This is a genomic window from Rhizobium leguminosarum bv. viciae (assembly GCF_012276115.1).
GTDB lineage: Bacteria > Pseudomonadota > Alphaproteobacteria > Rhizobiales > Rhizobiaceae > Rhizobium > Rhizobium leguminosarum_T.
In genome coordinates this window covers 115,186-561,520 of sequence record NZ_WIEU01000002.1, presented here as the reverse complement: position 1 = coordinate 561,520, position 446,335 = coordinate 115,186, and the positions used below count along the sequence as shown (strand labels likewise).

The 446,335-nt window shown below is 61.2% G+C and carries 397 protein-coding genes and 16 pseudogenes; 189 read left to right on the top strand and 224 right to left on the bottom strand.

Translation table 11 applies throughout. The annotated features are described in order from the left end of the window. The first annotated feature begins 187 nt into the window (after window positions 1-187). From GFM02_RS05850 to GFM02_RS05830, 5 genes are all read left to right on the top strand, one after another. Window positions 188-1,129: an ABC transporter permease gene (locus tag GFM02_RS05850; protein WP_168321098.1), complete on the top strand. Its 942-nt coding sequence runs from the start codon at window positions 188-190 to the stop codon at window positions 1,127-1,129. Continuing rightward, complete coding sequence (locus GFM02_RS05845; RefSeq protein WP_020052729.1) at window positions 1,129-1,998, top strand: ABC transporter permease; 870 nt, start codon at window positions 1,129-1,131, stop codon at window positions 1,996-1,998. Before GFM02_RS05850 ends, GFM02_RS05845 begins: the two co-directional genes overlap by 1 nt. A gap of 50 nt (window positions 1,999-2,048) precedes the next feature. Then, complete coding sequence (locus GFM02_RS05840; protein ID WP_168321097.1) at window positions 2,049-2,561, top strand: RidA family protein; 513 nt, start codon at window positions 2,049-2,051, stop codon at window positions 2,559-2,561. A gap of 68 nt (window positions 2,562-2,629) precedes the next feature. Further along, on the top strand, window positions 2,630-3,826 hold the full coding sequence (locus tag GFM02_RS05835; RefSeq protein WP_168304126.1) for an aminotransferase class V-fold PLP-dependent enzyme: 1,197 nt from the start codon (window positions 2,630-2,632) through the stop codon (window positions 3,824-3,826). A gap of 32 nt (window positions 3,827-3,858) precedes the next feature. Then, window positions 3,859-5,694 (top strand): ABC transporter ATP-binding protein, encoded by a 1,836-nt coding sequence (locus GFM02_RS05830; protein ID WP_168321096.1) that lies wholly within the window; start codon window positions 3,859-3,861, stop codon window positions 5,692-5,694. 31 nt (window positions 5,695-5,725) lie between these two features. Here the strand turns inward: GFM02_RS05830 and GFM02_RS05825 are convergent, their stop codons facing one another. Beyond that, window positions 5,726-6,940: a polyhydroxyalkanoate depolymerase gene (locus GFM02_RS05825; RefSeq protein ID WP_168321117.1), complete on the bottom strand. Its 1,215-nt coding sequence runs from the start codon at window positions 6,938-6,940 to the stop codon at window positions 5,726-5,728. 123 nt (window positions 6,941-7,063) lie between these two features. Between GFM02_RS05825 and GFM02_RS05820 the strand changes: the two genes are divergently transcribed. The 3 genes from GFM02_RS05820 (at window position 7,064) to GFM02_RS05810 (ending at window position 9,204) form a co-directional block, all read left to right on the top strand. Continuing rightward, window positions 7,064-7,717, top strand: coding sequence for a glutathione S-transferase (locus GFM02_RS05820; RefSeq protein ID WP_168321095.1), 654 nt, complete (start codon window positions 7,064-7,066; stop codon window positions 7,715-7,717). 115 nt (window positions 7,718-7,832) lie between these two features. Continuing rightward, window positions 7,833-8,651: a bifunctional allantoicase/(S)-ureidoglycine aminohydrolase gene (locus tag GFM02_RS05815; protein ID WP_168321094.1), complete on the top strand. Its 819-nt coding sequence runs from the start codon at window positions 7,833-7,835 to the stop codon at window positions 8,649-8,651. A gap of 19 nt (window positions 8,652-8,670) precedes the next feature. Beyond that, window positions 8,671-9,204 carry a GNAT family N-acetyltransferase gene (locus GFM02_RS05810; protein ID WP_168266571.1) on the top strand — a complete coding sequence of 178 codons (534 nt, stop codon included), beginning with the start codon at window positions 8,671-8,673 and terminating at the stop codon, window positions 9,202-9,204. Between the two features lie 373 nt (window positions 9,205-9,577). Here GFM02_RS05810 and GFM02_RS05805 read toward each other — a convergent pair whose 3' ends face one another. The 4 genes from GFM02_RS05805 to GFM02_RS05790 all read right to left on the bottom strand — a co-directional run bounded on the left by GFM02_RS05805 (window position 9,578) and on the right by GFM02_RS05790 (window position 11,510). Beyond that, window positions 9,578-9,982 carry a type II toxin-antitoxin system VapC family toxin gene (locus GFM02_RS05805; RefSeq protein ID WP_168321093.1) on the bottom strand — a complete coding sequence of 135 codons (405 nt, stop codon included), beginning with the start codon at window positions 9,980-9,982 and terminating at the stop codon, window positions 9,578-9,580. Next, window positions 9,979-10,248: an AbrB/MazE/SpoVT family DNA-binding domain-containing protein gene (locus GFM02_RS05800; protein ID WP_168321092.1), complete on the bottom strand. Its 270-nt coding sequence runs from the start codon at window positions 10,246-10,248 to the stop codon at window positions 9,979-9,981. Before GFM02_RS05800 ends, GFM02_RS05805 begins: the two co-directional genes overlap by 4 nt. A gap of 140 nt (window positions 10,249-10,388) precedes the next feature. Further along, the gene (locus GFM02_RS05795) at window positions 10,389-10,607 is read right to left on the bottom strand and encodes a hypothetical protein (RefSeq protein ID WP_003547964.1); all 219 of its coding nucleotides are present in this window, start codon (window positions 10,605-10,607) and stop codon (window positions 10,389-10,391) included. Between the two features lie 60 nt (window positions 10,608-10,667). Beyond that, window positions 10,668-11,510 (bottom strand): pirin family protein, encoded by an 843-nt coding sequence (locus GFM02_RS05790; protein ID WP_168321091.1) that lies wholly within the window; start codon window positions 11,508-11,510, stop codon window positions 10,668-10,670. A gap of 265 nt (window positions 11,511-11,775) precedes the next feature. Between GFM02_RS05790 and GFM02_RS05785 the strand changes: the two genes are divergently transcribed. Beyond that, window positions 11,776-12,258 carry a DMT family transporter gene (locus GFM02_RS05785; RefSeq protein WP_168321090.1) on the top strand — a complete coding sequence of 161 codons (483 nt, stop codon included), beginning with the start codon at window positions 11,776-11,778 and terminating at the stop codon, window positions 12,256-12,258. Further along, the gene (locus GFM02_RS05780) at window positions 12,255-12,695 is read left to right on the top strand and encodes a DMT family transporter (protein WP_168321089.1); all 441 of its coding nucleotides are present in this window, start codon (window positions 12,255-12,257) and stop codon (window positions 12,693-12,695) included. Before GFM02_RS05785 ends, GFM02_RS05780 begins: the two co-directional genes overlap by 4 nt. Window positions 12,696-12,837: 142 nt before the next feature. Here the strand turns inward: GFM02_RS05780 and GFM02_RS05775 are convergent, their stop codons facing one another. The 8 genes from GFM02_RS05775 to GFM02_RS05740 form a co-directional block, all read right to left on the bottom strand. Further along, on the bottom strand, window positions 12,838-14,286 hold the full coding sequence (locus tag GFM02_RS05775) for a M20 family metallopeptidase (RefSeq protein ID WP_168321088.1): 1,449 nt from the start codon (window positions 14,284-14,286) through the stop codon (window positions 12,838-12,840). 133 nt (window positions 14,287-14,419) lie between these two features. Continuing rightward, window positions 14,420-15,964 (bottom strand): ABC transporter substrate-binding protein, encoded by a 1,545-nt coding sequence (locus GFM02_RS05770; protein ID WP_168321087.1) that lies wholly within the window; start codon window positions 15,962-15,964, stop codon window positions 14,420-14,422. A gap of 24 nt (window positions 15,965-15,988) precedes the next feature. Then, window positions 15,989-16,852 carry a serine hydrolase gene (locus tag GFM02_RS05765; RefSeq protein ID WP_168321086.1) on the bottom strand — a complete coding sequence of 288 codons (864 nt, stop codon included), beginning with the start codon at window positions 16,850-16,852 and terminating at the stop codon, window positions 15,989-15,991. Between the two features lies 1 nt (window position 16,853). Further along, complete coding sequence (locus GFM02_RS05760; RefSeq protein ID WP_168321085.1) at window positions 16,854-18,482, bottom strand: ABC transporter ATP-binding protein; 1,629 nt, start codon at window positions 18,480-18,482, stop codon at window positions 16,854-16,856. Beyond that, window positions 18,479-19,297, bottom strand: coding sequence for an ABC transporter permease (locus GFM02_RS05755; RefSeq protein ID WP_168321084.1), 819 nt, complete (start codon window positions 19,295-19,297; stop codon window positions 18,479-18,481). The genes GFM02_RS05760 and GFM02_RS05755 overlap by 4 nt, the downstream gene beginning before the upstream one ends. Further along, entirely contained in the window at window positions 19,294-20,238 is a 945-nt protein-coding gene (locus tag GFM02_RS05750) for an ABC transporter permease (RefSeq protein ID WP_164067168.1), read from the bottom strand. The genes GFM02_RS05755 and GFM02_RS05750 overlap by 4 nt, the downstream gene beginning before the upstream one ends. Before the next feature lie 178 nt (window positions 20,239-20,416). Next, the gene (locus tag GFM02_RS05745; RefSeq protein WP_168266592.1) at window positions 20,417-21,322 is read right to left on the bottom strand and encodes a LysR family transcriptional regulator; all 906 of its coding nucleotides are present in this window, start codon (window positions 21,320-21,322) and stop codon (window positions 20,417-20,419) included. A 37-nt stretch (window positions 21,323-21,359) separates the two neighbouring features. After that, window positions 21,360-22,334, bottom strand: coding sequence for a LysR family transcriptional regulator (locus tag GFM02_RS05740; protein WP_205930182.1), 975 nt, complete (start codon window positions 22,332-22,334; stop codon window positions 21,360-21,362). Window positions 22,335-22,373: 39 nt separating this feature from the next. On the opposite strand from GFM02_RS05740, the gene GFM02_RS05735 reads away from it, so the two are divergent. After that, window positions 22,374-23,747: an MmgE/PrpD family protein gene (locus tag GFM02_RS05735; RefSeq protein ID WP_168321082.1), complete on the top strand. Its 1,374-nt coding sequence runs from the start codon at window positions 22,374-22,376 to the stop codon at window positions 23,745-23,747. A 67-nt stretch (window positions 23,748-23,814) separates the two neighbouring features. Here the strand turns inward: GFM02_RS05735 and yghX are convergent, their stop codons facing one another. After that, window positions 23,815-24,702: a YghX family hydrolase gene (gene yghX / locus GFM02_RS05730; protein WP_168321081.1), complete on the bottom strand. Its 888-nt coding sequence runs from the start codon at window positions 24,700-24,702 to the stop codon at window positions 23,815-23,817. Between the two features lie 330 nt (window positions 24,703-25,032). Here yghX and GFM02_RS05725 point away from each other — a divergent pair, with 330 nt between their 5' ends. The 5 genes from GFM02_RS05725 to GFM02_RS05705 all read left to right on the top strand — a co-directional run bounded on the left by GFM02_RS05725 (window position 25,033) and on the right by GFM02_RS05705 (window position 30,449). Then, window positions 25,033-26,190: a Gfo/Idh/MocA family protein gene (locus GFM02_RS05725; protein ID WP_168321080.1), complete on the top strand. Its 1,158-nt coding sequence runs from the start codon at window positions 25,033-25,035 to the stop codon at window positions 26,188-26,190. A 13-nt stretch (window positions 26,191-26,203) separates the two neighbouring features. After that, on the top strand, window positions 26,204-27,088 hold the full coding sequence (locus GFM02_RS05720; protein ID WP_168304098.1) for a carbohydrate ABC transporter permease: 885 nt from the start codon (window positions 26,204-26,206) through the stop codon (window positions 27,086-27,088). After that, complete coding sequence (locus GFM02_RS05715; protein ID WP_094088600.1) at window positions 27,085-27,942, top strand: carbohydrate ABC transporter permease; 858 nt, start codon at window positions 27,085-27,087, stop codon at window positions 27,940-27,942. The genes GFM02_RS05720 and GFM02_RS05715 overlap by 4 nt, the downstream gene beginning before the upstream one ends. A 73-nt stretch (window positions 27,943-28,015) precedes the next feature. Further along, on the top strand, window positions 28,016-29,221 hold the full coding sequence (locus GFM02_RS05710; protein WP_168321116.1) for an ABC transporter substrate-binding protein: 1,206 nt from the start codon (window positions 28,016-28,018) through the stop codon (window positions 29,219-29,221). 94 nt (window positions 29,222-29,315) lie between these two features. Beyond that, a complete protein-coding gene (locus GFM02_RS05705) occupies window positions 29,316-30,449 on the top strand; it encodes an ABC transporter ATP-binding protein (protein WP_026265579.1) in 1,134 nt (377 codons plus the stop codon). An 84-nt stretch (window positions 30,450-30,533) separates the two neighbouring features. Here the strand turns inward: GFM02_RS05705 and GFM02_RS05700 are convergent, their stop codons facing one another. From GFM02_RS05700 to GFM02_RS05655, 10 genes are all read right to left on the bottom strand, one after another. Next, window positions 30,534-33,422, bottom strand: a complete 2,889-nt coding sequence (locus tag GFM02_RS05700; protein ID WP_168321079.1) for a patatin-like phospholipase family protein — start codon at window positions 33,420-33,422, stop codon at window positions 30,534-30,536. 14 nt (window positions 33,423-33,436) lie between these two features. After that, on the bottom strand, window positions 33,437-35,230 hold the full coding sequence (locus GFM02_RS05695) for a GMC family oxidoreductase (RefSeq protein WP_168321078.1): 1,794 nt from the start codon (window positions 35,228-35,230) through the stop codon (window positions 33,437-33,439). A 2-nt stretch (window positions 35,231-35,232) separates the two neighbouring features. After that, on the bottom strand, window positions 35,233-38,022 hold the full coding sequence (locus tag GFM02_RS05690) for a cytochrome c (protein ID WP_168321077.1): 2,790 nt from the start codon (window positions 38,020-38,022) through the stop codon (window positions 35,233-35,235). A gap of 16 nt (window positions 38,023-38,038) precedes the next feature. Next, window positions 38,039-39,514: a cytochrome c gene (locus tag GFM02_RS05685; protein ID WP_168321076.1), complete on the bottom strand. Its 1,476-nt coding sequence runs from the start codon at window positions 39,512-39,514 to the stop codon at window positions 38,039-38,041. Continuing rightward, entirely contained in the window at window positions 39,511-39,942 is a 432-nt protein-coding gene (locus GFM02_RS05680; protein WP_020052768.1) for a hypothetical protein, read from the bottom strand. Before GFM02_RS05680 ends, GFM02_RS05685 begins: the two co-directional genes overlap by 4 nt. Further along, complete coding sequence (locus GFM02_RS05675) at window positions 39,939-41,465, bottom strand: cytochrome c (protein WP_168321075.1); 1,527 nt, start codon at window positions 41,463-41,465, stop codon at window positions 39,939-39,941. Before GFM02_RS05675 ends, GFM02_RS05680 begins: the two co-directional genes overlap by 4 nt. A 34-nt stretch (window positions 41,466-41,499) precedes the next feature. After that, on the bottom strand, window positions 41,500-42,885 hold the full coding sequence (locus GFM02_RS05670; RefSeq protein WP_168321074.1) for an NADH:flavin oxidoreductase: 1,386 nt from the start codon (window positions 42,883-42,885) through the stop codon (window positions 41,500-41,502). Window positions 42,886-43,513: 628 nt separating this feature from the next. Continuing rightward, the gene (locus tag GFM02_RS05665; RefSeq protein ID WP_168321073.1) at window positions 43,514-44,614 is read right to left on the bottom strand and encodes a D-TA family PLP-dependent enzyme; all 1,101 of its coding nucleotides are present in this window, start codon (window positions 44,612-44,614) and stop codon (window positions 43,514-43,516) included. Then, window positions 44,615-46,090 carry a M81 family metallopeptidase gene (locus GFM02_RS05660; protein WP_168321072.1) on the bottom strand — a complete coding sequence of 492 codons (1,476 nt, stop codon included), beginning with the start codon at window positions 46,088-46,090 and terminating at the stop codon, window positions 44,615-44,617. A gap of 30 nt (window positions 46,091-46,120) precedes the next feature. Further along, window positions 46,121-46,603, bottom strand: coding sequence for a hypothetical protein (locus GFM02_RS05655; RefSeq protein ID WP_020052773.1), 483 nt, complete (start codon window positions 46,601-46,603; stop codon window positions 46,121-46,123). Between the two features lie 111 nt (window positions 46,604-46,714). Here GFM02_RS05655 and GFM02_RS05650 point away from each other — a divergent pair, with 111 nt between their 5' ends. The 5 genes from GFM02_RS05650 (at window position 46,715) to GFM02_RS05630 (ending at window position 51,293) form a co-directional block, all read left to right on the top strand. Then, entirely contained in the window at window positions 46,715-47,104 is a 390-nt protein-coding gene (locus tag GFM02_RS05650; protein ID WP_168321071.1) for a RidA family protein, read from the top strand. 21 nt (window positions 47,105-47,125) lie between these two features. Beyond that, window positions 47,126-47,989, top strand: coding sequence for a MurR/RpiR family transcriptional regulator (locus GFM02_RS05645; protein ID WP_020052775.1), 864 nt, complete (start codon window positions 47,126-47,128; stop codon window positions 47,987-47,989). 25 nt (window positions 47,990-48,014) lie between these two features. Continuing rightward, entirely contained in the window at window positions 48,015-48,791 is a 777-nt protein-coding gene (locus tag GFM02_RS05640) for an SDR family oxidoreductase (RefSeq protein WP_168321070.1), read from the top strand. A gap of 15 nt (window positions 48,792-48,806) precedes the next feature. Then, the gene (locus GFM02_RS05635; RefSeq protein ID WP_168321069.1) at window positions 48,807-50,006 is read left to right on the top strand and encodes an MFS transporter; all 1,200 of its coding nucleotides are present in this window, start codon (window positions 48,807-48,809) and stop codon (window positions 50,004-50,006) included. 84 nt (window positions 50,007-50,090) lie between these two features. Beyond that, window positions 50,091-51,293 carry an ROK family transcriptional regulator gene (locus GFM02_RS05630; protein ID WP_168321068.1) on the top strand — a complete coding sequence of 401 codons (1,203 nt, stop codon included), beginning with the start codon at window positions 50,091-50,093 and terminating at the stop codon, window positions 51,291-51,293. A gap of 15 nt (window positions 51,294-51,308) precedes the next feature. Here GFM02_RS05630 and GFM02_RS05625 read toward each other — a convergent pair whose 3' ends face one another. Continuing rightward, on the bottom strand, window positions 51,309-52,223 hold the full coding sequence (locus tag GFM02_RS05625) for a DMT family transporter (protein WP_168321067.1): 915 nt from the start codon (window positions 52,221-52,223) through the stop codon (window positions 51,309-51,311). Between the two features lie 279 nt (window positions 52,224-52,502). Between GFM02_RS05625 and GFM02_RS05620 the strand changes: the two genes are divergently transcribed. After that, a complete protein-coding gene (locus GFM02_RS05620; RefSeq protein ID WP_168321115.1) occupies window positions 52,503-53,243 on the top strand; it encodes a helix-turn-helix domain-containing protein in 741 nt (246 codons plus the stop codon). An 85-nt stretch (window positions 53,244-53,328) separates the two neighbouring features. On the opposite strand, the gene GFM02_RS05615 is transcribed toward GFM02_RS05620, so the two are convergent. After that, entirely contained in the window at window positions 53,329-54,144 is an 816-nt protein-coding gene (locus GFM02_RS05615) for an oxidoreductase (protein WP_168321066.1), read from the bottom strand. A 90-nt stretch (window positions 54,145-54,234) separates the two neighbouring features. Here GFM02_RS05615 and GFM02_RS05610 point away from each other — a divergent pair, with 90 nt between their 5' ends. Beyond that, entirely contained in the window at window positions 54,235-54,711 is a 477-nt protein-coding gene (locus GFM02_RS05610; RefSeq protein ID WP_168321065.1) for a winged helix-turn-helix transcriptional regulator, read from the top strand. An 86-nt stretch (window positions 54,712-54,797) separates the two neighbouring features. On the opposite strand, the gene GFM02_RS05605 is transcribed toward GFM02_RS05610, so the two are convergent. Continuing rightward, window positions 54,798-56,819 (bottom strand): beta-N-acetylhexosaminidase, encoded by a 2,022-nt coding sequence (locus GFM02_RS05605; RefSeq protein ID WP_168321064.1) that lies wholly within the window; start codon window positions 56,817-56,819, stop codon window positions 54,798-54,800. 585 nt (window positions 56,820-57,404) lie between these two features. On the opposite strand from GFM02_RS05605, the gene GFM02_RS05600 reads away from it, so the two are divergent. Beyond that, complete coding sequence (locus GFM02_RS05600; RefSeq protein ID WP_168321063.1) at window positions 57,405-58,946, top strand: DHA2 family efflux MFS transporter permease subunit; 1,542 nt, start codon at window positions 57,405-57,407, stop codon at window positions 58,944-58,946. Between the two features lie 177 nt (window positions 58,947-59,123). Here the strand turns inward: GFM02_RS05600 and GFM02_RS05595 are convergent. Together GFM02_RS05595 and GFM02_RS05590 are read right to left on the bottom strand one after the other, a co-directional pair. Next, a pseudogene (locus tag GFM02_RS05595) lies at window positions 59,124-60,438 on the bottom strand (MFS transporter). Window positions 60,439-60,974: 536 nt separating this feature from the next. Continuing rightward, a complete protein-coding gene (locus GFM02_RS05590; protein ID WP_168321062.1) occupies window positions 60,975-61,643 on the bottom strand; it encodes a hypothetical protein in 669 nt (222 codons plus the stop codon). Window positions 61,644-61,986: 343 nt separating this feature from the next. Here GFM02_RS05590 and GFM02_RS05585 point away from each other — a divergent pair, with 343 nt between their 5' ends. After that, the gene (locus GFM02_RS05585) at window positions 61,987-65,274 is read left to right on the top strand and encodes a GH36-type glycosyl hydrolase domain-containing protein (RefSeq protein ID WP_168321061.1); all 3,288 of its coding nucleotides are present in this window, start codon (window positions 61,987-61,989) and stop codon (window positions 65,272-65,274) included. A 21-nt stretch (window positions 65,275-65,295) separates the two neighbouring features. Here the strand turns inward: GFM02_RS05585 and GFM02_RS05580 are convergent, their stop codons facing one another. From GFM02_RS05580 to GFM02_RS05540, 9 genes are all read right to left on the bottom strand, one after another. Next, the gene (locus tag GFM02_RS05580; protein ID WP_168321060.1) at window positions 65,296-66,036 is read right to left on the bottom strand and encodes a FadR/GntR family transcriptional regulator; all 741 of its coding nucleotides are present in this window, start codon (window positions 66,034-66,036) and stop codon (window positions 65,296-65,298) included. A 144-nt stretch (window positions 66,037-66,180) separates the two neighbouring features. Beyond that, complete coding sequence (gene kduD / locus GFM02_RS05575) at window positions 66,181-66,945, bottom strand: 2-dehydro-3-deoxy-D-gluconate 5-dehydrogenase KduD (RefSeq protein ID WP_348643949.1); 765 nt, start codon at window positions 66,943-66,945, stop codon at window positions 66,181-66,183. Continuing rightward, window positions 66,942-67,778 carry a 5-dehydro-4-deoxy-D-glucuronate isomerase gene (gene kduI, locus GFM02_RS05570; RefSeq protein WP_020052790.1) on the bottom strand — a complete coding sequence of 279 codons (837 nt, stop codon included), beginning with the start codon at window positions 67,776-67,778 and terminating at the stop codon, window positions 66,942-66,944. The genes kduD and kduI overlap by 4 nt, the downstream gene beginning before the upstream one ends. Before the next feature lie 625 nt (window positions 67,779-68,403). After that, entirely contained in the window at window positions 68,404-68,550 is a 147-nt protein-coding gene (locus GFM02_RS05565) for a DUF1127 domain-containing protein (RefSeq protein WP_003594835.1), read from the bottom strand. 180 nt (window positions 68,551-68,730) lie between these two features. Continuing rightward, window positions 68,731-69,711 carry a 3'-5' exonuclease gene (locus tag GFM02_RS05560; RefSeq protein ID WP_168321058.1) on the bottom strand — a complete coding sequence of 327 codons (981 nt, stop codon included), beginning with the start codon at window positions 69,709-69,711 and terminating at the stop codon, window positions 68,731-68,733. Window positions 69,712-69,796: 85 nt separating this feature from the next. After that, on the bottom strand, window positions 69,797-71,176 hold the full coding sequence (locus tag GFM02_RS05555) for an ATP-binding protein (RefSeq protein ID WP_168321057.1): 1,380 nt from the start codon (window positions 71,174-71,176) through the stop codon (window positions 69,797-69,799). Further along, window positions 71,173-71,847 carry a response regulator transcription factor gene (locus tag GFM02_RS05550; protein ID WP_168321056.1) on the bottom strand — a complete coding sequence of 225 codons (675 nt, stop codon included), beginning with the start codon at window positions 71,845-71,847 and terminating at the stop codon, window positions 71,173-71,175. Before GFM02_RS05550 ends, GFM02_RS05555 begins: the two co-directional genes overlap by 4 nt. 122 nt (window positions 71,848-71,969) lie before the next feature. After that, window positions 71,970-72,569: a class I SAM-dependent methyltransferase gene (locus GFM02_RS05545; RefSeq protein WP_168321055.1), complete on the bottom strand. Its 600-nt coding sequence runs from the start codon at window positions 72,567-72,569 to the stop codon at window positions 71,970-71,972. A gap of 95 nt (window positions 72,570-72,664) precedes the next feature. Continuing rightward, on the bottom strand, window positions 72,665-73,555 hold the full coding sequence (locus tag GFM02_RS05540) for a haloalkane dehalogenase (RefSeq protein ID WP_168321054.1): 891 nt from the start codon (window positions 73,553-73,555) through the stop codon (window positions 72,665-72,667). Between GFM02_RS05540 and GFM02_RS05535 the strand changes: the two genes are divergently transcribed. The 3 genes from GFM02_RS05535 (at window position 73,556) to GFM02_RS05525 (ending at window position 76,664) form a co-directional block, all read left to right on the top strand. Continuing rightward, window positions 73,556-74,068, top strand: a complete 513-nt coding sequence (locus GFM02_RS05535) for a MarR family winged helix-turn-helix transcriptional regulator (RefSeq protein ID WP_168321053.1) — start codon at window positions 73,556-73,558, stop codon at window positions 74,066-74,068. Window positions 74,069-74,130: 62 nt separating this feature from the next. Further along, window positions 74,131-75,393 carry a flavin monoamine oxidase family protein gene (locus GFM02_RS05530; RefSeq protein WP_168321052.1) on the top strand — a complete coding sequence of 421 codons (1,263 nt, stop codon included), beginning with the start codon at window positions 74,131-74,133 and terminating at the stop codon, window positions 75,391-75,393. A gap of 239 nt (window positions 75,394-75,632) precedes the next feature. Next, window positions 75,633-76,664: an aldo/keto reductase gene (locus GFM02_RS05525; protein WP_168321051.1), complete on the top strand. Its 1,032-nt coding sequence runs from the start codon at window positions 75,633-75,635 to the stop codon at window positions 76,662-76,664. 155 nt (window positions 76,665-76,819) lie between these two features. Here the strand turns inward: GFM02_RS05525 and GFM02_RS05520 are convergent, their stop codons facing one another. Beyond that, window positions 76,820-77,464: a LysE family translocator gene (locus GFM02_RS05520; RefSeq protein WP_168321050.1), complete on the bottom strand. Its 645-nt coding sequence runs from the start codon at window positions 77,462-77,464 to the stop codon at window positions 76,820-76,822. A 131-nt stretch (window positions 77,465-77,595) separates the two neighbouring features. Further along, on the bottom strand, window positions 77,596-78,423 hold the full coding sequence (locus GFM02_RS05515) for a helix-turn-helix transcriptional regulator (RefSeq protein ID WP_168321049.1): 828 nt from the start codon (window positions 78,421-78,423) through the stop codon (window positions 77,596-77,598). A gap of 195 nt (window positions 78,424-78,618) precedes the next feature. On the opposite strand from GFM02_RS05515, the gene GFM02_RS05510 reads away from it, so the two are divergent. After that, complete coding sequence (locus GFM02_RS05510) at window positions 78,619-79,095, top strand: carboxymuconolactone decarboxylase family protein (protein WP_168321048.1); 477 nt, start codon at window positions 78,619-78,621, stop codon at window positions 79,093-79,095. Between the two features lie 71 nt (window positions 79,096-79,166). On the opposite strand, the gene GFM02_RS05505 is transcribed toward GFM02_RS05510, so the two are convergent. Then, a complete protein-coding gene (locus tag GFM02_RS05505; RefSeq protein WP_168321047.1) occupies window positions 79,167-80,951 on the bottom strand; it encodes an APC family permease in 1,785 nt (594 codons plus the stop codon). A 249-nt stretch (window positions 80,952-81,200) separates the two neighbouring features. On the opposite strand from GFM02_RS05505, the gene GFM02_RS05500 reads away from it, so the two are divergent. From GFM02_RS05500 to GFM02_RS05485, 4 genes are all read left to right on the top strand, one after another. Then, window positions 81,201-83,570, top strand: coding sequence for a DUF1989 domain-containing protein (locus GFM02_RS05500; protein ID WP_168321046.1), 2,370 nt, complete (start codon window positions 81,201-81,203; stop codon window positions 83,568-83,570). 268 nt (window positions 83,571-83,838) lie between these two features. After that, a complete protein-coding gene (locus GFM02_RS05495; RefSeq protein WP_003548109.1) occupies window positions 83,839-84,048 on the top strand; it encodes a cold-shock protein in 210 nt (69 codons plus the stop codon). Between the two features lie 128 nt (window positions 84,049-84,176). Next, complete coding sequence (locus GFM02_RS05490; protein ID WP_168266661.1) at window positions 84,177-84,401, top strand: hypothetical protein; 225 nt, start codon at window positions 84,177-84,179, stop codon at window positions 84,399-84,401. Window positions 84,402-84,483: 82 nt separating this feature from the next. Further along, entirely contained in the window at window positions 84,484-84,864 is a 381-nt protein-coding gene (locus tag GFM02_RS05485) for a DUF6481 family protein (protein ID WP_168321045.1), read from the top strand. 41 nt (window positions 84,865-84,905) lie between these two features. On the opposite strand, the gene minE is transcribed toward GFM02_RS05485, so the two are convergent. The 16 genes from minE to GFM02_RS05405 all read right to left on the bottom strand — a co-directional run bounded on the left by minE (window position 84,906) and on the right by GFM02_RS05405 (window position 100,192). Continuing rightward, entirely contained in the window at window positions 84,906-85,166 is a 261-nt protein-coding gene (gene minE, locus GFM02_RS05480) for a cell division topological specificity factor MinE (RefSeq protein WP_003574994.1), read from the bottom strand. Then, a complete protein-coding gene (gene minD, locus GFM02_RS05475) occupies window positions 85,163-85,978 on the bottom strand; it encodes a septum site-determining protein MinD (protein ID WP_168321114.1) in 816 nt (271 codons plus the stop codon). The genes minE and minD overlap by 4 nt, the downstream gene beginning before the upstream one ends. 85 nt (window positions 85,979-86,063) lie before the next feature. Then, window positions 86,064-86,783 (bottom strand): septum site-determining protein MinC, encoded by a 720-nt coding sequence (gene minC / locus GFM02_RS05470; protein WP_020052804.1) that lies wholly within the window; start codon window positions 86,781-86,783, stop codon window positions 86,064-86,066. A gap of 209 nt (window positions 86,784-86,992) precedes the next feature. Beyond that, window positions 86,993-87,595 carry a methyl-accepting chemotaxis protein gene (locus GFM02_RS35440; RefSeq protein ID WP_128439150.1) on the bottom strand — a complete coding sequence of 201 codons (603 nt, stop codon included), beginning with the start codon at window positions 87,593-87,595 and terminating at the stop codon, window positions 86,993-86,995. Between the two features lie 120 nt (window positions 87,596-87,715). Next, window positions 87,716-89,053, bottom strand: a complete 1,338-nt coding sequence (locus GFM02_RS05460; protein WP_168321044.1) for an NAD(P)-binding domain-containing protein — start codon at window positions 89,051-89,053, stop codon at window positions 87,716-87,718. A gap of 40 nt (window positions 89,054-89,093) precedes the next feature. After that, the gene (locus GFM02_RS05455; RefSeq protein ID WP_168321043.1) at window positions 89,094-90,134 is read right to left on the bottom strand and encodes a heme-dependent oxidative N-demethylase family protein; all 1,041 of its coding nucleotides are present in this window, start codon (window positions 90,132-90,134) and stop codon (window positions 89,094-89,096) included. Window positions 90,135-90,165: 31 nt separating this feature from the next. Next, window positions 90,166-91,131, bottom strand: coding sequence for a PDR/VanB family oxidoreductase (locus tag GFM02_RS05450; protein WP_168321042.1), 966 nt, complete (start codon window positions 91,129-91,131; stop codon window positions 90,166-90,168). After that, on the bottom strand, window positions 91,128-91,733 hold the full coding sequence (locus GFM02_RS05445; RefSeq protein WP_168321041.1) for a dimethylamine monooxygenase subunit DmmA family protein: 606 nt from the start codon (window positions 91,731-91,733) through the stop codon (window positions 91,128-91,130). The genes GFM02_RS05450 and GFM02_RS05445 overlap by 4 nt, the downstream gene beginning before the upstream one ends. 11 nt (window positions 91,734-91,744) lie before the next feature. Next, on the bottom strand, window positions 91,745-92,878 hold the full coding sequence (locus tag GFM02_RS05440) for an aminomethyltransferase family protein (protein WP_168321040.1): 1,134 nt from the start codon (window positions 92,876-92,878) through the stop codon (window positions 91,745-91,747). 150 nt (window positions 92,879-93,028) lie between these two features. Beyond that, window positions 93,029-93,913, bottom strand: a complete 885-nt coding sequence (gene purU / locus GFM02_RS05435) for a formyltetrahydrofolate deformylase (RefSeq protein ID WP_168321039.1) — start codon at window positions 93,911-93,913, stop codon at window positions 93,029-93,031. A 98-nt stretch (window positions 93,914-94,011) separates the two neighbouring features. After that, window positions 94,012-95,319, bottom strand: a complete 1,308-nt coding sequence (glnT, locus tag GFM02_RS05430; protein WP_131720049.1) for a type III glutamate--ammonia ligase — start codon at window positions 95,317-95,319, stop codon at window positions 94,012-94,014. Between the two features lie 83 nt (window positions 95,320-95,402). Beyond that, window positions 95,403-96,731: an FMN-binding glutamate synthase family protein gene (locus GFM02_RS05425; protein WP_003548137.1), complete on the bottom strand. Its 1,329-nt coding sequence runs from the start codon at window positions 96,729-96,731 to the stop codon at window positions 95,403-95,405. A gap of 14 nt (window positions 96,732-96,745) precedes the next feature. Next, window positions 96,746-97,432: a GXGXG domain-containing protein gene (locus GFM02_RS05420; protein WP_168321038.1), complete on the bottom strand. Its 687-nt coding sequence runs from the start codon at window positions 97,430-97,432 to the stop codon at window positions 96,746-96,748. 39 nt (window positions 97,433-97,471) lie between these two features. Continuing rightward, complete coding sequence (locus tag GFM02_RS05415; RefSeq protein WP_168321037.1) at window positions 97,472-98,380, bottom strand: class II glutamine amidotransferase; 909 nt, start codon at window positions 98,378-98,380, stop codon at window positions 97,472-97,474. Window positions 98,381-98,468: 88 nt separating this feature from the next. Then, entirely contained in the window at window positions 98,469-99,152 is a 684-nt protein-coding gene (locus tag GFM02_RS05410; protein WP_168321036.1) for a helix-turn-helix domain-containing protein, read from the bottom strand. A gap of 80 nt (window positions 99,153-99,232) precedes the next feature. Further along, entirely contained in the window at window positions 99,233-100,192 is a 960-nt protein-coding gene (locus GFM02_RS05405) for a GlxA family transcriptional regulator (RefSeq protein ID WP_168321035.1), read from the bottom strand. Window positions 100,193-100,279: 87 nt separating this feature from the next. Between GFM02_RS05405 and GFM02_RS05400 the strand changes: the two genes are divergently transcribed. The 4 genes from GFM02_RS05400 to GFM02_RS05385 are packed head-to-tail and all read left to right on the top strand — an operon-like array spanning window position 100,280 to window position 105,316. Further along, window positions 100,280-101,530, top strand: a complete 1,251-nt coding sequence (locus tag GFM02_RS05400) for a sarcosine oxidase subunit beta family protein (protein WP_168321034.1) — start codon at window positions 100,280-100,282, stop codon at window positions 101,528-101,530. Window positions 101,531-101,542: 12 nt separating this feature from the next. Next, window positions 101,543-101,824 (top strand): sarcosine oxidase subunit delta, encoded by a 282-nt coding sequence (locus GFM02_RS05395; protein ID WP_168321033.1) that lies wholly within the window; start codon window positions 101,543-101,545, stop codon window positions 101,822-101,824. Continuing rightward, window positions 101,821-104,778, top strand: coding sequence for a sarcosine oxidase subunit alpha family protein (locus GFM02_RS05390; protein ID WP_168321032.1), 2,958 nt, complete (start codon window positions 101,821-101,823; stop codon window positions 104,776-104,778). The genes GFM02_RS05395 and GFM02_RS05390 overlap by 4 nt, the downstream gene beginning before the upstream one ends. Next, complete coding sequence (locus tag GFM02_RS05385) at window positions 104,771-105,316, top strand: sarcosine oxidase subunit gamma (protein WP_168321031.1); 546 nt, start codon at window positions 104,771-104,773, stop codon at window positions 105,314-105,316. The genes GFM02_RS05390 and GFM02_RS05385 overlap by 8 nt, the downstream gene beginning before the upstream one ends. An 83-nt stretch (window positions 105,317-105,399) precedes the next feature. Here GFM02_RS05385 and GFM02_RS05380 read toward each other — a convergent pair whose 3' ends face one another. Continuing rightward, window positions 105,400-106,542: a CpaF family protein gene (locus GFM02_RS05380; RefSeq protein WP_246792069.1), complete on the bottom strand. Its 1,143-nt coding sequence runs from the start codon at window positions 106,540-106,542 to the stop codon at window positions 105,400-105,402. Continuing rightward, entirely contained in the window at window positions 106,542-106,673 is a 132-nt protein-coding gene (locus GFM02_RS35435; protein ID WP_012763633.1) for a hypothetical protein, read from the bottom strand. The genes GFM02_RS05380 and GFM02_RS35435 overlap by 1 nt, the downstream gene beginning before the upstream one ends. A 508-nt stretch (window positions 106,674-107,181) precedes the next feature. Here GFM02_RS35435 and GFM02_RS05375 point away from each other — a divergent pair. The 14 genes and pseudogenes from GFM02_RS05375 (at window position 107,182) to GFM02_RS05315 (ending at window position 120,381) form a co-directional block, all read left to right on the top strand. Continuing rightward, complete coding sequence (locus tag GFM02_RS05375; RefSeq protein WP_003548168.1) at window positions 107,182-107,385, top strand: hypothetical protein; 204 nt, start codon at window positions 107,182-107,184, stop codon at window positions 107,383-107,385. Between the two features lie 13 nt (window positions 107,386-107,398). Further along, window positions 107,399-107,962 (top strand): A24 family peptidase, encoded by a 564-nt coding sequence (locus tag GFM02_RS05370; RefSeq protein ID WP_168321029.1) that lies wholly within the window; start codon window positions 107,399-107,401, stop codon window positions 107,960-107,962. A 5-nt stretch (window positions 107,963-107,967) separates the two neighbouring features. Further along, entirely contained in the window at window positions 107,968-108,765 is a 798-nt protein-coding gene (locus tag GFM02_RS05365) for a TadE/TadG family type IV pilus assembly protein (protein ID WP_168321028.1), read from the top strand. Further along, window positions 108,762-110,402, top strand: coding sequence for a TadE/TadG family type IV pilus assembly protein (locus tag GFM02_RS05360; protein WP_131708890.1), 1,641 nt, complete (start codon window positions 108,762-108,764; stop codon window positions 110,400-110,402). Before GFM02_RS05365 ends, GFM02_RS05360 begins: the two co-directional genes overlap by 4 nt. Beyond that, window positions 110,374-111,051, top strand: a complete 678-nt coding sequence (locus GFM02_RS05355) for a TadE/TadG family type IV pilus assembly protein (protein ID WP_168321027.1) — start codon at window positions 110,374-110,376, stop codon at window positions 111,049-111,051. The genes GFM02_RS05360 and GFM02_RS05355 overlap by 29 nt, the downstream gene beginning before the upstream one ends. Before the next feature lies 1 nt (window position 111,052). Beyond that, window positions 111,053-111,979 carry a hypothetical protein gene (locus tag GFM02_RS05350; protein ID WP_168268125.1) on the top strand — a complete coding sequence of 309 codons (927 nt, stop codon included), beginning with the start codon at window positions 111,053-111,055 and terminating at the stop codon, window positions 111,977-111,979. Next, window positions 111,976-112,932 (top strand): Flp pilus assembly protein CpaB, encoded by a 957-nt coding sequence (gene cpaB / locus GFM02_RS05345; protein ID WP_168321026.1) that lies wholly within the window; start codon window positions 111,976-111,978, stop codon window positions 112,930-112,932. The genes GFM02_RS05350 and cpaB overlap by 4 nt, the downstream gene beginning before the upstream one ends. 20 nt (window positions 112,933-112,952) lie before the next feature. Continuing rightward, the gene (locus GFM02_RS05340; RefSeq protein ID WP_168321025.1) at window positions 112,953-114,851 is read left to right on the top strand and encodes an ATPase, T2SS/T4P/T4SS family; all 1,899 of its coding nucleotides are present in this window, start codon (window positions 112,953-112,955) and stop codon (window positions 114,849-114,851) included. Between the two features lie 95 nt (window positions 114,852-114,946). Then, on the top strand, window positions 114,947-115,810 hold the full coding sequence (locus GFM02_RS05335; protein WP_168321024.1) for a type II secretion system F family protein: 864 nt from the start codon (window positions 114,947-114,949) through the stop codon (window positions 115,808-115,810). Further along, entirely contained in the window at window positions 115,807-116,712 is a 906-nt protein-coding gene (locus GFM02_RS05330; RefSeq protein WP_168305096.1) for a type II secretion system F family protein, read from the top strand. The genes GFM02_RS05335 and GFM02_RS05330 overlap by 4 nt, the downstream gene beginning before the upstream one ends. 2 nt (window positions 116,713-116,714) lie before the next feature. Beyond that, entirely contained in the window at window positions 116,715-117,590 is an 876-nt protein-coding gene (locus tag GFM02_RS05325; protein WP_168321023.1) for an FHA domain-containing protein, read from the top strand. Between the two features lie 11 nt (window positions 117,591-117,601). Continuing rightward, window positions 117,602-117,775 (top strand): annotated as a pseudogene (locus GFM02_RS34960) (IS66 family transposase); the annotation flags it as partial. Between the two features lie 113 nt (window positions 117,776-117,888). Continuing rightward, window positions 117,889-118,656, top strand: a complete 768-nt coding sequence (locus tag GFM02_RS05320) for a hypothetical protein (protein ID WP_168321022.1) — start codon at window positions 117,889-117,891, stop codon at window positions 118,654-118,656. Window positions 118,657-118,755: 99 nt separating this feature from the next. Then, window positions 118,756-120,381, top strand: coding sequence for a hypothetical protein (locus GFM02_RS05315; protein ID WP_168321021.1), 1,626 nt, complete (start codon window positions 118,756-118,758; stop codon window positions 120,379-120,381). Window positions 120,382-120,524: 143 nt separating this feature from the next. Here the strand turns inward: GFM02_RS05315 and GFM02_RS05310 are convergent, their stop codons facing one another. The 11 genes from GFM02_RS05310 to GFM02_RS05260 form a co-directional block, all read right to left on the bottom strand. Further along, complete coding sequence (locus tag GFM02_RS05310) at window positions 120,525-121,217, bottom strand: hypothetical protein (RefSeq protein ID WP_168307175.1); 693 nt, start codon at window positions 121,215-121,217, stop codon at window positions 120,525-120,527. Beyond that, a complete protein-coding gene (locus tag GFM02_RS05305) occupies window positions 121,217-122,335 on the bottom strand; it encodes a hypothetical protein (RefSeq protein ID WP_168321020.1) in 1,119 nt (372 codons plus the stop codon). Before GFM02_RS05305 ends, GFM02_RS05310 begins: the two co-directional genes overlap by 1 nt. Next, complete coding sequence (locus tag GFM02_RS05300) at window positions 122,325-123,323, bottom strand: hypothetical protein (protein ID WP_168307179.1); 999 nt, start codon at window positions 123,321-123,323, stop codon at window positions 122,325-122,327. Before GFM02_RS05300 ends, GFM02_RS05305 begins: the two co-directional genes overlap by 11 nt. A gap of 455 nt (window positions 123,324-123,778) precedes the next feature. Continuing rightward, complete coding sequence (locus GFM02_RS05295) at window positions 123,779-124,090, bottom strand: DUF982 domain-containing protein (protein WP_011655309.1); 312 nt, start codon at window positions 124,088-124,090, stop codon at window positions 123,779-123,781. A 167-nt stretch (window positions 124,091-124,257) separates the two neighbouring features. Further along, window positions 124,258-126,663 (bottom strand): protein kinase domain-containing protein, encoded by a 2,406-nt coding sequence (locus GFM02_RS05290; RefSeq protein WP_168321019.1) that lies wholly within the window; start codon window positions 126,661-126,663, stop codon window positions 124,258-124,260. Between the two features lie 37 nt (window positions 126,664-126,700). Continuing rightward, window positions 126,701-127,885 carry a serpin family protein gene (locus GFM02_RS05285; protein WP_168321018.1) on the bottom strand — a complete coding sequence of 395 codons (1,185 nt, stop codon included), beginning with the start codon at window positions 127,883-127,885 and terminating at the stop codon, window positions 126,701-126,703. 13 nt (window positions 127,886-127,898) lie between these two features. Then, window positions 127,899-130,406 (bottom strand): trypsin-like serine protease, encoded by a 2,508-nt coding sequence (locus GFM02_RS05280; protein WP_168321017.1) that lies wholly within the window; start codon window positions 130,404-130,406, stop codon window positions 127,899-127,901. Then, window positions 130,403-132,019 (bottom strand): caspase family protein, encoded by a 1,617-nt coding sequence (locus GFM02_RS05275; RefSeq protein WP_168321016.1) that lies wholly within the window; start codon window positions 132,017-132,019, stop codon window positions 130,403-130,405. The genes GFM02_RS05280 and GFM02_RS05275 overlap by 4 nt, the downstream gene beginning before the upstream one ends. A gap of 23 nt (window positions 132,020-132,042) precedes the next feature. Next, on the bottom strand, window positions 132,043-133,992 hold the full coding sequence (locus GFM02_RS05270; RefSeq protein ID WP_168321015.1) for a DUF4384 domain-containing protein: 1,950 nt from the start codon (window positions 133,990-133,992) through the stop codon (window positions 132,043-132,045). Window positions 133,993-134,204: 212 nt separating this feature from the next. After that, complete coding sequence (locus GFM02_RS05265) at window positions 134,205-134,582, bottom strand: hypothetical protein (RefSeq protein ID WP_138389849.1); 378 nt, start codon at window positions 134,580-134,582, stop codon at window positions 134,205-134,207. A 128-nt stretch (window positions 134,583-134,710) separates the two neighbouring features. Beyond that, a complete protein-coding gene (locus tag GFM02_RS05260) occupies window positions 134,711-135,301 on the bottom strand; it encodes a hypothetical protein (protein ID WP_020052839.1) in 591 nt (196 codons plus the stop codon). A gap of 148 nt (window positions 135,302-135,449) precedes the next feature. On the opposite strand from GFM02_RS05260, the gene GFM02_RS05255 reads away from it, so the two are divergent. Next, a complete protein-coding gene (locus tag GFM02_RS05255) occupies window positions 135,450-137,060 on the top strand; it encodes a hypothetical protein (protein ID WP_168321014.1) in 1,611 nt (536 codons plus the stop codon). A gap of 12 nt (window positions 137,061-137,072) precedes the next feature. Here the strand turns inward: GFM02_RS05255 and GFM02_RS05250 are convergent, their stop codons facing one another. The 5 genes from GFM02_RS05250 to GFM02_RS05225 form a co-directional block, all read right to left on the bottom strand. Beyond that, the gene (locus GFM02_RS05250; protein ID WP_168321013.1) at window positions 137,073-138,332 is read right to left on the bottom strand and encodes an isoprenylcysteine carboxylmethyltransferase family protein; all 1,260 of its coding nucleotides are present in this window, start codon (window positions 138,330-138,332) and stop codon (window positions 137,073-137,075) included. A gap of 17 nt (window positions 138,333-138,349) precedes the next feature. Next, window positions 138,350-138,967: a tail fiber domain-containing protein gene (locus tag GFM02_RS34955; protein WP_246792067.1), complete on the bottom strand. Its 618-nt coding sequence runs from the start codon at window positions 138,965-138,967 to the stop codon at window positions 138,350-138,352. Window positions 138,968-138,991: 24 nt separating this feature from the next. After that, the gene (locus GFM02_RS05235) at window positions 138,992-141,571 is read right to left on the bottom strand and encodes a caspase family protein (RefSeq protein ID WP_168321012.1); all 2,580 of its coding nucleotides are present in this window, start codon (window positions 141,569-141,571) and stop codon (window positions 138,992-138,994) included. A 223-nt stretch (window positions 141,572-141,794) separates the two neighbouring features. Continuing rightward, entirely contained in the window at window positions 141,795-143,072 is a 1,278-nt protein-coding gene (locus GFM02_RS05230; protein WP_168321011.1) for an L-fuconate dehydratase, read from the bottom strand. A 95-nt stretch (window positions 143,073-143,167) separates the two neighbouring features. After that, window positions 143,168-143,902: an SDR family oxidoreductase gene (locus GFM02_RS05225; protein WP_020052845.1), complete on the bottom strand. Its 735-nt coding sequence runs from the start codon at window positions 143,900-143,902 to the stop codon at window positions 143,168-143,170. A gap of 442 nt (window positions 143,903-144,344) precedes the next feature. Here GFM02_RS05225 and GFM02_RS05220 point away from each other — a divergent pair, with 442 nt between their 5' ends. The 3 genes from GFM02_RS05220 (at window position 144,345) to GFM02_RS05210 (ending at window position 146,854) form a co-directional block, all read left to right on the top strand. Then, entirely contained in the window at window positions 144,345-145,130 is a 786-nt protein-coding gene (locus GFM02_RS05220) for an IclR family transcriptional regulator (protein ID WP_168321010.1), read from the top strand. A 280-nt stretch (window positions 145,131-145,410) separates the two neighbouring features. Continuing rightward, window positions 145,411-146,247: an amidohydrolase family protein gene (locus GFM02_RS05215; protein WP_168321009.1), complete on the top strand. Its 837-nt coding sequence runs from the start codon at window positions 145,411-145,413 to the stop codon at window positions 146,245-146,247. Window positions 146,248-146,449: 202 nt separating this feature from the next. Continuing rightward, entirely contained in the window at window positions 146,450-146,854 is a 405-nt protein-coding gene (locus GFM02_RS05210) for a helix-turn-helix domain-containing protein (protein ID WP_012763606.1), read from the top strand. A gap of 60 nt (window positions 146,855-146,914) precedes the next feature. Here GFM02_RS05210 and GFM02_RS05205 read toward each other — a convergent pair whose 3' ends face one another. The 22 genes and pseudogenes from GFM02_RS05205 to GFM02_RS05105 all read right to left on the bottom strand — a co-directional run bounded on the left by GFM02_RS05205 (window position 146,915) and on the right by GFM02_RS05105 (window position 167,057). Beyond that, complete coding sequence (locus GFM02_RS05205) at window positions 146,915-147,181, bottom strand: hypothetical protein (RefSeq protein ID WP_020052848.1); 267 nt, start codon at window positions 147,179-147,181, stop codon at window positions 146,915-146,917. A gap of 66 nt (window positions 147,182-147,247) precedes the next feature. After that, window positions 147,248-147,991 carry a TfuA-like protein gene (locus GFM02_RS05200; protein WP_168266726.1) on the bottom strand — a complete coding sequence of 248 codons (744 nt, stop codon included), beginning with the start codon at window positions 147,989-147,991 and terminating at the stop codon, window positions 147,248-147,250. Next, window positions 147,988-149,250: a YcaO-like family protein gene (locus GFM02_RS05195; protein ID WP_168321008.1), complete on the bottom strand. Its 1,263-nt coding sequence runs from the start codon at window positions 149,248-149,250 to the stop codon at window positions 147,988-147,990. The genes GFM02_RS05200 and GFM02_RS05195 overlap by 4 nt, the downstream gene beginning before the upstream one ends. A 13-nt stretch (window positions 149,251-149,263) precedes the next feature. After that, entirely contained in the window at window positions 149,264-149,407 is a 144-nt protein-coding gene (locus GFM02_RS05190) for a hypothetical protein (protein ID WP_012763602.1), read from the bottom strand. Between the two features lie 106 nt (window positions 149,408-149,513). Continuing rightward, window positions 149,514-151,505: a BTAD domain-containing putative transcriptional regulator gene (locus tag GFM02_RS05185; protein WP_168321007.1), complete on the bottom strand. Its 1,992-nt coding sequence runs from the start codon at window positions 151,503-151,505 to the stop codon at window positions 149,514-149,516. 221 nt (window positions 151,506-151,726) lie between these two features. After that, window positions 151,727-151,849, bottom strand: a complete 123-nt coding sequence (locus GFM02_RS35430; RefSeq protein WP_261334342.1) for a hypothetical protein — start codon at window positions 151,847-151,849, stop codon at window positions 151,727-151,729. A gap of 51 nt (window positions 151,850-151,900) precedes the next feature. Beyond that, window positions 151,901-152,005: pseudogene (locus GFM02_RS34950) on the bottom strand (IS6 family transposase); the annotation flags it as partial. Between the two features lie 8 nt (window positions 152,006-152,013). Then, window positions 152,014-153,366 (bottom strand): cytosine deaminase, encoded by a 1,353-nt coding sequence (locus tag GFM02_RS05175; RefSeq protein ID WP_020052853.1) that lies wholly within the window; start codon window positions 153,364-153,366, stop codon window positions 152,014-152,016. Between the two features lie 29 nt (window positions 153,367-153,395). Beyond that, a complete protein-coding gene (locus tag GFM02_RS05170) occupies window positions 153,396-154,367 on the bottom strand; it encodes a LysR family transcriptional regulator (RefSeq protein ID WP_168321005.1) in 972 nt (323 codons plus the stop codon). A 2-nt stretch (window positions 154,368-154,369) separates the two neighbouring features. Further along, window positions 154,370-155,365, bottom strand: coding sequence for an isopenicillin N synthase family dioxygenase (locus GFM02_RS05165; RefSeq protein WP_168321004.1), 996 nt, complete (start codon window positions 155,363-155,365; stop codon window positions 154,370-154,372). A gap of 86 nt (window positions 155,366-155,451) precedes the next feature. Next, window positions 155,452-156,246, bottom strand: coding sequence for an ABC transporter permease (locus GFM02_RS05160; protein WP_020052856.1), 795 nt, complete (start codon window positions 156,244-156,246; stop codon window positions 155,452-155,454). A 4-nt stretch (window positions 156,247-156,250) separates the two neighbouring features. Then, complete coding sequence (locus GFM02_RS05155; protein ID WP_168266734.1) at window positions 156,251-157,024, bottom strand: ABC transporter ATP-binding protein; 774 nt, start codon at window positions 157,022-157,024, stop codon at window positions 156,251-156,253. Window positions 157,025-157,029: 5 nt separating this feature from the next. Further along, entirely contained in the window at window positions 157,030-158,019 is a 990-nt protein-coding gene (locus GFM02_RS05150; protein WP_131662472.1) for an ABC transporter substrate-binding protein, read from the bottom strand. A gap of 17 nt (window positions 158,020-158,036) precedes the next feature. Continuing rightward, window positions 158,037-158,231: a hypothetical protein gene (locus GFM02_RS05145; protein ID WP_168266736.1), complete on the bottom strand. Its 195-nt coding sequence runs from the start codon at window positions 158,229-158,231 to the stop codon at window positions 158,037-158,039. A 690-nt stretch (window positions 158,232-158,921) separates the two neighbouring features. After that, window positions 158,922-159,845, bottom strand: a complete 924-nt coding sequence (nadC, locus tag GFM02_RS05140) for a carboxylating nicotinate-nucleotide diphosphorylase (protein WP_205930180.1) — start codon at window positions 159,843-159,845, stop codon at window positions 158,922-158,924. Next, window positions 159,823-161,364, bottom strand: a complete 1,542-nt coding sequence (locus GFM02_RS05135; protein ID WP_168321002.1) for an L-aspartate oxidase — start codon at window positions 161,362-161,364, stop codon at window positions 159,823-159,825. Before GFM02_RS05135 ends, nadC begins: the two co-directional genes overlap by 23 nt. Next, entirely contained in the window at window positions 161,361-162,332 is a 972-nt protein-coding gene (nadA, locus tag GFM02_RS05130; RefSeq protein ID WP_020052863.1) for a quinolinate synthase NadA, read from the bottom strand. The genes GFM02_RS05135 and nadA overlap by 4 nt, the downstream gene beginning before the upstream one ends. 69 nt (window positions 162,333-162,401) lie before the next feature. After that, window positions 162,402-163,298, bottom strand: coding sequence for an NrtR DNA-binding winged helix domain-containing protein (locus GFM02_RS05125; RefSeq protein ID WP_168321001.1), 897 nt, complete (start codon window positions 163,296-163,298; stop codon window positions 162,402-162,404). 256 nt (window positions 163,299-163,554) lie between these two features. Continuing rightward, window positions 163,555-164,370: a 3-methyl-2-oxobutanoate hydroxymethyltransferase gene (locus GFM02_RS05120; RefSeq protein ID WP_205930179.1), complete on the bottom strand. Its 816-nt coding sequence runs from the start codon at window positions 164,368-164,370 to the stop codon at window positions 163,555-163,557. Window positions 164,371-164,394: 24 nt separating this feature from the next. After that, window positions 164,395-165,621, bottom strand: a complete 1,227-nt coding sequence (locus GFM02_RS05115; RefSeq protein WP_168320999.1) for an NAD(P)/FAD-dependent oxidoreductase — start codon at window positions 165,619-165,621, stop codon at window positions 164,395-164,397. 11 nt (window positions 165,622-165,632) lie between these two features. Continuing rightward, window positions 165,633-165,947, bottom strand: coding sequence for a MocE family 2Fe-2S type ferredoxin (locus GFM02_RS05110; protein ID WP_003548266.1), 315 nt, complete (start codon window positions 165,945-165,947; stop codon window positions 165,633-165,635). Between the two features lie 21 nt (window positions 165,948-165,968). Beyond that, window positions 165,969-167,057 carry a fatty acid desaturase family protein gene (locus tag GFM02_RS05105; RefSeq protein WP_168320998.1) on the bottom strand — a complete coding sequence of 363 codons (1,089 nt, stop codon included), beginning with the start codon at window positions 167,055-167,057 and terminating at the stop codon, window positions 165,969-165,971. Between the two features lie 132 nt (window positions 167,058-167,189). Here GFM02_RS05105 and GFM02_RS05100 point away from each other — a divergent pair, with 132 nt between their 5' ends. Both GFM02_RS05100 and GFM02_RS05095 read left to right on the top strand, forming a co-directional pair. Next, a complete protein-coding gene (locus GFM02_RS05100; RefSeq protein ID WP_131662465.1) occupies window positions 167,190-168,218 on the top strand; it encodes a LacI family DNA-binding transcriptional regulator in 1,029 nt (342 codons plus the stop codon). 161 nt (window positions 168,219-168,379) lie between these two features. After that, the gene (locus GFM02_RS05095) at window positions 168,380-169,192 is read left to right on the top strand and encodes a TIM barrel protein (protein ID WP_168320997.1); all 813 of its coding nucleotides are present in this window, start codon (window positions 168,380-168,382) and stop codon (window positions 169,190-169,192) included. A gap of 21 nt (window positions 169,193-169,213) precedes the next feature. Here the strand turns inward: GFM02_RS05095 and cobM are convergent, their stop codons facing one another. Both cobM and cbiE read right to left on the bottom strand, forming a co-directional pair. Then, the gene (gene cobM / locus GFM02_RS05090) at window positions 169,214-169,972 is read right to left on the bottom strand and encodes a precorrin-4 C(11)-methyltransferase (protein ID WP_168320996.1); all 759 of its coding nucleotides are present in this window, start codon (window positions 169,970-169,972) and stop codon (window positions 169,214-169,216) included. A 4-nt stretch (window positions 169,973-169,976) separates the two neighbouring features. Beyond that, window positions 169,977-171,209: a precorrin-6y C5,15-methyltransferase (decarboxylating) subunit CbiE gene (gene cbiE, locus GFM02_RS05085; protein ID WP_168266757.1), complete on the bottom strand. Its 1,233-nt coding sequence runs from the start codon at window positions 171,207-171,209 to the stop codon at window positions 169,977-169,979. Here cbiE and GFM02_RS05080 point away from each other — a divergent pair. Beyond that, window positions 171,208-171,978, top strand: a complete 771-nt coding sequence (locus tag GFM02_RS05080) for a cobalt-precorrin-6A reductase (protein WP_168320995.1) — start codon at window positions 171,208-171,210, stop codon at window positions 171,976-171,978. The two genes, cbiE and GFM02_RS05080, sit on opposite strands and share 2 nt — an antisense overlap. Here GFM02_RS05080 and GFM02_RS05075 read toward each other — a convergent pair. From GFM02_RS05075 to cobF, 5 genes are all read right to left on the bottom strand, one after another. Beyond that, entirely contained in the window at window positions 171,942-172,706 is a 765-nt protein-coding gene (locus tag GFM02_RS05075; protein ID WP_168320994.1) for a precorrin-3B C(17)-methyltransferase, read from the bottom strand. The two genes, GFM02_RS05080 and GFM02_RS05075, sit on opposite strands and share 37 nt — an antisense overlap. Then, on the bottom strand, window positions 172,703-173,434 hold the full coding sequence (locus tag GFM02_RS05070) for a precorrin-2 C(20)-methyltransferase (RefSeq protein WP_168320993.1): 732 nt from the start codon (window positions 173,432-173,434) through the stop codon (window positions 172,703-172,705). Before GFM02_RS05070 ends, GFM02_RS05075 begins: the two co-directional genes overlap by 4 nt. Next, window positions 173,431-174,063, bottom strand: a complete 633-nt coding sequence (locus GFM02_RS05065) for a precorrin-8X methylmutase (RefSeq protein WP_163880975.1) — start codon at window positions 174,061-174,063, stop codon at window positions 173,431-173,433. The genes GFM02_RS05070 and GFM02_RS05065 overlap by 4 nt, the downstream gene beginning before the upstream one ends. Window positions 174,064-174,065: 2 nt before the next feature. Then, complete coding sequence (cobG, locus tag GFM02_RS05060; protein WP_168320992.1) at window positions 174,066-175,448, bottom strand: precorrin-3B synthase; 1,383 nt, start codon at window positions 175,446-175,448, stop codon at window positions 174,066-174,068. A gap of 73 nt (window positions 175,449-175,521) precedes the next feature. Continuing rightward, complete coding sequence (gene cobF, locus GFM02_RS05055) at window positions 175,522-176,286, bottom strand: precorrin-6A synthase (deacetylating) (RefSeq protein WP_168320991.1); 765 nt, start codon at window positions 176,284-176,286, stop codon at window positions 175,522-175,524. 203 nt (window positions 176,287-176,489) lie between these two features. Between cobF and repA the strand changes: the two genes are divergently transcribed. The 4 genes from repA (at window position 176,490) to GFM02_RS05035 (ending at window position 181,360) form a co-directional block, all read left to right on the top strand. Beyond that, window positions 176,490-177,686, top strand: a complete 1,197-nt coding sequence (gene repA, locus GFM02_RS05050; protein ID WP_130746221.1) for a plasmid partitioning protein RepA — start codon at window positions 176,490-176,492, stop codon at window positions 177,684-177,686. Continuing rightward, on the top strand, window positions 177,683-178,678 hold the full coding sequence (repB, locus tag GFM02_RS05045) for a plasmid partitioning protein RepB (protein ID WP_168320990.1): 996 nt from the start codon (window positions 177,683-177,685) through the stop codon (window positions 178,676-178,678). The genes repA and repB overlap by 4 nt, the downstream gene beginning before the upstream one ends. A gap of 154 nt (window positions 178,679-178,832) precedes the next feature. Further along, window positions 178,833-180,047, top strand: a complete 1,215-nt coding sequence (repC, locus tag GFM02_RS05040) for a plasmid replication protein RepC (RefSeq protein WP_168320989.1) — start codon at window positions 178,833-178,835, stop codon at window positions 180,045-180,047. A gap of 179 nt (window positions 180,048-180,226) precedes the next feature. After that, window positions 180,227-181,360: an RHE_PE00001 family protein gene (locus GFM02_RS05035; RefSeq protein ID WP_168320988.1), complete on the top strand. Its 1,134-nt coding sequence runs from the start codon at window positions 180,227-180,229 to the stop codon at window positions 181,358-181,360. A 120-nt stretch (window positions 181,361-181,480) separates the two neighbouring features. Here the strand turns inward: GFM02_RS05035 and GFM02_RS05030 are convergent, their stop codons facing one another. From GFM02_RS05030 to GFM02_RS05020, 3 genes are read right to left on the bottom strand one after another with little or no spacing between them, the layout of a single operon-like run. Continuing rightward, window positions 181,481-182,191, bottom strand: coding sequence for a Bax inhibitor-1/YccA family protein (locus GFM02_RS05030; protein ID WP_168320987.1), 711 nt, complete (start codon window positions 182,189-182,191; stop codon window positions 181,481-181,483). A 20-nt stretch (window positions 182,192-182,211) separates the two neighbouring features. After that, complete coding sequence (locus GFM02_RS05025; protein ID WP_163880991.1) at window positions 182,212-182,979, bottom strand: anti-sigma factor family protein; 768 nt, start codon at window positions 182,977-182,979, stop codon at window positions 182,212-182,214. Beyond that, window positions 182,966-183,505 carry a sigma-70 family RNA polymerase sigma factor gene (locus GFM02_RS05020; protein ID WP_168320986.1) on the bottom strand — a complete coding sequence of 180 codons (540 nt, stop codon included), beginning with the start codon at window positions 183,503-183,505 and terminating at the stop codon, window positions 182,966-182,968. The genes GFM02_RS05025 and GFM02_RS05020 overlap by 14 nt, the downstream gene beginning before the upstream one ends. 175 nt (window positions 183,506-183,680) lie before the next feature. Between GFM02_RS05020 and GFM02_RS05015 the strand changes: the two genes are divergently transcribed. Next, a complete protein-coding gene (locus GFM02_RS05015; RefSeq protein WP_131662451.1) occupies window positions 183,681-183,989 on the top strand; it encodes a hypothetical protein in 309 nt (102 codons plus the stop codon). A gap of 41 nt (window positions 183,990-184,030) precedes the next feature. Here GFM02_RS05015 and cueR read toward each other — a convergent pair whose 3' ends face one another. The 5 genes from cueR to GFM02_RS04990 all read right to left on the bottom strand — a co-directional run bounded on the left by cueR (window position 184,031) and on the right by GFM02_RS04990 (window position 197,313). Next, window positions 184,031-184,420: a Cu(I)-responsive transcriptional regulator gene (gene cueR / locus GFM02_RS05010; protein ID WP_020052886.1), complete on the bottom strand. Its 390-nt coding sequence runs from the start codon at window positions 184,418-184,420 to the stop codon at window positions 184,031-184,033. Between the two features lie 9 nt (window positions 184,421-184,429). Next, a complete protein-coding gene (locus tag GFM02_RS05005) occupies window positions 184,430-186,949 on the bottom strand; it encodes a heavy metal translocating P-type ATPase (RefSeq protein ID WP_168320985.1) in 2,520 nt (839 codons plus the stop codon). Between the two features lie 107 nt (window positions 186,950-187,056). After that, window positions 187,057-189,666 (bottom strand): malto-oligosyltrehalose synthase, encoded by a 2,610-nt coding sequence (treY, locus tag GFM02_RS05000; RefSeq protein WP_168320984.1) that lies wholly within the window; start codon window positions 189,664-189,666, stop codon window positions 187,057-187,059. Window positions 189,667-189,769: 103 nt separating this feature from the next. Beyond that, complete coding sequence (pbpC, locus tag GFM02_RS04995) at window positions 189,770-191,848, bottom strand: penicillin-binding protein 1C (RefSeq protein ID WP_168320983.1); 2,079 nt, start codon at window positions 191,846-191,848, stop codon at window positions 189,770-189,772. Then, window positions 191,845-197,313 carry an alpha-2-macroglobulin family protein gene (locus tag GFM02_RS04990; RefSeq protein WP_168320982.1) on the bottom strand — a complete coding sequence of 1,823 codons (5,469 nt, stop codon included), beginning with the start codon at window positions 197,311-197,313 and terminating at the stop codon, window positions 191,845-191,847. Before GFM02_RS04990 ends, pbpC begins: the two co-directional genes overlap by 4 nt. 198 nt (window positions 197,314-197,511) lie before the next feature. On the opposite strand from GFM02_RS04990, the gene msrA reads away from it, so the two are divergent. Continuing rightward, window positions 197,512-198,216, top strand: a complete 705-nt coding sequence (msrA, locus tag GFM02_RS04985; RefSeq protein ID WP_168320981.1) for a peptide-methionine (S)-S-oxide reductase MsrA — start codon at window positions 197,512-197,514, stop codon at window positions 198,214-198,216. 229 nt (window positions 198,217-198,445) lie between these two features. Then, entirely contained in the window at window positions 198,446-198,886 is a 441-nt protein-coding gene (locus GFM02_RS04980) for a response regulator (protein WP_026265589.1), read from the top strand. A 26-nt stretch (window positions 198,887-198,912) separates the two neighbouring features. Here GFM02_RS04980 and GFM02_RS04975 read toward each other — a convergent pair whose 3' ends face one another. Continuing rightward, window positions 198,913-199,653 (bottom strand): TetR/AcrR family transcriptional regulator, encoded by a 741-nt coding sequence (locus tag GFM02_RS04975; protein ID WP_020052893.1) that lies wholly within the window; start codon window positions 199,651-199,653, stop codon window positions 198,913-198,915. Window positions 199,654-199,923: 270 nt separating this feature from the next. On the opposite strand from GFM02_RS04975, the gene GFM02_RS04970 reads away from it, so the two are divergent. From GFM02_RS04970 to GFM02_RS04925, 10 genes are all read left to right on the top strand, one after another. Beyond that, on the top strand, window positions 199,924-201,123 hold the full coding sequence (locus GFM02_RS04970) for a multidrug effflux MFS transporter (protein WP_168320980.1): 1,200 nt from the start codon (window positions 199,924-199,926) through the stop codon (window positions 201,121-201,123). A gap of 137 nt (window positions 201,124-201,260) precedes the next feature. Beyond that, the gene (locus GFM02_RS04965) at window positions 201,261-202,568 is read left to right on the top strand and encodes an MFS transporter (RefSeq protein ID WP_168320979.1); all 1,308 of its coding nucleotides are present in this window, start codon (window positions 201,261-201,263) and stop codon (window positions 202,566-202,568) included. Window positions 202,569-202,942: 374 nt separating this feature from the next. Next, window positions 202,943-203,977, top strand: coding sequence for an ABC transporter substrate-binding protein (locus GFM02_RS04960; RefSeq protein WP_168320978.1), 1,035 nt, complete (start codon window positions 202,943-202,945; stop codon window positions 203,975-203,977). Window positions 203,978-203,983: 6 nt separating this feature from the next. Continuing rightward, window positions 203,984-204,796 (top strand): ABC transporter ATP-binding protein, encoded by an 813-nt coding sequence (locus GFM02_RS04955; RefSeq protein WP_168320977.1) that lies wholly within the window; start codon window positions 203,984-203,986, stop codon window positions 204,794-204,796. Further along, on the top strand, window positions 204,793-205,629 hold the full coding sequence (locus tag GFM02_RS04950) for an ABC transporter permease (RefSeq protein ID WP_168320976.1): 837 nt from the start codon (window positions 204,793-204,795) through the stop codon (window positions 205,627-205,629). Before GFM02_RS04955 ends, GFM02_RS04950 begins: the two co-directional genes overlap by 4 nt. 26 nt (window positions 205,630-205,655) lie before the next feature. Beyond that, entirely contained in the window at window positions 205,656-207,014 is a 1,359-nt protein-coding gene (locus GFM02_RS04945) for an FAD-dependent oxidoreductase (protein WP_168320975.1), read from the top strand. Beyond that, a complete protein-coding gene (locus GFM02_RS04940) occupies window positions 207,011-208,168 on the top strand; it encodes a CaiB/BaiF CoA transferase family protein (protein WP_168320974.1) in 1,158 nt (385 codons plus the stop codon). The genes GFM02_RS04945 and GFM02_RS04940 overlap by 4 nt, the downstream gene beginning before the upstream one ends. Next, complete coding sequence (locus GFM02_RS04935; RefSeq protein ID WP_168266805.1) at window positions 208,165-208,941, top strand: enoyl-CoA hydratase-related protein; 777 nt, start codon at window positions 208,165-208,167, stop codon at window positions 208,939-208,941. Before GFM02_RS04940 ends, GFM02_RS04935 begins: the two co-directional genes overlap by 4 nt. Before the next feature lie 35 nt (window positions 208,942-208,976). Then, complete coding sequence (locus tag GFM02_RS04930) at window positions 208,977-209,900, top strand: LysR family transcriptional regulator (protein WP_020052902.1); 924 nt, start codon at window positions 208,977-208,979, stop codon at window positions 209,898-209,900. A 5-nt stretch (window positions 209,901-209,905) separates the two neighbouring features. Beyond that, on the top strand, window positions 209,906-211,294 hold the full coding sequence (locus GFM02_RS04925; protein WP_168266807.1) for an amidohydrolase family protein: 1,389 nt from the start codon (window positions 209,906-209,908) through the stop codon (window positions 211,292-211,294). A gap of 12 nt (window positions 211,295-211,306) precedes the next feature. On the opposite strand, the gene GFM02_RS04920 is transcribed toward GFM02_RS04925, so the two are convergent. From GFM02_RS04920 to GFM02_RS04890, 7 genes are all read right to left on the bottom strand, one after another. Next, window positions 211,307-212,197 (bottom strand): dihydrodipicolinate synthase family protein, encoded by an 891-nt coding sequence (locus tag GFM02_RS04920; RefSeq protein ID WP_168320973.1) that lies wholly within the window; start codon window positions 212,195-212,197, stop codon window positions 211,307-211,309. A gap of 36 nt (window positions 212,198-212,233) precedes the next feature. Beyond that, window positions 212,234-212,560: a ferredoxin gene (gene fdxA / locus GFM02_RS04915; RefSeq protein WP_168320972.1), complete on the bottom strand. Its 327-nt coding sequence runs from the start codon at window positions 212,558-212,560 to the stop codon at window positions 212,234-212,236. A gap of 270 nt (window positions 212,561-212,830) precedes the next feature. Beyond that, entirely contained in the window at window positions 212,831-213,880 is a 1,050-nt protein-coding gene (locus tag GFM02_RS04910) for a LacI family DNA-binding transcriptional regulator (protein WP_131662434.1), read from the bottom strand. Window positions 213,881-213,959: 79 nt separating this feature from the next. Beyond that, window positions 213,960-215,000, bottom strand: coding sequence for a LacI family DNA-binding transcriptional regulator (locus tag GFM02_RS04905; protein WP_168320971.1), 1,041 nt, complete (start codon window positions 214,998-215,000; stop codon window positions 213,960-213,962). Window positions 215,001-215,209: 209 nt separating this feature from the next. Continuing rightward, entirely contained in the window at window positions 215,210-215,506 is a 297-nt protein-coding gene (locus GFM02_RS04900; protein ID WP_017957793.1) for a hypothetical protein, read from the bottom strand. A 169-nt stretch (window positions 215,507-215,675) separates the two neighbouring features. Then, window positions 215,676-217,574: an ABC transporter ATP-binding protein gene (locus GFM02_RS04895; protein WP_168266820.1), complete on the bottom strand. Its 1,899-nt coding sequence runs from the start codon at window positions 217,572-217,574 to the stop codon at window positions 215,676-215,678. Window positions 217,575-217,665: 91 nt separating this feature from the next. Next, entirely contained in the window at window positions 217,666-219,627 is a 1,962-nt protein-coding gene (locus tag GFM02_RS04890; RefSeq protein WP_205930178.1) for an ABC transporter ATP-binding protein, read from the bottom strand. Window positions 219,628-219,749: 122 nt separating this feature from the next. Between GFM02_RS04890 and GFM02_RS04885 the strand changes: the two genes are divergently transcribed. The 3 genes from GFM02_RS04885 (at window position 219,750) to GFM02_RS04875 (ending at window position 224,125) form a co-directional block, all read left to right on the top strand. Further along, window positions 219,750-220,367, top strand: coding sequence for a flavodoxin family protein (locus GFM02_RS04885; protein ID WP_168266822.1), 618 nt, complete (start codon window positions 219,750-219,752; stop codon window positions 220,365-220,367). 352 nt (window positions 220,368-220,719) lie between these two features. Then, entirely contained in the window at window positions 220,720-222,126 is a 1,407-nt protein-coding gene (locus tag GFM02_RS04880) for an FAD/NAD(P)-binding protein (RefSeq protein ID WP_168320970.1), read from the top strand. Window positions 222,127-222,196: 70 nt separating this feature from the next. After that, a complete protein-coding gene (locus tag GFM02_RS04875; RefSeq protein WP_168320969.1) occupies window positions 222,197-224,125 on the top strand; it encodes a hybrid sensor histidine kinase/response regulator in 1,929 nt (642 codons plus the stop codon). A 15-nt stretch (window positions 224,126-224,140) separates the two neighbouring features. Here the strand turns inward: GFM02_RS04875 and GFM02_RS04870 are convergent, their stop codons facing one another. Genes GFM02_RS04870 through cyoA form a run of 5 tightly spaced genes read right to left on the bottom strand, consistent with a single transcriptional unit; the run spans window position 224,141 to window position 229,218 of the window. Beyond that, window positions 224,141-224,905 (bottom strand): SURF1 family protein, encoded by a 765-nt coding sequence (locus GFM02_RS04870; protein WP_168320968.1) that lies wholly within the window; start codon window positions 224,903-224,905, stop codon window positions 224,141-224,143. A gap of 58 nt (window positions 224,906-224,963) precedes the next feature. Continuing rightward, entirely contained in the window at window positions 224,964-225,365 is a 402-nt protein-coding gene (cyoD, locus tag GFM02_RS04865; RefSeq protein WP_164026795.1) for a cytochrome o ubiquinol oxidase subunit IV, read from the bottom strand. Further along, a complete protein-coding gene (gene cyoC, locus GFM02_RS04860; protein ID WP_025397699.1) occupies window positions 225,362-225,982 on the bottom strand; it encodes a cytochrome o ubiquinol oxidase subunit III in 621 nt (206 codons plus the stop codon). The genes cyoD and cyoC overlap by 4 nt, the downstream gene beginning before the upstream one ends. A 5-nt stretch (window positions 225,983-225,987) precedes the next feature. Further along, window positions 225,988-227,991: a cytochrome o ubiquinol oxidase subunit I gene (gene cyoB / locus GFM02_RS04855; protein WP_168266832.1), complete on the bottom strand. Its 2,004-nt coding sequence runs from the start codon at window positions 227,989-227,991 to the stop codon at window positions 225,988-225,990. 42 nt (window positions 227,992-228,033) lie between these two features. After that, on the bottom strand, window positions 228,034-229,218 hold the full coding sequence (cyoA, locus tag GFM02_RS04850; protein WP_168266835.1) for a ubiquinol oxidase subunit II: 1,185 nt from the start codon (window positions 229,216-229,218) through the stop codon (window positions 228,034-228,036). A 379-nt stretch (window positions 229,219-229,597) separates the two neighbouring features. Here cyoA and GFM02_RS04845 point away from each other — a divergent pair, with 379 nt between their 5' ends. After that, entirely contained in the window at window positions 229,598-230,929 is a 1,332-nt protein-coding gene (locus tag GFM02_RS04845) for an MFS transporter (protein WP_020052918.1), read from the top strand. On the opposite strand, the gene GFM02_RS34815 is transcribed toward GFM02_RS04845, so the two are convergent. The 11 genes from GFM02_RS34815 to GFM02_RS04790 all read right to left on the bottom strand — a co-directional run bounded on the left by GFM02_RS34815 (window position 230,901) and on the right by GFM02_RS04790 (window position 245,893). After that, window positions 230,901-231,161, bottom strand: a complete 261-nt coding sequence (locus GFM02_RS34815; protein WP_205930177.1) for a hypothetical protein — start codon at window positions 231,159-231,161, stop codon at window positions 230,901-230,903. The genes GFM02_RS04845 and GFM02_RS34815 overlap by 29 nt on opposite strands. A gap of 91 nt (window positions 231,162-231,252) precedes the next feature. Beyond that, window positions 231,253-231,720: a cyclic nucleotide-binding domain-containing protein gene (locus tag GFM02_RS04835; RefSeq protein WP_020052920.1), complete on the bottom strand. Its 468-nt coding sequence runs from the start codon at window positions 231,718-231,720 to the stop codon at window positions 231,253-231,255. Window positions 231,721-231,822: 102 nt separating this feature from the next. Beyond that, the gene (locus GFM02_RS04830) at window positions 231,823-234,537 is read right to left on the bottom strand and encodes an ABC transporter transmembrane domain-containing protein (protein WP_168305679.1); all 2,715 of its coding nucleotides are present in this window, start codon (window positions 234,535-234,537) and stop codon (window positions 231,823-231,825) included. A 182-nt stretch (window positions 234,538-234,719) separates the two neighbouring features. After that, window positions 234,720-235,865: a glycosyltransferase family protein gene (locus GFM02_RS04825; protein ID WP_020665315.1), complete on the bottom strand. Its 1,146-nt coding sequence runs from the start codon at window positions 235,863-235,865 to the stop codon at window positions 234,720-234,722. Continuing rightward, on the bottom strand, window positions 235,862-237,109 hold the full coding sequence (locus tag GFM02_RS04820) for a glycosyltransferase family 4 protein (protein WP_168320967.1): 1,248 nt from the start codon (window positions 237,107-237,109) through the stop codon (window positions 235,862-235,864). Before GFM02_RS04820 ends, GFM02_RS04825 begins: the two co-directional genes overlap by 4 nt. A 9-nt stretch (window positions 237,110-237,118) precedes the next feature. After that, the gene (locus GFM02_RS04815; RefSeq protein ID WP_020052924.1) at window positions 237,119-238,327 is read right to left on the bottom strand and encodes a glycosyltransferase family protein; all 1,209 of its coding nucleotides are present in this window, start codon (window positions 238,325-238,327) and stop codon (window positions 237,119-237,121) included. A 96-nt stretch (window positions 238,328-238,423) separates the two neighbouring features. Then, entirely contained in the window at window positions 238,424-239,596 is a 1,173-nt protein-coding gene (locus GFM02_RS04810; protein ID WP_168305683.1) for an ABC transporter permease, read from the bottom strand. After that, window positions 239,596-240,594 (bottom strand): ABC transporter permease subunit, encoded by a 999-nt coding sequence (locus GFM02_RS04805; protein WP_168320966.1) that lies wholly within the window; start codon window positions 240,592-240,594, stop codon window positions 239,596-239,598. The genes GFM02_RS04810 and GFM02_RS04805 overlap by 1 nt, the downstream gene beginning before the upstream one ends. A gap of 3 nt (window positions 240,595-240,597) precedes the next feature. Beyond that, complete coding sequence (locus tag GFM02_RS04800; protein WP_168305684.1) at window positions 240,598-242,505, bottom strand: ABC transporter substrate-binding protein; 1,908 nt, start codon at window positions 242,503-242,505, stop codon at window positions 240,598-240,600. After that, window positions 242,505-244,394 carry an ABC transporter ATP-binding protein gene (locus GFM02_RS04795; protein WP_168320965.1) on the bottom strand — a complete coding sequence of 630 codons (1,890 nt, stop codon included), beginning with the start codon at window positions 244,392-244,394 and terminating at the stop codon, window positions 242,505-242,507. Before GFM02_RS04795 ends, GFM02_RS04800 begins: the two co-directional genes overlap by 1 nt. Window positions 244,395-244,549: 155 nt before the next feature. Continuing rightward, a complete protein-coding gene (locus tag GFM02_RS04790) occupies window positions 244,550-245,893 on the bottom strand; it encodes an adenylate/guanylate cyclase domain-containing protein (protein ID WP_026265592.1) in 1,344 nt (447 codons plus the stop codon). Between the two features lie 652 nt (window positions 245,894-246,545). On the opposite strand from GFM02_RS04790, the gene GFM02_RS04785 reads away from it, so the two are divergent. The 3 genes from GFM02_RS04785 to GFM02_RS04775 all read left to right on the top strand — a co-directional run bounded on the left by GFM02_RS04785 (window position 246,546) and on the right by GFM02_RS04775 (window position 248,543). Further along, window positions 246,546-247,883 (top strand): nucleotide sugar dehydrogenase, encoded by a 1,338-nt coding sequence (locus tag GFM02_RS04785; RefSeq protein WP_168320964.1) that lies wholly within the window; start codon window positions 246,546-246,548, stop codon window positions 247,881-247,883. Between the two features lie 134 nt (window positions 247,884-248,017). After that, a complete protein-coding gene (locus GFM02_RS04780) occupies window positions 248,018-248,269 on the top strand; it encodes a type II toxin-antitoxin system Phd/YefM family antitoxin (protein ID WP_017968209.1) in 252 nt (83 codons plus the stop codon). A 1-nt stretch (window position 248,270) separates the two neighbouring features. Continuing rightward, window positions 248,271-248,543, top strand: coding sequence for a Txe/YoeB family addiction module toxin (locus GFM02_RS04775; RefSeq protein ID WP_168320963.1), 273 nt, complete (start codon window positions 248,271-248,273; stop codon window positions 248,541-248,543). 54 nt (window positions 248,544-248,597) lie between these two features. Here the strand turns inward: GFM02_RS04775 and GFM02_RS04770 are convergent, their stop codons facing one another. Beyond that, complete coding sequence (locus GFM02_RS04770) at window positions 248,598-249,824, bottom strand: DUF3095 domain-containing protein (RefSeq protein WP_168320962.1); 1,227 nt, start codon at window positions 249,822-249,824, stop codon at window positions 248,598-248,600. Window positions 249,825-249,996: 172 nt separating this feature from the next. Between GFM02_RS04770 and GFM02_RS04765 the strand changes: the two genes are divergently transcribed. Beyond that, window positions 249,997-250,476 carry a class I SAM-dependent methyltransferase gene (locus tag GFM02_RS04765; RefSeq protein ID WP_168266864.1) on the top strand — a complete coding sequence of 160 codons (480 nt, stop codon included), beginning with the start codon at window positions 249,997-249,999 and terminating at the stop codon, window positions 250,474-250,476. A 24-nt stretch (window positions 250,477-250,500) separates the two neighbouring features. Here GFM02_RS04765 and GFM02_RS04760 read toward each other — a convergent pair whose 3' ends face one another. After that, entirely contained in the window at window positions 250,501-252,291 is a 1,791-nt protein-coding gene (locus GFM02_RS04760) for an ABC transporter ATP-binding protein (RefSeq protein WP_168320961.1), read from the bottom strand. A gap of 383 nt (window positions 252,292-252,674) precedes the next feature. Further along, window positions 252,675-253,130, bottom strand: a complete 456-nt coding sequence (locus GFM02_RS04755) for an Rrf2 family transcriptional regulator (RefSeq protein WP_168266868.1) — start codon at window positions 253,128-253,130, stop codon at window positions 252,675-252,677. Between the two features lie 131 nt (window positions 253,131-253,261). Here GFM02_RS04755 and GFM02_RS04750 point away from each other — a divergent pair, with 131 nt between their 5' ends. Continuing rightward, complete coding sequence (locus GFM02_RS04750) at window positions 253,262-254,167, top strand: NAD(P)/FAD-dependent oxidoreductase (protein ID WP_168320960.1); 906 nt, start codon at window positions 253,262-253,264, stop codon at window positions 254,165-254,167. Between the two features lie 72 nt (window positions 254,168-254,239). Here GFM02_RS04750 and GFM02_RS04745 read toward each other — a convergent pair whose 3' ends face one another. Beyond that, a complete protein-coding gene (locus tag GFM02_RS04745) occupies window positions 254,240-254,512 on the bottom strand; it encodes a hypothetical protein (protein WP_168320959.1) in 273 nt (90 codons plus the stop codon). On the opposite strand from GFM02_RS04745, the gene GFM02_RS04740 reads away from it, so the two are divergent. Next, window positions 254,421-254,864 carry a DUF805 domain-containing protein gene (locus GFM02_RS04740; RefSeq protein WP_168321112.1) on the top strand — a complete coding sequence of 148 codons (444 nt, stop codon included), beginning with the start codon at window positions 254,421-254,423 and terminating at the stop codon, window positions 254,862-254,864. The two genes, GFM02_RS04745 and GFM02_RS04740, sit on opposite strands and share 92 nt — an antisense overlap. A gap of 350 nt (window positions 254,865-255,214) precedes the next feature. Here the strand turns inward: GFM02_RS04740 and GFM02_RS04735 are convergent, their stop codons facing one another. Together GFM02_RS04735 and GFM02_RS04730 are read right to left on the bottom strand one after the other, a co-directional pair. Next, on the bottom strand, window positions 255,215-256,093 hold the full coding sequence (locus GFM02_RS04735) for an FkbM family methyltransferase (protein WP_168320958.1): 879 nt from the start codon (window positions 256,091-256,093) through the stop codon (window positions 255,215-255,217). Next, window positions 256,093-257,811, bottom strand: coding sequence for an adenylate/guanylate cyclase domain-containing protein (locus tag GFM02_RS04730; protein ID WP_168266876.1), 1,719 nt, complete (start codon window positions 257,809-257,811; stop codon window positions 256,093-256,095). The genes GFM02_RS04735 and GFM02_RS04730 overlap by 1 nt, the downstream gene beginning before the upstream one ends. A 179-nt stretch (window positions 257,812-257,990) precedes the next feature. Here GFM02_RS04730 and GFM02_RS04725 point away from each other — a divergent pair, with 179 nt between their 5' ends. Continuing rightward, window positions 257,991-259,088: a glycosyltransferase family 4 protein gene (locus GFM02_RS04725; RefSeq protein ID WP_168266878.1), complete on the top strand. Its 1,098-nt coding sequence runs from the start codon at window positions 257,991-257,993 to the stop codon at window positions 259,086-259,088. Continuing rightward, window positions 259,085-259,870, top strand: coding sequence for a polysaccharide deacetylase family protein (locus GFM02_RS04720; protein ID WP_168266881.1), 786 nt, complete (start codon window positions 259,085-259,087; stop codon window positions 259,868-259,870). The genes GFM02_RS04725 and GFM02_RS04720 overlap by 4 nt, the downstream gene beginning before the upstream one ends. On the opposite strand, the gene GFM02_RS04715 is transcribed toward GFM02_RS04720, so the two are convergent. The 3 genes from GFM02_RS04715 to GFM02_RS04705 form a co-directional block, all read right to left on the bottom strand. Then, a complete protein-coding gene (locus tag GFM02_RS04715) occupies window positions 259,827-260,702 on the bottom strand; it encodes an alpha/beta fold hydrolase (RefSeq protein WP_168266883.1) in 876 nt (291 codons plus the stop codon). The two genes, GFM02_RS04720 and GFM02_RS04715, sit on opposite strands and share 44 nt — an antisense overlap. A gap of 23 nt (window positions 260,703-260,725) precedes the next feature. Then, window positions 260,726-261,100 (bottom strand): GFA family protein, encoded by a 375-nt coding sequence (locus GFM02_RS04710; protein ID WP_168266885.1) that lies wholly within the window; start codon window positions 261,098-261,100, stop codon window positions 260,726-260,728. Between the two features lie 152 nt (window positions 261,101-261,252). Next, the gene (locus tag GFM02_RS04705; protein WP_131662406.1) at window positions 261,253-262,083 is read right to left on the bottom strand and encodes an MBL fold metallo-hydrolase; all 831 of its coding nucleotides are present in this window, start codon (window positions 262,081-262,083) and stop codon (window positions 261,253-261,255) included. 506 nt (window positions 262,084-262,589) lie between these two features. On the opposite strand from GFM02_RS04705, the gene GFM02_RS04700 reads away from it, so the two are divergent. Both GFM02_RS04700 and GFM02_RS04695 read left to right on the top strand, forming a co-directional pair. Then, window positions 262,590-263,258, top strand: coding sequence for a GntR family transcriptional regulator (locus tag GFM02_RS04700; RefSeq protein ID WP_020052945.1), 669 nt, complete (start codon window positions 262,590-262,592; stop codon window positions 263,256-263,258). Between the two features lie 74 nt (window positions 263,259-263,332). Beyond that, window positions 263,333-264,007: a GntR family transcriptional regulator gene (locus GFM02_RS04695; protein ID WP_168266886.1), complete on the top strand. Its 675-nt coding sequence runs from the start codon at window positions 263,333-263,335 to the stop codon at window positions 264,005-264,007. A gap of 8 nt (window positions 264,008-264,015) precedes the next feature. Here GFM02_RS04695 and GFM02_RS04690 read toward each other — a convergent pair whose 3' ends face one another. Continuing rightward, window positions 264,016-265,911, bottom strand: a complete 1,896-nt coding sequence (locus tag GFM02_RS04690; RefSeq protein ID WP_168320957.1) for a bifunctional sugar phosphate isomerase/epimerase/4-hydroxyphenylpyruvate dioxygenase family protein — start codon at window positions 265,909-265,911, stop codon at window positions 264,016-264,018. Between the two features lie 248 nt (window positions 265,912-266,159). Here GFM02_RS04690 and GFM02_RS04685 point away from each other — a divergent pair, with 248 nt between their 5' ends. The 7 genes and pseudogenes from GFM02_RS04685 to GFM02_RS04655 all read left to right on the top strand — a co-directional run bounded on the left by GFM02_RS04685 (window position 266,160) and on the right by GFM02_RS04655 (window position 271,827). Next, the gene (locus tag GFM02_RS04685) at window positions 266,160-266,990 is read left to right on the top strand and encodes a transporter substrate-binding domain-containing protein (protein ID WP_003548449.1); all 831 of its coding nucleotides are present in this window, start codon (window positions 266,160-266,162) and stop codon (window positions 266,988-266,990) included. 276 nt (window positions 266,991-267,266) lie between these two features. Then, a complete protein-coding gene (locus tag GFM02_RS04680; RefSeq protein ID WP_020052948.1) occupies window positions 267,267-267,710 on the top strand; it encodes a type II 3-dehydroquinate dehydratase in 444 nt (147 codons plus the stop codon). A gap of 31 nt (window positions 267,711-267,741) precedes the next feature. Beyond that, window positions 267,742-268,410 carry an amino acid ABC transporter permease gene (locus tag GFM02_RS04675; protein WP_017991876.1) on the top strand — a complete coding sequence of 223 codons (669 nt, stop codon included), beginning with the start codon at window positions 267,742-267,744 and terminating at the stop codon, window positions 268,408-268,410. 10 nt (window positions 268,411-268,420) lie between these two features. Beyond that, window positions 268,421-269,062, top strand: a complete 642-nt coding sequence (locus GFM02_RS04670; RefSeq protein ID WP_168320956.1) for an amino acid ABC transporter permease — start codon at window positions 268,421-268,423, stop codon at window positions 269,060-269,062. Window positions 269,063-269,117: 55 nt separating this feature from the next. Beyond that, entirely contained in the window at window positions 269,118-269,882 is a 765-nt protein-coding gene (locus GFM02_RS04665; RefSeq protein WP_017957841.1) for an amino acid ABC transporter ATP-binding protein, read from the top strand. A gap of 44 nt (window positions 269,883-269,926) precedes the next feature. Then, window positions 269,927-270,992: pseudogene (locus tag GFM02_RS04660) on the top strand (Gfo/Idh/MocA family protein). A gap of 4 nt (window positions 270,993-270,996) precedes the next feature. Continuing rightward, on the top strand, window positions 270,997-271,827 hold the full coding sequence (locus GFM02_RS04655; RefSeq protein ID WP_168320954.1) for a shikimate dehydrogenase family protein: 831 nt from the start codon (window positions 270,997-270,999) through the stop codon (window positions 271,825-271,827). A 57-nt stretch (window positions 271,828-271,884) separates the two neighbouring features. Here the strand turns inward: GFM02_RS04655 and GFM02_RS04650 are convergent, their stop codons facing one another. Beyond that, window positions 271,885-272,652 carry an SDR family oxidoreductase gene (locus GFM02_RS04650; RefSeq protein ID WP_168320953.1) on the bottom strand — a complete coding sequence of 256 codons (768 nt, stop codon included), beginning with the start codon at window positions 272,650-272,652 and terminating at the stop codon, window positions 271,885-271,887. Between the two features lie 87 nt (window positions 272,653-272,739). Here GFM02_RS04650 and GFM02_RS04645 point away from each other — a divergent pair, with 87 nt between their 5' ends. Together GFM02_RS04645 and GFM02_RS04640 are read left to right on the top strand one after the other, a co-directional pair. After that, window positions 272,740-273,105, top strand: a complete 366-nt coding sequence (locus tag GFM02_RS04645; RefSeq protein WP_168320952.1) for a type II toxin-antitoxin system RelE/ParE family toxin — start codon at window positions 272,740-272,742, stop codon at window positions 273,103-273,105. Further along, window positions 273,089-273,412, top strand: a complete 324-nt coding sequence (locus GFM02_RS04640; RefSeq protein WP_020052955.1) for a helix-turn-helix domain-containing protein — start codon at window positions 273,089-273,091, stop codon at window positions 273,410-273,412. The genes GFM02_RS04645 and GFM02_RS04640 overlap by 17 nt, the downstream gene beginning before the upstream one ends. Here the strand turns inward: GFM02_RS04640 and GFM02_RS04635 are convergent. From GFM02_RS04635 to pcaD, 5 genes are all read right to left on the bottom strand, one after another. Continuing rightward, the gene (locus GFM02_RS04635; protein ID WP_168320951.1) at window positions 273,409-274,455 is read right to left on the bottom strand and encodes a 3-carboxy-cis,cis-muconate cycloisomerase; all 1,047 of its coding nucleotides are present in this window, start codon (window positions 274,453-274,455) and stop codon (window positions 273,409-273,411) included. The genes GFM02_RS04640 and GFM02_RS04635 overlap by 4 nt on opposite strands. Before the next feature lie 176 nt (window positions 274,456-274,631). Next, window positions 274,632-275,243, bottom strand: coding sequence for a protocatechuate 3,4-dioxygenase subunit alpha (gene pcaG / locus GFM02_RS04630; RefSeq protein ID WP_168320950.1), 612 nt, complete (start codon window positions 275,241-275,243; stop codon window positions 274,632-274,634). A 2-nt stretch (window positions 275,244-275,245) separates the two neighbouring features. Next, window positions 275,246-275,995 carry a protocatechuate 3,4-dioxygenase subunit beta gene (gene pcaH / locus GFM02_RS04625; protein WP_020052959.1) on the bottom strand — a complete coding sequence of 250 codons (750 nt, stop codon included), beginning with the start codon at window positions 275,993-275,995 and terminating at the stop codon, window positions 275,246-275,248. A gap of 9 nt (window positions 275,996-276,004) precedes the next feature. Further along, window positions 276,005-276,409, bottom strand: coding sequence for a 4-carboxymuconolactone decarboxylase (gene pcaC, locus GFM02_RS04620; RefSeq protein WP_020052960.1), 405 nt, complete (start codon window positions 276,407-276,409; stop codon window positions 276,005-276,007). Then, the gene (gene pcaD, locus GFM02_RS04615; RefSeq protein ID WP_020052961.1) at window positions 276,406-277,215 is read right to left on the bottom strand and encodes a 3-oxoadipate enol-lactonase; all 810 of its coding nucleotides are present in this window, start codon (window positions 277,213-277,215) and stop codon (window positions 276,406-276,408) included. The genes pcaC and pcaD overlap by 4 nt, the downstream gene beginning before the upstream one ends. Window positions 277,216-277,310: 95 nt before the next feature. Between pcaD and pcaQ the strand changes: the two genes are divergently transcribed. Genes pcaQ through GFM02_RS04600 form a run of 3 tightly spaced genes read left to right on the top strand, consistent with a single transcriptional unit; the run spans window position 277,311 to window position 279,478 of the window. Further along, on the top strand, window positions 277,311-278,231 hold the full coding sequence (pcaQ, locus tag GFM02_RS04610; protein WP_020052962.1) for a pca operon transcription factor PcaQ: 921 nt from the start codon (window positions 277,311-277,313) through the stop codon (window positions 278,229-278,231). 57 nt (window positions 278,232-278,288) lie between these two features. Next, on the top strand, window positions 278,289-278,810 hold the full coding sequence (locus tag GFM02_RS04605) for an MbcA/ParS/Xre antitoxin family protein (RefSeq protein ID WP_020052963.1): 522 nt from the start codon (window positions 278,289-278,291) through the stop codon (window positions 278,808-278,810). Next, a complete protein-coding gene (locus GFM02_RS04600; RefSeq protein ID WP_168320949.1) occupies window positions 278,807-279,478 on the top strand; it encodes an RES domain-containing protein in 672 nt (223 codons plus the stop codon). The genes GFM02_RS04605 and GFM02_RS04600 overlap by 4 nt, the downstream gene beginning before the upstream one ends. A gap of 25 nt (window positions 279,479-279,503) precedes the next feature. On the opposite strand, the gene GFM02_RS04595 is transcribed toward GFM02_RS04600, so the two are convergent. Further along, window positions 279,504-280,145, bottom strand: a complete 642-nt coding sequence (locus tag GFM02_RS04595; RefSeq protein WP_168320948.1) for an alpha/beta hydrolase family protein — start codon at window positions 280,143-280,145, stop codon at window positions 279,504-279,506. A gap of 71 nt (window positions 280,146-280,216) precedes the next feature. Between GFM02_RS04595 and GFM02_RS04590 the strand changes: the two genes are divergently transcribed. Then, window positions 280,217-280,399 (top strand): hypothetical protein, encoded by a 183-nt coding sequence (locus GFM02_RS04590; protein ID WP_018071481.1) that lies wholly within the window; start codon window positions 280,217-280,219, stop codon window positions 280,397-280,399. Between the two features lie 448 nt (window positions 280,400-280,847). Here GFM02_RS04590 and GFM02_RS04585 read toward each other — a convergent pair whose 3' ends face one another. From GFM02_RS04585 to GFM02_RS04575, 3 genes are read right to left on the bottom strand one after another with little or no spacing between them, the layout of a single operon-like run. Further along, complete coding sequence (locus GFM02_RS04585) at window positions 280,848-281,468, bottom strand: glutathione S-transferase family protein (RefSeq protein ID WP_205930176.1); 621 nt, start codon at window positions 281,466-281,468, stop codon at window positions 280,848-280,850. Then, on the bottom strand, window positions 281,461-281,946 hold the full coding sequence (locus GFM02_RS04580) for an SRPBCC family protein (protein WP_168320947.1): 486 nt from the start codon (window positions 281,944-281,946) through the stop codon (window positions 281,461-281,463). The genes GFM02_RS04585 and GFM02_RS04580 overlap by 8 nt, the downstream gene beginning before the upstream one ends. After that, window positions 281,939-282,271 (bottom strand): ArsR/SmtB family transcription factor, encoded by a 333-nt coding sequence (locus tag GFM02_RS04575; RefSeq protein ID WP_131662389.1) that lies wholly within the window; start codon window positions 282,269-282,271, stop codon window positions 281,939-281,941. Before GFM02_RS04575 ends, GFM02_RS04580 begins: the two co-directional genes overlap by 8 nt. Window positions 282,272-282,790: 519 nt before the next feature. On the opposite strand from GFM02_RS04575, the gene GFM02_RS04570 reads away from it, so the two are divergent. The 3 genes and pseudogenes from GFM02_RS04570 (at window position 282,791) to GFM02_RS04560 (ending at window position 284,108) form a co-directional block, all read left to right on the top strand. Next, window positions 282,791-283,051: a DUF982 domain-containing protein gene (locus tag GFM02_RS04570; protein ID WP_131662388.1), complete on the top strand. Its 261-nt coding sequence runs from the start codon at window positions 282,791-282,793 to the stop codon at window positions 283,049-283,051. A gap of 112 nt (window positions 283,052-283,163) precedes the next feature. Next, window positions 283,164-283,253, top strand: a pseudogene (locus tag GFM02_RS04565) (nucleotidyl transferase AbiEii/AbiGii toxin family protein); the annotation flags it as partial. 153 nt (window positions 283,254-283,406) lie between these two features. Next, on the top strand, window positions 283,407-284,108 hold the full coding sequence (locus GFM02_RS04560) for a DUF899 family protein (RefSeq protein WP_168320946.1): 702 nt from the start codon (window positions 283,407-283,409) through the stop codon (window positions 284,106-284,108). 20 nt (window positions 284,109-284,128) lie between these two features. Here GFM02_RS04560 and GFM02_RS04555 read toward each other — a convergent pair whose 3' ends face one another. From GFM02_RS04555 to hutI, 6 genes are all read right to left on the bottom strand, one after another. After that, complete coding sequence (locus GFM02_RS04555) at window positions 284,129-284,758, bottom strand: J domain-containing protein (RefSeq protein ID WP_168320945.1); 630 nt, start codon at window positions 284,756-284,758, stop codon at window positions 284,129-284,131. Window positions 284,759-284,933: 175 nt separating this feature from the next. Continuing rightward, window positions 284,934-285,509, bottom strand: a complete 576-nt coding sequence (locus tag GFM02_RS04550) for a HutD family protein (RefSeq protein WP_168320944.1) — start codon at window positions 285,507-285,509, stop codon at window positions 284,934-284,936. A gap of 5 nt (window positions 285,510-285,514) precedes the next feature. Next, window positions 285,515-287,188 carry a urocanate hydratase gene (gene hutU, locus GFM02_RS04545; RefSeq protein ID WP_168320943.1) on the bottom strand — a complete coding sequence of 558 codons (1,674 nt, stop codon included), beginning with the start codon at window positions 287,186-287,188 and terminating at the stop codon, window positions 285,515-285,517. Between the two features lie 24 nt (window positions 287,189-287,212). Next, entirely contained in the window at window positions 287,213-288,016 is an 804-nt protein-coding gene (gene hutG, locus GFM02_RS04540; RefSeq protein ID WP_168320942.1) for an N-formylglutamate deformylase, read from the bottom strand. Between the two features lie 202 nt (window positions 288,017-288,218). Beyond that, window positions 288,219-289,754, bottom strand: a complete 1,536-nt coding sequence (hutH, locus tag GFM02_RS04535) for a histidine ammonia-lyase (protein ID WP_168320941.1) — start codon at window positions 289,752-289,754, stop codon at window positions 288,219-288,221. Next, complete coding sequence (hutI, locus tag GFM02_RS04530) at window positions 289,751-291,013, bottom strand: imidazolonepropionase (protein ID WP_168320940.1); 1,263 nt, start codon at window positions 291,011-291,013, stop codon at window positions 289,751-289,753. Before hutI ends, hutH begins: the two co-directional genes overlap by 4 nt. Window positions 291,014-291,135: 122 nt before the next feature. Between hutI and GFM02_RS04525 the strand changes: the two genes are divergently transcribed. Continuing rightward, window positions 291,136-292,482 carry a formimidoylglutamate deiminase gene (locus GFM02_RS04525; protein WP_168320939.1) on the top strand — a complete coding sequence of 449 codons (1,347 nt, stop codon included), beginning with the start codon at window positions 291,136-291,138 and terminating at the stop codon, window positions 292,480-292,482. Between the two features lie 120 nt (window positions 292,483-292,602). Beyond that, window positions 292,603-293,322, top strand: coding sequence for a histidine utilization repressor (gene hutC / locus GFM02_RS04520; RefSeq protein WP_168320938.1), 720 nt, complete (start codon window positions 292,603-292,605; stop codon window positions 293,320-293,322). A gap of 53 nt (window positions 293,323-293,375) precedes the next feature. Here hutC (GFM02_RS04520) and GFM02_RS04515 read toward each other — a convergent pair whose 3' ends face one another. Continuing rightward, complete coding sequence (locus GFM02_RS04515; RefSeq protein ID WP_168320937.1) at window positions 293,376-293,735, bottom strand: winged helix-turn-helix transcriptional regulator; 360 nt, start codon at window positions 293,733-293,735, stop codon at window positions 293,376-293,378. Between the two features lie 154 nt (window positions 293,736-293,889). Between GFM02_RS04515 and GFM02_RS04510 the strand changes: the two genes are divergently transcribed. Together GFM02_RS04510 and GFM02_RS04505 are read left to right on the top strand one after the other, a co-directional pair. Further along, a complete protein-coding gene (locus GFM02_RS04510) occupies window positions 293,890-295,092 on the top strand; it encodes an alkene reductase (RefSeq protein WP_246792065.1) in 1,203 nt (400 codons plus the stop codon). Between the two features lie 300 nt (window positions 295,093-295,392). Then, window positions 295,393-295,512: pseudogene (locus GFM02_RS04505) on the top strand (histidine utilization repressor); the annotation flags it as partial. A gap of 276 nt (window positions 295,513-295,788) precedes the next feature. Here GFM02_RS04505 and GFM02_RS04500 read toward each other — a convergent pair. Together GFM02_RS04500 and hutC (GFM02_RS04495) are read right to left on the bottom strand one after the other, a co-directional pair. After that, window positions 295,789-296,865 carry a nucleotidyltransferase family protein gene (locus GFM02_RS04500; protein WP_168321110.1) on the bottom strand — a complete coding sequence of 359 codons (1,077 nt, stop codon included), beginning with the start codon at window positions 296,863-296,865 and terminating at the stop codon, window positions 295,789-295,791. A 325-nt stretch (window positions 296,866-297,190) separates the two neighbouring features. After that, window positions 297,191-297,946 (bottom strand): histidine utilization repressor, encoded by a 756-nt coding sequence (hutC, locus tag GFM02_RS04495; RefSeq protein ID WP_020052983.1) that lies wholly within the window; start codon window positions 297,944-297,946, stop codon window positions 297,191-297,193. Window positions 297,947-298,142: 196 nt separating this feature from the next. Here hutC (GFM02_RS04495) and GFM02_RS04490 point away from each other — a divergent pair, with 196 nt between their 5' ends. The 5 genes from GFM02_RS04490 to GFM02_RS04470 all read left to right on the top strand — a co-directional run bounded on the left by GFM02_RS04490 (window position 298,143) and on the right by GFM02_RS04470 (window position 302,930). Next, entirely contained in the window at window positions 298,143-298,985 is an 843-nt protein-coding gene (locus tag GFM02_RS04490; RefSeq protein WP_020052984.1) for a transporter substrate-binding domain-containing protein, read from the top strand. A gap of 217 nt (window positions 298,986-299,202) precedes the next feature. Further along, a complete protein-coding gene (locus GFM02_RS04485; RefSeq protein ID WP_077980242.1) occupies window positions 299,203-299,928 on the top strand; it encodes an ABC transporter permease in 726 nt (241 codons plus the stop codon). Between the two features lie 10 nt (window positions 299,929-299,938). Then, window positions 299,939-300,643 (top strand): ABC transporter permease, encoded by a 705-nt coding sequence (locus GFM02_RS04480; protein ID WP_168320936.1) that lies wholly within the window; start codon window positions 299,939-299,941, stop codon window positions 300,641-300,643. A 26-nt stretch (window positions 300,644-300,669) separates the two neighbouring features. After that, window positions 300,670-301,446: an ABC transporter ATP-binding protein gene (locus GFM02_RS04475; protein ID WP_003548676.1), complete on the top strand. Its 777-nt coding sequence runs from the start codon at window positions 300,670-300,672 to the stop codon at window positions 301,444-301,446. Beyond that, a complete protein-coding gene (locus GFM02_RS04470) occupies window positions 301,443-302,930 on the top strand; it encodes an HAL/PAL/TAL family ammonia-lyase (RefSeq protein ID WP_168320935.1) in 1,488 nt (495 codons plus the stop codon). The genes GFM02_RS04475 and GFM02_RS04470 overlap by 4 nt, the downstream gene beginning before the upstream one ends. Before the next feature lie 6 nt (window positions 302,931-302,936). Here GFM02_RS04470 and GFM02_RS04465 read toward each other — a convergent pair whose 3' ends face one another. Both GFM02_RS04465 and GFM02_RS04460 read right to left on the bottom strand, forming a co-directional pair. Beyond that, the gene (locus GFM02_RS04465; RefSeq protein WP_168320934.1) at window positions 302,937-303,479 is read right to left on the bottom strand and encodes a hypothetical protein; all 543 of its coding nucleotides are present in this window, start codon (window positions 303,477-303,479) and stop codon (window positions 302,937-302,939) included. A 134-nt stretch (window positions 303,480-303,613) separates the two neighbouring features. Beyond that, the gene (locus tag GFM02_RS04460; RefSeq protein WP_155247568.1) at window positions 303,614-303,826 is read right to left on the bottom strand and encodes a hypothetical protein; all 213 of its coding nucleotides are present in this window, start codon (window positions 303,824-303,826) and stop codon (window positions 303,614-303,616) included. Here GFM02_RS04460 and GFM02_RS35695 point away from each other — a divergent pair. Next, window positions 303,728-304,072 (top strand): annotated as a pseudogene (locus GFM02_RS35695) (transposase); the annotation flags it as partial. The gene GFM02_RS04460 and the pseudogene GFM02_RS35695 sit on opposite strands and share 99 nt — an antisense overlap. A 98-nt stretch (window positions 304,073-304,170) precedes the next feature. Then, window positions 304,171-305,283 (top strand): site-2 protease family protein, encoded by a 1,113-nt coding sequence (locus GFM02_RS04455; protein ID WP_168320933.1) that lies wholly within the window; start codon window positions 304,171-304,173, stop codon window positions 305,281-305,283. 183 nt (window positions 305,284-305,466) lie between these two features. On the opposite strand, the gene GFM02_RS04450 is transcribed toward GFM02_RS04455, so the two are convergent. After that, window positions 305,467-305,955: an Hsp20/alpha crystallin family protein gene (locus GFM02_RS04450; protein WP_168306699.1), complete on the bottom strand. Its 489-nt coding sequence runs from the start codon at window positions 305,953-305,955 to the stop codon at window positions 305,467-305,469. 605 nt (window positions 305,956-306,560) lie between these two features. Here GFM02_RS04450 and GFM02_RS04445 point away from each other — a divergent pair. After that, a complete protein-coding gene (locus tag GFM02_RS04445; RefSeq protein ID WP_168266931.1) occupies window positions 306,561-307,025 on the top strand; it encodes a YbhB/YbcL family Raf kinase inhibitor-like protein in 465 nt (154 codons plus the stop codon). Between the two features lie 171 nt (window positions 307,026-307,196). Here the strand turns inward: GFM02_RS04445 and GFM02_RS04440 are convergent, their stop codons facing one another. Then, complete coding sequence (locus GFM02_RS04440) at window positions 307,197-307,496, bottom strand: hypothetical protein (RefSeq protein WP_168320932.1); 300 nt, start codon at window positions 307,494-307,496, stop codon at window positions 307,197-307,199. 198 nt (window positions 307,497-307,694) lie between these two features. Here GFM02_RS04440 and GFM02_RS04435 point away from each other — a divergent pair, with 198 nt between their 5' ends. Together GFM02_RS04435 and GFM02_RS04430 are read left to right on the top strand one after the other, a co-directional pair. After that, window positions 307,695-308,123: a hypothetical protein gene (locus GFM02_RS04435; RefSeq protein WP_020052995.1), complete on the top strand. Its 429-nt coding sequence runs from the start codon at window positions 307,695-307,697 to the stop codon at window positions 308,121-308,123. Window positions 308,124-308,146: 23 nt separating this feature from the next. Then, window positions 308,147-308,713 (top strand): OmpA family protein, encoded by a 567-nt coding sequence (locus tag GFM02_RS04430; RefSeq protein ID WP_168320931.1) that lies wholly within the window; start codon window positions 308,147-308,149, stop codon window positions 308,711-308,713. Window positions 308,714-309,066: 353 nt separating this feature from the next. Here GFM02_RS04430 and GFM02_RS04425 read toward each other — a convergent pair whose 3' ends face one another. The 4 genes from GFM02_RS04425 to GFM02_RS04410 form a co-directional block, all read right to left on the bottom strand. Continuing rightward, window positions 309,067-309,855, bottom strand: a complete 789-nt coding sequence (locus tag GFM02_RS04425; RefSeq protein WP_168320930.1) for a DUF481 domain-containing protein — start codon at window positions 309,853-309,855, stop codon at window positions 309,067-309,069. 90 nt (window positions 309,856-309,945) lie between these two features. After that, entirely contained in the window at window positions 309,946-312,222 is a 2,277-nt protein-coding gene (locus tag GFM02_RS04420; protein WP_168320929.1) for a tetratricopeptide repeat protein, read from the bottom strand. A gap of 73 nt (window positions 312,223-312,295) precedes the next feature. Further along, complete coding sequence (locus tag GFM02_RS04415; protein WP_168320928.1) at window positions 312,296-313,306, bottom strand: HAD family hydrolase; 1,011 nt, start codon at window positions 313,304-313,306, stop codon at window positions 312,296-312,298. 86 nt (window positions 313,307-313,392) lie between these two features. After that, entirely contained in the window at window positions 313,393-315,063 is a 1,671-nt protein-coding gene (locus tag GFM02_RS04410) for an arylsulfatase (RefSeq protein ID WP_168320927.1), read from the bottom strand. Window positions 315,064-315,361: 298 nt separating this feature from the next. On the opposite strand from GFM02_RS04410, the gene GFM02_RS04405 reads away from it, so the two are divergent. From GFM02_RS04405 to GFM02_RS04390, 4 genes are all read left to right on the top strand, one after another. Then, window positions 315,362-317,251: a sensor histidine kinase gene (locus tag GFM02_RS04405; RefSeq protein ID WP_020053000.1), complete on the top strand. Its 1,890-nt coding sequence runs from the start codon at window positions 315,362-315,364 to the stop codon at window positions 317,249-317,251. After that, the gene (locus GFM02_RS04400; RefSeq protein ID WP_168266944.1) at window positions 317,248-317,880 is read left to right on the top strand and encodes a response regulator transcription factor; all 633 of its coding nucleotides are present in this window, start codon (window positions 317,248-317,250) and stop codon (window positions 317,878-317,880) included. The genes GFM02_RS04405 and GFM02_RS04400 overlap by 4 nt, the downstream gene beginning before the upstream one ends. Before the next feature lie 101 nt (window positions 317,881-317,981). After that, window positions 317,982-318,353 carry a response regulator gene (locus GFM02_RS04395; protein ID WP_168266947.1) on the top strand — a complete coding sequence of 124 codons (372 nt, stop codon included), beginning with the start codon at window positions 317,982-317,984 and terminating at the stop codon, window positions 318,351-318,353. A gap of 177 nt (window positions 318,354-318,530) precedes the next feature. Next, window positions 318,531-319,268 (top strand): phosphatase PAP2 family protein, encoded by a 738-nt coding sequence (locus GFM02_RS04390; RefSeq protein WP_168320926.1) that lies wholly within the window; start codon window positions 318,531-318,533, stop codon window positions 319,266-319,268. Window positions 319,269-319,276: 8 nt separating this feature from the next. On the opposite strand, the gene GFM02_RS04385 is transcribed toward GFM02_RS04390, so the two are convergent. The 13 genes and pseudogenes from GFM02_RS04385 to GFM02_RS04325 form a co-directional block, all read right to left on the bottom strand. Then, window positions 319,277-320,797 (bottom strand): mechanosensitive ion channel family protein, encoded by a 1,521-nt coding sequence (locus GFM02_RS04385; RefSeq protein ID WP_020053004.1) that lies wholly within the window; start codon window positions 320,795-320,797, stop codon window positions 319,277-319,279. A gap of 117 nt (window positions 320,798-320,914) precedes the next feature. Next, complete coding sequence (locus GFM02_RS04380) at window positions 320,915-323,476, bottom strand: FAD-dependent oxidoreductase (RefSeq protein WP_168320925.1); 2,562 nt, start codon at window positions 323,474-323,476, stop codon at window positions 320,915-320,917. Window positions 323,477-323,576: 100 nt separating this feature from the next. Further along, complete coding sequence (locus GFM02_RS04375; RefSeq protein WP_168320924.1) at window positions 323,577-323,765, bottom strand: hypothetical protein; 189 nt, start codon at window positions 323,763-323,765, stop codon at window positions 323,577-323,579. A 79-nt stretch (window positions 323,766-323,844) separates the two neighbouring features. Continuing rightward, the gene (locus GFM02_RS04370) at window positions 323,845-324,084 is read right to left on the bottom strand and encodes a hypothetical protein (protein ID WP_025397792.1); all 240 of its coding nucleotides are present in this window, start codon (window positions 324,082-324,084) and stop codon (window positions 323,845-323,847) included. Window positions 324,085-324,093: 9 nt separating this feature from the next. Further along, window positions 324,094-324,354: a hypothetical protein gene (locus GFM02_RS04365; protein ID WP_025397793.1), complete on the bottom strand. Its 261-nt coding sequence runs from the start codon at window positions 324,352-324,354 to the stop codon at window positions 324,094-324,096. Between the two features lie 3 nt (window positions 324,355-324,357). Continuing rightward, on the bottom strand, window positions 324,358-324,678 hold the full coding sequence (locus tag GFM02_RS04360; protein ID WP_168320923.1) for a helix-turn-helix domain-containing protein: 321 nt from the start codon (window positions 324,676-324,678) through the stop codon (window positions 324,358-324,360). Window positions 324,679-325,059: 381 nt separating this feature from the next. Beyond that, window positions 325,060-325,398 carry a DUF2147 domain-containing protein gene (locus GFM02_RS04355; RefSeq protein WP_168266956.1) on the bottom strand — a complete coding sequence of 113 codons (339 nt, stop codon included), beginning with the start codon at window positions 325,396-325,398 and terminating at the stop codon, window positions 325,060-325,062. A gap of 198 nt (window positions 325,399-325,596) precedes the next feature. After that, window positions 325,597-326,400: a hypothetical protein gene (locus tag GFM02_RS04350; RefSeq protein WP_020053013.1), complete on the bottom strand. Its 804-nt coding sequence runs from the start codon at window positions 326,398-326,400 to the stop codon at window positions 325,597-325,599. 47 nt (window positions 326,401-326,447) lie between these two features. Continuing rightward, window positions 326,448-327,237, bottom strand: a pseudogene (locus tag GFM02_RS04345) (hypothetical protein). Between the two features lie 81 nt (window positions 327,238-327,318). After that, window positions 327,319-328,560, bottom strand: coding sequence for an alpha/beta hydrolase (locus GFM02_RS04340; protein WP_168320922.1), 1,242 nt, complete (start codon window positions 328,558-328,560; stop codon window positions 327,319-327,321). Window positions 328,561-328,679: 119 nt separating this feature from the next. Next, window positions 328,680-328,892, bottom strand: a complete 213-nt coding sequence (locus GFM02_RS04335) for a hypothetical protein (protein ID WP_168320921.1) — start codon at window positions 328,890-328,892, stop codon at window positions 328,680-328,682. After that, window positions 328,889-329,629 (bottom strand): DUF2092 domain-containing protein, encoded by a 741-nt coding sequence (locus GFM02_RS04330; protein ID WP_432444443.1) that lies wholly within the window; start codon window positions 329,627-329,629, stop codon window positions 328,889-328,891. Before GFM02_RS04330 ends, GFM02_RS04335 begins: the two co-directional genes overlap by 4 nt. Before the next feature lie 193 nt (window positions 329,630-329,822). Further along, on the bottom strand, window positions 329,823-331,631 hold the full coding sequence (locus GFM02_RS04325) for an adenylate cyclase (RefSeq protein ID WP_020053018.1): 1,809 nt from the start codon (window positions 331,629-331,631) through the stop codon (window positions 329,823-329,825). A gap of 365 nt (window positions 331,632-331,996) precedes the next feature. On the opposite strand from GFM02_RS04325, the gene GFM02_RS04320 reads away from it, so the two are divergent. The 10 genes from GFM02_RS04320 (at window position 331,997) to GFM02_RS04275 (ending at window position 341,933) form a co-directional block, all read left to right on the top strand. Further along, window positions 331,997-333,433: a DUF1254 domain-containing protein gene (locus tag GFM02_RS04320; protein ID WP_020053019.1), complete on the top strand. Its 1,437-nt coding sequence runs from the start codon at window positions 331,997-331,999 to the stop codon at window positions 333,431-333,433. 189 nt (window positions 333,434-333,622) lie between these two features. Continuing rightward, on the top strand, window positions 333,623-335,839 hold the full coding sequence (locus GFM02_RS04315; protein WP_168321109.1) for a DUF3604 domain-containing protein: 2,217 nt from the start codon (window positions 333,623-333,625) through the stop codon (window positions 335,837-335,839). Between the two features lie 59 nt (window positions 335,840-335,898). After that, on the top strand, window positions 335,899-337,095 hold the full coding sequence (locus GFM02_RS04310) for a hypothetical protein (protein ID WP_168320919.1): 1,197 nt from the start codon (window positions 335,899-335,901) through the stop codon (window positions 337,093-337,095). Window positions 337,096-337,102: 7 nt separating this feature from the next. Further along, entirely contained in the window at window positions 337,103-338,077 is a 975-nt protein-coding gene (locus GFM02_RS04305; RefSeq protein WP_168320918.1) for a peptidyl-prolyl cis-trans isomerase, read from the top strand. After that, window positions 338,074-339,099 carry a HupE/UreJ family protein gene (locus tag GFM02_RS04300; protein ID WP_168320917.1) on the top strand — a complete coding sequence of 342 codons (1,026 nt, stop codon included), beginning with the start codon at window positions 338,074-338,076 and terminating at the stop codon, window positions 339,097-339,099. The genes GFM02_RS04305 and GFM02_RS04300 overlap by 4 nt, the downstream gene beginning before the upstream one ends. A 121-nt stretch (window positions 339,100-339,220) precedes the next feature. Continuing rightward, on the top strand, window positions 339,221-339,490 hold the full coding sequence (locus GFM02_RS04295; RefSeq protein WP_168320916.1) for a hypothetical protein: 270 nt from the start codon (window positions 339,221-339,223) through the stop codon (window positions 339,488-339,490). Between the two features lie 54 nt (window positions 339,491-339,544). Next, window positions 339,545-339,973 carry a cysteine rich repeat-containing protein gene (locus GFM02_RS04290; protein WP_168320915.1) on the top strand — a complete coding sequence of 143 codons (429 nt, stop codon included), beginning with the start codon at window positions 339,545-339,547 and terminating at the stop codon, window positions 339,971-339,973. 27 nt (window positions 339,974-340,000) lie between these two features. Then, complete coding sequence (locus GFM02_RS04285) at window positions 340,001-340,570, top strand: OmpA family protein (RefSeq protein WP_168321108.1); 570 nt, start codon at window positions 340,001-340,003, stop codon at window positions 340,568-340,570. A gap of 31 nt (window positions 340,571-340,601) precedes the next feature. After that, window positions 340,602-341,294 carry a hypothetical protein gene (locus tag GFM02_RS04280; protein WP_168320914.1) on the top strand — a complete coding sequence of 231 codons (693 nt, stop codon included), beginning with the start codon at window positions 340,602-340,604 and terminating at the stop codon, window positions 341,292-341,294. A 96-nt stretch (window positions 341,295-341,390) separates the two neighbouring features. Then, window positions 341,391-341,933: an ion channel gene (locus GFM02_RS04275; protein ID WP_168320913.1), complete on the top strand. Its 543-nt coding sequence runs from the start codon at window positions 341,391-341,393 to the stop codon at window positions 341,931-341,933. A gap of 81 nt (window positions 341,934-342,014) precedes the next feature. Here GFM02_RS04275 and GFM02_RS04270 read toward each other — a convergent pair whose 3' ends face one another. After that, complete coding sequence (locus tag GFM02_RS04270; RefSeq protein ID WP_205930175.1) at window positions 342,015-343,040, bottom strand: AraC family transcriptional regulator; 1,026 nt, start codon at window positions 343,038-343,040, stop codon at window positions 342,015-342,017. Between the two features lie 60 nt (window positions 343,041-343,100). Between GFM02_RS04270 and GFM02_RS04265 the strand changes: the two genes are divergently transcribed. The 6 genes from GFM02_RS04265 to GFM02_RS04240 all read left to right on the top strand — a co-directional run bounded on the left by GFM02_RS04265 (window position 343,101) and on the right by GFM02_RS04240 (window position 352,111). Beyond that, window positions 343,101-344,567 carry an alpha-glucosidase/alpha-galactosidase gene (locus GFM02_RS04265; protein WP_026265605.1) on the top strand — a complete coding sequence of 489 codons (1,467 nt, stop codon included), beginning with the start codon at window positions 343,101-343,103 and terminating at the stop codon, window positions 344,565-344,567. Between the two features lie 124 nt (window positions 344,568-344,691). Beyond that, window positions 344,692-346,779, top strand: coding sequence for an ABC transporter substrate-binding protein (locus tag GFM02_RS04260; RefSeq protein ID WP_168320912.1), 2,088 nt, complete (start codon window positions 344,692-344,694; stop codon window positions 346,777-346,779). A gap of 118 nt (window positions 346,780-346,897) precedes the next feature. Further along, on the top strand, window positions 346,898-347,905 hold the full coding sequence (locus GFM02_RS04255; RefSeq protein ID WP_168320911.1) for an ABC transporter permease: 1,008 nt from the start codon (window positions 346,898-346,900) through the stop codon (window positions 347,903-347,905). Between the two features lies 1 nt (window position 347,906). Next, complete coding sequence (locus GFM02_RS04250; RefSeq protein ID WP_020053035.1) at window positions 347,907-349,040, top strand: ABC transporter permease; 1,134 nt, start codon at window positions 347,907-347,909, stop codon at window positions 349,038-349,040. Between the two features lie 10 nt (window positions 349,041-349,050). Next, a complete protein-coding gene (locus tag GFM02_RS04245) occupies window positions 349,051-350,718 on the top strand; it encodes an ABC transporter ATP-binding protein (RefSeq protein WP_168320910.1) in 1,668 nt (555 codons plus the stop codon). 22 nt (window positions 350,719-350,740) lie between these two features. Continuing rightward, a complete protein-coding gene (locus GFM02_RS04240; RefSeq protein WP_168320909.1) occupies window positions 350,741-352,111 on the top strand; it encodes an alpha-glucosidase/alpha-galactosidase in 1,371 nt (456 codons plus the stop codon). A gap of 654 nt (window positions 352,112-352,765) precedes the next feature. Here GFM02_RS04240 and GFM02_RS04235 read toward each other — a convergent pair. Together GFM02_RS04235 and GFM02_RS04230 are read right to left on the bottom strand one after the other, a co-directional pair. Further along, window positions 352,766-352,993 carry a hypothetical protein gene (locus tag GFM02_RS04235; RefSeq protein ID WP_027665694.1) on the bottom strand — a complete coding sequence of 76 codons (228 nt, stop codon included), beginning with the start codon at window positions 352,991-352,993 and terminating at the stop codon, window positions 352,766-352,768. Between the two features lie 975 nt (window positions 352,994-353,968). Next, window positions 353,969-354,574 (bottom strand): annotated as a pseudogene (locus GFM02_RS04230) (hypothetical protein). Between the two features lie 352 nt (window positions 354,575-354,926). Between GFM02_RS04230 and GFM02_RS35690 the strand changes: the two are divergent. Then, window positions 354,927-355,080, top strand: a pseudogene (locus GFM02_RS35690) (DUF983 domain-containing protein); the annotation flags it as partial. 126 nt (window positions 355,081-355,206) lie between these two features. Here GFM02_RS35690 and GFM02_RS35685 read toward each other — a convergent pair. Both GFM02_RS35685 and GFM02_RS04220 read right to left on the bottom strand, forming a co-directional pair. Continuing rightward, window positions 355,207-355,344, bottom strand: a pseudogene (locus tag GFM02_RS35685) (polar amino acid ABC transporter ATP-binding protein); the annotation flags it as partial. Between the two features lie 559 nt (window positions 355,345-355,903). Beyond that, the gene (locus GFM02_RS04220; RefSeq protein WP_131640754.1) at window positions 355,904-356,338 is read right to left on the bottom strand and encodes a hypothetical protein; all 435 of its coding nucleotides are present in this window, start codon (window positions 356,336-356,338) and stop codon (window positions 355,904-355,906) included. A 203-nt stretch (window positions 356,339-356,541) separates the two neighbouring features. Between GFM02_RS04220 and GFM02_RS04215 the strand changes: the two genes are divergently transcribed. After that, window positions 356,542-357,438: a sensor domain-containing diguanylate cyclase gene (locus GFM02_RS04215; RefSeq protein ID WP_168320908.1), complete on the top strand. Its 897-nt coding sequence runs from the start codon at window positions 356,542-356,544 to the stop codon at window positions 357,436-357,438. A gap of 152 nt (window positions 357,439-357,590) precedes the next feature. On the opposite strand, the gene GFM02_RS04210 is transcribed toward GFM02_RS04215, so the two are convergent. After that, window positions 357,591-357,890: a hypothetical protein gene (locus GFM02_RS04210; protein ID WP_025397805.1), complete on the bottom strand. Its 300-nt coding sequence runs from the start codon at window positions 357,888-357,890 to the stop codon at window positions 357,591-357,593. A 172-nt stretch (window positions 357,891-358,062) separates the two neighbouring features. Between GFM02_RS04210 and GFM02_RS04205 the strand changes: the two are divergent. Together GFM02_RS04205 and GFM02_RS04200 are read left to right on the top strand one after the other, a co-directional pair. Then, window positions 358,063-358,517 (top strand): annotated as a pseudogene (locus GFM02_RS04205) (GGDEF domain-containing protein); the annotation flags it as partial. A gap of 338 nt (window positions 358,518-358,855) precedes the next feature. Beyond that, complete coding sequence (locus GFM02_RS04200) at window positions 358,856-361,996, top strand: metallophosphoesterase (RefSeq protein ID WP_168320907.1); 3,141 nt, start codon at window positions 358,856-358,858, stop codon at window positions 361,994-361,996. Between the two features lie 200 nt (window positions 361,997-362,196). Here GFM02_RS04200 and GFM02_RS04195 read toward each other — a convergent pair whose 3' ends face one another. The 8 genes from GFM02_RS04195 to GFM02_RS04160 all read right to left on the bottom strand — a co-directional run bounded on the left by GFM02_RS04195 (window position 362,197) and on the right by GFM02_RS04160 (window position 371,972). Further along, on the bottom strand, window positions 362,197-363,009 hold the full coding sequence (locus GFM02_RS04195) for an ABC transporter ATP-binding protein (protein ID WP_168320906.1): 813 nt from the start codon (window positions 363,007-363,009) through the stop codon (window positions 362,197-362,199). Next, window positions 363,006-363,995, bottom strand: a complete 990-nt coding sequence (locus GFM02_RS04190; RefSeq protein ID WP_168320905.1) for an ABC transporter ATP-binding protein — start codon at window positions 363,993-363,995, stop codon at window positions 363,006-363,008. Before GFM02_RS04190 ends, GFM02_RS04195 begins: the two co-directional genes overlap by 4 nt. Window position 363,996: 1 nt before the next feature. Next, window positions 363,997-364,854 (bottom strand): ABC transporter permease, encoded by an 858-nt coding sequence (locus GFM02_RS04185; protein ID WP_131640760.1) that lies wholly within the window; start codon window positions 364,852-364,854, stop codon window positions 363,997-363,999. Window positions 364,855-364,857: 3 nt separating this feature from the next. After that, the gene (locus GFM02_RS04180; RefSeq protein WP_020053050.1) at window positions 364,858-365,862 is read right to left on the bottom strand and encodes an ABC transporter permease; all 1,005 of its coding nucleotides are present in this window, start codon (window positions 365,860-365,862) and stop codon (window positions 364,858-364,860) included. Between the two features lie 113 nt (window positions 365,863-365,975). Further along, window positions 365,976-367,880 carry an ABC transporter substrate-binding protein gene (locus GFM02_RS04175; RefSeq protein ID WP_168320904.1) on the bottom strand — a complete coding sequence of 635 codons (1,905 nt, stop codon included), beginning with the start codon at window positions 367,878-367,880 and terminating at the stop codon, window positions 365,976-365,978. Window positions 367,881-368,064: 184 nt separating this feature from the next. Then, window positions 368,065-369,573, bottom strand: a complete 1,509-nt coding sequence (locus GFM02_RS04170; RefSeq protein ID WP_168320903.1) for an alpha-N-arabinofuranosidase — start codon at window positions 369,571-369,573, stop codon at window positions 368,065-368,067. A 210-nt stretch (window positions 369,574-369,783) separates the two neighbouring features. Beyond that, window positions 369,784-370,710, bottom strand: coding sequence for an ArsR/SmtB family transcription factor (locus GFM02_RS04165; protein WP_017957935.1), 927 nt, complete (start codon window positions 370,708-370,710; stop codon window positions 369,784-369,786). Window positions 370,711-371,213: 503 nt separating this feature from the next. Next, the gene (locus GFM02_RS04160; protein WP_168320902.1) at window positions 371,214-371,972 is read right to left on the bottom strand and encodes an IclR family transcriptional regulator; all 759 of its coding nucleotides are present in this window, start codon (window positions 371,970-371,972) and stop codon (window positions 371,214-371,216) included. 337 nt (window positions 371,973-372,309) lie between these two features. On the opposite strand from GFM02_RS04160, the gene GFM02_RS04155 reads away from it, so the two are divergent. From GFM02_RS04155 to GFM02_RS04115, 9 genes and pseudogenes are all read left to right on the top strand, one after another. Continuing rightward, complete coding sequence (locus GFM02_RS04155; protein ID WP_168320901.1) at window positions 372,310-375,384, top strand: ATP-binding protein; 3,075 nt, start codon at window positions 372,310-372,312, stop codon at window positions 375,382-375,384. A gap of 25 nt (window positions 375,385-375,409) precedes the next feature. After that, on the top strand, window positions 375,410-376,588 hold the full coding sequence (locus tag GFM02_RS04150; protein WP_168321106.1) for a YcaO-like family protein: 1,179 nt from the start codon (window positions 375,410-375,412) through the stop codon (window positions 376,586-376,588). 9 nt (window positions 376,589-376,597) lie between these two features. Then, window positions 376,598-377,341, top strand: coding sequence for a TfuA-like protein (locus GFM02_RS04145; RefSeq protein ID WP_168320900.1), 744 nt, complete (start codon window positions 376,598-376,600; stop codon window positions 377,339-377,341). A 44-nt stretch (window positions 377,342-377,385) separates the two neighbouring features. Continuing rightward, the gene (locus GFM02_RS04140) at window positions 377,386-378,570 is read left to right on the top strand and encodes a hypothetical protein (RefSeq protein ID WP_168320899.1); all 1,185 of its coding nucleotides are present in this window, start codon (window positions 377,386-377,388) and stop codon (window positions 378,568-378,570) included. Window positions 378,571-378,812: 242 nt separating this feature from the next. Beyond that, a pseudogene (locus tag GFM02_RS04135) lies at window positions 378,813-379,121 on the top strand (hypothetical protein); the annotation flags it as partial. Between the two features lie 245 nt (window positions 379,122-379,366). Continuing rightward, on the top strand, window positions 379,367-380,074 hold the full coding sequence (locus GFM02_RS04130) for a 3-oxoacid CoA-transferase subunit A (protein ID WP_168320898.1): 708 nt from the start codon (window positions 379,367-379,369) through the stop codon (window positions 380,072-380,074). Then, window positions 380,071-380,790: a CoA transferase subunit B gene (locus GFM02_RS04125; RefSeq protein WP_168304223.1), complete on the top strand. Its 720-nt coding sequence runs from the start codon at window positions 380,071-380,073 to the stop codon at window positions 380,788-380,790. Before GFM02_RS04130 ends, GFM02_RS04125 begins: the two co-directional genes overlap by 4 nt. A 9-nt stretch (window positions 380,791-380,799) precedes the next feature. Beyond that, a complete protein-coding gene (gene pcaF / locus GFM02_RS04120) occupies window positions 380,800-382,005 on the top strand; it encodes a 3-oxoadipyl-CoA thiolase (RefSeq protein WP_168320897.1) in 1,206 nt (401 codons plus the stop codon). A 75-nt stretch (window positions 382,006-382,080) separates the two neighbouring features. Continuing rightward, window positions 382,081-382,563: a GNAT family N-acetyltransferase gene (locus GFM02_RS04115; RefSeq protein WP_168320896.1), complete on the top strand. Its 483-nt coding sequence runs from the start codon at window positions 382,081-382,083 to the stop codon at window positions 382,561-382,563. A gap of 192 nt (window positions 382,564-382,755) precedes the next feature. Here the strand turns inward: GFM02_RS04115 and GFM02_RS04110 are convergent, their stop codons facing one another. Genes GFM02_RS04110 through GFM02_RS04075 form a run of 8 tightly spaced genes read right to left on the bottom strand, consistent with a single transcriptional unit; the run spans window position 382,756 to window position 391,362 of the window. Further along, on the bottom strand, window positions 382,756-383,796 hold the full coding sequence (locus tag GFM02_RS04110; protein WP_168320895.1) for a DUF4365 domain-containing protein: 1,041 nt from the start codon (window positions 383,794-383,796) through the stop codon (window positions 382,756-382,758). 12 nt (window positions 383,797-383,808) lie between these two features. Beyond that, window positions 383,809-384,342: an NADH-quinone oxidoreductase subunit B family protein gene (locus GFM02_RS04105; protein WP_168320894.1), complete on the bottom strand. Its 534-nt coding sequence runs from the start codon at window positions 384,340-384,342 to the stop codon at window positions 383,809-383,811. Between the two features lie 12 nt (window positions 384,343-384,354). Beyond that, on the bottom strand, window positions 384,355-385,869 hold the full coding sequence (locus GFM02_RS04100; RefSeq protein ID WP_168320893.1) for an NADH-quinone oxidoreductase subunit C: 1,515 nt from the start codon (window positions 385,867-385,869) through the stop codon (window positions 384,355-384,357). Window positions 385,870-385,882: 13 nt separating this feature from the next. After that, the gene (locus tag GFM02_RS04095) at window positions 385,883-387,346 is read right to left on the bottom strand and encodes a hydrogenase 4 subunit F (protein ID WP_164575704.1); all 1,464 of its coding nucleotides are present in this window, start codon (window positions 387,344-387,346) and stop codon (window positions 385,883-385,885) included. Next, window positions 387,343-388,008, bottom strand: coding sequence for a hydrogenase-4 component E (locus GFM02_RS04090; protein WP_168320892.1), 666 nt, complete (start codon window positions 388,006-388,008; stop codon window positions 387,343-387,345). Before GFM02_RS04090 ends, GFM02_RS04095 begins: the two co-directional genes overlap by 4 nt. Continuing rightward, complete coding sequence (locus tag GFM02_RS04085) at window positions 388,008-388,964, bottom strand: respiratory chain complex I subunit 1 family protein (protein ID WP_168266366.1); 957 nt, start codon at window positions 388,962-388,964, stop codon at window positions 388,008-388,010. The genes GFM02_RS04090 and GFM02_RS04085 overlap by 1 nt, the downstream gene beginning before the upstream one ends. After that, window positions 388,955-390,976, bottom strand: a complete 2,022-nt coding sequence (hyfB, locus tag GFM02_RS04080) for a hydrogenase 4 subunit B (RefSeq protein ID WP_168320891.1) — start codon at window positions 390,974-390,976, stop codon at window positions 388,955-388,957. Before hyfB ends, GFM02_RS04085 begins: the two co-directional genes overlap by 10 nt. Beyond that, a complete protein-coding gene (locus tag GFM02_RS04075) occupies window positions 390,973-391,362 on the bottom strand; it encodes a helix-turn-helix domain-containing protein (protein WP_168320890.1) in 390 nt (129 codons plus the stop codon). Before GFM02_RS04075 ends, hyfB begins: the two co-directional genes overlap by 4 nt. Window positions 391,363-391,439: 77 nt before the next feature. On the opposite strand from GFM02_RS04075, the pseudogene GFM02_RS04070 reads away from it, so the two are divergent. Next, a pseudogene (locus GFM02_RS04070) lies at window positions 391,440-391,685 on the top strand (3-oxoadipyl-CoA thiolase); the annotation flags it as partial. A 43-nt stretch (window positions 391,686-391,728) separates the two neighbouring features. On the opposite strand, the gene GFM02_RS04065 reads toward GFM02_RS04070, so the two are convergent. Then, window positions 391,729-392,637 (bottom strand): LysR family transcriptional regulator, encoded by a 909-nt coding sequence (locus GFM02_RS04065; RefSeq protein ID WP_168320889.1) that lies wholly within the window; start codon window positions 392,635-392,637, stop codon window positions 391,729-391,731. A 244-nt stretch (window positions 392,638-392,881) separates the two neighbouring features. Here GFM02_RS04065 and GFM02_RS04060 point away from each other — a divergent pair, with 244 nt between their 5' ends. Genes GFM02_RS04060 through GFM02_RS04045 form a run of 4 tightly spaced genes read left to right on the top strand, consistent with a single transcriptional unit; the run spans window position 392,882 to window position 397,525 of the window. Continuing rightward, window positions 392,882-394,174 carry an ABC transporter substrate-binding protein gene (locus tag GFM02_RS04060; protein ID WP_168320888.1) on the top strand — a complete coding sequence of 431 codons (1,293 nt, stop codon included), beginning with the start codon at window positions 392,882-392,884 and terminating at the stop codon, window positions 394,172-394,174. 2 nt (window positions 394,175-394,176) lie between these two features. After that, window positions 394,177-395,139 (top strand): carbohydrate ABC transporter permease, encoded by a 963-nt coding sequence (locus GFM02_RS04055; protein WP_163874554.1) that lies wholly within the window; start codon window positions 394,177-394,179, stop codon window positions 395,137-395,139. Beyond that, the gene (locus GFM02_RS04050; protein ID WP_168320887.1) at window positions 395,136-395,993 is read left to right on the top strand and encodes a carbohydrate ABC transporter permease; all 858 of its coding nucleotides are present in this window, start codon (window positions 395,136-395,138) and stop codon (window positions 395,991-395,993) included. The genes GFM02_RS04055 and GFM02_RS04050 overlap by 4 nt, the downstream gene beginning before the upstream one ends. Before the next feature lie 38 nt (window positions 395,994-396,031). Beyond that, window positions 396,032-397,525 carry a sulfatase gene (locus GFM02_RS04045; RefSeq protein WP_168320886.1) on the top strand — a complete coding sequence of 498 codons (1,494 nt, stop codon included), beginning with the start codon at window positions 396,032-396,034 and terminating at the stop codon, window positions 397,523-397,525. A gap of 371 nt (window positions 397,526-397,896) precedes the next feature. Here GFM02_RS04045 and GFM02_RS04040 read toward each other — a convergent pair whose 3' ends face one another. From GFM02_RS04040 to GFM02_RS04030, 3 genes are all read right to left on the bottom strand, one after another. Next, window positions 397,897-398,334: a universal stress protein gene (locus tag GFM02_RS04040; RefSeq protein ID WP_168320885.1), complete on the bottom strand. Its 438-nt coding sequence runs from the start codon at window positions 398,332-398,334 to the stop codon at window positions 397,897-397,899. 299 nt (window positions 398,335-398,633) lie between these two features. Continuing rightward, complete coding sequence (locus tag GFM02_RS04035) at window positions 398,634-399,914, bottom strand: adenylate/guanylate cyclase domain-containing protein (protein WP_168320884.1); 1,281 nt, start codon at window positions 399,912-399,914, stop codon at window positions 398,634-398,636. Window positions 399,915-400,294: 380 nt separating this feature from the next. Next, window positions 400,295-400,591 (bottom strand): ArsR/SmtB family transcription factor, encoded by a 297-nt coding sequence (locus tag GFM02_RS04030; RefSeq protein WP_168266378.1) that lies wholly within the window; start codon window positions 400,589-400,591, stop codon window positions 400,295-400,297. A gap of 76 nt (window positions 400,592-400,667) precedes the next feature. Here GFM02_RS04030 and GFM02_RS04025 point away from each other — a divergent pair, with 76 nt between their 5' ends. The 13 genes from GFM02_RS04025 to ligD all read left to right on the top strand — a co-directional run bounded on the left by GFM02_RS04025 (window position 400,668) and on the right by ligD (window position 419,459). Then, a complete protein-coding gene (locus GFM02_RS04025; RefSeq protein ID WP_168320883.1) occupies window positions 400,668-401,015 on the top strand; it encodes a carboxymuconolactone decarboxylase family protein in 348 nt (115 codons plus the stop codon). 99 nt (window positions 401,016-401,114) lie between these two features. Beyond that, window positions 401,115-402,422 (top strand): NAD(P)/FAD-dependent oxidoreductase, encoded by a 1,308-nt coding sequence (locus tag GFM02_RS04020; protein WP_168321105.1) that lies wholly within the window; start codon window positions 401,115-401,117, stop codon window positions 402,420-402,422. A gap of 31 nt (window positions 402,423-402,453) precedes the next feature. After that, on the top strand, window positions 402,454-402,654 hold the full coding sequence (locus GFM02_RS04015; RefSeq protein WP_168320882.1) for a YgaP family membrane protein: 201 nt from the start codon (window positions 402,454-402,456) through the stop codon (window positions 402,652-402,654). 12 nt (window positions 402,655-402,666) lie between these two features. After that, the gene (locus tag GFM02_RS04010) at window positions 402,667-403,629 is read left to right on the top strand and encodes an efflux RND transporter periplasmic adaptor subunit (protein ID WP_168320881.1); all 963 of its coding nucleotides are present in this window, start codon (window positions 402,667-402,669) and stop codon (window positions 403,627-403,629) included. Beyond that, window positions 403,626-406,832: an efflux RND transporter permease subunit gene (locus GFM02_RS04005; RefSeq protein ID WP_168320880.1), complete on the top strand. Its 3,207-nt coding sequence runs from the start codon at window positions 403,626-403,628 to the stop codon at window positions 406,830-406,832. Before GFM02_RS04010 ends, GFM02_RS04005 begins: the two co-directional genes overlap by 4 nt. Window positions 406,833-407,089: 257 nt before the next feature. Beyond that, window positions 407,090-408,304, top strand: coding sequence for an MFS transporter (locus GFM02_RS04000; RefSeq protein ID WP_168320879.1), 1,215 nt, complete (start codon window positions 407,090-407,092; stop codon window positions 408,302-408,304). Between the two features lie 597 nt (window positions 408,305-408,901). Then, entirely contained in the window at window positions 408,902-413,380 is a 4,479-nt protein-coding gene (locus tag GFM02_RS03995; protein WP_348643948.1) for a caspase family protein, read from the top strand. Beyond that, window positions 413,367-413,807 (top strand): hypothetical protein, encoded by a 441-nt coding sequence (locus tag GFM02_RS03990; protein WP_168320877.1) that lies wholly within the window; start codon window positions 413,367-413,369, stop codon window positions 413,805-413,807. The genes GFM02_RS03995 and GFM02_RS03990 overlap by 14 nt, the downstream gene beginning before the upstream one ends. Next, window positions 413,804-414,394 (top strand): DUF4760 domain-containing protein, encoded by a 591-nt coding sequence (locus GFM02_RS03985; RefSeq protein ID WP_020053075.1) that lies wholly within the window; start codon window positions 413,804-413,806, stop codon window positions 414,392-414,394. Before GFM02_RS03990 ends, GFM02_RS03985 begins: the two co-directional genes overlap by 4 nt. Window positions 414,395-414,509: 115 nt before the next feature. Beyond that, entirely contained in the window at window positions 414,510-415,304 is a 795-nt protein-coding gene (locus GFM02_RS03980) for an SDR family NAD(P)-dependent oxidoreductase (RefSeq protein ID WP_026265610.1), read from the top strand. Window positions 415,305-415,407: 103 nt separating this feature from the next. Further along, on the top strand, window positions 415,408-417,564 hold the full coding sequence (gene glgX, locus GFM02_RS03975; RefSeq protein WP_168266394.1) for a glycogen debranching protein GlgX: 2,157 nt from the start codon (window positions 415,408-415,410) through the stop codon (window positions 417,562-417,564). Between the two features lie 12 nt (window positions 417,565-417,576). Beyond that, window positions 417,577-418,584 carry a DNA topoisomerase IB gene (locus tag GFM02_RS03970; protein ID WP_168320876.1) on the top strand — a complete coding sequence of 336 codons (1,008 nt, stop codon included), beginning with the start codon at window positions 417,577-417,579 and terminating at the stop codon, window positions 418,582-418,584. Next, window positions 418,581-419,459, top strand: a complete 879-nt coding sequence (ligD, locus tag GFM02_RS03965; protein ID WP_168320875.1) for a non-homologous end-joining DNA ligase — start codon at window positions 418,581-418,583, stop codon at window positions 419,457-419,459. The genes GFM02_RS03970 and ligD overlap by 4 nt, the downstream gene beginning before the upstream one ends. 71 nt (window positions 419,460-419,530) lie before the next feature. Here the strand turns inward: ligD and GFM02_RS03960 are convergent, their stop codons facing one another. From GFM02_RS03960 to GFM02_RS03925, 8 genes are all read right to left on the bottom strand, one after another. Then, window positions 419,531-420,256 (bottom strand): glutathione S-transferase family protein, encoded by a 726-nt coding sequence (locus GFM02_RS03960; protein WP_168320874.1) that lies wholly within the window; start codon window positions 420,254-420,256, stop codon window positions 419,531-419,533. A 6-nt stretch (window positions 420,257-420,262) separates the two neighbouring features. After that, a complete protein-coding gene (locus GFM02_RS03955; protein WP_020053081.1) occupies window positions 420,263-420,553 on the bottom strand; it encodes a DUF3175 domain-containing protein in 291 nt (96 codons plus the stop codon). A gap of 53 nt (window positions 420,554-420,606) precedes the next feature. Further along, complete coding sequence (locus tag GFM02_RS03950; protein WP_011655053.1) at window positions 420,607-420,921, bottom strand: hypothetical protein; 315 nt, start codon at window positions 420,919-420,921, stop codon at window positions 420,607-420,609. A 157-nt stretch (window positions 420,922-421,078) separates the two neighbouring features. Further along, on the bottom strand, window positions 421,079-423,796 hold the full coding sequence (locus tag GFM02_RS03945) for a hybrid sensor histidine kinase/response regulator (protein WP_168320873.1): 2,718 nt from the start codon (window positions 423,794-423,796) through the stop codon (window positions 421,079-421,081). A 175-nt stretch (window positions 423,797-423,971) separates the two neighbouring features. Continuing rightward, the gene (locus tag GFM02_RS03940) at window positions 423,972-424,145 is read right to left on the bottom strand and encodes a hypothetical protein (RefSeq protein WP_003548963.1); all 174 of its coding nucleotides are present in this window, start codon (window positions 424,143-424,145) and stop codon (window positions 423,972-423,974) included. 9 nt (window positions 424,146-424,154) lie between these two features. Next, window positions 424,155-424,337, bottom strand: coding sequence for a hypothetical protein (locus tag GFM02_RS03935; protein ID WP_020052618.1), 183 nt, complete (start codon window positions 424,335-424,337; stop codon window positions 424,155-424,157). A 138-nt stretch (window positions 424,338-424,475) separates the two neighbouring features. Further along, the gene (locus GFM02_RS03930; protein WP_026265559.1) at window positions 424,476-424,730 is read right to left on the bottom strand and encodes a DUF2934 domain-containing protein; all 255 of its coding nucleotides are present in this window, start codon (window positions 424,728-424,730) and stop codon (window positions 424,476-424,478) included. 122 nt (window positions 424,731-424,852) lie between these two features. Beyond that, window positions 424,853-425,515: a UdgX family uracil-DNA binding protein gene (locus GFM02_RS03925; RefSeq protein WP_168320872.1), complete on the bottom strand. Its 663-nt coding sequence runs from the start codon at window positions 425,513-425,515 to the stop codon at window positions 424,853-424,855. A 165-nt stretch (window positions 425,516-425,680) separates the two neighbouring features. Here GFM02_RS03925 and GFM02_RS03920 point away from each other — a divergent pair, with 165 nt between their 5' ends. The 3 genes and pseudogenes from GFM02_RS03920 to GFM02_RS03910 all read left to right on the top strand — a co-directional run. Beyond that, window positions 425,681-427,144, top strand: a complete 1,464-nt coding sequence (locus GFM02_RS03920) for a phospholipase D-like domain-containing protein (protein ID WP_168320871.1) — start codon at window positions 425,681-425,683, stop codon at window positions 427,142-427,144. A 95-nt stretch (window positions 427,145-427,239) separates the two neighbouring features. Beyond that, window positions 427,240-428,055: an endonuclease/exonuclease/phosphatase family protein gene (locus GFM02_RS03915; protein ID WP_168320870.1), complete on the top strand. Its 816-nt coding sequence runs from the start codon at window positions 427,240-427,242 to the stop codon at window positions 428,053-428,055. A 69-nt stretch (window positions 428,056-428,124) separates the two neighbouring features. After that, window positions 428,125-428,637 (top strand): annotated as a pseudogene (locus GFM02_RS03910) (SDR family NAD(P)-dependent oxidoreductase); the annotation flags it as partial. Here the strand turns inward: GFM02_RS03910 and GFM02_RS03905 are convergent. Beyond that, entirely contained in the window at window positions 428,617-428,946 is a 330-nt protein-coding gene (locus tag GFM02_RS03905) for a hypothetical protein (protein WP_168320869.1), read from the bottom strand. The pseudogene GFM02_RS03910 and the gene GFM02_RS03905 sit on opposite strands and share 21 nt — an antisense overlap. A gap of 325 nt (window positions 428,947-429,271) precedes the next feature. Between GFM02_RS03905 and GFM02_RS03900 the strand changes: the two genes are divergently transcribed. The 15 genes from GFM02_RS03900 to GFM02_RS03830 all read left to right on the top strand — a co-directional run bounded on the left by GFM02_RS03900 (window position 429,272) and on the right by GFM02_RS03830 (window position 441,814). Continuing rightward, a complete protein-coding gene (locus GFM02_RS03900) occupies window positions 429,272-429,604 on the top strand; it encodes a Dabb family protein (RefSeq protein WP_168320868.1) in 333 nt (110 codons plus the stop codon). A gap of 21 nt (window positions 429,605-429,625) precedes the next feature. Then, window positions 429,626-430,369, top strand: coding sequence for an ATP-binding cassette domain-containing protein (locus GFM02_RS03895; RefSeq protein WP_205930174.1), 744 nt, complete (start codon window positions 429,626-429,628; stop codon window positions 430,367-430,369). A 91-nt stretch (window positions 430,370-430,460) separates the two neighbouring features. Beyond that, window positions 430,461-430,745, top strand: a complete 285-nt coding sequence (locus GFM02_RS03890) for a YciI family protein (RefSeq protein WP_130674048.1) — start codon at window positions 430,461-430,463, stop codon at window positions 430,743-430,745. A gap of 49 nt (window positions 430,746-430,794) precedes the next feature. Then, entirely contained in the window at window positions 430,795-431,856 is a 1,062-nt protein-coding gene (locus tag GFM02_RS03885; RefSeq protein WP_168320867.1) for a maleylacetate reductase, read from the top strand. A gap of 42 nt (window positions 431,857-431,898) precedes the next feature. Continuing rightward, window positions 431,899-432,813, top strand: coding sequence for an intradiol ring-cleavage dioxygenase (locus GFM02_RS03880; protein ID WP_168320866.1), 915 nt, complete (start codon window positions 431,899-431,901; stop codon window positions 432,811-432,813). A 2-nt stretch (window positions 432,814-432,815) separates the two neighbouring features. After that, window positions 432,816-433,607, top strand: a complete 792-nt coding sequence (locus GFM02_RS03875; protein WP_168320865.1) for an SDR family NAD(P)-dependent oxidoreductase — start codon at window positions 432,816-432,818, stop codon at window positions 433,605-433,607. Window positions 433,608-433,646: 39 nt separating this feature from the next. Further along, complete coding sequence (locus tag GFM02_RS03870; protein WP_105009398.1) at window positions 433,647-434,444, top strand: SDR family NAD(P)-dependent oxidoreductase; 798 nt, start codon at window positions 433,647-433,649, stop codon at window positions 434,442-434,444. A 97-nt stretch (window positions 434,445-434,541) separates the two neighbouring features. Next, window positions 434,542-435,456 (top strand): sugar phosphate isomerase/epimerase family protein, encoded by a 915-nt coding sequence (locus GFM02_RS03865; protein WP_246792058.1) that lies wholly within the window; start codon window positions 434,542-434,544, stop codon window positions 435,454-435,456. 11 nt (window positions 435,457-435,467) lie between these two features. Further along, complete coding sequence (locus GFM02_RS03860; protein ID WP_168320864.1) at window positions 435,468-436,334, top strand: sugar phosphate isomerase/epimerase family protein; 867 nt, start codon at window positions 435,468-435,470, stop codon at window positions 436,332-436,334. Between the two features lie 282 nt (window positions 436,335-436,616). Continuing rightward, window positions 436,617-436,778, top strand: coding sequence for a hypothetical protein (locus tag GFM02_RS03855; RefSeq protein ID WP_168320863.1), 162 nt, complete (start codon window positions 436,617-436,619; stop codon window positions 436,776-436,778). A 41-nt stretch (window positions 436,779-436,819) separates the two neighbouring features. Further along, window positions 436,820-437,542 carry an SDR family NAD(P)-dependent oxidoreductase gene (locus GFM02_RS03850; protein ID WP_168320862.1) on the top strand — a complete coding sequence of 241 codons (723 nt, stop codon included), beginning with the start codon at window positions 436,820-436,822 and terminating at the stop codon, window positions 437,540-437,542. 141 nt (window positions 437,543-437,683) lie between these two features. Next, window positions 437,684-438,016, top strand: coding sequence for a cupin domain-containing protein (locus GFM02_RS35680; protein WP_168320861.1), 333 nt, complete (start codon window positions 437,684-437,686; stop codon window positions 438,014-438,016). A 216-nt stretch (window positions 438,017-438,232) separates the two neighbouring features. Beyond that, window positions 438,233-439,243: a sugar ABC transporter substrate-binding protein gene (locus GFM02_RS03840; RefSeq protein WP_168320860.1), complete on the top strand. Its 1,011-nt coding sequence runs from the start codon at window positions 438,233-438,235 to the stop codon at window positions 439,241-439,243. Between the two features lie 28 nt (window positions 439,244-439,271). Beyond that, entirely contained in the window at window positions 439,272-440,801 is a 1,530-nt protein-coding gene (locus GFM02_RS03835; RefSeq protein ID WP_168320859.1) for a sugar ABC transporter ATP-binding protein, read from the top strand. After that, window positions 440,798-441,814, top strand: a complete 1,017-nt coding sequence (locus tag GFM02_RS03830; protein WP_168320858.1) for an ABC transporter permease — start codon at window positions 440,798-440,800, stop codon at window positions 441,812-441,814. The genes GFM02_RS03835 and GFM02_RS03830 overlap by 4 nt, the downstream gene beginning before the upstream one ends. Window positions 441,815-442,049: 235 nt before the next feature. On the opposite strand, the pseudogene GFM02_RS03825 reads toward GFM02_RS03830, so the two are convergent. From GFM02_RS03825 to GFM02_RS03815, 3 genes and pseudogenes are all read right to left on the bottom strand, one after another. Continuing rightward, window positions 442,050-442,803: pseudogene (locus GFM02_RS03825) on the bottom strand (CoA-transferase subunit beta); the annotation flags it as partial. Between the two features lie 138 nt (window positions 442,804-442,941). Continuing rightward, window positions 442,942-444,000, bottom strand: coding sequence for a zinc-binding dehydrogenase (locus tag GFM02_RS03820; RefSeq protein ID WP_348643950.1), 1,059 nt, complete (start codon window positions 443,998-444,000; stop codon window positions 442,942-442,944). Window positions 444,001-444,355: 355 nt separating this feature from the next. Beyond that, window positions 444,356-445,267, bottom strand: a complete 912-nt coding sequence (locus GFM02_RS03815; RefSeq protein WP_168320856.1) for a LysR family transcriptional regulator — start codon at window positions 445,265-445,267, stop codon at window positions 444,356-444,358. Window positions 445,268-445,404: 137 nt separating this feature from the next. On the opposite strand from GFM02_RS03815, the gene GFM02_RS03810 reads away from it, so the two are divergent. Then, the gene (locus GFM02_RS03810; protein ID WP_168321102.1) at window positions 445,405-446,319 is read left to right on the top strand and encodes a LysR family transcriptional regulator; all 915 of its coding nucleotides are present in this window, start codon (window positions 445,405-445,407) and stop codon (window positions 446,317-446,319) included. Window positions 446,320-446,335 lie beyond the last annotated feature (16 nt).

The following is a 446,335-nucleotide window of genomic DNA, read 5'->3' as shown; positions in this document are numbered from 1 at the left end:
CAGGCTCATCCACGGTTGTAACCGGAGGGGGTGCGGGCGACTTCGTCACGCCTCTGGCCGGGTGGCCACCCGGCCAGAGGCTCAATCGCTTCCATCGCACGAAATTCCTAACGTGCAGATACAAGGGGAGAGGATCGGCGGATTCCGCTCCGATGCTGCATGGGCCAAGCGCTGGAGCATGGTTCGGATGATACGCTACATCCTCCAGCGCCTGTTCGGCATGATCGTCGTGATGTTTCTCGTCGTCACGATCGTCTTCGTCATCGTGCGCGTGACCCCGGGCGATCCGGCCGCCGTGATGCTCGGGCCGGATGCGACGCCGCAGGATATTGCCGACCTCAGGGCCCGGCTCGGCCTCGATCAGTCGCTCGGCCTGCAATATGTCTATTATCTCGGCCAGATGCTGAGAGGTGATCTCGGCCAGTCGATCTTCCTCAACATGCCTGTCACCTCGGCCTTGCTCGACCGGGCCGAGCCGACCTTTTTCCTGACGCTGTTCTCACTTGCCATCGCCAGCATCATCGCCTTGCCGATCGGCATCTATGCCGCCTATCGGCGCGGTTCCTTCATAGACCAGGCAGCAACGACGCTTGCGATGTTTGCCGCCAGCATTCCGAGCTTCTGGCTCGGCCTGATCCTGATGCAGTTCTTCGCCGTCAGGCTCAACCTCTTCCCGGTCTCGGGTTATGGCGGTCCGGGCTCGACCTTTCTCGATCGCATGTATCATCTGACGCTGCCCGCCTTTGCGCTCGGCATCGTCTCCTCGGCGCTGATCCTGCGTTTCACCCGCGCGTCGATGCTCGATGTGCTCGGCGACGATTATATCCGTACGGCGCGCGCCAAGGGGCTGATCGAGCGCCGGGTAATCCTCAAGCACGCGCTGAAGAATGCGCTGATCCCGATCCTGACGGTGATCGGCCTGACGGCAGCGGTCCTGATATCTGGCGCCGTCGTCACCGAGACCGTCTTCGGCCTGCCGGGTGTCGGCAATCTCGTTGTCTCCGCGGTTCTGCGCCGCGACTATCCTGTCATCCAGGGCGCGCTGCTCGTCATCGCCGCCCTCTACGTGCTGATCAATTTTGCGATCGACATGCTCTATCTGCTCGTTGATCCGAGGGTGCGCTACTGATGGCCGATATCGCAATCAAGTCCGTCGAAGGTGAGGGCAGCAAATTCGCCCGGCGCCTGCTGAAACGCAAGACGGTCGCCTTGGGCCTGCTGATCCTGACGATCTTCGTGCTTCTGGCGGTCTTCGCGCCTCTTGTCGCGCCCTATTCGCCGTCGAAGCTTTCCATCGTCAACCGGCTGAAGCCGCCGAGCGGCACCTTTGTCTTCGGCACCGACGAATTCGGCCGCGATGTCTTCTCACGCACCATCTTCGCCGGTCGCCTATCGCTGCTCGTCGGTGCGGCGGTCGTGACCTTGTCGGCCGTGATCGGCGTGACGCTCGGCCTGCTTGCCGGCTTTTTCCAGAAGCTCGACACGCCGATCGCCCGGCTGATCGACGCGATGATGGCGTTTCCGGATATTCTGCTGGCGATCGCGCTTGTCGCGGCCCTCGGCCCCTCGTTGACGACGGTGATCATCGCGCTATCGATCGTCTATGCGCCGCGTCTTGCCCGCATCGTCCGCGCTTCGACGCTGGTCATTCGTGAGCTGCCCTATGTCGAGGCGGCGAGGGCGCTCGGCATTTCGACCTTCCACATCATGACCCGGCATGTGCTGCGCAATCTGCTGTCGCCGATCCTCGTGCAGGCGACGTTCCTCTTCGCCAGCGCGATGCTTGCCGAAGCCGGTCTGTCTTTCCTCGGCCTCGGCGTCAGCCCCGAAATCCCGACCTGGGGAACGATGATTGCCGCCGGCCGCCAATATATCGGCCAGGCCGACTGGATGACGCTGTTTCCGGGTGTCGCCATCATCCTCTCCGTGCTGTCGCTGCAGATGGTCGGCGATGGCCTCAGGGACATGCTCGATCCAAGACTGCGCAAGGATCTTTAATCCGCCGACCAAGCGTCGGCCCAATCGAAATTCGCCAAATCGAAAATTGCATGACAGGAGTTTGCGTGAATCAGTTTCCCACCGCCGCCGGCAAGGTCGAGAACTCGCCTTACGAACGGCTTGCGGCCCTCGGCATAATGCTTCCGCCGCCGCCGCCGCCGATCGCCAACTTCGTGACGCACGTGATCGAAGGCAATATACTCTATCTCTCCGGGCAGGGCCCGCGCGAGGCCGACGGCTTCATGCATGCCGGCAAGGTCGGCGGTGGGGTCAGTGTCGAGCAGGCCTACGGTCACGCGCGGCTGACCGGCATCAACCTGCTTGCCGTCATGCAGGATGCGCTGGGCGATCTCGCCCGGGTCAAGCGGGTGGTCAAGCTGCTCGGCATGGTCAATGCCGTGCCTGATTTCGAGGATCATCCAAGCGTCATCAACGGCTGCTCGGATCTGTTGATCGCAGTCTTCGGGCCGGCGGGCGAACATGCCCGCTCGGCCGTCGGCTTCGGCTCGCTGCCCGGCAACATCACCGTCGAGATCGAGGCGATCGTCGCCTTGCACGGCTGACGGGAGTTCGACACACTTGATCGACCGCCCCATGTTTCGTTTTTCGACCCAGAATCCTGGAGATCTCCATGTCCACTGATACCCGCCCGTCGCTTGGCCTTCGCCCTGTCATCAATGTATCGGGCACGATGACCAGCCTCGGCGCGTCGATCGTCGTTGCCGAAGCGATCAGCGCGATGGCATCGATCCTGCCGCACTTTGTCGAGATCAACGACCTGCAGCGCAAGGCAAGCGCCGTCATCGCAAGGCTGACCGGCGGCGAGGCGGGCTTCGTCACCGCCTCCTGCTCGGCCGGCATTTCGCTTGCCGTCGCCGGCGCAATCACCGGCAATAACCTGCTGGCGATCGAGAAGCTGCCGGATGTGGTGTCGGAGAAGAACGAGGTGCTGGTGCAGATGGGCCATGTCGTCAGTTACGGCGCCCCGGTCGACCAGGCGATCCGGCTTGCCGGCGGCAAGGTCGTGCTTGTGGGGCAGGCGACCTCGACACATCGCTTCCACATGGAAAACGCCATCACCGACAAGACCGCCGCCGCCGTCTATGTCGTCTCCCACCATGTCGTCGATTACGGCCTGCTGAACCTCAAGGAATTCGTCGAGATCGCCCATGCCAAGGGCGTGCCCGTCATCGTCGATGCGGCCTCGGAATATGATCTGCGCATCTTCCTGGAGCAGGGGGCCGATATCGCGCTCTACTCCGGCCACAAGTTCCTCGGCGGCCCGACCTCGGGTGTCGTTGCCGGCAGGAAGGAGCTGGTGCGCCATGCCTTCCTGCAGAACATGGGCATCGGCCGCGGCATGAAGGTCGGCAAGGAGAGCATCTTCGGCGTCATGGCGGCACTCGAAGCCTGGGAAAACCGCGACCATGCCGGAATCCGGGAACGCGAGACCGGCTACCTCAACTTGTGGAAGCGCACGCTCGAAGGCCGCCCTGGCGTCACCGCGCTGATCGAGCCTGATCCGACCAACAATCCGCTCGATCGGCTGCGCCTGATCGTCGATCCCGAGCAAGCCCATATCACCGCCTGGGATCTGGCCGATGCGCTTGCCAAGGGCAGCCCGCCCATCATCGTGCGCGATCATGAGGTGGAGCACCGCTATTTCTACCTCGACCCCTGCAACCTGCACCCGGGCGAGGAGACGGTCGTCGCGGAGCGCCTGGCGCAGGAACTCGACAAGGCGCGCGCCTCCAACGAGATCATTGCAACGCCGATCGAGAACCGCAGCAGGCACCGCTTCGACGGTGCGTTGCGCTGGCCCGATTGATCCGCCGCTTACCCGTCGCAAGAGGAACCGCCATGGCCAGCGCCCAAACCCAACCGATCCAGACGACGACCGACGTTCTTTCCGTCGAAAGGCTGACGACATCCTTCCTGGTGGACGGTGTCTGGAAACCGGTCGTGCGCGATGTTTCCTTTACGGTGGCGCCAGCGGAGACGGTGGCGATCGTCGGTGAATCCGGCTCGGGCAAGAGCGTCACCTCGCTCTCGATCATGCGGCTGCTGCAGGCGGATACGAGCCGTGTCGACGGTCGCGTCATGCTCGGCGGACGCGACCTTCTGGCCTTGCCGGAAAATGCCATGCGGCAGGTGCGCGGCAACGAGGTGGCGATGATCTTTCAGGAGCCGATGACATCGCTCAATCCGCTCTTCACCATCGGCGACCAGATTTCCGAAGCACTGCTCTGCCATTCGGATATGAGCAAGGCCGATGCCAAAGCCGAGACGATCCGGCTGCTGGAAAAGGTCCGCATCCCCTCGGCCGCCTCGCGCTTCGGCGAATATCCGCATCGCTTCTCCGGCGGCATGCGCCAGCGGGTGATGATTGCCATGGCGCTTGCCTCGCGGCCGAAATTGCTGATCGCCGACGAGCCGACGACGGCGCTCGACGTCACCATCCAGGGCCAGATTCTCGACCTGATCAAGATGCTGCAGGATGAGGAGGGGACCTCCGTTCTCTTTATCACCCACGACATGGGCGTCGTCGCCGAGATCGCCGACCGGACGGTGGTGATGTATCGCGGCGAACAGGTGGAAAGCGGCGCCACCGCCGATATTTTTCACCGCGGCAAACATCCCTACACGAGAGCGCTGCTTTCAGCCGTGCCGGTGCTCGGCTCGATGCAGGGCAGGCAAAGGCCGCTGCGCTTTCCCGTGGTCAATACCGCGACGGGTGAATCGGATATTCCCGCCGAGGTTGCCGATACGGTGGCAGTGACGCCTGTCCTACAGGTGAAGAACCTCACCAAGCGCTTCGACATTCATTCCGGCCTGTTCGGCCGGCTGACCAGCCGGGTGCATGCGGTCGAAAACGTCTCCTTCGATCTTCATGCCGGCGAGACGCTGTCGCTCGTCGGCGAATCCGGCTGCGGCAAGTCGACGACCGGCCGCGCCATCATGCGGCTCATCGAGCCGCAGGCCGGTTCCGTTCTCGTCGAGGGCAGGGAGGTGCTCGGCCTCGACAGGAAAGATCTGCGCGAGATGCGCAAATCCGTGCAGATGATCTTCCAGGATCCCTTTGCCAGTCTCAATCCGCGCATGACGGTCGGCGCTGCGATCGCCGAACCCTATCTCGAACACAAGATGGGTAATTCGAAACAGGCAAAGGATGTCGTCGCCGACCTGCTGATGAAGGTCGGTCTGTCGGCGGATATGGCGGCGCGTTACCCGCATGAGTTTTCCGGCGGCCAGCGCCAGCGCATCTGCATCGCACGCGCGCTCGCCTTGCAGCCGAAGGTCATCGTCGCCGATGAAAGCGTCTCGGCGCTCGACGTCTCGATCAAGGCACAGGTCATCAACCTGATGCTCGATCTGCAGCAGAGCCTCAACCTCGCCTTCCTGTTCATCTCGCACGATATGGCGGTGGTCGAACGTGTCAGCCACCGTGTGGCGGTGATGTATCTCGGCGAGATCGTCGAGATCGGCCCGCGATCCGCGGTCTTCGAAAATCCGCAGCATCCCTATACGAAGAAACTCATCGCGGCAGTGCCCGTGCCCGATCCGGACCGTCGCCATGAAAAGCGGATGGTGGCGAATGACGAAATCAAGAGCCCGATGCGCGCCGTCGACTATCGGCCTGCGAGCACGTCTTATCGCGAAGTCGGGCCGGGCCATCTGGTCATGGCCGATCGATAGATTTGCCATCGCGTTTCGGATCTGACGAGCGCTATTCCATCGCCAGGATCATGTTGCGCACGACGGGGTAGATTTCCCCCTCCCAGCGGCGGCCGCTGAAGACGCCGTAATGTCCGACATTGGCCTGAAGATGATGGCGCTTCAGATGCGGGCGCAGCGAACGACAGAGATCGTGCGCGGCCGACGTCTGGCCGAGCGCGCAGATATCGTCGCGGCCGCCCTCGACGGTCAAAAGCGCCGTGTTGCGGATCTGGCCCGGGTCGACCTTGCGGCCATGGTGGGTGAGGTCGCCGGTCGCGAGTTCCGCCTTCTGGAAGACGCGTTCGATGGTTTCGATGTAGAATTCTTCGGTGAGGTCGAGCACGGCGAAATATTCGTCGTAGAACTTCTTGATCTTGCCGGCTTCGGCCGTCTCGCCCTTCGCCAGATGGTCGTAGAGCCTGCGATGAGCGTCCTGGTGGCGCTGCATGTTCATCGACATGAAAGCGACGAGCTGGAGGAAGCCGGGATAGACCCGCCGCCCGGCGCCCCGATAACGCCAGGGAACGCCCGTAATCAGCGAGTTCTCGAACCAGGCGAGCGACTTCGATACGGCAAGTTCGTTGACCTTCGTCGGGCTTTCGCGCGGATCGATCGGCCCGGCCATCAGCGTCATGGTCCGCGGGGTGGCGGGATGCCGCTCTTCCGACATCACGGCAACGGCGGCCAGCGCCTGCACGCAGGGTTGGCAGACGGCGAGGATATGAGCGCCAGGGCCGATTTCCTCCAGGAAATGCATGATATAATCGACATAGTCGTCCATGCCGAAGCGTCCGGCCGACAGCGGCACGTCGCGGGCGTTCGCCCAGTCGGTAATATAGACGTCGTGATCGCGCAGCAGGGTCTGCACCGTGCCGCGCAGGAGCGTCGCGAAATGGCCGGACAGCGGGGCGACGACCAGCACCCGCGGCCGCTTTGCATCGGTGTCCGTTGCAAAGTGCAGCAGCGTGCCGAAGGGCATGTCGAGTACGGTCTCGACGGTGACGGGCATCACGCGGTTGCCGATCATGACCGAGTCTATGGCGAAATCCGGACGTTGGTGGGTGATCTCGAAGCGTGAGATCATCTCCAGCGCGGCGGCGAAGTGCCGTCCCATTTCGCTGCCGGATCCCCAGAGCGCTGTCGCGGAGAAGATCTGCAGGCGCCGCGCCAGATCGCGGAGCGGCGCGATGAGATCATCCTGGAACTGATAGGCCTGGTAGAGCATGGCCGAAATCTCCCGCACTGCCGCATCGATGCGGCGGTGCAAAAAATGCTAGTGGAATATGTCCCGCCATGCGAGAAGATTATCGAGGAAGAAGCAACATTGTCCGACAAGGATACGAGCCCGATGTCGCAAGCTGCACTGACGATTTCCTCGAAGAACTACTCCTCATGGTCTCTGCGCGGCTGGCTGCTATGCCGGATGGCGGGGCTGGATTTCACCGAAGTCCTTGTGGAGATGGATGACGAGGCGCGTCAGGAACTGCTTCTGCTTTCACCATCGGTTCTGGTGCCGAGGCTGACCCATGACGATGTGACGGTCTGGGACACGCTGGCGATTGCCGAATATCTCCACGAAGTGACGCCGACTGCCGGGCTCTGGCCCGTCGAGCGGGCGGCGCGCGCCCGCTGCCGGTCGGTCTCGGGCGAGATGCATTCGGGTTTCCATAACCTGCGTTCGGCATTGCCGATGAACCTCAAGGCGCGGCATGCGAGCTTCAAGATATTCTCGGGCGCGCGGCCGGATGTCGAGCGCGTCAAGGCGATCTGGACCGAATGCCTCGAGGCAAACGGCGGGCCCTGGCTGTTCGGCACCACGCCGACCGTGGCCGATGCGATGTATGCGCCGGTCTGCACCCGCTTCCGCACCTATGCGGTGGAGCTCGAACCGCAGCTCGAAGCCTATGTCGAGACGGTGCTGTCCTGGCCGCTGATAGGCGAATGGACCGAAGGCGCGATGGCCGAGCCGGACGAGATCGTCGAGTTGGAAGTCGAGTTCTGACGGAAACCCGGCCGGGCGGCTCCCCATCGATTTTAACCGGCCGAATTAAGAGTTGCCTGGAAGGTGAGCGGCGCATAAAGCAGATGCAGTGCCACATGCCGCGAAGCCTGGACCGATGAACAGAGATTATTATTCCAAACTCGGCGGGCTGCCGCCGCAAACCGAGCTGCTTTCCAGCAAGGCCGTCTTCACCACAGCCTATGCGGTCATCCCGCGCAGCGTCATGACCGACATCGTCACCAGCGTCCTTCCGCATTGGACGGGGACACGGGCATGGGTTCTCTCCCGGCCGCTCTCCGGTTTCTCCGAGACCTTCTCGCAATATGTGATGGAGGTTCAGCCCGGCGGCGGAAGCGATCGGCCGGAGCCCGACAAGCGGGCCGAAGCGGTTCTGTTCGTCGTCGAAGGCGAGATGACAGTGGAGCTCGATGGCGTCAGTCATGCGCTGCGCAGCGGTTCGTTCGCCTATATTCCGGCGGGTTCGGTCTGGCGCCTGAAAAACGGCGGTTCGACGGCGGCAAAATTCCACTGGATTCGAAAGGCCTTTCAGGAGGTCGAGGGGCTGGAGCCGCCGCCGGCGATCGTCACACATGAGGACGAACATGCCATATCGGCGATGCCGGACACCGATGGACGCTGGGGGACCACCCGGTTCATCGATCCGGCCGATGTCCGCTATGACATGCACGTGAATATCGTGACTTTGGAGCCGGGTGCCGTGATCCCCTTCATGGAAACCCATGTCATGGAGCATGGTCTCTACGTGCTGGAAGGCAAGGCCGTCTATCGGCTGAACCAGGATTGGGTCGAGGTCGAGGCCGGCGACTTCATGTGGCTGCGCTCCTTCTGCCCGCAGGCATGTTACGCCGGTGGCCCCGGCCGGTTCCGCTACCTGCTCTACAAGGACGTCAACCGTCACATGACGCTCTGGTAGGATCTGTCGCAGAGGAACGATGAAGCTCGAAACTGAACGTCTGATTTTGAGACCCTGGCGACAGCAGGATCGCAAGCCCTTCGCTGCGATCAATGCCGAGCCCGACGTCGTCAGATATCTCAATCCTCTGACCGACGAACAGTCGAATGCGATGCTCGACCGCATCGACCGACACTTCGAGGACCATGGTTGGGGGTTTTGGGCGCTGGAGGAGAAGGCAAGTCGCCAGTTGATCGGCATGTGCGGCCTCGCCAAAGTTTCACCTGCTTTGCCATTTGCCCCGGCAGTCGAAATCGGTTGGCGGCTTTCGGCCTCTCGGCACGGCGCCGGATATGCGCGCGAGGCCGCAGAACGGTCTCTCGATTTTGCATTCAACGATCTGAAGCTTGACCGGATCGTCAGCTTCACGGTGCCCGCAAACAGCAATTCCTGGGGTTTGATGAGACGACTGGGGATGAACCGGATCGGTGAGTTCGATCATCCCAATTTGGCCGAAGGGCATCCGTTGCGCCATCACGTGCTCTATGAACTGCGGTCATCAAACGGTATTTGACCCACCCACACATTCGCACCAGCCGTGAGTTGGTGTGTCCTATATTTTCCAACTTATAATTGCAAAAGTGGCGTAATCTATCTTATGGAACAGATGGAACTATAGGCGTGTGCGTGGTTTTGGGTTGTCCGCAATCCTGTGACATTTGCCTGCTCCACGGCCGCCGTCGGGGATCTGGTTTCATGTAGGTCGAGGGACGTTCCCTGGACGCGACCGCGATGATCCAATGCGCCGGCGCTCAACATCGAGGCTGATATCTTCCATCCGTGACCAATGATCCTCTTGGTCGGTCCGGAGTGCAAGGCCGGATCCCAGGTAAGAAGGAACACGCCAGGACAAATCGACATTGAATTTCCAAAATGGCTTATGGCCATCAAACCAACCAGTTTTCGACCCGCAAGGCGCGAATACGCGTGAACTCGCCAACGTTCGCCGTCACCAGAACCGCTCCGAGGGCAGATGCGTGGGCGGCGATGAATAGGTCATTCGGACCGATAGGCTTGCCAGCGGCCTCCAGTTCAGCGCGGATGCCGCCGTATGCAGCATCGGCGGGCACATCCAGCGCAAGCACCGCTACGCTGCCGAGGATGGCTTCGATCTGGGCTAGAAGTTTCGGTGATCTCTTCTTGGCGCACCCGTAGCGCAACTCCGACGCCGTGATAATGCTGACGCAGATTGCATCGGGTCCAACCTCGGCGATGCGTTGAGCGACTACGCCCCTAGGGTTTCGAGCAAGCTCCGACACGATATTGGTGTCCAGCATATAAAGCCTGCTCAAAGGTCAATTTCTTTCACAGGAAGCAGGGTATCGTCTACATTAGGAAACTGATCTTCAGGACCAAGCGGCTCCAAACCGGCGAGAACCTCTAGGAGGTTTTTGCGGTGCACAGGCTCAATAATGAGCCGATCGCCATCGCGGTGGATCATCACTCGGTCACCGGGTAGCTCAAAGTCAGCTGGGATTCGCACAGCCTGACTCTTGTTGTTTCTGAAAAGCTTCGCCTCCCGCGGGGGGGTAGGCTCTTGATGTCGGGAATAGGCCACATCAGACTCCTGTGTATATACATAGGCATATACAATGCGTCGGCGAAGATTTCAACCAAGGTCGAGCCTTGTTGATCTCCTATCTGATAGAACCGGAAGGTGCTTTGCCAATCTCGCAGCCGATCTTGTCGGTTTCTCGGTCAGGCCGTTCGTCCAAGCGTGGAAAGTGCGTCCTGCAGTCTGAGCGCCGCCAATGCCTCGGTTGCCTCATCCGAAGACCATCCCGCTTCCAACGCCGCAGACAGGACCAGCGATTCCGTTTGAAGCTCGAGCTTCTCATAAAGCGGCTCGATGGCTTCACGCGCTGTTACAACGTGCTGGTCTGGTGGGGTGATGGGTGTGGCGGCAACCGTAGGCATGAAATGCTCCTCCTATTGAACGCTAAGGTTCGAAACCCGTTAGGGGCATCCTTGTTCCATTCATATCGCCTTTTTGGTCTTCGAGCGGCCATGCGAAAGATGACGCCACATATGGCGAAATTTCCTCCATCGCAGGAACGCGCGAATGATGATTGCCGGCGGGATATTCTTGTGGTCGCCGACAGTCCCCTGCCTGGTGATAGATGCGTTCGGGTCGAGCAGAAACGCGACCAACGTGCTTGCACTCTGCGCCTCTACTTCGAGCTTGTCATCAGATAAATGCAGCCCCTGCTCCCCTTCTGCAAAGGTCTGCGTCTCGACCACAACGAAACCGCTAAAGACATAGAAATAGAGCTCTCGGCCGTGTTTCTGCGGGAATTCCACTCGTATGCCTGCGTCTAGCCGGATATCGAAGACGTCGATCGCGCTGCGGACATAGAAGGGCGCGTCTTCACCTTCAGGCCCGACCAGGTGTCGCCAGACGTTGGCCGCGGTAGGTGGCATCGGCCCATGCTGGATCCTTGGCTCCAGATCGACCGCATAAGGGCGGACGAGGATCTGCAGCATCCGCAGAGGCGGATCGGATGCCAGCGTCTCTTCGGAATGCCAGAAGCTAACCCCGGCATTCATCACCATCAGATGATCGCGGTCGACCACCAGTCGGCCAACGGCCTTGTCGTCGTGGCGCATGACGCCTTCAGGCACCCAGGAAATGATCTCGTCGTTCCGGTGCTCGTGCATCGCGATCAGGCGGCCGGGATCGAGGATGGATTCAACGACCATGGCGAGAGGGCCCTGGCCGTGATCGGTCGGCTTCGGCTTCAACCAGCCCGGCATATTGACATGTGCGACGAAGCCGCCCGCATCCCGCACCACGAACGTTCGTGCGCCCTTGATCAGCATCGCATCCTCCATGCTTGCACGGCAGTGACGGCACCGGACTATTAGCCATCTGCTGGAAGGGCGCGTCAATGGAAGGGATGTTTGTCGAACCACGATTGACGCCAGGCAGGAAATCCGCTGAGACGTACCGTCCTAATCAGGAACCATGGTCGACGCATTCGTCCAGGCGAGTGCTGCAGCGTCCTTTGCGCGTCCAAAAAGACGCGGCGCTGTAGCGGCAATTTGAAAAATATCGGGCGCAATCGATTCTTTGACGGGATCTGCAATGACCACCGAAGCACGTAATTCGCATCCCATCTACTTCATCGGAGCTTTTGCCACGGGTGGGCTCCTGACTTTCATGGTGCATCTCAACGGGGAGTTGGCCCGTTATGGGAATCCCCTGTTCTCATCTTGGACCGCGCACGGCACGGGCATCATCGCAGCGGTCATTCTTCTCCTGGTGGTCCACCGCCGGCGCACGCCGTTGGTAGAAAAAGCCGCCAACGCGCCTTTATGGTCCTATCTCGGTGGGATATCCGGCGCGGCAACGGTCATTCTGACCTCGACCGCGGTCAACTCACCGCTCGGGCTCTCCGGCACCTTGGCTTTGGGTTTGGCAGGCCAGGTCGCCTTCAGCGTCGCGGCCGACAGTTGGGGACTGTTCGGCCTGCCAAAGCGGCGCCCAGATAGACAAGACATCGTAGCACTCGGCTTGGTCGTAACGGGGGCCGCACTCATTATACTGTTTGGGCGAGGTGCGGCATGACGGTGTTCATTCTCCTGGCGTGCCTGGGCGGTGTGCTCGTCGGCCTCAGTCGTCAGCTCAATGGACGGTTGAGCATATCGACGACGCCACTGATCGCATCCTTCTGGAATCATGCCATAGGCTTTGCTGCCCTCACCTGCCTGGGGCTCTTTGCCGGAGGTCTGCTTCCTGCGGGCGCTGCCGAGGCGCCTTGGTATGTCTATCTGGGTGGTCCCATCGGCGTCATCTTCGTGGCGGCGGGCAGTTGGGCGATTGCTCGAATAGGCGCGGTGAATTCGGCTCTGCTGATCATCGGTGGCCAGATGGTGACAGGGGTGGTGCTTGATTATGCGCGCAACGTTCCAGCGTCATTTTGGGCGAACGCGACCGGAATTGTTCTTATCGTCGGCGGAATGATGGTGAGCCGCGGACGACGCAAAGCCGGCGGCTCGCAATAGCCATCCGCCGTGCTGCGATTCCGGTGCCATCGCTGACCGAACAATTTCATCGGCCGGTCGCAACCCACGGGGATGGATGGACGGAGGGGAATGCCTCCCCGCCCCCGCAGCATCTTTTTGGGCGCGGCGTTCTCGGGCAGGATTATCGGCTATGAACTGTTGCGGGCATCACATCGTCGGGTATCGGGCACACATAGGCTTTGCCGCTGGTCTTTTCCCGCCACTCTTCCTTCGCGGCTGCCAGGAGATCGGATGACGACATCAATGCGAGCCCCGTCGTCGCAAGCGTTTTGGCCGCATGCGCCATGGCCTTGTGCGCGGCCGGGCTTTTTCCCTGCGCGACGACCTGCCAGGTATGGGGATTGGTGCCGATTGCCCAGGCTGGCGCCCAGCATTGCGCGGTCGGCGTCACCCAGCTGACATCGCCGACATCGGTCGATCCGGCCCGGAAATGCGATTGTCCCTCGAAATCGCGCAGACCGGTGTGCAAGGGCGTCGAGCCATCGACCTTGGCATTGGAGAACACATCGCCCTTGATCTGATAGAGGCGGATGCTGCTCCTGATCGCTTCCTGCGTGAAGGTATCCTGGATTTTCCGGGCGAAGGCGATGTCGGCCTCGTCGAAGGCTATCGGCCCGAGCGCGACCATATTCTCGTGCATCGCCGTTTCGAGCGTGATGTTGGGAAGAAGGTTCGTCGAGGCCGTGTCGAACACGATCTCGACCGCGGTTTCGGTCATCATCGCCGCACCGCGTGCAACTTTCTCGACGCGCCCGGCAAGCTCAAGCGCCTGCGGCATGTCAGGCGCCCTGATCAGATAGAGAACCTCGGCGCTGGCCTGCACGACATTGGCGGCCCTGCCGCCGGTGTCGGTGATCGCGTAGTGAACGCGACAATCCTGCGGCATGTGTTCGCGCAGGAAATTGACGCCGACATTCATCAGTTCGACCGCATCGAGCGCCGACCGGCCGAGATGGGCGCTGTTGGCAGCATGGGCCGCGACACCCCTGAAGCGATAGTAATATTCGAGAACGGCAAGATTGTTCGTCGAGCGAACACCGTTGAACGGAGCCGGATGCCAGGTCAGGGCGGCATCGACGTCGTCGAATGCGCCGGCACGAACCATGAAGGTCTTGCCGGAACCGCCCTCCTCTCCCGGGCAGCCGTAATAGCGCACCGTTCCGGGCAGGTTATTCTCCTTGAGGTGGCGGGCAAGCGCAACCGCCGCCATCAGCGATCCGACGCCAAGCAGATTGTGCCCGCAGCCGTGACCCGTTGCTCCCGCCGCCTCGGGAAGAGGCTCGGCGACGTCGGCGGTTTGGCTCATTCCGGCCAGGGCATCGAATTCGCCGAGGAAAGCAATCACCGGCTTGCCGCTGCCGGATTCGCCGATGAAGGCCGTTTCCATGCTTGCCACGCCGCGGCGCACGGCAAAGCCGTTTTCCTCGAGTGTCCTTGCCAGCAATTGCGACGAGCGCCGCTCCTCGAATTTCAGTTCCGCAAAGTCCCAGATATTGTCGCTGAGGGCGATATAATCCGGCTTCATTTTTTCGACCGCCGCGGCAAAGGAGCTGATCGCGTCAAGATTCATGGTATTCCTCGCTGTCTGCCCTTCCGCCACAGGGACGTGTTGCACCGGACCCGGCAGGACTGCCTGCCGGATCTCCTGTTGACTGTCGAAGTGGGATGGCGGCGCCCGACCCACCGGGCGCGGCAGTTCAGGATCAGTTGTCGAGCGAAACTTCCCAAAGACGGGCATTCGATTGCCAGACGGGCTGGCCCTTCAGCTTCTTGGTCGCGCCCCAGACATCGACCATGTCATAAAGAAAGATGCCCGGCATTTCCTTGAGCATCAGCGTGTGAAACTCGTCGAAGATCGCCTGACGCTTCGTCTGGTCGGGTTCCGCATAGGCGGCCTTCATCAGCTCGACGGCCTTCGGATCATCCCACATCAATGACGCATTCTTGTCCTTGTTGCCGACATAGAAGCCGTACATCAGCGCCGGATCGAGCCGCGGCGCGACCGATTGCGAGATGATCTGGTAGTTGCCGGACCGGCGGCGATCGACCTGCGTCGCATAGTCGAGCACCTCGATCTGCACATTGAGACCTGCCTGCTGCATCATGGCCTGCGCCATGACCGCGGCGGGGAAGCTTGGCACGTTGCTGCGCTTGTTGGCGATGATGGTAATCGGCTCGCCCTTATAGCCGGCCGTCGCAAGCTCTTTCTTCGCGGCCTCGATGTCGTAGGGCAGACGCTCCTTCTGGACATCGTCGAAATAGAGCGAGTCTTGCGAAACCATCGAACCGTTGGCTGCGCCGGTGCCATTGGAGGCGGCCTCGACGAGTTGGTCGAGATCGAGCGCCATTGCCATGGCGCGGCGCACGCCGGGATTGCTCAGAACCTTGTCGCGCGTCTGGATGTAGAAGAGGTTTTTGCCGTTGTTGCGAGCCACGATCAATTGCATCGTGTCGCTCGTCTTGAATTCGGGAATGAGATCCGGCGAAATCTCCGCGGTGTCGAGCACGCCGGACTGAAGGCCGGCCTTTACGGTCGAAGCATCGGGAATGACCATGAACTTGATGCCATCGACGAGAGGGCGTTTGGAGCCGACCATGCCGTCGGGCTTGCCGTCGTTCTCCGGCGAGACATAATCGTCGAACTTGGCGAGATGGATATACTCGCCCTTCTTCCATTCATCCCATTTGAAGGGGCCGGTGCCGATCGGCTTGACGAAATTTCCGTCCGCGCCGACCGATTCCGGGGAAATGATCCCGGTGTAACCGCATTCGGGGCGCGACATCAGGCCAAGGAAAACCGCGGATGGCTTTTCCAGCGTGATGGTGACGGTCGAAGCATCGACTGCATTGACCCCCGTAACATGCACGCTGCCGCTGCCGTCGAAGTCAGGAAGGCAGGTCCATTTCGTTTCGGGCTTGAGATAGCGGTTCCAGTTCCACACGACGTCATCGGCGGTCAATGTCTTGCCGTTGTGGAATCTGACGTCGTCACGCAGTTTGAAGCTGTAGGTCAGCCCATCCGCCGAGACTTCGAAGCTCTTTGCCAGCAGCGGCTTGACCTCGCCGTTGTTGGCATAGCCGACGAGCCCCTCGACGATATGCAAGATGACGCCATCGGTATTGCCGTCGCGATTGACGCCCGGATTGTTGCTGCGGAGATCGGAACTTTGAGCCACGACGATGTCGCGGGCGTCGACCACGCCGGTCATCGCCATCAACATGGTGCCTGCAAGAAGAAGCTTGTGCATTGTTCTACCCTCTTTTTATAATCGTTAGGATTGGAATTCATCCCAGCAGGCGCGTGAAAGCCTGCCGATGGTTTCAAGCGCGACCGTGTAGCCAGGGGTGCCGTCCGGCATCTCCTGCGGCACGTCGTCGGTGTAGGCGGCGATGATGTAGAAGGGGTATCCGTCGCGATAGACGATACCGGCATTCATGCGGCCGCGCTTTCCCGTGCCGCCCTTATGGGCGACGAGCACACCGAAGGGCAGCCTGGAGGGGATGGCATAACGCAGGATCTGGTTCTTCAGGGTTTGAAGTGCATAGGCGCAAAGCGCCTGCGAGCAGCCGAGCCGGTCCGCGGCTTCCCGCGAATCCTGCGCATCCAGGATGGTCTGCAGCAGATAGACCTGATCCCGCGCCGTCGTCGTGGTGACGGCCTTCAATGAATGATCGGGCGACAGCGCCAAGGGAGGGATGAGGAAGCGATGGTTGGTGCCCGTCATGCCGATCGACTTGCAATAGCCGTCAACCTCTTCGAGCGTCAGCCTTTCGAAGACCATCTTGGTGCAGACATTGTCGCTCAGCACCATCATGCCGGTGATGGCATCGCGCAGCGATATGACGATACCGGGCGTCAGATAGCGGAACATCCCGCTCGCCACTTCCTCGGCGAAACGTTTTTCGTAGGTGATCCGTTCGTCGAGATCCAGGCGGCCTTCATGCGCGGCCTTCAGGGCCGCCATCATGATCGAAGTCTTTCGGGTGCTGGCGGAGGGCGTTTCCTCGTCGGCGCCCCTGCCGATCTTTTCGCCGCTGCCAAGCGCACGCACCATGAAGCGCGTCACGAACGGCTGGGCATCGCAGATCGCGTTCAATCGCTCCGCGAGCTTTCCGGATTCAATCATCGTCGTCATATCAGTTCTCCAGGCGCCATTTGAGGATCACGCCGCCCTGAGCATTGTGGTCCAGAGCGGGGATGGCCGAGAGAAGCCTTTGCGTATAGGCCTCCTTCGGGCTGTCGAAAACCGTATCGCGGTCGCCCTCCTCGATGATCCGGCCGTCCTGCATGACGACGACGCGATCGGCCACCTGTTCGACCACGCCGAGATCATGGCTGATGAACAGGCAGGAAAAGCCGTAGCGTTTTTGCAGGTCGGACAGGAGTTCGAGCACCTGCGCCCTGACCGTCACGTCAAGCGCCGATACCGGTTCGTCGGCGATCAGGAATTTCGGCCGGCGCGCAATGGCGCGGGCAATCGCCACGCGCTGCCGCTGGCCGCCCGAAAGCTCATGCGGGTAGCGCCCGGCATAGTCGGACCCAAGACCGACTTCCTCCAGCGTCTCCAGGGCGCGCTTGCGCTTTGCCATGGCGTCGAGATCGGGAACGAGCCGCAGCGCTTCTTCCACGAGTGCGAGAATGGTCATGCGCGGATCGAGCGAGGAATAAGGATCCTGAAACACCATCTGGCAATTCAGCCGATAATCCATCCAGTCGTCGTCGCGGCTGCGTCCCTTGAACCGGATATCGCCTTGGCTCTCACGGACCAGTCCGGCGATGGTGCGGCCGAGCGTGGTCTTGCCGGAACCCGAACCGCCGACCAGCGCCACGACTTCGCCCTCGTGGATATCGATGCTGACGCCATGCAGCGCCCGTTTCGGCGTTGCCTTCTTCATCAGCGACCGCCGGCCCGGATAATCGACGACGATATCCCGCGCCGAGACCATCGGCGCCTTGGTCTTGTCGATCGTACGCGTCTCTCCGCGGAACGGCAGGGAGGAAAGCAGTTTTTTCGTATAGGCACGCTGCGGTGCGTCGAGCAGATCGGCGGTACGTCCTTCTTCGACGATCACCCCCTTTTCCATGACGACGATGCGGTTCGTGTAACGGGCAACCATCGGCAGATCATGGCTAATCAGCAGCACGGCGGTGCCTTCCGCCTGTGTCAGTTCCACCATCAATTCCATGACATCGCGCTGGATCACGGCATCGAGCGCCGTCGTCGGCTCGTCGGCGATCAAGAGCGCCGGTTTCAGCAGCATCACCGATGCCAGCATGATGCGCTGGCGCATGCCGCCCGAGAATTCATGCGGATAGGAAGGGAGCGCCCCGGCGGGATCGCGGATCCCGACCCGGTTCAGCATGTCGAGGATCCGGCTGCGCCGTTCCTCCTTCGAAAGTTTCGTATGCAGCTGCAACCCTTCTTCGAGTTGGCGGCCGACGGTCATCGAGGGATTGAGCGAGGTCATCGGCTCCTGGAAGACGACACCGATTTCCGCACCACGCAACTGGCGCAATTGGGCGCCGTTCATGGAAAGCACGTCACGTCCCTTGTAGGCAACGGAGCCGCCGATCACTTTGATGGGTGCCGGCAGCAGCGAGATCAGGGCGCGTGTTGCCAGCGTCTTGCCCGATCCGCTTTCCCCGACGATGCCGAAGATCTCGCCTGGGGCGATGTCGAAGCTGACGCCCTTGACGACCTCCACACCGGTTCCAGCGACCTGGAGCGTCAGGTTGCGGACATTCAAAAGCGTTTCATTGGTCATTTCAGCCCCCTCATCCGCGGATCAAGCTTGTCCCGAAGAGCGTCGCCCAGAAGATTGATGCCGAGGAGCGTCAGGGCGATCGCCAGGCCCGGGAAGAGACCCAGCCAGACAGCCTGCTCGATGAATGGTCGGCCGGCGGCCAGCATGTTGCCCCAGGTCGGTGCCGGTGGCGGGACGCCGAGACCGAGAAAGCTCAGTGCGCTTTCCGAAAGGATCGCCCAGCCGAACATCGAGGTCGCCAGCACGGTGATCGGAGCGATGCAATTGGGGAGGATATGGCGGAACATGGTGTAGAGCTCGCCATTGCCCATCACCTTGGAGGCCTCGATGAATTCCCGCTCGCGCAGCGACAGGACGGCACCCCGGACAACGCAGGCCATCGAGGGCGAATAGGCAATGCCCAGCGCGAAGATGATGCCATATTGGTTGGCGCCGAAGACGGCGAGCAATCCCAGTGCCAGAAGGATACCCGGAAAGGCGAGAAGCGCATTGTTGACGGCCATGATGACGGCATCGATCCAACCGCGGGCGTAACCGCTGACGAGACCGATCAGCGTGCCGCAGACCGTCGCGAATGTGACCGTCAAGGTGCCGATCCAGACGCTCGCCCGGGCGCCGACGATCAGGCGGCTGAGCACGTCGCGGCCGAATTCGTCGGTTCCGAGCCAGTGGGCGCTGCTTGGTGCTGCCAGCCGTGCGGTGAAGCCGAGTTTCATCGGATCATAGGGGGTCCAGAAAAGGCCGATTGCAGCGGAGATGAGCAATGCGGCAATCAGAATGCTGCCGATGAAGCCGTTGAACGTGACGTTTTTCATTCGGCGACTACCCGCGGATCGAACAAGGGATAGAGCAGGTCGACGACCAAATTGACCAGCACATAAGAAAGCGAGACGAACAGCAGGCAACCCTGGATCACGGGGTAATCGCGGGCAAAAATACTGTCGACCATCAGTCGCCCGAGGCCCGGAATGGTGAAGACCGTCTCGATGACGGCAATGCCGCCGAGCAGATTGCCGAGGATCAGACCGATGACTGTCCAGGTCGGGCCGAAGGCATTCTTGAAGGCGTGCCGCCAGAGGACGGCGCTCTCGGAAAGCCCCTTGGCCCTGGCGTGGGTGATATAGTCGAGACGCAGCACTTCCAGCGTCGAGGCGCGTGCCATGCGGATCAACACACCCATTTCGTGAATGACCAGGGTCATGATCGGCAGCACGAGGTAAAGCAGGCCGCCGGTGACGTTGCTGCCGATCGAGACATAGCCGAGGACCGGTAGCCAACCAAGTTTCAGGCCGAAGAAAAGCAGGAGCAGGAGGCCGAGCCAGAATGTCGGGATCGACAGCAGGATCGTGGCGGTGCCGACCAGCGCCAGATCCGTCAGACTGTTCTGCCGCCAGGCGGCGATGACACCGGCCGGCACGGCGATGAGGCTCGCCAGAAGGACGGCGACGACGACGACTTCGGCGCTGACCAGAAAGCGTGATGCGACGAGCGGCAGAACCGGCTCGTCATTGACGATCGAGCGGCCGAAGTCACCCTGGACGACATTGGCGGTCCAGATCAGGAACTGTTCCGGCAGCGATTTGTCGAGGCCGAGTTCCGAGCGCATCGCCGCGATCTGATCAGGCTCAGCCATATCGCCCAGCATCAGTGCCGCCGGATCGCCGGGTATGAAGCGGATCAGCGTGAAGACGGTCACCGAAACGAGGACGATCGTCGGCAATGCCATCAACAGGCGGTTCAGAACGAATTTCAGCATTTTTGTTCCCCGCGATGGGCGACGGACAGTGCCCGGCGCCATCGGTTTCGTTGCCGCAGACTATGATCGAATGAAGAAATATCCGCAATATTATGCGATTCCGTCATAAGTCTATGCGGAATACGACCGCAACCAAAGCGACTGCGTTGGCGTAAATGTTCAGGCTAAAAATTTGATTTCAAATGTGTTTTTGCGAAAGCTTGATCTGTCGCTTCAAGGCATCACTGAGAGCGTGGGCGGCAATCGACAGTGGCGTCCCGACCGCCCTGGCCAATCCGAATTCCTGGGTCGCGCGTGGCACGAAAGGACGGTGAACCACCGGCAGGTGGCGATAGAGATTCGCATAAAAGCTGCTGATGATCGTGACCCCGAGACCATGCGCGACGTAGGAACAGGCGGAGCTGTTGGTATGCGTCTCGATCTTGACGATCTGCTTGACGCCGGCCCGCCGGAAGGTCTGGTCGAGCGCCATGCGGTTCGGCCGTTGGCGGCCGATCAGAATGAGGGGCACGTCGCGCAAATTCCTGACCGTGATTTCCTCCAGTTTCGCAAGAGGATGATCCTTCGGAATGACGCAGACGCTTTCGCCGGTGGCGACCCGCTCGACCTCGATGCCCGGTCCGCTCTCGCCCTCCATGCGCAGAAAGCCGAAATCGATCACCCTCTGCTCGACGAGCTTGTTGATCGCGGTCGTCGTCTCGAAAAAGGTTTCGATCCGCACACCGGGGAAATCGCTGATGTAATCGGCCAGCATTGCCGGCGCGAAATGCTCCCACATGCTGCTCGGCAGGCCGACGCGGACGATCTCCGGGCCGGCCGCGCCGCTTCTTAAGTCCTCCGCATGGCCCGACATCCGATCGACCGCGAGCAAGATGGTCTCGGCATCGCGGGCGAGAAGCAGAGCCTCGGGGGTCGGGATGAGACGGCCTTTGTCGCGCACGAAAAGCGACATCGAAAGGTCCGCCTCGAGCTGCTGGAGAAGGCGGCTGACGCCGGATTGGCTGAGCCCCATCGTCTTTGCCGTGGCAATCGTCGACCCCGTCGCCAGAAGCGTGCGCAGGACTTCCAGTTGCTTGATATTCATGCGTTTGCGATCCCCCGGGGCGGTTCAGGCGCCGTCATCATGCCCAGTCCGAAATGCTTTGAAGGAAGAGGCTGGCGGCCTTGGGCATCGGAAATTTCTCTCCGCTGATCAGCGCGTAGGCAACCGGCAGTTCCGGTTCGAGCGGAATGAACTGCAGCGGCAGCGTCGCATATTCGCGGGCGATGATCTCGCCGACCAGCGCAATGCCGAGCCCCTGCGCGGCCAGCGCGCAGGCACTCGCCACCGAATGTGCTTCGAGCAAGGGGCGTTGGCGGATGCCTGATTTGTAGAACAACGCCTCAAGCTCATGACGAACCGGTCGCTCCCTATTCAGCATGATCAGATCCTGCCCCTTCAGGTCGCCGACCGACAATTGGCGGCTGCCGGCCTTGGGATGATCGTTGTGAAGGGCGCAAATGACCCGCGACGACAGGATCCTTTCCCGTTTCAATCCCGGGCTCATCAGCGGCAGACGCGCGAAGCCGAGATCGGCCTCGCCGTCGGCCACCATCCGTTCGATTGCGAGATAGCTGCCGGATGCGACTTCGACGCGCATCGGACCATTTGCCGCGAGAAAGTTCTTGACGAGCTTCGGAATGCGCGTCGAGGAAAGACTGGAGGGAAAGGCGAGCCGCAGCATGATCTCGCGCGATCGACCGCTCTCGAGCTCCATCGCCGCCGTTTTCAAGGCGCGTAGCCGGTCGGAAATGGCACGGATTTCCGGGCCGAGCTGCAGCCCCTCGCGGGTCGGTTGAAGCCGGTTCTTTTCCCGGTCGAAAAGCCGGACGCCGAGATAGTCTTCCAGTTGCTGCAGCAAGCGGCTGGCGTTCGATTGCGAGATCCCAAGCTCGACGGAGGCGGCGATCGTCGAGCCTGTCGCGGCGATGGCGTCATAGGCCTCGATATGCTTCAGGCTGATCGCCGCACTCGTGTCTCGCGCCATTCTATCTCCAACATCGATAGCCCTACCCGCAAACCGCATAAGATTGCGGAGCTGCGGAAAGTTGAACATTTTCCGCTGAGAACCAAACTCACGGAAAGACTTTCGTCAATGGCCACCATTCTCCGGAAGATCGCGGAACAGCTCCTGTCGCGAATGACGTTCTCAAACGTCGCCATGGACCGGGCAAGAGATGCTGTGGTGGACACCATCGGCTGTATGATTGCAGGCAGCGGCGATGAAAGCGTCGCCGCGCTCACTCGCGCCTTCGATGGGGAAATCGCCGGAGGCGGCGAAGCGCGACTCGTCACTGGCGGCTCCGCCTCGCCCTCTTTCGCCGCACTCATCAACGCAACGGCGGCTCATGCGCTCGATTTCGATGACAATTTTCATCCGGCAAGGGCGCATGCTTCCGCAGTGCTGGTGCCGGCGCTGCTGGCGGTTCTGACGAGCGGCAAGGTGACAAGCGGAAGACGGTTTCTCGAGGCCTACCTGGCCGGGCTGGAGGCGCAAGCAGCGGTCGGCTTCGGGGTCAATCCCTCTCACTATAACAGAGGCTGGCACGCAACGGCGACGGTCGGCAGCATCGGGGCCGCGGCTGGCGTGGCACGGCTTCTCGGCGCCGACGAAGAGAGCCTAATCGCGGCGATGAGCCTGGCGACGAGCTTCGCCTGCGGCCCAAAAGGGCAGTTCGGCACGAGCGCCAAACCGCTTCACGCCGGCATTGCCGCGCGCAATGGCGTGGACGCGGCGCGCATGGCGCTGGCGGGCATGAGCGGGCGGCCGGATATCCTCGAACGGCCGCAAGGCTTCCTCGATCTTTTCGGGGGCGATGATGCCAAGGGCTGGGAAGATCTGACATTCGACGAGGAGCATATCATCGAAAGCCGGGGCGTGGTGACCAAGCGCCATCCCTGCTGCGCCTCGACCCATCGCGCCATCGATGCGCTTCTGGATCTGAAGCAGGAGCATGGGCTTTTGGCGGACGACATTGCCAGGATCGAGACGAAAGTCGGCATATCCGCTGCCCGCAACCTCGCTTATCCCGAGCCCACCGATGAGATGCAGGCCCGCTTCTCGATGCAATATTGCCTGGCGACAGCTTTGCTCAAAGGCTCCCTTAGCCTTTCGGATTTTACACGGCAGGCGATTGGGCGAGCGGAAATCCGGGAATTCATGCCGCGCATCGAAATGCAGTCCTATTCGGCTGATGAGGAAAAAGGCGTGGAGCGCCTGCCGCATGTCGTCACGGTCACGATGCGCGATGGGAGCATTTTGCACAAGTCCCGCTTGCATGCGAAGGGATCGCTTGAAGCGCCGATGAGCGTTCATGAACGTAAGGTCAAATTCATGGACTGCTTGCGCTGGGGAAATCGGTACGTGTCCGACGCCTCTTTCCTGCAGCTTCGCAGGCTTGCGGATTCTGAAAACCTGTCCGGCGACGATCCCTTCTGGAGCCTGATCGCGGAGCGTCAGTCGCCTTGACAAGCCTCGGGACGGAAAAGCGGCGGGGAATGGCTCCCCCGCCGCAGCTCGTTCAAATCCGGCCTTCTCAGGCGAGGTATTTCGTAAGCCAGTCGACCGTCCGCTGCCAGGCGAGCTTGGCTGCCGCTTCGTCGTAGCGGGGCGTGGAATCATTGTGAAAGCCGTGATTGACGTCGGGATAGATGTAGGCCTCGAATGTTTTTCCCGATGACTTCAGCGCAGTTTCATAGGCCGGCCAGCCTTCGTTGATCCCCTTGTCCAGACCGGCATAGTGGATAAGCAATGGCGCCTTGATCTTCGGCACGTCTTCGGCGCGCGGCTGCCTGCCGTAGAAGGGCACGGCTGCGGCAAGCTCCGGATAGGCCACCGCCGCAGCGTTGGCGACGCCGCCGCCATAGCAGAAGCCGGTGATGCCGACCTTGCCTGTGGTGAGATCGTTGTTCATCAAAAATTCGACCGCCGCGAAGAAGTCGTTCATCAGCTTTTCCGGGTCGACTTTCTGCTGGAGTTCGCGTCCCTTTTCGTCGTTGCCGGGATAACCTCCGACCGAGGTGAGGCCATCCGGCGCAAGTGCGATGAAACCCGCCTTCGCCACGCGCCGCGCCACATCTTCGATATAGGGGTTCAGACCTCTGTTCTCGTGCACGACCACCACAGCCGCAACTTTTCCGGTCGCGTTTTTGGGGCGGACGAGATAGCCGCGGACATCGCCATTTCCCTTTGGCGAGGGGTAGGTAATGTATTCGGCTGATATATCGGGGTCGGTAAATTCAACTTGGGTCGCCAGCGCATAGTCAGGGCTCAGCGATGAAAGAATGGCGGCTGCCGTAAGCCCGCCGACAGCGAATTTGCCGGCCCGGTCGAGAAACTCGCGCTTGGTAATTCTCCCATGCGCGTAGTAATCGTAGAGTTCGAGAAGTTCCTGAGGGAAATCCTTGGCTGTCATACGGGTCATGATGGCTCCTCCTTGCCCACGGGTTGTCGCGTCATCCTACACACGTAAACTCGCGGCTCTTTTCAACATTTCGCGAGTTCCGCGTGAGCTTGCCGGGGCGATCGTCGGCTGCACCACAGTCGCTGAATTCGCCGCCCCCCGGCGTTAAGAGATGCGCCCATTCTCGCTAGCAATCGGCATCCGGTCGGTTGCATCGAGCCATCGCCCGCCGGCTAACGATCTATGAAAATTAATTTCATGCTTGCGCTTCGATGCCCGTTTTCTATTGACGCCTTCGGATTTTTGTCCCAACTTAAAGAAAATAAATTACTAAATGGGAACTTGATCGGCATGAAAGTGGGAATCATCGGGCTAGGATTCCGGCTCGGCTATCTCGGCTATGTTTTCAAGGCAATCGATAGCAGCTTCGACATTGTCGGCTATGTGGATCCGGAACCCGCCGGACTTCCCGGATTGACGGAAAAGGGTATTTCAGTCGGCAAGGCTTATGGTTCGCCGGAAGAGCTCCTCGCATCCGAAAAACTCGATCTGCTGATGATCGGCTCCCCCAATCACCTGCATCTCGATCATATCAGACTCGGGCTTCAAGCCGGTCTAAAGGTCTTCTGCGAAAAGCCGATCGTCACGACGATCGCCGAAAGCATCGAACTTGCCCATCTGATGGCGAAGTTCGGCCATGAGCGACTGATGGTCGGTCTCGTGTTGCGCTATTCTCCTCTTTACAAGGATCTCCGCGCCATCCAGGCCGAGGGCAAGCTTGGGCAAATCGTGTCGATCGAGGCTTCTGAACATATCGAGCCTTATCATGGCGCCTTCTTCATGCGTGACTGGCGCCGCTATGAGCGCTATTCCGGCAGCTTCATGCTGGAGAAATGCTGCCACGACCTCGATCTCTATAATGGTGTCGTCGGCGCGCGGCCGGAGCGCGTCGCAAGTTTCGGCGGCCGCAAGAGCTTCACTCCGGCAAACGACCCGGCGCGCGAGGGTATCAACGACCTCGAGCTCTTCCATCGCAAGCCGAGCGGATGGATGGGATCGGACAAGGTCTTCGACAGCGATGCCGACATCATCGACTATCAGGTGGCGATCGTCGAATATGCCAATGGCGTCGGCATGAACTTCCACACCAATCTCAACGTGCCCGACCAATTCCGCCGTTTCGCCATCATGGGATCGCGCGGCATGGCCGAAGGCGATTTCGTTCGCGGCTATCTCGACATTCACGAACAGCTGACCGGCAACAAGGTGGTCGAAAACAAATATGCCGCCACAGAGCTCTCCCAGCACTACGGCGCCGATGAACAGATGGCGAGCGACCTGCTTAAAAGCGTGCGCACCGGGCTCGAACTTCCTGTTTCCACCCTGAATGCGCTGGAAGCCGGCATCCTCGCCTTGGCGATGGACGAAGCGAGGATGAAGAAAGCGGTCGTCGATCTCAGACCCGTCTGGGACCGCTTCGACGAAGCCCTTCACGCGAGAGCGGCTTGAGGAGGGCGGCAAGATGAGTGTTCAAAGAAGCACCTTCATCTTCGCCTGGATCCTTCTTCTCCCGGCTGTCCTTTATGTTCTGGCGATCGTCGCCTATCCACTGGTCGATACCTTCATTCTCTCCTTCACCGACGCGTCTCTCCGGAAGACCACCAACTGGGTGGGCTGGGTCAATTACGAGAAGATCTTCAACGAGCGGTTTGCCGAAGTCATCATCCGCACCTTCATCTGGACATTCTTCTCGGTCGCCCTGAAAATGGTGATCGGCACCTTCGGGGCGACGATGCTGAACGCTGCGGTCCCCGGCCGCTCATTGTTCCGGCTGCTGACCATGCCGCCATGGATCGTGCCGATGGCGATCGGCATCTTCATGTGGGGCTGGATGTATAATGGCCAGTTCGGGATGATATCAGGCATGTTGCAGCGCTTCGGTCTCGTCGACGGCCCTGTCGCCTTCCTCGCCTACGGAAACACCGCCTTCTGGGCAACGATCATCACCGACGTGTGGATCGGCGTGCCGCTGGTGACGATCTACTTCCTGGCGGCGATCCAATCCATTCCGAAGGATCTCTACGAGGCCGCCTGGACCGACGGCGCCGGTCGCTGGTACCGCTTCCGCCGCATCACGCTGCCGCTGATGGTGCCGGCGATCATCACCATGTCGATGCTCTCGCTGATCGCCACCTTCAACTCGTTCGACATCATCTGGATCCTGACGCAGGGCGGACCGAGCGGCGAGACGACGACGATGATCATCGATACCTATCAGACCGCGATCGGCTCGAAGAAATACGGTGAAGGTGCAGCGCGCGCCGTTTTGATCTGCATCTTCCTGTCGCTCTTCTGCTTCGCCTATTTCCGCGTCACCCGTCGCCTCAATCCGGAGAAGCGCGCATGAGCAATGCAGCCATGATCGACCGTTACCGCTGGTGGGAAATCATCCTGATCTATTGCGGCATCGCGCTGTTTCTTTTCTTCGTGCTGTCGCCCTTCGTCGAAGGTTTCCTGGTGTCGCTGAAGCCGCTCAGCCAGCTCTTCTCCTCGCCCTACCGTTTCTGGCCGGAGAACGGCTCGTTCGAAGCCTACCGGACGATGTGGATCAGCGTGCCGGGCTTCGGGCGCTATATCTTCAACTCGTTCTTCATTTCGATCATCGTCACGCTGATCGTGCTCTGCCTCGTCATTCCGGCGGCCTATGCCTTCGCGAAGTTCGAATTCAGGGGCATGGGCATCCTGCTCGGCGCCTTCCTGACGGTGAACATGTTTTCTGGCGCCGTGCTGTTGATCCCGCTCTTCCGGCTGATGCGCAGCATGGGCGTGCTCAACACCTATCTCGCCATGATCGTGCCTGGCGTCGCCTTCCTGATCCCTTCAGCGATCTGGCTGCTGCGCACCTACATGATCCGTATTCCGCAGGAACTCAACGAAGCGGCCTACATGGATGGCGCCAGCCATTTTTACACGCTTCGCCGGGTCATCCTGCCCATTGCGATGCCAGGGATCATCGTCGTCGCCATTACCACCTTCATCGGCGCTTACGCCCAGCAATTCATCTTCGCGCTGACGTTCAACTCGAAGACCGAATACATGCCCTTGCCGGTGGGGCTCTTTGCTTACTTCGGCAAGCAGGAGGTCATCTGGAACGAACTGATGGCGGCTTCCTTCGTCGGCATCGCGCCGGCGATGGTCGTCATCTTCTTCCTTCAGCGCTACCTTGTCGGCGGACTGACCGCCGGTGCGGTGAAACAATAAGACCAAAAAACGAGTGAACAGCTAACACAAGAATGGGAGTCACGACGTGAGCATATCAATCAAGACAGGCCTTATGGCGCTCGCCTTGCTCGGTTCGACGGCACTGACCACGGTCACTGCCCAGGCGGCCGATAAGGAAATCAGCTGGATCTATTGCGGCGACACGATCGACCCAGTCCACACCAAATACATCAAGCAATGGGAAGAAAAGAACGCGGGCTGGAAGGTCGCCCCTGAGGTCGTCGGATGGGCGCAGTGCCAGGACAAGGCGACGACGCTCGCTGCCGCCGGCACGCCGGTGGCGATGGCCTATGTCGGCTCGCGCACGCTGAAGGAATTTGCGCAGAACGACCTTATCGTTCCTGTGCCGATGACAGACGACGAGAAGAAGACCTACTATCCGAACATCGTCAACACCGTGACCTTCGAGGGCACGCAGTGGGGCGTTCCGATCGCCTTCTCCACCAAGGCGCTCTACTGGAACAAGGATCTCTTCAAGCAGGCCGGTCTTGATCCCGAGACGCCGCCGAAGACCTGGGCTGAAGAAATCGAAATGGCAAAGACCATCAAGGAAAAGACCGGCATTCCGGGCTTCGGTCTCTCCGCCAAGACCTTCGACAACACGATGCACCAGTTCATGCATTGGGTTTACACCAATAATGGCACGGTGATCGATGCCGAAGGCAAGGTCACGCTCGACAGCCCGCAGATTCTCGCCGCGCTGAAGGCCTACAAGGATATCGTCCCCTACTCCGAAGAAGGCCCGACGGCCTACGAGCAGAACGAAGTCCGCGCCATCTTCCTCGACGGCAAGGTCGCCATGATCCAGGCCGGATCTGGCGCCGCCTCCCGGCTGAAAGAGACGAAAATCAACTGGGGCATCACAACGCTGCCGCTCGGTCCCGACGCCAAAGGCCCCGGCACGCTGCTGATCACCGACAGCCTGGCGATCTTCAAGGGCTCGGGTGTCGAGGACAAGGCGATGGAATTTGCCAAGTTCATCACCTCGCCGGATGTGCAGTCCGAATACGAACTGCAGGGCGGCGCCGGCCTCACCCCGCTGCGTCCCTCCGCAAAGGTCGATGAATTCGTCGCCAAGGATCCTTACTGGAAGCCGCTCATCGAAGGCATCAGCTATGGCGGTCCCGAGCCGCTCTTCACCGACTACAAGGGCTTCCAGAACTCGATGATCGAGATGATCCAGTCCGTGGTGACGGGCAAGGCCGAGCCGGAGGCCGCCCTCAAGAAGGCTGCCGGCGAAGTCGAGGCGTTCAAGTAAGCCTCTTTGGACTTCTTGGGATCGCGGGAAGCAATCCGCGATCCCTCTTACGATGATTGAATGTGCGACGAAGGCCGCCGATGGAGACAGATTTTTGGGACAACTCCTTCTCAACAAAGTTCAGAAATTCTATGGCGATTACGAAGTTCTGAAGGGCGTGCAGCTCGAGGTGCGGAACGGCGAGTTCGTGGTTTTCGTCGGCCCGTCCGGCTGCGGCAAGTCCACGCTGTTGCGCATGATCGCAGGTCTCGACGCGACCACCGCCGGCGACATCGTCATTAATGGCGTCAGGGTCAACGACCTGCCGCCGGTCAAGCGCGGCATCGCCATGGTGTTCCAGTCCTACGCGCTATACCCGCACATGACGGTCTTCGAGAACATCGCCTTCCCGCTTCGGGTCGAAAGGATGGAAGAGCAAAAGCTCAAGGCCAAGGTGGAAAACGCGGCACGCATCCTTCACCTCGAACAGCGGCTGCAGCAGAAACCCGGCATGCTGTCCGGCGGCCAGCGCCAGCGCGTCGCGATCGGCCGCGCCATCGTGCGCGAGCCGAAGATATTCCTGTTCGATGAGCCGCTGTCCAACCTCGACGCAGCACTGCGCGCCGACATGCGTATCGAGCTTGCCAAGCTGCACAGGCAGTTGAAGGCGACGATGATCTATGTGACGCACGACCAGGTCGAGGCGATGACCATGGCCGACCGTATCGTCGTGCTGGATTCCGGCGACATCTCCCAGACGGGCGCGCCGCTGGAGCTTTATCACAAGCCCGCAAACCAGTTTGTCGCCGGCTTCATCGGCAATCCGAAAATGAATTTTCTTCCCGTGACCTGCAAGGGCGTCAGCGCCAATGGCGTCGAGGTGGATTATCAAGGCCAGACAGCCGTTCTGCCCGTGACGCCGCGTGACGGCATGGCCGGCAAGGCTTTGACGCTCGGCATCCGGCCGGAGCATATCCAGCTTGGCGGCGGCGATATCGTCTTTACCGTGACCCCGACAGTCATCGAGCGCCTCGGGGCAAATACGGTCGCCTACGCCTCGCTCAACGGAGAGTCCGAGAATTTCTGCGCCATGCTGCCGGGCAGCGTCGGCATCCGTGCGGACGCCCCGGTCGCGACCGGCATCAATGCTGCAGATTGCCACCTCTTCGACGAGGCGGGCATTGCTTTCGAGCGGCGCGTGGAGCTGACCGAAATCGATATGAACGTGATCAACCCGACGGCGGCCTGACGCATCGGACTTCTATATCGGGCATGCTTTTGAGAACGTGGGGGTGCCGCATTTTCCGATTGGCGACCAGGCCTACCCTTTCTGTCAGTCCTTAAATCCTCCCTGGACCTGACAGCTATGCTCGCTTTGAGTTGGCGTCAGGCTCGCCAGAAAATCGTTCCAGTTCGCGTCATGCTTTGCGGCGTCGTCACCCTGCGCCCAAAGTTTGACTTTCCTGGCTGCGTCCTCGTCCTGGTATGTTTCCGATATATCGTTATGCAATGCCAGAACGAGCGTTGCGACGTCATGGGCGGAGAGGATTTCGGTCTCCGATGGTTTTGCCGGATTTGCGAACGACAGCGAGTTGGGAAGCAGCCAATGCGTGCCAATCCCGCCGTCCCTGAAAACGCGGGGCATGGTGATCTCGTGTATGCTGACATCAGAATTATGATCGCAGTAGAGCATCTCGATTGCCGCGCGAAGCTCCGTCTCCAGTCCCAGACCCAGCTGGCCTCCGGCGCCGAGCACCGAGCCGAAACCGAAGCTCTCGCTATAGCGGCCGGCCGGGGCCGAAACATCGGCGATGACGATGTGCAGCGGCGGCAGTGTCTGCTGTGATTGCGGCGCCGATCGGAACGCGTCGCGGATGGAATAATAGAGCGTCATGGCGCCACGGTTTTCGACCGCTCCGCCATCGGTCACCCAGTATCGCGTCCTTGCTTCTCCCGATGCTTCGATGTCGATTGCGGCATCGGGAAAGACGGGCGGAAAGTTTGCGCTCAAGGCTGCAGCACGCGCGATCGATATATCCGCGTTGTCGAGCGTTACGAGCTGCATATGCAGCGATCCGTCGTCCGGTGGAGACGCCGGCACGGCAAGATTGGTCAGCACCAGCCGTCCGCCCGCTTGCGCAGCATCCAGGAATTGGCGGCAGCGTGTCGCCCTCTCGGGAAGCGAAAGGTTCCGATCGGCCTGGCAAGAAGGGCTGTCATCAGAAAAAGATCCGACGATCGCGGTGTTGAGCATGAGGCCGAAGGACGGCGCTTCCATTGTTCCGGTGCCCATGTGGCAGACGAAGGATTCGGCGAGAATAGCGCCCAGTCTCGTGCGTGCAGGAATCCAGCCCGTTACGGCTTCATCCGGCCTTTGTGCTTCATCGCAGGCTGTGGACGCCCAGCGCCAGCGCCCGAAAGCGAAGCGCATGTCGCTTGCTCCATCGATCACCTGTTCGATGAAGGGCAGCGCCATGGCTTGCGAGAAATCGTCCCATGCCTTGACGTCCATAGTGTCGCGCGACCGGCGAAGCTCTTTCTCGTGAAGCGCAAAATAGCCGAGCGCGGCGCTGCCGCCTGACACACCGCTGACGAGGACGACGTTGCAGATCTGGTCGTGTTCGGCCAGTCCCCGCAGCAGCGAGGCGGTATAGATCGCCGCACGCGTGCCGCCGCCGGAGGCGACGACAGCAATTCTCGGCGTGGTGGGCTGCAGCCGCCCGCAGCCGCCGTTGGGTTGGTTGCTTTCGAACAATAGCGTTGCCGGCTGCTTGGTCACGTGCCGCTCGGAGCGGATCGCAAGTTCCGGCGGCTGGATCGCCCGCAGGAAGCTGAAAGCGGCGGGACCGCCGATCAGGCCATAGGCCAGGGCGCCGACGAGGGCGGGATAGACGAGCGTCGAGCGCTGGAAATTGCGCAGGCTTGCAAGCAGGTCTCCCGTTGGAGCCTGTCCGGCAGGCAGGCGCTCCAGCTGCGTGCGAAACTGCGCGAGCACTTCCGCCGGGGTCATGAACTGGATCGCCCTGTTCGACGCGGCTTTGGTCTGCCGCTGATATCGATCCTCGTAGCGGCCCTCGATCTTCAAACGCCCCGCGCCATGCAGCGCGATTGTCCGGCCCTGGTTGCGGACGGTGCTCAAGGTCTCGCTGCCTTCATAGTCGTAAGCGATTTCGACCGGCGTGGTCGATTGGTGCTGCTTGTCCATGAGGCGCATCAGCCGGCGTACGACGAAGTGATCGCACCAGAAGCCGTAGTACCCGGCGACGGCATAGGCGAACACGATATAGCGCATGATTGTCGTGTTGCCGTAGCCTCCAGAGCCGGCGTTGAAGAGATAGGTGATGTAATGGACATCGGCGAGGCGCAGCACCGCAACGACGATCACGAGAACGCTGATGACCCGCTGCGGGCCGATGAAGAAGAGGCGCCCGACCGTCTGCAGGATTTCCATCAGCCGGTCGAACAGGATGCCGAGGAAAAGGACGATCCATGCGACAACGCCGGTCACGCCGAATGCGTACCAAAGATAGTGGTCCGGCACGAACAGGGTGAGCAGCGATCCGGGCAGAAGCAACTCGACCGGATAGCGGATCGGGGTGATGACAAGGGCCGACACCAGCGCGGCAATCGGTCCGCGACCCATGAAATCGTAACGGTTCTTGGGCAGGAAGAGCTCTACTTTCGACAGGCTGTCGGCAAGTCCGCCGCCTGCATTGGAGCGGAACATGCTCGATGCGAGTAGCCAGGCCGCCGGGAGCGCAAGGACGAGTGCGCAGACGATCGCGACGCCGACATGCTGACGGGGCCGCGCCGTCATCATGCCGTAGGTTTCCGGGCGTGAATTGACGAGGAGAAGCAGGGCAAGGGCCGCAAGGATGACGAGCTGTCCGGCCAGCAGATACTGGTTGAAGAGCGCCTGGCGGCCAGCAGCCGCATGCAGCAGGAAAAGAAGCGCAAAACCGATCGCGAGCAAGCCGAGATTGCCCCAGCGCATCTCGACAGTCGGGCCGAGCGCCATCGCAAGGGTCAGAATACCCGCGAGCACCGGCACGAACCAGGCGTAACCGTCGGGGGCGAGCCATCGCCAGGCGATGTGCCGCCCCTTCGGCAGCGGCTGGTTCAGCCAGGCATCGAATTCCCGCCACCATCGAACGAAGCTCCTGACGTGTTCGCCGAGCCAATTGTAGATGCTGGCTTCCCGATGGATGGGGTGTTCGTTCATCAGCGTGTTTCCAGTCAGCTGTCGGCGAGAATGACGTCGGCCGCCTTCTCCGCGATCATGTAGACGGCGGTGGCAAGGAAGTAGCCGGGAATGCGGGGGAAAACGGAAGCATCGACGACGCGCAGGCCTTCGATGCCATGCACCCTGAAGCGGCTGTCGAGCACGCCGCCATCCTCGCGGGGGCCGATGGCGCAGGTGCCGCAGGCATGATGGCCCCAGGCGTTTTCCGCGACATAGCGGCGAAGCGCCTCGTCGCTCTCGTTCTGCCGGCCGGGCTCCTCTTCGCTTGCGATGAGATCGTCCATCGCATCGTTGACCTTCCTGACGAAGCGGATGGCATGGACGACGGCATCAAGATCGAGGTCGTAATCGCCGGTTCCTTCGAAGAAGGAGTGAAACACGACGGCAGGCAGGACCGCGGGATCGGCACTTCTCAGCCGCACCGTTCCACCCTGGTTTTCGGTATAGGCCTTGAGGATCGCCCAGGTCAGGTAATCCGACTTGCGGATGCGCTCGGAATATCGAGGAAAATAGCCGCGGAAATCGGCCAGCAGCGAAAAGCAGTGCAGGTCCGGTTCCGGCAGCGTGTCGCGGGACTTGAGCGTCAGGGAAAACATGACGCCGTTGCTCGTATAGTTGCCGATGCGGAATCTGCGCCACCGCCGGTAATGGACATCGCGGGTCGTATAGGTCACGCCCTTGAGGGCCGACCAGGGTTCTTTCATCCGGCTGACGACGCCGACCTCGTAGCGGTCCTGCAGGTTCCGTCCGACATCAGGAAGCGCTTCGACGACGGGAATCCCGTGCTCGTTGAGATGGCCGGGATCGCCGATGCCGGAGAGCATCAGAAGCTGCGGCGAGGCGAAGGCGCCGCCGGCAAGGATGATCTCGCGGCCGGCCCGAATGATCTCCTCGCGCCCCTCCCCGTCAATGCAGCGAACCGCCACCGCCCGCTTGCCGTCGAATTCGATGCGCGTGACGGTGGTGTTGAGGCGAAGCGTCAGGCGGTCGGGGTGCCGCTTGATCACGTCGAGCAGCCGCTCGCGCGGCCCGTGCCTGGTGTGGCGGCGCGTCGAAAGCGGTGTGACGCGCACGCCGCAGGCGCCGACGTTCCAGTTGCGGTGGTCGTTCGGGTCAATCTCGGTCGTCTCCCAGTCGGAGCCCCGCTTGCCGAAGGCGTCGGCCGCCGCACCGACGCAGCGCAGCAGCGCCCGCCACAGCGGCCAGTCGCGCAAGGCCCGCAGCGGCACCGCGCGCTCCGTGGTCATCCACCCCCACCATCCATGGCCCGTCGGATTGAGGCCCGTTGCGGCGGCAAGCCAGCGCCACAGGAAGAAGCGGTAGCGGCAGCGCTCGATGCGCTCGAAATAGCCCTGCATGTGCGGGGCCTTCCAGCTTTCGTCGCCGGTGATCGCAAAGATGTGGTTCCAGTCGCAATGATTGGGCCGGACGACGATCATCGCATGATGGGCGGTGCAGCCGCCGAGCCCGCGCACGCGCGGATAAAGTATGCCGTCTTTTTCCCTGGAGTAGCGCCAGTCGCGCTCCTGCATCTCCTGATTTTCGTAGTGGCGCACCCAATGGTTCTCGGCCATGCCGGGATGTTCCGAGGCAAAGGCGTGAAAGGCCGGCACGCGAGAGGCATCGGCAAGCGGCATGTCGGTGCCGTCGTCCGCTTTGGCCAGCGGATCGCCGCCGGCTTCGATGACGAGCACTGTCCGGCCCTCTTCGGCGAGCCGCGCGGCGACGACGGCACCGCCGGCGCCGCTGCCGATGACGATATAATCGTGGGTCGGCCCGCCGGACATCGTCAGAACTGCTTCAGATAGGAAATCAGAGCATTCTTGTCCGATTGCGAGAGATCGGCGCCGAATGTGTGCCCGCCATTGACCACGTAATCCGGGCATTTGCTCAAGCCCACCAGGCGGTCGACGAGTTTCGTGTCGCGCACCACCTTCTCGGCTTTGGCGAGCACGGCGGGATCTGCGAGTTCCTCCGGCGTACATTGCCCGCCGAGCTCGGAAAAGGCTCCGATCAGCGCCGGGCCGGTGGCGATCAGGCGCTTGTAATTGGCGAACTTGTCCGCCTCGTCATTGTCGGGCAGCAGCTCGGTGTTGGTCAGCGCGTTGATCGGGAAACCGGCCGGGAACGGGCCGACGGTGATCGAGCCGTCCTTTTTGAAGGCCCAGCCGGCGACCTTGTTCAGCATGCCGGTGAAGGGCTTCACCTTGTCGGGCACGAAGCCCGGCGGCACGATGAGGCAGGAGGGCGCACTCGTCCGGTAGATATAGCCCGGCACCGGCGCCTCGGTCATCTTATCCATGCGGCGCGTCTGCGGCGAGAGCATCTGGCGGATCGACCGATCGAAGACTGTAAGCCTGTTTTCGACGCAGGGCAGATAGGGATCGCCGGCATCCGCCGCGGGGCAGGCGGTGCCGCGCCCGGCGCCGTAGCCGCCGGCATTGTCCTGATTGTAGTAGTCGGTTCCGTGATAGCTCTCCTCGTGGCCGACCGAATTGTTGAGCAGGAAAGGCGCAGTCGACCAGAGGCTGACGAGTGAAGGCGGCCTCAGATAGCCGCGCCCGTTGCCGGCCGCCTGCAGCGGCGTTGCCGCCCCCGAAACCGGATGATTGACCGTCACCTCATGCGGAGGCGGCAGCGCTTTGTAGGTGGAAGAGGTGAAATTGTCCCAGACGTCGCCCGAAAGCCCGTTAGTGGCGATCGCGCTGCAGGCATTGGTGCGCACGATATCCATCGGCACGCGCCGTTCCGTGGAGAGGTAATTGCTGTCGAGGAAATCCTTTCCGTCCTCATCCTTTTCGGTGACGAGCTTGACCATGCCGCGCTTGAAGGCATCCGACTGGGCCCAGGCCCAATAGCGATCCCAGCATTCGCGATAATGCGGGCCGGCTCCGCCGCCTGTGCAGATGCCCTGATCGACGCCGAGATCCGGCGCCGGCACCGGCTGCTTGCTCGAATGACAGGCGGCGCAGTTTTCGGCAAAAACGATCTTTCCGCGATCGACCTCGGCGGGATCGCGCGCTTGGAGCACCTGCTCGCCGACTGGCGTATCCTTCAGATGATCGGCGCGGGCCGCGACCAGGAAGAATATCGCCATGTCGGGCGTCATCGTCTCGGTGGCCTGCCAGTAGATCGAGTTCTTCTGGGCGTCGGCGATGCGGATCGGCGAGATCTTCTGCCCGCCGAGGAAGGGGCGGAAATGCAGCAGCCATTCTTCGCTGAAGAGGCCGATATTGAGATAGACGCGATTGAGCGCGCCGAGCGTGCCGACGGAATCGGCTCCGTCCTTCAGGACGCGCATCGAGGCGACCGTGCCGGTCGCCTTGTCGTAGAGGGAACCGAAGGCTGCGGTTTGCGGATAGTCCTGCGCCTGCTTGTTGTCTTTCTCGTCTCCCGTGATGGTTTCCTTGCCCGTCTTTGCCCCGATGCGCAACCGCTCCAGGACGTCGTAGACGGCGTTCATCGTACGGGGGTTATTCATGTAATCGCTCGAAACCAGCGAGGTATCGAGCGAACCGGGCGGGTTCGTATGGAACAGTTGGAAAAGGAAATTCCCTTCGTTGGGAGCCGGTTCCCCGGGCGTCGCGCGCGGTTTGGTGTTCCAGAAGAAAATGCGGTCGACCCAGAAATACTGGGCGCCGGGATTGGAGGAGATTTCAGGGAATTCCGGGCTCTCGACGTTCTTCGGCGGATTGATCGGACTGGGGCCGACATGGCAGAAGGCGCAGGACATGCCAACGCGATAGGGACGCACGAGATCCTTGTCGTTGTAGTATGAAGGATCGGTATAATAGCGCACCGCATCCCAATGTTCGGCGGCCTTGCTGTCGAAGGCGGGATTGGGGAAGAGACGCAGGCCCATTACGCCCGTCGGCTCGCCGTAGTAGGAGCCGACCGGGATTGTCTTCTCCTCGCCCTTTACCTTGACCGTGGTGCCGCGCGAGCCGATCCGCACGCCGGGATAGCGTGCGTCCGCCTGGGCATTGCCGCCGAAACTGTCGGCCGCGCACTCCGTCTTGCGCTGATCGATCCACAGCCCCCAATGATCGGGATCAGCGCTCTTGGGGGTTGTGAAGCAGGGTTCGTTGACGAGGCCGAGATAGCGGAAGCGGTTGTCGCGGCCATAGGCCATCGTCGGATGGGACGAGATGGTCTTCAGGAGATCGAAGGAGCCGATCGTCGCGCGGGCGGCGAAGTCCCAGAAACGGTCGTTGCCGCCGGTCCAGACGATCCAGGCGTTCTGTCCGCGGATCGCCGCCTTGCGGACGGCCTCCGGATCGAGCCCGGTGGCGGTTGCGACCTCCTTGATCTCGTCGGGATAATCGGCGCCGGCCGTCGGCGGCAGCAGCAGGCCCTTGTCCATTGCCGCGAAGTAAGGCTCTCCCGCCGCGGGAAATTCCTCGACCTTGCGATGGGCTTTCTTCGCCTCATCCTCGACATGGCCGAACTGGCCCGCATCCGGCTCGATCAGCCACCAGACGATGAGCGCAACCGCAGCAACGGCGATGACGGCGAGGGTGACGACGGCTGCCACGATCCAGGCGATAAACCGCACGATGCGCTGTCTGATGTTTGCCATCGATCCCTCCTGATGGTCAAAGTGTCTTGAGATACGAAAGCAGTTGCTCCTTCGCCTCCGGCGGCAAATCCGTGCCCCAGAGATGACCGCCATTGCCGTTGCCTGGCCGGCTCGTGTGGTAAAGCGTGCCGTACCGTTCCCCCGGCGTATCCGGCATGCTTACGAAGCCTCCATTCTCGGCATCCACGAGATCGTAGCCGCGGTAAAACTGCCCCGGCCGCTCGGCGGGCGGAAGAAGCAAGGCCCGCAATGTCGGGACGCTGCCGTTATGCAGGTAGGGACCGCGCAGCCACAGGCCCCCGAGGCCTGTCGCGACATAACCGTCGGTCTTCTGGAAGTTGGTAAAACTCCAAGCGTAACTCGGCTCGTAGGCGGCATAACGGTCGCGGGCCGCGGGCGTCCACATGTCGAGGCGATGGCGGTCGGTGCCGAGCTCGACGATCGAGATCGGCGTCCGGTAACGAGGCCCATCGGCGTCATGGCAGACGGCGCATTGCGCGAGATAGATCCCACGGCCGGCGTCGACCGCCGCCGCATCGACATGATAGGGATCGCCTGCCGGCCTGAGAGGAGAAAACGGCGAGGGCGGCGGCCCCTGCAGGCGGATGAAATCCATAATGCGGCGAAGGCCCTCTTCGCTTCCCCCATAAGATTTGTAGGTCATCCCGTCGCCGATCGCACCCGAGACCACCGTCTCGTAGAGATCGGTTTGCAATCCGTCCCAATGGAGCGAGAAGCGGCGCGTATTGGTGGTGGCGAGATCGGCAAGCGACCACAGGGGCATCATGTCGGAATTGCCGATCGTGTGGTCGTCGGCAAGACGGAGGTTCTGGAATTTGACCGGATTGAAGGGATCGATCCGGCCCGGCCCCCAGTCCGGCCGATCCTTCATCCAGGCAAACTGCCGCCCCTGTTCCTGGAGGGCTGCCCGGGTCGCCGGCACCAGGACAAAGCGATAGAGCGCCCGCTCCCAGACCGGCATGTCATAGATCCTGCCGATCTCCGTCATCACCCGGTCGGCGGTAAACCGCGGATCGGCGCCGACATCGATGAGAAAACGGATATAGGCCTGCGGATTGACCCTCGTTCCCGGGCCTGCTTCGACCAGCCGCGCCGGCTCGTCGGCACGCAGCCGGTAGCTGCCCTGGTGGCAGAAGGCGCAGTTCGGCGCGACGCGGCCTATGACGCCGAGCGTCTTGACCGAGAGGCCGACAGGAACCTCGTCGCCGGCGCGCCAGTAGAGGCCGAAGGCACCGTAGCCGTCAGCGTTTGCCGGCATATGTTCGGGAAAGAGCTGCGGCAGGACCCGCCAGATCCAGTAGGGAATTCCCTGCGCCTCTTCATTGCCGATCGAACCGTGGTTGAAGACTTCAGCCAGATCGTTCGTCTTCGGCTGGGCGACCGGCCGGAAAAGCAGGAAGAACAGCGCGAAGGCGCCGACGACGAGCAGGACCAGAACGGCCAAAAGCCATTTCCAGAAGACGCGCCTCATACCTGTCTCCCTTCGGCGATATTCTGTTCGAGCCGCAGGATGCGCAGCAGACAGAAAAGCGTCGCAATGCCGACCGACCCGTCGAGGAAGACGCCGGCGAGATAGCCGAGCGGCTGGTCGAAGACGAAGACGGCGAGAAAGAAGAAAACCGTGCCGAGCGTGCGGGAGGGGAAGACCGCAAGCCAGGCGAAAACGCGGTAACGGTCGATATCGAGCGTCGCCGGAATGTAGAAGATCGACAGGATCCCGAGCAGCAGGCCTGCAAATCTCGGCCAGATCAGCTGGTTCACGCTAATGCCGAAGAGGCCGAGGATCCATTCCGGACAGAAGATGAGCGGCAGGACGAAGGCGAAGTTCAGAAGTATGCCGATCCAGACGAGGACTGCATGCCGTGCCTTCCATTTGCTGAGCGATCGCGACTGGGTCATAGCGTCTTCATATATTCGACGAGGGCGTCTTTTGCCGCGTCCGGCAGCTCCGTGCCGTAGCGGTATCCTTCATGGCCGGCATTGCCGTTGCCGGGCCGCGCCGTGTCGTAGCGAAAGAGATCGCCGCCGGCAGACTGGTCCCACCGATAGCCCACCTTGGCGAGATCGAACTCATCGCTGCCGCGGAACCAGACGGGCGGCCGCTTGGCGCTCGGCTCGAGCAGATCGCGCAGGGTCGGCACCGAGCCGTTGTGCAGATAGGGCGAGCGCGCCCAGATGCCGTCGAGCGGGTGATTGGCATAGCCGTCCGTCTTGTGGAAGCGGCTGAAGCGCCAGGGATAGCCGGCATAGAGCAGGTTCTCCTCGCCGGCGAAATTTTCCGTATAAGAGGTCCAGCGCCCAGTATCGGTGCCGATATCGGCGAGTGGAACCGTCTTGCCGAGGCGCGTGAAACGCTGCCTGTCGTAGCTGTAGCCGTTCGCATCCTTGAAGCCGTGGCAATCGGCGCAATAATGCAGGAACAGCGTCTTGCCCTCTGCCGCTTTCGCCTGATCGATGCCGGCTGCAACCGGGAACGGCGGCGAAGGCAGATCCCACATCCAGTCCTCGATGCGCGCGATCGATGTCCGGTCGACCGTCACGGGCGTGACGCCGGCGCCGAGTGCGGCGCTCAGGTTTCGTTCGGCCACGGAATCATTGTTGCCGTCCCAATGGAGGTTCATGCCCTCGCGCGGGCGCTGGCGCCAGATGGCGGGATAGTCGGAAGAGCCGTTCAGCGCCGCGCCGCTGATATGCGCCTCGTCCATCGGAAAGTTGAATTGCAGCGCCTTATAGGGATTGAACGTGTCCACGCGGCCCGGCCCCCATTCCTCCTGCCGCTTGACGAAATCGAGTTGGGTACCGAGATCGAGGAAGGCGTTCTTGACCCTGGGAAAGACCGCGTAGCGGTAGACCAGCCGCTCGAAGACATTGAGATCACCGCCGACCTTGGGGCCGTCGATCGTCGCAATCAGCGCATCCGCGGTAAAGCCGGGATCGCGGCCGACATCGATGAAGAAGCGAATGAATTCCTGCAGGCGCAGATTATTGGAAGGTGCGCCGGGGATGAGATGGCGAACCGGATCGCCGGGAAGATGATATGTGCCGACATGGCAGACGGAACAGTTGAGCCAGACCCGCTCGACGCCTGAGACCACGCGGCGCGACACCCCGATCGGAAGGTCGTCGCCGGGCTTTTCGTAGAGGAAGCCGAAACGGCTCCAGCCTTCCGGGCCGAGCTTGTCGGCATACATGACCGGCAAGGCCTTGAAGACCCAGTAGGGCGGTCCCGTCGCCGTCTCGCTGCCGATAGAGCCGTGCATGAAATGCTCGTTCTGGCTTTTGAAAGCGACGACATACTGGTTGACGAAAACCAGATAGTAGACGACCGCGAGCAACAGCAGCACGACGATCGCCAGCCACCAGCGGCGGTGGCGGGCGACTGCGATCTCGACGGGCGTTTTGCGGTCGTTGTCGCTGCTCATGAGTCCACTCCGAATGCGCGGGCGATGGTGCGTCTCAATGGAAGGTCGGCGGCTCGAAAACCGACATGACCTGCTTGATCATCTTGTCGTAGCGATCCTCGAAGCTCGTTCCGTCAAATCTGCTGAGGTCATAACAGCCGAGCGGGTTTTCGAGATCGTTGAGCAGACACTTGTTGCAGTAGGTGCATTCCTTTTCCGGGCCGTTTGCCTTGGCGAGGATCTCCGGCAGGTCGTTGTTGGCGATCAGCGGGCGGGCCATGGTGACGCCATCGCAGGCTTTCGAACGGATGGCCTCGGCGATCCTGTCGGCATGCTGGAAGCCGCCGGTACAGAGCACCTTGATATCGGGGTCGATCTTGCCGATCGCTTCGGAAACGGCGCGTGCATAATCGAGATTGATGCCCTCGATGACTTTGCCCCTGCGCCAGCGCCAGAGCGCCTGGAAGGCGCGCGCCAGCAAAGGGTTGGAAAAGATCGCATAGTTCATCGGCGCCCGCGTACCCTGCGAGAGCATGCCGTCATACCAGCGGTGAAGGTCGTTCAGCGGAAGGTCGCCGGCCGGATTGCGCGGATGCGGAAAGGTCGATCCGCTTGAAACATGAAAGGAATCGACACCCTTGCCGCCATCGAGCAGCATCGTGCAGATCTTGACGGTTTCGTCGAGCGTGTTGCCCTTCCTGATCCAGGGATAGAGCCAGTCATTGTGGTCGACGCCGTTGATCTTCATCTGCAGATGGAAGTCCTGGCCGACCTCGCGGCGGATCGCCCTGATGATCTCGAGCACGAAACGCGCCCTGCCCTCCCAGCCGCCGCCATATTCATCCGTCCGGTCGTTGATGCCGGAGCTTAGGAACTGCGTCAGCAGATAGCCGTTGGCGCCGTGCAACTCGACACCGTCGAGCCCCGCCTCCCGGGCGCGCCGCGCCCCTTGCGCGAACTGCTCCACCACTTCCGCGATTTCGGGTTTCGTCATCGCCTGGGCGAGCAGCCCATGGAAGTAATCGCTCTTATCGGTCGAACTCAGGCCCTTGTTGAACAGGTTCTCGACGCCGCCCATGTCCTGCTGGCGACCGGAATGGCTGAGCTGCATGATGAACCGACAGTCATAGCCGTGGACACGACGGCCGACTTCCCGCCAGAAGGGAATCTTATCGTCGTCGTCGATCATCGCGTAACGCACGAGGATGCGGCCGCGCACGGAGACCGGAGTAAAGGAGGAAATGATGCAGCCGATCCCGCCGCGCGCGAACTTCTCCTCCCAGTTCAGTCGGGCATTCCCGCCGTGACCGTTATAGTCGTCGAACTGGCCGGATATATTGGATCGGAAAAGACGGTTCTTCACCGTCAGCGATCGAAACTTCAGCTCATCGAAAATGAGCGCCGCATTGTCGGCGTGGATGTATTGACTGTCTGGATGCATGAAGGCTTATCCGGATGACGTGCCGAAGCAGCGGAAAGAGGAAGTAAAAAGCCGAAATGCAATGCTAAAGTTATAACTTTCTAGTGTGTCGAACGATAATGCAATTTAATGTGGGTTGCAAACGAATTTCGAGAGCAGGACTCTACTCGGCAAACCCGCCACGTCTTCAATTTCCTTAAGGCTTATTGCGGGACCCTTTGACCGGAAGATGCGAACTCAACTGTACTGTTGCAATTTTTCCTTGTGCTGCCTAACTGATCTCTCGGGTGCTCAGGCTGTCGTCTCGTTTCAGTTGAATCCGGGGACTTCAAAAGTGGGAACGCCGCCGTTCTCGCCAGTGAGGACGGATGCGTACCGCGGTGGCAGACAAAAAGTGATAATTTTCAAAGCCGATCGATCGGTTTGTATGAAGCACGATGTCACCAGCAGATCTCGATGATCCGTTGAGGCCATTGGGCTCAAGTCTCGAAAAGCAATCAAACTCAACGCCAGCGAATGCATGGGCACGGCACGGCATCTGAAACTCGACAACGAAACTGTATTTGACCACCGGTTCTGGTCAAAGTTTGAAACATACCTTCACGAGATGGCCAAGTGATGCATCTAAGCCCGCCGACCGGCTTTCTTCCTACCAGACGAGACCGCGGGCCGCGACATCCTCGACGCGGGTGACGATGCCGCCCCGATGGAAGACCATCGTGTCGAAAAGATTGGACACCACGCAGGTGTGGTTCGGGATGATGAAGAGCTTCTGGCCGATCTGCGGCCGGGGGCCGGTGCAATTCGACAGGTCGATCACGCCGTGTTCTTCCGAGAGACTGCTGATCCGCGCCTCGGGATAACCGACGATCAACCCGTAATCGCTAAAACCCTGAAGATCCGATGTCAGCGCCTTCGACCCGGCATCGATGACGGCGCGGTCGGCGTTTGGCCGCGACACGACGGTCGCCAGTACGTGCATCGCGCAATCGTCCTCGGTGCAATGGCCCATACGCACCATTTGGCGATCATTATAAATATAGGTGCCGGCGCGGTGTTCCGTGGCTGAGGTGACGAGATGCGCCTCGAAGAGGCTTGGCGTTCCGCCATTGCTGACGATCGGGCAGGTTATGCCTTCCGTTTTCAGCTGTTTCAACGTTTCGGCGATGAACGCTTCGACGGCGGCTGCCGATTGCGGCTTCGGATAGGTCACGATGCCGCCGAAGGTGAGGCCGTCGGCAGCGGCGATACGCCTGGCGAGCGAGGCCGCCTCATCCGGCGTCTGCACGCCGCAGCGGCCGCCGCCGGTATCGCATTCGACCAGTACGTTCAGCGGCTTGTGGCCGGAGAAATGCGCCGCGAGCCCGTCGACCGTCACTTCGCTGTCGGCGACGACCTTGAGGGCCGAAATTCTCTCGTTCAACCTGGCCAGCCGCTCTAGCTTCTGCGGTCCGAGGATATTGAAGGTGATGAGGATGTCCTCGAAGCCGGTTTCGGCAAAGACTTCGGCTTCCGTCACCTTCTGGCAATTGATGCCCTTGGCGCCGGCGGCAACCTGCGCGACGGCGAGAGCCGGGATCTTGTGCGTCTTGATATGCGGGCGGAAGTTCAGCCTGTGCTGATCCATATAGGATTGAACGCGGTCTATGTTTGCCGCCAGCCTGTCTTCGTCGATCACAGGACGCGGCGTCGAGAGATCGGCGATCCTGTCGCCCGCCTTGGCGATGACGGCAAACCTGTTGTCATGCATCTAGGCGGCTCCGCGTTCTCTACCGTGTGGATCGGCGACGATTGGCCATATGGTCTTCGGTGCCCGCCGGTACGGCGTCGTCGCCGGATTATTGGGATAGGGCGTTCCGGCAGAGCAGTAAAGGATCTCGGCGGCGATCTTCGAGAAGGACGCGAAGAAGTGGTTGGTGGATTTGATCACCAGGATCTTCTGCCGGGCGGGATCGATGCCCATCGCCGAAAAAAGGCTCGGATCGAAGCTTTGAGCGCGTGTCGAATTGAGGATGATGTCGATGCCGTCAAGCACGATATGTGCGGCATCGCCGAAAGGTGCGAGGCTCTCGCCGAACTGCATCTCGGCATTCTTCACCAGCTTGACGATTTTGACGGTACCGTCGACGGGATTGCCGGTGCCGGGCGCCGACTTGGCGCCGAAGCGCAGTGGAATTTCCGCCCCCTCGCCCGCAGCAAAACAGATTTGGACGGCCACCGGATCCCAGATGGTGCCGATCGCAGCACTCGTGACGCCGCGGGCCATAAGCTCTCCGAGGATAACAGTCGCATCCCCTGCCGTGCCGCCACCCGGATTGTCCCAGACATCGGCGATGACAACGGGCCATGCGGTGGCAGTCATCGCGCGCGCGACGGCTTCCTTCTCGTCGATCTGCGGCACCATGAACGTGCCGCGCTTCGAAAACAACTCGAGGCCGAGTTCGCACGCCAAAGCCGCGCCCTTCTCCGGCTTATTGTCCGTCACGACAAGTAGCTTCGTTCCCATTTCGGGAACGTCACCCACCATGAAGCCGTGGATCACCGAGATCGACAGGATGTCAGGGTCATCCTTCTCGATCTGCATGATCTTGTCGACGAAGGAGCGCATGGGTTCGCGCGATGTCGGGAAGACGTCGATCATCCGGCAGTCGAACACGGATATGACCGGCTTGACTTGGCCCTCGAGCGTCTCGACCGCAATGCGCCAAAGGTCCTCGGCGCGGTCGACGAAGTCCGTATGCGGAAACTCCTTGAAATAGACGGCGAAATCGAGAGCGGCGACACGTTTTGCGGTGAGATGGCTGTGCGGATCGAGTTCGGCGCAGATGAGGACATCAGGCCCGACGATCTCACGGATGCGCGACAGCAGATCGCCTTCCGTATCCTCGTATCCGGCAGCCACCATGGCGCCGTGCAGACCCATGACAACGGCGTCGACAGGCATTGCCGCGCTGAGTTGGCCGAGGATTTCGTCACGCAATTCCTCGTAGGTCGCCCGGTTGACGAGGCCTGCGGGATCGGCCCAGGTTGCCGTTCCTTCGATCAGTTCCCAACCCTTTTCCCGGGTGACGCGCCTGCCGACGGTGATCGGCGCGGTGCAGAGCGTCGGTGTTTCGGGATGCTGGCCGGGCGGGGCATAGAGAGAGGCTTCGAATGCGCGACGATCCACGCAGATCGGGGAAAAGGTGTTGGTCTCGGTCGCCAATGCTGCCGTGAAAATGCGCAAGAAAGTGGCCTTCGTGTTGTCGACCCCGCGTCAACCCATCGGGTTCGGCAGGTAGCCGGTAAAACCTGAGATCTTCCAGCGTCCTTGGTGAAGTCTGCAATAATAGAGCGTCTGCCATTGCAGGACGTCCCGGGTATCGTCGCTCTTGGTAATGCCGCCGTCGAATTTCTTGCGAACGAGGGCCATTTCGCCCTCGATTTCGATATCCTCAAGCGTCGTTGTGGTGAAGATCGCCGTGCGCGCATCTTCCGCGAAACTCTGCTCGGCGAAATCCTTTGCCTGCCTCAGCCATTCCTGGCGATAGGCTGACAGCGTCGGAAATGCCAGACGCCACCTGTCGGGGCTGACCTGCTTCTGGGCATCGATACCGATGAAGCCCTCTTCGACGAAGTCATGCTCGACCATCGACCAATCGGCCGCCAGAAACGCGTCGATATCGCGCGAAACGAGCATTTCCCAGATGGCATGCCGGGCGCTGTCTGACGGGAAAGGATTCTGGAAAGGATCGCGCATATCAGCCCCGGATTGAAATTCTTTTCATAAATCGCGTTTTTCACTGGTCAAATTCTGCTTTCTATGGTCACTTGTCAACTTATCAAGAAAATAATTTGCAAGGACTTCAGCATGCCGATCAAGCGCTATGGCACTGTTCAAACGGGCGCCGGCGGCAAGGCGCTGCCTTTCGCACGTGCGGTCGAAGCCGACGGATGGCTGTATGTTTCCGGACAGGTTGCGATGGAAAATGGCGAAATCATCGACGGCAATATCATCGCCCAGACCCACAAGACGATCGCCAACGTCCTTTCGATCCTCGACGAGGCCGGATATGGCGTCGAGGACGTCGTGCGCGTCGGCGTCTGGCTCGATGACCCGCGCGATTTCTGGACCTTCAACAAAATCTATGAGGATTATTTCGGCGACCATCCGCCGGCACGCGCCTGTGTGCAATCGTCGATGATGGTTGATTGCAAGGTTGAGATCGACTGCGTGGCCTATAAGAAGAAGGATAGATAGAAAACCATCGGGGGGACGGGCTTGGATATCTTTTCAACGCTGCAGGAAGACAAGGGTCGGCTCTCTCCCTCCGAGAGCCGCATCGCGGAGATTATCGTCAACGACTTCGAGTTTGCCGTGAATGCCTCGATCATCGAGCTGGCGGAACGGGCCGAGGTATCGCCGCCGACCGTCACGCGCTTTTGCCGGCGGCTCGGTTGTGAGAGTTTCTCCGACTTCAAGGTGCAGCTTGCCCGCACCGCCCATATCGGCGTTCGTTACCTGAAACCGGAATCGAAAAGCACCGATCCGGCTGATGTCGCCCAGGATATCATCACCAAGGCCCAAAACGCGCTCTTTCTCCTGCACCGATCACTCGATCTTGCCGCGATCGAAACCGCCGTCTCTCATATCGCCAAGGCCGATATGATCTATGCGTTCGGATCGGGCGGCAATTCGTCGATGATTGCCGACGAGCTCCAGAACCGCCTCTTCCGTCTCGGGCTTCGCATCACGGCAAGTTCCGACCACAGCATGCAGCTGATGATGGCTGCCGCGGCAAGACCCGGCGACGTGTTGATCGGCTCGTCCTTCTCAGGGCGCAATACGGAGCTGGTGCGCGCCTTCGAGCTTGCCCGCCAGACCAAGGTGAAGACAATCGCGCTCACCCAAACGGCCAGCCCGGTTGCCAAGGCCGCCGAAATCGTCGTGCCGATCGACCTTCCCGAGGGCCACAATATCTATCGCCCGACCTCGACGCGCATCGCCTACATCGCGACGATCGATATCCTGTCGAGCCTGGTCGCCTATGCCGTTCAGCCGAAGGCGACGACCACGCTTCGGCGTATCAAACAGCAGCTTGTCATTCACCGCGACGGCGACGACCGGCAATTGCTTGGAGATTGAGGTTCATGAACGGGAGCGACGGAAAATGACGCAGTCGATAGCCATCGTTACCGGTGCTGCAGGCGATATCGGCGCGGCGATCGCCGCACGGCTCGCCGATGACCACGACGTCGTGTTGCTCGCCGACATCGATGCGGAGGCTGCGGCTGCCGTTGCATCGAAGCTCGGGCCGGGCAATCGCTTCGTGGCCATCCAATGCGATGTAACCAGCGAGACGAGCATTGCCGAATTGGCAAGACGCGCCGCTGACGTCGGCGTGGTTCGAACCCTGGTCAACAATGCCGGTGCTGCCCGCGCGACCAGCCTGCACGAGACGACGCCCGAGATCTGGCGGGCGGACAATGCGCTTAATCTCGAAGCCGCGTTCTTGTGTTTCCGCGCGTTCGAGCCGATGCTGACGGTTTCGAAGGGTTCCGTCGTCAACATCGCCTCGGTCAACGGCATGCATGTCTTCGGACACCCGGCCTATAGCGCCGCCAAGGCCGGCCTTCTGCATTTCACCCGGCTGGTCGCCGTGGAATACGGCAAGTTCGGCATCCGGTCCAACGCCGTCGCACCCGGCACGGTGAAGACGCAGGCCTGGGAAGCCCGCGCCAGCGCCAATCCCAACGTTTTCGAGGAAGCACGCCGCTGGTATCCGCTACAGCGGGTCGTCGATCCGAAAGATGTTGCCAATGCCGTGGCCTTTCTCGCCGGTCCCCAGGCCGCCTCCATCACCGGCGTCTGCCTGCCTGTCGACTGCGGCCTCACGGCAGGCCAGGCCGAGCTCGCGCGGACCTTCTCCCAATCGGAACACTACTGACATCCAGATGCCCGCATGAGCCGCCTTTTCCCCGACGTCTTCCGCAATCCGGCGATCCGCGCCAGCATGATCGCTATTTTCACCTTCGGAATGGCGGGGGCGATGACTGCACCCTATCGTTCGGTCGTCGGTATCCGCGAATTGGGCTTGAGCGACGGTCTCTATTCCTTCCTGAGTTTCGTCTCGGCGGCGGTGAACGTCGTCATCAGCATCCTACTCGGCAATCTCGCCGACCGGCTAGGCGAATACCGGTCGACGATGATCGGCGCCTGCCTGTTCGGTATCGTCGGCTACGGCATGGTCTACGCCTTTCCAACCGCGGCCGTCTTCGTCATCAGCGGCTTGCTGCCCCTGCCGATCTACGGGGCGCTGAACTCGCTGCTGTTTGCCAATGCGCGCGCGGCGATGCACGGCATGAGCCGAAGCGACATGGTGACGGCCAACTCCGGCGTGCGCGCCATGATCTCGCTGTCCTGGGTGCTGATCCCCGGCATCACCGGCCTGCTGCTGTCTGGCGCATCGAGCATGCTGCCGGCCTATCTCTTTGCCAGCCTTTCATGTCTGCTCTGCCAGGGGATCATCATCTTCGCTCTGCCGAAGCGGGCGGCAACGGAGATGGCAGCAGTTCATCATCTCACCTATCTCGGCGCGCTTCGCCAGGTGGTTTCGCCGCGGATTTCAGCGCATATTTGCGGGGTGGCGCTGATCACCAGCACACTGCATCTCAATGACGCTCTGCTGCCATTGATCGCCACCGGTGCCGCGCATGGCAGGCTGAGCGATGTCGGCATTCTTGTCGGCATCGTCGCATTGCTGGAGGTCGTCTTCATCATCATCTGGTCGCGGATCGCCCGGAAAACCGGCCAGATGACGGCGCTTGCCGCCGGCACGATCATCTACGCCGTCTTCCTCAGCCTGCTCGGCTTTGCCTCCGAGCCGTGGCACCTATATGCGCTTACCTTGCTCGCCGGCATCGGTGCGGCCGCGATCATCAGCTTTCCGATCACCTATCTGCAGGATCTCATCGCCGACCGGCCGGGGCTCGGCAGCGCGCTGATCTCCGTCAACATCTTTGCCAGCGCCGGGATCGGCGCGCTGGTCTTTGCCGCCGGCACCTATGTGACCGGCTATTCGGGAACCGCCATCCTCAGCGCTGGCACCGGTTTGGCCGGCATAATGCTCCTCGGCCTCTTGCACAGACGCGGTGTCCGTTGAGCAAATAAGACGTTCCGAAGAATGGAGCTTTCATCGGTGTTCGTCTTGTGACAAGGGTGATGCTGCATTTCCTTTGAAGGCGACATGAAGGCAATCTCCGGCACGAATCTCGAGCAGGCCAAGTCTCACAACCGGCGTGTGGTGATCGAGGCTGTCCGCACCAACGGTCCCTTGTCGCGCGCGGCGATTGCCCGGATGACGGCGCTGACGGCCCAGACTGTTTCGAATATCGTCGAGGAACTGGAGAGATCGCACCTTCTCGTTCCGTCCGAGCCGCAGAAACTGGCGCGCGGTCAGCCGATCATCCCTTACACCATCAATCCGCGCGGCGCCTATTCGATAGGCCTCGAACTTGGCCGCCAGCGGGCGAGCGGCGTTCTGACGGACCTCTCGGGCGCAGTTTGCGCGCGCATCGAGCGCCACGTCGAACATCCCGATCCGCAAAGGGCCATGCCGGCTCTCCAGTCCATCGTCGAGAATCTTCAGCGGGCCTTCACATTCGACCGGCAAAGGCTGCTCGGCGTCGGGATGGCTCTGCCCGGCCGCTATGCCGATGGCGGCACCACGTCGCTCAGCCCGCTGAACCTGCCCGGCTGGCAGGGTTTTCCTGTCGGGCATGAACTGGAACAACGGGTAAAGATGCCGGTGCTGGTCGAAAACGATGCGACGGCAGCCGCGATTGGCGAGCGTCTTCATGGCGTCGCCCGCGGTTTGGGCAGCTTCGTCTATCTGTTTCTCGCAGGCGGCGGCGGCATCGGCGCCGGAATGTTCCTCGACGGTCACCTCTACAAGGGCAGTCGCAACAATGCCGGCGAGATCGGGCATGTCATCGTCGAGCCGCATGGCAAGCTCTGCAGCTGCGGCAAGCGCGGCTGTCTGGATCGCTATGTGTCACCGGCCGTCGCTTATGAATTCATGGGAATCGCCAATGCCGAGGAGCTGTCGCCCGACGATCTCGATGCGCTGATCGCCAAGGGCGGCGAAGGTCTCGACGCCTGGCTGGACCAGGCCGTCCAACCGCTGCGGCAGACTGTCGACTTTCTGGAACTGGCCTTCGATCCGCAGACCATCGTGCTCGGCGGCAGCATCCCGACATCGCTGATGCTTCGGCTTGCGGAACGGCTGGAGCCGCTGCACGCCCCGATCGACCCCAATCAAAAGCGAATGATCCCCCGCGTGATGATCGGCATGACCGGCAAAGATACGGCAATCCTCGGCGCCGCCGCCCTGCCGATCTTTTCCGAAACCAATCCGCGCTTCGACGTCCTGCAAAAGCCGCTCGGCTGATACACCTCGACCCCTTCATTCGCCTGCCGGCAGCCTCGCATCTGACTGCAGCGGGCGACGGGCTAGAGGTCGCGCAAAGATGACCACGTTGCCGAGAAGCGTCAGCGCCAGGCCGATCAGGCCTAGAGCGCTCCAGTGGTAACCCTCGAAGACCGTCGACAACGACAGGGCGACGATTGGGAACAGGACGGTGGCATAGGCAGCGCGTGAGGAGCCGATGCGGGACACCAGCATGAGGTAGGTGGTGAAGCCGATCACCGATCCGATTGCCGCGAGATAGAGCAGGGCGGCAAGATAGGTGATGTCAGGCGGTGCCACGATCGGCGTTTGCGTCACGGCAATCAGGAAGAGGAGGACGATCGCGCCATAGGTCATGCCCCAGGCATTGGCGGTCAGTGGTGAGATTCCGACCGCGCTGTTTCGACGCGATGCCATATTGCCCAGCGAGAAAAACAGCGTTCCAAGCGCTGCGAGCCCGATCCCTTTCAACGCGTCCATATCGAAATCGACGGCAACGTCCTGTCCGAAAAGGAGGAGTAGGCCGGCTGCTCCGAGTGCCGCTGCGAGAAACGTGCGGCCTGTAATGCGGTCGGCGAAGAAGAGGCGCGCATTGACGGCATTATAGATCGTCGCGAGCGAGAAGATCACGGAGATCAGCCCGGACGGGATAAAGGCGGCGGCCTTGTAGAAACAGATGAAATTGAGGCTGAACAGGCAGAGCGCTTGCGCAAGGATGAAAGGTTGATCGCGCAAGGCAGGGAGCTTGAGCCGCCGCATGACAGCCAGGATGGCGACGAGGATCACGGCTGCGGCCGCAAATCTGTAAAAGACCGAGACCAGGACTGGCACGGGACCGACCTGCATCGCAATGGCGATCCAAGTCGTCCCCCATATCAGGACGGTGGCGATGAAGAGAGCGGCATTTGCCATGGCGTGATCCTCGTTTTCGCGACCAGTAGGCGAACCGTGAGCAGGTCTCTTGCAGATTCTTGCTATGAAATCGATTTGCCCGGACTTCCCCGCTCGCCATGCGGGTCGTCCACCGGTACTGTTCGCAAGGCGTGGCCTTTGTGCGGGGAAGAATTGGTGAAAGATAGCCGTCTCTCGGTTTTCAGGTTTTTGTCCGCATCTCCCTCTGCGCGGATGTCGCAGTCCATCGATTTGGGGTTCGGGCGATCTGCGGCCCTCTGGAGCAATGGCAGCGACAGGATGAGCTATGAGCGTCCGGACGGACATACGTTCAGCCTTTATCTCAACGGTGGCGCCGGAACCCGCCGTCTGGATGGCAGCCCCACCGCTCGAGGCCGGCCCGGCGCCTTGTGCGTCATGCCGCAGGGGCACTCGTCCGAATGGGAAATCACCGATCCCTTCGAATTCGTCCATCTCTACGTTCCCGACGACCAGATGCGCCGGATGTTTGCCGAGACGTTCGACCGCGATTCCAGGCTTATGGCTCTTGCCGAAGCGACCTTCGCCGATGCACCCGTCTTGGCGCATACGCTTCGGCAGCTGACCGAAGCGATGTTGGCGGGTGATCATCTGCTGGCTGAAGAAGCCATGACGCAGGCGATCAATGATTTCTTCGTGGATCCGCGTTATGGAGGAATGCGTCTCTGTGCGATCAGCGGCGGGCTTGCTCCTCATGTGCGGCGCCGGAGTCTGGAGTATATCGAGGCCCATCTCGGCGAGACAATCCGCTTGCAGGATCTGGCGGCGATCGGGCAGCTCAGCGCCTTTCATTTTCAGCGGGTGTTCCGGGCAAGCTATGGTGTGTCCCCGCACGGCTGGGTGGCCCACCGGCGTGTCGAGCGCGCCAAATCGATGTTATCAGGCACGGACCCAATAGCGCAGATCGCTTCGGCCTGCGGCTTCAGCAGCCAGAGCCACATGACACGGGCATTTAAATTGGGCACAGGCGTCACACCCTCTGCCTACCGGCAACGACAGTGAAGCGCCTTCGCTCGACACGTGTTTGTTCGCTGTGGGCGGGCTGGACGGCAGCCTTGATCTCTTGGCCGATAACGCGGGCGCTGGCTCAACCGGGAAGTTTGTTGAATTTCCGGAGGCTTTTGTCGACGAAGGACTCGGGCAGGAAACGGCGGATGAAGCGCACCTGCCCTGCCGCTTTCCCGGCAGTGTAGCGTCTCTTCGGCGAGGCCGCATTGGCAGCCCGGATGACGGTTGCGGCGACTACCTCGGGCGCATCGCCCGTTGAGATGATCTCGCGCATCAGCTTCTCCGCGTCGGCGCGCACCGCATCATAGACGGCAAGCGGCCGGTCTGGCCGCGTGATGTTCTCCTCGAAGGAGGTGCGGGTGATGCCTGGTTCGACGAGCACGACGCGGATGCCCTGCGTGCGCACTTCATGATCGAGGGATTCCGAATAACCTTCGATCGCGTGCTTGGTCGCTGCGTAGAGCGCGTTGAAGGGCGCCGGGATCAGCCCGAGGATCGAGCTCAGGTTGACGATCCGGCCGCTGCGGTGCCGCCGCATCACCGGCAGCACGGCATTGGTCATACGCATCGTGCCGAAGACGTTGACGTCGAACACGGCTTTGGCCTGCGCCGTCGTCGATTCCTCGGCGCCGCCGAGCAGGCCGATCCCGGCATTGTTGACGAGAAGATCGATCCGTCCCGTGCGTTTCAGAACCTCGTCGACGACGCTCTGCACGGATTGATCTTCGATGACGTCGCAGACCAACATGGTGATGCCGTCGGCGGTGTCGGCCATCGGCCTTCGGCTGGTGCCGAACACCCGGTATCCGTCGCGTAGCAAGGCCTTCGCCGTCACCAGCCCGATGCCGGAGGAGGCCCCGGTGACCAGGGCAATGCCGCGTTCTCTTTTGTTCATCGATGTCTGCCTTCGTTTTTGTCATGGAACATCCATGCGCACTCTGTTACTATCAAAAAGATAGCAAGTCACTACTAAAAAGATATCGACATGAAGAATCTTTCCGAACAGCCCTGCCTGATCGCCCGCAGCCTGGCGCTCGTCGGCGATGCGTGGAGCATGCTGATCATGCGCGACGCCCATGCGGGGCTGACCCGTTTCGATGAATTTCGCAAAAGCCTCGGCATCGTCCCGACAATGCTGACGGGGCGGCTGTCATCGCTGACCGAAGAAGGATTGCTGGAAAAGCGTCGCTATTCCGAGCGTCCGCCGCGCGACGAATATGTGCTGACGGAAGCCGGCCGTGACTTTCTGCCGGTGCTGCTTGCAATCGGCGCCTGGGGCCGCAAGCACCGCGGCGGCGGCGCAGTCACCCGCTTCTTTGACGCTGAAACAGGAACCGAGATCGATCCCGTCACCATCGACCGCGCGACCGGCGCGCCTATTGGAACACGTCCTATTCGTATCGCCGCACCCGAAGGTCAGCTGCCCACGGCAGATGACGCGGCACCTGACAACACCCCTTGAAAGCGATGTCCGTATCCTTGCCATCACCGCCTCCGGCGATGGCAAGGGGGGATCCTCACATCAAAACCCGCGGCCCAATCCGCGCGCTACGACTGCTGCAGCCCGTAGAGCAGCGGCATCAGTCCTGCGAGCGCCCCGAAGCGCTCCCACGACTTGGATGGCGGCTTCGTCCAGCCGGTTTCGGCCAGTGCGGAAAGGCGCGGAAAGACGAGGCGGTCGAAAACGGCGCGATCCGTCATCGGCTCGGACCAGATGCAGGCCTGGATGCCGAGGAGTTTCTGTTTCTGGCTCGCCGTCCAGCCGCCGATTGGATCGAAATTGTAGAGTTTCTCGGCATCCGAGGTCCCCGCCCAGCTGGCGCCGGGCTCATCCCAGTCGGGCCTGAGCGCCATGTCGAGGTAATAGACCTGTCCGGGGCAGACGACGATTTCGTAGCCGCGCTCGGCAAGTTCGGCCGAGACCTCGACATTGCGCCAGCTGCAGAGATAGCTCTTCGATTTGTCGATGACATCGCCATGGGCCGCCTCTTCCCAGCCGCCGGTGATGCAGCCCTTGCTGGCAAGGAAGCGCTGGACACGGTTCAGGAACTCTGCCTGCAGGATGGCGGCGCCCGAGCCATGGATGTCGTCGGCGCCGTGGGTATTGGTCACGACGTTCAGCCGCTTGGCATGCGCATCGGCAACCTCGTCGCCCGCCACGCTACGCAGGCGCTCGAGCGCTTCCGGCGAGCCGGACCACGCGCCAAGCGGAACTTCGTCGGCGCCGAGATGGATGGTCTTGAACGGAAAGAGCTCGATGAGTTCCGAAAGGATCGTCTCGACGATGTCATAGGTCTTCTCGCGGGCCGGATTGATGCAATTATCGGGAAAGCCCTGAACCGAATAATAGCTGCCGATCTCGGCCGGATCGCGCAGCTCCGGTATCGCCTGCTGCATGGCGTAGCAATGGCCGGGGACATCGATCTCCGGCACGATCTCCACGCCGAAGCTCTTGGCATGGGCGACGATCTCTCGGATGGCAGCCTTGGTGTAGTAACCGCCGGTGCGGGCCGGGCTCGAACCGAGCAGCGGCGGAACGGCCAGACCGTGGCCACGCCAGGCACCGACCGCGGTCAAATCAGGATAGGCGTCGATCTCGACGCGCCAGGCTTCGTCGTCGGAAAGATGCCAGTGGAAGCGGTTGAGCTTGTTCCAGGCCAGCACCGCCAGCAGCTTCTTGACTTCAGCCGCGCCATAGAACTGGCGGGCGACGTCGAGATGCAGGCCGCGCCAACCCATCGACGGCTCATCGACGATCTCGCCGGAGGCCGGAAACCGGAAGACCTCGGGATGCAGCCTTGCACCGCGCCAGATCTGGCCGAGTGTGACAAGGCCGTAGAGGAAGCCGGTCTGGCTGCTGGCCTCGATGGTGATCGCCTCACTCTCGAAGCTCAGCCGATAGGCCTCCGGCCCGAAGCCGGCGGCATCCTTCAGGGCAACCGGAACCGCGCCTTCCGCCTCGCTCCGCACAATGCCTTCGACGGCGAAGAGATGCTCGACCAGCGCTGCGAAACTGCGTGATGCCGCCTCCCCTGCAGCGCTCTGCGCCTGCGGCGCAAAACCGGCCGGCAGTGGCCGATGCGAGGCGACCGCCACATGGTTCGGCCAGGGGATGATCGACACCTGAACGGGCGCATTGACGGGCACCGGATAGATCTCGGCGCCACGCTTCAGCGGCGCATTGCTGACCGAAGATCGCGTCGGCTCTATGGTGAGCATGATCGTGCTGCCGTCGGAAAGGGCGAGATAACCGCTCGTCGCGCCATCCGTCCAGTGGCGGAATTGCCAGCTCAGCGCGTAGACCGAGATCGTCCACGTCTCGCCGGCGCCGAGAACGAAATTGGCCGGCGGCTGGAATTCGGTGAAATTCGACAGCCGCTGCGAAACCGTGGCGCCTTCGACGCGCCCGGCCGGATCGACGCGACCCGGACCGCTGACGCACAGCGAGAAATTCGAAAGCGGCTCTGTGCCCAGATTTTTGAGGCGCAGGACGTAGGAAAATTCCTTGCCATCCGCAGGCGGGTTCCAAAGGGTTTCAAGCCGCAGGGCTTTTGGTCGCGGTGTGGACATGGTCACTCTTTCCTCTTGAAGATCGGATCATGCGTATTCCGGCGCATTACCGGGAGCGGAATTGGGTATGGCGCCAGCGGCCTTTTGGTAGAAGGCGGCGGGTGGAAATGTTGCCGATGATCGCGTGGCCAAGCCCGATCGGAGTGGTTGCTTCCGCAACGCCGGCTTCGATGCAAATGGGCGGGGTGCATCCTTGCTCAACCTCATCCCGGCGATCCCGTTGTTTTTGATGTCAATCAAATTGATTTAAGATTGATAGTCAGTTTCCCGCCGACACGTCAATTGCCGATCGGAAATTTCTGCAGCGCCTCCGGATCGGCTCTCAGCGACGCGCACCGAACTGCAGGAAGACCTCGTCGGGGCGCTCTCGGATTCCATCGAGTCGGGCATGGGACGGCTGGTTCGCGTTGGTGACGTATTTGTGTTGGCAGATCCCTATCCCTTCCGTCCTCATCCGAACTATGGTGTCGGCATCGGCGGAATTGCGCTCCACGATTTTGTTTGCGGCATGCCGTCTCGATCGTAAATAGGATCGGCCTTAGTCTTCGCACCCTGGGCGGAGAATGCAGCGCGCGGGATCATCGCATGTCGGAACGACTTGAATCTGCCCGCCCTGATGAAACACCGGCCATCGTCTGGCTCGGCTTCATGGCGATGTGCGTCGGCATGTTCATGGCGATCCTCGACGTCCAGGTGGTGGCGACATCGCTGCCGACCATCCAGTCGGCGCTGGATATCGATCCGAATCAGATGAGCTGGATACAGACGGCCTATCTCATCGCCGAAGTGGTCGCGATCCCGCTCACCGGCTTCTTGACGCGGCTGCTGACGATGCGATGGCTGTTCGTTACCGCCATCAGCCTGTTCGTCGCGGCCTCTGCCGGCTGTGCGATGAGCGGCAGCTTCGGCGAGCTGGTAGCCTGGCGGGTGCTTCAGGGCTTTTCTGGCGGAACCCTGATCCCCTCGGTGTTTTCGGCCGTGTTCATTCTCTTCCCGAACGAGCGCCAGGCACTTGCGACGACGATCGCCGGCGTTCTCGCAGTGTTGGCCCCGACCGTCGGGCCGATCGTCGGCGGATGGCTGACGCAAACCTACTCCTGGCACTGGTTGTTCCTGATCAACATCCTCCCAGGCATTGCCTCGGCAATCCTGGCGGCACGGTCCTTGCCGAGGCAGGCGACCGATCCGTCCGAACTCAGGCATCTCGACGGTCTGTCGCTTCTGCTGATGGCAACCGCGCTGACGAGCTTGGAGCTCAGCCTGAAAGAGGCGCCGACGAGCGGCTGGGGCTCAGCCTATGTGCTCAGCCTGCTGACGGTCTGCCTTGCATCGGGAGGTGTCTTCATCTGGCGAACGCTGCGCAGAAACCGGCCGATCGTCGATCTCGGCAATTTCGGTGATCGAAACTTTCTCGTCGGCTCCGTTCTGAGCTTCGTGCTTGGCATCGGCCTCTTCGGCTCGGTCTATCTCATGCCGGTCTTTCTCGCTTTCATCAGGGGACACGACGCCCTCCAAATCGGCATGACGATGCTGGTCACCGGCGTCGCGCAATTGATCACGGCGCCGATCGCGGTGGCGCTGGAGAAGCGGATGGACGCGCGATTGCTGTCGGCGGCCGGTTTCGCGCTGTTTGCGGTCGGTGTCGGGATGAGCGCTTTTCAGGATCCTCGTTCGGATTATGACGCGATGTTCTGGCCGCAGGTCGTGCGCGGCGTCGCCATCATGTTCTGCCTGCTGCCGCCGACGCGGCTGGCGCTCGGCACTCTGCCGCCAGACCGCATTCCCGACGCGAGTGGACTTTTCAACCTGATGCGCAATCTCGGCGGGGCGATCGGCATCGCTCTCATCGACACCATCATCTACACGCGCTCGGAACCGCTGGGACAAGGCCTCTGGACCCGCCTTCAAGCCGGCGACGTCGAGGCTGCGACATTCGTCGGCGCACCTCTTCAGACCCTATCGGGGCATAGCGGCAGCTTCGATGCGGATACCACGGCGCTGCTCGATCCGCTGGTCCAGACCGCGGCAAGCGTCCAGGCGATCAACGAAGCCTGGATGGTGATTGCCGTCCTGACCGGCTGCGCCCTGCTCTCAGTGCCCTTTGCCAAGCGGCCAGCGTCGACGTGAAACCAAGGTTGACGAAACCGCTTTAAAGAGAATCAACTAAGTTGTTGAAAAACCTGGAGCCGAGACTGCAATACGCCACCCGCCGTCAGTCTTCGCCACAAGAATTTATTCTGCGACAAGGTCAGAACCCTACCCCGCGATCCCGAGATGGAAGCCAACGCATCGGCCAAACGGCTTCTAGGCCAGCTTGGCACTGCGCGTCTCGGCATCGATGAAATAGGCTGCAGCACCTGCCATCAGCAGCAAAGCAGCGAAAATCCCGATGACCAGGCCGAAATCTTTAGTCACAAAAAGACCGATCAACGATGGCGCAAGCAGACCTCCAAGCCGAGCCATAGCACCGGCGGCACCCATTCCGGTTGCCCTGGATGCAGTGGGATAAAGCTCTGGCGTATAGGCGTAGAGTGCACCCCACGTGCCAAGCAGCGCGAAACTCATAATCAGCAATGACGACGCTACCAAGAGTGCGGTTGAGCCGACGACAAACAAAACGGATCCCATCGCGGAAAGGATGCAAAATGCCACAAGCGTTGGACGCCGCCCCCACTTTTCGACGCCGTAGGCAGCGAGCGCATAGCCGGGAATCTGGGCAAGCGCGATCAGCACAAGAAAACCGTAGCCTCGAACGAAGCCAAAGCCGTCCCCGGCAAGTTTCGGAGGCATCCAAGTGAAGACACCATAGTAAGAAATGGACACCAGAAACCAAACCGCGAGGATCAGAAGGGTTCGACGCCGCAGAGCGTGGGAGAATATTCCGATACTACGCGTCGGTGTCGCAGGCGCGATGTCGACCCCTTGTCCCAGAGCACTGCGGCCATTCACCAGGACCATCCGGTCGATGATCGCCTTTGCATCTCCACCCCTTCCCTTGCGCAGAAGATAGAGCGGCGATTCCGGCACGAAAAACCGCAGACCGAAACCGATAATCGCCGGGACCGCTGTAACGGCAAAGATAAACCGCCAGGCTTCGGCCACGTTCCAGAGACTGAGCAGCCAGGCTGCAAGTGCGACAATGAGGGTTCCGACGGGCCCAGAAACCCTCCAGCAGCACCAGCCACCTGCCTCGGTTCTTCGCCGGTAGGAATTCGGCCATCATCGCATAGTCCACCGGCAACGTCCCGCCGACTGCTGCACCGGTCAGGAAGCGCATGAAAAGGAGGAAGGTGAAGTCTGGCGCGAAAATTGACAGCGTGCCAAAGACGGCATCACAGGAGACAGTCGCGATCAGAACGCCGCGACGGCCGATCCTATCGGCAAGCCTACCAAACCCCATTGCGCCCAAAAACATGCCAAGGAAAAACACCGTGCCCGTCTGAAGCGCCTGCGGCACCGTTAGTTCGAAGCTCGTGGCGATCGAAGCCGCTGTGAAGCCCACTGCGATGACCTGCATGGCGTCAGCTGCCCAGACCAAGCCGAAGATGGCCATCAGCCGTCGCTGATATCGTCCTGCTCCCGCGTGGTTGAGAGCATCGTCGATGGTGATTGTGGTCATTTGTTCCCATCCCCGGCTGCCGTGGTTCGCTCATAGCGCATACAGCCCAAAAGATCACACCCGCAAGCCGCGATGGCCATTTGCCAGCTTTACCTGGGCGTTTTATGACATTCGAATTGGATGCCGGTCGATCAAACCCGGCAGCAACCCGTGATTTTCGCAGACAAAAAAAGAGGGCCGACGGAGAACCGTGGCCCTTTAAGTGTGAAGGTATAAACCTCCAGAGGGGAACAGCTGAAACGACGGAACTGGGAGGAAAGCCGTCGTGTTGCATCAGCTATAATCACCATGCTCCTTTTTTGACCAGTTGGAAAACATTTTTTGTGCAATGCAGCTATGCAACGGCGGACTATCCAGCCGAAGGAGCCGTGGAGGATGGATCTTGAACGCTGCTACCGCGACCTGGGTTTTGAACTTTCTAGAAGGCGTCGATCTGGCGCCGGCCTAGGCCGCAATTAAAACGAGCCATCCAATGGAGAACAGGCCATGCGTGAGGACGCGATACCTTTGACCGGGTTCGACGATATCGCTTGATTTTACTCGGCGTCGTCGTTTGCCTTTGGGAACAGTTGCAGCACATTTGACCCACCCGGGTGCGCGAGAGTGCGAGCCTTTGGGCGCTGCGAGCTATTTTCTCCAGCCTTTTGGACAGCTGAAACGAGACCTTCCCGCCGGCGATAATAATCTGGCTTGGCAGGCAGGGTGATGTCAAACTCTTCAAGCATACGCTCAATAATGTCCATCGCTTCAGCCGCCAGACCAGCATAACCTTCTTGGCGTCGTTCGAAGAAGCCATCGTAGCCGGGCCTGGAAAGGTCGAGACTATCCAACGCATAAGAAAGGGTCTTCACCCGGTTCGACAACCACAAAATTTCTTCTACAAGCTCGGCATTAAAAAGCCCCCAGTTTGCGTCCTGCGGAAGTGCAAGGGTTGGATCGGGAACGTGAAACGCGAATTGGCCTTCATCCATAGGATTGAATTCGGGCATGTCGTGAACGGCGGCATAGCTGGCTCCGACAAAATCATCTAGGGCCAGCACCGTCAGCATCGCTAGGTTTCTAACCTCGGCTTTCGGGCGCCGGTTGATCCCAGACTTCGCAAGTCGAATGACGATGGGAAGCAACGAGCCAGCGGCCAAACCGCCGGCACCGATGAACGCTCCCATTGCCATGATCCCTTGAGTGGTTTCGAAGAACTGCGTCAATAGTCACCTCGTTGAATAGGAGCTGCGAGTTGCGTCAAGAAGCACGCACAGATGGAATCAGCAGGTTCCGTCCCAGTTTGCCTTGAACTTAAACGATAGGGAACTCCGTTCCCGCGGTATGGCGCCATTGAGCATCTGACGGCATCATCGTCACCGGCCACCACAGTTCCTTTGAAGCTTTGGCAATGACCTATCGGTGCAACTATCGAATTGGAACATCAAGTGATATCGACTGGCCTGGCTTTCAAGGGCCTCATCGAGAACCGGCGATAGCGGTAAGATTTCTCTCAACTATTTTGCGTCATCCTCCAACTCCCTTCTGAAGCCAATCGACGAGATCTCAATGGCCACGGACCTTGACCGCAGTTTTCAAATGCCCCGACGCGACGAGCTTGGCCTCTTCACGATCAGCAACGGTTCCGGCCTATCGATATCGGCTTTGCCGAACGGCACACTGTTTGCCATCGAATATGCCGACGATAAGGGATCGGTGCAGATCAACCAGATCCAGGGCGCGCCGCTTACCGGCGGCATCGGCCGCCTTTATCTGCGCATCGGCGGGGCTGCACCTGACGTCGTCGAGCTTGTCGGGTCTCGCGCCGACGGCAGCTTCGGGCACGATGCGACGAGCCTCTCCTGGAGCGGCAAGAGAGGCGATATCGGCTACAATGTCCGCCTTGAGCTTCATCCCTCCGAAACAGCCTGGTTCTGGCGTGTCTCCATCCGGCATCGGAAGGATGGGACGCTGCCGGTCGATCTGGTGCTGATCCAGGACGTCGGCCTCGGCGATCGCGGCTTCCTGATGAACAGCGAAGCCTATGCCTCTCAATATGTCGATCATCATATCGCCGATCACGAGACCTTCGGCCCTGTCGTGATGAACCGGCAAAATCTCAAGCAGTCGGGCGTCCGCAACCCCTGGCTCGTGCAGGGCTGCCTCGATGGCGCGGCCGCCTATGCCACGGATGCGATCCAGCTGGTGCAGGCGAGCGACCGGCTCGACGACATGCTGGTCGGCCCCTTCGGCACCAACCTGCCGAGCAAACGGCGGCAGCAGGAGACGGCATGCCCCGCCATTCAGTCGAAATCGCTCTCCGTTCCGGCAAGCGGTGCGACCGCGACCTTCTTTGCCGTGTTCGCCGCTGACCATATCGAGGCGTCGAGCGATGCCGACCTTTCACGGCTTGACGAGCTCGCGGCGACAGACAGTGCGGCCGCCGATATCGAGGAGGTCGCGCCGGTCCGCAGCCTGCTCCAGGATGCTGCTTTGCTGAACGCCGAGGCGTTGGACAAAAAGGCGATCGGCAAGCTCTATCCGGAGCGGAGCCTGGAAGAGCGCGTCGACGGAAAGCTTCTTTCGTTTTTCGTCTCCGACGGCGTTTTGAACCGCCACGTGGTCCTGCGCGACAAGGAACTCATGGTGACGCGCCGTCACGGCGCGATCGTCAGAAGCGGTGAAAATATGCTGCTCGACGATACGACGCTTGCCGCGACCTGCTGGATGCAAGGCATTTTCGCGGCCCAGCTGACGATCGGCAATACGTCCTTTCACAAGCTCTTTTCGGTCTCTCGCGACCCTTACAATCTGACCCGCGCCAGCGGGCTGCGCATCATGGCGGATGTCGGCGCCGGCTGGCAGCTTCTGGCAGTGCCGTCGGCTTTCGAAATGGGGCTCAGCGATTGCCGCTGGATCTATCGCCTCCCCGAACGCACGATCATCGTGTCGGCGGTCGCCTCCGGCGAGAATGCGGCGATGCAGTGGACCGTCTCCGTCGAGGGCAAGCCATGCCGCTTTCTGGTGTTCGGCCATGTCGTGCTTGGCGAGCGCGAATATGACGCCGGCGGGCAGATCGAATTCGATCCGTCGGGCAAACGCATTCTTTTCCGGCCGGACCCGACCTGGCTCTGGGGCGAGCGTTATCCCCATGCAGGCTATTGGCTGGTGAGTTCGACGCCCGACGCGATCGAGGAAATCGGCGGCGACGAACTGCTCTACAGCGATGGGGTAACACGCAATGGCGCCTTCGTGGCGCTCCGATCCCTGATGACGCAGGCGCTCTGCTTCGCCGTCGTCGGCTCGATGACCGATGCGGCGGAAGCCGAGCGACTGGCGCAACGTTATGAGGCCGGCGTCACCGATGAAGCTATGCTTGCACCGGCATCAAAATTCTGGCGGAACACCGTGCGCGGCCTGACGATCGCCAGCACCTCGCCCGACCTCGCGGCGCAGACGACCCTGCTGCCCTGGCTCGCGCATGACGCGATCGTGCATCTGAGCGTACCGCACGGCCTCGAGCAATATACAGGTGCGGCCTGGGGCACACGCGACGCATGCCAGGGGCCGATCGAATTCCTGCTCGCCTACGAGCATGATCGCGAAGCCAAGGAGGTGCTGAAGACCGTCTTCAGCGAACAATACCTGGAAAAAGGCGATTGGCCGCAATGGTTTATGCTCGAGCCCTATGCCAACATCCGGGCGGGCGATAGTCACGGCGACATCGTCGTCTGGCCGCTGAAGGCGCTGTGCGACTATATCGAAGCGAGCGGCGATCTCGCCATCCTCGACGAGAAAGTCTCCTGGCGCGACGAAAAGACGATGACCCGCGCGCCGGAGGCCGACACCATCGCAATCCATGTCGAGAAGCTGCTTGATAGCGTTCGCGAAGCTTTCATCCCTGGAACGCATCTGATCCGTTATGGCGAGGGAGATTGGAACGATTCCCTGCAGCCGGCCGATCCGCATCTGCGCGACTGGATGGTCAGCAGCTGGACCGTTGCCCTGCTCTACGAGCAGATCGTCCGTTATTCCGCGATCCTGCGCCGCCTCGGCCACGGCGACAAAGCCAAGGGCCTGAGGAAGATCGCAACGGCGATGCGCCGGGACTTCAACCGTCATCTCGTGCGCGACGGCGTCGTTGCCGGCTACGGTATCTTCGATCCCGCCCATGACGGCGTCGAATTGCTGCTGCACCCGAGCGACCGGCGCACCGGCCTGCATTTCTCGCTGATCTCGATGACGCAGGCGATGCTTGGCGGCCTCTTCACGCCGGTTGAGAGACGCGATCATATGAATCTGATCGAAGAGCATCTGCTCTTCCCCGACGGCGTGCGGCTGATGGAAAAACCGGCGACCTATGCCGGCGGCCCCGAGACGCTGTTTCGGCGGGCCGAATCCTCCTCCTTCTTCGGCCGCGAGATCGGGCTGATGTATGTGCATGCGCATCTGCGCTATTGCGAGACGCTGGCGCTGGAGGCGGAAGTGGACGAACTCTGGAAGGCGATCGCCGTCGTCAATCCGATTTCTGTCACCACGGCGCTGCCGCATGCATCGCTGCGCCAGCGCAACACCTATTTCAGCAGCAGCGACGCGGCTTTCCATGACCGTTATCAGGCAACGGCCGAATGGGAACGCGTCAAGGCGGGAGAGATCGCCGTCGACGGCGGATGGCGCATCTATTCAAGCGGCCCGGGGCTCTACACCAGGAGCTTCGTCGAAAATATCCTGGGCTTCAAACGGCGCTTCGGCCGGCGCAAACGCAAACCGCTTCTGCCCGCAATCCATGCCTCTGCCGATCTGCAAACCGATCACGCCGCCTGGCGGCGGCTGTTGAAGCCGAAACCCAAGGCGTAACAGTTCAGGACGAGGCGCTGTCTATGCAGTAGCGTCGCGGAGCTCTTCGAAGCGCGCGGCACTCTTCGATAGGTGGCTTCGGATGGCGCGGCGCGCGGCAGCCTCGTCCCGGTCGCGGATCGCCGCGAAGATGGCGTGGTGTTCCCTGCGCATGCGCGCCGCGTGGCGCTTGCGCTCGGCTGATGTCATCTTGTCCAGGCGCGCCCATTGCCGCGGCACCATGATGTTACCGAACGTGTCGAAGAGGCGGCCGTAATAGGAGTTTTGCGTCGCGACCAGAATGGACCGGTGGAAGGCGTAGTCCTCCTGCGCGCCGTACCCGCCTTCTTCGAGCGCCTTGTCGAGGGCATCGAGCCGGTCCTGCATGCGGTCGATATCCTCCTGTGTGCGCCGCAGTGCCGCAAGACCGGCAGCTTCATATTCGACCCCCATGCGCAGTTCCAGCACGCGCAGGACCTCGTCGATCGACTGCAGGTCGTTCGGAATGATGGAGAAGGATCGGGGCGTCGGATCGTTCGAGACGAAAGCCCCAAGGCCTTGCTGCGTGGTGATCAGCCCCTTCGCGCGCAGCGCGGCGAGCGCTTCGCGAACGATCGTCCGGCTGACGCCGGTTGCCGTCATGATCGCCTGTTCGGTCGGCAGGCGCTGGCCTGGCTTCAGGTCGCCGGACTCGATTTGCGCCGTCAACATGTCGGCAAGGTTGCTGCGCAGGTTCGGCGCCTGCTGAATGGTATTGAAGACCGCGTTGTCCTTATCTGCCATCCTGTTTCGAAATCCTGGTGTCGAGGCGGCTGCGCCGACCCCGTTTCCTGTTCGTTTCCGCATCCACGCCGATGGGGGTGGGCAGAGGCACTAAAGCGCGTCGCGATCTTTCAGATTAGCTCCCCGCGCTTTAGCTGAGACCGATTACCGAGCCAGCCAACCGCCATCGACGGGCAGCACCGTTCCATGCACGTAGTCGGATGCCGACGATGCCAGGAATACGGCCGCACCGCCGAGTTCGGACGGCGTTCCCCAGCGCCCGGCCGGGATCCGGGCAAGGATGGCGGCATTGCGGTCGGCATCTTCGCGCAGCGCCGTGGTGTTGTTGGTCACGAAGTAGCCGGGGGCGATGGCGTTGACGTTGACGCCCTTGCCGGCCCATTCGCAGGCAAGCAGCTTGGTCAGTCCGGCGAGGCCGCTTTTCGAGGCGGTATAAGACGGGATCCGGATGCCGCCCTGGAAGGAGAGCAGCGAGGCGATGTTGATGATCTTGCCCCTGCCCTTGTCGACCATATGGCGGCCGGCCGCCTGAGACAGGAAGAAGGCGGTCTTCAGATTGACGTCGATCACCGCGTCCCAGTCTTCCTCGGTGAAGTCGAGTGCATCGGCGCGGCGGATGATGCCGGCGTTGTTGACGAGGATGTCGAGGCCGCCGAAGGTCTGGATGGTCTGGGTAACGATCCCCTTGACTGGTTCGATGCTGGCGAGATCGGCCTTGACGACATGGAAGCGGCTTCCCGCTTCCTGCACCAGCGCCTCGGTTTCGTCCATCGAGGAGCGTCCGACGGCGACGATCGACGCGCCGGCCTGCGCCAACGCTGCCGCGATGGCCTGGCCGAGACCCGTATTGGCGCCGGTGACGACGGCAACCCGGCCGGAAAGGTCGAAGGGATTTGCCACGACGCTCACCTCAGATCCGCAATGGCGATATGGTCCATGTCGGTGAAGCTCTTATTGTCGCCGGCCATCGCCCAGATGAAGCTGTAATTCTTGGTGCCGGCACCCGAATGGATCGACCAGGGCGGCGAGATGACCGCCTGTTCGTTGGCGACAAGCATATGCCGGGTCTGCTGCGGCTCGCCCATGAAATGGAACACACGCTGCTCCGCTTCGAGATCGAAATAGAGATAGGCTTCCATGCGGCGGTCATGCGTATGTGCCGGCATTGTGTTCCAGACGCTGCCCGGCTCGATCATGGTGAAGCCCAGAGTGAGTTGGCAGGACTGGCAGACGTCCGGATGGATGAACTGGTAGATCGACCGCTTGTTGGCCGTCGCGGCTTCGCCCGGCGTCAGGTGACGAGCCTTTTCGCGGGTGAGCAATACGGTCGGGTGCGCCTGATGCGCTGGCGTCGAGACCAGATAGAACTTTGCCGGATTGGCGGCATCCGCGCTCTCGAAGCTGATGTCCCTGGCGCCCTTGCCGACATAGAGGCAATCATATTTGGCAAGATCGTAGTGCGTGCCGTCGACGATGATGCGGCCGGCACCGCCGATGTTGAGCGCGCCGAGTTCGCGCTCGGCAAGGAAGGTTTCCTGTCCGATCGCCGTCGGCGCCGTCAGCGTCAGCCCGGGGCCGAGCGGCGTCGCGCCGCCGATGACCATCCGGTCGTAATGCGAATAGGTGAGCCGGATCTCGCCGCTCGCGAAGACGGTTTCCACCAGAAAGTGACGCCGCAGCGTCTCCGTGTCGAAATTGCGCACGGCCTCTGGATGGGAGGCGTGCCTCACGTCGATCTGCATGTCAATTTTCCTTCCGCTTCATTGTCGCTACGGGTCGTCGCTATTGCGGAAGCCGGTCTTGTCCGGCCTGTTCCGCTGCGGCGGTATCCATCCGGTTACATAGTTGTACGACAAGTTTGGTGTCAACATGTTTGTCGGTGCGCGTTTGAGGAGACGTAAGGCCCGCAAGAGCGCGAAGCGAATTTGGGATAGACAGGAGAATTTCCGGAGATGATGACGCCATCATCCAAGCAATGGATCGCAAGCGGTCGTTCTTGGCGCGATCCGGCAGTGCTATCGGCCAAAACGAAAAAGCCTGCCGCGGGAGGAGGTGCGGCAGGCTTTCGTAAAAAACCGAACGACAGCTGGGAGGAGGAGTGCTGTCATTCCACAGACGACCCTGGGAGGAGGATGGGGCGCCTGTACATCGAAGGGACGCGGGAGGAGGTGCATCGCTTCGATAGAAATAATCATACTTATTTCTTGCTCAGTTGATAGGCATTTCTTTGCAGGGCAGCTATGCGTTATGCGAAAAGCGGGAGGCTCGATTGCCCTGGTCCATTCGCTGGAAGCACAAAAGCAAAGCGCCCGCTCGGGAGGAAGCAGGCGCTGGCATGGTCTTGAAGATGCTTGGTCTAAGCTGCCGTTAACGGGCGATGGCTGCGCGGGCGACGTTGCGGATGTCGCCGCGGCCGATGCCGAGGTCGTCCAGTTCGCGAGCGGACATACGACCCAGTTCAGCGACCGTCTGACGGTACTTGCGCCAGTTATTGAAAGAGCGTGCTACGTTCATGATGATCCCCTTTCGTGGGCTTTCGAAGCTTAGCTGCCAGTCCTTGGCGCTTCGTTCGCTTCGATGAGGTGTATATAATACGAGACCGCTGATTATTGCAGCGCCAATGCATCAGTGCACCTATGCGGCACTTGCATGGGTCGCCATATCTTGCAGCTCAGGGTCCGAACCGCTTCGCGGTCAGAGTTTGAAACGATCGAAGGCCGTCAGCCGTACGATCGGCGGCTCCGCCTCGGCCCATCGGTAAATATCCGAGCGCAGATAGGAGAGTTCGTCGTCGAGATCCTCTTCGCCGACTTCGATCCACCAGGACTTCAGGCGGCCGTCGCTGCCGTCCGACCAGCGATAACCCCTCCCCTTCAGATGATCCTTCATCTCGAACGGGCTGTGTTCGGCAAAGATACGGACGCGCGAACGCTGGCTGGCGCGGTAAAGCTCGGTGAACGGGCTTTCACCGCCGCGCTGCTCTCGATCGAGGATTTCCAGCAGTGCGTGGCAGTCGTCCACGGCGCGATGGCCTTCGTGGAAATACCCGGCCTGGCCGACGAGATAGCCGAGCTTCGTACCCTCGAAGCCGCGGCCGCTCCAGTCGATCTCCGAAACCGAGCATGCCCAGGCCTTGCCGGTGAAAATCTTCGAGAAGGCCTCGCAGAACGGCCGGTCGAAACCGGCATTGTGGGCAATGATCAGATCCGCCGGCTCGATCAGAGTTCTCAGCGATTGGATATCGATGAGCTGTCCTTCGACCATCGCATCGGTGATACCCGTCAGCCGGGTGATCTCGGGCGGGATCGGCCGGGACGGCTGTTGCAGGCCGCCGTAAATGCCGACGATATCGCCGATCGTGCCGTCATCGTCGAAGGTGAAGGCGATGGCGCCGATTTCGATGATCTCGTCGTTGCGGTGGTTGAGACCTGTGGTCTCCGTATCGAGGATGACGCCGAGCCGCGAAAACCCCGGCTGTCTGACTGATGCAATCGGCCGGGCGGCCAGTTTTCTCAAGATGCGATAGTTGCCGCTCTCTTCGAGCGCCCGCGCCATGTCTTCATTGGAGTGGACGACCGGCTGCGATGGCCGCCGGTGCGATGGACCGCGTGCCTTGGCCGTCGCGGGCGACGCCTTGGCAAACATGTCGAGTTGCGAATCTCTGTGCACGCTCATCGAATCTATATGTCATGAAGAGGCGATTTAATCCATCGCACGGACAGCACCACGCCTTTTCGAGAGGCGCCGCTAGCACCTTGAATTATGCAGTCGCCAGATGTGGTGGAGTATCAACATGTGCCGTTTTGTCCGTCGGGAAGCTCAGCCGGCAGACCGCGCCGGGACTGTAGTTGTCGATCGTCACCTCACCGCCGTGCATGCGCAGGATGTCGCGGACGAGATTAAGGCCGAGGCCGGCACCGCGTCCGTCGTGATGGCGCTTGAAGAACGGCTCGAATATGCGATCGCGCATATCGGCGGGGATGCCCGGTCCCTCGTCCCTGACTTCGATCCAGTTGCAGCCTGATGTCAGCGAGATGGTGCCTTTCCTGCCGCCATGGTTGATCGCGTTCTGCAGGATGTTCATCAGGGCGCGCTGCAGCGCCAGAGGATCGCCCTCGATCTCGCCGGCGCCGTCGACATCGAACTGTACCGTGTAGCCGGCGGCAAAGGCCAGCGGCGCCATCTCGATCATGACCTTCCTCGCCAACTGGCCGAGATCGACCTTGGTGAACTGGACCTTGCCCTGTTTCAGCCGCTGAAGATCGAGCATCTGCTCGGTGAGTACGGCGAGCCTGGCTGCATCTTCCAGGAGGTCGGTCTTGATCGAACTGTGCGGCAGGGCCCCAATTCTCGTATTCAGAATGGCGATCGGCGTGCGCAGCTCATGGGCGGCATCGGTCAGAAACCGTTCTTGCCGCTCGTAACCCTCGTCGAGACGTCCGAGCGCGCGGTTGACGGCGTGCACCAGCGGCGCGATCTCTTCGGGAATATCGTGTTCCGACAGCCGGCCGCCACGCTGGTCGATATCGATCGTATCGGCCTGGAGTGCGGCCTGATCGATCCCGACCAGCGATCGTCGCACGACGAGCGGCGTCGCGATCAACGCACCCAACGCCATCACTGCGACGATCGGAATAACTATCTTCGCAAGAACCAGCGAAAGCTTGAGCAGGATGAAGGTGGACGAGATGGGGCCGTCGGTGCCCGTCAGAAACTGCACCTGTCCCCAATCCGTCGCAATCCACTTCATCCGGGCAGCCGGACGGTCGTGGTCGCCGAAATTCGCGCCGAACTCGGCCTCGCCGACATGATCGAGCGTATTGCCGATTGTAGCATATTCTTCCGGAATCCGGCCCCCGGTCAAAACATGTCCCTGCATGTCGCGGACAGTATACCAGAGATCGGGCGCGTCCTTGCGCAGCTGCCGCAGATCCTCGGTCTCCCTCAGGCTCAACTCTCCGGTGGGCTGGCGGAAGACGGCCTGGCGCAGGATCTCGATCGTGCCCTCCGTCGACCGGTATTCGGATATCTTGCCAACCGAAATCAGCACGATCATCACCAGGATGAGCACGACCGATTGCACGGCAAGAAGGCGCCAGAACAGGCGCTTGCGCAGCGAATAGGAGCATCGTTTGCTCATGATGCTTCCCGCAGGAGATAACCCACGCCCCGGATAACGTTGATGACCACGCCTGCTTGCGATGCCGCCAGTTTGCGCCGCAACCGCGATATGTGGGAATCGAGCGCGTTCGACTGGATCTCGTCGTCGAAGCCAAAGACCGCTTCCATCAAGGCCGGTCGCGGCACCATGCGGCCGGCACGGCGCATGAGGCATTCGAGCACCAGCGCCTCCCGGCGCGGCATTTCCAGACGCAGCCCGGAGACGATGATGTCGCAATAGGTCGGATCGAACGAAAGACGGCCGATCGAGATCAGCGCCGGGCGCAAGGTTTCGGAGCGGCGCATCACGGCACGCAGCCGCGCCAGAAGCTCGTCGAAGACGAAGGGTTTGGCAAGGTAATCGTCGGCGCCGGTCTCAAGGCCGGTGATCCTGTCTGGGACCTCTCCCTTGGCGGTGATGACGATGATCGGCAGCGTCAGCCCCTTCTTGCGGATCTTCGGAATAAGTTCGAGGCCATCGCCGTCAGGCAGTTGCCGATCCAGAAGGACGGCGTCGTAGGCGCCGTCGCCGACCACCAGTTCGGCGTCGCACAGCGTCGAAACATGATCCATCACCATGTCGTGCCTGGTCAGGGCGCCTCGGAGCGCCACGGCCATTTGAGGTTCATCCTCGATCAGTAATATGCGCATCTCACATTCCTATCGGGGGCCGTCGGTCCATAGGCGGAAACCATATCACCCTCGAACAAGTCTGCGATGCCTGTCGCGCATTGAATGCCGGATCGGCTCGTAGCAAAGGATCGTATCCGTCATCACGCGCGGCGCTGCTCGATCAATATCATGGGCTGGTACCTGCGGCTGATCCGATAGACCGCGGCCGGCGGGATATTGCGCAACGTCCAGCCGATCCTCGTGGCGACAAGGCCGAGGGAGTCGAGGATTTCGACGGGCACCGGGCATTTCGCCCCGTAGGTGAACTGATAGAAGGCACCGTGCGGCCTGAGGTTGGAAAAGCAGCCCTCGAGGAGCGTCCGCACGTCCTCCGGCCGCATGGCAAGAAGCGGAAGCCCGCTGACGACACCGCCGAAGAAGCTTCCAGAAAGCGCCGTCTTCCACATCTGCCGCACGTCCACCCGCAGCACCCTGGCATCGGGAAAGCGGCCTTGAAGCAGGGTGGCGAAATCCCGCTCGTATTCGACCAGCGTCAGATCGCGCTCGGCAATGCCGCGTTCCAAAAGGGCCGCGGTGAAAACGCCGGTGCCCGGACCGAGTTCGAGAACCGGCCCGATTAACGTAGAAATTTCCTTGGTCATCAGGCCCGCAAGGCGGGGGCCTGACGGCGTGATCGAGGCGATGCGCAGCGGCGCGCGAAGCCAGGCAAGAAGAAAGCGTCGTCGATCGAAACGTGGCATGGGACCTTCACGGTGGCTGATTGATCCCACCTATGAACCGGATCAACATTGCAACAGTCTGTCATGTCGCAGTCACGGTGCCGCCGAGCCAGATCTTATGCGCGCGCCGCGGCCTTCCGGCGCGCTGTTCTCAGCCCGCTCCTGTCGATCCAACTTTTGATTTCGGCGGCAATCGCCTCGGGCTGGTCCTCGGGGGCAATGTGGCGCGCCGGCCCGCACCGTCTGATCTCCAGGCCTGCGATGTTGTCGCGGCACCACGAAATCATCTCGCTGCCGATCAACAGCGTTTCGGAGGGACCGTCGAAGGTCAGCAACAGCTTGGGAACCTCAGGACTGGCGGAAAGCCAGCGGTCATAGGCCTCGATCCTGGCGACTACATCGGCCGGCTCGCCGTTGATCGGCATGGCACGCGGCCATTCCAGCAGCGGGCGCCGGCTGTTACGGTCCGGATAGGGTGCGCGGTAGACATTCCAGTCGGCATCGCCGAGCCCTTTCAGCGTGGTCGCGCGCAAGGCCTGTTCGATGAAGAAATTTTCGTCGAGGACCTTGGCCTCGCCGGTTCCGGCACCCCGCAACAGTTCATAACGCGCCTTTCCGCCGCCTGGCAGATCCTCCCAGCTCATCGGCCGCAGAATGGTTTCCATGAAGGCGATGCCGCGCACCCGCTCGGCGTTGCGCGAGGCCCAGTCGAATGCCAGCGCGCCGCCCCAGTCGTGGCCGACGAGCACAATGTCGTCGAGGGCAAGCGCATCGAACCAGGCGTCGAGATAGGCGATGTGATCGCCATAGCGATAGCCGATGTCGGGTTTGCCGGAGCGCCCCATGCCGATCAGATCGGGCGCCAGGCAGCGGCCTGACCCGATACCGGGCATGATGTTCCGCCAGAGATGCGATGAGGTGGGATTGCCGTGAAGGAAGACGATCGGGTCGCCCTCCCCCAGCTCCTCGTAGGAGATGAACGAGGTGAGGATATCGATGGTCGGCATATGGAGCTCCACGCTTTCGTGCTATATAGGCAGGCGACTGTCCATTTATCATATAGACAGGTAACTGTCTATATTGCTGCGCGGGGTTTCATGTCGTCGTCTTCCCTTGGCCTGTTGTTGCGTCTGGTCCATCAGCATTGGACGCAGGCCGTCGAAGCGGCACTCGATGAGGCCGGCTACGGCGATATCCGCCCGCCGCACGCCAATGTCTTCACCTTCGCGCGGCCCGAGGGCATCCAGGTCAGCGACCTGACCAAGCTCGCCCGTGTTCGCAAGCAGACGATGACGCAGGCCGTGGAAGAACTCGAGCGCTTGGGTTATGTCGAGCGCCGGCCTGATCCGAACGACCGCCGCGGCCGGCTGGTGTTTCTGACGGAAAAAGGCCAGGGGGTCAGGCCGATAGCGATGGCGGCGGGCCGGCGTGTCGATGAAAGCTGGGCGGCCTTGACCAGCCAGCAGCAGATGGACGATCTGCGGACAGCACTCCGGCGGCTGCTGGAACAGCTGCAATAGCAAGCGGGTTGGCATGAGCGCGACCCTTTCCACTTAACCGTCGCACGACCGAAGGAGAATGTATGCCTGGTGACAACAGCAAAGGTGCCGACGAGGATGTCGTTATCATCGGCGCCGGTGCCGCCGGCATTGCCGCCGCCCGTCGCCTGCTGGCAATCCGCCCGGATCTGTCCATCCTCCTGCTTGAAGCTGGCGATCGTCTCGGCGGTCGCGCCTGGACGGCCAGTCTGCCTGAAGCGTTCGACATCGGGCTTGATCTCGGCTGCGGCTGGCTGCATGGCGCGCGGACCAATGCCTGGACTGCGATCGCCGGCGAGGTCGGACTGACGGTCGACCGCACGCCTGCGCCCTGGAACGATGGCGGACGGCGGCTTCAGCGGGATGACGCGAAGGCGCACGCCGCAAGTCAGGCGATCGGCGCCTATTTCAAGCGCCTCGAGAGCCACGCGGGGAATGATGCGGCCATGGCCGATATGCTCGAGCCCGGCAATCCCTGGAACGGCCAGATCCGGGCGGTCGGCACCTATATCACCGGCGCCGAATTGGAGCGGTCGTCGGTCGTCGATTACAACCGATACGATCCCGGCCCTGGCCCTGACTGGCGGGTGCGCGAGGGTTATGGAACGCTGGTCTCGCTTTACGGCAAGCCGGTTCGGGCAAGACGCGGCACCGAGGTTACGCGCATTGACCATCGTCATGCCGGCCGTATCGTCATCGAGACGAACCAGGGTGTGCTCAGTGCCCGCGCGGTGCTGGTGACCGTTTCGACGAATGTGCTTGCCGCCGGCAAGATCGCCTTCGACCCGCCTTTGCCTGACAAGATCGAGGCAGCGGCCCGTTTGCCGCTCGGGCTCGCCGACAAGCTCTTTTTGAAGCTCGCAAATCAGGAGGCGCTGCCGGCGGACACGCATATGTTGGGCTCTACCCGTCACGGTGCGACCGGCACCTATCAGCTCCGGCCATTCGGCGCTCCCGTCGTCGAGGCCTATTTTGCCGGCGACCTCGCGCATGATCTGGAGGGGCAAGGAAGAGAGGCTGCCTTCTCCTTCGCTGGAGACGAACTGGCGGCACATTTCGGTGCCGACATCCGCAAGGAGCTGTCGGTCGCCGCGATGTCGGCCTGGGCAGCGGCGCCCCATATCGGCGGCTCCTATTCCTACGCCGAACCCGGCGCCTCCGATCAACGCGGCCGTCTCGCCGCGCCGCATGACGAGCGGATCTTCTTTGCCGGCGAGGCCTGTTCGACCTCGCGTTATTCGACGGCGCACGGCGCCTACGAGACCGGTGTCGCCGCAGCCGATCGGATCGCCGGCTCGTTGTCGTAAGATCCGTGCCTTCGCCGGCTGCGACGGCAGGCAGGAATATTTTTTTCTCACTTGGTCGCGCGGGCGGGATTGGTTATGCTCCCCCTCGCCTCTGTGCTCCCAGCCCAGGGCGCTATACGTCATCCGGCGGCAAGCGGCCGCCTCAAGCACAATATTGTCATTGTCATTGATTGCAGGAGCCCCGGCTTCTACCCCGACGTTTGCACGTCGGCTGCGGGTATCCGCATGAGGAGGAAGAAATGGATTATCGCAAGCTCGGTCCCAGCGGGACCGTCGTCACCGCCTATTGCCTCGGCACCATGACCTTCGGCGCGGAGGCCGATGAGGCCGCCTCGCACAAGCTGCTCGACGATTATTTCGCCTGGGGCGGCAATTTCATCGATACCGCCGATGTCTATAGCGCCGGCAAGTCGGAAGAGATCATCGGACGCTGGCTGAAGGCGCGCCCGACCGAGGCCCGCCAGGCGATCGTCGCCACCAAGGGGCGGTTCCCGATGGGCAACGGCCCCAACGATATCGGCCTGTCGCGCCGGCATCTTGGCCAGGCGCTCGACGATTCGCTCCGCCGCCTCGACCTCGAGCAGATCGACCTTTACCAGATGCATGCCTGGGACGCGCTGACGCCGATCGAGGAGACGCTGCGTTTCCTCGACGATGCGGTTTCCTCCGGCAAGATCGGCTATTACGGCTTCTCCAACTATGTCGGCTGGCACATCGCCAAGGCCTCGGAGATCGCCAAGGCGCGCGGCTATACCCGCCCGGTGACGCTGCAGCCGCAATATAACCTGCTGGTGCGCGACATCGAACTCGAGATCGTCGCGGCCTGTCAGGATGCCGGCATGGGTCTGTTGCCGTGGTCGCCGCTCGGCGGCGGCTGGCTGACCGGCAAATACAAGCGCGACGAGATGCCGACGGGTGCCACCCGCCTCGGCGAAAACCCCAATCGCGGCGGCGAATCCTATGCGCCGCGCAATGCGTTGGAACGAACCTGGGCGATCATCGCTGTCGTCGAGGAGATCGCCAAGGCGCATGGCGTCAGCATGGCGCAGGTGGCGCTGGCCTGGACGGCAGCGCAGCCGGCGATCACGTCCGTGATCCTCGGCGCCCGCACGCCCGAACAGCTCGCCGACAATTTGGGCGCGACGAAGGTCAAGCTTTCCGACGACGAGATGGCCAAACTGAACGATGTGAGCGCGCCTCAGCCGTTCGACTATCCCTATGGAAAGGGCGGTATCAACCAACGCCATCGCAAGATCGAGGGCGGCCGCTGAGCCTTCCTTCTGTCTCCGAACAAACCCTGTCCGCTTCTCGCCGAAGCGGACAGGGTGCCAGGACGATCGACCGGCGCCGAGAAAATTCTGTTCTAAATTAAAGAGTTAGAACATGATGTCGCCCGAAAACCGCTTACACTTTTCGGCATCATGCTTTAGCGGCGGCTGCTTCGGTTCCCCGCAAAGGCAGCCATCAGCCCAAGGCCGATCAACAGGACCCCGCTGACATAGCGTTCGGCCGTGAGATAGCGGCGATTGCGCCTCAACCAGTTGCCCGCGATACCGGCGGCGAACGCGTAGCTGCCGTCGGTTATGATGCCGAGGCAGGTGTAGATCAGACCCAGGAAGGCGATCTGCATCGTTGCGTGACCCCGATCTACCGCGACGAACTGGGGCAGGAAGGCAAGAAAGAAGAGCGCGGTCTTGGGATTGAAGAGATTGACGACGAATCCGTCGCGGAGAAGGCGTGCGTAGCCGAAGGGCTTCAAGTGGGTGTCGGTGTCGGGAAGTTCGTTTCGGCCGAAAATCTTCTTGAACCCAAGCCATATCAGATATGCCGCGCCCGCGTATTTGACGGTGCTGAACGCTAAAGCCGACGAAGCCAGGACCGCTGACAGGCCCAATGCCGCGACGATGACATGCACCAGTGTCGCAGCGTGAATGCCGAGAATCGATGCAAAGCCGGCGAGGCGGCCCTGCTCAACCGAGCGGGCAAAGATATAGAGAACCGCCGGCCCTGGAATCAGGAGCAGGGCCAAGGAAGCGCCGATAAACAACCAGATATTGTCGAAGGTTGGCATGATAATCGCCCTGCTCCTGTTTTCCGCTTCGTCTTGCGAGCATTCGCTGGGGCCAGCCCGTGGTCATCCCGCGGGAGCCATTGCGCAAGAGTGGACAGTATGCACAGGTGGAAGCACCGCTGTCTTGAACGCTATAAACCTTTCGCATAGTCGGCGGGCGTCACGCCCGTCGTCTGCTTGAACAGCCGGGAGAGATGGCTCTGGTCCGCGAAGCCCACCATCTCGGCCACCTCGGCTGGTGGCGTGCCTGACCGAAGCAACTCCCGCGCGCGGCTCAGTCGCAATTGCCTCTGATAGGCATGCGGCGGCAGCCCGACAAACGAGCGGAAGGACCGCACGAGGTATATTGGGTTCAGCCCGACCAACCGGGCAAGGTCGGCAAGGGCAATGCGCCTGTCGTATTTGGCGTCGAGAAATTCACGAACGGTCGTGACGTGCCGCGGTTCTCTCCCTGCTTCGATCCTTGTGTGCCGCTCCCCGGAATAAGCGGCCAGCGCCGCAAGACCAGCTGTCAGTAGCGTCTCGGCTTCAAACGCGTCATCGTCAGTTTCGAGGTATCGATGAGCACTGCCAAGGCTCTGAAAAAGCTTGATATCTCCAAGGCATAACAATCGCTCGAACAGCGGAAGGTGTGTCGCCCCAGGATCGAGTACTGCATATTGTAAAAACGCAGGCGATACGAATAGGCAGCGGTAGTTCAACGCCTGTTCGTCGGCCGGCAAGCACATGTGAACGACGCCGGGTGCAAGGACGTTTATGTTGCCTGGTTTCAGGGCGACCTGAGGCTGACCATATTGGAACGCCATCGTTCCGCGTTCGTGGAGATGGATGGCGTAGGTATCGTGGAAGTGTTTCGGAAAGCGATGCTGCGTTCCCGACGCCCGCAGCAATTCCACTTCGGCTACGGCGTCGTTACGCCAGATTCGAATGCGCCCCGCATCCTGCTTCATCTGCACCATTCGATAGTCTTTCTACAGACCGTCTCCGCCTTCAAGTGATTTCCATAACAATCTTGCCATCGACCGTCTGCTGGAAAAGGCCGCGCGGTGAGGCATGCGGCGCCACTGGCCGCATAAATCAAAAATTTCCGTGAGCCGTCACATCGGGAGATTCCGGCCCGTCATGATATCGGCAACAACAGAAGGAAGCCAATCATGACGACAAAAATTGATCTCTTCGCAGCTGCCCCTTCGCTGATGAAGTCTTGGCAGCGGACATCGATCGAACTCGACGTCGCTGCCAATTTCGACCCGATCCTTTCCGAACTGGTCAAAATCCGCGCCTCGCAGATCAATGGCTGTGCCAACTGCATCAATCTCCATGCGTCCGAAGCGCGCGAGAATGGCGAAACCGAGCAACGCATCTACCTGCTGCCGGCCTGGCGGGAGGCACCTTGCTATACCGATCGCGAACGCGCTGCGCTCGGCTGGACCGAAGCCCTGACACGCCTTTCCGAAGGACGAGAGCACGCGACCGCTTACGAAACCCTCAAGGCCGAGTTCACGGAAGAAGAGCAGGTCAAGCTCACCGTGATGATCAACATCATCAGCGGCTGGAACCGCATCGCTGTCGGCTTCGGCCTCTATGTCGACGCGGCCACGGTCAAGGCCGCCAGGGCTTCTGCCGCCTGACCGTCCCAAGCGGTAGAAAAGCCGCCATGTTTCCATGGCGGCTTGGCGGCCTATCTGCTTGGGAGGCGATTTTAGGCCGGAAGCTGGAAGATCACGTTGGCGATCAGAACGATTGCCAGGCCGCCGGCGAGTGCGAGATAGGGCAGGATGCCGGCTTTCTTGACGCCGAGATCCTGGCCGACGAGGCCAAGATCTTCCATCGCGCCGGCCGGGAATTTGCCGCCGTCGCGCACATAGTGGCGATAGGCGAAGACCGGCAGGATCAGGGCGGCGAAGATGAAGCCGACCCAGAGCGCATTGGAATAACCCCAGACCTTGGCACCGGCGCCGAGAAACAGCGCGTTGACGAAGGCCAGCACGGTATTGAGGCCGATCAGCCAGGTCGGCGCCTTCCAGGGGCGTTCGATATGGCCGGAATCCATCCGGTGGATCCAGCCGGAATTGAGGTTCAGGAAGTTGAAGATGATGTAGCCGACATTCGAGACGGCGAGCACGAAGAAATAGCCGCCGACATCCGAGGCGATCGCCAGCAGGAAGAGATTGAAGGCGAAATCGGTCCACATCGCCCGCGTCGGCGCGCCGTGTTCGTTGACGTGGTCGAGATATTTCGGCAGCCAGCCATCCTTCGAGCCCTGGTAGAGCGTGCGCGAGGAACCGGCCATCGCCGTCATGATGGCGAGGAAGAGCGCCATGATCATCAGTACGACGAGCAGCTGGGTAACGACGCGGCCGGCGCCGATCAGGCCGCCGAGCGCTTCGGCAACACCGGTGCCATCGACGATCCCGGGGGCCAGCATGCCTGCATGGCCGAGAACGCCCTGGAAGGCGAAGGGCACGAGGAAAAAGAACAGGCAGCAGGCAAGGCCGGAATAGAAGATCGCCTTGAAGGTGTCGGTCTTCGGGTTCTTGAGTTCGCGGGTGTAGCAGACGGCCGTCTCGAAGCCGTAGGTCGACCAGGCAGCGATATAGAGGCCACCGAGGAAGAGTGTCCAGCCGCCGTTGCTCCAGGTGCCGTCGGCAGCGGAATAGGCGGCTGTCGGCGGCACGAGACCGGTAACGTTGGTGGCAAGGATCTGGCCGCTGACGATCGGGTAAAGGCCGATGATCAGCAGCGGCACCAGCACGATGATGGCCAGCCACTTCTGCACGCTTGCCGTTTCCGAAATGCCACGATGCTGGATGGCGAAGATGATCAGCATCAGCATGCCGCCGATGAAGAAGGTGGCATTGATATTGGCGGTGGCAAGGAAGGGAATGCTGAAGCTGAAGAGCGACCAGCTGCGGATCGCCGGCGTCAGGGCGGCGACACCGTCGGTGCCGAGCAATGCCTTGACGGCGTCATCCGGCGTCGTGCCGGCATGGGCTGCAATATATTCGGCGACGCGGGGGCTGTCGGCCGTGACGGAAGCGGCATGCGCTGAGATCCAGTCGAGGACCATTTGCGAATCCGCTGCCGGAATCGGGTAGAATGCGTTAAGGATGTAGCCGGCGGCGATGGCGCAGCCGAGCGACAGCACCGGCGACCAGGCAAACCAGTTGCACCAGACGGAGAGCGGCGCGATGAATTTCGAATAACGCAGCCAGGCGGTAGCGCCATAGACCGAAGCGCCGCCGGACTTGTTGGCGAACATGCCGGCGATCTCGGCATAGGTGAAGGATTGCAGGAAACCCATCACCATCGAGATGATCCAGACGACGAAGGCGAGTTTGCCCGTCGTGCCTGCGATGCCGCCAATGGAGAAAAGAACGAGCGGCGGCACGCCCGCAGCCACCCAGAATGCGCCCTTCCAGTCGAGCGCGCGTACAAGCTTACCTTCGGTGCCGGATGCAATCCCGGCCTCCACAACGTCTGTCATCGGTGAAATTCCCCATTCTATTTGTTCCGGACGTATCTTTGTACGTCTCCCTGAACGTGTCTCCCTGACAGTCTCAAGCCGGCCCGGATGATTTTGGCGATCCGTGTTCCCGACGGATTCCCGAGTCTCAACTCTTTATGCATAGTGAAGATATTTTCTTTTTAGTCAACATCACTTTACTTTCCCGGGGCATTTTGTAACCTGCATGGGTGGGTGTCCGTGGACATCCGATCCTCCCATGAGGGCAGTATGCGAGAACTTCATCCTGCTATGACAGGCCTGCGGCCGGCCGCTCCGAGCCTCGTGCATTATCCCGGCATTCCCACCCTGCCGGAGGGAACGGAGCGCTACAGGGCAAAGGGCGGCGGATCGGTCGTTATGCGCGTCGAGCCGGGAGACCGCGTCAGCGTCATCGACAGCGAGGGCGGTCAGCTCTGCGAGATCTCCTTCCTCGACGAGAAAGGGCGCTTCCTGGCGGCCGGTCTCGGAACGGCATTCAGCAATTCAGCCGAGGGTTTGAAGGCCATTCTTCAAGCGGAGGATGAGAGTGCTGCCCGCACGCGTGCGGCACTTCAGCGTCGCGGCGCCGATCTGGCGGCGGCCGGCGCGCTCTGCATTTTCGGGGCGGGATCGACGCCGGGCAGCCGGGCGGATTTCACGATTTCCATGAAGGGTCTGCTGATCGTCGCAGCACCCGCCGGCGCCATGTCGCCGGAGGCGCAGGATACGGCGACGCCGATCGAGATCAGGATCAAGCGCAGCCTGCTGATCCGCGATTACGCTTCCGCTTTGCCGGAACCGGCCGCCGATCCGGTCGAGGATATCCGCATCCGGGCGGCGACCGCCGCAGCCTATTTCGTGCGTGCCGGCGAATTCATCCAGATCATCGATGTTTATGGACGCCAATGCACCGATTTCCAGGCGTTTGCCGCCCGCAAGGTCGACAAGGGTCTCGACCTCGCGCTCGATTCCACCGTCACCCGCACGCTGCTCGGCCGCAGCTATCCGATGCCGGGTCTCCCCTCCAAGGCCTTCGACCGAGACTTCGAGCCGCTGGTCGAAATCGTCCAGGATACGGTCGGACGTCACGACGCTTTCGCGACCGCCTGCAATTCGCGCTATTACGACGACATGGGTTATCCCGGCCACGTCAACTGCACGGATAATTTCAACGCGGCGCTGGCGCCCTACGGCATTGCCGGCCGCAAGGGATGGGAAGCGCTGAACTATTTCTACAACACCAATATCGACCACAACAACCAGCTCTATCTCGACGAGCCCTGGTCGCGTCCGGGCGATTACGTGCTGATGCGGGCGCTGACCGATCTCGTCTGTGTCTCTTCGTCCTGCCCCGACGATATCGACGCTGCGAACGGCTGGGATCCGACGGATATCCACGTCCGCACCTTTTCCGGAAAAGAGAAATTCTCACGAGCGGTGGCCTATCGCATGACCCCAGATGCAGACGCCGAACTGACGCGCGAAACCGCCTTCCATCCCCGCCTCTCCGCCTTGACGCGGGACTACACCGAATATCGCGGCTATTGGCTGCCGAACCGCTTTTCCAGCGAAGGGCCGGTCGAGGAATACTGGGCCTGCCGCGAGCGCGCCGCCGTCATCGACCTCTCGCCCTTGCGGAAATTCGAGGTGACGGGGCCGGATGCCGAGGAGCTGCTGCAATATTGCCTGACGCGCGACGTGCGCAAGCTGTCGACCGGCCAAGTCGTTTATTCCGCCATGTGCTACGAAAACGGCGGCATGATCGATGACGGCACGCTGTTCCGGCTCGGCGACAAGAACTTCCGCTGGATCGGCGGCGATGATTTCAGCGGCATATGGCTGCGCCAGCAGGCCGAGAAAAAGGGCTTCAAGGCCTGGGTCCGCTCCTCGACCGATCAGATGCACAATATCGCCCTGCAGGGGCCGAAGAGCCGCGATATCCTCAAGGAGATCATCTGGACGGCGCCGCGCCAGCCTGATATCGGCGAACTCGAATGGTTCCGTTTCACCGTCGGCCGAATCGGCGGCTTCGAGGGTGCCCCGGTCGTCGTCTCGCGCACGGGTTACACCGGCGAGCTCGGTTACGAGATCTTCTGCCATCCGAAGGATGCGCTGACGGTGTTTGACGCCGTCTGGGAGGCAGGCCAACCGCACGGGTTGAAGCCGATGGGACTGGAGGCGCTCGACATGGTCCGCATCGAGGCGGGCCTGATCTTCGCCCATCACGAATTCACTGACCAGACGGATCCGTTCGAGGCCGGGATCGGCTTCACGGTGCCGCTGAAATCCAAGCAGGACGATTTCATCGGCCGCGAGGCGCTGATCCGGCGCAAGGAGCATCCACGTCATCTGCTCGTCGGTCTCGATATTAAGGCCAACGAGGCGGTCGGCCATGGCGATTGCATCCATATCGGCCGGGCGCAGGTGGGCGTTATTACCAGCGCCACGCGCTCGCCGATCCTCGGCAAGACGATCGCGCTCGCCCGCATCGATGTGATGCATGCAAGCCCCGGCACCGAGGTCGAGATCGGCAAGCTCGACGGCCATCAGAAGCGCCTGCCGGCGACGGTCGTGCCGCTTTCGCATTACGATCCGCAGAAGACGCGGCCGCGCTCGTAACGCCTGCTTTTGAGGTCGGGAGACGGCGATTGCCGCCGACGCGCACGACCAATGAGATGCAATCTGATGGCGAATTGGTGGCTCAAAAAAACTAAAAGTTGACATATCCGGCTTTGATGATTATATCCCGGTGGTCGATATTGCTTGTTTGACTTTTGTTATCGCACGCTGGCAACGTGCCCTGGACGAACTTCCCTCTTCAAAATCGAGATCATCATCCGTCGTGCTTGCGCACGTGCGGTCGTCAATTGCTATGAAAGGGTTTGTTATGACCACTGGCACAGTTAAATGGTTCAATTCCACCAAAGGCTTCGGCTTCATTCAGCCTGATGACGGCGGCGCTGACGCCTTCGTCCACATCTCTGCCGTCGAGCGTGCTGGAATGCGCGAAATCGTCGAAGGCCAGAAGATCGGCTACGAGCTTGAGCGCGATAACAAGTCGGGCAAAATGTCCGCTTGTAATCTCCAAGCTGCCTAAACTGAAATCTGCTTTCCTTTGACCGCGGATGTACCGGCACTGTCGAAAGCATGATACAATTAAGGTCAGGCACGTTGCCTGGCCTTTTTGCTGAGTCGGTCAAGCGGGCTCATAAATCCAGGATTGATATGACAGAGTCACACAGCAAATCACGCAAGCAGGCGGAGATTGCCTTCGGAAACGTGCAATCACAGTTCCTGGCGCGAAGCCGCGCGGTCGAAGAGATCGATTCGACCGTACGTGCCCGCGAGGAAAAAACCTTGCGGCTACGCGAAGCGCGTGAGGCAAAGGAATTGCAGGATCGCTTGACAGGGGTTACTGCTCCGACCGCGAAGCGAAAAAAGAAAATCTGACTCAGATCAGGATGATTTTAGGCCGGATCGACCTAAAGTCATCAGGCTCTAGGGTCAGACCTCAAACAGTCAGGAAACAGATTTGAAAAACGCCAGAAACAACGAGCTTTCCGATCGCCGCAGCGCCGCTGCCGAAGCCAAGGCGGCTCTCCTCAATGCGTATCGTAGCGCCAAGGATTCAGCCGAACCCACAAGGCTGGCAAAGCAGGCGGAGCGTCAAGCCATTGCCGCGGCCAGGGAAGAACGTCGCGCTCAGCGAGAACGGGTCAAGCTCGAGGAGCTGGAGCGGGCTCAGGCCGCCGAGGCCGAACGTCAGGCTGCCGACGAGGCCGCAGCACGCGCCGAAGTCGAAGCCCGCGAGGCGGCTGACAAAGACCGGATCGCTCGCGTGATTGCCGACGAAGCTGCCCGAAAGGCCGAACGCGACCTGCGTTACGCCAATCGCAAAGCCAGGAAGTCCTGATCGTCAGCGCCGCCTGTTATCGCAACAGGCAGCGCTCTCTTTCAAGCGGCCTGCACGGCTGCATTCAGCGGGATTTCGACGTCGATCTCAAGGGTCGAGACGTACTCGTTGCGATCGATCGTCACCTGCACCTTGTCGTGGTCGAGCTGCACGTGCTTTGCGATCACCGCAAGGATTTCCTCGCGCAGCAGGGAGACCAGGTCCGACCCCGCCGAGGAACGTTCGTGGGCGAGAAGGACCTGCAGTCGTTCGCGGGCGGCCGGTGCGGTTCTCTGCTTGTTGAAAAGACGGAAAATATTCATGCCGCCCTCCGTCCGAAGATCTTGCCGAAAATATTGCGCCTTTCCTCTGGGATCGCGATCGGCACAACTTCACCGGCGAGCCGGCGAGCGGCGTCGAAATAGGCCATCGCAGCCGCGCTGCGGCTGTCTGCCAGCGTGACCGGCGCGCCGATATTGGATGCCCGCAGAACATCCATGCTTTCGGGTATGATGCCGAGCAGCGGGATGGACAGGATCTCCAGGACGTCGTCGACCTTGAGCATGTCGCCGCGTTCGGCGCGGTTGGCGTCGTAGCGGGTGAGCAGCAGGTGCTTTTCCATCCGCTCGCCGCGCTCGGCCTTCGCGGTCTTGGCATCCAGCAGGCCGATGATGCGATCCGAATCACGCACCGAGGAGACCTCGGGATTGGTGACGACCACGGCAACATCGGCGTGGCGCATGGCGAGCGTTGCGCCGCGCTCGATCCCGGCGGGGCTGTCGCAGATGATCCAGTCGAAATAGCGCTTCAGGTCGTTGATGACGCGCTCGACGCCCTCGGCCGTCAGATTGTCCTTGTCGCGCGTCTGCGAGGCCGGCAGCAGGAACAGCGTTTCCAGCCGCTTGTCGCGGATCAGCGCCTGGGTAAGCTTGGCATCGCCCTGGATGACATTGATCAGGTCGTAGACGACCCTGCGCTCGGCGCCCATGACGAGGTCGAGATTGCGCAGGCCGACATCGAAATCGACGACGACCACTTTTTCATTGCGTTGCGCCAGCGCCGCTCCCAATGCGGCGGTCGAGGTGGTCTTGCCAACCCCGCCCTTGCCTGACGTGACGACGATCACTTTCCCCATCATTGTCTCTCCTTTGCCGTGGCCCCAGTAATTCAAAGTGTTAAAGCGTCCTTTGCGGCTCTCGATGAGACGCGCGGCGCTGTCGTCAGATCAGTTTCTCTGCCATGATCGCGTCGTCTTCGAGCCAGAGCTGAACTGCCTGTCCGCGAAGATTGGGCGCCATGTCTTCCGCCATTTTGTAGATGCCGTCGATTGCAACCAGCTCGGCCTCGAGCTTGCGGCAAAAGATCCGCGCCGATGCGTTTCCGATGGATCCCGCCATGGCTCGACCACGCAAGGCGCCATAGATATGGACGGACCCGCCGGCGATGACCTCGGCACCCGAGGCGACCGATCCGATGACGGTGACGTCGCCTTCCGGAAAGATCACCGATTGCCCCGAGCGCACCGGCTCCCGGATGACGATCGATTGCATGGCCGGGCGGGTCTCTGCCAATGCCGGTTTGCCGGGCGGATCGGCAGGCTCCTTTGCCTGAACCTCGATATCGGAAACCGAACGACCGCCTTTGAGTGCCGGCGGCATGCCGGATCCGAGGATCGAAGGCCGCGCGCCCTCGATGCCCATGATGCTGACATTGCGCTTGGCAAGTTCGGCAATCAGGTCCTTCAGCTGCGGCCGGTCGATTTGCAGGTCCGTCAGATCGAGCACGACAGGCCGTCCGAGGAAGAAGCCGGCCGAACGCGCGGCCAGATCGTCCAGCCGGATCAACCAATCATCGATCGGCAGGTCCGGAGACAGCATGACCGCGAGGAAAGAGCGGCCCTTGATGCGGATAGAGCGAGCGTCTGTTAGCACTTTGGTCATCTATGTGAAGAAATCGTTGACCATGTCTACCGCTGCTATGGTTAACAAAAAGTTAACGCGGCCTTAATATCACCCACAATCACCTGAGATTTTTTAAGCGCATAATTACCGCAAGTTATTGGAAAAGCGTTGCTATCGCCGGAAGCGCTGCGCGGTTAATATTGCCGCTTCGACCTGAGCCGCAAATCTGCCGCTGCTTGGGGTAAAGCTCAGCCTTCGGCCTTGCGTTGTGCGTTGGAAATGGCGCGTGCGGCTTCTTCCGAGGAGTTGGCAAGCGTGCGCATTTCTGCGGCCAGCACCGCAAAACCCGATCCGGCCGTGCCGGCGCGGGCGGCCTCGATGCCGGCATTGACGGCAAGCAGCTTCAGGTAGCGCAGCGATTGCAGGATTTCATTGGTCTTCGAGGCGGTGACGCGCATGCCGGAGGTCTGTTCATCGATTCGCTGATAGAGCGATTCGATGTTGATGATGCTGCCTTCGAGATAGAGAAGCTCACCCTTCTCGTCCCAGATGCCGCCGCCGGTCTCGGTCACCCAGATGAGATGACCCATGGCATGGCGGATGCGGTATTCCATCGTCCAGTCTGTGCGCTTCTCCAGCGCCCGTCCGACGATCTCGTCCATCAGAGGCACGTCTTCCTCGTACATGATCGAGGTGAAGGTCCGCGTGCGGTTGCCGATGATTTCGTCGACGGGATAACCGAAGATGCGCTCGATGCCGTTGGTCATCTCCAGCATCGTGTAGTTTTCGTCGGCACGGCAGCGATAGAGAAAACCGCTCATGCGCCCGAGAATGCTCGTTTGAAAATCCATGAAGGCCACATTCGAAGAGAAGAGTTGCAGATGGATTTATGTCGTCTCAATTAAAAGGCGCACGTCACAATGCCGGAAGAGAGCGCGAACACCCTCCTCCGGCAATGCAGGCCCGCCTCATCAGTTGCGCAGATATTCCTCCATGGAATCGTCGAGCGCCTCGACCCAGGGCGTGTGGTGCGTCGGCGACATATTGCCGGTCATCAGCGACCGGTAGGCATGGTCGCGGAAGCCCATGATGTTGTGGGCCTTGTGATGTTCCCACTCCATGAAGGTCTGGTTGGTTCCCTCGATGTCGAAGCTGGGATAATCGGTTTCGGCGAGCAGTTCCTTCACATAGTCGCCCTGATACCAGATCATCTGCTCGGCATCCTCGAGCGTTTCCTCGCGGGCGCGCCACATATCGAAATTGGCCTTCAGCTCCTCTTCCGGCGGCAGGGTGATGCGGCCCATCATCACGTCACGCGCCCACCAGGCCTGCACGTCGAACATGTTGAAGGTGTAGAACTGATCCTGCATGCCGATATAGAAAAGCTGCGGGTTCTTGTCGAAGATCACCCCCTTGTAGAGGCTGTCGGCCCAAAGGCGGTTGGCCGTCTTCAGCCGGAGATCGTCAGGCAGGAAGGGGAAATGGTGCTGGTAGCCGGTGCAGAGGATCACGGCATCGACCTCCTTGGTCGAGCCGTCGAGGAAATGCGCCGTGCGGTTTTCAAGCCTGGTCAGCAGCGGCCGTTCTTCGAAATTCTCCGGCCATTTGAAGCCCATCGGCTTCGAGCGATAGCTCGTCGTCACCGATTTCGCGCCGTATTTCCAGCATTGCGAGCCGATGTCCTCGGCCGAATAGCTGCGGCCGACGAGCAGGATGTCCTTGCCCTTGAACTCAAGCGCGTCGCGGAAGTCGTGGGCGTGCAGCACGCGGCCGTTGAAGGTCCTCACGCCCTCGAAATAGGGCACGTTCGGCGTCGAGAAGTGACCCGATGCCACGACGACATAGTCGAACTCCTCGTCATACATCCGGTCTTCGATGCGGTTATGCGCCGTCACCGTGAATTTCTTCGTCTCATCGTCGAAGCGGACCATGCGCACCGGCGTGCTGAAGCGCACCCAGTGGCGGACATTCGCCTTCTCGACGCGGCCCTTGATGTAATCCCAGAGCACGGCGCGCGGCGGATAGGAGGCGATCGGCTTGCCGAAATGCTCCTCGAAGGAATAGTCGGCGAATTCGAGGCATTCCTTCGGGCCGTTCGACCAGAGGTAACGATACATGCTGCCGTGGACCGGCTCGCCATATTCGTCGAGCCCGGTGCGCCAGGTATAGTTCCAGAGCCCGCCCCAGTCCGACTGCTTTTCGAAGCAGACGATCTCCGGGATCTCGGCGCCCTTCTGGGCGGCCGATTGAAAGGCGCGCAGCTGCGCCAGCCCGGAAGGCCCGGCACCGATGACGGCTACTCTTGTCATGAAGCATTCCCCTCTTGATTATATCGCATTGTCTTGCTTGTCAGTCCGGATAGATGCCGGGGCTGGTAGGCGCCCCGTCGTCAAATTTGGAAAGCCAGTCGATCGTCGTCTCGCGGAAGCGGGTGAGGCCCTTGTAGTCGATAAGCTCGGGCGGCAGCGTCTTCAGCACGCGCGGGAAGCGGCGTGCCCATTTCGGCACGGTGACGAGCTCTTCCATGTTCATCAGGTAGCAGCGGATGACGAAGAGGATGGCGTTCGAGCGCGGCAGGCGCCAAAGGCTCTGCAGCTCGACGCGCAGATGCACCTTCTCGCCGACATTGTCAGGCGTCACCGTGGTGCGGTCGGGACCCCATTTGTGGTAATTCTCCGGGCTGGTGTCGAGGCGCGGATTGATCGTCATCGTCCAGTTGAAGCGCCGTGTCGGCTTGCCCTGCTGCAGGTTCAGCAGGAATTTCAGCGCCCGGTCGAAGACGCCGATCTGGTGGGCGAGCGGCACCGGCCCGTGCCATTCCATGAAGTTCATGCCGATATCGAAATCGAGCGACCAGTCGGCCTGCGTCGTCACCATGCCGGCATCCATCCAGAGATTGCCGTCGCGCTGGTCGACGATGCAGAAATCGCCCTGGGCCTGGCGGGTGATATATTCGAAGGGCTCATAGGGCAGCGTCGAGGCATCGCCAAAGGTGAAGCTGTCGTCGATGCCGAGCGGGCGGTTGATCCAGCGCCACTGGTCGCCGTTGCGGATCAGGGTGAAATGGTCGGGGTAACCCGCCGCCTGTTCTTCCATCATAAGTTCCAGCGTATCCCATTGCGCGCTCATCATGTGCGGCAGCGCCTGGTAGCGCAGCGGATCTTCCTTCAGGACCAGCGCCCGGTCGTGCATCTCGGCGACGTAATGCTCGTCGACGTCGATCAGGCTTTCGTAGACGGTTCCCGCCCGGCCGTGCACATGCGGCTCCATGTTGACCGAATACATGTATTCGTCGCGGTCGAAGGGAAACGGGAAACGCCGGATGTTCTCGGGGCTGTTCCGATAGCTGAAATCGTTCCGGAAGGTTTCCTGCTTGAAGACGATTGCCATGTCCGGTCTCCTTGTTCCGCTTCCGATGCCGCTAGAGATCAAGATGCAGCGTGTTTCCCTCGAAGCGGGAAACGCAGATCATCACCTTGCGGCCGGATGCTTTTTCTTCGCTCGTCAAATAGACGTCATGGTGCAGCAGCTTGCCGTCGCAGGTGACGACCCCGGTCTCGCATTGACCGCAGGCGCCACCGCGACAGAGGAAGGGTGCGTCGACGCCCGCCGCCTCGATCGCCTCCAGCATGCTTTCGTGATGGCCGACCTTCACGGTCTTGCCGGACCGCAGGAGTTCGATCGCGAAGGGCTTGCCTGGTAGAGACGACAGGAACCGTTCCGAATGCAGGTTCTGCTCCGGCCAGCCGGCGTCCAGCCCCGTTTTCAGCACGCCGTCGATCATGCCGGATGGGCCGCAGACATAGAGATGCGTGCCGAGCGGCTGGCTGTCGAGCAGGCGCGTCAGGGGGATGGTGCCGCCTTCGGCGTCGCAATAGATTTTGATGCGATGTCCGCCATAGCGCTCGATGAGTTGCTGCCAGTAGGCACCGCGGTCGCGCGTGCGGATGGCATAATGCAGTTCGAAATTGGCGCCCTCGCGGGAAAACTGCTCCATCATTGCGATGAAGGGGGTAATGCCGATGCCGCCGGCGATTAGAAGATGCTTGCGGCCGCGCCAGTCCGGCTGGAACAGGTTGACGGGATAGCTGACCTTCAGCTCGTCGCCTTCGCGGAGCTTCTCATGCATGAAGGTGGAGCCGCCGCGCGAATCCTCGACATGCAGCACGCTGATCTCATAGGCTGCGCAATCATGCGGCGGCGACATCAGCGAATAGGCGTTGCGGCGCATATGGCCGCCATCATTCATCAAAACGATGACGTGGGCGCCGCCGGAGAAATAGGGCATTGGCTGGCCGTCAAGGCGCTCGAAACGGAAGCGCTTGACACGCTCGGCGATCGGCGTGATCCGCGCCACGCGGACAGGAATTTCAGTGCCACCGCTCAAAGGAACAACTCCTCTGGATCAGGCGCGCTGCCCGGTTCTTCCGCATCGATATTGACGCCCTGGAAGGCGGCGAGCCGACGCGAATAATGGTCGCGCACCAGAAGCGGCAGCCCGCAATGGCTGCAGGCAAACGGGCTGGTGGTGACGTCGTCGGTGATGCCCTTGCAATGGACGCATTGCACACGCCGGGCCAGCGAGCCGCGATGCTCGGTGATGACAGAGGCATGGTCCATGCCGTAATCGAGCGCCACGAGCATTGCCTGGCCGATGAAGCCTTCCGTGCCCGACAGATAAAGCCGCGTGCCCATATGGGCAGTGGCAAGCGAACCCTTCAATCGGAAGAGCAGCGTGGCGATCGTCGGGGCCGTGAAGAACATGTCGGCGCCGAGGCGGCGCAGCGCCTCGTCCAGGCCACTACCCTGCGAGCCGCGGGCGACATAGAGGATTTCGCTGCGGGAAAGAGCCGTTTCGTCAAGCGCCGGCTGCTGATCGAGCAGAGCCTTGGCGCCCTCCCCTTCGAGCGCAAAAATGTGCCGCCGGGCGTGCGGCTGGATAATCAGGCCCGTGTAGACTGGTCGGCTCTTGATGCCTGCAACGAGCATTCGCGTGCTCCTTAACCTACGGCAATCCTCTTCTTCTTCTCCGGATCGTCGAAAGGAAGCGTGTGGGCGGTGGCGCCTGCCTTCACGGTCTTGCCGCGGACTTCGAGTTTCGTCCCATGCACCGCCTTGTCAACGTCGAGACGGGCAATCGCCATGGATTTGTTCGTCAGCGACGAATAGCTGGGGCAGGTGATGACGCCGACCTTTTTGCCGTCGGCAAAGACTTCGTCGCCGAGATCGGCCGGTCCGTCGGCATCGATCAGCATGCCGAAGATCTTGAAGCGTTCCTTGCCCTTGAGGCGCGCATGTTCCTCGGCGCCACGGAAGCCCGTCTTGCCGGGGCTGACGGTAAAGTCGAGGCCGAGTTCCCAGAGGCTGTCGCCCGGCGGCTGATCGGCGAAGGGATACATCTGCGAATTGTCGTAAGGATAGAAGAGTAGGTAACTTTCGACCCGCAGCATGTCGAGCACCGAGAAGCAGCAGGGGATGATGCCCATCTCCTTGCCTTCCTCGACGATGCGGTCCCAGACCATGACGGCGTCCTGGCCGCGCACGAAGATTTCGTAGCCGCGTTCGCCGGTATAGCCGGTGCGCGAGATCATCACCGGTGCGCCGAACAGCGTCGTCTGCATGTGGTGGAAATATTTGAGATCGCGGATGCCGGGCACATATTTGGCGAGATAGTCGACCGCGAGCGGGCCCTGCAGCGACAGATCGTGCAGATCGTCGTCGAAGAGCACGGCGCAATTGCGGCCGGCAGCCTGCTTCACGAGTTCCTCGTGGCCGGAGCCCGAGCCATGCACCAGCATCCAGGAATTCGGGCCGGTGCGATAGACGATGCAATCGTCGGTGAAGTGGCCGCGTTCGTTCAGCATCGTCGCATAGACCGAGCGGCCGGGATAGATCTTCGTCAGGTCGCGGGTGGTGATGGAGTCGAGCACGGCGATGGCGTGTGGGCCGACCAGGTGCACCTTCTTCAGGCCCGAGACATCCATGATGCCGGCCTTGGTGCGGACGGCGACATGTTCTTCCGACATGTCCTTGTCGTAGGTCCAGGCGGTGCCCATGCCGCTCCAGTCCTCGAGCTTCGATCCCAGAGCGCGATGCCGATCCGCCAAGACGGAGAAACGCCATGATAAAGCCATTGTCCGTTCCCTTTTGTTTCCTCTACGGAATATTTATTTCCTGACTATATTCGTCTTTCGCGCCGTGGCAAGCCCGCCCGACATGCATTTCCCAAAACTTTGACGGCGTCTGTCCTGCGGCGCGATTGGTCCGATGACGTCAATCATCTCTCAGCCCATCCGCTCCGACGCGTAACTTCCGGGGCTTGCCGGGAAGACCACGGTGCGGTTGCCGTTGATGAAGGTGCGGTGATGGATATGGGCGTGGATGGCGCGCGCCAGCACCTGGCTTTCGACGTCGCGGCCGATCGAGACATAGTCGTCGGGCGACTGCGCATGGGTGATTCGCGCAGTATCCTGCTCGATGATCGGGCCTTCGTCGAGATCGGCGGTGACGTAATGCGCCGTCGCTCCGATCAGCTTCACGCCGCGTTGATAGGCTTGTTTATAAGGATTGGCGCCCTTGAAGCTCGGCAGGAAGGAATGGTGGATATTGATGATCCGGCCCGACATTTTCTGGCACATCTCGTCCGACAGGATCTGCATGTAGCGTGCCAGCACGATCAGCTCCGTGCCGGTCTGTTCGGCCACTTCCATGATATGGGCCTCGGCCTGCGCCTTGTTGGCCTTGGTGACCGGAATATGGTGGAAGGGGATGTCGTGGTTGACCACGACCTTCTGGTAATCGAAATGGTTGGAGACGACGCCGACGATATCGATCGGCAGGGCGCCGATCTTCCAGCGGTAGAGCAGGTCGTTGAGGCAATGACCGAAGCGCGACACCATCAGCAGCACCTTCATGCGCTTCTCGCTGTCGTGAAAGTCGTAATCCATTTCGAAGGGAGCGGCGACGGCTGCAAAACCGGCGTCGATATCGGCGCCCGAAAGCCCCTCTTCCGAAATGAAGCTGACGCGCATGAAGAACTTGCCGGTATCGAGATCGTCGAACTGCGAGCTGTCGATGATGTTGCAGCCCTTGTCGGCCAGATAGCTCGAAATCGCCGCCACGATGCCGCGCGTCGATTTGCAGGATACGGTGAGTACGAAACTCTTCATGCTGTCGCTTCCTTCGCTATCCCAAGCGCAGAGGGCTAGATGACGCCGGAGCCTGTCCGCTCCGGCGTGATGAGCGTGTCTTCAGAACGTCCGTCCGTTCAGATGTCGAGCGTGCTGTCGCGTTCCCACTGGGTGAAATGCGAGCAGAAAGCATTCCATTCCTGATGCTTGAGCTTGAGATAGGCGGCGGAAAACTCAGCCCCGATCGCCTGCTTCAAGCCCTCGTCGGCATCATAGGCGCGCAGCGCGTCGAGCAGGTTGAGCGGCAGGCGCGGGGCGTCCTTCACCAGGTACCCCTCGGCATACATGTCGATATCGTAGTGCCGGCCGGGATCGGCTTGGCTGCGGATGCCGTCGAGGCCGGCCGCGATGATGATCGCCTGCAGCAGGTAGGGATTAACAGCCCCATCAGGCAGGCGCAGCTCGAAGCGTCCCGGCCCCGGCACGCGCACCATGTGGGTGCGGTTGTTGCCCGTCCAGGTGACCGTGTTCGGCGCCCAGGTGGCGCCCGATGTGGTGCGTGGCGCGTTGATGCGCTTGTAGGAATTGACCGTCGGATTGGTGATCGCGGCAAGCGCGGAGGCGTGTTTCATGATGCCGCCGAGGAAGGTTTTGCCCTGAGCGGAGAGCCCAAATGGCATTTCCTTGTCCGCGAAGGCGTTGACCTTGCCATCGATGTCCCAGACCGAGATGTGGGCATGGCACCCGTTGCCGGTCAGGCCTTTGAAGGGCTTCGGCATGAAGGTGGCGCGAAGGCCGTGCTTTTCGGCGACCGACTTGACCATGAACTTGAAGAAGGAGTGCTTGTCTGCCGTCTGAAGCGCGTCGTCATACTCCCAGTTCATCTCGAACTGGCCGTTCGCGTCCTCGTGGTCGTTCTGGTAGGGCTTCCAGCCGAGCTCGAGCATGTAGTCGCAAATCTCGGCGATGACGTCGTAGCGACGCATCACGGCCTGCTGATCGTAGCATGGTTTCTCGGCGGTATCGAACTGGTCTGAAATCACCGAGCCGTCCGCAGAGATGAGAAAGAACTCAGGCTCCACGCCGGTTTTCACCCGGAGCCCTTCTTTCGCGGCTTCAGCGACCAGTCTTTTCAGCACCACACGCGGTGCCTGTTCGACAGGCTGATCGTCCATGACGCAGTCGGCAGCAACCCATGCGACGTCTTTCTTCCAGGGTAGCTGGATGACGGAGGAAGCATCGGGAAGCGCGAACAGGTCGGGATGGGCAGGCGTCAAATCGAGCCAGGTTGCAAAGCCCGCGAAGCCGGCGCCATCTTTCTGCATATCGGCGATGGCTTCTGCGGGGACCAGCTTGGCGCGTTGGCCGCCGAACAGGTCGGTATAGCTGATCATGAAATATTTGATGCCTTTGTCTCTAGCAAAAGCAGCAAGGTCCAGTGTCATTCTCGTTCCCCTTTGGATTTCTTGGAGACACTTTGGTTATGGATGCGAGACGGCCGGGATGTTTGCCCGGCCGGTAGTAGAAATCAGTAGCCTCCCTTGCCGGGGTACCAGTTTGTGCCGGCGAGCGGGATCTGGGCCATGGCTGCCGCCTCCATTGTCAGGGCGCAAAGATCTTCCGGTTCCAGGTTGTGCAGGTGGTTCTTGCCGCAGGCGCGCGCGATGGTCTGGGCCTCCAGCGTCATGACCTTCAGATAGTTGGCGAGACGGCGGCCGGCGGCGATCGGATCAAGCCGCTTCATCAGTTCCGGGTCCTGCGTCGTGATGCCAGCCGGGTCCTTGCCTTCGTGCCAGTCGTCATAGGCGCCGGCCGTGGTGCCGAGCTTCTGGTATTCTTCTTCCCAATGCGGATCGTTGTCGCCGATCGCAACGAGTGCTGCCGTGCCGATGGCAACGGCATCGGCGCCCAGCGCCAGTGCCTTGGCCACGTCGGCGCCCGAACGGATGCCGCCCGAGATGATCAGTTGCACCTTGCGATGCATGCCGAGATCCTGCAGCGCCTGGACGGCGGGGCGGATGCAGGCGAGCGTCGGCATGCCGACATTTTCGATGAAGACATCCTGCGTCGCCGCGGTTCCGCCCTGCATGCCATCGAGCACCACCACGTCGGCCCCAGCCTTCACGGCAAGCGCCGTATCGTAATAGGGGCGTGCGCCGCCGACCTTCACATAGATCGGCTTTTCCCAGTCGGTAATCTCGCGCAGTTCCAGGATCTTGATTTCGAGGTCGTCCGGGCCAGTCCAATCCGGATGGCGGCAGGCCGAGCGCTGGTCGATACCCTTCGGCAGGTTCCGCATATTGGCGACGCGATCGGAGATCTTCTGGCCGAGCAGCATGCCGCCGCCGCCGGGTTTTGCGCCTTGACCGACGACCACTTCGATCGCGTCGGCGCGACGCAGGTCCTTGGGATTCATGCCGTATCGCGACGGCAGATACTGGTAGACCAACGTCTGGGAATGACCGCGCTCTTCATCGGTCATCCCGCCGTCGCCGGTCGTGGTGGAGGTTCCGGCGATCGTCGCGCCGCGTCCGAGCGCTTCCTTGGCATTGCCGGAGAGCGCGCCGAAGCTCATGCCGGCAATGGTGATCGGCGTCTTCAGGTGGATGGGCTTTTTGGCGAAGCGGGCGCCGAGGACGACCGAGGTATCGCATTTCTCGCGGTAACCTTCGAGCGGATAGCGCGAGATCGATGCGCCGAGAAACAGCAGGTCGTCGAAATGCGGCACCTTCCGTTTGGTGCCTGCGCCACGGATGTCATAAATGCCGGTCGCCGCAGCACGGCGGATTTCCGCCAGCGTGTAATCGTCGAAGGTCGCGGACTTGCGCGGCGGGGTATAGGGGTTGTGATAGCTCATGATGGTCCCTCGCCTTAATATGCGTCAGCGTTGTCGATATTGAAATTGTAAAGCTTGCGGGCGGAGCCGTAACGCTTGAATTCCTCGGGCCTCACTTCGGTCACGCCCGCCTTTTCGAGAAGTTCGGCCAGCTTCGTCAGATGCTCGGGACGCAGCTCCTTTTCGATGCAATCGGCACCCAGGCTCTTGACCGAACCGCGCACGAAGAGCTTTGCCTCGTAGAGCGAATCCCCAAGCGCATCGCCGGCATCGCCGAGCACAACGAGGTGGCCGGACTGGCCCATGAAAGCGGACATGTGGCCGATACTGCCGTGAACGACAATGTCGATGCCCTTCATCGAGATGCCGCAGCGTGACGCCGCATTGCCCTTGATGACAAGCAGGCCGCCGCGGCCGGTTGCGCCGGCATACTGGCTGGCATCGCCCTCGATGACGACGGTTCCAGACATCATGTTTTCCGCAACACCCGGACCCGCCGAACCGTGAACGGTGACGGTCCCGCCATCGTTCATCCCGGCGCAGTAATAACCGACCGACCCCTTCACATCGACCGTAACGGGCGCATCGATGCCGACGGCAACCGAATGGCTGCCGCGCGGATTGACGACTTCGAAGGAAAGATCGTTCGAACCGTTCTGGATGTTGTGCAGGGCGCTGTTGAGTTCACGCAACGGCGTAGTGGCAAGATCAATGACAGGCATGTTTCAATAACCCTTGGAGAATACGCATGAAGGCGCCGGTCAAGCGACCTTCTGGTGATCCCAGAAATAGACGGTTGCAGGCTCCGGCTCCCAGACCCGGGCATTCTCGATGCCGGGCAGATTGACGAGCGCCCGGTATTCCGAACCGAAGGCGACATACTGGTCCGTTTCGGCCATGACGGCGGGCTTGCAGGCAATCGCGTCGCGCACGACGCCGAAGCCGGACTTGGTACCGACGACGAAGGTGAAGAAGCCGTCGAGGTCATCCACCGCGCCTTCCAGCGCCTGGCCGAGATTCTTGCCCTTGGCCATCTCTGCCGTCAGATAGGCGGCGGCGACCTCGGTGTCGTTTTCGGTTTCGAAGGTCATGCCTTCGCGCTTCAGTTCGCGGCGCAGATTGTTGTGGTTGGACAGCGAGCCATTATGCACCAGGCATTGGTCGGAGCCGGTGGAAAAAGGATGGGCGCCGAGCGTCGTGACGGCCGATTCCGTCGCCATGCGGGTATGGCCGATGCCGTGGGTGCCGGCCATCGAATTGACCGCGAAGCGGGAGACGACATCCTTCGGCAGGCCGGTTTCCTTATAGATCTCGATGGCGTCGCCGCTGCTCATGATCCGGATGTTCGGACGCAGCTCGGCAACGCCTGCCTTGCCCGCCTCGAGCAGATCCTTCGCAAGCGTGATGACGGCATGCGTGCTCTTCACCTGGATGGCGACCGATGCGCCAACCGCCTGGCCGAGTTCGGATTCGAGGCCGGCGAAATCCTTCTTCGGATTGGCCGACTGGATGGTGATCTTGGCATTGTTGCCGCTGGCATCGCCATAGATCGCGATACCGGCGCTGTCCGGCCCCCGATCCGTCATCGTCACCAGCATCGAGGACAGCAGCGCCCCGAGCTCCGGTTCTAGACTTTTATCCTTGAGGAAGAGACCCACAATTCCGCACATGACCAGACCTCCGTTCGTGTTGACAAAGGACTAGCAGGTCTGTTTTGGGTTTTCAACTGGGAAGAAAGATTTTTTCTTTTAAGGCAAGTCAGCTTTTCGAGCCCTGCTGTGGATAGCTGATGATCGAGAGGTACTTGCTCGGCAGTTTCACCAGCTGCTCCGGCCCATGCGGCGCATCGGCGTCGAAGAACAGGCTGTCGCCCGGCTGCATCTGGAAAAGCTGGTCGCCGTGGCGGTAAACGACTTCGCCCTCGAGCATATAGAGAAACTCCATCCCCTCGTGCTGGAAGGTCGGGAAGATGTCGGAGTCGGTCGTCAGGGTGATGAGGTAGGGCTCGACGATGACGCCACTGGTATTGTTGTCGATATGACCGAGCACATTATATTGATGCCCGGCGCGCGTGCCGCGCCGTTCAAGCTCGATGCCCTGGCCTGCCTTGACGAAGACGGCGTTGCGCGGTTCCTCGAAACGGCGGAAGAAGGCCGTCAGCGGCACGCCGAGCGCCCGCGAGAGCGATTGCAGCGTCGTCAGCGACGGCGAGATGTTGCCGTTCTCGATCTTCGACAGCATGCCGAGCGAAATGCCGGTCGCTGCCGCCAGATCGGTGACCGTGATGCCGAGTTTCTTGCGGTAGGCGCGCACCTCATGGCCGATCGCCATTTCGAGGTTGTTTTCCTTCGGCTCGCGGACGGCGTGCGGGTCCTGGGAAAAGGGAGCGCGTCCACTATGCGCCTGTTCCGGTTGCTCTGCCGCTGCACGCTTGGATTTCATGGGTTTTCTACCGCCGCCTTCTCTTTTGTCCAAAAGCAACCCTATCGTCATAGTGAAAATTCCTCAACCGTGAAGAAAACCTATTCCCGCCGTGCCGCACGCGGGGCGAAGCCGTAGACGGCACGGAACATCCGGGAAAAATGGCTCAGACTGGAAAAGCCGGTGGCCACCGCGATTTCCGAGACGGAAAGCGGGCTTTGCTTCAGCAGCCGATGGGCATGCTGCAGCCTGATTCTGCGGTACTGATCAAGGTAGGTGGTGCCGAGATGGGCCGAAAAGAGCCGGTCGAGATGACGGGTGGTGACGCCGGCGATGCGCGCCATAGCGGCGCGCTCCAGCGGCATCTCGATCGTCTCCTCCATCCGTTCGAGAACGTTAAGCAGACCGGGATGATGGACGCCGTAACGCTGCGCCAGCGAGGCGCGCTGGGGTGCAGCGGGCTCGTTGACCTCGGTATGAAGATACCAGTCACTGACGCGGCGGGCGAAATCCGGCCCCATGCGCTCGGCGATCAGCACATGCATCATGTCGAGCGGTGCGATGCCGCCGCCGCAGGTGATCCGGTTGCCGTCGATCATGAAGCGCGCCTGGCGCGGCGTGAGATCCGGGAAGGCTTCGAGAAGGGCTGCCGCATGCTCCCAGTGGATGGTGAAGTCGCGGCCGCCGAGCAGTCCGGCGGCGGCCATCAGATAGGGACCGCCCGAGATGCCGCCGATCCTCACCCCTTCACGCGACAGCTGCCGCAAGCAGGCAAGCACGCCGGGATACCGCCAGTCGCGGGGCAAGCCGCCGGCGCAGACGAAGGCCGTTCCTAGCCCCGAGCCCCTGACAGGGAGAGGTTCGGCGGGGACGCTGACGCCCGAGGAGGAGAGTGCGGGTGCGCCATCCGGCGAGAAGATCTGCAGCCGATAGATCTCGCGTCCGGCCAGAAGATTTGCCGCCCTGAGCGGTTCGGTCGCCGAGGCATAGGACATCAGCGCAAATCCCGGGATGAGGATGAAGCCGATCGTCTGCACATTTCTGCTATCAAGCGAGGACATGTCTCATTCTTAGCGATTAATGTCCCCTCTGTGCAAGTCCGCCCTCCCCTTTCTGGCATCATGCAGCTGTTCTTTCCGGGGTGACCCATGCGCTATTCCGCTCTTTCGATTTTCCTGAACGGCCTTCGCGGCAACAAAGACTGGGCGCCGGCCTGGCGCGACCCGGCGCCGAAGCCGCATTACGACGTCATCATTGTCGGTGGCGGCGGCCATGGTCTTGCCACCGCCTATTATCTTGCCAAGGAATTCGGCGTCACCAATGTCGCCGTCCTCGAAAAGGGCTATCTCGGCTCCGGCAATATCGGCAGGAACACGACGATCATCCGCTCGAACTACCTGCTGCCGGGCAATAATCCCTTCTACGAGCTGTCGATGAAACTCTGGGAAGGCCTGGAGCAGGACTTCAACTTCAACGCCATGGTCTCGCAGCGCGGCGTGCTCAACCTCTTTCATTCCGACGCACAGCGCGACGCCTATACGCGCCGCGGCAACGCCATGCGGCTGCACGGCGTCGACGCCGAGCTTCTCGACCGGCAGGCGGTGCGCAAGAAATTGCCCTTCCTCGATTTCGACAATGCCCGTTTCCCCATTATGGGCGGCCTGTTCCAGCCGCGTGGCGGCACGGTGCGCCATGATGCGGTCGCCTGGGGTTATGCGCGCGGCGCCGATCAACGCGGTGTCGACATCATCACCCAGTGCGAGGTGACCGGCATCCGCCGCGAAAACGGCGAGGTGACCGGCGTCGAGACCAGCAAGGGTTTCATCGGCTGCGGCAAGCTGGCGCTGGCGGCCGCCGGCAATTCCACCGTCGTCGCCGATATGGCCGGCCTTCGCCTGCCGATCGAAAGCCATGTGCTGCAGGCCTTCGTCTCCGAAGGGCTCAAGCCGTTCATCGACACGGTCGTCACCTTCGGCGCCGGGCATTTCTACGCGTCCCAGTCGGACAAGGGCGGCCTCGTCTTCGGCGGCGATATCGACGGCTACAATTCCTATGCCCAGCGCGGCAATCTCGCTTCGGTCGAGCATGTCGCCGAAGCCGGGCTGGCGCTAATCCCGTCGCTGTCGCGCGTGCGTTATCTGCGCTCCTGGGGCGGCGTCATGGATATGAGCATGGACGGATCGCCGATCATCGACCGCACCCATATCGACAATCTCTATCTCAACACCGGCTGGTGTTACGGCGGCTTCAAGGCCACACCCGCCTCCGGCTTCTGCTACGCCCATCTGATCGCCCGCAATACGCCGCATCAAACCGCCCGCGCCTTCCGGCTCGACCGCTTCGCGCGCGGCTACCCGATCGACGAAAAGGGCGTCGGCGCCCAGCCCAATCTGCACTGAGGATTTTCGACGATGGCAAGCCTGATTTCCTGTCCCCATTGCGGCTCCCGACCCAAGGAGGAATTCTCGATCCGCGGCGATGCCGGCCTTGTCAGGCCGGCGCCGGATGCCGGTGCGGAGGCATGGTTCGATTATGTCTATCTGCGCGACAATCCGAGAGGCCGGCACAGCGAATATTGGCACCACTCTTCCGGATGCCGCCGCTGGCTGATCGTCGAACGCGATACCGTCACCCATGCGGTCCATGGCGTCAGGGATGCCGCCCTCTCCAAGCTCGGCGGAGAAACGGCATGACGAGCTTCCGTCTTTCCTCCGGCGGCCGCATCGATCGCACCACGACGCTCGGCTTCGCCTTCGACGGCCGGGCGCTCGTAGGCCATCCGGGCGACACACTCGCCTCGGCGCTGCTTGCCAACGGCGTCCAGCTTGTCGGCCGCAGCTTCAAATATCACCGGCCGCGCGGCATTCTGACGGCGGGGGCTGCCGAACCGAATGCGCTGGTGACGACAGGCAGCGGCGGGCGCACCGAACCGAATACGCGCGCAACGATGATCGAGCTTTACCAGGGGCTGACGGCAAAGAGCCAGAACCGCTGGCCTTCGCTTGGCTTCGATGTCGGCGCGGTCAACGGGCTGCTCTCGCCCTTCCTCAGCGCCGGTTTCTACTACAAGACCTTCATGTGGCCGGCGGCCCTCTGGGAAAAGCTCTACGAGCCGGTGATCCGCAAGGCGGCGGGCCTCGGCAGGGCCTCCTACGAGGCCGATCCCGATACCTACGAGAAATGCTGGGCGCATTGCGATCTGCTGGTGATCGGCGCCGGCCCTGCCGGTCTTGCCGCAGCGCTGACCGCCGGCCGCGCCGGTGCGCGCGTCATCCTCGCGGATGAGGGATCCGAACTCGGCGGCAGCCTGCTTTCCGACAGCGGCACCGTCGACGGCCAGCCGGCGGACGCGGTTCTCGGTGAGCTGCTTGCCGAACTGGCGAGCCTGGAGAATGTGCGCCGCCTGCCGCGCATGACGGTGTTCGGCTGGTACGACGACAATGTCTTCGGCGCGGTCGAACGGGTGCAGAAGCACGTGGCGATGCCCGACCCTGATCGTCCCGTCGAACGATTGTGGCGTATCGTCGCCCGCCAGGCCATCCTTGCGACGGGCGCCGAAGAGCGGCCGCTCGTCTTCGGCGGCAACGATATTCCCGGTGTGATGATGGCAGGCGCCATGCGCAGCTATCTCAACCGGCAGGCGGTAGCACCTGGCAGAAGCACGGTCATCTTCACCACCAACGACGCCGGATATCGCACCGCCGCCGATCTCGAGGCCGCCGGCCTCGCGGTCGCGGCGATCGTCGACAGCCGCGGGGATGGAGGCGGGAGTTGGCAGGGCAGCGCCGAGGTGCTGGAGGGCGCCAGGGTCATCGATGCGTTTGGCGGCAAGCGCCTGCGCGGCGTCACCGTCAAGACCGCAGACGGCACCAGCCGGATCGAAGCGGATGCGCTTGCCGTGTCGGGCGGCTGGAGCCCGATCATTCATCTTGCCTGCCATCGCGGCGCGAAGCCGCAATGGTCGCACGAGGTATCGGCGTTTCTGGCGCCCGCCCAGCAGGAAGGTCTTGCCGTTGCCGGCTCGGCTGCCGGCCTTGCGCAAACGGCGACCTGCCTCGGGGATGGTGCCGCAAAGGCAGCTGCCGCATTGAAGACGATCGGCTTCGCAGTGGCGGAACCGGCCTATGCGGCGGCCTCCGAGACGGCTGCACAGGCAAAGCCGCTCTGGTCGGTGAAGGGTTCGAAGGGCAAGGCCTTCGTCGATTACCAGAACGACGTGCATCTCAAAGATCTGGGCCTCGCTGTCCGCGAAGGCTACGGCCATGTCGAACTCGCCAAGCGTTACACGACATCAGGCATGGCGACCGACCAGGGCAAACTTTCCAACATCAATGCCATCGGCATCCTTGCCGAGGCGCGTGGCGTGTCACCTGCCGAAGTGGGAACGACAACGTTCCGGCCCTTCTATACGCCGGTTTCCTTCGGCGCCTTGACGGGGGCATCGCGCGGCAAACATTTCCAGCCGGCGCGCAAATCGCCGCTGCATGGCTGGGCTGAGAAGAACGGCGCGGTCTTCGTCGAAACCGGCCTCTGGTACCGTTCCGCCTGGTTCCCACGCGCCGGCGAGACGACATGGCGCGAAAGCGTCGACCGCGAGGTGCTGAACATCCGTAGGAATGCCGGCGTCTGCGATGTCTCGACCCTCGGCAAGATCGAAATCTTTGGCAAGGACGCCGCGACCTTCCTCGATCGCATCTATTGCAACGGCTTCGCCAAGCTCGCTCTGGGCAAGGCGCGTTACGGCATCATGCTGCGTGAGGACGGCTTCATCTATGATGACGGCACCACCAGTCGGTTCAGTGACGAGCATTTCTTCATGACGACGACGACGGCGCTGGCCGCCGGAGTGCTGACCCATCTCGAATTCTGCGCCCAGACGCTGTGGCCGGAACTCGACGTCTGCTTCGCCTCCTCGACCGATCAATGGGCGCAGATGGCCGTTGCCGGGCCGAAGTCGCGTTCCATCCTCTCGGAGATCGTCGACGAGGATCTGTCGGACGCGGCCTTCCCCTTCATGAGCGCCCGCAAGGTCTCCCTTTTCGGTGGCCGCCTCGAGGGCCGGCTCTTCCGGATCTCCTTCTCCGGCGAACTCGCCTATGAGCTCGCAGTACCGGCCGGATACGGCGAAGGCGTTGCCCATGCGGTCATGGCGGTGGGCGAGAAACATGGCATCTGCGCTTATGGCGCCGAAGCGCTCGGCGTCATGCGCATCGAAAAGGGTCATGTCACTCATGCCGAAATCAACGGCACGGTAACGCCAGGCGATCTCGGCTTCGGCCGCATGGTTTCGTCTACCAAGCCGGATTTCATCGGCAAGGCAATGCTGGCCCGCGAAGGGCTGCAGGATCCGGAACGGCCGCGCCTCGTCGGCGTCAAGCCGCTCGATCCGGCGACCGGTTTCCGCACCGGCTCGCATATTCTTGCCGACGGCGTTGCGGCGACGCTCGAAAATGACCTGGGCTACGTCACCTCAAGCGCCTTTTCGCCGGGGCTCGGCCATACGATCGGCCTGGCCCTCGTCAGGCGTGGGCCGGAGCGCATCGGTGAAAAGGTGACGGTCTGGAACGGCCTGCGCAACGAATTCACCGATGCGGTGCTCTGCCATCCCGTCTTCATCGATCCCGAAAACGAGAAGCTCCATGCGTGATCTTCCGCAACACAAACCGGTTCTTGCCGGGGCAGCATATAACGGCATCTCAGGGGCGAGCATCCGGCTGGAAGCCTTGCCGGAGGACCATCTCCTGCACGTGCTCGGCGCGATGGAGCCATCCGCGCTCGCCACGGAATTGGCGAAAGCCGGCTTTGCGAAAAGTTCGATCCGTAAGGCGGGCTTCCGGCAATGGTTCGTCGCCGGCGACGAGCCGCTCGTGCCCGCCAGCCTCGATGCTCTCGTGGCAGCTCTTGCGGGAAAGGCCTTCGTCATGGACCAGAGCGACGGGCGGGTGCGTATCGGCGTTTCCGGCCGCTCTTCGCGCGCACTTCTCTCAAGGGGCACCGCCGTCGATCTCGATCCTCCGGTCTTTCCGGAAGGCCATTCGGCCATGACGATGGTCGGTCATCTCTCGGTGCAGATCGTCCGCACCGGCGATGACAGCTTCGAACTCACGGTCCTGCGCAGCTTTGCCGAAAGCCTCTGGGACGATCTCGTGCATATGGCGGCGAGCGCTGAAAAGGATGGCGTCTGAGAGCATGATGCCGAAGAGTGTGAGCGGTTTTAGGATGGCATCATGCTCTAACTATATATTGTAGAACAGAATTTCGATCCTTTTCAAGCTGTATGCAGCGCGGTGGCACCGACCCATTCGGGGCGCTCGGCGCCTTGCAGCTCTTCCACCGCATCGGCGGCGAAGCTCGGTACGACACCGGTCCACAGCAGTGCGCCATCGGGGTTGGAATGGCCGTCGCCCTCGAGCTTGTAGATGCTTTCGACGATATATTGGCCGTCATTGTTCAGGCCCTTGATCTCGGAAATCTCGATCACCCGGCGCCGGCCGGTGCGCTTGAAACGGGCGATCTGCACGACGACGTCGACCGCCGAGGCGATCTGGGCGCGCAGCGGCCGCAGCGGCATGTCGATGTCGGACATCAGCGCCAGCGTCTCCAGCCGGTGCAGGGAGTCATAGGGCGTGTTCGCGTGTACCGTCGAAAGGCTGCCGCTGTGGCCTGATGTCATCGCCTGGATCATATCGAGCGCCTCGCCGCCGCGGCACTCGCCGACGATGACCCGATCGGGTCGCATGCGCAGCGACGAGCGGAAGAGGTCGCGGATGCTGGCGCCGCCGCGGCCGAAGCGGTCGGGCTTCGTCACCTCGAGATAGACCACGTGTTCCTTGCGGATCTGCAGTTCGGACGTATCCTCGATGACGATGATGCGCTCGTGGTCGGCGAAGGCTTCCGACAGCGCGTTCAGCATCGTCGTCTTGCCGGTGCCGGTGCCGCCGGAGATGATCACGTTCTTCTGCAGCCCGACGGCCGCCTGCAGCAGCGTCAGCGACTGGTCGGTCAGGCTGCCCTGGGTGACGAGATCGCGGATGCTGCGATGTTCTTTCAGAAAGCGGCGAATGGAAATGCAAAGCCCGGTGCGGGACGCGGGCGGCTGGATCATCTGCACGCGCGAACCATCCGGCAAACGCGCCTCGACGCTCGGCTCCTCCGGCGTCAGTCGCTTGCCTGAGAACTGCGCGATGCTGCGCGCGGCCGATTCCAGGTCCTCGCGACTGGCGAACCGCGTATCGGCGCGTTCGAGCTTGCCTCGCCTTTCGACGAAGATGTCGGACGTGCCGTTGATCAGGATTTCGGACACGCTCGGATCATCGAGGAGAAAACGGATCGGCCCGAGCAATTTGTCCAGCGCCCGGGTCAGGACCTGAAAAGTCGCCTGCTCGGCAGCGTCGTCGGAAACGGCCTTCATCAGAGTGGCATCCCGACCAGGACCGTGCTCATGCCGAACAGCGTCGCCATCATCTGAACCGCAGTCGGAAAGAACATCATCAATGGAATGAGGACCAATCCAAGTATTAAGATGCTGCTCATCGTTTCCATCGTTTTCTCTCCGGATCGACTGGCGGGCGATACCCACCATTTGACGAAAGCTTAATCCAGATCGCCAAACAACGCCATGGCCGGGCCCCGCGGAGGCAGTCATTATGATCGTCACACGCCGTTTCTTCTATCGCTTTGAAAGAATTGACCAATTATGGAGCAGTAGACGAGGCCTTGCAATGTTGACAAAAACTTCGGTCATGCACGTAAAACTACAGATTATTCAAGCGGTTAGTTGAAAAAATATGACGTCAACTGCGATTGTGCCGGCGATGCCTCCAAGACAATTGGAACCCTTCGTTTCGTTTGCTTGACGGAGGGCTGGCCTTGGGCGCACTCTTGGGTCTTAATGGTGTTGCTCAACAAACGTTGGCCGCCGGGGAAGATAAGCTGAAGCAGAAAATATCATTGGATCGAGCAACATGCTCGTTCGGATCGATAGCATATGCTTGGTTCATCTTCACCAGGGCTTCGAACCGAAACAAACCTGGGAATGAGGAGTAATCACATGTTTGGTAAACTCAAGACTCTCGCAATTGCACTTCACAAGGACGAACGCGGCGACATGGCCCAGATCGTCCTGGCCGTCGCCCTGATCGTCATTCCGCTGATGCTGATCCTGCTCGCATTCGGCAAACAGATCGGCGAATGGTTCAACGAAAAGAACACGGCGCTCTCGGATGCCGAGAGAATTCCTGAGCCGGGTCAATAAGCGGGTCGGGATCATGGATACGACCTATGATCTGACCCTAATGCCTGCGGCGGCGGCTCTTGCCGTCGCCTGCACCATGACCGCGGCGGTGCTCGACCATCGCCACGGTCATATCCCGAACGCCGTTACCTATCCCTGCCTGCTTGGCGGGTTCATGTTGGCGGCAGTCGGCGGCGGTCTCGCAGGAATAGGGCTTGCCTTCGCAGGCCTCCTTGCAGCCGGCCTGATCTTCATCATCGCCTTCGCAGCCGGAAGCTGCGGCGGCGGCGACGTCAAGCTGATGGCGGCGCTCGGCGCCATTCTCGGCCTCTGGCCCGCCATCGACGTCACCCTTGCCTCGCTGATGGCCGGCGGCGTGATCGCCGTTTTCTCCATGGCGCGGCGCGTTCAGTGGAGCGTACTGGCCCGAACGGTCGGACTGTTCGCGCTTCTCCTGCCTGCCGGTTTCCGCGATGCCGCTTCGGTGCTGAAGCCGCGCGAGACCCATCATACCGTCCGCTTCGGCGTTGCCGCTGCTCTCGGACTTCTCTGGTGCCTTTTCATGCCCGATTTCACCCCTCTTTCACTCGTGAGGTAACGGCAATGCGCGCGGAACTCGAACGCCCCATCTTCGACGGTGCCTTCTGGAGTTCGATCCTGCACTCGCGGACCTTCTGGGTCCCTCAGGATCACGGCGCGCTCCTCGGTACCTTTGCGATCGCCATGATGCTGCTCGCCTCGATGCTGCTGCTGCCGCGGCTTTCCGCCCGCCGGCGCCGGATATCGGAACTGCACGGCGACACCTCCGGCAGCACGACGATGATGGATTTCGTTCTCGTGACACCGGTCTTCGTCTTCTTCATGTTCGTGGTCTTCCAGTTCACGATCCTGGCCAAGAACCACCTCTTCACCCATTATGCCGCCTATGCGGCGGCGCGCAGCGCCCGTGTCTATTTCTGTCCGGCCCTGCCGATCACCATCCGCAGCCTGATTGATGCCAGGACCTGCGATGACGATGCTGCCGCCGGCAAGGCCGATCTTGCCGCCCGCCTGGCACTGATCCCGGCCGCACCCTACGACCAGCTGAAATGCGTCGGCGCCTGCCAGCCGCCGGAAGATGCGCTGAAAAGCCTTGCCGATGCCTCGGGCCTGTCGAAAAACTGGCGCGCGATGCGCAACCAGGCCCGCTACATGTTCGACCCGCAGAACGTCACCGTGACCGTCGATCGCGCGCCGATGGCGATCTATGCCGCCATCAACCGTTCGCCGCATGTGCCTGTTACCGCCAAGGTGGAAGCGCGCTTCCTGCTGCTCGAATATGCCGGCTGGGTCTTTGCCCGCGGCCAGAGGAAGGACGGCCGCTACTACACGATTTCGACGGCGGAGGTGAACCTGCTATGACCCCGACCCTTATCAAGCGCCTGCACCGCGACGAACGCGGCTTTCTGTCGCCGATCATTCTCTACATGACGATTGCGCTCGCCCTGATGATCGTCTGGATCCTGAATACCGGACAGATGATCTACGACAAGCAGCGCACGCAGGACACGGCCGACGCCGCAGCTCTCGTCCACGCCGACTGGGAAGCCCGCTATCTCAACATCATGGCGATGAACAACGTCGCCTCCTCGCAGGCAACCGTCGTCATGGCGACCTCGGTCGCCTTCCAGCTGACGACGGCGGAACTGGCCCTGCGCTCGGCCGCCATTCTGGCGAAACTCGCCCAATATTCCTTCACGGAAGGCTTCGGCCCGGCATCCCTTTTGCCGCCGATGCCGCCGATGCCCTATTGCCCGGGCTGGCAGAAGGTCCCGATCGTCGGCGGCATCATCTACGGTGCTTGCTTGGCGTTCCAGGGGGTCCGGGCGATAGGAGCCACCAAAGCGCTTGCATATGTGGGCATCGCTCAACACAAATATGATCCATGGGATCTCATCAATAAGTCCAGCGACATCATTGATGCCATGAACGATCTCAACGACTACCTCGTCGAGAGTTTTCCGCAGCGGGTCGGCAACGAAGCCCTGCATCTGGTGCGCCTGAACAAGTCGGATCATGTCGTCTTCCACCCGCCGTGCGAATCCTGCAACGACGCCGGAGAGGGCGCCGGCGGCAACCTGCCGGTCGATCGCGACGGCATCAATCCCGCTGCGGCCTATGCTGAAATGTGCCTCGCCATGACCTATGGCACCCAGGGGCAGGATCCGTTTCTCATGCGCGGCGAATTTGCCAATCGCGGCTTCCCCAACGGCAAGGGTCCGTTGACCGCAGGCGGCGTCGACGGCAGCCATATCCGCGACTGGGTCAACCACGAGAGCGGCATCGACGATGCTTTGGTGGACTTCTACATCTTTTATGAAGCCTTCGGCCCGGCCTATCTGAGCAAGGTCCCGTTCAAGGCAATCATCGAGCAATTTGGCGATCTCAGCTGGTGGCAGGAATTGCTGCTCGATGGCAGCTTCTATATCGCCGAGGAACTCTTCGGCATCGAGTTCGGCATCGTGAACCCCTTCCAGCTGCCTATCGACAAGCCACCGCGCTATTCCGACAAGCAGACAAAAGACGAGAACGATTTCACCCGCAAGTTCGACATGATCTGGAATCAGGTCTGCGGCCCAGCCGGTGGCGCGATTTCCGTGGCGGGTGCTCCCCTGCCCGTCATCTCCTTGCCGAAGCCTTACTGGCTGAAAGGACGCATACCGTTTAACTTCACGCCCTTCGGCGGCGAGCAGCTCGACGACTACCAGACGCTGGCGATCGTTTCGCGCGCCCCGCGCGCCAGGCTGCAGATCCGCATCTTCAAGGACAAGACACCGTCCGCCTATGCCTTGGCGCAGAGCTGGGTCCACAATTACACGGCCTTCGACCTCTACACCCAGGACTGGCTGGCATCGCTTGCCCCCGCGACACTCGCCGACGATATCGGCCAAGTTTCCAACACCATCAAGCAGAGCCCGGCGGCCGATAGCTTTACCGGCCTGACCCGCGTCTTCGACCGAGGAGGAGCCAATGCCTGGGCTGCCGTCAACACACACTGAGCCTATGAGCGGTCCTCCCGGCCGCGGGCTGCTGATGCGGCTGCACCGCGATAGGCGCGGTCTCGCCTCGATTGAATTCGTGCTCGCCGCGCCGGTCATCCTGCTGATCGTGATTTTCGTCATCCATGCGAACAAGATTTCCACCAAGAAGGTCGGAACCATGGTGGCGATGCGCAACGCCGCCTTCGCCGAAGCAAATGGGCTGGGCTGCACGTCGGATTTCTCGAACGCCTTCCCGATCCCGGCTTTGCCGGCACTGCCCGGACGCGACGCCATGAGCTGCTCGCGCGCACCTTCGCATGAAGGCGGCGGCGACCCTCAGCGCACCTTTGTTTGGGACGACGTACAGAATACCTTAAAGAACGGCCGCGATTTCGGCGATATGGTCGGCGACCTCGCCAATGAAAAGCCGCAGCTCGTCACCGCGACGGCCGACCGGGTCTACAAGTTCAGGGATTCCGACGATCTCGACACGATCAGGAGCCTCCGCTGGAAGGACGCGTTCACGGTGGATGACTCGACACTCTTTGCCTCCCACAACAACGATACCACGCGCCGAGGCTACGATCCGACCCTGCGCCGGGAAATCCGCGATGTGGCCAGCGATTCCGGCGATCTGTTCGACGGCGTCTTTCCGGGAGCGAAATAAGATGAGACGGGGCCCGCGCATCTCCTTTCGTTTTGCCAGCCATCTCGCCGCTTTGGTGCTCGTCATCGGGCTTGCCGCCGCCGCGGCCACACCTGTTCGAGCCGAGATCTACAAGGATTTGAGGGTGACGCTAAATTCGATGCTGGCCGGCATCCTTGGCGCGCCGGAACGGGCGCCGCGCGATCTCGTCATCAACGGCCAGCCGCTTGAATTCACGCCCTATCAGAGCGATCGCAGCATTTCCGATATCACCGACGAGTGGCTGCGGGTACTGGCCGTCAATACCCGGCCCGCCCTGCCGAAAAGCAACGACAAGGAAGAACTGACCGCCGTCATTGCCGCCAACATGCTGATCGTCCCGAAGACGAGCCGCATCCGCGACGATCTCGCCGTGGTGGTGCGATTCTTCGACGGCGACGGCGAGGCTGCCCTCGATTATCTCAGACGGCAGGACCCTGCAAATTCTTCGGCGAGAGCGCCCATCCCGGGCGTCACGATCATGATCCGCAGGCCGGCCGATGCGCCGATGACCGAGGTGCTGATGAGCCGCTTCGACGATGTTGCCTCGACGCTGCCGGCCTTTGCAGCACCTGCCGATGTCACCAAGCTGCCGCAGTCGCTGCGTCCGCCGGCCGGTGTCGAGGTGCTGAGCGATATCGGCGATCGCGACAAGGGCCACACGTCACGCACGGTCGTGTCGAAAGGCACGCTGTCGGCCGTGCGCTGGTCGGATCAGCGCGCCGATCTGCTTGCCCGCGATGGCTTCACCATCGAGACGCCGCCAGCGCAGCGCGGCGGGGTCACTGCCCTTTATGGCCGGCGCGGCAGCGTCGAGGCCAATGTTCTCTACACTCGCAGCAAAACCGACGGGCGGACCGTCGAGGTCATTCAAATCAGGCAACCCTTCGTAGGGGGAATAACACCATGAACTGGAAGCTCATCGCGGCTGTCATCGTCGGGCTCATCACCGGCGTTCTGCTCTATTTCTGGACCGAGAGCGTCAAGAACGAGCAGACAGCCTATGCCTTCATGCGGCTCCAGCCCGACAGGAAGGTCACGCGAGGACAGGCGATCACGCCCGACATGCTTGCCGAGCCGGTGATGCTGCCGGAAAGCTTCGGGGCGCTCGCCAAACTCGCGGTTCCGGCCGCCAGCGCCTATCAGGAATGGCTGAAGGACAGGACGGCGGCGAGCGATATTCCGGCCGGCTCGGTGCTGCTCTTCCAGTATTTCGACGATACCGACGGCGGACGCCTGACGACGATGATCGCGCCGGGTAAGCGGGCGCTGACCCTTCCCGTCAACGCGGCCGCGGCCGTCGGCCATTTCGTCGAACCAGGCAGCTATGTCGATATCATCGGCACGGTCGACGAACCGGTGGAGCCCGTGGCGCCGGCCGCAGCAGCCCAGCCGGGAACCCCTGGCCAGCCCGCTGCCGTGCCCGGTCAGCCTGCCGTCCCTGGTCAGGCGCCGGCCACAGCAGGACAGCCGCAGGCTCCAGCCCAGCCGCAGTCGCCGGTCGAGCAGATGCTGAAGAACTATCTCACCCAGTATCCAGGCGCCGACGAGAACGACGTCAACGCCTACCGCAAACAGGCGCAGGATTATAAACTCGGCATAAGCTCGCGCACCCGTGTCGTCACCCGCACCTTCCTGCAGAATGTCAAAGTGCTGGCCGTCGGGGCGGCGACGACGGCGGAGGGCGCGGTCACCAAGGCCAACAGCACCTACAACAATGTGACCGTCGAAGTGACGCCGTCGGAAGCTGAAATGCTGATTTTTGCCATGGGCCAGTCGAACGGCAGCCTGAACCTCGTGCTGCGCAATCCGGCCGACAATACCGTCGAGGACCTGCCGAGCATCAACTGGACGCGCATGTGACCGGCGCGGGGGAATGAGCCATGCTGTTGAAGATTTCCTATGAGGACGGCAGCGGTCGGGAAGTGATCCCGCTCTCGGCGAACGAGACCTATTTCGTCGGCGAAAGCAGCACGCTGACGCTGCCCGCCGGAGCGGGCGTCGTGCGCCTGCGCGGCAGCCACGTCTCTTCACCGCAATTCGTGCTGCGAAAGTCCGGCCAGGGCTGGTCGGTGCAGCATCACGGCCGCAACCCGACGCGCGTCGACGATCAGCCACTTCGGGCCGGCACGCCGGTTGCGGTCTCGGCCGGCATGTCGATCTGGGTGCCGAACGTCACGATCGAGCTCGTCGAGCCGGCAGCGGCCGCCGAAGCGGTCACGCAATTTCCCGACCAGGAACGCGTGCTCGCCCTGCAGATGGAAATCCACGAGCGCCTGCTGAAGGACACGCAATATGACCGGCTGGTGAAATCTTCCGATTTCGGCCGCGAGGACACGCGAAACCGAATCCGCGAGCGCCTCGACATGTTCATCAAGGAGGCGCTCGACGCTGCACCGCAGGATCTCGTCATCCTCGTCATCAAGAACGCCGTCTATCGGTGGCTGGCAAAACGCATTGCCCGCACGGGCCGGCGCGATGCCTCGTCGAATGCCGCAAGCCTGTCGCGCGAGGAGCAGGACAATCGCCGCCTCTTCGACGTCGGCAAGGCGCTGATTTCGGCCCTGCAGCTCAAGCTGAACTTCGAATCCACCCGCTCCGACTTCGCCCAGCTCGATACGCGGTTCAGCGCCGCCTTCCAGTCCCGGCAGGCTCTTTTCAACGCCGGCGACCGTTACGAGATCGCCCATATGCACCTGCGCTCCAATATCGAGGAGCTGATGTATCGCTGGGGGACGATCTCCGAGCTGATGGATCTCGACGTGATCTCGGAAATCATGGTGACGCGCTATGACGAGATCTACGTCGAAAAATTCGGTCTGCTGGAGCGCTATCCCTTCGCCTTCGCCAATGAACGGCAGCTGATGAAGGTGATCGAGCGCATCGCCGTCGATTCCAACCGCTCGATCAACGAGAGCGAGGCGATGGCCGACTTCCGCATGCCGGATGGTTCGCGTGTCAACGCCGTCATTCCGCCGTTGGCAGTCAAGGGCGCTTGCCTCACCATCCGCAAGTTCGGCGGCAAGTCGCGGCTCGACATCAGCAAGCTGGTCACCGCCGGCGCGCTCAGCGAGCCGATGCGCGCCTTCCTCGAGGCGGCCGTCCGCTCGCGCAAGAACATCGTTGTCTCAGGCGGCACGGGCTCCGGCAAGACGACGCTCTTGAACAGCCTGTCGCAATTCATCCCGGTCGGTGAGCGCGTCGTTGCCGTCGAGGACACGTCCGAACTGCAGCTCGACGGCATCCATGTCGTCTACCTGCAATCGCGGCCGAAGACGGCGGAATCCGAGACCAGCGTCACCATCCGCGATCTCGTGCGCAACGCGCTGCGCATGCGCCCCGACCGCATCATCGTCGGCGAGTGCCGTGGTGCGGAGGCGATCGACATGCTGCAGGCGATGAACACCGGCCATGCCGGCTCGATGACGACGGCGCATGCCAATACGCCGCAGGATATGATGACCCGCCTGGAGGTGATGGTGCTGCAGGGGCAGAGCTCGCTGCCTGTCATGGCGATCCGCCAGCAGATCGTTGCCGCCGTCGAGCTCGTCGTGCAGCTGAACCGCTTGGCGAACGGGCGGCGCGCCGTCACCGAAATATCGGAGGTGATCGGCATCGATCCGGATACCGGCCTGATCATCGTCGAGCCGATCTTCAATCTCGTCGGCCGCGCCGGCGGCCAGGCCGTGCATGCTTTCACCGGCTACCTGCCGAGCTTCGTCGCCGAGCTCGTCGAATTCAACGACGACGGCGAAATCGAAAAACTGGACATGTTCGTCTAGAGCGGTTCGAGAACCGCTCTAAGCTTTTGTTTTTACGCAATTCCGGACGGAAAACCGCTTCGCACTTTTCCTGGAATTGCTCTGAGGGGGAAGCCATGGATATCAGCATTCTGCAGATTTTTACGGTCGCCCTCGGCGCTATAACGGCGGGACTGCTCGTCTGGGGCGCGCCGGTGCGCTGGCCGGCGCCGCTGCTGCGCGCCACCGAACGTGACATTGCGCTCGCCAGTGAGGCGGCGCAGGTCTTCGGGCGCGATGCCGTTCCGCCCTATACGATGATCCTCGCCTACGGCATCACGGCGATCGTCGTCTTCATCGTGATCTCGCTGATCTTCGGGCCGATCTTCGGCTTCGTCATCGCAATCCCGGTCGCCATCTTCCTGCCCAAGGGCGTGATCCGCTATTATCTGCAGCGCCGCTGGCTGCAGATCGAATCGCAGCTTCCCTATGCCGTCGACCAGATCGTCTCGGCGGTGCGCACCGGCAAGCCGCTCGCCATCGCCGTCAATGCGGTGGCCGATACAGGCCAGATGCCGGCCTCGCGCGAGTTCGAGCGCATTGCCCGCGAACAGAAGCTCGGCATCGGCCTGGTCGAGGCGCTCGACCGCCACGGCCGCAACGTGCCGAGCCTGCACTTCAAGATGGTCGATGCGGCACTCGGTCTCTTTGCTCGCCAGGGCGGCGACATTTCCGAGCCGCTGACGGAAATGTCGAAATCCTTCAAGGAAATCTGGAAGCTCGATCAGAAGATCACAACCTCGTCGTCGCAGGCGCGCATGAACTTCCGCGTCGTCAACGGCGGCGCGCTGTTCATGATCCTGATGATCTTCTTCGGCCAGCCGGAACTGATCGACAAGGTGTTCGGCAACGCCATCGGCATCGTCATCGCGATCGTCGGCGCCATCCTCTATGCGACCGGTTTCTTCTGGATGCGCTCGATGATGAAGGTGTCGGTATGATGTCTCAGATACCCCTCGCCCCGATCGCCATCACCTTTGCCGGCATTACCGCTGCGCTATTCGTCTGGTGGATCGGCGATATGCTCGGCAGCATCCAGGTGGTGCGCCGGTCAGCAGGCGGCGATGGTCCGCCGCCGAACATTGTCGACAGCATCGGCATGCGCACGCCGGTCGAATTCGTGCTGACACATTTCGAGCCACTGCTGGCCGATTACGGTGCGCAGCTGGAGCAGAAGCTGATCTATGCCGGCCGGCCGTTCGGCGGCGTCACGGGGCGAGAATATATTGCGCTTCTCGTGGTTCTCAGCCTCTTCGGTTTCGTCGTGCTCGGTCTGCTGTTCGGCATTGCCAGCGGCAGCGTGATCGGCGGGCTTGTCGCCGGGCTGATCCTCGGCCTGATCCCCGCGATCTATTTCTGGGTCGTCGCCGATGACAAGGCGCAGGATCGCAAGGAACGCATCTCGCGCGAATTTCCCTACTTTCTCGATCTTGTCGTCATGACGCAGCAGGCGCAGGCGACGCTGCCGGAAAGCCTGAGGCTTTATGCCGAAGCGGCACCCGGCACTGTCATGAGCGAGGAGATCGAACAGACGCTGAAGGACGTGGCGCTCGGCACCGGCATGATCGAGGCGCTGCAGCGCCTGGAGGCCCGCATGACCGCCGAGGAGGTCATCCGCGTCATCCGCGCCGTGATCCAGGGGGAAGTCGAAGGCAGTAACCGCGTCGAACTGTTGCGCGAGCATGCGCGCGACCTGCGTTTCCGCCGCTGGGAAAAGGCCGACAGGGCCAGTGAAAAGCTGAAGGCCAAGATCGTCATGCCGGCGATGATGATCGTCGTATCGATCCTGCTTCTGGTGCTGGCGCCTGCAATTGTCGAGATGATGTCGAGTGGGATGTTCTGATCATGGTCTTTTCCTTCTTTCGCGGAAACAAGCCTAGCCTTCTGCAGACCGGTCCCGGCGGCCAGAGCCGCAGCCATGTGCTCGACCGGCCGGAAATGTCGATCGGCCGGGCTGCTAATGCCGATATCGTCGTCGACGATCCGTTCCTGGCGCCGATCCATGCGCGCATCGAGCGGCAGAGCGACGGCGGCTTCATCATTCGCCGCATGGGGCTGAACCCGATCATGCTGCGCGGCGAAGCGCTGTTGCAGACGGCGTCGCTGAAAGCTGGCGACAGCTTCCGTCTCGGCAAGGACGTCGAATTCCAGTTCGTCGTCAAGGCCGCTGCCAAGGAGGCGCCGAAGAAGGAGGCCTCCAAGACGAGCGACGACAAGCCCAAGAAGTCGCTCCTCAAGCAGCCGGCCTTCCTCGCCGGCATGGGTGTCGTCTATCTCGCCATCGTCGGCATCATCGGCTACGTGATCCTGTCGGACAGCGGCAGCGCGGAGGGTGGCCCGACGGCAGAACGCATCAATGCGGAAGCCGCCCGCATTCCGACATGCATCAAGAACGCAAGGCGCATGCGTCAGGTTTCGGAGGCCAGCTTCAACGGCGCCGTCGGCGGCCGTGTCGGCAGGGATGGCGACGCAACCTATGCCGCCCTTTCGCTGGCCGCCGAACCGTCTGATGACGCCGCGCTGGCCAAGGCCGCCGAGCCGATCGTCGAGGCCTACAAACGCACGGCGCTCGCAGCCCTTGCCTCGGAGAACCGCGGCAACAATACGCTGGCGCAGACCCTCTACCAGCAGACCTACGATCTCGTTCCCGACGTCAACTGCTCGGCCGCGCGCTTCGCGCTGCAGCGGCGGGCTGCGGTGAAGCCGGTCGCGCGGCGGTGATTGCCGGTCTCGCAAAGCTGCTCGCTGACATGCAGACCTCGCTTGCTCATCATCGTGCCCGCGTTGAGTGTAAATTGCCGCTTGGTGAGGCTCTGGCCTACATCGCCAGATACTAGAACCTCTGTATCTTCCCAGCCGACGGTCGCATCGAGATTGACAACAACAGCGGCGAAAGGACCATCCAGCTAGTAAAAGGTGTAAAATTTAGCGAAAGCACCCCCGTCGGTTGAGATGTATACTTGACATGATCCCTGGTGAGGCGTGTGGTTGAGTTTCTCAAGCCAAGCAGGGTGAAAAAATGACCGAGGGGGACGCGCCTAAACTAACGCTGGAGGCTGAGAAAGCGATACGAGCATACATAGCAAAGCTTGTCGTTCCATCATCCGTTGTTCTAACGATCATTTCCGGCTTGGTGGGATATGTTGCAGGCGGCATTGCTACAATTAATGCAGCGCGGGAAGGCGAAAAATACGCAAGAGAAGTCGCGAAGACCATTACTGATGCAAGTATCGACGTCGAACTTGCTAAGGCTGCAGTCACCAAAGCCGCATCTGATGCCAATGATGCCAGTACAGCTGCTAAGAATGCCGCGAGCGCGTCGGATACTGCACAGAAGCACTTGGCTGCCGTAACAAATTCGGTTGATGCCATCATTGATGGTAAATTCGAGCAACTTGCCGAAAGCCTTTTCAAAATTCCCGGATTCAGCACAAAACTCGCAACTGTTTCGAATTCAGAGATTGCAGGAATTGTGGTCAGGCTGGGCCAATTGGAAACCAATGTGCTTGCAGCGGGTTCTGTGAAAAATGGAAACTGGGCTGTCAGTCGGGGTGTTAATTTCGACCCAAGCAGTGGAACAATAACGTTTCCTAATCCTCAAAACGTTGCGTTCGTTCCCATCATATCCGACATATCTGCGCGCGGTGAATATCTCACCGAGAGTTGCTACGTGCGGTCTGTCCTGCAGAACGGCTTTATCCTATGGCAAGGTGCGCAGGACACTTCGGGAAGAAATCATCCTCCCGTAGATTGCACTTTTGCGGTTATTGGAATGGTTGGTCAGTAAAGACTCTTGTGAATTGCTATCAGTACAAACCTTCCACAAAGAGATTGAATTTCTGGTAGTATTCTGCTCAAGATTGCTCGTCCAGGGTGGGGGAGTGATTTGACTGAGCATTCTTTTCAGGAGGGGTTGAAACCGCTTACCGCTCGGTTCAACAATACGATTCGCGAGCATGAAATTATGCGGATTTCCGCCGGAATCGGTGGCAAAAATTTTCGTGAGACGGCGGAAATCGCACGCCGTGAAATCTTACTCTGGGCGCAAAATCGATGCGGAGGCTTTCTGCCTTCCGAAGCTTGGCGCTTCGAGAACTTCGAATTTCTTTCAGGTGGACGAAATAGCGTCGGCATAAGGATTCTGAGAGATAACATTGATCTATGGGCTCTGCGGGCCGACGATCCGGACAAAATCGTGCCAGGGCGTGTTTGGACGACAGAAGTTGTTGTTGGTTCAAATCAGGAGGAAAGGCCTCGTTTTAGTGCGCGGTTGCTTGTTAGCACGCCGGAACAGGAAATGGGTATCGAGCCGCATTCCCCAGGCTTTATAAGACAGATTGTCGAAAAGTGTGGCCTCTATCAGCGTCACTATGATCTTGATTTGGAGCCGAGCTTGGTATCCAGCGTCGAAGACGCACACAGTTTAATTGACATGCTGGTCAACTCGGAGCGCGATCTTCCGGTATTCGTTCTGACTGTTGAAGATGGTTCGGTCGATCCGAATCGACCCATGATCGATGCTGTCGCGTTGGCGCGGGCCGTGCTTGGGCTGGCCTACGTGGTGATCGTACCGGCCGAATATACTTGGCCTATGACAGAACAGTTAGGGCGTGTTCGCTCAGTATTTGGAGGCGCGGTTCGCTCCTATCTTCCTGGTTTCAACGACACCGCTTATCCGTTTGATCACCGGCTAGTGCTGGCGGAACAGCTGATTTCGGAGGAGGGAAAAGCGAGATGCTCCCGTTGGCTGCGGCAAATCGCTGCAATTGAAAGTGTAAGAAACAGACGTCTTGGACGAGATGTGCTTGCATTTGCAGCCATCAGAAATTCAAGTCTACGCGCAAAGCAGGAAATGCTGGCTGCCAGTGGTGCGTCCGACGCCGAGAAACTTGCCGCCGCCGAAGCTCGCATCGCTGGACTTGAAAAAGACGTGCAGGAGGAGAGAGCCGCGCAAGAATATTTCGATACCGAAGCTAGAAAGGCTGAGGAGCGTGCGAATGCATCGGAAGCCCAATACCGCGCCTCGGTATATAGAATTCAAGAGTTGCAGGAGCGGCTGCGGGTGCAAGCCGACACGGCGGCCGAAGAAATCGAACTCCCCGCGACATGGGAGGAGTTTGCAACATGGTGCGATGTAAAACTAGCTGGGCGGGTGGCAATTACTCAAGTCGCCCGCCGAAATCTTAGAGCACCAGAATTCTCGGATATCGGCGCTGCTGCACGCTCGTTGCAGTGGCTAGCGGATGACTATCGAAATGGCCGGATAAATGGCTCAGCGTCAGATTTCCGTGATTTCCCGCTGGAGTCGAGCCTTCGCAATGCACCGTGTGGGGGCGACGAATTCGAGTTTGAATGGCAAGGGCGTCGACATATAGCTGACTGGCATATCAAGAATGGTGGCAATACAAGAGACCCGAAACGATGCCTGCGGATCTATTTTGCATGGGAGCCAGAAACTCAACAAGTGATTGTTGCAGATATGCCCGCTCACAGAAACACCGCACTCAGCTGACGTATTTGTCATGACATTGACGGCCGGGTGGCGCAAGACAAGCTGAGATCATCAAGATCAAGATATTGCTGTAAAAATGAATGGCATGACCAGAACGGCATTGGCTGAGTCACCACAAAAAATCGACAGCAAAGCGAAATAAGTTATGAGTGGTCGATGACCCGAAGGCTCTGAATTTCGCGCAAGCTGTCGCGAAGTGCATCCATCCACTGCTCGTCGAAGCTAGAGGAGAGTACGACACTCGCGTTCCTCTGGAAGGAGATGGATCCCCGTGCAGAGCGAAACCTTAATTGCACCTTTTCCAGCGAGTATTCTGCTGGGGCAACGAATTTGATTGCTGCGTCGGCGATGTCACCACTTCCTTTGACTAGCACCTGACCGACGGCACTCTCAGCTATCGCGACTGATCCAATTTGCACCCTCTCAATCGCCCCGTAGACTCCCACGATTTCTCTAAACCTGGTTGCCCATGCCAGAGGGTCAATGGATGATTCCTCGATCGAAAATCGGTGGTTCAATGCTTCCACTAGCCGACTAACGAGCCTTGAACCGCTTCGCCCGGGGTCTCGTAACTCCAGGCTGGCTGTCTCAGGGCTGATACGAAAATGCGTCCGGAGATACTCAACGATTTCGTACTTTTCCTGATGGCCAAACGGGTCGGTTGTCTCGTGCGTTGTTTGCAGTCGCTGGATAAGGCATGCTTCGAGGAAATTGGGCCGCAACTGCTCTACAACAAACCCATCTGGGGAACCGTCCCTGTAAGGCATGTTCTTGAGGTGCGCCGCGATAACGCTTGTCTTAAGGTCCGTCTGCAAGCCGTACCAGCGAACGCGCATTAATTTCCGCCCTTAGCTATCGGCCGGCTTCTACGAACTTCGGCCAGAGCCGTTCGAGCGGTCTGCTCAAGGAGAGAGAACAACACTTTCCGAATCGCGTCATCGGGAAGCTTGAAATTGTGGGGGTAAGTCCCGGTGCGCTCAGACCGGCGAGAGTGTCTTGCTCGATATTGAAACCCCGTTCCTTCCTGAGCATTTTCAAATAATGCTTCGAATTCAGCCTTATCGAAGGGGTGTACCGTCTGGGTGGCCTCCCACTTTATGGCTGTAATAAAGAAACCATCCTCTTCCATCTGCTTGTACTGTTTCGACACTAGCAAGTCGTTGCCGCTCAGCGCTACGTTTTTCACTAAATTGATCATCGCACTTTTAGCGGCTTCTTGCTCCGCGGTATCATCATCTTCGTCAGAGTCGAGATCATCGATCTCCATAGATTCAGACGAGACCTTGAGCTTAGTAACGGTATCTAACCGGAAGCCAGACATCTTAGTAACAAGATTTACAAAAAACCGCGTTCGGTCCTCTGGTGAAAGGTCTTCCACGGCGACGCGCTCTTGTGGAACCGGACTTTTCTTCTTACTTTCCAGCTTCTCGATAAGAATATCTACGAGTTCTCGGCCCTTGTCGTTGGCAGGAAAACGGATTACGACCCCGTCGTCTTCCACTCTGAAATCCAAGGTGGCGACCTTATCCTGCCGCTGCGCCAACGTGGTGCGGGAAAGATCGAACTCGCTGTAGGCGACGGTCGCGATCACTACTTCAGACGTTTTATGGGGAACCGCAACCTTGTCGTTCTTTCCATCTGTATCCGCATATTCTTGTACGACCTCTCTGATCTCAGAGGCTTCCAGCTTCATTTTGACGGTCAACGAACTCGTTCGTTCTCCTCGTGTACCCGGCTCGGCGTCTTTAACCAAATCGACGACATCCTGCAGATCGTGGATAGTCATCGAAATGTAATCGGCCAAATCCCCACGGCTGGTCGCTGACCCGAAGAAAACACCTCGTTCTCGCGTGGCGCGATGGAGAACGCCGTCGGTGATCCTCTGCTTTGCAGAGAACATAAGATCGTAAAGTTCTTTGTCGGTGGCGAACAAACGCGGATGCTTATCCTGCATAGTTCATCCCCATTTCCATGGTTGAATAGGACGCCAAGATTTCCGGAACATGCGAAATCTTGATCTTGGACAGACGCTTCGCGAAATCGGTGTCTTGATTTTCTCCAGGTATAGACGACACATATTCCTGGATTGCCTTTTGCAGATTAGCCGATGCTTCGCTATCGTCGGGTTGCACCTTGATATCAATCCGCGCCTTGTTCACGATCAGTTCATGTCTTCGCAAATAGTCGAGAAGATACATAAGCCCTTCGACCGTTGTCATACGACGATGAAAGATCACAAATCCTTGGCGCGCCTCTTCCTCGTCGAAGTGTTCCAAGATGATCCACGGCGACTTCAGCATCTCCATGGTTGCGGCCCGAGCCCGCTCGCTTCGTACGACAGTATTTCTAACTAGCTGCGGATAATAAAACGCACAGCGTTCCCTCGGAGGAAGGCGCTTGGCTTCATCTTCGTCGCCCCTCATTTGTTGCAGCTCGCGCGCAACACGCTGCAGCCAATTAATCTCTTCGGGTCCAAGTACGTAAAGACGTGATTTTCGTGGAAGCCTGATGTCTTCAGGGCGGATATCAGAGATCAATGCATCAAAGGACTTGTGAAATTCTTTGTCATGATTGTAGACGAACAGCAGCCCGGAAATGTCGAACGTAGATGATGCATGGGTGTAGCGCTTTTGCCAAGCCTCACTTACCCCTGCGCATGATACCTGATCCGCAAGGCTAAGAATGGCCTCCTTGACTGCATTGCGCTTGATGCTGTCCTTGCCGTAACTTTTCAAATCGCACTGAATGTATCGTCGAACCGTAGAGTATGGTTCATCATAATAGAAGACGACGTCCGTAGGATGACTCTTGGTGTTGTGAGACTCCTGCTGCTCGCATGGCCAATTCTCGTTCATCGGACCGGTCTTCTGCCATAAAAATTCGGCGAACACCTTATTGGAAAGGTCTTCTGCCATCTGTGCTCGATTGATAGTTTCTGCCATTCACTAGACCCCGATCCGATTCGCAGGTCGAAAGTAGCACTACAAATGATGTGGATTGCAGGGATACTTCGCATGTAATCCACAAGTTGATAAACTAAACAGTTTTCCAGGTCTTGTGACGAGGTCGGTCTCCAATATCGCCGCATCTCACGTACAAGCGTTTCTCGTCGAGGGCGGAAACCTTATTCCTGGTTTTGACGCATTGAATCAGGAGGTACCCGCCTCTCTGCAGGCCCACCTTCGTCGTCCAAGATCGCTGAGTTCAACGCGGCCGTGGCAGCAGTTGAGATCAAGGCGCAAGACTTCCTCATTGCTGTCCGGACATTTTCTGACATCGCGGCTCCAACGAAGTTTCAGTCGCAATGACGTAACATTATCTTTATCGACCCAGAGCATTTCGTCTGCTTTTGGCGCAAATGTGACGTCGAAAGCCGAGTAGCCCCTCGAAATCCGGACTATCTTTGCGCGCTCGACGGCAGGTCCGGCCGTCGCTCTCCAACGCCCTGCCGGACGAGCGATAAAGCGGCGATACCCGCCTCATCGGCCGCACGCAGAAGCGCTTCCCGGAATTGTTCCGGGGCAATCTTCCCGCTCAATGCGTCGACGCAGGCTTTGACGGCAGCCACATATTCCTCGCCGTCATCGCAAGGCCAGTCGTTGATCAGGAGACGCGCCGCGTCGCCCAGTGTCCATACGATCTTGCGAGATGCCGGGCCTCGCAAAGCAAACCCAACCGGCGTGAATGCTGATGATGTGTTCCAGCACATTGTCCTCGACCCCTCAAGGCACGGATACTGCAGTCCCCAGTTCAATATACGCGCGTATTTTGTAATTTGGAATTGAAATTTGTCGAATAATACGGCTTGAACGCGAGCTGTCGAATGAAGCAGAACGGCGCACGCGCTCCACTATTCTATCCCCAGTTTCGCCGCGCTCACCGCAATTCGGCGGTGACGCGAAAGATGCCGCCGGCCGACGCGTCGGAGCAGACGACGAAGGTGGAGCCCTCCTGCGCCATGAAGGCGACATTGCCGCCCGCTTCGCAGGGAGTGGCGCTCCATTGCAGGATGATATCGCCGTTGTCGGGCAGTTTTTCCGGCGTGATCTTTGCCGCACTTGCCATCCATTCCGTCGCCGACGGCAGGTGGACGGGCGCGTTCAACTGCTTCGACAGCCAGGCGGTATAGTTCTGCGCCACGGCAAGCGGCACGTCATTGGCCGGCTGCTGCGGATTGTCGGCATAGGCCTGGGCTGCGGCGGGATCGGCATTGGCGGTGTAATATTCCGCCATCTCTGCCCGGGTGACGGCCTTCGTCTGCATGCAGAAGGACTTGTCGATCTTCACGGCACCATTGGCAACGCCGAGCATGCCGCCGAGTTCCTGCATCGACGAGGTCATCAGCCGGACATTGTCAAGCGAATAACTGCCCGCCGGCACGGTCTCGAAGGCAAGCGTCTGCGAAACCGGGCAGAAGCCGCGCGCCGATAGCGCCTCGAGATCGGCAAGGATCGGCCGGTAGGCAACGATGGCGAGCTTATAGGCCTCCGCGGTGTAGCGGCCGTCGGCCTCGCCGATCTTCGGGGCGAGTGCGGCAAGCGTCGGATCGGCGGCACCGGCGCGTGTGGCGATCGAGGCGCTGAGATCGGTGACTTTCTGCTTCAGCGCCGTCGCCTCGTCCTTCGCCGCCATGACATCGGCGATGACGGCGTCGAACAGTTTGGCGGCATCGCCATAGCCAGATGTTGCGGCCGGCATCTGCCATTGCTCGGCCTTGGCCTTGGCCTCGGTCATCAGGCCGCTCGCCTTGGCGACATCGGGGTTATCGCCGGCACCGATGCGATTGACCGTTTCGCGTTTTGCCGCCGCGTCCTTTTCCGCCGCCGTCAGCGCGGTGAGCGCCTTGGCGAGATCGTCGAACGTCGTCTTCGATGCGTCATAGGCGTCGACGGCAGCATGCATCTGCTTGGCGGCGGCGGCGTCGGCGGCGGTCTTCATCTTGGCGTCGGCCTCGGCAAAACCTGGCGCCTTGTCGCCGCCGGCCGCCGAAGCGGCAGCCTTCGCCTTCTCGGCATTCTCCTTCGAGATGCCGATCAGCGCATTGCCGAGATTGATGGCTGCCGTCTGGAAGCCTGGAAGCGCCTTTTCGTAGTCTTCATCCTTGAGCAGCGCATCGGCCGATGTCAGGGCCGTGGCGCCGGTGTCGTAGGAGAGTTTTGCCTGGTCGCTGGCCGGGCGCTCCGGCGCCTTGGCGGCGATCGCCTTCTGCTTGCGGCTTTCGGCCTCCTTCTTCCAGACGCCGACATCGGCGACGAGTTTCGGATCCGGACGGAGCAGTTTCGGGATGGTGACGACACCGACGCCGATGCAGATCAAGAGCAGTGCGCCGATCATCGACAGCTTGGCAAGCGTCCATTTTTTCGGTTTCGGCGCGTCCTGCTGCTGTTGCATGCCGCCGCGCGGGTCCCATGACATCGGCTGGATGCCTGTTGTCACCCGGGCGAATTCGCCCAGCGCATCGGCGCCCGTGCGCGGGCGCTGGGCCGGGTCGCGGCTCAGCATCCTTTCGACAAGGCTTGCAAGACCCTCGGGAAAACCGGGGATCAGCACGTCCAAGCGGGGAAAGACGTTGGAAGGATCGAGATGGATGTTCTTCCAGCTCTGCTCGCGCTGGTGCTCGTCTTCCCAGACCATGACGCTGTCGAAGACGCTGGCATAGGTCTGCCGCGGCAGGAAGAGCTTGTAGGCGATCATGCCCATGGCGTAGATATCGAGTGCCGATGAGGCGGAGAAGGTGCCGCTCGCATAGATCTCCGGCGCGCCGAATTCCGGCACATAGGGCGGGATGATGTGCTCGCCGATCTTCGAGATCAGGTGCAGGTTGCCGATCCGGACCGACAGGCCGGAATAATCCTCCGACACATAGATGCATTGGTCCGTCAGGGCGTTGTGGGCATAACCGGCGCCGTGCAGCGTCGCAAGCCCCTCGAGGATGTGGCGGCCGATCTCAACGGCGCGCTCGTAAGCCACCATCTCCGTTTCGTCGAGATACTGATGCAGCGTTTTCGATGGCCGCTTCTCGACGATATAGAAATTGTCGTCTTCCGGCGACGGCGGAATGAGATCCTCGATTTCGACGAAGCGCCGTGCCGTCAGAGATTTGGCCTCGTTGATCGAGGTCCAGACCCGCTCGAAACGAGCCTTGTCCAGTTTCAACGCTACATCGGGCGTGACGATGAAGACTTCGTGGTCCATCCGCTTGTCCTGAGCGGGATAGACGATGAACTCGTTTTCATAGATCGGCTCGCCGATCGTGTAGCGGGCGATCAGATCACTTCTCATGCACGTGTCCCCCTGCATTCATTCATGAAACCGAATTCTATTCGCCCGCCAGAAGCGGATCACCGATAAGGCCTGCAGCGAGCAGCAGGCCGCTTCTCGTATCGCGAAGCGCGAAGGCAAAACGGGCATCGGCGACCACGCGAACAAGCTTCGGATCGATGCTGCGTTCCGTGATCACAGCCGTGGCTGCCGCCGCCTCCGTGCCGTTTTCGTCAACCTTGATCATCGTCTTCTGCAGGACGCGCGACAAGCGGATGTTTTCCTTGGTGAAACCGGGGAAACCCGCATCCTTGGCCTTCTCGGGCGCCACTCCCATCGCATTGAGTACCGGCATCAAATCACGCCCGTCGTTCAGGGAAAAGCGGGGCAGCAAGATTTCGCCCCTGGCGGCCTCAAATTTTTCCCCTTGCAGCCAGGAAGCGAGCGTCTTCAGGTCCGCGCCGCCGACACCCTTGCCGGAGCGCGCCGCCACCACGACCATGCTGTAGCCCTCGCCGGCATAGGCAAGGTCTACGGCGGTGAATTTCTCGTCGGAGCGGAATTTTTGGCCATCGCCGGCAAGATGCATCATCGGTACCGAAATCGTCGAGCCATCCGGCCGCTGAAAGGGGCTTGCCGGGCTCTCCTTCTCGAATGAGGTCTTCCAGCGCGCCTTGAAGGAAAGCGCACCGAGGCTGACGAAGCCGCCGCCGGGCGGTGCGTCGAGGATTGATGGAATGGCGCCCCTCGTGGCGTCCTTGACCCAGCCATTGATGTGCTCGACCGATTTCGGTCCGTCGAGATCCTCGATCGAAGGCTTGATGTGGTGGCCGGCGAGCATGGGGAGCGCGTCGGGAACGAGCACCAGCTTGTCGTCGAAGACGATCGCGACCGCCGTCGCCAAAGGCGCATCCACCGCTGCCGGCTTCTCCTGATACATCGCGTCGAGCGCCGTCTCCGGTCCCTTCAGCTCGCCGCCGAAGCCCAGGCTCTTGGCGATCGAGGCCTTGCCCGCATCGGAGGCGCCGAGGCCTGCAAGGCCGAGTGCTGCGGCAAGGCTTGCCGGCGACACCATGATATTGGCAGCACCCTCCTTCGCCAGGCTGCGGTCGATGAGTTCGGCGGCAAGCCCAGCTTGTGCTGCAAGCATCGCCTTGCTGTCGCCGGAGTTGCCGGCATGGGCGGCCGGCGCAAGCGCCATCAGGGAAGCGGCAAGACCCGCCAGCAGAGTGGATTTCGGCATGGTTCGCTCCTGTTCAGCGGACGCGATAGAATTTGGAATCGAACGACCATTTGCCTTGGGCGCCGGTTTCGTCGTCGCCGACGATCCTGAGGCTTCGGGCGAGATCGTAGACATAGTTGAACGCGGCGCGCTGGCCGACGAGCGGCGTCGGCACATCCGGCAGGTCGAGCACTTCGATCGGCTTGTCGCTGAGGATGGCAACGACCATGCCGACGCCCGCCGGTCCCTCCACAACATATTCGAAGCCGGTATAGGGGTTGCGCGCATCGGGCACGACGACCGGCCGGGCCGGATCCAGCCGGTTGTCGCCGCTTTTGGCTGATGGTTTCAGGCCCATCGAGCGCTTGTTCGGGTAAAGCTGCGTCAGCTTGCCGGAGGCGTCGATATCGACCAGGATCAGGTAACCGGACTTTTTGGTGGAGACGCGCATCGCCACCTTGTCGCCGATACTGACCGCGGTGCCGGGCAGCACGTCGACGGCGACGCCCGCCTCGTTGTCGCTCTTCAGCGTATTCTCAACGGCGGCGACCGGCGTCTTCGCCTCCTCGCCGGTGATGACATCCCGGCCGAGCGCATCCGGCTGGCCGTAAAATTGCGGCACCGGCGTGAAGCGGCAATCTTCCGCATGCGTCCGGCAATATTCGTCCGATTTGCGCCGGACATAATCGAGGAGGGCGGCATTGCTGACATTCGGCTTGTCGGCGGCGCGTGCCACGCCATCCTGCACGCCTTCGATGAAGCGGCGGGTGAAGACGCCGACCGGCGGCTTGGCCTCGCGGTCGACGAGCGCCCACTGCCCTGCGTTGACGGCCGACCAGACCATGGCGTTTTCGCCGCCGAAGGAGAATTTCGCTTCCTTGCCTGACTTGTTTGGCGGTTCGAGCGCTGCCAGCGCCGGGCCGAGGCAACGCACGGTGCCGGAGGGTGCGGCCACCGCACTGCGGCTGCCGGGCCCGACATGGCAGGCATCGATCAGCAGCGTGACGCGGCGATCCTTGAGGCTGTTCAGCCGTGCGGCGATCTCGGTTTCGCGGATCTGGTTGGTGACCGTCACCTTGCCGCCCTCGCGCACCAGCTTGGCATCGGCTGCAACCAGCGTCGGGCTGGTTGTTTCCTCGGCGCCCATTTCTTCCGAGCCCTGGCCGCTGAAATAGAGGAAGACGCGGCTTCCGGGCGTCGACTGGCGCACCAGCCAGTCATCGATCTCGGCCAGGATCGCCTCGCGGGTCGCCTTGCTGTTGGTCAGCGTGTGGATCTGTTCCGGGCGGTAGGCGAGCGTTTTGGCGAGGAAGACCTGCATCGCCTTCACATCGGTGGCGGAGCCGGTCAGTTTCGCCTCCCGCATTTCGTAATCGTCGATGCCGATCAGCAGCGCGCGATCGCCGGGCGAGCTTTCGATCATCGGCGTCTGGACGACCGGCGGCTGGACGGCGGGTTCGTCAGCGACGGGTTTGTCAGCCGGCGGGGTATCGCCAGCGGGTACGTCCGGCGTTTCGGTCGTGGCGGCAGGCGGGGTGGTGATGGCGAGATTGGCCTCTTCCTGCCCGGACTGCCTCTGCTTCGTGCCGCCACCGATCGTGGTGGACGCGACCTGATCGTCGGCAGCAGGCCCTTCAACATCAGGCACCTCGCCGTCGGTCTTTGCGGCGATCCAGTCGCGGAAGGCGGCAACACGGGTATAGACACCGTAATGTTCGGCCTCGGCGCAGCCCGCACCCCAGCTGACGATGCCGAGCTGGATCCAGCGCTTGTCGGGGCGCTGGGCGACGAGCGGTCCGCCGCTGTCGCCCTGGCAGGCATCCTTGCCGCCTTCGGCGTAGCCGGCGCAGACATTGCGCTCGTCGATCGGGTTCATGCGCATCGAGCTGTCGCGATAGGCGGCGCGGCAGTCCTCGCGCGGGACGATCGGCAGTTCCACTTCCTGCAGCTCGGTCGGCAGATATTTGTCGTCCCAGCCGTGGTCGGCTTTGGTGTAACCCCAACCGGTGACGACGACCGGGTGGCCGGCGGCCTCCACTTGGTCATCCGAGGCCGAGGCAAGGATCGCCGGCTTCGATTTGGCGGGCTCGCTCAGCTTGATGAGGGCGATGTCGTTGGCGAAGACCTTGCGGTCGAAATCCTCGTGAATGATCACGTCTTCCACGGCAAGGCCCGGCTTGTCCGGCCCGTCGACCGCGATCACCTTGTCGATCTTCGACTTGCCCTCGACGATCAGCAGGTCGCGGGCGAAGAGATCCTGCTTGCCGGAGCGGCCGCTGGTGACGCAATGGGCGGCCGTCAATATCCAGCGCGGTGCGATCAGCGAACCGCCGCAATGGCCGCCGAAGCGGCCGCGCTGTTCGGGATCAGGCGCCAGGATCTTCACCTGCCAGGGCCATTCGCCCTTCTTGGCCGCCTGGCCGCCGATGACACGCCCGCCATCCTCGCCGGCAAAATCGGTGTCCTGCTGCGCCAGCACGGGAGTAGCCAGAAGCAGCATGACGGACGCAATATTGAGGACCTTGCTGATCGACGTACTCATAGCTTGGCTCCGGCGGAGGTATAGAGGACCGTAAATCCGACGCGTGCGCCCTCCGGCAGGAATTCGCCGAGGCGCTTGGCGATATTGCCGGCGGTGCGGCGCTTGTCGTTCTGCTTCAGGAACTCGACGAGTTCGGGCATCGGGCTATCCGAGGTGACGGCGACGAGCAGGTCCGTTCCGAATGGTGCGACCACCGCAAGATCGAGATCGAAGGTCGCAGGCATCGGCGCATCTGCATCCCGCGTGCCGGGATAGAGGAACTGCACGGTGCCGTCGCCGGTGACGTCGAAGAGCACGAGCTTGCGACCGGTGATCTCGGAAACCGTGACGCCGACGCGTTCGCCTTCGCGATGCACCGCATCCGAGGGCGTGACGCGCACCGTCTGCGGGTTCGCCTCCGACAGCTGCTTCAGCGTGTCGAGTGCGGCCATCCGGTCGACGACGAAAGGCATGTCGCCGGCACCGACGCCGGAGGCGACGACATCCCCGCCGGCAATCGCCTCACGTTTTTCTGGATCGAAGATGAGTTCGGCATTCGCGCCGTCCGTCAGCTTGAACGGCGTGACGGCTGATACAATCCCCTGCAACACCGGCTCGGAGCCGAGGGCGGCGACGTTGATCGGTGCCGGTTCGGCTGGCGGTGGAACGTTTGCCTTCTCGGTCGAGGTCTGAGCTCCTGTACCTTCATAGTTATAGACGACGGCACGGTCGAGATCGGTTCCGGGCGGGCTCTCTGTGAAGACGTTCTGCCGCTGGTCGGTGAACTGATAGACCGATTGGCGCACATATTCGAAAAGTTCGCGCTGGCTGACGGAGCCGTCGCCGTTGCGGTCGGCGGCGCCTTCGAAGGCGCGGGCGGTGGCATAGCTCAGCGCGCCGCGTTTTTGCTGAATGCCGGGAATGCTGATCTCGGGCGACTTGGTTTTCTCGTCGACGGCGGCAAGGAAGGTCAGCCGCTTGAAATCGAAGCTGGTGGAGAGCGCATCCGCCGTCGTCGAAATCGGCGCGAGATCGTCCTCCTCGATCGTATAGGAAGGCGCCTGGCGCCAGGTGATTTCGGCGCCGCGCGGATCGACGTCGCGGGTCATGCCGCCGGCATGACAGGTATCGGCAATGAAGACGACATCGGCGCCCTTGGCCTCGAGGTTGCGGATCAGCACCTTGAATTCGTCGCCGAAGATGCGCTCGCGCGATCCCGGCACGCGGGTGTCGAAGCCGGCGAGCACATAAACCTCGTCACGGCCGCTGGGTTTCGAGCCCCTGACGCGCTCCGGCTCGCTCGATCCGTGGCCGGCAATGCCGAGCACGACGAGATCGCCACGCCCTGCCCTTTCCGTGACGGCTTCGATCGCATGGAGGATGCCCGCGCGGTCGGCAGCGCCATTCTTCAGCAGCGTCATATCCTCGACGCCGACCGAGCGCAGCGAAAGGGAAAGGTCCTCGGCATCGGCGACGGCGCCGTGCAGCGGCGGAACATTGCGGTAGAGGTCGATGCCGATCAGCACGGCCCTGACTGCGCCGCGCTCGGGTGCCTCGATCGTCCTTGCCAGGCTGTCGGTGGCCGCCAGGGTGAGGAGGGCAAGTGCTGCGGCCATGGAAACGGATGCGGACATGGCCAAACTCCCCCTCATCATGCCTATTCGCGGCGCCATTCGACGCGGCGGTTCAGCGCATCGACATCGTCTTCGGTGAGGTTTGCGGTTGCCGTGACGTCCACCGGTTCGGAAGCTCCGCGGCCTTCGGCGTCGATTGTCGCGTCGAGGCCGTTGCTCTTCAGGAAGTCGGCGACAGCCTGGGCGCGGCGTTCAGAAAGCTTCTGATTATAGTCGTCACCGCCGCGCCGGTCGGTATGGCCGACGAGGATGATGCGGCCGGGCTTCTGCTCCTTCAGCGCCTCCAGCAATTCCTGGGCGGCTTCGGTGCCGATCGAGGTGAAGCTCGACTTGTCGAAATCGAAGGTGATCGGAACCGGAATGGAGACCGGCACGATGCCGCGCACATTCTCGGAATAGATGCCGCCGAGCACGCCGCTGCGGTGGTCCTTCTCGGCCGGCACGAAGCTGCCTTCAGGATTGTCGCTCGTCGGGTTGGCGGCAAGGATGCGGGCCTGGGCGGCGCGCTGAATGAGATCGGAGATCGTCTCGGCGGGCGGCGCTTTCGGCGTGCGGGTCTCGTTCTTGATGATCTCGATCGCCTGCTGGTAATCGGCGGCGGCATCGGCGAAGCGGCGTGCGGAGAAATAGATTTCGCCGAGCGTGGCGGAGGCCTGCCAGAGCACCTGCGGGCTGTCGGCGGCGACAAGCAGCGGCTCGTAATCGGCGACCGGCTGGTTGGCGGCCATCATCTCCTGGGCTGCGGAAAGCCTGAGGGCCGCGACGCGGCGCTGGGCATTCACCTGGAACTGGCCGCAATCGGCGCTGACGGCGATCGCATCGGCCTCAGCCGAGGCAGCACTGATATCCTTGGCGGCGACGGCGGTGTTCAGCTTGTCGAGAAGGGCGGTGCAAACAGGCGTATCAGCGTTCGCTACCTCGATCTCCTCGCCGGCCTGGCCAGGTTCGGCCGAACGGCCGAGGTTCAGCTGCGGCATCTTGATGCTGAAACCGCCGGGCAGCTTGAACTGCGGCATCTTGATCTGCGGCATCGGCAGTTTCGGCATCTTCGTCTGCGAAGACTGGCTCGGCTGCTTATACTGCGTGGGCTGCTTATACTGGGTCGGCCGGGTGGATGCGGTGGTGTCGGCCGGACCGATGAGCTCCAGTTCGTCGGCGGCAAGCTCCTGGCCGGGCGCCAGGTTGGTGACGATCTTGTATTTCTTCGGCGGCTGTTGTGTTGTCTGCTCGACGGGCTTCGGCGCGACCTTTTTCGGGGCAGCCGGCTTCGGTTTTTCCACCACCGTTTCCGGCTTCTTGGCGACTTCCTGTTTCGTCACCGATTTCGGCTTCGGAGCGGCCGCAGGTTTCGGCGCAACGGGCGGCTTTGCAGCCTGCTCGACCGGCTTCGCTGCGGGGGCGGCTGCGACGGGCGGGATGGCAGCCGGACTATCGACCGTCGTCAGCATCAGCGTTTTGCTGCTGATCTTGGTGCCGAGGCTGCGGGCTTCTTCAAGGCTGCGGGAAACGGCATCCATGCCGCCGTCGATCGAGCGGAACATACCGCCGCCGCTGCCGCCGAGATCGGCGAAGATGGTCAGCGGCTTGGAGGAATAGAAGACTTTGATCTGCTCCTGGCCAACCGGGCCTGAAACCTGCAGCTTGGCGCCGCTTGCCGGATCCGGCACCTGCACGCGCTTGCCGGCGCCGACAAGGGCGTCGGTCTGGTACTTGTTCGGGAAAAGCTTCACGACGGCGCCGTTCGGCGAGACGTTCAGCACCGTGACATAGGCATTCTCGGTCGATTGGATGAAGAGGCCGACAACTTCGCCAATGGCGTATCTGGCTTCAGCGCGATCGAAGGTGATGCTGACGGGCCCGGTTTGCGCCGGCGCTTCGGTCAATGTGCGTTCGTTCTGCGCCTCGACGGCGGGAACCACCGAAAAGAACGAAAGAAAGGTGGCTGCTGCCAGGATGGCTTTGCGGTTTGGCATTGGAAAACCCCCTCTTCGAACAATCTCACACTGTGTTGAAGATGAGAATAGCACTGACCGGCGAAATTGGGATGGCTTTGCCTGTCTTGCTTGAGGGAGGGTTACAAATTATTTGGAGCCTGGAAGAATCCGCCAAGGCAAAGACGTGAGCAAGACTCACGCTCTGGAATAACCGGGGCCTGTTATAGTCCGTTCCAACTGCGAGGAGGCGGTTAGTTCTTGGGTTTCTGCCCGGCTGATTTCAAAATCGAGATCAGGTCGCTCATTCCTTCGGGCGAGGAATTGTAGAGCCAGAGAATATCGGGATTGTCGACCGTGAATTCCTTGCCGGGGCCTGAGCCCATGTCGCGGCCGGGCGAGGTCGCATCGGGCAGCTTCGCCTCGCCGGGCGTCAACCCCTTGGCGCGTTCGTGTTCGGCGATGATTGCAGTCGCCGCGGCAAAGGCCTTTTCGTCATGTTGGCGCAGCGCCGCAAGCGAGGGGTTTCGCGCCGCAAGCGCGTCTTCGGTCGGGCCGGAATAGGCAAGCCGCGGGGTCTGCAGCGCCAGCAGAAGGCCGATCGACAAGGTTATGAGCCAGGATTTCGTCATCGTCGTCAAATCCGTCTTATTGGCGCCACTGCGCGACAAGCCTCGCGAGAATAGGGAGAGGCCGGAAGGAAGGCAACGGCGCTCGGTGCCAATCGATTGGGAGGGGTGAAATCGGCTGGCAACTGATGTCAGAGGATCTTCAATTGCTGCAGGCTAAGGCGCAGATCGCGCAGCATCTCGCCGAAGATCTCCTCGATCATTCCGGTCGACCAGACGACCATGGTGCCGTAGGGCGAGCGCTTGCGCTGCATGAAGCCCGCCGTCTCGAAATCGATCAGCGTCTTGCGGCAGGTCTCGCTCGACATCACCGCGACGAGGAAGCGGGCGAGATTGGACTGGTCGATCGCGCCTGATTTCTCAGCCCAGTTCTGGATCAGCCGCGGCTTGGTGTCGGCAGTGAACATCGAGGCGAGCGCACGATCCTGTGAAAGCCCCAGCCGCTGCAGCTTGGCTGGATCGCGGGTGAGCGAAACCACGTAATCATTGTGCAGATCGGCGAAGCGTTCGATATCCTCGGCGGTGCTGATGCCGAAGACCTTCATCGAATAGAGGAACTCGGCCATCAGATAGGTGGGCTCCGAGCGCAGCTGGGCCAGATGCTTGTCGTCCTTGCTGGCCGAGGCGGCGCAGACGCGGTCTGAGAAGTTTATCCGCGCCGCGCGAACCTGCTCCAGCAAGCTTATGTCGAGCGCCAGTTCGTCACCGTTCCATTCCAGCATAAACATTTCCTGCCGACAAAGCTTCGAGAGATGATCTTGTACTATCGCCGGCGCAGATCTCCAAATCGTTTGGAAAGCAACGGCTTGCTGAGGGGCCATATCTAGCCTACCATTTTAAAGACTTGACGGTGTTTTGGGGGTCGAGGCAATGCGTAGTTTTGGGTCGCATATTTTGTTTGCCGCGGCACTTGCGGTCGCCTTCCCGGTTTTCGCCAAAGATACGACGATCATCGAGCTTCGCGGCGGCGACGGCGCGCGTTCGGTCGGCATCATCTCTTCCAACGAGGAAGCGGAGGCATCCGGGCCGGCGGCGATCACCGTTGGCGACGACGGCACCATCTACATCCTCGACCAGAACAACGGCCGCGTGCTCGCCGTCGACGCCGAACGTTCGCAGGCCGATCCCGAAATCCTGCCGCTGCCGGAAAATGCCACACCGGAGGATCTCGCCGTCGTTCACAACGAACTCTACCTCTGGTCCGACGGCGTCGTGCCGCTCGAGCGCTCCACCGATGCCGACGGCCGGTCGCAGACGCTGCGCGCCGTCGACGGCGGCGGTGATGCCGACGACTACACCCGCTCGGTCTTCGCCTCGATGGGCTCGGTATCGCCGGGGCCGCTGAACAGCATCATCGACGAGATCGGCCGCAGCACCAACCGGCCCGAGGCCCGCCCGCCGGTCATTCAATATGTTCCGAGCCGCGGGCTCGGCGATATCGTTGCCGAGGTCCGGGCTGCCGCAAACGACAAGGCGGAAATCCTGCTGCGGCGCGCGAGCTCGGAGGAGAATTTCCTTTCGCTGCAGCTCGCCTCGGAAGGGCGGATCGGCACCGTCGAACTTCTCGACATCGATACAACAGGCAGGCCCTATGCGCTGGTCGAGCTCGTGCCCGCCGACCGGCCCGAGCGCACCGGCATGCTGGTGGTGCGCTTCACGCCGAACGGCGCGATGGACCGGGTCTACGACCTTCCGATCGAGCTGGGCACGGTATTCTCGAGGCGCTTCGTGGCGATCGGACCGCGCGGCGACGTGCTCTATTTGAGATCGCAGGAAAGCCGGGCGCAGGTGCTGCGGCTCGACGGCCGGGAGCCTGGCCACAAGCTTGCCGTCGCTCGGCCCGCCAAACAGCCGAATGCCGGCAAGCCCGGCAAGACGCCGAAGGTGGCGATCGTGCCGAAATCGCGCAGCGACGTCATCGAGCGGGCAATCGGCTTCGAGACGCTGAACTGGCTGGTGACATCAACCGCCTATGGCAAGGATCCCGGGCCGGGCTGCGTCAACATGAACCGGCTGCGCCGCCCGATCTACTTGATCGGCAAGCGCGGCCAGACGGTCAAGGGTGTTCCCTACTGCTGGGGCTGCAAGACGCCGCTCGAAAATTTCATCGGCGGCGTGGAAAAGGGCCAGGCCGCCGGCAATGTCTGCACCAAGAGCGCGCCGCAATCCAGCATCCTCGGCGTCGATTGCTCCGGCTTCGTCAGCGACGCCTGGGGCCTGAAGATGCACGTTTCGACGCGCGCCATCCCCGGGATCACCAAGCGCCTCTCCGACCCCTGGTCGATGCGGCCGGGCGACGCGTTGAACAAGCCGGGCTCGCATGTGCTGTTGTTCATGCGCTTCACGGCCGACAAGAAGGTGGAGGTGATGGAGGCGTCGCCGAATGCCTGCAAGGGCCGCGTCTGCCGCAATACCTATTCGCTCGGCAGCCTGTTGATGCGCGGCTACCAGCCGGTACGTTTCAAGGGGCTCGACGGCTGAACGGTCGGAACCTCACGCCGCCGGTCTTGATGTCAGCCGCCGCTTCGCCATCGCCAGAAGCCCATGCGCCGCGACGCGCTCGGCATAGTCCCGATAGGCGGGATCCCGGCTCAGCATGCGTTCTTCGGCGCGCGCGCGCATGATGTAGATAAGACTGACGATCGCCAGCATGCCGGCCCGGGCAAGCCCTTCCGCAAGGCCGCTGGCGAGGAAGCCTGGGATCGCAACCAGCCACCAGGCGATGTTCTTCGAGACATAGGCCGGATGCTTTATGAAGCGATAGGGGCCTGATGTGATGATGCCGCGATGGGTGAGGTTTGAAAATCGCGGCCCGAAAGCGACGGTCGCCCAGACATAGATGACGGTACAGAACAGCGTCGCGACGCTCCAGAGGATGAAGACGGTCGACCCTTCCCGGATCACGGTCTCCCAGCCCGGCCCCTCGCCATAGGGTACGAAGGCATGCGAGATCGCAGGGAAGAACGGCTCATAGCAGATGAGGCAGACGAGCCAGCCGAGTGCCGTCGTCTCCGTTGCCCTGACATGCCATCCGAAAAGCTTGAAAGTCGCGACATAGCCGCCGGCGGCAAGCACGATGTCGAGAAGGAAGGCAAGCTGCAGCAGGCCTTCGAACCAGGCCGCCGAGAGCGGCGGAAACGCCCAGGCCGGCTTCTCGGCAAGATTGGAAAGAGCCGCCATGCCGCCCGAGAACATCAGGACGAGAAAGAAGCATTTGATCGCGAGCAGGCGCAATGCGAACAGCACGTCGTCCTCGCGAAAATCCTGCATCAATACCGCGCGCCCGACCTGATTGAGATAATCGTCGGGCTCCTCCGTAACCAGATCGGTGACCGCGACGTAGAGAATGGTGGCGCCGGCAAGTGCGATGGAAAGGGGAATAGTGGTGTGCCCAGCCTCGATGATCCATCGGACGGCCGACGACTGCGTGAAAAACGGAAAGACCGAACAGGCGATGACGACCACGCCAAGCAGCGCGGCGAGGCCGACGAGCTTCGTTCCGATGCGGCGCCAGAAAATGGCGGGAGCCTCGCCTCGTCTCTTTCGCGATGCCCAGGTCGAACGAGCAGCGAATGTGCCGTCGACGGCGATCCACGCCAGGAGAAGGCAGAACACAGCAAGCGCCATTGCCTTGCCGGGCTCAAGCTTTAGATAGGTCGAGAGCGCGATGCCGATCATGACTCCGGCAAGGGTCGCCGCCTGGCTGACGAGAGGGCTCCCGGTTACGGTATCCCTGTTCTGCGGTATCGGCACGCGCTCGGCCTTTTCGATTACATTGCCGGCTGGACGGAGCCCCGAGAGCGTATCCGTGCCGCCCGCGTCGCAAGCGCCATCGCGGCTTCAGCCGTAAGCGGAGACGCATCCTCCGGCAGCGAGATCATCGCAATATCGAGCTTGTCGTAATCGACCATGTAGTAACCCGATGCCGTTTCGATGACTGCCTCAGGCCTGATCGCCAATAGATCCTGCGCCATCGTGCCGACAAACAGTGGGCCGCCCCAGATGTAGTGGAAGGCATAGACCGGTATGCCCTCAGCCGAGGTGCCGAGCCGACGAATATCGGTCTTCAGACGGCGATCGGACCCCCACGAGCCGCCGGAGCTAGAGCTAGAGCTGGAACTGGAACCGCCGCCGCCCATGCCGCCGCCGCCGGAATTCCCACTGGAACTGTTCTCAGAGCGGGTGAAAGCCGGTTGACTGCTCGTTGTGGCCACTTTTCTGACGGGGGGCGTGGTTTTCCTGATAGGCGTGGCGTTCCTGGCCACGGGCTCTTCGCTGGCGAACAATGTCCTGGCGCCCGGATCAAAGATGCAACTCTGTAGGATTGCGCCTGAGCCTGCAAGGAAGGTCGAGCAAAGCAGAACACGGATGATGAGTTTTCTGTTCATGTAGGGCGCCCCCGGACCGCCGTTTCAGAAGAGATCGTACCTCGGATTTCGCTTTACCCAGGTCGCTTTGGCGAGCTTGACGAGCCTGTCATCGAGCGACTTGGTCCTCGGAATTGTCTTCTTTTCCTGAGCGGTCAGCTCGGCGGCAAAGGCGGCTTCCGCTTTTTTCTTGGCTGCGCCAGGCATCCTCTTGAGTTCCGCCAGCGCCTGGTTCTTCGGATCGCCGCTGCCCGGCATGTTGATGGCGGTCGCCAGCGCGAAATAACGAGACGCGATGGCAAGGCTGTCAGCGTCCGCACCCTCTTCCTTCGCGAGCATCGCGCGGTCGAGCGCACCCCAATAGTCGCCGCGTTCCGCGCCGACCTCAAGCCACTTCTCCGCTTCCGCCTTGTCCGCGGCAACGCCGATACCGTCGCGGTACATGCGCCCGAGGTTCGTCGGCGCATAGGGCTGACCGCCCTCTGCCGCCCGCGTGAAAAGGTCGAGCGCTTTCGGGAGGTCCTCCTGAGCGCCTTTTCCGAAACGGTAGACGAGTGCAAGATTGTTCAGTGAATAGATGTCGTTGCGCTGGACGCCGGCTTCGTAGAAGCGGATACCACGCTCCGGATCGGCCGGAACGTTGACGCCGTTCAGGAAGATATAGCCGAGCTCGTTCATCGCATAGGTATGGCCGAGATCGGCGGCCTGCAGCATCAAGCGCAACCCCAGCTGCTGATCGGCCTTGGTGCCGCGGCCGTAATAGAGGGCCTTGCCGTAGCTATGCAGGGCAAAGGGATCGCCCTTGGCCGCACCACCCTTGGCGATCTGACTTGCCTTGGCTGCGTCGCGTGGGACGGAGGCACCGAACTCGTAAAGGCTCGACAGTTCATAGATTGCCCGGACATGCCCTGCATCCATTGCCTTGTTGATCGTGGCGAACGCCGTCTTGGTATCGCGGTTGGCAAGCTGGGCGCGGCCGAGCTGATAGACGAAGCGCGCGACCTCGGGATAGGCCTTCACTGCGTCCATGCAGGCGGGCAGTGCTTCATCGGGGTCGATCTCGTTCGGCAGCTTGCCTGCCGTCACGCCCTGCAGGTCGAGGGGTGCTGCGGCTGATGTGTCGCAGGCGTCGAGCACCGGCTTGAAAGTGATGGTCGCCGGTGGCAGGTCGTCATTGGCTGCCTGCAGCGTCAGGGCGAATGGCTGGTTTTCGGTGCCGATCTGCGGCTCATAGGAAAGGGCCGGAATATCGGCTGCTTCGAGCACGTGACCGAGCCCGATCACCCGGTCTCCGGCGCGCAGCGTGCCCTTATCGGGTAGGGCCGCGACCTTGAAGGTCATCTCCGCGGCGGATGCCGGCACGACCGGCAGGCTGACTTCAACAGGGCCGACGCCGATCGTCGCGTCCACGTTGCGCGGCAGGGTCTTCAGATAGGCGTCGGCATCGGCGAGCCGCACCTGCTTTTCCTGTTCGAGCTGGGCGAGCTTGGCGTCGGCATCGGCCGAGACGGTGATCGCGATGACGCCCTGCGTCGCCTGACCGTAAGGGTCGCTCACGGTATAGCCGATCAGGCCGACGGTTCCGGCGGAAACACCTGATGAGTCATAGGTCAGCGCCGTCAGTGCCGCGGCGGGCATCTTCGCGCCCTGCTCGACCGGCTTGCCGTCGAAGCTGAGCTTGCCGGTCTTGGGAAGCTGGTTGAGGGTGACGAGCAGCGCCGAGCCGGTCTCGTCATGCGGCGGGGCGATCGGCAATCTGGTCGTGGCCGCACCCTCCGGCACGCTCACCTGCTGCATCGGTTCGACGCTTGGCGGCGGCGGCGCCGGAATGAAATAGAAGCTGTCCATCAGCGAGGAGTTTTCCCAGGGGACCTGCTTGCCGTCGGTCATGGCGATCACGTCGCGGCGCACATCGGTCAGAACCTGGCGGATTTCCTTGTTGGGTTCGCTCGCCCGCTTGATGAAGGATTCGGAATAGGGGCTGAGCGCCCCGGTGCCGTCGAGCGCCACCTGGCCGGGTTCCGTGGAAAAGGCGATCAGGCTGCCGAGATCGCTGTCAATCCGTGCAAGTCCGCGTGTGGCGCCGACCGGTTCCAGTTTTTCCGCCATCCAGAATTTCTGGGCGTTGAAGGGATTGTTGCGGCAGGCGTCAAGGAAGATCAGCTGCACCCGCGAATTCTGCTTGAGATGGTTCAGGATGAGGTCGAGCGGCATGGTCTGCGTTTCGACGTCATAGGGCGTCTCCAGCGTCGCATCGACCGGCACAATGAAATTCTGGCCGCCCACCTGGATGCCATGGCCGGAATAATAGATGAGGCCGGCCTCGGCATTGCTGGTCGAACGCAGGAATCGGCGCACCGTATCTTCGAGCCCGATGCGGTCGACATTGACGCCGATCGTCACATCGAAACCGGCCGCGCGCAGCGTGGTCGCGACCTCTTCGACATCATTGGCAGGATTGGGAAGCGAGGGCAGCGTCTTGTAGACCGAGTTGCCGATGACGAGAGCGACGCGGCGTCCGCTCTCCTCGGTTATGGCTGCATGTACCGTGCCGATCGATAGCAGCATTGCCGCGATGATCAGCAGATAAGCACACAGTCTCTGGACGTGGTGAAACTTGGGCATGGCTCGATCGCAAACATTCTATTGTCTAAGTTCAATAAAATTTGCTGGCCTGCTGGTGCTGGGCCCCCTCCGCATTCACATTGCAAAAATATTCCTCGGCGTTCTAAAAAGCAAGCTTCGCCGCCTCCAAGTGAATTGGAGCAGTCCCGTTGGATTGGAAGCCCATCGGCGGCAGGAAAGACTGTCGAGATCAGGAATTCAACATGCAGCCGGCGAAGTTTCCTTAGCCTCGAAACGTATAGTTGCTGATCGAGGCCGGTTTCATCTCGATGGAGAAGCCCGGCAGGGTGGGCGGCATGTAGGCGGCGTTCTCGATCAGGCAGGGGTCGAGGAAGTGTTCGTGCAGGTGATCGACATATTCGATGACGCGGCCTTCTTTGGTGCCCGACACCGCGATGTAATCGATCATCGACAGATGCTGCACATATTCGCAAAGGCCGACGCCGCCCGCATGCGGCCAGACCGGCAGGTCGAACTTGGCGGCGATCAAGAGCACGGAGAGGACCTCGTTCAGCCCGCCCATGCGGCAGGAATCGATCTGCACGATATCGATCGCGCCCTCGGCGATGAACTGCTTGAACATGATGCGGTTCTGGCACATCTCGCCGGTCGCGACCTTCACCGGGCCGATCGCCTGGCGGATCTTGCGGTGGCCGGCGACATCGTCGGGGCTTGTGGGTTCCTCGATGAAGAAGGGCTTGGCGAAGGAAAGCGCCTTGACCCAGTCGATCGCCTGGCCGACGTCCCAGACCTGGTTGGCGTCGATCATCAGGTAGCGGTCGGGGCCGATGACCTCGCGGGCGATCCTGAGGCGGCGGATATCGTCTTCCAGGTCACGGCCGACCTTCATCTTAATATGGTTGAAGCCGGCATCGATCGCCTCCTGGCAAAGGCGGCGCAGCTTTTCGTCGCCGTAGCCCAGCCAGCCGGCCGAGGTCGTGTAGCAGGCATAGCCTCCCTTTTCGAGGATGGCGATGCGTTCCGCCTTGCCCGCCTCGGCGCGCTTCAAGATCTCGACCGCTTCGTCACGCGTGAGAACGTCGGTGAGATAGCGGTAGTCCACGATATCCGCGATCTCTTCCGGCGACATCTCGGCGACGAGCCGCCAGACCGGTTTGCCGGCCTGCTTGGCGAGCAGATCCCAGACGGCATTAACGACCGCGCCGGTCGCCAGGTGAATGGCGCCCTTCTCCGGGCCGATCCAGCGCAGCTGGCTATCGCTGGTCAGGTGCCGCCAGAAGGTGCCGGGATGGGCGAGAACTTCTGTGAGGTCGGCGCCGACGACGAGGTGTCGCATCGCTTCGATCGCCATGCAGCAAATATCGTTGCCGCGGCCGATGGTGAAGGTCAGTCCGTGGCCGGCAAGATCAGGCGCATCCGTATCGAGGATGACGTAGGCCGCCGAATAGTCCGGATCGGGGTTCATCGCATCGGATCCGTCCAGGCTTTGCGACGTGGGGAAGCGGAGATCGAAGACACGAAGGTCGGTGATGCGGGTCATGGTGTTTCTCCCGATTATATGGGCCGATTATATAGAGCCGATTGCAGTGGCCGGGCCGGCCGGCAAGACTGCCGGGTCGGCCGCATCCGCTGAAATCAGATCGTCCAGCCGCCGTCGATGGCGATCGCCTGGCCCGACGTGTAGGTCGCGCCGGCGAGATAGACGGCGAGATCGGCGATCTCCTCCGGCGAGCCCAGCCGGCCCATCGGCTGGCGGGCGATGAAGGCGGCGCGCGCCGCGTCGTAATCGCCTTGCGCCCGCATGCGATCCTGCAGCGACGGGCTTTCCACCGTGCCGGGGCAGATGGCGTTGCAGCGAATGCCCTGACCGACGTAATCGGCGGCGACGGCCTTGGTGAGCCCGATCACCGCCGCCTTGGTGACGCCATAGGCGAAGCGGTTCGGCACGCCCTTGATGCTGGAGGCGACGGAGGCCATGTTGATGATCGCCCCGTCCTTGCGCTCGATCATGCCCGGCAGCACGGCGCGGATGGTGCGGATCATCGCCTTGACGTTGAGGTCGAAGGCGAATTCGAGATCGGAATCCTTCATATCGAGGATCGAGCCGGCATGGACGAAACCGGCGCAGTTGAACAGCACGTCGACGGCTCCGATCTCGGCGACCAGAGCCTTGACCGCATCCTCTTCGAGCACGTTCAGCTTATGGGTGGAAACGCCGGTTTCGGCTGCCAGCGTCGCCAGCGCCTCGGTGTTGATATCAGTCGCGTGGACCTTGGCGCCGATCGCGGCAAAGGCTGTCGCCGTCGCCCGGCCGATGCCCTGGCCGGCGGCGGTGATGAGAACGGTCTTGCCGGAAAGTCTGTTTGTCATGTCACGGGCCTTTTCTGGAATTGTCTACGCTGGACGATGGAATGCGGTTATGTCTTGGCGAAGCGCGGTCGTGATGGAGCGCGCCGGTCTGCTTCCGGAGGTGCGCGGCTCTCTCCGTTAAATGGAGGAGTTGGCGCTGTTGCATAGGCAGATCAGCGGGGGATTCAGCTGATTGGCTGCTTTTTCGGCGATCTCCGCCGGCGGCAGGACCGATGACCATTCCCATGCGCTGCACGGTCTTCCTCCCTGTCCCCGGCTTGCTTATGATCGTGCCGCTCGGGCGCCTTCGGTATCTCAGCCGTTCGCTTTCGCGACGGCCGTTTTCAGTGATGATTTGTCTGTTTATAGACAAACAGACGATTGGCTGGGGGTCAAGTGCGAAGTTTTCCTTTTCCGGCTGCGGTTCTGCGTATATGCAGAGTAGTATTCACAGGAGGAAGGAATGGAGGCCGACGAGTCCGACCGCTATCGTGCTCCTGCCCTCGACAAGGGCCTCGATATCCTGGAGCTGCTCGCTGGCGTCGACAGCGGTCTCACCCAGGCTGATATCGCCAAACGGCTCGACCGCAGCCCCAACGAATTCTACCGCATGCTCGATCGCTTGGTGCGCCGCGGTTACGTCACCCGGCTGGATGGCGACCGCTACTCGCTGACGCTGAAACTCTTCGGCCTTGCGCAGCTGCACGCGCCGGTGCGCCGGCTCGCCTCCTATGCCACGCCGCTGATGCGTGATCTCGCCCAGCGCACGCGCCAGGCCAATCATCTCGCCGTCTTCGATCGGGGTGCTGCCGTCGTCATCGCCCAGCAGGAGGCGCCGGACTATTGGGGATTTTCGATCCGCATCGGCGCCCATATCAGCCTCTTCGACACCGGATCGGGGCATGTGCTGCTGGCCTTCCGCAGCAAGAAGGAGCGGGAGATGATGATCTCCGAACATGTGCGCAGCCGCGCGGATGTCGAACTCGGCCCCGAATTCTACGATCGTCTCGACCAGATCCGCGAGCGCGGCTACGAGATGATGGCCAGCGCCCAGACTTCCGGCGTCTACAATCTCTCCGCTCCCGTTCTCGGGCCGGACCGCCGCTGCATCGCCGCCCTCACCTGCCCCTTCATCGCGCTCGTCAATGCGCCGTCTGCTCCCGATATCACCCAGGCGATCACGTTGGTGCAGAAGGCGGCGGCCCAACTCTCACTGCTTGCCGGCGCCGATGTCGTCACCCCCGCCTGACGGCTGGGAGCATCAGGGTGTGACATTCTCGGCCGGGAGATTGCCGATGCCAGCCCCTCATCCGCCTGCCGGCACCTTCTCCCCGTAAACGGGGCGAAGGGGATGTGCCGCGCCCTCTCCGTTCCTCGCCTACGTTTCGCATGGCACGTCCCCTCTCCCCGCGAACCGTGAAAGATGGGCTAGGGTGAGGGCAGCCCTTGGCACGATCCGGGAATTTCTATTTGAACAATCCATTCACCAGGGATAGCTTTGCGAGAAGCCATTGCTGGAGGAGAAGAGCGTGCTCATCGACACCCATCTGCATATCATCGATCGGTCGGCGCTGCCCTATCCCTGGCTCTCGGGCGTGCCTGATCTCGATCATGATTTCCTCTACGAGGCCTATGCGAGGGAGGCCCGGCGCTGCGGCATCACCACGGTGCTGCATATGGAGGTCGACGTCGATCCTGCCGCGATACAGGCAGAGACCGATCACGTCGCCAGCCTCGCCAAAAAGGAAGGCAGTCTGATTGCCGGCGCCATCGTCTCCTGCCGGCCGGAAGAGCAAGGCTTCGCCGCCTATCTCGAGCGGCAAAAGGCCGATCCCTTCGTCAAGGGGTTCCGCCGCGTGCTGCATGTCGTGCCCGATGATGTCTCCGAAGGCGCCCTGTTCCGCGAAAACATCAGGCGCATTAGCGGTAGCAGCCTGACCTTCGACCTTTGCACCTTGCCGCATCAGGCGAGCCGTGTGACCGCCCTTGCCGATCTTGCGCCCGACGTGCAGTTCGTGCTCGACCATTGTGGCGTGCCGGATATCTGCTCGGATGCCTTTGGGCCGTGGAAGGCCGGCATATCGGAGATTGCCCGGCGGCCGAACGTCGTCTGCAAGGTCTCCGGCGTCGTCGCCTATGCCGATGCGAAGACCTGGACGGCGCAAACGCTGCAGCCCTATATCGAATATGTGACCGCAAGTTTCGGCTGGGACCGCGTCGTCTGGGGCAGCGACTGGCCGGTCTGTACGCTCGGCGGCGGCCTCTCCACCTGGGTTGCGGCGACCCACTCCATGCTTTCCGGCGTGAGCGAGACAGAGCGCTCGAAGCTGCTTTTCGCCAATGCACAGCGCCTCTGGTCGCTCTGACGTCACAAAATAAACCGACCGGTCTCCTGGGCGTGCCATTTCGGCATGTTTTTTGTACCATTCCGGGACAAAAAGGGCCCGATTTTCGAGTTTAACTCTATCTACATGCAAGCAATTGCTAGCCTTATTTATCTCGGCTAAAAGTTGTTGACACGGATATGGCGAATAACCCCTTGTCCGCTGCCTTCAGAAGGGAAATGAGATGAAAGAAGAACCGCATTCCGTCGATGTTCACGTCGGAAAGACGATCCGCATCCAGCGTCTGTTGAGGAAAGTTTCTCAAACGGAACTGGGTGATCGTGTGGGCGTAACGTTCCAGCAGATCCAGAAATACGAAAAGGGCTCCAACCGCGTTTCCGCCAGTATGCTGGTCGAAATCGCCGGCGCGTTGAAGGTTGATGTCAGGACGTTTTTCGACGACCTGTCGACCCCTGATAATGCCAACGACAACCCCGCTCCCAGCGAGGAATTCGTTATTTCGCGCGAAGGCGTCCTTCTCAATGCGGCGTTCTTTTCGATCAAGAACGAGGCGCTTCGTAAGAAGATCCTGAAGCTCGTCCAGGCGATTGCCAACACCGAACAGTTGGATACTGAAGCGGCCGAATAGACCGGTTGTCTTTCACGTGATCCCAACGGACCGCATGAGGGCCAATCAGGATCGATCGGATCAATGGCGATCGATCAGGATTAGATTCTCGCTGGCATCCTTCATTGCGATCTTGGCTTTGCTGCCGACCAGCTTTTCGAGATTGACGTCAAGCTCCCTGTCGGGATCTATGCCGTCCCAATCGATGACGACCTGCAGCAGCGCCATGTTCGTCAGGTGCATCAGATTGCGCAGCTGAAGCTTTTCAGCCTCCTCCTTGGCTGCCGACAGCAGCCGGAAGATCCTTGCGTATTCGCTGCCGGTACCTTCGTTGTGTTGTTCAAACATTGTTCCCGCCCTCTTTGGTCGTGGAACCCTACGATTCCATCATGACTTCATCTTCCGCCGCGACCGTTATTCAAGCGTTACAGGAACCGCATTACGCGTGACTTCGGCGTGCAGGAGTTCCCAGTGCGAGGTCGCGGCAAAGCGCCAGTCACGGTTGACCGGGCGGAATTTGTCCCGGCGCAGCCATTCCAGCACCAGTAACGCGTCGCCGCGCTTGCGCTCGACACGGTTCCCCCGGATGGCGGCGAGGATGTGGTCGCGGCGCGGCTTGCGGAAATGGCACTCGTCGGCCACCTTGGCATAGGTGCGCTCGGAGAAATGCAGGAAGCGGCCGGCAAGCAGCAGCTTCTTGCGCTCGCTGAGCGAGATTTCGCCTTTGGCGTAAAGCGCCTCGATCGTCGGTTCGAAATCGACCCAGGGTACGGAAAGCGGCAGCCAGCCGAGCTCCCGCGGCGCATGCACCAGCGCGACGGCCTCGTCGTCGAGTAGCCGCCCGGACTCATAATCTTCGAAGATCGAGCCGAGCCCGACCATGCCGAAGGGCGCGCATTCGGCTGCCCGCAGCGCCCCCATGCTGGCGCCGCCGGCAACGGCGACATCATGTTCGAGTGCGTAAAGTATTTCCTTGTGCCAGACCGAAGGCAGATCGCCGAAATAGCCGTCGACCAGGCCGATCGCGGTGGCGCCGTCCTGAACGGCTTTCAGGATGTCGCCGGCAGCGGCCGGCGGCCGGAAATCGATGCGGGGGGACATGGCTCTTGCCGCGGCAAGATCGCTGCCAAGGCTCGGGCCGACGAACAGCACCTTCATGATTCGGCTCCTCTCATAGTATTGACCGCGCGGATGCCGAGCTGGATATATTGGCCTGAAATATCGACCTCCAGCCCCGGCACGATCACCCGGACGACGGAGACCGGCAGGGCCGGGTGCGGAAACGGCACGACGACGATCTGCTCGATGCCGGTCGCCGCCAGCCGGTCGGCAATATGGTCGATGGTGTCCTGGATCGTCGCCGGGCGGCGATCGCGGGCCTGGAACGAGCGCATCCGGCCGTCGCCCTCGCAGAGTTCGACCACCTGCTGCATCGCCGCACTCCTGTCGAGCCGCTGATAGATGCGCGGCGAGAAATCGTCGCGGCTGCCGGCAATCGCGGTCAGCCGGCTCTGCGCCGCTTCGGTGATGGCGCGCAGCGCGGCGCGCACGGGATCGGGGTGGCAGCCGCAGCCACCGCAGACATGCGACCAGCGCGCGTCGACACGGTCGGAAAGGTTGCCTGGCATGATGACGGCCAGAAAAGCGGGAACGCCGATATCCGTCGTCATATCGAGCAGCAGCAGTTTCATGCCGGCGCGGGTGATCCGGTCGGTCATGACGTCGATGACCGCATCGCCGAAGGAGGCGGGGTCGATGCGGCTCTCCTTCAGGCGCTCGGGCGATTTCAGCTGGGTCAAGGCCCAGGCGTCGCGCTCCACCAGCTCGCAAAGCCCATGCAGGACTGCTTCGGACGGCGTGTTGCCGGAGGCAAGCCCATCGCTCGACTGCTCGAAGCCCCGCGGTCTCTCGCCGCGATGGTCGAGACCGATGAGCCACCAGGGCACGAAGACGCTGCTGCCGGAAAGAATGTCGAGCCCGGAGCACCACGGAATAGGACTGCTGCCTATTTCGTCGGGTGCGCAGCGTGCGACATTGTCGAGATCGATCATCGCGGCACGCTCCGCCCGCATGCTCTCGACCGTCGCCTGCGTCAGGTCGGCGGGAGCAATTTCGGCGATCCGCGTCTCGACCGCCTCCATCGCCGCCGAGGCCATGGCGGCATCGTTGTCGATACCCTTGCCCTGAAAGACCGAAAGCGTATGGCTGTTCGGCCTCGTTGCGAAGGCGACGGGGATGTTCAGAACGTCGAGTGCGGTCAGCAGACCGACGCGCGTAATGCCGAATTCGCGCAGATGCGGCCTGATGGCTGCGAGGGTCTGCGCCGGCGTGACCGCGCGGTCATGATAATCGCTGACACCGGCCGATGATCGTTTAAGGTCACCGGCAAGCGTTTCAAGGTCGGTGAAAGCGGACATACCGATCTGTTCCTTAGCGGAACCTCAGCGCATGCGTCAGGCTCTCGAGCGCATTGGCGGAAACGTTGAGCTCGTCCTGCTTCATCGCGGCCTTGGCGGCTGCAGAGAAGCGCAGTGACTGTGTCTGAGCTGCAGTGGTGTCAGCATTGGTCTTCATGTTTCATCTCCGATTGGTCGGGCAGCGCCTTGCTGCGGTTAACCATCGGAAAGAAACATTGCCTCCGTCATTTAAGCGTTACAGGCTTCGTTAAAAGGCGGTGCAATCAGGGAAGACCGGCAAGTTGCAGGCCCTGTATCAGCGGTTCCGTATAGGCGGGATCGCGATCGGGGACGAAATGGCGGATGTCCTCGCTGCGGAAATCGGGGAAGTTTTCCAGCACTATCCTGGCGTAATTCCTGGCCTTGCCCGTGTCGCCTGCCATGGCATGCGAGGCGGCGAGCAGGCGGGCCGTCGCCTGCTTCGTCTTCACCGGTTCCAGCGCCTCGATCGCCATTTCATACTCTTCGCGCATGAAGTGGATGCCGCCGAGGTTCCAGTAGTAGTAGTCCGGCGGCAGCGGATTGAGTTTGAAGGCAGCGCGGCTGAGCTCCAGCGCTCGATCGAAATCGCCATCATGGGAAAGCGCATCGGCATAGTCGGCCAGGATGTCGGCATCGTTGGGATTGAGATCCTGGGCTTGCTGAAAATATTCCAGGCTTTCGTCGAAGCGGCGCCGATAGAGCGCCACGAAGCCGAGTTCGCGATAGGCCCGGCCGCTGTTCGGGTCGGACTGCTGTGCCTGCCGGGCAGCACCGTTCGCCTCGTCGAGCAGTTCTTTGTCCCGCATGCCGCGGATCAGCCATTCCATGCCGAGCGCGCGCGACATGCCGGCATGGGCGGCGGAGAAATGTTCATAACGATTGAGCGAGGATTTGAACCATTTGCGCGCCTGGCGCAGATGCTGCAGGTCGGTCTGGGCGATCAGCCGCTTGCCTTCCAGGTAGAGACGGTAGGCGGACGGCGGCGCCTCGCCGATCGGCATCGCCAGTTCGTGACGCTCGATCGTGTCGGCAAGCGAGGAGACGATCCGTCGCGTCAAATGCGCGAAGGATTCGCTGATCTTCTGCATGACCAGCGGCAGTTCGATGGCCCAGATCACCTCCGAAGTCGTCGTCCGCGTCAGCCGGCAGGTCGCATAGACATCCTCGTCGCGGCCCTGGATGGTGACGTAGACCGCATAGTCGAAGCTGAGGTCGAGCGGACCGGGCACGGCACGCGACGGATCGATCGAACGGCTGAGGATTTCCAGGCTCGTATGCGCCGCGATCACCTTGAAGCCGCGCTGCTGGCTGAGGCCGATGGTGACGTCTTCGAGAAGCGCCCTGCCGACGCGTTCCATCAGCGGATCGGTGAAGATGCTTTCCGGCGGCAGGATGATGATACGCGGTTGGCCGACCGAATTGATGGACAGATCCGGCGCCGGCTGGGAATGCCCTGACGTCGCCTGTGCCGCCGGCACCAGGTTCAGTTCGCGGGCAAGAGCGGTGGTGCTTTCTTCCGGCTCGGTGTCGAAGTCGTCCTTCAGCTGGCTCTTGCACTTCAGATAGGCCTGACGCGCCGCTGCCGGATCGTTCATCCTGACATAGGTGCGCATCAAGGCGCGATAGGCCGTCTCGCTGGCAGGGTCGAGTTCCAGCAGGCGCCTGACAAGCGTGACCTGATCTTCATCCGACCTGCCTTCCGATGTCTCGACCAGCCGGGAGAGATGGGCAGAGCGCAACTCGTCGACCCGCTGGCGCTCAAAGGTCAGCCAGTCCTCGGCGCCCTGCGTCGGCGATTTAACGCCTTCGAGCAATTCGCCGTTCAGCAGGTCGCCGTCTTCGGGTGCGAGCGGCCCTTTCTGTTTCAGGATATGAACGTCGACCTCCCAGCCATCCGCAAGGCCGATATGGGTTCGGGTCGCGTCCAGCAGCGGTGGAAGGCCGGCAGGAATGCTCTGTTCGATGCGCGCCAGCAGCTGACGCAGGCTGCCGGCCCGCTTTTCCGGCAGCTCCGATTGCCAGAGCTGCCGCCTGACGGTTTCGCGGTCGAGTTCGAAATTGGGTTCGGCGGCGAGCATGGCGAGGAGAAAATAAGACTTCTCCGGCAAGGGGAGTTCCTTCCCCGCCGCCAGCAATCGCGGTCTTCCGAGCAGGCATAGCCTGTTCGTCAGCATCTGCCGGATGTCCGTTGCATCTCGGTTCTCACCCCTGAAAGCCAAGGCGCGCAAGCGCACCGGCCAATCAAAAACATGTTAGAGCCATAAGAGCCCGACGCATAGCGGTTTTGCTTTAAAAAGAAGAAGTTTCATCGAATATTTGCATATTCTCGCGCCACACGGGGAGGCAATGCTTTGCCAACACTTTCGTGAGGCTCCGGTTTGCGTGTCGCGGCGGGAGGTTATTTCCGCTGTCGATGGCCTTGCCAGCCGCTATTCCCGACCAGATCGCGGCGGCGTTAAAGGCCGAGCGCCTTGATGTGCTCGATCGAACGCCGGGCGAAGCTGCGCCAGTCGGCCGGATTGTCATGCTCGGTGACGATATGCTCAGCCTTTGTCTCGCGGAAAAGTGGTGCGAGCATCGTAAACTTAACGATCGCAAGGCAATTCTAGGCTGGCCGCGCCTTGACGGTTCATGCCCGAGCGATCTGCGCGCACAGGTTCATCGCCGCAGCACGCAGTTCTCGATGATGGCCGGAGGAGATATCGTGTCCGGGGATGTGGAAGAGGTTGGCTAGAGAGCGGCTCAAGCGGTCTGGAAATCTGTGAGCATGCTGTAGGAGGGCAATGTCCTGTTGGCGAAGATCCCCTTGCGGAGGAGGACGCGGTCGGAGTGCGGACGGGCGATAACCTGGTCGAGGCTCCAGGCTTCCAGGATCATCAGGTCTGCCGGACGATCGACTCCGATCGTACCGGCGTCGATGCCCATGATGCCAGCGGGTGCCGGGCCGGCAAGAGCGGGCGCATCCGCGTAGGGGTGGTCGAGATGCAGGATGCGCACCGCTTGCCGCCAGGTGTCCAGCATGTCGTGATCGCCATAGGCAAAGAACGGATCACGGCAATTGTCGCCGGCCGCGGCGACCGGAATGCCAGCCGCATGCAACTCCTGCACGGGCGTGACCCCGCGCCAGCGTGGCGTGCGGCCGTCTTCACGATCCTGGAGATACATGTTGACGGTCGGCAGCGTGATGATCGAGAGGCCGGCATCGGCGATCAGCGCGATCGTGTCGCGCAATTCTTGCTCGCCCAGAAGCGCAAGCGAACAGCAGTGGCCGCATGTCACGCGCCCCTCGTAACCGTGGCGGATGGCGGCACGCGCCACATGCGGCAGGGCGTCGGCCTGTGCCGCCTCGTCGACATGTAGATCGACATCCAGTTCCCGTTCCTTCGCCAGCGCAAACAGCCGGTCGAGCAGCAGGTCGATATCGTCGAGGCCTGACCCATGGGTGCCCCCGGAGGCGCGGGTGACGCCGCCGAGCAAGCCGCCGTGGACGGCAACGATATCGGCAAGGCGGGTGCCATAGTCGTCGCGATAGGCATCGAGCGGCACGAGGCCGGCAGCCTGCAAGGTGATGCAGCCTTTCCAACGTTCGCGCGTTTCGGCAAACGCGCTCCAGGTGATTTCCGCCTGCCCCTCGTGACTGTCGAGATGGGTGCGGATAGCGGCCACGCCATGGGCGTCGGCCGTTGCAAGAGCGAATTCCATCCGTCGCAGGAGGTCGTCGGCATTCCAGTGGGCAAGCCGGTCCGCCGTCGTCGCGGCGCGCGCGCCGGGATGCGTGCCGCCGGAATCGGGAGCACGTCCCATGATGTGGCCCTTGTCGAGATGGGCGTGCGCGTCGATCAGAAGCGGCCAGACATGGCGGCCGTGGAGCGCGACTGCATCTTCGCCACCATCGGCAAGGGCCGGCGTTATCGCAGCGATCCTGCCGTTCTCGACCAGAATATCGACGATGGCGGAACCGTCCCGGTCCACCTCAGCACCACCAGGCACGTCATCTGCTAGCAGCGCGACCGGGACGCGCGCCTTCGCAAGACGAATGCGCTCCTGTCTCGCCAGACGGGAGGCAAGCGTGGGAAACAGGGAAAGATCGTTCATGGTGGGTCTCTATTGGATGTGCCGAGCGGTCAGCTCTGGTCGAACGAGGCGAGCAGACGCTCCTGCGCGAATTGCATGAAATGGCTGCCGGCGGGCGAAAGCGAGCCGCGGGCGCGGTGGAGGATATTGAGCCGTTGCAGCGAGCCGGTTCCCGTCAGCGGAATGAAGACCAGGTCGCCGGCCGCCATTTCGCGGTCGACATCGAGCCGGTTGAGGAAGGTTATGTGAGGCGTTGTCCGGGCAAGGCACTTCATCAGTTCCATCGAATTGGTCTCGACGACGGGAACAAGGGTGGCACGCGCCGGGGCAGTCGCCTCGACGACCTCGCGCAGCGACAGCGATCGATCCGCCAGAACCAGCGGATAGAGCAGGCAATCGGACATGCGCACGGTCTTGCGGTTTGCGAGGGGATGGGCGGGCGCGACGATGGCTCCCAGCGCATGGCGGAATTCGGCGGCGCGTTGCAGCCGGGTATCGTCCGGCAGGTTGTAGGCAATGGCGAGATCGGCCTGGCCGAGCGCAACCATCTCCGCAACAGTCGTCCGGTCGCCGACCATGATCCGCAGGCTGACCTGCGGATGTTTTTCTCGGTAGGCGGCAACGATCTCGGCAATCGGGCCCGCAGCGAGCGTTGCCATGGTCGCCAGCACCACCTCGCCGCGATTGAGCCCCTTCAGGGACTGGATCTGCGCCCGCATCCGCTGATGCGCCTGCAGTGTCTCGCGAATGTGCTGGATGAGGATCTCGCCGGAACTCGTGAGTTTCAGGCCGCGCGGCAGGCGCTCGAAAATGGGCGCCTGCAGCTCTTCCTCAAGCTCCAGGATATAGCGGTTTACCGCAGAGGCGGCGACATGCAATGTCTTTGCCGCCTTGCGGATGGAGCCCTGTCGGGCCACCTCGTCGATATAACGCAGCGCGCGTCCATGAAGCATGATGGGTCCGTTGCCTGACGGGAGTCGGATTGACTGTTCAACGATGTCACCGCAACGGACCATCTTCAACGTCACTTCTTGGCGAAATTGGCGTTGATGCGCCGGGTCAGGTATTCGCCGGCGGTGATCGCCTCGTATTTGCCGAGCGGACCCTGCATGACGGCATCGCGGTTTGCTTGGCAGAAGAAGGGCAAGGACAGCCGGCGGCCCATGTACTCATTCTCGCGCGGCATGCGCACCCGGTGCAGCGTCGACTGCAGCTGGTCGTCCGACCAGCGCATCAGCATGTCGCCGATGTTGCAGGTGATGTAGCCCTTGCGCGGCGGAACATCCGTCCATTCCTTCAGGGCTGCATCCTTGCCCGGGCACACCTGGAGCCCGCCTTCGCCCTCTTTCTGGTGAAGGATGGTCAAGCAATCGAAGTCCGAATGCGCGCCGGCACGCCACGACGTGAAGTCTTCCGGCTTGGCGCCTTCCATCGACATGTAGTGGATGAGGCGCAGCGTCGATTGATACTGGTCCGAAGACGGGTCATGCGCCTTGGTGAAGAAATCCTCGGCAAAGCCCATCTTCAGCGCGAAGCAGGAGAGGATGCGCATGCCGAGTTCCCAGTTCTGTCGCTCGAACCGGAGCATCTTTTCCCGGAAGCCCGGAAGATCGTCTTCGCTCGGCCACAGGTTGAGGCGGATCATGTCCGGCCGGGTGAGCTGGAAGCTCTCCTTGTTATCCGGCGTACCGGTGGAGGGGCGGACCTGCGCCTTGAATTCCCAGCCGGCATTGATGCCCTTCGGCATCGGGGTTTTCGCCTTAACCTCCGCCGGCAGTTCGAAGAATGTCCAGGCCGTGTCGAAGGCCGCGTCGATATGGTCCTGGGCGATGCCGTGATTGTAGACCTGGAAGAAACCGATATCGACCGAGGCCTGCCAGAGTGCATTGGCGATCTCGTGCTTGCGGTTGTCGAAGTCAGAAAGGTCGATGACGGGGATTTCCCGGTCAACGGTCGTGCCCATGCCGCCGATGGTCGCTTCCTTAGCGAGTTCCGCGAGGGTGTCTGTCTGGGTATTCATACCATTCTCCTTACGTGAATGCCGGCGAGCCGGCGGTTGAGGAGCAATGTCCGGGCAGGGCCCGACTGCTTCTACTCCGGATGGGTTCAGCCGTTTTTCGGCAGGCTCCAGGGAAAGAGGAGCTTCTGCGTCAGGACCACGGCCTGAAACAGCAAGAGCGACATGGCGGCGAGCACAAGCAAGCCGGCCCAGGCCTGTGGCAGCTTGAACAGGGAGGTCGACAGCTGGATGAAATAGCCGACGCCGGCTTCGGATGCGCAGAACTCCGCAACCACGGCGCCGATGACGGCAAGCGTGATCGAGATTTTCAGCGCCGAGAAGATGTAGGGCACCGCAAACGGCAGGCGTATCTGGGTGATCTCGCGGAAGCCCGAGGCGCGCAGGCTTCGCGACAGCTCGATCAGCTCCGGCGGGGTTGCCGCAAGGCCCGTTGCGGTGGAGACGACGAGCGGAAAGAAGGTGATGAGACAGGTGATAACGATGCGTGGCGCATCGCCGGCCCCGAGCACGACGATGATGATCGGCGCAATCGCCACCACTGGCGTCGACTGCACTACGACGAGCAGCGGATAGAGCGTTCGCGACAGGAATGGCGAGCGCATCATGAGCACCGCGAGTGGAATGGCGATAACGATGGACATCGCATAACCGATCAGCGCCACCCGCAACGTCGCGGCGATGTGACCCATCCAGCGCTCGAAGCCGATGGAGGAGAACGAGCCGAGGATCGCGCTTGGCGGCGGCAGCAGATAGGTCGGGATCGACAGGAGCCGCGCCGCCGCTTCCCATAGCAGCACCGTGCCGATCAGGGCCGCGGCGGTCGTGATGCCCGGCAACGCCAGCACCTGCTTGAGCAGCGCGACCGGCGTACGGCTCTGCATGGCCTCACGCCGCGTGACGGGTGAGGAGGAGATCGCGGAGGTAATCGGAGAGGTCATGGATCGCCTTGTCCTTTGCAGTTTCAGGGCCGCGTGGCCGGCCGACGGGAACGGTGACTTCCGTCAGGATCGAGCCCGGCCGTCCGGTCATCACCAAAACGCGGTCGGACAGAAGCGCCGCCTCGCTGACGGAGTGGGTGATGAAGACCACGGTCTTCGGACGTTCGGAGAAGATGCGCAGCAGATCGAAGCCCATCACCTCGCGCGTCAGGGCATCCAGCGCCGAGAAGGGTTCGTCCATCAGCAGGATATCCGGGTCCATGAGCAGCGCGCGGGCGATGCCGACACGCTGCTGCATGCCGCCGGACAGTTCGTCCGGCAGGCGTTTCTCGAAGCTGGCAAGCCCGACCATGCTCAGCAATTCACCCGCCCGCCCGCGCTCCACTGCCGTTACCCGGCCGGTCTTGTGGCGGGCGGGAAACACGACATTGTCTTCGACAGTCGCCCAAGGAAGCAGCGTCGGCTTCTGGAAGACGATCCCGATGTCGTCACGCGGGGCCGTCACCGGCAGACCGAAGACGTCTACCGAGCCGGACGTCGGCTTCAACAGGCCGGCGATCATGCGCAGTAGGGTCGATTTCCCGCAACCCGAAGGGCCGAGGATCGAGACAAACTCATGCCGGGCCACATCGAAACTGACGTCGCGCAGGGCTTCCGTGCGCCCGGACCGGGTTTCGAAAACCTGTCCCAGCCTGTCGAAGCGGATAGCGGGCATCGCCATGGCGGTTACTCCGCTACGGCGAAGGTGCGGTTGACCGTGGTTTCCGGATCGAGCTTGGCCGGATCGATGTCCTGCGCTTCAGAGACACGGCGCCAGGTTTCGGCAAGGCGGGCGGTTTCGAAGGCACCGAGGCCGTCCTTCTCCGTCACCTCGTTGAAGATCAACGGCAGCGTGTCCTTGAGGGAACCCTGGACATCTTCCGAGCCGAGTTCCGGTACGATGGCGGTGACAGCAGCGGCAGCCTTCTCCGGATTCTCCTTGGCGAACTCGACGGATTTCTTGTAGGCGGAGATAAAGCGGGCGGCGACCTGCGGACGCTTGGCGAGGAAATCGTCGCTGGCGATGATAGATGCGGAATAAAGCTCGAGCCCTGCTGCCGACCATGGCAGGGCAACGATCGCCTTGCCAGCTTCCTTGCCCTGGTTGCTGTAGCGCGTCAGGTCGGTCATCCAGGCGATGATGCCATCGGCATTGCCGGTCATCAGCATCGGGCCGAGTGCGCCGGGATCTGCCTTGATAATCTTGATATCCGCCATGTCGATGCCGGCATCCTTCAGCACCAGCGGCAGGTAGACATTCGACGATGTGAAGGGCGACGTCGCGATCGTCTTGCCCTTGACGTCAGCGATGCTTGCGATCGAACCGCCCTTGGCGACGTAGAAGGCATGCGGCCCCTTGTTAAACAACGACATGACGGCGGTCACCTTCACGCCTTCATTGGCGCGGGCGGCCATCAGGGCGCCGATATCGGAAACACCGATGTCGGAGGACGCGGCGGCAAGGCGCGAGATGGCGTCGGTCGAGCCGCGACCGGAGGCAATCTCCACCTCAAGGCCGGCGTCCGAGCAGAAACCTTCCTGGATGCAGACGTAGATCGGCGCCTTGTCGCCACCCGGCAGCCAATCGAGCTGAAAGATCACCTTGTCGGCGGCGGAGGCGGCGCCGGCAGAAAGGGTTGCGGCAAGTGCATAGAAGGCAAGCTTGGTGCGGGACATGGGTCGACCTTTCGCAATTAGTGTTCGGTTTTTAAGGACGGATAGTGATTGGCGACGCGCTCCGGATCGAAGCCATCCGCGACGAGCCTGGCAATCGCGTTTTCAGGACGCTTGCTGCTCAGGCATGCAAAGCAACGATGCACGCGAAGGTGATCAGATCCAGCGTCGATCTCTGCGGATTTCGGGGCGAGATCACTGGCTTTTCCCTGCATTAGAACATCTCCTCGACAGATTTACCCGTCGAGCAATGTCCAGAACCGAGGCTCAGACCGCTTCTACTCGCAGGTCTTTTGTCTCATGAATATCCGGCGTTCTGCAAGATTTTAAACGCTTCAATTCTTGCGCTGAAAAAATAGGCGAAATTGACGGCATTGAGGTTGAAGTGGGCAGGATCGTCAGTTATGTGAGTGAAATCAAAGGATAAATTCCTCTGCAGTCGAGTGGGCAGCGGCTGAAGAAATAAGCGTTCTAATATTTAGAGCGCTTAGCTCGTAATTTTCTTGTCGCACCTCCAGCTTGCATCTGCGTTTTCGGGCGCATTTTTTCTCGTGAGCGACCCGCATTTGGACGGTTTCCAATGCCTCCTTCGTATGCAGGCGATCACCCATTGCCTTGGGCCGTCAGTATGTCTGAAGTTGAACTCGAGCATATGCCGAAGCGCACGAGATCGCCCAGATGACCATGAATTGGCGTTTCAGCCGCAGTCGAGAAGGGGACTTCGGGGCCGCAACGTTTACGATTCAGCTGTTTCAACGGCTGAGGGACCCGCGTATCTCTAACGACGGCATCGTCAGGCCATGGGCGTTATGCCTATTACGACACGGTGCCCGATCTCGGCGTGATGATCGAATTGCTGGAATTCGACAGCGACAAGGAAGCTCAGCCGAAGCAGGCCTGAGGGATTACAGCACCTGTGCAATCCGTCTGGAGTTTGTTTCCGTCGTGGTCGCGGCCTCGACGAAATCGAGCCCGATATCCAGCACCGGCGCGCTGTGCGTCAACCAGCCGACGGAAATGAGGTCTACACCGGAAGCGGCGATTGCGGCGGCCGTTATCGGCGTGACGCGGCCGGACGCTTCGGTGATGGCCCGGCCGGCGACGATCGCGACGGCTTCGCGCAGCTGATCCGGTGTCATATTGTCGAGCAGAATAGCGTCGACGCCGGTCTCCATCGCTTCACGCAGCTGATCGAGGGTGTCCACCTCGACCTCGATCTTCACCATATGGCCGACGCCTGCCCGCGCCCGACGGATCGCTTCAGCGACGCCGCCGGCGATGGCGACGTGATTATCCTTGATCAGCACGGCGTCATAAAGCGCGAAACGGTGGTTCATGCCGCCACCGGCCCGCACTGCATATTTCTCCAGCGCTCTCAGCCCCGGCGTCGTCTTGCGTGTGCAGGCGACGGATGCCTTGGTGCCGCGGATGGCGGCGGCAATCTCAGCCGTCACAGTCGCAATACCTGAGAGATGGCCGAGGAAATTCAGCGCGGTGCGCTCAGCGCTTAGCAGACCGCGCGAGGGGCCTTCGATGGTGGCGATCACGTCGCCGGGCTTGACGGCATCGCCATCCTGGAGATGGCGGCGCATGACGATCTCGGGATCGACGAGAGTGAAGGCGAGTTCGGCGGCATCGAGACCGGCGATCACGCCCGGCTGACGCGCAGCCATCACCACCATCGAGCGATGATCGCGAGGGATGACGGAGGCCGAGGTGATATCGCCGGCAAGACCGAGATCTTCGAGAAGCGCTGCCCGCACCAGCGGTTCGACGATCAGGCGCGGAAGGGGAACGAGGCTCATCTCAGGCACTCCTTGCAAGAGCATAGGGCGGCGTCGCGCGGGCGATCTCCAGAGCATCGGAAAGGCACATCTGGCGCCGATTGGCATTGACGAGCTTTAGCGGAAAGTCGGTGCGGGCATGGGCGCCGCGCGATTCCATCCGTAGGCTGGCAAAGACGGCGATCAGCAGCGCGACGATGGCCGGATCGGCGGCAGGGCCGTTGCCTTCGGCAAGCGGCAGCAGGGCGGCGATCGCCCCCTGAATGGCGCCGGCATTGCGCAGCACGCCGAGATGACGCGAGACGATCGGCCGGATGAGCGATGCATCGGCCGGCGCCGGCGGTCGCTCGGCGAAGATCGTGCCGGCGGCGCTTGCGGGCATGCCTGAAATGTCGCGCGCCGCCCGTATGCCCATGACAGCCGCCTCCAGCAGCGAATTGCTGGCAAGCCGGTTGGCACCGTGCAGGCCGGTCGAGGCCGCCTCACCGGCAACCCAGAGACCGGGAACCGAGCTGCGGCCATTTGCATCCGTGGCCACGCCGCCCATGTGATAGTGCACGGCCGGGCGCACCGGAATGAGGTCTTCCGCCGGATCGATGCCGGCCTCGCCGCAAAGGCTCGAGATGACAGGAAAGCGGGCGGCGAAGCGGTTGCCGAGAGCAGCGCGGGCGTCGAGGAGGACCCTGCCGCCGCGGGCGATTTCGGCGCTGATCGCACGCGCCACCACGTCGCGCGGCGCAAGCTCGGCGCCGGATATGCGGCCCATGAACCGTTCGCCGCGTTCGTTGACGAGCAAAGCCCCCTCGCCGCGCACCGCCTCGCTGATGAGCGCCAGCGGCCGGCGGCGTGAATCGAGCGCCGTCGGATGGAACTGGACGAATTCCATATCGGCGAGCGCAGCACCCGCCCTTGCTGCGAGCGCGATTCCCTGGCCGAAATTGCCGATCGGATTGGTGGTCGCGTCGTAAAGCCCGCCGATGCCGCCGGTGGCGAGCACCACCTTCGATGTCGGCAGAATGACGGCCCCTTTCGCGGTGGCGCAGAGCAGACCGGTGACCTGCTCGCCGTCCATCAGAATCCGCCGCGCCTCGAAGCCTTCGAGCACGGATATAGCTGGCGTTTCCATCACTGCTTTGATCAGCGCTGCGATGATCGCCGCACCCGAGCCGTCGCCTTCGGCATGGACGATGCGGCGGCGATTATGGGCCGCCTCCAGCCCGAGCGAGAGTTCGCCGGCGGTATTCCGGTCGAAACGGACGCCGGCCTGCTCCAGCGCGGCGATCGCCGCCGGTGCCTCGGCGATGATGCCGGCAGCGACCGCCGGATTGCAGAGACCGTCGCCGGCTGCAAGCGTATCGGCAAGATGCAGCGCCGCGCTATCGTCGGCGCCCATGCTGGCGGCGATGCCGCCCTGCGCCCAGGCGCTCGACGTCTCCGCGCCAAGGGCCGCGCGGGTGACGATGACGGAGGGTTCAGGCGCCAGCGTCAGCGCGGTCATCAACCCCGCAAGCCCGCTGCCGACGATCACCGTGCGTCCAGTGAGATGCTCGAGAATCTCGGTCATATCGCCAGCATCCTCTCGACGGCGCGGCGCGCGGCCACCGCAATTGCCGGATCGACGGTGACCTCGTGACGATTTTCCTCGAGTGCCGCGCGGATATTGGCCAGCGTGATGCGCTTCATATGCGGGCAGAGATTGCAGGGGCGAATGAACTCGACATCGGGATGGTGCACGGCGACATTGTCGCTCATCGAGCATTCGGTGAGCAGTACGACGCGTGCCGGCTTCTGCTTGCCGACATAGTCCGACATCACGGCGGTGGAGCCGGCGAAATCGGCTTCGGCCACCACCTCGGGCGGGCATTCGGGATGGGCGAGTACCGTGACGCCGGGGTGGTTTTCGCGCAGCTGGCGCACATCCTCGGCGGTGAAGAGTTCGTGCACCTCGCAATGGCCATGCCAGGCGATGATCTCGACGTCAGTCTCGCGGGAGACGTTGCGCGCCAGATATTCGTCCGGGATCATCAGCACCTTCGGCACACCGAGCGATTCCACCACTTGTTTTGCATTGCCCGAGGTGCAGCAGATGTCGGAGGCAGCCTTCACCGCGGCCGAGGTATTGACATAGGTGACGATGGGCACGCCGGGATGGGCCTGGCGCAGCAGTGCGATATCCTCGGGCGTGATCGAATCCGCCAGCGAACAGCCGGCGCCGAGATCCGGGATCAATACTGTTTTCTCAGGGTTCAGCAGCTTGGCGGTCTCGGCCATAAAATGCACGCCGGCAAGCACGATGACATCGGCATCGACCTCGATCGCCTTACGGGCGAGCGCCAGGCTGTCGCCAACGATATCGGCCACGCCGTGGAAGATCTCCGGTGTCTGATAGTTGTGCGCGAGAATGACGGCGTTGCGGCGGCGCTTGAGCTCGAGGATCGCGTCGACGTCATTTTCGAACGTCATCCATTCGGCTTTGGGAATGACGCGGCTGACGCGCTCGTAGAGCGAGGATGCGGAAACAGGATAATTCATGACCGGCTCCTAATTATGCTCTACTTGAGCATATCATAGGCAAAGAGATATTCTCACGGTGAGCATATGTCAATTGCGGGAGAGCGGTAATTTCGTTCCGGCCAGCGCGCGTTCTTCGAGAACGGTGTGGCGAAAGCGGAAGAGCTTGGCCGGCCGGCCGCCGGTTTCGCTTTCGGTTCCGCCGGTTTCCTCGACGAGATCCTGCTGTTCGATGAGACGACGGAAGTTCTGCTTGTGCAGCGTCAGCCCCGCCAAGGCTTCGATGGTGCGCTGCAGCCTCAGCAGCGTGAAGCTCTCCGGCATCAGTTCGAACACTACGGGGCGGTATTTGATCTTGGCGCGCAGCCGGGCGATCCCGGTTGCGAGAATACGGCGGTGATCGGCAAACATCGCACGGCCGAGATTGGCCTCCACCCCGCATCCGGCTTCCGAGACGAGCCCCGCCTCGTAGAGCAGTTCATAGCGCTGCAACGCCAGATCCTCGTTCCAGCCGCCGCCGTCGAGGCCGAAGGTGAAATCCGCCCGGCGGTGGCGATGGTCGCGCCGGGCCGGATCGGCATCGGCCCAGTTCCTGAGACGCGCCATGATCTCGTCAAGCACGGCCGGCCGTCCCTGTCGATGGTCTTCCCAGGGGAAATATTCGTACCAGCCGTGCCATCCCGGCCGGCCGGCGCCCGACTGCTCATTGACGAGGCCGAGATAGCTGATCGAGATCGTCCGTCCGCCTGGGATGTCGTTGTTGCGGTCGCGGTCGGCGAAGGTATAGAGCTGTTCGAGATAACCGACGGGATGTTCGGTCTGCTCCTGCACCCATTCGCGCAGGCCCGATTGCAGGGTTCGATGCCCCATTTCGAAAGGTCCCGACGGCAGCGCGTTGCCGGAGCGGATGGTCATCACGCGCGGTTCGTCCCCCGTCACCGCGACGAGCACCGCAATCAATTCCGCATGCGCAAAGCCGATCGTCACAGGGGACCGAATACTCCGTTCCGAATGAATCGAACGGATAATTCCTGACACAGGCCGGGACGGAAGCCAATGGTGGGTTCCCCCTTCTCCCCAGCGGGGAGAAGGTGCCGGCAGGCGGATGGGGGCTACACGGCACGGCGTTGATTGCCCTTCGCTTACGCTCAGTGCCTCGCTCCTATCGTCGCTCGCCCCCTCATCTGCCCTGGCGGGCATCTTCTCCCCGCTGGGGAGAAGGGGAAGCGTCGAGTAGCGGCCCTCAGCTATTGCCCGTCTCGCTTTTCAGCCGTTGCAGGAAGATCTCCAGTTCGGCGTCGTCGATACCGACGAGATGGCGCTTTTCCGGATAGGTGCCGGTCCTGACATCCTCGGCAAATTCGGTGAAGGCGGCGATGCGCTCGCGCTGCAGCCGGTCGTGTTCGGCGGCGAAGTCGCGATAGACCTTGGCATGGCGCGGAGTGTGGTCGCGATTGGCGCCGAGCACGTCGTCGGCGAAGAGATATTGGGCGTCGCAGCCGCTGCCTGCCCCCATGGAAATCATCAGCATCGCGGTGTTGCTGCTGATCGCGGCAGCGACATCTCCCGGCACGACTTCGATTTCGGCGGCGAAGGCACCGGCCTCTTCCAGCGCCTTGGTCTGCCGCCAGATTTCGGCCGCACTTGCCGCCGTCTTGCCGACGGCGCGGAAGCCGCCGGTCCAGGTCGCCTTCGAAGGGATCAGCCCGAGATGGCCGCAGACGGGGATGCCTTCATCGCGCATGCGCCGGATCGTCTGCAGGCTTGCGGCGCAATAGACCGCATCGCCGCCTTCCTTCAGCGCCGCGAAGGCAGCGCGCAGATAGTCTTCCGCGGAGACATGATCGCCATATTCGAGCCCCGGAATGGCAAAGGGAGTGGGGGCGATCTCACGAAAAGCAGGCCCGAGCAGAGAGGGCGGCACGGAGACGATGTCGATTCCCGCCTTCTCGGCGGCTTCCGCCTCCTCCAGCGAGGTGACGCGCAGCATTGTGAGCTGGCGCTTGCCCTTTTCCGAAAGCAGATCGGCGACGGTTGCGCGTCTATGTTTCTTCATCATTAATTCCTTTGAAAATATCGGGGCTCAGGCGGCCAGCAGGGATTTCAGCTTGATGTCGCTGGCTGCCAGCGCGGCCGGGTTCGGATGGGCGCGCGCCGCGATCAGCATTTCGGCGAGCCTGATGTCGCGTGCCACCGCATTGCCCGGCCCGATGCCGCTGGCGGCGATCAGTCGACCATCGGCGTCGAGATGGAAGAGAATGAAGGCACTCGGGCCGAGATCGCGGCGCTGATGCGTGATAGCCCCTTCGGCAAGGCCTGATATCTGCAGCGTCATGTCGTATTGATCCGACCAGAACCACGGCACCGCCGAAACGGTTTGGTTGAGGCCGAGCATGTTGGCCGCGGCCAATGTGCCCTGCTCCTGGGCGTTGCGCCAGGACTCCAGCCGCACCCGCCGGCCGCCATAGATCGGCAGCGGGAAGGAGCAGCAATCGCCGGCCGCAAAGACATCAGGTGCGGAGGTCTGGAGATAGGTGTTGACGGCAATGCCATTGTCGATCGCGAGGCCTGCCCTTTCGGCGATCTCGACATTCGGCCGGGCGCCGATGCCAACGAGGACGAGATCGGCTTCGATCGCCTCGCCGGTCGACAATCGGATCAGGGCTTTTCCGCTTTCCTCAGTCAGCGCCTTGATGGAGACGCCGCAGCGGATATCGACGCCCTCGGCGCGGTGGCGCTCGGTGAGCAGATGGGCGATCTCCTCCGGCACGCCACGCTTCAGCACGCGCTCCAGCCCCTCAATGAGGGTGACGCCGGCGCCGAGCAGCCGTGCGGTTGCCGCAAGTTCCAGTCCGATGAACCCGCCGCCGATGATGGCGATATGCCGGCCTGGCTTCATCGCGTCACGCAGCGCCGCCGCATCGTGATGCGTCCTCAGCGAGCGAATGTGCCGGCTGCCCTGCGGCGCGACGGGGAGCGAACGCGCGGCGGCTCCCGTCGCAAGCAGAAGCCTGTCGTAGGAAAGCACGGTGCCGTCCGAAAGCGTGACGATCCTGGATGCGGTATCGAGATCCCTTGCCTCCAGGCCGGTCAGCAGCCGAATGCCGTTTTCGATGTATTTTTCCGCCGCGGCGATGAATTTCGGCCCTCGCGCATCGGCGGGGCCGATCTTGGAAAGCGGCGGTCGCTCGTAAGGGGCAAGAGGCTCGGCGCCGACCAGCGTCATCTCGCCGGCAAAGCCCTTTTCCCGCAAGGCGAAGGCGGCGCGCGCACCGCATTCGCCGGCGCCCAGGATGACGTAATGAGCCATGCCGGCCTCCCTCAGAGCGAGATGAAGACGGCGCCGTCTTCGATCTTGACAGGATAGGTCTTGAGATTGACGCAGACCGGCGCACCCTTGGCTTCGCCCGTCTTGTAGTTGAAGCGGCCGTTGTGCTTTGGACATTCGATGATCTCATCCATGACAAGCCCATCCGCGAGATGGATATGTTCATGCGTGCAGAGCCCGTCGGTCGCGAAAAACTCGTCGTCCGGGCTGCGATAGACCGCGAACGTGCGCCCGTCGTGATCGAAGCGGATGACATCCTCTTCGTCGATCTCGTCCTTGTCGCAGACCTGGATCCAATTTCCGCTCATCTTGTCCTCCCTCGATTGTCTTTATTGCGCGGCCGGGGCCAGCTCGTTGTGGAATTCCTCACGATAAGGCCGCGCGGTGACCGGCAGTTCGCGCTTCAGGAAATAATCCTCGTTGCGCAGCTGGCGCAGGAAGGCCGGGATCATCTCGTGATAGCCGGACCAGATCGACGGGTTCGGCGCCGGCAGGTCGTGCTTGATCATCGCGTGCAACCGGGGCAGCGCATGGTAGGGCACCATCGGAAACATGTGATGTTCGACGTGGTAGTTCATGTTCCAGTAGATGAAGCGGCTGATGGGGTTCATATAGACCGTGCGGCTGTTCAGCCGATGGTCGGTCACATTGTCGGCAAGGCCGCCATGCTGCAGCAGTCCGGTCAGCACATGGTGCCAGGCGCCGTAGAGGCGCGGCAGGCCGATCAGGATCAGCGGCAGGATCGAACCCATGGCGATCGCGGCTGCGATCGTGGCCAGATAGATCGCCAGCCAGATGCGGGCGATGCGGATTGCCTTCGGTTGCTCCATCTCCGGGATGAAAGTCTTTTCCGCCGCGCTGACGCCGCCGAAGGCATTGCGCAGCATGTCGACGACCGCATACCAGACGTCGAGGATGCCGAAGAAATTAAGCACCAGCCGGAAGAGATCGGGCGGCCGCATCACGGCGATCTCGGGATCGCGGCCGACGATCACCGTATCGGTGTGGTGGCGCGCATGGCTCCAGCGCCAGGTCACCGGATTGCGCATGATCATGAAGCAGGCAATCTGGTAGACGACATCGTTCATCCAGCGCGTCTTGAAGGCGGTGCCATGGCCGCATTCGTGCCAACGACTGTCGGAAGCCGAGCCGTAGAGCACGCCATAGGCGAGGAAGAAGGGCAGCGCGATCAAGGAGCCCCAAAAATAGATGCCGAGCCCGGCAAGGACCACCATGCTGCCGAGCCAGATGATCGTGTCACGGATCGCCGGCGCATCGGAGCGCTGCATCAGCGCCTTCATCTCCTTGCGCGGAATGTCGGTGTGATACCATTCGGCTGCCGCAAGCCCCGTCTCGACGGCGGTGCGGCCGCTTTCGCCGAGAAGGTCGTAGTCGCGCTTCTTTGTCTGGGTCGCCATTATCCGCCTCCCGTTGCCCTTGCCTGGGAGAATAGGTTGACTTTGGAAAGCGCTCAATGCAGGCTTGATATAATCTATCAAAAGCCATCATGAATGGCTTGCATTTCATGATCGAATCCATCAGGAACGCCGATGCGCCGTCCCACTATCTCCGATCTCGCCCGCGCCTCCGGCGTCAGCGTTGCCACCGTCGACCGCGTTCTCAACGCTCGCCACCGCGTGCGCGAGGAAACGGCGCGACGGGTCTATGATGCAGCACAGTCGATCGGCTATCACGCTGTCGGCCTGATCAAACAGCGCGTCTTCGAGGATCTGCCGCAATACAGGCTTGCCTTCCTGCTGCAGAAGCCGATGCAACCCTTCTATCAGAGCTTCGTGCGTGAGATCGAAACCGCAGCGCGCGCGGTCACCAGCGCGCGGATCCAGACGCAGATCGACTTTCCCTCGGCCTCGACACCGGCAGCGATCGTCGAGAAGCTGAAGGCTCTCGGTGCCCGCAACCAGGCCGTTGCTCTCGTTGCCCCCGATTATCCTGCGGTCACGACCGCCATCGAAGAACTGAAGGAAAAAGGGATCCCGGTCTTCTCGCTGCTCTCCGATTTCGCCTCGGGCGTGCGCAATGCCTATGTCGGCGTCAACAACCGCAAGGTCGGGCGCACCGCCGCCTGGACGATTGCGCGCACGGCACGCGGGCCTGGCAAGATCGCCTGTTTCGTCGGCAGCCATCGGTTCCACGGACATGAACTGCGGGAAATCGGCTTCCGCTCCTATTTTCGCGAGAATGCGCCTGAGTTCGATGTCGTTGACACGCTGATCAATCTGGACACGCCCGAGATCACCCATGAGGCGACGTTGACACTTCTGCAGAAACATCCCGATCTCGTCGGCCTCTATGTCTGCGGCGGCGGCATGGAGGGGGCAATTTCTGCATTCCGTGAAGAGGGTGTCGGCGGCAAGATCGTCCTCGTGGTCAACGAGCTGACGCCCGACAGCAAAGCCGGTCTTGCCGACGATATCGTCGCCATGGCGATCGGCACCCCCCTGCCCGCCCTCTGCAAGGAATTGATGGGGCTGATGACGGGCGCCATCGAAAACGGCGAAACGGCTGTTCCCGGGCAGCTCTTCCTGCCTTTCGAAATTCATATTTCGGAGAACATCTGAGGAATGATGGAATTACATCATTTCGCTCGAAATTCTCTCAGCAATGAGAGCGAGCACCGGCGATGGCGGATGGATTGCGACGCGAATTCCGATAGAGATTCGCGGACCCATTCACGAGGACCGCTCCGCCCCGACGCGGAGATGAGGAGGAGATAGCAGTCATGACTTCGATCCGCTTTGCGCTTAACCATATGGCCGCACCGTCGCTTGCCATCGACGATTTTTTCGCACTGGCCAGATCGCTCGGCATCGATGCCGTCGAGATCCGCAACGACCTTTCCGGCAATGCCATCCTTGACGGCACCAAACCCGAGGTGATCAGGCAAGCGGCCGCCCGCCATGGGGTGACGATCATCTCGATCAACGCCCTGCAGCGCTTCAATGAGTGGAACGCGACAAGAGCCGCCGAAGCGCAGGAGCTGATCGATTATGCCAGCGCGTCGGGCGCCAAGGCGCTCGTCCTCGTTCCGAAGAACGACGGCACCGGCTGCGCCGATGGCGAACGGCAGACCAATCTACGCCAGTCTCTGGCCGCGCTGAAACCGATGCTGGAGGAAGCCGGCATTATCGGTCTCGTCGAGCCGCTCGGTTTCGAGATCTGCTCGCTGCGCTCGAAGACCGAGGCGGCCGACGCGATCGAGGAGCTGGGCGCGCAGTCGACCTTCAGGCTGGTCCACGATACCTTCCACCATCATCTTGCCGGCGAAGCCCTCACCTTTCCGCAACTGACCGGCCTTGTGCACATCTCCGGCGTCGACGACCCGGCTGTTTCCGTTGCCGATATGCGCGATTCCCACCGCGTTCTGGTCAATGCCGAGGACCTGCTCGACAATGCCGGTCAGGTCAGGACTCTGTTGCAGGCGGGTTATACCGGCTCGTTCTCCTTCGAGCCCTTCGCGGCGGAGGTGCATGCGCTGAAGGATCCGGCCGGCGCGCTTCGCGCCAGCATGGAGTATCTCAGCGCGCGGGTCTAAAAGCCGCGCGGTCGCTTGACGCTACTCTCTACCTCTGAACCGGCGCTGATAGGCCGGATCGTAGAGCGAGCTTTCGCGGAAATCTTCCACTGCGAGCGATGGGCCGACGAAGATGATCGCTGTGCGTTCGATCGGTTCGGCCGCAACCTTTGCCTCAATATCGACGAGCGTGCCGCGCAGGATGCGCTCGTCCGGCCAGGAGGCCTTGACGATGATCGCGACAGGGCAGTCGACGCCGTAAAGCGGCGTCAACTCTTCGACCACTTGCTTCAGCGCGTGGATTGCCAGATGGATCGCCAGCGTGGCGCCCGTCGCGCCGAACTTCGCCAGTGTTTCGTCGTTCGGCATTGGTGACGCGCGGCCGGAAACGCGGGTCAGCACCAGGCTCTGCGCCACGGCCGGGATCGTCAGCTCTCGGCCGAGTGCTGCGGCCGCGGCGGCAAAGGCCGGAACACCAGGTGTCATCGTATAGTCGATGCCATGCTTTTGCAGCCGGCGCACCTGCTCGGCGACCGCACTCCAGACCGAGAGATCGCCGGAATGCAGCCGGGCGACATCCTGGCCGGCCGCGGCGGCGCGAAGATATTCCGCCTCGATCTCGTCGAGCGACATCGGCGCCGTATCGACGATGCGCGCGTCCGGCGGACAATATCGCAGCAGTTCGGGCGAGACGATCGAGCCGGCATAAAGACAGACCGGGCATCGGGCGATGAGGTCGCGGCCACGCACTGTGATCAGATCCGCAGCACCTGGTCCAGCGCCGATGAAATGCACCGTCATCTTGTCATCCTTTCGTCCAGCGCCACTGCGTCACCGGCATGGCCGGCCGCCAGCCGGTCATGCCGCCGACGGGCTGGGCGCGCGATATTTCGATCCGCGTGAGGAAGCCGCCGCGTTTGGCATGTTCGGCGAGCAGTACCGCTTCCATCTCCAGCGTTACGGCATTGGCAACGAGCCGCCCTCCCCGCTTCAGCGCGGCAATCGCAGTATCGACAACACCCGGCTCGCTACCGCCACCGCCGAGGAAGATCACATCCGGTTCCGGCAGGCCCTTCAGCGCATCGGGCGCCATACCTTCAATGACGGCGAGATGCGGCACGCCGAAGGCGGATGCGTTGCGGGCGATACGTGCGGCCCGTTCCGGCGACTGCTCGACGGCGATTGCCTTCAGGCTAGGATCGGCGAGCATCCATTCGATGCCGATCGAGCCCGAGCCCGCGCCGATATCCCAGAGCAGTTCGCCGTGACGCGGCGCGAGCGCCGAAAGCGTCATCGCCCGGATTTCACGCTTGGTGATCTGTCCGTCATGCTCGAACAGTTCGTTTTCGAGCCCTGCGGCAAAAGGCAGAATGCGTGCCCCCTCCCCTGCTGCGATATCGAGTGCGCAGACATTCAGGGGATCGATGTCCAGGAGGTCGAAATCCGTCGCCGCCGCACTTCTCCGCCGTTCCCGCACACCGCCAAGCGCCTCGAGCACCGTAAGCCGCGACTGACCGAAGCCAGCAGCAATCAGCAGGGCAGCCACATCGCCGGGCCCCTTCTCGTCCGAGGTCAGCGCGATGATGCGCCGTCCGGGGTGCAGATGCGGTCGGATCAGGTCGACCGGCCTTCCATGCAGCGAGATCGTCGCGACGTCCTGCAGCGGCCAGCCAAGGCGGGAGGCAGCAAGGCTGAAGGCCGAGGGCGCCGGGATGGCGCGCATCTCGTCCGCCGCCACATGGCGGGAGAGCGTTGCGCCGACGCCATAGAGAAACGGGTCGCCGGAGGCGAGCACGACAACAGGCGTGCCGCGCCTTTCAACGATAGCCTCGACCGAGCGCTCGAAGGGGCTTTGCCAAGAAAGCTTTTCGCCTGCGATCAGCGAGGCAGCGAGTGCATGATGCCGCGCGCCGCCGAAGACGGCGGGTGCGGTCGCGATCAGCCTCTTTGCCTCCTCGCCCAGCCCTTCTGGACCATCTTCGCCGATGCCGATAATAGTCAGCCAGCGCTGGCCGGAAGGAGGAGAGACATCAGACATGGTAAGACCCCGCATCTTGATCCTCGGCGGCACCAGCGAGGCGCGGCTGCTGGCCGAGGCGCTGGCGGCGCGGGATGACTGCGATGTTCTGCTGTCGCTTGCCGGCCGCACCGAAAAACCGGCCACGCAGCCTGTTCCGGTTCGCATCGGCGGTTTCGGCGGTGCTGCCGCACTTGCCGATTTCCTGAAGGCTGGCGGATATGACCTGTTGATCGACGCCACGCACCCCTTCGCCGAGCGCATTTCGGCCAATGCCGCTTTCGCGGCCGAGACCGCCGGCATTGCCACGATCGCTTTGCGCCGTCCCGAATGGCAACGACTTCCGGGCGATCGCTGGCGGGAGGTGCAGAGTATTGCGGAGGCCATCGAAGCGCTCGGCCCCTCCCCCCGCCATGTCTTTCTGGCGACGGGCCGGCAAGGTGCGCATCATGCGGAAGCGGCACCGCAACATCACTATCTCGTCCGCAGCGTCGATCCCGTCGAACCACCGCTTGTGCTTGATAATGTCGACTATGTCCTCGATCGGGGTCCGTTCACGCTGGACGGTGAATGCGATCTGCTGAGGCAGCACGACATCGACGCCATCGTCGCCAAGAACAGTGGCGGTGCCGCCACCTATGCAAAGATCGAGGCAGCCCGCCTGCTCGGTATCGAGGTGATGATGGTAACGCGCGCGCCGGCCTCCACGGTCAAGGCTGTCGACACTGTCGAGGCGGCGCTGGCGGCGATCGATCACCTGTTCCCCCCCGCCATGAAGCGCGGCGTATAGACGAGGTCCAGCCGGCCTGGCCGCGTGACGATGCGTGTCTCCGCCGAGCCGATAATGATGCAGGTCGCCATATCGGCAATCGACGCGTCTGCCTGCGACAGCTGCTGGACGGCGATACGTTCGTCCGGCCGCCCGGCCGCACGCCCGAAAATAACCGGTGTTGCTGCAGGCAGATGGTCACGCAACAGCTTGAAGGCTTCGCCGAGTTGCCAGGGCCGCGCCCGGCTGATCGGATTATAAAGCGCGATGACAAAACCTGCCTTTGCCGCCAATACAAGACGGTTTTCTATTATATTCCAGGGCTTTAGGTTGTCAGACAGCGATATGGCGCAGAAATCATGGCCAAGTGGAGCGCCTGCTCTTGCCGCCACTGCCAGCATCGCCGTGATGCCGGGCAGGATGATGAGATCGACCGCGCGCCAGGCGGCCGGCCCGTTCTCGATTGCTTCGCAGACCGCGGCCGCCATGGCGAAGACGCCGGGGTCGCCGCCGGAGACGACGCAGACCTTGGCGCCATCCGCTGCCATGGCGAGTGCTGCCCCTGCCCTGCCGAGCTCCTCGCGATTGTCCGAGGCATGCCGCAGTTGATCGTGGCGGAGCTCCAGCCTGTCGAGATAAGGTCCGTAGCCGAAGAAATCCGTCGCCGCATCGACAACGGCCAAAGCTTCCGGCGTCATCTGATCGGGGTTGCCGGGACCGGTGCCGATCACGAAAAGCCTGCCGCTCATCGGCTGCCCTCCCAGCCCGGCACCAGCACGAGCGAAAAATACGGCGCATCGCCGTCGGTCCTGTCGGCAAGCTTTTCCATCGCCGCATTCGCCATGGTGCCGCGCTCGACATAGACGGCTTCCGCAAGCCGGCCGGCCGCCGCCAGCGCCCGGCGGATCTTCGGCAGATTGCGGCCGACCTTCATGATGACGGCGGCTTGCGTATCGACAAGGCGGCGAGTCAGCTCGGTCTCGGCCATCGTACCGGGCAGTACGGTAAGCACGTCGTCGCCCTGGACGATCGGCATGCCCGCCAGCGACCAGCAGCCCGACATGGCGCTGATGCCCGGGATCACTTCCGTCGGGTAGCTTTGGGAAAGCCTGACATGCAGGTGCATATAGGAGCCATAGAAGAGCGGATCACCTTCGCTGAGAACGGCGACGGTCAGCCCGGCATCGAGATGCCCGGCAACAGCTTTGGCAGACAGATCGTAGAATTGGGTGATCAGCCTCTGGTATCGTTCGTCGTTCTTGTCGATTTCGGTCGTCACCGGATAATAGAGCGGCAGCAGCGTCACCCCGGTTTTGAGCAGCGGCTCGACGATCGCCTTGCCGTTGCCGCCCCTGCCCTGCTTGGCGAAATAGGCGATCACATCAGCGCCTTCGATGGCGCGCACGGCTTTGAGGGTAAGGAGCTCCGGATCGCCGGGACCCGTGCCGACGCCGATGAGACGGCCGCTTGTCGTCATAGGCCCGGCCTCGCCAATGCATTGATGGCGGCCGCCGTCATGGCGCTGCCGCCGAGCCGGCCGCGAACAATGGCAAAGGGTACGCCGTAGGAATTCTCCGCCAATGCATCCTTCGATTCCGCCGCGCCGACGAAGCCCACAGGCATGCCGAGGATCGCCGCGGGTTTCGGGGCGCCGTCGCGCAGGAGTTCGAGCAGATGGAAGAGCGCTGTCGGTGCATTGCCGATCGCAACAACGCTGCCGCCGAGCCGATCGAGCCAGAGATGCATGGCGGCGGCCGAGCGCGTATTGCCGGTCTCGCGTGCAAGCTCGGGTGTCGCGGGATCGCGCAGTGTGCAGATCACCTCGTTCTGCGCCGGCAGCCGTGCCCGGGTGACGCCCTGGGATACCATTTCCGCGTCGCAGAAAATCGGCGCGCCACTCTTCAGCGCGTCGCGCGCGGCACTGACGAAATCGGCGGAAAAGACAAAATGCTCCGCCGCCTCGACCAGCCCGCAGGCGTGGATCATGCGCACGGCGATTTCGGCTTGATCGTCGGTGAAGCGCGAAAGATCGGCCTCGGCACGGATAATCGCAAAGGAACGCTCGTAGATCGCATCGCCGCTGCGGATATAATCGTAGTCTGGCATTCCTATTCCTGTCGCAGCGCCTTCGAAACGCCGGTTGCGCCAAGCCGTGTAAGGCAGGCGGCGGTCGATTCGCCAGCGTCTTTGTTGTCTTCGATGGTCCGGGCGAGCCTCTCTATAGCGAAATCGATCCGACCGCCAGAGATCCGTTCGTCCGGCAGATCCGCAGCAAGCCCATTGAGGATGAGGCCATAACCCTCCGCCGAGCCCGTCAGGGTCAGCGCCGGCCGCGCATGAGCGCAGCCCTTAGGACAGCCGGACAGATGCAGTGTCAGCGAACCGTCGAAAAGGGCAGGTGCTACGGCAATGAGGCGGCGCGCCAGAGTTCGGGTCTCGTAGAAAGCGGAGCCGCAGGCGCCGGCGCCGGCACAGGCGGCAATATGCTCGGTATTCTCGCCGGGCTGGGTGCTGAAGCCAAGTCCGGCGGCGGCCGCCTGCATAGCCGGCACTGTATCGGCGGAGAGCCCGATGACGAAAAAACCGCGCCCGGGCGCAAGCCGGATGGCTGTAGCGCCACGGGCCTTTGCGAGATCGAGCAAAGCGACCAGATCGGACGCCCTGATCTGCCCGAATTCCGGCCTGACGCCGAGTATGGTTTTGCCGTCCTCAAGCGTGTGCGAGCCGGCAAGCGGCATCACTGCCGCGCGTGAAGGAATGAACTGAATGCCATCCATCGCGGGAAAACGCGCCCGCAGAAGCGCCGGATCGATATCCCTTGCCCGTCTGCCCTGCCCGAGGGTCGCCAACAAGCTCAGAATTTCGCCGACGGCCGACATCGCCGTCTCCGCGGGACCGATCGCGACCGGCGTTGCGGTTTCACCGTCGCCATTGATCGCGACAAGCCAATCTGCGGGGGATTGCGCGACGATACGGATATCGGCGGACAGTGCTGATAAGCCGAAGGTTCCACCACCGTCGACAACAAGCGAGAGCTTCGGCGCGAGGCGCGGCGACGCAAGCTGATCGCGGAGCATGCTGCGCAAGGCCATTTCCATTGCCGCCGGATCGCATATTTCTTCCGGGTCGATGCCGTGCAGCGGCGATGTCTCGATCGCCGGCCCGTCCGGCACGGTGATCCCGGCGACATCGATATCGGCCACGAGCTGTCCGACGGTCTCAGCCCGAAGGCCGCGGATCTGCAGATTGCCGCGGGCAGTGATTTCGAGAATGCCGTTTCCATGGGCCGCGGCTGAGCGAGCAAGGCTTGCGAATTGCGACAGCGTCAACGCGCCGCCGGCCGGCCGCAGCCGGACCAGCAAACCGTCGCCGGTCGGCATTGGCGCGGCAAGGGCGGGGCAGGCGCCGCGTCTACGCATCGTCACCGCCGGGCGACCGTGCAGATCCGCCTCGCCTGTCCTGTCGCTCGCCTTTGCGGCCTTAATGCTCATTCTCGATCCTCTGGCCACTTCTTACATGATCGCAGCCGGCCCGGCAAAGCATGCTGGAAAGGCTTCGGACTGGCTATTCGTCGAAATCCCGTCCCTTGCGCAGGAGATAGATGTCCATGATCCAGCCGTGCCGCTGCCTAGCCTCGGCCCTGAGCCTCAGAATGTCGGTGGCGATATCGCCAAGTCGTCCTGATCTGACGATCTCATCCTTGGTACCGAGATAGGCGCCCCAGAAGATCTCGGCATCGGGATCGTCGATCTTCGCAAAAGCCTGTTCGCCGTCAAGCATGACGACGGTGCTGTCGGTCAGAAGCCCGTCCCGCGCCAGCCTGCGCCCTGTGGTGATTTCTATCGGTTTGCCGACGAGGTTGACCGGGATTCTGTGGCTGGCCGCCAGTGCCTGAATGCTGGTGATGCCGGGAATGACGCTGTAATCGAAATCCAGGCTGCCTTCCTGGCGCACGCGTTCGATGATGCGGATCGTGCTGTCGTAGAGACTGGGATCACCCCAGACGAGAAAGGCGCCGCTGCCATCATCCGGGAGACCGGAGATCAGCTCTCCATAGATGCGGGCAATCTCACCGTGCCAGGCGTCGACGCTCTGCACATAGGTCTTGTCGGCCGTCTGCCTTTGCGGCACCGCGAATTCTGAAATCCTGCTGGCCGGCCGTGTGATATAGCGTTGGCAGATATCCCGCCGGATTTCGGCGAGTTCTTCCTTGCCGGCGATCTTGACCGGCAGGAAGACCACGTCGACCGCGTTCATTGCGTTGATCGCCTGTATGGTCAGGTGTTCCGGGTTGCCCGTGCCGATGCCGATGATATTGATATGCTTCAAGCGGATACTCCCCGTTGAGTCCTGGCGGTCTTGCCGAAAAAGCCCGGTCGTCGCAAGGGCCGAACAGGGAGTTGGCCGCGGCCAACCGGGCCTGTGGGTGGCATCTAAGCCCTGTTGTTGCTGCAAATCCCGAATCGTGTCACTTTCGATACGCTTTTTGACGCTATGTTGACAGAAAAGCGCATCGAAAAGGATTGGGTGTTTTGGACAACATTAGCGTATCGACGACAGATGTACGGATCGAGCGGCATGCGAACCAGCTTTCGCGGCAACTGAAGCTCCTCCGCGACAAGCTGTTTCCGCCGCTCTCGCAAAAGACGCTACGAACATTCTCCTCCGGCGAGGCCGCCCAGATGATCGGCGTCTCGGACGGCTATCTTCGCCAGCTTTCACTGGATGGCAAGGGACCGCAGCCGGATCTTGCCCAGAATGGCCGGCGTTCCTACACGCTCGGCCAGATCAACGAATTGCGGCAGTATATGGCGAAGCTCAAGCCGAAGGACGCACTTTCCTATCAGCCGTGGCGTCGCCCTGGCGAAAAGCTGCAGACGGTTGCCGTCACCAATTTCAAGGGCGGCTCGGCGAAGACCACAACGACGCTCTATCTGGCGCAGTATCTGGCGCTGGCAGGTTACCGGGTGCTTGCGATCGATCTCGATCCGCAGGCTTCGCTCTCCTCCATGCTCGGCGTTCAGCCCGAATTCGATCTTTCCGAGGGCGATACGCTCTATGGCGCAATTCGCTACGATGAGGGCCGCAAGCCGCTGAAGGAGATCGTCCGCAAGACCTATTTCGACGGGCTGGATCTGGTGCCGGGCAATCTCGAACTGATGGAGTTCGAGCATGAGACGCCACGGGCACTGAACGACCGGCAGCGACCTGGCGAGCTGTTCTTCCGTCGCGTTGGCATCGCCATTGCCGAGGTCGAGGCGGATTACGACATCGTGGTGATCGACTGCCCGCCGCAGCTTGGTTACCTCACGCTTGGCGCCGTCTGCGCAGCAACATCGCTGCTCATCACCATCCATCCGCAGATGGTCGACGTCGCTTCCATGTCGCAGTTCCTGCTCATGACTTCGGATCTGCTTTCCGTCGTACGCAAGGCCGGTGGCGACCTGCAGCACGATTTCATCAAATATGTCGTCACCCGTCACGAACCCTTCGATGCGCCGCAGTCACAGATCGTCGCGCTGCTGCGCAGCCTCTTCAGTGACGACGTGTTGACGGCGACTATTCTCAAATCGACGGCGATCGCCGATGTCGGCCTGACCAAGCAGACGCTCTACGAGATCGAGAAGGGGCAGGTGCGCCGCTCGACCTATGACCGGGCGCTGGAATCGGTCAATGCCGCCAATAGCGAGGTTCTCGCCGGTATTCACAAAGCCTGGGGTCGAGCATGAGCAGACGCGATCGCCTGAAGGGTCTTTTCGATGATACGGCGCAGGAGTTGGCCGCGGCCAACTACGAGGAACCGTCTTCGCGCGGATCGGCCGGGCCGGTTCGGACGATGGCGCTGACCCTTGGCCGCATGGAGGAAGAGAGCAGGGCGATGCAGGAGGCTTTGCTCTCCGGTGAACGCATCGTCGAGCTCGATCCCGATCTGATCGATTCCTCCTTCGTGCGTGACCGCCTTAGCGACCAGCCCCTCGATATCGAAGACGAGCTGGTGCAGTCGATTGCCGAGAACGGCCAGGAAGTGCCGATCCTCGTTCGCCGCCATCCCAATGATGAGGACCGCTACCAGATCGCCTACGGCCATCGCCGTCTGCAGGCGGTCAAGCTGCTCGGCCTCAAGGTGCAGGCGATCGTCCGTAAGCTCGACGATACCGATGTCGTCATCGCGCAGGGCATTGAGAATTCGGCGCGCCGGAACCTTTCCTATATCGAGCGCGCGGTCTTTGCCCTCAATCTCGAGCTCAAGGGTTTTGAGCGCCCGGTCATCATGAAGGCTCTGTCGACGGACAAGACGGAGCTATCGAAGCTGATATCCGTCGCAAAAGCTATTCCCGCCGAGATCGTCAGCTCGGTTGGAGCCGCACCCGGCATCGGGCGACGCCGGTGGATGGCGCTTGCCCAGGACTGGAATGGGATGACGGCCGCCCGGCTTGCGAAGCTCATTGCTTCGGAAGGTTTCTTGGCGGAAGAGAGCGATCGCCGTTTCGAGCTTTTGGTTACCGAACTCGCCAAGAAAGAGGCGAAGCCGGAAACTACGGAATATGACTGGAAGCCGAAGAGCGGCGGCAAGATTGCCGGCCGAATCAAGAGCGCCGGCAATTCCTTCACGATCGCGTTGAAGACCGGCGAAGCGCCGGATTTCGGCGCTTACATTTCACGCCGTCTCGATGAGCTTTACGAAGCCTATCGGGCCGGCAAGTTGCAAGCAGGAGAGTAGGCCGCAAAAGAAAAAAGCCTCCGAACGTTGCCGCCGCGGAAGCCTTTCTCATATCTGGACAATCTGAGAATCGCACTTCCTCGAATCACTGTCAAGCGTCTTCGGCATCCTTTTGGGTGGTAGCTTTCTTTTGCCTTGAAAAAAGGTGAGGGACATGGAGCCTCAATATGTATCGACGCCCTTTGGGCGGCGATCGATGACACGTGGCATGCTGGCAAGTCAGGAAAGCGCCAGCAAGGTCGATCCGGACGCATCGATCGACAAGTGGAAGATTTTTCGTGCGCTCTGCGAAGCAAAGGACATGGTCGGCGTATCGGACCGTGCCTTGGCTGTTCTCAACGCGCTGCTGACCTTCTACCCGAAGAACGAGATTGCCGAGGCCAACGGTTTCGTCGTCTTTCCGTCGAACGAGCAGCTGTCGCTTCGCACGCATGGCATGGCAGGCACGACGTTGCGGCGGAACCTGGCGATGCTGGTGGAAGCCGGCCTGATCATCCGGCGGGATAGCCCGAATGGGAAACGTTTTGCCCGCCGTAACGGCGAGGGGGGGCTTGGTGAAGCCTTTGGCTTCAGCTTGGCGCCACTCCTGGTGCGCGCGCGAGAGATCGAGGCGCAGGCGGCTCAGGTGATGGCCGCCAAACTCGAATGGAAGCGCCTGAGGGAGCGCCTGACACTTTGCCGGCGTGACATTACCAAGCTCATCGAGATCGCGCTGGAAGAGGAGATTGCCGGCGAATGGATCGAGATGCAGAAGCATTTCAATCTGCTTTCCGCAAGCCTGCCGCGCCGCCCGTCGGCTGCCGAGATGGAAAGCCTGCTGGGCGATCTCGAAGCGCTCCGGGAATTGATCGTCAAGACGCTGGAATCGAAGTCGAAAACAGAAAAAACAGACGCCAATGATAACCAAAACGGTCGGCACATACATAATTCAAACCCACACCCTATATCTGAACTTGAACCAAGCTTCGAACCGAAGCAGGGCGCAAAGTCGGAGGAAGAACCGCAGCCGTGGCGGGAGCCGCCGAAATCCTTCCCCCTTGCCATGGTGCTGCAAGCCTGCCCGGAGATCATCGCTTATGGCCCGGGCAGCGGCATCGGCAGCTGGCGCGATCTGATGGCCGCGGCCGTCATCGTCCGCTCCACTCTTGGCGTCAGCCCCAGCGCCTATCAGCTGGCCTGCGATGTCATGGGGCCGGAAAACGCCGCCACGGTCATCGCCTGTATTCTGGAAAGGGGCGGACATATCAACTCGGCCGGCGGCTACCTGCGTGACCTGACGCGGCGGGCGGAGCGTGGCGAATTCTCGCTCGGACCGATGCTGATGGCGCTGATGCGGGCAAATGGTCCGACGACGAGGAAAACCGGATGAGCCGCTATGAAAAAGTTTCGCGCCAGCTGCGACGACTAGAAGCATATGCGCCGGTCGATCAGCCATCTTAGCGGCTTCCTTTTCCGCAGTTTTGTTGAAATACGCCGTTAACCATGTCATACATGGCGGAAGGAAACACGTGTTTTGCTTCCATTTGTGGAAAACTGTAAAGCTTAACAATGCGCTACGATATCGACGGTATAATGCTTCAAACCCTGCTTCCAGCCCTTGCCGCGGCGGAGGATACGGTGGCGCGGCTGGACGAGCGAGTGTTGCGCTCGCCGGTCGGCCAGGGATTTGCCGAACGCAGCCATTTCTTCGACGCCGCCGGCGCGCTCTGGGTGGCCGGCGAACTCGTGCATGTCGAGGATCTCGTTTTGCATGATGCGCATATGGATAGCCGCGCTCCCACCCACGAACTGACGATCGCCCATTCCGTGCTGCGGGCACGTCGGCGCATCTGGACAGGCGAACCCTCCTGGGCACTCGGCGTCTCGGGTCTTGCGACGCTGACTGTGACGGGCGGGGAAGGGGAGGGGAAGGTGCCGGACACGAAGAGCCCCGCAGCTCCGGTCGAGACCGACGAGGAAGGCGAGGATGAGAGCGGCCCGCTCGCTGCCGAGATGGCGGAGATCGATGCGCTTCTTGCCCGCTCGCAGAAGCTGCTCGATATCCATACGGGGAAAACGCCGCCAAGCGAGACGGCTGCCCTTACCCCAGCAAGGCGCAACGAAGATCCTCTCGGCTTGCTCGGTGACGACGAGTGGGACGAGGAACAGCGGCTTGCGGAGTGGCGAAGCGTCCAGCCATTGGCCGATAGCTTGCCGCCGGTTCTCGGCGCCATCATCCTCTTCGAAGCCTGGGAAAGGATCGAGCCGTTGCGGCGGCAGCACTGGCTGGGCGGTCTTCTGGTCGCAAGCCATCTACGCGCCCGAGGCAAGGTCGCCTCGCATCTGTTTTCTTTTTACGGCGGGCTGAAGCTGGTGCGCCATGAGCGTCGTCGGGCACGCGATCGCGTCACGCGGCTGCAAGCCTTTCTGGAGGCGATGCACCTGGGCGCTGTGGCCGGCCTCAAGGAAATCGACCGCTTGACCTTGGCGCGCACGCAAATGGAGCTGCGCTTCCGTGGCCGCCGTTCGAACAGCAGCCTGCCGGAACTTGCCGATTTCGTCCTGTCGCGGCCAATGGTCTCGGCGGCGATGATCGCCCGTCATCTGCGCATCACACCGCGCGGTGCGCTGAACCTCGTCAATGAGATCGGCATTCGTGAAATCACCGGCCGGGGGCGCTACCGCGCCTGGGGCATCATTTGAAAACGAAAACGGCCGGGCGTTGGCCCGGCCGTTTCCTTTGGGTGAGCACCCAGCCCGCCATCCTGTCACAGACTGCAGACTAGGCGCTCTTGCGCTTCCATTGCCCCCAGAAGCGCAGTCCTATTCCCGCTCGCCGGTGAAGTTGAGCAGAAGCTGGAAGATGTTGACGAAGTTCAGGTAGAGCGAGAGCGCACCGAAGACGGCGAGCTTCTGGTTCGATTCCTGATCGTAGTTTTCCGAATACTGTTCCTTGATGTTCTGCGTGTCGTAGGCGGTGAGGCCGACGAAGACGGCGATGCCGATCACCGAGATCGCAAACTGCAGGGCGCTCGAACCCAGGAAGATGTTGACGACAGCGGCGATGATGACGCCGAAGAGGCCCATCATCAGGAATGAGCCCATGCGCGAGAGATCACGCTTCGTCGCATAGCCGTAGAGGCTGGTGGCGCCGAACATCGTCGCGGTAATGAAGAAGGTCCGCGCGATGCTCGCCCCGGTGAAGACCAGGAAGACGGAAGCGAGCGACAGGCCCATCACGGCGCAGAAGGCCCAGAAGGTGATCTGGGCGGTGCCGGCCGACATCGTCTGGATCTTGAACGAGAAGAAGAAGACGAAGGCGAGCGGGGCAAGCATCACCACCCACTTCAGCGGCGAGCCGAAGATCGGTACGTAAAGTGCCGGCGTCGAGCCGACGACAAAGGCCACCAGGCCTGTGATGACGAGGCCGAGAGCCATATAGTTGTAGACGCGCAGCATGTGCTGGCGCAGGCCCTCGTCGAAGAGGGCTTGGGAGCCGGCGACGGCGCCGTAGCGGGGATTGATCGGGTTCATGCTGATCTCCTCGGTTTGAATTAATAGAGCGAGCGGGCGAGCCGTTCGGCCGCCTGGTCGAGATTGAGACCGCTATCGTCGGCGATCAGCGCATAAGCGACCTCGCCGATCTGCCAATAGGCGGCTTCCGCTTTTTCCAGCGTGAGATGACTGACCGGCTTGACCTCGAAGGCGCCCGGACGGACGGCAAAAAGCGACAATTGCTTTCCATCCGGTTGTTCGATCGCCATCTCGACGCTGGGGCCGAATTCCGACGGGAAGATCTGCACGTCGGCGACCTTCCAATCCCTGGGCAGTTCGGGCATCACGATCGCCGTGGCGGCGCGAATATCGTCGGGGCTATAGGTGGCCGGCGTCTGCGGAGGCATCGATTGGCGAAGCGCCGCGGTCTGATAGGCGCGGACGGCATCCTCGACATAGGCGGGTGCCGGAACCGATGCCACCACCTCGGTCGCCGAGAAGGCGCCGAAGGAATTGTGCGCCACCCAGCCGGCAGCGATCAGAATGCCGACGGCGGCAACGCGCTGCAAGGAATGGAAGATGCGGCCATAGGAAAGGCCACGTTCCAGCCGGCGGGCGGCATCGCGGGTCTCGGGCCGGCCGAAGGCACTTTCGCCGGCAAGCGCCAGGCGCAGTTCGCCCTTCATGCTGAGGTCGGCCATGACCTTGGCGGCAATCGCCGGATTCTCGGAAAGATAGGATTCCACCTGGATGCGACGGGCGACATCGATCTCGCCATCCACATAGGCGTCGAGATCAGCATCTATGATCGGATCAACTGCTTTCATTGCCGTTCCCTCCGATTATTCTCAGATGTGAAACCCGCGGCGTCTTCTCCTCGAATTCGCGCAGTTGAGCGCGGGCGCGGGAAATGCGCGACATCAGCGTCCCCACTGGAATGCCAAGCGCCTCGGCCGCCTCCTGGTAGGAAAGGTCTTCAATTGCGACGAGCTGCAGCGCCTCGCGCTGTTCCTCCGGCAGATCGAAGAAGGCGTCGCGCACCTGCTGAAGGCGCACGGCATGCTCCTGGCCGGCCGGCAGCGACTGCTCGGCTTCGACAGCCGCCTCGTCGTGGCGGCGCGTCAGCGACCGGTTTTGGCGAAGACGATCGACATGGGCATTGTGAAGGATGGAGAGCAGCCAGGTGCGCAGGTTGCCGCCGCTGCGGAAGCTTTTCCGCTTTTCGAAGGCGCGCACCAGCGCATCATGCACCAGATCCTCCGCCTCGTCCGAATTGCGCACCAGCGAGCGAGCGTAGCGCCTCAGCGCTGCGAGCTGTCCGATGACATCGAAGGGGCGGTCTTTGCGTTCCATGATTGAGTATACGGAAATGCGGCGGATTTTATTCCCGGCGGGCGTAAAAAATCATGCGGGGCCGAAACCGTCGCCGGATCATCTCAAATATCCCTCGGGCGCCTTAAATCCGCGATTGTTTATGACAATCACATGACAGATCATGACGCCGCTGATTTGAGGGGGAAAATCAAGAATGAAGGAAAAGAAGCGAGTCTACGAAGCTCTCGTAGACGGCGCCATGGAAGGGCTGACCGATCAGGCGCTCTACGATTTCGTCAAGGCGCGTTGTCCGAAGGCCACCAGCAGGAAGATCGTCCGGGCCTCGCTTCTCGCCCTGACTGATCCTCATCTCAGGGACCGCAATATTCTCGACGTGATCTATGCGCTCGCGATCAAGCATCGGCTGGATGACGGCGTACTGGACGACAGCGAAGACGAGGGGCCTGACGAGCAACCTCAATCCTCACAGGCGGCCAACCAGAACATGCCCCAGCTTTCCTGATGCAGATCATCTGAAACGCGACGCCTGCTCTCCTGAAGTGATCAGCTGCCGTCCGAAAGCTCTTCGAGGATCGGACAGTCCGGCCTGTCGTTGCCGTGACAGGCATGCACGAGATGTTCCAGCGTGCGACGCAGTTCCGTCAGTTCGCGGATCTTGCGGTCGATCTCGGCAAGCTTAGTCTCAGCAATATCCTTGACGTCGGCGCTCGCCCGGTCCTTGTCCTCGTAGAGCGCCAGCAATTGCCGGCATTCCTCGACGGAAAAGCCGAGGCCGCGCGAGCGCTGCAGGAAGCGTAGTTTGTGGATGTCGGTTGCGGCATAGTCGCGATAGCCGTTTCCGCCCCTTTCGGGGCGGATGAGACCGATATCCTCGTAGTAGCGGATAGTCTTCGAAGGCAGGCCGGACCGGTCCGATGCTTCGCCGATATTCATCGCCGTCTCCTATAGTTTTGCAAAGCGCAGTCTCAGCGCATTTGATATCACCGAGACGGACGACAGGCTCATTGCCGCCGCCGCGATCATCGGCGACAGCAGCAACCCGAAGATCGGATAGAGCATGCCGGCCGCAACCGGCACGCCGAGCGCATTATAGCCGAAGGCGAAGCCGAGATTCTGGCGGATGTTTTGCATCGTCGCCTCCGCCAGCCGCCGCGCCCTGACGATGCCGTTCAAATCGCCCTTTACCAATGTGATGCCGGCGCTTTCCATCGCGACGTCAGCGCCGGTACCCATGGCAATGCCGACATCGGCGGCGGCAAGCGCCGGCGCGTCGTTGACGCCGTCGCCGGCCATGGCGATGATGGCGCCCTTGGCACGCAACTCGTCGATCAGCGCCTTCTTGCCTTCCGGAAGCACATCGGCGCGCACCTCGTCGATGCCGAGGCTTTTTGCCACCGCGCGTGCCGTGCGCTCGTTGTCGCCCGTCGCCATGATGATCTTCAGACCGCTGTCGTGCAGCGCCTTAATGGCGGCTGCTGTCGTCGGCTTGATCCTGTCTGCAACGGCGACAAGGCCGGCAAGCGCTCCGTCGAACACCACGAACATCACCGTCTTGCCGTCGCCGCGCAGGGCTTCGGTCTTCTCGGCAAGTGCGGCCGGATCAATGCCGAGATCGGCGAGCATCGCCGCATTGCCGAGCGCCACTGTTGTACCGCCCGCAAGACCCTGAACGCCCTTGCCGGTCTTTGCCTCGAAGCCGGTGACTTCCACGAAGAGGACACCGCGCTCCTCGGCGCCGGAAACGATTGCTTCGGCCAGCGGATGTTCGGAGCCGCGCTCCAGGCTTGCCGCCAGCGACAACAGCCTGTTTTCCGCGATCCCGCCGAAGGCGACGATATCGGTAAGCTTCGGCCTGCCTTCGGTCAGCGTGCCGGTCTTGTCGACGATCAGCGTGTCGACCTTGGAGAAACGCTCCAGCGCTTCGGCGTCCTTGATCAGCACGCCTTCCTGCGCGCCGCGCCCGGTCGCGATCATGATCGACATCGGCGTCGCAAGGCCAAGCGCGCAGGGGCAGGCGATGATGAGAACGGCAACGGCGGCAAGCAGCCCATTGGCCATGCTCGGCTCCGGGCCGATCGCTGCCCAGACGAGGAAGGCAAGGATGGCGACGGCAACCACCGCCGGCACGAAGACGGCCGACACCCGGTCGACCGCACCCTGGATCGGCGCTCGCGAGCGTTGCGCCTTGGCGACCATGTCGACGATACGCGACAGCACCATATCGGCGCCGACCTTCTCGGCGGCCATCACGAAGGTGCCGTTCTTGTTGATCGTGCCGCCGGTCAGCGGGTCACCCTTCGACTTCTCCAGAGGCAGGGGCTCACCAGTGATCATCGATTCATCGACGGTCGACTGGCCTTCGAGGACGGAGCCATCCACCGGCACCCGCTCGCCGGGGCGCACGCGGAGGCGATCACCAGGCTGGATTTCGTCCACCGGCACGTCGTTTTCGCTGCCCTCGGCATCGATGCGCCGCGCAGTCTTCGGCGCAAGATCGAGCAAAGCGCGGATTGCCGAGCCGGTGCGTTCACGCGCTTTCAATTCCAGCACCTGGCCGACAAAGACCAGCGCGACGATAACGGCTGCCGCTTCGAAATAGACCGGTACGGCATCGCCATGGCCTCGGAAGCTCATCGGGAAGATGCCGGGCGCGAGCGTGGCGACGACGCTGTAGACATAGGCGGTGCCGACGCCGAGACCGATCAGTGTCCACATATTCGGGCTGCGGTTGACGAGGGACGCCAATGCGCGGCGGAAGAAGGGCAGGGCCGCCCAGAGCACCACTGGCGTTGCCAGTAAGAGTTCGATGATGGTCGCCTGCGGTTCGCCGATCGTTTCCCGGAGCGGCAGGCCGAACATCGGCCCCATGCCGAGCGCCAACAAAGGTATGGCGAGAATGGCGCTGACCCAGAGCCGCCTGATGAAATCGACGAGTTCCGGGTTCGGGCCTTCGTCCTCAGGCGGAATGCCCATCGGCTCCAGCGCCATGCCGCATTTCGGGCAGTCGCCGGGACGATCGCTAACGACTTCCGGATGCATCGGGCAGGTATAAAGCGTACCCTTGGGTGCCGGCTGTGCCGCTGGGCGGTTGCCGTTGCGATAGGCTGCGGGGTCGGCTTCGAACTTCGCTTGGCAGGCGGCCGAGCAGAAATAGAATTTCTCGCCATTGGCTTTCAGAAAGTGTTTCGCCGTCGAGCGATCGACGGTCATGCCGCAGACGGGGTCCGTCGCGCTTAGGTAATCATGCGGCGCAGCCGCAAACTTCGTCCGGCAGCCTTCGGAGCAGAAATGATAGGTGCGGCCGTCATAATCGAGCGAGGGCTTGCCGACCTGGGGGTCGACCGTCATGCCGCAGACAGGATCGCGGATCACCGCCCCGGCAAGCTTCTCCTGATCATGACCGGAGCAGCAATGATTATCCCCTTTGGCGTGGCCGTGATGGTGATCGTGTTTAGTATCCATGACTATCTCCTATGCCCCGGAGGGCCGTTGGATAAGCTTATCCACCTTCCAGTGACTGGAAGGTCAAGCGCTATTTTCATGGATTCGACTTTTGCGACGGCTGATCGTCAGATCGGGGTGATCAGCCCGATCGGCTGGCTCCCGAGCAGAGTGGCGACTGAAATGCTGCCCCCGGGCTCGATTGTCTTTCCGGTCACCAGATCGGCCTTCAGACCATGAAGCGGGGAAGGGATGGCGATCGCCGTATCCTCCCAGAATTCAGGACCGGCAAAGAGCACGCCCGGATCGAGCCAGCCAAACATCAGCCGCGGGGCGGCGACGATAGCGAAATCATCCTGATGCACCCGGGCAAAAGCAAGCACATGGTCGCGGCGGTTGCCCGTCACCTTCAGCGGCAGATAGTCGCCTCTGGCAAAGAGATCCGCCTGCCGTTGGCGTAGCTGCAGGCCGATCCCGACAAGGCGCTGCTTCAACGCCGCCGCCTGCAGCTTGGCGATCGGCCCGGATTCGGCCAGCCAAGCCGTCAGCGGCTGATGATCGACCGGCCGGCGGTTGTCGGGATCGACGAGGCTGAAATCGAAGCCCTCCGCACCCTGGTAGATATCGGGAATGCCGGGGGCCGTCAGCTTGAGCAGCGTCTGCGACAGGCTGTTGAGGTAACCCGCCGCGATGAAAGGCTGCAGTACCCTTTCGAAATCCTCGAGGAAGACGTCATTGTCAGGCGAAACCAGTGCCGCAGCATAGGTGGCGACCGCTTCCTCGTAAGCGGCATCCTGTTCTGTCCAGCCGCTGCGCAGTTTCGCCTCGCGCACAGCCTTGACCGCATAATCGGTGAAGCGTGCGCGGAGTTCTTCCGTCTGTCCTCGGTCGAAATCCTCCGGCCAGATGCCGGCCAGGGCCTGATAGAACATCCATTCGACATTCGGCTCCGGCGCTGCGCCCTCCGGCAGATCCTTCAGCCACGGCCGGTTCATGTCGCGCCAACGCTCGACCGCCTGTGCAAAAACATCCGCGCCCTCGCTCAACGCATAAAGCCTTGCGCGCGCATCCTCGCCGCGTTTGGTGTCGTGGGTGGCGCTTGCCGAAAGCCCATGCGGCTGCAGCCGCGCCCGTTCGGCCATGCGGCGGTGGAATTCCTCCGGGCCGCCTGGCGCCTTGCCCGGTTCGCCGCCGACTTCGTTTGCGGCAAGCAGCCTGTTATAGCGGTAAAACAACGTGTCCTCCGTCGCCTTCGCCATCACCGGCCCGCTCAATTGCTGGAAGCGGATACGGAAGTCGTGGGCCGCGTCACCTTCGACCTTGCCTTCGAGAAGCTTCAGCACATGGTCGCATGCTCGCCGGTCGTCGAGCTGCGCCATGGCTTGCGAGGCGGTCGCCGCAAGCACCGCTGAATCCTGCCAGGAAAGCGGACCGCCGTCGCCATAGGTGCGGTAGACGGGAAAGGCGATCAGCAGTTCGCTGAGGGCGGTAGCGATCTCGTCTCTTTTCACCTCGGGAAAGATGCCTGCCGCGATCGACACCAGCCTGTCGGTCTCGCCGGCGAAATTGCGTTCGACCATCAGTCGCTTGGCAATCCGCCGGCCCTCCTCGAGATTGCCCGTTTCGCCGGCGATGCTGCGATAGGCATCGTCCAATATGCGCAGACCGCCGCCGTCGATGAACAGCTCGCTCAGTGCGGCGATGAATTCATATCCCGTGGTGCCGGCAACCGGCCAGCTCTCCGGCAGGACCTCACCGGCGCCAAGGATCTTTTCCACGACGATAAAGGTGTCCGGTCCGGACGCCTCCCGCAGCCTGTCGAGATAGGCCCTGGGTTCGGCGAGCCCGTCGACATGGTCGATGCGCAAGCCCTGCACCTTGCCGTGGCGCACCAGCTCGATCACCAGTCGGTGCATGTCCTCGAACACGGGGGGATCTTCGACGCGGATGCCGACCAGTCCAGTCACCTCAAAAAAACGGCGATAGCTCAGATGTCGTGCCGCCTCCTTCCAATGGGTCAGCCGCCAATGCTGCCCCTCATGCAGGTTTCTCATGAAATCGTGGTCGGAGGAGACGTCATTGAGTTTTTGCCGGAGAACTGCCCGATCGCCGCCTTCGAAGAGGATATCGCGCATCGCGCGATTGAAATCCTCGCCGGAGGTCACGGCCGCTGCTTCCGCCATTCTGGTGGCAACCGGATCGTCGAGCCGATTTGCGATCGCTCCGTAACTCCCGGGGTTCAGCGGCAACAGCGTTTCGAAATAACCGAAGGCGAAATTGCCGTGAGTTTCGTCGAGCGTAATGCGCAGTTCGCCGTCGGCCAGTGCTCCCTCGAAATCCTGGCCGAGCTGCGGCAGGGTCAGCGGCTCGCTCCAGTCGACGTCGAAATGACTGAAATAGGCGCTTTGCCGGCCAAATGTCAGCACGTCGCGCCACCAGCCGTTTTCCGGCGAGGCCGCCATGTGGTTCGGAACGATGTCGAGGATCAACCCCATGCCTGCGGAGGCAAGGCTTTCCGCCAGCCGTTCGAATCCTGCCCGGCCGCCGAGCGCCGGGTCGATGTCGTTGGCGTCTGTCACGTCATAGCCGTGGGTCGAGCCGCTGACGGCGGTGAAGATCGGAGAGGCGTAGAGGTGGCTGATGCCGAGCGTCTTGAGGTAGGGGACGAGGTCGCAGGCGCGATCGAAGGCCATGCCGTTGCGGAATTGTATCCGGTAGGTCGCTGTCGGAAGTGTCATGGGGCCGTCTGACGTTGGAAGGACATTGTCCCCAACGGTTGCAGTGCGGCTTTTGTTCCCTTACCGCGCAGCGGGTCCTTTCAGACGCGCAAGGAATGATGCGCTAGTCGATGAAAACGCCGACGCTTGCGGCGCGGCCGGTCGAGTCGATGACGGTCAGTTTGGAGTAGCCGCCGCCATCGGGCAGCCATTGCTGGATGCGCCGGCGGGAGAGGTCGGGCAGCGGCTTGCCGTTGGCAAGCCAGCGGAAGGGCGCGCGGCCGCCCTGAAGCTTCAGCATCAGCGGTGACAGGTTGCCTTGCCCAGCGCCGAGATCGACATGCGCGCCCTCTGGCGGATAGATGATCTGCGGTGCGGCCTCGCGGCCGGAGGCGAGCAGGCCGCTGGCATTGAGTGCGAAACGCCGCTGACTGATCGGCAGCTCGGACTGGGCGATCCGCACGGCGCCCGCAGGCGGGCGGGGCAGCGGCGTCGTCGCGATGCCGGATTTGGTAAAACCTTCAAACAGGATCGGCGCGGCGGTGCCATAGCCGGTCAACCCCGGCACGGCGCTGTTGTCAGGCCGCCCGACCCAGACGCCGAGCACATAGCGGCCATCATAGCCGACCGACCAGGCGTCGCGATAGCCGTAGCTCGTGCCGGTCTTGTAGGCGATGCCGCGCTGCGGCGCGCCGGCGGGCGGAATGACGCCGGAGAGAATATCGGCGACGTTCCAGACCGCGACCGGTTCCAGCAGCGGTTCGCCGTCGAGCTTGGCCGGTGCGCCGGTGACGCCGTCGCCGAGCCTAACCGGCTGACCGCGATTGGCAAGCGCCGTATAGAGCTGCACCAGATCCTTCAGGGTAATGCCGACGCCGCCAAGCCCGATCGCAAGCCCCGGCGCCTCATTCGGCGGCAGGACCGGGCGCACTTCGGCGCGGCGGAAGCGCACCATCAGCCGCGACGGCCCGACGGCATCGAGCAGCTTGACGGCCGGCACGTTCAGCGAAAGCTGCAGCGCCTCGCGCACGGTGACGTCGCCCTGGTAGCTCATGTCGAAATTGCGCGGCCGATAACCGAAGAAATCGGCGGGCCGGTCTTCGATGATCGTCTCCTGAGACACCAGGCCCTGCTCGAAGGCGAGCCCGTAGATGAAGGGCTTCAACGTCGAGCCCGGCGAGCGATTGACGCGCGTCATGTCGATCCAGCCGGAGCGGCTGGCGTCGAAATAATCGGCCGAGCCGACCTCGCCGACGATCGCGCCAGTCTGCGCGTCGGCCATTATCATGGCGAGCGAAAGCTTCGGCCCGAGCTTCATGGCCGCTGCCCGCGCAACCGCCTCCAGCCCCTGCTGCACCTGTTTCTTCAGCGTCGTCTGATGCTTGAGAACCGTTGGCTCCTTGCGCAGTGCGGCTTCGGCGACATGGGCGGCAAGTGCCGGCAACTGCATGCGCCGCGGTGGGACCGTGACACCCTCGGCCCGCTCCGCTTCGCCGTCGCCAACGGCCTCGGCGACCGCGACGCGGTCGAGCACACGCTTGCGCGCGGCCTCGGCTGCCTTCAGATTGCGGTCCGGCCGGCGCCGTTCCGGCAATTGCGGCAGGGCGACGAGCAGCGCCGCCTCGGCGACCGTCAGGCGCCGCGGTTCCTTGCCGAAATAGGCAAGGCTTGCGGCGCGCAGGCCTTCGAGATTGCCGCCATAGGGCGCATGCGTCAGATAAAGGTCGAGGATCTCTTGCTTCGACAGCCGCCGCTCGATCTGCACGGCGCGCACCAATTGCAAGAGCTTTGCCGAAAGCGAGCGCCCTTCGCGCGGCTCGATCAACCGCGCCGCCTGCATCGACAGCGTCGAGGCGCCCGAGACGATGCGGCCGTTGCTGACCAATTGCATGGCGGCGCGCCCGAGCGCCCAGAGGTCGATGCCGCCGTGCTCGTAGAAACGCTGGTCCTCATAGGCGATCAGCATGCGCAGGAATTGCGGATCGACCTCGGGGACCGTCGTCTTCAGCCGCCAGCGGCCTTCCGACGTCGCAAAGGCACGCAACAATTGCCCGTCGGCATCCAGCACTTCGGCCGACACAACATTCGCCCTCTCCAGAGGCGGCGGAAAGGCTCTGTCGGCGGCATCGAGCGCAAAGAGAGCCGTGCCGGCAAGAAGGATGCCGGCCACGGATCCGATTGCAAACTTGTGCCGCCGCCTCATTGTTGCACCGTCACGACCTCCATCTTGCCTGTTGCCGTGCGGGCCGAAAGCTCCGGCCGGTACATATCCTCGACGTTTGCGGCCGGGTGGTCGTAGGTGCCGGGGGTGACGGCGCGCACGACATAGGCGACGTTGAATTCGCGGTTGTCGCCGGCTGCACGGTTGAAGGCAGCGACGAAGCGGTCGTAGCGGAATTCGGTATGGGCAGCGGAGATCTCGCCGATCCAGTCGAAATTCGTCATCTGGGCGCTGTCGACGAGGCTAGGATTGTCGATCTCGAAGCCGGCGGGCAGAAGGTCGGTAATGACGATGCGCGACGGCCAGTCATTGGTTTCGCGCACACGGATGACGACGACGTAGCGTTCGTTCTGCTTCGCCTCGCTGACATTCGCCTCTTCACCGTCGAGCGTGTAATAGGTCCGCTCGATGATGAAGCCGTCGCCGCCGGCCGGCAGCGGCACTGTCGGGGCGGCAACGGTGGTGACCACAGCCGAAACCGTGTCGTTGGTCTGGTTGGTCAGCGTCAGCGGATGGTCAGCCAGGGCATCGCCGGTCATGCGTGCCATATAGGCACCGGTGTGTGCGGCGCCATTGACATCGACCTTGAGGCCATCGTCACCGCCCTGGATGGCGCGCGCAGCAAGCAGCATCCAGGTCTCTTCCTGCGTGCTCTTGTATTTGCTGCGCTGCCATTCCTTGCCGACCGCCTTGGCGAGTTCCGGGATGACGGGCGGCACCGGCCGGCTTTCGGCGGCAAGCGCCAGGATCGCGGCGCCGTCGCGCAGGATCGTGCCGTAATCGGTGCGCGACAGGTTCACGCGCGACACCATCGATTGTTCCGACATCTGCAGCGCGTCGAGGAAAATATTCTTCGAACGCTGCGCATCGCCGTAGAGCGCCAGCGCGGCGGCGATATGCGCCTTGGCGAGCGGCGTCGGGAAATCGTTGATCATCGTATCGGCATAGTAGCGCAGATCGCTGATCGCGGCCTTCTTGTTGCGGGCAAGGACGTAGATGGCATAGGCGATCTGGTCGCCCTGGCCCTTGATGTCGGTGGTGTAGGACAGCGTGTTCTGAAGGTTTTCGAGCGCCTGCACGAAGGCTCTTTCCGGCACGTCGTATTTCATTTCGCGGGCCCGCGTCAGGAAATCGGTGACGTAGGAATCGAGCCAGACATCGCCCGAATCCGGTCCCCACAGGCCGAAGCTCCCGGCTGAGGCCTGATAGGAGAGCACGCGGTAGATCGCATCCTGCACGCGCTTCTTCATATCATCATCGTTTGCCATGCCAGCCTGCTTCGCCACCTCGGCGAGGTAGAGGAGCGGCAGCGCCCGACTGGTGGTCTGCTCGGCACAGCCGAGGGGATAGCGGTCGAGCGTCATCAGGAGTGCCGGGATGTCGAAGGCGGCCGAACGGGTGACGTTGACGCTGATCGAGGCGCCGGGCAGCACGCTGTCGGCAAGCAGGTTCTTGTCGACGGTGAGCTTTGCCCCCGGCTTCAGCGCCAGCACCCGCCGTTCGGTGATCGGCAAGGAGGCTGGTCGCACCGGCACGTCGACCGTCTGGTCGAGCGAAAGGCCGGAGGCGTCGGAGAGGTTGATCGAGACGCTGCCGGCGCCCGGCTGTTTGCCGATGAGCGAAAGCGTCAGCTCGGATTTCGCGCCGGCCTCGAGGCGGATCGTCTGCGAGGCGGATGCCTGCTCGATGCCGACCGCGTCATTGCCGGTCAGCTGCAGTTTATAGTCGCCGGCCGGTGCATCGGTGTTGGCGATGTCGAGGCGCAGATTGGCCTTGTCGCCAGGCGAGAGGAACTTCGGCAGGCTTGCGGTCACCACGACGGGATCGCGGATGATGACATCCTTGACGCCGTGGCCAACGCCTGATTTCGACCAGGCGACCGCCATGACGCGCGCCGTGCCGTTGAACTGCGGGATGTCGAAGGAGACATTGGCCTTGCCTTCGGCGTCGAGCTTCACCGGCCCGGAGAAGAAGGCGACGAGCTTCTGCGTCGGCGGGCTTGCCTGCAGCGCGATGGCACCGCCATCGCCGCCGGTCCGGAGCTTGCCGGTCGCACCCAGCGAGCCGTCGATCAGGCGGCCGTAGAGGTCGCGGATTTCAAGGCCGAGCTGGCGCTGGCCGAAATACCAGTCCTCCGGGTTCGGCGGTTCGTAGCGCGTCAGGTTGAGAATGCCGACATCGACGGCGGCAACCGTCACATAGGCATCCTCGTTGGCGCCGGCACCCGCCACCTGCAGGCCAATGTTTAGTGGCCCGCGCGGCAACATCTTTTCGGGTGTGTCGAGCGTTACCTGGAGCGCGCGCTGTTCGGGGTCGACTTTCAGCCATTTGATGCCGATCGAGCGCATCGGCATGTGGCTGTCCTGGGCGTCGCCGGGACGGAAGAGCGTGGCGGTCACATAAGCACCGGCACCCCAATCAGCCGTGACGGGGATGTCGATCTCGCCGCCGGTCTCGCCGATCGTGGCGTTCTGTACGGCAACCAGCTTTTCGGTTCCCGCCGTCACCATCAGCTCGCCGCCATGGCGCGAGGTGACTTTCAGCTTGGCGGTGTCGCCGATCTTGTAGCTGTCCTTGTCGAGGGCGATTTCCAGCCCGTCGGGTGTTTCGGTCGAGGTCGAGCTCACGAACCAGCCGGCGTCGAATTCGACGCTGGAGGTCGGACCGTCGGCATCGGGGCTTTCCACTTCGAGGCGATAGCGGCCCCAGCCCACCGGCACGGAGATCTTGCCGCCGTCCATCGTCGCGTCGACGCCGCCGTTGGAGACCTGCTCGGCGGTGTAGACCGGCTCGTATTTCCAGGCCGTTCCCTCGCGATACCATTGGTATTGCCGGTTGAGGCTGTAGAATTTCCAGCGCAGGCCCTTCGCCTCCTGCTTCTGTCCATCGGCATTCACGCTGATCACCGTGAAGTTGGCGATCGAGTTCTCCGGCAGATCATCGGAAAATTCCGGCTTGATGCCGATCGACGCGCGCTCGTTCTTCACCGGAATGGTCAGGGACCGCTCGATGGCCCGCCCGCCCGCCTCCTGCATGCGCATATAGACGGTGGCGTTCAGCAGTTGCGTCGTTGCCGGCAGTTCGCTGATGGTGAGATCCGTCGAGGCTTCGCCATTCTCGTCGAGTTCCGGCAGGCCGTCGATCGGCTGGCGCGAATCCTCGCTCGCTTCTTCGTCGGCAAGCCCGAAGAGGAAGCCCTTATAGGCAGCACTCTCGCGCGTCGGCTTGACGACGACGTCGCCTTCGAGCGTCAGGCCGGCGGCCGGGGCGCCGTAGAGATATTTGCCCGAAACTGTGATCGTCGCCGGCGTGTCCGGACCGACTTCCTTGGCCTCGGTCTTGATCTCCATGTCGGTGCGATCGGGCACGAAATCGTCGACGAGGAAACTCTTGGTGGCGATCGCGCTGCCCTTGGGATCGGTATAGATGTTCATGGTCCAGGTGCCGCGCATGGCGTTTTCCTGGGTCGGGAAATCGACGGTATAACCGCCGAGATTGCTGGTCTGGCTGACGATGCGCCGGTCCTCGACACCGTCCGGGCGGCTGAAGATGAAGGTGAGCGGCAGGTTCTCGATGGCGTTGCCATCGGTGTCGCGGGCGAGCGCCTGCGCATGCACCGTCTCGCCGGCGCGGTAGATGCCGCGTTCGGTAAACGTCAGCACGTCGATCGCGCCGGGTGCCGCGCGACCCGTCACGCCGCGGTCGGAAAGGTCGAAGCCGGCGCGCGTCATGTCGAGGAAGACGTAGTCCGAGGTCTCGTTCCTGGCGGCAATGACAGCCGGCGTCAGCGCTGCCGTGCCCCGGATCAGGCCGGCGGTGAAGGTGGCGCGGCCGTTTTCGTCGGTCGTCGCGGTGCCGAGCACTTCATTGTTCTTGGCAAGCAGCTGCAGCTCGACGCCTGCGATCGGCTTGGCCGAAGCGAGCGAGCGGGTAAAGACGTTGAGCCCGTCCGTGCCGGCATAGGTGGTGACGCCGATATCGGAGACCAGGAACCATTGCGTCGCCTGCGAATCCCACTCCTCCGCCGGGCCGTTCGCCGCCGTTGCGGTCATCACGTAAATGCCGGGCTTGCGCTCGGGCAGCGCCTCGTCGACCGGAAAACTGGTGACGATGTCCTTGTTGAGTTCGTTGGCGATGTCGATCGAGCCCTGCCAGACGAGCTCGCCGCTCTGATCCTGGATGTTCTGGGCGCTGTAGCCATCGAGCTGAGACAGGAATTGCGAATTGGTCAGCAGCGGCGCAATGGCGCGATCGCCGATGCGGTAGAGTTTGAGGTTGGCCGAAGTCATGTTGACCGAGACGATCGGGATGCCGCGGCGCGCCGTCGACGGCAGCACGAAGCTGTCGCCGGTGAAGCGCACCATCTGGCTGCGGTCCTTGATGTAGACGTCGATGCTGACGGGTGCTTCCAGCACCTCGTCGACGGCGGATGGCAGGCCGGTACGGAAGCCGATCTTGTAGGTCTGGCCATGCGTCAGCCCCTCGACGCAGATCTGCTTGTTCTTGGTTTCCAGCGCTTTCGGCGCTTCGCCGTTCAGCGTCACGAAGGGCGTGTAGTCGGTGGTCTTGACGAGCGCTTCCGAGAAGGTGACGCAGGCCCGTGGCGTGGCGCTGTCGGCGTCGACCGTGTGTTCGGTGATGCGGAAGCCCTGCGTCGATTTCAGCTGCAGGTAGGCCGCCTGCACATCCTTGGCGCCGACAAGCGCCAGGCTCGCCTTGTAGGCGTCGAGCGCCGGGCGGTAGTTGGCATTCCGCTCCAGCGCAGTGGCGAGCACTGCCAGCGCCTCGGCACGTTTGGCGGTGGTGCGCGTCAGCTCGTAGCCGTTCAGCGCGTCGAGCACGGCCTGTCCGGTCGTGCTGCTCTCGGCGCTGCCGAGCGAGGCTGCGGCGCGGGCGGTTTCGAGCCAGAGATCGGCGTCGTCAGGCGTGATCGACAGCGCGCCATGGAAGGACTTCAGCGCGGCGGCCAGGTTGTTGGCGGTGAGGTCGAGGCGGGCATTGGCCGTCAGGCTGTCGACGCCCTGGCCCTGCTGGTCGTCGGCGAGGGTGAGATTGTCCTTGAAGTCGTGGGCCTGCTGGATGAGATCGTTGCTCAGGAAGGTCAGGCGCGGCGCAGCACCTAAATCCCGCTCCTGCTGGCCGGCCGTTTCGACGATCTTGCCGGCGATCGCGCCGGGGAAGGCGTTCATCGTCTTGAAATCGGATTTGAGGAAGCACCATTTCACCTTGGGATTGTAGGTGAAGGCCTTGCAACTCCTGTCGCCGATGCAGGAGGTCTTGCACTGATCGAGCGAGACGTTCTGTTCGGTGCGAAGATCAAAGCCGAAGAAATCGGCGTCCTTGATCGTCTGGATGTCGCGCTTGGTATCCGCAGCGGCTGCGGGAAAACTGACGGCGATCATGGAAAATGCGATTGTGGCGAAAGCAAAGAACGAGCGCACGGACATAGGTTCCCCCCGGAATGCTGGCTCTGACCGGCGGGCACTGTCCTCACTCCTCACGAGATTGTCAACTCAAGTTGAGCGCTGTTTCATCTTCACACAGGCGCTTTCGTCTGGCGGTCACATCGGCGTGAGTGACCGGCTTGTGATTTGCGAGTTTTGCAAGGATGAGCAAGGATTTGGGCGATCACAGGAGGTAACGCGATGTCCACGTCGTTCCACCGCAGGAGCCTTGCCGCGCTCTTTGCCGCCGTTGTTTTCTCGCTCGGTGCGAGTGGCGCAGGCGCGGCCGAGGACGCCGTCGTCATCCCGCCACCAGCCGTCGACGAGGCGGCCGGCTCAGGCACTGAGACTGCCATTTTCGCCGGCGGCTGTTTCTGGGGTGTCCAGGGCGTCTTCCAGCATGTGAAGGGTGTCGAGAGCGCCGTCTCCGGTTATGCGGGCGGCGACGCTAAAACGGCGCAATACGAAACCGTCAGCACCGGCTCGACGGGCCATGCCGAAGCCGTCCAGGTGAAATTCGACCCGAAACAGGTCACCTACGGCAAGTTGCTGCAGATCTTCTTCTCGGTGGCGCACAACCCGACCCAGCTGAATTTTCAGGGTCCGGACCGGGGAACGCAGTACCGTTCGGCGCTGTTCGTTACCGATCCAAAGCAGCGCAAGGTCGCCGAGAATTATATCAGCCAACTCGACAACACGCATGTCTTCCCGCAGCCGATCGTCACCAAAGTGTCTGAAACCACGGGCTTCTATCCGGCCGAAGCCTATCACCAGGATTTCCTGACGCTCAATCCGACCTATCCCTATATCGTCTACAACGACCTTCCGAAAATCGAGAACCTGAAGTCGCTGTTTCCCGCCGACTACCGCGGCAAACCGGTCCTGGTGATGAAGGTCAAGGGCTGATTAACCCTGTCGGTGCTGGTTTTAGCGGGACGGCGATGGTGTCGCCTTTTTTCGTATCAGCTTTATGCAATTAAGGATTTATCAACGTTAACAATATCTTAAATATAAAATTCGGCGCTCCATCGCGGAACATATCGTCGACTTGCCCGTTACTGCCATGAGTTTCGCGTCGGATAGACTGCCGGAGCGGATACCTCTTTCGAGTTATGCGTAACCAAGGGGACGTATCATGGCCACCAATGTCGTGCGGCGCTGGCAACGAGATGATCTCATGAAACAGAGAGTATTGATCGTCGAAGATGAATTCCTAATCGCCCTCGATCTCGAGGCGACGGTGGAAGGCATGGGGATGCAGGTTGCCGGCCTTGCGAATGATCGCGAACAGGCGCTGCGGCTGGCGCCGCTTGCCGACATTGCTTTCGTCGATGTCAATCTCGCCGACGGCCCCACCGGGCCTGAGATCGGCCGGCGGCTGGCGCAGGAGCATGGCATTGCCGTCGTTTTCATGACCGGCAATCCCGAAGTGGTGGCTGACGGCGTGAAGGGCGCGGTCGGTGTGGTTCAGAAGCCGGTCATGCCTTCGGTTGTCGAACAGCTGGTGAAATATCTTGCCGCGCGCCGTGTCGGCATGTTCGCGGTCGTACCCTCACAAATGACGGTTTTTGCCTGATCGGACTGCCTGATCGTAGGGCCTGATCAGCCGGATATGGCTGCGAGCTGCCGCGGATGGCCAGCCTTTTCCGCGTCCGGCCTGCCATAGGCCTTGAGAAAGGTATGGACGGCGTTGCGCGCCGCCTTTTCCAGTTCTTCGTCGGTGGGCGTGCCGCCGAGAAGGATCATCATCTGCAGATCGGCATTGCCGAGCGCCACGAACTGTCTCGCGGCGACGTCGAAATCGTCGATGACGAGCGTGCCCTTGTGAGCAAGCCTGGCGAAAAGTGCGGAAAGTGCCGTGGTCAGCTTGCCCGGCCCCTGCTGGCGCCAGCTTTCGAAGAGGTGCGGATATCGCTCGCCCTCGGTCTGCACCAGCTTGCGCAGGAATTTTCCGTCGTGGTTGCAGATGCAGTTCTTGTTGAGGCGCACGGCAAACGCCGTCAGTTCGTCCTCCAGATTGTCGGCGTTAGCCGGAAAGGTGGACAGCACGGAGAAGAGCATGGCGTTGGCGCGGTTCATGACGTCTTCGACGACGGCGACGAACAGCGTTTCCTTCTCGCGATAGTGATTGTAGATCGTCTGGCGCGAGACACAGGCGACGGCGGCGATCTCGTCGATGCTGGCGCCGGCAAAACCCTGGCGGCAGAATACATCGGCCGCGGCATCAAGGATCGACATGCGCTTGGCGCATTGTCCACGCTGCGTATGCCCCGTCATCCGGACTGCCGGTGTCATGCGATCTTTCATGAGAGCGAAGATAAGACGTCTTGACGTTTTAGACAATGGCGTCTAACTTTACATCCGTGTCCAAATTTGTTGACACTCCTGGTTCGCCGCTGAGATATGAGCTCCCAACTTCGTCTTCGCGCGAACGATCATCATTGAAACCGCGCATCGGCCCGAGAATCGGAACCGATTTTCGGAAAGCACGATGCGTAGATTTAAAGTGTTGGAGCGTCCTTTTGCGTCCGAAAGGACGCACGGCGCTCTCAGAGCAATGCCGCGGAGCGACGATACGGTATTTCCGCTGCGCTTTTATGAAAGATCACCATTATGACGGCTCCCTTCTTTCGCATTGCCCTCATTCTCGGCCTTCTGTCGGCCATCGGGCCCTTTGCCATCGACATGTATCTGCCTGCGCTGCCGTCCATCGGCCAGGACCTGCATGCCGATAACAACGTCACCCAGCTCACCCTTCTCGCCTTCTTCATCTCCTTTGCGCTCGCCCAGCTGGTTTATGGTCCGCTGTCGGATATGTGGGGCCGCAAGCTGCCGCTCTATCTCGGCATCGGCCTCTTTTCCGTCGCCTCGATCGGCTGCGCGCTGGCGACCGATATCGAAACCCTGATCGCCTTCCGTTTCGTTCAGGGTGTCGGCGGTGCCGCCGGCATGGTCATTCCGCGCGCCATCGTTCGCGACATGCATACCGGTGTGCAGGCCGCTCGCCTGATGTCGCTGTTGATGCTGGTCTTTTCGATCTCGCCGATCCTGGCGCCGCTGACGGGCAGCGCCGTCATCGAGTTCTACGGCTGGCGCGGCGTATTCTGGGCCGTGACGATCGCAGCCTTCATCGGCCTCGTCCTGCTCGCCACCCAGCTTGACGAAACCCGTTCACCGGCCGAACGTAGCGGCAGCGGTCTGAAGAGCGCCATGGCGGCCTACCGCCTGCTGCTTGCCGACCGCAACTTTCTGACGCTGACCTTCATCGGCGGCCTCGGCATTTCGAGCTTCCTGGTCTATCTCGCCAACTCGCCCTTCGTGCTGATCCAGCATTACGGGCTGACGCCGACGCAATACAGTTTCGCCTTCTCGATCAATGCCGTGTCCTTCTTCGCGGTATCGCAGGCGACGGGCTGGCTCGGCGAGCGTTTCGGCCTTGTGCGCGTCATGCGGATTGCGGTCAGCGCTTTTGCCCTTGCCATGGTCGTCATGGCGGTGGTGATGGCCGCGGGCTTCAACCAGCTGCCTGTCTTGGCGACCTTCCTGTTCATCGGCTACGGCTTCCTCGGCCTCGTCATCCCGACGAGCGCGGTGCTTGCGCTCGAGGATCACGGCGAGATCGCCGGCACCGCCTCGTCGCTGATGGGCACGTTGCATTTCGTGATCGCCGCCGTCGCCATGGTCATATCGAGCGTCTTCTTCGACGGCACAGCCGTTCCGATGGCCGCCGGCATCGCGCTCTGCGCCTTCGCAGCCTTCGTGCTGACCCAGGCAACGATCGGCCGCCGCGCCGCCGTCGCCGCTGCTGAATGATCAAAGAGACCGTACCCGGCTTCGGGTACGGTCACATCATCAGGGTTGCGGCTGCGAGAAAATGCCGCGCACAATTGAATATCTGCCGGCCGCTCTATTTATCCGATCCCGAAGCATGGTCATACCGGAGAATACTTATGGTCGACGAGAAGCGGCTGATCTCGAAAATCACCTGGAAGTTGATGCCGTTTCTCGGCATCCTTTATCTCATCGCCTATATCGACCGGCAGAACGTCAGCTTCGCCAAGCTGCAGATGGTCGATGCTCTCGGAATGAGCGAATATGCCTATGGTCTCGGCGCATCGCTCTTCTTCATTGGCTACTTTCTCTTCGAGGTGCCGAGCAACCTTTTCCTCGACAAGCTCGGCGCCCGTGTCTGGTTTGCACGCATCCTAGTCTCCTGGGGCATCGTCACCGTCGCTCTCGCCTTCACGCAGAACGCGACGATGTTCTATATCCTGCGCTTTCTGCTCGGTGTCTGCGAAGCCGGCTTCTTTCCCGGCGTCCTCTATTTGCTGACGCTGTGGTTTCCCTCGACCTATCGCGGCAGGATGGTCGGGCTGTTCATGATCTTCAGCGCCATCGCCAATGCCGTCGGTGCGCCGCTCGGCGGCATGCTGCTCGATCTCGACGGCCTCTACGGCTTTGCCGGCTGGGAGTGGGTCTTTCTGGCGACGGGCGTTCCGGCTGTGATCGCCGGCATCGTCACCTTCTTCTATCTTCCCGGCCGGCCTGAAAATGCAAGCTTCCTGAGCGGCGAGGAGAAGCAGTGGCTCGAACGAAGGCTCACTTCCGAAAATGCCGGTATGGGCGAGAATGCCGGCAACGGCTTCAAGGCGCTCATCGACCCGCGTGTCCTGCTGATGGCGCTCTGCTATATCGCCTTTCCGCTTTCGGCCTATGGCCTCAGCTATTGGCTGCCGACCATCGTCAAGGCTTTCGGCGTCAGCAACACGGTGAACGGTTTTCTCAACATCATTCCCTGGGTGCTGGTCGCGATCGCGCTCTATGCCGTTCCCGCCATGGCCGACAAGGCGCAATCGAAGACGCCCTATATCGTCATTCCGGCTTTCATCGGTGCCGCCTGCCTGCTGCTCTCGGCGCTGATCCCGAACCACACTTTGCAATTCGCCTTCCTCTGTGTCGCCGCTGCCGGGATCTTCGCGCCCCAGCCGGTGTTCTGGAGCCTGCCCTCTCGTTTCCTGAAAGGCGCGGGGGCTGCGGCGGGCCTCGCCGCCATTAATTCCGTCGGAAATCTCGGCGGCTTCGTCGCCCAGAACGTCGTGCCCTGGATCAAGGAAGCGAGCGGTAGCACGATCGCGCCGATGTTCTTTCTCTCGGCCTGTCTTGCGGTCGGCGCCCTGCTGGTCTTCGTCGTCACGCGTCAGCTGTCACAGAGGGAGCATCCGGCGGCTCCTCGCTCAGTTGCCCGGATTCGTCAGTGAACTATTCTATGATTTCGTCCTGGAAAGCGCAAAGCAGTCCACCAACATTTGATCCCGTGGTTGCGCATCGCCGCCGCGAAACAAATGTTTTGATGCAACATCAATAGCTTGTCGTTCAATTATCGGATTCATTAGCACAACACGGTACAGCCGCCGTGACGTCTGATACCTCCAATCCGAACAGCGTTCTCAGCTTGGATGGGCAGTGTCCCCGCAGGTTCTATCCGATAGCGTTGCCTTTTTGGCAATTCAGTTAGCGAATAATTGTTCTTTATTAGAACGCCAAAATTCCCCATCCTCCCCGGGCACTCGGCAAATGAGCTTCGGTACACGACGATAAAAGCCGGACCGGGGGAACAAATAGGGGAACTATTATGTCTCATTTCATGATGAACCGCCGTCGCTTCATATCCAATGTCGCCACGGTGGGCGGTTTAGTCGCGGCACAGACCCTGATCGGCGTGCGTGCGGGCCTTGCACAAGACGTCGCCCAGGTGAAAATGCAGCTGGGCTGGCTGGTCTCGAACGGCGTGATCGGTGAAGTCGTTGCGCAGAAGAAGGGTTTCTTCAAGGAGCAGGGCGTCGAGCTGGAGATCGTTCCCGGCGGCCCGAATGTCGATGGCGTCGCCGGTGTCGCGGCGGGGCAATCGACGCTTGGCCAAATCTCGTCCAGCCCGTCGGTGATGCTGGCGCGCTCCGCCGGCATCCCCGTCAAAGCCTTCCTGGCCGGCTATCAGAAACATCCCTTCACCTATTTTTCGCTGAAGAAAGCGCCGATCCGCGAGCCGAAGGACATGGTCGGCAAGACGATCGCCACGCAGCCGACGGCTTTTATCCTGCTTCGCGCCTTGCTCGCCAAGAACGGCATCGCCGAGGATCAGGTGACGATGGTCAATATGGGATCGGACATGAACCAGCTTTTGACCGGTCAGGCCGACGCCGTCACCGGCTGGATCACCAACACCAATGCCCTTTCGGTCCTGGGTGACGACCGCGTCGACATGATGCTCTGGGATGCTGGGCTGCAGCTCTATGCCAATGTCTACTACACCACCGACGAACAGCTCGACAAACATGCCGACGTGCTGGTGCGCTTCACCACGGCAGCCGCAAAGGGCTGGGGCTATGTCCGCGACCATCCGGATGAGGCGGTCGACATACTGGTCGAGACCTATCCCAATCTCGATAAGGCGAGCGAACTCAAAGCCGTCGGTCCGATTGCGAAATTCTCCTTCGGCGACACCACCAAGCAATTCGGCTGGGGTGCGATGAACAGGGAAAACTGGGCAGCCCAGATCAAGGCCTATGGCGACCTCAAGCAGTTCACCGGGACGGTTCCGACCGTCGATGACGTCGCGAGCTTCGCCATACTCGATGCGACAGCCGATATCCGCAAGCAGGTCGGGTGAACGGCCATGACTGCCGCCGCCACCGTCAAACGGCCAGATCCGCTGCCAGCCGGATCGCCGCTCGCCGTCTCCATCGCCAATCTGGACATCCGCTTTGGCAATAAGGACAACGAGATCACCGCTCTTTCCAACGTGTCGGTGAATATTCCCGAGGGAGCGTTCGTGACGATGCTCGGCCCTTCGGGTTGCGGAAAATCGACCCTGCTGCGCTGTATCGCCGATCTCGTGCATATCAACGGCGGTTCGATCTCTGTGCTCGGGCGCTCGCCGCGCGAGGCACGAGAGGGCCGCGATTTCGCCTTCGTTTTCCAGGATGCCACGCTGTTGCCCTGGCGCAGCGTCATCGACAATGTCCGCCTGCCGATCGAGGTCGGCAAGCATGCAGCAGGTTCCTTTGCCGACCCGGTGGAGCTGCTGGCGATGGTCGGTCTCAAGGGGCGTGAAAACGCCTTGCCGCATGAGCTCTCCGGCGGCATGCGCCAGCGGGTCGCCATCGCCCGGGCGTTGGTCACACGCCCGCGCATCCTGCTGATGGACGAGCCCTTCGGCGCACTCGACGAGATCACCCGCGACAAGCTGAACGAGGAATTGCTGCGGCTCTGGCAGGAGACGGGCACGACGATCCTGTTTGTCACTCACTCCATCCCCGAAGCGGCCTTCCTTGGCCAGCATGTGCTGATGCTTCAGGCGCATCCGGGCCGTGTGAAGGAGTTCATGAAGGTCGACCTTCCCTATCCGCGTTCGCTCGCCATGAGAGACACGGTGGAATTCATTCAGGTGACGGCGCATCTGCGCGCTCTGCTGGAGGAATGCCTATGAGCAACGTGGTCTCTTCCGAAGCGCGTTCCGCGCCCGCATCCACGCCGCGCAAGATTGCGATCCTCGACGCCACCGTTGGCACCCTGTCGAGAAATCTGCCGGCGATCCTGGCTGGACTCGGCCTCGTCGTGCTCTGGCAAGTGGTGATCTGGATATTCAAGATCCCGACCTTCATGGCGCCGAGCCCGGCCGACGTCGTGCTCGCCTTTCGCGACAATGCCGCAACGCTGTGGCGGAATTTCCTGCCGACGCTGCTCGAAGCCGCCCTCGGCTTCCTGTTCGGTAACCTCGTCGCCATCCTGCTGGCGGTCTGGTTCGTGCATAGCACGACGGCGGAAAAGGCATTTTACCCGATCGCCGTCTTCATCAAGGCGATCCCGATCATCGCACTTGCGCCGATCCTCGTGTTGATTTTCGGCAACGGACTGGCGCCAAAGATCATCATTGCCGGTCTGATCTGCTTCTTTCCGACGCTGGTCAACATGGTCCAGGGGTTGCGGGCGGCAAGTCCCGCCATGCTCGACCTGATGCGGGTTCTGTCCGCCACCAATTCGGAGATCCTCTGGAAAGTGCGATTTCCGAGCTCGCTGCCTTTCCTGTTCGCCGCCTTGAAGATCGCCGCAACCAGCAGCGTCATGGGGGCGATCGTCGCAGAATGGATCGGTTCGAGTTTCGGTCTCGGCGCCCTGATCATCGAGGCCACCTATAATTTCCGCTCGCCGCTTCTCTACGCGACCGTTGTGATCGCAGCCCTTCTGGCGGTGGTCCTCTTCGCCCTGGTCTCGGTCGTCGAGGCAAAGGTCGTGCGCTGGAAGCCGGCCGGATCGCATTGAGCACGCGCAACCAGGAGAAAACGACAATGATTGAGACAATCCATCAGCCTGCGCGCGACATCAAAGTGGTCGATCGTTCCGACGTCGTCGTGGTCGGTGGCGGCCCAGCCGGGATCTCGGCGGCAGTGTCGGCGGCCCGCAACGGCGCGAGCGTGACCTTGTTGGAGCGCTATCCTTATGTCGGCGGCCTCGCCGCCGGCGGCATGGTGCTGGTGCTCGACGATATGATCAACGAGCTCGAAATCACCGTGCGCGGCATCTGCATGGAAATGATCGAGCGCATGAAGCTCTGGGGTCTGTGCGTCACGCCGACGGACCGCGACCGCCTGATCGAGTTCCGCGACACGCCGGAAGCCTGGCAGCGCTGGGCGCGCTGGGGACTGTTCGACTTTCACACGCCGTCCATGCCGCATCCGATCTGCTTTTCCGCAGCCTTCGACCCCGACGCCTTCAAGCGTGCCTCCTACGACATTCTGGCTCTTGCTGGCGTCAAGCTCAGAACCCATAGCTGGTTCTCCTCCGCGATCGTTGAAGGCAAGACGATCAGGGGCGTGATCTGCCAGACCAAGGCGGGCATGGAGGCAATCCTTGGTGATGTCGTCATCGATACGACGGGTGATCTCGATGTTGCCGCCAGCGCCGGCGCTTCGCATGTCGAATCCAACTTTATCCTGACGACGGTTTCCCGCTGGGGCGGCGTCGATACCGATGCAGCCGAGCGGTTCGAGCGTGAGGATCCGGAGGCCTTCAAGTTGCTCGATCATGAGGCCAAGCGCCTGATCGGCGGGTGCTGGTCCTTCTGGTGGTTGAAGACGCCGCTGCCTGGCGTTGTCTGGCTCAACTGCCCGCATATGCCGAAACTGAGTGGCCTCAAGGTGGAGGATCTGACCCAGGCGGAGCTGGAAGGCCGCGCCCGCATCGCCCGTTTGCTGGATTTCGCGCGTGAAGAAATGCCGGGCTTTGAAAATGCCTATGTCGTCGATTTCGCCCCGCAGACCGGCGTCCGCCAGACCCGGCTCCTGGAAGGCGACTATGTCGTAACCAAAGACGATGTGATGACCAGGAAACATTTCGCCGATACGGTCTGCCGTGGCCGTGATTATTACACGCCGTATCGGGCAATGCTGCCGAAGGAGATCGACCAGTTGATCGTCGCCGGCCGCCATTATTCGGCAACGCCGCAAGCGCAGAAATCCAGCCGCGAAATTCCGCCCTGCATGGCAATGGGCGAAGCTGCGGGTGTTGCAGCCGTCGTTGCGCTCAATGCCGGTACGACCGTGCGCAAGGCCGACATCAAGGCAATTCAGAAACAGATGCGGGCGCAGGGGGCCGATCCCGGCGACGCTCCATCCGAAAACGCTACCTATCTGGAGGCCGCAGAATGACCATTCTCCCCCTCGACGGCATTCGCGTCATCGATTTCACACAAGTCATGCTCGGCCCCTCCTGCACCCAGGTGCTGGCCGATTATGGCGCCGAAGTCATCAAGATCGAAAAGGTCCGTATCGGCGATCTCTCCCGTTGGTCGCTCGGCTCCGATCCGGATGGCCTGAACAACCCGGTCTTCTGCTCGTTGAACCGCAACAAGAAGAGCCTGGCACTCGACCTGAAGCAGCCCGAGGCGCGCGAAACCGTGCTCACATTGCTCGAGACGGCCGATGTCGTCGTCAACAACTTCCGTCCTGGCGTCATGGAGCGCATGGGCTTCGGCTTCGAGGACATGAAGAAGATCAACAAGAAGCTGATTTATGCAGTCGGCACGGGCTTCGGCCTGACCGGCCCTTACCGGCACAAGGGTGGACAGGACGTGCTGGCGCAGGCGGTATCGGGCGTCATGCGCCGCAAGTCGGACTGCAGCCACCCGACTTCGATTTATGCCACGCCGCTTGCGGACTATTCCGCCGGCATGCACCTGGTTCAGGGCATTCTCCTGGCGCTCCTGCAGCGCGACAAGACCGGCGAAGGCCAGCAAGTCGCCGTCAGCCTGTATAATTCCATGCTCGCCATGCAGATGCAGGAGGGGACGACGCATCTGATGCGAGACAGAGACCTCAACTGGGGCGCCTTCCCGCTGACCGGCGTGTTCGAGACCACTGACGGTGCTATCGTCATGGTCGGCGCGTTCAAGCAGAACCCGCTTCAGGATATCTGCAACGCGCTTGAGATCGAGGATCTGTCGCAGTACCCGCATTACAAGGATTTCGACGCGCAGATGGCGCGGCGGCCGGAGCTGCAAACGATCTTCCGCGACAATTTCGCGAAAAACACCATGGCGCATTGGCTGCAGCGCCTGGAGGATGTCGACATCCTCTGCGCGCCTGTCCGCTCCCTGCCGGAAGCGCTGAAGGACGAGCAGACGATCATCAATAAGATGATACTGGAGGCCGGCGAGACGGCAGCCGGCCCGATCCGCCTCATCGGCTCACCGATCGACATGTCGGCGGCTGAGGTCGCGGTGCGCATTTCGCCACCGCAACTCGGCCAGCACAATGACGAGATCCTCGGCTCTCTCGGCAGGTTGCAAGGAAATGCGGCATGAGTGTCGGGTTTTCCGTCGGAGACCGTGTCGCCCGCGTCACCCTGGACCGTCCCGACCGCATGAATGCGGTGGATGCCGCGACGGAGCAGGAGCTGGAGACGATCTGGCGCGAGATCGAAGCGCGGGACGACATCAGCTGCGTTGTCCTGACCGGAGCCGGGGAAAGAGCCTTTTGCGCCGGCGCCGATCTGAAGGGCGGGAGCGGTAGCTCCGGCCTCGATTATTGGGCGGCGAGCCGGGTCAACGGCTTCGGCGGGCTGGCGTTTCGCCGGTCTCTCGATGTGCCCGTCGTCGCCCGCGTCAATGGCTTTGCACTCGGTGGCGGCTTCGAGATGGTGCTCGGTTGCGACATTGTCATTGCCGCGGAAACGGCGCGCTTCGGCCTGCCCGAAGCCCGCGTCGGGCGCATGCCGCTGGATGGCGGCATGGTGCTTTTGCAACGAAAGATCGCCTTCAACCGGGCGATGGCCGTCATGCTGACCGGCCGGCAGTTCAGCGCCGCCGAGATGGCGGGGTTCGGGGTTGTCAACGAGGTGGTTCCTGCGGCTGAGCTGGATGCGGCAGTCGATCGCTGGGTTGCCGATATCGTTGCCTGCGCGCCGCTGTCGCTACGCGCGATCAAGCAGACGGTGAACCGGACCGGCCATCTGAGCCCCGCGGAGGCGCAGGCCTTGCGGACGCCGGCGCTTGTCAAGGCGCTGCAAAGCGAGGATGCGCTGGAGGGCGTTGCCGCCTTCCAGCAGAAACGGGCGCCCGTTTGGCGGGGACGATGAGCATGGTATAGCTTCCGGCATATCGAGGGGCCCTCATGCACGCCAGTATCTTGAAATATTTCGCTGAAGTCGCGCGTTCAGGGTCGATCCGCAAGGCATCGGACGAACTGCATGTGGCGACCTCGGCCGTCAGCCGGCAGATCAAGAAGCTGGAGGACGAGCTTGGAGCACCGCTGTTTGAACGTTTCTCCGACGGCCTGCGATTGACGGCGGCTGGCGAGATCGTGCTGAAGCATGCCAAGGACACGCTGCTGAAATACGAGATCATGAAATCCGATCTCGGCGACCTCCAGGGCAAATGCGCCGGCCGGGTCCATATCGCCTCCCTCGATAGTCTCGCCATCCAGTTCCTGCCGGAATTCGTCATGGGCTTCCACCGGCGGCATCCGGCGGTCGATTTTCGCATCCGCTATGACAATTACACCAGCATTTTCCATTTCCTAGCCGAAGGTGACGCCGATATCGGCGTCACCTTCGATCTTGCCCGGCCGCATGACATCAAGCTGGTCTATGGCGTTCCGATGCCGCTGATGGCGATGGTATCGCGTAATCATCCACTGGCGCGGCAGAAATCCGTCACGCTGCAGGAATGCGCGCAGTTCAAGCTGCTGCTGCAGCTCGACAATGAGGTCATGAGCTCAATGATCGCCGTCGAGCTCGGTGCGCTCAACCGTGTCGGCCGTACGGTGGTGGCGACCAACAATCAGATGATGCTGAAGCCGCTGATCCTGTCTGGTGAGGGGGTCGCCTTCTTCACGCCGCTTGGCCTTCTGGAAGAGCTTGAGGCCGGAGAAGTCGTCGCTTTGCCGATTGCCGCTTCGCGATTGCACGATCTGCAGGTCGGCATCGTCGTGCCGCGTCATCGCCAGCTTACCCACGCAACCGAGGTGGTCATCGAGTCTATGAGCGTCGAGCTGAAGAAGTTCAGCGACAAAATCCAGACTGTGATCCAGAGGTAAAGAAGATGACCCCATCAGCCCGGTTGCTGCCTCGCCCCGGCCATCAGCCTGCGGAGCGTTTTGATGGCGCCGCAGGGTTTCCGGTCGCGCAAAGCGTGCTCGCTACGCTCGGCCCGGGCGATCTGGTGATGCCGTCACCCGTCAACGCCCATGACCACGGATATGGTATCCGTACGCTCGACTTCGGCGCCGTCGACGATGCTCTTGAGGTTTGGATTCCGGGCATGCGCCTGCGACCGCGAACCGATGCCTATCTGGAAGCGTTGGTGGCGTTCGCGCGCCTGGCGCAAACCGGTGTGGGCGCGACGATGCATTGCCACAATTCGCTGAATATCAACCGGCTCGGCGATGAAGCAGCCGCCGTCATCCGTGCCGCGGGGGAAGTCGGCATTCGCCTGGGATTGTCCTGCCCGCTGCTCGATTTCGACCCTTGGGCCTATGGCGGCGGGCCGGAGAAGTTGAAGCCATTGCTGAGCGAGGACGACTGGCAGGCTCTGTCGCCGAGCATCCCGGCCTATGCGCCGGTCGCGGAACAGATCGCCGCCGTCGACGCGGTGGCGGCGGCAAATTCCAATCCGATGGTCGATGTTCAATACGGGCCGGTCGGTCCACAATGGTGTTCCAACGCCATGCTGGAGGCGATCGCCGAAGCATCTGCAGTCAACGGCCGGCGCATCCACATGCATCTTCTGGAAAGCCCCCGGCAGCGGCAATGGCTGGATCGCCGCTTCCCGCAAGGTGTCGTCCGCTTCCTTGATGAAATCGGTTTCCTATCGTCGCGGCTGGCGGTTGCCCATGGCGTGCAATTGCAGCCGGCGGAATGCGAGCTTCTGGCGGAAAGGGGCGTGCAGCTCGTCAGCAATCCCTCGGCCAATCTGCGTCTGCGCTCCGGCATTGCGCCGATTTCGCTCGTGGCAGAGAAAGGGCCGGCTCTTGCCATTGGCCTCGACGGGTCAGGCTTCGACGACGATCAGGATCTCTGGCGCGAAATGCGACTTATCCACCTTCTGCATGGCGGACGCGAGCTCAATCGCCGGTTCACCGCCGACCAGATTTTCGATGCCGCCATTCACATTGGCGCCAAGGTGCTCAACGCACCAGCCGGCCAGGATTTCGCGGTGATCGATTATGATGCCCTGACGGCTGACAGCCTGTTTGACGATATCGATGAGGCCGAGATGCTGTTGACCCGCATGACATCAGACCAGGCCAAGGGGCTATTCGTCGGCGGGCGCGAGATCATGAGGGACGGTCGCTTGACCACCGTCGATTTTGATGGAGCGCGGCGGGAACTGCGCGAGCAGGCAAGGGCCGATTTGCCCCGCCTCCGGCGCGAACGGCAGCTTGCCGCAAGTCTGTCGGCTGCAATCCGCAGCTACTACTCGCGGTGGTGAGAAGGTCGGTATCTAGCCTGCGCTCGTCAACTGAGCGGCGATCGTGTCCAGCGCGTCCAGGCTTGCCGCTTCAGCGATTTTCAGGTTCGGTGGCAATACATTGCCCCATACAGCATGCCCAGTCCGCTTGCCGACGAGATATTTGACCGCCGGAATGAGCGGGTGAGCGGCGATCGCCTGCCTGAGGTTTCTGACCCTATCGAGGGTCGCCTGATCGCTCTGGTTCTTCCACAGCCGTGCCGAGGATTGCGGATCGATATTGACCGTTGCCGAAATACAGCCGGCGAAATTATGCTTTTCCGCCTCGGCAAGAGCTGCCTCGTTGCTCGGGAAGACGGCAAAGCCGGGAATTCGTGCGAGCCTACGGGCATAGTCCAGATTGCCTGAACTATCCTTTGCGCCGCGGATGCGCTCGGGAAACATTTGGATGAGTTTTGCTGCCAGGGCAGGGGAGAACTCGATGCCTGTCAACTGCGGGAAATTGTAGAGATACAGGCCGATAGGCGTTTCGGCTGTCTCTCGAATGAGCTGGTCGAACCAGGCAAAAAGCCCTTCATCCTGGACCGGCTTGTAGTAGTAAGGCGGCAGAACGAGCGCGGCGGCATAACCCAGCTCGTAAGCCTGCCGTGTCAAGTCGATCGTCGTTTCAAGATCGGGCGTTCCGGTGCCCACCATCATCCTGCCGCCATTGAGGCCCTTTGCGGCGGCGGTCATGAGCGCCCTTCTTTGCACGGAGGAGAGCGCGTTGGCCTCGCCCGTCGTTCCCAGTACATTGAGAAGATCGCATCCCTCCGCCAGGCACCAGCGGCCGTGTTCAAGGAAAGCATCCACATCGACGGTTCTGTTTTCGGTGAAGGGGGTAGGGACGGCCGCGACGACGCCACCGATCTTTACTGCTGTCATGTCGATTTCCGTTCTCGATCGAGAGGCCTGTCTTGATCAGGCTCTTTCATAGGCGGCGACGAGTGGGTGATCGCGATTGGTAGTATGGTTTTTGTCCCATCCGCCGGGCGAGCCCCAGTTGGTGACGTCGGGGCCGAAGAAGTCCTGATTGACGGCTTTGAACTGAATTCGGCCCTGCGGAATTTCCTCGTCCCATGAAATGGCATCGACCGGACAGACCGACAGGCACAGGCCGCAATTGATGCATTCGCCTGGGTGTATGTAGAACATCCGTCCGCCTTCGTAGATGCAGTCCACGGGACAGGCGACCGTGCAATCGCCATCCTTAACGTCGATACAGGGATCGGTAATGACATAGGCCATCCGGCAATACCTCACTCTTCACTTGAGACGAATATGGCAAAGGATAGCGTTGCGAAAAAGCGCCGATTTTCGATGTTCTGATTGCCGAAAAGGCAACGCGACAGCCTTGCGGCCAGCGGCACCGCGAGCGCCGAAGCCAAAGTCGCCTGTGCAGCAAGCCGCAGCTGGGATGATGGCTAAGTATCCGGCGTAGGTAGCAGGATGCGATACATCATTGGCACTTGGTAAGTGGCGCCGGTGCTGATCATGCTTGACGGTTTTCGGACGATATCATGCTCTATTTCTTTGATTGAGCGTGAAAGCGTCGCTTTCGCCGGGAACGAGTTCCAACGGCCAGATCCTGTTGCGGGCGCCCTGCGGATAATGATCGGCATAGGCCGGCATGGTGGCGAGCAGGGTTTCGCCGAGCTGCGCGCCGAGATCGCGCAGCGACATGCGGAAGGAGGTCAGCGTTGGCTGCAGGAAATGCGTGCGCGGCTCCTCGCGGAAACCGACAACGGCGAGGTCGCGGCCTGGCACGATGCCGGCCTCGGCAAGCCGGCGGTAAAGCCCGATCGCCATCAGCTCGTGGATCAGGATGATCGCCGTCGGCCGCTCTTCAATCATCAGCAATTCGTGGCCGGCCTGATAACCGCCCTGTTCGCTTGACTTGACCCGGATGACGAGGGCCGGGTCGAAGGCAATACCGTGCCGTTGCAGCGCCTGGCGGTAGGCGTCGAGGAAGAGATAGCCAAGATTGATGTCGGAGGAGGGGGCGGCCACCGCGATCCGTCGGTGGCCTTTGGCGACCAGCCGGTCGACGCCGCGCGCCGCCACGCCCTCGAAATCGAGGTCCATCCAGGTGTAGCTGCCGCCCGACGCGCTACGACCGAGCGCCACGAAGGGGATGCGGGCCTTTTCCAGAAGCTCGATGCGCCTATCGGTGCGTCGTGTCGCCGAGATAATCAGCGCGTCGACAAGCCGGCGCGCCACCATGCGCTTCAGATATTCATGCGGGTCCTCGTCATCGGGACAGGGCAGCATGACGAGATCGAGCTTGTGGCGGGAAAAGACGCTCTGCAGCCCGTCGGTGACGCCAAGGAAGAAGTCGTCGCTGTTTTCGACCGTCTCGCGGCTCACTTCGAGCATCAGCCCGATGACGTTGGTCATGCCCTGGCGAAGGCTGCGGCCCGATTGATTGGCGACGTAACCGAGCTCTTCGGCGGCGGCGAGCACTCGCCGGCGCGTTTCGTCGTTGACGTCGGGCTTGCCGTTCAGAGCACGGGACACCGTTCCGATCGAAATGTCGAGATGCTCGGCGAGCTGGCGGATTCCCCTCATCTGCGTCGATCTTCCTCCCGGTTCACGCGTCAACCCTTCTTGCCACAGGATGGAGCCTGCGAAAAGCCGTGGGGGAGGGTCAGGGTCTGAAGCTCTGACGGATGACAAGCTCCGGAATGACGCGTTCGTAGCCCGGAAGCAAGCCCGGGTTTTCAAGCCGCCGCTCCATCAGCTCGACGGCGCGCTGCGCCATGGTCAACGGATCCTGGCGGAAGGTGGTCAGCTGATAGCTCAGCCAGGAGGATTCCGGCACGTCGTCGAAGCCGATGACGGCGACGTCTTCGGGGATGCGCAGCCGCGCTTCCAGGCGCACGACATCCATCAGTCCGAAGGCAATCTGGTCATTGGCGCAGAAAACGGCGTCTGGCTTTATTGTCTGCGAGAAGAGCGCGCGTGCGGCGGTGACGCCGCCGTCATAGTCGGAATCGCCGCCGCGTCCGACGACGACGGATGTGCCGAGCGATCCGGCCGTCGACTGGAAGGCGCTTTCGCGCTCGATGATGGAAGGCGTTCCGGTGTTGGAGCCGATGACCGCCAGCCGCCGTCTGCCGCTTTCGTAAAAGGCCGTCGCCGCCTTGCGGGAGGCCTCGGAGTTGCCGGCGCGCACATGGTCGGCATCGGGTTCCGAACGGCCGATCACCACGAGCGGCTGTCCATTTCGCTGCGCGAGTTCGAAGAAACTCGCCGGCGGCGAGCCGGACAGGATGATGATCGCCTCGGCACGGTGACCGATCAGCATCTTCTGGGCGGCGAGCAGCTCGTCTTCCGTCTGGCCGGTATTGATGAGAATCGGGATGCTGCCGCGTTTGATCAGGCATTTGGCAAGCGCTGCGGCCAGATGCGCTCGAAAACCCACTTCCGGCCGGGTCGCGACGATGCCGACCAGGCGGCTCTGATTGGCAAGCACGCCGCGCGCCAGGTCGTTGACATGGTAGCCGAGTTCTTCCGCCGCCCGCAGCACCTTTTCGCGCGTTGCAGGCGCCACGCTGGTGCCCGGCGTGAAGGTACGCGAGACGGCGGAGCGTGAAACGCCCGCCAATTGCGCCACCTGCTCGGCGCTGACGAAGCGCATGCGTTCTTTCTTTGGCGTCTTGCCGCCGTTCACTGGACCATCATTCATCGGCTTTCAGCTATTGGTCGTCTCTAACAGCCGGATGACAGGCGGCCGAGGCAGCCGGAAATTTCTGCTATGGGAGTGACCGCAGGCTAACTGCATTGGCCCAGCAAAGAAAAACCGAGGCTTGCGGATGCAGCCTCGGTGATGGCGAAAATCAACGGCGACGACGAATAATCAGATCCGCGCCGCCATAGGAAGGCCAGGTCTGCCCGCTACTCGCAGACCCGCACGGTTTCGATATGATAGCCGCCGTCATAGCGGTTGCGGACATCGCGGTCCTCATACCAGCATCTCGGCGCGGGTTCGACATAACGCGGACCATCGACGTAGCGAGGGCCGCTATTGGCGATCGCGCCACCGATCAGACCGCCGACGACGCCTGCGGCAACGCCACCGGCGATAGCCCGGCCCGTATCATCGTGGTGATGGCGATCACGCGCGGCAGCGGGCTGAATGGCCGATCCAACAAGGGCCGTTGCGATCAACAGGCTGCTAATAATTCTCTTCATAACATTCTCCTCAGTGGCACTCGTCCCCGATAGGAAATAAATGCGGCAGCAAGGCGTTTGTTCGTTCAAACTTTGCGACAGGCATTAATGCATGTCGCCTGAGATCAGAGCGCCGTGCGTCACGGACGCACAAAGGTCGCTCTGACACTTTCAATCCCCGCACGATGCGCTAGGTCGCCGACTCCGCTGCCGTCGTCTCTTCCAGCACATCTTCGGGAATGTCGTCGAAGGAGGAGTAGTTCAGATTGTAGAGCTTAGAATAGAGCTTGCCGTTCTTCATCAGCTGGCGGTGGTCGCCGCTTTCGATGATTTCGCCGTTCTGCAGCACGATGATGCGGTCCGCCTCACGGATCGTCGCTAGGCGATGGGCAATGACAAGGCCGGTGCGGTTTTCGAGCAGCTTCACCAGCGCCTTCTGGATCAGCATCTCGGTATAGCTGTCGATATTGGCCGTCGCCTCGTCGAGCACGAGGATCTTCGCGTCCGCCACCAATGCGCGGGCAAAGCTTAAAAGCTGGCGCTGGCCGAGCGAAAGGTTGCCGCCGCGCTCGCCGAGAACGCTGTCGTAACCATCGGGCAGGCGCATAACGAAGTCATGCGCGCCGACGGCCTTCGCCGCCTCGATCACCTGTTCGCGCGTCGCCTCCAGCTTGTGGTAGCGGATGTTTTCGAAGACGGTGCCGGTAAAGAGGAAGGGTTCCTGCAGCACCATGGCGATCTCAGCTCCGAGCGAATCCTGCGTCAGATCACGCACATCGTCGCCGCCGACCAGCACCTGGCCCTGTTGCACATCGTAGAAGCGATGGATCAGCGACATGCAGCTCGATTTGCCGGACCCCGTCGGCCCGACCAGCGCCACCGTCTCGCCGGGATTGACTTTGAAGCTGACATGCTTCAGCACCGGATGTTTCGGATTGTAGCCGAAGACGACGTCCTTGAATTCCACCGATCCGTCCATGTCGCGCGACAAGACTTTGGCATCGGGCGCGTCCTTGATGTCGACAGGCACGTCGAGCACTTCGGTCAGCCGCTGGCCTGACGCCATGGCGCGCTGCATCACCGAATATTGCAGGGTCAGCGAGCGGATCGGGTCGAAGAAGCGCTGGATGTAGAACAGGAAGGCGACGAGCACGCCGACATCGAGCGCCTGATTGAGAACGCGGGCGCCGCCGACGACGATGACGAGCGCCATCGCCACGCCGGTCAGGCTGTCGACGATCGGCACCATCACCTGCGCATAGCGCGCCGCCGTCAGATGCGTCTTGAGGTTGGCATGCGCCTTGTCGTCGTAAAGCGTGAAGTTGACGCCCTGCCTGTCCATGCTCTGGACGGCGCGCACGCCATGGATGGCTTCTGCAAGCGCACCATTCGCGACCGAATTGGTCTCGTGCGCGGCCATGAAGGATTTGCGCGCCAGCGGCAGCCAGAACAGCCGGACGATGAACAGCACCGGCAGCACCGAGAGCGTCAGCAGCCCCAATTTGAAATCGAGATAGAGCATGACGAAGACGATGCCGAAGAGCAGCACGATGTCTCCGACTGACAGCACCGAGGTTTCGAGGAATTCCTGCATCGAGTTGACGTCGCCCTGCAGGCGCGACATCAGCCGTCCCACTTCGGTCTTGTCCATGAAGGAGAGCGAGACGCGCTGGAGATGCGAAAACATTGCCTTGCGGATATCGAAGAGCACGTCCTCGGCCACGCCGCCGACCAGTGTCTCCTGCGCATAGCTTGCCGCATAATTGATTGATATGGCGATGGTGAAGGCGACGATAGACCAGACCAGAGCCGAATGGTCGCCGCCCGGCGACATGCCGTGGTCGATGGCATAGCGGATGATCAGGGGGATGGTGAGCTGCATCATCGTGAACGTCAGAACGGCGACGACCGACCACAGGACCTGGCGGCGATAGGGGTGAACGAAAACCCAGATGCGCTTGACGATGTTGCCGTCGAAGGCCTTGCCGAACATCTCCTCCTCGACGCGGTGTGAACCGACCACCGCTCGCGGCGGGCGGCGTCCATCCTCGCGAACGTCGGGACGCTCGGTTTCCAGTTCCTCGGCCATGCCATTCCTCCCGCGGCCATCACGTCCGGTGGCCTGCATAGTCATTGCTTGTCCGCTCTTCTCCCCGAGGGCAGAAGAAGGGAATTCATCGCTAGGCGCTCAAGACCTCGTCGCCCGGCCGCACTTGCAGGTCGTAGAGCGCCTTGTAGCGCCCGCCGAGCGAAAGCAGCGCCTCATGCGTTCCGCGCTCGACGATCCGGCCGTCTTCGACGAACAGGATCTGGTTGGCATGCATCAGCGAGCTCAGGCGATGGGCGACGATGATCGTCACGCGGTCGGCCGCATAGCGGCGCATGGCGCCGCGGATGCGCTGTTCGGTGGCGGCGTCGATCGCCGCCGTCGAATCGTCGAACACCATCACCGCCGGTTTCAGCATCAGCGCGCGGGCGATCGAAAGACGCTGGCGCTGGCCGCCGGACAGCGAAACGCCGCGCTCGCCGACGACGGTGCCGTAACCGGTGGGCAGGCCGAGCACGTAATTGTGCAGTTGGGCGCTTTCGCTGGCGCGTTCGATGCGGCCTTCCTTCGCCCATGGATCGCCATAGGCGATGTTGTTCTCGATCGTCGTCGTGAACAGGAAGGAATCCTGCTGCACGACGGCAACCGCCCGGCGCAGCGATTGCAGCGTCGCCTTGCGAATGTCCTGGCCGTCGATCGTGATCCTGCCGCCGCTGACGTCGTAGAAGCGGGGAATGAGATGGGCGATCGTCGACTTGCCGCTGCCCGGAGGCCCGACGATGCCGATCGTCTGGCCGCGCCTGGCTTCAAAGGAGACATCGTCGAGCACGGTGCGCTTTTCAGAACCCGGATAGGCAAAGCTGACATTTTCGAAGCGCAGCACGCCGTCCGTCATCGCCAATTCCTTGGCATCCGGCGCATCCTTGATGGCGATGTCGAGGTCGAGCAGGGCGAAGAGGCGCGAGCCGCAGGTGGAGGCGCGGGCAAAGGCATTGACCATCAGGCCGAGCTGGCGCACCGGCATCTGCAGGATGGTCATGAAGGTCAGGAACGAGGCCAGCGTGCCGACGGTGATTTCGCCCGACATTACCTTGCCGCCGCCGACCCAGAGCACCAGGCCCATCGCCGCGAAGAAGGAGAAGGTCATGGCGCTGGTGTTGGTAACGCGGATGCCGACACGCTGATGCGCGAGCGCGAGCGCGCTCTTCGACGCCGCCTCGAATTTCGAAATCTCGTGTTCGTGGGCGGCAAAGGCGCGCACGACGCGGATGCCGCCGAGATTTTCCTCCATGATGCGGGTCAGCACCGAAAGCCGCTCCTGCAGGTCGAGCCAGGTGGCGCGCAGCCTGAGCTGCGTCACCGACGAGCGCCAGCCGACGAAGGGTACGAAACTCAGCGCCAGGAGGCCAAGCACGATATCGGTCGACAGCAGCATATAGGCACCGATGCCGATCAGGATCGACAGCAGGATCATCCGGACGAGCGCGGTGGAAAAATACATGCGCACGCCTTCGAGATCGAGCAGACCGACGGTAATCAAGTCGCCGGAATGCACGGTGTCATGAAAGCTGAAAGAGAGCCGCTGGATCTTCTCGTAGCAGGCCAGCCGCAACTCGTAGCCGATGTGATGGCCGACGGCTTCGCTGTAATAGTTCTGCACCATGGTGAAGAGGCCGCGCAGCACGCTGGCGCCGAGCAGCAGCAGCGCCGTGGTTAGAAGCGCGTCCTGTGCCGCCTGGCCCGCCGCACCGCCGCTCATCGCCATCTGCGTGTGGTCGACGGCCTGGCCGAGAAGGCGCGGGATCATCAGCTGGAAGGTCGAGGCAACAAGCGTGGCGCCGATCGCAAAGCCGGATTGCCAGGGGTGGCGGAAGGCCATCATGGTGATGCGGACCAAGGTGTAGAGGCCTCGGCCCCAGCCTGCCGCAGTTGCAAGCGCCATCGAAGCCGAAGGCTTCGTCGCGCGTATTAACGCATCGCTGCTCACGGTATTTTTTCCAATAGATGTGTGGTCGGACGCTGGCCCGAAAAGACGGCAAATCCATGAAGGGATTGATAGCACCTTCACTTTTGCCGATTCCATTTGGGGGTTCAAGTAAAGAATTCACCAGTTGGTTATTTTTACGTGAGGTCTCCTCGTGTCCGGGCGGGAACAATCTGGGCGCGAACAGGTTGCAGCAGGCAAATGCCAACTGCCGACCGGTGCCGGAGAGACCCATGCCTCTGAAAGCTCTCGCCCTCAACGCCACGCTGAAGACCAGTGATACCAAGGACGCGTCCTCAACCGACCGGATGATCGGACTGATCGACAAGGCGATGTCCGCACACGGCGTCGTGACCGAGGTTGTCCGGCTGGCCGATTTCAACGTCAAGGCCGGCGTCACCTCCGACGAAGGCGCCGGCGATGACTGGCCCGATATTCGCGCCAAGGTGCTGGACGCAGATATCCTGCTGATGGCGACGCCGATCTGGCTCGGTCAGCCATCCAGTGTCTGCAAGCGGGCGCTGGAGCGCATGGACGCCTTCCTCGAGGAGACCGACGAAGGGGGCCGCATGGTTTCCTATGGCAGGGTCGCGGCCGTTGCCGTCGTCGGCAATGAGGACGGCGCCCATCATGTGTCGGCCGAGCTCTTCCAGGCGCTGAACGACGTCGGCTTCACCATTCCGGCGAATGCGGTCGCCTACTGGGTCGGCGAGGCAATGGGTTCCACCAATTTCGTCGATCTTGATAAGGTGCCGAAGGTCGTGACCAAAGCCGTCGACATGCTGGCGCGCAACACGGTGCATCTGGCCGGCCTGCTGAAAGCAAAACAATATCCGGGCGAGGGCAGCTGAGGTCGCTGCCGACCTGACATTTTTGAGATCAATTCGCAGTTCGGAATGCAAAACCCGGCCACACTTCCACGGAACACTTCTAAATTGTATTATATTTCAATAACTTGAAAAGATGTGGCAACAAACCTCTTGCCACCTGCGCCATTTAGCGCTTTCATACACTACCAATTCGATAGACTATGGACGAGCGTGATTGCTCCCCTAGTTCACTTGCGGGGCCGCTGGTTCGGACCCCGATGCCGCGGCAGGTGTTTTGAATGGCCGCATGAACCTCATCAACGCGTGAATCGCTGTTTTATGCGTTGAAACCTCGATCGACACACGGTGCGGATGAAGCCGCAGAGGAGTTGCGATGACGGTTCAGGGACTTTTTTCCGTGAGAGCCAATGCGGCGGCGCAGATATCAGCCGTGCCGCGCATTGCCATCGTCGGGCGCGGTTTTTCCGGTATGATGATGGCCATCGCGCTGATGAAGACGGTGCGCGCGCCCTTCCACCTGCAGCTATTCGACCCGAATTCGTCGGTCAGCGGCGGGCAGGCGCTGGCCTCGGCCCACTCCTCGACGATCCTCAACACCCGTGTGCGCGATCTCTCGGTCTCGGTCGGCGACAACGACGATTTCAACGATTGGCTCTGTGGCAACGCTGCCTTCCGCGCCGCCGTACCGGCCGCCATTCCCGGATTTCGGCAGATCTTCGTGCCGAAGGAGATCTTCAGCGATTATGTCTACCAGCGCTTTTCGGAAGCACTCGCCGCGCGCAGGGACATCACGGTCCAGGTCTGCAACGATCCTGTTGTGGCGATCCGTAGGAGCCACGGCAACCGCTTCCTGCTCGAAAGCGCCAATCCCGCCAATCCGCTGTTCGATACCGTCATCCTCGCCACCGGCTACGGCCTGACTGCGCCGGATGCCGGCGGTGAGGACGCTTCGCCAGTCAGAGCCCAGCGCCTCGTCGCGCGGCCGCATGCAGTGCTGCTCGGCAGCGGCATCCGCGTCGTCGACCAGCTGCTGCAGCTGCGCGATTCCGGTTACGCGGGCCAGGTGACGATCATTTCAAGGCGCGGCTTCCTGCCCCAGAGTCATACGCCGAATTCCGCCGATCCGGTGTTCCCGGCCGAAACGCTGCCGCAGAGCCTGCCGGAGATCGTGCGCTTCATCCGTGAAGCCTGTCGCGAGGCGGAGGAAGCAGGGCGAAGCTGGCAATCGGTGATGAACGGCCTCAGAAAACATGCCCGCTCGCTCTGGCGCTCGCTGCCGGCCCGCGACAAGCATCAGTTCAACCGCCACCTCAGGGCAATCTACGACAGCCATCGCAACCGCCTGCCGGAGGCCATGCACCTGCGGCTGAAACGCGAGCTCGCCGAAGGCCGCACGGTGCTGCGCCGTGGCCGGGCCGGCCGCCGGGGCTTGAGCGGCCTGTTCTTCACGCCGGCCGGTTCCGCTGCCGAGGAGGTTATCCATGCCGAGCGCATCATCGATTGCCGCTGTCAGGCGCCTGATCTTTCAGCGTCGCTGATGCAGAGCCTGCTTTCCGCCGGGCTTGCCATGCCGGACGAGCTCTCGCTCGGACTGGCGGTCAATGCGCGCGGCGAGCCCTTCCTCGAGGACGGTTCGACGGTTGCCGGGCTGTTTGCCGTCGGCCCGCTCGGTCTCGGCAGCCTGCCCGATATCGATCTCGTGCCGGAGATCGTCTCGCAGGCCTATGCCGCTGCCGAGCGGATCAGTGAGCGGTTCTATCCCCAGGTCAAGGCGGTCTGAAAATTCGCCGCCGCTTCGGAACCATCTGTCCGTCGCGGCGTTATAAAGCGCTGGTGACTCAGAGGGGCCGATGGAAGCGCTGAATCGACATGATACGTCTCTTGACGAAGAGGGACGCTTTCGCCTTCTGGTCGATGCCATCACCGACTACGCCATTTATATGCTGAGCCCCGAAGGCATCGTCACCAGCTGGAATACCGGCGCTCAGCGGTTCAAGGGTTACAGGCCTTCCGAAATTCTCGGCCAGCATTTTTCCCGTTTCTATCTGGAAGAGGATCGCGCCGCGGGAATTCCGGAGCGCGCTCTGGCCACGGCGGTCGAGCACGGCCGGTTCGAGGGGGAAGGCTGGCGCCAGCGCAAGGATGGCAGCCGCTTCTGGGCGCATGTGATCATCGATCCGATCCGCCGTCCCTCCGGCGAGCTCATCGGTTATGCCAAAATCACCCGCGACCTGACCGAACGCCGAGCCGCTGAAAATGCGATCCGCCAGAGCGAGGAACAGTTCCGCCGGCTCGTCCAGGGCGTCTCGGACTATGCGATCTACATGCTCGATCCAAACGGCAATGTCAGCAGTTGGAATTTCGGCGCCGAGCGGATCAAGGGCTATCGGCCACAAGAAATCATCGGTCGGCATTTCTCGACCTTCTATACCCCCGAGGACCGCGAAGCCGGCCTGCCGGAGACCGCACTCGGCATCGCGCGCGCCGAGGGCCGGTTCGAGAGGGAAGGCTGGCGCGTCCGCAAGGACGGCACCCGTTTCTGGGCCAGCATCGTCATCGACGCCATCCGGGACGACGAAGGCGATGTGCTCGGTTTTGCCAAGATCACCCGCGATATCACCGAGAAGATGGAGACCCAGCGGGCACTGGAGCAGGCGCGCGAAGAGCTCTTCCAGTCGCAGAAGATGGAGGCGATTGGTCAATTGACCGGCGGTATCGCCCATGATTTCAACAATCTGCTGATGGCTGTGCTCGGCAGTCTCGAAATCCTGAAGAAACGCATGCCGCAGGATCTTTCGCTGACATCGCTGGTCGACAATGCCATGCAGGGTGCCCAGCGTGGCGCCGCCTTGACCCAGCGCATGCTGGCCTTTTCCCGCCGGCAGGAACTGCACATGGAGCCGATCGACGTCTCCGGCCTGGTCCGTGGCATGATGGATATGCTGAGCCGTTCGCTCGGCCCCCTCACCGTGATCGAGACCTTTTTCCCCGTCAGACTGCCGACGATCCTGACCGATCCGAACCAGCTGGAGATGGCGATCCTGAACCTCGTCGTCAACGCCCGCGACGCCATGCCGTCAGGCGGCCGGATCGTGCTTCGCGCTTCCGAAGAATCGCTGCCGTCAGGCAAAACTCCGCTGCCGCCTGGCCGCTATGTCCGCATCGCGGTGATCGACGAAGGCGAGGGCATGGATGCCAAGACGCTGGAGCAGGCCATCACGCCGTTCTTCACCACCAAGGGTGTCGGCAAAGGCACCGGCCTCGGTCTTTCCATGGTGCAGGGCCTTGCGTCCCAGTCGGGTGGCCGCCTGATGATGAAGAGCAGCCTCGGCGAAGGCACGACGGCCGAATTGTGGTTCCCGGTCGCAAGTGTCGAACAGGCGACCGAGGCCGCTACCGACCGGCCGCAGCAGGAGGAAAATGCGCCGCGCCGGCTGCGCATCGTCGCCGTCGATGACGATGGTCTGGTCCTGATGAATACGACGCTGATGCTGGAGGATCTCGGCCATACCGTGTTCGAGGCGATGGCAGGTACCGAGGCGCTCGACATCCTGCGCAAACAGCAGGTCGACCTGGTGATTTGCGACCATGCCATGCCCCGCATGACGGGCGCGCAGCTCGCCCAGGCGATCCGCAGCGAATGGCCCGACATACCGATCATCCTCGCAACCGGTTACGCCGAGATCCCGCAAGGGGCCGACATCGTCGACTTGCCCCGCCTCGGCAAGCCCTTCTCACAGGCGCAGCTCGCCGAAGCGATCAGCCGGGTTGCTTCATAAGGATCGCCGACGAGGCTAAGGCCTTGGCCGAACCCGGCTCCCCCTCTCGCCGCGAAGAATGAACACCAGCAATGCCAGCACCATCGCCGCCAGTCCGTACCAGGTGATCGCGTAGAGGAGATGGTTGTTGGGGAAAGCGATGACGGTCAGGCCGCCGACAGGCAGGCCGCCAGGATTGGCCGTGGCATCGGCATCGATGAAATAGGGCGCTGGCGCACTGATGCCGCGCTTTTGCGTGATCGCCGCGACGTCGCGCGAATACCAGCGGTCGGCCGCGACGTCATTGGATTGCAGCAGCGATCCCTTCGGCTCCGTCATCCGCATCAGCCCGGTGATCGCGACCGGGCCTGATGGTTGCCCCTCGCGGCGCGTGGCCGGATCGCGCCGGTCGGTCGGCACGAAGCCGCGATTGACGAGGATTGATGTCCCGTCGGCAAGCGTCAGCGGCACCATCACCCAATAACCCGGACCGAGCGCGGTCGAGGCATAGACCAGCGTTTCCTTGTCGTGCGCCAGCATCCCGGCCGCGGTCACCCGCCGATATTCGTCATCGGTGGCATTGACCTTCTCCCGGTCGGCGCGTGCCGGTGCCGGCACGGGTGGCGCGTGCACACGCTGGTCGACGCGGGCGATGAGGTCGCGTTTCCAGGCCCGCCGCTCGACCTGCCAGGTGCCGAGTGCGGAGAGTGCCGCGGCAAGCAGCACCAGGCAGAGGGCGAAGATCGCGCGTTTGACCTGATGGCGCCGTATTGCCGATGTTTCCGAGGGAGCCTCGCTCATGCCTGAATCGCTGTTGGGCCGGACGGGTGGAGGCGGCGTTGCCGCCGCCTAGCGACAGTCACGGCATGTTCTTCATCATCTCGGGGCTCATCGGCATCATGTTGGTGTTGAGATGATGCATGACCCAGAGCGAACCGGAGAGCGCGATGGCGACGATGATGAGGGTGAAGATCAACGCCATGATCGTCCAGCCACCCTCGCTCCTGGTATTCATGTGCAAGAAAAACACCATATGGACGACGATCTGGATCGCGCCGAGGCCCATCACCAGCACCGCTGTCAATGCCGGGCTGTCGAAGACGCCTGACATGACCAGCCAGAAGGGAATGGCGGTCAGGATGACGGAAAGCACGAAGCCCGTCATGTAGCTGCGGAACGTGCCATGGCCGGCCTGATGACCGTGGCTGTGGCCGTGATGAGCCTCGTGGGCATCCTCATGTGCAGGTGCTTGCGAACTCATCCGAGAACTCCCAGCAGATAGACGAAGGAAAAGACGCCGATCCAGACGACGTCGAGGAAGTGCCAGAACATCGAAAGGCACATCAGGCGGCGGCGGTTGGCCTCGATCAGCCCGTGCATCGACACCTGCACCATCAGCGTGATCAGCCAGATGATGCCGAAGGTGACATGCAGCCCGTGAGTGCCGACCAGGGTGAAGAAGGAAGAGAGGAAGGCGCTGCGCGTCGGCCCGGCGCCTTCGTGGATCAGGTGGATGAACTCGTAGAGTTCGAGCCCGATGAAGGCCGCGCCGAACAAGCCGGTCACGCCAAGCCAGAACAGCGTTTCCGCCTTTGCGTTCCGCTCCATCTGCAGCATCGCGAAGCCGTAGGTGATCGAGGAGAAGAGCAGCATCGATGTGTTGAGGGCAACGATCGGCAGGTCGAAGAGATCGGCCGGCGAGGGCCCCGCGGCATAGTTGCGGCCGAGCACGCCGTGCGTTGCAAACAGCACAGCGAAGATCAGGCAGTCGCTCATCAGGTAGAGCCAGAAGCCGAGATTGGTGCTGTTCTCAGGATGATGGTCTTCCGTCAGGTAGAATTCAGGCTTTTCGGCCGTGTCGATAGTCTGATCGCTCATGGTCATCACACCTGCTCGGCAAGCAACGCGGTGCGCTTGCCTTCCGTTTCGGTCACCTCTTCGGCGGGGATGTGGAAATCACGTCTGTAGTTGAAGGTATGGCCGATCGCCACCACCAGCATGGCGGCGAAGGAGACGACCACCAGCCACCACATATACCAGATCAGGCCGAAGGAGAGGGCGACGCTGATGGCCGAGAGGATTGCGCCGGTGCCGGTGTTCTTCGGCATGTGGATCGGTCGGAAGCCTTCCAGCGGACGCGCATAACCGCGGTTCTTCATGTCGTACCAGCTGTCATGATCGTGCACCACGGGCGTGAAGGCGAAGTTGTAATCCGGCGGCGGCGAGGAGGTCGACCATTCCAGCGTGCGGCCGTCCCAGGGATCTCCGCTATCGTCGCGCAATTCCTCGCGTTTCATGAAGCTGACGACGATCTGGATCAGGAAGGCGGCGATGCCAAGCGCGATCAGGCCGACGCCGAAGGCGGCGATGATGAACCAGATCTGCAGCGACGGGTCCTCGAATTGGCTCACACGGCGGGTAACACCCATCAGGCCGAGCACATAGAGCGGCATGAAGGCGAACCAGAAGCCGATCTGCCAGAACCAGAAGCTCATCTTGCCCCAGAAGGGATCGAGCTTGAAGCCGAAGGCCTTCGGGAACCAGTAGTTCACCCCGGCGAACATGCCGAAGAGAACGCCGCCGATGATGACGTTGTGGAAGTGGGCGATGAGGAACAGCGAATTGTGCAGCACGAAGTCGGCCGGCGGCACGGCGAGCATGACGCCGGTCATGCCGCCGATGACGAAGGTCACCATGAAGCCGACCGTCCACAGCATCGGCACCTCAAAGCGGATGCGGCCGCGATACATGGTGAAGAGCCAGTTGAAAATCTTCGCCCCGGTCGGGATCGAGATAATCATCGTGGTGATGCCGAAGAAGGAATTGACGCTGGCGCCCGAGCCCATCGTGAAGAAGTGGTGCAGCCAGACGATGTAGGAGAGAATCATGATCACGCAGGTGGCGTAGACCATGGAGGCGTAGCCGAAGAGACGTTTGCCGGAGAAGGTGGCGACGACTTCCGAGAAGATGCCGAACGCCGGCAGCACGAGAATGTAGACTTCCGGATGACCCCAGATCCAGATGAGGTTGATATACATCATCGGGTTGCCGCCGAGGTCGTTGGTAAAGAAGTTCGTGCCCGCATAGCGGTCGAGCGACAGAAGCGCCAGCGTTGCCGTCAGGATCGGGAAGGAGGCGACGATCAGCACGTTGGTGCAGAGCGCTGTCCAGGTGAAGACCGGCATCTTCATGAAGGTCATGCCCGGCGCACGCATCTTGACCATGGTAGCGATCAGGTTGATGCCCGAAAGCGTCGTTCCGACACCGGCCACCTGCAGGCCCCAGATATAATAATCGACGCCGACGCCCGGACTGTAGGCTGCTCCCGACAGCGGCGGGTAGGCGAGCCAGCCGGTCTGGGCGAATTCGCCAATGAACAGCGACAGCATGATGATGATCGCGCCGGCGGTGGTCATCCAGAAAGAGAAGTTGTTGAGGAAGGGGAAGGAGACATCGCGCGCGCCGATCTGCAGCGGCACCACGAAGTTCATCAGACCGGTGACAAAGGGCATCGCCACGAAGAAGATCATGATGACGCCGTGGGCGGTGAAGACCTGGTCGTAATGGTGCGGCGGCAGATAACCCTCCGAACCGTTGAAGGCGAGCGCCTGCTGGATGCGCATCATGATCGCGTCGGAGAAGCCGCGCAGCAGCATGATGACGGCGAGGATCACATACATGATGCCGATCTTCTTGTGATCGACGCTGCAGATCCAGTCCCGCCAGAGCGGCCCCCAGAACTTGAAATAGGTGATGATGCCGAGCACCGCGATGGCGCCGATGACGACGCCGATGAAGGTCACGACCAGGATCGGCTCGTGATAGGGGATGGCATCGAGGGTCAACCGGCCGAAGACGAACTTCAGGAGGTCAGGATTGGAAAACATGGAACAACCCGTTCATTATGTCTTGCGACGCAAAGCGCCAGGTTAATTGTTGTTGTTGAGCTGCGCCGGCGCCGGATCGGCGCCGCTGTCCGTGCCGGGCATGGAATGACCCTCATGCTGCATGTCCATTCCGGGCGTGCTAGGAATGCCGGGCATGTCGTGCTGCATGTTGTTGCCGTCGGTCCGCTCGGCAGGCTCGCTGCGTGCCGGAGCCCCGGTCGCCGGCACGGTGGCGGCGGGCGCCACGATGCCTTCGTCGGCATGACGGTCGTCGTATCGCAGCTTCTCGCGGTTCTCGGCACTTTCCTTGCCGCCGCCGCCCATCATGTCGATGTGCATCATCTCGTTCATGCACATCTTGCCCGGAGCGGCGCACATGTTGAGGATGGCGTTGTAAAGGTCGCCGTCGGCGCCGGCATAATAACGCACCGGTTCCTTCTCGCTGGGCTTCTCGAGCTTGAGATAAGCGTCGCGGTTGAGCATCGTGCCCTGCTGCTTAACCTGCGCCACCCAGGCGTCAAAGCCCGCTTGGTCGAGGCCGTGGAACTTGAAGCGCATGTGCGAGAAGCCGCTTCCGCTATAATTGGCGGAGAAGCCCTCGTATTCGCCTTGCCGGTTGATGACGGCGTGCAGCTTCGTCTCCATGCCGGGCATTGCATAGATCTGGCCGGCAAGGGCAGGGATATAGAAGGAGTTCATCACCGAGGAGGCGGTGATCTTGAAATTGATCGGCATATCGACCGGGGCAGCGAGTTCGTTGACGGTGGCAATGCCGAGTTCGGGATAGAAGAACAGCCACTTCCAGTCGAGCGCCACGACCTCGACGATCAGCGGCTTGGTATTGGCCGGAATGGCGCGCTCCGCATCGAGGCGGTCGAGCGGGCGGTAGGGATCGAGCTTATGGGTGGAAATCCAGGTCACGGCGCCGAGCGCGATGATGATCGCAAGCGGCGCTGCCCAGATCACGATTTCGAGGCGGGTCGAATGGTGCCATTCCGGCGCATAAGTTGCGGCCGTATTGGAGCGGCGGTAGCGCCAGGCGAAGAACAGCGTCAGGAAGATCACCGGGATGATGATCAGAAGCATCAGCACCGTCGAGATGACGATGAGATCGCGCTGTTGCGCGGCGATGTCGCCGGAGGGCGCCATGACCACCATGTTGCATCCTGCCAGGAAAAGCAGCGGCAAGACGGATAGAAGGCGGGAAAACTTCACGAGTTTTAGCACGTCTCTAAGCTCTTGTTGTTTCGTTCGTTCCGCGACTAACGCACTGAACCTGATAGCGACATGAGGTGTTTGGTCGCAGTGCAGCAAGGATGCCGCACTGCGGCACAAATCATGGTGCACTACAGCTTTGGAATCCTGATGAAATCAAGAAGGATTCTTTCGCCAGCGCATGTTTCAAATCAATATATCCGCAAGAGCCGACCAAGCCAGCGTCCCCGGGAAAAATCGCGGTCCGGATCACGCTATTTTTTCCACCTACGCCTCATTTTGAGCCGTGATGATGAACTATTTACGTCTTACGGACTTGATAAGCCTGCAGGTTTGATCAAGATCAGGCTGAGGCGCCTTGCCGAAAGCGCTTCAACGAGGGAGGCGTTTCATGGCTACAACATCTAATTACGGACCGTCGTCGTCGTCGCTGGAACGCGACGCGCGGCGCATTCACGACGACAAGCCGGTGTCTCCTGGTAGTATCGCCATCGGCGTGGTGATCGGCCGCATGTCGGAATTCTTCGATTTCTTCGTCTACGGCCTCGCCTCGGTCCTGGTCTTTCCACAGCTGATTTTCCCTTTCGCTCCGGACAGGCTGACCGGCACGCTCTATTCCTTCGCCATCTTCTCGCTTGCCTTCCTGGCCCGCCCCGTCGGCTCCGTCGTCTTCATGACGATCGATCGGCTGTACGGCCGTGGCACCAAGCTGACGATCGCGCTTTTCCTGCTCGGCGGCTCCACGGCCTCGATCGCCTTCCTGCCGGGTTACAACGAGATCGGCGTCTGGTCGATCGCATTGCTGGCGCTCTTCCGCCTCGGCCAGGGCTTCGCGCTCGGCGGCGCCTGGGACGGCCTTGCCTCGCTGCTCGCGCTCAACGCGCCGGCCAAGCACCGCGGCTGGTATGCGATGATCCCGCAGCTCGGTGCGCCGATCGGTTTTGCGCTGGCCAGCACCCTGTTCGGTTATTTCGTCGCCAATCTTTCCAGTGAGGATTTCCTCTCCTGGGGCTGGCGTTATCCCTTCTTCGTCGCCTTCGCGATCAACGTCGTGGCGCTGTTTGCGCGTTTGCGGCTCGTCATGACCAAGGAGTTCGGCACGCTGCTGGAGCAGCACGAGCTGGAAGCAGCCCCCATCCTCGACGTACTGCGCGTTCACGGCCGCGACATTCTGATCGGCGCCTTCGTGCCGCTCGCAAGCTTCGCCATGTTCCACCTCGTCACCATTTTCCCACTCGGCTGGATGAGCCTTTACGGCAACCAGCCGATCGGCACCTTCATGGTGGTGCAGGTGATCGGCGCCGCGGTCGGCATCCTTACGATCATCGCCTCGGGCCTGATCGCCGACCGTATCGGCCGGCGCGCCCAGCTTGCCATCTGCGCCGTCATCATCGCTGTCTTCAGCTTCATCGGGCCGAGCCTGATCGCATCCGGCAACAGCGGCCATGACGCTTTCGTCATCATCGGCTTCGGCGTGCTCGGCCTTTCCTTCGGCCAGGCGACGGGCTCGATCTCATCCCGCTTCGGCCGCGGCTACCGCTATACGGGTGCAGCCTTCACCTCGGATCTGGCCTGGTTGATCGGCGCGGGTTTTGCGCCGTTGGTGGCGCTCAGCCTTTCCAGCCGCTTCGGCCTGACCTTCGTCGGTTACTACCTGCTTTCCGGTGCCATCTGCACGCTGGCAGCACTTGCCTTCAGCAGGGCGCTGGAGCAGCGGGAATAGACGGCGTCGAATAAATGGCCTGCATGGGAAACCATGCAGGCTTTCGTTTGTAGCTGGCATCCGAAAGAACATCAGATCGAAAGCAATTCAGTTTATCGCCGACAAGAATGTCGGTGTCGCGATAAGTCAGCTTGGTCAGATCGAGCATCAGACCGATTTGCTTGTCGATCAGCCGGCCCGGACGAATTGATGGAACGGGCGAACTGGTCATCTCACGCACATCTTTTGTCATGATCTGTCGTATTCGCCAATAAATCAAATAGGTGGGGAAATCTGGGCGCCTCGTCCACGGCGCACGGAATAGCCGCCGAAATCTCGAAACCTTACTGCGCCATCTGCGGCTGCTTCGCCGCGCGGGCCGCGGTCAGTTCCGCGGTGGTGTGGTTCAGGCGGTCGGCCAGCACCCGCATGATTTCCACCGCCATTTCGGGGAAATCGCTGAGCAGCTTCAGGAAGTGCTCCTTGCTGATGCGCAGCACCTCTAGCGACGAGGTGGCGCGGACCGTTGCCGTGCGCGAGACATCGCAGAGGATGGCAATTTCGCCGACGATGGAATTGGGTTCGACGTCGGCGACCTTGATCTCGCCCGCCGGCGAAGCGACGACGATATCGGCGGTGCCCGAGAGGACGACATAGGCGGCATCACCGACATCGCCCTGATGGAAGAGGTCCTGTCCGGCTTTGTAGGTCATGCGATCGGAGGTAAAGGCCAAAAGCTTGAGCTTTGCTGGCGCGATCCTTGAAAAGATCGGCACCCGTCGCAGCATTTCGACTTCGTCTCTCAACAGCATGAGCGTTTCAATCCCCTGACGCAGGGTCCGCGGGGACCAGGCGTCTGCAAAACTCCAAGGCGTCCCTTCGGGAACGCCCATTATCGCCGCCCCTATAGAATATTACGATAACAGTTCCTTGAACATCCCGTTTTTCTCGGAAAGTTCCGGATAGTTTCCAGCTTCCGCCAATCCGCCGCGGTCGAAGAGCAGAATCCGGTCGAACATCTCTGCCAGCCGGGCATTGGAGAGCACCCAGATGATCGCCGGCCGATGGCCCTCTTCGTGCAGGTTCTTGATGATATTGCGGGTGATCTGATCCTGAACGCGCTGATCGAGCGCCGACAGCGGCCGGTTGAAGATGAAATAGTCCGAGCGCTTCAACAGCGCGCGGGCCAGGTTCAGCTTCTGCCGCTGCACCATGGTCAGCCGCTTGCCGCCGGAGCCGACGTCGAATTCGAGGCCGATCGACAGAACGTCGTCATAGAGGTCGAGCGCGTCGAAGAGTTCGCCCATGATGCCGCGGATGCGATCGGAGGCGTCGGCCTGCTGATAGGCAATACGGCCGAAGAGCACATTGTCCATCAGGCTTGCCGAAGGCGTGAAACGCTCGGCGTCATAGCGCTCGATCAGCTCGGAGAGATCGGCGGGAATATGCTCGTGGAACTGCTTGCGGGCGCTGACGATCTTGTCCATGAGCTCGTTCGACAGCAAGCCGAAGCGGTGGCGCGGCTCGATATAGGCAAAACTCAGCCGGATGATGGCCGAACGTTCTTCCGGAGTGGCATCTTCGAAGCGGCGGCTTTGCAGCTTCTGCAGCAGCGCCTGGTAGGTCGGAATGTCGTCCGCCGTCATGAAGGTCAGTTGCTGGAAGAAAGGATGGTCCGGCGGCAGGTCGTGGAAGAGTTCCACCGCGTTCTCGGCGATCTCGAGGCCCATGGCGTAGAGATCGGTGCTGAGGCCGGTCTCACGGAAGAGCTGCTGGAAATAGGGATGCGCGGCAAGCCTGCGGTTGGTCATCAAAGGCCGCTTCATCGTGCCGAAGAGCAGGTTCTCTCCGACCGTCGCCTGGGCGTTATAGGCGTCGAAATCGAAAGGCACGACGATCGTGTCGAGCCCCTCGTCGCGCAGCCGGTCCCTGAGCGAGGCGCGTAGCGCGACGACGTGGTCGCCGAGCGCCACATGCACGTCGGTGTTGACGGTCGAGCGCAGCGCCAGATCGAGGATGTCCTGCGAGATCAGGACGGCGTCGAGCACCGGGCGGATCGCTTTCAGAATGTCGTCAGGCCCGCTGGCGCCGGCGGCCTTGTAGTCCACCCAGTCGCTGTTGAGGTCGAGCGTCGGATTGCCGGCCTTCTCCGCCTCGGTGGAATGCCATTTATACTCCAGCGCTTCCCGCTCGTCGTAAACAGGATCGGTCATCGGCGCATGTTTCAGGCCGTAGAGCAGATTGCTGGCGAGCGTGCCGTGGAAGAAGAAGGTGTCGGACGAGGCATAGGAGATCCGCCGGCCGGTGATCGATTCCGGCATATCGAGGAGATCGCGGCCGTCGATGGTGATGCGGCCGGAGTCCGGCCAGACCATGCGGCCGAGCGCTTCGGCGAAGGCTTCCGCGCCGCTGCCGTTCGGCCCGACGATCGCCACCGTCTCGTTCGGCTTGATCTCGACCGAGACGTGGTCGACGAGGCGGGCGCCGCTGTCGTCGGAGAGCGACAGGTTGGTGACGACGAACGCGCCCGTCAGCGCGCCGACCGGGGCGGTTGCGAGTTCCTGGATGCGGCTGTCGATCAGCGGCTCGACATTGAATTGTTCATAGACCTGCTGGTACTTCACCTGCACATCCTGGCGCATCTGGTCCCAGTCGATCAGTTCCTTCAGCGGGCCGGGCAGGTCCTTGTAGGCTGATATGACGGCGACGAGCTGGCCGATGTCGAGCCGGCCCTGCAGCGCCAGGTAGCCGCCGATCGCGTAAAACAGGAACGGCGTGACCTGGGCGAGGAAATTGTTGATGAATTTCACCAGGAATTTCCACTGGTAAAGGTCGTAGCGGATCGAGAAGATCCGGCCGAGCCGCGAGGCGATGTCGGCGCGTTCGAGGTTCGACGTGTCGTTGCCGTGGATCGTGCCGATGCCCTCGACGATTTCGCCGACGCGGCCGGAGAGCTCGCGCGCCGTCAGCTGCCGCTGGCGGCCGAGATCCAGCAGGCGCTTGCGCATGCGGGGAATGACGACCGCCTGGACGCCGACGATGCCGGCGGCGATCATGCCGAGCCAGAAATTCTGCACGATGATGAAAGCGAGCGCCGTGATCGCCTGGCCGCCGAGAAGGGCAGGGGAGACGAAGGCGTCGCCGGTGAAGCCGCCCATCGGCTCCACCTCGTCCTTGATCATGGTGGCGATTTCGGCCGATTTCACCCGCTTGAAGTGAATGGGCGGAAAACGCAGCACCCGGTCGATCAGCTCGAAGCGGATACGGCGCAGCATGCGCTCACCGAGCCGGCCCTTATAGGTGTTGATGTAAAACTTGAAGAGGCCGTTCAGCACCACCAGCGCCAGAAAAACCAGGCTGAGCGCCATCAGCATCTGGAAGCGGTTGAGCTGCAACCCTTGAAAGAATTCGACATGGCCAATCAGCGGCAGGTCGTAGGCAATGTGCATGAAGGTCTGCGTCGCGCCCGGACCTTCGAAACCGTCACCCTGGATCGGTCCGTTGACGATCTGCTTCGGCAGGTCGAAGGACAGGAAGTAGGGCACCATCGATGCAGCGACGACAGCCAGAATCCACAGCTGCTGCAGCCGCGTGTTCTTCCAGATGTAGCGGGCGAGGCTTTTTTCCATGGCTAACCGTCAGCTTGCTGGGAAATTCCGGGGGCGCGATCCGGGCGCCGGGACGGGGAGGAATTTTGAGAACAGGATCATGCAGCCGGACCGCCGATATCGCAATGAAAACAAGGCGAAGCGACCGGCTGCAAAAATGCCGATTCTCGCCGGAACATTGCTTATATCACAGGAATTTTGGATTAGGCGAGGGATTCGGCAATCATGGAGCGAATGATGAGGGCGGTTTTCTCCGCCCCGTCGAGGTCGAGCAAGACCGGCCCCCGTGGCTGTGCGGCGAGCGCCTTTTCGACTGCCTCCTTCACATGGCCCGCCGTCAGCCCGTTTTCCGGCAGGATATCGGCGAGGCCGAGCGCCTGCAGCCGTTCGGCGCGCACCGTCTGCTCGGTCTCGCCGCCAGCGACGAAGGGGATGAGGATTGCCCGGCATTCGGTGCGCAGCAGATCGCCGACCGTATTGTAGCCTGCCTGAGAGATCGAGACTTTCGCACCGCGCAGCAGCGAGGGAAAATCCTTGCGGAAGCGCACCAGTGTCACATTCGCCGCCGCGTCCTCGGAAAGCGCGGCGAAATCGGCCTCAGGCAGGTTGGGGCCGGCGACCAGCAGCCAGCGAAGATCGGCGGGCAGCAGCGCTGCCGCCTCTTTGGCCGCGCCGATCAGCGCGGCGCCGACCGCGCCGCCGCCCGCCGATGCGATGATGTCGAATGTCTCGGTCGGTTCCGGCGCCGGCGGGGCTGCGACGAGGCCGGTATAAAGCAGCCTGTCGGCGATCTCGGATGTCAGCGGGAAGGTGTCCTCAAGCCTGACGAAACCGGGATCGCCGTGGACGAGCACGGCATCGAAATGGTCCTTGACCAGCGTCACCGTCTCCGCGTCGCGGCCGGCCTTGCGGTTTTCCTGCAGGATGTCGCGCACCGAGCTCAAGAGTTTCGGCCGCGGTTCGGCCTTTTCGATCGCCTCGAGCAGCGGCAGCAGTTCGAAGCGCATCTGTCGCCGGCCGAAGGGGAAGGCTTCGATGATGACGACATCCGGTCTTGCGGCATGGAAGGCATCGAGCAGCAGCTGGCGGCGGGCATGGAGGAAATCCTCGTCCGCCGGCCGGCCCTCGGCGTCGGCGAGGCCGGAGAAACCGGCATTGCTGGCGACGACCGCCGGCAAGGCCACGGTCTTTGTGCCTTCGCCCGGAAAGCCCGGCACCGGCAGGCCGCCGGTCACGACAGTCACGTCAAAACCGTCCTTGACAAGCGCATTGGCGATGCGGCTGGCGCGGGCTATGTGGCCGATGCCGAGCAGGTGCTGGACATAGAAGAAGATACGCGGTGCCGTCATGACGCCTTCTGCCATTCGGCCTCGAACAGGCCGGTGAGCTGCCGGATGCTGGAGTGATAGTCGAAATGTTCGCGCACCTGGCTTTCGGCGGCGTCGCCAAGGCGCTTGCGCAGCGCCGGGTCGCGGATCGCCGCCTCCAGCGCGCTGGCCAGCTGCGCCGGGTCCTCGGGCGGCACGACGAGACCGTTTTCACCGTTCTTCAGGAGCTCCGGCACGCCGGATACTTCGGTCGAGAGGCAGACGAGCCGCTGGCTTGAGGCTTCGACCAGGACGTTCGGCAGGCCGTCGCGGTCGCCGTTGGCGGCGATGCGGCAGGCAAGCGCGAAGAGGTCGGCGCGGCGGTAATGATCGAGCACGTCTTCCTGCGCCATGGCGCCCTTCCAGACGATGCGGCCGGAAATGCCGAGTTTGGTTGCCAGCGCCTTCAGTTTCGCAAGCTCCTCGCCGCCGCCGATATGGTCCATGCGCCAGTGAAGGTCGGCGGGCAAAAGTGCCAGCGCGCGCAGCAGCACGTCGTAGCCCTTCTTCTCGACGGCGCGGCCGACGCTGAGGATGAAGGCCGGATCGTCGGGGTCGCTGCCGGTGCGGTTCGAACGCTCGCCGGCAAAATGGCCGAAACGGGTAAGATCGAGACCGTGGTAACTCAGGTGCACGGCTTCCTTGCGGGATGTCAGCGTCCGCATGTGATCGTAGCCCGTCCTGGTGCAGGTGACGGTCCAGCGGGCGCTGCCGAGTTTCTCGTTCAGCTCCCAGTCGGGCGACGTCCATATGTCCTTGGCATGCGCCGAACAGGTCCAGGGCGTGTCCGTGAGGATGCTCGCATATTCCGTCACCGAAGCCGGCGTGTGGATGAAATGGGCATGCAGCCATTCACCCTCGTCCGGCCATTCGCGCCCCAGCACTAGTGCCTGGCCAAGGCGGCGGAAGCGATTGCGGGAGATGTCGCGCTTGAGGTCGGCGAGGAAGCGTTTCATCAGCGCCTTGAAGCCAGGCTTGGAGAAACCGGCGATGAAGCCCTTCAGCACGCGGATCGGCTCCTCGTGCAGATATTCCGGTAGATAGACGACGCGCGCCTTGATCTCGTCATGCACGGGATGGCGTTTCTTGTCGGTCGGCCGGCGCATGGAAATCAGTGTCAGGTCGAAGCCGGCCTTTTCGAGGCCGAGTAGCTCCTGGGCGATGAAGGTTTCCGAAAGGCGGGGATAGCCTTTCAGCACGACGAGAATCTTGCGGCGTGGCGGCAAGGCTTTTCCCTATTCCGCGCCGACGAGGGACAGATGGCTGCCGCGGCCGTCGATCCATCGGCCGACGGTCTGCGAGATGTGGTCCAGTCCTTCGAGACGCATGTTGCCGCCGCTCTTCGATGGCGGCTGGCGGGAGGGCAGGCGCTTCAGCGCCTCGGCCATGATGGTCGGATCGACGGATTGTTCCGGCAGCAGCATGTCGACGAGGCCGAGTTCGCTCGCCCGCTGGGCGCGCAGCAGCTGCTCCTCGCGCGGCTTGACGCGCGGCACGATGAGGGCCGGCTTGTCGAAGGAGAGAATCTCGCAATAGGTGTTGTAGCCGCCCATGGCGACGACGCCGGTGGCGCCGTCGATCAGCTCTTCCATGTGGTTGTCGAACTCGATCACCTCGATATAGGGGATGGCTTCGCCCTTCTGCACCAGCTTGTTGCGCTCGGCGGCCGGCATATAGGGGCCGAGCACGACGAGCGCCTTCTGCGTCAGCGTCGGATCGGCCTCGTAAGCGTTCATGACGTCGTGGACGAGATCGGAGCCGTCGCCACCGCCGCCCGTGGTGACCAGGAGGTAATTGTCCTTGCGGGCGTTGATCGACGTCTTGCCCCTGGAGACGCTACGCTGCAGGAAGCCGACGAAATCCATCTTCCGGCGCAGGCTGGCCGGCACGTCGAGACCGATCAGCGGATCGTAAAAGTCAGGCGGACCGTAGACCCAGACGCTGTCATAGTACTGGTCGATCTTCTGCATGATGCTGTTCTTCTTCCACTCGGCTTCGAGCAGATGCGGCGCGTCCATGATCTCGCGAAGCCCGAGCACCAGGACGGTGCCGCGGGCCTTGAGATAGGCCAGCGTATCCTCGATCTCGCCCTTCAGCCCCATCGGCTCCTTGTCGACGATGAAGATATCCGGCTGGAAGGTCTCGGCCGTGTGGCGAATGCTCGATTCGCGCATCTTCAGCGTCTCATGCAGGTCGATATGGCTTGCGAGCGACGTATATTCGCCGTTGCGGAGCTTGATGACGCTCGGGATCTTCACGAAGTCGACGCGGGCGCGGTAGTCGAAGGCGCCGGCGATCGTCGCACCCGAAATAATCAGGATGTTGAGGCCGCGATAATCTTCGACCAGCGCATGGGCGATGGCGCGACAGCGGCGCAGATGGCCGAGACCGAAAGTATCGTGGCTGTACATGAGGATGCGCGCATCTTCGAGACGTCTGGACATGGGCATCCCTTCTGGGGTCAGCAACATACTTAGTACCCCCACCGTCCGGAGGCCAAGAGGTGGGGGCGGTGCCGTGATGCGCCGCCGCGTTTCCTGCTATTTGTAGGGATCTGCCGCATCACGCAAGCCGTCTCCCAGAAAGTTGAACGCCAAAATGACGAGGACAACAGGAATGATCGGATAGAGCAGCCATGGATAGAAGGCGATGACGCTGACGCTTTTTGCTTCTGTCAGCAATATGCCCCAGCTGGTGATCGGCGGACGCAGGCCGAGGCCGAGGAAGGAGAGCGCGGTCTCTCCAAGGATCATGCCGGGGATCGAAATCGTCGCCGAAGCAATGAGATGCGACATAAAGCCCGGCACGAGATGCCGGCCGATGATACGCGGCGTGCTGGCGCCCATCAGCTGTGCGGCCTGGACATAATCTTCCTCGCGCAGCGCCAGGAGCTTGGAGCGCACAGCACGCGCCAACCCCGTCCAGTCGATGATGCCGAGGATGACGGTGATGCCGAAATAGATGACGATCGGGCTCCACGTCACCGGCATGATGGCTGCCAGCGCCATCCACAGCGGCAGGCTCGGCAGCGATTGCAGCACCTCGATCAGGCGCTGGACAATGAGATCGAAAATGCCGCCCCGATAACCGGCAAGGCCGCCGATGACGATACCGAGCACGAAACTGATCGAAATGCCGATCAGGCCGATCGTTAACGATATCCGCGCGCCGTAGAGGATACGCGAGAGCACGTCGCGGCCGAGCCGGTCGGTGCCGAGCAGGAACATCTGGCCGCCGATCGCCGGGCAGACGAGATGATAGTTCGAGGCAACAACGCCCCAAAATTTATAGGCATCGCCGCGGCAGAAGAAACGGATCGGCTGCACGTCGTTCGGCCTGTCGGCATAGACACGGTGCAGCGTGTCGAGATCGAGCGTCATGCTGCGGCCGTAGACGAAGGGACCGACGAAGCTACCCTTGTCGAAGAAGTGGATGGGTTGCGGCGGCGCGTGGATGAAATCGACATTGCGCGTGTGCAGGCCGTAGGGCGCCAGGAACTCGACGATCAGGATCATCAGGTAGACGGCGGCGAGAAAGATGCCGGAGATCAAGGCCAGCTTGTGCTGCTTGAATTTCCACCACATCAGCTGTTTCTGCGAGGCGAGATGGATGCGCGATTGCGCCGACGTCATGCTTTCGGTCGCAAGCGGATCGAAAGGAGCGGTCGAGACGTAATGCGGAAGCGGGGCGCCGGGTGCGGGAAGGGGCGACATTATTTGGTGCTCCTGCCTTGCAGACGGATGCGGGGATCAAGGAAGCCGAGCGCGATGTCGGAGATCAGCACGCCGATGACGTTGAGGAAGGCCAGGAACATCAGGAAGGAGCCGGCGAGATACATGTCCTGGCTCTGCAGCGCCTTGATGAGCATCGGCCCCGTCGTCTCCAGCGACAGCACGATCGCGACGATCTCGGCGCCCGAGATGATCGACGGCAGGATCGAGCCGATATCGGCGACGAAGAAGTTGAGCGCCATGCGCAGCGGATATTTGACCAGCGCCTTGAGCGGCGGCAGGCCCTTAGCGCGGGCGGTGACGACATACTGCTTCTGCATCTCGTCGAGCAGGTTGGCGCGCAACCGCCGGATCATGCCGGCCGTGCCGGCCGTGCCGACGATGATGACGGGGATCCAGAGATGGGCGAGGATCGACTGCGCCTTCGCCCAGCTCATCGGCGCCGAGAAATATTGCTGGTCCATCAGATGGCCGATCGAGATGCCGAACCAGATATTGGCGAAATACATCAGGATCAGCGCCAGCATGAAGTTCGGAATGGCGATGCCGAGCAGGCCGAGGAAGGTCAGTCCGTAATCACCCCAGCTGTACTGGTGCGTGGCCGAATAGATGCCGATTGGAAAGGCGATCAGCCAGGTAAGCAGGATCGTCGTGAAGGAGACGAGGATGGTCAGCCACAGGCGATCGCCGATCACGTCGGAGACCGGCAGCTGGTATTCGAAGGAATAGCCGAAATCGCCGTGCAGCATGCCGCCGACCCAGTAGAAATAGCGCACGATCTCCGGCTTGTCGAAGCCGTATTGCTGGCGCATCTCCTCGATTTCCTGGAGGTTGGCGGTCTCGCCGGAGGCGCGCAGCTCGGCGATCTGGCTCTCGAAGAAGTCGCCCGGCGGCAGCTCGATGATGGTGAAGACTAGCGCTGAAATGACGAAGAGCGTCGGCACCATGGCGGCGATGCGCCAGAGAATGTATCTGAACACGTCTCAGGCCTCCTTGTACCAGAATGCATCCGGCATGTAGACGCCGAGATAGGAGGTGGGATCGAAGCCGTAGAGTGCTTTTTCCGGCAGGTTCTGCAGCTTGGCGGCGCGAAGGACCGGCTGCAGCGTGCTGTTGATGAGACCGATCGAGAACACCTGCTGCGTATAAAGCGCCAGCATCTTGTGCCAGATCACCTGGCGCTCCTCGAATTTAGCCGTCGAGCCCCATTGGCTGAGCAGGTCGACCAGTTCGGCGGCCTCCGGCAGGTCGGGTGCGACGCCCTCCTGGCCCGCGGAAAGGTAATGCATGCCCCAGAGCGGCCATTGCAGCTGATCGTCGAGTGTCGGCGCAAGGCCTGAGGGCGACATGTCGGCCGTCGGCACGCCATTGTCGAGGCCGTACCAGATCGACATCATGATCGAACCGCTCATGGCGCGGTTGCGGAAGACGTCGCGCTGCGAGGTGCGGGTATAGAGCGCAAGGCCGATATTCGCCCAATGGTCGTGCACCAGCTCCAGCACGTCGGTGTCGAGATTGCTCTCGCCGGCGGTCTCGACGGTGATCTCGGCGCGCCGCCCGTCGGGCAGCAGCCGGATGCCGTCGTCGTCGCGTTTGGTCAAGCCAAGCTCGTCGAGCAGCCGGTTGGCCTCGTCGGGGTCGAACTTGACGAAGGCGTCGGCATATTCCTGCTTGAAGAGCGGGCTGTCGGGCAGGACCGTATCGGCGCTTGGCGTGCCGAGGCCGTAGAAGGCCACCATGTTGACCTCGTGCCGGTCGATCGCCAGCGACAGAGCGCGGCGCAGGCGCACATCGCGGAAGAGGCCGCGCCACACTTCGTCGGCACAGTTGAGGTTCGGCAGCAGTGTGATGCGCGAGCCGCGCGCGAGCTTCCAGAGATTGACCTTCACCGGAAAGCGCTGCTCGGCCTCCTTCAGGAAGGTATAGTCGTTGAAATCGATGCCGGTCGCCTGCAGGTCGGCTTCGCCTGCACCCGCCTTGGCGGCGATGATCGACGAGGAGGAGACGTTGAGGATGAAACGGTCGAGATAGGGAAGCTGCCTGCCGGTCTCGTCGATGCGGTGGAAGAACGGGTTGCGCTCGAAGACGAACTGCTCGGACGGCAGCGGCGTGGTATTGCGCCAGGGATCGAGCGTCGGGAGGTTCGGATTTTCCGGGCGATAGGAACGCGCCATCTTGATGTGCAGATCCTGCCATTTCTTGACGCGGTAGGTCTTCATCAGCTCGTCCATCTTCGCCTGGTCGGGCTGGAATTTCTTGTGGAACTGCTTGAGATAATGACCGGGGCCGAAGATGACGAGCGGCTGCGGGCCTGCCAGCGTCGGCAGGAACATCGGGTTGGGTTTTTCCCAAGTGTAGCGCACGGTCAGCGGATCGAGCATTTCGAAGCGCGGCAGGCTGCCGTGCGGACGAAGCTCCAGCGCGCCGCCGCCGGGCGTCAGCTTGTCGTTCAGGATGACGTCTTCCCACCAGTAGCGGAAATCGTCGGCCGTGAACGGCTGGCCATCGGACCATTTATGGCCCTCGCGCAGCGTGAAGGTGAAGACCGTGTCGTCCTCGGACTGGAAGGAAGCCAGGATATCCGGCTGGAACTGGAGGTGCTTGTTGTAGCCGATCAGTCGGGAATAGCCGTAGATCGTCATGAAGCGGATGTCGCGCTGGCTGCCGATGATGGTGCGCACCGTGCCGCCGTAGGCACCGGGTTCGAGCCCCATCTCCTTCAGGTTGACGATGCGCGGGCGCAGCGGAATGCGCTCGGCCATCGGCGGCAAGCTGCCTGATGTCAGCCGCTCCTTGAGGAATTCCGGCTCGCCGACCTGTCCGGCCCGAAGCACCGCGGGTGCGATCGCCGCGCCGACAAGGCCGCCGAGAAAGATGCGACGCGTCACCATCAGCGCAACTCCCTGGCATCGGCGCCCTTGCGGGCGCGCACCAGATGGCCGTCGCCGAGGTCGGCATAGGCAAGCTCGGAAGCGTCGTCGTGCTCGGCGGTGAAGGTCGCGCCCCAATTCTGTTTGTCGGCGGCGCCGTTTTCCCTGAGCGCCTTGAAATCGAGCGGCCGGTCGAGATCGGGGAAGGGGACGGCGGCGAGCAGCGATTTCGTATAGGGGTGCACCGGATCGCGCAGAATGATCTCGCGCGGCGCAATTTCGACGATGCGGCCCTTGCACATCACCGCGATGCGGTCGGCCATGTAATCGACGACGGCGAGATTGTGCGAAATGAACAGATAGGTAAGCCCCAGCTCCTTCTGCAGGTCCTTCAACAGGTTGAGGATCTGCGCCTGCACGGAGACGTCAAGCGCCGAGACCGGCTCGTCGAGAATGACGAGCTTCGGGCCGAGCGCGAGTGCGCGCGCGATGCCGATGCGCTGGCGCTGGCCGCCCGAAAAACTGTGCGGGTAGCGGCTGAGATGACGCTTGTCGAGGCCGATTGCGGCCATCAATCCTTCGACCTTGCGCTTGCGCTCGTCGCTGTCGCCGCGGTCATGGATCTCGAGCGGTTCACTCAGGATATTGCGCACCGTCATGCGCGGCGAGAGCGAGGAGACCGGGTCCTGGAACACCATCTGGATCTTGGTCCGCATGTCCTGCAGTTCAGCGCCTTTGACGGAGAGGACGTCGACGACCTCCTTGCCGTCGTTGAACACCACTGCGCCGCTGTCCGGCGTGATGGCGCGCATCAGGATCTTGCTGAGCGTCGTCTTGCCGCAGCCGGACTCGCCCACCAGGCCGAGACATTCGCCGCGGCGGATGTCGAAGCTGACGTCGTCGACGGCGCGCAGGACGGCGGCTTCATGTTTGCCGAAGAAACTGCGCTTGCGCGTCTTGTAGGTCTTCGAGAGATTGGCGACGGAAAGCAGGATGCCCGGCGCCTCTGCCTGGAGCGGCTTCTTCTTGCCGACCAGGGACTCGAGATTGACCGTTACATCGCGCAGCGCTTTCAGCCGCTCACCGGGTTTCATGTCGAAATGCGGAACGGCGGCCATCAGGCCCTTGAGATAGGGATGCTGCGGATTGCGGAAGATCGCCTCGACGGGTCCTGCTTCCATGATCTCGCCGTGATAGATGACGACCACCTCGTCGGCCATGTTGGCGACGATACCGAGATCGTGGGTGATGAGCAGCATCGCCATGCCAAGCTTCGCCTGCAGCTCGCGGAGCAATTCGAGGATCTGCGCCTGGATCGTCACGTCGAGCGCCGTCGTCGGCTCGTCGGCGATCAGCAGCGCCGGCTTGCAGATCAGCGCCATGGCGATCATCGCGCGCTGGCGCATGCCGCCGGACAGTTCGAACGGGTACATGTCGTAGGTGCGATGCGGATTGGAGAAGCCGACAAGGCCAAGCATCTCCTCGGTCTTTTCACGGGCTTCCTGCTTGTCGGCTTCGGTATGGATCAGCAGCACTTCGTTGATCTGATTGCCGATCGTATGCAGCGGCGAGAGCGAGGTCATCGGCTCCTGGAAGATCGTCGCCATGCGGCGGCCGCGCAGGTCGCGCATTTCCTCGCTGTCGCGCGGAAAGGACAGAATATCGGTCGTGCTGCCGTCGAGCGGATCGGTGAAGAGAATACGGCCCGAGGCCTTGGCCGGATTGGGCAGGATGCCCATGATCGACTGGCTGATCACCGACTTCCCCGAGCCGGATTCACCGACGAGAGCGGTGACCTTGCCCGGAAGAATGCGAAGATTGGCTTGTTTTACGACGCGTAGCCGGTCACCGAAAACCGAGAAGGAGACGTCGAGATTTTCAATACGCAACAGATCCGCTGCAGACGCCATACCAATGAAATTCCCCAGTCTTCTATGTTCCCGTTAAGGCACACTATCGTACCGCAAACGGGGTGTCCAGCTGATGACAATCATAGAAAAACCGCCGCCTCTCGCTGAAGTTCCCCCAGGCGAGATGCGCAGATTATGGCAGGGGTTCTAAGCTCTTACTGGATGAATTTCTCCATGCTGGTGCGCTTCACCTGTTTCTTGGCGTCGCGATGCAGGAGAATGACCTGCTCGGCTTCTGAAAGTCCGTTCTGCACGGCCTCACGGAAGCTCTCGTCGACGTTGATTGCGGGTGCTGGCGCGCGCGGCTGCAGCACCGTCACCTTCTGACGGATGCCGCGCAGCTTCTCCTCGCCGAGCGTCGTCCATTCGCCGCCGCAATAGCCGGCGAAGGCCTGGCTGGCGACGACCTCGCGACCGTATTTCTTGGTCAGGATCTGCAGACGTTGAACCTCGTTGACCGCCGAGCCGAAGGCGGAGAAGGTCAAACGGTCCTTGAGGCCGACATTGCCGAACATGACGTTGCCGACATGCAGGCCGATGCCGTAGCCGACCCTGGTCAGGCCCTTCTGCTCGCGGTCCCTGTTGAGCTCGGCGACCCGCGCCTGCGCCTGATGCACGGCCGAAAGCGCGGCCTCGCAGGCAATTTTCGATGGATCCTTGTGGCGCCCGCAAGGATAGACGGCGAGAAAGCCATCGCCGAGGAAACTCAGGATCTCGCCGCCATTGCGGTTGAAGGGGGCGGCGATCGCGTCGAAGAACTGGTTCAGCGTGTCGATATAGGCCTGCCGGCCTTCTTTTTCGGCGTACATGGTGGATTCGCGCATGTCGCCCATGACCAGTGCTGCCCGGATCGTCTCGCCGTCGCCACGGCGGATCTGGCCGTTCAGCACCCGCTTGCCGGCGTCGCCGCCGAGATAGGTGGTCAGCATGTTGTTGGCGAGCTTGCCGAGCACCGCCATCTTGGCGGCGACCGCCAGATGGTTCTGCATCCTGAGCAGCGCATCGATCATATCGTCGGAAAAGCCGGTATTATGGTCCGTCGACCAGGAACCCATCATGCCCTGCACGGAGCCGTCGCCGAAGGGCTGCACGAAGGCGAGGTAGTCGGTGATGCTGTCCTTACGCAAATCCTCGAAAATCGGAAATTCGTTCGGCCCATCATGCATCAGTCGGCGCCGGATGTGCTGCAGATTGTTGTCGAGCAGGTAATAATATGGGCTCTGCAGGAAGCGGTCCGGCTTTTGCCCGGCAGGCATGCGGAAGCCCTCGATGGTGACGCCGCTGGCGCGCCGCCAGGTGAAGCTCAGCGCATCGTAGAGCGGGTGCAACATCGAAAAAGAAAGATGCACGCGCGCAAGCGGCAGCCCCGCAGCAGTGAGCCTTTCGCAGAAACCGCGGACGATGTTTTCAAGCTCGTCTCCGGCCAGCGAAGAGTTCGTCAGCCATTCAGCGACCCGGTCCAACAGGATGGAGGACACGCTGGATTCGATCGTGCTCATTCTCGGTATGATCCTCATAAGGCACGCCATCCCCAAGAGCCAAAAGTCCCTCGGCCGGCACATTTTCATGCGCAGGTCACAAGGAAATCAGGATGTACGAGCGGTATTATTGTGTCAACGGATCTGCCGAAAGCCCGGCAGTGGCGCCCCTCAGCTCCCCATATCGGGGGATCGGACGGGTTGTCCTTTCCAGCTGGTTCATTATCAAAAGTCAAAATAGGGATGCTGCAAATGCGAAACAATGGGAGCCGCAATTTTTTGTGCGCTCAAGTTGCAGCGAAGGGAGCGGCCTGAGTCATTTTGGCCACACCCGGTTAAGGGATTTTCAATGTAGGAGATTGCGAGACCAGCCGTCATCCGGCTGCCGCTTACCCCTCCCCAACCCCTCCCCACAAGGGGGAGGGGCTAAGCCGCGGTCTCCGGCGGTGACCTAAAGGAGAGGCTTGCAGGCTGTTACCGTTCTTCGGATCGTTACGATGGAGGTCATGTGAAGCGGTGCGACACGGTAGCCCCTCCCCCTTGTGGGGAGGGGTTGGGGAGGGTCGTGGTCGCCAACCGACGGTATTGCCGCCGGGAGAAGAGGGCCTCGGGTTTAATTTCACGCAATCATGCATTAGATCAGCCTTCTCTTCCCTGTTTGAAAGATCCCGCCTTGGCCAGCTCCACCTTCGATACGCTTTTGCAGAAGATCGAAACCCGCGCGGCTCGTGCCGGCATCATCGGCCTCGGCTATGTCGGCCTGCCGCTGGCGATGGCGGTGGCGCGCAGTGGCTTTGCGGTCGCCGGCTTCGACATCGATCCGGGCAAGATGGTGGCTCTCGTTGCCCGCCGCTCCTATATCGACGCGGTGAGCGACGAGGCGCTGTCTGCCGAGATCGATGCGGGCCGCTTCAAGGCGACGACCGATTTCGCCGGCCTTGCCGAGTGCGACGTCGTCATCATCTGCGTGCCGACGCCGCTCACCAAGCATCGTGATCCCGATCTTTCCTTCGTCGAGGCGACGTCGCGCTCGATCGCCGCGCATTTGCGCCCCGGTCAGCTCGTCGTGCTGGAATCGACCACCTATCCCGGCACGACCGATGACGTGGTGAAGGTCATTCTCGAAGGCACCGGGCTGAAATCCGGCTCGGACTTCTTCGTCGGCTTTTCGCCGGAGCGCGAGGATCCTGGCAACCAGCATTATCATACCGCCACCATCCCGAAGGTCGTCGCCGGCGACGGGCCTGAGGCGCTGGCGCTGATGAAGGCCTTCTATGGTGCGGCGGTATCGTCCGTCGTTCCGGTCTCTTCGAATGCGACGGCCGAGGCCGTGAAGCTTACCGAAAACATCTTCCGTTCGGTCAACATCGCCCTCGTCAACGAACTGAAGACTGTCTATGCGGCCATGGGCATCGACGTCTGGGAAGTGATCGACGCGGCAAAGACCAAGCCCTTCGGCTACATGCCCTTCTACCCCGGCCCCGGCCTTGGCGGCCATTGCATCCCGATCGATCCCTTCTACCTCACCTGGAAATCGCGCGAATACGAGCTGCCGACCCGCTTCATCGAGCTCGCCGGCGAGATCAATTCGGCTATGCCGCGTTATGTCGTCGGCAAACTCGCCGAGGCGCTCGATATCCGCGCCGGCAAGGCGCTGAGCCGCAGCAGGGTTCTCGTGCTTGGGCTCGCTTACAAGAAGAACGTCGCCGATATCCGCGAGAGCCCGTCGCTGCGACTGATCGAGATCATCGAGGAGCGTGGCGGACACGCAGATTACCACGATCCCTTCGTCGCCGAGATTCCGCCGACGCGCGAATACCAGGCGCTGAAGGGCCGCAAATCGGTGGCGCTGACGCCTGATACCATTGCCGGCTACGATGTAGTGCTGGTCGCGACCGACCACGACCGGATCGATTATGCGGCGCTCGCACAAAGCGCCGCGCTGATTATCGACACCCGCAACGTCTTCAACCGGCTCGGCCTCTCGGCCGATCACGTCATCAAGGCGTGACGGAAATGTCGCTGCATAAGTCTGCTATTCGGCAGCGACTCCCGTCGAGATGGCGGGCGAGCTAATGTTCTGTACTTGACTTTCCGGCAATCTGTACATATATCCGTACGCTTGGAAGTTGGGAAAGGATGTCGATGGCCCATGTTCGTTTGACGGAGTTCCGGCAAAATATTGCAACCTATTTTGATCAAGTCCTCTCTTCTCGGGCTCCTCTGCTCGTGACCCGGCAAGGTTCGGAAGCAATGGTCTTGGTTGCCGAAGGCGAGTACGAGAGCATGCAAGAGACGCTACACCTGCTCTCGACGCCTGCTAATTCTGCCCGGCTACGCGAAAGTATCGGACAGCTTCGTAAGGGGCAGGTGGTAGAGAGCGATCCCACTCTCTGACATGAAATTGCTATGGACCCCTAATTCCTGGGAAGAGTACGAATACTGGCAGAGAAACGACCATAAGATGGTCGAGAAAATCAACGAACTCCTGACGGATACAAAAAGGTCACCCTTCAAAGGTCTGGGCAAGCCAGAGCCATTGAAGGGCGATCTATCCGGATTTTGGTCAAGGCGCATCCTCGGAGAGCATCGGCTCGTCTACTGCGTCACTGGCAAGGGTTCCAACCAGCAGTTGGAAATCATCCAGTGCCGATTTCATTACGAAAAATAGGTTCTTGCGCAGTACAGGTGATTGCGACGTCCGAAAGATTGCCCGGTCATAGTGTTAAATCATGCTCGGCGCTGTTGAAAGCGACTTGCCGGTCATCCGGCTTGCAGCCACCGCATAACCGCCGGCCGCACCGTCGATGAAATGCATGTGGTCGCGCGAGATCGGCGTCGGCACGAAGCAGGTCATCAGCGCCGAGGCCTGCCGATGCAGGCCGTAGCGGGCAATGCCCTTGGCCCGCGCCGCTTCCAGTAGCGTCTCGATCCGTTTCAGATGTTCGGCGTCGACGTCGATCGTCATCTTCAGCCCGTCATCGAACTTGCGAAAATCGGAATTGCCGGCGACGTCGCGCTTGTAGCGGCGGGCGTCGAAGCGACCGAGCGGAATGCCGAGCTTGTAGAACACGACCGTGATGGCGAGCTGCAGGAAGATGATGAGCTTCTGCCGCAACCGCCGGCCAGCCGGCGCGGTGGCCTTGGCCTCGCGGTTAATGCCGTGCAGCGAGAAGGCAAGGTTCGGACCATCGGCCGGCACCGGATGGCTGTCTCGGTTCTGCTCGGTGGTGATGGCGACGATGCCGTTGACGAGGTCCCGGAATTCCTGTCCCGGCCGGCCTTCGCCGGGCACGGCGATGATCGAGACGATCTCGCCGTGCCTGGCGTCGATCGGGCTCCAGCGGCAGGAAAGGCCGGTGAGATCGGGGCGGGTTCCCGGAGCCGCGCGGGCAATGCCGTAACGGCCGAGCTTCATCTGTCTTTCGGCCCAGCTGGTGCCGCCGCCCCAGAACATCGCATAGGTGACATAAGGGCTTGCGGAGTAACGTGCGACGCGGACGTCGAGGCCCTCGGCGCGGGTATCGGCGACCGGCACGATGGCGATGCGCAGCACCAGGCCCAAATCCTCCTCGACCCAGACCTGCACGGCGGCAAGGGCGTCGCGCGCCTGCTTTTCCAGCGAACCCGGAAGCGCAATCAGCGCGCCGTCGCCGCCGAAGACGAAGGGATAATCACCCTTGCCGACGGAATTCAACACCGCCGATATGACGCTGGCGCCCGCCATGTTGACGTCCTTGTAACGGCCGCCGGCAATCGCCTGCGTCGAGCCGACGATGTCGGCCAGCGCCAGCACCCATCCGTCCGGCAGCGGCCGGTAGTTGCCGGCGTCGGTCACGCCCTCGAATTCGCTGAAGAGCGGCACTTCGGCAAAGAAATCTTCGTCGGTCACGGTTTTCATATCGTACAGCTTAGCACAGACCCATGTTGCCACTGCAACGCCAATTCCCATTTACGGCAATCGACTTGGCAAGGTTTCATGTGTTAGAGCATTTCGTGCTTTTTCGGACGCACGGAAATGCTCTATCTTTTTGTTTTTACGCAATTCCGGACGCAAAACCGCTCTCGCACTTTTGCTGGAATTCCTCCAGGACCGCTGACGATTTCATGACGGATATAGATAAATGAGCCGCCTCGACAGCTTCATTCGCCGGTTGACGGCTCAACGCGACATTTTGAACTCGATCACAAATCTGGTGGGGGAAACGCCAGGCCCGGTTCTGGAGTTCGGCCTCGGCAACGGCCGCACCTATGATCATCTGCGCGAGAACTTTCCCGGCCGCCGCATCGTCGCTTTCGACTGGGAAATCCGTTCCTATTCGGCCTCGACACCGCAGGCAGAAGACATGGTGACCGGCAATATCCGCGAATCCGGCCAGGCCTTCGTCGGCATCGGCGCAGCCCTTGCCCATGCCGATATCGGCACCGGTCATGACGAGATCGACGCGGTGACGCTGACCTGGCTGCCGCAGCTGATGGCCGGCGTGCTCGCCCATAACGGCATCGCCGTCAGCGGGCTGCCGCTGGAGCATCCCGAGCTCATGGCGCTGCCGCTCCCCGGTGGTATCAAGGAAGGCCGTTATTTCCTCTACCGAAGGACGTAAAGGCATCAGCGGTGGCATTTCGGTTCACGCCACCAGACCCTTGGTCAGTTCCAGCGCCTGCCGTTCGAACAGCCGGCGATAGATACCGTTGTTGAGCCTGATCAGCGCCTGGTGGTCGCCTTCTTCGACAATCTTTCCCTTGTCGAAGACCAGCAGCCGGTCCAGCGCTCGCACCGTGGACAGCCGGTGGGCGATCACCAGCGTCGTGCGGCCGTTCATCAGGCGTTCCATGGCCTGCTGGATCTGCACTTCGCTCTCGCTGTCGAGGCTCGACGTCGCCTCGTCCAGGATCAGCACCGGCGCATCGGCCAGGAAGGCACGGGCAATGGCGACACGCTGCCGCTCGCCGCCCGACAGCTTGACGCCGCGTTCCCCGACCAGCGTCTCATAGCCCTTGGGAAGGTCCAGGATGAAGTCGTGGGCACTGGCCTGTTTCGCCGCCTGCTCGATCTCGCGCCGCGAGGCGTTCGGCCTGGAATAGGCGATGTTTTCCGCCAGCGTACGATGGAACAGGATGGGCTCCTGCTGCACGATGGCGGTCTGGCCGCGCAGGCTTGATTGCTTGACCCCTGCGATATCCTGCCCGTCGATGCGGATTTCGCCCGAGTTCACGTCATAGAGGCGCTGGATGAGCTTGACGAAGGTCGTCTTGCCGGAGCCCGAATGCCCCACCAGGCCCACGCGCTCACCCGGCTTGATGGTGACCGAGAAATCCTCATAAAGCGGGGTGGGATGCGCGCCATACTGGAAGGTGATGCGATCGAAGACGATCTCGCCCTCGCCAATCTCGATCGGCGTGGCGTTCGGCTTGTCCTCGATGCCGAGCGGCATCTTGTCGAGCAGCACCAGTTCTTCCATGTCGTTGACGGCACGCTGCAGATTGCGGATGTCCTGGCCGACATTGCGCAGATAGCCTTGCAGAACGAAGAACATGGCCAGCACGAAGGTGATGTCGCCAGGCGTCGCCAGCCCCTGCTGCCACATGATCAGGCCCGTTCCCAAGATACCTGCCTGCATGGAAACCATCAGGAAGCCCTGGATCGTACCGCTCAAAGTGCCGCGATTCCACGTCCGTCGCGTGCGGCTGTCCCATCTGGCCATTACTTGGCGCAGGCGTACCTCCTCGCGGTTCTCGGCCCCGAAGGCCTTGACCACCGAATTGCAGCTGATGGCATCCGCCAGTGCGCCACCCAGCTTGGTGTCCCAGGCATTGGCAAGCCGTGCTGCCGGCGACACGAAGCCCATGGAAAGCGCCACGGTCACGCCGATATAGATCAGCGAGCCCGCAGCCACGACCAGGCCCATGATCGGCCAGTAGCTGCCGAGCACGATGCTGGCGCCTACCAGCATGACGATGGAGGGCAGCAGGGCGACTAGCAGCAAGTCGTTGAGCTGGTCGAGCGCCCACATGCCGCGGGTGATCTTGCGCACCGTCGAACCGGCAAAGCTGTTGGCGTGCCAGTCGGTCGAGAACCGTTGCACCTTGTGGAAACCGTTATTCGTCACATCCGCCATGGTGCGCAGCGTCAGCCGGATAATACCGTTGAAGATGAACCAGCGCAGTGCCACGCTGGTCAGGCCCAGTGCCACGACGATGACGAAGGCGCGCAGCGCCCTGTCAGCCGCATTGCTGCCGGCAATGGCATCGACGATCTGGCCGGAAAAAACCGGCACCATGACTTCTGCCAGCGTGCTTGCTATCACCAACACGATGATAACGCCCACTAATGCCGGCCGATGGCGCCAATGATGGAAAACAAAGCCGAGCACATGGCGATAGGCATCGGCGCGGAAATCGAGCTTCTTGCGAGTCATTTTAATCGCTCGGCGCCGTGTTCGGCAACCGGTCCTCAAAATAGAGAGTTGGATGGCACAGCCCAAGCGGGAGACGAAATGATCCCGTCAGATCAATCGGGCTATGAATTAAGGGAAAACCGCATGTCGGGCGCGCTTGAGGCGGGCCGCGAATGGAAATGACCTAGTGTCGGGACATTCCGCACGGGAAGGTTTCGATGATTGCTGATGTCATGCAACGCCTCCCTTATGTTCGAACTAAAGCGGTCAGCGTTTTGTACCGAAGCAATTCGCTATTGCCAAGCGGATATTTGCAACCTTACGGAAAGTGATGCGGAAACGACACACCTTGTGCGCTTGCGAGCAGACAATTCGGCCGGCCCGCTCGCCGGGCGGCGCCCCGCTCATGAAGCGCAGGAATAGGATGTCGCCGGGCGCGCCATCAGTTTCGCCTCGAAGTCGGCCGCGATCCTGTCCAGCGTCACGCTGTCCAACCGCTGCAGGAGCAGGGCTTGGGCCTCCTTCATCGCGTCGCCGAGAGCGACATTCACCGCCTGTTCCACCAGGCATTCCGGCTGGTCGTCGGCCGGGCCGATGGCGAAGAGATGCGGCTCTCCGATGGCGCGGTAGACGTCAAGCAGGGTAATGTCAGACAGCGGGCGCACCAGAGTCCAGCCGCCGCCATGGCCCTTTTCGGAGCGGACATAGCCCTGTTCGCGAAGGCCTGCCATGGTGCGGCGGACGACGACGGGATTGGTGTTCAGCATCTTTGCAATCATCTCGGAGGTCGCCGAATGCTGGTGCTTATCCATGTGGATCAGCACGTGCAGCATGCGTGAAAGGCGGCTGTCATTGCGCATGGGTCTCTTCCTGTCGATCGGACGGATCATTATCGCAAGCGGATCGTAACAAGACAAGTAACATGATGCTTGACGGCATCAATCACGTAACTTATGTTGAGTCATGAGTTCGATATCAAGGGAGAGTTCCATTGTCGTTCGAAGCCATCGTCATCGGCGGAAACTTCGCTGGCCTTTCAGCCGCCATGCAGCTGGCCAGAGCGCGGCGGCGGGTTCTGCTCGTCGATGCCGGCGCGCCGCGAAATCGGTTTTCTGAAGCGTCGCATGGATTCTTGGGCCAGGACGGCCAGACGCCGGCGGCGATCATGCGGGAGGGAAAACGGCAGCTTTCGCTTTATCCGACCATCGCCATCCGCGAGGGGAAAGTTGTCCGGGCGCACAGCGATGGTGACGCGTTCATCGTGGGCACCGAAGACGGCAGCGAAGAACGAGCTGCGCGTATCGTGCTCGCAACCGGCGTCAGCGATACGCTGCCCGAAATCCCCGGCCTGCGGGAGCGATGGGGCCGCTCCGCGCTGCACTGCCCCTATTGCCACGGTTTTGAGGTCGGCGGCGGCAAGCTCGGCGTTCTCGCAAACCATCCGCATTCGGCCCATTCGGCCATGATGATCCCGGACTGGGGCGCGACGACCTTTTTCACCCAAGCGCTATTCGAGCCCGATGAAGAGCAATTGGTGAAGTTGACGGCTCGTGACGTCCGGATCGAACGCAGCCCTATCGTGGAATTGTTGGGCGACAATCCGAAGCTTGAGGCCGTTCGCCTCGCCGATGGCCGCGTCGTGCCGCTCGATGCCGTCTTCGTCGCGCCGAAAACGGCGATGGCGAGCCCGGTTGCCGAGCAGCTTGGCTGCGCCTTCGACGACGGCCCGTTCGGGCCAATCATTCGGATCGCCGATAACAAGGAAACCACCGTCAAGGGTGTCTTCGCCGCCGGCGATGCGGCAAGCGCCATGCACAATGCCACGCTCGCCTCCGCCTCAGGCGTGCTCGCCGGCGTGCACTGCCATCAATCGCTTGTCATGCAGTCTGTCGCATAACGCAGAAATAGCACGTTAAACGTGTGGAATTCTCCCGCAACAGGTTTAGGGACCTTGACGTCCACCTCGCGTTCATCGAGGTGAAAATCTCAACGCGTTAATCATTGCTTTTAAAATAATGAGCCGATGCAACCGACTTATTGCAATTTCTACGTTTGAATTGTAGCTGTTTTCATCTGAAAGACAATCAAGCAAGACGATGGTGAGACCGTCGATCACTGCGCTTGCAGCAAGCAGAAATGGGGGCATTTCAATGGGGTTTACTGAAGCTGTTCGGACTGTTCTGAAGCAGAAATACGCAACCTTTTCCGGCAGGGCCTCCCGGTCGGAATATTGGTGGTTCATGCTATTTTATTTCCTAGCGCTGTTTGGACTTATAATTCCGGCCTTTGTGCTTGCCTTCGCTTTCAGTGGTGGTGGAGCTGTGTCACCGGCTCACTATACCGTGGTCATCTGGATGTTGTTCACTCTCGCAATTCTTTTGCCGCTGATATCTCTTCAGGTTCGCCGCTTCCATGATCGCAACATTTCCGGTTGGTGGTATCTCGCGCAGTTTATCCTGAGCTTTATTCCTTATGTCGTTCTCGTCACAGCCCCAGTTACTATCGTTATTTCCATGCTTCCGGGCACAGAAGGCCCGAACAAGTTCGGGACGGATCCGCTGCGTCCGGAACGAAGCGCAGAGGTCTTTGCCTAGAGCATGGCCGTTCGCAACACCGGCCTGCTGGTGGCTGTGTTGCTGCAGATGAATGTCCAGCCACTCTTTACAGACATCGATGCCGACATAAACTGTCGCTATCGCGGTGCGTTCGGACGATACCTTGCCTTGCATACGGGACCTGCTCCCCACTATCTGTTCAGGACAAACGCGAAGGACGGGCGGACCAGGCTCATCCCCGGTTCAAGCCAAGGGGGTTACGGTCCCGCCCGTCCGACCCCTGGGGGATGGCCATCCCCCAGGGGTCGCACCCATCATCAATGGATGCAGTTTGAACATGCAAGGGGGCCGCACGGCAGGCGCCAACGATCAGTTTTCCGGAAGTAAGCCTACGGTAAAAATAGCACGTTATACTGATCCACATCGCTCGGTAGATCGCGAACCCTCATCTCTACCTCGCGATCCTCGAAGAGGACAAGGCAGTCCTCGTAGAACCCCGACAGCATGGATATGAAGGCTTTCGTTCCCTCACGCCCGTAAAAGAGCGGCGTGAACTCCATGTAGAGCGGCACGCGGCGGGCAAGCAGCGGTTGCATCGACCGGCAGGCGACCGGCTCGTAGCCCTCGATATCCATCCAGACGAGGCCGATTGAGGCCGGATCGACCGAAAGTCCGGCAAGGATTTCGGAAATCGGCTTCACCGGCACGCTGATCTTTTTGTCTGTCGGGCTTTGGCGGATGGCGCTGCTCTTGCCGTGATTGTTGAGGTTGAGAAAAAAGTCGATCTCGCCTTCGTGCTCGCCGGCAGCGCAGTTGACGAGCCGGACCTTCTCCTCCAGCCGGTTCTGGCGGATGTTGAGGGCAAGCAGCGGGAAATTGCGCGGATCGGGCTCGATGCTGACGATCTTGATGTAGGTGTCGCTGAGGGCGAAATAGACGGTCTGGGTGCCGATATTGCCGCCGATCTCCAGCAGCGTTGCGTCCTTTCGCAAGAGGCCGCGCTCGCGCAGGATGACGATCAACCGATCGACGGCCTCGCGCTCGAAATGGCCCTTCCGGAAGACCTTGCGGCCGATATAGTCGGCGGGCGAGAAGGTCATGAGATGGTCGCCCGCATCGACCGTCATCGAGACCACGCGCGGGCCGATATTCTCGATCAGCAGGCGGCGCCCGAAGCGGGTGTCGAAGAAGCGCGAAGCGGCCGCATTGCGCGCCTTGCGCAGCCGGCGGCTCCAGTATTTGGCGGTCAGCCAGGGCTTGCCGGACATCAGGTTTTTCCTTCGAGCGGCTCTGCCGCTTTCTCTCTCGGAATGACGTAGACTTTCAAGGGCAAGGCCCGGCCGCGGACACTGATTTCACGGCTTTCGATGCCGGCGAGATCGGCACCGGAGAGGTTCGCCACCGGCTCGGAGATGACGATCGCCGCTTCGAACTCCTTGGCAGCACTTTCCAATCGGCTCGCGACATTCACGGTATCGCCGATCGCCGTCATGCTGCGCACCCGGCCGTATCCCATGGTACCGACGACGGCCGGACCGGTGTGAATGCCGATCGCGATGCGCAGCGGCAGCGCCAGTTCGTCGGCCAGCTCGGCGGCGAGTTTCTCGATCTCGGCGATGATCGCTGCTGCCGCGTTGAGCGCCTGGCGGCAGGCTTCCTCCGGCGCGGTGTTGAGCCCGAAGAGCGCCATGGCGCCGTCGCCGATGAACTTGTCGAGGCGCCCGCCCGACTGCTCCACCGCCTTGCCGATGATGGCGAAATAGCGGTTCAGCAGGAAGACGACATCGAAGGGCAGGCGGGTTTCCGTCAGTGTGGTGAAATGGCGGATATCGACGAAGAGCACGGCGATCTCGCGCTCGCGCCCGGGGCTCGTCTCCTGGCTGTTGGCGGGAAGGGCAGCCTCGATCGCCGGCACGAGAAGCGGCACGACGGCAACGTCGCGGTTCGGACGAAGCTGGCAGGCGAGCCGGACATCGGGGCCGGCATTGATGCGCTTCAGCGTCGTCTGTTCCATCTTGTCGGGGATCGGCAGGCTTTCGTAATCGCCGAGAATCTGCACGCGGCAGGTGGAGCACTGGCCCTTGCCGCCGCAGACGGCATAATGCGGCAGGCCGCCGAGCCGGCTCGCTTCCAGCACCGAGAAGCCGCGCGGCACACGGATCACCTCGCCGCCCGGATAATTAACGGCGACCTGGTCGAGCCGCTCCTTCAGCTTGCGCCGGGCGCGGGCGGCGACGACGATGAGCAGCGAAGCCGAGAAGGTGCCGTAGAGCCCGGCGCGGATCATGGCGACCTGACGGTGAACGTCCGGGTTCGAGGCATAACGGGTGTTGACGCCCTCCTTGTAAGTGCTGACCGTCATTGACTGCTGGTAGGAAGGGTCGGCGAGCGTCCGGCCCATTTCGACGAAGCCGAGCAGCGCGAGCACCGGCACGAGGATGGCGAGCGCCAGCATTAGCGGTGCGAAGTCTGGATACCAGGAGCGGTAGCGCAGCCAGAAATGGATGCCGATGCAGCCGTGGATCCAGATGGCGACGAGGGCGAGCGCCTGCCGCGCGCCGTTCGCCGGAGACCTGATCCACAGCGAAGCGACGACCGTCTCGTAATCATCGATGTAGCCATAGAACTCGTGGGCGATGCGCGTGCCGATGACATGATCGAGCAGAAGCAGCGGGATCATCAGGCCGAGCACGATCTGCGCCATTTCCCCCTTCGGCATGACGAGGCTGCGGCGCATGTAGATGGCGCGCAGCACCAGCGCGATATGGATGAGCACCGACGAATAGAAGATGGCGGTCCCCAGAGGATTGCGCCAGATCGCCAGAAAGAGATGGGCGGCCTTATCGGCGGCGGCGACGGAAATCAGGCCAATCGCATGGTTCGACAAATGCAGCAGGACGAAGACAAAAATGACGAGGCCGGAACCGAGCCTCGCCCTTCTGATCGTACGTTCCGAAAAAATCCCTGTGGCCGAGACCGTCGTCATTCATTCCCGTTCTTGTCGATGTAACCGCAGGCCCATAGAGATTGGGAAAGAGGCGGAATTGCTTCGATCGCGATCACATTCCATATGCTTATGCGCAAGTTTTCGGCAAAGGGACAATAGCGGAATTTTCCCGACAGGCGCGAAAGTTGTAAACAGTGTGTCTTACCTGAGGTGTCCCAATGCGGGTGGCTTTCTACGCGCCGATGAAATCGCCGAACCATCCGGTGCCGTCGGGCGACCGGCTGATGGCGCGGCTGTTGATCCGGGCGCTGGAGCTTGGCGGGCATCAGGTCGACGTCGCCTCCGAGTTCCGCACCTATGCCTCGACACCGGAGGCCGCAGCCGCGCTCGAACCCGCCATCGGCGCCGAACTGGAGCGGCTGCGGCTAAGATGGAAATCTGGGCCGCGGCCGGAACTCTGGTTCTGCTACCACCCCTATTACAAATCGCCCGATCCGTTCGGGCCTGTTATCTCTGCCGAATTCGCCATTCCCTATGTCACGGCCGAAGTCTCCTATGCGGCAAAACGCGACCGGACCGGCTGGGCCGCTGCCCAGAAGCTCGTGGGCGGGGCGATCATGCGGGCGGTGGTCAATATCAGCTTCACCGAGCGCGACCAGGCCGGGCTTGCCGCCGCCTTTCCGCAGGCGCGGCTTGCCGGGCTGAAACCCTTCATCGACACGGCGCTCTTCGAAAAGGCGTCGCCGGTGCCCAATCCGTGCCAGTTGATGACGGTCGCGATGATGCGGGCCGGCGACAAGATGGAAAGTTATGCGATGCTGGCAAGAGCACTGCGGCTGATCGAAGACCGCGCGTGGACGCTTGCCGTCATCGGCGATGGGCCGATGCGCCAGGAGGTGCAGGCGCTGTTTGCCGGTCTTTCCGGTCGCATCGAATGGCTGGGCGAGCGCAATGCCGTCGAGATCGCCGAATTGCTCGGGCGCGGCGGCATCTATGTCTGGCCTGGCTGCGGCGAGGCTTACGGCCTTGCCTATCTGGAGGCCCAGGCCGCCGGCCTGCCTGTCGTCGCGCAGGAAACGGCAGGCGTGCCAGCGGTGGTCGAGGCCGATGTGACCGGCTTGCTGACGCCGGATGGCGATGTCGCCGCCTATGCCGGGGCCGTAGCTGCGCTGCTTGACGACAGGCAAAGGCGCGACGCCATGGGGCAGGCGGCGCGGCGCTTCGTGCTTGGGCAACGCTCGCTTGCGACGGCGGCGCAGATATTGAACGGAATTTTGCGCGACAGCAACAATGCAGCGACAGGAGTGACGCGATGACCGACGGGATAGCCTGGGACCCCCTGCACCGGGAGCTTGACCGCTGGCAGGCCGCCGGCCGCGTGGCGCGCTTGTGGCTGCGAGACGACGATGCGTTCGAGCCGACGCCTGATCTGGAGACGCTGCTGGCGCTGACTGGCGAAAGCGGGGTGCCGCTGGCGCTTGCCGTCATTCCCGGCCTGACCGGCGAGGCCCTGGCCCTGCGGCTGGCGGAGGAGGCGGGCGTCGCGGTCGCGGTGCATGGTTGGTCTCATACGAATTACGCGGGGCCGCAAGGGAAGAAGCAGGAACTCGGCAGCGAGCGGGCGGCGGAGGCCGTGCTCGGCGAGTTGGGCGAAGGGTTCCGGTTGCTGGAGCGGCTGTATCCGGCCCGCTTCCTGCCGGTGCTGGTGCCGCCGTGGAACCGGATCGATGCGGCCCTGATCCCGGCGCTTCCCGGCCTCGGATTTGCAGCCCTTTCAGTCTATGGGCGGGCAAAGCAGGATGGGCCGATGCCGCTTCTTAACACCCATGTCGACATCATCGACTGGCACGGCACGCGCGGCGGACGAAGCGCGGGGGAATTGGTGGCCGAGCTGGTGGCGGAGCTTGACGACCGGTTTGCCGGTAGCGACGAGCCCATCGGCCTGCTCACGCACCATCTGGTGCATGACGCGGCCGCATGGGATTTTCTGTCGGCCTTGTTTGCGACGACAGCCCGGCATCCCGCCGTCCGCTGGTCGCCGGCGTCGGCACTTCTCAAGGCTCAGGCGCGTGAACCCGTTCAAGGAACTCGCGCATGAGCGCGACAACGTCATCGAGATGCGTCTCGAGCAGCCAGTGGCCGCCGCCGAGCAGATGGAGCTCGGCATCCGGCAGATCGCGCAGATAGGCCCGCGCCGATTTTTCTGGCATGTAGTGGTCGTTGGGACCCCAGACGATCAAGGTGGGCGGCCGGTATTCGCGCAAGTATTTGCGGTGTTCCGGAAACCAGGCCCGGTTCTCCTTCAGTCCGGCGATCAGGTCTATGGCGATTTCCTTGCGCCGCGGCGTGATCAGCGACCAATGCAGCTTCCAGAGATCGGGCGGGATGGAATCGGCCAGGGGAGGCGGCAGATCGTTGAGGAATTCCTCCTTGAAATTCTCCTCGCTGATCGCCTCCGCCAGCACCTTCCTCATCTCCGATCTCGGAAGCGTCCATGTCGCCTCGATATCCGCATATTTCGGCCCAAGGGCATCTTCATAGGGGATATCGCCGTTCTGGATGATCAGCCCCGCGATGCGCCGAGGGGCCCTGATCGCCAACCGGGCACCGATCGGCGAGCCGAAGTCGTGGAGGTAGAGGACGAACCGGTCGACATGCATCACCCCGACGAAGGCCTCCAGCCAGGCGGCGTATCCATCGAAGCTGTAGTCGAAATCGTCAGGCGTGCCGCTGTAGCCCGTCCCCGGGAAATCCGGCGCAATCAGCCGCCAACGGTCGGCAAGCCGCGGCATGAGGTTGCGAAACTCATAGGATGAGCAGGGATATCCATGCGGCAGCAACAAGACCGGCGCATCTTCCCGGCCGGCCTCGCGGTAAAAGGTTTCGACGCCGGCAACCGTCATCCAGCGATGTCGGACAAGAGTCGCCACAGGAAGCTCCTCAAAACCGTTCTTTATTTTCGGTCTTCGTCATACTGTTCGGCGCCTTCCACTGGCCGCAGCCACGGCTCGCGGCGTTTGATCCAGAGTTCGTAGCTCGGCACAAGCGGCGTCGGCGCCTCGGAGAGGATGCCAAGCTTGATTTCCGCCTCCTGATCATCGGCGGAAAACAGGCGCGAACCGCAACCGGTGCAGAAATGCCGACCTTGGAACGCGGCGGTTTCGCCTGAATGTTCGAATTGGCCGGCGGGCCAGATCCCATAGAAGGTAAAGGCCGAACCGCTTTCCTGCCTGCAGTCCGTGCAATGACAGATTCCAACGCGTAAGGGTTCGCCCAGGACAGAAATGCGCACCTGCCCGCAGAGACACTTTCCGGAAAGCACGGTCATGACGGATGCCTGTTTCGTTGATTTTGCGCTGCGGGGGAACGGTCCGGCCCGGCATCTGTTCCGTTGAGACGTCGCAGGCATGCGAGTTCGACGGATGGCTCTCTGTTGAAGAGCTTCGGACTGGGCATGATGAAGGCGCCTTCGGCAGCCTGCTAGATCACCAGGGTCTGATTGTCGCGGGCGGCAAAAGATTCGGCGAAGGCGGCCTGCGCCTGCGCTTCCATCTGCGCCAGCTGTTCGTCCGTGCGGGAGGGGGCGTGGTGGAAGAGCGCGAAGCGCTTGGTGCCTGCCATTTTCGCAAGCTCGGTGCCATGCTGCCAGGTCGAATGGCCGAAGCCCTTGAAACGCTGCATCTCGTCTTCGTTGTAGGTGCAGTCGTAGACGACGAGATCGGCGTCCCGCATCATCTCCAGCGAGACCGGATCATAGCTGCCGGGAATATGCTCGATGTCATAGACGAGAGCGACCGAACGGCCCTGCCATTCGATGCGGTAGCCGATGGCGCCGCCCGGATGGTTCAGCATGAAAGTCTTGATCTCGATGCCCGCGTGGGGGGTCAGCACCTGACCGGCATGGAAATCGCGGAAGTTCATCGTCGCCTGACAGATGTCGGTCTTGACGGGAAACCAGGGCGGGCTGATGAACTGCTCGACCATTTCCCGCGTGCTCATCTTGCCATCGAGATGGCCGGACCAGATGTTGACGTTGATCGAAGGATAATAGATCGCCTTGAAGAAGGGCAGTCCGATGATGTGGTCGTAGTGGCAGTGGCTGAAGAACAGGTCGACGTCGCTGACGCCGTCGGCGAGCATCGACAGCCCGGCCTCGCGCAGGCCCGAACCCGCGTCGAAGATCATCCGATGTTTTCCGCAGCGAATTTCGATGCAGGAAGTGTTACCGCCGTAGCGATCGAACTCGGGGCCTGACACGGGAATACTGCCGCGGACGCCCCAAAATTTTACCTGAAACAGTTCTGTCGTCATCGTTCTTCAAACCGGCTTTCCCGCATCGCCATCGTAGTCATAGTTTTTCCCGATGCGAAGCTGCAGAATTCCACGGGTTTGCCTGTATCCCCTCTCATTCTCCTAACCGCTAGCGGAAGAAGAAGTAGATTTTCCTAAGCAATCGGCTTTTGCCTCGGAAAGCAACCCAGTTTGGTTGGTTTTCGGTAAACGGGCTGCTGAGGGCGGGACATTTTCCCGTAAGTCATGCCTATTAGATGGTTGCGCGCGATTGAAAAAACAATTGCCGCCATATTGAGCCGAAAATCGGTGTTAACAGCAGCACGAAGCCGGGCCAAAGGGCTTGGGCCAACCGGTATGGGCACGTGTGTTGTGGTCAGGCTTTGCTCGACCCAGTCGTTTCCGCGTTCTCCGGCCAAACCGGCATCATATGAGAAAATTCTAATTCCTAGACTGCGAATGTTTCCTTGATTGAGAATGCCAGAAAGCGATATATCCGACGATACAGGAAATATAAGAGACTCGCTATGCTGCAGCCGGTTATCAACGAGACCATTGCCGAGAGCAGCTACCGGCGCATTCGGGCCGACATCATTTTTGGCCGGCTGGCTCCCGGACAAAAATTGAAGCTGGAAAGCCTGAAGGAATCCTACGAGACCAGTATCAGCACACTTCGGGAAGTGCTGAACCGGCTGTCCTCCGAGGGGCTCGTCCTCGCCGAGGGGCAGAAAGGTTTCGAAGTGTCCCCGGTGTCGGTTTCAGACCTCAAGGAGACGGCGGCGCTGAGGCTTCTGCTGGAAACACATGCGCTGGAGCAGTCGTTTGTGCATGGCGATGTGGAGTGGGAAGCTCCACTGGTATCGGCGCATTATAAATTGGCACGGATGGAACAGGTGATGGCATCCGGCGACACCAGCAGGGCCGAGGACTGGAAGCGCTACGACTGGGAGTTCCACCAAGCGCTGATAGCCGCCTGCGGGTCGAAACTGCTGATGGAGACGCATTCGGTGATCTTCGACAGATATCTCAGATATCAGATGGTTGCCTTGTCCTATCGAGGCGATGTCGCGGCCAATGAACATCAGCAGCTTTTGGATGCGGCCTTGCGACGTGACGCAGAGACGGCCAAGCGGGTGCTTGTCCTGCATATTCAAGGCGGGGTCGAACATGCGCTGGCGAGAGGGACGCTGAAATAGAAAGGGTCTGGACGTTTCTCTTCGAGTTCCAGGTCCACCAACACAGATTCGTTTCGGCGAAACCAGGAAAAGCCATGCTCAAGCAAGTCCACGACCCGGCTGAAACAGTAAGTGATGTCGTCTTCCGGCAGATCCGCGAGGATATCATATCCGGAACATTGCCGCCGGGGGCCAAGATCAAGCTGGAGCAGGCAAAGGAACGTTACTCCATCGGCATTTCATCGCTGCGCGAAATCCTGAGCCGCCTGACCACGGAAAACCTCGTCGTCGCCGAGGGGCAGCGCGGCTTTGAAGTTAGCCCGGCTTCGCGCCGCGAACTCCTCGAGCTCGCCGACCTCAGGATCGTTCTGGAGACACATGCGATCGGCCTTGCATTCGCCGCGGGAAATCTTGAATGGGAGGGGCGCATCGTCGCCGCCCATCACCGGCTGGCTGCTGCCGAACGCAAGCTCCTTGCGGGCGACGTCTCGCGGACCGTCGACTGGGTCCGATACGACTGGGAGTTCCACCAGGCAATCGTCTCGGCCTGCAATTCGGCGACGCTGATGGCGACATTGTCGTCTGTCTTCGACCGCTTTCTTCGCTACCATATGCTGGCCGAGAGTTTTCGCGGCAAGCCCGTCGTCGATGACCACAGGCTTTTGTTTGAACTTTCCATTCGGCGCGACGTCGCTGGCGCGACCGCCGTCGTCAGGCGGCACGTTCAAAGCGGCGTCGAACATGTGCTCAAGAGCGGCCGGATCGCCTAAACCATAGCTCAAAAGGCGTCTTTCGGAATTCCTTCCGGTCGCATCTGTTTCTTCAGAGCGGCGATCCGGAAAATTGCGTTCGGCGCGCCGTAGCCGCGGTAGCCGCGGCGCTCGACGATCTCGAAAAAGAAACCCTCTCCATAGGTTCCGCTATAGAGCTGGAAATATTCGCCGTGCTCGTCGCGGTCATAGAGGATGTTCTCCGCCTTCAGCCGCTCGGTCAATGCTGGATCGAGGCCGAAGCGTGCTTCGACGTCGTCATAGTAGTTCGGCGAAATGTGCAGTGATCTGAAACCGCAAACACGAAGGCTTTCGGCGGTTGCAAAGATGTCGTCGGTCAAAAACGCCAGATGCTGGATGCCGGCCCCGAATTTCTCGGCCATGAAATGTCCCGCCAGAGTGCGGCGATTCTCGGCGCCGTTCATGGTGATGCGCAGTGCCCCGGTGTCGTTCTCGACGACCTGACTGCGCACCACCCCGGCCGGGTCGATGATATCGACCATCGGCGTCTTCCGCGTCTTGAAAATGGACGTGTAGAACAGAAGCCAGGTAAGCATTTCATCGTAGCCGACCGTCTGGGCGACGTGATCGATGCGCAAAAGGCCTGCAGACGGCGCCGCGCTGTCATCGGTGACCGGCTGAAAGTCGATTTCGGAGAAGCGACCCAATGCACTCTTGTCGTCGATGAGATAGACAATCCCGCCGCCCACGCCCCGAATGGCGGGCAGCTCGAGCTCACCGTCCGCGACAGGCTGGGTGAATGGCTCGGCATCCAAGGCGAGCGCGCGCTCATAGGCCTTTGCCGCATCGTCGACGATCAGGGCCATGGCATAGGCAAAAGTACCGTGAACGGCGTAGGCGGCGTTCGCGAATCCTGCCTGATCGACATTGACGAGGATGCGGATCTCGCCCTGCTCGAAGAGGGAGACCTTTTTCGTGCGGTGGACCGCCGTCTTTTTGAATCCAAGGGTGCGCAGCAATGCAATCAGCTCGACTTCGTCTTCCTCGTCGGTGGCAAACTCGACGAAGCCGACACCCTTGACGGAAGGCCTTTCCGGCATCGCCGCCCCGGTCATGCTGCCGATGCCGAGATTGCGTCGTACCTGATCGCCTAGATAGATCAGGGAGCGGTGGCCATCGGCCGCAATCGCACGCGACAAACCGCCTCGGAACTGGTCGTTGAAGATCTCGAGGGAGAAATACCCATCATAACCTGTCGCCGCGACGGCTTCGGTGAACGCCGTGACGGGAAGGTCGCCTTCACCCGGCATATTTCGGAAGTGGCGGCTCCAGTAGAGCAGGTCCATGTCGATATCAGGGGCATCGGCAAGCTGGACGATGAAGATTTTCTCTTTGGGAATCGAGCGGATGGAATTGACGTCGATCTTGCGCGACAAAGTGTGGAAGCTGTCGAGGATAAGACCGACATTCGGATGATCGGCGCGACGGACGATCTCCCAGGCGTCGCGGTGGTCGCTGATATGGCGGCCCCAGGCAAGCGCCTCGTAGCCCACCTTCAGTCCCCGCCGGGCAGCACGCTCGCCAAGTTCATGAAAGTCCGCCGCCGCACGGTCGATGCCGCCGATAGCGGCCGGCGAGATATTGGAGCAGACGAGCACCAGATCCGTTCCAAGCTGCTGCATGACGTCGAACTTCCGCTCCGCGCGGTCAAACGTGCGGCTTCGTAGCGGCTCCGGCATGCCCTCGAAATCACGGAACGGCTGAAACAAGGTGATCTCCAGGCCATGGTCGCGGACGAGTTTTCCGACATCGGCCGGGCTTCCGTCGAAGGCAAGGAAATCATTTTCGAAGATCTCGACGCCGTCGAAGCCCGCTTCGGCGATGGCCTCGAGCTTCTCGGGAAGTTCGCCGCTGATCGTTACAGTCGCAATCGAGGTCCTCATCTCAAAGCCCTTCCGATATCCGTGCGAGATTAAACGAACGCCGAGCACCACGATGCGTCCCGGAAAATCGTTCGCTACTATTATGGCAAATGTCGTGAGGAATTCAAATAGCGTGTCTTATTATAAATTCTCATATGATTTTGAAAAACTCTGTTGATTTGAGCACTCGTCTCTGGCAATTATTCCTCTCACAGTCAAAAGGTGAGGTGGCTGTCCGGTCGAGTGACCGCCAAAGGAGGAGGAATCACATGTTCAAATCTATGCTGACGCGCCGAAACGCGATGCTCGGAGCCGCAGCCCTGGTGGCTGCCGTCACCCTGGCGCAACCGGCCGCCGCCATCACGCCCGATGAAATCAAGGCCCGCGGCAAGATCATCGTCGGAATTCAGGGTGACAACCCGCCTTGGGGCTTTGTGACCAGCAGCGGCAAACAGGACGGCCTCGACGCCGACATCGCAACGCTGTTTGCCAAGGAACTGGGTGTTTCGGTCGAGTTCGTGCCGCTTGAAGTCAACAACCGCATTCCCGCACTGACGGCCGGCCGTGTCGACGTTCTGTTCGCAACGATGGCGATGCTGCCGGATCGTGCAAAGGCCGTGCAGTTCAGCAAGCCCTATGTTGCCAATGCCATTGTTCTGATTGGTCCAAAATCGGCTGAAATCAAGACGAATGCCGACATGGCCAAATTCACGGTCGGCGTCGCCAAGGGGGCTGCCCAGGACACGCAGGTCACCAAGAACGCACCGGCGGGCACGACCATCCGGCGCTATGATGGAGATGCCCCGAGCGTCCAGGCGCTGGTGTCCGGCCAGGTCGAGACGCTGGGCGGTAACATCTTCTACATGGACCGGGTGGAGAAGGCCCGTCCGGGCGAATTCGAAAACAAGCTTGAGTTCCAGAAGCTCTACAACGGCGCTTGCACGCGTCTCGGCGAAAAGGAAATCAATGCGGCGCTCAACACCTTCATCGACAAGATCAAGGCAAACGGCGAACTCAAGGCAGTCTACGACAAGTGGATGAAGGTTCCGGTCCCGGAATTCCCGGAAACGCTGGAAGGCATTCCGTTCGCGGCGAACTGAGCGAACAGCAAAGGATGGCTGCCTCTCACCCTAACCCTCTCCCCGTAGAAACGAGGAGAGGGGACGTGCCCTGCGAGGGGTGCGCGAGAGATGGAGAGGGCGTAGCTTGTCCCTTCTCCCCGCCTGCGGGGAGAAGGTGGCGGCAGCCAGATGAGCGGCGATCACCCTTGGGGAGGGTATTTTGACGTCCAGACGAACCTTGCCAATGAAGGCGGGCAGCCATGCCCGTCAACGCAACCGCCATGCCTGTGGCCCGGCCCGTTTGAGGTGCGCGACATGACCAGAACCATTTTTGTGCTCAACGGACCGAACCTCAACCTGCTGGGTCAGCGCGAGCCGGCGATCTATGGAACCACGACGCTGGCCGACATCAGGAAACGGTGCGTGACCAAGGCAAAGTCCTTGGGATTCGATGTCGAGTTTCGCCAGACCAATTTCGAGGGCGAACTGGTCGAGAGCGTGCACCAGGCCCGGACCGACGCCTGTGGCATCATCATCAATCCTGCCGGCTACACGTTCACATCGATCGCTCTTCTCGATGCGTTGAAAATGTTCGACCCGCCGAAGATCGAACTGCACATCTCCAATGTCCATGCACGCGAAAGCATCTACCACAATTCGCTGATCTCACGCGTTGCCACGGCCATCATGATCGGTTTTGGAGCCGACGGCTACGAACTGGCTGTCCAGGCGATGGCTGGAATGGTCAAGCGGGACTGAATTTTCAGGAAGACGGACCAGAAGGATCGCCATGAATTATAAGTTGGATTTCACCCCGGTCATAGATGGTCTGCCGAGCCTTCTGCTCGGCTGCCTCGGGACATTCTTGCTTGCCATTTGTGGGATGCTGCTGGCGATCATCATCGGAATTGGCGGCGTTGCGCTCCGCGACTCTGCCCTGAAGCCGGCGCGATGGCTGGTTATCGCCTTCGTCGAATTGATCCGCAACACGCCGTTTCTGGTGCAGATCTTCTTCATCTACTTCGCGCTTCCGCTGACGGGCATCAGGCTCGATCCGACGCCGACGGCGATTATCGCGCTCGGCATCAACGGCGGCGCCTACGCGATCGAGATCATTCGCGGCGGCGTCCAGTCGATCCCGAAGGGACAGATGGAAGCGGGTCTGGCGCTTGGTCTGCACAAGGCTCAGGTTTTCCGGCTGATCATCCTCAAGCCGGCATTGCGGGCGATCTATCCGTCTTTGACCAGCCAGTTCGTCCTGTTGACGCTGACCACCAGCATTGCATCGGCGATTTCGGCCTATGAGCTGACTTCCGTTTCGCAGCGCATCGAGTCGGAGAGCTTCCGGAGCTTCGAGGTCTACTTCACCGTCACGGTTTTCTATTTCGTGATCTCCTGGCTGATGATGCGCATCTTCGCGCTGTTTTCGGCGCGCTACTTCAAATATCCGGTCAAGTAGGAGGAATTCCATGGGTCACGAAGAATTCGTCTTCCTCCTGATCGGCCTGAAATGGACCTTGGTCCTGTCCGCCGTCGGCTTTGTCTGCGGCGGCATCGCAGGGCTCGGCGTCGCCCTTGCTCGCGCCTCGGGCTTGCCGCTGCTGGAACGCGTCACGGCCGGCTACATCGCCGTCTTCCAGGGAACCCCGCTGCTGATGCAGCTTTTCGTCGTTTATTACGGCCTCGCTTTGGTGGGGCTGATGCTCGATGCCTGGGTGGCCGTCGCCATCGGACTGACGCTGCATGCGAGCGCTTATCTCGGCGAGATCTGGCGCGGATCGATCGAAGCGGTCCCGCGCGGCCAGACGGAAGCGGCAAAGGCTCTCAGCCTCAGATACATCTCGCGCATGAAGGATGTCATCCTGCCGCAGGCGCTGCGCATTTCGCTGCCGGCCACGATCGGTTTCCTCGTGCAGCTGATCAAAGGCACCTCGCTTGCATCGATCGTCGGCTTCACCGAGCTGACGCGGGCCGGCAACATCATCTCCAACCAGATCTTCCAACCGCTGACGGTCTTCGGCATCGTCGGCGTTCTCTATTTCCTGATGTGCTGCCCACTGACGATTCTTGGCGCGCGCCTCGAACGAAAGTTTGCCGCCTCTGCGCGCTGATCCGCATCCCATCGTCTTCGATGCGGTCCAGCCCGCCAATATGGAGTTCTACCCGATGACCAGTCCCAGCCCTGCTCAAGGCGCGGAAACGATGATCACCATGGAGCGGGTGGAGAAGTGGTATGGCGCTTTTCAAGCCCTGCACGACATCAACATATCGGTTCGCAGCGGCGAGAGGATCGTCTTGTGCGGGCCTTCCGGCAGCGGCAAGTCGACGCTCATTCGCTGCATCAACCATCTCGAGACCTACGAGAAAGGTGAAATCCGCGTCGGCGGGATTCTTCTAGGCAATCAGGCCAAGACCATCGATGCGATCCGCCGTGAGGTCGGCATGGTCTTCCAGCAGTTCAATCTGTTTCCGCATCTGACCGTGTTGCAGAACTGCATGTTGGCGCCGATGAAGGCAGTTGGCGTCAGTAGGGCGGAGGCCGAGGAACGGGCACGCGGGCTGCTCGAGCGAGTCAAGATCCTGGAGCAGGCCGACAAATATCCGGTGCAGCTTTCGGGCGGCCAGCAGCAGCGTGTCGCCATCGCCCGCGCGCTTTGCATGCGGCCGAAAGTGATGCTGTTCGATGAGCCGACGTCGGCGCTTGACCCGGAGATGGTCAAGGAGGTGCTGGATACGATGATCGCGCTGGCCGACGAGGGCATGACGATGATCTGCGTCACGCATGAGATGGGTTTTGCCCGCCAGGTCGCAGATCGCGTGATCTTTATGGCCAGCGGTGCGATCGTCGAGGAAGCCCCGCCGGCCGAGTTCTTCACAAACCCACAGCATGAGCGAACCAGGAAATTCCTCGGAGAAATCCTGCGGAAATAAGGCGTCTCAAGGTCGATGCGTCTGGCAAATTATGGGAGCCGGCAATGAAGCCGCTGGAGATTGCAGTCATGGGAGCCGGCCTCATCGGCAGGCGCCACGTCGAGCGTGTCATGTCCGAGCCCGGAACCGTTCTCTCGGCGGTGATCGATCCTTCCGCCGCCGGTCGCAACTTTGCCGAGACTGTCGGCGCCCGATGGTACCGGAGCTTCTCGGACATTCGCGTCGAGGACCGGCCTCACGGCGTGATCGTGGCAACGCCGAACCAGCTTCACGTCGAGAACGGAATGGAGATCGTCGCTGCCGGCATCCCTGTCCTGATCGAGAAACCGATCGCCGACGATGTCGATGCTGCCGCAGCACTGGTTGCCGCCGGCGAGAAGGCAGGCATACCGCTGCTGGTCGGCCATCACAGGCGCCACAATCCGATGATTCAGGCGGTCAAGCAGATCGTCGACGGCGGAAGGCTTGGCCGGATCGTCACGGTGCACGGCACGTTCTGGGTCGCCAAGCCCGACGACTATTTCGATATCCCCTGGCGGCGCGAAGCGGGCGCCGGCCCGGTCTTCGTCAACCTGATCCACGATGTCGATCTCTTCCGATATCTCTTCGGAGAAGTCGACGCCGTCCATGCGATGGAATCGCACGCCGTGCGGAACCATGCCGTCGAGGATACGGCCGTCGTCACGCTGCGTTTCGCAAGCGGGTTGCTTGCCACCCTCAACGGCAGTGATGCCGTGGCCGCGCCCTGGAGTTGGGAGATGACCACCGGGGAGAACCCCGCTTTTCCCCGTTACGATCAATTCTGCTACCAGATCGGCGGCACGGAAGGCTCGCTCGGAATTCCTGATCTGACGCTTTGGACGAGCCCCTCGAAGCCCGATTGGCTGGAGCAGCTTGCCCAGGAGCGCGTGCCTTGCGCAGCAGCCGATCCCCTTTGCGTTCAGCTCAAACACTTTTGCGACGTCATTCGTGGCGATGCCACGCCTCTGGTGAGTGGCCGGGAGGGCCTCGCCACTCTCAGGGTCGTCGAAGCGATCAAGAGATCGGCGCGCTGGGGACAGATGATCCACCTCTCTAACGCCAGCCTCTTCCGATCCCCAGAAAGTCTGACCACATGATCACCGGGACGACCAAACTCATCGCGCACCTCGGCTATCCGACGGAGTCCTTCAAGGCGCCGCTGATCTACAATCCGTACTTCGAGGAGAACGGAATTGATGCCGTCGTCGTGCCGATGGGCTGCAGGCCGGAGGATTATCCGGCGTTTCTGAAGCTTCTGTTCCGGCTATCCAATATCCACGGTGCTCTGATCACGATGCCGCACAAGATTTCGACGATGGCGCTGCTCGACGAAACGTCGACCAACGCGAAAGTCGCCGGCTCGTGCAATGCCGTGCGCCTTGGTTCGGACGGCAGGCTGATCGGTGACATGTTCGATGGCGAGGGCTTCGTTCGCGGCGTGTTGCGCAAGGGCAAAAAGGTTGAAGGAGCCCATGCGCTCATTGCGGGCGCCGGCGGCGTCGGCTCGGCGATCGCGGCGTCGTTGGCACAGGCCGGCGTGGACCATCTCGCCATCTTTGACGCCAATGAGATGACCGCGACTGCGCTGCTGGACAGGCTGAAGAAATATTATCCACATCTTGAAGTGACGGTTGGCTCCGCCGATCCTGATGGTTTCGACATTGTCGTCAATGCGACACCTCTCGGCATGCGACGGGGTGACCCGCTGCCGATCGATATCGACCGCATCTCGCCATCGACCTTTGTTGGCGAAGTCGTGATGACGAGGGAGATAACCCCTTTTCTCGAGGCCGTGCGGGCTCGAGGCTGTGCATTTCAGGTGGGGACGGACATGTTGTTCGAACAGATCCCCGCCTATCTCGAATTCTTCGAATTCCCGACGACGACGGCCGACAATCTGCGGGCAATCGCCAAACTCGGATGATGCGACTTCAGAGCATGATGCCGAAAAGCGTGAGCGGTTTTCGGACGATATCCTGTTCTAGAGCGAGGCGGTGATGCCGCCGTCGACCGTCAGCATGTGGCCGTTGACGAAGGATGATGCGTCCGAGGCCAGGAAGACGGCGGCGCCGACGAGTTCCTTGACCTCGCCCCAGCGGCCGGCCGGCGTGCGGGTTTCCAGCCAGCCAGAAAACTTGGGATCGTCGACAAGCGCCTGGTTGAGCGGCGTGCGGAAATAGCCGGGAGCGATCGCATTGACCTGCAGGCCGTATTTCGCCCAGTCGGTCGCCATGCCGCGCGTGAGGTTCTTCACCGCGCCCTTGGTCGCGGTATAGGGCGCGATGCCGGGACGGGCGAGTTCGGCCTGGACGGAGGCGATGTTGATGATCTTGCCGCGGCCGCGCGATATCATCGCCTGGGCGACCGGCTGGCTGACATAGAACAGGCTGGAGACATTGGTCTTGAAGATCTCGTCCCATTTGTCGACCGGGAAGTTCTCCAGCGGTGTGCGGAACTGCATGCCGGCATTGTTGACGAGGATATCGATCGGGCCGATTTCCGCCTCGATATAGGCGATGGCGGTGCGGCTGGCCTCCGCATCGGTGACGTCGAAGGCGGCACTGACGGCATGGCGATGGTTGCGACGGATATCCTCGGCGGCCGCCTCCGCCTTCTGCGCGTTGCGGCCGTTGATGATGATCGAAGCGCCATGCTCGGCAAGCCCGACCGCCAATGCGTGGCCGATGCCCTGGCTGGAGCCGGTGACGAGGGCGCGGCGGCCGGAGAGATCGAAGAGGGGGAAGGTCACGAGGCTGCTCCGTTGAGGGGAAGAAAAGCTTGCGAGCCGAGGTCACGCCCGTCTTGATAAGTATAGCACCTGGTGCTACATAAACCTATGGTCGGGCGCATATACAGGACGGGTTGGTTTACCAAGGCGGCGCGCAAGGCGCATATATCGGATTCGGAATTGCGTGAAGCTATCAGGCAGGTAGCGGAAGGCAAGGCCGACGATCTGGGCGGCGGTGTCTTCAAGAAGCGTCTGAAAGACAACCGTCATCGTTCGATCGTCTTGGTGAATGTTGGACGGTTTTGGGTGTTCGCCTATCTTTTCGCCAAGAAGGATCGCGCGAATATCGACGACGCGGAGCTAGTGGCTTTCAAGGCGCTTGCTGCTTTGTACCGCAAGAAAACAGCATCCGATATCGAAACCGAACTTCGAGCCGGCGCGCTCGTGGAGGTAGATGATGAAGACGAAGCGTAAATTCAAAAGCGATGCTTTCGAAGCGATCCACAGTTCAGTCGAGGCCATGTACAACGCCGGCACAATCGACAAGGAAACGATGCGCTCCTTCGACGAAAGTTGCCTCGTTTCGCCGGGCGTTCTCGATCCTGAAGAGATCAAGGCACTGCGGGAAAGCAATCACGTCAGCCAGCCCGTTTTCGCACGATATCTCAATACCAGCGAATCCACGGTGCAGAAGTGGGAAAGCGGTGCCAAGCGGCCGAGCGGAATCGCGCTGAAGCTGCTCTCGATCGTGCAGAAGCACGGGCTTCAGGTTCTGAGCTAAAGCGATCCAAGCCGCCTGATATTCCCCGTCAGCTCCTTCGCCAGCCGCAGGCTGGCGGCGGTTGCCATCGTCATTTGCGGCAGCAGCAGCCATTCGAGCGTCCAGGCAGCGCCCGAGCGTTCCTGTTCGTGCACGAGGGACTGGTGGATGCCCGATAGGAGAGTGGCGTTGAAGCGGGCGAGGGAGACGAGGACTTCGGCGGAGACGGGATTCTGCTTGTGCGCCATGGCCGACGAGGTGCCGCCCCCTGATATTTCGATCTCGCCGCCGACCTGGGCGAGCAGGGCGATATCCTGGCCCATCTTGCCAAGACTGCCCGATATCGACGCGAACAGGCCGGCAATATCGGCGATCGGCAGACGCCCGCTCTGCCATTGCGGCGCATCGGTGAGACCGAGTTCCTGGGCGAGCGAGGCCCGAATGGCTGCAGCCTGCGATCCGAGCTTGTCCAGCGTGCCGGCCGCACCCCCGAACTGGATGGGAAAACTCTGCTCGGTCAGGCGGTCGCGGTAGGTCGTCAGCGGCTCCCGCCATGCGCGGAGGCGGTCGGAGACGGTAATCGGGATCGCCACCTGCATGCGGGTATGACCCATCAGCTGGTTCCGGCCGAACTGCCGGTCGAGCGCAGCGAGCCCTGCGGCAATAGTGGAAAGCCGGCCGGCAAACAGGAAGACGACGGCCTTCAGGCGGATCATCAGGCTGGTATCGATGACATCCTGGCTGGTCGCGCCGAGATGCAGGCTTTTTGCCGCTTCCTCGCCGACATGAGTGCGCAGCTGCTTGATGAGATCGGGAACGACGACACCGTCCCTTGCCGTAGCCGATCGAAGACTGGAGACATCGGGCGAGAAGGCAGTGCAGGTGTCCGTGATGCGCCTTGCGGCTTCGGCAGGGATCAGGCCATGAGCGGCTTCAGCCTTGGCGAGTGCGGCCTCGAAGGAGAGCATGGCCCGGATATCCGCCTCGGCAGAGAAATACGGCGCGATTTCGTCGTCGCCGAGCAGGCCGGAAAGGAAGGGGTGGTCGAAGGGCGATGCGGTCATGATCGTCTCGGTTTGTGGTGGTGGCCCCTCATCCGGCTGCCGCTACCTTCTCCGCTGGGGAGAAGGGACTCGAGGCGGCGTCCGCGCCTTATGGCCAGGTGATCTCGTACGGCACATCCCCTGGGGAACGCTACCTGCAGACAACCGCCCCAGCAAGCCAATCGCGACGCCGGCCTTTAAATATCGAGAAACACCGTTTCCTTCGGACCCTGCAGATGGATGTCGAAATGACAGGTTGCGCCGTCGCGGGTGGCGACCATCGTTGCGACGCGCTCGCGATGTTCGATGCGGGAAAGCAGCGGGTCGGCGGCGTTGGGCTCCGCTTCTTCCGGAAAATACATGCGCGTGTGCAGGCCGATATTGATGCCGCGGGCGACGATCCAGAAGGTGATATGCGGGGCTTGTCTGCGGCCGTCCTTGAAGGGGACGTGGCCGGGCTTGACCGTTTCGAAGCTGTAGACGCCGTCCTCGGCGCGGGTCGGGCATCGGCCCCAGCCGATGAAATTGGGATCGGCGGCGCCGCGCATCTCTGACGGGCTGTTGTAGAGGCCGGCGCTGTCGGCCTGCCAAATTTCGATGACCGCATCGCGCACCAATGCGCCGGCGCCATCGAAGATGCGGCCGGTGACGGTGATGCGTTCGCCGAGCGTCTTGTCGTTGACCATCGCGATGCCGAGATCGGTGTCATAGACGCCCGAGATGTCGCAGAAATTCGGCGTCAGGCCGATATGAACATAGGGGCCCGCCGTCTGCGACGGGGTTTCCTTGAGGTAGCCGAGCTGCTGCATGGTCAGTTGCCCTCCAATTTGTTTTCGAACATCGTCGAGCGGCGGCCGCGCAGAACGATGTCGAATTTATAGGCGCGTGAATCCATCGGAATGGTATTGCCCCAGTCGAGCGGCGCAATCAGCTGCTCGATCGCCGCTCTGTCGGGGATGGTGCCGACGATCGGACATTTCCAGATCATCGGATCGCCTTCGAAATACATCTGGGTGATCAGGCGCTGGGCAAAACCATGGCCGAAGATCGAGAAATGGATATGGGCGGGACGCCAATCGTTGATGCCGTTCGGCCAGGGATAGGCGCCGGGGCGGACGGTGCGGAAATGGTAGCGGCCATCCTCGTCGGTGATGGCGCGGCCGCAGCCGCCGAAATTCGGGTCGATCGCCGCCAGATAGGTTTCCTTCTTGTGGCGATAGCGGCCGCCGGCATTGGCCTGCCAGAATTCGACCAAGGCGCCGGCAACCGGCCTGGCGCGCTCGTCGAGCACGCGGCCATGGACGATGATGCGCTCGCCAATCGCACTTTCGCCGGGCTGCGCGTAGTTCAGGATCAGGTCGTTGTCGAGTTCGCCGATCATCGAATGGCCGAAGACCGGACCGGTGGTCTCGGAAATCGTGCCGTCGAGCGAGAGCAGCGCGCGCTGCGGCGCGCGCAGCACCGAGGTCTTGTAGCCGGGGGTCAGCGCCGGCGCGTGCCAGGCGCGGTCGCGGGCGAAGAAGCCGCCGGTCTCGGGCTTGCGGTTCGGTCGTTCGGACATGTTCCTCCCTCAGGCCGCCTTTTCGGCGTCCATCTGTTCAAAGGTCTTTTTTGCGATCTTGATCGCGTGATTGGCGGCGGGAACGCCGGCATAGATCGCCACATGCAACAGCGCCTCGCAAATATCCTCGCGGGTCGCCCCCGTATTGGCAGTGGCGCGCACATGCATGGCGACCTCGTCGTCCTGGCCGAGAGCGGCAAGCAGAGCGATCGTGACGATCGAGCGCTCGCGCTTCGTCAGCGCCGGGCGCGACCAGACATGGCCCCAGGCAGCTTCGGTGATCAGTTCCTGGAAGGGGCGGTCGAACTCCGTCGATGTGGCGGCGGCGCGCTCGACATGGGCGTCGCCGAGCACGGCGCGGCGGGTCGCCATGCCCTGCCGATAGCGCTCGGAGGAGGACGCTGTCTCATTCATGGGCTGACTTCTCCAGACGGAATGGATGTGAGGAAGGCGCGGATGATCGCCGTCAGCGCCTCCGGCTGCTCGACGCAGGGAATGTGCGCGCAATCAGGGATGACCTCGTAGCGGGCGCCGGATATCAGCTTCGCGGTCGAAAGCACGAGATCGGGCGGCGTCGAACCGTCCTGATCGCCGACGATGCAGATCGTCGGGACAGTGATCGTCTTGGCGATTTCGGTGAAATCGGCATCACGGATCGCGGCGCAGGCGGCGACATAACCCTCGACGGGCTGGCGCGTCAGCATGTTGCAATAGCCGGCATAGGCGGTGTTCTCGGGCCGGCGGAAGGCGGGTGTGAACCAGCGTTCCATGATGGCGTCGACAATGCTGCCGATGCCGTTTTGCTCGACGGCGGCGATGCGGGCGTTCCAGCTCTCCGCCGTGCCGATCTTAGGGGCGGTGTCGCAGAGGATCAGCGCGCGGACCAGGTCCGGCCGGCGGTGATAGAGCGACTGGGCGATGAGGCCGCCGACGGAGAGGCCGCAGATGACGGCATCCTTGACTGACAGCAGATCGAGCAGGCCGGCAAGATCCGTCGCATGGTCCTCGATCGATGAGGGAAGCTGGCCGACATCGGAAAGGCCGTGGCCGCGCTTGTCGTACAGCACGATGGCAAAATCACCGGCAAGCCGCACCACGACGTCGCGCCAGATGCGGAAATCGGTGCCCAGCGAATTGGTAAAGACGATCACCGGCCTGTCGGCAGGGGCACCAATGATCTGATAATGGATCGTCACGTCGTTTATGCGGGCGAATTGCACGTCACTCTCCTCCTGAACGGTGAAATTGACTGGTTGATCCGGTTAAGTAAAATGATATTTATTGGCGTTTCGATAACCCTGGAGTTATGCGAGCGATGATAGACAGCCGGGTCAAGTTCCGCCATCTGCAAACCTTTGTCGAGGTGGCGCGGCAGAAGAGTGTCATGAAGGCCGCCGAATTGCTGCATGTCAGCCAGCCGGCGGTCACCAAGACGATCCGCGAACTGGAACAGGTGCTGGGTGTCGATATTTTCGAGCGGGACGGCCGCGGTATCAAGATCACCCGCTACGGCGAGGTCTTCCTGCGCCACGCTGGCGCCGCGCTGACGGCGCTGCGCCAGGGTCTCGATTCCGTCTCGCAGGAGCAGTTCGCCGATGCGCCGCCGATCCGGATCGGCGCGCTGCCGACGGTGTCATCGCGCATCATGCCGCGGGCGATGGAACTCTTCCTCAAGGAAAAGACCTGGAGCCGGGTGAAGATCGTCACCGGCGAGAACGCGGTGCTCCTGGAGCAGCTTCGCGTCGGTGATCTCGACCTCGTCGTCGGACGCCTGGCCGGCGCCGAGAAGATGGCGGGCTTTTCCTTCGAACATCTTTATTCCGAGCAGGTGGTGTTTGCCGTGCGCGCCGGCCATCCGCTGCTCGACGGCCGGCAATCGCTGTTTGCCGACTTCGGCAACTACACGGTGCTGATGCCGACGCGGGGTTCGATCATCCGGCCGGTGGTTGAAAATTTCCTCATCGCCAACGGCGTTTCCAGCCTGCCGAACCAGATCGAGACGGTGTCGGATTCCTTCGGCCGCGCTTTCCTGCGGGCAAGCGATGCGATCTGGATCATTTCCAACGGTGTCGTGGCCGGCGATGTCGCCGATGGACGGCTGGCGCTTCTGCCGGTCGATACCGGCGAGACCAGGGGGCCGGTCGGGTTGACGATGCGCGCCGATGCCGTGCCGTCTCTGCCGCAATCGATCCTGATGCAGACGATCCGGGAGGCGGCTGGCGAGGCGAGCCTTTAAATTCGCTTGATGAATGCCCAGATTTGGACTAAGTCTAATTCAAGACAGGAGGCTTTCATGCAGCACGCGCGACGGGAGCAACGGGAAGACCAGGGGCCACAGCGGCTGGAAATGGAGCGGTTTGCTCCGGCCAACCGCAAGAGGCTGAGCGCCCCGGCCCTGCGAACCTTTCTGGCGATCGCCGATCTCTGGGGGCTGACGGAGGAGCAGCGTCTGCTCATGCTCGGCTATCCCTCTCGGTCGACCTATCACAATTGGGCCAAACAGGCGCGCGAGCACGGTGCTTTCACGCTCGATGTCGATACGCTGACCCGCATCTCGGCCGTTCTCGGCATCCATCAGGCGCTCGGCGTGCTTTTTTCCGATGAACGCGCCGGCGTCGCCTGGCTGCGCACACCGCACCAGGCGCCGGTTTTCGGCGGGCATCCGCCGCTTGATATTGTGACGAACGGGACCCAGGACGGGTTGATGACCGTACGCCGGTTTCTCGACGGGGCCCGCGGCGGTCTCTACATGCAGCCGAATATGCTCGACGAAGCCTTCACACCTTACGAAGATGCGGACATCGTCTTCCGGTGAGCGACCGCTTTGCTGAGGCGCCACGTCCGTCGTATCGGCTGATCCCGTCGCAATTTCCGCCAATCGGACTTTTTGAGACGGTGACGAGGGCGGCCGATCTCGAAGCCGTGATGGAACTCGTCGGCTGGACCAACGACCGCCTCGTCGCCGACCGCATCCAACGGCTTCCCGAGGACCAATGGGTTTATGGCGTTGCCAATGCCAGCATTGTCATGGCGGCATTCCTGCATGTTGCGCCGGGAGGAATGCGCTTCAACGGCCCCGATCTCGGCGCCTGGTATGCAGCCGACGATCTCCGCACAGCCGCCGCCGAAGTTGGCCATCATCTCAGGCGCGAAGCTGTCGCGCGCGGGGTGGTGACGATGGCGCGCACCTATCGAAGTTATTCGGCCGCTCTGATTGGCGATTACCTCGACATTCGTGGAGAGCAGATGCTGCGGCCCGATGTCTATGACGGCACCAGCTATGCGGCGTCGCAGGTGCTGGGGGAAGAGTTGCGCTCGAGCGGCGGCGCCGGCATCCTCTATGACAGTGTCCGGCTGAGGGGCGGCGTGGCGATCGTCGCGCACCGGCCGCGCAACATCCGGGACGTGGTGCAGGCCGACCACTTCGAAATCACCGTTTCCGCCACCGACCGGCGCATCGATGTCAGGAAGCTTGCAGCCTGACGGCAGCCGCCGGGAATGGTGATGCTCAAGCTGGCAGTCGTTCGGCCCATGCCTTTGCCGCCTTCGCCACCGTGGCGAGGTGATCGGCACTGGAGAAACCGGAGATCGTCTTGCGCGGCTTGAGATCGTGGTCGCCATCCTCGAGCCAGAGGATCTCGATCCTGTCGGACAGATCGTAGCCCGGCACCTCGTCCCGCGTGCCGAATTCGTCGCGTGTTCCCTGGCAGATCAGCGCGGGCGTCGTCAGCCCTGTCAGATGGCCGGTGCGCAGCTTCTCCGGCTGGCCGGGCGGATGGAAGGGATAGCCAAGGCAGAGCAGGCCGGCGATCTTCCCCTGGCGATGAAGATCGTCGGCGATCATGCTGGCAACCCGGCCGCCCATCGACTTGCCGCCGATGATCAGAGGGCCGCTGGCGCCGAGCTCTTCAATGGCCGCCTCATATTCGGGATTGAGCGTTTCGGCGCGCGGCGGCGGCTTGCGGCCTTCCGAGGTGCGGCGGGCGGCCATATAGGCGAATTCGAAACGGGCCACACGGAAGCCAACGCCGGCGAGTGCAATTGCCGCTGCTGTCATCGATGCCGAATCCATCGGTGCGCCGGCGCCATGCGCAAGAAGGATCGTGAAGCGCGCATCCTGAGGGCCTTGCAGCAGAAACCTGTCAAGCATCGGTAAATCCTCCATCCCATCGCCGGAACCATGTCGACGGCCGTGACTTCTTCCTGGAAAGGAGACTGACAATGTCGACGAATGATCAAAACGTAAAGCCCGAGCAGCGGCGCCCCAAAGATGTCGGCGCCGTTCCTGAAAAGCCGGAGCCCGCAGACGCAGAATCGATGGCGCCGCCGGCGGTGCAGCCGGCTGGGGTCAGGGACAAAAGCGAACGACCCGTGGTCAATCCGATCACCGGGGTCGCCTCCTGATCGACTAGAGCATGATGCCGAAAAGTGTGAGCGGTTTTCGGACGACATCATGCTCTACTTCTTTGATTTAGATCAGGATCAGATTTTAGGCCGACCCGGCCTAAAATCTGAATCCTGTTCTAGGGTCAATTATCATGTAGAACCGCTGAACCGCCTCTTGAAACCCCGGCGGAAAGGGTCCATATACCCGTCCTGCCTGAAAAATGGATGCGCGCGGTATCGACGTCGTCGAACTGTTCGTTGTCCGACAGGATAAGGGCGCTCCCCGCAAGGGTCGAGCGCCCTTTTTGATGTCCAACCTTCGTGCAAACGTGCAAGAGCTGAACACCCGTCGGCCACCGGCATGAGCTAGTGCATAGCGCATGAAGCGAACCCGGCATCTTTGCCAAGTGGCGGAAAAGACTTTGGAGAGGCCTCGCGCCAGCGAAGCGGAGACGGCCGCACCTTGCTACGCGGGGAAAGGGTTTCGCCACGCATCTAGTTGTTCAAGCCGTCCGTACCACGCTTGGATATGCCGAAACTCGGCGAGTGGAATCCCGGCGGCGGTTGCAAAAGGAAGTGCAGCGGCCAATGCGAAGTCTGCTACAGTCAGTGTCGCCCCGACGGCGACGCTGTTCTCGGCCAAATGATCGTCGAGCACGCGAGCATGGAGCCGAAAACTCGTCTTCGCATTTTCGATCACGGTGACGTCAGGCTCCCCGCCGAACAACGGCTTGATCAAGGTTTCAAACCACAGCGTTGCCCCGTGCTGGGTGAAGTGACTGGCATCCCAACTCAACCAGCGCAGCACGTCGATCTGCCGGTGGTCATGCGGCCAGAAATCCGATGCGACGCTGTCAGAAAGCCTGCACATGATCGCGTTCGCTTCCCATAAAGTTCCGGCATCATCCTGCAGCACCGGGACTTTCCCGTTCGGGTTAAGGGCCAGGAATTTTGCGGTGCGCTGTTCTCCGTTTGCCAGGTCAACCCTGACGAACTCGACGTCGGCTTTGAGAAAACGAGCGGCGGCGCAGGCCTTCCGGGGATTGAGCGTCTCGCAATAATAGAGCTTCATCGCGGCCTTAGGCATGATCTCGCCCTTCGGATTCAGTCCCGAGAAACAAGCTCAATCGCTCGAAACTTTGCGACCAGCCGTCTTCATGACCCTCAAGTGACGATGCGCTATCAAATCCACTCTGCCGAAAAGTCATTTCCGTGCCTCCGTCGCTGTCCCTGAAGGTGATGGTGACGACCGTTTCCGGGCTATTTTCGCCGGTTGCGAGTTCCCAGGCATGTGTGAAGACAAGCCTGTGCGGCGGCTCGACCTCCAGATATTGTCCGCCGACCCAATGCTCTTCTCCATCTGGCGCGATCAGACAGGCGCGGTGTCTACCGCCGGGCCAGGCTTCAAGTCGCTCGCCCACCGCCTTGAAACCGTGCGGACCGCACCATTGCGCCAACGCTTTCGGGTCGGTCCATGCCCTGAAAACCAGATCGCATGGGGCATCGAACCTTCGGACAAGAACCAAGTCGCGGGTGTTGTCGGTGTCGGTCTCTGGATTAGTCATTGTCGTATCCTTGTACCTTGGACAGATAGTCATCAAGACGATCAAAGCTTTGATCCCAGAAGCGTCTGTAATCGGCGATCCAATCAGCAACCGTCTTCAACGCGGCCGGCTCGAGGACGCGCGGACGCGAATTCGCTTCACGGCCGGAGCGGATCAACCCGGCCTGTTCCAGGACCTTGAGATGCTTCGATATGGCAGGCTGAGACAACTCGAAGGGATCAGCGAGTTCGGCCACCGTCGCCTTGCCGTTCGCAAGGCGCCCAAGAATTGCTCGCCTCGTGGGATCGGCGAGTGCGGAGAAAATCGTATCGAGGTTGCTTTTCATATATCACCACATGGCTATATAGCCGTATAGATATATTGTTTATCGCGACGTGTCAAAGGCAATCTTGCGGCAGGTTGGCAACTGCGGGAAAGAGACTCATGCATTGGCAACAGAGCGGGAAGTCCCGCGTCTGTCGTGCCGGAGCAGGAGGCGACTACGGGATCTCTTTTTGCCGCTCTGCTGATGAAGTGTTTCCGGTTGCAGAGGCACACCGCGCTCGCTGATACCGCCGCGGATCAGTTGGAGTTGCTGAGGAGGCAGAAGACCGGGAAAGGCGTCTGGTATAAACATGTCGGCGGCTTTGGTGGCTTCAGCATGGCGGGTTGAGGCCGGCAACCGTTTCCCCGCCAACAGGTGCCCATGCTGACGCGGGCGATGCTGAGGCGACTAAAGCGCCCTTTAACAAATGTTCTCCTTTCCATTCTGCGGCCTCCGAAACGAGCTTCGGCACGCCTGCGAAGATCACGGAACGGTTCTTGCACGGTTACTAATATGTTTACCGTGGGGAGACCTAATGTCATGAATTGGCACACATCCGGAGAGTTTGCCCCTCTGATGCTCGTTGTGAATGGGCCGGAAAAATACAAGCTTGTCGCAACCCTTTGCCAGGCTGCCGAGATGCTGACGGTTAGCTGGCCGATCGACGACGGAGAAGAATATCTTATAGCGATTAGGGCGTGCCGAAATGCAATTCACGGGGAAATTCCGGCTGAGGACGCGCGAGCTGCGCTTATCCGTGCCGCCGACGAAGCTGGCATTCCGGTGATCACCGTTCACTGAGTTTCGCAGCCGACGGTGAATTGAGTTCACGGGCTCCTGCGTGATACAGCACTCTCGTTCCGCTGCATGCGCAGGTCAATAAGCGGCTGCATGGTCGGCGGCGTCCTCTAGGAAGGGCGCGATGCTGATCATGAGCTGGTTCGATGATCCGCATTTCGGAACGCGCGATCTTGATCTGCTTGGCTTTGGCGATCCGGCGCCGAGCCGGCCAAAGCGCGGGGCGAATATTTTTCGTCGGCTCTGTCGATTTTCGCATCAGCCGATCGTCCTTGTAATGATGTGCTGCGACCCGGTCGTGGTTTCAGCACGTCCTTTGTGCGTCTGAGACGCGCGGCAATAGAAGGAGGATATCGTCATGGATAATCAGCATCTGGTCCCCGCCGCCGTGCTTGCGGCCAAGAATGGCGTCCGGTTCCCCAATGAGAGTGAGGAATATCGCATTGCCCGCGATGCGCTGCTGGCCGAAGAGATCGAATTGCGCCGGCACATCGAGCGCGTAGCAAGACAGCGCCGGGCGCTGCCGCCGGGCGGCGAGGTGACGAAAGACTACCGCTTCGAAGGCAGCGACGGACCAATATCCTTCAGCGAACTCTTCGCCGACAAGGACACGCTGGTCGTCTACAGCTACATGTTCGGCCCGCAACGCGAGCGCCCGTGCCCGATGTGTACCTCGCTGCTGTCGGCCTGGGACGGCGAAGTGCCTGATATCCAGCAGCGTACCGCCCTTGCCGTCGTCGCCCGCTCGCCGATCGAAAGGCTGCTCGCCTTCAAGAAGGAGCGCGGCTGGCACCATCTGCCACTCTATTCCGACATGACGGATGATTACAGCCGCGACTATCGCGCGATCGGCACGGACGGCGGCGACGGTGCCGCTTTCAACGTCTTCACACGGCGCGACGGCACTATCCGCCATTTCTGGAGTGAGGAGATGGGCGAGACGACGGCCGACCCGGGCGAAGATCCGCGCGGCGCTCCCGACCTGATGCCGCTCTGGACCTTGCTCGATGCGACGCCCGAAGGCCGGGCACCGGACTGGTATCCAAAGCTGTCCTATTAGGGTCGGTCGCGGGGCCGCCGTCAGCCGGTGGAGCGGTTTCTGGAGGTCTCGGACCAATCGATGTTGGCGACCGCCACATCCGGTAGCGGCGACGGATCGATGTCGTAGACATAGCCGCTGAGCATGTCGGCGGCGCGTTCCGTCGCCTTGATCTTCGCCTCGGTTTCCGCGACCGCCTTGGAGATCGCTTCGATGCGGGCGCGGAACATGTGGGCGAGCACATCGCGGCCGGATTGTTTTTCAAGCCGTTCCAGATGCAGGCCGATTCGCGAGGCGTGGCGCTCCAGCTCGCTCTTGCTGAAACGCGCCTTGCGCAGTTCTTCGGAAAGGCTGTCCTGCATGACGGCGACGGGATCGAAACTTCCGGGCGCACGCTCGTCGAGCACTGCGTCGGTGACGAGTTTCTCGATCATCACGAGCGCCTGCAATTCGGCCGCATCGGCGAATTCGACGTCGTAGCCGGTATCGTCATATACCTTACGCCGGACCGGATCGAGAAGCAGCCCATAGGCTTTCTGCAGATTGGCAAAGGCTTCCGAATCACCACCCGAATCGGGGTGGGCAACCTTCGCCAGGCGCCGATAGGCGGCCTTCAGTTGCGCCTCGTCCGCATCGCGTTCAACGCCGAGAATATCGTATGGATCCGTCACGCCTGCTCCCTTGCTCCCCGGCACGTTGCGGGCAGTCTAGGTCTTCTTCTGCATCAGAAGGGCGAAGTTTAGACCGAAACGAGGAATGACGTCCATGGCCCGAGATGGCGATGGTTTATGCGGATGCTCCGCCAAACCATCGATTATTTAATGTTTTCAATTCGTTGTTCGAAGATCAGTCTGTGGTGATCGAAGCGAGATAACATCTGGCTTCGCCATCGATTTCCAGCGCGGTTTCCGCCGCGTCCTCGATCAGCAGGGCATCGCCGGCTGTAAGCGCGCCGGTCTCGCCGTCCCGCCGGAATGACAATGCGCCGCGATGGCAGAGGAACAGGCATGTCGAGGGCGGCAGCGGCGCGGTCTTGCTGCCATCGACGTCGATCCGGACCAGCGTATGGGCGAGCCCGTCACGGCGCGTCATGACGTTGAGATCGGTGATCGCTCCGTCCTCGAGCCTGGCCGCGACGGGGATATCCGCCGGGAAGGCCAGCGGATCGCTTGCCGTTGTCAGTAGCGCGGGCGAACTGCCTTCCACATCGAGCACCATGCCGTTGCCATCAAGGATCGCCAGCGTGCGGTCGATACCGGGAAAGATCGAAAACGGGCCGTCCTCTGCGACCGTCGCCATGCTGATGCGCCAGTCGAAATCGTCGATCGAAGCGCCGGGTGGAAAGACGGCGATCTCCACCGTCTCTCCCTTGCCGTTTTTCCAGGGCATTCGTTTGTGATCGCCGACGCGCAGGATCCTCACCGGGTTCAGTTCCCGAGAATGCCGGGCAGGCGCAGGCCCTTTTCTTTGGCGCAGTCGATGGCGATCTCGTAACCGGCATCGGCGTGGCGCATGACGCCGGTCGCCGGGTCGTTCCAGAGCACGCGCTCGAGGCGTCTTGCGGCATCGTCCGTACCATCGGCGCAAATGACCATGCCCGAATGCTGCGAGAAGCCCATGCCAACGCCGCCGCCGTGATGGAGCGACACCCATGTGGCGCCCGATGCCGTGTTGAGCAGTGCGTTGAGCAGCGGCCAGTCGGAAACGGCGTCGGAGCCGTCCTTCATCGCTTCGGTCTCGCGGTTCGGCGAGGCGACGGAGCCGGAGTCCAGATGGTCGCGGCCGATGACGATCGGGGCGGAGAGTTCGCCTGTTCTCACCATCTCGTTGAAGGCGAGGCCGAGCTTGTGGCGGTCACCGAGACCTACCCAGCAGATGCGTGCCGGCAAGCCCTGGAAGGCGATGCGCTCCCTGGCCATGTCGAGCCAATGATGCAGGTGCTTGTTGTCAGGCAGCAGTTCCTTCACCTTGGCATCGGTCTTGTAAATATCCTCCGGATCGCCGGAAAGGGCCGCCCAGCGGAAGGGGCCGATGCCGCGGCAAAACAGCGGGCGGATATAGGCCGGCACGAAGCCCGGGAAGGCGAAGGCGTTTTCGAGGCCTTCGTCCTTGGCGACCTGGCGGATATTGTTGCCATAATCGAGTGTCGGCACGCCGGCATTCCAGAAGGCGATCATCGCTTCGACATGTTCGCGCATCGAGGCGCGCGCCGCCTTTTCCACAGCCTTCGGATCGCTTTCGCGCTTTGCCTTCCACTCACCCATCGTCCAGCCCTTCGGCAGGTAGCCGTTGATCGGGTCGTGGGCCGAGGTCTGGTCGGTGACGATATCGGGGCGGATGCCGCGGCGGACCATCTCCGGCAGGATTTCGGCGGCGTTGCCGAGCAGACCGACGGATTTCGCCTCGCCGGCCTTGGTCCAGCGGTCGATCATCTCAAGCGCTTCATCGAGCGTCTCGGCCTTGGCGTCGACATAGCGGGTGCGCAGGCGGAAATCGATCGAATCGGGATTGCATTCGACGGCGAGGCAGCAGGCGCCGGCCATGACGGCGGCGAGCGGCTGGGCGCCGCCCATGCCGCCGAGCCCGCCGGTCAGGATCCATTTGCCCTTGAGATTGCCGCCGTAGTGCTGGCGGCCTGCCTCGACGAAGGTCTCGTAGGTGCCCTGCACGATGCCCTGCGTGCCGATATAGATCCACGAGCCGGCCGTCATCTGGCCGTACATGGCAAGGCCTTTCTTGTCCAACTCGTTGAAATGGTCCCAGGTCGCCCAATGCGGCACTAGGTTGGAATTGGCGATCAGCACGCGCGGCGCATCCTTGTGGGTGCGGAAGACGGCCACCGGCTTGCCGGATTGGACGACCAGGGTTTCTTCTTCCGTCAGCGTCTTCAGCGTCGCGACGATGCGGTCGAAATCCTCCCAGGTGCGCGCGGCGCGGCCGATGCCGCCATAAACGACGAGCTCGTTCGGATTCTCGGCGACGTCTGGGTCGAGATTGTTCATCAGCATGCGCAGCGGCGCTTCGGTCATCCAGCTCTTGGCATTGAGATCGTTGCCGCGGGGCGCGCGGATTTCGCGGATATTGTGGCGTGGATTGGTCATGGCGATTCCCCTGTCGAGTGATCGTTATCGTTTCAGGCCTGGCGCAATCTGTTCGATGCGCACCAGAATGTTTTTGAGATGGACGCGAAGTCTGTCTGCCTTGGCGGCGTCGTAGGCAAAGGGCGGTGCCTCGGTCTGGAGATGCGTCGATTGCGCGAGCTCCATCTGGATCGCGTGCACACCAGTGTCGGGCCGACCATAGTGGCGTGTCGTCCAGCCGCCCTTGAAGCGACCGTTGAGCACACTGTCGTAACCCTCGGCGGCTTCGACGACGGTGAGCGTCGCCTGCTCGATGGCGCTGTCGCAGGTCTTGCCCATATCGGTGCCGATATTGAAATCCGGCAGCTTGCCTTCGAACAGGAAGGGAATGTGGGAGCGGATCGAGTGGCAGTCGTAGAGGATCGTGACGCCGTGGATGGCCTTGACGCGCTCGATCTCGGCCGCGAGCGCCGCATGATAGGGAGCATGGAAGTCCCGCAGCCGCGCCGCGATGTCGGCCTCATCAGGCGCCTGCCCATCCCTCCAGATCGCCTTGCCGTCGAAATCCGTCTGGGGAATGAGGCCGGTGGTGTTCTGGCCGGGATAGAGGCTGACGCCGGCTGGATCGCGGTTGGCGTCGATCACGTAGCGGTGGAAGGTGGCGCGCACGGTGGTGACATTGTCGAGCAGGCCGTCATAGAGCTCGTGGATGTGCCAGTCGGTGTCGGCGAGGATTCCACCGTCGTCGTTGAGGCGGTCGGCGATCTCAGGCGGCACTTCGGTGCCGGTATGGGGGAAGCCGAGGATGATGGGGGAGGTGCCACGCGTTATTTCGTATGGAGTGGTCATGAGCAGAGCGCTCCGGCGTTTGGGGCGTTACCCCCCTCTGTCCTGCCGGACATCTCCCCTACAAGGGGGGAGATCGCCTCGTGGATGGAAGCTTGCCAAACAATTGATGCTGGAACGAGCGGGTCCGCCCAGCCGATCTCCCCACCTGTGGGGGAGATGCCCGGCAGGGCAGAGGGGGGTACCAAGTGCAGATACATCACGATCAACCCTCCAATACCGGCAATATGCCAGATGAAACGGAGGCGTTCAGCGCGCCCGTTGCCACCAGTTCGCTTGCTGCGGCGAGGTCGTTTGCCATGTAGCGATCGACGTCGAGGCTCGGAACTTTGCTGCGGATGGCAGTGATCGCCTTGCCAAGCTCCGGGCTCGTCGACAGCGGCGCGCGCAGTTCGACGCCTTGTGCGGCGGTCAGCGCCTCGATGCCGATGATGCCGAACAGGTTCTCCGTCATGCCAAGCAGGCGGCGGGCGCCGTGGCAGGCCATGGAGACATGATCTTCCTGGTTGGCCGATGTCGGCGTCGAATCGACCGAGGCCGGGTGCGACATCTGCTTGTTCTCCGACATCAGCGCCGCAGACGTCACCTCGGCGATCATCAGGCCGGAATTCAAGCCCGGCTTCTTGGCGAGAAAGGCCGGCAGGCCGTAAGAGAGCGTCGGATCGACCAGCAGCGCGATGCGGCGCTGCGAGATCGCGCCGATCTCGCAGACGGCGAGCGCGATCTGGTCGGCGGCAAACGCGACGGGTTCGGCGTGGAAATTGCCGCCGGAGACGACGGAATTGTCCGACAGCACCAGCGGATTGTCGGTGACCGCATTGGCCTCGATTTCGAGGGTGCGGGCGACCGAGCGCAGCAGATCGAGGCAGGCGCCATCGACCTGCGGCTGGCAGCGGATGCAATAGGGGTCCTGCACGCGCTCGTCGCCCTCGATGTGGCTTTGGCGAATGATGGAGTTTTCGAGCAGCGCGCGAAGTGCCGCCGCCGTGTCGATCTGGCCCTTATGGCCACGCAATGTATGAATATCCGGATGGAAGGGCGCCGAAGAGCCCATGGCGGCGTCGGTGGACATGGCGCCGGTGATGAGCGCCGCCTGTGCGGCGCGATGGGCGCGGAAGAGGCCGGCGAGCGCCAGCGCCGTCGAGGTCTGGGTGCCGTTGATAAGAGCGAGACCCTCCTTGGCGGCGAGCACCACTGGTTTCAGCCCGGCCCTTTCGAGAGCTTTCGCGCCCGGGAGCCGTTCGCCGGCGAAGAAGGCTTCGGCCTCGCCCATCATCACCGCCGCCATATGGGCAAGCGGCGCTAGATCGCCGGAGGCGCCGACCGAGCCTTTTTCCGGGATCAGCGGAATGACGCCCTTTTCCAGCATGGCTTCGATCAGCCGCACCAACTCCAGCCGCACGCCGGAGGCGCCGCGCCCCAGCGAGACCAGTTTCAGCGCCATGATCAGCCGCACGATATTGTCGGGCAGCGGCGCGCCGACGCCGCAGCAATGCGACAGGATGAGATTGCGCTGCAAGGTGGTCACATCGGCGCTGTCGATCTTGATCGAGGCGAGTTTGCCGAAGCCGGTATTGATGCCGTAAACCGGCGCGTTGCCGGCGGCGATCTCGGCGATGCGGGCAGCGGCCTTGGCGATCCCCGCATCGAAAGCCGGATCGAGCCTTGCCGGCACACCGGTCCAGTAGATGGTTTCGAGGTCCTTGAGCGAGACGGAGCCCGGGTGGAGCGTGATGGTCATCGGCCATTCCTTTCGCCCTTGAAGACGCGTGCGTGGATCGGGTTGAAGCCGATGCGGTAGACGAGCTCGGCGAGGCTTTCGATATTCCAGACGGCGAGATCGGCGGATTTGCCGGGTTCGAGCGTTCCCGTCTTGTCGAGCAGGCCGAGCGCGCGGGCGCCTTCGCGGGTGGCGCCGGCGATGCATTCCTCGACGGTGAGGCCGAAAAGCGTGGCCGACATGTTCATGGTGAGCAACATCGAGGTGAGAGGCGAGGTGCCGGGATTGCAATCGGTGGCGATCGCGATCGGCACGCCTGCCCGCCGCAGCGCCTCCACCGGCGGCTTCTGCTTTTCATGGATGGCGTAGAAGGCGCCGGGCAGCAGCACGGCGACGGTGCCGGCTGCGGCCATCGCCGCAACGCCATCTTCGTCGAGATATTCGAGGTGATCGGCCGAAAGTGCGCCATAGGACGCGGCGAGCTTGGCGCCGCCAAGATTGGAGAGCTGCTCGGCATGCAGCTTGACCGGCAGGCCAAGCGCTTTGGCCTTGTCGAAGACGCGGGCGATTTCGGTCGTGGAAAAGGCGATGCCCTCGCAGAAGCCGTCGACGGCATCGGCAAGGCCGAGGCCATGCATGTCGTCGAGACCGGGCAGCACGACATCATCGAGATAGTCGCCGTTGCGCCCCTTATATTCCACGGGCGTCGCATGGGCGCCGAGATAGCTGGTGGTGACGCGGACCGGACGGACATGGCCGAGCAGGCGGGCGCTCTGCAGCATCTTCACTTCACCGGTCCGGTTCAGCCCGTAGCCGGATTTGATCTCGATCGTGGTGACACCTTCGGCAAGCAGCGTGTCGAGCCGCGGCAGCGCCTGGGCGACAAGCTCCTCGACCGACAGCGCATTGGTCGCCTTCACCGAGGAAACGATGCCGCCGCCAGCGCGTGCGACCTCCTCATAGGTCGCGCCTGCAAGGCGCATTTCGAACTCGCGGGCGCGGTTGCCGCCGTGCACGATATGGGTGTGGCAGTCGACGAGACCGGGCGTTACCCAGCGGCCTTCGAGATCGACGATGTCGGAATGTTCGATGGCCGATGCCGGCAGCTCGCTTTCGGCGCCGGCAAAGGCGATGCGGCCGTTTTCGATCAGCACGGCGCCTTTTTCGACGATGCCGAGCCCTTCTTTAGCAGGCGCCAGCGTGGCCAGCCGCGCATTGCGCCACAACACTGGGCGGGTGTCGGCAGATGGGGCTTCCTCTGAAAAATTGTTCCCGGTCATCAGCTTTGCGCCTTTCCTTATGTCAAAACATGTATATACATAATCGACAGGTGACAAGAGAAATTTTGTGCGCTTTTCTGGAAAAGAAAGATCGGCGGCACGGCAAGAGGAGAGGGAAGGCGATGACCACGCTTCATGCAGGCACGGCGCTGACGCCGCAGGGCTGGCAGAAGGACGCGCGGCTGACGCTTGAGGCCGGGCGTATTACGCGGGTCGAAATCGGCACCGCTCCCGAGCCCGGCGATGAACGCCACGCTCTCCTTGTTCCCGCCATGGCGAACCTGCACAGCCATGCCTTCCAGCGGGCGATGGCCGGCCTTGCCGAAGTGCGCGGCCCGGCCAATGACAGCTTCTGGAGCTGGCGCACTGTCATGTATAAATTTGCCCTGGCGATGACGCCGGAGCATGTCGAAGCGGTCGCGGCCAAGCTTTATACAGAGATGCTGGAGGCCGGTTTTTCCCGTGTCGGCGAGTTCCACTATCTCCACCACGACAGGGATGGCGGCGCTTACGCCAATATCGCCGAGCTTGCCGAACGCATCGGCGCGGCAAGCGAAGAGGCCGGTATCGGCCTGACGCTGCTGCCGGTCTTCTATGCCCATTCCGGCTTCGGCGGAGCTGCCCCGATCGACGGCCAGCGGCGCTTCATCAATTCGCTCGAAAGTTTCGAAAGGCTGATGGAGGGATGCCGGGCAGTGACCGGCCGGCTCGACGGCGCCGAGCTCGGGCTTGCACCGCACAGCCTGCGCGCCGTAACACCCGACGAGCTCGCAAGGCTCGTGCCGATGGCGGGCGACGGTCCCATCCATATCCATGTCGCCGAGCAGGTGAAGGAGGTCGAGGACTGCATCGCCTGGTCCGGCGCGCGGCCGGTCGAGTGGCTGCTCGATCATGCGCCGGTCGATGAGCGCTGGTGCCTGATCCATGCGACGCACATGACCGAGGACGAAACATGGCGGATGGCGAAAAGCGGCGCGGTGGCCGGCCTCTGCCCGATCACCGAAGCCAATCTCGGCGACGGCGCCTTTGCCGCACCGCTCTTTCTCGAAGAGGGTGGGCGTTACGGCATCGGTTCGGATTCCAACGTGCAGATCTCCGTGCCGGAGGAACTGCGCCAGCTCGAATATTCGCAGCGCCTGGCGCTTCGCGCCCGCAACGTCGTCGCAGCACCCGGCGGTTCGACGGCGCTTTCGTTGTTCACACATGCGCTTGCGGGCGGCGGTGCCGCATTGAAAGCACCGGCGGGTCTCGTCGAGGGCCATCACGCCGATATCGTTTCGCTCGATACGACGGCCGTTCCTTATCTCGCAGGCGACCAGATCCTCGATCACTGGCTGTTTGCAGGCGGCATTTCCATCGACTGCGTCTGGGCGCGCGGCAGCAAACAGGTGGAGGGCGGTCGCCATCTCAAGCGCGATGCCATCGACCGGCGTTTCCTGGCTGTCATGGGTGAATTGCTGGCCGCCTGAAAAAGAGCTTTTCCTGTCCGGACATTCGAATGAGAGCAATTCCAGCAAAGTGTGTAGCGGTTTTGCGTCCGGGATTGCGTAAAAACAAAGAGATAGCGGGAGACCAATCGGAACGTGGCGATGAACCAAAGCAGGGATATCACCTTGCATCAGCGCATCCTCAGCGACATTGAGGGCCGTATCGTCTCGGGCGATTGGCCGCCGGGGTACCGCATTCCCTTCGAGGTCGATCTCGCCACGCAGTATGACTGCTCGCGCATGACGGTGAACAAGGTGTTGACCCAGCTCGCCAAGGCCGGCCTGATCGAGCGCCGCAAGAAGTCCGGCAGCTTCGTCACCCAGCCGCAGGCGCAATCGGCCATTCTCGAAATCCACGATATCAAGGCCGAGGTGCAGTCGCTGAACCTGCCCTATTCCTATGCGGTTTCGAAGAAGGTGAGCCGCAAGGCCAAGACGGACGACAGCCGCCGCCTGGAACTGCCGGTGGCCTCCTCGGTCGTCGAGGTCGTCTGCATCCACAATGCCGGCGCGCGGCCCTTTTGCCTGGAGGAGCGGCTGATCAGCCTTGCGACTGTGCCGGAGGCCGCCGATGCCGATTTCCTGACGATGGCGCCGGGTCCCTGGCTGCTCAACCAGGTGCCGTGGAGCACGGCCGAACACCGGATCCATGCCGTCTCAGCCAGTGCCGAGCTGGCCGCGGCTCTCGATATACCACGCAACACCGCCTGCCTCGTGGTCGAACGCCGCACCTGGAGCGGCGCCGGCCCGGTAACGCATGTGCGCTTCACCTATCCGGGCGATCGTCATGCGCTCGTGGCGCGTTTCACGCCGGCATCGTAACAAAACACCCGGTGCCCCGCGTCGTGGAGGCGGCCACTGGCGAAATGGGGGCGCTATGCCGCCTGCGATGCTCGGTTTCGATTTTGGACGATGATGGCGACCTCGGAAGAGTGACGCGTTCCCCATTCGCACAAAGGGGCCAGAACATTGGCCAAGCTACGGCCGAAGTCGGTCAGTTCGTATTCCACGTGAGGCGGGACTGTTTGAAAGTCGATACGATGAATGACGCCGTCATCGACCATTTCCTTGAGATGCTGGATCAACATCTTCTCGCTCACATTGGTCACAAGCCTGCGAAGTTGACCGGTGCGCTTGGCCCCGCTGGCCAGGTGAAAGAGGATCAGCGGCTTCCATTTGCCCCCGAGGATCTCAAGAGCAGCTTCCAGACCACATCTGTAATTCTTCTCGGTCATTGTGATCTCCAAATTCGGACACTTACGAAATAGTCAGTACTGGTTTGCCGGTATGCTTGGTCTTACTTGAACCGAGCGACAGTGTCGACGGGCATCGTCCTTATCCATTCAGGCGCAAACCCGCGGATAGCGCTGCCAACACAGGTGAACAGACATGAAAAGTCCAAACCATCCCTTGCTGGATCCAATCCGGCTGGGCGACGTCGACCTGCCCAACCGCATTGTCATGGCATCCATGACCCGCGCCAGAACGGACAACCCCGGCTTCGTCCCCAACGAGCTCCAGGCACGATATTACGCACAGCGCGCATCGGCCGGCCTTATCCTCACCGAAGGGACTTGGCCGAGCCGCGAAGGCGTCGGCTTCATAAATGTGCCGGGCCTCTACACTCAGGAGCAGGCCGACGGGTGGCGCTTAGTCACAGACGCCGTCCACGAGGCTGGGGGTCATATCTTCGTCCAACTCGGGCACATCGGATCATCATCGCATCCTGACCTGCTCGACGGCGCCTTGCCGCTGGCACCGTCGGCCGTGAACCCAGGTCTGAAAGCATACACACCGTCCGGGTTTCAAGACACCGTGACGCCCCAGGCTATGGACCTGAGCGATATCGCCCGGACTGTGGAAGACTATGCCAAAGCGTCCCGCCTGGCGCAGGCTGCTGGTTTCGATGGAGTCGAGCTACATGGCATCAGCACCTACCTGATCCCCACCTTCCTTTATGTCGGCCTCAACCAGAGAACGGATGACTATGGCGGCACGGCCGAAAATCGCGCCCGGTTTCCCCTTGAGATACTCGACGCCCTCGTCGACTCCTGGGCGCCAGGACGCGTTGGGATCAAGCTCAGTCCGGCTTTGACTGGCGTCGGCAATTTCATCGCTGACGCCGAGACATTGGAGACCTTCGAATATCTGGTCGGTCAATTGTCGAAGCGTCATCTTGCTTATCTGCATCTGATGAACCCCATAAGCGATCTGACTGGGACACAAGTGGAAATTCTCGGCCCCGGCGTCGCCAAACATTTCAGGCCGCTTTATTCTGGCAGCCTGATTGCCAATGGCGGTTATACCTTTGAGACTGGCAATGCTCTGGTGCGCGATGGCTTCGCCGATGCTGTTGCATTTGGAGCGCCGTTTATCTCGAATCCGGACTTGGTCGAGCGCTTCTCCAATGATCTCAAACTCACCCCGAGCAATCCTGATACGTATTACAGCGGCGGAGCAGCAGGCTATGTCGACTATCCGACAGCGGCCGAGCAAGTCGGCGCGAGACAGGCCGTAAACTACTTTTCTTCATCGGGGAGCGGTGAGTTTTCAAGCCCGCCGCTGCCCGATGGGACTGGCTTAAAGCGTTAGGGTGGGGCGAGGCACCCGGGTCGATTTCGAACAGCTTTGTCGGGACGCTGCAACTCTAGCCTTCGGTCAAGATAACGGGATAGGCGCGATGCGAGGTCTTTGGAATGCCGTACCTGCCATCTGTAGTCTCTCGGCGACGTGCCGACTTTCCAGATTGTCGCGACGACGGCCGGCACAAGTCCTTCATCGAGAGCGTGGGGTCCCCACGCCTGTACCATCTAGCATTCGATCCGACGGAGTGCACCGGACCCACTCCGCGGGATGCAATTATCGCCTCGCAGAGATCTCCCGGCGACCATCACCGCCTGCCTCGTGGTCGAACGCCGTACCTGGAGCGGCGCCGGCGCGGTAACGCATGTGCGCTTCACCTATCCGGGCGATCGTCATGCGCTCGTGGCGCGTTTCACGCCGGCATCGTAACAAAGAGCCCCGATCCAACCGGCTGGTACCCCGGTGACGAACCTGCTGGATCTGTCGAAATCCCGCCCATGGCTGTCGGAACTGCTGGGCGTGAGGGCCGCAGGCAGCGTCATCGTCCGCCATGCGATCGCAGCAGGCGAGGCATAGCCGCCGATCCGGCAGATACGTGACCTCGCCTTTCAATACTTGCTGGCCGACCTTTTAGGCGACTTCCGACGGCTTGCCGCTGGCAAGGTCCGAGGTCATATGGGCTGTTTTCTACGGCCATCTTTCCGATTACCTTTTCACCAGGTCTTCCACCGCCTCGGGGCCGAGAACCTTTTCGAGGGCTTTCACCCCGTTCTTGGGCAGTCTCGACAGGCCGCTGACGATGCCTTCTTTCCAGGCATCCCCGCGATCCCATGCTTCCTCCCAAGCATCCGCCAGCTCGCTGTCGTGGCGCGTCTCCACGAGGGCTTGGAAGAGCAAGGAGGCCTGCGTCAAGTCTTTGTCCGCCTTTACGCGCCCTAGAGTGTCTGTGCGCCTTCTTGAGGACACGATGAGCTTGTGGACAGCATATCTCTCGGGAGCGGGAACGAGGACGTTTACGCCTTCGCGGAAGAGAAGCACCGTGCGGACAGGTTCATAGATCAGGTAATCCAGGAACCGCAGGTTTTCCGCCGACGCGCCACCAAGGGCGGGCATAGGAGACGGTTTGCCCGTGTATTCGTCCGATCCCCGGTTTCCCGTAAGAAACTCCACCCGGTAGCCCTTGGCATTTTGGAATGCCACCACCTTCGCTTTGTCCGCCTGGTGCGGAACCGGCCGAAACTCGGGATCGACTGACTGCAGGACCTCTAGCACGGGCGGCAAGCTGTCTTCGACCCCGGCTGAAATCGCGAAGTCCTGCGCGAAATCCGCATCGCCAGTCTGCATTGCCGACGAGGGCAGTCGGACGCCTAGCATCCCCGCATAGGTGCTGAATGCCACCGACCCGATCAGGACTGCACGGAGACGGAACAATCCGGCGTCAGCAAGCGCCTTCGTCACGTCGCCCGCGAAGGGATCGGGACCCGGAAGGCCAGCACGGCGCAGAGTACTAACCATCCGCCTTCGCTCACGGATGTTGTTCCTGATCTCCTTGTGAGCCTTCACCCGCGCCGTGATTGCCTGGTCGCTGTGGGGACCGACATAGCTTCGCTTGTCCTTTCCCTCGGGAGTAGGGAGATCGAAATACCAGTAATCGCGGTCCTTCACGGTGACGGTTACGAACCATCCCTCCATGGGGAAGTCTGCCGCGAATTGCGCATCGAGCGTCCGCTGCGTTAGCTCCGCGAACATCGTCCGATAGCTGATGTCGATCTCTTTCATCATTGGCGTTTCTTCCTTCTGGCGTGCGGCGGTTCTCTCGGCGACAGACTCGGCCACGCCTTGTCCATGCGTTCTTGCCTCCTTTTAAAAAGTCGCCTCCGCTCATTTTCACAGGTAGTTATAAGTCTCTGCCAAGACCTTATAACTCCCGTTCCTGTGTAGTCAAGTTATAAGTCTCTGCCGAAACCTTATAACGGGTCGCCTGATGCTATGGCACAACGAAAACCCCGGTTTCCTCAGCCGAGCAATGCGGGCCGCTGCTGATCACACCCTCACGCCTGGCGATGGCGCAGCCTCCTCAGTCCCATATACAACATCGCGGGTGTTTTCACTCCTCGAACATCTTGCCACTGCGCGCTTCGAGCCGGTAGCGGTGGCCGGGATAGACGAGGCGGGCGGTCGAGACCACCTGCTTTGCCGACCATGTGCGCCGGCGGATCGTCAGGCACGGTTCGGTCTTCATGATCGTCAGCAGCTTGCACTCCCAGGCCTGTGGCATGGCCGCCTCGACGACGTGCTCGGAGCCGCTGAGCGGGGCCGCGGCCGTCAGATAGGCGTTCGGTGTCAGCGTCGAAAAATCCTGGGCGAGATATTCGGGGGCCGCCTCCGGATGGACGAAGCGGTCCTCGATCTGCACGGGAACGCCGTTTTCGCTGTGGACGATCAGCGAGTGGAAAACCGCAGCGCCGATCGGCAATTCGAGCGCGTCGGCAACCTCGGGAGAGGCTGTTTCCTGGGCGAGAACAACGACGGAGGCCTCGTGGACATGGCCGCGTTCGGCGATTTCCTCGGCGATGTTGCGGACTTCGAACAGCGCCGAATAGCCCTTGCGCTCGGCGACGAAGGAGCCGACGCCCTGGATGCGGACGAGTTCGCCCTCGTTGGCAAGTTCGCGCAGCGCCCGGTTTGCGGTCATCTTGCTGACGCCGAGTTCGACGACCAGCTCGTTTTCCGAGGGCACGCGGTATTTCGGCGGCCACTCGCCGCTGTGGATGCGGTCGAGGATTACCTGCTTGACGCCGGCATAGAGCGGAGTGCTGTCATTTTCCGCCAGTTCGCGCTTCATTTCGCCGGGACGCTTCATTGCCTATTCCTTTTGCATGAATGGAATTCGCCACATAATTCAACTTTCCCACTTGCATATCACAAAATATCTCATATGGTACCATATACAACCTCCCAATCGGTCCTTTGAGAAAAATAGGACAAGAAAGGGCAAGCCGGCGAAGATCGGCCGTGGTGCCGCAAGGTCTGTTTCAACTCCAGAGGAGAATTCACAAATGAAATTCAGCGCAATCCTGCTTTGTGGCGTGGCGGCATTTTCCGCCTTCGCCGCGCCTGCCTTTTCCAAGGACTGGACGAAGGCGACTATTACTCTCGAAGGCGCCTATGCGCCCTGGAACCTCACCAATGCCGACGGCACGCTCGGCGGCTTCGAGCCGGAACTCGCCAAGGTGCTGTGCGAACGCGCCAAGATCGAGTGCACGCTCGTCGCCTCCGATTGGGACGGCATGATCCCGGCGCTCAACGCCGGCAAGTTCGACGTCATCATGGATGCGCTGTCGATCACTGAGGAGCGCAAGCAGGTGATTGGTTTCACCATTCCCTATGCCGCCACGCCTGCTGCTTTCGCTACCGCCAAGGACAGCCCGCTGGCAAACGCCGCCGGCACCGGCGCCACGATCAAGATGACGCCCGGCCAGACCGGCGTGTCGGAAATCGACGCGCTGAAGGCCGCCTTCAAGGGCAAGACGATCGGCATCCAGGCAGCAACCGTCTACGCCAAGTTCGTTTATGACAATTTCGGCGACATTGCCGAGATCCGCGAATACAAGACCGGCGCCGATCGCGACCTCGACCTGCAGAACGGCCGTATCGACCTCGGCTTCGACGACGCCGTCTATTTCGCCAACGCGTTTAAGGCCGCCAACGACACGCTCGCCTTCACCGGCCCCGAAATCGTCGGCTCGATCTGGGGCGAGGGCGAAGGCCTCGGCATCCGCAAGGCCGATACCGACCTGCGCGACAAGTTCAACGAAGCGATCAAGTCGACGCTTGCAGACGGCACGGTCAAGAACCTCTCGATGAAGTGGTTCAAGGTCGACGTCAGCCCGCAGGAATAGGCGTTTCGGCCTTTCGGCCGCAAACACCTGTCTCCGGCTTTATCGCCGGAGACAGCATGCTCGATCAGGATGATTTTAGGCCGGTCGGCCTAAAATCTGAATCCTGTTCTAAATAAAAGAGTTAGAGCATGATGTCGTCCGAAAACCGCTGACACTTTTCGGCATCATGCTCTTGTGTCAATCCGCAAAACACTGCCACGGACGGGGAACGGACGATATGGCAAGTTTGGAACTGCTTGGCTTCGGCTCGACGGGATGGGGCGCGCTGCTCATTGCCGCCACCTTGATGACGCTGGCCGTCACGGCAACGGCGCTGGCGATCGGCGCGGTGCTCGGCGCGATCGTCGCGGCGGCGAAACTCTCCGGCAATCTTATCCTCATCACGCTCGGCAACGTCTATACGACCGTGTTTCGTGGCGTGCCCGAACTGTTGATCATCTATCTCATCTATTTCGGCGGCTCCTCGGCCGTCACCGCGATCGGCAAGGCAATGGGTTACGAGGGCTTCCTCGGCTTGCCCTCCTTTATCGCAGGCGCGCTTGCCGTCGGCATCATCTCCGGCTCCTACCAGGCGGAGGTGTTCCGCGGCGCCTTCCTTGCCATCTCCAAGGGCGAGCTCGAAGCCGCCTCGGCAATCGGCATGCATCGTGGCATGCGCCTTCGCCGCATCATCATGCCGCAGGTGTTTCGCCTCGCCATTCCCGGCCTCGGTAACGTTTGGCAGCTCAGTCTCAAGGATTCGGCGCTGATCTCCGTCACCGGCCTTGCCGAGCTGATGCGAACCAGCCAGGTGGCGGCAGGCTCGACCCGGCAGTATTTCCTGTTCTTCATCGCCGGCGGCTGCCTCTATCTCATCCTGACCAGCCTTTCAGACCGCATCTTCAACGGGGCGGAGCGCCGCGCCAACCGTAGCATGCCGGCATCGGCCATGGGCCAGGCGTAAGGAGGCGACAATGGATTTTACCTTCATCGCCTCGACCCTGGTCACCCTGCTCAAGGCCGTACCGACGACGCTCATCCTGTTTTCGCTGTCGATCATCTCAGGCGGCTTGCTGGCGCTCGTCATCGTCTGGATGCGGACCAGCGGCAACCCGGTGCTTACGAGCTTCGCCAAGGGTTATATCTTCATCTTCCGCGGCTCGCCGCTGCTGATCCAGATGTTCCTGGTGTTCTACGGCCTTGGCCAGTTCGGCTTCATCCGCTATTCCTTCCTCTGGCCGTTCCTGCGCGAGCCGATGGTCTGCGCCGTGCTGTCGCTGGCGCTCTGCACCGCCGGCTATACGGCGGAGATCTTCCGTGGCGGCATTCGCGCCGTCTCGCCGAAGGAGATCGAAGCGGCGCGCTCGATCGGCATGTCCGGCTTCCTGCTGGTCCGCCGTATCCTGGCGCCGATCGCCTTCCGCCATGCGCTGCCGGCCTATTCCACCGAGATCGTGCTGATGATGAAGTCGACGGCGCTCGCAAGCCTCGTCACCGTCTGGGAGGTGACCGGCGTCGCCCAGCGGCTGATCTCGCAGACCTACCGCACGATGGAAGTCTTTCTCTGTGCGGCGATCATCTATCTCGTTCTCAACTTCATCATCCTGCAGGGCATGGCTCTGCTCGAATATTCGCTCTCCCGACACCGCCGCGCGGCCTCGCAGGCGCTGAAGGCGTAGCAGTTTTTGACCCGATTGGAGCACCCATGCCAGGCGTAACCCGACTATCGGTCCGCAATATCCGCAAGAGCTTCGGCACGCACGAGGTCTTGCGCGGCATTTCCCTCGATGCGGAAGACGGTGACGTGATTTCGCTGCTCGGCGCCTCCGGCTCCGGCAAGTCGACCTTTCTGCGCTGCATCAATATGCTCGAAACCGCCAGCGACGGCGAGATCTGGGTCGACGGCGAGGAGGTCCGCATGGTGCACAAGGGCGGGCGAAGCAAGCCGGCCAGCCAGAAGCAGGTGGACCATATCCGCTCGGAACTCGGCATGGTGTTCCAGTCCTTCAATCTCTGGTCCCACATGACGATCCTGCAGAACGTCATCGAAGGTCCGATCCATGTGTTGAAGCGGCCGCGCGCCGACTGCATCGCCGAGGCCGAAGCGCTGCTTGAAAAGGTCGGCATCGCCGACAAACGTCATGCCTATCCGGCCCATCTTTCCGGCGGCCAGCAGCAGCGCGCGGCAATCGCCCGCGCGCTGGCGATGAAGCCGAAGGTGATGCTGTTCGACGAGCCGACTTCGGCGCTCGATCCGGAGCTTGTCGGCGAGGTGCTGCGCGTCATGCGGGCGCTTGCCGAGGAAGGCATGACCATGCTGGTCGTTACCCACGAGATGAGCTTTGCCCGTAACGTCTCGAACCGCGTCGTCTTCATGCGCGAAGGGCTGATCGAAAGCAGCGGCAAGCCGGACGAGATGTTCACCGGCGGTGCGACACCGGCTTTCCGCCAGTTCATCGGCCATTTCGGAAGCGGTCAATGACGATCACGATCGATACCGTGCTGACCTGGCGCGATGTCGCGCGCGTCGGGGCAGGGGAAGCGCTTGCGCTGTCGTCGACCGCCTGGGGGCGGGTCGAGCAGGCAAGCCGCATCGTTGCGCGCATCGTCGAGACCGGCGTGCGCGCCTATGGCGTCAATACCGGTGTCGGGGCGCTGGCGGATACCGTCGTCGATCGGGCCTCGCAGAGCCTGTTGTCGCGCAGCATCGTGCTCAGCCATGCCTGCGGCGTCGGGCCATTGCTGCCAGCCCGCGAGGTGCGCGCCATCATCGCCGCTGAGATCGCCAATTTCGCCCATGGCCATTCCGGCGTGCGGCGCGAGATCGTCGAGCATCTTGAGGCGCTGCTGGAACATGATTGCATTCCCGACGTGCCATCCAAGGGCTCTGCCGGTTATCTCGTCCACAATGCCCATATTGCGCTTGTTCTGATCGGCGAAGGCAGCGCTCACCTGGGCGGCCGGCGCATGAGCGGCCGCGAGGCGCTTGCTGCGATCGGCCTCGAGCCGCTGGTGCTCGGTGCCAAGGAGGGCTTGAGCCTTGTCAACGGCACGGCCTGCGCCACCGGCCTGACCGCCGTGGCACTGTCACGCGCCGAGCGGCTGCTCGACTGGGCCGATGCGACCGCAGCCCTGACGCTGGAAGCGGCGGGCTGCCAGATCGCCGCCTTCGACGCGGCTGTGCTGGCGCTGCGCCCATCGGCGGGAATAGAGAAAGTGGGAGCGACGCTGCGCGCGCGGCTTCAGGGCAGCGGCCTTGTCGCCGCCGCATTTGGCCGGCGCACGCAGGATGCGCTCAGCCTTCGTTCGGTGCCGCATGCGCATGGCGCCGCCCGCGACGTCTTCGACAATTCCGCCCGTATCGCCGATCAGGAGCTTGCCTCGGTGACCGACAATCCGGCTGTCTCAGGCACGCCGGAACAGCCGATCGTCTGCTCCGAGGCGCATGCCGTCGCCCCGGCGCTCGGGCAGGCAGCCGATAGCCTGGCGATTGCGCTCGCTCAGATCGGCGCGATCAGCGAACGGCGCATGGACCGGCTGGTCAATCCGCTGATAAGCGGCCTGCCTCCGTTTCTGGCCAGCGACGCCGGCAGCCATTCCGGCTTGATGATCGCCCAATATACCGCAGCCGCCCTCAGCAACGAGAACCGCCGCCTTGCCGCACCGGCGGCCATGGACGGCGGGCTGACCTCGGGCCTGCAGGAAGATTTCCTCGCGCATCCGACGGCCGCCGCCGGCAAGCTGCTCGCCGTCATCGACAATGCCGAATATATCCTGGCGATCGAATTGATGGCGGCGGCCCAGGCGCATGACTTCCTGGCGGCCACCGCGCCGCGGGCGGCAGGCACGGAGCTTGTCTATCGGGCTGTGCGGGAACATGTATCCCATTATGGCGACGAACGGCCGCTCAACGGCGATATCGAGGCTGTCCGCAGCCTGATCCGCGAGACTGCGCCGCCGCTATGATCGGCCTCAGAACGGTTGGGTTTCGGAATTCTGCTTTGGCTTTTCGCCGGCCTCGAGACGTCTGAGGCACTGGGCGAAGGTCGGGTAGAGCTGCTCCACCCGCGAGAGCGGCAGCGTCCAGTCGCCTTCGTCGCCGGCAAAGCTGATCTGCACGTCAGGCGTTCCGGCAAAGGAATTCTTGATGATCTTCTTCAGGCCGACGCTCCCCTTGCTGGCCGGACCCCAGAGGCGAAGCGTGTTCTTGTCGAAGAAATCGGCAGCGATCACTTTCGTCGCCATACGGTCGGTCAGCGTCACCTCGGTCTTGGTGCCGGCCGGAATGTCCCATGTGTTTTTGGTGACGAGCCAAAACGTCTCGGTTGCGCTCTGGCGGAATTCGATGGTCTTGCCGATCTCGCTGTCCCACAGCAGGCGGCAATAGGGGTGCGGGCTCTCGTTGCCAAAGCCGACCGACCATTGCCTCGCGCCGCCTATCCATTCGGTCTCGCCGAAGGCTGAGACCGGCTGCAGGAGGGCCGCCATCAGAACCATCACTGTCGGAATTTTCATCGCCGAAATCACCTCCAACGCAATCGGCTCCAGCAATAGCAAAAGAAGGTTGAGCTTTTGCTACTACAGCGCCGCGCGTCTTTTCAGGCACGCAAAGGACGCCGTAGCAGTTTGAACTGCTGCATAATTTATCCTTAAATCGATTTCCGATCTAAGGAACTATTCAGTAAGCGGGCTGAGATCAGGCGACGGCCGCGCTCGGTGTCGCTTTTACGTCCCGATGGCAGCGGCCGGACCGTTCCGCATTCAGAGACAACCTGACGAAATCCGAGACCGTCACCATCGCCGCGATCGAAAGCGGCGTTCCCTTGCTCGTCGCCGCTTGCAATATCATTGTCGACTTCCATTTTATGATCCGGCGCAAATTGGAAAATGAGCTCGCATCGTGGATCGACCGCGCTCGCGAAAGTCTGGTTGCCTCCTTTGCCAATGGCGTTGCGAAAGACATACAGGCAGTCCGAGCAGCGATCGTCTCACCGTAGTCCAACGGACAAACCGAGGGGCAGATCACCAAGCTCAAGCTGGTAAAGCGCCAGGTGTGCGGTCGCGCAAAGCTTGATCTTCTTCAAGCCCGCCTGATCGGCTCGACATGAGAGAATTGCACCAAATCTGCGTCAGAGCCAATTTGCCGTGCCGTTTTACTGCCAGGGATTGCGTCCGAAATCTTCACCAGAACGGAAGGGAGTGCCTGATGGGATGGTCTTTCAAGATCGGGACGGTCGGCGGCACGGTGATACGCGTTCATATCACCTTCTCGCTCCTGCTCGTCTGGATATGGCTTGCGCATTATCGGGTCGGCGGCGCGCCGGCGGCCTGGGAGGGCATTGCCTTCATCCTATCCGTCTTTGCCTGCGTCGTGTTACACGAGTTCGGCCATATTGTCGCTGCGCGCTACTTCGGGATCAAAACGCCGGATATTACCTTGCTGCCAATAGGGGGTGTCGCCCGTCTTGAGCGCATGCCCGAAGAACCACATCAGGAACTGCTGATTGCCATCGCCGGTCCGCTGGTCAATCTCGTGATCGCCGGGCTGATCGTTCTCGTGCTCGGCGCATCGGTGGGCGTGGAGCAGATCATCGAAGTCGACGACCCGAAGATCGGCTTCCTCACGAGGCTCGCCGGCGTCAACATCTTTCTGGTATTCTTCAACATGATCCCCGCCTTTCCGATGGACGGGGGTCGGGTGCTGCGTGCCGCTCTCGCTTCGCGTCTTACCTGGTCGCGTGCGACACAGATTGCCGCGATGATCGGTCAGGGGCTAGCCTTTGTCTTTGGTTTCATTGGCCTCCTTTATAACCCGCTGCTGATCTTTGTCGGTATCTTCGTCTATCTCGCCGCGGCGGCAGAGGCGCAGAATGCGCAGATCCGCGAGATCTCCGGCAGCGTTTTGATCAGCGATGTCATGGTCACCAAATTCGCAAGGCTCGATCGTTCAGCGAGTATCGACGAGGCAATCGAGATGCTGCTTGCGACAACACAACGCGAATTTCCAGTGGTCGATTCTGCCGGTCATTTTGAAGGCCTCCTGACGCGTGACGACATGATCCGTGGGTTGAAGGACAAAGGCCCTGACATGCCGGTCGCAAGCGCGATGCGCGTCGATATTCCAAAAATCCATCATCGCAAGAGCCTGGAAGAAAGCTTGCGATTGATGCGGCAGGGAAATGTGCCGGCCATCGCTGTCGTTGACGGCGCAGATCATCTCATCGGCCTCATGACGCATGAGACGATCGGAGAAATGATGATGGTCCGCGCCGCGGTATCAGATGGTTTTCGCTTTGGCCGCCTGCGCAGACACCCGTGAGATTAGCCGTGGGCGCACGGCCTTGTTCGAAGAGTATTTGATGAGGAATCAGGCAGCGGATCGCGGCAGAACATGACAGAAAACTCGTCAACCTGCCGCTCAACGAGATCGAGAAGCACCTGTCCGCCTGAGTCCGCGGCGGGCAGCTGCCCCGCTAGCGGCCTGCGATGCCGGGCCACCACTCTATTGCGATTTTACTTCTATACGGCGTGCCTTGTCCTTTGCAGCGGGATTTTTCGGAAGCTCGATCGCCAGTACGCCATTCTTGAAGCTTGCTTGAACCTTGTCGGTGTCGACCTCGACATCCAACGGAATGGTTCGCTGAAAACGGCCATAACTACGTTCGGTGTAGGCGCGGCCGCCGTCTTCTTCCTTATGTTCGGAGCGTTTCTCCCCGCTGATTGAAACCGCGTTGTCGCGCAAATTGACCTCGATATCTTTCTCCTCGAGGCCGGGCAATTCAGCGGTGATATTATACGCTTGATCGGTTTCGTGCAGGTCAACGCTCGGCCATAAACTCCCAGCGGTATTTGCGGTGGCGGCATCGACCGTCGGGGCAAAAAAGCCGTCGAATAGGCGGTCGATTTCTCGACGAAACGACGTGAATGGATCAAGCCCCAGCGGATAGAGGCCTCGAGAGGGTGTCGAAGGCGTTATGTTACGGTTTGGCATGGCTTTTCTCCTGCTTCGTTGCTGGCTGTCGCCCAATAAGAAAACCACCGGCCCGCAAAGATGTTCCGGGAGCAAACGAGAAAGATGCGGGCTGCAAATAACCGCAAATCAAAGTCCTATCGGCAAAGCTGTGACAGGCCCGGTGACAAAAGCCGAATGTTCCTGCGGCATGAGAATCCGAGAGTGCCCCGCAGAAACTGAAGCACCATTCTTCCAACTCCAAGGGAACAATGAGAACGCCTGCGGGTTCGGCTACGAGATTAGAAAAGCCGAGCCGTCCACAACGATCGGCCGCGGGCAAATTCGCCGAATTGCAAGGCATACGCCTGCTAGGGAAAGGAAAAATGTCATGACGGGCAGAAAGACTCATGAGCAGCAACTTCGCATTATCGAAAAACGCGAGAAAACCGCGGAATGCCGACGAGGCGTTCGACGTGGCGGCAGATCTGCACCGGAATGAACAGGCAAGGAAGCCTATCGGAAAGGAACCGAGCTGAAGGCCGACCCAGATCATCGGAGTGAAGATCGAAACTGGTTCGGGGCCTCAATCAGGAAAGCGGGCACAAAAAGGAAGCGGCCCTTCCTGACAAGGAAAGGAAATCGGCATGGCTTTGACATTGATCAGCAAAGGGTTTGCGCAAGATCAGCCGCTCCCCAGCAAATATGCGCGGGCGGGCGAAAATCTCTTTCCGCCGCTCGCCTGGAGCGGCGCTCCCGATGAAACCAGAAGCTTTGCTCTGGTCGTCGAGGATCCGGATGCTCCAAACGGCACTTTTCATCACTGCGGTATTGCCAATATCCCGGCGCAATGGACTGCGCTTGCGGAAGGCGCCGACACAGCGCCGGAGCGAGCGCCGCGGTTTTATAAGAACGATTTCGGCAATGCCCGTTACGACGGCCCGCAACCGCCGCCCGGCGACCGCCCTCATCGCTACATCTTCCGCCTTGCCGCCCTCGATGTGCCGAAGCTCTCGATCCCGGATGCCGCCGGCGTAAGCACGATGTGGGCAGAGGCAAAGAAGCACGCACTGGAGGAGGCAAGCGTCACAGGCACGTACCAGACACAATAGCCAAAGGAGATAACAATGCATTTGGACAGCGAGACGCAGCAATGCGTCGACAACTGCCTGCGCTGCCAGAGCATCTGCCTGTCCACGGCGATGAACCATTGCCTGGAAGGAGATCCGATCAAATCGTCAATGCCGCGTCGGCAGTCATTGCGATTTCGCTCATCTCCTAATTCATGAGCATCTGTGTGACATGCGGCGTCGCCCGCCGCCATTGCCCTTTAGGGAAGGCCGGATGGCAGCTGGAAGCAAATCGAAGCGTGCAAAGAGATCCTCTGCGATATAGCGGTATTGCAATCCGGCATCCTCGTCGGGAGCAACGTCGAAAGATGGAGAGGCGTCCTGCTCTTCTCCGGCGCCGACCCACAGTCGCATTTCCAGTTGGAGCCGGCCCACATCGATTGATTCCCAAAAAATTCGAGGCCGGTCTTCAGGAGACGCCCTGCCGCTCATGCGACGCGCGAAGGCGGTCATGATACTCGAATTCGCATTTCGCTGCTGACATAGATCCTCGTCAGCAAGCCGTCGCATCTTCCTAAGTGTTCGAGACGATTCCCCAAAGGGCAATAGACACGGGCCCCGGACTCCGGCCACAACCTCCTAGGCCTGCTGCATCGGACGAAGTCCTCAGGCCGCATGAAAGGGTTTCAACCACCAAGATCGGATTGCCCCATGATGCAAGAGAGGATCATATTGATTGCGGCCGCGACGTTCGCCGGCCTTATCAGCCACGCCGGCGTCGGCCGTGCCGACACCATCAGCTATGCAGATGCCGTGACGGTGCTCGCCAAGGACTGCGGCGCAGACATCAAGAAACTCTGCAAAGGCGTCAATCTCGGAGGCGGCGGCATTCAGAGCTGCATTGAAGCGAATGCGGCCAAGGTGTCTCCCACGTGTACTGCGACACTTTCGCGGGTGATAGCGTCGATCAAGCAGCGACAAGAGGCGCAGGCGGCATACAGCAAGATCTGCCGTCACGACATCTCTCAGTACTGCAATGGCATCGTCGGAGACGGCAATGTGCTGGCCTGCCTCATAGAAACCGACCGCGTCGATAGCCGGAAATGCAATGAAGCAATTACCGACGCCGGATGGCGCTAGAATCAAGGGATAGGAGGAAAACCATGTTCGCCCGAGTTCAAATACTGGTGGCGGTTGGCTTGCTATTGGCACCAGGCTACACCAACGCACAAGTCGTCGACCACAAGCAACTGATAGGAACGTTGGCACGACTCAACCAAGCCGCGCCCGAAGTTGACGTCGCCTTGTTGGCCGAGGAGGTCACCGCAAATGCGGGAAAGGGTGTCGCGAGCCTGCCGAATTGGCAGAACCTCTCGCGGCTTTCGCAGCTTGTTGTCGAGATTGATTTCGAGAATGATTCCACAGCAATCGAAACGGAGTCCTATCGCACCATCGGGATGATTGCCGATGCATTGCATCACCCCAATCTCTCTCGCTACAAATTCCTCGTCGTAGGGCATACGAGTTCGACGGGAGACGCCAAGCACAATTTGAAGCTCAGTCAGGAACGCGCCGATGCTATCGCTTACGCGCTATCGACGACGTTCGCGGTCCCGGCCGATCGTCTGTATCCGATCGGCGTGGGGAAGGAATGGCCGATCGATGCCGGCAAGCCAGCGGCGGCAGATAATCGACGTGTCCAACTCATCAATCTTGGATTGGTTCGATAGCACTGCTCCAACAGGACATGCCTTTGATTGACGGGCGATAACAGGCTGGTCGAAGCGGACCGGCTTGCAGTCGTGATCAATGACGCGCTCGCTCGCGCATCACATGGCGTCGCAGCCCAAATCGGGTCAATCGAACTTTCCGTGTCGCTAGGGTATCAGCTGCTTTTGCGGAAAATGGAGTGACGTTTCTGTCGTCTTCGGATTCGTTACCACCTTCTTAGAAGATTGATCATGAGCCACCGTTTTAAAGCGGCTCTCTGTTTTTTTGGTGGCGTCGCCGTTCCAGCTTCTGCACCACACCTGCTTTCCCAAGGCGGGCACACCAGCACTGAAAGTACGAAGCTCGCCGCCGGTTAGAACCGGACGGCGACCCCGATAATCGGGCCCTGCTGGACGACGTCGAAGACGAACCCGTCATTGTCGTAATTGACGCCAAGTGCACGATACCCGGCGACCGCCGAGATAGTATCGTTGAACTTGTAGCCGAGGCCCAATGCCACGTCCCAGTCGATATCGGCGCCGCCGGCGCCTACCAGGCCCCATCCGGTGACATAGATTTGCGGCGTGAAGAAGTAGTTTCCTCGGAGGCCGGCGACGGCATCGACCCATGTGGCACTGTCTTCGACATCCACTCCGGCCAGAATGCCGCCATTGAAGGAGATCTCTGTTTTGGCCGACCAGACCTTCATGCCACCGACCACGTCGAGGTGGCCATTTTGGTCTTCGAGCACGGCGTAACCGACGCCCAGAAATCCCGCGAAGGTCTTCGACGTCACATCGACGCTCTCGGCAAGGATGCCGGCAGGTGTGTCGGCGTCGGCACCGAGCTTGGTGTAGATCACGTCACCGACGATGCTGAAGCGATCGTATCTCGCTTCGCCTGCCGCCATGAAGGCGAAGTCGAGGTTGTCGAGAATATCGCCGAAATCCGCGTCGACATGAACTTCCGGAAGCCCAAACTGCCCAATATCGCCGGATATGCCGGCAGCCCAGAAATATGGCGCGAAGGTGAATTCCCACCCGCTCTGGCTCTCGACCGTTTTTGCTTCCGGCGTGAGCGGCGTGATATCGGCGGCGCTGCCGGCCGACGCAGCGGAGATCCCCGCCAACAACAGAATGGCACGTAAGTATATGGCTTTCATGAGAATCCCCCGACCTCGTTTGTCGCCTCGGCACTGCTGTCCCGAGTCGGCACTGTGCAGCGAGAAGTAGATTTCGACAAGCTCAAATACCTATTTTTTGTTGATCGCCTGCTTCAACTGCCCGATGAGGCCTGAAATCTGCTGGTCCTGAGGCCGCAGTCGCGCCAGATCCTCCGCGTATTTCAGCGCCTCCGGCAGGCGTCGAAGCTTGAGACTGTATTGGAGCGCCAGACCAATGATGTCGGGATCTCCGCCCGTGACCCAGCCACCAAGCCTGTCTAGGGCCTCTCCCGTCCGGCCAGCCGAATCGAGAGCGACGGCAAACGTCGTTTTGTACTGGGAGTTCTGCGGATCGAGCCGCACGGCCTCTTCGAGTTCCACTATGGCATTGGTCAATGCCTGTTTGCGCACCAAGGACAGCGCATGGCCGTAACGCAGATCCGCGCGGTCGGGCGCCATCCGGATTGCTTCGGCATACGTCTGCTCCGACCTGTCGTTCTGGCCGGAGGCGCGATAGAATTCGGCGAGATTGATGCGCATTGCCTCCAGTGTCGGGTCGAGAGAAATCGCCCGTCGGAAGGCGGCTTCCGCCTCTGCCGTACGCTGTCGGGCGAACAGGAAGACGCCATAATTGCTTTGTGTTTCCGCGACGTCGGCATTGGTTTCGACATAGGCGCGCAGGTCCGCGACAGCGGCTTCGAAACTGCCTTGCTGATTGCCGAAGAGATGGGGGGGAGTGCCGGCGAGTGCATTGGCGGCAGCAACGCGCACCGCACGCGTTTCATCGCCGAGCAGCTTGCCGATCGCATCCAGCCTCTGCTCCGGTGGAATGTTGCGTGCCGCTTCCGCAGCACCGAGCCTGACGAGCGGATCTGCATCGGTTGCGGCCGTTTGAATGTCGGCTGTGATATCCGCGCCGCCAGTCCCGTTCATTGCGGCGATGGCGCTGCCCCTGACTATTCCTGCCTGGTCCTGATCGCTGACCAGCGCGCGCAAAGCCTCTATCGCAGCTTGATCACCGTTCGCAGCTCCGGTGAAGGCATGGGCGATCGACGGGCGTTTGCGCCATTGCGTTCCATACCATCTGTCCATCGTTTCGGCTGCCCAATCATCGGTTTTGCCGACATGGCAGGTCGTGCACGCATTCGGCGTTCCGAGGGTGGCCGACAGATCGGGCCGGGGGATGACGAAGGAGTGGTCGCGGCGCGGATCGACCTTCATGTAGCTGCGTTCCGGCATATGGCAGTTGGCGCATTGCGCTCCGGTCGAACCAGCCTGATGGTGGGTATGACCGGGAGTATCGAACAGCCCGCTCGGATCCTGCCGGACGAAGCGCTCCGGCTTCGTCTCTGTGTGGCACTGCGTGCATAGCGCATTGCCCTCGGCTTTGAGGCCGGCATCATGCGGCCGATGACAGTCGAGACAGGTGACGCCCGCCCTTGCCATCTTGCTTTGCTGAAACGAGCCATATTCGAAGACCTCGTCGAGTATCTGTCCGTCCGGGAAATAAAGATCCTGCCGGAGCAGGGCAGGGGAAAAATAATCGAGAAAGGGCTTTCCCGGTTGATAGCCGTCCAGTAGCTTGGTGCGCCTGGCATGGCAGGCAAAACAGATGCCAGCATCGACTTCCGGCAGACCTGTATCCGGCTTGACGGAGGATGAGAGATTGCCCGATTGCGCCGAAGCGACGTGCTTTGCTCCGGGGCCGTGACAGGACTGACAGCCGATGCTGGTGGCGACGTAGGTCGACTTGTATTCGTTCGTCTGCGGTTGAAACCTCGCCTGGGGATCGGTCGAATGACAATCGATGCAGGTGCGGTTCCAGCGATAGAAAGGACCTGTCCAATGATAGGTCGATCCGGGTTTGGCCGGGGTGCCGTTGCCCAGCCAGAACCACTGCCGTCTGGCCGTGTCCCAGGCGATGTCGAGAGCCTGCAGCCGTCCGCCTCCGATGTCGACGAGGTACTGCTGGAGGGGTTCGTAGGCGAAGGTATATTTGACTTCGAACTCGCCCTCGCTGCCGTCCGCTCCCTCGGTGTCGACGAAGAAGCGGCCGTCGCGGCGGGTGAAGGTCGCGACCACGCCGTTATGTTCGAACCTGCTATTGTCGAAATCGCCGCGCACCGTTTCGCCGTCAGCCAGCGCCATGGCCTTTGCATGGTGGGATTTCGAAAAAGCCGCGGCCTGATCGGCGTGGCAGGATGCGCACGCCCTTTCGTCCACGAAACCCTCATGGGTCGATATTCGCGGGTCGGCAGGGGGCGTCGAGAGGGCGTCACTCGCAAGGCTGTGCCCGGCAAAGGCGAGCAACAGGAAAAGCGGGAGGGCCACTCCTCTCACCGCTGCTGATCGAACAGACGCTACCACTCAAACGCTCCCTGTCGACGATCCAGAAGGTCACGGCGCCGTCGTGCAAACGCCTCGGCGCTCGGCTCATTCCCTAATCCTTGAACACTTGTTTCCAGTCGGCCTTCATATCGACGACGGTCCAGCCGGTGATCGCGGCCGCATCCAGCGCCTTGTCGAGGCGGCCGAATTCGGTATCGCGGTCGTAGGCGTATTCACGGTCCGAATCGGTATGATGGATCAGCACGCCGAGCCTGGCAGGTGCGCCCGCCATGGTCGTCCATTGCAGCATTTGGAGATCTCCGTCGGAATTGCCGAAGGCGGCAATCGGCCGCCGGCCGATCTGCTGGTTGATCCCGACGGGTTTACCGGCCTTATCGTCGATGAAGTTGACTTCGGGGAGCCGGTAGAGGGTCGGCGTGTCGTCCTGCATCCTGAATTCGGTCTTGATCGACGAGCCGATAACCTGCTCGGGCGGGACACCATAGACTTTTTCCGCCCATGGCCGCATGAACTCGATGCCGCCGCCTGAAACGATGAAGGTCTTGAAGCCGTTGGCACGGAGATAGGCGAGGAGCTCGACCATTGGTTGGTAGACAAGTTCGGTGTAGGGCCGCTTGAATTTCGGGTCGCGTGCCGAAGCAAGCCAATCGGTCACGATCTTCTGGAAATCGCTGCTGGTCATCCCCGCATGCGTGGTCATGATGAGCTCCACGAGGCCCTTTTCGCCGGAGGCGGCGAGCGCCTTCATGTCGCCTTCGAGCACGGCCTTGAACGGCTGCGTTTCCTTCCATTCCAGATGCTGCGGAGCAAGCGCCTTCACCCGGTCCAGGGCGAACGCGAGCTGCGTATATATCGGATGTTCGACCCACAGGGTTCCATCATTGTCGAATACGGCGATACGCTCCGCTTCCGGGACGAACTCGGCTGAACCCGGTTTCGTCACCTTCTCAACGAAAGAGATAATCGCTTGCTTCGGCGCGGTGTCATTCCACGAAGGCAGTGCGTCCGTTTGAGCGACTGCCGACATTGTGGCAAAAAGCCATACTGCGGCGGCGAGCGCGACGCCGCGGGAAAAATACAAGAAATTACGTGCCGAAATCATCGCAAATCCTCCACCGACTAACTTGCAGCAATCTTTGAACTCGGAGAAATACGGCAGCCCCGGATCGCTCCGGGGCTGCCAAAGACTTAGTTTCCGGTCGGAGCCGCGATATTGACCCCCTCCTTGCCAAGTTGCTCACGAACCGACTCCAACATCTGATACTTGGAGAGTTCGATCGGGCCGTCGTAACCCATGCTCTGAAGCTTGCGCGGCGGGTACTCGACGTAGGTTTTCATGAGGTCCTTGATCGCTGCAGAGATGGAGACCAATGTCCAGGTATGTTCGGTGTAGTTGTTCATGAAGACGTCGTAGCGTTCTTGCGGATCCTGCAGCAGATCGAACACCTGTGGCACGATGGCGACGTAGGACTGGGCACCCTTCCAGCCAAGGTTTGTATCAACAGCCAGACCGCCCGTGGCCTGCCCATTGTCACCGCGCAGGTTGAACACGGCCTTGTAGTTGCCGACGCGGGCAGCGCCCGGCGTCAGTTCGTTTTCGGTAAAGTAGAACCAGTTTTTGCGGGCCGATTTTCCCGTCCCCAGCAGGATCGGTGTCATGTCGTAACTATCGAAGATAATCGGTTTATCTTCGCGGTCCATGGTGGGCAGCGGCACGCCGCCGGCTGCGGCAAAGGTCGCCATCAGATCGAGACCGCCGACGATGTCGTGATTTTTCACGTCACGCTTGATCTTGCCGGGCCAGACAGCGATCGCCGGAACGCGGTTGCCGCCTTCGCGCACGGTGCCTTTTGTGCCGCGGAATGGTGTGTAGCCCGCGTCCGGATAGACGTCTTGCCAAGCGCCGTTATCGGTCGTGTAAAAAACCAGTGTATTTCTGTCCATGCCAGTCTCACGCAGCTTGTCCATAATCCTGCCGATGCGTGTATCCAGCTCCACCACGGAGTCCGCATACTTGCTCTTCGAGATCGATTTGCCTTGGAACTCCGGGGCCGGCATGTTCGGCTGGTGCACTTTCATGAAATTGACGTTGATGAAGAAAGGCTGATCCGGTGTCTTTGCAACTTCATCAAGAAAGCCCAGTGCCGCTTTCTCTACGTAGCCGTCGAAGAAGGGAATGCCAACAACGCCTTCCTTGCCGTCGATCACGGGCGTATCGACATACTGGCCGTTGATCTTGAAGTCTTCCTTTACCTCGCCTCCGGCCTTGCCGGACAGCGAGCCCTTCGTCACTTTCTGGAACAGAGCGCGGGTTTCCGCATCCATGTCCGGGAACCAGGTCGGGTCGGCATAGGTGTAGGCATTAAGGTGATAGAGGCCGACATACTTCATTTCGTCGTAGCCCTGCGCGATCGGAAGCGCATAGTCCGCCTCTCCAAGGTGCCATTTGCCGGTGAAATAGGTATGGTAGCCACCGCGCTTGAGAACGGAGGCGAGCGTCCATTCCGCTGCGGGCAATCCACCGCCCTGGCCCTGAAACGCCACTGTGGTCATGCCGCTGCGGTTCGGAATTCGTCCCGTCTGCATGGCCGCACGGCCGGGCGTGCAGCTCGGCTGGGCATAGAAGGAGAAGAAGGTCATGCCTTCGTCGGCCATCTTGTCGATGTTCGGGGTCGGCATCCCGCGACCTTCACCTCCGCCATAGGGGCCGAGATCGCCGTAGCCGGTATCATCCGAAACGATGAACAGGATGTTGGGTTTTCGTTGGGAGTCCTGCGCTTGCAGGGGCGAGGCCGCACACCAGAGGATGGTGGATGAAGCCAGTGCTCCGATGCAGCGGATAAGGATTCTGCTATTCATTTCAAATCCCTCCGTTGTCGTTCTTGAATGACGGAGCCGCTCGCGGCAAAGGCTGCGATTGCATGCGTCGATTCAACTAGACTGCTTTGAAAATGAAGATCCTGCTGGAGCTGCCCCCGGCAGGGTTGCGAAGCCGGCCGCATCTCTGACCCGGCCCGCTGAATTTTAGCGAATGCTGCCTTCGCCCGATATTGTACTTTAGGGAATCTCTTCATGCGGTGACAATCGACAGTAGTGATGCGCAGATGACGCCGCAGCGAGAAGCTGTTATTGTCGCCCGGCTTTGGGGGGAAAGCGGATGGGCTTGGGCGAATGGTCAGGTCGATTGTGCACTGCCTTTTTGTTGGCGGTTGTCGCCCTGGGTGTGTCCAGTCGCCATGCCGCAGCCTCCGACACCTCGATTGCCATCATCGACCGGGTTCCCCGCGTCCTCGTCCTCTATCCCTATGATGAGAGGATCGCGGCGACGACCGCTGCCGGAGAGGCGCTGCGGAGCCGTTTGCTGGAGGCGACAAACGGCAAGATCGACCTGTTTTCAGAGTTCCTGGATCTCTCGCGGTTTCCGGAAGGTGACCATGTCGCGCGCATGGCACGATATCTCGGCGAGAAATACGAAGCGCGCCGCCCGGACGTGGTCGTGGCTCTCGGCAAGGAATCGGCGAGCTTCGCAACCGCGAACCGCGGCATGATCGCGCCTGGCGCAAAGATCGTCGCTGCCGGTTTCGGCACAGCCACCGCCGAGAAGATCGACTTGCCGGATGACGTGATCGGAGCCTTCACGACATTCGACATTCTCAAGACGGCCGAGATGGCCCGCAGCCTGCAGCCCGATGCGCGCCACCTCTACATTGTCGGCGGTTCGTCCGACTTCGACCGCGGCTGGCTGATGACGGCCCGCGCGGCTCTCGAGCAGTTCTCGAAGTCCTACGAGACGACCTATCTGGAAGATCTGACGATCGACGAGTTCGTCGAGCGCGCATCCCGTGTGCCGCCCGACAGCATCATTCTGGCATTGACGGTCTTCAAGGATCGGGCAGGGCGCAACTTCATTCCGCGCGACGCCATCAGGCAGATCGCAACGACCGCCAGCGCGCCTGTCTACGGACCCTACCAGACCTACATCGACCATGGCGTCGTCGGCGGCAATACCGTCACATTCGAAGCTCTGGGCCGGACCGTAGGCGACCTCGTCATCGATGCGATCGCTGGTAAGCCGGTGTCCGATCTCGAAGCGCCTCAGACCTACATCGTCGATGCCCGGCAACTCCAGCGCTGGGGGCTTGCCGAAAAGGATCTGCCGCCGGGCACAATCCAGATGCACAAGGAGAGGAGCCTCTGGGAGGAACACTGGGTCATATTGGTGGCGGTGAGCGGCCTCCTGCTGGTGCAAGCCAGCATCATCTCGGTGCTGCTGCTGGAGCGGAGGCGCCGCCGCGACGCCGAGCGAAGCTCGCGGCTTTACCTGCTTGAAGCCATCCATCTCAACCAGTCCGCGACAGCCGGCGCATTGTCCTCATCCATCGCTCACGAATTGAACCAGCCCCTTTCGGCGATCCGAAACAATGCCGAGGCAGCCTCTGTGCTGCTCCGAAGTGCAAACCCGGATCACGAACTGATTCAGCAGATTCTCCTCGACATCCAGGAGGACGATCAGCGCGCAGGCGATATCATCAGCCGGATGAGAGGTTTGCTCAAGAAAAGAAGCGAGATCGATTGGCAGGAGTTCGACCTGAACGATGTCACGTCGAGCGCAATCCACATCATTCACGGCGAGGCGGAACGACGCGGAATTAAGCTGACATCGAGCCGGCCGACCAGCGAGTTGCGGGTGCGTGCCGACAAGGTTCATGTACAGCAGGTCATCCTCAATCTGGCGACCAACGCGATGGACGCCATGCTGGAGGCCGTGCCGGCGGGGAGAACGCTCAGCTTTGCAACGGGACTGGCGAACGAGAAGGCGGAATTGCGGGTTTCCGACACGGGAGACGGCATTCCCGAGGAGAGACTGATCAGAATCTTCGAACCATTTTACACGACCAAACAAACGGGCACGGGGCTGGGTCTCTCCATAGCCCGCGCCATTATCGAGACCTATGGCGGCACTATCTGCGCCGACAACCGCCCCGAAGGCGGGGCAGTCTTTCGCATGGTCCTGCCACTCGCCCACGGGCAGGAACGATCAAGATGAAACCTGTCATTCATATCGTCGATGACGACAAATCCTATCGGATGGCGACCGCAAGGCTGCTTTCCGCACATGGCCTCAAGGTCGAAGCCTATGAATCCGGAGATCACTTTCTCGCCCGCTTTTCCGCTTGCGAGCCGGGCTGCGTTCTCCTCGATCTCCAGATGCCCGGCCAGTCCGGCCTGCAGATCCAACGGCGGCTCTGCGAGCTGGCACCGCACTTGCCGGTCGTGTTCCTCACGGGGGAAGGAGACATAAAGGCAAGCGTCGAGGCGATGAAGGCGGGTGCCAAGGATTTTTTGGAAAAGACTTCTTCCACGGCGTCATTGATGGAGGCGATCGATCGCGCGCTCATTCAATACGAAAGACGGCGGGCCGGCCACGACCGCCTTCAAGCCCAGCGGGCGCTGGTGGCGGGCCTCAGTCCGCGTGAGGCCGAAGTGTTCCAGCTCCTCATTCGCGGCCGTCTCAACAAGCAGATCGCTTATGCACTCGGCATCTCGGAGCGGACGGTGAAGGTGCATCGCCATCAGGTCATGGAAAAGCTTGCCGTGCGCTCGCTGGCCGAGGCGGTGTCGATCGCCGCGAATGTCGGTCTCATTGACCAGGATACGGCATCGCCGGTGGGGTGATCCGATGTCCTTCCCCTTAGGGCAATATCAATCGACCTCCAAGCGGCCTAGTTTGACCGGCAACCGTTAGTCTCTCATAGGTTCGAAAGAGGGGACATGAGGTGGAGAACCTTCGCCGCACGGTCGCTGTCGTCGATGATGACGCAAGCCTACGGCGCAGCCTCGGGCGGCTGCTCAACGCCTACGGTTTTCTGGCCGTGGAGTATGAATCCGCCGAGGCCTTTCTCGCTCGCGATCCCAAAACGGCGATAGACTGCCTTGTCCTTGATATCGACCTCGGTGGCATGTCCGGCATCGATCTGCAACGCAGGCTGAAGGCCGAGGGAACAACCCTTCCGGTGATTTTCATCACGGCACTGGAAACCGGCTCCGTGAAAGCGGAAGCGGAAAAGGTGGGATGCGTTGCTTATCTGCAGAAGCAATTTTCCGGAGCTGCATTGATTGCGGCCATCAACAAGGCGTTGGGACTGTGAACTGATGGGAGTGGCTGACAATCTCGCCGGGGGCGTTGATGAACCACAGACGGCGGCCTCGACAACCCATAAACTCCTCTCGGGAACGTCCTTGATTGCCGCAAGGCCTTGAATCCTGGCTTTGCATTGCCAATCTGGCGAGGACCGACATGATGTGAAGGGAGTTCTACGGCAGGCATGAGTGAGGTTCAACGACGGGGATTCTTGGCGAGGCTCAACGCATATGAGCCGCTGACATTGATCATGCTGGCATCGATCGCCGGCGGGCTGTTCGTGCTGCAGCGATTGACCAGCGAAGTCCTGGAGGGCGAGACATTCCGCTTCGACGAGACAATCCTGCTGGCGTTGCGACGGCCGGGCGAACTCGCCGTACCGATCGGTCCTGGCTGGCTGACGCATGCCGTCGACGATATCACCAGCCTCGGCGGTATCACCGTTCTCTCGTTGATGACGGTTCTCGTCACCGTCTACCTTCTGCTTGACCGGCGCTGGCCGATCGCGATCTTCGTCTTTTCCTCGGTGCTGACCGGCTGGCTGGCAAGCACGCTCTTGAAGATCCTCGTCGCCCGGCCGCGCCCCGATATCGTGCCGCATCTGGTCGAGGTGAGCGATCTCAGCTTTCCCTCCGGACATGCGATGGTCTCGGCGGTGACCTATCTGACCCTGGGGGCGCTGCTGGCGCGGACGCAGCGTTACCGGTCGACGCGGATATTCGTCATGGGCGCCGGCGTCTTCCTCGCCGTCATCATCGGATTGAGCCGGATCTATCTCGGGGTCCATTACCCCACGGACGTCTTAGCCGGATGGTGCGCCGGCGCGATCTGGGCGCTCGGCTGCTGGCTGATCTCGAAGCGCTTCGTTCCAAGTCGTGCCCCTGACGATGGCGCCGAAGCTGAAAACGGTGACAGCAGATAAGGCGGAGCCTATTGCGGCACCTTGAACAGGTGGTGGATACGCGTCACCAGCGAACTCACCGAGCGGCCGTGCAACGTGGCGCCCTCGGCCGCGAAGGAATGCTGGCCGGTTTCGATACGGTGTAGGAGAGTGGCGGCAAGCTCTTCGGCGATACCGGGCCTGTCATGCAGAAGTGGCATCAGGCTGGCCTGGGCGATTTCGTAGACGACGACGAAGGTGAGCGCGCGCAGGCTGGCGGCCTCGCCGACGCCGATCAGCAGTCCGCTTTCGCCGAAATAATCGCCCGGCGCGAGCCGGCCGAGTTCGATTTCCTTGTGGCCTTCCTGCCGTGTCGCGATGAGCGCACCGCTGCGCACGATCATCAGCGATGCAACCGTATCGCCCTGTTCGATGAGGATGGCATCCTTCTTGAAGGTCCGCCGCGTCATCGAGGCTGCGAGCGTTTCCTTTTCGTCCTCGGTCAGCGAGGAAAACAGCGGGACGGCGTCGAGAAGCTTGAGCGGCGTCGGTCGGTGCGGCTTTGCCATCTCTTCCTGCTGCAACTGCTCGGGCGGTGGGCCGGCGGCGTCGAGCGGTCGCGCCAAAGTGAGACCAGCGGCTTTGACATGGCGGTAGAGCAGGTCGAATATTTCGTTCTTCGCCGGCCCCGCTTGGCCGATATCCTTGACGCGGAAGGAAAGCTCCAGCTCTACTGCATCTGATGTCAGCGATTTGATCTGCACGCCGGGTTTCGGCTCGGCCAGGATCGAATCGCTGCTCAAAAGCACGGCGCGCATGACGTCGATGATCGCCGACGGCCCGATCGTCGGCACGACGCGGACTGTCAGCGTCGCGCCGTGACTTCGGTCAGGACTGCTGAGATTGGTCAGTCCGACCTTGGCCAGAAAGCTGTTGGGCAGGACGACGAGGTCGTTCGAGCCGTTCAGCAGATGGGTGGAGCGCCAGTTGGTTTCGACGACACGGCCTTCGACGCCGTCATTCAGAACGATCCAGTCGCCGATCGCGTAGGGCCGGCCGAGATTGAGTGCGATGCCGGAAAATACGTCGCTCAGGGTGCTTTGCATCGCCAGGCCGAGGATGATGGCAAGGACGCCTGATGTGGCGATCAGCGTGCCGACGGGAAAGCTGAAGACATAGGCGACCACCGAGAGGATCGCGCCGAGATAGATCAGGCCGATGACCAGATCCTGAACGAGGCGACCTTCGCGCGGCTGGCGCTCGAAGATCAGGAAGACGCGGACGAAGGCGATCAACGCCCAGGCGGCGTTGATCCACCAGACCACCTTGGCAAGGGCGATGAAGACGCGTTCGAAGGTCGAAGCCGGCGTCGGCCCGACTTCGTAGGGCACGATGTCGTGATAGAGCAGCAGGACGGTGAGCGCCGCGAAGAAGAACACCTGGCCGGCGAGCTTCCAGCTTGGGAAGGGCCGAAGCGCTATGCGCGTAACGACCGCGCCGACCACGGCCAGCGTCCCGGCCTGGACGACAGGATCGGCAATCACTCCGGACCATGTGAGACTATCAACCATCGACTATCTCTTGAGCGCTTACAGCGCCACGCGTCCTTTCAGACGGGCGGCGCTGTAACACTTTCAATCCTCGCATCGGCTTTCCCGAAAATCGAGTCCGATCTTCGCGCCGATGCGTTAGCTGCGCGGCTTCAGATTTTCTGGGTCATAGATCGGCTTGTACCCGACGCCGACAACCTCGACCGGATAAGTCTCGGCGAAATACTCGACTTTCAGCCTGCGTCCGACCTGGCAATAGGACCAGGGCAGATAGGCCAAGGCGATGTTCTTTCCGACCGTTGGGCCGTAGGCGACCGAGGTCGTGTAGGACCGGCGGCCAAGCTCGTCGATCAGGACCTCTCCCGTGGCGGGATCGACGACCGGCATGTTGCCGACGGGATAACGCTTCACGCCCGATTTGTCGGTATTTTCGGTCATCACAAGCGTGCAGAGCATGGCCGGCTGGTGCTCGCGCGCCTTGTATTCCAGATGTTTTGCCTTGCCGCGGAAATCGGCTTCCTTGACCTTCGGGCGGGCGAGATCGGCTTCGATCAGGTTGTACTGAGTCAGGAGGTCGGCGTTCTGCAGGCGCAGGCTCTTTTCCATGCGGCGCGAGTTTGCATAGGTTTCGACGCCGAAGGCCATCACGCCGGTCGCGCGCAGCGCATCCCAGACGGCGAGGCCGTCTTCGTACTTCATGTGCAGTTCCCAGCCCTGCTCGCCGACATAGGAGATGCGGAAGGCGGTGACGGGCTTGCCGGCGATTTCGATCGGCTTGATCGCCGCAAAGGCGAAGTTTTCCTGATCGAGCCCGGCCGGATCGGCCACGGCCTTCTTCAGCGTGTCGCGCGCGTTCGGACCCCAGATGCCGATCGTTACGAATTTTTCCGAGACGTCGGTGATCGTCACGTCAAGGCCACGGTCTTCGGCGACGCGCTTCATGTAGTGCAGGTCGCGCGGGCCGGCGTCGGCGCCGTTGACGAGACGGCATAGATCGGCCATGCGGAAGACGGTGAAGTCAGCGCGGACCATGCCTTCGTCGTCGAGAAAGTGGGTGTAAATGCCCTTGCCGATATTTGCATCGCCGCCGACCTTGGCGGCGCAGAGCCATTCCATCAGTTCGACATGGTCGGGTCCCTCGATGTCGACCATGTGGAAGTGGCTGAGATTGACGATGCCGCAATCCTCGCTCATCGCCAGATGCTCGGCATTCGACACGCGCCAGAAATGGCGGCTATCCCATTCGTTCTCGCGAACCGGGACGCGGTCGGCGTATTTCTCCAGAAGGTGCTCGTTGGCGGCGTAGCCGTGCGCACGCTCCCAGCCGCCAAGTTCCATGAAGTAGCCGCCAAGCTCCTTTTCGCGCTCGTAGAAGGGCGAGCGCTTGGCGTTGCGGCCGGATGCATAGGGTTCGCGGGTGTGAACAGCCGGGAAATAGATCTTCTGGGCGGCTTCGTAGCAGCGGCCCTCGATGAACTCTTCCGTCAACTGATGCGGATAGAAGCGAGCATAGTCGATGCTGTTGTGATCGATTTCAGTACGGCCATCGGTCATCCAGTCGGCGATCAGCTTGCCATAGCCCGGGCCGTCCTTGACCCAGATGGCAACGCAATACCAGAGTCCGCGCACCTTCTGGCTCTCGCCGCAGGATGCGCCGCCGCCGGCGGACACCTGCAGCAGACCATTGAAGGAGTGGCCTTCGTTATAACCGAGTTCGCCGAGGATCGGCGTCAGTTCCATGGCGCGCTCGAGTGGCTCGATGATCTGTTCCATCTCGAGGTCACGCTGCGAGGGCGAGAGGCGCGCTTCGTGTTTTTCAAGAAGATCGCGCGGATGGCACATGCGCGGATTGGTGGCTTCGTAATAGCCCCACTCGATCTGGCCGCCCTCCGTCGTCGACGGGTCGCCGGTATCGCGCATATAGGCGGAGTTGCCCTGGTCGCGCAGCAGCGGGAAGCCGATTTCCTTGCCGGTGCCTTCAAATTCGTTATATGGACCGAAGAAGGTGAGGGGATGGTCGACCGGCATGACCGGCAGGTCTTCGCCGACCATCTCCGCGATCAGGCGCCCCCAGAGGCCGGCACAGACGATGACGTGGTCGGCCATGATCGTGCCGCGATGGGTGACTACGCCCTTGATGCGCCCGCCTTCGACGATCAGCGACTTCGCCGGCGTGTTGCCGAACACCTTAAGCTTGCCGGCCTTTTCGGCGGCATCGACCAACTTGCCGGCAACGGTCTGCGAGCGCGGAATGACGAGGCCGGCATCCGGATCGTAAAGGCCGCCCATCACCTGATCTTCCTCGATCAGCGGGAACTTCTCCTTAATCTCGGAAGGGCTGACATAATGGGCGCGCGTGCCGAAAGCGCGTGCCGAGGAAAGCTTGCGCTTGATTTCCTCCATCCAGGTATCGTCGCCGGTGCGCGCCACTTCAAGGCCGCCGATGCGGGCGTAATGGCCCATCTTCTCGTAGAAATCGATCGAGTATTGCGTGGTCCAGACCGACAGATAGTCGTGGCTCGTGGTGTAACAGAAGTCCGAGGCATGGGCTGTCGAGCCGATATCTGTTGGGATGCCCGACTTATCGATGCCGACGATATCGTCCCATCCCCGCTCGACGAGATGATGCGCGATGGAGGCGCCGACGATACCGCCGAGCCCGATGATGACGACCTTTGCCTTTTCCGGAAATGCTGCCACGTGCTGTTCCTTCTATTTATCGCACGAATTAAAATGACCTAACCGCGCTTGACGTACGCTTCGCGCGTGAGATGCAGGAGCCATGTCAGCGGTAGGGGTGTCACATTTGCCGAAGCAGCGGAACCCCCAGACCGCCGCGCATGGAAGCTGCGATGAGGGTATTATGCATAAGGCTCGCGATCGCCATTGGTCCTACGCCGCCTAGTAACGGCGTAATTGCGCCAGTCCGGATCGAGGCAGCGCGGCAACCCGCAAAACAGCGCCGGCGCCCCGGCGATCCGTCCCGCATCGAACGGTCTGGCAACGACGGGCAAGGATCGGATAGGACGAGCCGTTACAGCTAGCCGGCTCGATCGCACGCCCCCGGATCACGGCGCTGAAATCGCCTGGAGCCGGTCGATGTCGACCAGCACGATGTCTTCGGAAACAGGCTCACGATTATGCAGCCGGAACCATTCGGCTGCTTCGCGCACCCGATCTCCATGCGGCGGCGGATAGGCGCCAAGTCCGAGAACCCATTCCCGCACGGTCTCGCGCTCCATCCGCCCGGCCCGGTATCGATCGCAGACGGTTTTTGCCGATGCGACGAGATCATTGATGCTTTTCACGGGATTCCCTCAATGCACGGATGGCTCTTCATCTTCGAGAAACGATCGAATGCCGTCGCGCGCGACGACGGCCAGGAATTCGTCGAAGGCATCCCGGTCAGTCGCAAATGGCTCGTCCCAGCGGATCAGGTCTTCCGCTTGCGTGACCACCTCCATCGTCCAGTCTTCATTGCTGCCCGATGTGCGGAAGATATCGACGAGCACGGTGATCCCGTCGTCGGTGAATTCTCCCGCCAGTTCGGAGTGCTCTAGCTTTTCTTTTTTTGCCATCATTCAGCCACCCGCACCGGGTGGTGCGTCGTTTTCGAGATATTCTTCATATTGAACCGTCTCGGTCTCATTCGTGTCGATCGAGGCATCGGCGCGTTTTGCCAGGCGAACACCCGCACCCCCGCCATTTTCGGGGATGAAAATTACACCTGCGCCTTCCAGGGCGTGCTTCATATCCTGAAGGGTTCGTTCGTAGGGAGAACGCTTCCCGGCCTCGAAATTAGCAATCGTCGCTTTGGCGATTTTTGAGGCCGATGAGAGATCGTCCTGGGACCACGCCAGAAGGGCGCGAGCAGCGCGACATTGTGCGGAAGAGAGACACAAAACAATAACCTTGCATCAAAAGTGTGATTCTGCCTCAGCTAAATGATATAAAAGATGTAATCTCGAGACAAGAGACCATCTGCATCGCCACATAACCGCGGATCGGATTCGGGGCGACACGGGAAGCACAAGCGTGGACTGGCGAAGGCCGGCTCTTTCCACTTTCAACAAGCATGGCCTAGCGCCGTCCAAGGGAGGGCGTCTTCATCGGGTTGAGAGGCCTCCTGGAACTGTTGGCGGAACCAGGTTGACATTGAGGCAGGGGATGACGAAACGACGGAGAATTTCGTTCTCCTGGCCCGCGAGAAACACGTGCTAAGCCACGGCGTCACCAACTACCAGTTGAGTCGGCTCCGTCGATATTATCCTATTATGCAGCCGTCAAAGGCGGGGCCAGGTCTGCGACTCACAGACGACCTTGAGGACGCAGCCCTTCATCTTCAGCGAATTGCCGGAGACCGTCAGGGAGCCGTCGTAGGTCTTTTTCGCATCTGGATCGGTGATCTTGCCCTCGTAGCTTCCGTCCTTGCCATTGAAGTTCCCGATCTGCTCGCCGGCATGCTTGCCGGACTTCAACGTGATGCAGTAGCCACTGCCACAGGGAGCGATCACGGCGGTATCGCCAAGTTCGGTCTTCCAGTTGCCGACGATCGGGTCTTGTGCATAGGCGATGGCGGCCGAGGCTGCGAGTGCGGCGGCAGCGAAAATGATGCGGTTCATGATGTCCTCCTCGGTTGAAGTGTCCCGGAGACTACGTGTTAATGCCATCCGAGGCGCGTAGCTTCTGGTATGCTCTGTCCAGTTGGACCGCACTTCCGCGGAACTGCTGATCGTGGAAGAGAACGCCCGAAGGCGCTCCGGAGGAAGGATTGCCGGTCGTCTCGAATATCACGACCTTCCTTCACAATGATGGACGATTCACTTCGGAAAGAGGAACGTGACCGCGACGCGGAAGCCGAGTCCTTCCGGGCCATTGTCTGGAGCCGCCGCCCAATATCGTATGCCCGCCGTCAGGCTGATCGGCTGCTTGTCGATGGTGATCAGCTTGGCGACCGTGACGTTGATCGGCACCGACCAGTCGTTCGTTTCCCAGTTATAGGTCGACTCCGTATTCAGCGAGAACGTCCAGGCGTCCTTGGTCGTGTAGGAGAGGAACGGCTGGAGGAACGTCGAACTCACATCCTCCCGGTCGCTTTGTCCGGCGAACGACCAGATGTGGTTGCCGAGAAAGCCGTAAGTCCAGGGGCCGTCCTGCTTGAGGACGACCGCTGTCGGACCCGCACCCCACTTGCCGCTTCCGAGTAGTTCGTCCGTTGCCGTCGGCAGCAGGAACACGGGGCCGACGCCCCAGACGATACCACTCTCGGTCGGCTTCGACGGCGAGAAGAAGAAGCTTTGCGTGGTGTCGCCCAGACCGAACTGCGTTCCAGATGGTCCGGCGATGTCGTTTTGCCATGTGACGGGCAGGATGGTGCGCGAGATGACGTTCCAGTCCTCGTTTATCTCGAACGGAATGACGGGCTGAATGTTCAAAGTCGCCTTGTCGCCGTCGTCTGGACCATAGCCGTGATCGTAGTTGAACTGGAACGGCACGCTGATGAGTGAGGCTATCGGATTTGAGAGCTTCTTCGCCAGGTCTTCATTCGACTGAGCGTATGCCAGCCCCGTACCGAGCCCAAGCGCCGTCAGGGTCATCGCCGTCCGATAAGCTATGCTATTCATTGATGCCATCCCCATTGAACCATGATCGAATTTTCACAAGCCGCCGTCTAGAAGTGAAACGCGACGCCGACGATCGGACCCTGTTCGACGACGTCGAAGACAAAGCCATCGTTCTCATAGTTCACGCCCACCGCCCGGTAGCCAGCGACCGCAGAGATTGTCTCGGTGAACTTGTAGCCGAGCGCCAGGGAGACATCCCAGTCGACATCCGCGCCGCCGCCGCCGACAAGGCCCCAGCCGGTGACGTAGATTTCAGGCGTGAAAAAGTAGTTCCCCCCTAACGCCGACAAGTGCATCGACCCAGGTCGCGCCATCGTCAGCTTCACGTCCGCCGAGAAGACCGCCATTGAATCCGATGGTCGTGTCGACCGACCAGACGCGGACACCGCCGACCACGTCGAGATGACCCGACTGGTTCTCCAGCACGGAATATCCGGCCCCGAGCAGTCCGGCGAAGGTCTTCGACGTCACGTCGATGCTGTCTGCGAGGACGCCGTGTCTTGTGTCCGCGCCCGCTCCGAGTTTGATGTACATGACGTCGCCGAAAATACTGAAGCGATCGTACCGGGCTTCGCCGGCCGCCATGAAGGCGAAGTCGAGGTTTTCCAATATGTCGCTGAAACTGGAGTCGACATGGACTTCGGGCAGACCGAATTGCGCCATGTCTCCCGACAACCCCGCCGCCCAGAAATAGGGGGCCGCGGTGTATGACCAGCCGCTTTCGCTTTCGACCACCTTGGCTTCCGGAATGCCCGGCGCGATCTCCGCGGTCAGTCCAGACGAAGCGACTGCAAGGCTCACACAAAGAACCGCAGCGTGTACCAGAATCACCCTCATGAAAGTCCCCTTGTATTGCAGTCACGTTGGTATCGGCGAATCAAAGTATAACACCGGCCGCAGAGGCTAGAACCTCGAATATTAGCGTCTGCAGTTCGGCGTCGGTCGTCCTTCCGCGCAGTGCTTCACCGCTGCTGCGGCCGGCTGCGCCCCACTCGTGCCCGCCAGGGTTCCGACATGGGTGGCATAGTTGTCTCGTGTGTCCTGATCGATTACGGCAACGGGTGCTGCGAGAACCAGGCCGGCAACGTTCCCAGCAGCCGTCGCAGCTCCGGTGGTCGCCACCAAAATCTGGTCGCCAAGTCCGACGTGGCTGTCGGTCAGCGTCTGCCCCTCGGATATACGCTGGCCAATGAGCTGGACGATCTGGGGAGACTCGGCAAACTTGCCATGGTTCATGCTGTCGCCGGATTTGATCTTGGTGAGATCGATCACCTTGATCTTGTTGTCCTCCAGCTCCTTTTTGTAGGGGGCCTGTTCCGGATCGATGGCGCCGAGTCGCGAGACGTCCCCCCAGACGCGGCGCGAGAACGCCAGCGCCTTGTCGTCGCGGGAGACGAACAGCGTGAACTGTGGGTACTGCTTTCCCATATCGGCGATTTGCTGCCGGAACACGTCCACGTCGACATCGGGAGCCGCCAGCATGACGTTCTTGAATTTCTGCGGCAGCCGACCGTTGCGGATAGCCATCTGGCGCAAGGATTCCAGAGCCAGCCAGTTGCCCATCGAGTGTGCGAGGATCGAGACTTCCTTCACCTCGGGATCCTTGGCCAGATACTGGAAAAGCGTCTCCAGGGCGTTGCGGGTATAGTTGGTGCTCTCACGGTCATAGCCGTAGGCGAGCAGGCTGCCGCGCGACGGCCAAGTCACCAGGATGGGCGCACTATGGACGCCGGAGTCGTGAACGATCTGCGCGAAACGGTAGACCGCATCCTCGAACCGGTTGTTGAAACCGTGGATGAAGACAAGGACGCTACCGTCGGGCGTCTTGCTGACGCTCGCGCTCAACCACTTCTTGGCTTCGTCGACGTTGAGATCGTCGGCCTTCACGGTCGCAAAGTCGGTCGCCGGATTGGACGGCAATCTCTTCGGCCAGGCGACCTGTCCTTCCTTGCGAACCTTGCTGGGCGGAATCGAGATCGTCATGTCGGCGAAGGCCGGGGCCAGCGCACGTTCTCCGTTGAACATCTCGCCTGGAACGGTCGACCGGGTGCGGGTCGTCGCGATCAGCATGTCGACCTTCGGCGACTGCGGTGACGTGTCGGCCACGGGTGTCAGCACGTCCTTTGGATGGCCGCCACATCCGGGTAATGCCGTGATCATTGAACATACAAGAAACCTACGAAGCCAGCTCATTTGAGCCGACGCCCACCCGACGCTACTCCGACTGCCCACAGATCGCCCTCATCAAAAATGCTTACACAGCCCTCGATCGCCTCGTCCTAACAGTAGTAGACGCCCACCGCGCAGCGCCTGACCGTGCGCCGTGCCACTCCGGCAACGCTGACCGGCGTCAGTGGCCGGCCGATCCGGGCTTCGGCCGGGGTTACAATGCTGTCTGGCACAGGAATTGAAAACTGCTCGGCAACCTCAAGCCCGGAAATTCCGACGGCTACGGCAATCAGAAGAACTCTCACGCGTCTGAACAGGGTCATTGTTTCGCTCCTTTTGCGAGGTGATCGGGAAGCTCGTCGGTGTCCTTGAGCCTCGACAGATCGACCTTCTTGGCGTCCGTCGTGTTTTTGAACGTGTAGTCCGCTGCCAGGACGTCGGTGCCCGTCTTCCAGTCGCTGATCTGGATGCTGTATTGCGGCCCCTGGTCGACCTGGTTCGCGGTGATCACGTAGCGGCAGGGGTAGGGATGGTCGCCCTGGGCGATCCAGAGCTGCCAGTCCACCTCCTTGGTGCGAAAGGCGAGGTGGTCGCATTCGACGCCGCCGATGACCCCGCTGCCGAGATCCTTCACGTCGGTCACGCCGTCCATCAACGTGCCGTAGACGTCAGGCATAAGGAGGTCTGCGCCGGGAACGGGCCGATGCAGCTTGTCCCGCATTTCGTCCACGAGGTGATCGATCGTGCCTGGCACCTCGGCTTGCGCATAGAGATTGGCGTCCTTGCCGAACATGGTCGCCGTCTTGCCATCGAATGTCATCTCGACATTGGCAAACCCGCCATGCCGGGTGACGCGGAGCTTGTCTGGTCGGCCCATCTCCATCTTGCCGGAGCTTGCAAGCAGGATCTTCTGATGGTCGGTGGTTACGACCTCGAGATTGGTGTCGTAGTCGAATGAGATCGCCTTCTGAGAGGCGAGATAGTCCGACATCGCCTTCACCAGCTTCTTGGCGTCCGCTTCGTCGGCGCGGGTTGCCGACAAGGATCCGGACACGAACATGGCGAGGGTCCCCGCCGCGAGAAGGATCGCGAACCGATGCTGAGATCTTCCTGATGGTCTGGTCATCGACACATGCCCTCCCGAGCGGATCGTTGCAATCCGGCGAACTCTACAGTCGGGCGACGGCAAACGCCCGTAACATCTGGTAGCATCTGTGCCGAAACGGCTCGGTGCACGGCTCTCCCGTGGCGCGCTACCGCGGGACAAGCACAGCCGATCCTTGAGACTGCCACAGCATCGACGCCTGCACCTCGTCGGACGCGGGAAGGCCAGCCTTTCTGATGTCCGCGATCAGTCTTGCCCTGTCGGCGGGTCGGAAGTTTCTCGCCTTGAGTTCGGCCACCACGTTGGGAATGAAATCCGGCCGCATCGCGTCGAAACTGGAAGCCTCGCGGCGGGCGTCGTCCATCATCCCCGCATTCACGTAGATGACCGCGGCGACGGCATGGAAAAGCGGAAACTTCTGTAGATTCGCCTGCTTGATCTCGATGACCGCAGTCTCTCCGTCATGCAGCATGTAGGCGGCGAGCGCGCGGGTGCCATGGTAATAGCCGCCGCCGCCTGGGTTGAGGGCAAGAGCGCGGTCGAGCAGTTCGGCACCACGTTGCCATTCCCCACTCATCGCGACCCGCGTACCAAACTCTCCGAGCAGTTCGGTATCGTTTGGATTGGTCGCCAATGCCTGTTCGCCAACGTGGAGGGCTTCGGAAACCTCCTGATGGAAGAACAACGCCGTCATCAGCGCCTGATGGGCGCGCGTGTTGTCCGGATCCTGTTGCACGGCGCGACGGGCGGCCTGCAGGCTGCGATCAATCGGAGGCGACCCGTTGGTGTTCGGATTGAACCGGAACCGGTCCTCGTCGAGATAGATGATGGAGAGCATCGCCCATGCGGTGGCAAAGGATGGATAACGGGCGACGGCGCCTTCGAGGCACTGCCGCACGTCCAAGTGCCGTGTGGCACTCAATTCCGCACGGTATCCATAGAAGCTCAGCGTGCAGGCGTAGGCGCCAAGATCGTCAGGGGGCGGATTGGAGACGTCCGCCTGAGCCATGATGCCGTAGGGCTGGGCCACTGCGCTTGCCACCTTGTTAGCTACATCGGACTGAATGCCGAACAGATCGCCACTCTTGATGTCGTCGTCGTAGGTCTGCGACCACAGGATTTCGTCATTTTCAGTATCAAGCAGGCGCGCTGTCACGCGAATGCGGTCACCCGAAACACGAACGCCGCCCGCAAGGAGGAAGCGGGCGCCGAGTTCGCCGCGCACCTGGGACGCCTCGACGCCGGAGGGCAAGGACTTCGATGTCTCGCGACCGAAAACCCTGATTTCCTTGAAGCGAGGAAGGGCGGTCAGAAGCTCCTCGGTCAGGCCCGCCGTATAAAGGGCAGCCTGCGGCCCGTCTCCGAGATTGGCGAACGGGGCGACGACAAGCGTCGGACCTTCCTCGATGGATCCCTGGGATGTAGAGCCCAACCCTATCGGTAGCAAGTAGGCAGAAGCGGCCAGCGCCGCCATGACCACGCCGAGCATGATGCCAGCTCCAATACCGAATGGCGTCAATTTCTGTAATCGTTGGCGCAGTGTCGCAAGCCGACCGTCAGAAGACGCCGGGGCCTCTTCGTTCCAGACGAAAGACGGCGCGTAACCGCCTTTGGGGATGTCGATTCTGATCGGATCATTTTGCCCGGCGACCAAATAGTAGCGCTCCAGCGTGCGCCGCAGCCGACCAGCCTCTATACGGACTACGGGATCGTCCTGCTTGAACCCTTCGCGCCGCTTGAACACTTCGATGGCAATCGAATAGCCCTTTATGCGCTCGGAGCGGCCCGCAAGCGCCTCTTCCGTGACATAGGTGAGGAAGGCGGCGCTTCGGCCCACCTTCGGAAATTCATGACTGGAAAGGATACGTTCGAGCTGCGCGCGAATCTCGTCCTGGTTCGGTGGAGCACGCGACAAACCCGGCGCTGCATCGCGCGCCGGTGGCGATTGGTTCTGCATGGCCTTCTCCTCACCCGCTCTTGAGGCCGCGTATGCACGAAGTAGCTTTATTTCCCCGACCGACTGTAACCTACACTAGAAATTGAATGTCGTCCACAGAAGTAAGATCGTCGGGTGTAGTCGCTGCACGTCGAACCTGCACTGGTGCTCTATCCAGGTAGATATCGTGGAGTACTGTCCTGATCACCCGAGCGACGTGTCCGCGGCGCCCGGCGCGATACTCGTATGTTACAGTTACATACTTGCGCTTTTACAAGCCCTGGCCACGATCGCGGTCGCAGGCAACCCCGTGTCTCCTGGTTGGATGGGGCGGAAGTGCTGCCGAAGGGGATTCGATAACTCATCGAACAATAGGAGTACGGCAAATGTTGACGAAGCGAGATCTACTTCGCTCCGCCGCGGCGATCGCCGCCGGCGCTGCGATTGCAAGGCCAAGCCTGCTGATGGCGCAGAGCTACCCGGGCATCATCGAGGCCAAGGACATTGCCGAAGAAGGCTTCATCTACGGCCTGCCGCTCGTGATGAACTATGCGGTCATGCAAGAATATGCCGTGGACAGGAGCTCGGGGCAGTTCAAGGCGCCGTTCAACGAAATCAACAATATGCACCATGTCGCCACCCCGGCGGACACGGCAGTCATCACGCCGAACAGCGACACCCCTTACTCGGTGCTCTGGCTGGATTTGCGCGCTGAACCGATGGTGATCTCGGTGCCGGCGATCGAAAGGGAGCGCTACTACTCGGTCATGCTCATCGACGGCAACACCTACAATTACGGCTATATCGGCACGCGCGCCACGGGGACCGAGCCGGGCGACTATCTCGTAGTCGGCCCCGACTGGAAAGGTGAGACGCCTGCCGGGATCAAGAAGGTCTTTCGACCGACGACGCCGTTCACGCTCGCGGTTATCCGCACTCAACTCTTCAATCCCGGCGACATGCCGAACGTCGAGAAGATCCAGGCCGGCTACAAGGCGCAGCCGATTTCTGCCTTCCTCAAGCAGCCCGCCGCGCCTGCCGCGCCGAAGATCGATTTCCTTCCTGCCACCACGGCCGGGATCAAGGACAATTTTTTCCAATATCTCGACGCAGCCCTGCAATTCGTCCCCGAGACGCCAAAGGACAAGGCGATCCGTGCGAAACTCGCAAGGATTGGCATCGGTCCCGGCAAGACCTTCGATTTCAAGGAACTATCGCTCGAACACAAAGCCGAAATCCTGATCGCCATGAAGCAGGGTGACGACAAGGTCGACAAGTGGCTGGCCACCGGCAACAAGGTCATCAACGGCTGGAACGTCGGCTCCTTCTTCGGCGACGAGGCCTTCTACAATGGCGATTGGCTGATGCGGGCAGGCGCCGCCAAGGGCGGCATCTACGGCAACGATGCCGTCGAAGCGATGTACCCCTATACAAGAACGGACGCGATGGGTGCGCCGCTTGACGGCAGCAAGCACAAGTACACCCTCACCTTCGCACCGGACCAGTTGCCGCCAGTGAATGCGTTCTGGTCCGTTACGATGTACGACGGCAAGAGCCAACTCTTGGTCAAGAACCCGATCAATCGCTACCTCATCAACTCCCCGATGTTGCCGGGGATGGAGAAGGGCGCAGACGGTTCGGTGACGCTGTACATCCAGAAAGACAGCCCCGGCGCGGACAAGGAAGCAAACTGGCTCCCGGCGCCGGATGACAAAATCTATCTCGTCATGCGCCTGTACTGGCCGAAGACCGAAGCGCCGTCCATCCTGCCTGCCGGCGCAGGGACATGGCAGCCGCCAGGTATCGATGTGGCCGCGAGCTAGCGTTTGCCCCGACTGCCTGAGGGGCTCGCCGCGGTTGGCGAGCGGGTCATTCAGGTGACGGTCTTCTGCGAGACCTTCGAGCCGCGATTACCAAGCCTAAGCAAGGACTGCGGTGAGTGATTGCCGCTCAAAAATCGGCACAGTTCAGATGAGGGGGTTTCAATGCGCAGTTGGATTAGACGTACCGGTTTGCTGGCCTCGACGGCTTTCTTGCTGATGCAAGCGCCGGCACATTCTCAAGAGCGGCAGGCATACTTCGGCGAAACGCACGTCCATACCGGCTGGTCGTTCGACGCCTACATCTTCGGCAACCACAAGACCACGCCTGCAGACGCCTACAGATATGCGAAGGGCGAAACCATCAAGCACCCGGCCGGCTACGACATCAAGATCGACACGCCGATCGACTGGATGGGGGTCACAGACCATTCCGAATATGTCGGGACTGTCGCGCTTGCCAACACGCCTGGTTCGGCGATCAGCAAGCTGCCGATCGCGCAAAAGCTGATTGTCAAGGAGCCCGCGGACATTCAGAGAGTCTACCTTTGGCTCGGCACGTCAATGATCGACGGCAAGCCGGTGAAGGAGCTGCTCTCGCCAGAAGTGGCGGGCTCGGTCTGGAAGCAGAACAACGACATGGCTGACGCAGCCAATGAGCCAGGGAAGTTCACGGCGTTTTGCTCCTACGAATGGACGTCGACGCCAAACAACCGCAACATGCACCGCAATGTCTTCTTCAAGGATTGCGCCAAAGTCCCGGAGCTGCCCTTAAGTTCGATCGACACGACGAAGCCCGAAGATCTCTGGGATTGGATGGACGGTCAGCGCAAAGCGGGCAACGAAGTCCTCGCCATCTCGCATAACGCCAACCTTTCCGACGGCCACATGTTCCCGACGGATGTCGATGAGAAGGGCCGCCCGATCGATGCGGCCTGGGCCGACTCACGCGGTCGCAATGAACGACTGACGGAGATCAAGCAGATCAAAGGCGCCTCGGAAACCCACCCGACGCTTTCGCCAAACGACGAATTCGCCAATTTCGAAATCCTGACCTATCTGCTCGGCGACCCGGCCGGCCGCATCCCCCAGGTGTCGGGCAGCTACGTCCGCCAGGCCCTCAAGGATGGCCTCTCGATCATGGAAGCCCGCGGCTACAATCCCTACAAGACCGGTTTCGTCGGCGGGTCGGACTCCCACAACACCGGTGTTCCTTACCGCCAGGACAATTTCTACGGCGGCCATGGCCTCAATGACGGCGACATCAAGGAACGCATGTCGGGCCACGTCTTCGCGGGTCTCGACGTCCGCCTCGAGAATCCCGCCGGCCTCACCGGCATCTGGGCCGAAGAGAACACGCGCGCATCCTTGTTCGATGCGATGCAGCGTAAGGAGACCTTTGCCACCAGTGGACCCCACATCAAAGTGCGGTTCTTCGGGGGAGCCAATGCAACCGATGCTGCTAAGCCAGACTGGGTGAAAACCGCATATGCGGGCGGAGTGCCGATGGGCGGCGACCTGCCGCCGCTTGGTGAAGCCAAAGCGCCGTCCTTTGCCGTCTGGGCGGTGAAGGACCCGACATCAGGCAATCTCGACCGCATTCAGATCGTCAAGGGATGGTCGAAGCATGGCCAGAGCTTCGAGAAGGTATATGACGTCGCGTGGGCTGGAAACCGTACGCCCGACGCCATTACCGGCATCGTCCCACCGATCGCCAGCACCGTGAACATATCCGAGGCCAGCTACACCAATACCATCGGCTCCGTCGAACTAAAGGGTTCCTGGACGGATCCCGAGTTCGATCCCAGCCTCGATGCCTTCTATTATCTACGCACGTTGGAAATCCCGACGCCGCGCTGGACGACGATCCAGGCCAAGGAGCTCGGCATTGCGCCTCCGGACGATGTTGCGGCGACCGTCCAGGAGCGGGCATGGAGTTCGCCGATCTGGTACGCGCCGACCCAGGAGCTGAGGGCCGCCGCCGACAAAGGCATGACGGTAGCCGACCTTAAGCAGCAGGGCGCGACCGCGCTGGACAGCCCAGCGCTCACCGACCTCGTCGTCGGAAAGTCGAGCTGGGTTCGCAACAACGTCACTGGCGAAGTCTTCAGCATAGCCTGGACGGCGTCCGGCCAGCGTCTCGTCAGCAACGTCAACGGCTCGGTCCCCAAGCCGAGCGAGGTCGGCGACGTGTTTCACGGCGGTCTGACGGGGCAGGGCACCGCCTACGCCATCAAGGATGGAGCCATCGTCACCACTCTCAACAATGCGCCATACGAAGCGACCGTCTACAAGCTCGGCGACAAATACTACGCCGCCAGGAGCAACGAGTTCGGCTACGCGAACTACGAGGTCGTTCCGACGCCACAGGCCCTCGATCCCTTGGTCCAACAAAAGGCGCCGTTCTAAGTCGAGGGATGCGGCCGGAAGACGGCCGCGGTCCGGACGCGGATAATGGAGATCGCCTGATGGTAACGACTTTGGTGTCCATACACAGATCGGTCCGGATGCTCCTTGGCCTCGGCTTGATGATTCTTGCTTTTGCCAGCGACGCCCGAGCATGTGCTATCTGCTTCTCGGGGCTGGCAGTCACTCCGGGACAGAAACTCGACGCCGCGGACGAGGCGGTACTGGCCGCTCCTTTCGGCAGCCAGGGGCACTTCCGCGTCATCGAAATCGTCAAGGGCGCCGGGGAGGTCGGCAACGTCATCGTCCAGCCCGGTCTGGCTATCCCGGTCGCAGATGCGGTGATGTCCGTTGACGGCCTGACAGAATGGAGCGGGGAACCGCCGAAGCTCGAAGGGAAGCCCCTCCTGCTCCTTCGCGACACGGTTTCCGAGAGCTGGACGAGCCTCGGGGCGATGCCCGCCGAATATGCGGGATGGTTGCGACAGCTCGCTGAGACAAAGCTCAGCGGGGAGCGCCCGAAGAGGATCTGGCCGCAACTGACGCTGACTTCGTCGTATCTGTCCGACGCCGAATGGCGCGTGCGCATTGCTGTCGTCGCCCCCCAGTTGGAAAGCCCCGAACCGCTGGTCGCCGCAATCGCATATGGCGAGCTGTCTCGGGCGCCGTACGCCATTGCCCGGCTACTCAAGCCAAGCCTTGACGCCGGCCAGATCGCAACCTGGATCAACGATCCAAAACTTGCTTCCCGGCGTCCGGCCTACACCCTGCTTCTGGGCATCGCGGGCGGGCCTGATACTGCTGTCGCACTGGAACAGCAGATCGATGCCGCGATGAAGACGCGGGACGCGACCAACCTTTCGGCAATGCTCGCGGCCGATTTGGAATTGCGCGGTCCGACGCGGGTCGACTGGATTGAACAAACGTATTTCGCCGATCGCCAGCGCACGCTGCCCGAAATCCAGGCCGCCTTGCTCGCCCTGAGCGTTCACGGAGGAGCGGAAGGCACGGTGCCGCGCCGACGGGTGGTCGAGGCTTACCTCGACTTCATCAAGGCTCGCAAGCCGATGGCTGGGTTCGTCGCCATGGAGCTGGCCGATTGGGAAGCCTGGGACGCGACCGCGGATTATGTCGCCATCATCCGATCGAAAAGCGTCAGGGATCCCGCCGAGCTGTTTGCAATCCTCAGCTATCTCAAACTCAGCCCGCTGACCAAGGCCCAGACGGCGTCACTATCCACGAGCGATCAACAGGAATAGGTGGTCCATGAAACTGCTGCCGATAGCGCCGGAAGCTTCCACAGTCACGGATCATGGCCCGAAAATGAAATGGCAGCGGTTTCTGGGAGAGCCACTCATGCACTTCGTCGTGGTCGGCGTCGTTCTGTTCGGCGCCTACCGCCTTCTCACCCCCGCGCCCGAAGAACACGTCGACCAGCAGAAGATCGATCTGACCAAGGACGACGTCCGTCAGCTTGCGGTGACATGGCTCGCACAAGGCCGTCCGCCACCGACGCCGGATGAGATGCGCAGTCTCATGGATCAGAAGGTCACGGAGGAGATCCTATCTCGCGAAGCCATCTCCCTCGGTCTCGATCGCGACGACGAGATCATCAAGCGAAGGCTTGCCCAGAAGATGGACTTTCTGGCTGCGGATCTTGCGACCCTCGACGAGCCGAGCAATGCCCAACTGAAGGAATGGTATTCGAAACGCTCGGAGCGCTTCGCACTTTCGCCACATCTAAGCTTTCGGCACCTCTATTTCTCGTTCGACAAACATGGCGAGGCCACCCGCGAGACTGCGGCTGCCGCGATTGCTCTGGTCTCAGGCAAGCCTAAGGATTCGCCGACGGCCGCGTCGGTCGGCGATCCTTTCATGTTCCGGAACTACTATGGCGACGCGACGCCCGAGCAAATGGCGAAGGAGTTCGGGCCAGACTTCGCCAAGGCGCTCTTCGATCTGAAGCCACGATCGTGGCAAGGACCCGTGCAGTCCGGCTACGGCTGGCATCTGGTATGGGTCGATTCGATCGAGCCAGGACGCGTTCCAGCCTTCGAGGAGGTCGCGCCAGCCGTCAAATCGGCATGGCTCGACGAGCGCTACGCCGAAGTGAAGAGCAACGCCCTCAAGGAAATGCGCTCTCGCTATGTCGTCAACCTGCCCACCGTTACCGCGGACGACCTACAGGACCTGCAGATCCCCACGGGAGCGAGAGCTCAGATCGAGTTGTCCGCACAATGAGCGCCCGGATGTTCCCGCCCCAGTCGCTCTGGCGCTCTGTCCTTGTCGCCGCCCTTGCTTTGTTGGCGTTCGTTTCGAACGCTGCCGCCCACGAGATACGGCCTGCCTATCTGCAGATCGACGAGATCGGCGCCAACCGCTACAAGGTCGTTTGGCGGACGCCCATGCTGTCAGGCATGCGGCTTCCAATCGCCCTGCGGTTCCCGGAGGACGTTCGCAATGTGACGACGCCCGCGGAGCGCGATCTTCCGGATTCGCTGATCGAGACGCGCGTCATCGAAACGATGGACGGAAGTCTTGCCGGCAAGCGCGTCGACTTCGTCGGTCTTCAGGCGACGATCACCGACGTGCTGGTTCGGGTTCATCTGCTGGACGGCTCGGTCACGACCATGATGGTCCATCCGTCCCAGCCCTGGGCCGAGATTGCCGCCCGGCCGGGGCGCATCGACGTGGCGAAGACGTTCGTCGTGCACGGCATCGAGCACATCCTGTCCGGCTACGATCATTTGCTGTTCGTTCTCGCGTTGATGTTCATCGCGCGGAGCTGGCGGGCGCTGCTATTAACGGTGACGGCATTCACCGCGGCGCATTCCATCACGCTCGCTCTGGCGACTCTCGGCTTCGTGCACGTGCCCGGAGCGCCCGTCGAAGCCGCAATCGCCTTCAGCATTTTGCTGCTCGCCTGCGAGATCATTCGGATCCAGAACGGTCAGCCCAGCATCACTGCTGAGCGGCCTTGGATGGTCGCCTTCGCGTTCGGGCTGCTGCACGGGCTAGGCTTCGCGGGGGCGCTTTCGGGGCTGGCACTTCCGGCCGGAGACATTCCACTCGCCCTGCTGTTCTTCAATGTCGGCGTCGAGATCGGCCAGTTGATGTTCATTACCGCGGTGATCGGCCTGATCGCAGTTGTGAGGTTGGCGAGATATCCGGCCTGGCTTGGTCGTCATGCCTACACGACGGCGACCTACGCGATCGGAGCGGTGGCGGCCTTCTGGTTCGTGGAGCGCGTAGCGGCGTTCTAAGCAGGTGCGTCGGCCACGGGGCCGTTGGTTACAGTAACATACGTTCCGATAGGAGAGACTTGTATCATCATGCCCTGAGATCGCCTGCAGTCAGACGATCCACGTGAATGGATGAAACCGGATGGCAAACGGTGTTGGTTTCGTAAAGAGCTGCTTCAAGGACCGCGCTGATGCGATCGAGGAGTTCGCTTTGCGCAGCGAGGGGTTTCGCGACCTTTGCGACGACTTCGAGATCGCGAACAACGAGGAAGTGAGATGGCAACAGTCAACCGCTCCAGAGCGCGACGAGCGCCTCGCCGAGTATAGGGAGCTAATCGACAGCATGCGGACGGAGATCAAGCAGACCCTGGACAGAGCTGCGGTCGTTCCTTTCAAACCGCCACGACGATAACACCGGGCATTCCACGTACTTCAGCAGATAAGATCAATCGCTACAGGAGGGACAATGATGATGAACAGACTTGGTATCTTTGCCGGCGCGGCGCTCGCCGGCTTCCTCGCGCTCACCGCGGTCGGGCGCGCCGACACCATGAGTTACGCCGATGCGGTCACGACCCTTGCCAAGGAGTGTGGGCCGGACATCAAGAAGCTCTGCAACGGCGAGAACCTCGGGAACGGCCGCATACAGGCCTGCCTCGAGAAGAATGCGTCGAAGGTCTCCCCGACCTGCACGGCGACCCTTGGCAGCGTCATGTCATCGATCGCCCAGCGCCAGGAGGCGCAGGCGTCGGCGTTCAAGGTCTGCCAGCATGACATCTCTCAATACTGCAACGGCGTGAAGGGCGACGGGAACATCCTCTCCTGCCTCGTCGAGACGAAGCGGGTAGACAACAAGGCTTGCAACCAGGCAATCACCGACGCTGGATGGCGGTGAACCATGACCGGAAAAAGGGAGAACAAGATGATCGTTCATGGCCTTCGCATTTCTCTGGCACTCGGCCTGCTAATGGCTCCGTGCATCGCCTCGGCCCAGCAGCTCGACAACACGCAGATCATGACCACTCTCGGGCAGATCAAGGCAGCGGCGCCTGCAGTCGATGTCGCTCTGCTCGTGGAGGAAGCCAACTCCAATGTTGGGAAGGGCGTCGCAACACTGCCCAACTGGAGCAAGTTGTCACAGCTATCGCAGTTGATCGTCGAGATCGATTTCGAAAACAACTCCACCGCCATCGAGCCAAAGTCCTACCGCACCGTCGGACTCATCGCCGACGCCCTGCACCATCCGGACCTGTTCCGCTACAAATTCCTGATCGTCGGGCACTCGAGCGCAACGGGAACCGCCAAGCACAATCTCGAACTCAGTCAGAAACGGGCCGACGCGATCAACGAAGCGCTGTCGACCACCTTTGCGGTTTCCCCCGATCGCCTTTTTTCAGTGGGAGCCGGCGAGGAATGGCCGATCGATCCAGGTCAGCCGGAGTCGGCAGACAACCGACGGGTTCAACTGATCAATCTGGGACTGTTGAAATAACGCCACTCAGTGGAAAAACGGGAGGAAGCAGATGCTTAGAATCTCCGATATGTGCTTGATCGCAATCGCGGCAGGTCTTCTATCGTCAACGCCGGTTCTCGCGCAGGACGCTATCTCGGCGCCCGCTCAGAAGACCATCGGCGCGCCTAAGTCAAAAATGGTGCCGTCGCTCGCCGTCCTCAATTCCGGAGGGGCGAGGCTTAAGAACGGCAAGCTGACGATGAGCGGCATCTCGGCCGTGTCTATCGTGTTTGCCGACCGCCCGGTGCGCTCTGCAGGTCATGTACTGACCTCCGAGTTCATCAAGCAGTGGGGCGAGGGGGCAGATAGCTTTGCCAAGGATCCTCCCAATGCGACGATATCGGTCTTGAGCGGAAAGGGAGATTCCGTCGCCGATGCGGTGGTCGTCCTGAAGACGCCAAAGCTCGAGGGAGCAAACCTCACCTTCGACGTGGCCGTACTGGAAGGTGATCTCGCCGGAGCCGACGGCCCCGCATCGCTGTTCATCGACTGGTTTGCGGCACGTGGTCCTTACGGAGGCGTCGCCGTCGGAGGTGCTGGTTTTCGCGCCCCCGTCTGGCGTGGCGGATGGTATGCTCATCCGGGCGCCTACTACGGAGCGGGCGTCGTTGCGGGGGCGGCAATCGGGGCCGCAGTCGCAGAGGATCGTCGCTATTATCCGCCTCCGGCTTGCGGATATTATCCGTATCCACCCTGTTACTAGCACCAGGGTATAGCAACATGCCAGCGCTGGTTTCGGCCCGCTGGAAGGCTTATTAGAGGACTTCCAGCGGGGGTTGCAAGACCGAGGACGTAGCAATTGGACCATCTATCGAATCCTGATCCAGTTCTGGAAATACTCGTCGGCACTGTGTTTCTCGTTGTGGTCATCTTCGTGCACGGCGCTGGTATCCGGAGCATCAGCCTTCAATTCAGCAAGTCATGGGCAGGCGTCACGAAGGCCACGCCGCGCTGGCGTCTGAACTTGATGCTGGCCGCGACGATCGCCGCGCTGGCGATCCTGCATTTCGCAGAAACGCTGATCTGGGCGATGCCTCTCTATGTCAGGGCCATCATCCCCTCGATGCGCGACAGCTACTACTACGTGCTTGAGAGCTATACGACGCTGGGCGAGGGCAACGTCACTCTCCCGGATCGCTGGCGTCTGCTCGGCCCGATCATTGGCATGTCGGGCCTCTTCACCTTCGGTTGGACGGGTAGCGTCCTGGTCAGCATCATGACCGACTTCGGCAAGTTCGACCGCCTGCGGGCGAGGCAGGAGCGTGTGATAGAGGCAAAAGCGGAGTTTCAGGATGCGCGCTCTCTCGATCACGACGTCGCGAGATTTCCAGAAGGCGGGTAAATCTACCGCGACGGAAACCCCGTTCAACATGGTGTTTGAAGTCCGGGCCTGAAACCGGAGCCCGGTGATCGGGACGACCAGCTATCGCAGCTTGCCGATGCTGGCATACATGCCGGTCGTGCGGAATTCGGTGGGGTTGGTGCCGTAGACGCGGCGGAAGACCTTGGAGAAATAATTGGGGTCTTCGAAGCCGCACATGATGGCGACTTCCTTGACCGGCAGGAAGTCGGCCTTGGTCAGAAGCTTGACGGCGCGCTGCAGGCGCTGCTGCAGCACGAATTCGGCCGGCGGCATGCCCTCGCTCTCGGCAAAGCTGCGCGAGAAATGCGCGCGGCTGAGGCCGACGATGCCGGCAAGCTCGCTGACCGGCAGCGGCTTTTCGAGATTGGCATTGATATGGTCGATCACCGGCTGCATGACACTGAGTTCGGCGGCAAAGGCCGGCGAGCCGAAGACGTCGTCGTAAAGCGCCATCGCCGCTTCATAGGCAATCGCCGAGGCGGCACCTGGCGATGTCGCGCCCCTGACGAGCCGCAGGCTGCAATCGGCGAGATGATCGATGGTCGAGGGCTGCAGCTTCAAGACCGGGCCGGCGGTCGACAGCACCATCTGGTGGATGCGCAGCGTTTCCTCGCCATTCATCGAGATCCAGAAATATTCCCAGCGATCGCCCTTCTCCAGCCAGTAGCGATGATTGTGCGGCACCAGGACGAGCAGCGTGTCGCCGCCCTGAAGGCGATAGTTGCGGTGCTGGTAGCGCAGCTGGCCGCTGCCGCTGATCGTGTGCTGCAGCACGGTGAAGGGCGTCTGGCCGCGCCGACGGCCGTCCCAGTCATAGGTCTCGTTTTCGCGCACTTCATAGCCGGCGCTGGTCGGCATGGCGTGCAATCGCTGGCGGCCGCGGGGCAGCGAAACCGTCCTCATCGACTGTCCGTTGGCGATCAAATCCTGCAGCACAAAATTACCCCTGAAAGCATAATCCTTCTCTGGTCGCCTCGCCGATTTCGGGCATAATCCCGGCCGACACGAGGAAGAGACCACGGCCGACAGAACGGCCGGGAGGAAAAAGGCAGATTTTGCGGCGTTTTCAGCCACATGCGTCAGCATGTGGCCTGATCCTCCATGGCCGTCTTTTCCTTAGCATTCGATTGGGTCGAGGTGAAGATCATGAGTTTCAAAATCGCTATCATCGGTGCTGGCAGCGTCGGTTTCACCAAGAAGCTGTTCACCGACATATTGTGCGTTCCGGAGTTTCGCGACATCGAATTCGCGCTGACCGATATCAGCGAACACAATCTGGAAATGATCAAGGCGATCCTCGACCGCGTCGTCGAGGCGAACGGGCTGCCGACGAAGGTGACGGCGACGACCAACCGGCGCCAGGCGCTGGCAGGCGCGCGCTACATCATCAGCTGCGTCCGGGTTGGCGGGCTCGAGGCCTATGCCGACGATATCAGGATCCCGCTGAAATACGGCATCGACCAATGCGTCGGCGATACGATCTGCGCCGGCGGCATCCTCTATGGCCAGCGCAACATCCCGGTCATTCTCGACTTCTGCAAGGATATCCGCGAGGTCGCCGAACCGGGCGCGAAATTCCTCAACTATGCCAACCCGATGGCGATGAACACCTGGGCGGCGATCGAATACGGCAAGGTCGATACCGTCGGCCTCTGCCACGGCGTCCAGCATGGCGCCGAACAGATTGCCGAGGTGCTCGGCGCAAAGTCGCTGAGCGAGCTCGACTATATCTGCTCCGGCATCAACCACCAGACCTGGTTCATCGATCTGCGCCTCAACGGCCGCAGGATCGGCAAGGACGAGCTCATCGCCGCCTTCGAGGCGCATCCGGTCTATTCGCAGCAGGAGAAGTTGCGCATCGACGTGCTAAAGCGTTTCGGCGTCTATTCCACCGAAAGCAACGGCCATCTCTCGGAATACCTGCCCTGGTATCGCAAGCGGCCGGACGAGATCACCCGCTGGATCGACATGTCCGACTGGATCCACGGCGAGACCGGCGGCTATCTCCGCCATTCCACCGAAACGCGCAACTGGTTCGAGACGGAGTATCCGCAATTCCTGGAGTCGGCCGCAAAGCCGATCGATCCCGCCAAGCGTTCGAACGAACATGCAAGCCATATCCTCGAGGCGCTTGAGACGAACCGGGTCTATCGCGGCCATTTCAACGTCAAGAACAATGGCGTCATCACCAACCTGCCGTCCGATGCGATCATCGAATCGCCCGGCTTCGTCGATCGCTTCGGCATCAACATGGTCTCCGGCGTCACCCTGCCGGAAGCTTGTGCGGCCACCTGCATCGCCTCGATCAACGTCCAGCGCATGTCGGTGCATGCGGCGATATCGGGCGACATCGACCTTCTGAAGCTGGCCGTGCTGCACGATCCGCTGGTCGGCGCCGTCTCGACGCCGGAAGAGGTCTGGCAGATGGTCGACGAGATGGTCGTTGCCCAGGCGCGCTGGCTGCCGCAATATGCCGACGCTGTACCGGCCGCCAAGGAGCGGCTGTCGAAATCGAAGGTGCAGACCCGCGACTGGGCGGGGGCCGCACGCCGCAACGTTCGCTCGATCGAGGAGCTGCGCGCGGAAAAGGCGGCGCTGAAACAGGCCGTCTGATTTTCATGAAGGATGGGTCGTCATGGGTTTCCGGGAGGGAAATCCATGACATCAGGCCCGCTTTCATGTCGTTCGAGGAAAAAGGAGCCGCGTGATCCGCGCTCCGGAACAAGAGGGAGAAACGATGATGAATTTCCGTAACGCAAGCATCCTGGCCGGACTGGCGCTCAGCGTCTCAGCCGCGGCGCTGAATGCCTATGCCTCCGAGCCAACCATCCCGCCGGCGCCGGCCGACTTCCCCGCCGAAGGCAAGATCAACTATGTGGCGCGCGACTCCATCCTGGAGTTCAAGGCGCTGCCCGAATATCACGAGCCCGACTGGGTCACGAAAAACTTCGTCGCCTCCGGCAAGCTGCCGCCGGTCAAGGATCGCCTGCCGAAGGAGCCGATGGTCTTTAAAACAGGCAATATGCCCGACGGCATCGGTGTCTACGGCGATACGATGCGCCACGTCATCGGCGGCCGGCCGGAAGGCTGGAACTATGGCGCCGGCCAGACGCAGGGCTGGGGCGGCATCGATATCGGCCTTTCCGAATGCCTGACGCGCACCGCGCCGCTGTTCCAGGTGCAGGCCTCCGACACGGAGCCGCTGCCGAACCTCGCCAAGAGCTGGGATTGGTCTGAAGATGGCCATAAGCTGACCATGCACCTGATCGAAGGCGCCAAATGGTCTGACGGCGCGCCGTTCAGCGCCGACGACATCATGTTCTACTGGGAAGACGAAGTCATCGATCCGAACGTCTCGCCGCTCGGCGGCGGCGCATCGCCGGAAGCCTTCGGCACCGGGACGACGCTGAAGAAGATCGACGATTACACCATCGAATGGACCTTCAGGGAGGCCTTCCCGAAGCAATATCTCTACACGATGTCCTACCCGAACTTCTGCCCGGGTCCGTCGCATATCCTGAAGCCGAAGCATCCGAAATATTCGAAGAACACCTACGACCAGTTCAAGAACGCCTTCCCGCCGGAGTTCATGAACATGCCGGTCATGGGCGGCTGGGTGCCAGTGGAATATCGCTCCGACGATATCATCGTCATGCGCCGCAACCCCTATTACTGGAAGGTCGACGAGAAGGGCAATCAGCTGCCTTATCTGAACGAGCTGCACTACAAGCTCTCGACCTGGGCCGACCGCGACGTCCAGGCCGTGGCCGGATCCGCCGACATATCGAACCTGGAGCAGCCGGAAAACTTCGTCGCCTCGCTGAAGCGTGCCGCGGAAGAAACGGCACCCGCCCGTCTCGCCTTCGGCCCGCGCCTCATCGGCTACAATCTTCGCATGAACTTCTCCGCCAATGGCTGGGGCAACCCGGACGAGCGCGGTGAGGCGATCCGCGAGCTGAACCGCAACGAGGATTTCCGCAAGGCCGTCACCATGGCGCTCGACCGCAAGGCGATCGGCGACTCGCTGGTCAAGGGACCGTTCACCGCGATCTATCCCGGCGGGCTCTCCTCCGGCACCAGCTTCTACGACCGCAACTCGACCGTCTACTATCCCTTCGATCTCGAGGGCGCCAAGGCCGAACTCGCCAAGGCCGGCCTCAAGGACACCGACGGCAACGGCGTCGTGAACTTTCCGGCCGGCACGGCAGGCGGCAAGGATGTCGAAATCGTCATGCTGATCAACAATCAGTACACGACCGACAAGAGCCTTGCCGAAGGTGTCGTCGGCCAGATGGAGAAGCTCGGGCTGAAGATCGTCATCAACGCGCTCGATGGTGCCAAGCGTGACGACGCCCATTATGCCGGCCGCTTCGACTGGCTGATCCAGCGCAACACGACGGAACTGTCGTCGGTGGTGCAGAACACCGAGCAGCTCGCTCCTGTCGGTCCGCGCACCAGCTGGCACCACCGCGCCGGCAAGGATGACAAGCTCGATCTGATGCCCTTCGAACAGGAGCTTATCGACGTCATCAACAAGTTCAGGACGAGCCAGAGCAACGAGGAGCGCGTCGACCTGATGAAGCAGTACCAGAAAATCTCGACCGAGCACGTCAACACGGTGGGCCTGACGGAATATCCGGGCGCGCTGATCATCAACAAGCGGTTCTCGAACGTGCCGCAGGGTACGCCGATCATGATGTTCAACTGGGCTGAAGACTCCGTGATCCGCGAACGCATGTGGGTGGCCGCCGACAAGCAGGGCAAATATGAGCTGTTCCCGCAGCAGCTGCCCGGCAAGCCCGGCGAGAAGGGCCCGATAAACTAGAGCTCCCTCCCAGCTGAAGTGAGTTCCAGGCCGCGCGTGCCGCGCGCGGCCTGATATGACCAACGAGCCGGCCGCGCTGACAAGGAGCGACTGGCGGCAAGGAGAAGCGAACCGTCTGATGTTACGATTCCTGCTCGTGCGCATAGCCTCCGCGATCCCCATTCTCTTCATCCTGAGCGTGGTGACCTTCGCGATCATCCAGGCCCCACCTGGCGATTATGCCGATTACATCCGCTCCCAGCTGATCAACCAGGGGGGCGCCTCCTATGCGCAGGCCGAAGCGCAGGCGCAGGCTTATCGCGTCGAACACGGGCTCGATAAGCCGCTGGTCGTCCAGTACGTCAACTGGATCGGCGGCATCGTGACGCGCGGCGATTTCGGTTACAGCATGTTCTACAACAAGCCGGTCGCCGATGTCGTCGGCGAACGCCTGCCGCGGACCTTGCTTCTGGCGCTCGTCTGCCATCTCTTCGCTTCGGTGCTCGGCATCGGGTTCGGCATCTGGGCGGCGACGCGCCAGTACAGCTGGATCGACAGCCTGCTTTCGGGAATTTCCTTCCTCGGCATGACGGTGCCGCGCTTCCTGATGGCGCTGATCATCGTCTATCTCCTGGTCTTCCAGCTCAACGTGACGGAGATCGGCAGCTTCTTCTCGCCGCAATATGGCGGGGCGCCTTGGTCCTGGGCGAAATTCGTCGATCTCGTCCACCATGTCTGGCCGGTCGTGGCGATCGCCACCTTTGGCGGGCTCGCCTACAACATGCGCGTCATGCGCGGCAATCTGCTCGATACGCTGAATGCCCAATATGTCGAGACGGCCAAGGCCAAGGGCCTTTCCGGCGGCGCGGTGGTGATGCGCCATGCGGTGCCGAATGCGCTGCATCCGCTGGTGATGTACCAGGGCGTCGTGCTGCCTTACATGCTGACCGGCGAGATCGAGACCGCCATCATCTTCGCGCTGCCGACCGTCGGTCCGGCGATCGTCGGCTCGATGGCGGTCGGCGACGTCTATGTCACCGCCACCTTCATGATGGTGCTGTCGGCGACGCTGATCGTCGGCAACATCATCGCCGACATGCTGCTCGCTTTGCTCGATCCGCGTGTCCGCCAATATGGAGGAGCCTGAGATGCTTGCTTTCGACTCTTCTGCAACACCGCCGACAACCGACATCGTGGCCAAGCCATCGCGTGGGCATGAGAGCTATATCGCCCTTGTCTGGCGCCGGTTGAGGCGCTCCTGGACCGGCATGGCCGGGCTCGTGCTCGTCGTGCTCCTGATCCTCATGGCAATCTTTGCCGATTTCTTCGCGCCGATGGATCCGAAGGCGACCGACGTGGGCTTCGCGCCGCCACAGGTGATGAGCTTCCACGACAAGGACGGCAATTTCGTCTTCCAGCCGCGCGTCTATGCGCTGTCGGATTCCGAAGAGCTTGATCCGGTCACCTTCCAGCCGATTGTCGGCATCGACTACGACAATCCGCGGCTGCTCGGCTTCTTCGTTAAGGGCGCCGAATACCGGCTGTTCGGCCTGATCCCGGCCAACCGCCACTTCTTCGGCTCGACCGACGGAAAGCCGGTGCATTTTCTCGGCACCGACAAGTTCGGCCGCGACGTGCTGTCGCGCGCCATCATCGGCTCGCGCATCTCGCTGACGATCGCCCTGACTGTCGTGTTCATCGTCACCGTCATCGGCACCACCGTCGGCATGGTATCGGGTTATTTCGGCGGCACCTTCGACGTCTGGCTGCAGCGTTTCGTCGAGCTGGTGCTGGCCTTCCCGCAATTGCCGCTCTATCTGGCGCTGACCTCGCTGATCCCGGTGACGGCGCCGACCAATGTCTTCCTCGCCTTCGTCATCGTCGTCATGTCGGCGCTCGGCTGGGCGCAGATGTCGCGCGAGGTGCGCGGCAAGACGCTGGCGCTCGCCCGCATCGATTATGTCCGGGCGGCCATGGCCGTCGGCGCCACCGACACACGCATCATCTTCCAGCACATCTTGCCGAACGTGATGAGCCACGTCATCGTCGCGGTGACGCTGCATATACCGAGTGTCGTGCTCTTGGAATCCTTCCTCGGTTTCCTCGGCTTCGCCGTCAAGCCGCCGCTGATCTCCTGGGGGCTGATGCTGCAGGATACGGCGACTTATTCGGTCATCGGCTCCTATCCCTGGATTCTCGCTCCCGTCGGCTTCGTGCTCGTCACCGTCTTCGCATTCAATGCGCTCGGCGACGGACTGCGCGACGCGGTCGATCCTTATTGAGGTGATTGATATGGCTCTTGCACTGGTCAATTCCTTCGCTCCGCCCGTCCGCCATGATCATGATGGCCGTTCGGACACGCCGATCATCGATGCCCGCAATGTGGCGGTGAATTTCAAGGTCGAGGACGGCATGGTCGAAGCCGTCAAGGACGTCTCGTTTCAGCTCTATCGCGGCGAGACGATCGCGATCGTCGGCGAATCCGGCTCGGGCAAATCGGTGACGGCGCGAACGGTGATGGGGCTGTTGTCGAAGCGCGCCGTCGTCTCGGAGAAATCGACGGTTGCCTATGACGGCAGCAATATCCTGAAATTCTCCGAGCGGGCGCGCCGCAAGCTGCGCGGCGACCGCATCTCGATGATCTTCCAGGAGCCGATGAGCTCGCTGAACCCGATCTATACGATCGGCAGCCAGATCGTCGAGGCGATCCGCGTGCATCGCCGGATCAGCAAGAGGGATGCGCAAAAGCGCGCGCTCGAACTGCTGGAACATGTGCAGATCCCCGATCCCGCCGCGCGGCTCATGCAATATCCGCATCAGCTTTCCGGCGGCCAGCGCCAGCGCGTGATGATCGCCATGGCGCTTGCCAACGATCCCGACGTGCTGATTGCCGACGAGCCGACGACGGCCCTCGACGTTACCGTGCAGGCGCAGATCCTCAACCTGATCCGCAACCTGCAGAAAGAGCTGGGGATGGCCGTCATCCTCATCACCCACGACCTGACGGTGGTGCGGCAATTCTCGGATTACGTCTATGTGATGCAGTACGGCGAAGTGCGTGAGCACAACACCACCGAAGCGCTGTTTGCCAATCCGCAGGACGCCTATACCAAGCATCTGCTGGCCTCCGAGCCGCGCGGCCAGGCCAATCCGCTGCCCGAAGGGTCGGATGTCATCCTCGATGCCAAGGGCGTGCGGGTCTCCTTCATGATGCGTCACGGTACCTTTCTGAAGCCGGCGATGCGTGAGCTTGTCGCCGTCGACAGCCTCGACCTGACGCTGCGCCGTCACGAGACGCTCGGGCTGGTGGGCGAATCCGGCTCCGGCAAGACGACGTTCGGCCAGGCGATCCTGCGGCTGAACACGCCCGACAGCGGTGAGATCCGTTTCGACAATCAGCCGATCCACGGCCTGTCCAGGTCCGAGATGCGGCCCTTGCGCGCCCGCATGCAGGTGGTGTTCCAGGATCCTTTCTCATCGCTCAATCCGCGCATGACGATCGGCCAGATCATCGAGGAGGGGCTCGTCGTCAACAGGCTGGGCGCCACCAAGGGCGAACGGCAGGACCGGGTGCGCGAAGCGTTGATCGCTGCCGGCATGCCTGGCAATATCCTGTCGCGCTTCCCGCACGAATTTTCCGGCGGCCAGCGCCAGCGCATCGCCATTGCCCGCGCCATCGCGCTGGAGCCGGAATTCATCCTGCTCGACGAGCCGACATCGGCGCTCGACCTTTCCGTCCAGGCGCAGATCATCGAACTCCTGCGCAAGCTGCAGGACGAGCGCGGCCTGAGCTACCTCTTCATCTCCCACGACCTCAAGGTCGTCAGGGCGCTCTGCCATCGCGTCATTGTCATGCAGCATGGCAAGATCGTCGAAGAGGGTCCCGTCGACGAAGTACTATCCCATCCCAAGACCGCCTACACCGAACGGCTCGTCAAGGCCGCTTTCGAGGTAGCATGATTATCGAATGCCGGAGGCTATAATGGCAGGAAATCCCAAAATCACTTTCATCGGAGCAGGCTCCACCGTCTTCATGAAGAACATCGTCGGCGACGTGCTGCAGCGGCCCGCGCTGTCAGGCGCGACGATCGCGCTGATGGATCTCAATCCGCAGCGGCTGGAAGAAAGCGCCATCGTCGTCAACAAGCTGATCTCGACGCTCGGCGTCAAGGCGAAAGCCGAGACCTATTCCGACCAGCGCAAGGCGCTTGCGGGCGCCGATTTCGTCGTCGTCGCCTTCCAGATCGGCGGCTATGAGCCCTGCACGGTCACCGATTTCGAGGTGCCGAAGAAATACGGGCTGCGCCAGACGATCGCCGACACGCTGGGCGTCGGCGGCATCATGCGCGGGCTTCGCACCGTGCCGCATCTCTGGAAGGTCTGCGAGGATATGCTCGCCGTCTGCCCGCAGGCGATCATGCTGCAATATGTCAACCCGATGGCGATCAACACCTGGGCGACATCGGAGAAATATCCGACCATCCGCCAGGTCGGCCTCTGCCATTCGGTGCAGGGCACGGCGATGGAACTGGCCCACGATCTCGACATCCCCTACGAGGAAATCCGTTACCGCGCGGCCGGCATCAACCACATGGCCTTCTATCTCAAATTCGAGCATCGCCAGCCGGACGGCTCCTACCGCGACCTCTATCCCGATCTTGTGCGCGGCTACCGCGAGGGCAGGGCGCCGAAGCCCGGCTGGAACCCGCGCTGCCCGAACAAGGTGCGCTACGAGATGCTGACGCGGCTCGGCTATTTCGTCACCGAAAGCTCCGAACATTTCGCCGAATACACGCCCTATTTCATCAAGGAGGGCCGCGAGGACCTGATCGAGAAATTCGGCATTCCGCTCGATGAGTATCCGAAACGCTGCATCGAGCAGATCGAGCGCTGGAAAGGGCAGGCGGAGGCCTATCGCTCGGCCGACAAGATTGAGGTGCAGCCGTCGAAGGAATATGCGTCGTCGATCATCAACTCGGTCTGGACCGGCGAGCCCTCGGTGATCTACGGCAATGTCCGCAACAATGGCTGCATCACCTCGCTGCCTGCCAATTGCGCTGCCGAAGTGCCCTGCCTCGTCGACGCCTCTGGCATCCAGCCGACCTACATCGGCGACCTGCCGCCGCAGCTGACCGCGCTGATCCGCACCAATATCAACGTCCAGGAGCTAACGGTGCAGGCGCTGATGACGGAAAATCGCGAGCACATCTACCACGCCGCGATGATGGACCCGCATACGGCAGCCGAACTCGACCTCGACCAGATCTGGTCGCTGGTCGACGATTTGCTCGCCACCCACGGCGACTGGCTGCCCGAATGGGCACGCACGACCCGCAAAGTACAAGCCGCCTGATCCCCTCTCCCGGGTGAGGCGTCAAGAAGCCCCGCGGTCGCAACAACCGCGGGGCTTTTTGCGCGTGTGGGGTGGGGCGCTTTTTCGATTAAGGTGCCGGCAGGCCATCGGCTGTTGCGCAGGCGAGATGGCGATACGTCGGATTGGCGGAGTTCTTGCCGGGCCGACTTGAATTAAACACAGTCCGACGCTATCTAACGGTCATCGGCGTTGCTGGTGAGTGCTCCACGCGAGCGTTCGCGACTGCCGAAGTCGCTTATCTGCTTTTGACCACGGATGTACTGGCACTGGTGTGAGAGCGATGTTGGAAAGGTCGGTGCGATTTCGCCCCGGCCTTTTTTATTTGCCCGTTAGCCAGGACGGCAAGTGTCCCCTCAAACGACATCGGTGTCGTCTCCAACAAGGTTGGCTGCGTCTTCAGGGCTCAAACTGGGTCGGCCCCATCGTCGAACTTCCCGCAAGTTCCGTTGGGTTATCGCAGCAAACTTCTCCATCGGGCAGTCACCGGTCAGTTAGACGGTTCGATCTGCTACGACTGGACCCCGAAGGGTTGGTCGTTGTGTTTCGATTAAAGGAAAAGCGATTGTCGGTATGAACGCCCGACAAAAAGGGTGCCCTCTGTCAGGCCCCTCGTTCGCTTGCCCGGTGAACGGTTCACTCGGCGGCTTGCCGGAGAGGGTATTCTTCTGGGAGCTCCACCAGAGCGATGATCTCGAAGTCTGCGGGCATAGCGTGCTGATCGGTTCCCAGGAGCGCCAGCGTCCAATAGTCAGAATCCTCCCCGAAGACCGTGGAGACCCGAACGATCGTCGGTCGTCCGTCGAAATATTTCGAGGACTTCGCCCAGTAAAATGCATCCGGAACCAAACTCGCTGCAATCATGACGCCTACTCCCGTGACCTGTGGATGATAGCGGAAAACCTGGAAATGAGAATGCCTCAGCTTGTCCAGGTCGTCATCGGGTGGATAATGATCACCCGTCGATCTACCCGGCTTCCAATTCCTCGCACGACAACCTTCCAGCGCAGAGACGCGGCACTGCTCCGAAGCCGCCGTTCGTCGTCGGGCAGAACCTTCAAATGGGCGGCTCGACTTTGCTGCCATCCAGTCCGGCTAGTCCGCTCATTCAGGCGGTGTCTGGCGGTTCCGAGGCACTGACGGAGGTTCGAAGCGGGACTAGAGTCGTTGCGGTTGTAGCTTGGTGATGCGACGCAGCTCCTTTGGAAGCTCCCTGCTGATCGAGAGCCACACCTGAATAGAAATCCGATTCCACACTGCGCATCTACGGTAAGGGCCGCCGTTTGCCGCCGGCGCTGACGTCACGTACTGGCGCTGACCCGCGTGCATCCCCTTTGCCTCGGGCGCCGCTTATCAAGCGTCATCCCTGCGAATGGTCGATAGCTATGCTGCAGATGGATATATGCTCTGACGACGGCAGTCTGGATGCCTCGGAACTTTTGATCTCGCCAGTCTGTTCGTACCGTTGAATGGAGGAGCTGACCATGTCCAAAAAGAATAATGCCCCATCACAGGGGGGCAATCTTAAAGAGCAGCCTGTCAATCGCCCTGACCGTAAGGAAGCGCCACCAGAGACTGACGATCACAAACCCCCGGCTCGAGATACGAGGGAGGCACCGGTGCCCAACCCAAACGGCGAGCCTGTCGACAAACCTTAGCAACTGCCGGACCCTCGTGAAGCAACTTTAGCGGGTTCGTTGTCTGGAACAACGACGATCCAACCGTCTCGCGATGCCATCACCGATATCGCACGTTATTGGCACGGCCGGAGGCGGTCGCTCAGCGTTCATGAAATTGATGCGAAGCTGCTTCGTACTGGCAGTCTGACCTCACGATCAATCAGTTGCCCCAGCCAATTTGGAACCGATCAAAACGAACCTCGCTCAACGGCTGGTTGGAGGGGCCTAGCCTTACCGAACGAAGAACGAGACGAAGCTCGGGGGACTAGTATTGTTCAAAAATAATCGGAGGCAATCCCGTCAGTTCGAGACGGCTGTTGACGGCCCAAACTTTGTAGGAACAAGACGCGATAGCTTCTTCTCCCCAGCCGTCGAACCTAATAATAGTAGCGCCCGAAACGGATTTTTGGCCATTGATGAAAAGCTTAGTCTCGGATTGCCAGTTCTTCTTCTGTGGTAGATCGTCTAACGCAATCGCATTCGTGTATTTCAGCTCATGCGTCCCGCTGGCACTAACTCTCTTTTCGACGAGCAAGGGGTGCAAATATACAGCCGACACCGGCTGCAGTGAACGGTTACGCTCCATCAGCCGTTGTTCGGTGAGACCCGGACCGTCCGGCTTGTAGAACGCGGAAAAGAAAGGCACTTCTCTGGTAAGCAGCACGCCCTGTTTGGTTTCTTTAGCGCTCAAGCAATTGCCGGAGGCAGGCGCCGCCAATGTTAGTCCAACCAACAGGGACGACAAACTTCTCAGCAAGATCGACATTCCAGATATCCCTCATCGAGACTGTGATGCTTTTGGCCTGACCCGATGTCACAACGACAGCATGACAAGTTCGCACCTCAGCTATGAGTATGCACGGCGCGACTTTGTCGCTGTGGAGCCGCCCGTGGCAAAATACCTTCGCTTGACACCGAGCAAGGCCGCTTTCGTCCACGGAATCGGGATCTCAAGAGGGTTCCGCTGCCGCTTAACAAACGCGAGAAGCCCTCATCCATGCCGCCGACGAAGCTGGCATTTCGGTGATCACCGTCGTTCACTGAGTTTCGCAGCCGACGATGAAATGAGCTCAGGGCGTGCCGCCTCCTTCCTGCCGATCGCCTTCGCATACGCTGCCTTGATCTCCTCAAAGCGGGCCTGTTTAACTGGTATCAAAGGGCGTTGCCCACGTTGCCAGCGCCGACATCTGTTCAATGGCCTCCTATTACTCCTTCGCGGACCCGGCGGCCGGGCAGGCATTCTTCGCCATGAGCATCGTCGCGGTTCCCGCGCGGGGGTCACCCGATCTGCCAACGCGATGCAGTACCTGCGATCCGTGGGTGGTAAACGCGGTGAGGTCGCGTCGGAGCCGTGACCGAGTCACGTAACGGGCGGAACTAGTGGCGCAGGATCTCGCCGCCGGCATCCATGAACACCACGCGTTGCGCGACCTTGCGGGCAAAGCCCATTTCGTGGGTCACCATCGTCATGCCTTCCTCCGCGACAGCGACCGACATCGGATCGAACGCCGAGGTTGGTTCGTCGTAAACAGCCAGGCTGTGTTTCTAAAGCGGTAGAAACACTCTCGATGGGCTAGTAACCGCCTATTTCACCGCGAACTGGGCCTATCCCCTGCGGCTGTGCATAGGTTGTGTTGTCCGATCCGCTAGTTGCGCATCCTGAGAGTGTCATGAAGACGATTGCTGCTGCGGCCAAAATGTTCTTCAGAGGCACGGCGTTCTCCGATCATGGCAGGCTGCCCAGGCCTCAAGGGCCACGCCGAGGATTTTCCGTTAAATTACCTATAATGGCAAGCGCGTGGTTAGCTGGCGGCAAAGTAGCGATACGGCCTCTTCAAGCGTCTCCCTGACTAGTCACTCGGCGAGGCATCTTTCCCATAGATGTGGGTGCTGCTGGTGAACGCCCTGACCCAAGTTCTTAGGGGGCGTGGTAGGCCAGCGCAGAAGACCTGGTTCCTGCTGACCAGCAGGAACCAACCGCTTCAGAAATCTGCCCCCTCAAAATGTCAGCGATAGTCGATGCCGCAGGAGCAACGACCCGACGGGGATCGATGCATCCCCGACCAGCACGTCAGATGGTGGCCCTTAACCTCAGTCAGGCGAACCACGCACGAAACTGAGCGAAAAACCCGTCTGGTTTGGAGCCTGACATCTTCCGCAAACGGCGAGCGACGACTGCCGCGCTGACGCGTTCACCGAAATGGCAGAAGCACACAAGATCATGCAATTGCTCATCGCTGAGTTCGAAGAACCGTTTGGCTTCTCCATAGCTGTCATTTTCCATTCCTGCCGCCCGCAGCATGGGATCAGCGAATGCAACGGAGATCGGGGTGCCGTCATCCCTGAGAGCAAGCCGATCGGCAATCGGCTGATATTCGGTTTCGTGAAGTGTCTTGAGGAACGGTCTGGGGCTGTGTTCGAGACTTTCGGCCCATCGTTCAAGGCGCTCGCGCCTGGTCATTTCAAGGCGCTTGCAGGTCGGGCTGACCGTTGCGATGCTTTTCAACTGGTCTAATGCGTACTGTTCCATTTCGGCCTCCTATCTCCGGAAAAATAGATGGTCCGCCTCCCGAAAACAGCGTCGCTCAGGTCGCAGCCGATGTCCAATCACGATTGAAAACGCCGCTCGTCGACGTCTGCGTAATCGCTTGAGGCGCCTTTGCTTGCGGGCTGGCTCTTTTCTCATAAAGTTTCTCCGCCATGTCATACCAAGGCAACCAGACAGGGTTCGGTATGGACGAGATATTCGAACAGCTTCTGCACCTTGCTGAACACACCGGAACGCTGATTGCGGTCTACGACAGCCATGACCGGCTGCAATACGCCAACAGCGCCTTTCGTTCGGTCTATTTCATCGAGCCCGATGAAACGCCGCTCTGGCCGGATGTGATGCGGCGCAATTTCGAGCTCGCGCGAGGCACGGTCATCCGAACGAGCAATTTCGACGAGTGGCTGCGCTCGACGCAGTCGCGCCGCGGCAAGATCGGCTATCGCGCTTTCGAAACGGACCTGCACGATGGCCGATGGTTCTGGATGACCGAGGCGGTTCAGCCGAATGGTTGGATGTTGTGCATCGCCAGTGACATCACCGGTTTGCGGGCGCATGGCAGGATCGTCCGGCAAGATCGCGATCAGGCGATCAAGGCGTCTTACACCGGCGAACTCACGGGTGTCGCCAACCGCCGCTTTGTGATGGCGCGCGTCGATGACATGCTGGCGGCCGCCCAGCATGGAAGCAACGGCTGTCTTGCCGTCTTCGACATCGACAATTTCAAACACATCAATGACCGGCTCGGTCACCACGCCGGGGATGTCGTGTTGCGCGATTTTGCGCATCGCATTCATCAGAATGTTCGCCGCAATGATTGTTTTGGGCGGGTCGGCGGAGAAGAGTTCGTTCTCGTGATGCCGGCAACCGAAGCGGAATACGCCATTGCCATGGTCGAGCGCATGCTGACGGTGATCCGCTTCTCCCGGCCTCTGCCTGAATCGCCCGACTTCAGCTACACCTGTTCTGCCGGCATCGCCGCCTGCGCCACGTCAGACAGCGCGTCGGACCTTTATCGACGCGCCGATCAAGCACTCTATGCTGCCAAGTTAAGCGGTCGGGACAGGGTGCACGCAGCTTAGGGGCCTCGGCGATTTCAAGCGCGGCAAGGAGGCGATCGACACTCGTTTTCGATCGCTAACGCCACCAGGGTAGACGGCGATGGATAAATGCGGGCTGCGGCTGGCGTCTTTTCATGGTGGACGGCAGAACTAATGCCATTGCGCGCGATCTCTCAAATCCCCGACCCGTAGAGCTCCTGGTCATCGTCGCCTTCCCAAGGGGAGGGCATCGAGGTGCGATTGGCCGAGGGCATCGGCATCCAACACTTCAATTCCGGCTCGGCATATTCGATGATGTGCCCGGGTGAGGAATCAGAGGCGCGCCAGCCTTCACCAGCAAACTGATCGCCATTCGACCAATAGGCGAGATCAACTTCCGCCGGCCCCTGTTCGGACGGGCGAATCGTCACGAGGATCCGGCTACCGTCTCTCGGTGCGCTTGCCATATCGCGCCAGCGGTCTGTGTCGTCCATCGTTTTCCTCCTGCCCTCGCTACAGGTTGCAAGTGTCGCCTCGCCATCGGGAGCGGTCAATTGAAACTTTGCAGAACCCTATTGGCGACCTTTCGCCGCAGCTGACGGTGCTGAGCATACGGCAGCCGAACCCGAACCCGACCTCGACCAGGTCTGGTCGCTGGTCGACGATCTGCTCGCCAATCACCGCCTTGTAATGGCACGCGCTCGGCGACATGCTGGCCGCCGCCCAGTATGGGAGCAACGGCTGCCTTGCCGTCTTCGACATCGACAATTTCAAACACATCAACGACCGACTCCGCCACCACGTCGGCGATCTCGTCCTGCGCGATTTTGCCTATCGCATTCACCAGAATGTCCGCCGCAACGACTGTTTCGGCCGGGTCAGCGGCGAAGAATTCCTTCTCGTCATGCCGGCAACCGGCCCGGAAGACGCCATAGCCATCATCGAGCGCATGCTGACGGTGATCCGCTTCTCCCGGCCGCTGCCCGACTCTTCCGACTTCAGCTACACCTGCTCCGGCGGCATCGCCGCCTGTGACCCGTCGGACAGCGCCTCGGAGCTTTATCGGCGCCGATCAGGCGCTCTATGTCGCCAAGCTGAGCGGCCGGGACAGGGTGCTTGCCGTGTTGGACCCGACGACGGGTTCGCCGCTGTTCAAGCCGGCCGCTCAGAGGTCGCCGCTACGTGGCAGAGCGCGCCCGGGGGCATGCGCTCCCTTGCGCCGATAGCGAGCGGCAAGGGAGCGAGTGCATTCTTGCGACGCTTGGAGTTCGGCTCGAAGACGCGGTGTCGTGCGGGCGCGACCGTGTGAACTGCCGAGGCTCTAATCGTCGCCGGATGAAAGTTCAGTGGCAGGTCAGCTCCATTTAATTCAAAAGTTAGATGTGAATAAGCATCTATCAATCTTGCGCGAATCTGAAATTCGCCCACTGGTTGAAGTATGATTTTTGAGCGGGTTTCGATGTCTTATTCCGTACTACACTTGAGTGATCTGCACTTTTCGAACAAGCATGCAGCACAAAGCAATATGCTCCGAGACGCATTCTGGAGCGACCTTAACCAGTTGATGCAAGATTTCGGCAAGCCTAATGTCGTCGTGTTTTCCGGCGACATCGTCAATAACCCGGATGAAGAGGACGTATATCTTCACGCGATCGACAAATTCTTTGATCCCCTTGCCGAAAAAACGGGGGTGAAAGCAAGCAATTTCATCTTTTGCCCAGGTAATCACGACATTTCCTGGAAAGCACTGAAGAAGAATGAGCTTTTCACAAAGGCTCTCGCTGCGGAGGCCGCAAATACAGAACTGATTAGCAGGCGCTTCAGCTCTGGCGAGCTGGATGATTTCGCGAGATCACTCAGCGCTGCTTTTTTCGACTTCTGCGATTATCTGGGCGCGCCTTGGCGGAGTCCATTTTTCAATCTCTATGAGGTGGCGGGCCTTAGGTTCGGTGCAATTAATATGGCGTTCTCGGGGAGCCTGGGAGGTTCCACGGCAGACCGAGGCAAGCTGTTTTTCCCAGTTACGGCAGCTGAGCAGTTGATCGCCGACAATGGCGGGAAACTTCTGGGATTTGTGGGACATTTCCCCCTCGAAGAAATGAATGAGGCACATACCCGAGAAGTTCGGCCAATCGTGCAGTCCGAAGCTTCGTATAGTTTTTTCGGGCACGTTCACAATGCCCAGCCCACGGCGCGGCTTGTGCCGGGAGCGAAAATCGTTGAACTTCAAGCGGGTGCTCTGCATGCCTCCAAGGATTTCTTCAAGGGTTATTCGCTTCTCGAAATCGAAGATGATTACACGAAAGTACACTACCGAACATATTTTGATGGACGGCGAGAGTTTGACGTTGCGACGAACGTAAGTGCTGGAGGGCTATTTTATCCTGACGACAAAAGTAGGGGCTACTGGGAGAGCCGGAAGCCGGGTTACACAAAGGAACAACTGGAGCGATATCTTTCAGACAGTGTGTACCCTCAGCTCGAGCGGGATTACAAAGATACACTGTCTAAGCAGCCGCTCTCCGAAATTTTCGTTTTCCCAACCTTCGGCGAACCCAATCTCGCAGATGATAGCGGAGATGACCCGAAAGACATTACTCGTGGCGAAGTAGATGTAAAAGCTTCCGACGACCATATCTGCTGTCACTTTCCAGACGAAACCGGTTCTACCAGTTTCCTACGTTATCTGGCGCTTGAAGCCAGTCGGAAAAGTGAAGCATTTTCAGTTCCTCGAATTCCGCTCTATATGGACGTTCGAGATGCGAAAAGTTACCCGGCGGCGGTTCTGCGGGCCATTAAAGCCGCAATGCCCGATTCCGATCATACGCAATTCGGTTGGAAGGCGAGGGAGATTGATCAACCGCTTTTGATTCTTGTCGATAACTACAACCCCCGGCAGGAGGCGCATGCTGAATGGCTATCAGCAACTTACAAGCTCCTTCCAAAAGCTCGTTTTGTGCTTTGTGCTAAATCGCCATTTGCAGCGCAGCAGCCCAAATCGAGACCGGAGATTAACCTCCCATTTGCAGCCCGCAATTGGTCAATCTACCCTTTCAACCGCAGCGAAGTCCGTGCGCTCGTTAACCGAATTGATCTGCCTGAGAATCTGGATCGAAACCTCATTGTCGAAGAAATCATATCCAAATTCTTGACTATAGGTATACCGCTGTCTGGTCCGCTTATCAGCATGTATTTGATGGTGCTGAAGGAGAGAAAGAGCTACAGCCCCATCAATACTGCTGCTGTCATTGAGAATTTCATCGAGGTCACACTCGGAAAAGCGAGCACCGGTGTGGTATTTTTAGGTGAATTTGATTATAAAGATCAGATTCGAGTTCTGTGCATTACCGCGATTCACTTTTGTAAGAATAACCTTGCCAGCATTTCGTATGATGCCCTGTACGACATTATCAAAAACTACCACGAAGAAATCGGCGTCAAGAAAAATTCTGCAGATATAATTGATTATTTTGTCGAGAAGAACATTTTCGAACGTTTAAATAATGATATCTACTTTAGATATAAAATTTTTCACTCTTATCTTGTTGCTGTTGCGATGGAGGATGAGGATTTCCGCGATTATATTTTAGATCAACAAAATATAAATCAATACATATCCGAACTTGATATATACTTCGGCATCAATCGTAAGGATCGAAAGGCGCTTGAAAAAATAGCGAGGCTCTATAACGAGCTGAAGAACGAAATTATCGAGCAATTCGGGAGTTACGTCTCGAATGCCGAGAAAGAAATATTTGACTTGCCCAGGGCGAAGGATGCGGACGAGTTTCTAGAAAAAATCAGCCAGCATTTTTCTGGTGAACTGGACGGGATGCCTGACAAACAGCGAGATGAAGCAGTCGGCGATGAGGCAAATATTAGTGCAGTTGACGGTCGTGCCCGCGGCTTTATTCAAACATTCAAAAAATCCGACGTGATCGACCCCCTGTTTAAGTGGGCACAGATTCTTGCATGTTACAGCGTTTGCGTCAAAAATTCGTCAGAACTCACGAAAGAAGAAAAAGCTAGGCACATTGATACCGTCCTTGATGGTTGGGGGATGATCACGATCCTGGCGTACAAGGTCGTTGCACTTATTCTTGAAAAGGGAAGTGTTGAAGTGGGAAGCTATCATTTCAACTTTGGAGCACGCCGTTCCAATGATCCAAAAATGCTGCGTCATGTTGTGGCAAACGTGCCGAGGATCGTAAGCCAGTTTGCCCGAATGTATGTGGCGTCAGATAAGTTGGACGCGATTTTGCACGAAGCGAAACTGAGTTCGTTTCCGGACTTTTTACGCGTGAGCTTGCTCGTTGACATGCGGGCGGGGGACTACCTGAAAGTCATTTCCGAGTTTCGTAGAAAAAATACATCGAAACCTTCGATGCTAGAAGCATTAATGTGGAAGCTGCGAGATAGCTTCTTGCGATTTGGGTTGGACAAGCTCGATGTTAACGCCTTCAAGCAGCAGGTAGCTGAATTGAACGCTGACATTCTCAATCTTAAGGGGCATCATCGAAACACTGCAATTGCCCAATCCAGCAGAAGCTTAGATCAGCAGCGGATACAGAGCAGGGCTCGTTTCAATGGGAGGAAATAATGGAAACGAGTTCCGGTTAGCGGCTCTGTATAGGCAGTGGAGAAAAGTTGACGAGCTCAAATGCCGTCAAGGAAGCGGATTAAACTTTAAGTGTGCTCACCACTCGTCTCGTTAACGAGGGAGAGGGCAATGAGGCGGATTTTAATCGAACTCCCGAGGAGTCGGTACGGAAGACTTGACCTACCGCATCGTCCGATTAGTCACCCCGCCACGCTGAAATCCGCCGCCAGCACCGCATCCTTCAGCGCCCGCGAATACGGATGCTGCGGATCATCCAACACAGCCCGCGCCTGTCCGCGTTCGACGATTTCGCCTTTGCGCATGATGATGATGTTGTCGCTGATGTAATAGGCGGTGGCGAGGTCGTGGGTGATGTAGACGATGGAAAGCCCGAGCTCGTTTTTCAAGCGGCCGAAGAGGTTGACGATGGCCATGCGCAGCGATGCGTCGACCATGGAGACTGGTTCATCGGCCACCAGCAGGCGGGGTTGCGGGATCAGCGCGCGGGCGATGGCGACGCGTTGAAGTTGGCCGCCCGACAATTCATGGGGAAACCGGCCTTTCACTTCTTCAAGGGTCAGGCCGACATGGACGAGGGCGGCATCGGCCATCTTCTCCGCCTGTTGCCGGTCCGGCCGTTTTCCCGAGAAGGAAAAATTGCGGGCCGTCTCGAAGAGATAACGATCGACACGTTTCAGCGGATTGAAGGCTTCGAAGGGGTTCTGCAGAACCGGCTGAACCTCCTTCATGAAAGCCTTGCGCTCGGATCGGCTATGGATGGCGACGGTCTTGCCGCTGAATTGAAGCTCGCCTTCCGTCGGTTCGGTCTGGCCGAGGATCATCGCCGCGATCGTCGATTTTCCCGAGCCGGATTCTCCGACGATCGAGAGGATCTCCGGCTCCGCTCCGAGTTCGAAGCTGACGTCCTTGACCGCCGTAATCAGCCGCCGGCCGAGCATGCCGCCCTGGCGGTAGACTTTCGTGACATGCGAGAGGCTAAGAAGAGCGCTCAAACCTGATCTCCCGTAACGGCAAAACACGCCACGCGCCGCCCCGGCTCGACGGTGACGAGCGGCGGAACCTTCTGCGAGCAGATGTCCATGCGCTTTGGACAGCGCGGGTGAAACCGGCAGCCTTCCGGCGGCATGGCGAGGTTCGGCGGACGACCCTCCAGCGAAGGGCGGGCCGTTGCATCGCCGATGCGCGGCAGGCTGCCGACGAGGTGCTGCGTATAGGGGTGGAGCGGTTTGCTGAAGAGCTTGGGGGTCGGCGCTTCCTCGACAAGACGCCCGGCATAGACGATGCCGATGCGGTCGGAGACCGTCGCGTGAACTCCCATGTCATGGGTCACGAATAGGAAGGACGAGCCCATCTCGCGCTGGATTTCGCGGATCATCGAGAGCACGTCGCGCTGAACGATCACGTCGAGCGCGGTCGTCGGTTCGTCGGCGATGATGAATTCCGGCGTCAGGATGGTGGCCAGCGCGATGGTCATGCGCTGGCGCATGCCGCCTGAGAGTTCGTGGGGATAGGCATCGAGCAGATGCGGATCGAGCTTCAGCCGCTGCAAATGGGTGGCGACCCTTTCCAAAAAGACCGGGCCGCTGACCTTCATGTGGCGAAAGGCGAAATCGGTGAAGGAATGCCGGATCCGGCGCACCGGATTGAGCACATTCATCGAGCCCTGCATGATATAGGACAGATGCTTCCAGCGCAGCGCCAGCCGATCCTCCGGCTTCATCGCGTAGATATCCTGTGTGCCGCCGTCGAAATGGAATGTCACTTTTCCCGACACGACCCGCAGCGGTGGCCGGATCGCGCCGGCGATGGTCTTGATCAGGGTCGTCTTGCCGCTGCTCGATTCACCGGCAACGCCATAGACCTCGCCGCGGGCAATGGTCAGGCTAATATCGTCGACGGCGCGCACTTCGCGATCGACGCCGAAGAGGAAGGCACGGTAATAGGCTTTCAGATTCTCAATTTCGACCAAAGGATCCATACTAACTTCCCATCCGGTTCAGCCGGCTGCGCGGATCATTGTATTCGTTCATCGACATGGACAGCAGGAAGAGCGCCAGGAAGAGGACGACGATGACGGCGACGGGGGCGGCCACCCACCACCATATGCCTGATATCAGCGCCGAATGCGCATTGGCCCAATAGATCATCATGCCCATGGTCGGCGTCTCGATATCGGTAAAGCCGAGCACCGACAGGGTGATCTCCATGCCGATCGACCAGATCATGTTGTTCATCGTGGTGGCAAAGACGATCGGCAGAACATAGGGCAGGTGCTCCTCGACGAGGATCTTGCGCATGCTCATGCCGGAATAGACGCTCTGGGTGGTGAAGGATCTGGTCTTCAGGCTGATCGCCACCGAACGGATGAGGCGTGCGTCGTAGGACCAGCCGAGCGAGGCCATGATGAGGATCAGCGCCGTCCAGGTCATGCTGTCCTTCAGCACGAAGTAGAAGAGGATCAGCAGCGGAAATTGCGGGATGACCATGACGCTGTCGTTGATGGCCATCAGCACCCGGTCGACCGCGCCTCCGGCATAACCGGCGACGAGGCCGACGACCAGCGAGATGATGCGTGAGATGACGGCGACGCCGATACCGAAAAACAGGGTGTTCCTGAGCGCGGTCGTCAGCTGCCAGAAAACGTCCTGGCCGCGCGACGTCGTGCCGAGCCAATATTCGCCATCGGGCGGCATATCGGGTGGCAGAAGATAGATGTCGGTCGCGCTGTAAGGCGAGAAATAGGACACCACTATCAATGCGACGATGACGGCAAAGAGCAGCAGGCCGCTGAGGAATTCCATATTCTGGCGCGCGAGGTCGCGGACAATCGTAAACATGCTCTATTCCACCTTGATGCGCGGGTCGATCAGCGGGCTCAGAATGTCGATGATGAACACCGCGGCGGCGACGCCGACGATCGACAATGCGCTGAGGCCGAGCACCAGGCTGTAGTCGCCGGCATGCACTGCTTCGATCAGCAGGTTGCCGATGCCCGGATAGCCGAAGACGATTTCGGTGATGACCGTGCCGTTGAAGATCGCGCCGAGCGACATGGCGAGCCCGGTGAACTGCGGCACCATGGCATTGCGGGCGATATAGGAGCGCAGGATCTTCCGCTTCGGGACGCCGCCGAGCTCGGCGAAGACGACGTAATCCTCGGTGATGATGTTGGAAACGAGCGCGCGCATGCCGATCAACCAGCTGCCGGCGCCGACCAGGATCAGCGACAAGGCCGGCAGGATCGAGTGTTTCAGAATATCGAAGACCAGCGCAAAGGAGAGGTCCAGATTGGCGTTCATCTCGTAGCCGCCATTGATCGGCAGCACCGGCCAGAGATAGCCGAACACAATCAGCAGCACGAAGGCCAGAATGTAATAGGGAATGGGAAGCAGGGCGATGAAGACGAGGCTGACGGCCTTCAGCACCATGTCCTTGCGGTAATAGCCGGCGAGCGCGCCGATCGCATTGCCGAGCACGAAGGTAATCAGGGTCGACACCGTCATCAGCCCGATGGTCCAGGGCAGGGACCGCAGGATGATGGTGGAAACGGGCGTGGGAAAAGCCGATAGCGAGGGGCCGAGATCGCCTGTGGCAAGCCGCAGCCAGAAATTCAGATATTGCTGCCAGATCGAGCCCTCCATCCCGTAGAGCTCGCGAAGCGACTGGCGCATCAGTTCGATCGCATTGGGATCGGACTGCCCCATCTGGGTGATGGCGCCTATGCTTTCTTCGACCGGATCGATCGGGGTCAGGTGGGTGACGAAGAATGTGATGGTCACGCCAAGGAATACGACAAGCAGAAACTGACCGAACCGCTTCAGCACAAAGATCAGATAGGACGTCATAGGGCGGTGGTTCCTCTCTGGTTCCCTTCATCAAGTGGAAAGGATCGACGGACATGCCACATGCCCGTCGATTAGGGGGCCGGCGCGCAACACTCGCGCCGGCGTTGGGAGGATTATTTCGGTTGTGCCGGCTTGAGCTTGACCATCATCAGCCTGGAGTTGGCCCAATTCGGCACCGGATCGGTATAGGGATCGGCGATCGTCGGATAGCCGGTCCAATAGGTCGTATCCATCGAGGTGAAGACGTTATACGACATCAGCGGGATCGTCGGCATTTCGCGGGCAACCAGCTTCAGATAATCCTTGCCGAGCTCCATGCCCTTGGGATCGTCGGCGCTGATGCCGCGGATGCTCTCGATGATCTTGTCGAGCTCCGGATTGCTCCAGCGCTGCCAGTTGCGCGGCGGCTGATTGTCACCCTTCTTGGCCACGAACTGCGAATGCCAGCTGTCGAGGAAGAACGACAGGTCGGGATCGCCGCCCCAGGTTTCGACGCTCCAGGCGATCGCCACCTGGAAATCGCCGGGCTGGAGCGCCACCTGCCAAAGTTTCGCGGCCGGCACGGCTTTGGCGTCGATACCGAAGGAGGCCCATTGCTGTGCGATCAGGGTGCCCGCCCGGGTGAAGACCGAGCGGGTGTCGCCTTCCACCGTCATCCGGATCTTGAAGGGCTGTCCATCAGGGGTCAGCCATTTGCCGCCGGATTTCTTGAAGCCTGCCTTCTCCAGCAGTTCGCCGGCAGCCTTCGGATCCGGTTTCCACCAGCCATAGCCGAAGGCACCGCTGATTGCCTCAGGATCGCTCGGGATCTGGTCCTTGAACTTCGGCTGCTTGCGCAGGATATCGGCGATCTGTTGCCCGACCGTCGGGTCATAAGGCTTGATCTTGCTCTTGCCGGTATCGATCTCGAAATTCTTCAGCCAATCCTGCATCGGCGCCTGATAGTCCTTCATCGTGGCCGCCGTAGGCGGCACGCCGAGCGCCGAAAGCGTCGCTGCCCCGCGATAGCTCGCCATATCGACCGCCTTGATGTCGATCAGCAAGGCAAGCGCCCAGCGTACATCGGCGTTGTCGAAGGGCGGATTCTGGGTGTTGAAGATCACGGCCGGAAGCGTCGGGTCCGGATGGGCGAAGGGAAAGCCCGGGAACCATGTCTCGATCGTCTTAGATTTTTCCTTGAGGGTGAACATGCCCTCCGGCGTGTTGTCGTGAATGATATCGAGATTGTGCTCGAGCTGGGCGATCGTCCGCTTATCCGGCGGGCCGGGATCGGTATAGGTCACGTATTTCGGGGCCGGCTCGCCGAAGCGGGCAAGCGAGGTGCGCTGCCAGTCGTCACGCTTCTCCCAGGTATACCACTTGCCCTGGGGGTCGTAGGACTTGAGCTTGTAAGCGCCGAGCGAAACGGGATTGGCGAAATCATAACGAAGCGGATCTTCGACTTTCTCGAAGACATGCTTGGGCATGATCCAGGCGCCGTTCCAGCGAACGGTGAAGAGGGCGTGGAAGCGCGAATTGGGCTTCTTCAGCTTGAACACCACAGTTGAGGGGTCGGTCGCCTCGACGCTTGCCACCTGTACCGAGAAGGCAGCACTCCAGACCATGCCGGGGTGATCCATCTGCGTCTTGACGGTATAGACCACGTCGTCTGCCGTGAACTCCACGCCGTCGCTCCAGAAGAGCCCCTTGCGCAGTTTCACGGTCATCTCGGTGAAGTCGGCATTATATTGCGGCTTGTCGGCAGCCAGCGAATTGTCCCAGGTCGCGCCGCCAAGTCCTTGTTCGGGGTCGATATACCAGAGCGTATCCATGGTCAGCTGCTGCAGGCCGGTCGATACGCCGCCGCCGCCATTGACCCAGATGTTGAACCAGCCGGGATTTTTGATCGTCCCTTCCGGATTTTCGACGATGAGCGTCTCCTTGCGCGGCAAGGAGGTGTATTCTTGGGCACCGGCCACTGCGGTCAGGCCGAACGTGGCCAGCACGAAGCCGAATGCAAACCTCTTCCACTGTTGCATGAACTCCTCCCTAGAAAGCGACGATGCGGCGGCCGCAAGGGCACGCATGGGCACGTCGCGGTTGTCGGTTCGCAGAGGCATCAGGGCTTGAAAGTCCAGAGCCTCGGTGAACCATCCCTCCGGCTCCCTGCCTCCTCGCAGCGAGCCGAATATCTTCAGCCGGGGGCTTACCCGGCGGCAGCTGTCACACCGACAGCCGGATGACGTTGTAGGAGAACGGTTTCAACGCCGCCCGCAGCCGTCCATCCTCGATCTTTCCACTCTCGACATTGACGGGGGCGACCGTCTGCGGCCGCGCTGCCGTGTTGACGGCTTCCAGATCGCCGTGGGTCATTTCTACCTGCTCGACCACCCGGGCATTTCCGAAGCCTTCCAGCCGCACATCGAGATCGAGCGCCGTGCTCGGATGACGATTGACGGCAAAGAAGGTCAGCGTCTTGCCATCCTCGGAATGGACTGCCGATACGTCGAGATAGGGGACGTCGTTTTCCTCGTCGCTGTCATAGGTCGGGCCATCGACGACCAGCTGCAGCGCCGTTCCACGGCCATATCTGGAGGCGTAATAGAAGGGGTAATAGATGGTCTGGCGCCAGGCAGCGCCGCCGTCCTCGGTCATGATCGGGGCAATGACGTTGACGAGCTGCGCGATGCAGGCGATGCGCACCCGGTCGGAACGGCGGATGAAGGTGTTCAAGATGCCGCCGACCTGCAGCACGTCTTCGAAATTATAGATGTCTTCCAGGAGATGCGGCGCATCCGGCCATTCGTCGCGCGCCAGGATCTCCTTGTCCTGCTGGTTGGAATGATACCAGACATTCCATTCGTCGAAGGAAATGCCGATCGTCTTCTTCGAGCGTTTTTTCGCCTTGATGTAATCGATCACGCCGCCGATCGTGGTGATGTAGCGGTCGAGCTTCGTCGCGCGGGCGAGATAGTTGAGCGTATTTTTCTCGCGATTGGCAAAATACATATGCAGCGAGATATGGTCGGCGCTGTCGTAGCACTGCTCGAGGACTTGCGCTTCCCACTCGGGATAGGTCTTCATGTCGGAATTGGACGAGCCGCAGACCACGAGTTCGAGCGACTTGTCGAAGCCGCGCATGGCCTTTGCCGTCTCATCCGCCAGCCGGCCATATTCATAAGCCGACTTGTGGCCGACCTGCCAGGGACCATCCATCTCGTTGCCGAGGCACCACAATTTGACATCGTGCGGATTGGACCAGCCGTGCTTGCGGCGCAGATCCGACCAGTAGGTGCCGCCGGGATGATTGCAATATTCGAGGAAATTGCGGGCGGCATCCAGGCCGCGTGATCCGAGATTGACGGCGAGCATCGGCTTGGTATTGGCCTTCTTGCACCAGTCGACGAATTCATTCACGCCGATCTGGTTGGCTTCGCGGGTGCGCCAGGCAAGGTCGAGGCGCACCGGGCGTTCGGCACGCGGGCCGACGCCGTCTTCCCAATTATAGGCCGAGACGAAGTTGCCGCCCGGATAACGGCAGTAGGGCGTGTCGAGCTCACGCACCAGATCGAGGACATCGCCGCGGAATCCGTCCTCGTCGGCGGTCGGGTGACCGGGCTCATAGATGCCCCCGTAGATCGCCCTGCCGAGATGCTCGAGAAATGAACTGTAGAGCCTGGAATCAATGGTCGCGATGCGGAAATCGCGGTGAACCACAACATTCGTCTTCAACGGATCCTCCCGTTTATATATCAGGTATTTTGTTTTCTTGCGCCTAACTTGATATCAGGAATGTCGTTCTGTCAACCAAGTTGCGAATTTAATCATACTAATATGGATTTTAGGAAAAATAGTTTGATTTCAGTCGCTTGTACGATTTTATCGGCGGCCGAAATCCGAAAGAATTGTGATATTTAAATCAAGATTTCCGATTTATATTTTTCAGACGTGAAGTCGCATGATGATGTCGCGGCCGTGATTTCCGAAGCCGCGGCCGAAAATATTGACGCCGCCGGTATGGCCGGCATTTTCTGCGATACCGACCCGGAGCCGGATGGAAGAATGCTGGGCAAGAGCCAGATCGCTGAGCGTGACATTCGAAGCGGCGACGCCGTCGATGAAGGTTCCGCGCGTCGAGATCCGCCAGGTCTTCATCATTCCATATTGCGAGCCTTCGAGCTTCCACCAGGCCGGCGTGAAGGCGCCGCGCTTGTCGCCGTAGTCGCCGGGCGACGTCCAGGTCCCGATCGCCATTCCGTTGACCCAGAGCGTTATATCAGACGGCCAGTCCGGATTGGTTCCGGGCACTTCAGACGACAGCTCCAGCGAAAATTCGATGGCGCGGATATCCTTGTTCAACACCTTGGCATTGTTGGGGAATTTATACTCCACATAGCCTCTGCCGAACCAGACGAGCCCGGCCTGCATGCGCTGCGGATCGAGAAAATAGTCGGGCACATCGAGCGGGCCGATGACGCTCTCGGTGGAGCAAAGACCACAGGGGGCATGGACGTCACAACTGGTGTAGAGCCCGACCGGCATCTCGACTTCGATGATATTGTTGGCCCTTTGGGCCGCACTTTCCTCAAAGCTGATCAGAATTTCGCTGTAGATCGCAGAGCAGATCTTCTGGTTCCCCTTGCGCGCCTTCGTCAGCTGGGAATCGACAAGCCGGGCGTCTTCCAAAATCTGGATCCCGGTCGCGACAGTCGATTGAGGAAGGGAAAGGGCACGCGCGATATCGTTGATATTCATCGGCCCTTTTGCGCAGAGCAGCTTGAGCATTTCCAGCCGCGCCGGCGCCGAAAGCGCGCGTATCGCATCATTATTCTCGCCGGCGGCAATCGTCAAAAACGAGCGTTCCATCATTCCCCCAATATTTCCGATGAAATGATGTATATCGGAAATTATGATACATCAAGTGGGAATGCTTCGACGGTTTGTACAATAGCGGCCCGGCTTCAAGCCGCCATAAATGAACGTGAAGCCCTTCCGGTTTCCGATATGAGGTTGGAATCGAGAACGTTACGCGTCAAAGTCCGGCGCGTTCCGGATCGGCTGGCGGGGCGGAATTTCGAGCTCAATTCCCCCGACCAATCGCAAGCGGGCGCGAATGGCATCAGCGAGATTCTTGATCATTATGCTGGCCATCGCTACCTCCATTCATCAATGACGCATATAAATCACTGATTACATATTCTCAAGCAACGGTCGCAAGATGCGTTTCCGTCCTCAGTCCGGCAGAGTGGTCCGCCGGCCCGGGTCAACGCCCGATGAGATTGCATATCGATCACGTCGCGCCGCCGAAGGCCGATCACTGGGTCGAACGGCCCCGGCCCTCGGCTCGGGCCGCTCTGTCGCCAAGTCTATCGTCACCGCCGCAGCAGCGGCCGCAACGCGGCCTGCGTTTCCTTCAGCAGCGGCAGATAACGGTCCTTCATCTCCGCGGCCGGGACGAGGGCGGCCGGCGCGCCGATATTGATCGCCGCGACCGTTTCGCCGCGGTCGTTATCGACTGGCACGGCGATGGAGCAGAGGCCGATCTCCAGCTCCTGATCGATGATGGCGTAACCCTCGGCGCGGATCCGGCGGAATTCGGCGATGAGGTCCTCGGGGTCGGTCTTGGTATTCGGCGTGTTTTGCTTCAGCTCGCTGCGGGCGAGGATGGCGCGCGCTTCGCTCTCGGCCAGGGCTGCAAGCAGCACGCGGCCCATCGAGGCGCAGTAGGCGGGCAAGCGGCTGCCGGGGGTGAGGTTGATCGACATGACGCGGCGCTGCGAGGCGCGGGCGATATAGACGATGTCTGTGCCGTCGAGCACCGAGGCCGAGGCGCTCTGGCCGGCCTTTTCCGACAGATGATCGAGATGCGGCTGCAGCAGCGCCGGCAGCGGCGTCGCCGCGAGATAGGCATGGCCAAGGCGCAGGATCTTCGGCGTCAACGTGAAGAATTTGCCGTCATAATCGGCATAACCGAGCTCGGCGAGCGTCAGCAGCGAGCGGCGCACCGTGGCGCGGTCAAGCTCCGTCAGCTTTGCGGCCTCGGCAATGGAAAGCCGCTGCCGCGTTTCTCCGAAAGCTTCGATAACCTTCAGGCCGCGGGCAAAGCCGCTGACAAAATCCGTTTCACGCATGGGTCGGGTTATTGATGCTCTTTTGGTTTGGCGCTTGCGCAGTTTTCTAAATACAGTTTTTTCTGCGTCACTTGGAACCGATCCTTATTTGATTTGGACATTTTGCGCCAATAGATTTGGCCTAGCTGGTGCCAGTGCTCATCAGAGCGATGGCGCAGTCAGCCAGACACCGCAGGTGTCATATCGGCGCGTTGAATGTTCGTAGTGGGGGTTACAGCTGCAGCGTTGACGATTTCGTTGGAAACACCTCCCACATTCCCAGCCGACAACCCGGATAAGCCGTGATATGATCGCCCGAATAGCGTGATTATCGATACTCGGAAGGCAGGAGCCGCTTATGAGTCGCGACACGCCAATCGATAAGCAGAGGCGATCCACAGACGTTTCGAGTGACGATAGCCGTTCTTCCCAACATGGCGGCGAGCGGCGGGTCGTGACTGCATTGTGCTATGACCTGATCGGCTCCACCAATCTCTTCAATCTGATGGATATCGAGGACTATCAGGATATGATCGCCGCCTTCCAGCAGGCGGCGCGGCAAGCGATTACGACACATTCCGGTGTCGTCCGCGTCGAAGCCGGGGACGGTGGAGTTGCGCTTTTCCCGATCGAGCTTGGACCGAGGGATGCCGCGTCAGCTGCGATCCGTGCCGGCGTTGGAATCGTGAAAGCCTGTCAGCGCCTCGCCCGTGAACTTGATCGAGACGATCTTCGCGTGCGCGTGGGTGTCGCGACATCGGTCGCCCTGATCCGGGATGCGCAGCTGCAGAACTGGATACATGAGCCGGTCACGGGCGCGGCACTTGCGCTTGCGACACGGCTCGAGGCCGCCGCTGAAGCCGACAGCGTGCTGGTTTCAGAAGAGACCCGGAACCTCGCCGGCCGCTCACACGCCTTCGTTCCGGAAGGCACACGCATGTTGAAAGGCTTCTCCGAGCCTGAAAATGTCTGGAGAGCAATCGGCCACAGACGGGAGCTCGACCGCTTCCACGCATTCGGAAGGCTGGACGGCACCTTCGTTGGCCGCGTCGCGGAGCTTGACCGAATAGAGAAGGCGTGGGACGCAGCCGTCGGAGGCAAGGGCCGGGTCCTTGCGATCACAGGCCAGGCTGGCATCGGCAAGTCGCGGTTGTTGCGGCAAGCCCGGCGCATGATCCATGCGCAGCCGGCCCGATCGCTGTTCTTTCAATGCCTGCCGGGAGGGTTTCGCTCGACGCTTCACCCGCTGGTGAATAGTTTTTCCCAGCGCCGTTCCGATGCTGCGGATGGCGGGCGGCTGACGGTCGACGCGGTCGCCGCCCAGTTCGCGCACCATGGTGTCGAAGATCCGGAAGTGATTGGCATATTTTCCCATTTGCTCGGCGCGGATGGGCGCAATGAAGCTTTCTCCGACAGCTCCCCCAAGTCAATCCAGAAAAGCGCACGGCAGGCGCTGTCAAAAGTGTTGAGCGTCATATGCGGACAAACACCGCTGGTCATTGCAGTGGAGGACATTCATTGGATCGACCCTACGTCCGAGTACCTGCTTCGCGAAGCGGCGCGGCTCGTGCCGACGCTTCCCGCACTGCTGATCGTCACCAGCCGAGAGAACCGCCATGCCAGCCTATTCGACGAGGGCGAACCAGAACATATTTCGCTCGGCCCGCTCGACCATGACGAAACGCGGCTGGCGATCGCCGCGCGCTGGCCGAGCCATCGCCAGGAGGCGTTGCCGCAGCTGCTTGAAGTGAGCGAACGCATATCCGGCGGCGTACCGCTTTTCATCGAGGAAATATGCCAATGGGCATTCGAGACTGCTGCCGAAGATGCAATGAGCGTGCCGGCAAATGCGTCCCGTAATCATGTTTCCGCCTTCGAGGGGATCTTGAATTCGCGGCTCGAGCATTTGGGTTCCGCCAGGGATGTGGCGCGCGCCGGGGCCGTCGCAGGGGATCGTTTTACCGTTTCACTGCTCCGCCCACTGTTGCCGGAAGCAAGCAGGAAATCTCTCCTGCATGCTGCTGAAACTTTATGCGAGAGTGGATTTTTGACCCGCGTGCGTGCCCATGGCGGCATCGCCTACGGCTTTCGCCACGCTTTGATCCAGGAGACGATTTACAACGGTCTGCTGAAAACGCAACGCCGGCTTCTCCACCGACGCCTGTTCATGGCCGCGAACAGCAATCGCGCCATCGCGGGTTGGCTGGATGCGGGTGCGCTTGCCGAGCATGCAGAGGCTGCCGGCCTTCCGGAGCATGCGGTTTCGTCGTTCATGAGGGCCGGAATGGAGCACGCCAGCCGATCGGCAATGGTGGAGGCGCGCCACCATCTCGAACGAGCCCTAGCGCTTTGCGAGACCATGCCCAACGGTGTTTCCGATGAGTTGCACCTTTCGGTGTTGACGGTGCTCGGACCGCTGCTGACGGCAACGGTCGGACCCAATTCGACGCCGGCGCGAATCCTTTACGAAAAAGGCGTCGAGATCGCGCGCCGTCAGCCGAAGGAAGATCAGCCCAAGTGGTTTCCACTCTATTGGGGCTGGTGGTTGACCGGGCAAAACTTCATGGAGATGCACAGCCGCGCCCGTAAAGTCCAGGCGATGCTCTCCGGAATCGCCGATCGCGAAATCGAACTGCAAGTCAACCATTCGATCTGGGCAATCGAGTTCAATGTCGGAAGGCAGGGGGAGGCCCAAAAGGCGATACGAGCGGGGCTTGCTCTCTACGACGATGAGGCAGCGAAGGCGAGCCGCAATGTCTTTGGTGGCCATGATGCCAAGGTTTGTGGTCTCGGACAGCTTGCGCTGTCGCTCTGGCTGACGGGGCAGACCGAAGAATCCAGCAAGGCACTTGCAGACATGGTCGCTTTTGTGGATCGGATCGCGCATATGCCGAGCAAGTCGCACTCGCTGGATACCGAGGCGGTATCGGCGTTCTATCGCAACGACCATGCACGCCTGATCGAGATTTCGGGCAGGATGGGCGATTTTGCGAAAAAGCACGAACTGCAATCCTTATCGGCACTCGCGATGCTCTTTCGCGGATGGGCGACTGCGCACATTGAGAACCTATCCGGCGGCCACGAAATCTTCCGCGCAGGCTTGGCGCTTCTGAGAGAGCTCGGAACCGTCGCCGATCTGCCGATCTACCTCTACATGCATGCGACCATGCTCGGCCAGGCGCGGAAGTACCAAACAGCGATCGAGGTCGCCACCGAAGCTATCCGGGAGGCGAATGCGACAGGCCATGGTTATTGGTTGGCCGAGCTTCACCGCCGTCGCGCATTGCTGCTGTCGTGCGCCAAGGTAGAAGAGCCGGCTCTCCTGCCGGATCTGAGGACTGCGATCGTCATTGCGCAAGAGCAAGGTGCGGTTGCCTTGCTGCACCGGTCGCAACGATCGGCGAAGGAGCTTGGCCTTGCTGGCGAGCTCTGAAATTTATTCCGAAGACGAGAGGGAAATGCTCTCGGCATTTTATGCCGACATCATGAACGGAAACATGTCTCTCGTATCGCCGGAACCGGACCCTGGGGACGCCGAGGCCTATTTCCGCTCCCTGCTGCCGCTTTGCCGCCGAGCCCGGATCACACGCGTCGCCGATCTGACCGGCCTTGATCGAATCGGATTTCCGGTCGTTCAGGCCATACGACCGGCCGCATTGTCGGAAGTCACCTCGCTCGGCCGTGGAATGTCCATAGCGTCTGCCGCGATCGGAGCGATCATGGAATCGTTCGAGCGCCTTTACGCCGAGGCAATCCCCGCGTCCCGTGTCTTCCTATCGACTGCAGAAAGGCTAGAGGTTGGCGCTGGCTCCTTCGATGATTTCTGCCTTGCTGATTCCCGCACGAATTGGCGTGAACGCGAGATCGACTGGATCATGGGTGTTGATATGGTAACCGGCGCTACTGCGCCCATCCCGTTTGAACTTGTGCACACGATCTATACTGATCCGCCCCCACGCCATGATGGCGTTTTTCTGCGCACCACAGCTGGCCTCGCATGCCATCGGTCAGATTTTGGCGCGTTGCGGCATGGGTTGCTGGAATGCATAGAGCGGGATGCGATTGCCCGGGCATTCAAAATCCACGGCTTCATGGATCGGATGAGACTGCCGTTATCGGAATTGGGCACAGCAGTTCAGGATGTTCTCTCGCACGTGGCTAAACTCGGAATATCGGCTGCCTTCTGGTATGCCCTTTCGCCGACACGTATTCCGGTCGTCTGGTGCCAGACGATTGAAGCCGGCAAAGGCGAACCCGTGTTGGCTCTCCCGACGGAGGGTTATTGTGCCGGTCTCGATCTTCATAAAGCGGCGTTCGGTGCGTTACTTGAAGCGCTGGCCGCCCGAGCCGGAGCAATATCCGGCGCGCGAGACGACCAGACGCGGAAACACTATGCGAGGCCAAGCAGCGCTATGCTTGCCGATGCCCGCGATCTCATTCTTGGTGAATGTGCTCCATCGATCGATTTTGTGGGCGTTTTGCCCGCGGTTGCCGGCCTTGCCGATCTCCTGGAAAGGATCATTTCTGCCGGTCTAGGCCCCGTTCTCGCCGTTCCAGTCGCGTCCGAGAACAATCCGCACATTCATTGCGTGCGAACGATACTTGCGGGCATGCGCCCTTTTACAGTCGAGCGGTGAGGGTCCGGGATGGATCAGAAAGCGGACGGTCCAATACTCGTTTTTCTCGGTCCGACCCTCCGCTTGCCGGACGCGCAACGCACTCTTGACGCCATCTACCTGCAGCCCGTTTCGCAGGGAGACATCATTCTTGCCGCTCACGCATTTCGCCCGAAAGCGATGGTCTTGATCGATGGTCTTTTCGAGGACAGGCCGGCGGTGCGTCACAAGGAAATTCTCTGGGCGCTATCCCAGGGTATCGTGATGATCGGGGCTGCAAGCATGGGCGCGCTCCGGGCCGCCGAACTGCATCCATTCGGAATGATCGGTGTCGGTCTCATCTATCGATGGTACAGGCGTTGGCCGCTGACAGCGGAAGATGCAGTCGCGGTCGAATGCGGCCCCGCGGAACTCGGCTTCACGGCTTTGACCGAAGCACTGGTGGACCTGCAGCGCAGTTTTACCGCGCTCTTTCGACGTGGCCTGATTGCGAAATCCGAAATGGATGCAGGTATCGCCGCAGCCCGGCGGCTCAATTTTCGTGAGCGGTCCGTTCGAAAGGTGCTCGCCGCAGCGCAATTGCCAGCGGAAAGATCGGTCTTGCTACGCAGCCATTTGATCACACAGAAGAAAGACGATGCGCGCCTTGCCCTACGGTTGGCGCCAGGCTTGTCGAAGTACAAGCCTGCCAGGTTGTCTTTTACGGCAACCAATACCTTCCTGCGCGATCTTGAAGCTGGATCTATTGACATCAAATTAATTAGCAAGTACTAATTTAAGTTGTTGCCATATAACTCATCTAACTGAGTAGTTGAGCTATGGAATTGTCTCCTGACATATCACTTACAAAGTCTGAGCCCAGTCTTGGGACTCGATTCTGGATATTTCCTCAGCCGCCCTTTATCTTTGGATATGAGCAGCCAGATCGCGTCTTGCTGTCGATATTGCCTGACGAGATCGGTGATGGACCTAGCGACATGTCGATGTATGTCGCGGATCCGCTGTTCGACAAGGAGCCTTATCGTTTTGGTGGTTTACCTCCATACCGTGGTCCCCAACGACGGCCGGTTCGGTCAGGCCCGGATCGCCACTTTGATAGCCTCGACCCGAGATCGCGGGATTACCTGGGCGCCCATGCCTTTGCTTGCATTCATTTCGTTCTTGATGTCTGGCGCAATTATCTCGCACGACCAATGCATTGGTTCTTCTCTGATTTCTATCCGCGGCTTGAAATTGTCCCCCTTGTTCGGTGGAAGAACGCGCAAGCGGGCTTTGGTTTCATCGAACTCGGTTACTCGGAAGTGGGTGATGAGCAGTCGCCCTATGCGCTGAATTTCGACACGATCGCTCATGAGATCGGTCATCTCATCACGCTCTCGCAAACGGGGCTTCCCAATACTCTTTCTCGTGAGGCAGATTTCTTTCCATTCTCCGAAGCCATGTCGGACAGCATATCCTTGATCTCGTTCCTGCATTTCGATTCCGCCATCGACCGCCTGCTGCGCAGGACAAAGGGGAACCTCCTTCTCTATAACGAGCTTAACCGCTTTGCCGAGACAAGCCCGGAGACGCAGATCCGCCTTGCGACCAACTTCCGGCGCATGTCGGAAGTCACAAGCGAGGTTCATGACCGATCCTTGCCCTTCCTCGGTGCGATCTTCGATGCGATCGTTGAACTCTACCATCGGGAGTTGGTTGCCAGCGGCTGCGCCGATCACCGTCTTCTCTCCGTCGATCTGCGCGATCTGACGCTGGATGAGTTAGATTGGTTCCGGCAATCGACGACGGCGGCCTTTCGCGACCGACCGCTCTTCTTCAAGCTGGCCCTGACCAAGGCAAGGGATTCAGTGGGAAGGGCGATCGGCGGAGCCCTTCATAGCTTGGACCCAGACACGATGCGGCTTAGGGACGCCGCGCGGGCTATCATCTCGGCGGCGGATGTATCGACTGCCGCACAATTAGAGGAAAACTTTGCATGGCGTGAAATTATCGGCTCGAGGTGAGCCAGAAAAGGAGAGGGGAAATGAGTTGCTGCTCTGAGACTCCGTTCATTGGAACAGGTAAAGTGCCATTCAATCCCAGCGAGGTCCGTCTCTATGGGCGAAATGAATTTTGTCAGCCCGGCACAGACGCTCATCCGTCTCAAGGGGCTCAAGTAAAGCCAACCGAGGATAGCGGTTCGGACAAAATCAAGCTCAAGGTGGGCAACTGTTACATTCTGATCGATCCTGGCAAGGTCCAGATGGTCAGCATCGGCGTGATCTATGGTTATGCTTATGAGGGTCATTGCTACAAGCTGCCGAAGCCGCGGATCATGTATCTCCCGGTCAAGGCCACAGAGATATCCCGCGACGACTGCGGATGCGATTGCGGCTATTCGCGGGCGCTCGGCTATTCCGTCTGGTCATTGGACAAGCTCGAACGAGTGATCGCGCTCGACGTCCGCTCCGACGACATCAAAACGCTGATCCTTGACGAAAACCTGCCTGGCAACCGTTCGCCGCTTGCCTATGCGCAGACGCAATCGCTGGCGCCGCAACGGCTTCGTGATTGAAACCATGGCAATGCTCGGATTGAGGCCGAGATGGGCCTCAATCCTTTCCGATCCTAGCGGCACAACAAGCAGCATACCTATCAATCTTGATCTGGGACTTAAAGGCCAGTCTATTCTGTGTGCGATATATGAACAAAAATCAAATAACGCACAAATTTCTTGCCGTCCCGTCCGCCGCGCCTTATGCCTGACGCTAGAGGACGGGATCAGCTTCCCGGCCGCATCTAGCCAAGGAGAGATCCCGCATGGACAAGACAGTCGGGAGCACGGTGGAAGCCGTCTCTGAGATCGGTGATGGCGCGACCGTCATGATCGGTGGTTTTGGTGGCTCGGGCGCGCCGATCGAGCTCATTCACGCCTTGATCGACAAGGGCTCCAAAAACCTCACCGTGATCAACAACAATGCCGGCAACGGGCGGATCGGTATCGCTGCGATGATCGATGCCGGCATGGTCAGAAAGATGATCTGCTCTTTCCCACGTTCGTCGGATCCGCGCGCCTTCACGGACAAATATCTGGCCGGCGAAATCGAGCTCGAGCTGGTGCCGCAGGGAACGCTTGCCGAGCGCATCCGCGCCGGCGGGGCCGGCATCCCGGCCTTTTATACACCGACCGCCTACGGCACCGAACTTGCCAACGGCAAGGTCATCGCCGAATTCGACGGCCGTCATTACGTGCAGGAGCGCTGGCTGAAGGCCGACTTCGCGATCGTCAAGGCTGCGATCGGCGATATCCAAGGCAATCTCACCTACAACAAGGCCGGCCGCAACTTCAATCCGCTGATGTGCATGGCGGCGGCGAAGACCATCGTCCAGGTCTCATCCATCGTACCGGCCGGCGGCATCGATCCCGAGCAGGTGGTGACGCCAGGCATCTTCGTCGACCGCGTCGTCGCTGTCCCCAGTCCCCAGCAGGAAGAAGAGCTCATTCGAGCCGGAGTGGCCTACGTATGACCATCGATCACAGCTCCATCAACACCCGCCCCATCAACACCCGGGAAGACATCAAACTTTCCAATGCGCAGATCGCCTGGCGCGCCGCGCAGGACATTGCCGACGGCGCCTATGTGAACCTCGGCATCGGTTTTCCCGAAATGGTCGCCCGCTATCAGCCGCCCGGCCGTCAGGCGATCTTCCACACCGAAAACGGCATCCTGAACTTTGGCGAGCCGCCGGCCGCAGGCGAGGAGGACTGGGACCTGATCAATGCCGGCAAGAAGGCGGTGACGCTGAAGCCGGGTGCCGCCTTCTTCCATCACGCCGACAGCTTCGCCATGGTGCGCGGCGGCCATCTCGACGTCGCGATCCTCGGCGCCTATCAGGTTGCCCAGAGCGGCGACCTCGCCAACTGGCGGGTTGGCAGCAAGGGCGTGCCGGCCGTCGGTGGCGCCATGGACCTGGTGCACGGCGCCAAGCAGGTCTGCGTCATTACCGAGCACGTCACCAAGACAGGCGAGCCGAAGCTGGTGGAAAAATGCACCTTCCCGCTGACCGGCGTCGCCTGCATCACCCGCGTTTATACCAGCCATGCGGTCATCGACATCGTCGACGGACGTTTCGTCCTGCGCGAGAAGCTGGCCGCGATGTCGCAAGAGGAATTGCAGGCGATGACCGGCGCGCCGCTGCATGTCGAGGGGCCGGTCGCCGACCTGGTCGTCCCCAAACTCTGAGGAAAAGCCATGACCGAAGCCTTTATCTGCGACTATATCAGAACGCCGATCGGCCGCTTCGCCGGCTCGCTCTCCCAGGTGCGCGCCGACGATCTCGGCGCGATCCCGCTGAAGGCGCTGATGCAACGAAACGGCGCCGTGGATTGGGACGCTGTCGATGACGTCATCTTCGGCTGCGCCAACCAGGCGGGCGAGGACAACCGCAATGTCGCGCGCATGTCGGCGCTGCTGGCCGGCCTGCCGATCACGGTTCCCGGTACGACGATCAACCGGCTCTGTGGCTCCGGCATGGATGCGGTGATCACGGCGGCGCGCGCCATCCGCTCCGGCGAGGCCGAGCTGATGGTCGCGGGTGGCGTCGAGAGCATGTCACGCGCGCCCTTCGTCATGCCGAAGGCCGAGACGGCCTTTTCACGGGCGGCCGAAATCCATGACACGACGATCGGCTGGCGCTTCGTCAACCCGCTGATGAAAAAGCAGTACGGCGTCGATTCGATGCCGGAGACCGGCGAGAATGTCGCCGAAGACTATCATGTCAGCCGCGAAGACCAGGATGCGTTTGCGGTGCGAAGCCAGGCGAAGGCCGCCGCCGCCCAGGCGAACGGACGGCTGGCGAAGGAGATCACCGCGGTGTCCATCCCGCAGCGCAAGGGCGATGCTGTTATCGTCGACAAGGACGAGCATCCGCGCGCGACGACGATCGAAACGCTGGCGAAACTCGCCACACCTTTCAAGAAGGAAGGTGGCACGGTGACGGCGGGCAATGCCTCCGGCGTCAATGACGGGGCGGCCGCACTGATCGTCGCTTCCGAAGCGGCGGCGCGGAAATACGGCCTGACGCCGATCGCGCGCATTCTAGGCGGCGCGGCTGCCGCGGTTCCGCCAAGAGTGATGGGCGTCGGGCCGATCCCGGCCTCGCGCAAGCTGATGGCACGGCTCGGTATGACCGCCGAGCAGTTCGACGTGATCGAACTCAATGAGGCCTTTGCCAGCCAGGGGCTGGCGGTGCTGCGCGCGCTGGGCATTGCCGATGATGACGCGCGCGTAAACCGCAATGGCGGCGCGATCGCGCTCGGCCATCCGCTTGGCATGTCGGGTGCACGCATCACCGGCACCGCGGCACTAGAGCTTCTGCAGACCGGTGGAAAATATTCGCTGTCGACCATGTGCATCGGTGTCGGGCAGGGGATTGCGATAGCGCTTGAAAGAGTTTGAGGTCGGGACGCTTCCGACATTCACGGAGGCTTTCGACCCGTTGCGGGCCATATCAGGCTTCTGTAGAAATCGCGTATGCTGATCCGACCCGCAGACAAGAACGACCAAAGCGCCATCTGGAGGATCATCGGTCCGACGATCCGCGCCGGCGAAACCTACGCGCTCGATCGCGATCTGAGCGAAGCCGATGCGCTGGCCTATTGGATGGGGCCGGACCGGGAGACCTTCGTCGCCGCAGAGGATGGCGTGATCCTCGGCACCTATTACATCAAGGCCAATCAGGCAGGCGGCGGCCGGCATGTCTGCAATTGCGGTTACATGACCGATGCTGCCGCAAGCGGCCGTGGCGTCGCGCGGCTGATGCATGAGCATTCCCTGGAGCATGCCCGCTTGCGGGGCTTTCGGGCGATGCAGTTCAATTTCGTCGTCAGCAGCAATGAACGCGCGGTTGCGCTGTGGCAATCTCTCGGCTTCGATATTGTCGGCCGGCTCCCTGGCGTGTTCCTTCATCCGACGCAGGGTTATGTCGACGCATTGGTGATGTTTCGCACGCTCTAGCTGTTTGATCCCGGACCCTGCGCGACCGGATGATCTGCACGGCCGAAACAATCACGCACTTCCAAAAATGCTGCTGCGGAGGAAAAGAGTGGCATACGAAAAGCTGATTCCCAAAGCGGCAGGTTCACGGCGTGTAGACAGCGTTGTGCCTGCCGCCTCTTTGACCCCAAATCCGCGATTTGCACGATATCGTCATTCGTCCTGATTACGATGCCCGCGAGAAACACCCCGGCTCCGCCAGAACGCCTCTTCTTCCTGCGCCGTAACATAACCCTCGGATTCCGGCGCGCACGGCTCCTCCTCATCGGGGTAGCCGGCCACCAGAAAGTCTTCGGCCTCGAGATAGGCCTCTGCTTCAGGCCGAAGTTCGACCTCGAGAACGTGCACGGCAACCGCTTCGGAATATTCCTTGATCGGCTCGGCGTAAGAATAGGTCGCCCAAGGGAAGAGCCTGGTCATGACGTCATGCAGATTGTCTGCCCGGAGATGATAGTCGATCCGAATATCCGGCTCGTCCCTCCCGTCTTCGCCGATATAGATCTGCAGGTTGGAAAAGATCGCTGTCGTGTCGCCCCACTCGTCCCACACGAAAAAAGTTGTTTGATCCTGAACCTCCTCCATCAGCTCTCGATCAAGGGCAAAGGCAGAGCGCATCAGCGACTCCTGATCGGAGGCAACGGCCTCGTCGAAACAGAACTTGGCGTTAGCATCCAACACGTTGGCTGCCGGAACAACCATCTCCCACCCCGACTCCGTTTCCGCGCAGTTCCCCTTGTCGGCTCTCTGCCATCGCATTATCCCGCTGCGGGCATCGACGATGACGATACAGACAGGCAACACGTGTTTCGCCCAGTAATCGAGATGGCTGCGCTCGCCGCGATGGATGTAATCGCCACCGGCTTCCACCCATGATGGTATCGATCTGATTTGAAGAGGCAGGAACTTTCCGGTTGGCCGCCCGCTATCAAGAATCTCGGCCCGTGCATCGATCCCGACCTTCGAAACCGGCAGCCTGCGAAAAGACCACTTGAAATCCCGGACAAACACCTTCTCGACGGCATCGATTGCCATGCGCATAGCGGGATCCGCCGGTTGACCGCCCAGCGCAATGTCATGCCGCCGGCGCGGCGGTATCGGTGGCACGATCCGGTGCCAAATGGTTGCAAGTAGCCTTGGCGCTGCCGCGGCCAGCGTGGTGATTGCAATGATTCCAGCCTGCAGAAGTCGAACCATCGAAGCTGCCCGTCACGAAACGCGGCTCTCCCTGTTCACATCTTCAAGCAGTCCGAGCAGACCCTTGAGGATATCCATCGGTGAAGGGGGACATCCTGGAATATGCAGATCGACGGGCACGACCTTCGAAACCCCGCCGAGGACGGCATAGCTGCCCGCGAAGCAGCCTCCATCGCGACCACAGTCGCCGAGGGCGACGACCCATTTGGGGTCGGGCGTGGCAATGTAGGTCCGTTCGAGCGCCTGCACCATGTTCCTGGTCACCGGGCCGGTAACCAGCAGCACATCGGCATGCCGCGGCGAGGCGACGAAACGAAGCCCGAAGCGCTCGATGTCATAGAAAGCATTGCTGAGGGCGTGCATTTCCAGCTCGCAGCCGTTGCAGGACCCGGCATCGACGGCTCGGATCGACAGGCTGCGTCCAAGCCGTCGGCGCGCGCTCCTTTCGATGGCGGCGGCGAGCTCTGTCATCGCAGCGTCGGAAACCGGCGGTCTCAGTTCCGTCAGTGGCGGCCGGATGAGACTTTCGAAGAGGAGCTTGCGCATGATGGGTTGCCTTCAGAGATCGTGACCGGAATAGGAACAGTTGAACGACTTGTTGCAGAGCGGAAAGTCCGCGACGATATTTCCTTCGATCGCGGCCTCCAGCAGTGGCCATTGAAACCAGGATGGATCGCGCAAATGGCAGCGTTCGATCCTACTTTCCCGAGTCAGCCGCAGCCAGACCAGAACGTCGCCGCGAAAGCCTTCGACGAGCGCCATGCCCTCCCGGCTCTCATTGATGAAGGGGATATCCCTCATGATCGGACCATCCGGCAACCGGTCAAGGATCTGGCCCAGCAGGGATAGGCTCTGCTCGACTTCGCGAATGCGGATCCAGACGCGGGCATTGACATCGCCCTCGTTCAGCACCGGAACCTCGAATGAAAGCTGATCATAGGGCGGGTAACGCAGGACATCCCGTGCGTCGAAACCGCGCCCGGAGGCGCGTCCGACATAACCGCCGGCGCCATATTGGCGGGCGAGCTCGCCTCGCAGCCTGCCGGTTCCGACCGTTCGGTCCTGAAGCGAGGCCGTGTTGTCATAGAGTTCCACCAAGGCCGGCAATTTTCGGTGGATTTCATCAAGCAGGGTCTTCAGGCTGGCGCGTCCATCTTCGCTGAGGTTGATTGCAACACCGCCGGGGAGGATGCGGTCGCGCATCAACCGGTGGCCGAAGGCAGTCTCGGCCGCGCGAAGCACACGTTCGCGCAGCACGCCGCAATGGGCCAGCATCAACGGAAACGCGGCATCGTTGCAGATGGCGCCAATATCGCCGAGATGGTTGGCGAGCCGCTCCAGTTCGGCCATCAGGGCCCGCAGCCATACCGCGCGGGGCGGGACGACAAGCCCGGCCGCAGCCTCCGCTGCCCGAGCAAAAGCATAGGCATAGGCGACCGTGCTGTCGCCGGACGTCCGCCCGGCGAGCTGCGCTCCGCGGAGCAGGTCCGCTCCGACCATCAGCGCCTCGATCCCCTTGTGGACATATCCGAGACGTTCTTCGAGACGGACGACCGTTTCGCCGTTGGCCGTGAAACGAAAATGCCCGGGCTCGATGATGCCGGCATGCACCGGGCCGACCGGGATCTGATGCAGACCGTCACCTTCCGCACGCAGGAAGGTGTAGGGCTCGGGCTTGGCCAGGGTTGCCGCCTGCTTGCCGAGCGGGTGGCGCAGATCCCAGCGTCCATGATCGAGCCATGGACGGATATCCGGCAGCTCCTGCGGCTCCAACCCGGTAAGGTCGTGGATCGCCCGCTCCAGCCGCAGCGCGGGCGGATGATGCCGCGCAACGGAGGGATAGCCATCCGCCAGCCCTTCAAGGCTGATGACAGCGATCGTACTGGCGGATTCATCGAGGAGGGCCATGTGAACTGCGTGCTCCTCTCCCCAAAGGCCGAGCAAGGTCAAATGCCTTTCCGCAAGCTCAAGTGTTGAGGATGTCCATATCGCTGGATCGACGACAGCGCGCGACCACGGCGCATGATGTTGAGCCGACACTCCCTTCTCAATCAGATCGCTCAGCGCCGACATCTTTTCCCCCGCATCATCGAAGAAGGTTGGCGATATGCTGGAACCAGGCGACCAGCGGCGGCGGCAGGTAGATGCCGGCGACGAGCACCAGCGCGAGATGAGCGTACATCGGCAGGTACGACACCTGGGCCGGCGCCGTGTTGCCGCGCGGCTGGCCGAAGACGGCGCCTGTCAGCCTGAGCAGCAGAGCGCCGAAAGCGATCAGCAATCCGAAGACCAGCGGAATGGCCAGCAACGGCTGCTTGGCGAAGGTCGAGCTGACGATCAGGAACTCGCTCATGAATATGCCCGCCGGCGGCAGGCCGGCGATGGCGATGACGCCGGTGAGCAGACCCCAGCCAAGCCCTGGATGCGTTTCGCTCAGGCCGCGGATGGCGGAGAGCCTCTGCGTTCCCTTGATCTGGGCGATATGGCCGACGGCAAAGAAGATCGCCGATTTGGTCAGCGAATGCATGACCATATGCAGCAGCCCGGCAAAATTGGCGATCGGCCCGCCCAGACCGAAGGCAAAGACGATGATACCCATATGCTCGATCGAGGAATAGGCGAACAAACGCTTGATGTCGCGGCGACGGTAGAGCATGAAGGCTGCGAAGATCAGCGAGGCGAGGCCCATCGTCATCATCAGCGGCCCGGGAGCGAGCGCCTCGGGACTGGCCGACAGCAGCATCTTGAAGCGCAGCACGGCATAGAGCGCGACATTCAGGAGCAGGCCGGAAAGGACCGCCGAGATCGGCGTCGGCCCTTCGGCATGGGCGTCCGGCAGCCAGGCATGCAGCGGTGCGAGACCGACCTTGGTGCCGTAGCCGAGCAGCAGAAAGATGAAGGCGACGTTGAGGAGCGCCGGATCGAAGGCCGCGGCATGGTCGATCAGGATGGTCCAGACCATGGCGTCGTAACCTTCGCCCACCACCGGCTGCGCCGCCAGATAGACCAGAATGGTACCGAACAGCGCGAAGGCGATGCCGACGCTTCCCAGAATGAAATATTTCCAGGCGGCTTCGAGCGCTTCATGCGTGCGGTAGAGGCCGACCATCAGCACGGTGGTCAGCGTCGCAAGTTCGACGGCAACCCACATCAGGCCGATATTGTTCGACACGAATGCGAGATTCATACCGAACATCATGATCTGATACATGGCGTGGTAGAAGCGGATATTTGCCGGTGTCAGCCGCCCCGTCTCCAGCTCGTGGGCGATGTAGCCGGCGCTGAAGACACTGGTGGTGAAGCCGACGAAGGCGTTGAGGACGATGAAGACGATGTTGAGATCGTCGACGAGGAGATATTGTCCCGGTGCCGGGCGATCGGTCACGAACAGGCAAAGGGCGGCAAGCAGGGTCAGCAGGCTCGCGAGGACGTTCAGTCGCGCCGTCATCCGGTAGCCGGGTAGGAGCGCCAGAAGGGCCGCCGCCGCGATCGGTATCAAAAGGACGGCCGTTACCGCATCGAAGGCCAGGACAGGGGAGAAAATGTTCATTTTCGCCTCCTCCCTTTGAATTCATCGAGCGCGCGGACATCGACGGTGTCGAACCGCTCGCGAATGCGGAACAGGAAAACGCCGATGACGATGAAGGCGATGAGGATAGAGAAGGCGACACTGATCTCGACCACCAGCGGCATGCCCTTGGCGCCGGTGGCGGCAAGCACCAGCCCGTTTTCCAGTGACATGAAGCCGACGACCTGGCTGACGGCATTGCGGCGGGTGACCATGATCAAAAGCCCGAGCAACAGCACCGACAAAGCGAAGGCGAGATCCTCCCGCGCCAGCGGATCCGCCTCCGGCGTCACGCGCAGCATCACCACCGTCGCCAGCGCGACAAGGCCGATACCGGCGAGCATCGTCGGGCCGATGCCGACGACGGTCTCGATCTCGCGGTGGATGCCGAGCTGGCGGATCATGCGGTGGAGCACCACGGGAATGACGATGGCCTTGAAGACGAGGGCGATTGCTGCCGTTACATAAAGATGCGGCGCATCCTGGATGAAGGCCTGCCAGGCCACCGACAGCGTCAATATCAACGAGTGCAGGGCGAAGACGTTGAGCAGTGCGTAAAGACGGTCCTGATAGAGCATCATCATGCTGACCAGCACCAGACCGCCGGCGAGCATATGGGCGATGTCGAAGACCGGTCCGTCCATCAAAGACTCCTCGACACGAACCGCAGAAGGGTGGCGAGCAGCGCGAGCATGAGTGCCGCGCCGAGGAACTCGGGTACGCGGAACACCCGCATCTTGGCCGTTGCGGTTTCGAACAGCGCAAGCAGCGCTCCGCCGGCCGCAAGCTTGGCGAGGTAAGCGAGCAGGCCGGCCAGATAGACGGCAGGGCCGGTCCCCATGACGGCCAGTTTCCACGGCGCAAAGATGCAGGCGATCAACGAGATGTAGAGCAATAGCTTGAGCGATGCCGCGAGCTCGATCATCGCGAGATGTCGTCCGGAATATTCGAGCACCATGGCTTCATGCACCATGGTGAGCTCCAGATGGGTCGCAGGGTTGTCGACCGGAATACGGGCATTTTCGGCGATCGCGACCATGACCAGGGCGATCAGGGCGATCGCCAGGGAAACACGCAGGCCCACCTGCGTTGAGGTCATGAAGGCGGCGATGGACGAAAGCTGGGTGGAGCCGGCGATGAGAGCGAGGGTGAAGATGATGAGCAGCATCGAAGGCTCGGCGAGCGTCGCGATCATCACCTCGCGGCTCGATCCGATGCCGCCGAAGCTGGTGCCAACATCCATGCCGGCGAGCGTCAGAAAGAAACGGGCGCTGCCGAGCAGCGCGACGATGGCGATCAGGTCCGCGGTCCAGCTGAAGATAAGGCCTGTGGCGAAGGTGGGGATGATGGCGGCTGCGACCCATGTGACGGCGAAGATCAGATAGGGCGTCACCCTGAACAGCCAGGAAGCATTTTCGGCGAGCACCACTTCCTTGCGCAGAAGCCGCAGCAGGTCACGGTATGGCTGGATCACGGAAGGCCCCCGCCGACGCAACAACCGCGCCTTGACCAGGCGTATGAAGCCGGTCAGCAGCGGCGCAAGCAGCACGACGAGCGCCATCTGGAATGCCTGGATGAGAAGAGCTGCGATCAGGACCATAGCGCCAGCACCAGAAGCAGGAAGACGAGCGCGAGGAACACTAGGCTGAGATAACGCCGGATCGTGAGAAACTGCAGATGGTTGAGCTTTTCGGCCACAAATCCGACGGCACCTGCAATCGGCAGGTAAAGTCCTTCCCAGACCAGATCATGTGTCTCGACGGCAAAATGCGCCGGACGCAGATCGCCGGGCGCCGGCATGTCGACCCGCTCGCGCGCCCGGAAGATCAGCGTACCGAAAACGCGCCGGACGGGCTGGGCGAAGCTGCCGCCGCCATATTGCGTCGCCGGACTGACCTCGGGAAAGCCGCAATCCCAGGCGGGCGCCCGACGGAGCCGCCGCGAAGCGAAGCGGTGGATGAGATAGGCCGTCAGCGACGCCGAGAGGAGGGTGAACAGGAAGACCAGCAGGCCGTTGTAGGAACTGCGGCTTTCGGCCACCGGCACGATCGACAGCCACGGAATATCCGTCTGCACCGGCATCCGGTCACCGATCAACGACAGCGTCACCGGTGCAAGGCCGTCGATGACGATCCCCGGCAGGATGCCGGCGAGAAGGCAGAGCGCCGCCAATACGGACATTGCCGCAAGCGAGAAGCGGTCGACCTCCAGCGCCTGTTCGGCGACGATGGTTCGAGGACGGCCGAGGAAGATGACGCCGAATGCCTTGACGAAACAGGCGGCAGCCAGCGCCGCCGACAAGGCGAGCAGCCCACCCACCGCCGGCACCAGGATCTTCAGGCCCCATTGCGGCAAGGCAGGGCTTTGCAGGATCGCCTGGAATGCCAGCCATTCGGAAACGAAGCCGTTGAACGGCGGCAGGGCGGAGATCGCGACGCAGCCGATGAGGAAAAGGAAGCTGGTGACCGGCATGCGGTGGATGAGGCCACCGAGCTTGTCCATGTCCCGCTCGCCCGTTGCCGTCAGCACCGCGCCGGCGCCGTAGAAGAGCAGGCTCTTGAAGAAGGAATGGTTGAGAACGTGGAACAGCGCGGCCGTCAGCGCCAGCGCGGCCGCCAAACCCATGCCGTTCGCCTTGAAGGCGAGCGCCAGGCCGAGGCCCACGAATATCACGCCGATATTCTCGATCGTGCTGTAGGCAAGCAGACGTTTGAGATCCCTTTCCATCATCGCATGCAGGATACCCAGCACAGCCGTGCCACCGCCGAGCACAAGGACGATAACGCCCGACCACCATGTCGGCGCGCCGATCAGGTCGAAGATCACGCGGATGAACGCATAGACCGCGACCTTGGTCATGACGCCGCTCATCAGCGCTGAAACATGGCTTGGCGCAGCCGGATGTGCCAGCGGCAGCCAGACATGCAACGGCACGAGGCCAGCCTTGGAACCGGCGCCGAACAGCAGCAGCATGAGCACGAGACCAGCCGTGGACGGCGTATGTTCGGACACCCGCATGGCGGCAAAACCATAGCTTCCGTCAGCCCCGGCAAGCAGCCCGAAGGCGAGCAGCAGCGCGAGCGTACCGAAGCTCGCCATGACGATATAGAGATAGCCGGCCTTGCGGTTGCCAGCGTCGCGATGATGGGCCATCACCATCGCCCAGGACGCGAGCGACATGAACTCCCAGGAGATGAGGAAGGTAAAGGCATCATCGGCCATGATCACAAGGTTCATGCCGGCGAGAAAAGCCGGAAAGAACGGCAGCACCCGATGCGGCGCGTGTTCGTGACGGCCGTAACCGAGACCGTAGAGGCTGGAGAGCGCGCCGCCGAGATTGACGACCACAAGGAACAAGGCCGCCAGCGCATCGATCCGGAAATGGCTCCCGAGCCATGGCAGGCCGAGAGGAAGGGCAAGCGCCGCCGCCTCGGCGGCAGGGACAGCCGTGGCAAGACAGGCGAGCGCAATAACGAAAGCGACGGCGGAGAAAACCAGGCTTGCACCGTAGATGATAGGCGTGGACGAGGCCGAACGGGCGATCGGCACGGCGAGCACAGCCATCCCAAGCAGCGCGGCCACACATGACAACAGGATAGAAACCGATGTCACTGATCATCCCTCGCTGCAGGAAAGGGCCCTGATGGCTCCGTCGCTCCGCGCTTTGATGGCTTGAGTTTCGCCCTGAGCCTGACCCCTCGCCCACCATCCGTGCTGACAGTTCCCTCGTTGATCACCTCGACACCGGCGCTTTCCAACGCGGCCAGTAAACGCATCAGCGAGTCGACATTGCCGCGCACGACATAGGCGCTCGCCTCCATGCGCTGAATTGTCGGGACAGAAATTCCCGCCATTTCGGCCAGCTGGCGCTGGTCGATACCGAGAAGGGCCCGGGCGGCCCGCATCTGAGCGGCGGTGATCACGATTGAAACATCGCTTATCTTGCGCAAACTCTGATAATTGACTCCTATGATGTGCCTATTGATGTCTGAAATCAATATTCTGATGCGTCAGCCTCGTGGTGGCATGCACGCCATCTACGCCGCAGCATTCTGGCCGAAGCGATGCTGCTCGCCATCCGCTGATGAAGAAGCAATACGGCATCGATTCGATGCCGGAGACCGGCGAGAACGTCGCCGAGGACTATCATGTCAGCCGCGAGGATCAGGATGCCTTCGCCGTGCGAAGCCAGGCGAAGGCCGCTGTCGCGCAGGCGAGCGGACGGCTGGCGAAGGAGATCACGCCGGTGACCATCCCGCAGCGCAAGGGCGCTCCCGTTGTCGTCGACGAGGACGAGCATCCGCGTGCAACGACGATGGAGGCACCCTGCGCGACCGGACGATCTGCACGGCCGATGAAAACAATCACGCACTTTCAGTGAGCGAGAATTCAGGCAACTCCAGCAACGGCATCGAACCACGCACCAAACGCAGGAAATCGCGGACCGGAGATTTCTCGAGCGCACGCGGAAAATAGATCGCGCCCGATTCTTGTACCCGACAGTGGTCCTCGAACATGACTGGTTTGATCCCGAACCTATCGAACAATTTCTCAAAGCCGCTTGAGGCCGCCATCACCAGCGGCGAAGCCTGCATGATCAACAGAGCCTGCAACATGGAATCTACGCGTACCGCAAAGTCCCGGGTCTGACGCTCGAGTTGACCAGGTCCTTCATCGTCTCCGTAGCCGGGGCTGATCCAGCGCTGACGCAGAAGATCATCGAGGGTGACAGCCGCCGCTTTGGCCAGGTGGTGATCCTTATCGCAGTAGATGTAGGTCGCCTGCCTTACCAGCGTTTCGAACTCGACCTGCATGACGGCTTCATATTTGTAGGAGAGCGTTCCGAAGACGAGATCGTAGACGCCGTGTCGCATTCCCTCGAAACGCGTGCCGTCATCGGCGATCTCGACGTGGACGACGACACCCGGATGCGTCCGGCTGAAGGCTTTTATGATTCCCGGCAATATGACGAGCCCCCAAAGGTCGCCGGTGGCTATGCGAATAACGGCCTTGGCGCGGCCCTGAAGATGTTCGATCTCTTCTTTCGCTTCATCGAGCGCCGGCAATATCCGCACCGCCCGGCTATAAAGGGCTGAACCGTAAACACTCAATTCGACGCCGGCTCCGGTCCTGTTGAACAGCGGAACGCCATAGCTGTCTTCGAGTTGCCGGATAGCCCGGGAAAGCGCCGGCTGCGAAATATTCAGCTTCTTGGCGGCACGCGAGATCGATCGCTGGTTTGCCACTTCGACGAATTGACGTAGCTCCCGCATCCGTCTCTCTCCCTATGCGAATTATGCATAACATATAGCATGTTTGCATTTGACCTCAGCGCCATCTGCGCCACATTGTACACAACAATAGTAGACTAATTCCGGTGTGCCAAGTGCTGCGAAAGCCTTCATTACGTGGATTTTCGTACCCCGAGCACATTCTCGACGGATGCTCGACACAGAAGAAATAAGCCTTCGACAAGGAAATCGGGGCGCGGGATGGGGATAGAAGGAGGAGGAACCGATGTTTAAAAATGGCATAGGCCGGCCGCTGATTTTCGCCGCGACGATGGCGGCGTCGATGATCTTTGCGATCGTTCCATCGGCGGCGCAGGAAAAGGTCCAGCTGACGTTTCGTCAATTCGATCCTCCGACCGAAATTCAAGGCCTGATTGCCGCCGTCGACGCCTGGAACTCCGGTCATCCCGATGTCCAGGTCAAATTGGAGACGATGTCGGGCGGCGATACGCTTGCCCAGTTGGCGCGCGAAATTCCCGCCGGTGCGGGACCGGATGTTCAGCAGCTGGCTTTCGTGTGGACGCGTGATCTGGCGCGATCGAAGCTGCTTCTCGATCTCAGTCCTCTCATCCAATCGAACGCGCCGGGAGCCGGCACGGACGATTTTCTGGCTCTCGACCTCGCCACCCTCGACGGCAAAATCTTCGGCCTTCCATGGACGGCAGATACATTCTCGATGGCCTATCGCCCGGATCTCCTGCAGGCAGCAGGTGTCTCAAGCTTTCCGGATAGCTGGGACGATCTTGCGGCAGCTGCTAAGAAATTGACCACCGAAGGTGGCGAAACTGAACAATACGGTTTCTGCTTCCCCGCAGGCAGCGCACCCGACAGCGGCATGTGGACGCTTGTGAATTATTACCTCTGGAGCAACGGCTCGACCCTGGTCACGGAGGAGAGCCCGGGGAAATGGAAGGTGTCGGTGACGCCGGAGCAACTGGCGGCGGCGATGAACTATTTCAACCAGTTTTTCGTGGATGGAACCGCGCCCGAAAACCTCATCACCGTGAATGCGTGGGGCGATCCGGAGCTGATCGGCGGGCTCGGCCGAGGCGATTGTGCGATCACTTTCTTTCCGCCGCAAACCTTCAGGGCCGCCCAGAAACAATCGGACAAGCCGCTGCTGACGGCACCGATCCCGAAAGGGACGGCAAAGCGCATCTCCCATCTTGGCGGACGTGCGCTGGGCATCAATCCCAACACCAAGCATCAGAAGGAGGCCTGGGAGTTTGTCAAATATCTGGTCGGCCCCGAGACCTTCAAAACCTACAACCAGTATCCCTCGCAGAAGTCGCTGCTTTCACAGCTCCAGTTTCCGCCGGCCGAGCAGGGCTATGTGACGATGCTTCCGTTGGCGCAGACCTTCGAGCGGTACATCTCTTCCCCGATCAAGGTGTCGAGCATGACAGCCCTTATCAATCGTGAGTTCGGCGCCGTATTCTCCGGGCAGCGCAATCCTGATGAGGCTGCGGATGTCATCATCAGGGAGCTCAACGACTTGCTCGCCCGCGGCAAGGGCTGACGATGTCTGTTTCCGCAAACCCAGACGGCGCGCTGGCCAAGCGCGCCGAAAGACGAGGATCATTCCGGAGTTGGCACTTCGAGCCTTATGGCCTGGTCATGCCGGCGATGCTCATCCTGGCAATCTTTTTCGCCGGCCCGGCATTCTACAATATCGCGCTCAGCTTTCAGGACCTCAGCCTTTTCGATCTGGGAAAGGAGGGTCGGTGGGTCGGTTTTGCCAACTTCGCCACCGTCCTCAAGGATGAAGGAATTGCCGGCGCGTTGTTCAACACGGCTTTCCTGCTGACATTCGTGACGGTCGTCATTCGATTGGCACTCGGACTTGCGCTCGCGATCCTTCTCAATGCCGAGGTCTTTGCCAGATGGCGCATCGGCTGGCTCGTCCGGTCGCTGGTCCTTGTCCCATTCGTAACGCCGCCGGTCGTCGCCGTCGCCGCCTGGAAGTGGCTGCTTGACCCGCGCTATGGCGCGGTCAACCAGTTTCTCCTGTCGACTGGGCTCATCGACAGGGGAATTCCGTTCCTTTCCAGGACGTCGACGGTCTGGGGCGCGGTCGAAACCATGTTGATCTGGCGCGAGCTCCCTTTCGTCATCATCACCTTCCTCGCGGCGCTGCAGTCGATTCCGAGGGAACTCAGGGAAGCGGCCCGCATCGACGGCGCGTCGGAGTTTCAGATCCATTTGCGCATCATCCTGCCGATGCTGAAGCCGGTGATCGCGGTCGTCGCGCTGCTGACGACGATCTGGACCTTCAACAATTTCGTCTATGTCTGGCTCGCCACCCGAGGAGGGCCGGGCGACTACACACAGGTTCTGGCAACGAAGATGTATACGGTCTCGTTTGTCGACTATCGCGTCGGCGAGGGTGCCGCCATCGGCGTTCTCATGAGCCTGATGATGTTCGCCTTCGCGCTCATCTACCTCGGGGTTCTCTCCCGCAGGAAACGGGGAGCGTCGTCATGAATGTTTCAATGACGCATCGAGCGCGTCATATCAGGTTCGCCAGGGACCTGATCACCGTCATTCTGGGTCTCGGCCTGCTGCTGATTTTGGCGTTCCCCTTCATTTGGGTGGTGCTGATTTCCTTCCGTCCGGACAAGGAAATCTTCACCCGGACCTTTCAGCTGTTCACCAGCGTCACCCTGGAAAACTACTACACCCTCCTTCAGAACTCGCCATTCCCGAACTACCTCAGAAACAGCCTCGTCGTCTGCACGATCTCGACTATTGCGGCCGTTACCATCTCGCTGATCACCGCCTATGGCTTTTCGCGCAACCGCGATTTCCGCGGCCGCGGCCTATTGCTGATCCTGGTGATCTGCACGCAGCTGTTTCCCTACGTGATCCTGATCACGCCGCTTTATTCGATGTTTTTCGCCGTGGGATTGATCAACAATCCGCTGAGCCTGGTTTTGTCCTATACGGCGATGAACCTGCCATTCGCCATCTATCTGCTTCTCGGCTATCTCGACACAATTCCCCAGGATCTCGACGAGGCAGCCAAGCTCGACGGCGCCTCGACGATGCAGATCATCTTCAAGGTCATTCTGCCGATCGCCTGGCCGGGTGTGGTGACGGTCGCGGTCAATGCCTTTGTATCGGCGTGGGATGAATTTCTGTTTGCCCTGACGCTGATGACAGCGGACGAAAACAAGACCGTGCCGGTCGGGCTTGCCGGCTTTTTCGGCGAATACACCACCCAATGGAATCTGGTGATGACGGCATCGGTGATTTCGACGCTGCCCACGCTTGTCCTTTTCATGCTGCTTCAGCGAAAGCTCGTCTCCGATCTCGCGGCCGGTGCAGTGAAGCTGTAGCGGTGTGAACGCCTCGAACGAACATCGAAGGTCCTCCCATGAACATCATCCTCGTGCTTATCGACAGCGTTAACCGCAGTGCTCTTTCGGCCTATGGCGGAACCGAGTTCGCGACGCCGAATCTCCAGTCTTTCGCCCAAAAGGCCTGGCGTTTCGACAATCACTTCGTTGGCAGCCTGCCCTGCATGCCGGCGCGGCGTGAGATTTTTGCCGGCTTCAGCGGCATGCAATGGCGTCCTTGGGGACCGCTCGAACCCTTCGACCTTCGTCTGCCGAAACTTCTGGAGAGTGCGGGTTACACAACCGCGATCGTCACCGATCACTATCACTACTGGGAGGAGTCGGCGAACGGCTACATCCAGAGCTTCCAGGGTGCGGAATTCATTCGAGGGCACGAGTTGGATTTCTGGGAGCCGCTCGTGCCGGAGGCGGATCTGCCGCAATGGGTCCACAATATTGAGAAATGGCGCCCGGGCTATGGTCATCGCTACTTCTCCAATGTCGCAAACTTCAAGGATGAGGCCGATTTCTTCCCCGCCAAGGTCATGACATCAGCGAGCGAATGGCTCGCCAGGCCGAAGACCGGAAAGCCGTTCTTCCTGCAGGTCGAGTCCTTCGACGTGCATGAACCCTTCGATGTGCCGGAGCCCTATGCATCGATGTACGGCTACGGTGCGGCGCGAGACCGCTTCACGCTGTGGCCGCCCTATCAGGATGCGGCACGCCAGGCGGAGTTCATGAGCCAGGCGAGCCCCGAGGAACTGGCTTTCGTTCGCTCGCAATATGGCGCCAAGCTGACGATGACTGACCGGTGGCTGGGCAAGCTGTTCACCACCGTGGACGAACTCCAGCTCTGGGACGACACGGCCATTATCGTCACTACCGATCACGGACATGATCTCGGCGAACGCGGCGGCTATGGCAAGCAATTCCCGCATTTCGACAGCCACGCGAACATTCCGCTGCTCGTCTGGCACCCCGGCTTCCAAGCCAATGGCGGCGCGATTCAAAATCTGACGTCGACCGTCGACCTCTTCGCGTCGATCCTGGCGATCGCCGGCGTCGAGCCGCCGCGAAAGACGCACTCGCATTCATTTCTGCCGCTTCTCAAGGGAGATACCAGCAACGCGCGGAACGCCGTCATTTACGGGACATTCGGGCAAGGCATCTGCTGCACCGATGGCGAATGGACGCTGATCCAGCCGCCAGATCGCGAGAAACCGCTTTACGCCTACTCGACCATGGTGCCCACCACCATCGAGCCGCAGGACAAGCCGGTCGATCATGGGCACTACATTCCCGGTATCGACATGCCGCAATGGAAAATTCCCATCACCCCCGACCGCCCCGGAGACCGGCGGAACCTGGACAGCCAGCCGCTGCTATACGATCGACGCAATGATCCAGGGCAAAAGCGCGACCTCTGGCAGGACCGGCCCGAAGAGCGGGGACGAATGTTGCATCTGATGCGGCAAGTCATCGAGCAGTATGGCGCGCCGGCCGAGCTGTTTCAGAGACTGGGATTGGGTTAGCTTCGGAGACAGGATCACCTCCACGGAAGTCGCTTCGTCGTGATTGCCCACAATCCGATTGGCCCGCCGCATGAACCGCCGTTCGGCGTCGCCTTGGTCGAGCGGGGGCGGTGAGATCATTCCAATTCGATCACTAAGCTGTGGGACGAATTCGATGGACCCATGTCGTCCCAGCTATCGACCCGCAATTCAAGGAGGTTGCACAGCTTGGCATGGAATGTAGCACCGCCGGCGACCCCCGGATCGCCGATTTTCTGACCGCGAGGGTCGCAGAATGACTCCCAATCGGGTTGCCACTGCTTCACCGAGTATCCGCGATTCCTGCAGGGCAAACAGTCGCATGTTGCTTGCTCCTCAAGTCCGGGCACCCATCAGCGATAGACGAGCACTGGAATGCGCGAGTGGCTCAGAATCTTCGCCGTTACGCTGCCGAGCAGCAACGAGCCGACTCCTCCACGACCGTGTGACGCCATGGCTATCAGGTCGCAGTCATGGTTGAGTGCAGTGTCGATGATGGCCGAATGAACCTCGTCGCTTTCCAACTTAACTGTGTGGCTGACAACGCCTTGGTCACGGGCCTTATTCTCAGCATCCGTGAGAAATTGAGAGGCTTGAGCATCTGCCAGCCTCCTGTATTCCTCCCGGGTATTGGAGAGATGCTCGCTATCGACCGAAAAGACATGAAACGGCTCGATGACGGTGACGAACGTGACGGTTGCATTTGCATCACGGGCGAAGGCGACGGCCTTCTCTACAGCGGAGCGCGCAAGCGCCGAACCATCTGTCGGAATAAGAATGTTCAAAAACATGAATGTCTCCTCTTCTCTGAGGGACGCTAACAGATCCGGGCCGCAACTGCTTTGATCAGAGTCAAAACCGCTCGCTGGCCGGCGTGGCGACGGTTTGACAAGCTCGTTGCGGATAAATCTGGCGAAATCGCCGGGAGCGCCGCGGGCGAAATTGACCGACATCAACGCCTGGTCTCGATATTTCTTTTTGTATTGACACTATAGCGGCGACCACCTCGTCTGGAAGAATCGTAGCCGTTTCTCGATATTCCCAGCTTAATATTTAAAGTATGCTCGAGAAATGCACCGAAGATGCCGCCTTAAATCTTTGGTGCCATGAGAGATACGGAATTTTGTTTTCCACGAAGCGGTTCTGAGCTGATAAGATTCCATCTATTATCTTCGTTTGCAGCAATCACAACCTCCCGGGAGGCGAGAAACGGGATTCCAAATTGCTTCGTTGCCTGCTCAATTCGGGAAGCCACGTTTACCGCATCGCCAATGACCGTGAATTCGCGCCGGTTCTCGTCTCCAACGATACCGCAATAAACCTTTCCTCGGTGGACACCTAGACCAACCGTGAGTTGGTGCGAAGCGAGCGATTCGATATGCCACTCCGCGATGAGTCGCAGAATATCACGCCCGCAGTTCAACCCTCGTCTTGCGTCGTCGGTCGTCGGATCGGGCACTCCGAACAAGATCATGGCCCCGTCGCCGATAAATTTATCTATCACGCCGCCGTTTTCCTTGGCGGCCTGCTGAACAATCCTTCGAAAGGATGAGATGAGGTGTGACAGTGCCTTTGGATCGAGTCCTTCGGCAATTTGCGTCGAATTCCTGATATCGACAAAGAGCACTGTGACAACCTGTCGTCGCCCATGAATCCATTCATCGCCTTTAGCAACAAGAGGAACGATTTCGGGTGGCAGAAACCTAGCCAATGCAGCAGTGGCGTAGGCCTGCTCCTCTGCCCGGATCAGCAATGACCGTGCGCGGTACATCACCACAATCGAGGCCAGACCGGTCAGCATAATGAGGCACAAACGCGAGACCGAAGGCAGCAAAGAGAAAAGTCGTTGGACGCCCGGCGAGGACGTGAACTGGTTATTGGAGACCGGCGAGAGACTGATGAATACGAAAGCCAGAGCAAAAACGAATAGAAGAGTGGACCAAATCTGAATAGCGGGCCGATAGCGAAGCGCACCAACCGTCAAGAGCAGCGGCACCGACCAAATTACCGGGGCCGCAAAAAGCCATGCACCCGAAAGACTGTTCAGTTTGAGCGATAAATAACAGACCGAAGCGACCATGATTGCATCAACGACTGCGAACACATATCGCATCCACAAGCGGAACTGTCCGTACCTGATCAAAAACAGGGCAAACGTTCCGGTCAGGAAAAAAGTTGCCAGAGCAAGCATGGAAGGCAACTGCACCCCAAAAGCTCTGTCCGTTGGACTGAGGGAAAGTGCCGAAAAATGCGGAATGGACAGAATGAATGCAGAGAGGATTCTGAGGAAGGCAAGCGTCCTTTCTGCCTCTATTTCGGCATCCAGAAATATCCCATGCTTTTCCGGCTCCCCACTCAAAAAGGTTGCCATCGCTCCGCCTTTCAAAATTCGCACCAGCACGTTTCAAGTTCTACCCCGAAGGTCCTCAATCATCCATCGTGCGGCGTTTCAAAAACTGACGGCAGCAGCTATTGAAGCGAGTGGCGCCCTTCCTGCCAAAAAGGTTCGGGATTTCGGGCATCAGATCGATCCCCGAAAAATACGCTCTTTCAGCGCAGGCTCAGCAAGAAGAGATAACCCTCGTTGGAAAACCGTTGATTCGAACGCGGAAGGTCCTCGCGTTTTGAAGCATCATCCGTGCCTTCACCTCCATATTCGGGCATGCTCTCCCCGGCGAGAACGTGAAGAAATAAGCAAGATAGGCCGTTCCCGCCTCCGCCGCGCCAGCCAAGCAGGTCGAGAGAGTATATTCACCGGCAGAAGCGCTCATAGAGTATCTTCATGATCTCGATGACCGCGGGATCCCTGATGTAATAGTAGAGTGTCCGGTGTTCCCGCCGAAAATCCACGATCCCTTCCTTCTTGAGCTTCGCAAGATGCTGCGACATCGACGTTTGCGGAATATTGGTCGCTTCAATCAATGCGGTGACGTTTCGTTCCCCGTCAAGCAGCTGGCATAACACAATGAGACGGTGCTCATTAGCCAGACCGCTGACGAAGTCGGCGGCATCACCAGCTTTCTTCTCCATTGCTTGTGCGAGGCTCATATTACCATCTTCACAATTCATATTTTTATGATATTATCATACAATGAATTGAAGGTCGGATCAAGGACGACATCCAATGCCAAAGGATTATCGGGAAATAGCACAGGATATATCGGCTTACACGGCCGAAATGCGCAAGCTTACCCCGGACGCCATGCAAGGCTTCCATGCTCTTTCGAAAGCGGCGAGTGCGGGTGGCAGCGTCGATCGCAAGACCAAGGAACTGGTCGCGCTCGCAATCGGGGTCATCCAGCGCTGCGATGGCTGCATCGCCTTCCATGCCAAGGCATTGAAGGACCTCGGTGCAACCCGCAAAGAGATCGCTGAGATCATGGCGATGTGCGTCTACATGGGCGGAGGCCCGGCGCTGATGTACGCAGCGGATGCGCTTCGCGCCTACGACCAGTTTAGCGAAGCGGCATAGGCGTAAGATTCTGCCGATCTTGATCGGCATCAATGGCGGGCACCAACGTTGCGCTAGTCTGCTGGAGAAAGTGGAGGAAAAGATGGATTGGAGGGGGACATGGCACACATTGTTGTCTTAGGCGCGGGATTGGGCGGGACGATCGCAGCCTATCAGCTTCGTGACGAGCTTGATGCGGAACACAGCGTTTCCGTGGTTGGCCGGGGTGAGACTTTCAGCTTCGTCCCATCCAACCCGTGGGTGGCTGTCGGCTGGCGTGACCGGCCGTCGGTCGAAGTCAATCTGGTTCCTGTTTTCAAGAGGCGCAATATCGGCTTCCATCCGCGGGGTGCGCGCCTGCTGCACCCTGCCGAACGGCGGCTCGAACTGATGGATGGCGTATCTATCTCTTATGACTACCTCGTCATTGCGACAGGCCCGGACCTAGCCTTCGATGAGGTCGACGGATTTGGTCCTGACGCAGGCACATTTTCGATCTGCCAGATCGACCATGCCGTGCAAACGAAGGAAGCGGTGCAAAAACTCATCAGGAATCCCGGACCCGTGGTGGTGGGTGCCGTCCAGGGGGCCTCCTGTTTCGGTCCGGCCTATGAATTCGCTTTCATCCTCGACAAGGCGCTGCGCGACGCGAAGGTTCGCGACCGCGTGCCGATGACCTTCGTGACCTCCGAGCCCTATATCGGCCATCTCGGTATCGATGGCGTCGGCGATACAAAAGGACTTCTGGAAAGCCAGTTGCGCCAGAACCACATCAAATGGATCTGTAACGCCAAGGTCGAGAAGGTCGAGGATGGAAAGGTTTCCGTTTCTGAACTCGCCGAAAATGGGACCGTCATCCGCGCGCACGAGCTTGTCAGCACCTTCACGATGCTGCTGCCGGCCTTTCGTGGGGCCGAGGCCATTCGGGGCATAGCCGGCCTCACCAATCCCCGTGGTTTCGTGCTGATCGACAAGCATCAGCGCAATCCTGCATACCCGGAGATTTTTGCCGTTGGCGTGTGCGTTGCAATTCCCCCTCTGGCTCCCACCCCAGTGCCTGTGGGCGTACCGAAGACAGGTTTCATGATCGAATCGATGGTCACCGCGACGGTCAGGAACATCAAACGATTGCTGAGGAATGAACTCCCGGATGCCGAGGCGACCTGGAATGCCGTCTGCCTGGCCGATTTCGGCGATTCCGGTGTGGCCTTCGTCGCTCAGCCGCAAATACCGCCCCGGAACGTCAACTGGTCGTCCAGCGGCGCCTGGGTTCATGCGGCCAAGGTCGGCTTTGAGAAGTACTACCTGCGCAAGATGCGCTCTGGCACGACCGAGCCGATCTACGAGCGGCTGGCGCTTCATGCGCTCGGAATAGAGAAGCTCAAGGACATCAAGATTGAAGAGACTGAGGCATCCGCCCCGCAATAGCGGGGCGGTCCTCCAAACGGAGTTTTGGGAAATGACATTGGATCGATCCGTTCTCGCCTTTGCGGGTATCATGGTGCTGCTATCAGTGGCGCTGACCTTCTGGGTGTCAGCCTATTTCGTGTGGCTGACGGTGTTCGTCGGAGCCAACATGCTGCAGTCCGCATTCACCGGTTTCTGCCCAGTGGCAATCGTCTTCCGCAAGCTGGGCATCAAGCCCGGCACGGCCTTCTAGGGTAGTTGACCCATGCGCCTGATCTCACTGATGGCCGGACTGGCTTTTGCCGGTTCGGCCTCCGCCGCGACAATGACGCTGCAACCGACCACCATAACCGAATGGAAAGCCGTCTACGGAAGCATAGAGGCGCGAAACACTGTCGCAGCCCGCGCCCGCATCGGCGGCACGATCGTCGAGCTGGACGTCACCGAAGGCGATACGGTCAAGTCGGGGCAGAAGATCGCCGTTGTCCGGGATGAGAAGCTTGCCTTTCAGATTGCCGCCCTGGATGCGCAGATCAACGCGCTTCGGTCACAATTGTCGACTGCGCAGGCGGATCTGGCCCGTGCGGAAACTCTGGTCGCAAGAGGCGCAGTTACGGTTCAGCAGTCCGATGCATTGCGCACGCAGGTCGTAGTCACCCAGAACCAGATATCCGCGACCCAGGCCCAGCGTTCTGTTGTCCTGCAGCAGCAGTCCGAAGGCGAAGTCGACGCTCCGACGGATGGCAAGGTGCTCACGGTGCCGATCACCAAGGGCGCTGTCATCTTGGCGGGCGAAACGGTGTCGACCGTCGGCGGCGGTGGGCTGTTCCTGCGCTTGGCCATTCCGGAGCGCCATGCGGCATTCCTGAAGCAGGGCGCGACCATAAGGATCAGCGCCAATGGCAGGCAATTGTCCGGACAGTTGGTCAAGATCTATCCGCAGATCGACAACGGCCGGGTGATCGCCGACGTGGAGGCGGATCAACTCGACACCCCCTTTGTCGAGGCTCGCGTTCTGGTCGAGGTGCCGGTGAGCCAAAGAGCGGCTCTGCTGGTGCCGGAGGACGCAGTCTTCACCCATTCCGGACTGGATTTCGTCAAGGTGAACGACGGCGCGACCGAGGTCGAACGAACCGTCATCCCCGGCGAGCACATCGTCCGGCCGGACGGCCGCTTTGTCGAGATACTGACCGGCCTTGCCGTTGGCGACGAGGTCGTCGTTCCATGAGACAGGATGAATCCGGCCTTGGCATTGCGGGCCGTCTGACCCGCACCTTCATCGTCTCGCCGTTGACGCCATTGCTTCTGCTCGCCGCCCTGGCCTTCGGCGTCATCGCTCTCATGACGCTGCCCCGCGAGGAAGAGCCGCAGATTTCGGTTCCGATGGTCGATATCCGTGTGCGCGCCGACGGATTGAAGGCGGAGGATGCCGTCAAGCTGATTACGGAGCCGCTGGAGACCATCGTCAAGGGGATAGACGGCGTCGAGCACGTCTATTCCCAGACCTACGACGATCAGGTTCTCGTCACGGCGCGATTTCTTGTCGGGACCTCGTCCGATTCCGCCGTCTTGCGGGTCCACGAGAAGGTCCAGGCCAATATGGCCAGGATCCCGGTCGGGATTCCGGCGCCGCTAATCGTCGGCCGGGGCATAGACGACGTCGCCATCCTGTCGCTGACGCTGACGCCGACCATTGACGCGGCCGGCCGCACCACAGGCAATGACCTGACCCGTGTCGCTCGCGAGCTGAAAACCGACCTTTCAAAGGTGGAGAACGTCGGCCTGACCTATCTTGTAGGCGAGTCCGACGAAGTCATGCGCGTCGCGCCCGATCCGGCCAAGCTGGCGCTCTACGGCGTGACGCTCCAGCAATTGGCAGCCAAGGTTTCCGGCGCGAATCGCGCCTTTCCCGCGGGGCAGATCCGCGACAAGGGCGAGCAGATCGGTCTCGTCGCCGGAGAGACGCTGGCGTCCCCCGCCGACATCGGCAATCTGCTCCTGACCGCGCGCGACGGCCGCCCGGTCTATGTGCGTGATGTTGCGAACATTGGCCTGGCGACCGATTCCAACGAGACGGTGTCGGCAAGCCTCGTGCGCGGCGAAAAGGGCGTGGTCCGGCTTCCCGCCGTCACCGTGGCAATCGCCAAAAGGTCGGGGGCGAATGCCGTCACCGTGGCGCAATCGGTCCTGGCGCGCGTCGAGGCCCTCAAGGGAACGCTGATCCCCGGCGACATGAGCATCGAGGTGACGCGCAATTATGGCGAGACGGCCAACGACAAGGCCAATGAATTGCTGCTCCATCTCGGCCTTGCAACCGTATCGATCATCGTGCTCGTCGGCTTCTCGATCGGCTGGCGTGAAGCGTCGGTGGTTGCCGTCGTCATCCCGGTGACGATCCTGCTGACGCTCTTCGCCTCGAAGCTGATGGGCTATACGCTCAACCGCGTCTCGCTGTTCGCATTGATATTCTCGATCGGCATTCTCGTCGACGATGCCATCGTCATCATCGAGAACATCGCCCGTCACTGGAGCATGAGCGACGGCCGCAGCCGGCGGGAGGCGGCAATAGAGGCCGTGGCGGAGGTGGGAAATCCAACGATCATCGCCACGCTGACGGTCGTCACGGCGCTGCTACCGATGCTCTTCGTTTCCGGCATGATGGGTCCCTATATGAGCCCGATCCCGGCAAACGCCTCGGCCGCCATGATCTTTTCCTTCTTCATAGCGGTAACGGTAACGCCCTGGCTGATGCTGAAGATCGCTGGCAGAGGCAACAAGGCTCACGAAGGGCAGTCGTCCCATGCCCGAGGCGGCATGATCGGTCGTCTCTACATGCTGGTCGCGCGCCCGCTGCTTGCCTCGAAGACGTCGAGCTGGATATTCCTCGTCGTCGTCGGCTTGCTGACGCTCGGCTCGCTTGCCCTCTTCTATACCGAGGACGTCACGGTCAAGCTGTTGCCCTTCGACAACAAGTCGGAACTGTCGGTGATGGTCGACCTGCCTGAAGGCTCTTCCGTTGAGGCGACGGATGCGATGGCGCAATCGATCGCGCGGCTGGTGATGCAATTCCCCGAGGTGAAGTCCGCACAGACCTATGCCGGCACTGCCGCGCCCTTCAATTTCAATGGCCTCGTGCGGCACTATTACCTGCGGGCCAGTCCCGAACAGGGGGAGGTCGCTATCGAGTTGCTGTCGAAGGCCGAGCGCTCCCGAACCAGCCATGAGCTGGCCGTCGCCATACGGAACCGCCTCGGCGAGATCACGATTCCGGCTGACACCAGCCTGAAGGTGGTCGAGCCTCCCCCGGGGCCGCCGGTGATCGCGACGCTTCTTGCCGAGATCTATGGTCCGGACGGGGACACCCGCAGAAAGGTCGCCGGGAAGGTCGAAGCAGCCTTCCGTTCCGTTCCATTCATCGTCGACGCGGATAATTCCTACGGAACTCCGGCCCGGCGTCTGCGTGCAACCATCTCGACCGATGACGCGGAATTTTTCCATGTCGAGGACAGCGATGTCTTCGATACCATCGCGATCCTCAACAACGGTGAGACCGTCGGCTATTCGCATAGAGGCGGTGGCAGGCAGCCGATCCCGATCCGGCTGGAGTTGCCGAAACGCGATCGCGTGCTGAACGAACGATTCCTCACCACGCCGATCCCGGCGAATGTCCTTCCGGGAGATCGCGGTGTCGTCGAACTTGGTGACGTCATTCATACCGCCGAGGAAAAGGCATCCTTTCCCATCTTCCGTCACAACGGCCGCGCCGCTGAAATGGTGACAGCCGAACTCGCCGGCGCCTATGAGGCACCTCTCTACGGGATGATCGCCGTCCAGAGGGCACTCGATGCCGAAGACTGGACCGGCCTTTCCAAGCCACGCATATCGCTGCATGGCCAGGCTGATGACGAGAGCGTCTCGACGCTGCTCTGGGATGGCGAATGGGAGGTCACCTGGGTAACGTTCCGCGACATGGGCGCCGCCTTCATGGTGGCTCTCCTCGGCATCTATATCCTGGTCGTCGCGCAGTTCCGCTCGTTCAAGGTGCCGCTGGTTATTCTGACGCCGATCCCGTTGACCTTCATCGGCATCCTCGGCGGGCACTGGCTGTTCGGCGCGCCCTTCTCGGCGACGTCGATGATCGGCTTTATCGCACTCGCAGGCATTATTGTCCGCAACTCCATCCTGTTGGTCGACTTCATTCGACACAACAGGTCGCCAGACCAGCCGCTCGCCGAAACCGTGATCGAGGCTGGCGCGATCCGTTCGAAGCCCATTCTGCTCACCGCTCTTGCGGCCATGATCGGCGCGATTGTCATCCTCAGCGATCCGATCTTCCAGGGGCTCGCGATCTCGCTGCTGTTCGGCCTGGCCTCCTCGACCCTGCTGACGGTTCTCGTCATCCCGGCAATCTATCGCGTGCTGAGGACGTAACCGAGATCATGGCATTCCAGGCATCACACAGGGTGCGCGCCTCGATTGACTGCCGTCCAACACCCCATTTTAGCATCGACTTAATATCGATCAAAGCCCGTGCACGATGCGAGATCACCATCATTGGCGCACGGAAAAAGATGGGAGTGAGCTGTCGAATCCGCCGCGGTTCAAACGTCTTGAGATCGCAGGCGCGAAATGCGGTAGGTTTGCCGCATGCGTCGCGGTCACTCTGTCGGCATGGAGGTTATGAAGCCATGAGTGTTTCCTATCGTTGGGTCATCGTCGCTGCGGGCGCATTGATGACATGCGTTGCGCTCGGCGCGATGTTCTCGCTGGCGATCTTTCAGGAGCCGATTGCAACGGCGACCGGCTGGTCGCATGTCGGCATCGCGAGCGCGATGACGCTGAACTTCATCGTCATGGGTTTCGGCGGCTTCTTCTGGGGGGCGGCAAGCGACCGCTTCGGCCCGCGCGTGGTCGTGCTGATAGGCTCCGTTCTGCTCGGCCTGGCGCTGGTGCTGGCGAGCCGGGCCGAAACCCTGCTGCAGTTCCAGCTGACCTACGGCATCCTTGTCGGACTGGCGGCCAGCACGTTCTTCGCGCCGATGATCGCGGCGACGACCGCCTGGTTCGACGAAAACCGCGGCCTTGCGGTGTCGCTCGTCTCCGCCGGCATGGGCGTTGCGCCGATGACGATCTCACCCTTCGCGCGTTGGCTGATCTCGGCCTATGAATGGCGGCCGGCGATGCTGATCATCGGCATTGCTGCCTGGGTGCTGCTGGTGCCGGCCGCCCTGCTGGTCCGGCGCCCGCCTGCCGAGATCGCAGATAGCGGAACCGCGTTCGCGGCCGACGGCGTCCGGCCGCAACTGTCGAAAGTCTTCCGGTCGCCGCAATTCATCGTGCTTGGCCTGACCTTCTTTGCCTGCTGCGCGGCGCATTCCGGGCCGATCTTCCACATGGTGAACTATGCGACGATCTGCGGCGTGGCACCTATGGCGGCCGTCAGCATTTACAGCGTCGAGGGGCTGGCCGGACTGGGCGGCCGGTTGCTCTATGGCAGCCTTGCCGACAGGATCGGGGTGAAGCCGGTGCTGGTCGCCGGCCTGCTGGTGCAGGCAGTCGCGCTCGCGACCTATCTCTTCGTCAGCCAACTCGGCGAATTCTACGCGCTCGCCATCGTCTTCGGCAGTGCCTATGGCGGCGTGATGCCGCTCTATGCCGTGCTGGCGCGGGAATATTTCGGGCCGCGCATCATCGGTACGGTCTTCGGCGCGGCGACGATGCTTTCCAGCCTCGGCATGGCGTTCGGCCCTCTGATCGGCGGCTGGATATTCGACACTTTCGCCAATTATTCCTGGCTGTTCATCGGCTCCGCGATGGTCGGGCTGGGGGCCGCGGCGATAGCGCTCGCATTCCCGCCTCTCGCCCGCCAGAAACCACAGCCAGCCTTCGGCGTGGCGCCATAACGAGCGCCTTGCCAATCCTGACGTGCGGTATCGAGAGTGGACGGTGGTGACGACGTCCACTCAAGTTCTTCGCATCGTTGCAACTCTTGCCGCCAAATCGCCAACACCGCAGACGGCACATTTGCCTCCACCGTAACAAATGGACGAGGACCAGCCGAACCGCGATCATTCACATCCGGTGGCTTGCGCGCCATTCCGGATGTCGAAAGAACAAAGCGTCGAAACCGAGGAATATACTTGATGCCGGCAAAGCCGAATTCGTATTCGTGTAGTAGTGGACGCTGCGGCGACGCGCTCTGCTAGAGCGATAACGGCTAAGACGCGCCAATCCTTAAATATTCACTTGAGGAACCCTCAGTTCTTCGGCAGTATACTCTTTGTTAACTTTTGGCTGGGGGCCATGCTGCAGCAATGAGGGTAATAGGGATTGCTTTGGCATGTGTCATGTTGCTGTCGCAGCCGGCTCTGGCGCAGTCTCCACTCGACATCATCAGGAGCTTGACCGACGGCGTCATGCGTGATGCTGCGCCGCCAGATGCTGGTCGCCGAACGTCTAAACCGATGCCGACTCTTCGGTCACAGCTGACAAGATCGCAAGTGCAACGCCTGCAGCGTGCCCTGGAAGCGCTCGGTTACTATCATGGTCCGATCGACGGAGATGCCGGGACCGAGACGTGGAGTTCGGTAGCAGCGTGGGCACGCGATCGGGGATGGGAGGCTCCAACAACCCTCCGCGTCGCGCATCTCAATTCTCTGGAAGCTGAACGCGCGCTGGGACAGGTTGCAGAACAGGATCGTCCAAGCTCTGGCCCAGAAGATCGGACTGTTCGTCGCGTTCAATCGGCCCTCTCCCGGCTCGGCTACTATTCGGGGCCGGTGAATGGGCAGGCAGACCAAGCGACCATGGCTGCGATGGCGGCCTGGGCGGCGGATCGGAGCTGGGAGGCGCCGGCATCGATCCGCGAGGCACATGCCGGCAACATGGAGGAGGAGCTCTCCCATGGGACAGGCCCGGTTGTCGGCAATGCGGCCTTGCCGCCGTGGCAGCCGGACGACACGGGGATCGGCAGCAAAATCTGCGCCTCCACCGGCTACAGCAAAGTCTGCCTTCGTCTTGCCTGCGATGCCGAAGCCGGTGTGGTCCTTGATTTCGAAGAGGTGGCGGGCTACTCGACACCGTCGGTCTCTAGCGTAGGTCTGGCAGTGGATCGGGGCCCTGAGGCAATGCTTCCTCTCGATGGCGTCCGCAAGAGGCCGGTTCTCGATGCCAATCGCGATGCAGCGCTCATCGCCCGCCTTTCCGCCGGGCAGTCGCTGAACCTCAAGGTGGGGACATGGTCGATATCCTTCGGTCTCGCGCGGTTTGGCCCCGAGTACGACCGGGTTGGGAAGGCATGTGCGACCCTCCTCGCCAGGCTCCGTAGCGGCCAGGATCCCTTCCCTGGGCGGTTCTCCCGCCTTGCCGACGAACTGGCCGAGGTCGCGGTGTCCGAAGGAACGTGGACGTCGCAGCCGAATACGGATCTTGCCGGCAACGACATTCGAGGTGGGCTGGCCGATCCGCTTCTGCGTGGCCTGACGGAAGGCGAATGTATCGCGATCTGCTCGGAAACCGACATGTGCCGGGCCTATACGTTCAACCCGAGCGGCGGGGCATGTTTCCTGAAGTCCGAAAAGGGCTCGCCCAAACCCTACGCAGCCGCAAAGAGCGGCGTTTTCGATGGCCGGAAGGCGGGTTTAGCACCTCCACCCACCCGCGGACCGGGACCGATCGTCGATGGAGCGGTCGGGTGGCACGAGGGCGAGACACTGGAGGGCTTCCAGGCCCGCGTGAAACAAGCTGCTCGCAGGCTCGCCGGGTCATGCGACGAGGAGAAGGAGACGCTCCGGCGTCTGGCCGAAAAATTCCAATGGACACTGCCGCATCAGGGACCGCTGCGCGCCGGAAACAGCTTTTGGATCGAGTGGTCGGGCAACACGCTCGAAGATCGCATACCGGTTTGGTTCATGGTCAAAGCAGAACAGCCCGTCCGTTTTAAAGGCAAGGGGCATCTAGCGTTGGGTCCTGACGCACCCAATCCGTTCGCGATAAAAGCCGGTCTCGGCAAGACACGCGCCATGGTCGCCCTGGCGACGCGTGGCGCCGCGGCGAGTGGTTCAGTTTCAACCATTCCTCTGCAAGCGGGGCCCTTGAACCTATCCGTCTCATTGGTGGGCTATCTGCGCGCCTGCGAGGAGGAGATCGTTCTGAAGGAAGAGTCAGAGCGGCTCGAAATTGCACCGGCGCCTGCCGAGATCGTCCTCAACACCGCCGAGGGCCGCGCGGCGTTCACACATAGCATCGATATCCCTAAATTCTCCCGCCGCATCCTCCTCAACGATACCCGCTTTCTTCTGCTGGATGCGGCAAGCGGGACGGAAATCGTCGAGCGGGCAGGCACACACCTGCAGATCTCGCCGACCCACCGCTTCATCGGCGTCGAGCATAATGGCCGGCTCGACATCGTCGACATGGTCGATGGGCATACGGCTGCGACAGCGGACGCCGGCGACCTTCGCTGGGCGCTCGGCGACAGCGTCGTCTTCACCACACTCGCGCCTTGGGCGGAGGTGAATTTTTCCTCCACCTTCGGCGATCATTTGCGCATACGGGAACAGATTACCGGACCATCCTGCTGCACTGCCGAACGTGGTCAAACGCGCGTGGCGATCGATTTGGAAAATGCTGCCTATGCCATCTGGGGTGGCGCCGGCAACCGCGTTGGTGCGCTCCAGAACCCGGATTACGCCTCGATCGCGAATTCTTCCGGCGCTTACAGTTCCGAAGGTGGCGAGACAATTCCCCTTCATTTTCATATGTTCTGGTCGCTTGGCATGGTGTCGCCCGTCAGTGTCGCTCGGGAATTCGATGTTGCCGGCGGCTTCAGGACGACCAGTACCTGGGAAGACTGGGAGGTCGCCGACGCCGACAGCCGCCGCCCCCGCGATTTTACAGAGAGTCTGTCGCGCACATTGGGCAAAATAGAGCTTCAGGCAGTCATGATCGATGTGGCCGTGGCATCGAACGACCAAGGCTCCACCAGAGCCGGCAACGGCACACCTCTCTCCGCTGCCTTGCCCGAACAACTCTTGCGCCTCGGCGTCGCGCTCGATCCAATGGTCGACGGTGAGCGCCTCGTCGCGTCCACCGCCGCAGGTGAGAATAACGCCCTTCACGCGCTTGATCGCGACCAGCGGCTGAAACGATCCGCAGGGGCAATGGGGCGCTTCCGCCGCGAGGCGGAGCATGCGGGCTGGCGCTTCGACTGGGCTCTGCCCGTCGGGGACGAGGGTCCCATCTCCGACTGTGAACATATTCTGCTCGGAGAATCCTCAAGCACGGGGGGCACGGGTTCGTTGTTAGCGCCTCGGGATGTTGTCGAGGTCTCGACGGTCCGCACGTCTCGCGGGGCGGTATGGGTCGCACGTGCGGAGTGTGTCGCGGGCGCGACGTTCGGGAGCCTCAGGCCCTATGCTGCCCTTTACGTCATGGATATCGCGCGCCCCGCGCCGGCGGCGAGTGCTGCACTTCAGGCGGAAGGCGCATTTTTCTTCGAAAACAATGCCCATCGTCTGTGGTACGAGCACCCTTTTCGTATCAAAGCCAATGACGACCTTCTGCTGACCTATGCGCCCGGCAACGGCGTCATGACTGTGCGTGACCGCGCAACACAGAAGTTCCTCTGGATCGGCGAGAATCTTCCGAATGGCGACCTCCTCGTCGATGCCTGGTTGACGAAAGACCGTCGCCATGCGGTGCAACTTAATTCTGACGGCAACTTCTACATTCACGCCATTCTGGACGATAGGCAATCGCTCCTGTCCGGGCGCATTGCCGACGACGAGATCGCAGTCTGGACCAAGGACTACTACTACGACGCGACAGCCGAGGCCGCCGCCCTCATCGATCTGAAATTTCCCGGTAGGGTTGGACAGTATAGTCTCGACCGGTTTGGCACGGCGCGCCTGGTCCCAGATCTGGCGCGCGCCGTTCTTGATCGCGGGCAGACGCCGCAGGCTGTCGACGAGGTGGGCGTACCGCCGTCGTTAACAGGCGAGATCGCGCTCGAGGAAAACGGCAGTCGCGTAAGAGCAGTATTGCACTTCGATCCGGCTGAGACGGTGCATATGTCCGTTTTTCAAGACGGTGTGCTGACCGAAACGGTTGATGCTGCCACCGTCGGAAATGCAGTGTCGTTCGAGAGGCTCAAGGACGCGCGTTGGGTGTCGGTCATCGGATTCAATTCTGCGGGCCTGGCGAGCCTCCCGGTATCCGCTGATCTCGGCGAGCCTCTTGCGCGCCGTGCGGTCACCCGCGCGCTCGTCATCGGCGTGAACACATACGAGGATGAGCGCCTGCGCTCGCTCAACTACCCGCTCCGCGATGCAGGCACAGTGCTCGAGACGCTGACCGAGCCGCTTGGCAAAGAGCCACCGTTCCGCGGCGAGGTAGGGCCGAAGGACAGGCGTGCCACACCCGAGGCCATACTGGAGGCGACGGCGCGACTGCTGGACGGGCTGGCGCGTGGGGACCACGCGGTCCTGTTTCTGGCCGGCCATGGCATGCAGGATAGCAATGGGCGTTTCTATTTCGCGACGTCGGCCACCGATCCAACGGATCTCGAACACACAGCCTTGCCTTTCGACCGGCTGGCCGCGCTGTTCGAAAGGACCGAAGCGCGCATCACCATCCTTCTTGACGCCTGCCACTCCGGCGCCGCGGGGACCGGGTCTTTCACCACTAACGACGATCTCGCCAACAACCTCGCCGCCCTAAGATCCAATCTCACCGTTCTTGCCGCTGCGAAGGGGCGACAGGAGTCGCTCGGGCGCCGCGAGGTTGGGGGCCTGTTCACCAACGCGATCGTTACCGTCCTCGGAAAAGAACGCGATCGTTATGACCACAACCACAATGGTCGCATCGAGGCCTCCGAACTGTATCGCGGCGTCAAGACGCTGGTTTTCGCGGCAAGCGACGGCAAGCAGACACCCTGGATCATCAACAGCCGACTGGTGGGAGACTATGCCCTCTTTTAGATTTCGCAACGCCTATAGAACGGTTGCGGTCCTAGCAGCTGCCATGCAGTTTCTCGCTCCGGCGGCCTCCCTTGCTGCGTGCCTCATCTGTGACGAGGTCGTCGAGCTCGATGGAGTGCGGGCAAATTGCTTCCGTCAGGACTATGAAAAGTTTCTTTCAACTGCTCGAAGCTCGGAAACGAGCAATACGGAGGTCGATCTCTCCGCCTGTGCTGGGGATGACGGGCGCGAACGTCGCGGTCTGGATCGGATGCCTGGGCTTTTATCACTCGGAAGCGAATCCAGCGCGCGGAACCAGCGCGAGCTACGATCGGTCTACATCTTCGATGAGGCAAGCCTTGTTTGCCTCAAACGATTGCTGGATGGGCACGAAGGTACGATCGATCCGTCGGTGCGGTTCGATCTGGTGGAGAATTGCAAGCCATGAGCCAGCCATCATCCAAGCGGCGGGTCGGGCTCTCTTTCTTAAATGTTTCGGAAGCCGGCTGGTCGTTTCTGAGCAGCATCGTTGCCGTTTTGACCTTCGTCAGCGCGATAGGCGGTATCTTTTGGGCGGTTTTCGAGTACATCGAGAAGAAGGAGACGGATCGCACGAAATATACGCTCACTCTCATCGAGACCTGGGAAACGCAAGGCTATCGGCAAGCCTACGGCGAACTTCGCCAGTTTTATTCAACGTTCCTTGAGACGATCCCGGTCGGCGACAAGAGGAGGGCTGACACAGGCGGGCATGCCATGGATAATCTGTTGCAGTCCTTAAACCGTCAGATTGCGCAGGAGCCTGCGCGCCAGGAGCAAGTCAGGGAAGTCGTCTATTTCTTCAACCGGCTTGCTCTTTGCGTGAATGCGTCACTCTGCTCCAAGGAAACAACGGCAGTCTTCTTCAATGATACCGTGCAGTCTTTCCTTGAGGTCTATGGTCCTTACATCGACAGTAACAAGGAAACATTGCCAGGCCGGGGCGCGACACTTGTCGAGCTCTCTCGGGAACTCAATCCTGCTGGCCGGGACTAAACACCATGCGAATCTCGCTCTTTCGTGCATTGCCCTTCGTCGATTTACCCTGATAAGACTTCTCCTATTCGTTTTATCACCTATGTCCTTGGTTTTTCGGGAGGCAATCGTCGCCATGGTCGAACTTGCGCAATCGCTGGCATCCATCAAGCTGCCGGACCTGTCCGGCAAGGCCGTGCTGATCACCGGCGCCTCGACCGGCATCGGTGCGGCGCTCGCCCGCGCCTTTGCCGCTCAAGGGGCAAAGGTCGGCGTGCATTACAATGCCAGCCGCGAACCGGCGGAAAAACTTGCTGAGGAAATCCGAGCTGCCGGCGGCACCGTGCATCTGATCCAGGGCGACGTGTCGAGGGAAGGCGAGACCGAGCGTGTCGTCGACGAGACGGCGAAGACCTTCGGTCATCTCGACGGTCTCATCAACAATGCCGGCGGCATGCTGGGGCGCAAGCCCACCTCGGAATATACCGACGCGCATTATGCCGCGGTCATGGACCTCAACGCCCGCTCGGTGCTGGCGGCAACACGTGCGGCGCATCCCTGGCTGAAAAAGCAGGGTGGCTTCATCATCAACACCACCTCGATCGCCGCGCGCAATGGCGGCGGCAATGGTGCGATCCTCTATGCGGCGTCCAAAGGCTTCGTTTCGACGATCACGCGCGGTCATGCCAAGGAATTCGTCGCCGACAGGATCCGCGTCAACGCGGTGGCGCCGGGCGTTATCGCGACACCCTTCCATGAGCGTTATACCAATGACGAGCAGATGGAACTGCAGCGCAAGTCGATCCCGATGGGTTTCGTCGGCACATCGGAGGATTGCGTCGGTGCCTATCTCTTTCTCGCCTCGCCGACGCTGTCTGGCTACATCACCGGCCAGATCATCGAGGTCAACGGCGGCCAGCTGATGCCGTAAACGCCTCCTTAGGGAGGCGCATCGTTCCCCTTTCCCTTTGCGCGAGGGAACTTTTGAAGCGCCCTCACGTTACCCGCTTGGTAAAGTCATCAAGCGGGGCACCATGAGCTTTTCATTTTCGGAACTCGACTTCCTCAAGCCGGAGCTCGGGGCGGAATATATTGGCTCGGGCACCCATTTCGCCATCTTCTCGGCCCATGCGGAACAGATCGAACTTTGCCTCTTCTCGCCTGATGGAAAGAAGGAGGTCGCCCGGTTGCCGCTGCCGAAGCGCGAAGGCGACATCTGGTCCGGATATATTGCCGGCGTCGGCCCCGGCACGGTTTACGGCTATCGCGCTCATGGTCCCTACGATCCTGCCGCCGGCCATCGCTTCAATCCGAACAAGCTGCTGCTCGATCCCTATGCCAAACAGGTCACGGACGAGCTTATATGGGACGATGCGCTGTTCGGTTATCAGATCGGCGAGGACGACCTTTCCTTCGACGAGCGCGACAGCGCGCCCTTCACGGTCAAGGGCGTGGTGCAGGATCCGGATTTCGATTGGGCGGGAGAAGAGGCAATCCGCCGCCCCTGGCCCGACACCATCATCTACGAGGCGCATGTGCGCGGCATGACGATGACGCATCCGAAGGTGCCTGACCGGCTGCGCGGCACCTTTCTCGGCATGTGCAGCGATCCGATCATCGACCATCTCGTCAAGCTCGGCATCTCGGCGATCGAGCTGCTGCCGATCCAGTATTTCCTCGACGATCGCTATCTCCTGGAAAACAACCTCAGCAACTATTGGGGCTATCAGACACTCGGCTTCTTCGCACCTCAATCGCGTTACATGTCCGGCGACAAGATCACCGAAATCAAGACCATGGTGAAAAAGTTCCATGCCGCCGGCATCGAGGTCATCATGGATGTGGTCTATAACCACACTGCCGAAGGCAGCGAGAAAGGACCGACGCTGTCCTTCCGTGGACTCGACAATGCGAGCTATTACATTCTCTCCCCCGATGATCCGCGCCATACCTTCGATACGACGGGGACCGGCAACACGCTGAATGTCGCCAACCCGATGGTGATGCGCATGGTGCTCGACAGCCTGCGCTACTGGGTGGGCGTCATGCATATCGACGGCTTCCGCTTCGATCTCGCCAGCACGCTCGGGCGGCAGGATCTCGAATTCGACCGCCAGGGCGGTTTCTTCGGCGCCATCCGGCAGGATCCGATGCTGTCAGGCGTCAAGCTGATCGCCGAACCCTGGGATATCGGCGAGGGCGGTTATCAGGTCGGCGGCTTCCCGCATCCCTTCCGCGAGTGGAACGACAAGTTCCGCGACGACGTCCGCCGTTTCTGGAAGGGCGATGGCGGCATGGTGTCGGAGGTGGCGGCCCGCGTCACCGGCTCGGCACTGCAGTTCAACCATTCCGACCGTGGAGCGACCTCCTCGATCAATCTTCTGTCGGCGCATGACGGCTTCACGCTGATGGACACGGTCTCCTTCAACGACAAGCACAACGAGGCGAACGGCGAGGATAACCGGGACGGCCATTCGGACAATCACTCCGACAATATGGGCGCCGAGGGTGCGACCGATAATGCCGATATCAACGCCGCGCGGGCAAGGCGGCGGCGCAACATGATGGCGACGCTGATGCTCTCCCAAGGCGTGCCGATGATCCTTGCCGGCGACGAGCTCGGCAACAGCCAGGGCGGCAACAACAACGCCTATTGCCAGGACAACGAAATCGGCTGGACGGATTGGGCGGGGCTCGACGACCCCTTCCTCGATTTCTGCCGACAGGCCGTCGCCTTCCGCAAGGCCCATCCGGTACTCCGGCAGGAGCGGTTCCTGACCGGAGAGACAGCCGAGGACGGCCGCATCGAGATCGCCTGGTACAGACCGGACGGCGGCTTCATGGATGACGGTGCTTGGAACGATGATGAACTGCGGGTGCTCGGCGTCTATCTCTCGAAGAGCGCGAATGCGCCCGAGACCGAGACGATGGATGACCTCTTCCTCATCTTCAATGCCGGCGGCGACTGCGAATTCCACGTGCCGGAGGTAAACGGACTGACGAAATGGTCGCGGATTGCCGACACCGGGGCCGAGAGGGATGCCTTTAAGGTTCGCGATCAGGATAATCCGGTCATGGTCTATGCCCAGAGCGTTGCCGTCTTTGCGCCGGAGGGGCAGACCGAGCCGCTGAAGGACATGACCAAGGCCGGGCGCCGGTGGTGGTTTCAGTTCGGCCGCAGGAGCAAGTAACGGGTCGCAGACATGAATGCCGAAGCCATCACCGACCTTGGTCTCGTCTATGTCAGCGATACCGAACCAGGCATCCGCAGACGAAGGAAGGGTAAGGGCTTCAGCTATGTGATGCCCGACGGCACGACGCTTGCCGACGAATTGCAGCGGGCGCGCATCCGCGCGCTCGGTCTGCCGCCGGCCTACGAGAATGTCTGGATATGCCTCTACGACAACGGCCATCTGCAGGCGACGGGTTTCGACGCGCGCGGGCGCAAGCAATACCGCTACCACAAGGATTGGCAATCCTTCCGAAGTGCGGGAAAATTCCATCAGCTGATTGAGTTCGGCCGGGCGCTGCCTCGGATCCGCCGGACCGTGCTGCGCCATCTCGACACCGGTGCGGAGGATGTCAACGGCGTGCTTGCGGCTTTGACGACGCTGCTTGACGAGGCACACTTACGCGTCGGCAACCAGGCCTATGTCAGCGAGAACGGCACCTATGGCGCAACGACGCTGCTGAAGCGCCACCTGAAGATCGTCGACAGTCAGATAGAGCTGAAATTTCGCGCCAAGGGTGGCAAGCGCGTCCAGCGCAGCCTCAAGCATCCCAGGCTGCAGAAGATCCTGGAGGAGATAGCCGACCTGCCCGGCCGCCAGCTCTTCGTCTGGAAGGACGAAAGCGGGGCGCTGAAACCAATCGATTCCGGCCGGTTGAACGCCTATCTGGCCGAAATATCGGGCATTCCGATTTCCGCGAAAACCTTCCGCACCTGGGCCGGATCGCTGGTGGCCTTCGGTGTGGCGCGTGAGACGATCCTCAGTGGCGGCCGGCCGACGGTAAAGCAGATGTCGGAGGCCGCGGCCGAGGCGCTGCACAACACACCGGCGATCTCGCGCTCGAGCTATATTCATCCCGCGATCATCGCGCTCGCCGGCAACGATCATCGGCTGATCGAGAGCGGTAACGAGCCGCTGCGGGGCTTGCGGGCCGAGGAAAACAGGCTACTTGATTTCCTCACAAGCGAGATCGAAGAATGAGCCCCAGACATCCGCCGGTATCTGATGTATCGCTGACCCATCCCGACCGGCTCTACTGGCCGGACGAGGGCGTGACCAAACAGGCGCTGGCGGATTATTACGCCGCGGTGTGGCCATTCATGGCGCCTTATGTCGTCAACCGGCCCTTAGCACTGCTGCGCCTGCCGGACGGGATAAAAAGCCACCAGCGGTTTTTCCAGAAACATGCGTGGAAAGGCATGAATCCCCATATCGAGGAGATCGCCGACCCGCAGGATGCGGACGGCGAAAAATTGCTGCGCATCGCCGATTTCAACGGGCTCGTGGCGCTGGTGCAGTCGGCCGTGCTCGAAATTCATCCCTGGGGCGTAACGACCGACGATTGGGAAAACCCCGACATGATCACCATGGACCTCGATCCCGGCGAGGACGTGGCCTGGAGCGCGGTAATTTCGGCAACGCTTGAATTGAAGACGCGGCTGGAAGCCCGCGGCCTGGCTGCCTTCGTCAAGACGTCGGGCGGCAAGGGGCTGCATGTGGTAACGCCGCTCGCGCCGAAGGCCGGCTGGGCGGAAGTGAAGGATTTCGCCCATTCGCTGGCCGAAAGCATGTCGGCCGACACGCCGGAGAAATATCTGGCAACGGCGACGAAGGCAAAACGCGGTGGACATATCTACATCGATTATCTGCGCAACGGCCGCGGAAACACGGCGGTCGCGGCCTATTCGACGCGGGCACGATCGGGTGCGCCAGTTTCGATGCCGCTGGATTGGTCAGAATTGAACGAGGTGAGCGGTCCCGCCGCTTTCACGCTCGGCAACGTGCCGCAACGGTTGGAGACCCGGCTGACAGACCCTTGGGGAAATTTCTTCGATGCGGCGGTGCCGCTCGAATGAACGGCTCTATCCTTTGCTTTACGCAATTCCCGGCAAAACCGCTTCGCGCTTTGCCTGGGATTGCTCTTAACTCATCCCGCACCGTCGAGCTCAGGATAGTGCCTGAAAATCCCTTCCTCGTTGAAGGCGAGGCGGCGGGGGGAGGCTAGATAGCGGGCAATGTTCGGACGTTTCGCCACCGCATCATGCAGCGCCAGCAGGGCGGGATATTCCGCCTTGCGGTTTGTCATGGCTCTCGGGAAGGCGTAGCTCAGGCCCTCGATCACCTGGAAGAGCGAGAGGTCGACATAGGTGAGCGCATCGCCGACGATATGGTTGGCGCCTTTTGGGTTCTGCCGCAGCACCCGCTCGAAATAGCCGAGGAATTTTGGAATGCGGTCGCGAATGAAAGCGGCTGAGCGGGCTTTTGCCTCTGGCTTCTGGTCCTCGTAATAGAGCGAAATGTCGATCGGGTGATGCGTATCGTGCACTTCGGCGACGAAATCGGTGACGGTCAGCTGCAGGCCGTTGACGACATGGCGAAGGCCTTCATCCTTAGGCGCAAGGCCGAGCTTCGGGCCGAGGTAAAGCAGGACGTTGGCGACATGCGGGATAATGAGATCGCCGTCCTTCAGGAAGGGCGGCGCAAAAGGAATGTGCGGTTCGCTGTCGCTCTTCATGATGTCGAACATGGCGCCGGTACCGCGTCCGGGCTGGCGGGTGATGTCGATATAGTCGGCGCCGGCTTCCTCCAGCGCCAACCGCACGAATTCGCCGCGGCCTTGAATGCCGTCCCAATAATAAAGTTCGTATGCCATGAGCACTCAATCCTTCGGTTGACGACCGAAGTCTTTTCGCAGTTCGTCCTTGGCTTTTTCAAGGGTGCCGCGCCGCTTTTTCGTCAGCTGGTCGCCGGCGCGGTTGATGTAGAAAGTCAGCATCGACATGGCGGCGCGGAAGGGACTCGACTTGCGGCGATCGCTCTCCTCGGCGGAGTGCTTGACGGAGCGGGCAATCTTCTTCGGATCGTCCGATTTGAACACGCCTTCCTTCAGGTCCATCGCATCGCTGTGTTCGGTGACGTCCTGCGACCATTTCTTCTTCGATTTGGCCATGGGTTAAACTCCCTATGCGGCTGACGGAAAGCCTCCGCTTGCCGCATCAGTTGTTAATGGTGGCTGTGGTGTTCGTTGCGCTTGCGCGTCGCAGCGGCCTTCTTCGCGGAAGCGGACCGTTCCTCCTTCGAGCGTGCGGCGGATGCCGCGCCGCCGATGCGGCCGCCCTTTTCGGAGGATTCATGCGTATCCTTCTTGCCGCGGCCGGAACCGGATTTGTTGCCGCCGCCGCTTTCCTTGTTGACGGTCGCCCAGGCACGCCGTTCGGCTTCCTTCTCGGAGACGCCGCGATCCTCGTAGCCCTCCTCGATGTGCTCGGCCTTGCGCTTCTGCTTGTCGGTATAGTCGGATTTGTCACCTCTCGGCATCTCGGCCTCCTCTGGTTTGCAAAGGGACTGAACCGATCAGGAGCCCAAAAGTTCCGGCCGCGGTCGTGGCCCGCAAGGCCCGGATTCGGAACAAAGGCCGGTTTTATTAGGTTTCCGATGGGAACGGCCTGCACAGCAAAGAAAACACAGAGATACTCTAGGCGCCAGGCCGCTGCTGGACGGCGTTCTTGATCGCCTGGTCGAGCGCCGTGCTGCTGAAAGGTTTTGACAGCAGCACCGAGCCGGGGAGACGGTTTGCATCCGGCAGGCTGCTGTTGCCGGTGGCAAAGACCAGGCCGACCGACGGAAAGGCCTCGCGCGCCTTGGCGGCAAAGACCTGGCCCGACATGCCGGGCAGGCCGACATCGGCGACGATGATGTCGACAATGGTGTGTCCGAGGATTTCCACGCCCCTTTCGCCGCTGTCAGCTTCGATCACGTCATAGCCGAGATCCTGCAGAATCTCGGCAGTATCCATCCGGATGAAGGCGTCGTCTTCCACGAGCAGCAGCTTCAGCTTTTCGCGGGCGATCTCGGGGTGTTTGGCAGAGGCCACTGCGGCATCGCTCGCCCCTTGGCGGCGTTGCGTCCTGATAGTAAGCACGTGGCGGATCTTGCGGGCGAGTTCCTCGCGCGTATAGGGCTTGGAGAGCAGTTCGAGGCCGGGATCGAGCCGGCCGCCATGGACGATCGAATTTTCGGTATAGCCCGATGTGTAGAGCACGGCGATGTCAGGCAGACGCTCGCTCGCCATGCGGGCAAGCTCCGGGCTCCGCAACGGACCGGGCATGACGACATCGGTAAAGAGCAGGTCGATATGGGCGCCGCTTTCGATCACGGTGAGCGCGCTTTGCGCATCCTTGGCCTTCAACACGTAGTAGCCGAGATCCGACAACATCTCGACGACGGTGACGCGCACGCCCTCGTCGTCCTCGGCGACAAGGATGGTTTCCGTGCCCCCGGCGGCCGGTACGCTGTCGGCGGCCGTGACCCGATCCTCGCTCCGGAATGAGCGGCTCAGGTAGAGCTTGACGGTCGTGCCTTCGCCGATCTCGCTGTAGATCTTCACGTGGCCGCCGGACTGCTTGACGAAGCCGTAGACCATCGACAGGCCGAGACCGGTGCCCTTGCCTTCCGCTTTCGTCGAGAAGAAAGGCTCGAAGGCCTGCTCCTTCACCTCCTGAGTCATCCCGGATCCTGTATCGGTCACGGCGAGCACGACATATTGGCCAGCGGTGACTTCAGGATGGATGCGGCTGTAGGAATCGTCGAGGAAGGCGTTGCCGACCTCGATCGTCAGCTTGCCGGCGCCATCCATCGCGTCGCGGGAGTTGATCGCAAGGTTGAGCAGTGCGTTTTCGATCTGGATCGGATCGGCGAAGGTGTTCCAGAGGCCGCCGGAGATCATGGTCTCGACTTCGATCTCCTCGCCGAGTGCGCGGCGCAGCATGTCGTCCATGCCGGTGACGAGACGACCGATGTTGACGACCTTCGGTTCCAGCGGCTGGCGGCGGCTGAAGGCGAGCAGCTGGCTTGCCAGCCGAGAGCCGCGTTCGACGGCGGCAAGCGCGTTGGAAATGCGTTCCTTGCCCCGGCCGCTATCTGGCACATCCTTGCCGAGAAGCTGCAAATTGCCTGAGATCACCTGCAGCAGATTGTTGAAGTCATGGGCAACACCGCCGGTAAGCTTGCCGATCGATTCCATCTTCTGCGACTGCTGCAGCGCTGCTTCGGCCTGCTGGCGTTCGGCAATCTCGGCCGCGACGCGAACCTCGAGCATTTCATTGAGTTTCCGCAGCTGATCTTCCATGTCGCGGCGCTGGTCGATTTCGACTTTGGCGGCACGGAAGAGCCGGATATTGTCGATCGCGACGGCCGATTGGCCGGCGAGGCTGACGAGGCTCGCCTCGGCCGCTTGGGAAAAACGGCCGGGCTGGCCGTGACCGAAGAACAAGCCGCCGATGACGCTGCCGTCGCGTGATTTCACTGGCACGGCAAGATAGCTCCTGACGGGAAGATGCCCCTTCGGCATGCCTGCATGCGGCTCATTCTGCCCGTAGCGCGGGTCGAGGAGGATGTCGTCGGAGCGCACGATGCCTTCGCCGTTGAAGGTCGGCGCGAAGACCTTGGTATTGCGCGGCATCGGGAATTTCTCGAAGGCCTTCCGATCGACGCCGGCGAGCGCATAGAGCATGTAGCTGCCGCCCTCGCCATCATCGACATTGTAGAAGAAGGCGCCGAATTCCGCGCCGGTCAGCGTCACGCCGGCATCGACGACAATCTGGGTGAGGCGTTCGACACTGAGCTCGGCGGTGATCGCCGCACCCGCCCGGTTGACGACAGTAAGCGCCTCCGATTTTGCACGCAGTTCTCCCAGCGCGCTCTGTTCGCCGCGCTTGGCCGACACCTGGTCGGTGACATCGAGGGCCGCGCAGAGGATGCCGGCGACCCTGCCGTTATCGTCGCGCAGCGGGGTGTAGGAGAAGGTGAACCAGGTGTCCTCGGTACGCCCGTCGCGGCGCATCGGGATGAGCAGCTCTTTGAAGAGCTGCGAGCTGCCGTCCAGCGTGCTGGCGATGATCGGCGAGAACTGTTCCCAAATATCCGCCCAGACCTCGCGGAAGGGTCTTCCGAGGGCATCGGGATGCCGCTCCGGGAAAACAGGCACATAGGCGTCATTGTAGAGAAAAGCGAGATCCGGACCCCAGGCAACGAATTTAGGCTGGCGCGAATTCAACACCATTTCGGCGATATGCTTGAGAGACGCAGGCCAGCTTTCGACCGGACCGAGACCGACGGCGTGGAAAGCCGGATGCCGTAACAATTCGCCGATTTCGCCGCCGCCTCTCGGCCAGCCGTTCCCGACGCTTCCCATTCAAAATCGCTTTCTTGTCGTCAGCCGCGCCGGGGTGATCGGCCACCTCGGGGTTCAGCCCTTCCAAACCGTCAACATAGAGGCTTCCGATGGGAGGGAAAGGGCGCGGTCGAAATATCCTTAACTGCCGGGTGTTCAACACTTTTAGCAGTCTGCAAACGTCGCCTGCGAGGTGTTATTTTCGATAGAGTTTTTGCGATGCGGCAAAGGCGCGGCCGATGTAGACGGAGACCAGCTGAACCGGCGCGCGCGGATCGCGAAAAACCAGTCCGACGAGATTGTCGACGACAAGGATAAACCCGAGCGCGAGACCGAGGTAGAGCAGTGCGGCGATAACGAGGAGCGACATCTCCATCCCTCACACGATCGCGGTCGAAACGCGGCCGCTGGCGGCGAAGAGCGGGATTGAGAGGATTTCGATACGGCCGTCGTTCATGGCAACTTCCCCGGTTTCGCCATAAACAGCCATGGGATGCTCTTGTTCCCGATTATTCGGGCAGGGCTCAACTTTTTTTGGAAGCCTCAAAGCTTGCAGCGTCATCCGGCCTCTGTTCACCCCCGCATGGAAGCCCCACCCCTGCAATTCAATATCGCACAACCAATTCAGGCATATGACAACAAAGGATCAAGGGCGTCGAGACGACGCCCTTTTTAATCGAGATGCTCAGTATTCTAGTGTTCAGGACGCGGTCTTGCGGCTCGCGGTGCGCTTTGGCGCCGGCGTAACCACGCCATTCGTCTTGGCGCCTGTCGCGGTGCGCTTCGTCTTGGGCTTGACCTCTTTGCCCTTGGAAGACGCAGCCGAGCCCTCGAGCGCGTCGCGCTCGTCTCGTGCCTGTTCCCAATGGATGGAATCTCGCCCTGTCGGATAACCCTCTTGTTCCCAGAGGGTGTATGCACGTTTTTTGATCCACTCTTCCCGAGTTTCTGCCATCGCTGATCTCCAGTCACATGATGCCGTCGTTCGAACGCGATACTGCTTGGATGGTTCCAGAGGAGGGGAGCTCTTTCAAGCGAAATCGCGCCGCAACCGGAAAAATTTCGCATCGCAGCATATTAGGGTTGAGAATCGGCCTTCACTGGGGACCGAAACTCCACCGCCTTGTGCAGATCTGAGACGAAATCCAGGCGCTGCCGGCGCTGCTCCGCCTCGTCGCGGATGCGCAAGAGATAGGAGGGGTGGATCGTAACCAGGACAGGCGGACGGTTTTCCGGATGCAGGATATGGCCGCGCTCGGGCGTCAGCTTCACCTTCGGACCGAGCAGCGCATAAAGCGCGCTTGCACCGAGCGTCACGACGAGCTTCGGCTGCAGGATGTTGATCTCTGCACCGAGCCACCAGGCGCAACGCCTGATCTCGCCGGCATTCGGTTTTGCATGCAGCCGCCGTTTGCCGCGCGGCGTGAACTTGAAGTGCTTGACGGCATTGGTGACGTAGCAGCGCCGGCGGTCGAGGCCGGCCTCTTCGAGGCAGCGATCGAGCAGGCGGCCGGCGGGGCCGACAAAGGGCCTGCCGGTCAGATCCTCCTGGTCGCCCGGCTGCTCGCCGACAAGGACGATCTCGGCTTTCACAGGGCCTTCGCCGAAGACGACTTGCGTGGCATTCCTGTAAAGGTCACAACGAGTGCAGCCTTCGGCCTGATCCCGGAGTTCGGCAATGCTTTCGGCATCCGCGACTTCGAGCGCCAATGCGGGACCGATGTTTGCGGCGATGTTCATGATGGCGATCCTCACCTCCTTGGGATCAATCGATCCGCGCAGGGATTGTTCCCTGCCGAAACGGCCGGCGCCGAGCCGGCAAAATGATCACGGCGAAAAATTTCGCGTCATGAGAGAGCGACGGCGCGATTGAACGCCGCCGTTTCGCGGCTATATTCGCCAGCGATGTTCTATCTCCTGTCGACCTACTGGCCGCATATCCTCTTTGTCGTCTCGATCGCCATGGGGGCCGCGGCGGCGATCCATGCCGCCATGACCAAAGAGGAGGTGCGCGCCGCGATCGGCTGGGTCGGCGTCATCATCCTGTCTCCGATCATCGGCGCGGTGCTCTATGCGATTGCCGGCATCAACCGCATCCGCCGCAAATCGCTAAGCGTCCGCCGTGACGCGCTGCTGCTTGCGGCCGAATTCGATGAGTTGGAGACATTCGATGCCGAGGCCGAGACGGTGATCAGCCAGTTCGGCCGCCGTTTTGCGGCGCTGCAGACGCTGGGAGACCGGGTGACCCGCAATCCGCTGACTTCAGGCAACACGATCGATGTGCTGGAGAGCGGCGACGAGGCCTATGCGGCGATGAAATCAAGCATCGACGAGGCGACGCGCAGCATCCTGCTCGAAACCTATATCTTCGACCGCGATACGGTCGGCCTTCGCATCGCCGATGCGCTGATCGCGGCGGTCAGGCGCGGTGTGGAGGTCCGGGTGCTGATCGACGCGGTCGGCGCGCGTTATTCGGTGCCGAGCATTCTCGGCTATCTCAGGGAGGGCGGCGTCACCGTCGCCGTCTTCAACGGCAATGTCATCATGGGCTTGCGGCTGCCCTATGCCAACCTGCGCACCCACCGCAAGATTTTGATCGTCGACGGGAAAATTGCGCTGACGGGCGGGATGAACATCAGGGCGGGCTTCAGCGAGGAGGCGACAGGCGAGAGCTTTGCCCACGACACGCATTTCAGCGTCACCGGCCCTGTCGTGGCCGACCTCTTCGACCTTGCCGCCGAAGACTGGCGCTTCTCCACGCAGGAGTTGTTGAACGACGAGGCCTGGCGCATCGAACTGCCAGAGCGCAGCCCCGGCGATCCCATCCTGATGCGCGTCGTCGCCTCCGGCCCGGACCGCAGCGTCGAGACCAACCACAAGATGCTGACGGGCGCCTTTTCCGTGGCGCGCCAATCGATCCGCATCATGTCGCCCTATTTCCTGCCGGACCGTGAACTCATCAGCGCCCTGGTGACGGCGGCGCGGCGCGGCGTCGAAGTCGATATCGTCGTGCCTGCTGTCAACAACCTCGTGCTGGTCGACCGGGCGATGACGGCGCAATTCGATCAGATCCTCAAGAACTACTGCCGCATCTGGCGCTCCACCGGCAGCTTCAGCCATTCGAAGCTGCTGACGATCGACGGCACCTGGGCCTATGTCGGCTCTTCCAATCTCGACCCGCGCTCGCTGCGGCTGAATTTCGAGGTCGATCTCGAAGTGCTGAACGAGGGCTTCGCCGCCGAGATCGACGAGCACATCGAGGAAACCTTGAAAACGGCAACGCCGGTGACGCTTGACGGGCTGCAGGCGCGACCCTTCGCGGTGCGGCTGCTCGAGAAGGTGCTGTGGCTGGGCTCGCCCTATCTCTGACGGATTTTTTGCATTCTGACATGGCAAGTTCCGTCCGGCTGCCTATACTGCCGAATGAGTAGCCCTTTTGATCAACGGAACAAGTGCGCCGCCCGATGCACGCCAGGAAAGACAGCCTTCCCGCCAGCATTCTCGCCTCGATCAGGAGCAGGAAAAAGCGGCTCGACGCGGCCTATACGGAGGCAAGGCCGCGCAGTGCGGGAACGCTGATCGCCTCCTATAACGTGCACAAATGCATCGGCACTGACCGCCGCTTCGATCCGGAGCGCACCAGCCGCGTCATCCATGAAATCGACGCCGACGTGATCGCGCTGCAGGAGGCCGACACGCGCTTTGGCGAGCGCACCGGCATTCTCGATCTCGGGCGGCTGGAGCGGGAAACGGGACTGATCGCGGTACCGGTTGCCGGCATGGCGAAGGCGCATGGCTGGCACGGCAATGTCGTGCTCTTCAAGAAGGGGCTGGTGCATGACGTGCATCAGGTCAAGCTGCCGGGGCTGGAGCCGCGCGGCGCGCTGGTTGCCGAGATCGAACTCGAGAAGGGCGGGGTGCTGCGCATCATCGCCGCGCATTTCGGGCTGCTGCGCCATAACAGAGCCCAGCAGGCCCGCATGCTGGTCGAACTCATCAACGACAGGCACGAGATGCCGACTATCCTGCTCGGCGACCTCAACGAATGGCGGCTCGGCGACCGCTCCTCGCTCAACACCTTCCAATCCGCCTTCGGACCGCTGCCGGCCGCCGTCCCGAGTTTCCCCGCCGGTCTGCCGCTTCTGGCGCTCGACCGGATCATCGCCAACCGCAAGGGGATCATCTCGGAGGTGGAAGCGCATGATACGCCGCTCGCACGCATCGCCTCCGACCACCTGCCGATCAAGGCGCTGATCGATCTGGAGCCGGTGCCGGGCTGATATCAAAGCCGACAGTGGGTGCCGCCTCCGTGGTCACTCCGCCCGGCGCCTTCACCTGGCTATGGCTGAAACCTGATCGGCTCGATCCAGGTGATCCGGGCAGCGCTGCCGCATTTGCGGTGGCAGGGCGGCGGCCGCATCCTGCAGGTGTCTTCGGAAGGCGGACAGATCGCCTATCCGAATTTCAGCCTCTATCACGCGACCAAGTGGGGCATCGAAGGCTTCATCGAAGCCGTTTCGCAGGAGGTCGCCTCCTTCGGCATCGAATTCATCATCGCCGAGCCAGGTCCGGCGCGGACCGATTTCGGGCGCGGCCTGGTCGCGCCGCAACCGATGGAAGCCTATGACGCGACGCCGGCCGGCGAAATCCGCCGCGCCATCGCCGACGGCAGGTTCGAAGCAAAGGGTGATCCCGTCAAGATGGCGCAGGCGATGATCGAGGCTGCCGAACAATACTCGGCTCCGAAGCGGCTGGCGCTCGGCGCCGGCAGCTATGCCTCGATCCGCAAGGCGCTGGTCGAGCGGTTGGCTGAGCTCGACGCCTTCAAGGAGGTGACGATATCAGCCGATGTCGATGGCTGAACGCGGCCAGCAAATGTCGCTGCCGGCGCCGGCCGGGTCGATGTCAGCCGGCGCGCTATGTCCAATCCTGCAATGTGCGCTAGAGAGCGCCTGCTGCCTGCAGCAGCTTGCGATCGAGATCGACTGCCACGCAGGCACCGGAGCGCGCAGCATCCAACTGTTGTTGAAGACGTAATGCGGGCCGTCGGCAACGTGGGTTGCCGCAAATTTGAACAGTTGGCCGCCGGTGTGCAGGTCGTGGGTGGGGCGAGGCTTTCGCTGGTCCCAGCCCAGATTTCCGTAGACGTAGAAATAGCCCGATCGTCCCACCTGCACTCTCGGAACGTAAGCGGCGTCGGTTTAACGGCGCTGCATAGCGTAGCACCCACAGCCGGGCTGTTTCTTGCGCAGAGCGGAAAAGTGTTTCCCTTTGTGAGGTCTTTTTCCCGAAGTTCAGGAAGTTAAGTTTCGACCCACGGCGGAGGAAACAGCCGTTGGGAGGATTTCATGAGCTTCAATTTGGTTTGCCGGGTCGGCCTTGTTGCGCCTGCCTAAGCAAGCGTCGAGCCCCTGCAGTCGGGAAACGTGATTTCCCAAGACCTCGACCGAGCCGGTCCTCCGGCAGTCCGAAACTCAAAAATCAAGAAGTAGATCGATGATCAAGCATATCGTCATGTGGGACGTCCGTGGGGAAAGCGCTGAGGAAAAGCGGGCCGCCGCCTTCGACCTCAAGGCAAAGTTCGAAAGCCTCCGCGGGGAAATCCCCGGACTGTTGTTCCTTGAGGTCGGCATCGACTTCTCTCGCGTCGACTACGCCTGCGATGTCGTGCTCTATTCCGAGTTCAAGGACGAAGCGTCCCTTGAGGGCTACGCCACTCATCCCGCGCACCTGCGGGTCAGGGATTCCCTGAAGGACGTCCGGATCGCCCGACACCAAGTCGACTATTCCCCGTTTAAGAGCGCCAGCGCGCATGCAAGCGCCGACTGAGGCGTGAAGGCGGAGGAACCTATGACCACGAGGATCACGCAGTCCCAAGACCTCATGCCTTCGCCGGTCCTGAACCTCCGAGGCCTCCGCAAGACCTCCGGCGGCGTCGGAACTCTGAAGGGTGTCGACTTCGACCTGATGCCGGGCCAAATCCACGGGCTGTGCGGGGAAAACGGAGCCGGCAAATCGACCTTGGTCAAGATTCTCGGTGGCCTTGCCGCCCCGACGGAGGGAGAAATCACAGTCGACGGCGTCCCACTCAAGTTCGGCCGCCGAACCGACCCTCGGCTGATCTCGATCGTCCATCAAGAGCTATCGATCATTCCGGACCTCTCGGTGCTCGACAACGTTCTCCTCGGCGACCAATCTATCGGCGAGTTCCTCTTCCGGGGCCGTTACCGCGCTGCCATTCGTCGTCAGCTTGACGACATCGGGCTCTCCCACGTCGATCTCGATCAGCCAGCTCGCGAGCTTGGTCTCGCTGAGCAACAGCTGATCGAGATCGCACGGGGGTGTCACGCGGAGCCCGCATCCTCATCCTCGATGAACCGACCGCGACGCTGTCCGACAGCGAGATACGCCGCGTGTTCACGGCCGTCAGATGGCTGCGGGACCAAGGCTCGACGATCGTGTTCATCAGCCTACGCCGCCCAGGCCGTCGCTGACGTCCTCGACGGCAAGACGGTGGAGAAGACCCGCTTCCTGCCGCATGAGATCATTACGAAGGACAACGTAAAGGATTGCTACCCGGCCAACGGGAAGTGATCGACGCAGGCCCGGTGGCGGCGTCCGAGCCGCTACCACTCCCTCCGAGCTGACCTTTGAGGGAGAGCGATGAAGATGAAGGGAAAAGTCCATGCTCTTTGCGGTTCATTGCCTTGACCATGCGGATGGCCTGCCACGCCGCCTGGCGAACTACGACGCCCACAAGGCGTATCTCTCCGCGGGCGCGGTGAAGACCATAATCTCGGGACCGCTTGTCGCCGATGACGGCGAGACCATGATCGGTTCGCTCTTCGTCTTCGAGGCCGACAAGATCGACGACGTGATCGCGTTCAACAACGACGACCCGTTCGCCCACGCCAATGTCTGGCGGCAAGTGGACATCAACCCGTTCTTGAAGCGCGTCGACAATCGCTAGGAACGCAGGGAGGTCCGGTCCGATCGAGGCCGGAATTCGAGGAACCGACATGCAGTCTTTCGTCTATAACGGCCAGTCGGCCAGAGTGATTTTCGGATCAGGAACGTTGGCGCAGCTTCCCGCGGAAGTCGATCGTCTCGGGCTGAAGCGGGTCTTGGTACTGGCGACGCCGCCGCAGGCCGAGGATGCGGAGAATCTTTCCGCGCTTCTGGGCGCGCGTTCGGTCGGTGTCTATTCCCGAGCGACTATGCACACACCCGTGGACGTGACCGAGGACGCGATGAGGGTCGTGGCCGACAAGAGCGTCGACGGCCTGATCGCAGTCGGTGGCGGATCGACCACAGGGTTAGCCAAGGCGATCGCGCTGCGGACCGATCTGCCTCAGATCGTCGCCCCGACCACTTATGCCGGATCGGAAATGACCCCGATCCTTGGCGAGACCAAGGACGGGCAGAAGGTCACGCAGAGCAGCCCGAAGATTCTTCCGGAGGTCGTCATCTACGATGTGGACCTCACCCTCACCCTTCCCGTCGGCATGTCAGGTACCAGCGGCATGAATGCCGTCGCCCATGCGGTCGAGGCTCTCTACGCGAAGGAGCGGAATCCGGTCGTGTCGCTGATGGCGCTGGAGGCGATCCGGGCCTTGGCACGGTCGCTGCCGCTCATCCACGACGATCCAGCCGATTGCGACGCGCGGGCCGACGCGCTCTATGGCGCGTGGCTCTGCGGCATCTGTTTGGGTTCGGTCGGCATGGCCCTCCATCACAAGCTCTGCCACACGCTGGGCGGCTCGTTCGATTTGCCACATGCGGAGACCCACACCGTCGTCCTGCCGCACGCGCTCGCCTACAACGCGCCCGCCATCCCCGAGGTGATCGAAAAACTCCGGGACGTGCTTGGCCATCAGGACCCCGCTGCGGCGCTTTTCGAACTCGCGGGACGGATCGGCGCGCCGAGGTCTCTGAGAGAGATCGGCATGCCGGAACACGGTGTCGAGGTGGCGACCGAGCGCGCACTGGCCAACCCGTACTGGAACCCCCAACCATTGGAGCGCGACGGCATCCGCGCGCTCATCGCCCGCGCCTATGCGGGCGAGGCTCCGGCCATTTGATGGCGAGCAATTCGGGCCGAGGAGGATAGAAAATTGTCTGAGATGAGCAAAACCGAAAGGTCGAAGCCCAAGTATCCCTATTTCGAGGAAGAGACCTCGGTCGACGTCGTCAACGCGAGAATGGGGCCGGACGTCGATCCACGCCTGCGCGAGGTCATGTCCGTTCTGGTGAAGCACCTCCACGCGGCGATCAAGGAGATCGAGCCCACGCACGAGGAATGGCTCCAGGGGATCAAATTCCTCACCGAGGTCGGGCAGATGTGCTCGGATTGGCGTCAGGAGTTCATCCTACTTTCCGACACCCTCGGAGTCTCGATGCTGGTTGACTCCATCAACCATCGCCGCCCCAACGGTGCGACGGAGAACACGATCCTCGGGCCGTTCTATGTTCCAGCGGCTCCGCGCTACGCCAACGGGACCAATATTTGCCTGGACGGCAAGGGCGAGCCGATGGTCGTGCGCGGACATGTCGTCGACACCGATGGCAAGCCGATCGCCGGCGCTCTCGTCGACGTCTGGCAAACCAATGACGACGGCTTCTATGACGTGCAGCAAAAGGACGTGCAGCCCGACTGGAACCTCCGCGGCGTGTTCACCACGGAAAGCGACGGCTCTTACTGGTACCGGGCGGTCAAACCCCGCTACTACCCAATCCCCGACGATGGTCCGGTGGGCAAACTGCTGGGTCACCTGGGCAGACATCCCAACCGAGCCGCGCATATCCACTTCATCGTGAGCGCGCCGGGCTATGACCCGGTCATCACCCACATCTTCACGCCGGACTGCCAGTTCCTCGCGGAAGACTCGGTTTTTGGCGTCAAGGACTCTCTCATAGCGGACTTCCAAAAGGTGACCGATCCGGCACGGGCGTACGAACTCCGATTCGAAAGCCCCTTCTGGTCGGTCGACTGGGATTTCGTCCTCGCCGCGAAAAAAGACACCGCGAAAGAGAAATGACGATGCCGCAACTCACCTACGAACTTCCCGACACGGTCGTAGTGAGCGGAGCGTCGTCCGGCCTTGGCCATGAACTTTGCAGCCTTCTCGTTGAGGCGGGAGTGGCCACGGTCGGCGTCGATCTTGCAGGCGCTCAGGACGACCTCGCCGCGCTCGCGGGATACCATCACGTCGTGGGGGATGTCGCCGGAGAGGCGACCTGGGAGAAGGTCGTCGCCCGCCTGAGGTCTTCGGGCGCGAAACGCATCGGCCTCGTGACGTCTGCAGCCATCCTCGACGTCGGTACAATCCTGGAAGCCACACCTGCGATCATGTCCCGGGCGCTCAACGTCAACATCGTAGGCACTGCGCTGGCGATCAAATTTCTGCTGCCCCTGATGATCAAAGCCCATGACGGGACAATCGTGGCGGTGGCGAGCGTGAACGCCACTTTGGCGGAACAGCAACTCGGTATCTACAACGCCACGAAAGCGCCGGTGCGACAGTTAGCCCGGACGGTCGCGCTCGACCACTCGCGCTGCGGCGTCCGCGTCAACGTCCTCAGCCCGGGGCCTATGTTGGCCGGCCTCTTCAAACGCCACCTCGAATCCGCCACCGACAGCGACAAGTTCCTGGCAACCCGGTCGGCGCGCCAGCCGCGCGGCCGCATCCTAGAGGCCCGCGAAGTCGCGCAGGCGGCGATGTTCCTTTTGTCGAGCGGTTCGACGGCGGTTCTAGGCGCGGACCTCGTCGCGGACGGCGGGCTGACAGCGAGCTTTGATTTCCGAACCGGGGAGGAAGGCGCTTCGACCTGACGCGCCCCCGATATTCAACCAATCCAAGGGACTAGAGAAATGGAAACTGGACTGAAGGGTAAGATCGTCTTCATCACGGGTGCCGCCAACGGCATCGGCCGCGCGACCGCCGTGGCGTTCGCGCGCGAAGGCGCTACGTTGGGCCTCGTGGACATCGACGAGAAAGCCATGGCCGAGGTCAAGGCCGAAGTCGCCGCCGCGGGCGGAACGGCCCACACCGCAAAGGCGGACCTGTCCACCGGAGTTGGCGTATCGGCGGGCCTGGACGAGTTGCTCAAGGCGACGGGCGGCGCGGTAGACGTGCTCGTGAACAATGTCGGCTCGGGCGCGATCCGCACCTTCGACCAGCTGACCGACGAGGAATGGGAGAAAACCTTCTCCCTTAATTTCATGAGCTATGTCCGGGCTACGCGGAAGCTGCTTCCGATCCTCCGCGAGCGGAAGGGCGTAATCGTCAACAACGGTTCCGATCTCGCCCGTCAGCCCGAACCCGTGCCGATCGACTACTCGGCGTCGAAGGCCGCCGTTCTCGCCCTGACCAAGGGCCTCGCGCGCGCCGAGGGCAAGGCCGTGCGGGTCAACGCGGTCGCTCCGGGACCCATCTGGACCCCGTTCTGGACCAAGCCGGGCGGCTTCGCCGAGACGATGGGCGCGTTCCACAAGATGGAGCCGCAGGCGGCTGTCGAGCACGAAATGAAGCTGCGGCAGCTTCCCCTCGAACGCCTTGGGACGCCGGAGGAGGTCGCCAACGTGGTGGTCTTCCTCGCGTCCGACCTCGCCAGCTTCGTCACGTCGGCTGTTTGGGGCGTGGACGGCGGCAGCATCCGATCGATCTGATCCCATCTCATTGTATATGCATAGGCTACAATGTTGATCTCCGGGGCGTAATTTATCGCACCGGGGCTTCAGTATATAAAAAGGGCAATTCAAACGCATGCGGCGCGTGGCCGCCGGGAGTATGGCAATGACTGGGAAAAACGGCATCGAGTTGCTGGCGGCGTTCTTCACACTCGGAGGCGACGTCTATCCGTTCGGTCCGACCGAAATCAGTCCGGTCCCCTTCAAGGATCGCGTCGAGGCGGCCGCCAAGGTCGGCTACAAGGGCATGGGCCTGATCCACGCAGACGTTCAGGCGACGGCCGCCCAGATCGGTCTCAAGGAAATGAAGCGGATCGTCGACGACAACGACATCAAATACCTCGAGTACGAGTTCCTCTCCGGCTGGTGTCTCGACGGCGAGCGCCGGGCGAAGTCGGACGTCATGCGGACGGAGATGCTTGACGTGGCGCAGCGTCTCGGAGTCCGAAATCTCAAGATTGCTCCCGGCCTCGGAAGCGATCTCTACGCGCCGACCGAAGCAGAAATGACGCCCGACGTCGACCGCATGCGCGAGGCATTCGCCGGAGTGTGCCGCGATGCGGCCGAGTACGGTGTCAGGGTGGTCATGGAGATCATGCCATTCTCCAACGTCAGGACGCTGGAAGTGGCGCGCGCGATCGTGGAAGGGGCGGATCAGCCCAATGGCGGCTTGCTCATCGACATCTGGCACATGGCGCGCGGCGGCATCCCATACAAGGACATCGAGAAGATCCCGTCCAGGTTCATCGGTTCGATCGAGCTGGATGACGCCGACGCCGACGTGAAGGGCCTCCTCTGGGAAGACACCATCTACCATCGCCGCCTGCCCGGCGAAGGCGTGCTGAAACCCAAAGAGTTTATCCAAGCCGTCAAGAACGCCGGTTACGAAGGCCCGTGGGGCGTCGAGATCATCAGCGAGACTTACCGGAAGCTTCCGCTGGCCGAACAGGCCAAGCGTTCCTTCGAAACCACCGTGGCCCAGTTTAAGTAAAGAAAGAAGACATGATGAAATACCCCACCGAAAAGCGGATGCTATGGTTGTCCCAGGTCCGCAGCGTCCCCTATCGGCAGCGCGTGGAGCTTGCGGCCAAGAATGGCTTCGGTTGGCTTAGCACTTCTCCGATGGATTACAAGAATACGCGCGCGGGCGGGCTTTCGGACAAGGACATCCGTTCGATCGCCGCCGACAACGGCGTCCGGCTGAGCTACCTTGACCCGCTCACGAGCTGGGTCCCCGACGGACTGACCCCTGGCGAAGACCCCGACATCAAGCCCTACCTCGACACGACGCCGGACGACTTCTTCCGGATCGCCGAGGCCTTGCAGGTCGACCGCATCCACCTGATCGGCAGCTTTCCGGAGGGTCGTTACACCCTCGACGAGCTGACTGGCCACTACGCGGCGATGTGCGACCGCGCCGCCGAGAACGGACTCAAGTGCCTTATCGAGGCAATGCCGCTCTGGGGCCTGAAGACCGTGGAAGAGGTCTGGACGATCGTCAGGGACGCCGGCCGGGAAAACAGCGGCATCATCTTCGACACCTGGCACTATGTCCGCGGCGGCCGCAACGATGCGCTTCTCAAGGAAATCCCTGTCGGAACGTTTGACACCGTACAGATCGCCGATGGTCCCCTTGTCTGCCCGCCGGGGCGCTCGATGAAGCGGGACTGCCTCTCCTACCGGGTGCCGATCGGTCGGGGAGAAATCCCCAATCTTGAAATCCTCAAAATCCTCAAGGACGCCGGGCATATCGAAAGCGTCGGTCCCGAAATCTTCTCCGACGCGCTCGACAAGCTCGAAGGCGACGAGATCATGTCGCGCCTGATGCCGGGTTTCGAAGCCCTTCTCGAAGAACTCGACAAAGCATGAACCATTGTAGTCGGCGGCAGGATGTCCCTGCCGCAGGCCGCGTCTCCACGGAGGTCGCCTGCGATTTTTGCAGATTCCGGGAAAGTGTTTTCCGCGCCACCCACTTCCGATCGTTCGCGTGATTGCTACTGTCCGGCCTGGAGGGGTTTCGGCATCGTCTGCTCGATCGGCCGCCGACGTCAGCGGCCGCGGAATGTCGCCTATGCATCTGGAGGAACACCGTTTGCGAGCGCTAAGATTCCACAAAGCCAAAGACCTTCGAATTGAAGAGCGGCGGCGGGCTTGATCGCCAGCGGGAAATTCCCGGTCGAAAAGATCGTGACGGGCCGCGTGACGCTCGACGCCGCGGTAACCGAAGGATTCGAAGAACTCGCCAAGAAGGGAAACGACCACCTGAAAATTCTGATCAGGATGGCCGACGTTTCCCCCGCCGACCAGACATAGCAGTCGGGCGCTCAAACGACACATCACCGAGGAGGAAAAATATGGGTAGGCTTCAAGGCAAGGTGGCGATCGTCACCGGCGCGGCTCAAGGCATCGGGCGCGCCGTCGCCGAACTGTTTGCGGCGGAAGGCGCGCAGGTCATCGCTGGAGACGTCAAGAAGCAGCCAGCGGCTCTCGCAGGCATCGTGAACCAAGACCTGGATGTCTCCGACGAAGCCAATTGGAAGGCCGTCGTCGACTTCACACTCCAGGCTCATGGCCGGATCGACGTTCTCGTGAACAACGCGGGGATTGTCTTCAACTATGGGCAGATACTCGACACTAGCCTTGCCGATTGGAACAAGGTGATCGGCGTCAACCTGACCGGATCGTTCCTGGGCATGCAGGCAGTGCTGCCCGCGATGCGCAAGGCCCGCTCGGGGTCGATCGTCAATTTCTCCTCGATCTGGGGGAATGTGGGTGTTCCCGGTGCTGCGGCCTACAACGCCGCGAAGGGCGGCGTCCGCAACATGACCAAGAACGCCGCGGTGTCCTATGCGCCAGACAACGTTCGCGTGAATTCCGTCCATCCCGGGCTCATCCGCACTCCGCTGGTCACGGCCCAGTCCGAAGAGATGAACAACGGCATCATCAGCAACACGCCGATGGGTCGCATGGGAACGCCGGAAGAAGTGGCCCAAGGCTGCCTGTTCCTGGCGAGCGACGATTCCTCGTTCGTCACAGGAAGCGAGCTGGTCGTCGACGGCGGCTATCTCGCGCAGTAGTTCCGCGAACCCGAGGATACCGAAATGGACGTGATGAACAACCAGACCGAACCCACGATCGAGCACGGTGGCAGTTGCAATACCATTTCATGGTCCCCAAGGAGTCGGTGCGGGCGGTGACCGAGGGGTTGTATCTCGAATATGTCTCCGAGTTCGAGATCGCCGTGGCCCCGTCTGGAGCCGCATCGGCACAACACCCATGAGTATTACTACATGCTCAAGGGCAAGGCGCTTATGCGGATCGGGCACGAAAAGTGCGAAGTCGGACCTGGGGACTTGATCTACATCCCGAACGCCGTGCATTCGATCTCGCCCCTTGGGAACGAGCCGATGCGGCCCCTTGCATTCGCGGCGAGTTTCCTTTTCTTGCCCGCGCTTCTACCCGTAGGCGTGGTTCACCAAGAAACATGCTCGATGAATTTGCCGAACGCGCCCAAGTGGGCCGCGATTACATCTCGGATCCTTGATCTGTAAGCATGAAATACGAGCTGAGACCTGAGCGTTTAAGCGCGATCGGCTTCGAATGCACTTGGTTTGCGGCTGCCGACTTAGCCGTTTCGCGTCGCGCACCAGAACGACCGTACGGCAGACGCCTTTTTCCCACGGAACGCAAAACTGTTTCCCCCAAGCGCGTCTTTATCCCACTTCGCGACACTAGCATAACCGTGGCCGAGGGAAGAGGAGGAAAATATGTTCAATACCCTTAGACTAGCTTTCGCCACCAGCATTTCCATTTCTGCCGTTTTGATCGGAAGCGCCAGCTACGCCGAAACGATGAAGCTTGGTCTCTCGATGCCGACGCTCAATACACCGTTTTTCACGGTATTGGTGAACGCGGCGACCGAACAGTCCAAGTCGTCCGGCGGGGATGTGGTTCAGACGACCAACGCCAACCGCGACGCAAGCCAGCAGGTCACTGACTTCCGAAATCTGATTAACGCAGGGGCCAACGTCATCCTGGCCGGCGTGGTCGATCGTGCCGCTATCAAGCCCGCTCTGGACTACGCGAAAAGCAAGAATGTTCCCGTCGTCATCGTCGACGACAAGCCTGCGGCCGGTGACGTCTACGCAGTGGTGCGCGCCGACAATCTTGCCATGGGCGCGCGTGCCGCGGAAGCACTCGCGGCCGCGATGGCCGACAAGAACGCGACGGTTCTCAACATCACTGGCGGACTGACAACGACCAACGGCCGAGACCGCAAGAATGGTTTCGACGAGGCCTTCAAGAAAATCTCGACCGCAACGGTGATCGAGCAGACGGCCAACTGGGATGGCCCGCAGGCCGCCAATGTCGCCTCGACGGTGATGAGCGGCAATTCGGAAATCGCTGGCATCTATCTGGCGACGGACACACTCTACTATGATCCGGTTGCCGCCGCGTTGAAGTCTCGTGGCCGCCTCGCAAAGGTCGGCGAGGTTGGTCACATTGCAGTCGTCGCAATCGACGGCGGTGCGAGCGCTCTCAAAGCAATCCGCGACGGCTATCTGGATGCGACGGTTTCGCAGCCGGTCACCGATTATGCCAAGTACGGCGTCATGTATCTCCAGGACGCTCTGGACGGCAAGGAAATGAAGGAAGGTCCGACCGATCACAACAGCACCGTGGTCAAGGACGGTAAGTACTTCGTGGACAATCTGCAGTCTCCCGTCGTGACGAAGCAGAATGTCGACGACAAGGGCCTCTGGGGCAACGCCAAATAGTCACAACATTTGTCCTGGAGTGCTGAATATGCTGGAAAGCCCGTCGGAACAACTTGTCGCAATCGACAGCGCCGTAAAGCGTTTCGGAGGGACCGTTGCTCTGAACGGGCTTTCCATATCGATAAAAAAGGGGGAATCTCACGCCCTGATCGGTCGGAACGGTGCTGGCAAATCTACCCTGGTATCAATCCTGACCGGGTTGCGAGCGATCGATTCAGGGTCCTTTCTCCTGAATGGTGCCGCTCCCCCCGCGTTGAACGATCGAAACGCTTGGCGCGAGGCGGTGGCGTGCGTCTACCAGCACCGAACTCTCGTGCCGGATTTGACCGTGGCCGAGAATCTGTATCTCGGACGGTATCAGGGCAAACAGATGATCTCGTGGCGCGGCCTCAACCGCCAAGCGGCGGCCGCGCTCGAAAGCTGGGATATTCCGATCCTGCCTACCACTCCGGTCCGCGAATTGGGGGTGGGAGAGGCCCAGATGGTGGAAATCGCCCGCGCCCTTAGCCAGGGCTCAAGGTTCGTCATCCTGGACGAGCCGACCGCGCAGCTGATTTCCAGCGAGATCGACCATCTGATCGAGCGGGTGAACGAACTGCGCGCCAAGGGGATCACCTTCCTTTTCATCTCACACCACCTCGACGAGGTCCCGAAGGTTTGCGACGCGGTCACCGTGCTGCGAAACGGGCGCGACGTATTGCATGGCAACGCGAGCAAACTCACGACAGCCGAAATCGTTTCCGCGATGGTGGGCGACGAGGGGGCGGGCAAAGCACTCACCTCCAGTGAGAAAGTGTGCCGCCCAGCCTTGCCCACGAGCACGCCGGTGGTACTCGAAGCGAACCTGCGGCTTGATGCATGCGAGGACCCTCTCGGTCTCACGCTGCGGGCGGGCGAGGTCGTGGGTTTCGCCGGACACTCGGGGTCAGGCACCCGTCAAATCGCGCTTGCCCTCGCGGGCCATTATTCAAAATGGTCGGGTGCGATCAAATTGAACGGAAGGGAAATTCCGAAGCCCTGGAAACCGCCAACGGCGGTGAAAAATGGGGTCGCACTTCTACCGGAGGACCGGATAAAGACCGGCCTGGTCGGCGAAATGTCGATCGAAGACAATATGACTCTACCGAGCCTGAAGGCATTCACCAACCGCGTACTTTTGAACGGCAAGGCGCGTCGGAAGTTCGCGGAGGACAATCGGTCCGAGCTCGGCGTTGTCTGTCATTCCGTCAGACAAAATGTCGGTGAGCTGAGTGGCGGCAATCAGCAGAAGGTACTCCTGGGGTCCGCATTGAGCACGAACCCCAGCGTACTAATTCTCCTGCACCCGACCGCGGGCGTCGACATCGCGTCAAAGGCAACCATTCTCGACATCGTTGAGCAACGACGACGTCGAGGACTTGCAGTCATTCTCGTCAGTGACGAGCCAGAAGAACTCGCGTTCTGCGACCGAGTACAGGTCTGGGTTCGCGGCAAGAAAGTCGTCGAGAAAAGCGGAATGAACGAGGAAGAGCTCGTGTCCGCCATGGAAGGCTTTCACATATCTCGGGAGGAAAAATGACCCACACTCAAACAACGGGCGTCACCGGAACGGACCTCCGTTCCCGCCGGTTCCTCAGCGACCTGTTCCAACCTGAATGGGCGATCGTGCCGGTTCTGGCTGTCGTCATGATCGTAGGCACGCTTCTCAACAACGCGTTCCTCTCGTACGACAACTTTTACGGCGTAGTGCAGCAGGCCAGCGAACTTGGCGTGCTCACGATGGGACTTACCCTGGTTCTGATCGCCGGGAAGTTCGACTTGTCACTCGAGTCGACTTTCGGCCTTGCGCCGATGGTGGGCGTATACTGCCTCCTCGAAGCAGGTGGCTCGGGCCTCAATCTTGCGAATTCGCCGCTTCTGGCGCTCCTGGTGATCTTCGCCGTGGGTGCCATCATTGGCGCGTTCAATGGTTTGCTGGTGATCTACCTTCGGTTCAACGCCTTCATCGCAACCTTGGCGACGCTGATCCTCCTGCGCGGCATCAGCCTCGGATTGACTCGCGGCGAGACACTCTCCGACCTGCCTGTGCTCCTCACATTCCCAGGAGACTCCACGTTCCTGGGTGTGCCTGTCTCCTTCCTGCTTGCCTTGACCTTGCTCGCCGTTCTTACGGTCTTCCTGTCGCGGCACCGGGTTGGAAGAATGCTTTACGCCGTCGGTGGAAACCAGCAAGCAGCTCGGGTCGCCGGCATCCCGGTGGAGCGTGTCTTGATGGGAGTCTTCATCGTTGCGGGCATCCTTGCTGCGCTGGCAGGGTTGCTGCAGGCGGGCCGGATCGCGTCCATTCCTTCTTCGCTCGGGCAAAATCTGATCTTCAACGCATTTGCGGCCGCGGTCCTCGGTGGAGTCAGTCTCAACGGAGGGCGAGGCACGATCGCTGGTGCGTGTGGCGGTGTGCTGCTGCTTGTCCTCATTCAGGATGTTTTGGTTCTCTCCCAAGTACCCGCCTATTGGATCAACGCGACAACAGGCGGCATCATCCTGATCGCTTTATACATCAGTAAAATTAGTGGGGCGGATAAAGGCAACTGAAGAACTCCGCTGGTTCATTCAAGCTGGAAATGGCGGCCGATTGGCCGCCTTTCTATTTCACACCCTCCGCTGGTCGGAAGATGTGACCGTCCCTTCAATTATCGCGAGACGAGGTCGACGGTCCCAATACACACTACAGCAGCTATCGGATGATCAGCGTCGTCACGCCTTTAACTTCTTCGATGGCGGAGCGACTGCTCAGCTCTCGTCGCTGTGCTGTGGTAGGTGGCGGTGCTGCAGCGGTGCTGGACTCGCCCTTGTGGGCAGCGTCGGTTCTGGCTTTGAGATCGCGCAGGGTCTTCAACTCCAGTTCGCTTGGAGCCGGCGTGACATCCAGGTCCTCCGCGAACTTGACCTTCCAGCCGCAAGTCTCCTGCACCTTCTCTCTGGTCACACCGGGATGAAGCGACATGACGGTGAACTCCTTGGTCACCAGGTCGGGCCTCCAGATCGCTAGGTCTTTAATCAGCAGCGTGGATCCTTTGGTCGCGATGCCGAGGCGTTCGCGGTGATCGCCACCTTCGCGGTGTCCGAAGGAGGTGACGAAGTCGATTTTATCGACCATGCCGCGGGTCGACTGAGCCATGGTGATGTAGATTTCGCCGCACGAGCTTGCGATCTCGGGCGCTCCGCCGCCGGGCAGCCGGGTCTTCGGTTTTTCGTAGCCGCCGATGACGGTCGTGTTGATGTTGCCGAACTTATCGAACTGCGCCGCACCGAGGAAGCCAATCGTGATGCGGCCGCCCTGGAGCCAATAGCGAAACATCTCAGGGACCGAGACCGTCGTCACCGACGTCTTGCAAAGGTCGCCGTCGCCGATGGAGAGAGGCAGAACGGTGGGAGCCGTCCCGGATCGTACCGGATTCATAAATGAGCATGATGTCGGGAGCGTGGGTCAGCCGGGCGACGTTGCATGCCGCGGAAGGTGCTCCGATCCAGACGAAGCAGACGTCGGAATTGGACCGCGCCCTGGCGGCCGTGATGGTCATGATCTCGTTTGAGTGAATGGCCGGTTCATTTGGCGGACCTCAGATGTGCGACGCGTCGTTCGAAGTCTTCGCGCGTCGCCGACAGGACTTCGCCCTTGATTGCGCGATACCGCGGTGGCGCTTGCGATCGGCTCAGTTTCATTCCATCGACACCAGTATCTTCATCTTTCCGCCGCTTGGGTCGAGGAGTTCGCGGAAGCCCTTTTGCACGACGTCTTCCATCGCGATTTCGGCGTCGACGATCTTCTCGGCCGGATAGAGTCCTGTCCTCATCATCTCGAAGATTCTAGGCCAGATGGTCAGCGGGTAGTTCAGCGAGCCCCGCAGCGTGATGTCTCGCATCGTAAGGTCGAACGGGCTGATCTCGGCGGGGCCGCCCATCAAGCCCACCTGGACGACGGTGCCCTGTGCGCGCACCGCCTGGAGGCAGGCGTGCAGCGCGCGGGGATGGCCTGCGCATTCGATGGCGGCGTCAACCCCGACACCCTCTTCGGTGCCGTCCTTGATCGTGGACAGGAAGTCCGAGGAACCAGGATCGAGGATTGTGACATCGTTCGAGAGCGCCGCGATGCGCGCCCGACGGTTGGCGTTCGGCTCGCTCACAAAAATCCGGGTGACACCTGCGGCAATAGCGGCGAGAACCACCAGCGCCCCGATCGGGCCTGCGCCGGTGATAAGGAGCGTGCCACCAGGCTTCAAACCTGACCGATCAACGGCATGCACCGCGACCGCTGCGGGTTCGACAAGCGCGCCTTGCTGGTCGGTCACGTCGTCGGGCATGCGGATCGCATTGTATTCGTGGACGATGGCGCGCTTCGCCATGCCGCCCCATGGCCAATTAAGGCCGACGACTGAGGCCCTGGGCCCCAGGAAGGAGAGATTGCGGCTGCCAAAATAGTCTACTCTTGGACCGATCTGCGGCTGGATCGAGACGCGGTCTCCAGGCTTCAGCGTCTCGACGCCGGGGCCGACCGAGGTCACACGTCCCGCGAACTCATGCCCCAGGATTTGGGGCAGGATTGCCCCGCTATAGGCATTCGGCGTTCTTGGCGTGAAGATTGGGCCGGACTCATATTCATGCAGGTCGGTGCCGCAGATGCCGCAGAATGTCGGCTCGACGATGACCTGACCGTGCTGCGGTGTCTGGGGCTCCGGCGCGTCCTCGACGCGGACGTCATGCCTTCCGTAATAGCGCACTGCCTTCAAAGCGATCTCCTGTCGATTGCGACAGCCGCATGGCTTCGCGATCGTGACCTTCCTCGGCCGTCCTTTGCAGAAGGACAGCGACGTCGGGCTTTAATCCTGGGGGAGATCGTTCTTTCGCGAAAAAGGCAGATAGCCCACCTGGTCGAACCTCCCTCCGGCTCCCACTCCGGCGTTAGGCGAGATAATAGCTTTGCCGCAGGTGGCAAAAAGGGATCAAAGCGGAAAACACTTTCCCGCTCGCCGCGAAAATCGACGCGCGAAGTTGGCTTGCCGCGGACTATCCGTCTTGTCCATTTCCAGCCAACTGGCTGGATCGCAGAAACCTTGTCGATATAGGGGGCAATGTCTAGTCGAGTTCTCCCTGCCGCCCCTTTTCCGCGAGGAAGTCCACGACCGTCCTGACGCGTGGCAGCAGGTGTCGCGTTACGGGCCAGACGGCATAGACAGACACTGGGACATCTGCGATCTCATCGAGGACCGAGATCAACGCGCCTGTCTCTAGGTGAGCTCTCACGAGCGAACGAGGCATCTGGCACAGCCCCAAACCCGCCAACGTCGCCGCTACGATAGCCTCTCCGTCTCCGAACTGGTGCGACACGGGTGGCAAGTAGCGGATCGGGGCACCGTTGGAGTCTTTGATGCGCCAGCTCGCGGAGTTGTCTCGCCCAAATCCGCAAATGCAGTCGTGGCGCTGGAGGTCCGCCACGCTCTGAGGTGTTCCTCGTGTTTCCAGGTACGATGGCGCGGCGACCACAACGGATGGCTGCTCGGTGAGCTTCTTCGAAATCAGTCCGGTGCAGTCGCGTGTTTCGCCGAACCGAACCGTGAGATCGACACCCTCTTCGACGGGATCGACGATCTTGTCGGTGAACGAGAGCGACAGTGTCAAGCCCGCGTAGCGTCGCGAAAAGTCCAGCAGTAAGGGCATGAGAATCTGGCGACCGAACGCTGCAGGGGAGTCGATCCTCAACCTTCCGGATATGGCTTGGCTTTTCGACAGCAATGTGGTCTCCGCCGCCTCGATCTCGCCAAGCGCATGTCGAAGGCTCGCGAAATAGGCCTCTCCGTCCGGAGTGAGGCTCAAGCTCCTGGTGCTTCGATGGAGAAGCTTGATCCCGAGTCGCTCTTCCAGTTTCGTGACGCTTTTGCCGACTGCGGACTTCGTGATGCCCAATTTGGCGGCGGCTGCCGTGAAGCTGAGAGCTTCAGCGGAATGCACGAATGCGATGACTCCGTTCAACTGGTCGACCTGGGTCATTGTAAACCTTTGCTCCACACACTGGAGAGATATGAAGCCTTCTGTTCCCTGAGGGTTACATTATTCTACAGCGCACGCGCAAGCAAACCCCAAACATCGACAACCGCTTTCGCGCCAAACGCAAGATTGTGCGGGTCATGGATCGCCTAACCGAGATCGAAGTGTTCATTCAGATAGCGGAGCGCGGCAGCATCACCAAGGCTGCCGATGCGCTCGACATGTCGGTGTCGGCCACAAGCAGAAACCTGCAATCCCTCGAGGAACGCCTCAATGCCAGGCTGGTGCAGCGCACGACCCGGCAACTCAGCCTGACAAGCGAAGGGGAGCACTTCTACCAGCGGGGCAAGGAGCTCATCACCGGAATGCTCGACGCCGAAGCGAGCGTCAGCGCGGGAGCGATGAGCCCGAGCGGGCTGCTCCGCATCAGCGCCTCGCTATCATTTTGCCTTCTGCATCTCAGTCCTCTGATCCCTTCGTTTACTCAGCGATATCCGAAGGTGAGGGTCGAGGTCGTCGTCTCGAACCGCTACTACGATCTCATTGAAAACGGCGTCGACCTCGCGATCCGCACCCGCCGCGTGGAGGCGGACTCATCGATCACTATCCGTCGGCTCGCGGAGACACGGCGGTTGCTCGCGGCGTCGCCCGACTATCTGGCACGGCGCGGAGTGCCGACCAATCCAGGCGACCTCGCAAACCATGACCTGCTGCTCTATACGCTCGCCGACAACTGGAACCACCTGACCTTCCGGAAGAACGGTGAGGCTGTCACGATTCCGGTGGCTGGCCTCCTGAACTCCAATGACGGACAGATAATAAGAAAGGCCGCCTTGGACGGCCTCGGAATTTTGGCGCAGCCGACATATATCATCAACGAGGACCTTCAGTCCGGTCGACTTGTCCGCATCATGGATGATTGGGATTTGCCGCGCCTGACGATGAATATCGCGTATCCGACGCGGCATCATCTCCCAGCAAAGACCCGCCTCTTCATCGATTACCTCGTCAAAGAATTCAAGGAAAAGGACTACGAGGCGCTGTGGACCGCGTAGTCGCTTGGAAGTCCAC

Excerpts from the sequence above, each read along its gene's own strand:
- GFM02_RS05340 (WP_168321025.1), top strand. The coding sequence starts at position 112,953 with ATGCTGTTGAAGATTTCCTATGAGGACGGCAGCGGTCGGGAAGTGATC.
- GFM02_RS04125 (WP_168304223.1), top strand. The coding sequence starts at position 380,071 with ATGACCATCGATCACAGCTCCATCAACACCCGCCCCATCAACACCCGG.
- GFM02_RS05235 (WP_168321012.1), bottom strand. The coding sequence starts at position 141,571 with ATGCCCAAGTTTCACCACGTCCAGAGACTGTGTGCTTATCTGCTGATC.
- GFM02_RS03840 (WP_168320860.1), top strand. The coding sequence starts at position 438,233 with ATGTTCAATACCCTTAGACTAGCTTTCGCCACCAGCATTTCCATTTCT.
- GFM02_RS04330 (WP_432444443.1), bottom strand. The coding sequence starts at position 329,629 with ATGTTCGTGTCCGGATCCTTGTCGGCAACCCGCGCCGACGAAGCGGAC.
- GFM02_RS05735 (WP_168321082.1), top strand. The coding sequence starts at position 22,374 with ATGGCCACCATTCTCCGGAAGATCGCGGAACAGCTCCTGTCGCGAATG.
- GFM02_RS05080 (WP_168320995.1), top strand. The coding sequence starts at position 171,208 with ATGGTAAGACCCCGCATCTTGATCCTCGGCGGCACCAGCGAGGCGCGG.
- GFM02_RS05190 (WP_012763602.1), bottom strand. The coding sequence starts at position 149,407 with ATGAAGACCAATGCTGACACCACTGCAGCTCAGACACAGTCACTGCGC.
- GFM02_RS04965 (WP_168320979.1), top strand. The coding sequence starts at position 201,261 with ATGGTCGACGAGAAGCGGCTGATCTCGAAAATCACCTGGAAGTTGATG.
- GFM02_RS05305 (WP_168321020.1), bottom strand. The coding sequence starts at position 122,335 with ATGCAGGATAAGCATCCGCGTTTGTTCGCCACCGACAAAGAACTTTAC.
- GFM02_RS05615 (WP_168321066.1), bottom strand. The coding sequence starts at position 54,144 with ATGAACAAAAGAGAACGCGGCATTGCCCTGGTCACCGGGGCCTCCTCC.
- GFM02_RS05375 (WP_003548168.1), top strand. The coding sequence starts at position 107,182 with ATGTTTGGTAAACTCAAGACTCTCGCAATTGCACTTCACAAGGACGAA.
- GFM02_RS04250 (WP_020053035.1), top strand. The coding sequence starts at position 347,907 with ATGCTTGCTTTCGACTCTTCTGCAACACCGCCGACAACCGACATCGTG.
- GFM02_RS04950 (WP_168320976.1), top strand. The coding sequence starts at position 204,793 with ATGAGCAACGTGGTCTCTTCCGAAGCGCGTTCCGCGCCCGCATCCACG.
- GFM02_RS03875 (WP_168320865.1), top strand. The coding sequence starts at position 432,816 with ATGCCGCAACTCACCTACGAACTTCCCGACACGGTCGTAGTGAGCGGA.
- hutG (WP_168320942.1), bottom strand. The coding sequence starts at position 288,016 with ATGACCACTCCATACGAAATAACGCGTGGCACCTCCCCCATCATCCTC.
- GFM02_RS05540 (WP_168321054.1), bottom strand. The coding sequence starts at position 73,555 with ATGCCGACCATCGATATCCTCACCTCGTTCATCTCCTACGAGGAGCTG.
- GFM02_RS04025 (WP_168320883.1), top strand. The coding sequence starts at position 400,668 with ATGCCAAAGGATTATCGGGAAATAGCACAGGATATATCGGCTTACACG.
- GFM02_RS04455 (WP_168320933.1), top strand. The coding sequence starts at position 304,171 with ATGGGATGGTCTTTCAAGATCGGGACGGTCGGCGGCACGGTGATACGC.
- GFM02_RS05165 (WP_168321004.1), bottom strand. The coding sequence starts at position 155,365 with ATGAATACCCAGACAGACACCCTCGCGGAACTCGCTAAGGAAGCGACC.
- GFM02_RS03970 (WP_168320876.1), top strand. The coding sequence starts at position 417,577 with ATGAATGCCGAAGCCATCACCGACCTTGGTCTCGTCTATGTCAGCGAT.
- GFM02_RS05605 (WP_168321064.1), bottom strand. The coding sequence starts at position 56,819 with ATGTCCACACCGCGACCAAAAGCCCTGCGGCTTGAAACCCTTTGGAAC.
- GFM02_RS03850 (WP_168320862.1), top strand. The coding sequence starts at position 436,820 with ATGGGTAGGCTTCAAGGCAAGGTGGCGATCGTCACCGGCGCGGCTCAA.
- GFM02_RS05620 (WP_168321115.1), top strand. The coding sequence starts at position 52,503 with ATGAGCTATGAGCGTCCGGACGGACATACGTTCAGCCTTTATCTCAAC.
- GFM02_RS05670 (WP_168321074.1), bottom strand. The coding sequence starts at position 42,885 with ATGCATCCAGACAGTCAATACATCCACGCCGACAATGCGGCGCTCATT.
- GFM02_RS05310 (WP_168307175.1), bottom strand. The coding sequence starts at position 121,217 with ATGCGCGTTCGCTGGTACGGCTTGCAGACGGACCTTAAGACAAGCGTT.
- GFM02_RS05825 (WP_168321117.1), bottom strand. The coding sequence starts at position 6,940 with ATGCTCTACCAGGCCTATCAGTTCCAGGATGATCTCATCGCGCCGCTC.
- GFM02_RS04465 (WP_168320934.1), bottom strand. The coding sequence starts at position 303,479 with ATGAAAATTCCGACAGTGATGGTTCTGATGGCGGCCCTCCTGCAGCCG.
- GFM02_RS04590 (WP_018071481.1), top strand. The coding sequence starts at position 280,217 with ATGTCGACGAATGATCAAAACGTAAAGCCCGAGCAGCGGCGCCCCAAA.
- GFM02_RS04955 (WP_168320977.1), top strand. The coding sequence starts at position 203,984 with ATGACTGCCGCCGCCACCGTCAAACGGCCAGATCCGCTGCCAGCCGGA.
- GFM02_RS03925 (WP_168320872.1), bottom strand. The coding sequence starts at position 425,515 with ATGAACATCGCCGCAAACATCGGTCCCGCATTGGCGCTCGAAGTCGCG.
- GFM02_RS04980 (WP_026265589.1), top strand. The coding sequence starts at position 198,446 with ATGGCCACCAATGTCGTGCGGCGCTGGCAACGAGATGATCTCATGAAA.
- GFM02_RS05765 (WP_168321086.1), bottom strand. The coding sequence starts at position 16,852 with ATGACGACGATGATTGAATCCGGAAAGCTCGCGGAGCGATTGAACGCG.
- GFM02_RS04800 (WP_168305684.1), bottom strand. The coding sequence starts at position 242,505 with ATGGTGACGCGTCGCATCTTTCTCGGCGGCCTTGTCGGCGCGGCGATC.
- GFM02_RS05335 (WP_168321024.1), top strand. The coding sequence starts at position 114,947 with ATGGATATCAGCATTCTGCAGATTTTTACGGTCGCCCTCGGCGCTATA.
- GFM02_RS03955 (WP_020053081.1), bottom strand. The coding sequence starts at position 420,553 with ATGGCCAAATCGAAGAAGAAATGGTCGCAGGACGTCACCGAACACAGC.
- GFM02_RS05790 (WP_168321091.1), bottom strand. The coding sequence starts at position 11,510 with ATGCTGATCAAGGGCGCACGAACGTTCGTGGTGCGGGATGCGGGCGGC.
- GFM02_RS04085 (WP_168266366.1), bottom strand. The coding sequence starts at position 388,964 with ATGGTCCTGATCGCAGCTCTTCTCATCCAGGCATTCCAGATGGCGCTC.
- GFM02_RS05520 (WP_168321050.1), bottom strand. The coding sequence starts at position 77,464 with ATGCCAACCTTCGACAATATCTGGTTGTTTATCGGCGCTTCCTTGGCC.
- GFM02_RS04635 (WP_168320951.1), bottom strand. The coding sequence starts at position 274,455 with ATGACCGCATCGCCCTTCGACCACCCCTTCCTTTCCGGCCTGCTCGGC.
- GFM02_RS05395 (WP_168321033.1), top strand. The coding sequence starts at position 101,543 with ATGGCAAGCCTGATTTCCTGTCCCCATTGCGGCTCCCGACCCAAGGAG.
- GFM02_RS04790 (WP_026265592.1), bottom strand. The coding sequence starts at position 245,893 with ATGAGCACGATCGAATCCAGCGTGTCCTCCATCCTGTTGGACCGGGTC.
- GFM02_RS05390 (WP_168321032.1), top strand. The coding sequence starts at position 101,821 with ATGACGAGCTTCCGTCTTTCCTCCGGCGGCCGCATCGATCGCACCACG.
- GFM02_RS05100 (WP_131662465.1), top strand. The coding sequence starts at position 167,190 with ATGCGCCGTCCCACTATCTCCGATCTCGCCCGCGCCTCCGGCGTCAGC.
- GFM02_RS03870 (WP_105009398.1), top strand. The coding sequence starts at position 433,647 with ATGGAAACTGGACTGAAGGGTAAGATCGTCTTCATCACGGGTGCCGCC.
- GFM02_RS04870 (WP_168320968.1), bottom strand. The coding sequence starts at position 224,905 with ATGAGCGAGGCTCCCTCGGAAACATCGGCAATACGGCGCCATCAGGTC.
- GFM02_RS05640 (WP_168321070.1), top strand. The coding sequence starts at position 48,015 with ATGACGCAGTCGATAGCCATCGTTACCGGTGCTGCAGGCGATATCGGC.
- GFM02_RS04060 (WP_168320888.1), top strand. The coding sequence starts at position 392,882 with ATGTTTAAAAATGGCATAGGCCGGCCGCTGATTTTCGCCGCGACGATG.
- GFM02_RS04665 (WP_017957841.1), top strand. The coding sequence starts at position 269,118 with ATGACCAGTCCCAGCCCTGCTCAAGGCGCGGAAACGATGATCACCATG.
- GFM02_RS04175 (WP_168320904.1), bottom strand. The coding sequence starts at position 367,880 with ATGCAACAGTGGAAGAGGTTTGCATTCGGCTTCGTGCTGGCCACGTTC.
- GFM02_RS05330 (WP_168305096.1), top strand. The coding sequence starts at position 115,807 with ATGATGTCTCAGATACCCCTCGCCCCGATCGCCATCACCTTTGCCGGC.
- GFM02_RS04725 (WP_168266878.1), top strand. The coding sequence starts at position 257,991 with ATGCGGGTGGCTTTCTACGCGCCGATGAAATCGCCGAACCATCCGGTG.
- GFM02_RS04690 (WP_168320957.1), bottom strand. The coding sequence starts at position 265,911 with ATGAGGACCTCGATTGCGACTGTAACGATCAGCGGCGAACTTCCCGAG.
- GFM02_RS05320 (WP_168321022.1), top strand. The coding sequence starts at position 117,889 with ATGACCGAGGGGGACGCGCCTAAACTAACGCTGGAGGCTGAGAAAGCG.
- GFM02_RS04375 (WP_168320924.1), bottom strand. The coding sequence starts at position 323,765 with ATGCGGGACGGATCGCCGGGGCGCCGGCGCTGTTTTGCGGGTTGCCGC.
- GFM02_RS04500 (WP_168321110.1), bottom strand. The coding sequence starts at position 296,865 with ATGATGAAAGAGATCGACATCAGCTATCGGACGATGTTCGCGGAGCTA.
- GFM02_RS05020 (WP_168320986.1), bottom strand. The coding sequence starts at position 183,505 with ATGGAACGCAAAGACCGCCCCTTCGATGTCATCGGACAGCTCGCAGCG.
- GFM02_RS05405 (WP_168321035.1), bottom strand. The coding sequence starts at position 100,192 with ATGTCCTCGCTTGATAGCAGAAATGTGCAGACGATCGGCTTCATCCTC.
- glnT (WP_131720049.1), bottom strand. The coding sequence starts at position 95,319 with ATGACACTGGACCTTGCTGCTTTTGCTAGAGACAAAGGCATCAAATAT.
- GFM02_RS05135 (WP_168321002.1), bottom strand. The coding sequence starts at position 161,364 with ATGACCGAGATTCTCGAGCATCTCACTGGACGCACGGTGATCGTCGGC.
- GFM02_RS04700 (WP_020052945.1), top strand. The coding sequence starts at position 262,590 with ATGCTGCAGCCGGTTATCAACGAGACCATTGCCGAGAGCAGCTACCGG.
- GFM02_RS03915 (WP_168320870.1), top strand. The coding sequence starts at position 427,240 with ATGCACGCCAGGAAAGACAGCCTTCCCGCCAGCATTCTCGCCTCGATC.
- GFM02_RS04010 (WP_168320881.1), top strand. The coding sequence starts at position 402,667 with ATGCGCCTGATCTCACTGATGGCCGGACTGGCTTTTGCCGGTTCGGCC.
- GFM02_RS03945 (WP_168320873.1), bottom strand. The coding sequence starts at position 423,796 with ATGGGAAGCGTCGGGAACGGCTGGCCGAGAGGCGGCGGCGAAATCGGC.
- GFM02_RS05460 (WP_168321044.1), bottom strand. The coding sequence starts at position 89,053 with ATGACAAGAGTAGCCGTCATCGGTGCCGGGCCTTCCGGGCTGGCGCAG.
- fdxA (WP_168320972.1), bottom strand. The coding sequence starts at position 212,560 with ATGGCCTATGTCATTACCGATCCCTGTATCGACGTTAAGGATGGCGAT.
- GFM02_RS04525 (WP_168320939.1), top strand. The coding sequence starts at position 291,136 with ATGACCACGCTTCATGCAGGCACGGCGCTGACGCCGCAGGGCTGGCAG.
- GFM02_RS04300 (WP_168320917.1), top strand. The coding sequence starts at position 338,074 with ATGAGCGCCCGGATGTTCCCGCCCCAGTCGCTCTGGCGCTCTGTCCTT.
- GFM02_RS05415 (WP_168321037.1), bottom strand. The coding sequence starts at position 98,380 with ATGTGCGGAATTGTGGGTCTCTTCCTCAAGGATAAAAGTCTAGAACCG.
- pbpC (WP_168320983.1), bottom strand. The coding sequence starts at position 191,848 with ATGAGGCGGCGGCACAAGTTTGCAATCGGATCCGTGGCCGGCATCCTT.
- GFM02_RS04435 (WP_020052995.1), top strand. The coding sequence starts at position 307,695 with ATGATGCAAGAGAGGATCATATTGATTGCGGCCGCGACGTTCGCCGGC.
- GFM02_RS05025 (WP_163880991.1), bottom strand. The coding sequence starts at position 182,979 with ATGAAAGCAGTTGATCCGATCATAGATGCTGATCTCGACGCCTATGTG.
- GFM02_RS05295 (WP_011655309.1), bottom strand. The coding sequence starts at position 124,090 with ATGTGCTGGAACACATCATCAGCATTCACGCCGGTTGGGTTTGCTTTG.
- GFM02_RS04640 (WP_020052955.1), top strand. The coding sequence starts at position 273,089 with ATGAAGACGAAGCGTAAATTCAAAAGCGATGCTTTCGAAGCGATCCAC.
- GFM02_RS04735 (WP_168320958.1), bottom strand. The coding sequence starts at position 256,093 with ATGTCCGGCAAGCCCTGGCTGACCGCCAAATACTGGAGCCGCCGGCTG.
- GFM02_RS05630 (WP_168321068.1), top strand. The coding sequence starts at position 50,091 with ATGAAGGCAATCTCCGGCACGAATCTCGAGCAGGCCAAGTCTCACAAC.
- GFM02_RS04280 (WP_168320914.1), top strand. The coding sequence starts at position 340,602 with ATGCTTAGAATCTCCGATATGTGCTTGATCGCAATCGCGGCAGGTCTT.
- GFM02_RS04325 (WP_020053018.1), bottom strand. The coding sequence starts at position 331,631 with ATGCAGAACCAATCGCCACCGGCGCGCGATGCAGCGCCGGGTTTGTCG.
- GFM02_RS05650 (WP_168321071.1), top strand. The coding sequence starts at position 46,715 with ATGCCGATCAAGCGCTATGGCACTGTTCAAACGGGCGCCGGCGGCAAG.
- GFM02_RS04755 (WP_168266868.1), bottom strand. The coding sequence starts at position 253,130 with ATGCGCAATGACAGCCGCCTTTCACGCATGCTGCACGTGCTGATCCAC.
- GFM02_RS05655 (WP_020052773.1), bottom strand. The coding sequence starts at position 46,603 with ATGCGCGATCCTTTCCAGAATCCTTTCCCGTCAGACAGCGCCCGGCAT.
- GFM02_RS04050 (WP_168320887.1), top strand. The coding sequence starts at position 395,136 with ATGAATGTTTCAATGACGCATCGAGCGCGTCATATCAGGTTCGCCAGG.
- GFM02_RS05255 (WP_168321014.1), top strand. The coding sequence starts at position 135,450 with ATGCGTAGTTTTGGGTCGCATATTTTGTTTGCCGCGGCACTTGCGGTC.
- GFM02_RS04720 (WP_168266881.1), top strand. The coding sequence starts at position 259,085 with ATGACCGACGGGATAGCCTGGGACCCCCTGCACCGGGAGCTTGACCGC.
- GFM02_RS04485 (WP_077980242.1), top strand. The coding sequence starts at position 299,203 with ATGGCAAGTTTGGAACTGCTTGGCTTCGGCTCGACGGGATGGGGCGCG.
- GFM02_RS05695 (WP_168321078.1), bottom strand. The coding sequence starts at position 35,230 with ATGTCCGGCGGGCCGACCCACGATTATATCGTCATCGGCAGCGGCGCC.
- GFM02_RS04305 (WP_168320918.1), top strand. The coding sequence starts at position 337,103 with ATGAAACTGCTGCCGATAGCGCCGGAAGCTTCCACAGTCACGGATCAT.
- GFM02_RS05385 (WP_168321031.1), top strand. The coding sequence starts at position 104,771 with ATGCGTGATCTTCCGCAACACAAACCGGTTCTTGCCGGGGCAGCATAT.
- GFM02_RS05610 (WP_168321065.1), top strand. The coding sequence starts at position 54,235 with ATGAAGAATCTTTCCGAACAGCCCTGCCTGATCGCCCGCAGCCTGGCG.
- hutU (WP_168320943.1), bottom strand. The coding sequence starts at position 287,188 with ATGACCAATCCACGCCACAATATCCGCGAAATCCGCGCGCCCCGCGGC.
- GFM02_RS04795 (WP_168320965.1), bottom strand. The coding sequence starts at position 244,394 with ATGGCGTCTGCAGCGGATCTGTTGCGTATTGAAAATCTCGACGTCTCC.
- GFM02_RS05095 (WP_168320997.1), top strand. The coding sequence starts at position 168,380 with ATGACTTCGATCCGCTTTGCGCTTAACCATATGGCCGCACCGTCGCTT.
- pcaC (WP_020052960.1), bottom strand. The coding sequence starts at position 276,409 with ATGAATGAGACAGCGTCCTCCTCCGAGCGCTATCGGCAGGGCATGGCG.
- ligD (WP_168320875.1), top strand. The coding sequence starts at position 418,581 with ATGAGCCCCAGACATCCGCCGGTATCTGATGTATCGCTGACCCATCCC.
- GFM02_RS05685 (WP_168321076.1), bottom strand. The coding sequence starts at position 39,514 with ATGAGGCGCGTCTTCTGGAAATGGCTTTTGGCCGTTCTGGTCCTGCTC.
- GFM02_RS04200 (WP_168320907.1), top strand. The coding sequence starts at position 358,856 with ATGTCTTATTCCGTACTACACTTGAGTGATCTGCACTTTTCGAACAAG.
- GFM02_RS04940 (WP_168320974.1), top strand. The coding sequence starts at position 207,011 with ATGACCATTCTCCCCCTCGACGGCATTCGCGTCATCGATTTCACACAA.
- GFM02_RS05290 (WP_168321019.1), bottom strand. The coding sequence starts at position 126,663 with ATGAGAAGTGATCTGATCGCCCGCTACACGATCGGCGAGCCGATCTAT.
- GFM02_RS05260 (WP_020052839.1), bottom strand. The coding sequence starts at position 135,301 with ATGCTGGAATGGAACGGTGACGAACTGGCGCTCGACATAAGCTTGCTG.
- GFM02_RS05770 (WP_168321087.1), bottom strand. The coding sequence starts at position 15,964 with ATGCACAAGCTTCTTCTTGCAGGCACCATGTTGATGGCGATGACCGGC.
- GFM02_RS05365 (WP_168321028.1), top strand. The coding sequence starts at position 107,968 with ATGCGCGCGGAACTCGAACGCCCCATCTTCGACGGTGCCTTCTGGAGT.
- GFM02_RS04970 (WP_168320980.1), top strand. The coding sequence starts at position 199,924 with ATGACGGCTCCCTTCTTTCGCATTGCCCTCATTCTCGGCCTTCTGTCG.
- minD (WP_168321114.1), bottom strand. The coding sequence starts at position 85,978 with ATGGGGAAAGTGATCGTCGTCACGTCAGGCAAGGGCGGGGTTGGCAAG.
- GFM02_RS04935 (WP_168266805.1), top strand. The coding sequence starts at position 208,165 with ATGAGTGTCGGGTTTTCCGTCGGAGACCGTGTCGCCCGCGTCACCCTG.
- cyoC (WP_025397699.1), bottom strand. The coding sequence starts at position 225,982 with ATGAGCGATCAGACTATCGACACGGCCGAAAAGCCTGAATTCTACCTG.
- GFM02_RS05160 (WP_020052856.1), bottom strand. The coding sequence starts at position 156,246 with ATGCAGAGCCGTACGCCGGTCGCGCTGCTCAAGCAGGTGCTGGCGTTG.
- GFM02_RS04365 (WP_025397793.1), bottom strand. The coding sequence starts at position 324,354 with ATGGCAAAAAAAGAAAAGCTAGAGCACTCCGAACTGGCGGGAGAATTC.
- hutC (WP_168320938.1), top strand. The coding sequence starts at position 292,603 with ATGAACCAAAGCAGGGATATCACCTTGCATCAGCGCATCCTCAGCGAC.
- GFM02_RS04265 (WP_026265605.1), top strand. The coding sequence starts at position 343,101 with ATGAGTTTCAAAATCGCTATCATCGGTGCTGGCAGCGTCGGTTTCACC.
- GFM02_RS04030 (WP_168266378.1), bottom strand. The coding sequence starts at position 400,591 with ATGAGCCTCGCACAAGCAATGGAGAAGAAAGCTGGTGATGCCGCCGAC.
- GFM02_RS05440 (WP_168321040.1), bottom strand. The coding sequence starts at position 92,878 with ATGGCTTTATCATGGCGTTTCTCCGTCTTGGCGGATCGGCATCGCGCT.
- GFM02_RS04130 (WP_168320898.1), top strand. The coding sequence starts at position 379,367 with ATGGACAAGACAGTCGGGAGCACGGTGGAAGCCGTCTCTGAGATCGGT.
- nadA (WP_020052863.1), bottom strand. The coding sequence starts at position 162,332 with ATGAATTATCCTGTTTCCGCATCCTCGCTCTACGAGCGCGTCAGCCGC.
- GFM02_RS05725 (WP_168321080.1), top strand. The coding sequence starts at position 25,033 with ATGAAAGTGGGAATCATCGGGCTAGGATTCCGGCTCGGCTATCTCGGC.
- GFM02_RS04335 (WP_168320921.1), bottom strand. The coding sequence starts at position 328,892 with ATGACCCTGTTCAGACGCGTGAGAGTTCTTCTGATTGCCGTAGCCGTC.
- GFM02_RS04775 (WP_168320963.1), top strand. The coding sequence starts at position 248,271 with ATGAAATTGCTATGGACCCCTAATTCCTGGGAAGAGTACGAATACTGG.
- GFM02_RS05810 (WP_168266571.1), top strand. The coding sequence starts at position 8,671 with ATGAAGCTCGAAACTGAACGTCTGATTTTGAGACCCTGGCGACAGCAG.
- GFM02_RS04430 (WP_168320931.1), top strand. The coding sequence starts at position 308,147 with ATGTTCGCCCGAGTTCAAATACTGGTGGCGGTTGGCTTGCTATTGGCA.
- GFM02_RS04920 (WP_168320973.1), bottom strand. The coding sequence starts at position 212,197 with ATGACAGCAGTAAAGATCGGTGGCGTCGTCGCGGCCGTCCCTACCCCC.
- GFM02_RS05005 (WP_168320985.1), bottom strand. The coding sequence starts at position 186,949 with ATGGATACTAAACACGATCACCATCACGGCCACGCCAAAGGGGATAAT.
- GFM02_RS04845 (WP_020052918.1), top strand. The coding sequence starts at position 229,598 with ATGGCTACAACATCTAATTACGGACCGTCGTCGTCGTCGCTGGAACGC.
- minE (WP_003574994.1), bottom strand. The coding sequence starts at position 85,166 with ATGAATATTTTCCGTCTTTTCAACAAGCAGAGAACCGCACCGGCCGCC.
- GFM02_RS03830 (WP_168320858.1), top strand. The coding sequence starts at position 440,798 with ATGACCCACACTCAAACAACGGGCGTCACCGGAACGGACCTCCGTTCC.
- GFM02_RS05780 (WP_168321089.1), top strand. The coding sequence starts at position 12,255 with ATGACGGTGTTCATTCTCCTGGCGTGCCTGGGCGGTGTGCTCGTCGGC.
- GFM02_RS04190 (WP_168320905.1), bottom strand. The coding sequence starts at position 363,995 with ATGGATCCTTTGGTCGAAATTGAGAATCTGAAAGCCTATTACCGTGCC.
- GFM02_RS03865 (WP_246792058.1), top strand. The coding sequence starts at position 434,542 with ATGCGGCGCGTGGCCGCCGGGAGTATGGCAATGACTGGGAAAAACGGC.
- GFM02_RS03935 (WP_020052618.1), bottom strand. The coding sequence starts at position 424,337 with ATGACGCTGCAAGCTTTGAGGCTTCCAAAAAAAGTTGAGCCCTGCCCG.
- GFM02_RS04180 (WP_020053050.1), bottom strand. The coding sequence starts at position 365,862 with ATGACGTCCTATCTGATCTTTGTGCTGAAGCGGTTCGGTCAGTTTCTG.
- GFM02_RS04240 (WP_168320909.1), top strand. The coding sequence starts at position 350,741 with ATGGCAGGAAATCCCAAAATCACTTTCATCGGAGCAGGCTCCACCGTC.
- GFM02_RS05280 (WP_168321017.1), bottom strand. The coding sequence starts at position 130,406 with ATGAGTACGTCGATCAGCAAGGTCCTCAATATTGCGTCCGTCATGCTG.
- GFM02_RS04045 (WP_168320886.1), top strand. The coding sequence starts at position 396,032 with ATGAACATCATCCTCGTGCTTATCGACAGCGTTAACCGCAGTGCTCTT.
- GFM02_RS05795 (WP_003547964.1), bottom strand. The coding sequence starts at position 10,607 with ATGCCTACGGTTGCCGCCACACCCATCACCCCACCAGACCAGCACGTT.
- hutI (WP_168320940.1), bottom strand. The coding sequence starts at position 291,013 with ATGACCGGGAACAATTTTTCAGAGGAAGCCCCATCTGCCGACACCCGC.
- GFM02_RS04245 (WP_168320910.1), top strand. The coding sequence starts at position 349,051 with ATGGCTCTTGCACTGGTCAATTCCTTCGCTCCGCCCGTCCGCCATGAT.
- GFM02_RS04875 (WP_168320969.1), top strand. The coding sequence starts at position 222,197 with ATGGAAGCGCTGAATCGACATGATACGTCTCTTGACGAAGAGGGACGC.
- GFM02_RS03900 (WP_168320868.1), top strand. The coding sequence starts at position 429,272 with ATGATCAAGCATATCGTCATGTGGGACGTCCGTGGGGAAAGCGCTGAG.
- GFM02_RS05270 (WP_168321015.1), bottom strand. The coding sequence starts at position 133,992 with ATGCCAAACCGCAAAGCCATCCTGGCAGCAGCCACCTTTCTTTCGTTC.
- GFM02_RS04575 (WP_131662389.1), bottom strand. The coding sequence starts at position 282,271 with ATGAAAAGCAACCTCGATACGATTTTCTCCGCACTCGCCGATCCCACG.
- GFM02_RS05200 (WP_168266726.1), bottom strand. The coding sequence starts at position 147,991 with ATGAAGGTGCTGTTCGTCGGCCCGAGCCTTGGCAGCGATCTTGCCGCG.
- GFM02_RS04655 (WP_168320954.1), top strand. The coding sequence starts at position 270,997 with ATGATCACCGGGACGACCAAACTCATCGCGCACCTCGGCTATCCGACG.
- GFM02_RS03895 (WP_205930174.1), top strand. The coding sequence starts at position 429,626 with ATGACCACGAGGATCACGCAGTCCCAAGACCTCATGCCTTCGCCGGTC.
- GFM02_RS04040 (WP_168320885.1), bottom strand. The coding sequence starts at position 398,334 with ATGTTTTTGAACATTCTTATTCCGACAGATGGTTCGGCGCTTGCGCGC.
- GFM02_RS05545 (WP_168321055.1), bottom strand. The coding sequence starts at position 72,569 with ATGCCACGTTTCGATCGACGACGCTTTCTTCTTGCCTGGCTTCGCGCG.
- GFM02_RS05455 (WP_168321043.1), bottom strand. The coding sequence starts at position 90,134 with ATGGCAATCGTCTTCAAGCAGGAAACCTTCCGGAACGATTTCAGCTAT.
- GFM02_RS05495 (WP_003548109.1), top strand. The coding sequence starts at position 83,839 with ATGACCACTGGCACAGTTAAATGGTTCAATTCCACCAAAGGCTTCGGC.
- GFM02_RS05720 (WP_168304098.1), top strand. The coding sequence starts at position 26,204 with ATGAGTGTTCAAAGAAGCACCTTCATCTTCGCCTGGATCCTTCTTCTC.
- GFM02_RS04960 (WP_168320978.1), top strand. The coding sequence starts at position 202,943 with ATGTCTCATTTCATGATGAACCGCCGTCGCTTCATATCCAATGTCGCC.
- kduI (WP_020052790.1), bottom strand. The coding sequence starts at position 67,778 with ATGCAGATCGACGTGAGGCACGCCTCCCATCCAGAGGCCGTGCGCAAT.
- GFM02_RS05740 (WP_205930182.1), bottom strand. The coding sequence starts at position 22,334 with ATGTTCAACTTTCCGCAGCTCCGCAATCTTATGCGGTTTGCGGGTAGG.
- GFM02_RS04460 (WP_155247568.1), bottom strand. The coding sequence starts at position 303,826 with ATGGAAGTCGACAATGATATTGCAAGCGGCGACGAGCAAGGGAACGCC.
- GFM02_RS04400 (WP_168266944.1), top strand. The coding sequence starts at position 317,248 with ATGAAACCTGTCATTCATATCGTCGATGACGACAAATCCTATCGGATG.
- GFM02_RS05530 (WP_168321052.1), top strand. The coding sequence starts at position 74,131 with ATGCCTGGTGACAACAGCAAAGGTGCCGACGAGGATGTCGTTATCATC.
- GFM02_RS04475 (WP_003548676.1), top strand. The coding sequence starts at position 300,670 with ATGCCAGGCGTAACCCGACTATCGGTCCGCAATATCCGCAAGAGCTTC.
- GFM02_RS04895 (WP_168266820.1), bottom strand. The coding sequence starts at position 217,574 with ATGGCCGAGGAACTGGAAACCGAGCGTCCCGACGTTCGCGAGGATGGA.
- GFM02_RS05175 (WP_020052853.1), bottom strand. The coding sequence starts at position 153,366 with ATGAACGATCTTTCCCTGTTTCCCACGCTTGCCTCCCGTCTGGCGAGA.
- GFM02_RS03960 (WP_168320874.1), bottom strand. The coding sequence starts at position 420,256 with ATGGCATACGAACTTTATTATTGGGACGGCATTCAAGGCCGCGGCGAA.
- GFM02_RS05205 (WP_020052848.1), bottom strand. The coding sequence starts at position 147,181 with ATGTTTGAACAACACAACGAAGGTACCGGCAGCGAATACGCAAGGATC.
- GFM02_RS05400 (WP_168321034.1), top strand. The coding sequence starts at position 100,280 with ATGCGCTATTCCGCTCTTTCGATTTTCCTGAACGGCCTTCGCGGCAAC.
- GFM02_RS04990 (WP_168320982.1), bottom strand. The coding sequence starts at position 197,313 with ATGTCCGTGCGCTCGTTCTTTGCTTTCGCCACAATCGCATTTTCCATG.
- GFM02_RS04320 (WP_020053019.1), top strand. The coding sequence starts at position 331,997 with ATGTTGACGAAGCGAGATCTACTTCGCTCCGCCGCGGCGATCGCCGCC.
- GFM02_RS05755 (WP_168321084.1), bottom strand. The coding sequence starts at position 19,297 with ATGAAAAACGTCACGTTCAACGGCTTCATCGGCAGCATTCTGATTGCC.
- GFM02_RS04925 (WP_168266807.1), top strand. The coding sequence starts at position 209,906 with ATGACCCCATCAGCCCGGTTGCTGCCTCGCCCCGGCCATCAGCCTGCG.
- GFM02_RS05665 (WP_168321073.1), bottom strand. The coding sequence starts at position 44,614 with ATGCATGACAACAGGTTTGCCGTCATCGCCAAGGCGGGCGACAGGATC.
- GFM02_RS05300 (WP_168307179.1), bottom strand. The coding sequence starts at position 123,323 with ATGGCAGAAACTATCAATCGAGCACAGATGGCAGAAGACCTTTCCAAT.
- GFM02_RS04780 (WP_017968209.1), top strand. The coding sequence starts at position 248,018 with ATGGCCCATGTTCGTTTGACGGAGTTCCGGCAAAATATTGCAACCTAT.
- GFM02_RS05585 (WP_168321061.1), top strand. The coding sequence starts at position 61,987 with ATGGCCACGGACCTTGACCGCAGTTTTCAAATGCCCCGACGCGACGAG.
- GFM02_RS04295 (WP_168320916.1), top strand. The coding sequence starts at position 339,221 with ATGGCAAACGGTGTTGGTTTCGTAAAGAGCTGCTTCAAGGACCGCGCT.
- GFM02_RS04560 (WP_168320946.1), top strand. The coding sequence starts at position 283,407 with ATGGATAATCAGCATCTGGTCCCCGCCGCCGTGCTTGCGGCCAAGAAT.
- GFM02_RS03885 (WP_168320867.1), top strand. The coding sequence starts at position 430,795 with ATGCAGTCTTTCGTCTATAACGGCCAGTCGGCCAGAGTGATTTTCGGA.
- GFM02_RS05580 (WP_168321060.1), bottom strand. The coding sequence starts at position 66,036 with ATGGCAGATAAGGACAACGCGGTCTTCAATACCATTCAGCAGGCGCCG.
- GFM02_RS05490 (WP_168266661.1), top strand. The coding sequence starts at position 84,177 with ATGACAGAGTCACACAGCAAATCACGCAAGCAGGCGGAGATTGCCTTC.
- GFM02_RS04035 (WP_168320884.1), bottom strand. The coding sequence starts at position 399,914 with ATGGCAACCTTTTTGAGTGGGGAGCCGGAAAAGCATGGGATATTTCTG.
- GFM02_RS05110 (WP_003548266.1), bottom strand. The coding sequence starts at position 165,947 with ATGAGCGGAAATTGGATCCAGGTCTGCGACAAGGACGAGATCGACGAA.
- GFM02_RS04645 (WP_168320952.1), top strand. The coding sequence starts at position 272,740 with ATGGTCGGGCGCATATACAGGACGGGTTGGTTTACCAAGGCGGCGCGC.
- GFM02_RS05420 (WP_168321038.1), bottom strand. The coding sequence starts at position 97,432 with ATGCCTGTCATTGATCTTGCCACTACGCCGTTGCGTGAACTCAACAGC.
- GFM02_RS05230 (WP_168321011.1), bottom strand. The coding sequence starts at position 143,072 with ATGACCCGCATCACCGACCTTCGTGTCTTCGATCTCCGCTTCCCCACG.
- GFM02_RS03985 (WP_020053075.1), top strand. The coding sequence starts at position 413,804 with ATGAGCCAGCCATCATCCAAGCGGCGGGTCGGGCTCTCTTTCTTAAAT.
- hutC (WP_020052983.1), bottom strand. The coding sequence starts at position 297,946 with ATGAAGCGTCCCGGCGAAATGAAGCGCGAACTGGCGGAAAATGACAGC.
- GFM02_RS04730 (WP_168266876.1), bottom strand. The coding sequence starts at position 257,811 with ATGACGACGGTCTCGGCCACAGGGATTTTTTCGGAACGTACGATCAGA.
- glgX (WP_168266394.1), top strand. The coding sequence starts at position 415,408 with ATGAGCTTTTCATTTTCGGAACTCGACTTCCTCAAGCCGGAGCTCGGG.
- GFM02_RS05105 (WP_168320998.1), bottom strand. The coding sequence starts at position 167,057 with ATGGCGACCCAGACAAAGAAGCGCGACTACGACCTTCTCGGCGAAAGC.
- GFM02_RS05070 (WP_168320993.1), bottom strand. The coding sequence starts at position 173,434 with ATGACGACAAGCGGCCGTCTCATCGGCGTCGGCACGGGTCCCGGCGAT.
- GFM02_RS03930 (WP_026265559.1), bottom strand. The coding sequence starts at position 424,730 with ATGGCAGAAACTCGGGAAGAGTGGATCAAAAAACGTGCATACACCCTC.
- GFM02_RS04885 (WP_168266822.1), top strand. The coding sequence starts at position 219,750 with ATGCCTCTGAAAGCTCTCGCCCTCAACGCCACGCTGAAGACCAGTGAT.
- GFM02_RS04310 (WP_168320919.1), top strand. The coding sequence starts at position 335,899 with ATGGTAACGACTTTGGTGTCCATACACAGATCGGTCCGGATGCTCCTT.
- cobM (WP_168320996.1), bottom strand. The coding sequence starts at position 169,972 with ATGACGGTGCATTTCATCGGCGCTGGACCAGGTGCTGCGGATCTGATC.
- GFM02_RS05195 (WP_168321008.1), bottom strand. The coding sequence starts at position 149,250 with ATGTCCGCTTTCACCGACCTTGAAACGCTTGCCGGTGACCTTAAACGA.
- pcaG (WP_168320950.1), bottom strand. The coding sequence starts at position 275,243 with ATGCAGCAGCTCGGCTACCTCAAGGAAACCCCGTCGCAGACGGCGGGC.
- GFM02_RS05690 (WP_168321077.1), bottom strand. The coding sequence starts at position 38,022 with ATGGCAAACATCAGACAGCGCATCGTGCGGTTTATCGCCTGGATCGTG.
- GFM02_RS05600 (WP_168321063.1), top strand. The coding sequence starts at position 57,405 with ATGTCGGAACGACTTGAATCTGCCCGCCCTGATGAAACACCGGCCATC.
- GFM02_RS05525 (WP_168321051.1), top strand. The coding sequence starts at position 75,633 with ATGGATTATCGCAAGCTCGGTCCCAGCGGGACCGTCGTCACCGCCTAT.
- GFM02_RS04260 (WP_168320912.1), top strand. The coding sequence starts at position 344,692 with ATGATGAATTTCCGTAACGCAAGCATCCTGGCCGGACTGGCGCTCAGC.
- GFM02_RS05445 (WP_168321041.1), bottom strand. The coding sequence starts at position 91,733 with ATGCTCGTTGCAGGCATCAAGAGCCGACCAGTCTACACGGGCCTGATT.
- GFM02_RS05285 (WP_168321018.1), bottom strand. The coding sequence starts at position 127,885 with ATGCCGAAATCCACTCTGCTGGCGGGTCTTGCCGCTTCCCTGATGGCG.
- GFM02_RS05265 (WP_138389849.1), bottom strand. The coding sequence starts at position 134,582 with ATGACGAAATCCTGGCTCATAACCTTGTCGATCGGCCTTCTGCTGGCG.
- GFM02_RS04285 (WP_168321108.1), top strand. The coding sequence starts at position 340,001 with ATGATCGTTCATGGCCTTCGCATTTCTCTGGCACTCGGCCTGCTAATG.
- GFM02_RS05015 (WP_131662451.1), top strand. The coding sequence starts at position 183,681 with ATGAAGGAAAAGAAGCGAGTCTACGAAGCTCTCGTAGACGGCGCCATG.
- GFM02_RS05560 (WP_168321058.1), bottom strand. The coding sequence starts at position 69,711 with ATGAGCGTGCACAGAGATTCGCAACTCGACATGTTTGCCAAGGCGTCG.
- GFM02_RS03815 (WP_168320856.1), bottom strand. The coding sequence starts at position 445,267 with ATGACCCAGGTCGACCAGTTGAACGGAGTCATCGCATTCGTGCATTCC.
- GFM02_RS04705 (WP_131662406.1), bottom strand. The coding sequence starts at position 262,083 with ATGACGACAGAACTGTTTCAGGTAAAATTTTGGGGCGTCCGCGGCAGT.
- GFM02_RS34815 (WP_205930177.1), bottom strand. The coding sequence starts at position 231,161 with ATGACAAAAGATGTGCGTGAGATGACCAGTTCGCCCGTTCCATCAATT.
- GFM02_RS04760 (WP_168320961.1), bottom strand. The coding sequence starts at position 252,291 with ATGACTCGCAAGAAGCTCGATTTCCGCGCCGATGCCTATCGCCATGTG.
- GFM02_RS04425 (WP_168320930.1), bottom strand. The coding sequence starts at position 309,855 with ATGAAAGCCATATACTTACGTGCCATTCTGTTGTTGGCGGGGATCTCC.
- GFM02_RS05535 (WP_168321053.1), top strand. The coding sequence starts at position 73,556 with ATGGAGCTCCACGCTTTCGTGCTATATAGGCAGGCGACTGTCCATTTA.
- GFM02_RS05150 (WP_131662472.1), bottom strand. The coding sequence starts at position 158,019 with ATGTCCCGCACCAAGCTTGCCTTCTATGCACTTGCCGCAACCCTTTCT.
- GFM02_RS04405 (WP_020053000.1), top strand. The coding sequence starts at position 315,362 with ATGGGCTTGGGCGAATGGTCAGGTCGATTGTGCACTGCCTTTTTGTTG.
- GFM02_RS04105 (WP_168320894.1), bottom strand. The coding sequence starts at position 384,342 with ATGCGCAAGCTCCTCTTCGAAAGTCTCATCCGGCCGCCACTGACGGAA.
- GFM02_RS04290 (WP_168320915.1), top strand. The coding sequence starts at position 339,545 with ATGATGATGAACAGACTTGGTATCTTTGCCGGCGCGGCGCTCGCCGGC.
- GFM02_RS04815 (WP_020052924.1), bottom strand. The coding sequence starts at position 238,327 with ATGTCCAGACGTCTCGAAGATGCGCGCATCCTCATGTACAGCCACGAT.
- GFM02_RS04745 (WP_168320959.1), bottom strand. The coding sequence starts at position 254,512 with ATGAACCACCAATATTCCGACCGGGAGGCCCTGCCGGAAAAGGTTGCG.
- GFM02_RS04740 (WP_168321112.1), top strand. The coding sequence starts at position 254,421 with ATGGGGTTTACTGAAGCTGTTCGGACTGTTCTGAAGCAGAAATACGCA.
- GFM02_RS04695 (WP_168266886.1), top strand. The coding sequence starts at position 263,333 with ATGCTCAAGCAAGTCCACGACCCGGCTGAAACAGTAAGTGATGTCGTC.
- GFM02_RS05510 (WP_168321048.1), top strand. The coding sequence starts at position 78,619 with ATGACGACAAAAATTGATCTCTTCGCAGCTGCCCCTTCGCTGATGAAG.
- GFM02_RS05845 (WP_020052729.1), top strand. The coding sequence starts at position 1,129 with ATGGCCGATATCGCAATCAAGTCCGTCGAAGGTGAGGGCAGCAAATTC.
- GFM02_RS04000 (WP_168320879.1), top strand. The coding sequence starts at position 407,090 with ATGAGTGTTTCCTATCGTTGGGTCATCGTCGCTGCGGGCGCATTGATG.
- nadC (WP_205930180.1), bottom strand. The coding sequence starts at position 159,845 with ATGCTCTTGCAAGGAGTGCCTGAGATGAGCCTCGTTCCCCTTCCGCGC.
- GFM02_RS04445 (WP_168266931.1), top strand. The coding sequence starts at position 306,561 with ATGGCTTTGACATTGATCAGCAAAGGGTTTGCGCAAGATCAGCCGCTC.
- GFM02_RS04605 (WP_020052963.1), top strand. The coding sequence starts at position 278,289 with ATGCAGCACGCGCGACGGGAGCAACGGGAAGACCAGGGGCCACAGCGG.
- GFM02_RS04675 (WP_017991876.1), top strand. The coding sequence starts at position 267,742 with ATGAATTATAAGTTGGATTTCACCCCGGTCATAGATGGTCTGCCGAGC.
- GFM02_RS03835 (WP_168320859.1), top strand. The coding sequence starts at position 439,272 with ATGCTGGAAAGCCCGTCGGAACAACTTGTCGCAATCGACAGCGCCGTA.
- GFM02_RS04005 (WP_168320880.1), top strand. The coding sequence starts at position 403,626 with ATGAGACAGGATGAATCCGGCCTTGGCATTGCGGGCCGTCTGACCCGC.
- GFM02_RS04835 (WP_020052920.1), bottom strand. The coding sequence starts at position 231,720 with ATGCTGTTGAGAGACGAAGTCGAAATGCTGCGACGGGTGCCGATCTTT.
- purU (WP_168321039.1), bottom strand. The coding sequence starts at position 93,913 with ATGAAGAGTTTCGTACTCACCGTATCCTGCAAATCGACGCGCGGCATC.
- GFM02_RS05550 (WP_168321056.1), bottom strand. The coding sequence starts at position 71,847 with ATGCGCATATTACTGATCGAGGATGAACCTCAAATGGCCGTGGCGCTC.
- cbiE (WP_168266757.1), bottom strand. The coding sequence starts at position 171,209 with ATGTCTGATGTCTCTCCTCCTTCCGGCCAGCGCTGGCTGACTATTATC.
- GFM02_RS35435 (WP_012763633.1), bottom strand. The coding sequence starts at position 106,673 with ATGGAAACGATGAGCAGCATCTTAATACTTGGATTGGTCCTCATTCCA.
- GFM02_RS05710 (WP_168321116.1), top strand. The coding sequence starts at position 28,016 with ATGGCGCTCGCCTTGCTCGGTTCGACGGCACTGACCACGGTCACTGCC.
- GFM02_RS05410 (WP_168321036.1), bottom strand. The coding sequence starts at position 99,152 with ATGAAATCCAAGCGTGCAGCGGCAGAGCAACCGGAACAGGCGCATAGT.
- GFM02_RS04110 (WP_168320895.1), bottom strand. The coding sequence starts at position 383,796 with ATGGTTCGACTTCTGCAGGCTGGAATCATTGCAATCACCACGCTGGCC.
- GFM02_RS05145 (WP_168266736.1), bottom strand. The coding sequence starts at position 158,231 with ATGCAGGGAAAAGCCAGTGATCTCGCCCCGAAATCCGCAGAGATCGAC.
- GFM02_RS05325 (WP_168321023.1), top strand. The coding sequence starts at position 116,715 with ATGGTCTTTTCCTTCTTTCGCGGAAACAAGCCTAGCCTTCTGCAGACC.
- GFM02_RS05760 (WP_168321085.1), bottom strand. The coding sequence starts at position 18,482 with ATGACCAATGAAACGCTTTTGAATGTCCGCAACCTGACGCTCCAGGTC.
- GFM02_RS05625 (WP_168321067.1), bottom strand. The coding sequence starts at position 52,223 with ATGGCAAATGCCGCTCTCTTCATCGCCACCGTCCTGATATGGGGGACG.
- GFM02_RS04470 (WP_168320935.1), top strand. The coding sequence starts at position 301,443 with ATGACGATCACGATCGATACCGTGCTGACCTGGCGCGATGTCGCGCGC.
- GFM02_RS04215 (WP_168320908.1), top strand. The coding sequence starts at position 356,542 with ATGGACGAGATATTCGAACAGCTTCTGCACCTTGCTGAACACACCGGA.
- GFM02_RS03990 (WP_168320877.1), top strand. The coding sequence starts at position 413,367 with ATGCCCTCTTTTAGATTTCGCAACGCCTATAGAACGGTTGCGGTCCTA.
- GFM02_RS05635 (WP_168321069.1), top strand. The coding sequence starts at position 48,807 with ATGAGCCGCCTTTTCCCCGACGTCTTCCGCAATCCGGCGATCCGCGCC.
- hutH (WP_168320941.1), bottom strand. The coding sequence starts at position 289,754 with ATGACCATCACGCTCCACCCGGGCTCCGTCTCGCTCAAGGACCTCGAA.
- GFM02_RS04140 (WP_168320899.1), top strand. The coding sequence starts at position 377,386 with ATGGAATTGTCTCCTGACATATCACTTACAAAGTCTGAGCCCAGTCTT.
- GFM02_RS04830 (WP_168305679.1), bottom strand. The coding sequence starts at position 234,537 with ATGGAAAAAAGCCTCGCCCGCTACATCTGGAAGAACACGCGGCTGCAG.
- GFM02_RS04680 (WP_020052948.1), top strand. The coding sequence starts at position 267,267 with ATGACCAGAACCATTTTTGTGCTCAACGGACCGAACCTCAACCTGCTG.
- cyoB (WP_168266832.1), bottom strand. The coding sequence starts at position 227,991 with ATGTTTTCCAATCCTGACCTCCTGAAGTTCGTCTTCGGCCGGTTGACC.
- repC (WP_168320989.1), top strand. The coding sequence starts at position 178,833 with ATGGAGCCTCAATATGTATCGACGCCCTTTGGGCGGCGATCGATGACA.
- GFM02_RS04390 (WP_168320926.1), top strand. The coding sequence starts at position 318,531 with ATGAGTGAGGTTCAACGACGGGGATTCTTGGCGAGGCTCAACGCATAT.
- GFM02_RS05075 (WP_168320994.1), bottom strand. The coding sequence starts at position 172,706 with ATGAGCGGCAGGCTTTTCGTGATCGGCACCGGTCCCGGCAACCCCGAT.
- GFM02_RS04595 (WP_168320948.1), bottom strand. The coding sequence starts at position 280,145 with ATGCTTGACAGGTTTCTGCTGCAAGGCCCTCAGGATGCGCGCTTCACG.
- pcaF (WP_168320897.1), top strand. The coding sequence starts at position 380,800 with ATGACCGAAGCCTTTATCTGCGACTATATCAGAACGCCGATCGGCCGC.
- GFM02_RS04220 (WP_131640754.1), bottom strand. The coding sequence starts at position 356,338 with ATGGAACAGTACGCATTAGACCAGTTGAAAAGCATCGCAACGGTCAGC.
- GFM02_RS04765 (WP_168266864.1), top strand. The coding sequence starts at position 249,997 with ATGAGCCGCCTCGACAGCTTCATTCGCCGGTTGACGGCTCAACGCGAC.
- GFM02_RS04145 (WP_168320900.1), top strand. The coding sequence starts at position 376,598 with ATGGATCAGAAAGCGGACGGTCCAATACTCGTTTTTCTCGGTCCGACC.
- GFM02_RS04580 (WP_168320947.1), bottom strand. The coding sequence starts at position 281,946 with ATGACTAATCCAGAGACCGACACCGACAACACCCGCGACTTGGTTCTT.
- GFM02_RS04685 (WP_003548449.1), top strand. The coding sequence starts at position 266,160 with ATGTTCAAATCTATGCTGACGCGCCGAAACGCGATGCTCGGAGCCGCA.
- GFM02_RS04115 (WP_168320896.1), top strand. The coding sequence starts at position 382,081 with ATGCTGATCCGACCCGCAGACAAGAACGACCAAAGCGCCATCTGGAGG.
- GFM02_RS05850 (WP_168321098.1), top strand. The coding sequence starts at position 188 with ATGATACGCTACATCCTCCAGCGCCTGTTCGGCATGATCGTCGTGATG.
- GFM02_RS04100 (WP_168320893.1), bottom strand. The coding sequence starts at position 385,869 with ATGTCGGCGCTGAGCGATCTGATTGAGAAGGGAGTGTCGGCTCAACAT.
- GFM02_RS05425 (WP_003548137.1), bottom strand. The coding sequence starts at position 96,731 with ATGAGCTATCACAACCCCTATACCCCGCCGCGCAAGTCCGCGACCTTC.
- GFM02_RS05830 (WP_168321096.1), top strand. The coding sequence starts at position 3,859 with ATGGCCAGCGCCCAAACCCAACCGATCCAGACGACGACCGACGTTCTT.
- GFM02_RS05515 (WP_168321049.1), bottom strand. The coding sequence starts at position 78,423 with ATGGTGCAGATGAAGCAGGATGCGGGGCGCATTCGAATCTGGCGTAAC.
- GFM02_RS04255 (WP_168320911.1), top strand. The coding sequence starts at position 346,898 with ATGTTACGATTCCTGCTCGTGCGCATAGCCTCCGCGATCCCCATTCTC.
- GFM02_RS03920 (WP_168320871.1), top strand. The coding sequence starts at position 425,681 with ATGTTCTATCTCCTGTCGACCTACTGGCCGCATATCCTCTTTGTCGTC.
- GFM02_RS04160 (WP_168320902.1), bottom strand. The coding sequence starts at position 371,972 with ATGCGTGAAACGGATTTTGTCAGCGGCTTTGCCCGCGGCCTGAAGGTT.
- GFM02_RS35440 (WP_128439150.1), bottom strand. The coding sequence starts at position 87,595 with ATGGATTTTCAAACGAGCATTCTCGGGCGCATGAGCGGTTTTCTCTAT.
- GFM02_RS04015 (WP_168320882.1), top strand. The coding sequence starts at position 402,454 with ATGACATTGGATCGATCCGTTCTCGCCTTTGCGGGTATCATGGTGCTG.
- GFM02_RS05350 (WP_168268125.1), top strand. The coding sequence starts at position 111,053 with ATGAGACGGGGCCCGCGCATCTCCTTTCGTTTTGCCAGCCATCTCGCC.
- GFM02_RS05210 (WP_012763606.1), top strand. The coding sequence starts at position 146,450 with ATGAAAGAAGAACCGCATTCCGTCGATGTTCACGTCGGAAAGACGATC.
- GFM02_RS04930 (WP_020052902.1), top strand. The coding sequence starts at position 208,977 with ATGCACGCCAGTATCTTGAAATATTTCGCTGAAGTCGCGCGTTCAGGG.
- GFM02_RS04355 (WP_168266956.1), bottom strand. The coding sequence starts at position 325,398 with ATGAACCGCATCATTTTCGCTGCCGCCGCACTCGCAGCCTCGGCCGCC.
- GFM02_RS05155 (WP_168266734.1), bottom strand. The coding sequence starts at position 157,024 with ATGGCGATGCCCGCTATCCGCTTCGACAGGCTGGGACAGGTTTTCGAA.
- GFM02_RS05500 (WP_168321046.1), top strand. The coding sequence starts at position 81,201 with ATGCGAGAACTTCATCCTGCTATGACAGGCCTGCGGCCGGCCGCTCCG.
- GFM02_RS04770 (WP_168320962.1), bottom strand. The coding sequence starts at position 249,824 with ATGGGAATTGGCGTTGCAGTGGCAACATGGGTCTGTGCTAAGCTGTAC.
- GFM02_RS04825 (WP_020665315.1), bottom strand. The coding sequence starts at position 235,865 with ATGACGGCACCGCGTATCTTCTTCTATGTCCAGCACCTGCTCGGCATC.
- cueR (WP_020052886.1), bottom strand. The coding sequence starts at position 184,420 with ATGAATATCGGCGAAGCATCGGACCGGTCCGGCCTGCCTTCGAAGACT.
- GFM02_RS04210 (WP_025397805.1), bottom strand. The coding sequence starts at position 357,890 with ATGGACGACACAGACCGCTGGCGCGATATGGCAAGCGCACCGAGAGAC.
- GFM02_RS03810 (WP_168321102.1), top strand. The coding sequence starts at position 445,405 with ATGGATCGCCTAACCGAGATCGAAGTGTTCATTCAGATAGCGGAGCGC.
- GFM02_RS04810 (WP_168305683.1), bottom strand. The coding sequence starts at position 239,596 with ATGTCGCCCCTTCCCGCACCCGGCGCCCCGCTTCCGCATTACGTCTCG.
- GFM02_RS04235 (WP_027665694.1), bottom strand. The coding sequence starts at position 352,993 with ATGATTGCAGCGAGTTTGGTTCCGGATGCATTTTACTGGGCGAAGTCC.
- GFM02_RS04910 (WP_131662434.1), bottom strand. The coding sequence starts at position 213,880 with ATGAGGGGAATCCGCCAGCTCGCCGAGCATCTCGACATTTCGATCGGA.
- GFM02_RS04020 (WP_168321105.1), top strand. The coding sequence starts at position 401,115 with ATGGCACACATTGTTGTCTTAGGCGCGGGATTGGGCGGGACGATCGCA.
- GFM02_RS04350 (WP_020053013.1), bottom strand. The coding sequence starts at position 326,400 with ATGAATAGCATAGCTTATCGGACGGCGATGACCCTGACGGCGCTTGGG.
- GFM02_RS05680 (WP_020052768.1), bottom strand. The coding sequence starts at position 39,942 with ATGACCCAGTCGCGATCGCTCAGCAAATGGAAGGCACGGCATGCAGTC.
- GFM02_RS05565 (WP_003594835.1), bottom strand. The coding sequence starts at position 68,550 with ATGAACGTAGCACGCTCTTTCAATAACTGGCGCAAGTACCGTCAGACG.
- GFM02_RS05700 (WP_168321079.1), bottom strand. The coding sequence starts at position 33,422 with ATGAACGAACACCCCATCCATCGGGAAGCCAGCATCTACAATTGGCTC.
- GFM02_RS05745 (WP_168266592.1), bottom strand. The coding sequence starts at position 21,322 with ATGAATATCAAGCAACTGGAAGTCCTGCGCACGCTTCTGGCGACGGGG.
- cpaB (WP_168321026.1), top strand. The coding sequence starts at position 111,976 with ATGAACTGGAAGCTCATCGCGGCTGTCATCGTCGGGCTCATCACCGGC.
- GFM02_RS03980 (WP_026265610.1), top strand. The coding sequence starts at position 414,510 with ATGGTCGAACTTGCGCAATCGCTGGCATCCATCAAGCTGCCGGACCTG.
- GFM02_RS05360 (WP_131708890.1), top strand. The coding sequence starts at position 108,762 with ATGACCCCGACCCTTATCAAGCGCCTGCACCGCGACGAACGCGGCTTT.
- cyoD (WP_164026795.1), bottom strand. The coding sequence starts at position 225,365 with ATGAGTTCGCAAGCACCTGCACATGAGGATGCCCACGAGGCTCATCAC.
- GFM02_RS04900 (WP_017957793.1), bottom strand. The coding sequence starts at position 215,506 with ATGAAGAGAATTATTAGCAGCCTGTTGATCGCAACGGCCCTTGTTGGA.
- GFM02_RS04440 (WP_168320932.1), bottom strand. The coding sequence starts at position 307,496 with ATGACCGCCTTCGCGCGTCGCATGAGCGGCAGGGCGTCTCCTGAAGAC.
- GFM02_RS05220 (WP_168321010.1), top strand. The coding sequence starts at position 144,345 with ATGGAGGCCGACGAGTCCGACCGCTATCGTGCTCCTGCCCTCGACAAG.
- GFM02_RS04090 (WP_168320892.1), bottom strand. The coding sequence starts at position 388,008 with ATGGACGGACCGGTCTTCGACATCGCCCATATGCTCGCCGGCGGTCTG.
- GFM02_RS05225 (WP_020052845.1), bottom strand. The coding sequence starts at position 143,902 with ATGACAAACAGACTTTCCGGCAAGACCGTTCTCATCACCGCCGCCGGC.
- GFM02_RS05835 (WP_168304126.1), top strand. The coding sequence starts at position 2,630 with ATGTCCACTGATACCCGCCCGTCGCTTGGCCTTCGCCCTGTCATCAAT.
- GFM02_RS05380 (WP_246792069.1), bottom strand. The coding sequence starts at position 106,542 with ATGAAGGCCGTTTCCGACGACGCTGCCGAGCAGGCGACTTTTCAGGTC.
- GFM02_RS05815 (WP_168321094.1), top strand. The coding sequence starts at position 7,833 with ATGAACAGAGATTATTATTCCAAACTCGGCGGGCTGCCGCCGCAAACC.
- GFM02_RS04270 (WP_205930175.1), bottom strand. The coding sequence starts at position 343,040 with ATGCTGACGCATGTGGCTGAAAACGCCGCAAAATCTGCCTTTTTCCTC.
- GFM02_RS35430 (WP_261334342.1), bottom strand. The coding sequence starts at position 151,849 with ATGCTCGCACCACTTTTCCGCGAGACAAAGGCTGAGCATATCGTCACC.
- GFM02_RS05035 (WP_168320988.1), top strand. The coding sequence starts at position 180,227 with ATGCGCTACGATATCGACGGTATAATGCTTCAAACCCTGCTTCCAGCC.
- GFM02_RS05065 (WP_163880975.1), bottom strand. The coding sequence starts at position 174,063 with ATGCCAGACTACGATTATATCCGCAGCGGCGATGCGATCTACGAGCGT.
- pcaQ (WP_020052962.1), top strand. The coding sequence starts at position 277,311 with ATGATAGACAGCCGGGTCAAGTTCCGCCATCTGCAAACCTTTGTCGAG.
- GFM02_RS05370 (WP_168321029.1), top strand. The coding sequence starts at position 107,399 with ATGGATACGACCTATGATCTGACCCTAATGCCTGCGGCGGCGGCTCTT.
- GFM02_RS04340 (WP_168320922.1), bottom strand. The coding sequence starts at position 328,560 with ATGATCACGGCATTACCCGGATGTGGCGGCCATCCAAAGGACGTGCTG.
- yghX (WP_168321081.1), bottom strand. The coding sequence starts at position 24,702 with ATGACCCGTATGACAGCCAAGGATTTCCCTCAGGAACTTCTCGAACTC.
- GFM02_RS04185 (WP_131640760.1), bottom strand. The coding sequence starts at position 364,854 with ATGTTTACGATTGTCCGCGACCTCGCGCGCCAGAATATGGAATTCCTC.
- GFM02_RS03880 (WP_168320866.1), top strand. The coding sequence starts at position 431,899 with ATGAGCAAAACCGAAAGGTCGAAGCCCAAGTATCCCTATTTCGAGGAA.
- GFM02_RS05820 (WP_168321095.1), top strand. The coding sequence starts at position 7,064 with ATGTCGCAAGCTGCACTGACGATTTCCTCGAAGAACTACTCCTCATGG.
- GFM02_RS05775 (WP_168321088.1), bottom strand. The coding sequence starts at position 14,286 with ATGAATCTTGACGCGATCAGCTCCTTTGCCGCGGCGGTCGAAAAAATG.
- GFM02_RS05555 (WP_168321057.1), bottom strand. The coding sequence starts at position 71,176 with ATGAGCAAACGATGCTCCTATTCGCTGCGCAAGCGCCTGTTCTGGCGC.
- pcaH (WP_020052959.1), bottom strand. The coding sequence starts at position 275,995 with ATGTCCGAACGACCGAACCGCAAGCCCGAGACCGGCGGCTTCTTCGCC.
- GFM02_RS05115 (WP_168320999.1), bottom strand. The coding sequence starts at position 165,621 with ATGGCTCATTACGTCATCCTGGGCGCCGGCGAATGCGGTGCGCGCGCC.
- GFM02_RS04490 (WP_020052984.1), top strand. The coding sequence starts at position 298,143 with ATGAAATTCAGCGCAATCCTGCTTTGTGGCGTGGCGGCATTTTCCGCC.
- GFM02_RS04055 (WP_163874554.1), top strand. The coding sequence starts at position 394,177 with ATGTCTGTTTCCGCAAACCCAGACGGCGCGCTGGCCAAGCGCGCCGAA.
- GFM02_RS04585 (WP_205930176.1), bottom strand. The coding sequence starts at position 281,468 with ATGCCTAAGGCCGCGATGAAGCTCTATTATTGCGAGACGCTCAATCCC.
- GFM02_RS04905 (WP_168320971.1), bottom strand. The coding sequence starts at position 215,000 with ATGAATGATGGTCCAGTGAACGGCGGCAAGACGCCAAAGAAAGAACGC.
- GFM02_RS05505 (WP_168321047.1), bottom strand. The coding sequence starts at position 80,951 with ATGACAGACGTTGTGGAGGCCGGGATTGCATCCGGCACCGAAGGTAAG.
- msrA (WP_168320981.1), top strand. The coding sequence starts at position 197,512 with ATGTCCACGTCGTTCCACCGCAGGAGCCTTGCCGCGCTCTTTGCCGCC.
- GFM02_RS04515 (WP_168320937.1), bottom strand. The coding sequence starts at position 293,735 with ATGACCGAGAAGAATTACAGATGTGGTCTGGAAGCTGCTCTTGAGATC.
- cobG (WP_168320992.1), bottom strand. The coding sequence starts at position 175,448 with ATGAGCATTAAGGCCGCAAAGGCGAGCGACAGGACAGGCGAGGCGGAT.
- GFM02_RS04385 (WP_020053004.1), bottom strand. The coding sequence starts at position 320,797 with ATGGTTGATAGTCTCACATGGTCCGGAGTGATTGCCGATCCTGTCGTC.
- GFM02_RS04150 (WP_168321106.1), top strand. The coding sequence starts at position 375,410 with ATGCTCTCGGCATTTTATGCCGACATCATGAACGGAAACATGTCTCTC.
- GFM02_RS04415 (WP_168320928.1), bottom strand. The coding sequence starts at position 313,306 with ATGATTTCGGCACGTAATTTCTTGTATTTTTCCCGCGGCGTCGCGCTC.
- GFM02_RS05840 (WP_168321097.1), top strand. The coding sequence starts at position 2,049 with ATGACAGGAGTTTGCGTGAATCAGTTTCCCACCGCCGCCGGCAAGGTC.
- GFM02_RS04155 (WP_168320901.1), top strand. The coding sequence starts at position 372,310 with ATGAGTCGCGACACGCCAATCGATAAGCAGAGGCGATCCACAGACGTT.
- GFM02_RS05785 (WP_168321090.1), top strand. The coding sequence starts at position 11,776 with ATGACCACCGAAGCACGTAATTCGCATCCCATCTACTTCATCGGAGCT.
- GFM02_RS04570 (WP_131662388.1), top strand. The coding sequence starts at position 282,791 with ATGAATTGGCACACATCCGGAGAGTTTGCCCCTCTGATGCTCGTTGTG.
- GFM02_RS04880 (WP_168320970.1), top strand. The coding sequence starts at position 220,720 with ATGACGGTTCAGGGACTTTTTTCCGTGAGAGCCAATGCGGCGGCGCAG.
- GFM02_RS04480 (WP_168320936.1), top strand. The coding sequence starts at position 299,939 with ATGGATTTTACCTTCATCGCCTCGACCCTGGTCACCCTGCTCAAGGCC.
- GFM02_RS04670 (WP_168320956.1), top strand. The coding sequence starts at position 268,421 with ATGGGTCACGAAGAATTCGTCTTCCTCCTGATCGGCCTGAAATGGACC.
- GFM02_RS03940 (WP_003548963.1), bottom strand. The coding sequence starts at position 424,145 with ATGTCGCTCCTCGTTATCGCCGCACTGCTCTACCTCGGTCTCGCGCTC.
- GFM02_RS35680 (WP_168320861.1), top strand. The coding sequence starts at position 437,684 with ATGTCTCCGAGTTCGAGATCGCCGTGGCCCCGTCTGGAGCCGCATCGG.
- GFM02_RS05355 (WP_168321027.1), top strand. The coding sequence starts at position 110,374 with ATGCCTGGGCTGCCGTCAACACACACTGAGCCTATGAGCGGTCCTCCC.
- GFM02_RS05275 (WP_168321016.1), bottom strand. The coding sequence starts at position 132,019 with ATGTCCGCATCCGTTTCCATGGCCGCAGCACTTGCCCTCCTCACCCTG.
- GFM02_RS04450 (WP_168306699.1), bottom strand. The coding sequence starts at position 305,955 with ATGCCAAACCGTAACATAACGCCTTCGACACCCTCTCGAGGCCTCTAT.
- repB (WP_168320990.1), top strand. The coding sequence starts at position 177,683 with ATGAGCAGACGCGATCGCCTGAAGGGTCTTTTCGATGATACGGCGCAG.
- GFM02_RS05715 (WP_094088600.1), top strand. The coding sequence starts at position 27,085 with ATGAGCAATGCAGCCATGATCGACCGTTACCGCTGGTGGGAAATCATC.
- GFM02_RS04510 (WP_246792065.1), top strand. The coding sequence starts at position 293,890 with ATGAAAAGTCCAAACCATCCCTTGCTGGATCCAATCCGGCTGGGCGAC.
- GFM02_RS04165 (WP_017957935.1), bottom strand. The coding sequence starts at position 370,710 with ATGATGGAACGCTCGTTTTTGACGATTGCCGCCGGCGAGAATAATGAT.
- GFM02_RS04095 (WP_164575704.1), bottom strand. The coding sequence starts at position 387,346 with ATGAACATTTTCTCCCCTGTCCTGGCCTTCGATGCGGTAACGGCCGTC.
- GFM02_RS05750 (WP_164067168.1), bottom strand. The coding sequence starts at position 20,238 with ATGCTGAAATTCGTTCTGAACCGCCTGTTGATGGCATTGCCGACGATC.
- GFM02_RS34955 (WP_246792067.1), bottom strand. The coding sequence starts at position 138,967 with ATGAACAGAAAACTCATCATCCGTGTTCTGCTTTGCTCGACCTTCCTT.
- GFM02_RS04945 (WP_168320975.1), top strand. The coding sequence starts at position 205,656 with ATGATTGAGACAATCCATCAGCCTGCGCGCGACATCAAAGTGGTCGAT.
- GFM02_RS05030 (WP_168320987.1), bottom strand. The coding sequence starts at position 182,191 with ATGAACCCGATCAATCCCCGCTACGGCGCCGTCGCCGGCTCCCAAGCC.
- treY (WP_168320984.1), bottom strand. The coding sequence starts at position 189,666 with ATGACACTTCCGACAGCGACCTACCGGATACAATTCCGCAACGGCATG.
- minC (WP_020052804.1), bottom strand. The coding sequence starts at position 86,783 with ATGACCAAAGTGCTAACAGACGCTCGCTCTATCCGCATCAAGGGCCGC.
- GFM02_RS03860 (WP_168320864.1), top strand. The coding sequence starts at position 435,468 with ATGATGAAATACCCCACCGAAAAGCGGATGCTATGGTTGTCCCAGGTC.
- GFM02_RS04410 (WP_168320927.1), bottom strand. The coding sequence starts at position 315,063 with ATGAATAGCAGAATCCTTATCCGCTGCATCGGAGCACTGGCTTCATCC.
- GFM02_RS04065 (WP_168320889.1), bottom strand. The coding sequence starts at position 392,637 with ATGCGGGAGCTACGTCAATTCGTCGAAGTGGCAAACCAGCGATCGATC.
- GFM02_RS05120 (WP_205930179.1), bottom strand. The coding sequence starts at position 164,370 with ATGATGAAGAAACATAGACGCGCAACCGTCGCCGATCTGCTTTCGGAA.
- GFM02_RS04710 (WP_168266885.1), bottom strand. The coding sequence starts at position 261,100 with ATGACCGTGCTTTCCGGAAAGTGTCTCTGCGGGCAGGTGCGCATTTCT.
- GFM02_RS03890 (WP_130674048.1), top strand. The coding sequence starts at position 430,461 with ATGCTCTTTGCGGTTCATTGCCTTGACCATGCGGATGGCCTGCCACGC.
- GFM02_RS05675 (WP_168321075.1), bottom strand. The coding sequence starts at position 41,465 with ATGAGCAGCGACAACGACCGCAAAACGCCCGTCGAGATCGCAGTCGCC.
- GFM02_RS03950 (WP_011655053.1), bottom strand. The coding sequence starts at position 420,921 with ATGCCGAGAGGTGACAAATCCGACTATACCGACAAGCAGAAGCGCAAG.